412 protein-coding genes, 4 tRNA genes, 2 pseudogenes and 2 riboswitches (1 of these 420 cut by a window edge) are annotated in these 461,373 nt (G+C 36.6%); of the genes and pseudogenes, 188 read left to right on the top strand and 230 right to left on the bottom strand.

Going from position 1 to position 461,373, the window contains the following annotated elements; all coding sequences use genetic code 11:
• Window positions 1-17 precede the first annotated feature (17 nt).
• Window positions 18-425, bottom strand: coding sequence for an LNS2 domain-containing protein (locus tag AC0INN_RS02360; protein ID WP_373428005.1), 408 nt, complete (start codon window positions 423-425; stop codon window positions 18-20).
• 262 nt (window positions 426-687) lie between these two features.
• Window positions 688-1,104, bottom strand: a complete 417-nt coding sequence (locus tag AC0INN_RS02355; protein ID WP_306611520.1) for a carboxymuconolactone decarboxylase family protein — start codon at window positions 1,102-1,104, stop codon at window positions 688-690.
• A 106-nt stretch (window positions 1,105-1,210) separates the two neighbouring features.
• On the opposite strand from AC0INN_RS02355, the gene AC0INN_RS02350 reads away from it, so the two are divergent.
• From AC0INN_RS02350 to gcvT, 4 genes are all read left to right on the top strand, one after another.
• Window positions 1,211-2,050 carry an AraC family transcriptional regulator gene (locus tag AC0INN_RS02350; protein ID WP_306611519.1) on the top strand — a complete coding sequence of 280 codons (840 nt, stop codon included), beginning with the start codon at window positions 1,211-1,213 and terminating at the stop codon, window positions 2,048-2,050.
• A gap of 101 nt (window positions 2,051-2,151) precedes the next feature.
• Window positions 2,152-2,661: an isopentenyl-diphosphate Delta-isomerase gene (gene idi / locus AC0INN_RS02345; RefSeq protein ID WP_273647489.1), complete on the top strand. Its 510-nt coding sequence runs from the start codon at window positions 2,152-2,154 to the stop codon at window positions 2,659-2,661.
• On the top strand, window positions 2,662-3,141 hold the full coding sequence (locus AC0INN_RS02340) for a hypothetical protein (protein ID WP_306611516.1): 480 nt from the start codon (window positions 2,662-2,664) through the stop codon (window positions 3,139-3,141).
• An 11-nt stretch (window positions 3,142-3,152) separates the two neighbouring features.
• Window positions 3,153-4,229 (top strand): glycine cleavage system aminomethyltransferase GcvT, encoded by a 1,077-nt coding sequence (gcvT, locus tag AC0INN_RS02335; RefSeq protein ID WP_273647487.1) that lies wholly within the window; start codon window positions 3,153-3,155, stop codon window positions 4,227-4,229.
• 70 nt (window positions 4,230-4,299) lie between these two features.
• Here gcvT and AC0INN_RS02330 read toward each other — a convergent pair whose 3' ends face one another.
• The 4 genes from AC0INN_RS02330 to AC0INN_RS02315 all read right to left on the bottom strand — a co-directional run bounded on the left by AC0INN_RS02330 (window position 4,300) and on the right by AC0INN_RS02315 (window position 6,507).
• On the bottom strand, window positions 4,300-4,734 hold the full coding sequence (locus AC0INN_RS02330) for a hypothetical protein (protein WP_273647486.1): 435 nt from the start codon (window positions 4,732-4,734) through the stop codon (window positions 4,300-4,302).
• A gap of 90 nt (window positions 4,735-4,824) precedes the next feature.
• On the bottom strand, window positions 4,825-5,010 hold the full coding sequence (locus AC0INN_RS02325; RefSeq protein ID WP_273647485.1) for a hypothetical protein: 186 nt from the start codon (window positions 5,008-5,010) through the stop codon (window positions 4,825-4,827).
• A gap of 151 nt (window positions 5,011-5,161) precedes the next feature.
• Window positions 5,162-5,866 (bottom strand): hypothetical protein, encoded by a 705-nt coding sequence (locus AC0INN_RS02320; RefSeq protein ID WP_306611515.1) that lies wholly within the window; start codon window positions 5,864-5,866, stop codon window positions 5,162-5,164.
• A gap of 287 nt (window positions 5,867-6,153) precedes the next feature.
• A complete protein-coding gene (locus tag AC0INN_RS02315; protein ID WP_273647483.1) occupies window positions 6,154-6,507 on the bottom strand; it encodes an arsenate reductase family protein in 354 nt (117 codons plus the stop codon).
• A gap of 116 nt (window positions 6,508-6,623) precedes the next feature.
• Here AC0INN_RS02315 and AC0INN_RS02310 point away from each other — a divergent pair, with 116 nt between their 5' ends.
• The 5 genes from AC0INN_RS02310 to AC0INN_RS02290 all read left to right on the top strand — a co-directional run bounded on the left by AC0INN_RS02310 (window position 6,624) and on the right by AC0INN_RS02290 (window position 11,385).
• Window positions 6,624-7,091 (top strand): acyl-CoA thioesterase, encoded by a 468-nt coding sequence (locus AC0INN_RS02310; protein ID WP_172277690.1) that lies wholly within the window; start codon window positions 6,624-6,626, stop codon window positions 7,089-7,091.
• A gap of 74 nt (window positions 7,092-7,165) precedes the next feature.
• Window positions 7,166-8,008 (top strand): GLPGLI family protein, encoded by an 843-nt coding sequence (locus AC0INN_RS02305; protein ID WP_273647482.1) that lies wholly within the window; start codon window positions 7,166-7,168, stop codon window positions 8,006-8,008.
• Between the two features lie 13 nt (window positions 8,009-8,021).
• A riboswitch (Fluoride riboswitch) is annotated at window positions 8,022-8,089 on the top strand.
• Between the two features lie 30 nt (window positions 8,090-8,119).
• Complete coding sequence (locus AC0INN_RS02300) at window positions 8,120-9,424, top strand: voltage-gated chloride channel family protein (protein ID WP_273647481.1); 1,305 nt, start codon at window positions 8,120-8,122, stop codon at window positions 9,422-9,424.
• Window positions 9,425-9,484: 60 nt separating this feature from the next.
• On the top strand, window positions 9,485-10,366 hold the full coding sequence (locus AC0INN_RS02295) for a LysR family transcriptional regulator (RefSeq protein WP_273647480.1): 882 nt from the start codon (window positions 9,485-9,487) through the stop codon (window positions 10,364-10,366).
• Window positions 10,367-10,428: 62 nt separating this feature from the next.
• A complete protein-coding gene (locus AC0INN_RS02290; protein ID WP_306611512.1) occupies window positions 10,429-11,385 on the top strand; it encodes a YeiH family protein in 957 nt (318 codons plus the stop codon).
• Between the two features lie 83 nt (window positions 11,386-11,468).
• Here AC0INN_RS02290 and AC0INN_RS02285 read toward each other — a convergent pair whose 3' ends face one another.
• From AC0INN_RS02285 to AC0INN_RS02250, 8 genes are all read right to left on the bottom strand, one after another.
• Entirely contained in the window at window positions 11,469-11,663 is a 195-nt protein-coding gene (locus AC0INN_RS02285) for a hypothetical protein (RefSeq protein ID WP_172277680.1), read from the bottom strand.
• A 168-nt stretch (window positions 11,664-11,831) separates the two neighbouring features.
• Window positions 11,832-13,076, bottom strand: coding sequence for an MFS transporter (locus AC0INN_RS02280; protein ID WP_306611509.1), 1,245 nt, complete (start codon window positions 13,074-13,076; stop codon window positions 11,832-11,834).
• A 73-nt stretch (window positions 13,077-13,149) separates the two neighbouring features.
• Complete coding sequence (gene rny / locus AC0INN_RS02275) at window positions 13,150-14,718, bottom strand: ribonuclease Y (RefSeq protein WP_172277676.1); 1,569 nt, start codon at window positions 14,716-14,718, stop codon at window positions 13,150-13,152.
• 226 nt (window positions 14,719-14,944) lie between these two features.
• Window positions 14,945-15,232: a cell division protein ZapA gene (locus AC0INN_RS02270; RefSeq protein WP_172277674.1), complete on the bottom strand. Its 288-nt coding sequence runs from the start codon at window positions 15,230-15,232 to the stop codon at window positions 14,945-14,947.
• Complete coding sequence (locus AC0INN_RS02265; protein ID WP_172277672.1) at window positions 15,232-15,534, bottom strand: hypothetical protein; 303 nt, start codon at window positions 15,532-15,534, stop codon at window positions 15,232-15,234. Before AC0INN_RS02265 ends, AC0INN_RS02270 begins: the two co-directional genes overlap by 1 nt.
• Before the next feature lie 138 nt (window positions 15,535-15,672).
• Window positions 15,673-16,455: a type IX secretion/gliding motility protein PorT/SprT gene (gene porT / locus AC0INN_RS02260; RefSeq protein ID WP_172277670.1), complete on the bottom strand. Its 783-nt coding sequence runs from the start codon at window positions 16,453-16,455 to the stop codon at window positions 15,673-15,675.
• Window positions 16,456-16,458: 3 nt separating this feature from the next.
• Window positions 16,459-17,190, bottom strand: coding sequence for a bifunctional demethylmenaquinone methyltransferase/2-methoxy-6-polyprenyl-1,4-benzoquinol methylase UbiE (ubiE, locus tag AC0INN_RS02255; protein ID WP_172277668.1), 732 nt, complete (start codon window positions 17,188-17,190; stop codon window positions 16,459-16,461).
• Window positions 17,187-17,756, bottom strand: coding sequence for a hypothetical protein (locus tag AC0INN_RS02250; protein WP_172277666.1), 570 nt, complete (start codon window positions 17,754-17,756; stop codon window positions 17,187-17,189). The genes ubiE and AC0INN_RS02250 overlap by 4 nt, the downstream gene beginning before the upstream one ends.
• A gap of 100 nt (window positions 17,757-17,856) precedes the next feature.
• Between AC0INN_RS02250 and AC0INN_RS02245 the strand changes: the two genes are divergently transcribed.
• Window positions 17,857-18,924 (top strand): 3-oxoacyl-ACP synthase III family protein, encoded by a 1,068-nt coding sequence (locus AC0INN_RS02245; protein ID WP_172277664.1) that lies wholly within the window; start codon window positions 17,857-17,859, stop codon window positions 18,922-18,924.
• 67 nt (window positions 18,925-18,991) lie between these two features.
• The gene (locus AC0INN_RS02240) at window positions 18,992-20,197 is read left to right on the top strand and encodes a metallophosphoesterase (protein WP_273647477.1); all 1,206 of its coding nucleotides are present in this window, start codon (window positions 18,992-18,994) and stop codon (window positions 20,195-20,197) included.
• A gap of 110 nt (window positions 20,198-20,307) precedes the next feature.
• On the opposite strand, the gene AC0INN_RS02235 is transcribed toward AC0INN_RS02240, so the two are convergent.
• The 3 genes from AC0INN_RS02235 to AC0INN_RS02225 all read right to left on the bottom strand — a co-directional run bounded on the left by AC0INN_RS02235 (window position 20,308) and on the right by AC0INN_RS02225 (window position 25,063).
• The gene (locus tag AC0INN_RS02235; RefSeq protein ID WP_273647476.1) at window positions 20,308-21,060 is read right to left on the bottom strand and encodes a polysaccharide deacetylase family protein; all 753 of its coding nucleotides are present in this window, start codon (window positions 21,058-21,060) and stop codon (window positions 20,308-20,310) included.
• An 84-nt stretch (window positions 21,061-21,144) separates the two neighbouring features.
• Complete coding sequence (locus AC0INN_RS02230; RefSeq protein WP_172277658.1) at window positions 21,145-22,110, bottom strand: NAD-dependent epimerase/dehydratase family protein; 966 nt, start codon at window positions 22,108-22,110, stop codon at window positions 21,145-21,147.
• Window positions 22,111-22,216: 106 nt separating this feature from the next.
• Window positions 22,217-25,063: a TonB-dependent receptor plug domain-containing protein gene (locus tag AC0INN_RS02225; RefSeq protein ID WP_273647475.1), complete on the bottom strand. Its 2,847-nt coding sequence runs from the start codon at window positions 25,061-25,063 to the stop codon at window positions 22,217-22,219.
• A gap of 253 nt (window positions 25,064-25,316) precedes the next feature.
• Here AC0INN_RS02225 and ggt point away from each other — a divergent pair, with 253 nt between their 5' ends.
• Both ggt and AC0INN_RS02215 read left to right on the top strand, forming a co-directional pair.
• Complete coding sequence (gene ggt / locus AC0INN_RS02220; RefSeq protein ID WP_306611503.1) at window positions 25,317-27,005, top strand: gamma-glutamyltransferase; 1,689 nt, start codon at window positions 25,317-25,319, stop codon at window positions 27,003-27,005.
• Between the two features lie 137 nt (window positions 27,006-27,142).
• Window positions 27,143-28,423 (top strand): dicarboxylate/amino acid:cation symporter, encoded by a 1,281-nt coding sequence (locus AC0INN_RS02215; RefSeq protein ID WP_306611502.1) that lies wholly within the window; start codon window positions 27,143-27,145, stop codon window positions 28,421-28,423.
• Here AC0INN_RS02215 and AC0INN_RS02210 read toward each other — a convergent pair.
• The 6 genes from AC0INN_RS02210 to gyrB form a co-directional block, all read right to left on the bottom strand.
• The gene (locus AC0INN_RS02210; RefSeq protein WP_373428004.1) at window positions 28,420-29,310 is read right to left on the bottom strand and encodes a diacylglycerol/lipid kinase family protein; all 891 of its coding nucleotides are present in this window, start codon (window positions 29,308-29,310) and stop codon (window positions 28,420-28,422) included. The genes AC0INN_RS02215 and AC0INN_RS02210 overlap by 4 nt on opposite strands.
• Before the next feature lie 5 nt (window positions 29,311-29,315).
• Window positions 29,316-30,137 (bottom strand): RsiV family protein, encoded by an 822-nt coding sequence (locus tag AC0INN_RS02205; RefSeq protein ID WP_172277650.1) that lies wholly within the window; start codon window positions 30,135-30,137, stop codon window positions 29,316-29,318.
• A gap of 72 nt (window positions 30,138-30,209) precedes the next feature.
• Window positions 30,210-30,623 carry a DUF5684 domain-containing protein gene (locus tag AC0INN_RS02200; protein ID WP_273647472.1) on the bottom strand — a complete coding sequence of 138 codons (414 nt, stop codon included), beginning with the start codon at window positions 30,621-30,623 and terminating at the stop codon, window positions 30,210-30,212.
• Window positions 30,624-30,688: 65 nt separating this feature from the next.
• Window positions 30,689-32,617, bottom strand: coding sequence for a DUF3857 domain-containing protein (locus AC0INN_RS02195; RefSeq protein ID WP_273647471.1), 1,929 nt, complete (start codon window positions 32,615-32,617; stop codon window positions 30,689-30,691).
• A 2-nt stretch (window positions 32,618-32,619) separates the two neighbouring features.
• Window positions 32,620-34,512, bottom strand: coding sequence for a DUF3857 domain-containing protein (locus AC0INN_RS02190; protein ID WP_273647470.1), 1,893 nt, complete (start codon window positions 34,510-34,512; stop codon window positions 32,620-32,622).
• A 118-nt stretch (window positions 34,513-34,630) separates the two neighbouring features.
• Window positions 34,631-36,565 carry a DNA topoisomerase (ATP-hydrolyzing) subunit B gene (gene gyrB / locus AC0INN_RS02185; RefSeq protein WP_306611497.1) on the bottom strand — a complete coding sequence of 645 codons (1,935 nt, stop codon included), beginning with the start codon at window positions 36,563-36,565 and terminating at the stop codon, window positions 34,631-34,633.
• A gap of 227 nt (window positions 36,566-36,792) precedes the next feature.
• Between gyrB and AC0INN_RS02180 the strand changes: the two genes are divergently transcribed.
• Window positions 36,793-38,136 (top strand): cytochrome ubiquinol oxidase subunit I, encoded by a 1,344-nt coding sequence (locus AC0INN_RS02180; protein ID WP_172277640.1) that lies wholly within the window; start codon window positions 36,793-36,795, stop codon window positions 38,134-38,136.
• A complete protein-coding gene (locus AC0INN_RS02175; RefSeq protein WP_172277638.1) occupies window positions 38,133-39,137 on the top strand; it encodes a cytochrome d ubiquinol oxidase subunit II in 1,005 nt (334 codons plus the stop codon). The genes AC0INN_RS02180 and AC0INN_RS02175 overlap by 4 nt, the downstream gene beginning before the upstream one ends.
• Window positions 39,138-39,140: 3 nt before the next feature.
• On the opposite strand, the gene AC0INN_RS02170 is transcribed toward AC0INN_RS02175, so the two are convergent.
• The 5 genes from AC0INN_RS02170 to AC0INN_RS02150 form a co-directional block, all read right to left on the bottom strand.
• On the bottom strand, window positions 39,141-39,962 hold the full coding sequence (locus tag AC0INN_RS02170; protein WP_273647469.1) for an OmpA family protein: 822 nt from the start codon (window positions 39,960-39,962) through the stop codon (window positions 39,141-39,143).
• Window positions 39,963-40,309: 347 nt separating this feature from the next.
• Window positions 40,310-42,007, bottom strand: a complete 1,698-nt coding sequence (gene lysS, locus AC0INN_RS02165) for a lysine--tRNA ligase (RefSeq protein WP_273647468.1) — start codon at window positions 42,005-42,007, stop codon at window positions 40,310-40,312.
• 110 nt (window positions 42,008-42,117) lie between these two features.
• The gene (rlmF, locus tag AC0INN_RS02160; RefSeq protein WP_273647467.1) at window positions 42,118-43,053 is read right to left on the bottom strand and encodes a 23S rRNA (adenine(1618)-N(6))-methyltransferase RlmF; all 936 of its coding nucleotides are present in this window, start codon (window positions 43,051-43,053) and stop codon (window positions 42,118-42,120) included.
• A 3-nt stretch (window positions 43,054-43,056) separates the two neighbouring features.
• Window positions 43,057-43,431, bottom strand: coding sequence for a c-type cytochrome (locus AC0INN_RS02155; RefSeq protein WP_172277630.1), 375 nt, complete (start codon window positions 43,429-43,431; stop codon window positions 43,057-43,059).
• Window positions 43,431-43,655, bottom strand: coding sequence for a hypothetical protein (locus tag AC0INN_RS02150; RefSeq protein ID WP_172276484.1), 225 nt, complete (start codon window positions 43,653-43,655; stop codon window positions 43,431-43,433). Before AC0INN_RS02150 ends, AC0INN_RS02155 begins: the two co-directional genes overlap by 1 nt.
• A 138-nt stretch (window positions 43,656-43,793) precedes the next feature.
• Between AC0INN_RS02150 and AC0INN_RS02145 the strand changes: the two genes are divergently transcribed.
• The 15 genes from AC0INN_RS02145 (at window position 43,794) to AC0INN_RS02075 (ending at window position 56,371) form a co-directional block, all read left to right on the top strand.
• Window positions 43,794-44,438, top strand: coding sequence for a hypothetical protein (locus AC0INN_RS02145; RefSeq protein ID WP_273647466.1), 645 nt, complete (start codon window positions 43,794-43,796; stop codon window positions 44,436-44,438).
• Between the two features lie 264 nt (window positions 44,439-44,702).
• Complete coding sequence (locus AC0INN_RS02140) at window positions 44,703-46,124, top strand: anthranilate synthase component I family protein (RefSeq protein ID WP_273647465.1); 1,422 nt, start codon at window positions 44,703-44,705, stop codon at window positions 46,122-46,124.
• Between the two features lie 10 nt (window positions 46,125-46,134).
• On the top strand, window positions 46,135-46,734 hold the full coding sequence (locus AC0INN_RS02135) for an anthranilate synthase component II (RefSeq protein WP_273647464.1): 600 nt from the start codon (window positions 46,135-46,137) through the stop codon (window positions 46,732-46,734).
• 38 nt (window positions 46,735-46,772) lie between these two features.
• Window positions 46,773-47,759 carry an anthranilate phosphoribosyltransferase gene (gene trpD / locus AC0INN_RS02130; protein ID WP_306612888.1) on the top strand — a complete coding sequence of 329 codons (987 nt, stop codon included), beginning with the start codon at window positions 46,773-46,775 and terminating at the stop codon, window positions 47,757-47,759.
• A gap of 60 nt (window positions 47,760-47,819) precedes the next feature.
• Entirely contained in the window at window positions 47,820-48,602 is a 783-nt protein-coding gene (gene trpC, locus AC0INN_RS02125; protein WP_273647463.1) for an indole-3-glycerol phosphate synthase TrpC, read from the top strand.
• Entirely contained in the window at window positions 48,602-49,255 is a 654-nt protein-coding gene (locus AC0INN_RS02120) for a phosphoribosylanthranilate isomerase (RefSeq protein ID WP_273647462.1), read from the top strand. The genes trpC and AC0INN_RS02120 overlap by 1 nt, the downstream gene beginning before the upstream one ends.
• The gene (locus AC0INN_RS02115; protein ID WP_273647461.1) at window positions 49,252-49,773 is read left to right on the top strand and encodes a hypothetical protein; all 522 of its coding nucleotides are present in this window, start codon (window positions 49,252-49,254) and stop codon (window positions 49,771-49,773) included. The genes AC0INN_RS02120 and AC0INN_RS02115 overlap by 4 nt, the downstream gene beginning before the upstream one ends.
• Complete coding sequence (locus AC0INN_RS02110; protein ID WP_273647460.1) at window positions 49,757-50,296, top strand: mitochondrial porin family protein; 540 nt, start codon at window positions 49,757-49,759, stop codon at window positions 50,294-50,296. The genes AC0INN_RS02115 and AC0INN_RS02110 overlap by 17 nt, the downstream gene beginning before the upstream one ends.
• 11 nt (window positions 50,297-50,307) lie before the next feature.
• Complete coding sequence (trpB, locus tag AC0INN_RS02105; RefSeq protein WP_273647459.1) at window positions 50,308-51,486, top strand: tryptophan synthase subunit beta; 1,179 nt, start codon at window positions 50,308-50,310, stop codon at window positions 51,484-51,486.
• A gap of 122 nt (window positions 51,487-51,608) precedes the next feature.
• Window positions 51,609-52,343 (top strand): tryptophan synthase subunit alpha, encoded by a 735-nt coding sequence (gene trpA, locus AC0INN_RS02100; RefSeq protein WP_273647458.1) that lies wholly within the window; start codon window positions 51,609-51,611, stop codon window positions 52,341-52,343.
• A gap of 75 nt (window positions 52,344-52,418) precedes the next feature.
• On the top strand, window positions 52,419-53,147 hold the full coding sequence (lipB, locus tag AC0INN_RS02095) for a lipoyl(octanoyl) transferase LipB (protein ID WP_273651040.1): 729 nt from the start codon (window positions 52,419-52,421) through the stop codon (window positions 53,145-53,147).
• Between the two features lie 17 nt (window positions 53,148-53,164).
• On the top strand, window positions 53,165-53,539 hold the full coding sequence (locus tag AC0INN_RS02090) for a hypothetical protein (RefSeq protein WP_273647457.1): 375 nt from the start codon (window positions 53,165-53,167) through the stop codon (window positions 53,537-53,539).
• Window positions 53,540-53,718: 179 nt separating this feature from the next.
• Entirely contained in the window at window positions 53,719-54,753 is a 1,035-nt protein-coding gene (locus tag AC0INN_RS02085) for a serine hydrolase domain-containing protein (RefSeq protein WP_306611485.1), read from the top strand.
• Between the two features lie 274 nt (window positions 54,754-55,027).
• A complete protein-coding gene (locus tag AC0INN_RS02080) occupies window positions 55,028-55,990 on the top strand; it encodes a protein-glutamine glutaminase (protein WP_306611483.1) in 963 nt (320 codons plus the stop codon).
• Window positions 55,991-56,095: 105 nt separating this feature from the next.
• Window positions 56,096-56,371 carry a hypothetical protein gene (locus tag AC0INN_RS02075; RefSeq protein WP_306611481.1) on the top strand — a complete coding sequence of 92 codons (276 nt, stop codon included), beginning with the start codon at window positions 56,096-56,098 and terminating at the stop codon, window positions 56,369-56,371.
• Between the two features lie 8 nt (window positions 56,372-56,379).
• Here AC0INN_RS02075 and AC0INN_RS02070 read toward each other — a convergent pair whose 3' ends face one another.
• Window positions 56,380-57,135 carry an SDR family oxidoreductase gene (locus AC0INN_RS02070; protein WP_306611479.1) on the bottom strand — a complete coding sequence of 252 codons (756 nt, stop codon included), beginning with the start codon at window positions 57,133-57,135 and terminating at the stop codon, window positions 56,380-56,382.
• Between the two features lie 179 nt (window positions 57,136-57,314).
• On the opposite strand from AC0INN_RS02070, the gene AC0INN_RS02065 reads away from it, so the two are divergent.
• Together AC0INN_RS02065 and AC0INN_RS02060 are read left to right on the top strand one after the other, a co-directional pair.
• Entirely contained in the window at window positions 57,315-57,947 is a 633-nt protein-coding gene (locus AC0INN_RS02065) for an NAD(P)H-dependent oxidoreductase (protein ID WP_273647452.1), read from the top strand.
• Between the two features lie 29 nt (window positions 57,948-57,976).
• Complete coding sequence (locus AC0INN_RS02060; protein ID WP_172277597.1) at window positions 57,977-58,411, top strand: MarR family winged helix-turn-helix transcriptional regulator; 435 nt, start codon at window positions 57,977-57,979, stop codon at window positions 58,409-58,411.
• 32 nt (window positions 58,412-58,443) lie between these two features.
• Here the strand turns inward: AC0INN_RS02060 and def are convergent, their stop codons facing one another.
• The 9 genes from def to AC0INN_RS02015 all read right to left on the bottom strand — a co-directional run bounded on the left by def (window position 58,444) and on the right by AC0INN_RS02015 (window position 67,991).
• Window positions 58,444-59,061: a peptide deformylase gene (gene def / locus AC0INN_RS02055; RefSeq protein WP_273647451.1), complete on the bottom strand. Its 618-nt coding sequence runs from the start codon at window positions 59,059-59,061 to the stop codon at window positions 58,444-58,446.
• Window positions 59,062-59,309: 248 nt separating this feature from the next.
• Window positions 59,310-60,182, bottom strand: a complete 873-nt coding sequence (locus tag AC0INN_RS02050) for a ChaN family lipoprotein (RefSeq protein WP_306611475.1) — start codon at window positions 60,180-60,182, stop codon at window positions 59,310-59,312.
• A 194-nt stretch (window positions 60,183-60,376) separates the two neighbouring features.
• Window positions 60,377-61,405, bottom strand: a complete 1,029-nt coding sequence (locus AC0INN_RS02045) for a hemin-degrading factor (RefSeq protein ID WP_273647449.1) — start codon at window positions 61,403-61,405, stop codon at window positions 60,377-60,379.
• 5 nt (window positions 61,406-61,410) lie between these two features.
• The gene (locus tag AC0INN_RS02040; protein WP_273647448.1) at window positions 61,411-62,061 is read right to left on the bottom strand and encodes a class I SAM-dependent methyltransferase; all 651 of its coding nucleotides are present in this window, start codon (window positions 62,059-62,061) and stop codon (window positions 61,411-61,413) included.
• 2 nt (window positions 62,062-62,063) lie between these two features.
• On the bottom strand, window positions 62,064-62,837 hold the full coding sequence (locus AC0INN_RS02035) for a heme ABC transporter ATP-binding protein (RefSeq protein WP_273647447.1): 774 nt from the start codon (window positions 62,835-62,837) through the stop codon (window positions 62,064-62,066).
• Window positions 62,837-63,877 (bottom strand): FecCD family ABC transporter permease, encoded by a 1,041-nt coding sequence (locus AC0INN_RS02030; protein WP_172277579.1) that lies wholly within the window; start codon window positions 63,875-63,877, stop codon window positions 62,837-62,839. The genes AC0INN_RS02035 and AC0INN_RS02030 overlap by 1 nt, the downstream gene beginning before the upstream one ends.
• Window positions 63,861-64,742 (bottom strand): heme/hemin ABC transporter substrate-binding protein, encoded by an 882-nt coding sequence (locus AC0INN_RS02025; protein WP_273647446.1) that lies wholly within the window; start codon window positions 64,740-64,742, stop codon window positions 63,861-63,863. Before AC0INN_RS02025 ends, AC0INN_RS02030 begins: the two co-directional genes overlap by 17 nt.
• Window positions 64,743-64,763: 21 nt before the next feature.
• Entirely contained in the window at window positions 64,764-65,876 is a 1,113-nt protein-coding gene (locus tag AC0INN_RS02020) for an HmuY family protein (protein WP_273647445.1), read from the bottom strand.
• A 12-nt stretch (window positions 65,877-65,888) separates the two neighbouring features.
• On the bottom strand, window positions 65,889-67,991 hold the full coding sequence (locus AC0INN_RS02015) for a TonB-dependent receptor plug domain-containing protein (RefSeq protein ID WP_306611467.1): 2,103 nt from the start codon (window positions 67,989-67,991) through the stop codon (window positions 65,889-65,891).
• 93 nt (window positions 67,992-68,084) lie between these two features.
• Here AC0INN_RS02015 and AC0INN_RS02010 point away from each other — a divergent pair, with 93 nt between their 5' ends.
• Together AC0INN_RS02010 and AC0INN_RS02005 are read left to right on the top strand one after the other, a co-directional pair.
• Window positions 68,085-68,888: a T9SS-dependent choice-of-anchor J family protein gene (locus tag AC0INN_RS02010; protein WP_306611465.1), complete on the top strand. Its 804-nt coding sequence runs from the start codon at window positions 68,085-68,087 to the stop codon at window positions 68,886-68,888.
• 207 nt (window positions 68,889-69,095) lie between these two features.
• Window positions 69,096-70,367 carry a T9SS type A sorting domain-containing protein gene (locus AC0INN_RS02005; protein ID WP_306611463.1) on the top strand — a complete coding sequence of 424 codons (1,272 nt, stop codon included), beginning with the start codon at window positions 69,096-69,098 and terminating at the stop codon, window positions 70,365-70,367.
• 81 nt (window positions 70,368-70,448) lie between these two features.
• Here AC0INN_RS02005 and AC0INN_RS02000 read toward each other — a convergent pair whose 3' ends face one another.
• The 3 genes from AC0INN_RS02000 to AC0INN_RS01990 form a co-directional block, all read right to left on the bottom strand.
• Window positions 70,449-70,739, bottom strand: coding sequence for a putative quinol monooxygenase (locus AC0INN_RS02000; RefSeq protein WP_306611461.1), 291 nt, complete (start codon window positions 70,737-70,739; stop codon window positions 70,449-70,451).
• An 83-nt stretch (window positions 70,740-70,822) separates the two neighbouring features.
• A complete protein-coding gene (locus AC0INN_RS01995; RefSeq protein ID WP_273647440.1) occupies window positions 70,823-71,710 on the bottom strand; it encodes a sulfite exporter TauE/SafE family protein in 888 nt (295 codons plus the stop codon).
• Window positions 71,711-71,916: 206 nt separating this feature from the next.
• Window positions 71,917-72,324, bottom strand: coding sequence for an RrF2 family transcriptional regulator (locus AC0INN_RS01990; protein ID WP_172277557.1), 408 nt, complete (start codon window positions 72,322-72,324; stop codon window positions 71,917-71,919).
• Window positions 72,325-72,638: 314 nt separating this feature from the next.
• On the opposite strand from AC0INN_RS01990, the gene AC0INN_RS01985 reads away from it, so the two are divergent.
• Window positions 72,639-73,067 carry a DUF4268 domain-containing protein gene (locus AC0INN_RS01985; protein WP_306611457.1) on the top strand — a complete coding sequence of 143 codons (429 nt, stop codon included), beginning with the start codon at window positions 72,639-72,641 and terminating at the stop codon, window positions 73,065-73,067.
• A gap of 171 nt (window positions 73,068-73,238) precedes the next feature.
• On the opposite strand, the gene AC0INN_RS01980 is transcribed toward AC0INN_RS01985, so the two are convergent.
• The gene (locus AC0INN_RS01980) at window positions 73,239-73,757 is read right to left on the bottom strand and encodes a thermonuclease family protein (RefSeq protein ID WP_273647438.1); all 519 of its coding nucleotides are present in this window, start codon (window positions 73,755-73,757) and stop codon (window positions 73,239-73,241) included.
• A gap of 231 nt (window positions 73,758-73,988) precedes the next feature.
• On the opposite strand from AC0INN_RS01980, the gene AC0INN_RS01975 reads away from it, so the two are divergent.
• The 4 genes from AC0INN_RS01975 (at window position 73,989) to AC0INN_RS01960 (ending at window position 76,482) form a co-directional block, all read left to right on the top strand.
• A complete protein-coding gene (locus tag AC0INN_RS01975) occupies window positions 73,989-74,558 on the top strand; it encodes a Crp/Fnr family transcriptional regulator (RefSeq protein ID WP_172277549.1) in 570 nt (189 codons plus the stop codon).
• Window positions 74,559-74,633: 75 nt separating this feature from the next.
• The gene (locus AC0INN_RS01970) at window positions 74,634-75,371 is read left to right on the top strand and encodes an SDR family oxidoreductase (RefSeq protein WP_306611455.1); all 738 of its coding nucleotides are present in this window, start codon (window positions 74,634-74,636) and stop codon (window positions 75,369-75,371) included.
• Between the two features lie 116 nt (window positions 75,372-75,487).
• Entirely contained in the window at window positions 75,488-75,979 is a 492-nt protein-coding gene (locus tag AC0INN_RS01965) for a hypothetical protein (protein ID WP_273647436.1), read from the top strand.
• 56 nt (window positions 75,980-76,035) lie between these two features.
• Entirely contained in the window at window positions 76,036-76,482 is a 447-nt protein-coding gene (locus AC0INN_RS01960; RefSeq protein ID WP_306611452.1) for a DUF1801 domain-containing protein, read from the top strand.
• A gap of 62 nt (window positions 76,483-76,544) precedes the next feature.
• On the opposite strand, the gene gldG is transcribed toward AC0INN_RS01960, so the two are convergent.
• The 4 genes from gldG to kbl form a co-directional block, all read right to left on the bottom strand.
• The gene (gldG, locus tag AC0INN_RS01955) at window positions 76,545-78,212 is read right to left on the bottom strand and encodes a gliding motility-associated ABC transporter substrate-binding protein GldG (RefSeq protein WP_172277534.1); all 1,668 of its coding nucleotides are present in this window, start codon (window positions 78,210-78,212) and stop codon (window positions 76,545-76,547) included.
• A 4-nt stretch (window positions 78,213-78,216) separates the two neighbouring features.
• A complete protein-coding gene (locus AC0INN_RS01950) occupies window positions 78,217-78,945 on the bottom strand; it encodes an ABC transporter permease (RefSeq protein WP_172277531.1) in 729 nt (242 codons plus the stop codon).
• A gap of 55 nt (window positions 78,946-79,000) precedes the next feature.
• Window positions 79,001-79,555, bottom strand: coding sequence for a CopD family protein (locus AC0INN_RS01945; protein WP_306611448.1), 555 nt, complete (start codon window positions 79,553-79,555; stop codon window positions 79,001-79,003).
• A gap of 141 nt (window positions 79,556-79,696) precedes the next feature.
• Window positions 79,697-80,893 (bottom strand): glycine C-acetyltransferase, encoded by a 1,197-nt coding sequence (gene kbl, locus AC0INN_RS01940; protein ID WP_172277525.1) that lies wholly within the window; start codon window positions 80,891-80,893, stop codon window positions 79,697-79,699.
• Between the two features lie 160 nt (window positions 80,894-81,053).
• Between kbl and AC0INN_RS01935 the strand changes: the two genes are divergently transcribed.
• Window positions 81,054-81,923, top strand: a complete 870-nt coding sequence (locus AC0INN_RS01935) for a cupin-like domain-containing protein (protein WP_473046821.1) — start codon at window positions 81,054-81,056, stop codon at window positions 81,921-81,923.
• 168 nt (window positions 81,924-82,091) lie between these two features.
• On the opposite strand, the gene AC0INN_RS01930 is transcribed toward AC0INN_RS01935, so the two are convergent.
• Window positions 82,092-82,667 (bottom strand): dihydrofolate reductase family protein, encoded by a 576-nt coding sequence (locus AC0INN_RS01930; RefSeq protein ID WP_306611443.1) that lies wholly within the window; start codon window positions 82,665-82,667, stop codon window positions 82,092-82,094.
• A gap of 251 nt (window positions 82,668-82,918) precedes the next feature.
• Between AC0INN_RS01930 and AC0INN_RS01925 the strand changes: the two genes are divergently transcribed.
• Entirely contained in the window at window positions 82,919-83,113 is a 195-nt protein-coding gene (locus AC0INN_RS01925) for a hypothetical protein (protein ID WP_306611441.1), read from the top strand.
• A gap of 71 nt (window positions 83,114-83,184) precedes the next feature.
• On the opposite strand, the gene AC0INN_RS01920 is transcribed toward AC0INN_RS01925, so the two are convergent.
• The 15 genes and pseudogenes from AC0INN_RS01920 to priA form a co-directional block, all read right to left on the bottom strand.
• Window positions 83,185-83,493, bottom strand: coding sequence for a hypothetical protein (locus AC0INN_RS01920; RefSeq protein ID WP_306611439.1), 309 nt, complete (start codon window positions 83,491-83,493; stop codon window positions 83,185-83,187).
• Window positions 83,483-83,755 carry a hypothetical protein gene (locus AC0INN_RS01915; RefSeq protein WP_306611437.1) on the bottom strand — a complete coding sequence of 91 codons (273 nt, stop codon included), beginning with the start codon at window positions 83,753-83,755 and terminating at the stop codon, window positions 83,483-83,485. Before AC0INN_RS01915 ends, AC0INN_RS01920 begins: the two co-directional genes overlap by 11 nt.
• A gap of 341 nt (window positions 83,756-84,096) precedes the next feature.
• Window positions 84,097-84,549, bottom strand: coding sequence for a hypothetical protein (locus AC0INN_RS01910; protein WP_306611435.1), 453 nt, complete (start codon window positions 84,547-84,549; stop codon window positions 84,097-84,099).
• The gene (locus tag AC0INN_RS01905; protein WP_306611434.1) at window positions 84,549-85,298 is read right to left on the bottom strand and encodes a hypothetical protein; all 750 of its coding nucleotides are present in this window, start codon (window positions 85,296-85,298) and stop codon (window positions 84,549-84,551) included. The genes AC0INN_RS01910 and AC0INN_RS01905 overlap by 1 nt, the downstream gene beginning before the upstream one ends.
• Before the next feature lie 42 nt (window positions 85,299-85,340).
• Window positions 85,341-85,463 (bottom strand): annotated as a pseudogene (locus AC0INN_RS01900) (RHS repeat-associated core domain-containing protein); the annotation flags it as partial.
• A gap of 443 nt (window positions 85,464-85,906) precedes the next feature.
• Complete coding sequence (locus AC0INN_RS01895; protein ID WP_306611432.1) at window positions 85,907-86,137, bottom strand: hypothetical protein; 231 nt, start codon at window positions 86,135-86,137, stop codon at window positions 85,907-85,909.
• A gap of 609 nt (window positions 86,138-86,746) precedes the next feature.
• On the bottom strand, window positions 86,747-87,046 hold the full coding sequence (locus AC0INN_RS01890; RefSeq protein ID WP_306611430.1) for a site-specific integrase: 300 nt from the start codon (window positions 87,044-87,046) through the stop codon (window positions 86,747-86,749).
• Between the two features lie 85 nt (window positions 87,047-87,131).
• Complete coding sequence (locus AC0INN_RS01885) at window positions 87,132-87,401, bottom strand: helix-turn-helix transcriptional regulator (protein ID WP_306611428.1); 270 nt, start codon at window positions 87,399-87,401, stop codon at window positions 87,132-87,134.
• A 140-nt stretch (window positions 87,402-87,541) separates the two neighbouring features.
• Window positions 87,542-88,018 carry a pentapeptide repeat-containing protein gene (locus tag AC0INN_RS01880; RefSeq protein ID WP_306611426.1) on the bottom strand — a complete coding sequence of 159 codons (477 nt, stop codon included), beginning with the start codon at window positions 88,016-88,018 and terminating at the stop codon, window positions 87,542-87,544.
• A gap of 12 nt (window positions 88,019-88,030) precedes the next feature.
• A complete protein-coding gene (locus AC0INN_RS01875) occupies window positions 88,031-91,696 on the bottom strand; it encodes a DUF6443 domain-containing protein (protein WP_306611424.1) in 3,666 nt (1,221 codons plus the stop codon).
• Window positions 91,697-91,707: 11 nt separating this feature from the next.
• Window positions 91,708-94,944 carry a hypothetical protein gene (locus AC0INN_RS01870; RefSeq protein WP_306611422.1) on the bottom strand — a complete coding sequence of 1,079 codons (3,237 nt, stop codon included), beginning with the start codon at window positions 94,942-94,944 and terminating at the stop codon, window positions 91,708-91,710.
• A 13-nt stretch (window positions 94,945-94,957) separates the two neighbouring features.
• Window positions 94,958-96,580 (bottom strand): T9SS type A sorting domain-containing protein, encoded by a 1,623-nt coding sequence (locus tag AC0INN_RS01865; protein ID WP_306611420.1) that lies wholly within the window; start codon window positions 96,578-96,580, stop codon window positions 94,958-94,960.
• Between the two features lie 242 nt (window positions 96,581-96,822).
• A complete protein-coding gene (locus tag AC0INN_RS01860) occupies window positions 96,823-98,751 on the bottom strand; it encodes a M1 family metallopeptidase (RefSeq protein WP_306611419.1) in 1,929 nt (642 codons plus the stop codon).
• A gap of 84 nt (window positions 98,752-98,835) precedes the next feature.
• The gene (gene dacB, locus AC0INN_RS01855; RefSeq protein WP_273647425.1) at window positions 98,836-100,308 is read right to left on the bottom strand and encodes a D-alanyl-D-alanine carboxypeptidase/D-alanyl-D-alanine endopeptidase; all 1,473 of its coding nucleotides are present in this window, start codon (window positions 100,306-100,308) and stop codon (window positions 98,836-98,838) included.
• A 162-nt stretch (window positions 100,309-100,470) separates the two neighbouring features.
• Window positions 100,471-102,918: a replication restart helicase PriA gene (gene priA / locus AC0INN_RS01850; protein WP_306611417.1), complete on the bottom strand. Its 2,448-nt coding sequence runs from the start codon at window positions 102,916-102,918 to the stop codon at window positions 100,471-100,473.
• Between the two features lie 104 nt (window positions 102,919-103,022).
• Between priA and AC0INN_RS01845 the strand changes: the two genes are divergently transcribed.
• The gene (locus AC0INN_RS01845; protein ID WP_306611416.1) at window positions 103,023-103,772 is read left to right on the top strand and encodes a sulfite exporter TauE/SafE family protein; all 750 of its coding nucleotides are present in this window, start codon (window positions 103,023-103,025) and stop codon (window positions 103,770-103,772) included.
• Here the strand turns inward: AC0INN_RS01845 and AC0INN_RS01840 are convergent.
• The 4 genes from AC0INN_RS01840 to AC0INN_RS01825 form a co-directional block, all read right to left on the bottom strand.
• On the bottom strand, window positions 103,769-104,680 hold the full coding sequence (locus AC0INN_RS01840; protein WP_306611414.1) for an AEC family transporter: 912 nt from the start codon (window positions 104,678-104,680) through the stop codon (window positions 103,769-103,771). The two genes, AC0INN_RS01845 and AC0INN_RS01840, sit on opposite strands and share 4 nt — an antisense overlap.
• A 118-nt stretch (window positions 104,681-104,798) precedes the next feature.
• Complete coding sequence (locus AC0INN_RS01835) at window positions 104,799-107,279, bottom strand: beta-mannosidase (RefSeq protein ID WP_306611412.1); 2,481 nt, start codon at window positions 107,277-107,279, stop codon at window positions 104,799-104,801.
• A gap of 164 nt (window positions 107,280-107,443) precedes the next feature.
• Window positions 107,444-108,106 (bottom strand): copper homeostasis protein CutC, encoded by a 663-nt coding sequence (locus AC0INN_RS01830; protein ID WP_306611410.1) that lies wholly within the window; start codon window positions 108,104-108,106, stop codon window positions 107,444-107,446.
• A 48-nt stretch (window positions 108,107-108,154) separates the two neighbouring features.
• Window positions 108,155-109,147: an isoaspartyl peptidase/L-asparaginase family protein gene (locus AC0INN_RS01825; RefSeq protein WP_306611408.1), complete on the bottom strand. Its 993-nt coding sequence runs from the start codon at window positions 109,145-109,147 to the stop codon at window positions 108,155-108,157.
• 229 nt (window positions 109,148-109,376) lie between these two features.
• On the opposite strand from AC0INN_RS01825, the gene AC0INN_RS01820 reads away from it, so the two are divergent.
• Window positions 109,377-110,399 carry a serine hydrolase domain-containing protein gene (locus AC0INN_RS01820; protein ID WP_306611406.1) on the top strand — a complete coding sequence of 341 codons (1,023 nt, stop codon included), beginning with the start codon at window positions 109,377-109,379 and terminating at the stop codon, window positions 110,397-110,399.
• Window positions 110,400-110,405: 6 nt separating this feature from the next.
• On the opposite strand, the gene AC0INN_RS01815 is transcribed toward AC0INN_RS01820, so the two are convergent.
• On the bottom strand, window positions 110,406-112,670 hold the full coding sequence (locus tag AC0INN_RS01815) for a family 20 glycosylhydrolase (protein ID WP_306611404.1): 2,265 nt from the start codon (window positions 112,668-112,670) through the stop codon (window positions 110,406-110,408).
• Window positions 112,671-112,777: 107 nt separating this feature from the next.
• Here AC0INN_RS01815 and AC0INN_RS01810 point away from each other — a divergent pair, with 107 nt between their 5' ends.
• The 3 genes from AC0INN_RS01810 (at window position 112,778) to AC0INN_RS01800 (ending at window position 115,097) form a co-directional block, all read left to right on the top strand.
• The gene (locus AC0INN_RS01810; protein ID WP_306611402.1) at window positions 112,778-113,593 is read left to right on the top strand and encodes a DUF4197 domain-containing protein; all 816 of its coding nucleotides are present in this window, start codon (window positions 112,778-112,780) and stop codon (window positions 113,591-113,593) included.
• Between the two features lie 234 nt (window positions 113,594-113,827).
• Window positions 113,828-114,205: a hypothetical protein gene (locus AC0INN_RS01805; RefSeq protein WP_306611399.1), complete on the top strand. Its 378-nt coding sequence runs from the start codon at window positions 113,828-113,830 to the stop codon at window positions 114,203-114,205.
• A 4-nt stretch (window positions 114,206-114,209) separates the two neighbouring features.
• Window positions 114,210-115,097 (top strand): hypothetical protein, encoded by an 888-nt coding sequence (locus AC0INN_RS01800; protein WP_306611397.1) that lies wholly within the window; start codon window positions 114,210-114,212, stop codon window positions 115,095-115,097.
• Window positions 115,098-115,147: 50 nt separating this feature from the next.
• On the opposite strand, the gene AC0INN_RS01795 is transcribed toward AC0INN_RS01800, so the two are convergent.
• Window positions 115,148-115,801 carry a CoA transferase subunit B gene (locus AC0INN_RS01795; protein ID WP_306611395.1) on the bottom strand — a complete coding sequence of 218 codons (654 nt, stop codon included), beginning with the start codon at window positions 115,799-115,801 and terminating at the stop codon, window positions 115,148-115,150.
• Window positions 115,802-115,922: 121 nt separating this feature from the next.
• Here AC0INN_RS01795 and AC0INN_RS01790 point away from each other — a divergent pair, with 121 nt between their 5' ends.
• Window positions 115,923-117,728, top strand: coding sequence for an ABC transporter ATP-binding protein (locus AC0INN_RS01790; protein WP_172277480.1), 1,806 nt, complete (start codon window positions 115,923-115,925; stop codon window positions 117,726-117,728).
• A 75-nt stretch (window positions 117,729-117,803) separates the two neighbouring features.
• Here the strand turns inward: AC0INN_RS01790 and AC0INN_RS01785 are convergent, their stop codons facing one another.
• Both AC0INN_RS01785 and AC0INN_RS01780 read right to left on the bottom strand, forming a co-directional pair.
• The gene (locus AC0INN_RS01785) at window positions 117,804-118,505 is read right to left on the bottom strand and encodes a CoA transferase subunit A (protein ID WP_172277477.1); all 702 of its coding nucleotides are present in this window, start codon (window positions 118,503-118,505) and stop codon (window positions 117,804-117,806) included.
• Window positions 118,506-118,614: 109 nt separating this feature from the next.
• Window positions 118,615-119,223 carry a hypothetical protein gene (locus AC0INN_RS01780; protein WP_306611392.1) on the bottom strand — a complete coding sequence of 203 codons (609 nt, stop codon included), beginning with the start codon at window positions 119,221-119,223 and terminating at the stop codon, window positions 118,615-118,617.
• A 236-nt stretch (window positions 119,224-119,459) separates the two neighbouring features.
• On the opposite strand from AC0INN_RS01780, the gene AC0INN_RS01775 reads away from it, so the two are divergent.
• Window positions 119,460-119,834, top strand: coding sequence for a DoxX family protein (locus AC0INN_RS01775; RefSeq protein WP_172277471.1), 375 nt, complete (start codon window positions 119,460-119,462; stop codon window positions 119,832-119,834).
• A gap of 86 nt (window positions 119,835-119,920) precedes the next feature.
• On the opposite strand, the gene AC0INN_RS01770 is transcribed toward AC0INN_RS01775, so the two are convergent.
• Window positions 119,921-122,659: a fibronectin type III domain-containing protein gene (locus AC0INN_RS01770; protein WP_306611389.1), complete on the bottom strand. Its 2,739-nt coding sequence runs from the start codon at window positions 122,657-122,659 to the stop codon at window positions 119,921-119,923.
• A gap of 297 nt (window positions 122,660-122,956) precedes the next feature.
• Here AC0INN_RS01770 and rplS point away from each other — a divergent pair, with 297 nt between their 5' ends.
• Window positions 122,957-123,313, top strand: a complete 357-nt coding sequence (gene rplS / locus AC0INN_RS01765) for a 50S ribosomal protein L19 (protein WP_172277465.1) — start codon at window positions 122,957-122,959, stop codon at window positions 123,311-123,313.
• Window positions 123,314-123,402: 89 nt separating this feature from the next.
• Here rplS and AC0INN_RS01760 read toward each other — a convergent pair whose 3' ends face one another.
• The 5 genes from AC0INN_RS01760 to rpsA all read right to left on the bottom strand — a co-directional run bounded on the left by AC0INN_RS01760 (window position 123,403) and on the right by rpsA (window position 131,002).
• Complete coding sequence (locus tag AC0INN_RS01760; protein WP_306611387.1) at window positions 123,403-123,846, bottom strand: SRPBCC family protein; 444 nt, start codon at window positions 123,844-123,846, stop codon at window positions 123,403-123,405.
• A gap of 145 nt (window positions 123,847-123,991) precedes the next feature.
• Entirely contained in the window at window positions 123,992-124,987 is a 996-nt protein-coding gene (locus AC0INN_RS01755; RefSeq protein ID WP_306611385.1) for an alpha/beta fold hydrolase, read from the bottom strand.
• Between the two features lie 82 nt (window positions 124,988-125,069).
• Window positions 125,070-126,053 carry an EamA family transporter gene (locus AC0INN_RS01750; protein WP_306611383.1) on the bottom strand — a complete coding sequence of 328 codons (984 nt, stop codon included), beginning with the start codon at window positions 126,051-126,053 and terminating at the stop codon, window positions 125,070-125,072.
• Window positions 126,054-126,180: 127 nt separating this feature from the next.
• Complete coding sequence (locus AC0INN_RS01745; protein ID WP_273647405.1) at window positions 126,181-128,790, bottom strand: T9SS-dependent M36 family metallopeptidase; 2,610 nt, start codon at window positions 128,788-128,790, stop codon at window positions 126,181-126,183.
• A 415-nt stretch (window positions 128,791-129,205) separates the two neighbouring features.
• Window positions 129,206-131,002, bottom strand: coding sequence for a 30S ribosomal protein S1 (gene rpsA / locus AC0INN_RS01740; RefSeq protein ID WP_172277450.1), 1,797 nt, complete (start codon window positions 131,000-131,002; stop codon window positions 129,206-129,208).
• Between the two features lie 322 nt (window positions 131,003-131,324).
• On the opposite strand from rpsA, the gene AC0INN_RS01735 reads away from it, so the two are divergent.
• Window positions 131,325-132,632 carry a DEAD/DEAH box helicase gene (locus AC0INN_RS01735; protein WP_273647404.1) on the top strand — a complete coding sequence of 436 codons (1,308 nt, stop codon included), beginning with the start codon at window positions 131,325-131,327 and terminating at the stop codon, window positions 132,630-132,632.
• Between the two features lie 78 nt (window positions 132,633-132,710).
• Here AC0INN_RS01735 and AC0INN_RS01730 read toward each other — a convergent pair whose 3' ends face one another.
• Both AC0INN_RS01730 and AC0INN_RS01725 read right to left on the bottom strand, forming a co-directional pair.
• Window positions 132,711-135,389, bottom strand: coding sequence for a reprolysin-like metallopeptidase (locus AC0INN_RS01730; protein WP_306611379.1), 2,679 nt, complete (start codon window positions 135,387-135,389; stop codon window positions 132,711-132,713).
• Window positions 135,390-135,769: 380 nt separating this feature from the next.
• Window positions 135,770-136,585, bottom strand: a complete 816-nt coding sequence (locus AC0INN_RS01725) for an SMP-30/gluconolactonase/LRE family protein (RefSeq protein ID WP_273647402.1) — start codon at window positions 136,583-136,585, stop codon at window positions 135,770-135,772.
• A 321-nt stretch (window positions 136,586-136,906) separates the two neighbouring features.
• Here AC0INN_RS01725 and ccoG point away from each other — a divergent pair, with 321 nt between their 5' ends.
• Window positions 136,907-138,349, top strand: a complete 1,443-nt coding sequence (ccoG, locus tag AC0INN_RS01720) for a cytochrome c oxidase accessory protein CcoG (RefSeq protein WP_273647401.1) — start codon at window positions 136,907-136,909, stop codon at window positions 138,347-138,349.
• Between the two features lie 9 nt (window positions 138,350-138,358).
• On the opposite strand, the gene AC0INN_RS01715 is transcribed toward ccoG, so the two are convergent.
• Window positions 138,359-139,240, bottom strand: coding sequence for an AraC family transcriptional regulator (locus AC0INN_RS01715; protein ID WP_273647400.1), 882 nt, complete (start codon window positions 139,238-139,240; stop codon window positions 138,359-138,361).
• 167 nt (window positions 139,241-139,407) lie between these two features.
• Here AC0INN_RS01715 and AC0INN_RS01710 point away from each other — a divergent pair, with 167 nt between their 5' ends.
• The 3 genes from AC0INN_RS01710 to AC0INN_RS01700 all read left to right on the top strand — a co-directional run bounded on the left by AC0INN_RS01710 (window position 139,408) and on the right by AC0INN_RS01700 (window position 141,902).
• Entirely contained in the window at window positions 139,408-139,752 is a 345-nt protein-coding gene (locus AC0INN_RS01710) for a MerR family transcriptional regulator (RefSeq protein ID WP_172277432.1), read from the top strand.
• A 209-nt stretch (window positions 139,753-139,961) separates the two neighbouring features.
• Window positions 139,962-140,375 carry a copper resistance protein NlpE N-terminal domain-containing protein gene (locus tag AC0INN_RS01705; protein WP_273647399.1) on the top strand — a complete coding sequence of 138 codons (414 nt, stop codon included), beginning with the start codon at window positions 139,962-139,964 and terminating at the stop codon, window positions 140,373-140,375.
• Window positions 140,376-140,615: 240 nt separating this feature from the next.
• Window positions 140,616-141,902, top strand: a complete 1,287-nt coding sequence (locus AC0INN_RS01700; RefSeq protein WP_273647398.1) for a ComEA family DNA-binding protein — start codon at window positions 140,616-140,618, stop codon at window positions 141,900-141,902.
• Window positions 141,903-141,925: 23 nt separating this feature from the next.
• Here the strand turns inward: AC0INN_RS01700 and rluF are convergent, their stop codons facing one another.
• The 6 genes from rluF to AC0INN_RS01670 form a co-directional block, all read right to left on the bottom strand.
• Entirely contained in the window at window positions 141,926-142,648 is a 723-nt protein-coding gene (rluF, locus tag AC0INN_RS01695) for a 23S rRNA pseudouridine(2604) synthase RluF (protein ID WP_172277423.1), read from the bottom strand.
• Window positions 142,648-143,157, bottom strand: a complete 510-nt coding sequence (locus AC0INN_RS01690; protein ID WP_306611372.1) for a hypothetical protein — start codon at window positions 143,155-143,157, stop codon at window positions 142,648-142,650. Before AC0INN_RS01690 ends, rluF begins: the two co-directional genes overlap by 1 nt.
• 80 nt (window positions 143,158-143,237) lie before the next feature.
• Window positions 143,238-143,936: a tRNA pseudouridine(55) synthase TruB gene (truB, locus tag AC0INN_RS01685; RefSeq protein ID WP_172277417.1), complete on the bottom strand. Its 699-nt coding sequence runs from the start codon at window positions 143,934-143,936 to the stop codon at window positions 143,238-143,240.
• Between the two features lie 30 nt (window positions 143,937-143,966).
• Window positions 143,967-144,785 carry an undecaprenyl-diphosphate phosphatase gene (locus AC0INN_RS01680; RefSeq protein WP_273647396.1) on the bottom strand — a complete coding sequence of 273 codons (819 nt, stop codon included), beginning with the start codon at window positions 144,783-144,785 and terminating at the stop codon, window positions 143,967-143,969.
• An 80-nt stretch (window positions 144,786-144,865) separates the two neighbouring features.
• Window positions 144,866-145,162 (bottom strand): DUF3098 domain-containing protein, encoded by a 297-nt coding sequence (locus AC0INN_RS01675; protein WP_034686639.1) that lies wholly within the window; start codon window positions 145,160-145,162, stop codon window positions 144,866-144,868.
• A 4-nt stretch (window positions 145,163-145,166) separates the two neighbouring features.
• Complete coding sequence (locus tag AC0INN_RS01670) at window positions 145,167-146,066, bottom strand: cell division protein FtsX (protein WP_172277411.1); 900 nt, start codon at window positions 146,064-146,066, stop codon at window positions 145,167-145,169.
• A 91-nt stretch (window positions 146,067-146,157) separates the two neighbouring features.
• Here AC0INN_RS01670 and rsmA point away from each other — a divergent pair, with 91 nt between their 5' ends.
• Entirely contained in the window at window positions 146,158-146,928 is a 771-nt protein-coding gene (gene rsmA, locus AC0INN_RS01665) for a 16S rRNA (adenine(1518)-N(6)/adenine(1519)-N(6))-dimethyltransferase RsmA (protein WP_273647395.1), read from the top strand.
• An 83-nt stretch (window positions 146,929-147,011) separates the two neighbouring features.
• Here the strand turns inward: rsmA and AC0INN_RS01660 are convergent, their stop codons facing one another.
• The 8 genes from AC0INN_RS01660 to AC0INN_RS01625 all read right to left on the bottom strand — a co-directional run bounded on the left by AC0INN_RS01660 (window position 147,012) and on the right by AC0INN_RS01625 (window position 159,648).
• The gene (locus AC0INN_RS01660) at window positions 147,012-149,384 is read right to left on the bottom strand and encodes a choice-of-anchor L domain-containing protein (RefSeq protein ID WP_273647394.1); all 2,373 of its coding nucleotides are present in this window, start codon (window positions 149,382-149,384) and stop codon (window positions 147,012-147,014) included.
• Window positions 149,385-149,511: 127 nt separating this feature from the next.
• Window positions 149,512-153,084, bottom strand: coding sequence for a choice-of-anchor L domain-containing protein (locus AC0INN_RS01655; protein ID WP_273647393.1), 3,573 nt, complete (start codon window positions 153,082-153,084; stop codon window positions 149,512-149,514).
• Between the two features lie 183 nt (window positions 153,085-153,267).
• Window positions 153,268-155,649, bottom strand: coding sequence for a choice-of-anchor L domain-containing protein (locus AC0INN_RS01650; RefSeq protein WP_273647392.1), 2,382 nt, complete (start codon window positions 155,647-155,649; stop codon window positions 153,268-153,270).
• Between the two features lie 240 nt (window positions 155,650-155,889).
• Window positions 155,890-156,450, bottom strand: a complete 561-nt coding sequence (locus AC0INN_RS01645) for a DUF1003 domain-containing protein (protein ID WP_172277396.1) — start codon at window positions 156,448-156,450, stop codon at window positions 155,890-155,892.
• A gap of 10 nt (window positions 156,451-156,460) precedes the next feature.
• The gene (locus tag AC0INN_RS01640; protein ID WP_273647390.1) at window positions 156,461-157,228 is read right to left on the bottom strand and encodes a TIGR02757 family protein; all 768 of its coding nucleotides are present in this window, start codon (window positions 157,226-157,228) and stop codon (window positions 156,461-156,463) included.
• An 8-nt stretch (window positions 157,229-157,236) separates the two neighbouring features.
• Window positions 157,237-158,151, bottom strand: a complete 915-nt coding sequence (locus AC0INN_RS01635; protein ID WP_273647389.1) for a ribonuclease Z — start codon at window positions 158,149-158,151, stop codon at window positions 157,237-157,239.
• 62 nt (window positions 158,152-158,213) lie between these two features.
• Window positions 158,214-158,798 (bottom strand): RdgB/HAM1 family non-canonical purine NTP pyrophosphatase, encoded by a 585-nt coding sequence (gene rdgB / locus AC0INN_RS01630; RefSeq protein ID WP_273647388.1) that lies wholly within the window; start codon window positions 158,796-158,798, stop codon window positions 158,214-158,216.
• Between the two features lie 19 nt (window positions 158,799-158,817).
• On the bottom strand, window positions 158,818-159,648 hold the full coding sequence (locus AC0INN_RS01625; protein ID WP_273647387.1) for a CPBP family intramembrane glutamic endopeptidase: 831 nt from the start codon (window positions 159,646-159,648) through the stop codon (window positions 158,818-158,820).
• Window positions 159,649-159,870: 222 nt separating this feature from the next.
• On the opposite strand from AC0INN_RS01625, the gene AC0INN_RS01620 reads away from it, so the two are divergent.
• Both AC0INN_RS01620 and AC0INN_RS01615 read left to right on the top strand, forming a co-directional pair.
• Window positions 159,871-161,466 carry a peptide chain release factor 3 gene (locus tag AC0INN_RS01620; protein ID WP_172277381.1) on the top strand — a complete coding sequence of 532 codons (1,596 nt, stop codon included), beginning with the start codon at window positions 159,871-159,873 and terminating at the stop codon, window positions 161,464-161,466.
• A 221-nt stretch (window positions 161,467-161,687) separates the two neighbouring features.
• Complete coding sequence (locus AC0INN_RS01615; RefSeq protein WP_306611360.1) at window positions 161,688-162,620, top strand: DUF4349 domain-containing protein; 933 nt, start codon at window positions 161,688-161,690, stop codon at window positions 162,618-162,620.
• Window positions 162,621-162,900: 280 nt separating this feature from the next.
• On the opposite strand, the gene AC0INN_RS01610 is transcribed toward AC0INN_RS01615, so the two are convergent.
• Together AC0INN_RS01610 and AC0INN_RS01605 are read right to left on the bottom strand one after the other, a co-directional pair.
• The gene (locus AC0INN_RS01610) at window positions 162,901-163,266 is read right to left on the bottom strand and encodes a hypothetical protein (RefSeq protein ID WP_172277375.1); all 366 of its coding nucleotides are present in this window, start codon (window positions 163,264-163,266) and stop codon (window positions 162,901-162,903) included.
• Between the two features lie 25 nt (window positions 163,267-163,291).
• The gene (locus AC0INN_RS01605; RefSeq protein ID WP_172277372.1) at window positions 163,292-164,431 is read right to left on the bottom strand and encodes an acyl-CoA dehydrogenase; all 1,140 of its coding nucleotides are present in this window, start codon (window positions 164,429-164,431) and stop codon (window positions 163,292-163,294) included.
• Between the two features lie 145 nt (window positions 164,432-164,576).
• On the opposite strand from AC0INN_RS01605, the gene AC0INN_RS01600 reads away from it, so the two are divergent.
• Both AC0INN_RS01600 and AC0INN_RS01595 read left to right on the top strand, forming a co-directional pair.
• Entirely contained in the window at window positions 164,577-166,355 is a 1,779-nt protein-coding gene (locus AC0INN_RS01600) for an AMP-dependent synthetase/ligase (protein ID WP_172277369.1), read from the top strand.
• Window positions 166,356-166,599: 244 nt separating this feature from the next.
• On the top strand, window positions 166,600-166,818 hold the full coding sequence (locus tag AC0INN_RS01595) for a cytochrome C551 (protein WP_273647384.1): 219 nt from the start codon (window positions 166,600-166,602) through the stop codon (window positions 166,816-166,818).
• Window positions 166,819-166,983: 165 nt separating this feature from the next.
• Here AC0INN_RS01595 and AC0INN_RS01590 read toward each other — a convergent pair whose 3' ends face one another.
• A complete protein-coding gene (locus AC0INN_RS01590) occupies window positions 166,984-167,796 on the bottom strand; it encodes a helix-turn-helix domain-containing protein (protein ID WP_306611357.1) in 813 nt (270 codons plus the stop codon).
• Between the two features lie 151 nt (window positions 167,797-167,947).
• On the opposite strand from AC0INN_RS01590, the gene AC0INN_RS01585 reads away from it, so the two are divergent.
• Together AC0INN_RS01585 and AC0INN_RS01580 are read left to right on the top strand one after the other, a co-directional pair.
• The gene (locus tag AC0INN_RS01585; protein WP_172277359.1) at window positions 167,948-168,160 is read left to right on the top strand and encodes a hypothetical protein; all 213 of its coding nucleotides are present in this window, start codon (window positions 167,948-167,950) and stop codon (window positions 168,158-168,160) included.
• A gap of 169 nt (window positions 168,161-168,329) precedes the next feature.
• Window positions 168,330-169,490, top strand: a complete 1,161-nt coding sequence (locus AC0INN_RS01580; protein WP_273647382.1) for a thioredoxin family protein — start codon at window positions 168,330-168,332, stop codon at window positions 169,488-169,490.
• Window positions 169,491-169,560: 70 nt separating this feature from the next.
• Here AC0INN_RS01580 and AC0INN_RS01575 read toward each other — a convergent pair whose 3' ends face one another.
• Entirely contained in the window at window positions 169,561-170,583 is a 1,023-nt protein-coding gene (locus tag AC0INN_RS01575) for a 3-oxoacyl-ACP synthase III family protein (protein WP_306611354.1), read from the bottom strand.
• A 72-nt stretch (window positions 170,584-170,655) separates the two neighbouring features.
• Here AC0INN_RS01575 and AC0INN_RS01570 point away from each other — a divergent pair, with 72 nt between their 5' ends.
• Together AC0INN_RS01570 and AC0INN_RS01565 are read left to right on the top strand one after the other, a co-directional pair.
• Window positions 170,656-171,555, top strand: a complete 900-nt coding sequence (locus tag AC0INN_RS01570; protein ID WP_172277350.1) for a magnesium transporter CorA family protein — start codon at window positions 170,656-170,658, stop codon at window positions 171,553-171,555.
• A 277-nt stretch (window positions 171,556-171,832) separates the two neighbouring features.
• Window positions 171,833-173,419 (top strand): patatin-like phospholipase family protein, encoded by a 1,587-nt coding sequence (locus tag AC0INN_RS01565; RefSeq protein WP_273647381.1) that lies wholly within the window; start codon window positions 171,833-171,835, stop codon window positions 173,417-173,419.
• 157 nt (window positions 173,420-173,576) lie between these two features.
• On the opposite strand, the gene AC0INN_RS01560 is transcribed toward AC0INN_RS01565, so the two are convergent.
• A complete protein-coding gene (locus AC0INN_RS01560) occupies window positions 173,577-174,107 on the bottom strand; it encodes an NAD(P)H-dependent oxidoreductase (RefSeq protein WP_306611352.1) in 531 nt (176 codons plus the stop codon).
• A 92-nt stretch (window positions 174,108-174,199) separates the two neighbouring features.
• Here AC0INN_RS01560 and AC0INN_RS01555 point away from each other — a divergent pair, with 92 nt between their 5' ends.
• The gene (locus tag AC0INN_RS01555; RefSeq protein ID WP_273647379.1) at window positions 174,200-174,574 is read left to right on the top strand and encodes a winged helix-turn-helix transcriptional regulator; all 375 of its coding nucleotides are present in this window, start codon (window positions 174,200-174,202) and stop codon (window positions 174,572-174,574) included.
• A 91-nt stretch (window positions 174,575-174,665) separates the two neighbouring features.
• On the opposite strand, the gene AC0INN_RS01550 is transcribed toward AC0INN_RS01555, so the two are convergent.
• The 4 genes from AC0INN_RS01550 to AC0INN_RS01535 all read right to left on the bottom strand — a co-directional run bounded on the left by AC0INN_RS01550 (window position 174,666) and on the right by AC0INN_RS01535 (window position 177,546).
• Window positions 174,666-175,217, bottom strand: a complete 552-nt coding sequence (locus AC0INN_RS01550) for a DNA-3-methyladenine glycosylase I (RefSeq protein ID WP_172277335.1) — start codon at window positions 175,215-175,217, stop codon at window positions 174,666-174,668.
• A complete protein-coding gene (locus tag AC0INN_RS01545; RefSeq protein ID WP_273647378.1) occupies window positions 175,217-175,534 on the bottom strand; it encodes a nucleoside triphosphate pyrophosphohydrolase family protein in 318 nt (105 codons plus the stop codon). The genes AC0INN_RS01550 and AC0INN_RS01545 overlap by 1 nt, the downstream gene beginning before the upstream one ends.
• The gene (locus AC0INN_RS01540; RefSeq protein ID WP_273647377.1) at window positions 175,534-176,454 is read right to left on the bottom strand and encodes a helix-turn-helix domain-containing protein; all 921 of its coding nucleotides are present in this window, start codon (window positions 176,452-176,454) and stop codon (window positions 175,534-175,536) included. The genes AC0INN_RS01545 and AC0INN_RS01540 overlap by 1 nt, the downstream gene beginning before the upstream one ends.
• A 255-nt stretch (window positions 176,455-176,709) precedes the next feature.
• The gene (locus AC0INN_RS01535; protein ID WP_273647376.1) at window positions 176,710-177,546 is read right to left on the bottom strand and encodes an SDR family oxidoreductase; all 837 of its coding nucleotides are present in this window, start codon (window positions 177,544-177,546) and stop codon (window positions 176,710-176,712) included.
• 187 nt (window positions 177,547-177,733) lie between these two features.
• Between AC0INN_RS01535 and AC0INN_RS01530 the strand changes: the two genes are divergently transcribed.
• The 3 genes from AC0INN_RS01530 to AC0INN_RS01520 are packed head-to-tail and all read left to right on the top strand — an operon-like array spanning window position 177,734 to window position 180,135.
• Window positions 177,734-178,648 carry an alpha/beta fold hydrolase gene (locus AC0INN_RS01530; RefSeq protein ID WP_273647375.1) on the top strand — a complete coding sequence of 305 codons (915 nt, stop codon included), beginning with the start codon at window positions 177,734-177,736 and terminating at the stop codon, window positions 178,646-178,648.
• Window positions 178,649-178,687: 39 nt separating this feature from the next.
• Complete coding sequence (locus tag AC0INN_RS01525; RefSeq protein ID WP_273647374.1) at window positions 178,688-179,092, top strand: hypothetical protein; 405 nt, start codon at window positions 178,688-178,690, stop codon at window positions 179,090-179,092.
• Between the two features lie 29 nt (window positions 179,093-179,121).
• Complete coding sequence (locus tag AC0INN_RS01520; protein ID WP_273647373.1) at window positions 179,122-180,135, top strand: TQO small subunit DoxD; 1,014 nt, start codon at window positions 179,122-179,124, stop codon at window positions 180,133-180,135.
• Window positions 180,136-180,189: 54 nt separating this feature from the next.
• On the opposite strand, the gene AC0INN_RS01515 is transcribed toward AC0INN_RS01520, so the two are convergent.
• The 5 genes from AC0INN_RS01515 to AC0INN_RS01495 all read right to left on the bottom strand — a co-directional run bounded on the left by AC0INN_RS01515 (window position 180,190) and on the right by AC0INN_RS01495 (window position 186,522).
• Complete coding sequence (locus AC0INN_RS01515) at window positions 180,190-181,767, bottom strand: DHA2 family efflux MFS transporter permease subunit (protein WP_172277314.1); 1,578 nt, start codon at window positions 181,765-181,767, stop codon at window positions 180,190-180,192.
• Window positions 181,768-181,930: 163 nt separating this feature from the next.
• Window positions 181,931-183,043 (bottom strand): HlyD family secretion protein, encoded by a 1,113-nt coding sequence (locus AC0INN_RS01510; protein WP_273647372.1) that lies wholly within the window; start codon window positions 183,041-183,043, stop codon window positions 181,931-181,933.
• 15 nt (window positions 183,044-183,058) lie between these two features.
• Complete coding sequence (locus AC0INN_RS01505; RefSeq protein WP_172277308.1) at window positions 183,059-184,375, bottom strand: TolC family protein; 1,317 nt, start codon at window positions 184,373-184,375, stop codon at window positions 183,059-183,061.
• Window positions 184,359-184,985 carry a TetR/AcrR family transcriptional regulator gene (locus tag AC0INN_RS01500; RefSeq protein ID WP_273647371.1) on the bottom strand — a complete coding sequence of 209 codons (627 nt, stop codon included), beginning with the start codon at window positions 184,983-184,985 and terminating at the stop codon, window positions 184,359-184,361. The genes AC0INN_RS01505 and AC0INN_RS01500 overlap by 17 nt, the downstream gene beginning before the upstream one ends.
• Window positions 184,986-185,403: 418 nt before the next feature.
• A complete protein-coding gene (locus AC0INN_RS01495; RefSeq protein WP_306611342.1) occupies window positions 185,404-186,522 on the bottom strand; it encodes a DNA polymerase III subunit in 1,119 nt (372 codons plus the stop codon).
• 213 nt (window positions 186,523-186,735) lie between these two features.
• On the opposite strand from AC0INN_RS01495, the gene AC0INN_RS01490 reads away from it, so the two are divergent.
• The 5 genes from AC0INN_RS01490 to AC0INN_RS01470 all read left to right on the top strand — a co-directional run bounded on the left by AC0INN_RS01490 (window position 186,736) and on the right by AC0INN_RS01470 (window position 191,833).
• Window positions 186,736-187,164, top strand: a complete 429-nt coding sequence (locus AC0INN_RS01490; protein ID WP_306611340.1) for an organic hydroperoxide resistance protein — start codon at window positions 186,736-186,738, stop codon at window positions 187,162-187,164.
• Between the two features lie 93 nt (window positions 187,165-187,257).
• A complete protein-coding gene (mdlD, locus tag AC0INN_RS01485) occupies window positions 187,258-188,577 on the top strand; it encodes an NAD(P)-dependent benzaldehyde dehydrogenase MdlD (protein ID WP_172277296.1) in 1,320 nt (439 codons plus the stop codon).
• 340 nt (window positions 188,578-188,917) lie between these two features.
• Complete coding sequence (locus AC0INN_RS01480; RefSeq protein WP_172277293.1) at window positions 188,918-190,192, top strand: hypothetical protein; 1,275 nt, start codon at window positions 188,918-188,920, stop codon at window positions 190,190-190,192.
• 1 nt (window position 190,193) lies between these two features.
• Window positions 190,194-190,784: an LPS export ABC transporter periplasmic protein LptC gene (gene lptC, locus AC0INN_RS01475; RefSeq protein WP_273647368.1), complete on the top strand. Its 591-nt coding sequence runs from the start codon at window positions 190,194-190,196 to the stop codon at window positions 190,782-190,784.
• A gap of 5 nt (window positions 190,785-190,789) precedes the next feature.
• Complete coding sequence (locus AC0INN_RS01470; protein WP_306611337.1) at window positions 190,790-191,833, top strand: anhydro-N-acetylmuramic acid kinase; 1,044 nt, start codon at window positions 190,790-190,792, stop codon at window positions 191,831-191,833.
• 29 nt (window positions 191,834-191,862) lie between these two features.
• On the opposite strand, the gene AC0INN_RS01465 is transcribed toward AC0INN_RS01470, so the two are convergent.
• On the bottom strand, window positions 191,863-192,252 hold the full coding sequence (locus AC0INN_RS01465) for an SRPBCC family protein (RefSeq protein ID WP_172277284.1): 390 nt from the start codon (window positions 192,250-192,252) through the stop codon (window positions 191,863-191,865).
• Window positions 192,253-192,281: 29 nt separating this feature from the next.
• Here AC0INN_RS01465 and AC0INN_RS01460 point away from each other — a divergent pair, with 29 nt between their 5' ends.
• Entirely contained in the window at window positions 192,282-192,893 is a 612-nt protein-coding gene (locus AC0INN_RS01460) for an NUDIX hydrolase (RefSeq protein ID WP_172277275.1), read from the top strand.
• On the opposite strand, the gene AC0INN_RS01455 is transcribed toward AC0INN_RS01460, so the two are convergent.
• Complete coding sequence (locus AC0INN_RS01455) at window positions 192,886-194,157, bottom strand: UDP-N-acetylmuramoyl-tripeptide--D-alanyl-D-alanine ligase (RefSeq protein WP_306611334.1); 1,272 nt, start codon at window positions 194,155-194,157, stop codon at window positions 192,886-192,888. The genes AC0INN_RS01460 and AC0INN_RS01455 overlap by 8 nt on opposite strands.
• A 65-nt stretch (window positions 194,158-194,222) precedes the next feature.
• Entirely contained in the window at window positions 194,223-195,824 is a 1,602-nt protein-coding gene (gldJ, locus tag AC0INN_RS01450; RefSeq protein WP_172277267.1) for a gliding motility lipoprotein GldJ, read from the bottom strand.
• A 164-nt stretch (window positions 195,825-195,988) separates the two neighbouring features.
• Between gldJ and porU the strand changes: the two genes are divergently transcribed.
• The 3 genes from porU (at window position 195,989) to AC0INN_RS01435 (ending at window position 203,442) form a co-directional block, all read left to right on the top strand.
• The gene (gene porU, locus AC0INN_RS01445) at window positions 195,989-199,876 is read left to right on the top strand and encodes a type IX secretion system sortase PorU (protein ID WP_172277264.1); all 3,888 of its coding nucleotides are present in this window, start codon (window positions 195,989-195,991) and stop codon (window positions 199,874-199,876) included.
• Window positions 199,877-199,935: 59 nt separating this feature from the next.
• Window positions 199,936-201,099, top strand: a complete 1,164-nt coding sequence (gene porV, locus AC0INN_RS01440; RefSeq protein WP_172277261.1) for a type IX secretion system outer membrane channel protein PorV — start codon at window positions 199,936-199,938, stop codon at window positions 201,097-201,099.
• Between the two features lie 75 nt (window positions 201,100-201,174).
• Complete coding sequence (locus tag AC0INN_RS01435) at window positions 201,175-203,442, top strand: FUSC family protein (protein WP_306611332.1); 2,268 nt, start codon at window positions 201,175-201,177, stop codon at window positions 203,440-203,442.
• Here the strand turns inward: AC0INN_RS01435 and AC0INN_RS01430 are convergent.
• Together AC0INN_RS01430 and AC0INN_RS01425 are read right to left on the bottom strand one after the other, a co-directional pair.
• Window positions 203,423-204,037, bottom strand: a complete 615-nt coding sequence (locus AC0INN_RS01430) for a 4'-phosphopantetheinyl transferase family protein (protein WP_172277255.1) — start codon at window positions 204,035-204,037, stop codon at window positions 203,423-203,425. The two genes, AC0INN_RS01435 and AC0INN_RS01430, sit on opposite strands and share 20 nt — an antisense overlap.
• 140 nt (window positions 204,038-204,177) lie before the next feature.
• Window positions 204,178-204,708, bottom strand: a complete 531-nt coding sequence (locus AC0INN_RS01425; protein ID WP_273647364.1) for a HugZ family pyridoxamine 5'-phosphate oxidase — start codon at window positions 204,706-204,708, stop codon at window positions 204,178-204,180.
• 169 nt (window positions 204,709-204,877) lie between these two features.
• On the opposite strand from AC0INN_RS01425, the gene ahcY reads away from it, so the two are divergent.
• The 6 genes from ahcY to AC0INN_RS01395 all read left to right on the top strand — a co-directional run bounded on the left by ahcY (window position 204,878) and on the right by AC0INN_RS01395 (window position 214,662).
• Window positions 204,878-206,194 carry an adenosylhomocysteinase gene (gene ahcY, locus AC0INN_RS01420; protein ID WP_273647363.1) on the top strand — a complete coding sequence of 439 codons (1,317 nt, stop codon included), beginning with the start codon at window positions 204,878-204,880 and terminating at the stop codon, window positions 206,192-206,194.
• 188 nt (window positions 206,195-206,382) lie between these two features.
• Window positions 206,383-207,969 carry a sphingomyelin phosphodiesterase gene (sph, locus tag AC0INN_RS01415; RefSeq protein ID WP_273647362.1) on the top strand — a complete coding sequence of 529 codons (1,587 nt, stop codon included), beginning with the start codon at window positions 206,383-206,385 and terminating at the stop codon, window positions 207,967-207,969.
• Window positions 207,970-208,299: 330 nt separating this feature from the next.
• A complete protein-coding gene (locus AC0INN_RS01410) occupies window positions 208,300-209,937 on the top strand; it encodes a BspA family leucine-rich repeat surface protein (RefSeq protein ID WP_306611328.1) in 1,638 nt (545 codons plus the stop codon).
• A gap of 8 nt (window positions 209,938-209,945) precedes the next feature.
• Window positions 209,946-211,328 (top strand): BspA family leucine-rich repeat surface protein, encoded by a 1,383-nt coding sequence (locus AC0INN_RS01405; RefSeq protein WP_306611326.1) that lies wholly within the window; start codon window positions 209,946-209,948, stop codon window positions 211,326-211,328.
• 5 nt (window positions 211,329-211,333) lie between these two features.
• Window positions 211,334-213,085, top strand: coding sequence for a BspA family leucine-rich repeat surface protein (locus AC0INN_RS01400; protein WP_306611324.1), 1,752 nt, complete (start codon window positions 211,334-211,336; stop codon window positions 213,083-213,085).
• A 17-nt stretch (window positions 213,086-213,102) separates the two neighbouring features.
• Entirely contained in the window at window positions 213,103-214,662 is a 1,560-nt protein-coding gene (locus AC0INN_RS01395; protein WP_306611323.1) for a BspA family leucine-rich repeat surface protein, read from the top strand.
• Window positions 214,663-214,712: 50 nt separating this feature from the next.
• Here AC0INN_RS01395 and purE read toward each other — a convergent pair whose 3' ends face one another.
• The gene (purE, locus tag AC0INN_RS01390) at window positions 214,713-215,216 is read right to left on the bottom strand and encodes a 5-(carboxyamino)imidazole ribonucleotide mutase (protein WP_306611321.1); all 504 of its coding nucleotides are present in this window, start codon (window positions 215,214-215,216) and stop codon (window positions 214,713-214,715) included.
• 195 nt (window positions 215,217-215,411) lie between these two features.
• On the opposite strand from purE, the gene AC0INN_RS01385 reads away from it, so the two are divergent.
• The 4 genes from AC0INN_RS01385 to AC0INN_RS01370 all read left to right on the top strand — a co-directional run bounded on the left by AC0INN_RS01385 (window position 215,412) and on the right by AC0INN_RS01370 (window position 219,982).
• A complete protein-coding gene (locus AC0INN_RS01385) occupies window positions 215,412-216,317 on the top strand; it encodes a DMT family transporter (protein ID WP_273647356.1) in 906 nt (301 codons plus the stop codon).
• Between the two features lie 169 nt (window positions 216,318-216,486).
• Entirely contained in the window at window positions 216,487-217,053 is a 567-nt protein-coding gene (locus AC0INN_RS01380) for a hypothetical protein (RefSeq protein ID WP_273647355.1), read from the top strand.
• A 9-nt stretch (window positions 217,054-217,062) separates the two neighbouring features.
• On the top strand, window positions 217,063-219,186 hold the full coding sequence (locus tag AC0INN_RS01375; RefSeq protein WP_172277226.1) for a cation:proton antiporter: 2,124 nt from the start codon (window positions 217,063-217,065) through the stop codon (window positions 219,184-219,186).
• A 163-nt stretch (window positions 219,187-219,349) separates the two neighbouring features.
• Window positions 219,350-219,982 carry an HdeD family acid-resistance protein gene (locus AC0INN_RS01370; RefSeq protein WP_273647354.1) on the top strand — a complete coding sequence of 211 codons (633 nt, stop codon included), beginning with the start codon at window positions 219,350-219,352 and terminating at the stop codon, window positions 219,980-219,982.
• Between the two features lie 44 nt (window positions 219,983-220,026).
• On the opposite strand, the gene AC0INN_RS01365 is transcribed toward AC0INN_RS01370, so the two are convergent.
• Window positions 220,027-221,136, bottom strand: coding sequence for a 5-(carboxyamino)imidazole ribonucleotide synthase (locus AC0INN_RS01365; RefSeq protein ID WP_273647353.1), 1,110 nt, complete (start codon window positions 221,134-221,136; stop codon window positions 220,027-220,029).
• 219 nt (window positions 221,137-221,355) lie between these two features.
• On the bottom strand, window positions 221,356-221,904 hold the full coding sequence (locus AC0INN_RS01360) for a DUF1543 domain-containing protein (RefSeq protein ID WP_172277217.1): 549 nt from the start codon (window positions 221,902-221,904) through the stop codon (window positions 221,356-221,358).
• Between the two features lie 87 nt (window positions 221,905-221,991).
• Between AC0INN_RS01360 and AC0INN_RS01355 the strand changes: the two genes are divergently transcribed.
• Together AC0INN_RS01355 and AC0INN_RS01350 are read left to right on the top strand one after the other, a co-directional pair.
• Window positions 221,992-222,822 carry a sulfite exporter TauE/SafE family protein gene (locus AC0INN_RS01355; protein WP_172277214.1) on the top strand — a complete coding sequence of 277 codons (831 nt, stop codon included), beginning with the start codon at window positions 221,992-221,994 and terminating at the stop codon, window positions 222,820-222,822.
• On the top strand, window positions 222,819-223,202 hold the full coding sequence (locus AC0INN_RS01350; RefSeq protein WP_172277211.1) for a DUF1634 domain-containing protein: 384 nt from the start codon (window positions 222,819-222,821) through the stop codon (window positions 223,200-223,202). The genes AC0INN_RS01355 and AC0INN_RS01350 overlap by 4 nt, the downstream gene beginning before the upstream one ends.
• A gap of 6 nt (window positions 223,203-223,208) precedes the next feature.
• Here AC0INN_RS01350 and gloA2 read toward each other — a convergent pair whose 3' ends face one another.
• Together gloA2 and AC0INN_RS01340 are read right to left on the bottom strand one after the other, a co-directional pair.
• Window positions 223,209-223,586: an SMU1112c/YaeR family gloxylase I-like metalloprotein gene (gloA2, locus tag AC0INN_RS01345; protein WP_273647352.1), complete on the bottom strand. Its 378-nt coding sequence runs from the start codon at window positions 223,584-223,586 to the stop codon at window positions 223,209-223,211.
• A 6-nt stretch (window positions 223,587-223,592) separates the two neighbouring features.
• Window positions 223,593-224,039, bottom strand: coding sequence for a nuclear transport factor 2 family protein (locus AC0INN_RS01340; protein ID WP_273647351.1), 447 nt, complete (start codon window positions 224,037-224,039; stop codon window positions 223,593-223,595).
• 86 nt (window positions 224,040-224,125) lie between these two features.
• Between AC0INN_RS01340 and AC0INN_RS01335 the strand changes: the two genes are divergently transcribed.
• Entirely contained in the window at window positions 224,126-225,253 is a 1,128-nt protein-coding gene (locus AC0INN_RS01335) for an endonuclease/exonuclease/phosphatase family protein (protein WP_273647350.1), read from the top strand.
• Window positions 225,254-225,347: 94 nt separating this feature from the next.
• Here AC0INN_RS01335 and AC0INN_RS01330 read toward each other — a convergent pair whose 3' ends face one another.
• Together AC0INN_RS01330 and AC0INN_RS01325 are read right to left on the bottom strand one after the other, a co-directional pair.
• A complete protein-coding gene (locus tag AC0INN_RS01330) occupies window positions 225,348-226,124 on the bottom strand; it encodes a zinc ribbon domain-containing protein (RefSeq protein ID WP_172277199.1) in 777 nt (258 codons plus the stop codon).
• A 2-nt stretch (window positions 226,125-226,126) separates the two neighbouring features.
• Window positions 226,127-227,224 (bottom strand): Nif3-like dinuclear metal center hexameric protein, encoded by a 1,098-nt coding sequence (locus AC0INN_RS01325; RefSeq protein WP_273647349.1) that lies wholly within the window; start codon window positions 227,222-227,224, stop codon window positions 226,127-226,129.
• Window positions 227,225-227,285: 61 nt separating this feature from the next.
• Between AC0INN_RS01325 and AC0INN_RS01320 the strand changes: the two genes are divergently transcribed.
• Together AC0INN_RS01320 and AC0INN_RS01315 are read left to right on the top strand one after the other, a co-directional pair.
• Window positions 227,286-228,113: an ion transporter gene (locus tag AC0INN_RS01320; RefSeq protein ID WP_172277193.1), complete on the top strand. Its 828-nt coding sequence runs from the start codon at window positions 227,286-227,288 to the stop codon at window positions 228,111-228,113.
• Between the two features lie 43 nt (window positions 228,114-228,156).
• Entirely contained in the window at window positions 228,157-228,315 is a 159-nt protein-coding gene (locus AC0INN_RS01315) for a hypothetical protein (RefSeq protein WP_172277190.1), read from the top strand.
• Window positions 228,316-228,356: 41 nt separating this feature from the next.
• Here AC0INN_RS01315 and AC0INN_RS01310 read toward each other — a convergent pair whose 3' ends face one another.
• From AC0INN_RS01310 to dnaE, 4 genes are all read right to left on the bottom strand, one after another.
• Window positions 228,357-230,333 carry a T9SS type A sorting domain-containing protein gene (locus tag AC0INN_RS01310; protein ID WP_273647348.1) on the bottom strand — a complete coding sequence of 659 codons (1,977 nt, stop codon included), beginning with the start codon at window positions 230,331-230,333 and terminating at the stop codon, window positions 228,357-228,359.
• 111 nt (window positions 230,334-230,444) lie between these two features.
• Window positions 230,445-232,403: a T9SS type A sorting domain-containing protein gene (locus tag AC0INN_RS01305; RefSeq protein WP_273647347.1), complete on the bottom strand. Its 1,959-nt coding sequence runs from the start codon at window positions 232,401-232,403 to the stop codon at window positions 230,445-230,447.
• Between the two features lie 114 nt (window positions 232,404-232,517).
• A complete protein-coding gene (locus AC0INN_RS01300) occupies window positions 232,518-235,187 on the bottom strand; it encodes a T9SS type A sorting domain-containing protein (RefSeq protein WP_273647346.1) in 2,670 nt (889 codons plus the stop codon).
• A 341-nt stretch (window positions 235,188-235,528) separates the two neighbouring features.
• Window positions 235,529-240,193: a DNA polymerase III subunit alpha gene (gene dnaE / locus AC0INN_RS01295; RefSeq protein ID WP_273647345.1), complete on the bottom strand. Its 4,665-nt coding sequence runs from the start codon at window positions 240,191-240,193 to the stop codon at window positions 235,529-235,531.
• Window positions 240,194-240,429: 236 nt separating this feature from the next.
• On the opposite strand from dnaE, the gene AC0INN_RS01290 reads away from it, so the two are divergent.
• On the top strand, window positions 240,430-242,502 hold the full coding sequence (locus AC0INN_RS01290) for an alpha-ketoacid dehydrogenase subunit alpha/beta (protein WP_273647344.1): 2,073 nt from the start codon (window positions 240,430-240,432) through the stop codon (window positions 242,500-242,502).
• Between the two features lie 223 nt (window positions 242,503-242,725).
• Window positions 242,726-243,748 (top strand): bestrophin family protein, encoded by a 1,023-nt coding sequence (locus AC0INN_RS01285; RefSeq protein WP_172277172.1) that lies wholly within the window; start codon window positions 242,726-242,728, stop codon window positions 243,746-243,748.
• A gap of 9 nt (window positions 243,749-243,757) precedes the next feature.
• On the opposite strand, the gene AC0INN_RS01280 is transcribed toward AC0INN_RS01285, so the two are convergent.
• Window positions 243,758-244,216 carry an Lrp/AsnC family transcriptional regulator gene (locus tag AC0INN_RS01280; protein WP_273647343.1) on the bottom strand — a complete coding sequence of 153 codons (459 nt, stop codon included), beginning with the start codon at window positions 244,214-244,216 and terminating at the stop codon, window positions 243,758-243,760.
• Between the two features lie 145 nt (window positions 244,217-244,361).
• On the opposite strand from AC0INN_RS01280, the gene AC0INN_RS01275 reads away from it, so the two are divergent.
• Complete coding sequence (locus AC0INN_RS01275) at window positions 244,362-245,588, top strand: aminotransferase class I/II-fold pyridoxal phosphate-dependent enzyme (protein WP_306611308.1); 1,227 nt, start codon at window positions 244,362-244,364, stop codon at window positions 245,586-245,588.
• Between the two features lie 39 nt (window positions 245,589-245,627).
• On the opposite strand, the gene AC0INN_RS01270 is transcribed toward AC0INN_RS01275, so the two are convergent.
• Window positions 245,628-246,632: a glycosyltransferase family 2 protein gene (locus AC0INN_RS01270; RefSeq protein WP_172277163.1), complete on the bottom strand. Its 1,005-nt coding sequence runs from the start codon at window positions 246,630-246,632 to the stop codon at window positions 245,628-245,630.
• Between the two features lie 233 nt (window positions 246,633-246,865).
• On the opposite strand from AC0INN_RS01270, the gene AC0INN_RS01265 reads away from it, so the two are divergent.
• Complete coding sequence (locus AC0INN_RS01265; RefSeq protein ID WP_273647341.1) at window positions 246,866-247,876, top strand: SDR family NAD(P)-dependent oxidoreductase; 1,011 nt, start codon at window positions 246,866-246,868, stop codon at window positions 247,874-247,876.
• Between the two features lie 45 nt (window positions 247,877-247,921).
• A complete protein-coding gene (locus AC0INN_RS01260; RefSeq protein WP_306611305.1) occupies window positions 247,922-248,728 on the top strand; it encodes a helix-turn-helix domain-containing protein in 807 nt (268 codons plus the stop codon).
• Window positions 248,729-248,787: 59 nt separating this feature from the next.
• On the opposite strand, the gene AC0INN_RS01255 is transcribed toward AC0INN_RS01260, so the two are convergent.
• Complete coding sequence (locus AC0INN_RS01255) at window positions 248,788-250,218, bottom strand: endo-beta-N-acetylglucosaminidase H (protein ID WP_306611303.1); 1,431 nt, start codon at window positions 250,216-250,218, stop codon at window positions 248,788-248,790.
• A gap of 248 nt (window positions 250,219-250,466) precedes the next feature.
• Here AC0INN_RS01255 and AC0INN_RS01250 point away from each other — a divergent pair, with 248 nt between their 5' ends.
• The gene (locus tag AC0INN_RS01250; protein WP_306611301.1) at window positions 250,467-251,198 is read left to right on the top strand and encodes a nuclear transport factor 2 family protein; all 732 of its coding nucleotides are present in this window, start codon (window positions 250,467-250,469) and stop codon (window positions 251,196-251,198) included.
• A 37-nt stretch (window positions 251,199-251,235) separates the two neighbouring features.
• Here the strand turns inward: AC0INN_RS01250 and AC0INN_RS01245 are convergent, their stop codons facing one another.
• On the bottom strand, window positions 251,236-252,399 hold the full coding sequence (locus AC0INN_RS01245; protein WP_306611299.1) for a THUMP domain-containing class I SAM-dependent RNA methyltransferase: 1,164 nt from the start codon (window positions 252,397-252,399) through the stop codon (window positions 251,236-251,238).
• 135 nt (window positions 252,400-252,534) lie between these two features.
• Between AC0INN_RS01245 and AC0INN_RS01240 the strand changes: the two genes are divergently transcribed.
• From AC0INN_RS01240 to AC0INN_RS01225, 4 genes are all read left to right on the top strand, one after another.
• A complete protein-coding gene (locus tag AC0INN_RS01240; protein ID WP_306611296.1) occupies window positions 252,535-253,263 on the top strand; it encodes a class I SAM-dependent methyltransferase in 729 nt (242 codons plus the stop codon).
• A complete protein-coding gene (locus AC0INN_RS01235; protein WP_407933711.1) occupies window positions 253,260-253,985 on the top strand; it encodes a ZIP family metal transporter in 726 nt (241 codons plus the stop codon). Before AC0INN_RS01240 ends, AC0INN_RS01235 begins: the two co-directional genes overlap by 4 nt.
• Before the next feature lie 261 nt (window positions 253,986-254,246).
• Complete coding sequence (locus AC0INN_RS01230; protein ID WP_306611294.1) at window positions 254,247-256,988, top strand: SusC/RagA family TonB-linked outer membrane protein; 2,742 nt, start codon at window positions 254,247-254,249, stop codon at window positions 256,986-256,988.
• A 12-nt stretch (window positions 256,989-257,000) separates the two neighbouring features.
• Window positions 257,001-258,653, top strand: coding sequence for a RagB/SusD family nutrient uptake outer membrane protein (locus tag AC0INN_RS01225; RefSeq protein WP_306611292.1), 1,653 nt, complete (start codon window positions 257,001-257,003; stop codon window positions 258,651-258,653).
• A gap of 88 nt (window positions 258,654-258,741) precedes the next feature.
• Here AC0INN_RS01225 and AC0INN_RS01220 read toward each other — a convergent pair whose 3' ends face one another.
• Together AC0INN_RS01220 and AC0INN_RS01215 are read right to left on the bottom strand one after the other, a co-directional pair.
• The gene (locus AC0INN_RS01220; protein ID WP_273647337.1) at window positions 258,742-260,166 is read right to left on the bottom strand and encodes an OmpP1/FadL family transporter; all 1,425 of its coding nucleotides are present in this window, start codon (window positions 260,164-260,166) and stop codon (window positions 258,742-258,744) included.
• Between the two features lie 34 nt (window positions 260,167-260,200).
• Complete coding sequence (locus tag AC0INN_RS01215; RefSeq protein ID WP_273647336.1) at window positions 260,201-261,274, bottom strand: prolyl-tRNA synthetase; 1,074 nt, start codon at window positions 261,272-261,274, stop codon at window positions 260,201-260,203.
• 177 nt (window positions 261,275-261,451) lie between these two features.
• Between AC0INN_RS01215 and proS the strand changes: the two genes are divergently transcribed.
• The 5 genes from proS to dnaJ all read left to right on the top strand — a co-directional run bounded on the left by proS (window position 261,452) and on the right by dnaJ (window position 267,618).
• The gene (proS, locus tag AC0INN_RS01210) at window positions 261,452-262,927 is read left to right on the top strand and encodes a proline--tRNA ligase (protein WP_273647335.1); all 1,476 of its coding nucleotides are present in this window, start codon (window positions 261,452-261,454) and stop codon (window positions 262,925-262,927) included.
• 116 nt (window positions 262,928-263,043) lie between these two features.
• Window positions 263,044-264,345 carry an OmpA family protein gene (locus AC0INN_RS01205; protein WP_273647334.1) on the top strand — a complete coding sequence of 434 codons (1,302 nt, stop codon included), beginning with the start codon at window positions 263,044-263,046 and terminating at the stop codon, window positions 264,343-264,345.
• Between the two features lie 113 nt (window positions 264,346-264,458).
• Window positions 264,459-265,790, top strand: a complete 1,332-nt coding sequence (locus tag AC0INN_RS01200; RefSeq protein WP_172277124.1) for an Nramp family divalent metal transporter — start codon at window positions 264,459-264,461, stop codon at window positions 265,788-265,790.
• Window positions 265,791-265,865: 75 nt separating this feature from the next.
• Window positions 265,866-266,402 (top strand): nucleotide exchange factor GrpE, encoded by a 537-nt coding sequence (locus tag AC0INN_RS01195; protein ID WP_172277121.1) that lies wholly within the window; start codon window positions 265,866-265,868, stop codon window positions 266,400-266,402.
• A 100-nt stretch (window positions 266,403-266,502) separates the two neighbouring features.
• The gene (gene dnaJ, locus AC0INN_RS01190) at window positions 266,503-267,618 is read left to right on the top strand and encodes a molecular chaperone DnaJ (RefSeq protein ID WP_172277118.1); all 1,116 of its coding nucleotides are present in this window, start codon (window positions 266,503-266,505) and stop codon (window positions 267,616-267,618) included.
• 110 nt (window positions 267,619-267,728) lie between these two features.
• Here dnaJ and AC0INN_RS01185 read toward each other — a convergent pair whose 3' ends face one another.
• Together AC0INN_RS01185 and AC0INN_RS01180 are read right to left on the bottom strand one after the other, a co-directional pair.
• Window positions 267,729-268,637 carry an acyltransferase family protein gene (locus AC0INN_RS01185; protein WP_273647333.1) on the bottom strand — a complete coding sequence of 303 codons (909 nt, stop codon included), beginning with the start codon at window positions 268,635-268,637 and terminating at the stop codon, window positions 267,729-267,731.
• 83 nt (window positions 268,638-268,720) lie between these two features.
• Entirely contained in the window at window positions 268,721-269,602 is an 882-nt protein-coding gene (locus AC0INN_RS01180) for a DUF808 domain-containing protein (RefSeq protein WP_172277112.1), read from the bottom strand.
• A 194-nt stretch (window positions 269,603-269,796) separates the two neighbouring features.
• On the opposite strand from AC0INN_RS01180, the gene AC0INN_RS01175 reads away from it, so the two are divergent.
• Both AC0INN_RS01175 and AC0INN_RS01170 read left to right on the top strand, forming a co-directional pair.
• The gene (locus AC0INN_RS01175; protein ID WP_273647332.1) at window positions 269,797-270,312 is read left to right on the top strand and encodes a tetratricopeptide repeat protein; all 516 of its coding nucleotides are present in this window, start codon (window positions 269,797-269,799) and stop codon (window positions 270,310-270,312) included.
• Window positions 270,313-270,363: 51 nt separating this feature from the next.
• The gene (locus AC0INN_RS01170) at window positions 270,364-271,233 is read left to right on the top strand and encodes an alpha/beta hydrolase (protein WP_306611283.1); all 870 of its coding nucleotides are present in this window, start codon (window positions 270,364-270,366) and stop codon (window positions 271,231-271,233) included.
• Between the two features lie 42 nt (window positions 271,234-271,275).
• Here AC0INN_RS01170 and AC0INN_RS01165 read toward each other — a convergent pair whose 3' ends face one another.
• From AC0INN_RS01165 to AC0INN_RS01145, 5 genes are all read right to left on the bottom strand, one after another.
• Window positions 271,276-271,971: a DedA family protein gene (locus tag AC0INN_RS01165; RefSeq protein ID WP_273647330.1), complete on the bottom strand. Its 696-nt coding sequence runs from the start codon at window positions 271,969-271,971 to the stop codon at window positions 271,276-271,278.
• An 86-nt stretch (window positions 271,972-272,057) separates the two neighbouring features.
• Window positions 272,058-273,170 carry a peptide chain release factor 2 gene (gene prfB / locus AC0INN_RS01160; protein ID WP_172277100.1) on the bottom strand — a complete coding sequence of 371 codons (1,113 nt, stop codon included), beginning with the start codon at window positions 273,168-273,170 and terminating at the stop codon, window positions 272,058-272,060.
• A 133-nt stretch (window positions 273,171-273,303) separates the two neighbouring features.
• Window positions 273,304-273,612, bottom strand: coding sequence for a hypothetical protein (locus AC0INN_RS01155; protein ID WP_273647329.1), 309 nt, complete (start codon window positions 273,610-273,612; stop codon window positions 273,304-273,306).
• Between the two features lie 7 nt (window positions 273,613-273,619).
• On the bottom strand, window positions 273,620-274,807 hold the full coding sequence (locus AC0INN_RS01150) for an NAD(P)/FAD-dependent oxidoreductase (RefSeq protein ID WP_306611280.1): 1,188 nt from the start codon (window positions 274,805-274,807) through the stop codon (window positions 273,620-273,622).
• The gene (locus tag AC0INN_RS01145) at window positions 274,773-276,137 is read right to left on the bottom strand and encodes an AAA family ATPase (protein ID WP_306611278.1); all 1,365 of its coding nucleotides are present in this window, start codon (window positions 276,135-276,137) and stop codon (window positions 274,773-274,775) included. Before AC0INN_RS01145 ends, AC0INN_RS01150 begins: the two co-directional genes overlap by 35 nt.
• A gap of 117 nt (window positions 276,138-276,254) precedes the next feature.
• Here AC0INN_RS01145 and AC0INN_RS01140 point away from each other — a divergent pair, with 117 nt between their 5' ends.
• The 3 genes from AC0INN_RS01140 to AC0INN_RS01130 are packed head-to-tail and all read left to right on the top strand — an operon-like array spanning window position 276,255 to window position 278,777.
• Window positions 276,255-277,166: an ABC transporter ATP-binding protein gene (locus AC0INN_RS01140; RefSeq protein WP_273647326.1), complete on the top strand. Its 912-nt coding sequence runs from the start codon at window positions 276,255-276,257 to the stop codon at window positions 277,164-277,166.
• Complete coding sequence (locus AC0INN_RS01135; protein WP_273647325.1) at window positions 277,159-278,004, top strand: ABC transporter permease; 846 nt, start codon at window positions 277,159-277,161, stop codon at window positions 278,002-278,004. The genes AC0INN_RS01140 and AC0INN_RS01135 overlap by 8 nt, the downstream gene beginning before the upstream one ends.
• A 26-nt stretch (window positions 278,005-278,030) precedes the next feature.
• Window positions 278,031-278,777 carry a hypothetical protein gene (locus AC0INN_RS01130; protein WP_273647324.1) on the top strand — a complete coding sequence of 249 codons (747 nt, stop codon included), beginning with the start codon at window positions 278,031-278,033 and terminating at the stop codon, window positions 278,775-278,777.
• A 191-nt stretch (window positions 278,778-278,968) separates the two neighbouring features.
• Here the strand turns inward: AC0INN_RS01130 and msrB are convergent, their stop codons facing one another.
• The 4 genes from msrB to AC0INN_RS01110 all read right to left on the bottom strand — a co-directional run bounded on the left by msrB (window position 278,969) and on the right by AC0INN_RS01110 (window position 281,436).
• Window positions 278,969-280,054, bottom strand: a complete 1,086-nt coding sequence (msrB, locus tag AC0INN_RS01125) for a peptide-methionine (R)-S-oxide reductase MsrB (RefSeq protein WP_273647323.1) — start codon at window positions 280,052-280,054, stop codon at window positions 278,969-278,971.
• 20 nt (window positions 280,055-280,074) lie between these two features.
• The gene (locus AC0INN_RS01120; protein WP_172277079.1) at window positions 280,075-280,518 is read right to left on the bottom strand and encodes a DUF417 family protein; all 444 of its coding nucleotides are present in this window, start codon (window positions 280,516-280,518) and stop codon (window positions 280,075-280,077) included.
• 81 nt (window positions 280,519-280,599) lie between these two features.
• Window positions 280,600-280,872, bottom strand: coding sequence for a hypothetical protein (locus AC0INN_RS01115; protein WP_172277076.1), 273 nt, complete (start codon window positions 280,870-280,872; stop codon window positions 280,600-280,602).
• A 9-nt stretch (window positions 280,873-280,881) separates the two neighbouring features.
• On the bottom strand, window positions 280,882-281,436 hold the full coding sequence (locus AC0INN_RS01110; RefSeq protein WP_273647322.1) for a sigma-70 family RNA polymerase sigma factor: 555 nt from the start codon (window positions 281,434-281,436) through the stop codon (window positions 280,882-280,884).
• A 344-nt stretch (window positions 281,437-281,780) separates the two neighbouring features.
• Here AC0INN_RS01110 and alaS point away from each other — a divergent pair, with 344 nt between their 5' ends.
• The 4 genes from alaS to AC0INN_RS01090 all read left to right on the top strand — a co-directional run bounded on the left by alaS (window position 281,781) and on the right by AC0INN_RS01090 (window position 288,725).
• A complete protein-coding gene (alaS, locus tag AC0INN_RS01105) occupies window positions 281,781-284,384 on the top strand; it encodes an alanine--tRNA ligase (protein ID WP_273647321.1) in 2,604 nt (867 codons plus the stop codon).
• Between the two features lie 197 nt (window positions 284,385-284,581).
• Complete coding sequence (locus AC0INN_RS01100; protein ID WP_306611273.1) at window positions 284,582-286,996, top strand: hypothetical protein; 2,415 nt, start codon at window positions 284,582-284,584, stop codon at window positions 286,994-286,996.
• A gap of 10 nt (window positions 286,997-287,006) precedes the next feature.
• Complete coding sequence (locus AC0INN_RS01095; RefSeq protein WP_172277064.1) at window positions 287,007-287,243, top strand: hypothetical protein; 237 nt, start codon at window positions 287,007-287,009, stop codon at window positions 287,241-287,243.
• A 12-nt stretch (window positions 287,244-287,255) separates the two neighbouring features.
• Window positions 287,256-288,725, top strand: a complete 1,470-nt coding sequence (locus AC0INN_RS01090; RefSeq protein ID WP_273647319.1) for a M20/M25/M40 family metallo-hydrolase — start codon at window positions 287,256-287,258, stop codon at window positions 288,723-288,725.
• A gap of 71 nt (window positions 288,726-288,796) precedes the next feature.
• Here the strand turns inward: AC0INN_RS01090 and folP are convergent, their stop codons facing one another.
• The gene (gene folP, locus AC0INN_RS01085) at window positions 288,797-289,567 is read right to left on the bottom strand and encodes a dihydropteroate synthase (RefSeq protein WP_273647318.1); all 771 of its coding nucleotides are present in this window, start codon (window positions 289,565-289,567) and stop codon (window positions 288,797-288,799) included.
• Window positions 289,568-290,050: 483 nt separating this feature from the next.
• Here folP and AC0INN_RS01080 point away from each other — a divergent pair, with 483 nt between their 5' ends.
• From AC0INN_RS01080 to tpiA, 6 genes are read left to right on the top strand one after another with little or no spacing between them, the layout of a single operon-like run.
• Complete coding sequence (locus tag AC0INN_RS01080; protein WP_172277058.1) at window positions 290,051-290,617, top strand: DUF1599 domain-containing protein; 567 nt, start codon at window positions 290,051-290,053, stop codon at window positions 290,615-290,617.
• A 1-nt stretch (window position 290,618) separates the two neighbouring features.
• Complete coding sequence (locus AC0INN_RS01075; protein WP_273647317.1) at window positions 290,619-291,728, top strand: BT_3928 family protein; 1,110 nt, start codon at window positions 290,619-290,621, stop codon at window positions 291,726-291,728.
• Between the two features lie 60 nt (window positions 291,729-291,788).
• The gene (locus AC0INN_RS01070) at window positions 291,789-292,139 is read left to right on the top strand and encodes a TerB family tellurite resistance protein (RefSeq protein ID WP_273647316.1); all 351 of its coding nucleotides are present in this window, start codon (window positions 291,789-291,791) and stop codon (window positions 292,137-292,139) included.
• Between the two features lie 27 nt (window positions 292,140-292,166).
• Entirely contained in the window at window positions 292,167-294,293 is a 2,127-nt protein-coding gene (locus tag AC0INN_RS01065) for a S9 family peptidase (protein WP_273647315.1), read from the top strand.
• A 4-nt stretch (window positions 294,294-294,297) separates the two neighbouring features.
• Window positions 294,298-294,702 (top strand): hypothetical protein, encoded by a 405-nt coding sequence (locus AC0INN_RS01060; RefSeq protein ID WP_172277046.1) that lies wholly within the window; start codon window positions 294,298-294,300, stop codon window positions 294,700-294,702.
• A 14-nt stretch (window positions 294,703-294,716) separates the two neighbouring features.
• Window positions 294,717-295,475 carry a triose-phosphate isomerase gene (tpiA, locus tag AC0INN_RS01055; RefSeq protein WP_172277043.1) on the top strand — a complete coding sequence of 253 codons (759 nt, stop codon included), beginning with the start codon at window positions 294,717-294,719 and terminating at the stop codon, window positions 295,473-295,475.
• 108 nt (window positions 295,476-295,583) lie between these two features.
• Here the strand turns inward: tpiA and AC0INN_RS01050 are convergent, their stop codons facing one another.
• From AC0INN_RS01050 to dnaG, 3 genes are all read right to left on the bottom strand, one after another.
• Entirely contained in the window at window positions 295,584-296,846 is a 1,263-nt protein-coding gene (locus AC0INN_RS01050) for an esterase-like activity of phytase family protein (protein ID WP_273647314.1), read from the bottom strand.
• Between the two features lie 453 nt (window positions 296,847-297,299).
• A complete protein-coding gene (gene clpP / locus AC0INN_RS01045) occupies window positions 297,300-297,986 on the bottom strand; it encodes an ATP-dependent Clp endopeptidase proteolytic subunit ClpP (RefSeq protein ID WP_007842699.1) in 687 nt (228 codons plus the stop codon).
• A gap of 118 nt (window positions 297,987-298,104) precedes the next feature.
• Entirely contained in the window at window positions 298,105-300,087 is a 1,983-nt protein-coding gene (dnaG, locus tag AC0INN_RS01040; protein WP_273647313.1) for a DNA primase, read from the bottom strand.
• Between the two features lie 183 nt (window positions 300,088-300,270).
• Between dnaG and AC0INN_RS01035 the strand changes: the two genes are divergently transcribed.
• The 8 genes from AC0INN_RS01035 (at window position 300,271) to AC0INN_RS01000 (ending at window position 307,244) form a co-directional block, all read left to right on the top strand.
• On the top strand, window positions 300,271-300,840 hold the full coding sequence (locus tag AC0INN_RS01035; RefSeq protein WP_273647312.1) for a hypothetical protein: 570 nt from the start codon (window positions 300,271-300,273) through the stop codon (window positions 300,838-300,840).
• Window positions 300,841-301,248: a tRNA (adenosine(37)-N6)-threonylcarbamoyltransferase complex ATPase subunit type 1 TsaE gene (gene tsaE, locus AC0INN_RS01030; RefSeq protein WP_172277031.1), complete on the top strand. Its 408-nt coding sequence runs from the start codon at window positions 300,841-300,843 to the stop codon at window positions 301,246-301,248.
• Between the two features lie 71 nt (window positions 301,249-301,319).
• Complete coding sequence (locus tag AC0INN_RS01025) at window positions 301,320-302,513, top strand: alanine dehydrogenase (protein WP_273647311.1); 1,194 nt, start codon at window positions 301,320-301,322, stop codon at window positions 302,511-302,513.
• The gene (locus AC0INN_RS01020) at window positions 302,513-302,884 is read left to right on the top strand and encodes a hypothetical protein (protein ID WP_172277025.1); all 372 of its coding nucleotides are present in this window, start codon (window positions 302,513-302,515) and stop codon (window positions 302,882-302,884) included. The genes AC0INN_RS01025 and AC0INN_RS01020 overlap by 1 nt, the downstream gene beginning before the upstream one ends.
• A 26-nt stretch (window positions 302,885-302,910) precedes the next feature.
• Window positions 302,911-303,681: a histidine kinase gene (locus AC0INN_RS01015; protein ID WP_273647310.1), complete on the top strand. Its 771-nt coding sequence runs from the start codon at window positions 302,911-302,913 to the stop codon at window positions 303,679-303,681.
• On the top strand, window positions 303,659-304,369 hold the full coding sequence (locus AC0INN_RS01010) for a LytR/AlgR family response regulator transcription factor (RefSeq protein ID WP_273647309.1): 711 nt from the start codon (window positions 303,659-303,661) through the stop codon (window positions 304,367-304,369). Before AC0INN_RS01015 ends, AC0INN_RS01010 begins: the two co-directional genes overlap by 23 nt.
• A gap of 107 nt (window positions 304,370-304,476) precedes the next feature.
• Window positions 304,477-304,866 (top strand): hypothetical protein, encoded by a 390-nt coding sequence (locus AC0INN_RS01005; protein ID WP_306611263.1) that lies wholly within the window; start codon window positions 304,477-304,479, stop codon window positions 304,864-304,866.
• Window positions 304,867-304,964: 98 nt separating this feature from the next.
• Window positions 304,965-307,244 carry a cation:proton antiporter gene (locus tag AC0INN_RS01000; RefSeq protein WP_228456925.1) on the top strand — a complete coding sequence of 760 codons (2,280 nt, stop codon included), beginning with the start codon at window positions 304,965-304,967 and terminating at the stop codon, window positions 307,242-307,244.
• Between the two features lie 87 nt (window positions 307,245-307,331).
• On the opposite strand, the gene AC0INN_RS00995 is transcribed toward AC0INN_RS01000, so the two are convergent.
• The 5 genes from AC0INN_RS00995 to AC0INN_RS00975 form a co-directional block, all read right to left on the bottom strand.
• A complete protein-coding gene (locus AC0INN_RS00995; RefSeq protein ID WP_273647307.1) occupies window positions 307,332-307,664 on the bottom strand; it encodes a hypothetical protein in 333 nt (110 codons plus the stop codon).
• Window positions 307,665-307,740: 76 nt separating this feature from the next.
• Window positions 307,741-308,091, bottom strand: coding sequence for an enoyl-CoA hydratase (locus AC0INN_RS00990; RefSeq protein ID WP_273647306.1), 351 nt, complete (start codon window positions 308,089-308,091; stop codon window positions 307,741-307,743).
• A gap of 78 nt (window positions 308,092-308,169) precedes the next feature.
• Window positions 308,170-308,808: a hypothetical protein gene (locus AC0INN_RS00985; RefSeq protein ID WP_273647305.1), complete on the bottom strand. Its 639-nt coding sequence runs from the start codon at window positions 308,806-308,808 to the stop codon at window positions 308,170-308,172.
• A gap of 16 nt (window positions 308,809-308,824) precedes the next feature.
• Entirely contained in the window at window positions 308,825-309,262 is a 438-nt protein-coding gene (locus tag AC0INN_RS00980) for a hypothetical protein (RefSeq protein ID WP_273647304.1), read from the bottom strand.
• A gap of 449 nt (window positions 309,263-309,711) precedes the next feature.
• Window positions 309,712-310,344 carry a hypothetical protein gene (locus AC0INN_RS00975; protein ID WP_273647303.1) on the bottom strand — a complete coding sequence of 211 codons (633 nt, stop codon included), beginning with the start codon at window positions 310,342-310,344 and terminating at the stop codon, window positions 309,712-309,714.
• Window positions 310,345-310,857: 513 nt separating this feature from the next.
• Between AC0INN_RS00975 and AC0INN_RS00970 the strand changes: the two genes are divergently transcribed.
• On the top strand, window positions 310,858-311,322 hold the full coding sequence (locus tag AC0INN_RS00970; RefSeq protein ID WP_273647302.1) for a hypothetical protein: 465 nt from the start codon (window positions 310,858-310,860) through the stop codon (window positions 311,320-311,322).
• 113 nt (window positions 311,323-311,435) lie between these two features.
• On the opposite strand, the gene AC0INN_RS00965 is transcribed toward AC0INN_RS00970, so the two are convergent.
• Genes AC0INN_RS00965 through AC0INN_RS00950 form a run of 4 tightly spaced genes read right to left on the bottom strand, consistent with a single transcriptional unit; the run spans window position 311,436 to window position 320,056 of the window.
• Window positions 311,436-311,885: a hypothetical protein gene (locus AC0INN_RS00965; protein WP_273647301.1), complete on the bottom strand. Its 450-nt coding sequence runs from the start codon at window positions 311,883-311,885 to the stop codon at window positions 311,436-311,438.
• Window positions 311,886-311,889: 4 nt separating this feature from the next.
• Window positions 311,890-315,537, bottom strand: a complete 3,648-nt coding sequence (locus AC0INN_RS00960; protein ID WP_273647300.1) for a DUF6443 domain-containing protein — start codon at window positions 315,535-315,537, stop codon at window positions 311,890-311,892.
• 38 nt (window positions 315,538-315,575) lie between these two features.
• Window positions 315,576-318,425, bottom strand: coding sequence for an RHS repeat domain-containing protein (locus AC0INN_RS00955; protein WP_306611258.1), 2,850 nt, complete (start codon window positions 318,423-318,425; stop codon window positions 315,576-315,578).
• Window positions 318,426-318,430: 5 nt separating this feature from the next.
• Window positions 318,431-320,056 carry a T9SS type A sorting domain-containing protein gene (locus AC0INN_RS00950; RefSeq protein WP_273647298.1) on the bottom strand — a complete coding sequence of 542 codons (1,626 nt, stop codon included), beginning with the start codon at window positions 320,054-320,056 and terminating at the stop codon, window positions 318,431-318,433.
• Window positions 320,057-320,415: 359 nt separating this feature from the next.
• Here AC0INN_RS00950 and AC0INN_RS00945 point away from each other — a divergent pair, with 359 nt between their 5' ends.
• On the top strand, window positions 320,416-321,261 hold the full coding sequence (locus AC0INN_RS00945) for a prephenate dehydrogenase (protein WP_172276976.1): 846 nt from the start codon (window positions 320,416-320,418) through the stop codon (window positions 321,259-321,261).
• A gap of 360 nt (window positions 321,262-321,621) precedes the next feature.
• Here the strand turns inward: AC0INN_RS00945 and AC0INN_RS00940 are convergent, their stop codons facing one another.
• The 10 genes from AC0INN_RS00940 to AC0INN_RS00895 form a co-directional block, all read right to left on the bottom strand.
• The gene (locus AC0INN_RS00940; RefSeq protein ID WP_306611256.1) at window positions 321,622-323,040 is read right to left on the bottom strand and encodes an L-serine ammonia-lyase; all 1,419 of its coding nucleotides are present in this window, start codon (window positions 323,038-323,040) and stop codon (window positions 321,622-321,624) included.
• A 95-nt stretch (window positions 323,041-323,135) separates the two neighbouring features.
• A complete protein-coding gene (locus tag AC0INN_RS00935) occupies window positions 323,136-324,482 on the bottom strand; it encodes an ammonium transporter (protein ID WP_273647296.1) in 1,347 nt (448 codons plus the stop codon).
• A gap of 100 nt (window positions 324,483-324,582) precedes the next feature.
• The gene (locus tag AC0INN_RS00930) at window positions 324,583-325,230 is read right to left on the bottom strand and encodes an alpha/beta hydrolase (RefSeq protein ID WP_273647295.1); all 648 of its coding nucleotides are present in this window, start codon (window positions 325,228-325,230) and stop codon (window positions 324,583-324,585) included.
• A gap of 72 nt (window positions 325,231-325,302) precedes the next feature.
• On the bottom strand, window positions 325,303-325,929 hold the full coding sequence (locus AC0INN_RS00925) for a YceI family protein (protein WP_172276964.1): 627 nt from the start codon (window positions 325,927-325,929) through the stop codon (window positions 325,303-325,305).
• A gap of 78 nt (window positions 325,930-326,007) precedes the next feature.
• Window positions 326,008-326,574, bottom strand: a complete 567-nt coding sequence (locus tag AC0INN_RS00920; RefSeq protein ID WP_172276961.1) for a YceI family protein — start codon at window positions 326,572-326,574, stop codon at window positions 326,008-326,010.
• A 154-nt stretch (window positions 326,575-326,728) separates the two neighbouring features.
• Window positions 326,729-327,775 carry a glucokinase gene (locus AC0INN_RS00915; RefSeq protein WP_172276958.1) on the bottom strand — a complete coding sequence of 349 codons (1,047 nt, stop codon included), beginning with the start codon at window positions 327,773-327,775 and terminating at the stop codon, window positions 326,729-326,731.
• A 115-nt stretch (window positions 327,776-327,890) separates the two neighbouring features.
• Window positions 327,891-328,454, bottom strand: a complete 564-nt coding sequence (locus AC0INN_RS00910; RefSeq protein ID WP_273647291.1) for a hypothetical protein — start codon at window positions 328,452-328,454, stop codon at window positions 327,891-327,893.
• A gap of 310 nt (window positions 328,455-328,764) precedes the next feature.
• Window positions 328,765-328,890 carry a hypothetical protein gene (locus tag AC0INN_RS00905; protein ID WP_262888793.1) on the bottom strand — a complete coding sequence of 42 codons (126 nt, stop codon included), beginning with the start codon at window positions 328,888-328,890 and terminating at the stop codon, window positions 328,765-328,767.
• A 53-nt stretch (window positions 328,891-328,943) separates the two neighbouring features.
• Window positions 328,944-329,957, bottom strand: coding sequence for a helix-turn-helix transcriptional regulator (locus AC0INN_RS00900; protein WP_172276952.1), 1,014 nt, complete (start codon window positions 329,955-329,957; stop codon window positions 328,944-328,946).
• 205 nt (window positions 329,958-330,162) lie between these two features.
• Window positions 330,163-330,495 (bottom strand): HopJ type III effector protein, encoded by a 333-nt coding sequence (locus AC0INN_RS00895; protein WP_273647289.1) that lies wholly within the window; start codon window positions 330,493-330,495, stop codon window positions 330,163-330,165.
• A gap of 197 nt (window positions 330,496-330,692) precedes the next feature.
• Here AC0INN_RS00895 and AC0INN_RS00890 point away from each other — a divergent pair, with 197 nt between their 5' ends.
• On the top strand, window positions 330,693-332,084 hold the full coding sequence (locus tag AC0INN_RS00890) for an RtcB family protein (protein WP_306611251.1): 1,392 nt from the start codon (window positions 330,693-330,695) through the stop codon (window positions 332,082-332,084).
• A 111-nt stretch (window positions 332,085-332,195) separates the two neighbouring features.
• Here the strand turns inward: AC0INN_RS00890 and AC0INN_RS00885 are convergent, their stop codons facing one another.
• The 3 genes from AC0INN_RS00885 to AC0INN_RS00875 form a co-directional block, all read right to left on the bottom strand.
• Complete coding sequence (locus AC0INN_RS00885) at window positions 332,196-334,610, bottom strand: TonB-dependent receptor (RefSeq protein WP_273647287.1); 2,415 nt, start codon at window positions 334,608-334,610, stop codon at window positions 332,196-332,198.
• Between the two features lie 51 nt (window positions 334,611-334,661).
• Window positions 334,662-336,311 carry a serine hydrolase domain-containing protein gene (locus AC0INN_RS00880; RefSeq protein WP_273647286.1) on the bottom strand — a complete coding sequence of 550 codons (1,650 nt, stop codon included), beginning with the start codon at window positions 336,309-336,311 and terminating at the stop codon, window positions 334,662-334,664.
• Window positions 336,312-336,430: 119 nt separating this feature from the next.
• Window positions 336,431-337,468, bottom strand: a complete 1,038-nt coding sequence (locus AC0INN_RS00875; protein ID WP_273647285.1) for a helix-turn-helix domain-containing protein — start codon at window positions 337,466-337,468, stop codon at window positions 336,431-336,433.
• Window positions 337,469-337,664: 196 nt separating this feature from the next.
• Between AC0INN_RS00875 and AC0INN_RS00870 the strand changes: the two genes are divergently transcribed.
• From AC0INN_RS00870 to AC0INN_RS00840, 7 genes are all read left to right on the top strand, one after another.
• Window positions 337,665-338,411 (top strand): nucleotidyltransferase domain-containing protein, encoded by a 747-nt coding sequence (locus AC0INN_RS00870; RefSeq protein WP_273647283.1) that lies wholly within the window; start codon window positions 337,665-337,667, stop codon window positions 338,409-338,411.
• 71 nt (window positions 338,412-338,482) lie between these two features.
• The gene (locus AC0INN_RS00865) at window positions 338,483-339,568 is read left to right on the top strand and encodes a nucleotidyltransferase domain-containing protein (RefSeq protein ID WP_273647282.1); all 1,086 of its coding nucleotides are present in this window, start codon (window positions 338,483-338,485) and stop codon (window positions 339,566-339,568) included.
• 158 nt (window positions 339,569-339,726) lie between these two features.
• Window positions 339,727-340,926: a hypothetical protein gene (locus AC0INN_RS00860; RefSeq protein WP_273647280.1), complete on the top strand. Its 1,200-nt coding sequence runs from the start codon at window positions 339,727-339,729 to the stop codon at window positions 340,924-340,926.
• A 192-nt stretch (window positions 340,927-341,118) separates the two neighbouring features.
• Complete coding sequence (locus tag AC0INN_RS00855; RefSeq protein ID WP_273647279.1) at window positions 341,119-341,634, top strand: DUF2975 domain-containing protein; 516 nt, start codon at window positions 341,119-341,121, stop codon at window positions 341,632-341,634.
• 1 nt (window position 341,635) lies between these two features.
• On the top strand, window positions 341,636-341,839 hold the full coding sequence (locus AC0INN_RS00850; RefSeq protein WP_040995723.1) for a helix-turn-helix domain-containing protein: 204 nt from the start codon (window positions 341,636-341,638) through the stop codon (window positions 341,837-341,839).
• Between the two features lie 205 nt (window positions 341,840-342,044).
• Window positions 342,045-342,917 carry an ABC transporter ATP-binding protein gene (locus tag AC0INN_RS00845; RefSeq protein ID WP_273647277.1) on the top strand — a complete coding sequence of 291 codons (873 nt, stop codon included), beginning with the start codon at window positions 342,045-342,047 and terminating at the stop codon, window positions 342,915-342,917.
• A 2-nt stretch (window positions 342,918-342,919) separates the two neighbouring features.
• The gene (locus tag AC0INN_RS00840) at window positions 342,920-346,087 is read left to right on the top strand and encodes an ABC transporter permease/M1 family aminopeptidase (RefSeq protein WP_273647276.1); all 3,168 of its coding nucleotides are present in this window, start codon (window positions 342,920-342,922) and stop codon (window positions 346,085-346,087) included.
• A 70-nt stretch (window positions 346,088-346,157) separates the two neighbouring features.
• On the opposite strand, the gene AC0INN_RS00835 is transcribed toward AC0INN_RS00840, so the two are convergent.
• A complete protein-coding gene (locus tag AC0INN_RS00835; RefSeq protein ID WP_273647275.1) occupies window positions 346,158-348,371 on the bottom strand; it encodes a polyribonucleotide nucleotidyltransferase in 2,214 nt (737 codons plus the stop codon).
• A 489-nt stretch (window positions 348,372-348,860) separates the two neighbouring features.
• Between AC0INN_RS00835 and AC0INN_RS00830 the strand changes: the two genes are divergently transcribed.
• Window positions 348,861-350,282, top strand: a complete 1,422-nt coding sequence (locus AC0INN_RS00830) for a sugar MFS transporter (RefSeq protein ID WP_172276907.1) — start codon at window positions 348,861-348,863, stop codon at window positions 350,280-350,282.
• Window positions 350,283-350,385: 103 nt separating this feature from the next.
• Here AC0INN_RS00830 and AC0INN_RS00825 read toward each other — a convergent pair whose 3' ends face one another.
• Complete coding sequence (locus tag AC0INN_RS00825) at window positions 350,386-351,558, bottom strand: acyloxyacyl hydrolase (RefSeq protein WP_273647271.1); 1,173 nt, start codon at window positions 351,556-351,558, stop codon at window positions 350,386-350,388.
• 139 nt (window positions 351,559-351,697) lie between these two features.
• Complete coding sequence (rpsO, locus tag AC0INN_RS00820; RefSeq protein ID WP_172276901.1) at window positions 351,698-351,967, bottom strand: 30S ribosomal protein S15; 270 nt, start codon at window positions 351,965-351,967, stop codon at window positions 351,698-351,700.
• 173 nt (window positions 351,968-352,140) lie between these two features.
• Here rpsO and AC0INN_RS00815 point away from each other — a divergent pair, with 173 nt between their 5' ends.
• The 6 genes from AC0INN_RS00815 (at window position 352,141) to AC0INN_RS00790 (ending at window position 355,892) form a co-directional block, all read left to right on the top strand.
• Window positions 352,141-352,698: a pyruvate decarboxylase gene (locus AC0INN_RS00815; RefSeq protein WP_273647270.1), complete on the top strand. Its 558-nt coding sequence runs from the start codon at window positions 352,141-352,143 to the stop codon at window positions 352,696-352,698.
• A 424-nt stretch (window positions 352,699-353,122) separates the two neighbouring features.
• On the top strand, window positions 353,123-353,266 hold the full coding sequence (locus tag AC0INN_RS00810) for a bacteriocin-like protein (RefSeq protein ID WP_407933710.1): 144 nt from the start codon (window positions 353,123-353,125) through the stop codon (window positions 353,264-353,266).
• 41 nt (window positions 353,267-353,307) lie between these two features.
• Window positions 353,308-353,451 (top strand): bacteriocin-like protein, encoded by a 144-nt coding sequence (locus tag AC0INN_RS00805; protein ID WP_172276895.1) that lies wholly within the window; start codon window positions 353,308-353,310, stop codon window positions 353,449-353,451.
• Between the two features lie 27 nt (window positions 353,452-353,478).
• Complete coding sequence (locus AC0INN_RS00800; RefSeq protein ID WP_407933709.1) at window positions 353,479-353,640, top strand: bacteriocin-like protein; 162 nt, start codon at window positions 353,479-353,481, stop codon at window positions 353,638-353,640.
• Between the two features lie 181 nt (window positions 353,641-353,821).
• Window positions 353,822-355,144, top strand: coding sequence for a magnesium transporter (gene mgtE, locus AC0INN_RS00795; RefSeq protein WP_172276892.1), 1,323 nt, complete (start codon window positions 353,822-353,824; stop codon window positions 355,142-355,144).
• A 19-nt stretch (window positions 355,145-355,163) separates the two neighbouring features.
• Window positions 355,164-355,892 (top strand): ABC transporter substrate-binding protein, encoded by a 729-nt coding sequence (locus tag AC0INN_RS00790; RefSeq protein WP_306611238.1) that lies wholly within the window; start codon window positions 355,164-355,166, stop codon window positions 355,890-355,892.
• 98 nt (window positions 355,893-355,990) lie between these two features.
• Here AC0INN_RS00790 and AC0INN_RS00785 read toward each other — a convergent pair whose 3' ends face one another.
• Window positions 355,991-356,440, bottom strand: coding sequence for a GAF domain-containing protein (locus tag AC0INN_RS00785; RefSeq protein WP_172276886.1), 450 nt, complete (start codon window positions 356,438-356,440; stop codon window positions 355,991-355,993).
• A 12-nt stretch (window positions 356,441-356,452) separates the two neighbouring features.
• Window positions 356,453-357,880: a TonB-dependent receptor gene (locus AC0INN_RS00780; RefSeq protein ID WP_172276883.1), complete on the bottom strand. Its 1,428-nt coding sequence runs from the start codon at window positions 357,878-357,880 to the stop codon at window positions 356,453-356,455.
• 55 nt (window positions 357,881-357,935) lie between these two features.
• On the opposite strand from AC0INN_RS00780, the gene AC0INN_RS00775 reads away from it, so the two are divergent.
• From AC0INN_RS00775 to AC0INN_RS00765, 3 genes are all read left to right on the top strand, one after another.
• Window positions 357,936-358,703, top strand: coding sequence for an MBL fold metallo-hydrolase (locus AC0INN_RS00775; protein WP_172276880.1), 768 nt, complete (start codon window positions 357,936-357,938; stop codon window positions 358,701-358,703).
• A gap of 68 nt (window positions 358,704-358,771) precedes the next feature.
• A tRNA-Leu gene (locus AC0INN_RS00770) sits at window positions 358,772-358,851 on the top strand.
• A gap of 328 nt (window positions 358,852-359,179) precedes the next feature.
• Entirely contained in the window at window positions 359,180-359,959 is a 780-nt protein-coding gene (locus tag AC0INN_RS00765) for a nucleotidyltransferase domain-containing protein (RefSeq protein ID WP_306611234.1), read from the top strand.
• Between the two features lie 45 nt (window positions 359,960-360,004).
• Here AC0INN_RS00765 and AC0INN_RS00760 read toward each other — a convergent pair whose 3' ends face one another.
• The 4 genes and pseudogenes from AC0INN_RS00760 to AC0INN_RS00745 form a co-directional block, all read right to left on the bottom strand.
• A complete protein-coding gene (locus tag AC0INN_RS00760) occupies window positions 360,005-360,655 on the bottom strand; it encodes a DNA-3-methyladenine glycosylase family protein (RefSeq protein ID WP_306611233.1) in 651 nt (216 codons plus the stop codon).
• 25 nt (window positions 360,656-360,680) lie between these two features.
• A complete protein-coding gene (locus AC0INN_RS00755; protein ID WP_306611231.1) occupies window positions 360,681-361,190 on the bottom strand; it encodes a methylated-DNA--[protein]-cysteine S-methyltransferase in 510 nt (169 codons plus the stop codon).
• Between the two features lie 3 nt (window positions 361,191-361,193).
• A pseudogene (locus AC0INN_RS00750) lies at window positions 361,194-362,606 on the bottom strand (MFS transporter).
• 1 nt (window position 362,607) lies between these two features.
• Window positions 362,608-363,171 (bottom strand): TetR/AcrR family transcriptional regulator, encoded by a 564-nt coding sequence (locus AC0INN_RS00745; protein ID WP_306611229.1) that lies wholly within the window; start codon window positions 363,169-363,171, stop codon window positions 362,608-362,610.
• Between the two features lie 153 nt (window positions 363,172-363,324).
• On the opposite strand from AC0INN_RS00745, the gene AC0INN_RS00740 reads away from it, so the two are divergent.
• The 5 genes from AC0INN_RS00740 (at window position 363,325) to AC0INN_RS00720 (ending at window position 366,053) form a co-directional block, all read left to right on the top strand.
• Entirely contained in the window at window positions 363,325-363,738 is a 414-nt protein-coding gene (locus AC0INN_RS00740) for a hypothetical protein (protein ID WP_172276865.1), read from the top strand.
• A gap of 235 nt (window positions 363,739-363,973) precedes the next feature.
• Complete coding sequence (locus tag AC0INN_RS00735; RefSeq protein ID WP_306611226.1) at window positions 363,974-364,564, top strand: hypothetical protein; 591 nt, start codon at window positions 363,974-363,976, stop codon at window positions 364,562-364,564.
• Window positions 364,565-364,683: 119 nt separating this feature from the next.
• A complete protein-coding gene (locus tag AC0INN_RS00730; RefSeq protein WP_172276859.1) occupies window positions 364,684-365,259 on the top strand; it encodes a Crp/Fnr family transcriptional regulator in 576 nt (191 codons plus the stop codon).
• A 69-nt stretch (window positions 365,260-365,328) separates the two neighbouring features.
• Window positions 365,329-365,727: a DUF4267 domain-containing protein gene (locus AC0INN_RS00725; RefSeq protein ID WP_306611223.1), complete on the top strand. Its 399-nt coding sequence runs from the start codon at window positions 365,329-365,331 to the stop codon at window positions 365,725-365,727.
• Window positions 365,724-366,053, top strand: a complete 330-nt coding sequence (locus AC0INN_RS00720; protein WP_172276853.1) for a hypothetical protein — start codon at window positions 365,724-365,726, stop codon at window positions 366,051-366,053. Before AC0INN_RS00725 ends, AC0INN_RS00720 begins: the two co-directional genes overlap by 4 nt.
• A 171-nt stretch (window positions 366,054-366,224) precedes the next feature.
• Here the strand turns inward: AC0INN_RS00720 and AC0INN_RS00715 are convergent, their stop codons facing one another.
• The 4 genes from AC0INN_RS00715 to AC0INN_RS00700 form a co-directional block, all read right to left on the bottom strand.
• Window positions 366,225-367,676, bottom strand: coding sequence for a bifunctional 2-methylcitrate dehydratase/aconitate hydratase (locus AC0INN_RS00715; RefSeq protein WP_306611220.1), 1,452 nt, complete (start codon window positions 367,674-367,676; stop codon window positions 366,225-366,227).
• Window positions 367,677-367,721: 45 nt separating this feature from the next.
• Window positions 367,722-368,867 carry a bifunctional 2-methylcitrate synthase/citrate synthase gene (prpC, locus tag AC0INN_RS00710; protein ID WP_273650961.1) on the bottom strand — a complete coding sequence of 382 codons (1,146 nt, stop codon included), beginning with the start codon at window positions 368,865-368,867 and terminating at the stop codon, window positions 367,722-367,724.
• Window positions 368,860-369,768 carry a methylisocitrate lyase gene (gene prpB, locus AC0INN_RS00705; protein ID WP_273650960.1) on the bottom strand — a complete coding sequence of 303 codons (909 nt, stop codon included), beginning with the start codon at window positions 369,766-369,768 and terminating at the stop codon, window positions 368,860-368,862. The genes prpC and prpB overlap by 8 nt, the downstream gene beginning before the upstream one ends.
• A gap of 405 nt (window positions 369,769-370,173) precedes the next feature.
• A riboswitch (cobalamin riboswitch) is annotated at window positions 370,174-370,366 on the bottom strand.
• Between the two features lie 265 nt (window positions 370,367-370,631).
• Window positions 370,632-372,044 (bottom strand): aminotransferase-like domain-containing protein, encoded by a 1,413-nt coding sequence (locus AC0INN_RS00700; RefSeq protein WP_273650959.1) that lies wholly within the window; start codon window positions 372,042-372,044, stop codon window positions 370,632-370,634.
• 140 nt (window positions 372,045-372,184) lie between these two features.
• On the opposite strand from AC0INN_RS00700, the gene AC0INN_RS00695 reads away from it, so the two are divergent.
• The 6 genes from AC0INN_RS00695 (at window position 372,185) to AC0INN_RS00670 (ending at window position 376,221) form a co-directional block, all read left to right on the top strand.
• Entirely contained in the window at window positions 372,185-372,697 is a 513-nt protein-coding gene (locus tag AC0INN_RS00695) for a hypothetical protein (protein WP_172276838.1), read from the top strand.
• Window positions 372,698-373,116: 419 nt separating this feature from the next.
• Window positions 373,117-373,272: a hypothetical protein gene (locus AC0INN_RS00690; RefSeq protein WP_273650958.1), complete on the top strand. Its 156-nt coding sequence runs from the start codon at window positions 373,117-373,119 to the stop codon at window positions 373,270-373,272.
• A 180-nt stretch (window positions 373,273-373,452) separates the two neighbouring features.
• Window positions 373,453-374,187 (top strand): DEAD/DEAH box helicase, encoded by a 735-nt coding sequence (locus tag AC0INN_RS00685; RefSeq protein ID WP_273650957.1) that lies wholly within the window; start codon window positions 373,453-373,455, stop codon window positions 374,185-374,187.
• A gap of 12 nt (window positions 374,188-374,199) precedes the next feature.
• Entirely contained in the window at window positions 374,200-374,628 is a 429-nt protein-coding gene (locus AC0INN_RS00680; protein ID WP_172276829.1) for a cold shock domain-containing protein, read from the top strand.
• Window positions 374,629-374,659: 31 nt separating this feature from the next.
• Window positions 374,660-374,854, top strand: a complete 195-nt coding sequence (locus AC0INN_RS00675; RefSeq protein WP_089029390.1) for a cold-shock protein — start codon at window positions 374,660-374,662, stop codon at window positions 374,852-374,854.
• A gap of 236 nt (window positions 374,855-375,090) precedes the next feature.
• Window positions 375,091-376,221, top strand: coding sequence for an MBL fold metallo-hydrolase (locus tag AC0INN_RS00670; protein ID WP_273650956.1), 1,131 nt, complete (start codon window positions 375,091-375,093; stop codon window positions 376,219-376,221).
• 35 nt (window positions 376,222-376,256) lie between these two features.
• Here the strand turns inward: AC0INN_RS00670 and AC0INN_RS00665 are convergent, their stop codons facing one another.
• Window positions 376,257-376,715 (bottom strand): hypothetical protein, encoded by a 459-nt coding sequence (locus tag AC0INN_RS00665; protein WP_273650955.1) that lies wholly within the window; start codon window positions 376,713-376,715, stop codon window positions 376,257-376,259.
• 33 nt (window positions 376,716-376,748) lie between these two features.
• Complete coding sequence (locus tag AC0INN_RS00660; protein WP_273650954.1) at window positions 376,749-377,426, bottom strand: TIGR02117 family protein; 678 nt, start codon at window positions 377,424-377,426, stop codon at window positions 376,749-376,751.
• Between the two features lie 596 nt (window positions 377,427-378,022).
• On the opposite strand from AC0INN_RS00660, the gene AC0INN_RS00655 reads away from it, so the two are divergent.
• From AC0INN_RS00655 to AC0INN_RS00640, 4 genes are all read left to right on the top strand, one after another.
• Complete coding sequence (locus AC0INN_RS00655; RefSeq protein ID WP_273650953.1) at window positions 378,023-378,451, top strand: hypothetical protein; 429 nt, start codon at window positions 378,023-378,025, stop codon at window positions 378,449-378,451.
• 96 nt (window positions 378,452-378,547) lie between these two features.
• Window positions 378,548-379,633 (top strand): efflux RND transporter periplasmic adaptor subunit, encoded by a 1,086-nt coding sequence (locus AC0INN_RS00650; protein ID WP_172276817.1) that lies wholly within the window; start codon window positions 378,548-378,550, stop codon window positions 379,631-379,633.
• Between the two features lie 15 nt (window positions 379,634-379,648).
• Window positions 379,649-382,810, top strand: a complete 3,162-nt coding sequence (locus AC0INN_RS00645) for an efflux RND transporter permease subunit (protein ID WP_306611213.1) — start codon at window positions 379,649-379,651, stop codon at window positions 382,808-382,810.
• On the top strand, window positions 382,803-384,272 hold the full coding sequence (locus tag AC0INN_RS00640; protein ID WP_172276811.1) for a TolC family protein: 1,470 nt from the start codon (window positions 382,803-382,805) through the stop codon (window positions 384,270-384,272). The genes AC0INN_RS00645 and AC0INN_RS00640 overlap by 8 nt, the downstream gene beginning before the upstream one ends.
• A gap of 55 nt (window positions 384,273-384,327) precedes the next feature.
• Here AC0INN_RS00640 and queG read toward each other — a convergent pair whose 3' ends face one another.
• Entirely contained in the window at window positions 384,328-385,275 is a 948-nt protein-coding gene (gene queG / locus AC0INN_RS00635; protein ID WP_306611210.1) for a tRNA epoxyqueuosine(34) reductase QueG, read from the bottom strand.
• A 107-nt stretch (window positions 385,276-385,382) separates the two neighbouring features.
• Here queG and AC0INN_RS00630 point away from each other — a divergent pair, with 107 nt between their 5' ends.
• Both AC0INN_RS00630 and AC0INN_RS00625 read left to right on the top strand, forming a co-directional pair.
• Complete coding sequence (locus tag AC0INN_RS00630; RefSeq protein ID WP_172276805.1) at window positions 385,383-385,682, top strand: rhodanese-like domain-containing protein; 300 nt, start codon at window positions 385,383-385,385, stop codon at window positions 385,680-385,682.
• Window positions 385,683-385,709: 27 nt separating this feature from the next.
• On the top strand, window positions 385,710-386,327 hold the full coding sequence (locus tag AC0INN_RS00625) for an HD domain-containing protein (protein ID WP_306611207.1): 618 nt from the start codon (window positions 385,710-385,712) through the stop codon (window positions 386,325-386,327).
• Window positions 386,328-386,337: 10 nt separating this feature from the next.
• On the opposite strand, the gene AC0INN_RS00620 is transcribed toward AC0INN_RS00625, so the two are convergent.
• From AC0INN_RS00620 to AC0INN_RS00580, 9 genes are all read right to left on the bottom strand, one after another.
• The gene (locus AC0INN_RS00620) at window positions 386,338-387,108 is read right to left on the bottom strand and encodes an alpha/beta fold hydrolase (RefSeq protein ID WP_273650950.1); all 771 of its coding nucleotides are present in this window, start codon (window positions 387,106-387,108) and stop codon (window positions 386,338-386,340) included.
• Window positions 387,109-387,124: 16 nt separating this feature from the next.
• Window positions 387,125-388,069, bottom strand: coding sequence for an NAD(P)H-dependent flavin oxidoreductase (locus AC0INN_RS00615; protein WP_172276796.1), 945 nt, complete (start codon window positions 388,067-388,069; stop codon window positions 387,125-387,127).
• 180 nt (window positions 388,070-388,249) lie between these two features.
• Window positions 388,250-389,617, bottom strand: a complete 1,368-nt coding sequence (locus tag AC0INN_RS00610) for a peptidylprolyl isomerase (protein ID WP_273650949.1) — start codon at window positions 389,615-389,617, stop codon at window positions 388,250-388,252.
• Window positions 389,618-389,704: 87 nt separating this feature from the next.
• A complete protein-coding gene (locus AC0INN_RS00605) occupies window positions 389,705-390,628 on the bottom strand; it encodes a PfkB family carbohydrate kinase (RefSeq protein ID WP_273650948.1) in 924 nt (307 codons plus the stop codon).
• 27 nt (window positions 390,629-390,655) lie between these two features.
• The gene (gene gldD / locus AC0INN_RS00600; RefSeq protein ID WP_273650947.1) at window positions 390,656-391,213 is read right to left on the bottom strand and encodes a gliding motility lipoprotein GldD; all 558 of its coding nucleotides are present in this window, start codon (window positions 391,211-391,213) and stop codon (window positions 390,656-390,658) included.
• Between the two features lie 44 nt (window positions 391,214-391,257).
• Window positions 391,258-392,292: an A/G-specific adenine glycosylase gene (gene mutY, locus AC0INN_RS00595; RefSeq protein WP_273650946.1), complete on the bottom strand. Its 1,035-nt coding sequence runs from the start codon at window positions 392,290-392,292 to the stop codon at window positions 391,258-391,260.
• A 90-nt stretch (window positions 392,293-392,382) separates the two neighbouring features.
• On the bottom strand, window positions 392,383-392,856 hold the full coding sequence (locus tag AC0INN_RS00590; RefSeq protein ID WP_273650945.1) for a hypothetical protein: 474 nt from the start codon (window positions 392,854-392,856) through the stop codon (window positions 392,383-392,385).
• A gap of 64 nt (window positions 392,857-392,920) precedes the next feature.
• Complete coding sequence (locus tag AC0INN_RS00585) at window positions 392,921-394,282, bottom strand: DUF5458 family protein (protein ID WP_306611200.1); 1,362 nt, start codon at window positions 394,280-394,282, stop codon at window positions 392,921-392,923.
• A 22-nt stretch (window positions 394,283-394,304) separates the two neighbouring features.
• Window positions 394,305-394,751, bottom strand: coding sequence for a type VI secretion system contractile sheath small subunit (locus AC0INN_RS00580; protein WP_228456922.1), 447 nt, complete (start codon window positions 394,749-394,751; stop codon window positions 394,305-394,307).
• Between the two features lie 354 nt (window positions 394,752-395,105).
• Between AC0INN_RS00580 and AC0INN_RS00575 the strand changes: the two genes are divergently transcribed.
• The gene (locus AC0INN_RS00575; RefSeq protein WP_172276775.1) at window positions 395,106-396,152 is read left to right on the top strand and encodes a hypothetical protein; all 1,047 of its coding nucleotides are present in this window, start codon (window positions 395,106-395,108) and stop codon (window positions 396,150-396,152) included.
• 63 nt (window positions 396,153-396,215) lie between these two features.
• Here AC0INN_RS00575 and AC0INN_RS00570 read toward each other — a convergent pair whose 3' ends face one another.
• The 7 genes from AC0INN_RS00570 to AC0INN_RS00540 all read right to left on the bottom strand — a co-directional run bounded on the left by AC0INN_RS00570 (window position 396,216) and on the right by AC0INN_RS00540 (window position 408,773).
• Window positions 396,216-398,312, bottom strand: a complete 2,097-nt coding sequence (locus AC0INN_RS00570; protein WP_273650944.1) for a M13 family metallopeptidase — start codon at window positions 398,310-398,312, stop codon at window positions 396,216-396,218.
• A 271-nt stretch (window positions 398,313-398,583) separates the two neighbouring features.
• A complete protein-coding gene (locus AC0INN_RS00565; RefSeq protein WP_172276769.1) occupies window positions 398,584-400,641 on the bottom strand; it encodes a M13 family metallopeptidase in 2,058 nt (685 codons plus the stop codon).
• Window positions 400,642-400,716: 75 nt separating this feature from the next.
• Entirely contained in the window at window positions 400,717-404,115 is a 3,399-nt protein-coding gene (locus AC0INN_RS00560) for a trifunctional glycoside hydrolase family 18/polysaccharide deacetylase/glycosyltransferase family 2 protein (RefSeq protein WP_306611195.1), read from the bottom strand.
• An 88-nt stretch (window positions 404,116-404,203) separates the two neighbouring features.
• Window positions 404,204-405,454 carry a CinA family nicotinamide mononucleotide deamidase-related protein gene (locus tag AC0INN_RS00555; RefSeq protein WP_306611193.1) on the bottom strand — a complete coding sequence of 417 codons (1,251 nt, stop codon included), beginning with the start codon at window positions 405,452-405,454 and terminating at the stop codon, window positions 404,204-404,206.
• Between the two features lie 101 nt (window positions 405,455-405,555).
• Complete coding sequence (locus tag AC0INN_RS00550; protein WP_273650941.1) at window positions 405,556-406,095, bottom strand: lipocalin family protein; 540 nt, start codon at window positions 406,093-406,095, stop codon at window positions 405,556-405,558.
• A gap of 68 nt (window positions 406,096-406,163) precedes the next feature.
• Window positions 406,164-406,898, bottom strand: coding sequence for a LytR/AlgR family response regulator transcription factor (locus AC0INN_RS00545; protein ID WP_172276757.1), 735 nt, complete (start codon window positions 406,896-406,898; stop codon window positions 406,164-406,166).
• A 93-nt stretch (window positions 406,899-406,991) separates the two neighbouring features.
• Window positions 406,992-408,773: a tetratricopeptide repeat-containing sensor histidine kinase gene (locus AC0INN_RS00540; RefSeq protein WP_306611189.1), complete on the bottom strand. Its 1,782-nt coding sequence runs from the start codon at window positions 408,771-408,773 to the stop codon at window positions 406,992-406,994.
• Between the two features lie 157 nt (window positions 408,774-408,930).
• On the opposite strand from AC0INN_RS00540, the gene AC0INN_RS00535 reads away from it, so the two are divergent.
• From AC0INN_RS00535 to AC0INN_RS00525, 3 genes are all read left to right on the top strand, one after another.
• A complete protein-coding gene (locus AC0INN_RS00535; RefSeq protein ID WP_306611187.1) occupies window positions 408,931-410,685 on the top strand; it encodes an amidohydrolase family protein in 1,755 nt (584 codons plus the stop codon).
• Between the two features lie 150 nt (window positions 410,686-410,835).
• The gene (locus AC0INN_RS00530) at window positions 410,836-411,510 is read left to right on the top strand and encodes an SIMPL domain-containing protein (RefSeq protein WP_306611185.1); all 675 of its coding nucleotides are present in this window, start codon (window positions 410,836-410,838) and stop codon (window positions 411,508-411,510) included.
• 129 nt (window positions 411,511-411,639) lie between these two features.
• The gene (locus AC0INN_RS00525) at window positions 411,640-412,839 is read left to right on the top strand and encodes a vWA domain-containing protein (RefSeq protein ID WP_306611183.1); all 1,200 of its coding nucleotides are present in this window, start codon (window positions 411,640-411,642) and stop codon (window positions 412,837-412,839) included.
• 72 nt (window positions 412,840-412,911) lie between these two features.
• Here AC0INN_RS00525 and AC0INN_RS00520 read toward each other — a convergent pair whose 3' ends face one another.
• The gene (locus AC0INN_RS00520; RefSeq protein WP_273650936.1) at window positions 412,912-414,117 is read right to left on the bottom strand and encodes an NAD(P)/FAD-dependent oxidoreductase; all 1,206 of its coding nucleotides are present in this window, start codon (window positions 414,115-414,117) and stop codon (window positions 412,912-412,914) included.
• A 111-nt stretch (window positions 414,118-414,228) separates the two neighbouring features.
• Here AC0INN_RS00520 and AC0INN_RS00515 point away from each other — a divergent pair, with 111 nt between their 5' ends.
• The gene (locus AC0INN_RS00515; RefSeq protein WP_273650935.1) at window positions 414,229-414,609 is read left to right on the top strand and encodes a SpoIIAA family protein; all 381 of its coding nucleotides are present in this window, start codon (window positions 414,229-414,231) and stop codon (window positions 414,607-414,609) included.
• Window positions 414,610-414,642: 33 nt separating this feature from the next.
• Here AC0INN_RS00515 and AC0INN_RS00510 read toward each other — a convergent pair whose 3' ends face one another.
• Window positions 414,643-415,839 carry an MFS transporter gene (locus AC0INN_RS00510; protein ID WP_442868078.1) on the bottom strand — a complete coding sequence of 399 codons (1,197 nt, stop codon included), beginning with the start codon at window positions 415,837-415,839 and terminating at the stop codon, window positions 414,643-414,645.
• 188 nt (window positions 415,840-416,027) lie between these two features.
• On the opposite strand from AC0INN_RS00510, the gene AC0INN_RS00505 reads away from it, so the two are divergent.
• The gene (locus AC0INN_RS00505) at window positions 416,028-416,882 is read left to right on the top strand and encodes an AraC family transcriptional regulator (protein ID WP_273650933.1); all 855 of its coding nucleotides are present in this window, start codon (window positions 416,028-416,030) and stop codon (window positions 416,880-416,882) included.
• Between the two features lie 96 nt (window positions 416,883-416,978).
• Here the strand turns inward: AC0INN_RS00505 and lipA are convergent, their stop codons facing one another.
• Window positions 416,979-417,845, bottom strand: coding sequence for a lipoyl synthase (gene lipA, locus AC0INN_RS00500; protein WP_172276733.1), 867 nt, complete (start codon window positions 417,843-417,845; stop codon window positions 416,979-416,981).
• 114 nt (window positions 417,846-417,959) lie between these two features.
• Here lipA and AC0INN_RS00495 point away from each other — a divergent pair, with 114 nt between their 5' ends.
• Window positions 417,960-418,595, top strand: a complete 636-nt coding sequence (locus AC0INN_RS00495; RefSeq protein WP_273650932.1) for a hypothetical protein — start codon at window positions 417,960-417,962, stop codon at window positions 418,593-418,595.
• Window positions 418,596-418,640: 45 nt separating this feature from the next.
• On the opposite strand, the gene AC0INN_RS00490 is transcribed toward AC0INN_RS00495, so the two are convergent.
• On the bottom strand, window positions 418,641-419,201 hold the full coding sequence (locus AC0INN_RS00490; RefSeq protein ID WP_273650931.1) for an RNA polymerase sigma factor: 561 nt from the start codon (window positions 419,199-419,201) through the stop codon (window positions 418,641-418,643).
• 276 nt (window positions 419,202-419,477) lie between these two features.
• Here AC0INN_RS00490 and tyrS point away from each other — a divergent pair, with 276 nt between their 5' ends.
• On the top strand, window positions 419,478-420,773 hold the full coding sequence (gene tyrS / locus AC0INN_RS00485) for a tyrosine--tRNA ligase (protein ID WP_273650930.1): 1,296 nt from the start codon (window positions 419,478-419,480) through the stop codon (window positions 420,771-420,773).
• Between the two features lie 85 nt (window positions 420,774-420,858).
• On the opposite strand, the gene AC0INN_RS00480 is transcribed toward tyrS, so the two are convergent.
• Together AC0INN_RS00480 and AC0INN_RS00475 are read right to left on the bottom strand one after the other, a co-directional pair.
• Complete coding sequence (locus AC0INN_RS00480; protein WP_273650929.1) at window positions 420,859-421,722, bottom strand: hypothetical protein; 864 nt, start codon at window positions 421,720-421,722, stop codon at window positions 420,859-420,861.
• Window positions 421,723-422,145: 423 nt separating this feature from the next.
• Window positions 422,146-422,658, bottom strand: coding sequence for a hypothetical protein (locus AC0INN_RS00475; protein ID WP_306611176.1), 513 nt, complete (start codon window positions 422,656-422,658; stop codon window positions 422,146-422,148).
• 146 nt (window positions 422,659-422,804) lie between these two features.
• Here AC0INN_RS00475 and AC0INN_RS00470 point away from each other — a divergent pair, with 146 nt between their 5' ends.
• From AC0INN_RS00470 to AC0INN_RS00460, 3 genes are all read left to right on the top strand, one after another.
• Window positions 422,805-423,443 (top strand): alpha/beta hydrolase, encoded by a 639-nt coding sequence (locus AC0INN_RS00470; RefSeq protein ID WP_172276721.1) that lies wholly within the window; start codon window positions 422,805-422,807, stop codon window positions 423,441-423,443.
• A 109-nt stretch (window positions 423,444-423,552) separates the two neighbouring features.
• Window positions 423,553-424,875 carry a PDZ domain-containing protein gene (locus AC0INN_RS00465; protein ID WP_172276718.1) on the top strand — a complete coding sequence of 441 codons (1,323 nt, stop codon included), beginning with the start codon at window positions 423,553-423,555 and terminating at the stop codon, window positions 424,873-424,875.
• A gap of 1 nt (window position 424,876) precedes the next feature.
• Window positions 424,877-425,401, top strand: coding sequence for a hypothetical protein (locus tag AC0INN_RS00460; RefSeq protein WP_172276716.1), 525 nt, complete (start codon window positions 424,877-424,879; stop codon window positions 425,399-425,401).
• Here AC0INN_RS00460 and AC0INN_RS00455 read toward each other — a convergent pair.
• The gene (locus AC0INN_RS00455; protein WP_273650926.1) at window positions 425,398-426,417 is read right to left on the bottom strand and encodes a L,D-transpeptidase; all 1,020 of its coding nucleotides are present in this window, start codon (window positions 426,415-426,417) and stop codon (window positions 425,398-425,400) included. The two genes, AC0INN_RS00460 and AC0INN_RS00455, sit on opposite strands and share 4 nt — an antisense overlap.
• A 328-nt stretch (window positions 426,418-426,745) precedes the next feature.
• On the opposite strand from AC0INN_RS00455, the gene AC0INN_RS00450 reads away from it, so the two are divergent.
• Window positions 426,746-427,498: a M12 family metallo-peptidase gene (locus AC0INN_RS00450; RefSeq protein ID WP_306611169.1), complete on the top strand. Its 753-nt coding sequence runs from the start codon at window positions 426,746-426,748 to the stop codon at window positions 427,496-427,498.
• 113 nt (window positions 427,499-427,611) lie between these two features.
• Here the strand turns inward: AC0INN_RS00450 and nusG are convergent, their stop codons facing one another.
• The 21 genes from nusG to AC0INN_RS00345 all read right to left on the bottom strand — a co-directional run bounded on the left by nusG (window position 427,612) and on the right by AC0INN_RS00345 (window position 444,612).
• On the bottom strand, window positions 427,612-428,103 hold the full coding sequence (gene nusG, locus AC0INN_RS00445; protein WP_273650924.1) for a transcription termination/antitermination protein NusG: 492 nt from the start codon (window positions 428,101-428,103) through the stop codon (window positions 427,612-427,614).
• Between the two features lie 847 nt (window positions 428,104-428,950).
• A tRNA-Asp gene (locus tag AC0INN_RS00440) sits at window positions 428,951-429,024 on the bottom strand.
• Window positions 429,025-429,058: 34 nt separating this feature from the next.
• Window positions 429,059-429,132 (bottom strand) — tRNA-Asp (locus tag AC0INN_RS00435).
• 32 nt (window positions 429,133-429,164) lie between these two features.
• Window positions 429,165-429,238: transfer RNA gene (locus AC0INN_RS00430), tRNA-Asp, on the bottom strand.
• Between the two features lie 128 nt (window positions 429,239-429,366).
• A complete protein-coding gene (gene trxA, locus AC0INN_RS00425; RefSeq protein ID WP_034682284.1) occupies window positions 429,367-429,684 on the bottom strand; it encodes a thioredoxin in 318 nt (105 codons plus the stop codon).
• 85 nt (window positions 429,685-429,769) lie between these two features.
• Window positions 429,770-430,945 (bottom strand): cysteine desulfurase family protein, encoded by a 1,176-nt coding sequence (locus tag AC0INN_RS00420; RefSeq protein ID WP_273650923.1) that lies wholly within the window; start codon window positions 430,943-430,945, stop codon window positions 429,770-429,772.
• Between the two features lies 1 nt (window position 430,946).
• Window positions 430,947-431,411, bottom strand: coding sequence for a hypothetical protein (locus tag AC0INN_RS00415; RefSeq protein ID WP_172276704.1), 465 nt, complete (start codon window positions 431,409-431,411; stop codon window positions 430,947-430,949).
• A gap of 23 nt (window positions 431,412-431,434) precedes the next feature.
• The gene (locus tag AC0INN_RS00410) at window positions 431,435-432,022 is read right to left on the bottom strand and encodes an HAD family hydrolase (RefSeq protein ID WP_172276701.1); all 588 of its coding nucleotides are present in this window, start codon (window positions 432,020-432,022) and stop codon (window positions 431,435-431,437) included.
• A 4-nt stretch (window positions 432,023-432,026) separates the two neighbouring features.
• Window positions 432,027-432,752: an SDR family NAD(P)-dependent oxidoreductase gene (locus tag AC0INN_RS00405; protein WP_273650922.1), complete on the bottom strand. Its 726-nt coding sequence runs from the start codon at window positions 432,750-432,752 to the stop codon at window positions 432,027-432,029.
• Window positions 432,753-434,072 carry an FAD-binding oxidoreductase gene (locus AC0INN_RS00400; protein ID WP_172276695.1) on the bottom strand — a complete coding sequence of 440 codons (1,320 nt, stop codon included), beginning with the start codon at window positions 434,070-434,072 and terminating at the stop codon, window positions 432,753-432,755.
• Entirely contained in the window at window positions 434,069-434,956 is an 888-nt protein-coding gene (locus tag AC0INN_RS00395; RefSeq protein ID WP_172276692.1) for a decaprenyl-phosphate phosphoribosyltransferase, read from the bottom strand. Before AC0INN_RS00395 ends, AC0INN_RS00400 begins: the two co-directional genes overlap by 4 nt.
• 107 nt (window positions 434,957-435,063) lie before the next feature.
• Window positions 435,064-435,753, bottom strand: coding sequence for a YiaD family glycine zipper/OmpA-like lipoprotein (locus AC0INN_RS00390; protein WP_172276689.1), 690 nt, complete (start codon window positions 435,751-435,753; stop codon window positions 435,064-435,066).
• A 25-nt stretch (window positions 435,754-435,778) separates the two neighbouring features.
• The gene (locus AC0INN_RS00385; protein WP_172276686.1) at window positions 435,779-436,270 is read right to left on the bottom strand and encodes a lipocalin-like domain-containing protein; all 492 of its coding nucleotides are present in this window, start codon (window positions 436,268-436,270) and stop codon (window positions 435,779-435,781) included.
• Between the two features lie 123 nt (window positions 436,271-436,393).
• Window positions 436,394-438,076: a S8 family serine peptidase gene (locus AC0INN_RS00380; protein WP_172276663.1), complete on the bottom strand. Its 1,683-nt coding sequence runs from the start codon at window positions 438,074-438,076 to the stop codon at window positions 436,394-436,396.
• 1 nt (window position 438,077) lies between these two features.
• The gene (locus AC0INN_RS00375; RefSeq protein WP_373428002.1) at window positions 438,078-438,701 is read right to left on the bottom strand and encodes a WbqC family protein; all 624 of its coding nucleotides are present in this window, start codon (window positions 438,699-438,701) and stop codon (window positions 438,078-438,080) included.
• 58 nt (window positions 438,702-438,759) lie between these two features.
• Complete coding sequence (gene lepB, locus AC0INN_RS00370) at window positions 438,760-440,415, bottom strand: signal peptidase I (RefSeq protein WP_273650920.1); 1,656 nt, start codon at window positions 440,413-440,415, stop codon at window positions 438,760-438,762.
• 78 nt (window positions 440,416-440,493) lie between these two features.
• Entirely contained in the window at window positions 440,494-441,195 is a 702-nt protein-coding gene (gene dapB, locus AC0INN_RS00365) for a 4-hydroxy-tetrahydrodipicolinate reductase (protein WP_172276654.1), read from the bottom strand.
• A 31-nt stretch (window positions 441,196-441,226) separates the two neighbouring features.
• A complete protein-coding gene (locus AC0INN_RS00360) occupies window positions 441,227-441,865 on the bottom strand; it encodes a DUF5683 domain-containing protein (protein ID WP_172276651.1) in 639 nt (212 codons plus the stop codon).
• Window positions 441,866-442,756: a ParB/RepB/Spo0J family partition protein gene (locus AC0INN_RS00355; protein ID WP_172276648.1), complete on the bottom strand. Its 891-nt coding sequence runs from the start codon at window positions 442,754-442,756 to the stop codon at window positions 441,866-441,868.
• Window positions 442,757-442,834: 78 nt separating this feature from the next.
• A complete protein-coding gene (locus AC0INN_RS00350) occupies window positions 442,835-443,608 on the bottom strand; it encodes a ParA family protein (protein ID WP_172276645.1) in 774 nt (257 codons plus the stop codon).
• A 164-nt stretch (window positions 443,609-443,772) separates the two neighbouring features.
• Window positions 443,773-444,612, bottom strand: coding sequence for an energy transducer TonB (locus AC0INN_RS00345; RefSeq protein WP_306611152.1), 840 nt, complete (start codon window positions 444,610-444,612; stop codon window positions 443,773-443,775).
• A 385-nt stretch (window positions 444,613-444,997) separates the two neighbouring features.
• Here AC0INN_RS00345 and AC0INN_RS00340 point away from each other — a divergent pair, with 385 nt between their 5' ends.
• From AC0INN_RS00340 to AC0INN_RS00330, 3 genes are all read left to right on the top strand, one after another.
• A complete protein-coding gene (locus AC0INN_RS00340) occupies window positions 444,998-446,608 on the top strand; it encodes a hypothetical protein (protein WP_172276639.1) in 1,611 nt (536 codons plus the stop codon).
• Between the two features lie 68 nt (window positions 446,609-446,676).
• Window positions 446,677-448,506, top strand: coding sequence for a hypothetical protein (locus AC0INN_RS00335; protein WP_306611150.1), 1,830 nt, complete (start codon window positions 446,677-446,679; stop codon window positions 448,504-448,506).
• Between the two features lie 68 nt (window positions 448,507-448,574).
• The gene (locus AC0INN_RS00330; RefSeq protein WP_306611148.1) at window positions 448,575-449,399 is read left to right on the top strand and encodes an N-acetylmuramidase domain-containing protein; all 825 of its coding nucleotides are present in this window, start codon (window positions 448,575-448,577) and stop codon (window positions 449,397-449,399) included.
• 275 nt (window positions 449,400-449,674) lie between these two features.
• On the opposite strand, the gene AC0INN_RS00325 is transcribed toward AC0INN_RS00330, so the two are convergent.
• Window positions 449,675-450,961, bottom strand: a complete 1,287-nt coding sequence (locus AC0INN_RS00325) for an adenylosuccinate synthase (protein ID WP_172276629.1) — start codon at window positions 450,959-450,961, stop codon at window positions 449,675-449,677.
• A 206-nt stretch (window positions 450,962-451,167) separates the two neighbouring features.
• On the opposite strand from AC0INN_RS00325, the gene AC0INN_RS00320 reads away from it, so the two are divergent.
• Both AC0INN_RS00320 and AC0INN_RS00315 read left to right on the top strand, forming a co-directional pair.
• Window positions 451,168-452,103 carry an alpha/beta fold hydrolase gene (locus AC0INN_RS00320; RefSeq protein ID WP_273650916.1) on the top strand — a complete coding sequence of 312 codons (936 nt, stop codon included), beginning with the start codon at window positions 451,168-451,170 and terminating at the stop codon, window positions 452,101-452,103.
• 85 nt (window positions 452,104-452,188) lie between these two features.
• Window positions 452,189-452,779: a hypothetical protein gene (locus tag AC0INN_RS00315; protein ID WP_172276623.1), complete on the top strand. Its 591-nt coding sequence runs from the start codon at window positions 452,189-452,191 to the stop codon at window positions 452,777-452,779.
• 145 nt (window positions 452,780-452,924) lie between these two features.
• On the opposite strand, the gene AC0INN_RS00310 is transcribed toward AC0INN_RS00315, so the two are convergent.
• Window positions 452,925-454,514, bottom strand: a complete 1,590-nt coding sequence (locus AC0INN_RS00310) for an ABC-F family ATP-binding cassette domain-containing protein (RefSeq protein WP_172276620.1) — start codon at window positions 454,512-454,514, stop codon at window positions 452,925-452,927.
• A 197-nt stretch (window positions 454,515-454,711) separates the two neighbouring features.
• On the opposite strand from AC0INN_RS00310, the gene AC0INN_RS00305 reads away from it, so the two are divergent.
• From AC0INN_RS00305 to AC0INN_RS00285, 5 genes are all read left to right on the top strand, one after another.
• Window positions 454,712-455,266: a phosphoribosyltransferase gene (locus AC0INN_RS00305; protein WP_172276617.1), complete on the top strand. Its 555-nt coding sequence runs from the start codon at window positions 454,712-454,714 to the stop codon at window positions 455,264-455,266.
• A 45-nt stretch (window positions 455,267-455,311) separates the two neighbouring features.
• Window positions 455,312-455,893 (top strand): adenylate kinase, encoded by a 582-nt coding sequence (locus tag AC0INN_RS00300; protein ID WP_172276614.1) that lies wholly within the window; start codon window positions 455,312-455,314, stop codon window positions 455,891-455,893.
• A 78-nt stretch (window positions 455,894-455,971) separates the two neighbouring features.
• Window positions 455,972-456,955 (top strand): GTPase ObgE, encoded by a 984-nt coding sequence (obgE, locus tag AC0INN_RS00295; RefSeq protein WP_172276611.1) that lies wholly within the window; start codon window positions 455,972-455,974, stop codon window positions 456,953-456,955.
• Window positions 456,948-457,982, top strand: coding sequence for a DUF6438 domain-containing protein (locus AC0INN_RS00290; protein WP_273650915.1), 1,035 nt, complete (start codon window positions 456,948-456,950; stop codon window positions 457,980-457,982). The genes obgE and AC0INN_RS00290 overlap by 8 nt, the downstream gene beginning before the upstream one ends.
• Window positions 457,983-458,248: 266 nt before the next feature.
• Window positions 458,249-459,505 carry a DEAD/DEAH box helicase gene (locus AC0INN_RS00285; RefSeq protein ID WP_172276605.1) on the top strand — a complete coding sequence of 419 codons (1,257 nt, stop codon included), beginning with the start codon at window positions 458,249-458,251 and terminating at the stop codon, window positions 459,503-459,505.
• Window positions 459,506-459,548: 43 nt separating this feature from the next.
• On the opposite strand, the gene AC0INN_RS00280 is transcribed toward AC0INN_RS00285, so the two are convergent.
• Together AC0INN_RS00280 and AC0INN_RS00275 are read right to left on the bottom strand one after the other, a co-directional pair.
• The gene (locus AC0INN_RS00280; protein ID WP_172276603.1) at window positions 459,549-461,081 is read right to left on the bottom strand and encodes a hypothetical protein; all 1,533 of its coding nucleotides are present in this window, start codon (window positions 461,079-461,081) and stop codon (window positions 459,549-459,551) included.
• Window positions 461,082-461,087: 6 nt separating this feature from the next.
• Window positions 461,088-461,373, bottom strand: the end of a protein-coding gene (locus AC0INN_RS00275; RefSeq protein WP_172276600.1) for a TatD family hydrolase. It continues 479 nt past the right edge of the window; only the last 286 of its 765 coding nucleotides appear in the window; the start codon falls outside the window, past its right edge; its stop codon occupies window positions 461,088-461,090.

Raw genomic sequence — 461,373 nt, 5'->3', positions numbered from 1 at the left:
AAATCTTTGAATTATTTTTAATCTTCTTTGAAAACTTCGATTGTCACTTGTTTTTCGACCAGATCAGTAAATTTCCCTTTGTATCTTGTCGCTCTCACCAGGTGGTTATCAATCCAGTGATAGTTCCCTCCTCTTGGTTTTCCACACAAAACACTATGGTATTTGAATCCGTGTTTATCCAGCCAGTCAATTGTAATTTGTTTTAAATTTTCAGTGCGGGAAGTAAAAAAGCATATCTGATGTCCTTCATCATACCATTTATTTATGGTTTCTAAAGCATCGGGATAAGGCTCACAGGTAACCATTCTCTCCGGTTCTTCGTTCGGAACATCATCCGTAATTGTTCCGTCAATATCTATTAAGTAATTTTTTACTCCGTCCTTTAGTACTGGACTCACGTGTTCGATATAATCTAGCTCCATCATAAAAATTTGAATTACAAAGTTACGATTTTTACAATGAAAAGAGGTGTTAAACTTTGTTTATGTTAAAAATTTACTACTATAACGTAAATTAGATTAATAAATTCAATATTAAATCAACCAATTTTACATTTATGATTTAAAATTTTCAGTTTCACTTGAGTTTAATCACCAGAAGTTCATTAAAAATAATATCAGATTTCAACAAATAACCACAAGATTTACATTATTGATAATCTGAGATATCATCACTGAACAGAAAATTTTAAAATTTTTCTCCAAGGCTAATGCGCAACCGGTTCAAGGCATTCATAAGGGAAATACTTGATGTAAGTTCTACAATCTCCCTTTCAGAGAATTCAGTTTGAAGTTCTACAAGTAAATTACTGATATCTCCATTGATGAAGGTTACAGCGTCTGCCCACTGTAAAACTAAGAGCTGTTTTTTACTGAATGATGCCGAGTGCTTATATCCCGGGATCTTATTTATTATTGACTGATCGATACCCATATCTCTGAGTTCTCCGGCATGGAAACTGCAACAATAGGCACAGCCGTTTAACTGGGATATCCTCAGCTCGGCCAGAGCAATAAGTTTATTATCAATTCCTGAATTTCTGATACTTGAATGAGCCTGATATAAATATCCAACAGTTTGCCTGGCTATACTTTTATAATCCATCTTTTTTTTACAAAGCTACAGCAGGCATACATTCTTAAAAGAGTAAAAAAAACAGAAGATTAAGTATAAATAAAAGATTAATTTTGTACTAATCATTGATGCTGCGATGGACCATATACATGAGCTTATTGAAATCGAAATAACTGAGTTATCTGAATGGAAGGACCGTTTCCGTAAAAACAGTTTTTTTGAACTCGTCTTCATTCTTTCGGGGAAAGGAGTACAAAGTATAGAATACAAAACCCGGAATTATCAACCTCAGGATTTCTTTTTGCTTCCCTATTCAAAGTGTCATGCCTATGACATCATCCAGCCTACTCAATTTTTATTCATCCGGTTTACAGAGCATTATTTTAAAAACCTTAAAAATACGGATATCAATTACTCACAATGGTACAGCAAACTCAATTATATCATAGGATTCTATGATTTCAGCACAGGACTTGTTTTTCATGATAATAAAGACAAGGAACAGGTTAGAAGATTATTGGATATTATAGTTTATGAAAAGGATCAGAACGCGGCGTATTCTGAAACGTTAATCGCCAGTTCCCTGTCTTCAATACTTACAATTATCAGTTCAAGACTGGCCGATACGAAAGAGAAAGGTGATACTAAATTTTCTGAAATCATCCGGCATATCAATCAAAACATCATTAATGAGGATCAATTGTCTATCGATTATTTATCCAAAAAATTTAATCTTTCCGGAAAGTATTTCAGCGAATATTTCAAAAGAAATGCCGGCGAAACATTAAAGGAATATACTCAAAAAACCAAACTGCAGATAGCGATCAACAGGATTACATATACAACAGCTCCATTACAGGAAATTGCATGGAGCCTGGGTTTTACCGACGGAAGCCACCTTAATAAGGCCTTAAAAAAGCATTTCGGTATATCTTTATCCATATTGAGAAAAGAAAAACGAACTGCAGATCATTAAAAAGTTCCGAAAATTTCAGGGATTCCATTCGCGATCAGGCATTGATATGATGTTTCCCCAAAAATTTCCAAAATACATTTATTAGACTTACATTTGTAGGAATGGAAGAATTGGTAGTCTTAGTAAATCCGCAGGACAATGTTATAGGTTTGATGGAAAAACAGCAGGCACACATTAATGGCTTGCTACACCGGGCTTTTTCCGTATTTCTATTTAATGAAAAGGGAGAAATGCTCTTGCAAAAAAGAGCTTCGGAAAAATATCATTCTCCTAACCAATGGACCAATGCAGTATGCTCGCATCCCAGAAATGGTGAAAGCTATCTGGCAGGTGCAAAGCGTAGGGTGAAAGAAGAACTGGGAATAGAAGTAGAACTTGCGGAAAAATTCAGTTTTATTTATAAAGCTGATGTTGGCGGTGGACTTTGGGAGCATGAGCTTGACCATGTGTTCGTCGGAAATTATGATGCTGATTTCAGTTTAAATAAAAAAGAGGTTGAAGAGGTAAGATACATCTCCATTGCTGATCTGGATAAAGAGATCTCTGAGAACCCAGAAAATTTTACAGAATGGTTTAAAATCATTCTGGAAGAATACAAACACCATTTTTAGATGAGAAAAAATTTGATCGAAGGATTAATATTGATGTTAGGCTGTTTTACCTTTGCACAGAAAACGGCAGTTTATGAAAGTACCAATTACACGATTAACGTTCCTGAAGGGTGGAAATCGACAAATGACGATGATATTGTAAATATATTTCCTTCGAATGAAATTGGTGCCATTACAATTTCAGAATACCATGACCTGAATATTCCTAAAGAGGAAACAAAAAAATTCATCCTTGCCCTTTACAAATCCAATGATGAAGAAAGCAAGGTAAAATCCGGTAAAGGAAAGAAAGGAAAGAAAGGATACACAGAATATACGTATGAATATTTTGATGATCACGATAAGCTTTTCTGGATTACCAAAGTTTTTCAAAAAGAGAAAAACCTGTTCATTATTTCCATCAATTGTGGCCAGAAATATTGGAATGGCAATTATATGAATCTTTTCAATGATACTTTTAACAGCTTTAAAATAAAGTAATAAAAATAAATATGAAGAAAACAGCCTTGTACGACAAACACGTTTCTTTAGGAGCGAAAATAGTACCTTTCGCAGGCTTCGAAATGCCTGTACAATATTCCGGAGTTACGGAAGAACATTTTGCAGTGAGAGAAAACGCGGGAATATTCGATGTTTCTCACATGGGACAATTTTTCATTGAGGGTCCTGGTTCTAAAGAGCTTTTGCAATTCGTTACGACAAATAATGTAAATGCACTGGAAAAAGGAAAAGCCCAATATTCTTGTCTTCCTAATGAGAATGGCGGTATCGTAGATGACCTTATCGTGTATCAGATGGATGATGAAAAATATTTTGTAGTAGTTAATGCTTCAAATATTGAAAAGGACTGGAATCATATTTCAAAATACAACACTTTCGGAGCTAAAATGACCAACGCTTCCGATGAAATGTCACTTTTGGCAATTCAGGGACCGAATGCAACAGCAATCCTTCAAAAGCTTACTGACGTTAACTTGTCTGAAATTCCTTACTATCACTTCACAGTAGGGGCTGTAGCAGGAGTAAACGATGTCATTATTTCAAATACGGGATATACTGGCAGCGGAGGATTTGAAATTTATTTTAAAAATGAAGATGCCGTAAAACTTTGGGATGAGATCATCAAAGCAGGAGAAACAGAGGGTATTATTCCTTGTGGACTTGCTGCCAGAGATACTTTGCGACTTGAAAAAGGATTCTGTCTTTACGGAAATGATATCGATGATACAACTTCTCCTATTGAAGCCGGTTTAGGATGGATCACAAAATTCGATAAAGATTTCCTTTCTAAAGAAACCTTTGCAAAACAAAAAGAAGAAGGAGTAATAAGAAAACTGGTTGCTTTTGAACTTCAGGACAAAGGGGTTCCTAGACATGATTATCCTGTAGTGGATGCGGAAGGAAATGTAATCGGAAAAGTAACTTCAGGAACGCAGTCTCCTATGAAAAAGATTGGTTTAGGATTGGCTTATGTTGCTAAACCTCATTTTAAATTAGGATCGGATATCTTCATCCAGGTAAGAAATAAAAATATCCCTGCAAAAGTTGTGAAGGCACCTTTTGTATAGAAAGGAATATTTTATTAAAATAAAAACCGTAGGAGTTCCTACGGTTTTATTTTTTTTATTGGGGTTTTTGTTATCGGTAAACCAAAATATCCTTGATGATCATACTTCCATACAATTTCTTTTCCGCATTGGTAAAGTAATATTTATTTCTTCTGCTATAAGCGTCAGCAGTTCTGTAAGAAAATCCTGTTTGCCAGATAATGAGCATTTTGGTTTCATTTAAAATCGGATAATTGATATCATAAAACCGAAACAAAGACCGCTCAACAATGGTACTATCTCTTATATCTGGGGTGTTCCAAACAGTTCGTGGATATATTCTGGTCATTTTGCTCAATAAATAAGAAAAGGGTTTTCCTCTATATTCGAATTTCTTAAGTTCAAAATTTGTTTTAAGATAATGTAAAGTATCCAGTTCTTTGGTATTCTTTTTATCTAAATCAATCTTATGCTGAGCATGAAGATGACAAAAGACGCAACTTAACAGAACGAAAATATATTTCATGATACAAAGGTAAAACAGAATGCAAATATTGTTAAAATAATTTGCTTTTCCACAATAAAAAAGACTGTGTAGGATACAGTCTCTTTTAGTTTAATAGCAGATACAGCATAATTTCCGATCCGGGGTACATACATCACCCATTCCCGGATTATTGGAAACTACTCCACCGGCACCACCGCATAAAAAATTGCAATTTACAACAGGTCCGATTCCTCCATTGATTTCTCTAAGGTCTCCCCTGTTTAGGCTTTTGATTTTGTGAACATTTTTTAACATAATAATATTTTTGGTATCATCAAATATAGAATTTTTCCGACATATAGAAACGATATCTGAAGAAAAATAAATCACATAAATACCTGAAGTAAAATCACATAGAACAAAACCACGCCTTAATTTTGGCTATATTAAACCAATCACTCAACATTTATCTTTTAATTGACAAGCGATGTGCTGATGTCTCGTCCATACCACCAGTCAAAACACTAAGAACTTTATTCCATACATTCTTTTTCTCAGACAGGGATTGATTTAATTCATCGTAAGCCTCCGCATATTGTCTTTCATAATTTTGATCTTCCGAATCCGGGTAACTCCATGGAATATATTTCAGGATATCTAATGTTAAAGCATCAATTTCATCCGGTTCAAGGTTTTCCATGAGGGTTAGTTTTAATTTATAAGATTCAGATGTGGAAAGAATCCGGTTCAGATTCTTTGAAATAATCTCCCAGATGCTGTCCCATTTTTGAAGGTTTTCTGCTGTAAAAATACTGTTTCCTACATTTTGCATTTCTATCAGAATGTTAATTACAACATCTTTATAATGGTTGTAAGCTTGTCTTATTTCAAGCAGGTTGGAGCGGTCCTTATTTATGAATTTGTCTTCGATACTCCTAAGTATTCCAAGCAATACAATGATATTTTCAAGTAGCTTAGCTTTTTCGTTCAGCCATAAATTGATAATGATGCAATCATTAAACAAAACAATAAGTTCTCCAGCTTCATCAATCTTTTTTATGATGCCATCATTGCCCTCCACAATCTCCTTGTGGGTAAGGGTAATATCAGTGCTTAATTTTCTTAGGTTCTGGACAGCTTTTATTACAGGATTAAAATCTTTTTCCATCATAATTTGTTTTATTTTTTGTGTTTATAAATTATAGATGAAAAATTTCACAGATCCTGTTTAGGGAATTTGGGAATTAAGAGAATCAGGGAGTTTTTTCATCACCAGCTAACATACAAAAAAATCTAAAAATCATTTTTTTATCAAATTCTACTGAAAAGCAAATATCCGGTAAACAATACCGGATATTCAAAATCGTACATGTATTTAATTGAGTGAAATATTTCGAATCAGAAAAATAATCCTTTACAAATCGAAGTTTTAAATTTGTATGATCTTATTTTCAGAAATTAATCGGCACCAAAGAACTTTTTTAAATTCTCAATATTGTTTTTGTCATTTCCCACAAAAATTTCCTTATCCGTTACGAAAACAGGTCGCTTCAAAAAGGTATAATGATCCAGTAATAAATTTTTAAAATCCTTTTCTTTTAATGATTTTACATCCAGTCCCCGTAATTTGATCTGTGTAGACTTTTTGCTAAACAATGCTTCATACGATTGAGTCCTTTTGTACATCTCAGCAAGCTCTTCTTCTGTAACCGGCTCTTTCTTAATTTCTCGGAGTTCCCAGTCTGTAAGATCAAACTGTGCCAATATCTTTCTGCAGGTATCGCAGGTATTCAGGTGGAATACTTTTTTCATCTCTATTATGATTTTTATGATCCTAAAAAAGCTTATGATAAGCTTTAACCCTTCAAAATTATGATTTAATTCAGGATTTTGAAAATTATTAAATATCTTTATTCAAATTTTATACAATGCAGAACAAGCCAATTACGTTTCAGTTTATCTCGGAACCATCGGATGTTAATTATGGAGGAAATGTTCACGGGGGAAGCGTGATGAAATGGATAGACCAGGCCGGCTATGCCTGTGCGACTACCTGGAGCGGAAATTATTCTGTAACGGTTTACGTAGGGGGAATTCGTTTTTATGAACCCATTAAAATCGGGGAAATTGTGAAGGTTGAAGCTCAGGTTATTTATACCGGAACCTCCAGCATGCACATTTCGATCAATGTATTTTCGAGAAACCTCAAGCAACCTAATTTTGACAAGAAGACACATTGCATCATTGTTTTTGTGGCCGTGGATGAAAATGGCAAAAAGCTGCCTGTTCCTAAATGGGTTCCTGAGACTGAAGAAGAAAAGCAGCAGGAGCAGTATGCAAAAAGACTTATGGAATTAAGGACCCAGATTGAGGATGAAATGAAGCCTTTTTTATAAGAAAGGCAGCAATTCATTAATCATAAAGAGATGAGCAACAATTTATAGTTAAGGAATAGAAATTTATAGATATCATGAAAATTATTTTTACATTATCTGCCCTGTTAATTATTACTTTTGTTCAGTCCCAGACCCATAGGTTCATTTATGAGCTCAAATATAAAATGGACTCCACGGAATCCGGTTATGAAAAGCTGAATATGATCCTGGATATCACCCCAAAAGAAGTTAAGTTCTACGGACAAAACCTAATGGCTACGGATTCTTTAAATAAAAAGTTCGGAATGAACTCCAGCTATACGGATATGTCCGGACAGGTTGTAAAAAGAAAAGTCAACTCCTTTGATCACGAAAATTTCATTAACATAAAAGCAGGATATTATTCATTCAGGACTACGGACAAAATCAACTGGATGATCTCTGATGAAGTGAAAAAAGTAGAACATTACACTTTGCAAAAAGCAACTGCCGATTTTGGAGGAAGAAGCTGGACTGCATGGTTTTGTAAGGATATTCCATTTAATGAAGGACCTTTTAAATTTCGTGGTCTGCCGGGTTTAATTTTTGAATTATCCGATTCAAATAAAAATTTCATCTATCATCTTCTAAAAAGCGAAACATTAACCGGAACACCATCCACTGAAGATTTTCTGGAGTCTAATTTTGGCAACAAAGCGGTCCCTATCAATGAAAAGCAAAAGCAAAAATTATTGCTGGAATTTTATAATGACCCTTTTGCTTTTGAAAGAAATACCATCAGCAAAACGGCAACTGATCTTAATATCAATATCAACGGAAAAGAAATCCGCAATGTAGATGAGCTGAATACACAAACCAAAAGCATGCAGGAGGTAATAAGAAAGTATAATAATCCTATTGAGATTGATAAAGCAATGCATTATAAGATTAATAAATAATATTTATCTTTGTAGTTCAAAAGGAAATGGTGTTCTTCCTTACCCAACCGCTTTACGTAAGCTGATGACGCCTGATTAATAGATTATCAACCAAAATTAATCAGGATTATTATGTCTAAAAATCCCCGAACAGTAAGTAAAAAAATAGTATTTCATTCAAGATTTTTCTTTAGAAAATTCCCTGCTCTCCCATATATTGTAAAATGGCTTTGCATCAGCTCGATCATCGGGATTCTGGTCGGAAGTGCCTCAGCCGGGTTTTTGCAGTCCCTTGAATGGGCTACCCGTTTCAGAGAGAACCATATCTGGTTGATTTCGCTTCTTCCGGTGGCCGGTTTTTTAATAGGCCTGCTATATCATTACTATGGAAAGGACGTCGAAGCCGGTAATAATTTACTGATCGATACCATTCATGATCCTCAGGAAACCATTCCTTTTAAAATGGCTCCTTTTGTATATCTGGGTACTATAGTTACTCATTTTTTTGGAGGTTCTGCAGGCCGGGAAGGAACAGCAATACAAATGGCAGGAGCAATTTCAGACCAGATCAGTAAACCATTCAGACTGGATAAAACCGAAAGGAAAATTTTAATTATTGCTGCCATAGCTGCTGGTTTCGGTTCTGTTTTTGGAACACCGCTAGCCGGAGCGGTATTCGGTCTTGAAGTTTTTCTCATTGGAAGGATCCGTTATAATGCCATTTTTCCTGCATTTGCGTCTGCTATTATTGCAAACTGGGCAACCGATCTGTGGAATGTAAAACATACCCATTATCATATTGATTTCGTCCCAAAACCTGAGTTTTTACCTATTCTTTACAGTATTCTGGCCGGTATTGCTTTTGGTCTGTGTGCAGCAGCATTCAGTAAAATGATACATTGGGCAGGAAGAATATTCAAATCTAAAATCACGTTTCCCCCATTCCGGCCTATTGTGGGTGGTGGTATTGTTGCTATTGCTGTATTTACAATGGGAACGACACGGTATATCGGTCTGGGGATCCCCACAATTGTGGAATCATTCGAAAATCAGCTGCCTTTTTATGATTTTGCCTTAAAAATGATTTTTACGATCATAACATTATCCGCAGGATTCAAAGGCGGTGAAGTAACTCCGTTATTTTTTATCGGAGCAACATTGGGAAGTGCTTTATCCCTGTTTATCCCTCTTCCTTTCGGGCTTTTGGCAGGAATGGGTTTTGTGGCAGTTTTTGCGGGAGCAACCAATACTCCCCTTGCGTGTATGCTTATGGGGATTGAGCTTTTTGGAGCTGAATCCGGAATTTATGTTGCCATAGCTTGTGTTGTTTCTTATTTGTTATCGGGCAGAAACAGCATTTACACACGGCAAAGAATCGGACAAGCTAAACATCGCAGATACGAGAGCGACCAGGATAAAAGTTTTTCAGATCTCTGAATTTTAAAGGTATTCTTACATACAATTTAACTAAGTTTGTGTCTTAATTGTTTTTACAGCATGTTTGACTACAGACTTAAAGTTTTTCATACGGTTGCTTCAAGACTGAGCTTTACAAAAGCTTCTGAGGAGTTGAATATCTCGCAACCGGCGGTCACCAAACATATCAAGGAAATAGAAAGCCAGCTTAACACCAGGCTGTTTAACAGGAAAGGTACATCTATCCAGCTTACTGGTAGTGGAGTCATACTTTACAAATATGCAGAAAAAATCCGCAATATGTACAGGGATCTGGAGTTTGAAATTTATCAGCTGAATTCTGAACACAGGGGAAAACTGATTATTGGAGCAAGTACTACCGTTGCACAATATATTCTTCCTGAGATCCTCGCAAAATTTCATTCGTATTACCGGGATATTAAGATTGAACTGCTTACTTACAATACAGAAGCTATATCAACATTATTAAAAGAGGGTAAAATTGACTTGGGAATCATTGAAGGCGAATCCCAATCTTCTTATTTTGATTATAAAATTTTTAAACCCGATGAAATTGTACTTGTTGCAAAATCGGACCACCCTCTTATGAACAAGACACTGCAATTGAAAGACTTATACAATACAGACCTGATCTTCCGGGAGCAAGGTTCGGGAACACAGGAATTTATCCAGAGTCGGTTAAAAGAAAAAGGCATTGATCTAGAAAATCTCAATATTGTTATGCAATTGGGAAGCAGCGAAAGTATAAAAAACTACCTCCTTCATTCCGAATGTCTAGCATTTCTTTCCGTAAGCACTGTCTTAAATGAGCTGAAAAATAATACTCTGACGATTATTGATATTAAAAATTTCAGTATTGAACGAAACTTCCATTATATCCTTCCGAAAGGAGAGCAATCTGCCCTTATTCAACTTTTCTTAAAATTTATAAATTATAACTAAAAGTTATAAAGTATAACAAAATACAATTTACATTGTAATAATTAATTGTAGAATTTTGAAGAATGAATTCAAGAATCTATAATATGAATCGTTTTATCCACAACGAAAAAACAAAGAAAATCATTTTCCTTACATTAGCAGTCATTACGCTTACACCGTGGATTTCATCTCCCATCGCTCTTGCTTTAGGATTTCTACTCGCTGTCCTTTTAGGAAATCCTTTTGAGAAATATCTCCATCGGTATATTCACTTACTGCTTCAGATATCCATTGTAGGGTTGGGTTTCGGATTAAAACTTAACGAAGCTTTACAGGCTGGTAAAACGGGTTTTATATTAACCGTTGTGAGCATTGCAACAGTAATGATCCTGGGGTATTTTTTAGGTAAAATATGTAAGCTGGAAAAAAAATTGTCATATCTGGTTTCTGTTGGTACCGCTATCTGTGGAGGCAGTGCCATAGCGGCTACCTCTCCCATCATTAAACCCAGCACCAAACAGATTTCTCTTGCTCTTGCAATCATTTTTACTTTAAACTCCATTGCATTATTTGTTTACCCTGTTATTGGTCATGCATTACACCTTTCCCAGGAACAATTCGGGTTATGGTGTGCGATCGGTATTCATGATACCAGTTCCGTTGTTGGAGCTGCAGGCAAGTTTGGGGATGAAGCATTAAAAACAGCCACTACTGTGAAGCTTGCCCGTGCTTTATGGATTATTCCGGTTTCTCTTATTACCATGTTGATCTTTAAAAATAAAGAATCGAAGATTAAAATTCCGTGGTTTATCGGATATTTTGTTTTTGCAATCTTATTAAATACCTATATACCCTTGTTTGCTCATTTCAGCGAGATCATTACCACAGTTTCAAAATCAGGATTAAACTTAACTTTATTTCTTATTGGATCCACCCTTTCTCTGCAAACCTTAAAAACAATTGGTTTTAAGCCACTGACTGTAGCTGTCATCCTATGGATTTCTATAAGTACGGGAACATTGTTGTATATTATCCATTAAAAAGACAAAAGCCCTTTGGATCCCCAAAAGGCTTTTGCGTATTAAATGTGGAAATGTTTATTTCTAACTGAAATAATTCATAATTAAATTGCCGACTGATCACAAGTATATACCTGTGGGCAAGCAATGTACTGAATGCAGTATTTAGGACCAGTTACAGAACCTGAACAGCTGCATCCGCATAGAGATAAATCAGGATTCACGTTTACACCCCCTACGATGTTTTTAAGTTCTCCTTTGTTTAATTTCTTAGCGTTTTTAAAAATGTTGTTTACCATGTGATTTGATTTTGAGATTGAACAATATAGTTTAATGATTTCAAATTTAAACAAATAATTAATATTCAAAGCATAGTTTACGAAAAAAATTCATAATTTATTAATATAAAAACAGTTATTAATTTTTTAAAGCAAAAAATACTTTTACAATTTATTAAACACCTGCTGTTATTCTGTAAATTCAAGGTCTTTGTTATGAGTTTCGGAGATCGTAATTGATGAATAAAATGCCAGTCCGAAAACGATTACTCCAACAATAGCGGCACTTATGATAACAGTAAAATTATGCTTAAGTAAGTCAAAAGCCAGAATCATTACAGGCACCAATCCCCTTACCATATTAGGAACAGTAGTCGTTGCCGTATTCCTGATATTGGTCCCGAACTGTTCGGCAGCCAGGGTAATGAACATGGCCCAATATCCTGTTCCCAGCCCTAGCCATACACAGAAAATGTAATATTTGGTTTCGGTATTGGTATTACCGAAAAGCATAACTGCAACACCTACCAGCGTAAATGCCAGCATATAAAAAATAGCCATTTTCCTGGATTTTAAAAGATGCGAAATAAATCCACTCATCAAATCCCCGATAGATATTCCAACGTATCCCCACATAATAGCTTTTCCGGGATTGATCTCCTTAATGCCCATTTCCGGAGCAAACTGATTGGCTAACACAGCAAGAATACCTATACAATACCAGGTTGGAAGTCCGACAGCTATACATTTCATATACCTGATGAAACGATCTTTATTGGTAAAAAGGGAAAGAAAATTGCCTTTTGAAACATTCGTCTGATGCTCAATATTCTTATAAATTCCCGATTCTGAAACGCTTATCCTTAAAAATAGCAGCATAATCCCCAGAACACCTCCGATAATGTAAGAAATATTCCAGCTTCCGGCGAGTTCAACAGTTAGCTGAGCCACTACCGCACCCATTAATCCAAAACCTGCCACTACAGATGTCCCTATTGCCCGTAAACTTTTTGGGAGGCTTTCAGAAACAAGGGTTATTCCGGCTCCAAGCTCTCCGGCTAACCCAATACCTGCTATAAACCTTAAACCCGCATATTGGTACACCAAATGCTCTTTAGGAAAGTAAGGAAGGAATCCACAGGCTATGTTTGCGAGGGAATATACAAGAATAGAACCGAATAATACGGATAGCCGGCCTTTTTTATCTCCAAAAATACCCCAGAAAACCCCACCAATCAATAAGCCGGTCATCTGGCAATTCAAAATGAAGGTACCATCCACATCAGGATTGAGGCCTAAAGCTTTTAAACTCGGAATCCTTACAATACCGAATAAAAGAAGGTCATAAATATCTACGAAATAACCGAGAGCAGAAATAATTACCGGAATGGAGAAAATGTACTTCAGCTTTGAAGACATGGATAGTTCTTGCATTTTTAAATTTTGATAAAAATAAAAAACCTTTCAATTTCTTGAAAGGTTTTTACAGAATATCTTTGTTAAATTATTATCTCGCAATATTCACAGCTCTCGTCTCTCTGATTACTGTTACTTTTACCTGTCCGGGATATGTTAATTCGTTCTGGATCTTTTCAGAGATATCGTAAGACAACTGAGAAGCAATTTCGTCATTCACTTTTCCGCTTTCTACCATTACTCTCAACTCTCTACCTGCCTGAATCGCGTAAGCACTTGATACTCCATCAAAGCTTAATGCTGCCGATTCAAGATCTTTCAGTCTCTGAATATAAGACTCCAATACCTGACGTCTTGCCCCCGGTCTTGCTCCGGAAATAGCATCGGCAACCTGGATAATTGGAGACAACAGGGAAGTCATTTCAACTTCGTCGTGGTGAGCTCCAATAGCATTGATTACCTCAGGATTTTCTCCATATTTCTCAGCCCATTGCATACCTAACAATGCGTGAGGAAGTTCAGATTCCTGTTCAGGAACCTTACCGATATCATGTAAAAGACCTGCTCTTTTTGCCAGTTTCACATTTAATCCAAGTTCAGCAGCCATGGTTGCAGCAATATTGGCTACTTCTCTGGAGTGCTGTAATAAGTTTTGTCCGTAAGAAGAACGGTATTTCATTCTACCTACGATCTTAATCAATTCAGGGTGTAATCCGTGAATTCCTAAATCTATGATGGTTCTTTTACCAACCTCAATGATTTCTTCTTCGATTTGTTTTCTCGTTTTTTCAACAACTTCTTCAATTCTTGCAGGGTGGATTCTTCCATCTGTAACCAATCTGTGAAGTGATAATCTTGCAATCTCTCTTCTTACAGGGTCAAAACATGAAAGAAGAATAGCTTCCGGGGTATCATCTACGATAATCTCTACTCCTGTTACCGCTTCCAGTGCACGGATATTTCTACCCTCTCTACCAATAATTCTACCTTTTACTTCATCAGATTCGATATTGAAAACCGATACTGAGTTTTCGATAGCCTGCTCTGTCCCGATTCTTTGAATCGTTTGAATTACGATTTTTCTGGCTTCACTCTTGGCATTAAGCTGGGCTTCTTCCATGATGCTCTGAACATGCGCCTGAGCTCTGGTTTTAGCTTCTGCTTTCATGGATTCTACCAATTCAGCTTTTGCTTCTTCTGCCGTATAGTTAGATATCTTTTCAAGAATTTCAACTTTTTTAGAAGTCACAGAATCCAATTCCTGTTGTTTTCTTTCTAAAATTTCGTTCTTCTTTGCATAATCTGCAATCTGCTTATCCAGATCCTTTTCAAGCTTTCCGGTCTTACTAAGCTCATCATTCAGCTTATGTTCCTTATCTTTTGTTCTTTTCTCAATCTCCTGTATTTTCTTTTCACGGGCCTGGATATCGGCATCGTGCTGAGATTTTAATTCAAGGAATTTCTCTTTAGCTTGAAGGTTCTTTTCTTTTTTTATGGATTCGGCTTGTACGTTAGCTTTTTCTATAAGGTTTTCAGCATTTTTCTTTGCATCATCTATAATAAATTTTGCCTTGGCATTGAGTGAGCTCTTAGAGAAAAGAATCCCTATAACCGCACCAACTACCAAGCAAATAACGCCGACTATAATGGCTGTTGTCATATATATTGAGTTTTAATTGTCTTTAATCATTTAAATAAAAAAAGCCTACAATAATCCAGTGATATAGAGTAAACTCCTAATCAACACGATTTGAACTGATTTCCACTGTCTGTAATCCGGAGAACCGGCACGCCATTCGATGGACATTTGTTCGGTAATTGTTTAGCGTTGAGTTTACCTTTAATGTGTTAGAACTATTGTAGGCAGTTGTTTCAGGAAAAAAAATCTATTTCCCAATTTCATTCAACGTCTGATTAATCTTTACTAATCTTTCGTTGGTTGAATTTATGTTTTTTTCGTAGTTAAGTGATACTACTTCAGCATTGGTTCCTAATTTAAGGGCACACATGGCCAAAGCATCCTGTTTATCTCTTACATCGAAGTTTTGTTCAAAATCTTTAATCATACTTTCAATCTGCTTCCCTACTTTACGCAAAGTCTCTTCCTCTGCGGCCGGTACGTTCAGCGGATACACTCTTCCTGCAATGTTGATGGTTATTCTCCTTACCTCCATTATAATCCACTGTTTTGAAGCTGAGCAATACAGAAATCAATTTCCTTTACTAATCGATTGATATGGTTTTTCATTAATCTATTATGTTCGGGATTTCCTGATATTGCTGAATAAAGTTTTATCTTTTTTTGTTCTTCTGCTAATACCTGACTTTTTTTTCTTTCCTCATCATATTTCTTCTTCAATTCTTCATGCTCTGTATTCAATTCCGTAAATTTCTCAGTAAGATTCTGATAGTTTTTATGTAAATTCAAAATCTTTTTTTCCAGCTCTGAAAAATTATTCTCTAAATCTTGAAGCATTCCAGGTTTTATATATTCTAACTGTTAGCAAAAATATAAAAATATTGACATTAACAAAAATAAAAGTCTCTATATTTTGATATGATGAACAAAAAAGGAGATGCTTTCGCATCTCCTTTTTATATTTTAAGTCTTTTCTTATTCAAATTTCAATACAAACATGATGGCTCTTGTCTGTAAAGTAGACATTGCAGCTGCCCAGTAAGGAGGAGTGTTTGCGTTATCCGCAACAACTTCGTTGTTCATAATGAACGTACCTCTGATGGCCGGAGTCAGTTTAAACTTATTGAAGTAAAACTGGATTCCCATCTCCGCAGACCACGCAAAGTTATGTGTAGTGGATCTGAAAACCTGCTGAAGGTTATCATCAGTGGAAGTAGAGTTGGATTGAAGATTCACGATATAATTTACCCCTGCAGCGACATATGGTCTGGAATTGTACCATCTCTGTCCGTGAAGCTCAAGCATGACCGGAATATCTACCAATGTTGATTTTACCTGTCTTACTTTATCTTTTTCCGTTAAAGGAAATGGAGTAAAAGGAGCATTTGTTAAAGTACCAGCCGCATACTGGTCATTAGACTGCGTGTTGAAAGTAAGTTCCCTTTGAGCAAATTGCAAGCCTGGTTCTGCTCTTAAATCTAAATAGTCATTCAATCTCCATTTACCGATTAATCCGGCTCCGAAGCTTGTACTGCTCTTAGATGTAACAAGATTTTGATTCCCATTCATACCATATCTTGGGTTTAATACGATACGGTAGTCCAGTATATTGCCATTCAGATAAAAACCCCAACTGAAGACTTGTTGATCAAATTCCTCCAACTTATCCATTCTGTTTCGGGTTCTAAATTGCGCATCTGCAAAGATTGCAATATTTACTGAGGCTAACACCAGTGCTTTTAATAAAAATTTATTCATAGGTTACTTTGTTGCTTTATAAATTGTGGCTATACCTAAACTTAGTTTTTTATATTCTACTTTCTTAAATCCTGTATCTAAAAGAATTTGTCTCATCTTCTCCCCGTAAGGAAAAGCATTTACAGAATCCGGAAGGTATGTGTATGCCCTATTATCTTTAGAAACCAATTTCCCTATCGCAGGTAATATGTTTTTAAAATAAAACATATAAAATGGCCCCAAGAACCCCTCAACCTTTGAAAACTCAAGTATAAAAACACTTTTGTTATCTTTTACTACTCTTCTTAACTCTGCTAAACCTTTTGTAAGGTTTTCAAAATTCCTCACTCCAAATGCAACGGAAACAGAGTCGAATCTATTGTCCTCGAAGGGTAAATTTTCTGCATCCCCCTTCTGCATGGAAATTTTGCCGTCTAATTTAAGTTTTTTTATTTTAATAACGCCAACATTTAACATTTGTTGCGATAAATCCAAACCAACTACTTTTGCATTGGTTCCTTTTTCAATTGTAATGGCCAGATCCCCCGTTCCTGTAGCCACATCCAGCACTTCCTGAGGGTTGTCATTTTTCATCCATTTGACCAATTTATTTCTCCATATGATATCAATCTTCATTGATAAAACACGGTTTAAAAGATCATACTTGGGTGCAATATTGTCGAACATATCCTCTACCTGGCTTTTTTTTGTAGCATCAGAATTGTAGGGAGTTACTTGGTTGATATCTTTTGTCAAAACTTGTAATATTCTTTATAGTAATTAAGGTAATCTTGCTTTCTGAAAATCTTTGAACGGGATTCTACTTTGTCAATATTTTTAATGATCTTATCATAATCCTCATCTACATTATAATAAAAATCATCAGTAAACAGTTTATTGAAATGCTTCGCTCCGCCCAGATATTCTTTTCCGTCTATTACGGTTTTATTAAGCTCCAAAAGTAATGAATCTTTTTTAAGATTGTATCCATAATATTGGCGGTTAATATAATAATCCTGGTGAGCGATGTTCAATAACCCGCGAATTTTATTTACCTCAAAGGCAGAATCGTAAAGTATTTTTTTATTCTGATCGAAAACTTTAATAGAATTTTTTCCTTTATTCAAATCAACCTTCACCGACTGTCCTGCTGAAATAATTCCTTCAGAACCGTTATTAATTCTATAGTAATAGGTATTGGGAGTGGGGTTGTCTACTAAGTAATAATTTTTCTTAGCTAAAAAAAGGAAATAAATCCCAAAGGCAATGATAAACGCCACAACAGCAATAAGTAAGCCTTTTAAGGATGGATTATTTTTCATAGACTGTAAAGTACAATTTTTGCAAATTTAATAATATTTTTAATTCTTTCTTATTAAGATTAATTATTAACTTTGCGTTTTTAAAAAATCATTTAAACGAATGCCGAATACGATCATTATTGGTTCTGGATCTTACCTTCCTAAAAGGATTATCGGGAGAGACTTTTTTCTAGGTTCAGAATTCTATACAGAAGACGGGGTAAAGATTGACAAGCCTACTGAAGAAACGATTGCCAAGTTTGTAGAAATTACAGAAATAGAAAACAGAAGATTCATTGACGAAGATCTTTCAAACTCACAAATAGGTTACGAAGCTGCAAAGCTAGCCATTGCAGATGCTAAAATTGACGGTGAAGAACTGGATTATATTATTTATGCCAGTAATTTTGGAGAAGTTACTGTAAACGGATACGCTGATTTCATGCCTACAATGGCTGCCAGAGTAAAGAATAAACTGGGTATTACGAACAGAAAATGTGTAACCTATGACATGCTTTTCGGATGTCCGGGATGGGTGGAAGCAATGATCTTAGCAGATAATCTGATCAAAGCCAAAGCAGCAAAAACCATTTTAGTAATCGGTGCGGAAACTTTAAGCCGTGTTACAGATCCACACGACCGAAACAGAATGATTTTTGCAGACGGAGCCGGAGCTGTAGTAGTAAGAGCTACAGATGAGGAAAATGTAGGAATTATTGCACACAATACAATTTGCGATAATGGAATTGAATTGAACTACCTTGCCAACGGACCTTCGATCAATAAAGACTCTGATCAAACCCGCTTATTTGTAAGAATGCAGGGTAGAAAGATCTATGAATACGCATTAAAAAATGTTCCGGCAGCCATCAAAGAAACTATTGATGACGCTGGGCTTTCTATTGAGGATATCGACAAAATATTAATCCACCAGGCTAATGCAAAAATGGATTACGCTATGATCGAAAGACTTCACAAGCTTTATGATGTAAAAGATTATGATCATACTATCTCTCCAATGACCATTCAGGAGTTTGGAAATTCGTCTGTAGCAACCATTCCTACCATGTATGATTTAATAATTAAAGGAAAAATGGCTGGTCATTCGTTTAAAGAAAAAGGTAACGTTGTTATGACTTCGGTAGGTGCCGGAATGAACATCAATGCTATCGTTTATAAATTTCCTTAAGAATAAATAATTTAAAAATATTAAAAGCACAAAGGGAAATTTTCTTTTGTGCTTTTTTAATCTGATTATGCAAAAAAATTTTTTAATTATTGCCGCCATATTTCTGTTTTTGGAAATATACATTTATCAGGCGATAAGGACATTGGCGGATAATTCCTGGGTGAAAATCGGTTACTGTGTTTTATCATTAGCTATTTACGGGCTTTTCGCCTATGAGCTTGCCCATTTTCAGAAAGCAGACCGAAGTTCTGTAAGAATTCAATGGATGATGTCCCTCTTTCTCATTTTCATCCTTCCCAAAATTTTCATTGTTCTGTTTTTATTGATCGATGATATTTTCAGGACCGGTACCTATATCCTTGGATTCCGAAACCCTGCAGAAAACTTTTTCCCGGAGAGAAGAAAGTTTTTAAGCTTAATGGGACTCGGTCTGGGAGGTGTACTTTCGGCACTTTTTATTGATGGAATTACATTTGGTAAGTACAGGCATAAAGTGAGAAAGGTTAAAGTAAAAATTGCTAATCTTCCTAAAAACTTCAAAGGTTATAAGGTCATACAGATCTCCGATGTCCACAGCGGAAGTTTCGCCGATCCAAGTAAATTAGAGCACGCCATTGAGCTGATTAATGAGCAAAAACCTGATCTGGTCTTATTTACTGGAGACATGGTCAATAATGTTTCTGAAGAGTTCAAACCATTTATACCCTTATTTTCAAAAATAACAGCCAAGGATGGCAAATTTGCAGTACTGGGAAACCATGATTACGGTGATTATGTTACCTGGACCTCTCTGGATGCCAAGAAAAAGAACCTGGAAACGCTTATTGACTATGAAAAACAGGCCGGATTTGACATGCTGAGAAATGAACACAGAATTATCGAAAAAGATGGTGAAAAGCTTTATATTCTGGGTGTAGAAAACTGGGGACTTAAACCGTTCCCTCAATTCGGAGATCTTGATAAGGCGATTGCAGGAGTGCCGGAATCAGCCGCAAAAATATTAATGAGCCACGACCCTACTCACTTTGATTCCATTGTAAAACAACACCCCGGAAATGTCCAGTTGACGTTATCAGGCCATACCCACGGAATGCAGTTCGGTCTTGATCTTAAAAACATCAAATGGTCACCAGTCCAATACCGTTATCCAAAATGGGCGGATATCTATGAGAGCGAAGGTAAATTCCTGTATGTAAACAGAGGGTTCGGAGTGCTTGGATATCCAGGGAGGGTTGGAGTTTTACCTGAAATCACACTTTTTGAGTTGAGTTAGAAGTTAGAAGTTAGAAGTTAGAAGTTAGAAGACAAAATTAGATCTTAGGTATCATTTCAATAAACTACTTAAGACATTTTTCAATTCGTGTGTTACTGTAAACTTTCTTATTAAAAAATATAATCTTTCATACGGGAAGTAGCCATTTCTTTCTCGTTGATCCAGGTAAGGAGGGCATTTAATTTGTCCTCCATTTTTTTTCCTGATGAAAAGCTTCTGTAAAAAGGAATATCAAAGGGATACGTCTTAAAATCCGTAAACTGCCAGGAATTAAGATAGATCAAAACAAATTCATCATTCTTTAATGTTTCAAAAACCATATTCTGGTAATATTTCATAGGCAATATCTGAAATACAAAATCATTGTAGGGTAATTGACTGTACGGCGAAATACTTTCCGGAACAATACTTAACCCATCTTCTTCTGTAATCTCAGTATCCCTTTTCAGCCTTTTGAACGGAAAAAGAATATTGGCATTATCGATATTGGAAACATAATTAAACTCAAGTAATTTCAAATTCTCCTGCGGAAGTTTTACATCTTTCTGGCGAATTCCCCGTATCTGTTTTCCAAAACATTCTTCTATATTTTTCTTAACTGCTTCGATTTCCTGAAGGGAAGAATTTTTATTATAAAAAGCAATTTCATGCCCACGGGTTGAAATTGCTTTTATAAGATGATGAAGTTTTTCAACGATGGAGACCTCAATAAAAAATGTGGCTTTCGTATCGTGAATATCCAAAATTCTGAGAATAGCTTTTGTATTATCAACTGTTATTTTTAAACGGTCATCGCCTGTAATCTGAGCATTAGTTTTAGTCTTTGCTTCAATATCAAGGATGTTAAAAGTTAATAATATCATTTAAACTTAATTTTATATAAATTTTATAATACATTAAAAATGAGACGTTAAAAACATTTTTAATTAAAGCTATACTTTAATTAGCTAATTTTTACCTAATTTTACTTTAAGATTCTTGATCATGTCTTTTGTCATTTCAGAAATTCCAAAATCATACGTCAGTCCCCAATCTTTTTTGGCGATTGAATCATCAATTGAAGCCGGCCATGAATCTGCAATTTCCTGTCTGAAATCAGGTTTATAATCGATCTCAAAATCCGGAATTTCTTTCTTGATTTCTTCTGCCAATTCTTTTGGAGTAAATGACATTCCACCTAAATTATAAGAAGAACGAACCGTTAAACTTTCTTTTGGAGCCTCCATTAATTTCAATGTCGCATTGATAGCATCATCCATATACAACATAGGCATCCCTGTATTTTCAGAAATAAAACTCGTATACTTCCCCTCCTCTATCGCTTCGTAAAAAATCTCTACCGCATAATCCGTAGTTCCTCCTCCTGCCGGAGTCTTCCATGAAATCAACCCCGGATAACGGATACTTCTCACATCCACTCCGTGTTTGTCAAAGTAATACTCACACCATTTTTCACCTGCCATTTTAGAAATACCATAAACGGTAGTAGGATTCAGGACTACATCCTGCTCAACATTTTCTTTTGGAATTCCTTTTCCGAATACTGCAATTGAACTTGGCCAAAAGATCTTTTTAAGCAATCCTTCTCTTGCCATTTCACAAAAATGAAGGAGAGGCTCCAGGTTTAGCTTCCATGCAAAAATAGGCTGCTTTTCTGAGGTTCCGGACAATAAAGAAGCTAAGTGATAGACAGTCGTGATATCATAATCTTTAATGATTTGTCTCACAAGCTGGGTGTTGGTAACATCCATTCTCTCATAATAGCCGGCTGATGTAATTCCCTTCTGCCATCTGTCGAGGCCTGAGGCTACAACATTTTCCGCTCCGTGGATCTCAACAAGTCTGTTGGTAAGTTCAGTTCCGATTTGCCCTAAAGCACCGGTAATCAGTATTTTTTCCGTATAGGATTCCATTTTTATTTCTTTTAGGTTTTGAATTTTACAAAAGTAAAAAAATCATGCTTATCATAATAAAAAAAGGTGCGTAAAAACACACCTTCAGAACATTGTCAGAAGTTCTCTAAAAACTAAAATTCAGCCTTGTAAAAAGAAATCTTCCATTCATCCCAAACTGCGAGACATTTCTGGAATATACAAACTGATTTTGATTAGAGAGATCAATTGTAGCGGGTGTATAAACAATATTTCCTGCAGCATCCACAGTAGGCCTCTGCACCGGCGTTGGCCCATAATTTTTATCAGGATAGATATCGAACAGGTTATTGGCACCAATCGTCAGGATAAAGCTCTTATTGAATTTAAAACCAACGGAAAGATCGGTTATTACCTTAGCACCCCAAACCGGATGTTCATTTTCAACAACACTGCCATTGATTATTTCATAGCCAATTTTACCATCTCCATTAACATCCATTGTATTAGGATCGGTCACCTTTCCAAAATATACATTTCTTAGTAAAACATTAAATCTACCAATCTCCAGGCCGTTATTAAGAGATGCTTTAAACCTCGGAACGGCTTCTTCTACATAGATGCGACTGGTCTCGGAATAATAACGATTGATCTGCCCTGCATTAATTAAAACATCAGAGCCGTGGATATTCCCTACCCTATTTGTTTTGGAAATAGTGACAGCCAGATCGGAATTTAGTGAAATGTTTGATGAGAATTTAGCACGGTGGGAAATAACACCCTCCAATCCTTTTGTCTGAGTATCAATAGCATTGGCGAAAAAAGTTGCCGCATTGGCATTAGCCTTATCAAACTCCCTTTGAAGGTTAAACAAAGGACTTCCGCCTGGATACGTCCCGCTTGGCCTCAAAAACTGGTCCGTTAAAACAACTCTGTTTTTAATTTTAATATAATATCCATCCACCGTAAATGTAAGGTTCGCATTAGGTATTTTAGCAGTAAAGCCGGCGGAATAGCTTACAGATTCCTCCTGTTTCAATTGTGGAATTCCTAAATTTTTTGCTATTTCAGAATCATTAGAGAATGTACCAACTTCATATGCTATACCACCCACAAATTGTGTAGATGTTGCGTTATAGTAAATCTGCTGCAAAGAAGGTGCACGAAATCCTGTAGAATGCGCAGCCCTAAGGTTAATCTGATTCGTTAGCTTATATCTCGTAGCAATTTTGTAGTTAAATGTAGATCCAAAGTCAGAATAATTCTCATATCTCACAGCACCGCTTATCAGCCATTTATCCGTAACATCAAGCTCAGTATCTATATAGCCCGCGACGGAACTTCTTCCCTTATTTAAGCTATTCGCTGGTCTGAATCCCGGAAATACCTGAGCTCCACCTGGTCTCACCGCACCAAAAAAATCAGTCGGTTTAAGATTAGCAGGTGTTGAAACATCCTGAACATTGCCATTAATATCATAGAGTGCCCAGGAATCCTGTTCTCCACTTTGAATTTTATACCTCTCAAATCTGGCCTCTCCCCCAAATGCAATATTAAACCCCTGAAGCCAGTCAACTTTTGTATCAAAATCCGCATTAACGGTATTCTGTGAAAAATTGAGTCCTCCAGCTTTAAATTCTGTTTTACTCGGATAAAGCATAGAAGCATTCGCCGTATTTTTAATGGTATAATCGAAAGTATTCCGACCGTATGTGTTGCTTATATCATAATTAATATTTCCTATTTTACCTTTAAGACCTGTTGCCAGGGAAAGATCTATAACATCAGAAGCGATTTCAGGCAGGAAACCATTGGGATAAATAGAAGTAGAAGCCCTACTCTCATAAGGCCTGCGGAAAAAACCTCCCGCATTGCCACTTCTATAGGAAATCCCCCCAAAAGCATATCCTTTTACGGAAGAAGCAAGATCAAATTCAGAATTCATGAAAAATTGCCCCGATGTCAACCTGGACTGTCCTACTCTCATATTAAAATCGTTTCTCGCAAGCCCTCTGTATGCCATTTCATTTTCTGAAACATCAGTTTTTAAAAGTGTTTGAAGCTGAGAAATACTATTGGCATTCTGAATCTCAGTTTGAAAAGCGGGACTAAAATAATTTACATTTTGAGCATATTGATGAATATAATCAATAATCTGTTGGGAATTGGGAGTGTTCCCGATATTTCCGAAAAGGGAGGAAATATTGACACCGTTCTCCAGCGCCCTTTGTTCGATAGCATTATAGGCATTAAAAATCTGCCCGGTAGCAGCATTGGCTCTTCGTGTCTCTTCCCGCTTCATTAAACTTGCCGTAAAATTGATGAATCCATTCTTTCCTATAGCTGTACCATAATTAAGGTCTAATTGATATTTACCTCCATCCCAGCCTCCGCTGTGGTCATTGGATCCTTTGGAATTAAATCCCCCTGCTGTAATTGCCGAAGTAAATGCATTGGTATTCTTCTTCATGATAACATTAATCACCCCCGCAATAGCATCGGAACCATATTGTGCAGAAGCTCCATCTCTCAAGACTTCCAGACGTTCTATAGCAAATGCAGGCAATGCATTCAGATCGGTTCCCACAGAACCTCTTCCGGGAGAACCATTTACATTAACCAGCGAAGAGGTATGTCTTCTTTTACCATTAAGCAAAACCAATACCTGGTCGGGACCCAACCCTCTCAACTGAGCCGGATCAATATGATCCGTACCGTCTGCAACTGTGGTTGAATTTGAGGTAAACGAAGGAGCTGCATAATTCAGAATCTGGTTGAGATCCATCTGCGGAGTGATAACAGACTGTGAGCTGATATTGATAACATCTACAGGTACAGGCGTATCCGTTGCTACTCTTGCTTTGTTTCTGGACCCTAAGGTAATTTTGATTTCTTCTATATTCTTCGTTTTTGTAGAATCGGTTTGTGCATGGGCATAAACGGAAACAAAAAATAATGCAGCGAGAGAAGCTGCCTTCTGGTAATTTTTGATCATACGGTTGTTTTTTTTCCAAAAGTAATGAATTATCTTTTAAAAACAATTTAAACGCAAACAAAAACCAGTTTTATTAAATTATAATTATTTAAAACGAATAAAAATTAAACAAAACAAACATCATATGTCGTTTTAATAAAAATAACACAATGTATAATTAATCCTTCAGCTGATCAATTATACATATAGACCTGAAAAAGAAATATTTCATTTAAAAATATATAATTTTGCTATCAATAAAAAGCAAAATGGTATGAAGAACCTATTATTCGCCGCCGTGTTTTTAAGCACAAACCTGTACTGGAGTCAGTATACAGATTTTAATATCGTAAAAGAAGTTAAGGTAAAAAACAAAGGAGTTGTTGTTTCTGCCCATCCGCTAGCAAGTGAAGCAGGAGCAAAAATCATGAAGCAAGGAGGAAATGCTTATGATGCTGTCATAGCCACTCAATATGCATTAGCCGTGGTTTATCCTCAGGCAGGAAATATAGGCGGTGGCGGATTTTTAGTGGGTGTAAAAAATAATGGTGAAAAATTTACGATCGATTATAGAGAAACAGCTCCAAGGAATGCATCGAGAGATATGTACGTCGACAAAACAGGAAAAGCCAGTACAGACCTTTCGCAGAACGGCAGATTAGCTGTAGGAATCCCTGGTAGTATTGCAGGCTTTTTTGCTACCCTAAAATATTGCAACCTTCCCATGGAAAAAATTATTCAGCCAGCCATAGATCTCGCTGAGAAAGGGTTTGCTATTACAGAAAAAGAAGCTGATATGCTTAACACCCACAAGGTAAATTTCCAAAAACACAATCAATCACCAATTCCTTTTGTAAAAGACACCCCGTGGAAAGCGGGTGATATTTTGGTTCAGAAAGAATTGGCTGAGACTTTAAAACTTATTCAGAAACAAGGAGCAAAAGGATTTTATGAAGGTAAAACCGCAGCCCTTATTGTTTCTGAAATGAAAAGAGGAAACGGAATTATCACTTCTGAAGATTTAAAAAACTATAAGGTTGCCCAGAGAAAAGCTCTTGAATTTGATTACAAAGGAAATAATGTTGTTTCCATGCCCTTACCGTCCAGTGGTGGAGTTCTTTTAGCCCAGATGCTGAGAATGGCAAGTTTTGAAAATTTAGAAAAATATCAGCTGAATTCTACTCCTGCCGTACAGATCATGGTAGAAGCCGAAAGAAGAGCCTATGCTGACCGTGCAGAATATATGGGGGATCCGGATTTTATAGGAGATAAGACCTCTTATCTTATCTCTGATGATTATTTGAAAAAGAGATGGAAAAGCTTTAGTTTTTCTAAGGCCACGCCTAGCTCTGAGGTTGGAAAGATCATAAAGCAACCTAAAGAATCAACACAAACGACCCACATTTCAGTAATTGATAAGGATGGAAATGCTGCATCTGTAACCACTACCCTTAACGGGTATTACGGAAGTAAAGTGGTTGTGTCCGGAGCAGGATTCTTTTTAAATAATGAGATGGATGACTTTTCTATCAAACCGGGAGTTCCGAATATGTTTGGGGCTGTAGGCGGGGAAGCCAATTCTATTCAACCGAATAAGAGGATGCTCTCATCCATGACTCCTACCATACTCTTAAAAAACGGAAAACCTTTTATGGTAGTAGGAACACCGGGCGGAACAACAATTCCGACATCAGTATATCAATCCATCGTAGATGTTGTTGATTTTAAATTGAACGCCAATATTTCCGTAAACGCACCTAAATTCCATCACCAATGGCTTCCAGAAACCGTATCTGTGGAAAACAATTTTCCGGAATCAACAATTTCTGAATTAAAGGCTAAAAATTATGTTATCGAAAAAGTAAAACAGATCGGAAAAACAGAAATGATCGTTATTGATGAGAATGGAAACATACATGCAGTAGCGGACGGACGTGGTGACGACTCTGTCGCAACAGAATAACTTCTGGTTACCTATTTGTAATTTTCAACTAAATATTTAAAGGACGAAAAAAGGAAAAGATCATTTTTTCATGACATCTATCATGATTCCTGATATTTTTTCTTACTTTTCGTCCTTTAAATTAAAAAACACCCCCATTGAAAGCAAAAAAAATCTATCAGCAGCTCTATTTTCAGGTAATCATCGCCATCATTGCAGGTATACTTCTGGGAAGGTTCTATCCCGAACTGGGAGAGAAAATGAAGCCTTTAGGCGATGGCTTTATCAAACTTGTAAAAATGATTATTGCTCCGGTAATTTTTATTACGCTTACATTAGGAATTGCCCATATGACCGACCTGAAAAAGGTAGGGAGAATTGCAGTAAAGGCAATGATCTATTTCTTTACTTTTTCAACATTAGCTTTAATCATCGGACTAATCGTCGGTAACATCCTTCAACCCGGCACAGGCTTGAATATTGATCCGGCCTCGCTTTCTGGAGATATTTCCCAGTATCAGCAAAAAGCCCACGAATCCACACTTACGGGTTTTATGATGAATATTATTCCTGAAACCCTTTTCAGTCCCCTGGTCGGTGAAAATATTCTTCAGGTCTTATTGGTCGCTATTTTAATGGGAGTTGCACTTGTATTGACAAAAGAAAAAAGCCAAAGGATAACCAACTTTCTGCAGGATCTTTCAACACCTGTTTTTAAAATCGTGCATATGCTTATGAAACTTGCTCCCATCGGAGCTTTCGGGGCAATGGCTTTTACCATCGGAAAATATGGTCTTCATTCAATTCTCAATCTTCTGTTCCTGGTAGGGACATTTTATATCACCTCATTACTATTTGTTGTTTTGGTACTGGGTGCTGTTGCCTGGTATAATGGTTTCAGCATTTTTAAGCTGATGTTTTATCTTAAAGAGGAGCTTCTTTTAGTTCTGGGAACCAGCTCTTCAGAATCCGCATTACCGGGAATTATGGAAAAGCTTGAAAAAGCAGGATGCTCCAAAGCTATCGTAGGATTGGTGGTTCCCACCGGCTATTCTTTCAACCTCGATGGCACTAATATTTACATGACACTGGCTTCATTGTTCATAGCACAAGCCCTGAATATTCATCTGCCACTGGAAAAACAATTAATGCTACTCCTTGTCGCTATGCTAAGTTCTAAAGGTGCAGCGGGCGTAACAGGAGCCGGATTTGTAACTTTAGCAGCTACATTGGCTGTAGTTCCGGAGATTCCGATCGCAGGAATGACACTGATCCTGGGAATCGATAAATTCATGAGCGAGTGCCGGGCATTGACCAACGTTATAGGAAATTCCGTAGCCACTGTAGTGGTTGCAAATTGGGAAAAACAACTGGATAAAGAACAGCTCCATTACTCCCTGAACCATCCACAAGAAGTAGAAAAGAAGTTAGAGGCTTAAATTAGAATCGTCAGACTGGCAGGAAGCACCTTAATATGGATCGGGGATTTTATTTTATTAAATTCACCGTCCAGGTGCCAGTTTTTGGTATTGACACTGAACTCGATTTCTGAAACCGGAAGATAGGTCACATAATCATCATCTTTCAGTTTTTTGGTAAACATCCTGTATGCAAATAATGCAGAATAGGTTAATGGAAATTTCTTAACCAAAACCATATCTACCAATCCGTCACTTTTACTCGCGTGCGGAGCAATATATGCATTATTTCCAAACTGACGGGTATTAGCAATATTCAGCATCAGATATCTGCCGTTATATTGCTGGTAAGCTTCATCAACAAATTTAACCTTAATGGGTTTATAATTAAAAAAGGTTTTAAGGGAAACCTTGATGTAATTTTTGAAACCCCTGTCCGTCTTTTCAAATTCTTTTACCACCTTGCCATCAAATCCTGTTCCTGAAACATTGATGGAAAGTCTTTCATTTACGGTAAAAGTGTCAATTTTTCTGGATTTTTTCGCCTTTAGCTTATCCAGTAGCTCATCTAGATTTTTGCTGAATTGGGTTTCGTTCGAGAATCCGTTTCCTGAACCTGCCGGAAAAATAGCTAAAATTTTAGGTGTATTAATCAACTTCCTTGCTACTGTAGAAATAGTGCCATCCCCTCCTATTGCAACAAAAATTTCTATTTCATTGAAGTGCTCTTCAATAAAATCATCTGTTCCCTGAATGGATTCTGAAATATAGTAAAGGGGATTTTCCACCTTTTTTTTCAACTCATTGAGAAATGGCTGATAATTCCTTTTGGCAGAAAACGGGTTGATGATAAAAGCTACTTTTTCCATTACAGCAAAAATAAAAAATGCTTCCTGATTTGGAAGCATTATTCTTATTTAATTTTCATTCTTTCTTTAAACTCGGGCTTAAGCGTCCCTTTAAGATCCTCCCATGATACGGGGATTGTGATGTCTCCAGCTGCGAAAGCTGCAATTTCGTATGGACTATAATGGAAATACAGGTTCTTATCATCAAAATAGAAATTGCTACTTGCAGGAATTACTTCTACCAGGAGCATATCAGAATTTTTCACCTCTCCTTTCTCATCGGTCGTTCCACTATTCATCTTATTGATATTCTTCATCAGAATTCCCTCAATTTGTTTTTTAGGCATGGTGGTAATATCAGCCAACTGTACTTTCTTATTGTTTTTCAGGTCAAACACCCGCTCGGAAAACCCGTAATTATCGTGGGCTCCCCCTTCATACGCACTGTAAACATATTCAATGTGCATATAATCATTGGTTGTGGATTTCAGATTCATATAGTTACTGGTATACCATTCCTGAGGAAATGATACTCCAAGATCCTTCGCCTCCTTCTTGATAGAATTGAAATATTCTGCCTTTTCTCTTTCCAGGTAGGACTGAATCCCGTTTTTAGAAAAATCTGTTGCCCCTTTATTGATAAAATAGATGCTGTCCAGGAGCTTTTGGTCTTTCAAAGAAGGAAATACTAAAAGTTTCGAAGTATATTTTACAGTTAAAGAATCATTGACCTTCGTAGAGTCGCTAACTTTTACTGAATCGACTACAAATTTTTCGGACTGATTCACTTCTGTTTTTTCTGTCGATGAATCCTTTTTTTCATTCTTTTTACACGCTGCAAGAGCAAAGAACGAGGAAAGCAAAATAGCTGCAATTGTATTTTTCATATTCTATATTTGTGATGTCAATACAAAAACCATTCACAAAATGAATGGTTTTGTAAATTATAATGAATTTTTTTAGTTCGCCGGTATTTTCTGGCTTTCAAATTGATCATTCCCAAAAGCTAAAACAGGAATGAATATAAATCCTAAGAAGAATAAAAGAATCGTGTATAAAGGCGTTTCTTTGCTAAATCCTTTGGCAAGACTATCATTAACCATCCATGATGCAAACAGGTTAACAAACGGAATAAAAAATAAAATAATCCACCAAGCCGGTTTCTTTACAATATCAAGCAAAACGATGATGTTATAAATAGGAATGAAAGCCGCCCATGCATCTTGGCGCCCTGCTTTCTGAAATATTTTATACATACAATATCCATAGAACAGATATATAATCAGATAAAAGAATAACATTCCGATTCCAATTCCGGCCGCTGCCGCAGAATCCATCCCATCGTAAGGATCTGTTTGTAAAAGAGTTAACATATTATTAATTTTTATTGGTTTGCTCAAATATAACGAAAAAGCTTCTATAAATAGAAGCTTTTAATTTATTTTTTAATTAAACTTATCACCTGATTTTCACTTTTTGAAGCTACTCCCCAAATCTGTTTAAATGCGGGATAATAATCTTTAGGATAATCCGGACTGCTTACTTTGGTCTTTGAGGTGACCTCCAGTTTATTTCCTTTTTGCTCTGCAACATAGCTGTATTCGATCTCCTTATCATCCGTTATTATCTTTTTATTTTTTGGCATTTCTTCAATAACATAACCTTCGGGAATTTCGAAAATGATTTTTTTTGTTCTTGTGTAGGCTGATATAAAATCTATGGGATATTTTCTTTCATCTGTCTGATCAAATTCATTGGAGTTTTTATTAAGAAACAGCATAGGATTAATGATCATTTTTTTCCCTATTCTATCGATCAGGTTTTCTGATGTAAATTTCATCGTACTTTCAAAATCACCATTTTCTAGAACTTTTGAGTTAATATCCGTAAAATCAATAGCAAAGTTTTCCTTGTACTGCTTTTTGTATTTATCCATATTCTCGTCATAACTTTCTTTGGCAAACATCGCATAGCTACCTGTATCTTTGTCGGAATAAGTTCCGGAAATACTTCCATCTTCATTGATCTTAGCCTCAGCCGTAAGGTAAGTAAAACTTGGTTGTGCATTGGTCATAGATAATTCCTGTACTTTTTCCTTTGGAGCCAGGATCCCAAATTGATTCCAATCTCTTGGAGGCAGCATATCCCTTGAAGATTGCTTGGATGTAGCATCATATAAATGATATTGGTCTTTAATTTTAACGGCTGCCAGGACAAAGTTTAAATTCGAGACATTCGGAGATGCAATATTGATCATTCCGTTACTAACAGTAGAGATCAATAACGGATCTGCCTTTAACCCTGCTTCTCTAAGCATCATGATTAAAAAAAGATTGATCTCCGCAGCGTTTCCGGTTTTTGTTTCGAGAAGTTTTTTTATTCCATCTTCTGTCCTTACTCCCGAATATTTATTCCAGGTAAAGGCCTTTTGGACATATTTAAAAATAGCATCCGCCTTATCCATATCTGTAAGCCCTGAAATTCCTGAAGGCATATTTTCTTTCGCCAATTTTGTTCTTTTCAGTTCTCCACCAAAATCTTCATTCTCATATAATCTTTCTTTGATCTTCTCCCAGGATGATGAATACAACTTCAGTTCTTTAAAATTGGTGGAATGCAATTCCGCACTGATCTTCGTTCTGTAATTCCTATCATTTTTTATGAATTTCTCCGTTTTAAAACCTTTAAGGTTTTCATACCCGAAACGATAGGTTCTGTAATTGGAGCCATACAGAAGCTTTTCCTCAACCTGCTTGTATTTAGGACTTAAAGAGCCTGTATAATTTATATTATACGATATATTGGAAGGAGCATCCAAAATATATTCAGTATATAATGATGGTGTATCAGATTCTATCAATATTTCCGGAATGGAATACAAGAACGGAGAAGTGATCTCATACTGGTATTCAATAACAGAACCGTTTTTTACATTAGGAAAAGCAAATTTGGTAACCGATATATACTTATTTTCTTTACTCTTGTACTTTGAACTTTTATCTACTTTAGTCGTGACCACATTTCCGTTTTCAAGGTTATAGGTGTAAGCCTTCATTTTAGATAAGCTTTCCTGGCTGCTGCCATCCTGATAAAGGGGCACTTCAAGATTAAGCCAGTCTTCGGCTTTTTCTTTATCATAAATCTTCACCCTGTAGAAGGCTCTTTTCTGCAAAGTACCATTATTGGAATCTATATTAAAAGACACTGATTTATACAAAATTTCCGCCGGAGCATTTTCGTCCAGCAATGATTTTTGCTTTGATAAATCGGTATCATTAAATTTAGGTGGGTTGAGAAATTCCTGTTTTTGGGCTTTGAGGCAAACAATACTGATTGAACTCAAAACGACGAATATAATTTTTTTCATGCTTAGATTTTAGTTATTAGAATTTTAGAATTGTCCATATTTACAGTTTTCTTTCGGAATTTGATATAATCATTGTATTTTTCTTTAGGATACGTTCCTTTATTTACATGAATAGTCCTGGTAACGGTAAGCTCTTGTCCATTCTTGATAAAGTTAAGCTGATAGGTTCCAAATTCAGACGGAAGTTTTACATCCTCAGGAACTTCATCGATCTTATAATTTTTAGGAATTTCAAATGTAATCTTATATTCATCTTCAAAAGACTGCATGATCTCAAACGGCAATTCCCTTTTATCATCTGCTTTATAATTATTATCAGAAAAGATAGGTACCGCTCGGAATACCATACTGCTTCCGGCATTCTTGGAATAGTTATTAGCCTTAAAATCAAGATTATATTTTATAACTGCATTATCCCTGTCATTAATAAAATCTTTCATTTCAATATTTTCAAAATGTAAAATATTTAAAAGGCTTTTTACTGATTCATTTTTTTCCTTAGGAGATAATGTGGCAAATCTTAAGTTATAATCATATTGACTGCCTGTAAAAGCAAACTCTCCTTTTCCTGCAATACTATTATCTTCATTAAGCTTAATTTTAAGGATTTGCTTTTCTTTATTTTGTTCTGCAGAATATGAAGGAGTATCCATCACTTCAATTCCATCCTTTTTAACCAAAAGAACATTTCGGTCCGTTGTACTGTAGCTCAAATGGTTAAAAGCAATCTGCTGGGATGTATTTTCCAGCCATATGTTTCCCTTTTCAGTAGGCACCATTAAGATAACATGGTTCCCTCCCATTTTTGGAAAATCTTTATCGAAAGACACCGGTGAAGAGCCGGAGTTGATGGTGCAATAGTACGATGGAATTCCCGCTTCATCAAGTAAGGTCTTCATATAATTGGATAACCCTTTACAGTCGCCATATCCTTTTTTCTGTACTTCATCCGGCATCATAGGCTGCCATCCCCCAATTCCCAGCGCAACAAATATATATCGGGTTTTACCCTGCATATACTGATACAGTTTTCTCACCTTTTCTTCTGTGGACCCCTGTAAATTAAGTGCTGCAACATCAGCTTTTATAGAGGGCGTGGAAACAGATACAGGTTGCAAAATGCTATTATAATACCAGGATCCGAAATCTTTCCAGCTCGTAATACTTCCCTGCTTTCCTTCCAGATTGAATTTTGCCAGTGAAAAACTCACTTTAGGTAAGATCTTAAGTGGTGAAGGAAGTAAAGAAACATCTTCTATTGCAGGAACATTTTTATATGAATATACTTTTTCTGCCCCATTACTGCTTTCTGCAACCGTAGTATAATTGTACTTCGAAGGATAAGTTTTTGTACGGAGCTCAATACCTGAATTATTAAGAATCTTAAACTGGCTTTCCTCCAATGCTACATTGGTGCCTGAAAAAGGTACAAAATCCGGTATGAAAATAGTGTTTTCATTAGTGATCTGGTACGAAAACTCGAGTGTATAAGGATATTGGGTCGGAGTATAAGCCAATGATAAATATCTGCTATCCGAATAAAAGACTCCCTGGGAATTGTTAGCAAAGTCTCCGAAATCCGATTTGGAATAAGACTTTATTTTTTTACCGGATTCGTCATACACTGTAACTTTTACGTCAGAAATATGATCTCCTTTGTCATATGGAATATAAGCATGAGCCTGGGAATCCCCGTCTTTATTTAAAACCGTAGTTACGGTATTTATCTGATATTTTACCTCATCTATCTTGTTGATCTGGATCGTGGTAAAATCTTTTCGGATCACCGCATTGGCATCCTTCTTTAAATTCTCCGGGATTGCTGACACCGGATAGCTTTGGGCGTAGTAAAGAGAAGCAATACAAACGGCACCAACTGTTAAGATTTTCATCATTGTTTTAAAAAATTTAACAAAAGTAATGAAATCTTAATAAATGTTAAAATTTAATTTTCGAAGACAAAAAAAGGCTCCAAAACGGAGCCTTTTTCATTATATTTTTTAGAAAAATAAATTATGCATCAATTTTAGCATATTTTGCATTTTTCTCAATAAACTCTCTTCTTGGCGGAACTTCATCTCCCATCAACATAGAGAAAACACTATCTGCTTCTACAGCATTGTCAATAGTTACCTGTTTCAATATTCTATGCTCAGGATTTAAGGTCGTTTCCCAAAGCTGCTCAGGATTCATTTCCCCAAGACCTTTGTAACGTTGTACCTCTACTCCTTTTCCATCCGGAGACATATCCAGAGTAAATTCCTCACGCTCTTTTTCATTATAGGCATATACTTTTTTGTTACCTTTCTTCAATAAATATAAAGGCGGTTGAGCGATATAGATATAACCATTTTCAATCAATTCTTTCATATATCTGAAGAAGAATGTCAGAATCAATGTAGAAATGTGGGAACCGTCAATATCGGCATCGGTCATGATGACAATCTTATGATATCTCAGTTTCGCCATATTCAACGCCTTACTGTCTTCTTCCGTTCCTACAGAAACCCCAAGAGCTGTGTAAATATTTTTAATTTCCTCATTATCATAAACTTTATGAAGCATAGACTTTTCAACGTTCAAAATTTTACCTCTTAATGGAAGGATAGCCTGGAAATGTCTGTCACGTCCTTGTTTTGCAGTACCTCCTGCGGAATCTCCCTCAACAAGGAATATTTCAGATTCTTCAGGACTTTTAGAAGAACAGTCGGACAATTTCCCAGGAAGTCCGGAACCTCCCATCGGAGATTTTCTCTGAACCATTTCACGGGCTTTTTTCGCAGCCTGTCTTGCTTTTGCTGCTAAAACAACCTTCTGAACGATAATTTTAGCTTCGTTAGGATTTTCTTCTAAGAAGTTCGTAAGCATTTCCCCCACAATTTTATCAACTGCTCCGGAAACTTCGGAATTACCCAATTTTGTTTTAGTTTGCCCTTCAAACTGCGGTTCCATTACTTTTACGGAAACCACGGCTGTAAGACCTTCACGGAAGTCATCTCCCGTAATTTCTACCTTTTCTTTCTGAGGGATCCCCAGATCATCGGCATATTTCTTTAAGGTCCTCGTTAATGCACGTCTGAAACCCGCAAGGTGTGTTCCCCCTTCATGGGTATTGATATTATTAACGTAAGAGTGAAGATTCTCATTAAATGAAGTATTGTAACGCATTGCCACTTCAACCGGAATATCATCTCTTTCGCCCTCCATGAAGATTACATTCTCCATAATGGCCTCACGGCTTCCGTCAATGTAGGCAACAAATTCCTTTAAACCGCCTTCGGAATGAAAGACTTCTGATTTGAAAGAACCATCTTCCAGAGTCTCTCTTTCATCGGTAAGGGTAATGGTAATACCTTTATTAAGATAAGAAAGCTCTCGTAAACGGCTTGCTAACGTATCATAGTTATATACTAATTCAGTGAAAATGGTATCATCAGGCTGGAAGAACTGCTTAGTTCCTCTTTTGTCACTATTCCCTATTTCTTCAACTCCCGTTTGTGCTTTTCCTTTGGAATATACCTGCTGGTAAACGTTTCCGTCTCTGTATACGGTTGTAATCATTTCATTGGAAAGTGCATTCACACAAGATACCCCAACACCATGAAGACCTCCGGAAACCTTATAGGAATCTTTATCGAACTTACCTCCTGCTCCGATCTTCGTCATTACAACTTCAAGAGCAGATTTTTGTTCTTTTTCGTGGAAGTCAACCGGAATACCTCTACCGTTATCCATTACTTCGATTCCGTTTCCTTCTTTAATGCTAACGAAAACGGTATCGCAGTATCCTGCTAACGCTTCGTCAATAGAGTTATCTACTACTTCATAAACCAAATGATGGAGACCTCTTACTCCTACATCACCAATGTACATTGAAGGACGCATACGAACGTGCTCCATTCCTTCCAATGCCTGAATACTACTAGCTGTATATTGTTTCTGACTCATATCAAATTATTAAACTTTGCCAATTGCAAAGACCTACAAATATCGTGATTTTTTTCGAGATATGAAAGTTAAAATATGTCAAAAAAGATGGAGTTTTCAACACGAATCAAAGGCATTTTTATCTTAAAAAAATACAAAGTTATATTGCATTTCAATAATATCAACTGTTTTAAATCATGTATTCTTCTATAATTAATGCTTAAATTTATTTACTCAAAATTGATATTATGGACGATTTCATTGCAGCCCGTGCCCAGATGGCCATGTCCCTCGGCTTCCACATTATATTTTCGTGTGTAGGTATGGTTATGCCATTTTTAATGGCCTTTGCCCACTGGAAATACCTTAAAACAAAAAACGAAGTATATAAGGGACTTACAAAAGCATGGAGCAAAGGAGTCGCCATTCTTTTTGCAACAGGAGCTGTTTCCGGAACTATGCTTTCTTTTGAATTGGGACTTCTTTGGCCACAGTTCATGAAACACGCCGGCCCCATCTTCGGAATGCCTTTTTCTCTTGAAGGAACAGCATTTTTTATCGAAGCAATTGCTATCGGTTTTTTTCTTTACGGATGGGATAAGTTCAACAAATGGTTTCACTGGTTCTGTGGATTTTTAGTCGGACTCAGTGGATTGGCTTCCGGCATCCTTGTCGTTGCAGCCAATGCGTGGATGAACTCTCCCGCAGGCTTTGATTATATCAACGGACAATATGTAAATATAGATCCTATCAAAGCGATGTTTAATGAAGCCTGGTTTCCACAGGCATTGCATATGACGGTAGCTGCATTTTGTGCAACCGGTTTTGCCGTTGCAGGAGTTCATGCTTTTTTAATTATGCGAAAAAGAAATGTGGAATTTCACACCAAAGCATTTAGAATTGCTGCAGGTTTTGCCCTCATAGGAGCTTTCGGAGCTCCCTTAAGTGGTGATATCGCTGCTAAATCAGTTGCAGAAAGACAGCCTATAAAATTGGCTGCAATGGAAGCTCATTTTAAAACAGAAAAGGGAGCTTCTTTTGTGATCGGAGGAATTCCGGATGAAAAGAAAGGCGAAATCAAATATGCATTAAAAATCCCTAAATTATTAAGTTTTCTCGTCAGTAATGATTTTAATGCTGAAGTAAAGGGATTGAATGATTTCAGCAGAGATGAATGGCCTCCTGTTGCCGTTGTCCACTACTCTTTCCAGATCATGATCTTCTTTGGTGTCATAATGATCTGCATAGGTTCTCTATATGTCTATTCGCTATTCTTTAAAAAAGAATGGCTGAGCAAGAACTGGCTGCTGAAAACATTTCTGATCGCCACTCCTTTTGGATATATAGCATTGGAAGCAGGCTGGACTGTAACAGAAGTAGGCCGCCAGCCCTGGATAATTTATGGTATTATGCGGACTGTAGATGCTGTAACGCCTATGCCGGGCATCCAGTATTCCTTCTATTTCTTCACCGCAATTTTTGTTTCCCTGTCATTGATTTTAATATTTCTTCTCAAAAGACAAATCCAAATGGTTCCGAAATTATATGACCCTACAGATATTCAGTTTAACGCTAAAAATACAAAATCATGATCTACGTTGTTATAGGCTTTCTTTGGCTGTCAATTTGCCTGTATGTAATCTTGGGAGGAGCTGATTTTGGCGCAGGGATCGTGGAGTTATTCACCAATAAAAAATCCCGTCATAAAACAGAGGAGATTATGTATGAATCAATCGCTCCGGTTTGGGAAGCGAATCATATGTGGGTGATTATTGCTATTGTGATCCTGTTTGTAGGATTTCCTGAAATTTACACAACGATGTCCACTTACCTGCATATTCCGTTAGTTCTTATGCTTGTAGGAATTATTGCAAGAGGTACCGCTTTTACATTCAGGCATTATGATGCGGTGAAAGATGACTGGCAGTTTTTATATACTCACATTTTTTATTATGCAAGCCTTCTCACTCCTTTTTTCTTAGGGCTGATTGCGGCAGCTACAGTTTCCCAATCCATTAATCCGGACGCCACCACATTTCTGGATCTCTATATTTTCAGCTGGCTGAATTGGTTCGGAGTGACCGTTGGTTTATTTACAGTGGCCCTCTGTGCCTATCTTGCTTCAATATTTTCTCTTAGGGAAACCAAGGATCGTGTGCAACTTAATCTGATGATCAGAAAATCCAAACAAACGATGATCTTTGTAGTGATCACCGGAGCTCTGGTTTTTCTTTCAGCGTATCTTTCGGGCATTCCTCTAGTTACCTGGGTTTTCTCCAAACCTTTGGGAATTATGGCAATTGCCTTTGCAACGATAGCACTGTTATTGATTTTCCGGGCTATGAAACAACGGAAGCTCCTTCCCGTTCGTGCCTTAGCAGGATTCCAGGTTATTATGATCCTGGTGGCCGCAACGTATCAGCATAACCCTGATATCATATTATTAGGGAATGGGCAGCATCTTTCATTATTAGAACATGTAGCAGCTCCGAAAACGATTTCTGCTTTAGCGTGGGCATTAATGTTAGGATCTTTATTTATTCTGCCGTTTTTATTTTACCTGATGGCTTCATTCAGTAAACTAAGGAAGTAAGGATTATTTTTTAAGTAAAACAATTTCAACCCTCCTATTCATAATCCGGTCCGCTTCCGTTTGTTCGGGATAAGCAACCGGATTAAGATGTCCTTGTCCGCTTGCTTTTATACGGCTGGAATCTATACCTTGCATCTGGAGGAATTCCTTTATAGAATTAGCCCTTGTATGTGAAAGATTAAAAGTACCCAAATCAAGATCTTCACCATCAAAATTATTATAATCACAGCAAATATGCCCCTGTAATTCTACCTGCATAGCCGGATTATCTCTTAGTATTTTAAGCAGCTTAAGAATTGTTTCATTCCCAACCGGGAGCCAGACATGACGGCCGCCAATAAAATTAACATTAGGAAGAGAATATGTATTTTGAACTTTCAGCTCAGCAACACTCAGATCTACAAAACTTGGAGGAACTTTTCGTAGAATTTTTTCTCCCTTAGCCCATTCTCTGTCTATAAAAATATCTACTCTTCTGTTTTTCTTCCGTAATTCTTCTGAACTATTATCATTGATCTGTTTTCCCTCACCGAGACCTACAACATTTTCAATTGTAATATGAGTTTTAATTTTCTCCTGCAGGTATTTTTTAACTGCATTTGCACGGTTTTCAGACAATATTTTATTGTAATGTATGCTTCCCGTAGAATCACAATTTCCAAAAATCCTGAATCTTAAATTGCCTTTTAACTGAGCCAAACTATCTAATTTCTTTTGGGATTGCTTATCAAGTTTATAGTCATCATGCACAAAGTAAACAGATTCAATCATTTGCGACTTAATGACAAGACATTGTAACAGAAAAAATAAAACAAAAATTTTCATCGAAATTGAGTTTTATATGGAACGGAAAATAACAATTTATAGTTTGTAGCAAAAAAAATCCTGAAGTATCTTCAGGATTTTTGTGCGTAAGCGGGATCCGATCCCTAACCTTAACTATTCATTGACTTTAACTTAGAATAAAAAATATGACTCACGCAATTAAGGTTTTTATCGCACCGTTTTTTATTATTTCCATAAGCTTTGTTTTTGTTGTTTGATACTCATTTTTAATTGTAGGAAAGAAATCTTTTATAAAATCATATAAAACGCCAAGCACAAATTTTATAAGTAAGTCAAAGCCTTCTAAGCTTAAGCCAGTTAAACTTAAAAATGAATGAATTTCTTATTTATACTAGTTTCATTAAAACCTGCTCATCAACTTTTTCTACTTTGACTAAATTATTCTTAGTTAGAGTCTTAGATGCTTTATCCCATTTTTTACCGGATAACTGACTTCTTTCTTTAACTTCTGCTAAAGAGAATGCTTCTTCCTGAGAGTTTAAAATTTCAAGAATTACTTTCTCATCTTCTCCCAATTCAATCTGAGGAACTGTTTTTTCAGGTCTCATCTGAGGGAAGAATAATACTTCCTGGATGGATGCATTATCCGTTAAGAACATGATCAATCTGTCCATACCAATTCCTAATCCGGAAGTTGGAGGCATTCCGTATTCCAAAGCTCTAAGGAAATCCTGGTCGATAAACATCGCTTCATCATCACCTCTTTCAGAAAGAGCCATCTGCGCTTCGAAACGTTCTCTCTGATCAATAGGGTCATTTAACTCAGAATAAGCATTAGCTATTTCCTTTCCGCAAACCATCAACTCAAAACGCTCTGTTAAGCCTTCTTTGCTTCTGTGTTTTTTAGTTAAAGGAGACATTTCGATCGGATAATCGGTAATGAAAGTTGGCTGAATGAAATTTCCTTCACATTTTTCTCCGAAGATCTCATCAATTAATTTCCCTTTACCCATTGTTTCATTAACCTCAATCCCAATAGATTTAGCAAAATCAAACAATTCCTTTTCAGTTTTTCCTGTGATATCGAATCCTGTATATTTCTGGATCGCTTCAGTCATTGAAACTCTAGGATAAGGTGCTTTCCAATTTATCTTATGCTCTCCGAAAGTAGATTCGGCATTTCCATTAACCTGAGTAGCACAGAATTCCAATAGCTTTTCTGTGAAATCCATCATCCAGTTGTAATCCTTGTAAGCCACATAAATTTCCATCGCTGTAAATTCCGGATTATGTGTTCTGTCCATTCCCTCATTTCTGAAGTTTTTGGAAAACTCATATACCCCATCAAATCCTCCAACGATCAATCTTTTAAGATAAAGCTCGTTTGCAATTCTTAAATATAATGGAATATCCAAGGCGTTATGGTGTGTAATGAACGGTTTTGCCGCAGCTCCTCCCGGAATGGATTGAAGAATCGGAGTTTCAACTTCAAAATATCCTGCATCATTAAAGAAGGTTCTCATGGCATTGAACAATTTTGTTCTCTTCACAAAAATTTCTTTAATATGCGGGTTGACGGTTAAATCAACATAACGTTGTCTGTATCTTAGTTCAGGATCATTAAATCCATCATGTATTACTCCATTCTCATCCGTTTTGGATTGTGGTAGCGGACGTAAAGATTTCGTAAGGAGAGTAAAATTCTTTACCAGTACAGTTTTCTCCCCTACTTGTGTGGTAAAAAGCTCCCCTTCTATACCGATAATATCCCCGATATCTAAAAGGTGTTTGTACACTTCATTATACAAAGTTTTATCTTCTCCTGTACAGATCTCATCTCTGTTGAAATATACCTGAATTTTACCTGTAGAATCCTGCAATTCAGCAAAAGAAGCCTTCCCTTGAATTCTTCGGGACATCAATCTACCAGCAATCTTCACCTGTTTACTCTCAGAAAAATCCTGTTTTATAGACTCTGTTGTATCTGTAATTTTGTATTCATCTGCCGGGAACGCGTTGATCCCCATTTCAACAAGCTTATTAAGCTTTTCTCTTCTAATGATTTCTTGTTCTGATAATTGCATTTCTTATTTTTCTAAAAGCCTACAAATTTAGGTATTTTTGAGTTGACTGTCAATGACTTTTCCCAGAAATATATTTATTTCTGTAAAAATGCGGTTAAAGAGAGGTTTGCTTACGGGAACCAGCCTTTTCTGTCTTGTTGAGGGATAAATGTCCAGGCCAGAATTCTGCTTATTTTTTGGCCCTGAGCCATATCGATGGTTTTGAACTCTACTGTCTTACTCTTTTTCAGGAGTGTGGTAAGTGGATACAGATTATCTTTTTTGGAAACCAGACAGGTAAACCACAGGACCTGCGAAGCGAATAAACTGCTTTCATGTATCATCCTGGTAATAAAAGCAAGCTCCCCACCTTCGCACCATAATTCCGATTGTTGTCCTCCAAAATTGAGTAAAGGCTTCTTAACTCTGGATTGACGGAGATTTTTAGTCTTTCTGAGATTTCCTTTTATGGCAGATTCTTCAGAGTCATGAAAAGGAGGATTACACATTGAAAACATAAATCTGTCTCCTTCTAGAAGCATATTCCTGAATATACAGTCAGAAGCCGGCTGATGCTTCAAATGAATAAAAGATGACAGATCCGGGTTATTGTCGAGAATACGTTGTGCATTTTGCAACGAGTCTTTATTAATATCTGTTCCCGTCATTGTCCATCCGTAAGACCTGTGAGCAATTAAAGGATACACGAGATTAGCTCCTACACCTATATCGATACCATCTATTGAAGAGCTTTCAGGGATTTCACCGGATCCGGATTCAAGAGCCAGTAAATCAGCAATGTAATGAATATAATCTGCTCTTCCGGGAATCGGAGGGCATAAATTATTTTCAGGAATATCCCAGTTCCGGATATGGTAAAAATGTTGTAAAAGGGCTTTGTTGAGTAGTTTTACCGCCTTTGGAAGGCTGAAGTTGATCGTTAATGTTTGGTGTGCATTAACAAAAACATAGTGCTTCAGTTCTGGCACACAAGAAATGAGCTGATCAAAATCATAGGGATCACGATGAAGATTTCTTGTGTGCAGACTGGATTTTTCAGCAGACATATTTTACTTCTTCTGACTTAAAATATATTCTACCATTTTTTTTGCATCGTCTTTAGATACCTGAGGATGGGGCTGCATAGGAACACTTCCCCAAACTCCGCTTCCGCCTTCTATAATCTTGGAGGCCAGCATTTCAATATCTTTTTCAGAATATTTGTCAGCTATTTCCTGATAAGAAGGTCCTATCATTCTCTCATTAACCGTGTGACATCCTGTACAATCCAACGTTTCTATGATCTGGCTCCCGGAAAGATTGGTTTTTGCCGGTTCAGAAGCAGCAGTTGTTTCTGATGAAGGAGTATCAACAGGTGTATTTTCTTTTTTGGAACAGGAAAGAATAAAAAATCCTATGCATCCTGTCAAAAACAGTTTTTTCATTATTTAGTCAATGTATCTGCTTTTGCGTCCTTTGCAGGTACGGATACTGCTGCATTTACATCTGCTTCTGGTTTGTTGCGGGCTGTTGCGGTAGTGTCTACAACTGTAGTTGCTTCAGGCTCTTCAAGCATTGTGTTGCTATCTTGTAGTGAATGATCTGGTTTCTTTTTGCAGTTTACAACTAATAAACCTCCGATAAATGCAAGTGCTAATACTTTTTTCATTATTTTTTCTATAAAATTTAAGCAAAAGTATAAAAAATAAATTTTTAAAGTGATGATAAATATCCGTTTCAACAATAATTTATCTGGAATAAGATTACTAATGTTCTTTTATCTAAATAAAAATTTTAATTTTAAAGTATGATATTCATTTCTAAAATTCTGTTTTTCACCAGTCATCATGGTTTTTACACCGTGGTCCTCCTGATTGTTTTCTTCAGCTTAGTATCATTCCTTACTAAAAAATGGTGGTTATTACTGCCGATTATCCCTTTAGGAATAGCCAATGCCTTTGCGGGACAGTTTTTGAATGCCTGGTTTTTAAACAAATACGGAACTGAAAGTACTGCAATCATTACCTCCGATGTGGAGACAAGTTCTACATTAAACGATATGTATATCCATGATTATGAAGCAATTGTAAAAAAGCAGGACGGTAAATATATTACAACTTTTTTCTCTACCACTTCGGCTTCTATATACCCTATTGAAAATGCAATCCGTATTCCACAGGTAAACAGTCCATTTCCCGTAAAATATATTCCGGGATATGAGAAAAATATCGTGATTTTATATGATCAGTCCGAAGAAGGCAGACGTCTTCGCCAATATGAAATGCAGGCTCCTATCAATACAGCAAAAATAAAATATGAGGCAGATCCCACCAATAAAGAATTCATCAAAGAATACCTAACTGCATTAGAAAATTATGTAGAAGTTTATAAAGATGATAACTACAATATTCAAATTGAAAAGCTGAAGAAAGAATTGGAAGAGAGCCGATAGTTAATTTTATCTTAAGTTTTTTTAATTTTATTCTTTTTTGGTTTTGATATTAAAAAAAATTTTTACATTTGTGCCATGTTTAATACGAGCAATAATTTTTGGTGGTGGCTTTCAAACTCTTCGTCGGGTCTGAAAGGATTATCGTATTGCTAATTGTTAAGCTGCTTTGCAATAAAATAAGATAAACAAAATATCAAGACTTTGACGGATTCCGTTGAAGTCTTTTTTTTATTATTTAATCTCAAACAAAAATAAAAACATCAAATGTTTAATAAGAATATAAAGGTAAAAACCGTATCAAAGAAAACACTGGGAGATCTTCAGACTCCCATGAATATTTATCTGCAGATCCGTGACAAGTTCAGGGACACCATTCTTTTGGAAAGCTCGGATTCTAAAAACATAGATAATAATTTTTCATTTATCGCCATAAATGCCATAGCAGGAATTGAGGTTAAGAACCTTAATGAATTCGAGGTTAAGTTCCCCAATTCAGAACCTGTAAAGCAGTTTATCATTGATCATAAGATCGCAGATATCCTGCATGACTTTTCTTCTGTTTTTGATTGTGAAAAAACAACGGATCCCATTGAAGAAACAGCACAAAACCTTTTCGGATATACCAGCTTTGAGGCGGTTCAGTTTTTCGAGAACATCAATTTTAAAGCACAAAGCCCGGAGGTTGAAATTCCCCTTGTGAGATACAGATTATACCAGTACGTTATTGCAATCAATCATTACAATGATGAAATGCATTTTATCGAAAATCAAATCGAAGGGATCAAATCAGAACTTTATACTTTAGAAAATTTAATAAAAAATAAAAGCTCAGTAGTCTACCCTTTTGAGAAAACGGGTGAAGAAACCTCAAATATTACCGATGAAGAATATCTGGAACTGGTTAAAACGGCTCAAAAACACTGCATGCGGGGAGATGTTTTTCAATTGGTATTGAGCAGAAGATTCGAACAAAAGTTTCTGGGTGACGAATTCAACGTATACCGTGCTTTAAGAAATATCAATCCTTCTCCTTATCTGTTCTTTTTCGATTACGGAGATTACAAATTATTCGGATCGAGCCCCGAGAGCCAACTGATTATTAAAGATCATAAGGCCATCATCCATCCTATTGCGGGAACTTTTAAAAGAACCGGAAACTTTGATGTAGATCTTCAATCTATAGAAGAATTAAAAAATGACCCCAAGGAAAATGCTGAACATACTATGCTGGTAGACCTGGCAAGAAATGATCTGGGAAAAATGGGAAGAAATGTAACGGTAACAAAGTTAAAGGAAATCCAACTTTTTTCTCACGTTATTCATATGGTAAGTGAAGTAACATCGGAATTACCGGAAAATACCAATCCTTTTGAAGTGGTTGCTTCCACCTTTCCTCAGGGGACTTTAAGTGGTGCTCCTAAGCATAAAGCCCTTCAATTAATCAATCAATATGAGAAGGATTCACGGGGTTACTATGGAGGCTGTATCGGAATGGTAGGTCTGAACGGAAGCTGCAACCAGGCTATTATGATCAGAACCTTTTTAAGTAAAAACAATACTCTTTTTTATCAGGCCGGTGCAGGACTGGTAGCCAAATCCAATCCTGAAAGTGAACTTCAGGAAGTCAACAATAAGCTTAACGCACTCAAGAAAGCTGTAGAAAAGGCAGATAAACTCAAATACTAATTTAAATAAGATGAACGAAAATATAAAAACCCAATCAACAGCTAAAGTTTTAGTATTTGATAATTACGATAGCTTTACCTATAATCTGGTTCAGATTATTGAAAGAATTCTAAACCAGAAAGTGGATATCTATCGGAATGATGAAATCAGCCTGGAAGAAGTGGAAAAGTATGATAAGATCATTTTGTCTCCAGGTCCCGGAATACCTGAGGAGTCCGGTATATTACTTGATCTGATCAGGAAATATGCTCCCACTAAAAGCATTCTCGGAGTTTGTCTGGGGCAACAAGCCATTGCTGAGGCTTTCGGAGGAAGACTGATTAATCTTTCAGAAATTTTTCATGGTGTGGCAACCACCACAGAGCTGGTGAAAGAAAAAACCAAACTTTTCCAAAACCTGTCATCAGGAATGGAAGTAGGAAGATACCACAGCTGGGCTGTGGATCCCGATCAGTTCCCCGAAGAACTGGAGATCACTGCCGTAGATAAAGATGGAATGATCATGGCCCTGCAACATAAAACCTATGATGTACATGGTGTCCAGTTTCATCCTGAAAGTATTTTAACTCCGGACGGAGAAGTTATCATTAAAAATTTCTTATTACATTGAAAACACAAGATATTCCCTCAACAATAAAAACACCTCAAATGAAAGAGATCCTGCAATATTTATTCAATCATCATACCTTATCTAAATCTGAGGCCAAAGCGATCATGATTGAAATTGCCCAGAATAAATTCAATTCAACGGAAGTTACTGCTTTTATGAGCGTTTTCCTTATGCGCAATATTACATTGAGAGAGCTGGAAGGCTTCAGGGAAGCATTATTGCAAATGGCAGTTCCTGTAAGCCTTGATGCCACTGATGCTTTAGATATCGTAGGAACGGGAGGTGATGGCAAAAACACGATCAATATTTCAACGCTGGCCGGTTTTGTTATTGCCGGAGCAGGACAAAGCGTAACAAAACATGGAAATTATGGGGCCTCAGCTGTTACCGGTTCTTCAAATGTTTTGGAAGAGCTGGGTTATCAGATGAATAATGATTATGATAAGCTGAACAGAGATCTGGAGAAAGCGAATATCTGCTTTTTACATGCTCCCTACTTCCATCCTGCCCTTCAGTCTGTCGGAGCATTGAGGAAATCACTGGGGCTAAGAACCTTTTTCAACTTATTAGGTCCATTGGTAAATCCGGCAAAACCAAAATTTTCTGTGATCGGAGTATACAACCTGGAAATCGCAAGGATTTATCAATATCTTTTACAAAAAGAACCTCAGGAGTTCGTCCTGGTTCATGGCCTGGATGGATATGATGAGATCAGCCTTACCCATGACAGTAAAATTATAACCAAAAAAGGTGAAAATATTTATTCTTCCGAAGATCTGGGATTCGATCCGGTAAGTCCTGAAAGTATCCAGGCAGGTAAAACCATTCAGGAAGCAGCAAGAATTTTCAGGAATATTTTGGAAGGAAAGGGAACAGATTCTCAAAATGCCGTTGTTTTAGCGAATGCTGCGGTAGCACTTTATCATACGGAAAAATTCGGTTCCTATGATGATTGCCTCCTTTTGGCACAGGAAAGTTTACATGGCGGAAAAGCATTGAGAAGCCTGGAACTGTTATTAGAATAATGCATTTTGAGGTTTTGAATAGAATTAATTAGTTTCAGGAAATATAAAAACACACAATAAATGACCATATTAGATAAAATTATATCGAGAAAAAAAGAAGAAGTTAATTTTTCAAAAGCAAATATTTCTGTAGAAGAATTAAAGGATTCTGCTTTTTTTGAAAGAAAAACCGCTTCTTTAAAATCTTCTCTTAAAGAGAAAAGCGGAATAATCGCTGAATTTAAAAGACAATCTCCTTCAAAGGGAGTAATTAATGATAAGGTTTCTCCTTTTGAAGTAGTGTCTGCTTATGAGAATTTTGGAGCAAGCGGAATTTCAATACTTACCGACACCGATTTTTTTGGCGGTAGTTTTAAAGATATTATGGATCTCAGAAGTCAGATTAAAACACCCGTTCTCAGAAAAGATTTCATGATCGACGAATATCAGTTCTATGAGGCTAAAAATATGGGTGCGGATGTTATTTTACTGATTGCCGCCTGTCTTTCACCATCACAGGTTCTGGAGTTCACCCATTTATCACACGAACTGGGATTAGAAGTTTTACTGGAAATGCATACAGAAGAAGAATTGCAACACTTCCATCCTGATATTGATCTGGTAGGAATTAATAACAGAAACCTAAAAGATTTTAAAGTAGATCTTCAACATTCTGTCCGATTAAAAAATCAACTGCCCGAACAAACTTTATCTGTTGCTGAAAGTGGAATTTACAGTATTGAGGATTTCAGTTACCTGAAAGAAAAGGGTTTCGACGGATTCTTAATGGGTGAATATTTTATGAAGAATGAAGATCCTGCCAAAGCCTTTAAAGAATTCATCAACCATATAAACCTATCGTGATGAACCAGCAGCTACAAATAAAAGTATGTGGTCTTACACTGCCTGATCAAATTCTGGAATTAATTTCCATGAATATTGATTTTATAGGATTTATATTCTACAAAAAATCGCCGCGGTATGCACTTAATCGTTTAAGTTTAGATAATATTTCGAAAATCATTCACAAAGGAAAGGTAGGAGTTTTCGTGAACGAGGATATAGAAAATGTAGCGGATATTACTAAAAAGGCTGAGCTTAATTTTATTCAGCTGCACGGTGATGAAAGTGATGAATATATTAAGGTATTAAAGCAAAAAACAGATCCGGAAGTAAAAATAATCAAAGCCTTAAGGATTGGTGAAACAATGGGACATCTTTCTTCTGAAATTGACCGGATACAATCCGTTATTGATTATTTGTTATTTGATACGGATAGTCAATCATTTGGAGGAACTGGAAAACAGTTTGACTGGTCGCTGTTAAATGATATCAAAATAAATGTTCCATACCTGCTGAGCGGGGGCATTTCAGAACAGAATATAAAAGATATCAAAGTATTGGATCAGAAACCTTTTGCCTTGGATATCAATTCAAAATTTGAAACCGGACCAGGAATTAAAGATGTAGAGAAAATTAAAGTATTTAAGTCAAACCCATTAATCTCATCCTTATGAATATACAATCATTGAAAAAACAGTTCTATAAAACTTTATTCCCACCGAGGTTTGAGAATGAAAGGGTAAAAAAACTGCATGATTTCATATGTGAAAATGACAGCACCACAGACTTCTGGGAAATGGGTGGTTTATTATCCATATTTATAAGTATCATTAAGGATTTTAATGAAGATGATATTGAGTATTTTTTTGAAACCATTCATTTATGGGATGGATATCATTTGGTAATAATTGCGGATAAACTGATGGAAAATACGGTCAAAGCTAATGTTAATTATGACCTGGGAAAAATCTATTTTAAGATATTCTTATCTTATGAAAAACTGGATTCTTATTATTTGCTGGATAACCTGGAACTGATCTTTAAAATGTATCGTTCAAAGCTAGATATCGAAACCCTGATCAGCATTTCAAGTAAAATAAAATACCTGTACCAGAATAAACAAATAACAAGACAGCAATTCGATCATAATCTGTCCTATCTAAATACCCTGAACCATGACGTACCACATTAAAAATCCGGAACAACTTACCGTACAGGAAATAGGAGTAATAATAAAGCTTTGGGAAAACAAGGAATGGACAGGTATGAAAGCTGATGATTTCAGACAGCTATTTAAAAATTCTGAATTTCATTTATTACTGGACACTGATGGAAATATCAAATCTGTATTGCGTCTGAATTTCGATTTTACATTAAAGATATCGGGAAATCTACATTCTTATACAGAAATGGTGGGCTTTGTTTCTGCACAAAAAGGACATGGCTATGGCAGCCAATTGCTGAAGCTTTCAGCAGAAAATGTTACTGAGAGGGACCTGCAGGTTATTGGATTCTGTATTTCCGATTTGCGCCCCTTTTATGAAAAGTGCAAAATTGATATATTATACGATAAAGCAAAAAAAATTCTGGAGCAGGAAGATGATCACTGGATCAGTTCTGAAGATGATGATATCCTGATCATCCATTTGTCTGAAGAAAATAGAAATCTTTTCAAGCAGCTTGATTCAGAAAAAACTGCTTATTTAATACAATAACAACAATGAAAATGAATTATAAAAACCCTGATCAAAATGGATATTATGGAGAATTCGGAGGAGCTTTTATCCCTGAAATGCTTTATCCAAATGTAGAAGAGCTTCAAAAAAACTATCTTGAAATTATAGAATCTGAGGAGTTTCAGGCAGAATATCAGGATTTACTGAAAAATTATGTGGGGCGTGCTACTCCTCTTTATTTTGCCAAAAATCTGAGCAACCAGTACAAAACGAACATTTATCTGAAAAGAGAAGATCTTAACCATACCGGTGCCCACAAGATCAATAACGCACTAGGCCAGGTTTTACTGGCAAAACGATTGGGGAAAACCAGAATTATTGCAGAAACCGGAGCCGGACAACACGGCGTTGCTACTGCTACCGCCTGCGCATTGCTTGGTTTGAAATGTATTGTTTATATGGGTGAAATTGACATTCAAAGGCAGGCTCCAAATGTAGCAAGAATGAAAATGCTGGGTGCAGAAGTAGTTCCGGCAATTTCGGGATCAAAAACATTAAAAGACGCTGTAAATGAGGCTTTAAGAGATTGGATCAATAATCCCGTGACAACTCATTATGTTATAGGCAGCGTTGTGGGACCTCATCCCTTTCCCGATTTGGTTGCAAGATTTCAAAGCGTCATATCAAAAGAGATCAGGGAACAGCTTCATGAACAAACAGGAAGAGAGAATCCTGACTATGTGATTGCTTGCGTAGGAGGTGGCAGTAACGCAGCAGGAACTTTTTACCATTTTGTGGAAGAAGAAAATGTAAAAATTATTGCGGCAGAAGCAGGAGGCTTCGGTGTGGAATCCGGAAAATCTGCGGCCACCACTTTTCTTGGAACTTTAGGCGTTTTACACGGAAGCAAAAGTCTTGTCATGCAGACCCGCGACGGTCAGGTAATCGAACCCCATTCAATTTCTGCCGGTTTGGATTATCCCGGGATCGGGCCTTTCCATGCTCATTTATTTAAGGAAAAGCGTGCGGAATTTTTCAGCATCAATGATGATGAAGCCCTGAAATCAGCTTTTGAGCTCACAAAACTGGAAGGAATTATTCCTGCCCTTGAAAGCTCACATGCTCTGGCCGTCCTGGATAAAAAGAAATTCGACGAAAATGACATCGTGGTGATCTGCCTGAGCGGACGTGGTGATAAGGATATGGAAACTTATTTAGCTAATCTTTAAATTTTTAATCTGTAAAATGTAAAAAGTATTCATGTAAAATGATTCTGACAGTTGTTAAAGAAAATTATGCGTCTTTTTATCATAAATACATTTTACATGAATACATAAATACAATAAACCCAATGAAAAAACTCAATATATACTTCACAGCAGGGATTCCTAAATTGGAAGATACTGCAGATATTATAAAACTCATACAGGATGCCGGTGCGGACATGATGGAAATCGGAATGCCTTATTCGGATCCGGTTGCCGACGGTCCCGTTATACAGAAAGCACATGAACTTGCATTGAAAAATGGAATGACCATTGAGAAATTACTATCACAACTGAAATCCATTAAAACTGAAATTAAAATTCCTATTATTTTAATGGGATATATCAATCCGGTTTTAAGTTTTGGTTTTGAAAATTTCTGCAAAGAATGCTCGGAAAGTGGCGTTACCGGACTCATTATCCCTGATCTCCCTCCTATTGAATTTGAAAAGAATTATCAGCAAATCCTGAAGAAATATCATCTCAACTTCACATTTCTGATCACACCTGAAACCTCAGATGAAAGAATCTTATATCTTGATTCTTTAAGCTCAGGGTTCCTGTATGCGGTAAGTTCTTCATCCACAACAGGAAATGAAAATGCCGTATTAAAAAATGAAGATTATCTTTCCAGGATATCTCTTCTTCAGTTAAAAAATCCAGTAATGATCGGTTTTGGTATAAAATCGAAAAAAGATTTTGAAAGTGTAACGGAAAAGGCAGACGGCGGAATCATAGGAACAGCATTCGTTAATGTTCTATTACAGGATAAAGATTGGAAGAATAATGCCATAGATTTTATAAATTCAATAAAGAATTAAAAATCACTAAATTTGTATGTCTAAAAAATGGTACAAGTCTTTCCACAGGACCATAAAAAAAGACAGACGCTCATTATGAATACACATCAAAATAAAGTAGTAGAATTCGAAGATCTGGGTACAAGAGATTATCAGTCCTCATGGGACTATCAGGAAAAACTGATGAAAGATATCATTGATACCAAAATAAAAAACCGCGATTTACCTGCTGAAGAACATATTACCACACCCAATCATTTGCTTTTGGTGGAGCATCCCCATGTTTATACTTTAGGAAAAAGCGGACATGAAGAAAATATGCTGGCGGGAATTGATAAACTCAAAGAGATTGATGCTACTTTTGTAAAAGTAAACCGTGGCGGAGATATTACCTATCATGGATACGGGCAGGTTGTAGGTTATCCGATCTTAGATCTTGAAAATTTCTTTACAGATATTCATTTATACATGAGAAACCTGGAAGAAGTGATCATCAGAACCATTGGCGAATATGGCCTTAAGGGCGAGCGTTCCCAGGGAGAGACCGGGGTCTGGCTGGATGTGGGAAAACCGTATGCCCGAAAAATTTGTGCAATGGGTGTGAAAGCTTCCCGTTGGGTAACTTTACATGGTTTTGCCCTTAATGTAAACACCGATATGCGCTATTTTGAATATATCATTCCTTGTGGTATCAAAGATAAACAGGTGACCTCTCTGAAAAGAGAACTTGAAAGAGAACTTTCCCCTCAGGAAATGGAAGATATCAAATCTAAAATTACAAAACATTTTGCAGATGTTTTTGGAGCTCAGCTTACCAATAGATAATACTTTTCCGCAGACCTTTGAAAAGTAATAATATTGAATTAGAGCCTGGAATGGAAAGGAAGATTAAAATTTCCTTTGCTGTTTTCTTTGGATTTATTATACGTGTCATCATTATATATCAATATTTTTACGGGGAAGAAAATGTAAAAAAGCAACTTTTACACATAGAGAATCATTCTAGGGTTATTGATATTTACAATAACCAAAAAGAACATAATTTCTTATTTGTAAAGTATTCTAATGGCAGAAAAAATATTTTAGAGTTTAACTATAAAATTGGTGATTCCATATCAAAAAATAAAGGAGATTCCATTGAGTATATTTTCAGAAATGGAAAAATAATTGAAAACAATTTATTTGATGAATATAGGAGAAATGGTGGGAAAAATTAAAAACTATTTATCATTCGGCTATTCCACAGAGTCTTTGATCATATATGATTTGCCTTATTAAAAAATAGTATTTAAATATACTTTTGGCTGAATCATATGGATAAAAAATCGAAAAATCTCCTACATATTTAGTATTTTGCATTGTATTTTTAGCGCAATTAATAAAATCTGAAAGTCCAATGAAACTATTAACCCGGTTCTTTTGCTATCTGTTATTATCCATTTCTTCTATATGTTTTGCACAAAAGGATAAATACAAACAAAAGATCGATAGCCTAATTCAGGTTAAGAGCCCTAGAACTTTCAATGGGGTTGTTCTCGTTACCAGAAACGGAAAGGTTGAATACTCCAGGGCTTACGGTATAAAAAATGCTAAGACACGAATTCCTTTAAAACCAAATGATCAGTTTGAAATCATGTCCAACACCAAACAGATCACCGCCGTTTTATTATTAAAAGAGGTTGAAAAAGGAAAAGTTGATTTACATTCTCCTATAAAAAAGTACCTTCCATCACTATCTCAGCCCTGGGCTGATTCAGTAACGGTTCATCAGTTGCTTAACCATACCCATGGGATTGTTGATCTCGAGAAACCTTTGGCATTTAGACCGGGCTCTGATTTCAAATATGGTAACCTTTCCTATATCTTGTTAGGGAAAATCATCGAAAATGTCAGCCATCAATCTTACTCTCAATTGGCTAATGAACTGTTCAAGCAGCTTAAAATGAAAGATACTTTCTGCTATGCGAAATCGGATCTGAAGAAGCTGGTTTCGGGGCATATAAGTAATGAAAAAGGATTAACTGTTTCCAATGACTCTTTTATCAATGATGAAAATATGCCAGCCGACGGAGTAATAAGCACAGCAAAGGACTTATCTGTCTGGAATGATTTTCTTCATAAAGGCAAAATCCTAAACGCAGATACCTATCAATTACTAATAAGTCCATCCGTATTTTCCGAACATGATGTATTCGGAACCGCTAAGATGGGTTACGGATATGCTATTCGTATTGTAAAGGATCACAGAGTCAGCTATTTTGGTCATACCGGTCTCGGAGATGGCTTTACTTCATTGAATGTTTATGTGCCCTCTTCTGATGTGAGTATTGTTATCATGGAAAATCAGATGAGCGAGATAAATACGCTGTACTATTATTTTGAAAAATTAATCAGAGATATTGTATTGCAAAGCAGCTTAATTAAGAAATAACCAATCCGCTGGCAACCTGCACGGATAAAATAGGTAAACCGGATTTTTTTTCATCGTAAAATTCACAGAGCCATTATTAACACTTATTAAAACGGTAGTTTTTAATGAACAAAACACTTTAATTATTACTAAAAATTTTGGTTTTTATAAAAATAACTTGCTTATGTTATTTTTTTTATTAATTTTATTTTCACCAAAAAGTGAAGTAAATAAGAGTTAAAATAACCAACCAACTTAACAAAAACTCACCATTAAACTACAAATTACAATTATTATGAAAAATCTTTTTTTATCAATGATGGCCTTTGTGACCGTCTTAACTTTTAATTCCTGTGCCGATTCCAACGGGAATCAGGAAATCAACGGAAAGGAAAAACTAAGTGTAAATGATTCTAAGCTGAAAGATTTCGGAAAGACTGTACCGGTAGGGATAGACGAAGAAAACGGAATGATAAAGGTGTCATTTATGTTAACTGCGCAATTCTATGAAATTAAGCCGACCAAAGAAAATGAGCAGTATATCGGAATGCTTAGACAGGCTGTTAAGAATGAATCTCCTGTACACATTTTCTTAAAGCCTAATAGCAATGAAATAGGAAAAGTGGAGTCTGCAAGCCCGGAAGACGTAAGATATTTTAAAACGATCCTGACAAAAGAAGTAAAAGGACAAACCAATAAATTGGCGAGTATAATTCCTGATGTAGCTACATTAAATTCTTTATTCAATCAAATAAAGAATCAGTCTTGCGGTACCTCTACGGCGTCCTCACCATGCATCACATTCAGATATCCTGTAGACGGATGTTATGCAAGAGCCCATAAGATGAGACAAATCTTAATGAACAACGGCTATGACTGTGAAAAACAATTTGTATACGGAAACCTAAAGGCATCAACAGGAACTTGCTGTGTGGCGTGGAGCTACCACGTTGCAATATTGGTAAGCTATAAAAATGCTTCCGGAGTAACGGAAAAAAGAATTATTGATCCTTCACTATTTTCAAGCGGTCCTGTAACAGATACAGCATGGAGAAACGCTTGCGTTAACACCTCTTGCGGATCTGCATCCGTTTCCTCTTATGCTAATACTGCAGGAAATGTTTATTACAGAAGTCCGAGTAATTCTTATCTGTATGACAACAATCTGATCAATACCAACTGTGTACTGACTAAATTTTCACTGCTTTCCGGATGTTCTCCTTCACCTGCACCGGATGTATCCAGCTGTGGATTTTAATTAATTGATAATTTTACAGCACCTGCTGATTCTGTAAATCAGCAGGTGCTGTTATATAATAATACTATTTTTATGAAAGTATGGACATTACTATTATTTTTTTGTATGATAACATCCTGCTCCGGTAGTTCGGGTTCACAGAATTTAACCTGGTACAAAAATGCAACAATCAGTCAGATTATGGAAGACCCCGATCATCCCGGGGATTTTATGCGTGTCTCTATTGGAATCAGCGCGCAGGTTTTTTATGTGTCAAAAAAAGATTCTTCCTATAAAACTCTTCTGGAAAAGTTAAACCAAAGCCTGAAAATAGGTAAGGCCTATAATATAGGTATTGAGAACAAAACCAATATTATTAAACAGGTTAATGACATCCAATAACTTCTTTCCTAGGATCTTATCACAGAAATTCCGGCATCTACTTTTATTTCGGCTCCATGGATATAAGACGCTTCCCTTGAAGCAAGGAAAAGCACTGTATTTGCTATTTCCGATGGATCTCCCTGCCGTTTAAACGGGATTGTAGGAATAATATGCTGAACGGCATCCTCAATCTGCTCTTTATTCAATCCGGTATTATTGAAGATATTGGTTTTAATATGTCCGGGACTAATAGCGTTTACCCGGATTCCCCTTTCCAACAGCTCAGTGGCAAAAGTCTTTACAAAAGATTGCACAGCTGATTTTGCAGCCGAGTAGACAGAGAAATTAGGCATTGAAATCTCTGTAGCTACTGAAGTATTAAAAATAACCGAACTTCCCTTTTTCATTAATGGTAACATTTGCTGAACGGTAAAGAAAGGTCCTTTTACCAGAATATTAAACAGTTCATCGAAATCCTCAGGGTCCACATTTTCAATAGGCTTAAATTTCCCGTACCCTGCATTGGCAAAAACGAGATCAATATTTTCAGTGTATTGTTTTATTTCGTTTTGTAAATGCATCAGGTCTTTCATATTACCTGCATCGGACACTATACCTACTGCTTTTCTTCCTAACTTTTCAGTTGCTTTAAGCACGGTTTCTTCGGATCTTCCGGTAATTATAGCAGTTCCGCCTTCTCCGATAAATTGCTCAGCAACTGCATACCCCATTCCATTCGTTCCTCCCGTTATCAGCGCATACTGATTGATAAATCTTTGCATTGTATTTTGTTTTAAAATTGTACAGCAAAGATTGGAATATGGTCTATTTTACGAAATCCGAAACTTGTGATATTTCTATTATCGATTTTATCTAAAATACATTATTTAAAATTAAATTGCAAGCAATTTAATTTTGTCATAACTTTGTCCCATAAAATTATTTCACAAAAAATAAAACAATGTCATTAATAGAAAATTTAAACTGGAGACATGCTGTGAAAGCATATGATCCAACAAAAAAAGTATCGGAAAAAGATTTAAATACGATTTTAGAAGCTGCAAGGTTGGCTCCTACTTCATCCGGCTTACAGCCTTTCCGTATCATTGTAGTAGAGAATCAGGAATTAAAGGAAAAAATGGTTCAGGGTGCTTTAAACCCTGAAGTGATGAGAGATTCTTCTCATGTGCTTGTATTTGCAGCGTGGGATAATTATTCCAATGAGAAAATTGATAAAGTGTATGACTACCATACTGATGTAAGAGATCTTCCGAAAGGCCGTTTCAACAGCTATACAGATAAATTGAAAGAAATTTACGGTGCGCAGACTCCTGAACAGCATTTTTTACATACCGCCCGTCAGACTTACATCTCCTTAGGCTTAGCTTTGGCTCAGGCAGCAGAATTAAAAATCGACAGTACACCGGCAGAAGGATTCAGTAATGAGGTGGTAGATGAAATTCTTGGTTTGAAAGAATTAGGATTAAAAAGTGTAAGTTTGCTATATTTAGGATACCGCGATGAAGAAAAAGACTGGCTGGCTTCTATGAAAAAAGTACGTATTCCTATGGATGAATTTATCATTAGAAAATAATATCAATTCCCAATTCATATTCTATTGTTATGGAAAATTCGGAAAACCTAAAACTGGAAAATCAGATCTGCTTTCCTTTATATGCAATCGCAAAGGAGATCACAGGTTTGTACCGTCCTTTTCTTGATGAACTGGATATTACCTATCCTCAATATCTCGTGATGATGGTATTGTGGGAACAGGATGGGCTGCCAGTTACTCAGATCGGTGACAAACTCCTGCTGGATAGTGGTACATTAACGCCTTTACTCAAAAGATTAGAAGGCAAAGGCTTTATTTCGAGAAACCGTAAAAAAGAAGATGAAAGAGTGGTACAGGTATTTCTGACTGAACAGGGGAAAAATTTAAAGGAAAATGCGTGTGGTGTCCCTGAAAAGATTATGAAAAAGATCAATGTTCAACCTGAAGATCTGTTGCAACTTAAAAATTCCATCAATATTATTTTAAGTAAAATTGAAAAATAAAAAAACAGGTAGCCATTTTGGCTGCCTGTTTTTTATTTAACTTTCTGAAAAGCATCTACTTTCAGATAAGCATCATTTTTTTCTTTTTCTTTTTTATCAGAAATCAAAATTCCAAAAAGGTGGTCTATCTCATGCTGAAAAATAACGGCTGTAAAACCTTCTACAATCTCAGAGTATTTCTGACCTTTCAAATCAACATATTCGAGTTGTATAACTTTACTCCTGTAAAACTGATCCCTGAATTCAGGAATGGACAGATCTCCTTCGGGTCCCAGGTTTTGAAGCTCGGATCTCCAGATGATCACAGGATTTATAAAATACTCCAAAGGATTATCTTTTTTATCAAAACGCTGAACCCAGATTATTTTCCTGTTAATACCCACCTGCGGAGCTGCTATTCCTACTCCTCCATCGGTAGAAAGAAGAGATTCCTTCATCCTTTTAACCAGTGTCGCCGTATTAGGATCAACAGGATCAGCCTCACTGGAAATGCTCAGTAATGTTTTATGCTGATCAGCATTTGTTGTCTGATAAATCGGAAGCGGAGAACCAATATCTCCCTGATTAATTATTGTAATTTCATTTGAGGTCAGCTTTTGCGCATTAGCCAGGCTAAGGAAGCAAAGCAGCAGGAAAGATAATTTTTTCATTTTTTAATTATTAATGTATTCATGTATTGATGTAAAATGTATTCATGATTATCTAAGCTGCCTTTTTTATTGTTGTCATTTCGAATGAAACAAAGTGTAATGAGAAATCTTTTTAAATAATTATATTAATGTATATTAAATTACATATTCCTCCTGCATTTATTAAAAGAATACAATTTCTCAGCTGACCTCCAAAATCATTATACATGAATACTTTTTACATTGTACAACTTTTTTAACATTCAAAATTAAAAAGTTTTCGTCATATCGGCTGGAATAATCAAATTAAAATCTGTTGGGATATATTCTTTCCCGGGAACTTTCAATTCAGGATCGTCCGATTCAAAAACTGAGATCACCGCCATTTTAAGATTGGGGTTCTTTTGTTTAACATACCAATAGGTTCCACCGAATTCCTTGCTATGATAATTACCATTGTAATGGATAAAAGTTTTACCGGGCTGAATATTTTTGAGGATGGATTCTGCCATCGTAGCATCTTTGGTTGCCTGAGCTGAAATGAAGTTCATCACTTTTGTTCCTTCTGCATGGTCTCCCATCATTTTTTTCATTTCAGGATATCCAGGTGTATCCAAGCTCACTTTGATAGGCAACTGGGCAATGTATGTTTTTTCTTTGGCAGACAATTTATTCAAAGATTCCAGGCCTTCTTTTGCTGTCTGGGAAGCGTACCTTCTGGGAATATTTGTTGCAATGAAACCTAGCTTTTTTTCTTTAGCAAAGTCAACCAGTGGCTTATAGTCCGTTGCATAATTATTCCACAAGCGTGCAGAGTCCTTTAGTGTTTTGGCATCGAATTTCCCATTTAAATAATCATTTAACTGAGCTTGATTATCTCTCTCGAACATTTCCGCTCCTAAAATAATCTGTCCGTTTTTCTTCTGGTATAATGCTTCGGTTACTTTCAGCTGAAGCCAATGATTGATAGAGCTGTTGTGATTCTCACCAAAAAAAATAACATCATAATTGGCAAGTTCTTTCACCAAACGCTCTGTTTCTATTTCTTTTCCTTCTTTATCATAAAACCGATAAGCTCTGAAATTTTGGGCATTTAATGCACAAAACATAATCAGTAATATTGATACGAAAATATTTTTCATTGTAATTATTTTTGGTTAAGGGTGAAAGGACTTAAAGGCTGGATCGCTGAACTATTTAATCGCAAATGAGCCTTTTTACTATCATCTTTTTGCCTTTCAATCCTTTTGCAATTTAGTCTTTTTGCGATTTAACACCTAAAAAAAGACCGCTCTGATCTTAAAAACAAAACGGTCCAAATCAAATCATCTAACTATTACTTTTCTAATTCTGCTACAAGGTCTTTCCACTCTTGCAGTTCAGGAATTCCAGGTTTTCTTTTTCCAAAAAACTGGACGATAAAATCACCTTCCTTATTGAAAATTTCAATCGCCGTTACTTCACCGTCTTCAGTTGGCTTTTTTACGATCCATGCTTCTTCAATCTTGGTAACATCCAGATGCAGGTTAAAATCAGGATCCATTACGTTGAACCATTGCTGGTGCCAAAGCGTCTTTTTCACATGACCGGTATGGATCTGAATAATTCCTCTGTTTCCAACGAAAACCATAATCGGAACATTCTTCTCGGAAGCATCCTCCAGGACGTTTACCACTTTAGCATTATCTATTTTCTTCGCATAACCTTCCGGAGCCAGTCTTAGAGCCTGAGTTCTGCTCACTCCGAATTTTCTTGTCATCATGAAAAAATCATGGGTATCTTTCAATTCAACCCATGCTTTTTTGAAAGCTTCGGCATCAATTTCAGAATCCGGTTTTTCTGCCGGTTTCGGAGCAATAGCTTCGAAAGAGAACACTCCGTTCTGATCTTCGGCCTTATATTTTTCAACGATTGCATCAAAAGCCTTTTCGTTGCTATCTTTTGTCAGGTAGATCTTGTGAAGAGCTAAACCGTCTTTTCCGAAAAACTGAAGGCTTTTTTTATCTCCTTCCACAACTGCAAAAGCAAACTTCCAGGAGTTCAGGAAGATCCTGAGATCAATATCTTCTCCCACGAAAAGCTGTGCATGAGGGCTGCTGAAGTCACCGTTCTGGTAAATTCCTTTTCTCTCGTGTACACATTCGTCATTACGGGTAAGAGCCATCACCTTACCCAATTGCTCAACATCAGTTAAAATATTTTGAAATTCCGGTTTCAGAACGGTTACCCCTTCACCGATATTAGTCACTAATAGATCAGCTTCGCTTACACCTAACTGTAAAGCTGCATTTCTTATTCTTAAATGTGGATTTTCTTCTTTTAGAGCGTCCCACTTTTCTCTTAATTCGTTAACTAATGTGCTCATTTTATTTATTTTTTTATGGTTAAAACTGTATAAATTCTATGTATGGTTTCAGCTCCGGACTTACTTGGGATATCCTCCTCTTTCTCCGAAATTTTCATTCTTTTGAAATGGCTCCTTGAGATAAGTTCTTCCATTTCATTATTGCTGTACATGGTAAAGTTGTATTCTGTAAACGGTAAGGTTTCCATGAATCTTCGCTGCCCGAAGGTGAGTACGAAAGTCCCGTCATCCTTCAAAACCCTGTAAATTTCATTCAGGAATGCCACCGGCTCTTCCCAGAAATAAACCGTATTAACAGTGAAAACCTTATCAAAAACCCTATCTTCAAAAGGGAGCTTTTGTCCCTCGTACAATATAAAATCCGCCTGACCTTCAAAGTCTTTATTTATTTTCCGGGCCTCATTATACATTGTTTCGGAAATGTCAACCCCTGTATATTTCAGATTTTGAGCTCTACTCAGGATATTTTTCAGATGCCCCGCATTTCCGTGTCCTATTTCAAGGATAGATTCATTATCTTCTATCAAAAGTGTTTTGATGCTTTCCAAAGTCATGCTGATATTGGTTGCATTCATCATCTCGCCTATCTCAATGCCTTTTTCTCCCTGTGGATTGGCTAAGTTTTGAGCGAGTATTTTAAGTTCATCTCTTTCCATGGTTATCCAAAAATGATCATTGGGTTATTAGTAATAGGATGCTCGCAGATGGTACAGGGAAAGTTGTATGCCTTAGTTATATTTTCGGCAGTAAAAACTTCCTGTGGTGTTCCATAAGCTGAAACCCTTCCCGATTTCATGAGTAATATCTTATCGGCGTACTGAGCGGCCAGATTTAAATCATGTAAAACCACAACAGCACTGTTTGCTTGTTTTGTAAAACTCTTCATGATCTCCAATGCCTTGTATTGATGTTTAACATCAAGGTTATTGAGTGGTTCATCAAGGAACAGTAGTTTGTGGGCAATATCATTCTGTAGCTGTGCCAGTACCCGTGAAAGATGTACTCTCTGCTTTTCCCCTCCGGACAGGGTATTGTATTCACGGTCTTTCAGATGAAAAACATCTGTTTCATACATCATATTGTTCATGGCTTCCAGATCCTCTTTTCTCGGCTGCGCATCAAAATAGGGATAACGCCCCATCATGACAACATCTTTTACTTCCAAAGGAATATCATTGCTGTTGTGCTGGGAGAATTTAGCCTTATGCCTGGAAAGCTCAACCACATTCCACTCGTTAACAGGTTTGTTTTTAAACAAAACTTTTTGCTTTCTGGATTTCACCTCGTTGGCCAGAACACTTAATAAACTTGATTTTCCAGCTCCATTGGGTCCTACAATAGCTAAAAACTCACCATATTCCAATGATACGTCCACTCCATCCAGAATATGAAATTCTTTGTGTTTATAGCTGATCTGATGCGCCTTTATCATTAGAGTGATTTTTTAAATTTAATTAAAATGGCTATAAAAATCGGCCCTCCCATTAATGCCGTGAGGATACCTATTGGCAATTCCGAAGGCTCCACAATACTTCTGCTGAATGTATCGCCGGTCAACAGCAAAATACTTCCGCAAACAGCAGACAATGGTAATATAAAGGTATAATCCGATTTGAACAAAAGCCTTAAAATATAAGGTACAATAAGACCTACAAAACCAATCGTTCCCGAAAATGCCACCGAAGTTCCCACCATTAATGCTACGACAATAATGATTTCTTTTTTAAGTTTTTCTACATTGATCCCTAAGTGCTGTGCGTCTTTTTCACCCAACATCATGGCATTCAATGCTTTTCCTTTTGGGATTAAAACGATATATGAGATAATCAAAACAATGACTAAAACAATATTTTTTGTCCAGGTGGCTGCAGCCAAGCTCCCAAGATTCCAGAAAGTAAGATCTCTCAATTGTTCATCTTTTGAAATGTAGATCAGAAACCCGGTAATTGAAAAGCCAATTGCCGTAATAGCTACACCGGTTAGCAACATCATTACCACGTTTGTTTTACCTCCGCTGGTAGAAATCCTGTATACCAGCATCATAGATAGAAAAGCCCCGATAAAAGCAGAAATACCCACCAGTGAAAATTGTACTACCTCAGGAAGATACTGTTTGAAATGTCCTCCTAAAACAATAGCAATGGCTGCAAGTAATGTTGCTCCCGAAGTAAGTCCTATTAGATCCCCCGTCGCCAAAGGATTCTTAAAAAGTCCCTGCAATCCTGTTCCGGACACCGCCAGCATGCTTCCAATTAAGATTGCCATAACGATTCTCGCAGCACGGACATCCCATATCACGTATGTATCGCTAGGCGATATATTTCCATTTCCTTTTACAACCTCCCACAAAACTTTATACGGAGAAGCTCCGTTAAAATTATAAACTCCTGTACTAAGCGACCATACCGCTATGATAGCAAGCAGTATGGTACTTATAGATAGATAAAAGTATAGTTTACTTTGTGTTTTCAATTAATAACTTATTTAATCCTACTGCAGCCTCTCCTAATCTTGGTCCGAATCCTGAAACAAGTCCTCCGTCCATAGCAATGATCTTTTTATTCTTGCCGGCATTTGTTTGAGAAACACCTGGCATTTTAAGCGCTCCTTCGTTTCCTCCTGCACCCTGTAAGCCTGATGAGAAAAAGAATAATACATCCGGATTCGCTTTTACTACAGCCTCAGGGGTCAGCGGTTTGAAATCTTCAAATTCCGTAACTGCATTTTGTCCGCCTGCAAGACCGATCAAAGCATCCATTGGTGTCTTCGTACCGGAAACCATCAGCATATTTCCTCTTGCATAAATAAACAGTACTTTAGGTTTTTTAGCAATCGGCTGAACCTGTTTCAGATCCGCATCGATTTTATCATTCAGTTTCTGATAATCTGTGTTGCCAATAGCTTTTGCTACCTGCTCAATTAATTTTTTAGTTCCTTCCACTGAATATTCCTGTTTGAAGATTTCAGTTTTTATCCCTGAAGACTTTATTTTTCCTAATAGCTCAGGGTTTATATCTTTATCAGACGCTAAAATTAATGTAGGATTTACGGCCATAATCGGCTCAATGGTCATTGATCTTACATGTCCCAGATCTTTAGCTGTTGCTTTTAAAGTTTCAGGATAGGTACTGGTAACATCAGTTCCTACAATTTCTTTTTCATGACCTAAAGCACTCACTATTTCTGTGATGCCACCATTTAAGGTCACAATTTTATTATTCGTTTTCGGCGTTTGTGAGGTATTTGTTTCTGCTGTATTTTCCTGTTTTGCGCTTTCGGCTTTTTTGCAGGAAGCTACTGCTAGAAGGATTGATGCTACTAAAATTATCTTTTTCATGATATATTATTTATTGATTTATTATAAAGGTTCAAATTCAAAACTGGCATGCCCCCGATTTCCCTGAGGATCTTTCATTTTATTAAATCTAAGCTTGAAGTAAAAGCCCTCAGCATCTTTTAATACAAAGAAACGGTCAGCGTACACGAATGCTCCCGGCACTTCGCTTGTTCCGGTAGTCGTTCTCCATTTATCCCCAATTGCTCTTTGATCAGTAGATACAAGCTTCGCCTGATCTACATTGCTTAACTTAAATGAGTTATAGGCCTGATCCAGGTTTCCGGAAGCCGTTACCTGATACGCACTCACTCCACTGGCCGTATTGGTGATTATGAAATCAGCATAAAAATAGCTTCCTGCGCTATTTCCCGGACCCATAAAAACTTCATTGGTAAATGTGGTAAAGGCTAAATCCCAATTCTTTTTCTTTGGCTGGATTGTAGCCGGAGCACCCGTTTTAAGATTGAAGAAATTAAAATTGTATTCTGTATCTTTTGTTATCATATACTCCTGGTAGGTAGTTGCATTGATGTCGGCATATCTTAATTTATATCCGTTAGGAGCTCTTAAAATCTGAATTTTTTTCCATCCTCTGGGATCGGATGATAGTGAAACAGATCCTGCAGCAATATTAGAGTTTGGATCTGCTAAATTTCGTCCCAGGTTAACCAAATAAACAGGATTGTCAGAATCGTTCTCTTTGATAGGCTCTATCGCTGAAGACTGGTTTAAAAAATTACCATCAGGATTATCCACATACTTCATATTAGCAGCATCAAATGTACCTACCTGAACTTTTTCTTTCAGATCGGCTACATCAGATTCTTTTACAGTATTGATGTTCGTAGCATTAGGAATTTTCGCAACAGCCATTGCAATAGACCCGTTTAAAATTACCCTATATTCATCTCCTGTATAAAATCCAAGATCCCAGTCTGTCCTTTTATTGATCGTATGATTTTTTGCATCACTTAAGTCGATCCAAACCTGATTGGCTTCTGTGGGTCCGCCTACATCGGCGCTTACTTCAGAACCTGTCATCTTGGGAACCTGAACAGGATCTTCATCAGCTGAAAGACAAGACTGTACAGCAGCAATAATGAATAGAAATGAAAATATCTTTAAATACTTCATGATATATTTTTTTTAGAATTGATACATTAATCTTGCGAAATAGCTTCTTCCATAGTACAAATTCAGACGGTCAGATCCTGCAGTATGTGCATTTCCTCCGTTTGCAGTGGAATTAATGGTAGTAACATCAAAAATGTTTTTAACTCCTGCAGAAAGTTCAAGCTGATTTTTCCAGAATGGCTGGCTTACAATAAAATCCATCATGTGGAATCCATCATTTTTCCCTAAGCGGAATGCATTACCTTCTAATACATACAGCCTTGACGGCCCCGTATACTTATAATAAAGATTAAAAGCAGTTCCTGCATTTTTTAGTTTATAGGAAACATTAGCTCCTGTCTGAAAATTATACTGAAAGTCCGTTGGTGAGGCAATATCCATATCTTGTTTTGACACAGAAATACCATTTAGGGAAGTCCTTACTCCTAAAGTAAACTGGTCTTTGACAATATTGGCATTGGCACCAAACAAAAGACTTCTGTACGTATCTATGTTCATGTACTTATAAGTGGAGGGTCTTTTAATCATAACCATTTCAATTTTATCTTTCAGATCAACGTACAGAGCTTCCAGATTGTAATTGAATTTCCATCCATTTCCTATGGTGAAGCCCTGATCCCAGAATGCACCGACAGAATATCCTTTTTCAGGAGTAAGATCAGGATTTCCCTGAATGTCGTGATTTACGTTAACGAAATAAGTGAACATTTCATCATAGGTAGGATAGCGATTGGCTGTTCCGAAAATACCTCTTAGATTGGAATTTTCAGATGTTTTCAGCCTTGCAGACACCGAATAGTTGAATTGATTATCAAATTTGTTGCTGAGCGATAATCTTGCTCCGGGTCTTACTGAGAATTTATCCGAAACATTCCACTCTGCAGAAATAAAGTTGCCATAGGTAAAAATCTTTCTTCTGATATTTTGCCCGTCAAAATCCCCTGCAATTAATGCAGCATACCCATTGGTATGGTCTAATTCGTAGCCTAACTGGAAGTCAAATTTCTTGTTATCGAGAAAATTACTGAACATTCCTCTTGAATAAAATACATCGGTCTTGTAATAAGATCTTTCATCATAATGGGTATCTTTAGCTCTGTTGGGTATATCATATACATAATCAAAGTACTTCCGATCCTGATTCTGATAAGAGAAATCTCCCGTGTAGCGGATCTGGCCCAGGTTGGTCTGAATATTCAACTGATGAAGCCAACGCTCTGTATTATATTCTCTGTCTGTACTTGTATAGGTTACACCACCCTGCCCGTCATTAAGTGAAATTCTGTCAACTTTAGGATTATAAAAATTAAATTTTTCGCTTAAGTAAGATATTTTATAGAAAACTGAAGTTTTATTCTTGTTGTACTTGATCAATCCAGTTGCTTCATACTGATCTTTTGGATTCCATTCATAACCTCGTTTATTATCTTGTCCGAAATACTTATATCCTTCACTATTTCCCTGATATCCCATAAATTGATTATGGTTAAAACTTATATTGGTAAACCAGTGATCGTTAAAGTTGTAACCTACATTCACATTCTGAATATGTCTGCCTTTCCCTCTTTTCCTTAAATCATAGCCATCCCTCACCGTTTCCTCCTGTAGTGCCGCTCTTATACTTAATTTTTTATGACTGCTTTTTTTAGTGATGATATTAATAACGCCTGCCAGTGCACCATTACCATATTCCACGCCCATGCTTCCTTTTACAACTTCAATCCTCTCAATATTACTTAAACTGATCTTCGTAAGGTCTATATTACTTCCTAAACCCGTATCTCCTACAACCGGAATATTATCTATCAAAATTTTGACATAGCTCCCGCCTAATCCTATGATATTAGCAGTTGAATTTCCGGAATTGGTATCTGGAGTGATTTGTATGTTAAGTGTTTGGTTAAGAACGTCAGCAGCGTTGGTCGCCGCCATATTTTTTATCTGTTCAGCATCGATAACTTCAACTTTATAAATCGATTTATTGATCGATTGCTGCATATACTGTCCTGTGATAACAACTTCTTCAATTTTTTTCTGATTAAGAGAATCTTTTTCCTGTGCATTCATCCAAAAGACTATGGATAATGAGAGTATAGAAAGCACCTTCTTCTTCATAGACACAAATTTTCGACAAATATAATGCTTTATTTAGAACAGATAAAAATAATTTATTACTTTTGTCGAATAATTCTAAATAAAAATAATATTATGAATCTAAAATTACTTTCTGGAGTTTTAATGTTTTCTGCGATTGCAATTAATGCTCAGTTACCAACAATAAATGAGAATTTTGATAATTTCACTTCAGGCAGCACAACTTTCCCCCAAAACGGATGGACTGCTAAACTAGCGCCCAATCCGATGCCCTTTCCCCCAGCGCCGTTAATGATCGTTACAACTGATGCAAACAAGGCTGTTCAGGCTTACTCGGGAAACAATACAAGCGAGCCTTCGTATTTAATTACCCCTCAGATTGTTGCTCCTGCAGGAGATAAATCGTTATCATTTACTACCAGCTTAGTATCTCCTTCGCCTGGTCCGGGCAGTATTCAAATTGGGCTGGCTTCCAATCCAACAGATATGTCTACATTTACACCTGTTGGAAATCCTGTAACGTTATCAACCGTAGGTACTAATGTGAATGTGAATGTAAATATTCCTGCATCCACTTCTACCTACATTGTTTTCAAATTTACACCAACAGCAAGCCACGTGGCGATCCAAATTGATAATGTGGTCTATAATACTACATCAAGTCTGGCTGTATCTGACCCTATCAAATCAAAAGATGCTATCCAATTTGCTGTTAACCCAGAAAACACAGCATTGCAATTTGTAACAAAAAAAGATCTTAAAAATATTGGGGTTTATTCTTCAGCGGGTCAAAAAGTAGCTGAAGGAAAGTTAAATAATCAAAGATTCGATATCAGCACATTACAAACAGGTATCTATTACATTGTTATTGAAACAAAAGACGGCTCAGTCACAAAATCAAAATTCATCAAAAAATAAGATCTATTAGATATTAACTTATGTTTTGTTAAGGCTGGCTTTTTGAAGTCAGCCTTTTATGTTCAAAATCCATGAAAGGGTCTACTGTCACGCTAAAGTTTAAAAAAAATTAATCTTAAAACACGACAAAAGTCATGTTTTTATTTAGAATCATTAAAAATAAATATATAATTTTGTAGAATAATTCTAAATAACTAACAATAAGAGATGAGAACAAAACTACTTTTGACTTCAATGCTTGCACTGGCTGTACATCAAACAGTATTAGCCCAAACAGATGTTAATGGGTATACAACGGTCAATTTAACCACTGGTCCCAACTATCAAAACCGGGTATTCTTTGACTTCAGTACAAATAATATTATTTCGCAACCTGCAGATTCATGGGATATTGCATTTTTTAGAAATTCAAGTATGAGTTTTGGAACAAGAATCAATGACGCCCAAAATATAGAGGTTTACCAGGCCTCTGCAGTACCAGCGGATTGGGATAATATTAACATCGCCAATATAGCATCATGGGGATCTCCATTATATAATCCGGACCAGACGACTTCTCTTCAGGAAGGAGCATTTGAGCAAGGTTCAGCTACGTACGGATGGGGAGACTATAACGGAGGGACCCATCATATCGATGGAAAAGTAATTTTTGTTTTAAAATACCTTTCTAGCAATACTTATGTAAAATTTATGATTACCGATTACTTCGGTGGTTATACTTTTAAGTATTCTAAATGGAACGGATCATCGTGGGAAGCAACGCAAACCAAAACAATTGCGAACGGAACAGATGATGCCTACTTTAATTATTTCTCATTTACTACGGGAGACAAAGTAGCTAATCTTGAACCACCAAAGGCAAACTGGGATTTGATGTTTACAAGATATTGGACATTCTATATGAATATTATGATGTACAGAATGTCTGGAGTTATTCAGAGTCCTACTACTAAGGTTGCAAAAGTTCAACCGGAAACACAGGAAGTTGCAACTTCAAACATTCCAGTATCCACCGCTTTTTCCTCGAATATTACATCAATCGGCCATTCATGGAAGCCAACATCCGGGATTTATAATGATGTTGTTTACTATGTAAAACAAGGTTCGGAATATTACAGAATGTATTTTACTTCTAACGGTGGAGCGTCTACAGGAAATATGTATTTTAAATATAAAAATATCAGCTCAACTTTAGGAATCAAAGAGGTTGGCACCAAAGCTTCCTTTGGATTGTATCCTAATCCTACAACAGCTGATAAAAAAGTGACCGTACTTTTTGATGTAAAAGAAAAGGCAAACAATAAAGGAAGTGTAGAAGTATATGATCTTTCAGGAAAACAAGTCTATAAATCAGAGCTTACCAATCAAACCGGTTTCTATAAGCAAGACCTTAATTTATCTATGCTTCCTTCAGGAACCTATCTTGTTAAAATAACTTATGGTGGAAATAGTGAAACCAAAAAGTTAATCGTAAAATAAAAATCTTAAATTTTAATACTTTCTATTTTTTCTAATAAAAGGCTGTCTACAATGGTAAACAGCCTTTTAACATTGGGTTTGTTAATAGATTTTAAATCCTTTGTATACTTCCGTTGAGCTTTCCATCATTCTGGAAGAATCCTTACGGAAATTGAGAAGATGATCCTGCCCCAGATGATTATTATGGTGTTCTGATGTTTCCCATAATTCTATCAGAAAAAAAGTTCCTTTATTATCCTTATCTTCAATAAGGTCGTACTGCAGGCAGCCTTCTTCTTTTCTTGTTTCTCTTACCAGGGTCTGAAACAATTCTACCGCTTCCATCAAGTAATTTTCATTAAACTTAAAAAGCGCAACAATATGTAAATTCATATGCTATTTATTATGCTGTAAAAGTAAAATATTTTCAAAACTGAAAATCGTTTTGACCCTTTTATTTTTCCACAATAATCGTACTATTTGAAAATGGATTTGTATATGGTTATCAGACTCATTACAATAACCAGACTTCCTATGAATAAAAACATCTTTTTCACCGGTAATCTGGCAGTGAGCATTGCTGAAAACGGCGCTGTTATAATTCCTCCGATCAAAAGACCCAGAATAATATTCCAATGCTGAATTCCCAGGGTAAAAAAGAAGGTTATTGCGGCAGTTATGGTTAAAATAAACTTGGCTACAGTAGAACTTCCTACTGCAAATCTGGGAGTAAAAGCATTCTTAATTAAAGTCCCTGTAACCAAAGGGCCCCATCCTCCCCCTGCAAAAGAATCTATGAACCCTCCGATCAGCCCCAGGCTTGTGAGATTCGTTTTTCTTTTCAGGGCTTTATTTTGTTTAGGCTTAAAGGCGTTGGATAAGATTTGAAAACCAAGATATAAAGTATAAAATGCAATAATAGTTTTGGTAATTTTAGAATAGTATTCTCCGAGATATGTAAGAGATAATGCACCGATGATGGCTCCTATAACCGCCGGAATAGATAGTTTTCTAACCAATGTCTTGCTTACATTCTTCAATTTGATATGACTGATGCTTCCCGCAGCAGTTGTAAAGCTTTCAGCAGAATGAATACTTGCACTTACGATATGGGGCGGAATATTAAGAAAGAGAAGTGTTGTTGTACAAATCACACCATAACCCATTCCCATTGATCCGGCAACAATTTCTGCAAAAACCCCCACCAACAACATCCAGTAAAATATATAATTGTCTTTTGCGAGGATATGGGTCAGTTCATCAAGATACCCCATGCTGTACATGGAAAAAACAACAATAACCAATATAGCAACCGTTACCAGTAATACATTCAACCTTACCTGCATTTTTCTTGAGATGACCATTCTATACAAGTATTAGTTTAACAACACTTTCAGGTAAGAACATATTTTTGGTAAGCTGGCCTCTGCATTCCTTCTGCAAAAGCCACATTAGTGTATCTGCAACATTTTTTGAAATCATAGTTTGTTCATTTGGCATCCTGCAAATATCAAACAAAATAATTATCCTACCAAAAAAGTAGACTAACAATTCAAAAAAAAGGACCCGATCAGTCGATCAGATCCATTAATGTTTTTTCTTCTAAAATTTTAAGCGAAGCATCCCGAACCTCAATGAGGACATCGTGCAAACCACAATGATCTTCGTTGCAATCGTCACATTTTTCATAAAAATTAAGACTTACACAAGGAAGCATTGCAATAGGACCATTAACCAGGCGAATGATCTTCGCCAGTTTTACATCGGCAGGATTTTCTTTAAAGAAGTATCCACCACCCTTGCCTTTCTTGCTATCAAGGATATCAGATTTCTTGAGTTCAAGCAGAATATTTTCCAGAAATTTAAGCGGAATCTTCTTATGTTCCGCAATTTCAGAAATAAGGGTTGGCCCTTCATTTCTTTTTTCTACAAGATATGAAAGTGCCTTAAAAGCATATTGAGATTTTTTTGACAGCATTACAGCAAATTTAAGAAAATAGTTTCATATGTGGGAAGTCGTGAAATTGCTAATTTACCGAATGGTGAAATCATCTAATTGTGAAGCTGTTGGAATAGAAAATAGCAAAATCACTGAGGTGCAAGATTGCTTTTAAATAGCTCTTTTTTTCTTTTATCAAACTCTAAGATTTCAATCTTTACTATATCTTTCTCCATCCTTAAGGCGTTTTTATCGATTAAGTGAATTCACAATTTTACCAATAAGTAACTCCGCTTTTTCGCCTTTTCCTCTCTTCCCCCTCCCTTTTCCTCATAATTCATTAAATTTGCGGTATGTTCAGTAAACAAGAAGCACAGCAACTAAAGAAAGAATTTTGGACCGCCTTTGGGAAATCTTTTCCAAGAAAATGGATATTGTACGATACCAAGATCAAAGATTTTTCTTTCAAATTCCAGGCGGATAATAAAAAAGCCGAAGTATCCTTGGATATTGAAATGAAGGATGAGATTTTCAGAAATGCGTATTATGAAAAGATATGGTCTTTGGAGGACATTCTAAAAGATTATGTGGGAGATTTTAATAAAGATGAGTTTTTTACACTGGAAAACGGAAAAGTTATCAGTAAGATCTGGATTGAAAAGCATCATGTTTCAATTTTCAATAAAAATACGTGGAGCGAAATATTTGAATTTTTTGTCGAAAAAATGGATGGCTTTGAAAGGTTCTACTATGAATATGAAGATTTTATCAAAGACGTGTAAATAATGACCATCATTCTTGAGTATTTATCCGGTTATTTCTTGGAATACTCCATATTCTTGTGGAGATATTCTTTGAACAAATAATTTATGGCGTTATAAAATACCTATATCGAAAGATTAAGAATATTCTTAAACTATTCTGATGAGCAACCCTGACAGCTGATAAATTATTTACCTTGCTATTTCTCTTAGAGAATTTCCTGATAATTTAGCTTTTGCTCTAAGTTGGGAAGCTTCTCTTTTTTTTTTCCTCCATTCCCATGGAGAAATTGTTTCACTTCCGGACCATAATCCTAATTTAAGACTTCTGGCTTTTGATTCAAGTACTCCAAGGTTTTCATTATTGGAGTATTGGTAATACCACCATCCCAATCCTTTTTTTATAATCTCTTCGGACAGGTACTGATCTTTATCGAAATATACTTTGGCAATGATGCGTCCGTACCGGTCAGAAGTGGTTTTATAGTATAGGATCTCTTTTCCAAATACCAGATCACTTGTCAGTTGTTTGGCGTTTTTTCCAAATGGCTGACCTTTCTCAGGGCAATCTACCTCAGCAAGACGTAATGTGGTCTGGTTATTATTTTTATCAAGAACCAGGATCGTATCACCGTCCTTAATACCGATTACTTTTGCTTTGATTTGCGCCAAAACTAACCCTGAAGTCCCTATCAATAGTACAAAAAACATCTTCCCCAGCCTTTTCATGTATTTTTCTTCTTTAGTATAAACAAAATTCGCGAGGCAATTTTAGCTATTTTAAACATAATATCGTTTACTTTTCTCTGAATATTATCCACAAATTGTTTATTGTTCAGGAAATTCCTTTATAAATAATTGTACAGCAAACCATAATAGCTTTAAAAGTATTTTTTGCCAAAAGGCAAATACGGTATCATTTTCTTTAGCTAAATTTCGGACATGAAAGAATTATTCAATTTCGTTTTAAGGTTTGGGAATCTCAATGAACAGCAGATCGAATTTATAAAAAGTAAATCCACCGAACTTCATCTTTCCAGAGATGAATATTTTTCCGAAGCCGGAAAAATTGCCAGACAGGTAGGATTTATCGTTGATGGTATTCTACGGGTCTGCTATTATGATAATAAAGGAGAAGAAATTACCAAATACTTTATCGAGGAAAATAATCTGGTCGTGGATCTGGAAAGTTTTGATAACGAAATTCATTCCAGCACATACGTTCAGGCAGTTACGGATTGTACGATGATCGTTTTTTCACGCAAAGACTGGCTCGAACTGTTGCAGACCATTGTCGGATGGGAAGCTATTGTTCATAAAATTATTTCAAGAGCACTGATCCAGAAGGTAGAAAGAAGAAGCCCTCTGGTTTCAGAAGATGCGACCACCCGTTATCTCAAATTTCTTGAAATCTACCCTACTGTGGTCAACCGGATTCCTCTTTCCTATATCGCCTCATATCTTGGTATCACACAGTCTTCTCTGAGCAGGATAAGAAAAAATATACGCTAAGATCACTTTTTGCCAAATGACAAAAGATCTCATTTTTTAATACCTCACCTTTACATCACTAAATAAAACAAGAAAATGAAATCAGTATTAATCACAGGTGCCAACAGAAGCATTGGCCTGGAAACTGCAAAACAACTCTCATCAAAAGGACTATTGGTCTACCTTGGAAGCCGCAGTCTTGAAAAAGGAGAAGCTGTAGTAAAAGAACTTCAGGATAAAGGATATCAGAATATCAAAGCAATTGAAATAGATGTTACCAACCCCGATTCTATTTCGGAAGCGAGGAATACTATTCAAAGGGAACAGGGCAAACTGGATGTTCTCATCAATAACGCAGGAATTCTGGGTATCAATCCGCAAACGGCTTCAGGAACTTCTATTAACGACATCCAGCAAGTCTTCGACACCAATTTTTTCGGAGTCATCAGCGTTACACAGACTTTCTTAGATCTTCTTAAAAAGTCAGACAGCCCGAGAATCAGCAATATCACATCCGGGCTCGGTTCTCTGACTTTACATAGCGATCCCAGCTGGAAGTATTATCATGTAAAGGGAGCCGCTTACGGGCCATCAAAATCAGCGTTGAATGCATACACCATTGTTTTGGCGTATGAATTAAGGGAACTTCCCTTTAAGGTCAATGTAATAGATCCCGGCTATACAGCAACAGACTTCAATGCCCACAGCGGTCCGGGATCCGTAGAAAGCGCTGCTTCTTTTATCATTAAGCACACTCTGACTGATGAAAACGGACCAACAGGTCAGTATTTCAGTAATGATATTGAAGATGAGATTGGAATTAGTCCTTGGTAGATTTGTACAATTTGATTTTTTGTACAATGTAAAAAGTAAAAAATGTATCAATGATTTTAGAGAGACCTTAAGGTTTCTCTTTTTTGTTTTCCTATTTTTGTTACATACATACTAGCATGAATATTTTTAATAAAACAGAAATCAAATACATCGTCATCCAGATTATTGCTTTTAACTTTATTCTTATTCCGCCAAGGTTATTTTCCTATTTAACGGATATACACCTTTCGCAGTTGTTTTTAAATTCGGCTAAAAACTCTGGTAGTTTAATTGAACTGTTTGAGAAAAACAATATTGATTCCATTCGATTCAATGACCTTATCAGTACGATCAGAAATTACCAGACTGTAGGGTTTATTATTGGCTGTCTGATCTGTATATGGATCACCTCAAAACGAAAATTAAGCTGGATCAATTCTTTAATTGTTATTGTGATCAGCTTTTTACTTATATTTTTAAAACAGGCATCATTTCCCTTTAAACCTTTGTATCTGGAACATTGGTTTAATCAATTTGAAATCTATGTCTATTTTAGTGGTTGCTTATTTTTGGTAATAAGTCTATCTTTATTTTATTTAAGTTATAAGATGAGACTCAGCAAAACTTAGAATTATAATATAAAGTTTACTCTTCAAGCTTATAACCATCTCTGTACGAAGAAAATATGTACTTTACCACGATGACCATACAAAAACAAATCAACCATTACATTTCCACTCAATCAGACACGAAACGCCGAGATATGGAAACCCTGCATCAGTACATTCTGCAAGTGATGCCAGAATGTAAATTATGGTTTCTGGATGGTAAAAATGAAGAAGGAAAAACGGTTTCCAATCCCAATATCGGATATGGTTTCCGGATCATGAAATATGCTGATGGAAGTACCCGGGATTTTTACCAGATTGGCCTCAGCGCTAATACAACAGGTATTTCAATTTACATTCTTGGTATTGATGATAAAAACTATTTATCCCAAACCTATGGTGAAAAAATAGGAAAAGCCAGTGTGACCGGTTATTGTATTAAGTTCAAAGCATTGAAAGATATCGATATTGAAGTGCTTGGAGAAGCGATACGAGACGGTATTAGTAAGAGCCTGACACAGTAAAGTATATTCTGATCAATAAAAAAGAGAAACCATAAAGTTTCTCTTTTTTAATTCATTATCGTTTAATTGAATTTTCTTTTTCTCAACCAGAAGAACAATCCTCCGAGTAACCCAATAATGACTAGCGGAAGCAGCAAATTAAACCATTGCCAGTTGGTCTTTTCTTCTGTAATTCTTTGTCTGTCCAGTAGCCTTTCTTCGATATTCCTGTTTCTTAGTTCCATTAGGTTGCTATCATCTAAAAGGTAATCCAAAGCGTTTCGCAGGAACTGTTCATTTCCAAATTGTTCATTGGTTAATAAGTCTACTCCTAACGGCAAAGGTTCTCCCTTGATCACTTTATTTCTTCCTACGTCACCATCTGCAATCACGATCATTTTATTTTCCGGGCTCTGACCTTTAAAACCAGGATAGGATTTTCTTTCAATTCTCGAAGCATAAGCGGAAGTAAATTTCCCTTCCAATGCTACAGCAAAGATTTTCGGAGTACTTGGCTTTTCCATTTGCCCAAGACTATCTACGCTTGAAATTTCTTTAAGATCCACATAATTCGGAACCTGTTTCAATAAAGTCCTTTCACTCGATTCAAAAAGAACTTTGGTTTTAATATTCTTTCTGCCTAAAGTATCAATTGATGTGGGAAATTCAAATTTTACCGGATTGATATTCTTGGTGATCGGGTCGTTCTTTTCAGCGATTCCCAAAGGGAAATAGGGCCATGGAAGACTTGTATACTGCGGATTGCCACTCACCTCTCCCGTTACCAGCCTTAACAAAGCGAATTTCTTTACATCTTTAACCAAAGCAGGATTGATCCTGATTCCATAGTTGAAGAAGAAATCAGTCATGTTGATATCCACCGGGAATGGCATTACCTTTTTAGATCGGGTTAAGGTATCCATTTCAGCATTTACGGCATCAATCATCCATAATGTTTTTCCTCCGTTCATAATATACTGGTCCAGGATCACTTTTTCACCATCTGTAAATGCTTTTCTCGGTTTTGCAATAACGAGGGCACTCATTTGTTTCAGCAACGGAACATCCGCAGCTGTTAGCTCAACCTGATTTTTAGGAATCACAGGACCGGCATCGTAGTTTTCTAATGCCAAATGCATAAAACCCTGGAATTCTCCCGGACTTAATTCATCCTGGTTAACCAAAACTCCTATTTTCTTTCTCTTATCAGTGGCAATATTCTTGATGTTCGATACAAGATTATATTCTAAATTTTCAATGGATTTCGTCAGCTGTTCATCGGCATTGATATTGGCCTGCTGTACCACCAGCGGGATAGAAACGCCGCCCTTATTGTACTTAAGAACCGCATACGGGAATAATACGATCTGGGAGACTTTACCGTCTTTTACATCCGGAAGAACGGAAGGCTGCATTCCCATCGCCATCAAAGTATCCTGGGACATTTTGGTTTTGATAGGATCAATAAATTTAAAATCAATTTTCGGATTGATCTTTCTGAATTCCTCCAGCATAAACTTCGTTTCACTTTGCAACTGTTTGAAGCTGGCCGGGAAATCTCCTTCCAGATATACCTCCACAGTTAGAGGCTTTTTAACCGATTCCAATACTTTGATGGTATTATCGGAAAGGGTATATCTTTTTTCTTTCGTTAAATCCAATCTGATCCCAGAAACGGCAAGAATAATCACTAAAGGCAGGATCACAAACAATAAAATCCCTAATGGAGATTTAAAAGGTATCTTCTTCATAATTCTACTTCTTTTTATTGATAAAATGATTGGACAATACTAATGAAACACCGATGATCAGAACAAAATAGGCTACATCTTTGAAATCGATCAACCCTCTTGTAAATCCAAGGAAATGCTGATAAAAACCTATATTCTGTAAGATAAAATCTGCTCCACCCAACAATTTATAGCTTGCTAACTGCTCGATTCCGAAATACATGATAAAACACATGAAAACACCTAACAGATAAGCCATGATCTGATTCTGAGACAACGATGACGCTAAAATCCCGACACCCGAAAAAGCAGCGATAAGCATGATCAATCCGATATAACTCCCAAAGGTCATTCCCAGGTCAATATTCCCGGCAGGAACTCCCAAAACATAAACGGTATACAGATAGATCAACGAAGGAATGAGGCATAAGATGCCGACCACCCAAACGGAAAGAAACTTTCCTAATACAAGGTCCGATATTTTTAAAGGCTGGGAAAACAACCAGTACAAAGTTCCCGTTTGCTGCTCTTCTGCAAAAGTTTTCATGGAAAGTGCAGGAATAATGAACATCAGTAGCCATGGGACCAAAACAAAATAGCTTTGTAATGAGGCCATTCCGATCTCAAAGATATTAGAGTCGTTGTCGAAAAAAAACAAAAAAAGAGTCGCTATCAGACTGAAAGCTGCGATAATAATCCACGCACTCCAGTTCCCGAAGTAACTCCAAAGTTCTTTTTTTAAAATTGCAATCATAGTTTTTTAGTAAAATGTAAAAGGGATTGTATTGATGTACACACATACCCTTTTTCTATTGTTTCTTTTTTTTGTTTTTATTGACCAGTTTCACGGTCATCATGATTAAAAATACAAGAACGAAAAATCCGGCAATTAATTGCCACCAGTAATCAATTACTGAAGATTTCAGAATAACTGTAAAAACAACCAGGAATAAAATGAATGTGGCAATCTCATTCGCCTGTCTCAGTTTTATGTTTGCTGTCTGTAATGTATTTCCGTGAAGTGCTTTTAATTGAAGAACTTTTTTCCAGCACCAGTAATGGTAGATCGCCAGACCGACAAGGAATGTTAGTTTTAAATGAAACCAAGGCATTTTCATCAATCCTGTATTAAGAAAGATCATCACCAGTCCGCAAACCGCCATGATCACTCCTGCAGGAACTGTAATGATATTCCAAAGCCTTCTTGCCATGAAGGTATACTGTTCTCTTAGGATACTTTTCTTTTCTTCAGAGAATTCATCGGTATCTTTATAGTAAACAAATATCCTGACAAGGTAAAAAATCCCTGCAAAATAACTGACCATAAAAATAATGTGCAGCGCTTTGATTATTGTGTAAAGCATTTTAAAAACTTTCTATTTTTTATAAAACAATACGATACCATACTCCCGTCTCTCACTTCAACCTTTGAAATAACTTTGGGATCATCAGCCACAAAAACAGCCGAACAATCCCAAGTTTTCAATTTTTATTTTTTAATATTTTTAAGAGATCACACTAAGCTCTTTCCCCACTTTTTCAAAAGCAGCAATAGCTTTATCCAGATGTTCTCTGGTGTGAGCAGCAGAAAGCTGAACCCTGATTCTTGCCTTTCCTTTAGGAACTACAGGATAGAAGAAACCAATTACGTAAATTCCCTCGTCCATAAGTTTCTCTGCCATTTTCTGAGCCAATGGCGCATCATAAAGCATTACCGGAACGATCGCAGCATCTCCGTCAGGAATATCGAAACCTTTAGCTTTCATTTCTCTTCTGAAGTATTCTGCATTTTCCATCACCTGATCACGAAGTGATGTGTCAGCAGAGATCATATCCAACACCTTCAATGCTGCACCTACAATACCCGGAGCTAATGAATTGGAAAACAGATAAGGGCGGGAACGTTGTCTCAGCATATCGATAATCTCTTTTTTACCCGAAGTGAATCCTCCTAAAGCTCCACCCAGTGCCTTTCCTAAGGTAGAGGTGATAATATCTACCCGACCCATTACTTCATTCGCTTCATGTGTTCCACGACCTGTTTTTCCAATAAAACCAGTGGCGTGAGAGTCATCTACCATTACCAAGGCACCATATTTATCCGCAAGATCACATACCCCTTTCAGGTTAGCTACAATTCCATCCATAGAGAAAACCCCATCGGTAACAATGATCGTAAAGCGGTGATTTTTTTCAGAAGCCGCTTTCAGCTGAGCTTCCAGATCCTCCATATTATTGTTTTTATAACGGTATCTTGCCGCTTTACAAAGACGAACCCCGTCAATAATCGATGCGTGGTTCAGTTCATCTGAAATAATAGCATCCTCCTCGGTGAATAGCGGTTCAAAAACACCACCGTTAGCATCAAAACATGCTGCATACAAGATCGTATCTTCCAATCCTAAAAACTGAGCGATCTTCTCTTCCAGCTGCTTATGAATATCCTGGGTTCCACAGATAAAACGAACGGATGACATTCCATATCCGTGAGAAGCGATCATATCCTGGGATGCTTTCATCACTTCAGGATTATTGGAAAGTCCCAGATAATTATTAGCACAGAAGTTCAGCAACTTTTTACCGTTAGCTTCTATTTCCGCACTCTGTTGGGAAGTAATGATTCTTTCTCTCTTATAAAGCCCGTCGTTTTCAATATTTTTAAGCTCGTTCTGTAAATTTTGAAGATATTTTTCAGAGATCATTTTTAGTAATTTTTTAGATGCGCTAATTTAGTAAAAAGGCGGTAAACTATCCTCTTTTATGATTCTTATTCTAAAAAATTGAGCAGAAACATTCATTTTAACAATTAGTCTACTAATTTAGTAGGATAATAATTTTATATTTGTCCTTTAAATTCTAAAAATGAAGTTATCATCTGTACAAAAAGTTAGGAATATACCATCAATAAATTTTCTGAATCTCTACATGAAACCCCGTCTTCCGGTTATAATCGAAGATTTTGCAGATCCAGAAAGCCCGGCTTTTAAAAAGTGGAGCTATGATTATTTTAAAGAAATAGCAGGTAATCATAAGGTCAATATTTATGGCAGTGACCTTGAATCTTTGGATAGGGTTGCGAGTAAACCTATCGCTCAGAGCCATTTTTCTGAATATCTGGACCTGATTAGCACAAAACCAACAGAACACAGGCTTTTTCTTTTTAACCTGCTCACTATAAAACCTGAAATGAAAAGTGATATCCACTATAATGATGTTACCAATGGAAAAATTCTAAAGTGGCTTCCCTTTATGTTTTTTGGTGGTAAAGGCTCCATTACCAGAAGCCACGTTGATATTGATATGTCCCATGTTTTCATCACCCAGTTTCAAGGCATTAAAAAGATATGGCTATTTCCCTGGGAACAATCCAGTCTGATGTACAAATTACCTTATAACTTTCACAGTTTAGCTAATATTAAGGAACCCGACTATCAAGAATTTCCTGCTTTAAAATATCTAAAAGGTTACGAAGCCGTTATCCATCCCGGAGAAACACTTTACATCCCTTCCGGATGGTGGCACTATATCCAATATGAAACAGAAGGATATTCCGTCTCTGTCAGAGCTCTTCCTTCCAGCTGGCTCGAAAAATGGAGAGGATTTAAAAATCTGGTCATGATCAGGCATTTTGATAATGCTATGCGAAATTTATTTAAAGAAAAATGGTTCGACTTTAAAGTAAGGAAAGCCCACAGGAAAGCAAAAAGAGCTGTTGCAAGGATTCTGAAATAACATAAAAAAACTGTCTCAAAACATCATTTTGAGCGAATATAGGATGAAGGATATAAAATATTTGTCTTTATGATATTTTCCGTCAAGCTTAAATTGAGAAAAGATAATTATCTGAATTTTGAGACAGTTTCATTATTTCCAGATTCCACTTCTCTATTTGTCCATAAATTATTTATTTTCCCTAACCGGAAGGTATTTATTAAATATTTTTCCACTTTTAAGGGCAAGAGAACTTTCCAGTTGTAAGACTTTCCGGCCATTAAAAATAGGAAGTCCTTTTCCGATCGCTACCGGATTCACAACAATATAATATTCATCAACAAGATCCTGATCGATCAGCGAGCTTACAAAATCAGCACCTCCATACACAAGGATATCTTTTCCCTCCTCCTTTTTAAGAGCTTCTACTGACGTTATAAGATCATTATTATCTACTTCCAGATTTCTGCCGGCTATATTGTTTTCTGTCCGGCTAAAAGCAATTTTACGCATATCAACGATCAGTTTTGCTAAATGGTTGGTAGGATGATCGGGCATATTATCTGCCACATTTTCCCAATGATCTATGAATGGTCGTGTCATTTTCCTTCCCAGTAAAAGAGTGTCACTGCTCTCAGCAAGATCAACGATTTTCTGAAAACCTACCTCATCCGGCGGACTTAGCCATACCCAGTCCTGCTCGCCCTCCGGTCCGGCTACAAAACCATCGATGGTCATCTGCATCTGTAATTTTAATTTTCTCATAGTAATTGTTTTTTGGTGATTGTGTTAGTGTAAGTTGTTATTCAATGTATTACAAATTTAGTGTTTTTCTAAAGTAAGAGAGTTGCCATTTTTAAAACGTAATAAAATTAGTTTTTATAAGTAACATAGATTTTGCTAAGCATCTTAAAGAGGTAGAATAAAAAGATGTCGCAAGAAGGCATGGGTAAGCTGGCAGATGTTAACGGTGCTGTCATTGGTAGATATAAGTGCGGAAAGTAAAACCATCGATTGTGATGGTTACGCAGCTGGCAGAAGCCGTGGAAATTTCTCTGGATTATCTCGTAGGATCTACGGATATTTTACTGGATAAAAATATTGTCGCTAAAATTTTAGATATACAAAAACTAAAAGAGAACGACAGACAACACGTCTTCGCTCTCCTTGATGCGTTCCTTAAACAAACTAAACTGCAAAGCATTTTATAAATACAAAACCCTCGCAAATTGCGAGGGTTCATCTTTATCTTCCACACGATACAATCGGGCGGGGGCGGGGATTAATTATCATTTAAAGTTATTTCCAAAATCTCTTTGACGTTTAGTTCCCATACTCCTCCTGAATACTCTTCCCATACTTTTTTTGCTTCCAAAAAATCCTCCAAAACGTCATTATTACCAATATGCTGAGTAATTGAATTAAGAAAAAAAGAATATTTTATCGGAATATGATAAATAATTACATCATTATCTTTTATATAGGCAAAATGTACATTGAGATCATTATCTATATCAATAATAAATGCTTTTCCATTTTCATCATCATTTAAAGACCAAATCTGACCTGTTTCAATTCTTTTAGTTTCCAATTACTAATAATGTTTTATTATTATTTTTTGCCATTAATAAAAATCTATAAAATAAATCTTCTTTAACATTTTGTTGCTCTAATAATTCAATCAGATAATTAATATGGTTTTGATATAATCTAAAATCACCATATATATCAAACAGATTATCATATTTCTTATTGAAAATATTAATAATATTTTCAAATTTTGAAAATTCAGAATCAGAAATATTAAATAAAATCTGGCTTTTGTTATCTATATCTAAAAAATTAACTGACATATTAATTTGCTTTTTGAGGAAATGAAGTTACAATTTTACCTTTCTTTTTATCTACAATTACTCTATGAGAAGTTTCCTCCGCTGGCGCGGGCGTCACGCTCGTTGCCATTCACATCACAAATTTAAATCTATTTCCAGAATTTTCTGGTCGTCATTACAGTAATGTATTACACTACCATATTTCCATTTGTATATTTCTGTTACAAAGCTACTTTCAGGCCCATTAATCTTAAATACTAAAAATAAAAATCCAAGAAAGTCTACCTTCTCGGATTTATATATAGATTGTTAATCTTTATTCGGGTACGAGCGTGACGCTCGCGCCAGCAGGGGCTTTTGCTTTATTTATCCCATCCTATATGATTTTGTAAAACTTTTCTATTAAATATTTTATCATATCCGACAGGTTTATAAAATAATAATGTGATAATTAAAGGTTTTTTCAGATAATTACTATCATTCTCTTTTTTTATTATATACTGTACGTATTTTTGATGTACATTAGGTCCTGCAATACTAGTATCTTTTACTTTGATGTTCTCTAAAAGAAAATCATTAGGATTTATTTTATCATAGTTTTTATGAAGAAAATTGAGTTCTGCCTTCATTACTCCAGAAAAAATATCAGGATCTGCAACTAAACTTTTATATCCTTCAAAATCATTTATCTTGGCTTTCTCCCAAAATTTTTGAACTGTTTCTTGTATTTGTTTCTCGTCTTTCTTTTTTTGATTGACACAACTGCTTATGCTAGCAAGTATTGCTAATATTGATAAATATTTGATTATTTTCATTAATGAGGAATTTGATTTATTTGATTTTGCATTTCTTTTTGTTTATTTTCCAACATACTTCTTACTTGTTCTGCCGTTGGACGAATTGGTAGATTATTGGAATTCAATATCGACGTTCCAATTTGAATTATTTGATCATTTTGGTTATCAGTTCCAATGGGTAATTTCCCATCATAAACATAATTAACAACGTCATTTCGGAGTTGCAACCCCATTTTCATGCCACTAGAGTCTACATAATTAATAGCATCCCCCATAACTCCAGCTTGATCCAAAACAGAGTTTACATCTTTTGTTGCTTGTACATAATTACTTGTACTTTTTATTGCGTTAGGAATATTAGCCGCCATTTCCCCTAACTTGTACAATTCTTTAACCCCACTAGAAAGCTTAGATGCTGAATTAATTACTTTATCATGCCATTTGCCTGAGTTGTTATCATACATTTTTGTCCAAATATTGGTAGGACGGTCGTCTCCTCTAATACTTTCCATTTTTGCACCAGATGGATTTGGTCCATTATATCTGTAAGAATTCAGCTTTAACCCACTTGTTCCATCTGATATCCTTGCTACACTAGGATTATATCCATTTGTTGATAATCCTATATCTCCTGCCCTGAAAGATGGTCTTCCAAAGGAATCTCTTTGTGTAATTGGAGCCTGTTTAACAATCATTTGATTTCCGCTAATTGCAAAATAGCCAGAATGATGTGGTAATAATTCTAATCCTTCCAATTCAATGCCCATTCCCATTTTGTTTTCTTGAATAGCATAAGTAGAATTATACGGAAATTTCTCACTTAAAGGGTCAATTGATAAAAATCGACCGATATTAGGATCATAATTTCTCCATTTAAAATTATAGAAACCCGTCTCCTGTAACTCTTGTCCTTGGTACTTATAGTTGTATATCTCCGCTCAACTTTTCAGGATTTGCCTACTCAACCTTTTCTCGTGCGAGGCTTTACACTGTGATCACCTGCTCTTGCTCGCTTACGTAAATATAATTTTTCTTTTTCAATTGAAAAAAAATAATTAATGTCAAAAATAGTAGTGTAAGTTTAACAGACAATGTTTTTATTTGTTTTTTTATGTGGTTATAAAACCAAAAATTTAAAATCTCTTGTCAAAATCATTTAATACACCTGTTTATTGTAAAACATGACATTACATTTGCTCTATGGAAAATACAATTACCATTCTAGCACTGCTTTTCCTTGTGATTTTAGCGATGACAGCTTTTGTCATTGTTGCTAAAAATACAGGAAAAGTAAAAAAGTGATTACAAACCCGGTTGTAATCACTTTTTTTCAATTTAGTTTTCAGTAGTCCACCCTGCCAGGTGGACTATTATTTTACAAATATATACTTTCTTTCGATTTGTTTTGTGGTTCCGGTGGTATTGTTGTCGCTGTTGTTGTAGATGTGGACTTGTGGGTAAAATCGATGCTGCTTTTAGCCTTGGCTTTATCCACAAATCCACATCCTTTAACATACTTCCAGTTCAACGGCGATTCAGAGCGGGGGCGCATTTTTCCTTTGTCATTCTGAGCTTGTCGAAGAACGGGTGGTTGAAGCTTTGGCAAAAGGTATTTTTCGGTGCTGGTTTAGGATCGGGAAGATTCGGGGGTGCTGGCAGCGGAGTTGCTCTGCACGAAGCTAAGGGAAGCATTTTACATAATCTCAAATTATAGGTGCCGATGGATTTGCCAGGAGCGCAGCTTTAGCGGAGTGGAAGGCAACGTTTAGGTGCTGCTGCACATATAATTTTATTATGTAATTTGCTGTGGCATTAAAGCTTAGGGAAGTTTAAGCAAGCGTTGGAGAAAAATGTCTTTTTCTGGTGGCGGGCGGGATATTTAATTCAAAATGCAGATGTTGGATTTTATTTTTAATTTTATTATATTTGATGTATGGATTTTTGGGCAATCATTGGTGTCATTTCTTCTGTTTTAGGGATTCTTTCTTTCCTAAAAAATGATGCTGTTTCATTGCTGTCTCCTTTTAAAAAAAATTATATTTTGTTGTCTCAGCAAAACAACAAAAACAATATAAAAAAAATCCTTTTTGACGATATCAGATCGTTTTAGGTCGCATAAGATTCTTTTTTTCCTGTTTTAATTCGCTAAAAACTTTATTTTAGGTCGCATAAGATTGTATGTACCCTTTTTTAGTTCGCTAAAACTGCCTTTTTTTTATTGGATTGGATGATATTGATTAATGGATATTTGTAGTGCATCTACACCTGTTTCTTTATACTTTTCTGTGGTATCTGCATGTTTGTGTCCGGCAAAGTATTGAACCTTTCTCAGGTTTTCGCCCTGGTCTAATTTCAGTTTGATAACACTCTGACGGATGGTAATGGAAGTGAGTTTTTTGGTGAAGTTTTTCTTGTAAGTAGAGACTAAATAATTAATGTCATCCGAAATAATTTTAGCCCCTAATTTTCCTAATAAAAAGTAATCCTCTTTCTCGGTTCTGAAGGTAGTTAACATTTCTCTTTCCTCTTGTAAATACTGATAAAATAATAAAATCTGGTCAGCTTTTAAATCTAATATTCTTTCATTGGTAATTCCTGTTTTACAGATGATGATCCTGGCATTCTGTAAAGGTCAGATTATCATTATTCTGAACAATACTGGAAGGTTTTTCTTCTTTGATATCTTCCACCGGAACGTCTAAAGCTTTGGCCAGCTTCTTCCATTCATCATCATAAATCCTTACATCACCGCTTTCTTTGCGGCTGTAATTGGATACATCCGTAGAGATAATCTTGGACATATATTCCTGGGTATAGCCCCGCTGTTTTCGTAAAGTCTTTAGCTTTTCCATCATGATTTTTTTATTCATTACTACAAATATAAAAAATTCAACCTTTTTATTTATATTGTTCTGTTTTGTATTTGAAAACAGAACAATACAAAAACCACCGCAATTGCGGTGGTTTTATTATTCCATCATGGCACAAGCGTGACGCTTGACGAAGACGTTTATAACAACATACATCCATTACTTGAAGGATCAAAACCTTCGGGCCAAATAGTTTCAGTATTATATACAGTATCTTTAAATATTGCTTTTTCAATATCAATACAAAGCATATTTGCACAAGATAAGTTTGCACCTGTAAAGTTTGCAAAGTCAATTTTAGCTCCTCCTAAATTAGCTCCTTGCAATTTTGCATGACTAAAATCACAGTATGAAGCTATACTTTCAGATAAATTGGAACCTAATAGAAGGGTATCTCTTAAATCTGATGTTATTAATTTAGTTAAAGAAAGATTTGAATTTATCAAATTTGAGTTGAATAAAAATGCTCCTCTAAGGTTTGACTTAAAAAAACTTGTATTACTTAAATTCATATTCTCAAGTTTTGCTCTATGCAATTCTAAATTCTCGATAAGAACTCCATCTAATTTATCATATGGTATTCTTATTTCATTATCGTTTTCACAGTATATAATCATAATAAATTAATTTTAATGTCCACCCCAATCATTCGGATCAACTTTTGTATTTTGAACAGGTTGAACTTTAGATTGTTGGCTTGGAGATAAAGTTCCTGGAACTTGTGCAGGTTCATTACCTGTTAATTTCCCAGCTACATATCTGTGATTTCCGTCTACAATTACACCATCACTTGTAACCTTTATTGGAGGTGCAGTATTTCCATCTTGTGCCATTTGAACATATCTTTCAACCATAGGCCCCGAAACAACACCTTGAGCAGTTTGTAAATTTGAATCCTGTAATGCTTGCGTAACCGATTCCTGTGTAACAGTTACTGTTTTTGACACTGAAGCTGTCTCTGCTTCAGTAACAGTTGCTGCTTTTCCAGCTTTGGTTCCTCCTGCTGCTTTATGCGTAACAACCGCAGCGGCTACCATAACAGTTGCAGAACCAATAGATTCCGCATCTCCTTTAGCTACCCCTTTTGCAGTTTGAACAATTGCTTTTGCTCCGCTTGTTTCATAAAGAGATTTTCCATATTGTTTTACAGCAGCAGAGGCTCCACCTGTTTGATATGCATTATAAACTTTCTTAAATTCTCTACCTCCCTGCAGTACTCCTGATATTCCATTAGAAGTAGCTAAGCCTTTAACCATTCCTACAGTTGTATTCCAAGCCCCTCTTCCAAAACTTTTAACTTGACTCCAAGTTGGCCAAGGCCACATCCCATCAGGGTCGATGAACATTATTGGATTGTCAAATGCATAATTATAAGGAGTAAATCTTCTTCCTAATTCAGCTGCTGGATCTACAACTCCCCATCTTCCCAGATCCGGCATATACATCCTCGCTCCATAATCATACATCCCAGTCTCTTGCAATTCCTTCCCATTGTACTTATAATTCTTATAGGCACTTGGGCTAAAAAAGGAGAATCCCGTTTTTAAATGGTTCATTCCAAATGGATAATAATCATTAGCATCTGTAATCTCAAGAGCGCCTGTGCTGTTTCTTGCGAAACTTATCCTTACATTTCCTAAATGATCTTTATACTGGTAAATATACTGATCTTTTCCATAATCATAAAATCCTTCTGCGGTTGGGAAAAACTGAAGCTCAGGATTCTTTGCCCCTAAACCAGGAACAACATTTAAAGTCTCTGCAGAATAGGCCTCCATTTCCAAAGCCCTGCTCGTTTCCAGACTAGCAGCAAACATTTCTGAACCTCCTCCATTATTTCCGGATCCTGTTATATTTATATATTGAAATCCATCAAGATAATCTGTAGTTTCCGTAGAAGAAGTCGTGCCTGTTATTCCAACAAGTGTTTTTACGACTTGTTTTCTCAACTTTGTCCCATCTGATCCGTACTTTGTAGTAATATCAGTATATGCCTGACTTGAACCAATAGATATTGCATTGGGCAGATTTAAATAATTATACATTATTCCATTGATTTGTTTATCTGCCATATTGATCATATTCCCATTAACATCATATTCTATGGGAAGTCCTGTTGTCCCTTCATAACCAGTCTTGTTACCACTGTTATCTTTTATGGTAGTGGCCCGGTTTCCTGCATAAGTATATTCTAAATCATCAATTTTTGTGGCAATTGTCCCTTGCAGAACTGAGGTTCTATAAAGATTGGTGATATTTCCATTCAAATCATACGTTAAAGATTCTGTATTTTCTTTGCTGTTGGGGTTATTTGGATTTTGATAATATCCTGCTGTTAATCTGTTCAGCTTATCATAAACATATCCATATCTCTTAGGAGTAAGAGAAGGATTGGCTCCGATTGTTTCCACTGCCCTCCAATCTACTTCTGCGATATTACCATTGTATTTTGCCTCAACATTTTTTCCGGAGAATAAGACTGGATCCGGATTAGTGATTCCTTCTTTCTGATTGTATTTAATTCTATAAGCAAAAAGTTTCCCTCCTAAATCAGCTACAGACATCTGGTTTTTATTGATTTCTGTCAGCCAACCTCTGATATTGTAATTGTAATCGATGCTTTGGAGATTGTTTCCTACTTTTTTATTGCTTAACTGTGAAAGTTCATTATAGGTATTGTCTGCTAATAATTCTTCGAGGTTGCTATCCACTTGATGATAATGCTTTAAAAGCCTGTTTCCATTATCATAAACAAAACGTTCTTTTATTTTGACTTCTGTTTCAGTTGGAGTTCTTTTATGATAGGTATAACTTTCTGTTGCTAATCCTGAAAAATCAAGTTTAGACTCCTTATTGGTGTAACCTTCTAAATGATTAGTAGTTTTTGTAGCAATCTGCCTTCCTTTGAAATCATAATAATGATATGTTTTGGTCCATTTATCATCTTCTATATTTTTTAGATAAGAAGCTGTTTTCAAACTTTTGGTAGAAGTTGTATTACCGGTTCCAAATGTTGCTAATAAAACATACTGGTCCAGAATTTTTTCAGGAATAACGGAAGGAGCATCACGCGGATAAGAATCATAATAGTTTACTGATAAAACAACAAAATTCGATGTTGGATAGGCCAGCTTATCATAGTAAATATCAATTCCCTGTTGATTAAAAAAGGTTGAAGTCCTTTTTTCATTATTGGAAGTATTGGTGGTTAAAGTATTTAGCGTATTCTGTAAAGACTGTCTTGTTGCAGTGTTAGGAAAGAATCCAGTATAAACAACCCTATTAAACTCATCATACTTAGTAAATATCCAGCCTTTACTGCCAAAGTTATTGTTTACTGTTCCTAAAACAGCATCCTGATAAAGTACTGCTCTGTCTTGTTTGTCATAAATGGTCAATTCCCAGCCTTTCCCAGGAAGCTTTTTTTCAACTTCCCTTCCTTGCCCGTCATAGCGGTATTGGTAGCACAGTGTATTTAAAATATCAGCAGTAACTTTATTTGCATTTTGCACAATTTGTTGTACTGCTTTTGGAGGGATGACAAACGCTTTTTGCCCATAGTCATTATACACATAATAGGTATCAATATTTTGTGTTCCATCTGTTCTTCGGATAAGAATCGTTTGTCCGCGACCATTGGTAAATTGAGTTACAGGATTTCCATCTTCATCCGTTATTGTATTTTTATAAAAACTACCCTGCCCATAGAATCCAAGGCTACCTACAGGTAATGCAGTTGAAATAGTTGTAACATTACTAACTGTGCTTGTTGAAGTAGTAGTGACAAACTTTATAACCTCATTTGCAGCATTAGTGCCATAGCTGAATGTTTGCGTATGTCCTGCTCCAAGTTTCCAGGCATCACCAGGATTTGCCTGTTGTAAAACCCGATCTAAAGGGGATTTTTCAAGCTCTTTCTCACTGTATGCATTGGATGCTCCGTAATAAGAGTTAGCGGTATTTTCATTGGTAACTCCAGAATGAATATTCCCATTCAATGTGTTAATTGGAGTAGGTAGAATATTTTTTGTCTGTCTTCCAAATTCATCATAGGTGACTGGAGTAACCATATCCTTGCCAGAAGGAGTTGCTTTAATACTAACTATTTGTTTGGCTCTTCCTAATCCATCAAAGTAAGTAACTGTTTCTGAAGTTTTTGAATTTGTAGTTATGGGATCTGCTAAATAAGTTTTAGAATACACATAGTTTTCTGAATTACTCTGTGCATAAAGCGTTCCAGCTACAAACACTAACCCCAGCAATAACCACTTTTTTGTTATTAAATATCTATTCATACGTTGTGTTTTTATGGTTTGTAGTTGTATTTAAACTCTTTTACTGTTTTTAAAACATAATTGCCTGTACTGTCTTTTTCTCTTATTCTTACTTCCTTTAACCGGTTTGCAGTATCATATACATAAACCTCTCTTATTCCTGATGGTTGCGTAATACTTCGTACTCCAACTAGTGGATCATAAGTATATGTAGTAACCTGATAATTCGTTAAAGCAGAATTTTTTCTAAAATTATCTAAAGCGAGTAAAAATGATGTTTCATCATTGTTTACACCCGCTGCTGCGTCCGTATTGGAAGGATTTACAATAGAGTCAATTAATGATTGTGATATATCGGATAGTTTCGCACCCTCTATTTTAGCTATAGGCTGTGTCTGGTTATATCCCCAGATAATTGTCGTTGGCACACCTTCTTTTGTTGTGTATTGCTGAATATTTCCCTTTGAGTCATATTTGTTATAAGTAATCTCTACGGATGGGGTATTATTTACTACATCATAGGATTTTACAGACAAAGGCAATACTAAACTACCAGATTCTGTGGTGGGAAGTGAAGTAGGGTAAATGGTTTCCTCTTTGGAAGACATTTTCGTAACAGTACCAAAAGTTTCCTTTGTTTCAGTTTCTAATGGAATGCTCACCATATTTTTATCAATCAGTAACTGATTTCCTTTTTCGTGGGCATAACTATAATTTGTTTCATTAATTGATGCATCAGTAAAAGTTGTTTTTTGTTTATTCAGCTGATAATGTGATGGATTAGTGTAAAAGTATTCCGTCTTTGTTTCGGTGGGAGTACCGTTAAAATATTCTGTTGTTTTTTGTGTTTGTAAATAGGTAAATCGACTGATGTTTTTATAGTATACAACATCCATATGTGGATAATCAGGATCCCAAGTAGCATTATTACCATTTGTGGCTATAGGTTGATAAATTTTACGTCGGTTGATACCCCCTAAGTAGGAGGTTCTGGACTGATCCTCTGCATAAATATTTTCGACAGTTTTTAAGGTCGTTCCGCCATTGTCTTTATAAACTGTTAATAACTCTTTGCCATTCTTCCATCCTGAGTTAGTCCAAGGTGCTGAGATAATCGGGCCTCCTTTAATAGGATTGCCCGGATAGTCAATTTCAGCACTAAACTGATGGATGATTTTTCCGTTTCCTTCAATTTGCTCTTCCACCGTATCATAAAAGATATTGGGATTGAAAGAAAATAATCTGCCTATATTGGATGAAGTGATGGCAGTATACGTGGACATTGCGGGCTGCGAATTTAAAGATCCCACACAGAGTGATCCTGCTCCCCTCTCTTCAATAAATACTGGTTCTCTTGTAATATTTATGGAGTAATCCCCATTAGCTCTTATATAATTGTATTTTCTGGTTATAGGAAGCCCATCATTAGGAGTATCAACGGTTGATGCAATCCTATAGCCACCTTTTAGTACATCTTGCAATTCATATCGGTCATCCTCATTATAATAATAAATTTGAGCATAGGCATTACAACAAAAAAACATTGCCGTCAGTTTGAATTTTATAGGTTGATTTTTTACACCGTTGACAATAATCTGACTGCTGTTATTTAAACTTGAATCCAAACTTGCTATAAGATTACCCGCTTGATCACGTACTTCAAGATGAGCTTCTTGCTTTCCGGTTTCTAAATCGGGGCTTCCCTGGCAATTTCCATAGGGATACAAATAATTGGAAAGATTAATCTCAACAGGTCCTGTTTTATTGGGCGTTATAATAAGTTCTTTAGAAGTAGAAAAGTCATTTTGGGGGTTAAACGTATTGATTTGAACATTGGTTTTCACTGCCGGAATCAAGACATTCTCTTTTCGTATATGGTTTTCATAATTAAACAAAGTATTACCTCCTGTCGGATAAGTCACCGTTTTTAAGAGTCCATAATATCCTACCAATTTATTTACAGCTTGATTGGCTCCATTATATTGAGGCGCAGTAGGATCAGTACTTACAAATAACTGCGGAACAAGACTATTGTTGTTCATACCATTATAATAGCCCCACATATCTCTGGAAAAACTTAATCTCGATGGCAATATCTCAGGACTATAATAGGTAAATTTGTGTGACGAATTGGTTTTATTATCCCGTACCTCCGTTAAGAAAAGCCTTGACGCACCGGTTGTTGTATAATTAAAGCTATAATCATTTATGACAATACTATTGTGGTACTTTTTGATGTTTGTGAGTTTTGAATAATCACCATTTTGTACTGAATAAGTAAAAACAATCGAGTTATTATTGGAATCATATATTTTTTTCAGCTGTTTACCCATTGCATACTGCTCTGAATCTGCAATGAGTCCTAGATCTGGAGATATTGTATAAGGTACCAAAGGACAACTGGAATGACCATTAGAGTCAGTAACTAAATCTCCATACTTATACTGTGGTTCTTTAGTATAGGTCATCGTCTGTGATTGTGAAAGGATTGTCGTATAACTTACATCCTGGTATTCCAAAGTGAGAGTCTGACCACTGGTAGTAACGACTGAGGTTAAGTACCATGACTGTATATACTGTTGCGGTGGATTATTGTTTCCAATGTTAAGTGTTCTGTTTTGTACACGTTCTATAGCTTCGAAATTATATTTAACTCCATTATCCAGCGTAATTGCAAATGAGCTTCCATTATTATTTCTGGTAATCTTATAATCTTTCTGATCAATCATGATGATATTACCCGCTTTATTGATCACAAATTTTACATTATATCCACCAAAATTGGCCGTATAAAGGTCGGGTTCAGAATCAAAATCGTCATTATCACAAAATGTCAGGTATGCATTCAGTTGAGTGGCAAAGTTTTCAGTTTGCGGAACATCTCCACTACCAAAACTACTATCCTCATCTGCATTATCTCTTATGGTTCTGGTGATCACTCCACCAGAAATAAATGTCCAGCCTAATCCTACAGATCCGTTCATTTCATCGATATTGATTCCATTAGAGGAATAACTTAAAGAAATGGGTATGCTTGTTCCATCTACAGAGAGCTCAGTAATTGGAATATTGAGATTAGGAGCTCCTGTAAACATCCCTATGGGTACATTTCCGTATTGACTAAATTTAAATGATTCAGGACTGGTAGGCGATATTTTGGGAATGTTTTTACCCGCATTATTTGTATTGGTTGTATAATCCTGATTACCACCCTGACTATACAATAGAGCTGAAAGAACAATTCCAGCGAATGTTAAAGTTTTTTTCATTACAATTGTTCTTTTATTTCTTAATCAATTTAGCATTAGCCGTTTTATTCGTATCCGTCTTAATCACCACCAGGTAAGCACCTTGTATCAACGGCTGTGTATTAATCTTAGTGACCTTATTCTTCGTTTTTAGATTCTGAAGCTGTCTTCCTCCCATATCATACAAAGTAATATCCGCTTCCCTGAAATCAAAGCCTATTTCAACATAAGCATAATCTGATACCGGATTCGGATAGATCTTGATATCCTGTTTTTCAATTAACTGATCCAGTTGTTTATCTCCCAGCTTCACGATCTTCCAGTTCTCCTTCCCTAGCTCCTCTGCACTGGTTCCTGCTAAAATGATGGAACCATCCCTGTTCAGCTTAATATCCGATAATCTCTCCTCTCTCTTTCTGGATTCTCCTCTTACATGCTTTCTCCACTGTTCATTTCCATTACTATCCAGATACAGCATCCAGAATGTTTCATCATCTGCTTCTATTCTTCCTTCTGCCTGAGTATAGCCACCCAATAAAATTCCTTTAGTTGAGGGTTGAGAGTTGTCAGTTGATAGCTGATTTAGGGCAGTCATTCCCATCAAAACATCCCTGTTTTTGAAGTTGTAGGACTTCTGCCACTGTTCATCTCCTCTTTCATTTAAAGAAACCAACCACAGATCTGTTCCTTCTTCTATTCCTACTGTTTTATTTCCGGATCTCTCACTTCTTGATTCTCCTCCGATGATATAACCGTTTGAGGTTAAAGCCAGTGTTCTTAGATGATCATCTCCTTTTCCTCCCAGGTTCTTTTCCCATTCTACCTTTCCCTCTTTGTTTAGTTTTACGATCCAGTAGTCTCCTTCACCAAAGTTTTCAGTGGTTTTTGCATAGCGGGATACGGAATCTGAGGCTCCTGTAGCTGAGTTTTGATTTCCGGAATCGGAAACACGAAACTCGGAGCTTCTTGAATAGATTCCCAGAAGTGCTCCTCCATCTCTTGTTGGGATCATCTTCTCCACTTCGTCTAATCCCCTTCCTCCTAAAATAAGTTGTGAAAGTTCTTTTCCGTTTTTATCTAGTCTGATAATCAGGATATCTTTTGAACCGTAACCTTTGGAAGCATTCTGAACATTTCCGGCTATAACAAATCCTAAATCTGTGGTTTGGATAACCGCTCTGGCTTCTTCATCAGCACTTGTTCCTAAAGTCTTTTGCCACAATTCATCTCCAAATTCATTGATCCTGATCAGCCAGATATCTGATCCTCCTTTGGAGTCATCTTTTTTATCTATTCCCTTTCCGGAATATGAGGTTCCCGAAACCAAAAAGCCTCCTTCCTGGGTAGCTACGGTAGAAGACAAATAATCATGATTGTTCCCTGAGAAATATTTTTCCCAAACCTGGTCTCCCTGTTGGTTCAGCTTCACCAAATGAAAGTCATAGCCATTATTTTGCTGGGTGTTTCCAGCATCTTTCTTCTGGTTTCCCGCCTGTATGACACTTCCTGTTATCAAATACTGCTGATCGATTGTTGTGGTTACCTGGCTTAGGAAATCCTGGGTAGAAGATTTAATATCTTTTTGCCAAACCACTTCCTGGGCTGATAACCCGGAAATAATGCACATAGAAAGTACACTGAAGTAGAGTTTTTTCATGCCTTGTGTTTAATTGTTAAATTCATTTTTTATAATTGCCGCAAAAGTAATCTTTTTTATCTCACAACGAAAAGACTTATCGAAAATTTTTGACTTCATCTTTTTCATTTGTACAAAGTTAGCTTTGAATTGCGACAAAACTCGTCGCTTAAAAAAGTTTATAATCTGATTCCACATAAAAAACCGGTTTATTCCAAGTATTTTAGAATAAACCGGTTTCTTGATAATGCTGATATAAAAAATTACTCTTTCACAAATTTCACATTTCTATCATCGATTTTAAAGACATATACTCCAGGAATAAGCTCAGCAATATGGATAGACTTTCCGGGTTGATATTTTCCGGATCTTACCAATTTACCGTCTATGGAATAGATGACAAATTCTGCTGATTTTTCCATTCCTTTGAGATAAAGTTCATTTTTAGCCGGATTTGGATATAGTGCAAACTGATCTTTCTCAATATTTTCAACGCTCAGGCTATTATCTTTTGCTACAGTAGAATTTCTTTCCAAAATCTGGTATTCATAATTGAACTGAACATTGGCAATCGGGAACGGTACCGGTTCTACAAAATATTGATTATTTGAGGTATTGTTTAAAGTAAGATAAGCGACCTGTCCTGCTGTTCCGTTTACCTTTATCGGAAGAGGCATTTCATAAAAGCTTACGGAAGAATTACTTTGAGTCTGGCTAACTTTAATCGTAATGGTTTGATTAGAAGACTCCCTCCATCTGATATCATAGGTAGGATACCCTTCACCATACACCCAATCACTGAAAAATCCCGAAAAATCCTTACCGGTAGATTGTAGTAAAGAAGCCGTAAGATCTGCTGTTTTAGCGTAGCTGTACGCTAAGTTGGGTCTGGAATGATATTCCTGAATTGCCTGATAAAAAGCAGCGTCTCCTAAGATCCATTTAAGCATTCTCAGAATATAGCCTCCTTTCGCGTAAGATAATCTGCCACTGAAAATAGCCCCCTGATTTCCTAGGTTAGCATCAGCAACATAAGTACTTCCTCCTGGCGAACTGGTAATATAATCTTTCTGACCTGATAAGTAATTCATAAATTCAGGTTGGGTCATCAGTAACTTTTCATTGGCAAGATGCTCCCCGAATGTGGCAAATCCTTCATTCAGCCAGATATCATTCCACGAACCACACGTTACTTTATCCCCAAACCATTGGTGAGCCAGCTCATGAGCTATTACACTTTTTCCCCAGGAACTCATTGAAGACATCGTCTGATGCTCCATACACACACCTCCGTACTGAAACTCCATATGTCCATACTTCTCATTACGGAAAGGATAAAGTCCGAAATAAGTTTCAAAAGTGTTCATGATCTGTTTGGTCCATTCTATATTGGACATTACTGCCGTATTATTTACAGTTGTAGGATATACATAATTTACAAAAGGGAAAGGTGGATTTCCCATAGTATCATTAAGCTTAACAAAATTAGTGATAGCAAGGGCTACTAAATATGCACTGGTTGGGTACATTGTTCTCCAGAATGTCAGCTTTTTATTATTCGGAAGTGCTGTCTCAGACATCAGCTTACCATTGGCAGCTACGTTATACTGATTTGGTGTTGTAATTTTAAAATCAAAACGGTCAATTTTATCATTTAAACTCTGTTTTGTCGGAAACCAATCCTGCGCACCATAAGGTTCACTAAGGGTTGAGAGAATAAGCTCCCCGTTTTGGGAACCGGTGGAAAAAGCATTATTTGCCGTATCCGGTGGGCCAGCATACTGTATTGTTAATGAATCAAGCACATTCGCAGGAAGGGAGGAAGGGAAGTCTATTTTCACTTCTTTCGTCGGTAATTGCTGAAAGGTCAAATTATTTCCATGGTATTTCACTTGTGAAACCGTTAAGGTATTGGCCAAATCAAAATAGATACTGCTCATACTCTGATTAGGCTTAAAATGTGATGTTACCGAACCGGAGATATTGTAAACTGCAGGGTCCAGGTTAACATCCATCCTCTGGTACTGCAGATCATAGTTTAATGTATGGGGATTGATGTTGGGTGCCGTCATCTTTTGGGCAAAAGCTTTCATCTCTTTTGCTATTAATCCCTTCATTTCAATATTTTGATTCTGACTATGCAATGATCCAAATGAAATAATGCATAAAACTACAAGATAAAGTTTTTTCATTTTTATTTTTATAATAATGACCAAAGATAAAAAAAACCTTCTAATCATTGATTAAAAGGTTCTTATGATATTAAATAAATATTTTTAAAGGTCTAATGCCGGTTCCAGCAGCCTTTCCATTCTTTTCTTCACCATATCCACAGATCCTGCATAGTTGTTAACCATCAGCGAGAACACAAGGGTCTTCCCGGAATTGGTTTTCATATACCCTGCCAGAGTTTTTACTTTATTTAAAGTTCCTGTCTTAGCAAATATCTGTCCGTTTCCTGTTCCGATAAACATTCTCTTTAATGTTCCCGATTGTCCTCCTACAGGAAGTGAAGTCAGGTAAGCTTTATAATACTTTTCATCCATTAATGAAGTTAAAAACTTCGCCTGTGAAATAGGAGTAACGGTATTGCTTCTTGAAAGCCCACTTCCGTCCATATAGTTTAAACCATTAATATCAAAGGCATTTTCTTTCAAATGGGTTGTTACAACAATTCTTCCCGATTCTGAAGTCTGATCTCCCAGTTTCTGGAATCCTACTGTTTTTAACAGTGCTTCTGCTAAAGAATTATCACTATGCTGGTTGGTGTAATAAATAATATCGCTCAAAGTCGGAGATTTGTATGCTGAAATCAGCTTTCTGCTCTCCGGCATAGGATCTGTCATTTTTGGAGTAACTTTTCCACTAACTGCAATTCCACTTTTCACCATGGTCGCTCTTAAAGTATTGGCAAGATATGCCGGGGCATCAGGTAGCTTAGTGGTAAGAACACCATCTCCTTCATATTTATCCGCATATACCATCTGATTGGCATAAGGAGATACATAAAAATACTTTTTCTCAGTAGAGAAATTACCTGATTTCTTTACAATCAGTTTTTCATTAGCCGGATTAATCTCACGGGTGGTTCCAACCGGTAAATAATAGTTGTTATTTTCCAACCAAACAACATTTTCCGGAAGTCTTGAAATATTACCTTTGAAAAGTGCTGTCTGGATGATAATATCACCATTTACCCTTTTGATTCCTTCGTGAGAGATTCCACTAAGAAAGTCTGAAACAATCTCTCTATAGGATAACGCTCCGCCTTTGTTTGTTCCAAGCGATGGATCCCCGCTTCCTACGACATAAAGATTACCATTTAAAACCCCGTTTTCATCTATGCTTCCTGAGTATTCCAGCTGAGTCATCCAACGATAGTTTTCTCCCAACAGATTCAAAGCTGTTTCTGTGGTCAAAAGTTTTGTTGTAGAAGCAGGAACCAAAGGAGTGTTTTCATTGTATGAAGAAATTACTTTCTTTGTTTTCGGGTCGTACACTACAAATCCCCATGATGCATTTTTCAGCACAGGATCGGAAACCAGAGTGTTTACATTAATATCTACGAGTTCTTTAGCCGACAGAATTGTTTTCTCCACAACAGAAGTTATAGGAGAAGGTAAGTTTAAATTCGTTTTCTGATTGTCATAAGCCTGAGAGTAAAGAACGGTAGAAACGGTAGATTGAGCAAGGAAAAACCCAGAAGCCAGTACCGCTACGCTTGAAATATATTTTCTGAAATTTACCATCTATCTTAGTTTTGTTTCTATGTCTGGAAACCATAAAAAACGATTCATAATAATCATCCAATAAAGGCACCAAACAATTAATCAACGACCAAAAGTAGAAAATATTGTTAGAAATCAGACCATTATAGTCTGATAAAAGGCTATAAAATTTGTTAAAAATTGTTAAAAATCCACGAAAACGTCTTTTTTGATGCTCTGATAAGCAGTTATTTCATCAAAATCTTTTAAACTTAGCAAAACCTGCTCTTTGTATTTTTCATAGTTTTTTCCACGGGGAAGTTTCAGTAATATCTGGAACTGATACAGATTATTAATCCTTGCAATCTGAGACCTTTCCGGACCTAAAACACATTCTTCCGGAAGGTATTTTCTTAGAACAGAACCCAGAAACTGCGAAGCCCTGTTTACTTTATCTTCTCTCCTGTGTTTCAGCTCAATCATAATAAGCTTTGTGAAAGGCGGATAATGGAATTTCTGGCGCTCTTTTAAAAAATAGTAGTAGATCTTGGAAACCTTATTCATTTTGATCAGCTGAAAGACTGAATGCTCAGGATTAAATGTTTGAATATAGATTTTTCCTTTTCCAGACACCCGTCCTGCCCTTCCCGCAACCTGGGTAATCAGCTGGAAGGCCCTTTCTTCAGCTCTGAAGTCCTGTACATATAATAAAGAATCCGCTTTAGGAATAGCGACCAGTTCAATATGATCGAAATCCAATCCTTTTGAAATCATTTGTGTGCCCACTACAATATCAGTTTCCCTGTCCTCAATCTTTTCATAAAGTTTTTCATAGGCAAATTTTTTCCGCATGGAATCGATATCCATACGATCTACCTCGTTTTCAGGAAATAATTTGGAAACTTCTTCATGGATCTGTTCAACACCTACTCCTCTTTCATTCAGATTCTCTGAATGGCATTTCGGACATACTTTAGGCCTGGAAGCCCGTTGTCCGCAATAATGGCATTTCATTTCATTCGCAGCCTTATGATATGTCATTACCACATCACAATTGGAACAATAATTAACATATCCACAGGATTCACATTCCAGAACATTGGCATAACCACGGCGGTTATGAAGTATAATAGCCTGATTCCGCTCTTCCAGTACTTTTTTTATTTCATCGATCAGTTGTAACGAGAAATTTCCTGAAACTTTTTTAGAATCCTGAGCTTCTTTAAAATTTATAAGTTCAAATTCCGGCAGCTGAACATTTCCGAATCTTTCATTAAGGAAAACATATTTCATTTTCTCCTTACGGGCTAGATAATAGCTTTCCACGGAAGGAGTGGCAGAACCTAAGATCACACGGGCATCATAAAAATTACCAAATACCAGGGCAGAATCTTTTGCATTAAAATAAGGGGAAACCTCCCGTGCTTTATAAGCAGAATCATGCTCTTCATCTACAATGACCAACCCAAGATTCTGGTAGGGCAGAAACAGTGCATTTCTTGTTCCTATAAGGATTTGGATATCATTATTTTTGATTCTTCTCCAGACCTCTACTTTTTCAAAATCCGTTAGCTTTTGGTGATAGAAGCCCAATTTCCGACCGTATTTTTTTTCAAGTCTCTGCGTAATTTGTTTGGTAAGAGAAATTTCAGGAAGCAAAAACAAAACATTTTTGCCCTGCTGAACACACTCCTCTATCTTCTCTAAATAAATATGGGTTTTTCCCGATGAAGTCACTCCATGAAGCAGCACATTTCTTCTTTCTTCAAAAGCTTCATCAACTGCCTCTTTTGCTTCTTTCTGAGCCTCGGAAAGCGCTTCTATATCTTCTATTTCCCCATCATAACTTTCCAGCCTGTCTTTTTGCAGATAATACTCTTCGATGAAGTTTTTATCTACCAGAGGCTTTAAATGGGAATGCCCAAACACTCCATCTTCAAAAAGATCTGACTTTTTAATAAAAGTATCCGGATTCTCAGTCTGATGTGATAAAATGAGAAGAAAAAGATCCTTTTGCTTAGGTGCTTTGTTCAGTTTTCCGAGAATTACAGTAAGACTTTCATTGTTTAAAAGTTCTTCGTTGATCCTGACGTAAGCAACTTCTTTCGCTTTGTATTTTTCGCCAATCTTTTCATCAATTTCAATGTATTGCAGATCAATCAACGAATTGATTGTTTTTATAATATCTTTTTTAGGAATAAAAGCTTCAAGATCTGTAAGATTGATAAGTTGCCGGACTTCAAGTGCCTGAATGAGATACATTTCATTAACATCCAGATTTTCAAAATCAACTGTTACGTTCGGCTTTAATTTCAGATATGTTTCACTTTCAAGCTTTAATGAGGAAGGAAATGCAAAACGATAGATTTCACCCAAATTACAAAGGTAATAGGCAGAAAGCCAGTTCCAGAAACCGATCTGCTCCTGAGGCAAAATAGGAGATTCGTCCAGAATGCTAATGATTTCCCTTGGAATAAACCCTTCCGGTTCTGTATCATGAATTTCAAAAACAATTCCTGTGTAAATTTTTTTTCCACGAAACGGAACTAAAACCCTCATTCCGGTTTGTAGTAACGACATTAGTTCTTCAGGCACTTTGTAAGTAAAAGAACCTTTTAAATTTAATGGTAAAACAATTTGGGCGTATCGCAAGAGAAATGATTAAAGTGTAAAATTAAATCATTCTTCACAGAACTGCAATTTTTTATGAGTTGTTCGCCATTTTGTAACCTATATTTGTTATTCAATTTTGATTCATGGAAAATTATATCCTGCTTTTTTTTATTGGACTCCTGGCCGGAGCGATTAATGCAGCAGCTGGCGGTGGATCATTTATTACATTTCCCGCACTTGTATATGCCGGTGTTCCCCCGATTCAGGCCAATGCTTCAAGTACCGTTGCCCTGTTTCCGGGAAGCTTAGCCAGTGCATGGAAATTCAGAGAATATATTAAACCTTTCCCTGCTATTTCAATCGTAGCGATGATTATACTGACTCTGCTGGGAGGTTGTGCCGGAGGTCTGTTATTGCTATATACACCATCCAGTGGATTCAATCTGGTGGTTCCATGGTTGCTTCTGTTAGGTTCCATGGCTTTTGCATTTGGGAAACAGGCCGGTAACTGGTTGAGAAAGAAAATGCATATAGGAGCGGGATTAGTACTGGGTGCTCAGTTTCTTTTAGGAATATATGGCGGTTACTTTGGCGGAGCCGTAGGAATAATGATGATGGCCGTTTGGGCGTTATTTGGTTTATCGGATATTAAAGTAATCAATGCCAATAAAACCCTGTTTACAGGAATTGCCAATGCGGTGGCTGTTGTACTTTTTATTTTTGCAGGGAAGGTTTACTGGCCGGAAACCTGCACCATGATGGTTGCCACAATTTCAGGAGGTTATTTTGGAGCTCATTTTACAAAAAAGCTGGATCCTGTAAAACTGCGTACAGGAATAGTTATCTTCAATTTCCTTATTACTGCGGTTTTTTTCGTCAAAACTTACTTTTAATTAAAAAATATCTCAATTATTCTATACCAGATAGCGGTTGTTAAGAATCCGACGATAATACTGAATCCGATGGTTAAATTCGTGAGTTTGGTATTCAGCCTGAACTGTTCGGCAATAATACTTGAAGTTACAAGAGTAGGCATTGCAGCTTCGAATATGGTAATTCTAGCAATATCTCCTTTAATGCCTGAAAGCAAAGCCAGTCCCAAAACAATCACCGGTGCCAGAATCAGCTTATACAGCATAGATACAGACATTTGGGGAATGAGTTTTTTCCAGCCATTAAATTTCAACTGTAACCCCACGGAAAACAAAGCTAATGGACTTACTGTCGCAGCTAATTTATCAAAGAAGGGCTCAGCAGCTGTAAAATCAATAAACTGAGAGAGGATCAGCGCGCTGATACATCCAATTAACGGAGGAAATGTGATCAGTCTTTTCAAAATGAATACGGCACTTACCTTCCCCGACCTGCTACCTCCTTTTACTGCGGCAATAATTCCCAAGGTAGAAAGACTGAAAAACATAGTCTGATCACAAATAATAGCAATGCTCAAAAGGCTTTCTCCATAAAAAGCACTTATTAAGGGAAAACCGATAAAGGAAGTATTGCTGTATCCGCTAATAAGCTCCATTGTACTTTGTGAACGCCTTGAATAACCTTTTTTCTTGCTATAAACCGACATAAACACAAAACTGAATACCGCAATAAGGAATGTCGCCACAATAGGAAAAAGCATTTCCAGTGTCCAGTGAACTTTAGGTAAATATTTAAATGAAACGGCAGGCAGGGCCAGGTAAAGAATCCAGGTATTAATTCCTTTATGGGCATCCGGATGAATTGACTTGGTTGATCTGAATACCATTCCAGCCAAAATACATACCGCTATCAAAACAAAATTCACCATAATTGTGTCTAAATATGTTGCAAATGTAAGATTGATTTTTCAGCCGGACATAGAAATTGAATCGATTTTTAACCGAAAACTATGCATGGACTATCTTTTTCTCTGGATTTTACTATAATCAGGGATTAATAACGTCCCATAAACTCATCACTTCTATTTTATCCAATGGCTTTGAAAGTTTAATACGTCTTGGTTTTTTGGGAAGCAAATCAAAGAAGTTATCACTGAAATGAGTATCTCCCATCAGATAAATATTTTTAGTTAAAACATCCGTAGATATTTCGATCTCTGAAGAAGATATTTTTTTGATATGTACCGCAGGTTTTGAGAGCTTCAGATCTTTAGGCTTTACAAGGAAATAAGTATTTTGTGCTACTTCTTTGGTACTTTTATCATTTAAAACCACATTTAGAAATACTTCGTTCCTAGAAAACCGGCCAAGTATCTTTTCAATTTCTATCGGATCAAAGGATATAATATCCTTTAAATTCCTGTTCCCGGAATGAATCCTGTTAATAATCTCCCCTTTAAATGTGGTTACTTCTATGGTTGCACTTACATCGTTCAAGTCCTGTATAAGATCGTTAACAGCAAATAAATTCAGTTTATTGTCCTTTTCTTCTGCCAGAATAACCTGCTGCTCAAAACTCCTTTTGACCTGGTAGTGCAAAGCTTTCCAATTTCCGGAATAATCGATAGAGGACCACGAGACCACAGGCCAACAGTCGTTAAGCTGCCAATATAACGTTCCCATATTATAAGGTTTTGCTCTTCGATGTGCTTCAATAGCGATTTGCATTCCACGTGCCTGCAGCAGTTGTGAGATGTAATTGTATTTTATAAAATCAGCAGGTACAGGATAATCCCGTTCCATATATGTATTGATGATTTCCCAACCTCTTGCATGCTTTTCATGTGCTTTTATAGTACCATTATTCAGATTGAGTTGAGGAGTCCCTGAAAACATATTTTTCGTGGTCTCAAGACTTGGCATTCCCTGAAATCCATATTCAGACATGAAACGCCCTACTTTTTCATTATACACTTCAAAGGGCTGTTCACCCCACCACACGCCCCAGTAATGAGAGTCACCTTCTGTAAGGCTTTCCTTATGGCCCCATCCGATCGATGGCGAGCTTGGCCAATACATATTCTTATCAGAGGCCAGCTTTTCTTTTAATATGTTGGGAATTAATTCATGAAAGACCTTTCTGTAATCTTTCCAAACCTGCAAAGAATCTTCTTTCGAATATTTAAATTGTTTCTGGTATCCCCAGTTGAAAATAGCTTCGTCTACTTCATTGTTTCCACACCATAATGCTATGGAAGGATGATTCTGCAAACGGGTGACCTGATCTTTTACCTCCTCTTTTACATTGTTCAGAAAATCTTCATCAGAGGGATAAAAACTTCCCGCAAACATAAAATCCTGCCACACGAGAATTCCATTCTCATCACATGCCTTATAAAACTCATCATCTTCATAAATCCCACCACCCCAAACGCGGATCATGTTGATATTTGCCTCTTTGCAATCTTTTATCAGTTTCTGATATTTTTCTTTCGTAATCCTTGGTGAAAAGCTATCTCCCGGAATCCAGTTCGTCCCTTTAATGTATAACGGTTGATTATTGACCTTAAAATAGAAAGACTTCCCTTTTTCATCCTTTTCCTGAACCAGTTCTATAGTTCTGAATCCTGTTCTCAGGCTTTTTGCATGAATCTCTTTTCCTCCTTTTAAAAGATTAATTTTAAAATCATAAAGGTTGGCATCTCCCCAACCATTTGGCTGCCAGATTTTCAATCCATCGATTTGATAGGGAAATCTTATTTTATTTTCACCTTTTCCAAGAGAAAAGATCTTTTGGGAATTATTGATTTTTAAGGCATAATTACCTGGTGTCTGTACTTCAATATCAACTTCAAAGCTAAAATTATCCTTAGGTTCCCCCGATACATTTTGTAAATCCTTTATGCTTTTAATCTTAGCATCATTCCAGAAGTCCAGTTTTACCTCTTTCCATATTCCTGCCGTAACCAATCTCGGCCCCCAGTCCCAACCAAACTGATACTGTGCCTTTCTTACAAAGCTTCTAGGGCTTTCAGGCATCGTGAAAGGAACTTTTTGAGCCAGCTTTTTACCTTCTTCTACAGCAGACCTGAATGAAATCTTTAGAATATTGTCGCCCGGTTTCAGATAATTTTTAACAGGAATACTCCATTTTCTAAACATGTTATCCGTCTTCTGAAGAAGTTTTCCATTAAGGTAAATTTCAGAAAAGGTATCCAGGCCTTCAAATACAAGATCTATATTTTGGTTTTTCAACTCGTGTGATGAAATTTTAAAACGGGTCTGATAATCCCAGTTTTCATTTTCTACCCATTGGACTTTTTTCTCATTTTCATCTTTAAATGGATCGGGGATCAATTTATTATCCATCAAATCCTGATGCACGGTTCCCGGTACTTTTGCAGAAAGCCACTGAGTTTCTTTTGAGTTTTTAAACTGCCATTTTTCGGATGATAAACTGCGCTCGGAAAATTGTGCACTAAGAAAATTGTGAATAAGAAAAAACGTAAAAAGTATGGTTTTATTCATTGATGAGTTTATTTACAATTCTAAGAATTCCGTCTTTTATAAGGAGTTCATCAGAATGAATGGGCAGGCCTGGTTAAATGGCAGATTGTTAATTGTTTTTAAATCTTTATATTAAAAATTTAATGATCATTATCAGGAACCGTGGTTGACAGTATCAGATTCTGTTATTTATTCTTCAAAGCAATTACCTCATCTGCATCGGCAAACTGTCCGCCATCCGTAATAGCTGAAGAATGAAAATAGGCTGCGTTTGTAAATTCACGGATATCCTGGATATTGGTTGATCTTAGTCCGCCACCCACAAGAATTTCTATTCTCCCATTTGAAAGCTCTACCAATTTTTTCAGATTTTCTTTACCCTCGGAAACATTAGGTTTCTGTCCGGAAGTAAGAATCGTTTTAAAACCACAGCTGATCACTTTTTCCAATGAGCTTTCTAAACCTTTTGCCCTGTCAAAAGCACGGTGAAAAGTGCAAGGTAACGGATGTGCCATTTCAACCAGGGTTTTATTTTGTTCCATATTAACCTCATCATTCTCATCTAAAATTCCGAAAACAAAGCCGTCGACATTAAGAGATTTAAGCTGGGTAAGCTCACTTTTCATCTGTTCAAATTCTTCATTTGTATAAGTGAAATTTCCTCCACGGGGACGGATCATGACAAAAACAGGAATGTTTATCTTTTCTCTTAGTTTTTTAGTCGTTTCAAAATCTGGTGTAGTTCCTCCTTCACTTAAACCATCACATAATTCTATTCTGTCTGCCCCATTTTCAAAAGCAACGATGGCAGAATGAGGATTAAAACATGCTATTTCTATCTTTGACATTTTTAATTTTTTTAGGAATTAGTAAAAATAATTTCTGATTTCTGATTATTATTTCAAGGCAAACTCAGGAGTTTCCAGCCTGTTTCCTTTTTGGTCATGTACCGCAAAATTAAACCCGTCCTGTATGCAATAAGATCCATATTCCCCGTTTTTATTTAATGCAATAAAACCTACCTGAATATCTTTCAGATTTTTATTTCTTCTCTGTGTAATCTTTACAATTCTTTCAACTGCTTCTTTGCAGGCTTGCTGCGGATTTCTTCCTTGTCTCATCAGTTCCACAACCAGGTGAGTTCCAACAGTTCTTATTACTTCTTCACCATGTCCCGTTGCTGTAGCGGCACCCACTTCGTTATCTACGAATAATCCGGCTCCGATAATGGGAGAATCTCCTACCCTTCCGTGCATTTTAAAGGCCATACCGCTGGTAGTACAAGCTCCGGAAAGATTTCCCTGAGCGTCCAATGCAATCATTCCGATGGTATCATGGTTTTCAATATTTACGATAGGTTGGTACTTGCTGTTTTTAAGCCATTCCTTCCATTCTTTTTCAGATTCGGGCGTTAATAGGTTTTCCTTTTTAAATCCCTGAGATAGGGCAAACTGAAAAGCACCATCTCCTACCAGCATAACGTGCGGAGTCTTTTCCATCACGGCTCTGGCTACAGAAATTGGATTTTTAATATTTTCAATACAGGCAACCGATCCGATGTTGTAGTTTTCATCCATGATACAGGCATCAAGTGTTACTCTTCCATCTCTGTCCGGGCGTCCGCCATATCCCACGCTTCTTTCCGTGGGATCCAACTCTACCAAACGTACTCCTTTTTCAACAGCATCTAACGCTCTTCCGTTTTTGCCAAGAATCTTCCATGCTTCCTCATTGGCCTTTAAACCAAAATTCCAGGTTGACAGGACGATCGGTTTGTTTATGGTTTTCTGACTTTCAGGTAATGGACTGGCCATTAGATCTAGCGGATTTACGGCAAGAGCCAAAGAAGCAACTGCTGTCTTTTTGATAAAGTTTCGTCTGCTTTGCATATCAGGTTTATTAGGCTTACAAATTAGCAATTTTCCTGCTGGTACAAAAGTAAAAAAACAACATATCCTATTTCATCGCGTTTAGCAATCGTCATTACAAAAAGTCTTAAAAACAATCTTCATATCATTGATCGGAATATTTCAGAATTCATATCAGCAAGATGGAAAATTCACCTCTGTAACTTTCCATTTACATTATTGACTTATTGTATGTTAAACTTTTTCAACCATGATCAGAATTTCAGTTATTTTAGGTAGTGTTTTATTCATTTTATTTTCCTGCAACAAAAAATCAGAAAAAGATATTCTTATAAATTTTTACAAGAAAGGAAAATTTAATGGTACCGTTCTCATAGTTGAAAAAGGAAAAATAATATGTGATACAGCATTGGGATATAAAAATTTTGAAGACAAAAAACTTATGACCAAGGATACGCCGTTCTGTATTGCGTCTGTAACAAAACCTTTTACTGCAACAGCGATTATGCTTTTACAGCAGGAGCACAAGTTGTCGTTTGATGATAAAGCAAGCCAATATCTAATGGACCTTCCGGAATATGCACAAAATATCAGTATCAGACAATTGCTTAACCACACTTCAGGATTAAAGGATTATGAGAATGTTTTGATCTCAGACAACAGGATCACCAATGAAGATGTCCTGGCCTTTCTAAAAAAGCAACCCGGATTAACATTTCCTTCTGGCAGTCAATTTGAATATTGTAATAGTGGATATATCATACTTGGACAAATTATAGAGGCTGTATCCGGACAGTCATATAAAAATTTTATTCAAAATAGAATTTTTGCTCCTTTGAATATGCAGCATTCATTTGTTTTTGATGCTCAAACGGTACCGCCTTCCGGTATTGCCAAAGCGTATGATATAGATAAAAAACCGGATGATTATTTTCTTTTAACATTGGGGGATGGCGGGATCTATTCTACGACATGGGATCTATATAAATTCGACCAGGCTTTAAGAGAGCATCATTTACTGACTAAGGAAAACACAAAAATTATGTATGAACTGCCCGTTTTAAAAAATGGAAAAACGAGTGATTATGCATTCGGATGGTACATTTCTGACGATATAGCAATGCATACCGGTGGAATCAACAGGTTCAGAAGTATCATCTGGAGAGACCTGAGCAACAATACCTGTATTATTGCTTTGACGAATCAGGGAGATGCCTTTCCGGTGTATAAATTTCTGGAAGCTGAGAAAAAGTCGATACGGAATGCTTTCTGATATTGATTAATTCATCCCAATCTCATCTACAAAAAGCCAGGCTTTAGAATCAGCTCCCGGATTTCCGGCAGGAATAATTCCTGCATTTTCAATTTTAACTTTAATATATGCCGCGTTCTGATTACCAACATTGAGTTTTACTTTTCCTTTTACATTCTGAATTTCATCTTTTCCAATTTCTTTGATCATTTTAAAATTTACATTATCATCAGAAATAAAGATCTGTGCTCCTTTAGCTAAATGAATCCAGCTTCCTTTATTTTCAAGGGTATTAAAATAAACTTCTGAAAACTGAGTTTTTACTCCTAAGTCAATAACTGCTACAACATCTTTTCCCTGAAAGCCTAACCATGTTTTTCCCAGCTGTTTTTGATTACCCAAAATTCCGTCCACCAAAGTAAACGCTCCGCCAAAAGAATAATTTTCGCTGGGCTGTTGTTCCAGAGTGATCTTCTTTCCCGTTGTTTTGGAAGGAATAAATGATTGGGAAGAAACCGCACTTTTTATCTGTCCATCTTCGAAATAGGCAGACTTTATGGTCATAGCTCTTGAAACAGGGATAGGCTCCTTATAAGATGGTGAATTTACCGTTGGATCTGTACCATCGGTTGTATATTTTATTCCCTGAGAATTTTGAGAAGTTGATAATTCATATGCAACACCTTTGGCAGAAGGTGTTACTTTTCCTGAAATATTATAAATACTTTTCGCATAGTTGATCTTCATTTTATCTAAAACCTTAAACTGCCGGATAACCCTGTTTTCAAATTCTTTATAATTCTTAGGATCAGAAGTTCCCCATGCTACTTCTGAAAGTGCCATTATTCTTGGAAAAATCATATACTGGACATGCTTAAAATCCAATATATATTCAGTCCATAAGTTAGCCTGAACACCTAAAATGTATTTAGCTTCCTCAGCAGTAAGCTCTGAAGGAACCGGATCGTAAGAATATACTTTATCTAAAGGAGTAAATCCTCCAAAAGCATTAGGTTCGGACTGGGGATCCCCCTGATAATGGTCAAAATAACAGAAAGCTCCGGGAGTCATTACAGCAAAATGTTTTGATTTTGCAGCTTCAATTCCTCCATTGACACCTGTCCAGCTCATTACCGCAGCGTTTGGTGCCAGACCTCCTTCCAGAATCTCATCCCATCCGATTATTTTCCGCCCTTTGCTATTTACATATTTTTCTATAGTCTGGATAAAATAGCTTTGTAATCCATGCTCATCTTTCAGATTGTTCTTTTTGATCAGGTCCTGACAATGCGGGCACTCTTTCCATCGTGTCTTAGGACATTCATCCCCACCAATATGGATATACTGAGAAGGAAATAACTTTATCACCTCATCCAGGACATTTTCTAAAAATGTAAATGTTTCTTTTTTAGGACAAAAAACATCATCAAAGACTCCCCACTTTGTGGCAGGTTCAAAAGGTCCTTTCGTACACGCCAACTCAGGATAGGCCGAAAGTGCTGCTAAAGCATGTCCGGGCATTTCAATTTCAGGTACAATTGTGATATGACGCTGTTCTGCATACTTAACCACATCCTTAATCTGTTCCTGAGTATAAAAATAAGGGCCATATGGTTTTCCGTCAAAGGTATTATCTACATAGGCTCCAATCATAGATTCTTTTCTCCTGGAGCCAATTTCAGTCAGCTTCGGATATTTCTTGATTTCAATTCTCCATCCCTGATCATCGGTTAAATGCCAGTGAAAGGTATTTAGCTTATACATGGCCAGATAATCAATATACTGCTTTACTTCATCTACCGTAAAGAAATGACGGCAAACATCCAGATGCATTCCTCTCCATGCAAATTTTGGATTATCTTTAATTTCCATAGCGGGAATCTCTCCTTTTTCCTGATACTCATCAAACAACTGGATCAAGGTTTGAACAGCAAGAAAATAACCTTGTTTAGTGTAAGAACTTATAAAAATCCTTTTGGGAGAAATATCAATAGAATATCTTTCTTTATCACCCTGCGGATCAATCGGCATTTTGGGTTGTGGAATCAGCATATGCATTATATGAACTTTTTCCGTACTTCCTGAGGATTGAAATGTAACGCGAGCACCAAGATGCTTTTTGAAATATTCCGTTTCCTCTTTTGGAAGTTTATCATTCAGTATCAATGTTTTGGGGATCACAAATTTACCTTCCTGAATCGTTAAACTTTGTGGGTAAGGAATTAAACTTGGTTTAGTTTGCGAAAAAAACAGATTGGAAATCATAAGGGAAAAGACCAATAATAAACGCATTATTTTGAGTAATTTAGATTTAAGCGAATATAATTAATTTCTGAAAAAAGTCAGTGAATTATTTAACCTATTATGATATAAAAGATCTAATTTTGCAAAAATATACAATGAGAAAAACAATTTTTTTAGCGGTAAGTCTGGTGTTTTCAGTTTCAGCACAAGCACAACTTTTAGATATCATAAAATCTACTGTTAAGGAAAAAACAGGCGTTGACCTTAACAATACAGGAAAAATAAAGAACACTTCTACAGGAACAACTGTAATTACAACTCCATCACCCAACAGAGCCTCTTCAGTTAATCTTAATAATCTTACTTCTACCCAAATTTCGTCCGGATTAAAGGAAGCCTTAAGTATGGGAGTGAATGATGGTGTGAAGAAGCTTGCTTTAACTGATGGTTTTTTCAAAAATGAAGCCGTAAAAATTTTAATGCCCGAAAAACTAAGAAAGGTAGACACGACCTTGCGTTCTTTGGGAATGGGAAAACTCGCTGATGAGGGAGTGAAATTATTAAACAGAGCTGCTGAAGATGCCGTAACAGAAGCTGCTCCTATTTTCACCAATGCCATTACATCAATGACAATTACTGATGCCAAAAATATTTTATTGGGCTCAAATCATGCTGCTACTAATTATCTGCAAACTAAAACCCAGAACCAGCTCTTTACAGCGTTCCAGCCAAAAGTACAGGCTTCATTGGGAAAAGTGGGAGCTGACACCCTTTGGAAGAGCCTTATTTCAAAGTACAATACTTTTACAGGGCAATCTGTAACTACTGATTTGAATGAATATGTGACTACAGAAACAATTAATGGCGTTTTCAAAATGGTTGCAGATAAAGAAAACGGGATCAGAAATACTCCAGCCATGAGAACTACCAGTATTTTACAAAAAGTTTTTGGAGCTCAGGACGGTAAATAATCAATTATGAATAGTTGAAAAAACTCAATTTATAACATCTAGATACAAAATAAAAAGGCTGTTTCAGAATTTGAGCAGCCTTTCGTATTAAAGTGCATTGCAAATCATGTAATTCTTCTTTTTTAAGATATAATAGTCAGGAATTCTGTAAACATAACAATTTTTTCATAACTTCAATTCCGTATATAAAATACAATCAGCGAAGTAAATCAACAAACACAAAAATAAACAACCATGAAAAAATTAATGTATGCTTTTCTTGTTTTCAGTCTGTTCGCAGCTTGTTTACCCATGTCCGGAAGTCCTATGACAGCCTTTATTGTGAAAAACACTTCAGATAAGCCCGTTAGCTTTACCTCTAGTGTTATCAAAATGTCGCAAAGTTTTGGAGCACAGGAAGTCTCTAATTCTTTTACGGTAAAACCTCATGACAGTATTATTGTGAGGCAGACTTATTTCAAAAAAGACGGTACCAATCCTCAAAAATGGTTTTCAAAGTTCGACATATCACCAGTAGATGGTGTGGAATTAAATGATCCTAAACTTGCAGAAAATTGGAAAAAGGGATCCAAAGATAATGTTCCCACATATACATTTACCATTAATAAATAAGGACATGAAGATCTTTAAAATCTTAACCATTTTCTTCTGTTCAATGTGCTTTTCTCAGGAAAATAATATCCTCACAAGACTTTCCGCGTTGAATAATAATGGCAAAATCTGGTACAATATAGATGGATATAGTGTTACAAGTGAGGTTTTCAATAATTCTTTTGATGAAAAAGGGCTTTCAAAGGTTTTAAAAAAACATAAAATTTCAGATTCTGAACTAAAAACAAGAGATGAGAAAATCAATAGTAAAAACTTCTTTGTAACCAAACAACAAAAAATTTCAGGAAACAGCTTTCAAACAAATAATTATTATTTCGTTGAAAATCCGAATAAGACAATCACTGTAGTATGGTTTATAAAAAACGGAAAAACAGATCAAGATACTGAAGAAAAGCTCGTTAATGCAATTATTGAGAATAGAATTCCGGAGGAGAATTTTGTTTCTATGAATATCAGTTCAATTAATTTTGCCGGAAGAAAAATAGAACTTGGCAATAATTGTTACTGGACCTTCCTCAATATAGTTCAATGCCCATATGCTGGTGAGATGAACTGGTCTGTTCACAGAACATTACAGGATGCAAAAGAAGCTGTTGAAAACCAATTGAATGTAACAAAATCTAAAGGAGGAGGAAAAATTACATCCGAAGAAATGATTGATATTAATTTTCTGGATGTACCCACAAAAGCAAAAAAAATAGTGTATGACTTTACGGGCCTAACTTCTGTTCTTACAAAAATGTCCGGCGGAAAGTCTTTAACAATCTACTACATCGCAGAAAATATACGAGATCAAAATATAAGCTGCGTGATAAGTTTCTGGAACAACGATGAAATAAATCCACAAACAAAGCTTCCTGCTCTTCCTGAAAAACTAATGAAACTTAATTAACCGATGATAAAAAAAGCTGTTAATGATAACAGCCTTTCTTTTGTTTTTTATTAAAATTGCATTTCGGGAATTTCTCCTTCAATGATCAGATCTGCTTCTGTAGATTGTACAATATGCTCTACGGACACTCCCGGTGCTCTTTCAATAAGCTTAAAACCAGCTGGTGTTACATCTAAAACAGCGAGCTCCGTAACTACTCTTTTCACACAATTTACTCCTGTTAAAGGAAGTGTACATTTTTTCAGGATTTTACTTTCTCCTCCTTTATTTACATGCATCATCGCAACAATGATATTTTCAGCAGAAGCTACCAAATCCATTGCTCCGCCCATTCCTTTTACCATTTTTCCCGGAATCTTCCAGTTGGCAATATCTCCGTTTTCAGAAACTTCCATTGCGCCAAGGATCGTAAGATCTACTTTCTGTCCACGGATCATCCCAAAACTAAAAGCGGAATCAAAAAATGAACCTCCTGGTAGTATCGTAATGGTCTGCTTTCCTGCATTGATGATATCAGCATCTTCTTCTCCTTCAAAAGGGAAAGGTCCCATTCCCAAAACTCCATTTTCACTCTGAAATTCTACTGAAATGCCATCAGGAACGTAGTTGGCAACCAAAGTGGGAATCCCTATTCCCAGATTTACATAATAACGATCTTTTAATTCTTTTGAGATTCTTTTAGCAATTTGTTCTTTTGTGAGCATAGTAAAAACTTAGACTGCAATTTAATTATTTTCAATAGAATACAAAAGGGCTTTGTTATTGAAAATTATTAACATAATAAGTCGAAATAATATCTCTAATTTTGCAACATTATTTAACAGAATGAAAATACTTTTAAAATACCTTAAACCTTACCAGTGGTTGATTATTCTTTCATTATTATTAGCAACCATTAACCAGGTATTCTCTTTATTTGCTCCGGCAATAACGGGTAATATTCTCGATAAACTGGTTACCCATCCTAATTTTTTTGATAAAGAAAAGCTTTTACCAAGAAACCTGAACCAATATTTATACGGGGACGGCATTTATCATGGTGTATTCTATTTCTTATCCCTCCTTATCGGAACAGCCATGGTGAGCAGGATCGCCAAAGCTTTTCAGGATTATGCAGTAAGTGTTATCACCCAAAAGTTCGGGGCAAAAATTTTCACGGACGGTTTAAAGCATTCTATGGCATTGCCATATCAGGAATTTGAAGACCAGAGAAGTGGTGAAACCCTTTCTATTTTAACGAAAGTAAGAGAAGATACTGTAAAGTTCATCAGTAATTTCATTAATATTTTCTTCGGAATTCTGGTCAGTATCATTTTCGTTGCTGTGTATGCTATCCGTTTACATTGGTCAATCATGCCGGTATACATTTGTGGAATATTTCTGATTGCATTCATCACGAATTTATTAAGCAAGAGAATAAAGAGTATCCAGAAAAATATTGTTTCGGAAACCACAGCTCTGGCAGGAAGTACTACAGAAAGCCTTAGAAATATAGAAATTGTAAAAAGTCTGGGATTAACCAATCAGGAAGTCATCCGCTTAAACAATAATACCTATAAAATTCTGGGGCTTGAACTTAGAAAAGTCAAAAGCATCCGTTCTTTAAGTTTTATCCAGGGAACAATGGTTAATTTTCTTCAACAGCTGATCACCCTGACTTTATTACTTTTAATTTTTAAAAATATTGTAACTCCGGGACAATATTTATCGCTGATGTTTTATGGCTTCTTTATCTTCGGACCTATGCAGGAGATCGGAAATATCATTATTTCTTATCGAGAGGCTGAAGCTTCCCTTCTTAATTTTGACCGTTTAATGAAAAAAACAGTCGAGGAAAAACCCCTTCATCCTAAACAGATCGGTGCTATTGAAGAATTGGAGTTCAAACATGTTTCTTTCAAACATCAATCAGCTCAGTATAAAGCGTTAAACAATATATCTTTTACCGTAAAAAACGGAGAAACAATTGCTTTTGTTGGTCCCAGTGGTTCCGGAAAAAGTACCCTGGTAAAACTTTTGGTTGGGCTCTATCGTCCTCAGGAAGGAAATATTTTTTATAATAATATCAATGGGAAAGAATTTGATTTTGATGAATTGAGGAATCAAATTGGCTTTGTAACTCAGGACACCCAGCTTTTTGCAGGAACCATTAAAGAAAACCTTCTTTTCGTAAATCCAAAGGCTACTGAGGTAGAACTTCAAATAGCTTTACAAAAATCAAGCTGTACTGCTTTACTGGAAAGGGCTGAAAAAGGCATAGAAACCGTAATTGGAGAAGGTGGATTGAAATTAAGTGGCGGGGAAAAGCAAAGAATTGCGATTGCAAGGGCTTTATTACGAAGACCTCACCTGTTAATTTTTGACGAAGCAACTTCAGCTTTGGACAGTATTACGGAAGAAGAAATAACTTCCACCATCAAAAGCATATCGGAGGAAAAAGAACAAATCACAGTATTGATTGCCCATCGTCTAAGCACCATTATGCATGCCGACCGTATTTATGTGCTTGAACGAGGCCAAGTCATAGAAATGGGATCCCATGATAATCTGATTGCCGAAAAAGGATTATACTATGCCATGTGGAGACAACAGATCGGAGAAAGGAAAATGGTAATTCCCGAAGAATCATAAGAAGAATCATAAATAAAGCGCCGGAAATATTTTCCGGCGCTTTATTTATATGAATACTGTCTTTCAAACAAAGACTTAATCTTTTTTCCTTACTGTTCTTTGCTCAATTCTCTTTTCGAATTTATCACCCTGGAATATTCTCTGAATCATAATTCCTGGAATATGGACTTCATTAGGATCTAATTCTCCCGGTTCTACCAGTTCTTCTACTTCTGCTATTGTAATTTTTGCAGCCCCGGCCATTGGATGATTAAAATTTCTTGCAGATCCTTTGAAGATCAGATTTCCTGCATGATCTCCTTTCCACGCTTTTACAATAGAGTAATCTGCATTATAGGCATGTTCAAGAATGTGAGGCTTACCGTTAAATTCCTTTACTTCTTTACCTGCCGCTATTTCAGTCCCATATCCTGCAGGTGTATAAAACGCAGGAATTCCGGCTTGTGCAGCTCTGCATTTTTCAGCAAGGGTTCCTTGTGGAGTAAGCTCAACATCCAGTTCCCCGGAAAGCATCTGTCTTTCGAATTCTGCATTCTCCCCTACATAAGAAGAGATCATTTTTTTAATCTGTCTTTTATGCAACAATAATCCCAATCCAAAATCATCAACTCCAGCGTTGTTGGAAATGCACGTCAGATCTTTCACATCACTTTCTACCAAAGCATTAATGGAGTTTTCAGGAATACCGCAAAGGCCGAATCCCCCAAGCATTAATGTCATCCCATCCTGAATTCCTTCTATAGCTTCCTTTGCATTTTTTACTCTTTTATCTATCATGAAATATTAGATTTTTCTGTTGGCTAAATTTAATAATTTTCTTTTAAATCAAGGCACACAGGATTTTTTATTTAAATAGATAAAAGTGAAACACCATTTTAGATAATTGCTAAAAATCCAGCAAACCATCAGAAAGGGCCTTCCATTGAATTTTAGAAATTCCCATCATTCCTCCTATGCCTACCATGATATTTCTGATCTTATCAATAAAAGAAGCATTAAAATTGGGTGATTCATTCCTTCCGTAAATTGCTGCCATTATTTCTTTGCCATTATTTGAGATCATAAAAGTTGACGTAGCTTTACTGCTGTAAAAGTGTGCTATACGGTTGTTTTCGGAGTTTCCCGGAATTTTGGATGGTCTGCAGGTTATACTAATACGTTCAAATGACCCTGTATGATAAGAGGAAATATTGACTATCTGTACCCAATCATATCCTTTTGCTTCTTTTTCTCCGGGACCAGGTATATCAATACGGATGTAATCATCAATTTCAGGAGATCGGTCAAGGGGTTTTCCTTTTGAATCATACAATTTAAAATCGGCTGTGAGAGTGCCACTATAATCTCTCCACTGATTCACTGAAAAAAATCTTTTTTTCAAAACAGAAAACTTTTGCTTGTTCAATTCAGGATCGTCAAATTGTTTTTTACTTTCAGTATCATGAAATCCTCCACTCTTTTGTTGGGGAACTCCCGGAATTTCTTTAGGTTTCATAATTTCATCTTTTAAAATTGAACATATAAGGAACTCACATTTTAGCTTTATTCACTGGTAAACTAAGATTCATAAAGTTAACCGGACCGGTAAAAACTATTTTATGACCAGGCTCATAAAACCAACAATTCCAATTACTACGACAATATACAGACCAAATCCTAATGGTCTGAATTTTGGAGTTCATGTATAAAAGAATTATAAAATTCTGAGTACATACAACCAATCACATTATTATGGAAACGAAAGACATATCAAGAATAGGACTTGGTGCATTTCTGATTACTGCAGGAATCAGTCACCTTACATTTGCAAGGAAAGAATTTCAGGCTCAGGTTCCCGAATGGGTTCCTTTAAAAAAAGATGATACGGTGGTATATTCCGGAATCGTAGAAATACTCCTGGGAACAGCAACGATCGTGACTCCTAAAAAGTATCGAAAAACAATGGGAAAAGTTGTTGCAGGCTTTTTTGCAGCGGTTCTTCCCGGAAATATTGCCCAATATAAAAACAGAAGGGATTCTTTCGGCCTGAACACCGATAATCAGAGATTCGCAAGACTTTTCATGCAGGCTCCTTTAATTGCATGGGCATTAAAATCCACGGATTAAAGTAAACTATTTATCTTCATTAGGTAATCTTTTGATAAATAAAAGAGGGAACAAATGTTCCCTCTCTGTACCTAATTAAAAAAGTGTTACTGAATAATCAGTTTTAAAGTAAATAACTTTCTTGTATGAACTTTTACAAAGTATACACCTTTAGGCAGATTTTCGTTGACTAAAGAAAAACGCTGATTGTGTACATTTTTAGATTCGTATAATAGATCTCCTGTAGCAGATAATAACTCAATCTTATCAATTGGATAATCGCTCTTGATAAATGTAGGTTCACCTGGCTTGGTCGGGTTAGGATACAACACTACATTTTTCTCAGTACTTTTTGAGGTTTCAGCAGTTCCTAATGTTGAAGAAGTTACCTGGAATTGCATTCTGTTTGAAACTTCAGTATAAGAATCATTGGTAAACATTACCATATAATAATTTCCGGGAGTTGTAGGTAAGGCAGCTCCATTCAATGTTTTTGTACCCTGAGTTATCCCGTCAAAATAAGTATATGAAACAAAATTATCGTCCGGCGTCTGAATATTTTGTGGATAAATACCCAGCCAGTCTTTGATAATTCCCGGAGAATCCGTCCATGAAGCTGTAATATTTTCGCCCAACGTATAAACAGGTTTGTTAATCCATAATTCGGTAACAATATCTCCTACTTTAAAAAACACTTTCTCACCGATTGCCGTATAACCATCTTCCAGAAAATATTGCGCAAAATAGTACCCTTTAGGGAGTCCGGTAAACTCAAGATTTCCAGCAGCGGTTGTTACATATTTATACATCGCAGAAGTATTGGTTCCCGGAGTTTGCCCCATCTTATAAATCCCGATCCAGTCTTTTACAAGATTGGGTCCGTTACTGAAATTTATTTTCACAGTTCCTCCTACCGGATAAGTATCTGAAGTGGCCTGAAGAACAACTTTAGGGCCTATATAGAAATTTTTTCTCGGTGTAATCTCCGTATATCCGTCATTGGCAAAAAATCCGGCAAAATACTGTCCTTTAGCTGCAAAACCATTGGTAAAAGTGGCTGTTCCCGCTGTTTGTCCGTTGGTATAAATATAGGCCTGCGAAGTTGATGTTCCCGGAACCTGCCCTTTTCTATAAACACCCACCCAATCTGTCTGATTACCTGGACCGCCTGTATAGGTTGCAGTTACGGGGGTATTTTGTAAATATTCTGTTTTATCCAGCGTAAATGTAGGATTTGAAACTACGCTTCCCGTTATTTCAAACTGCTTTACATCACTCCAGTCACTCCATTCCAGATTTCTGTCCCTGTATCTTGTTTTTACGTAATACACACCATTGGAAATAGAATTGGCGGGAAAGCTTACTTTCGTAATATCTACACCGGCATTCAGGTTTTTAGCCTTATCAGGAACTCCGTCCTTACCGAACCAATTTTCATAATCACGATAGAATTCTTTTTCTATCACCGAAAAATCTGCTGCTTTACTAATGAGGAATTGTGTTGTGTTTAAAAGCTCATTGTTGGGTGACGTAAAACTGCTTCCATTCAAAGTTAAGGGTAAAGTCACAGGACCTGAAAAAGTATTGGTGATCGTAGGCTTAACAGGTTTTGGCTGGTTTTTATATCTATGGAAAGAATCAACGAGCTCATTGTATTTTTTAGTATAGATCCCTCCAATCGAATAACATTCCACATCTACCTTACCATTGGCAACATCTACCTCTACGATTTGGTATGTCCAGTCGGTAAGTGTTTTCTGAACATCATCAAAATCCTGTTCTGTAGACATTCCCCAGTACTGATCCCATGCTGTTCCTCCGGATATAATCTGGTAAGTAGGGCTATCTTTTAATTGCCCTCTGTGATACAGGTGATGGTGTGCACCTACGTGCATCAGATATTTACTCGATGACGTTAGAAGAGGAACTGCATTATTTCTTACCCATGTTGAGATATCCCCTACATATTGCTCTGCCTGATAAGGCCTGTGGCTTAAGGAAATAATCCAATCGACAGTAGGATCGTTATTTGCAGCTGTAAGAATTTGCTGTAACCAGGTCTGCTGAGCCGTTCCCGTATGTTCAGAGCTTAAGCTGATAAACAAAACGTTCCCCGCTTGTTGCGCATAGTAATTTTCATTCCCGGAGCTGATATTTTTATATTTAATTTCATCGATATAAAAATGAGCATAATAAGAATTCATTCCCAATGTTCCATAGGTTTCGTGATTGCCCACAGTCGTCTGGATCGGAAGATATGGTGATAATTTAATATTCTTTTTAAAGTGGACATTTTCGTAATGATCAAGTGTCCCGACATCTACCTGATCTCCCACCATAAAAGTAAGGGCAACATTATCCGAAGGATCTGAGTTTGCCCCAAATTTTTGCTTTAATTTTTTAAATGCATTTAAGGTAAGTGTATCATACCTGGGTTCCGCTTTGATCTGATTATCTCCCATAATCAAAAAACGTATTTTACCGTCTGCCGTAGTAGGCTGTCCCGGCATGGGAAGTGTCCTGAAGTTGTAAATTACCGACTCGCTGGTTCCTGTTTTTATTTTATAATAATACTTTGTATTCGGCTGCAGATTATTGATTTTGGCCGTGTGATAATAGTAGTTATTATTATATCCCGTATCCGAAAATATATTGGTGGTTCCTGTTACCGTAACATTCAGGTTCGTCGGAGAATTCCCGTAGAGAACAGTAGTCTCATTATTGGAAGCGGTTTTCCAATTAACGATCATTGAATTTGGAGTCGGATTTTGCAAATAAGGAAATAAAGCCTGCCCAAAGGTCATCTGGACGACGATAAAACATAAAAGGAAGAAATAATTTTTCATAGCTAATAATTTTTAAATTGGCACTCTTCAATAATTTACTGTTTATCAGTAAAATAAGAAGAGTAACGGTTAATTTTTACTTCGTGCAAAAGTAAAATTCCCATGTAAACACAGTTTCATCATAAGGTGAAGGATATGTTAAGTTTTGGGATTTCAATGCATCAAAAATCTCTGTTCAATTACATTTAAATTTATTTGGATTATTCAAAACTAATTTTGTACATTTGCAACCTGTTATTCAACCTCTGACGAAAAACGTGTAAGTTGCTTAGCCTTAACATTATATTATCATTAATAATGGATTTATTAAAGTACGTACAAGAGAAGTACATTGCAAAAAAAGAATTCCCTGAATTCAAAGCAGGTGATACAATTACAGTGTATTACGAAATTAAAGAAGGACAAAAAACAAGAACTCAGTTCTTCAAAGGAACAGTTATCCAATTAAGAGGTACAGGTTCTACAAAAACTTTCACTATCAGAAAAATGAGTGGTGATGTAGGTGTAGAAAGAGTATTCCCTATCAACATGCCAGCTCTTCAGAAGATTGAAGTTGACAGAAGAGGTAAAGTTAGAAGATCTAGAATTTACTACTTCAGAGATCTTAGAGGTAAGAAAGCAAGAATTAAAGACGCTGCTTACAAAAAGAAATAATTCAGACAACAATACATACAAAAGAAGCTGTTTACTCAATGTAAGCAGCTTCTTTTTTTATATATAAGTTGTTTTATATGACTCTGATGCTATCCTGTAAACGGACTTCCCGTTCCTGTTTCAAGAAATAGTTTCAAACTATTGATAAATTGCACCCAGCCATTGGAACATATATGATAACATTCGACATCAGGATGCAAACCCCTATGCGTAAGTTTCAGCAGAATTCCATTCTCATTTTTTTCAATTTCCCAAACGATAGTCGTTCCAATCCATTCTGTTTGATTTTTCAGCTCTGGAAGACCGATTAAAGAATCTACAACATACCATACAATTCTTGATTCAGGTACAGCTTCCTTTACCCGAAATGTCTTGTGAATATTGTCACCAAATTGTATAGTAAATACATCATCGGGTTCCCGGGAAGATCCGTTAAACATTTCTGACCACCATAAAGGAATTTTCCGGGTCAAAGCTTCATATGCCTTTTCAGGTGTAGTTATTATTTCTATTGTATTGGTATAATTTTCCATAAATCCGTGTATTGGTAATACAATTTTATACAATTTATTTCGTGAAAAACTATACATATGGCAAGAAATGTTTTTAAAGTCAAAATTCTAAATCCACCTCTGTTTTTATTTCCGTTATGAACAGGCTAATTTCAAGAGTCATGTTTTACCTTATAAACTCATATAAGGCTTCAAAAAACCGGGGGTAAACCTCAATATGGGGAAGATGCCCTACATTATCGATTTCCGTTAGTCTGGAACCAGGTATCTGCTGTTGTGTCTTTTTTCCCAGTTCCTGATATTGCCCCATCCTGGATTGAAGCTCTTTAGGTGCCCTATCCTTTCCTATTGCAGTTCTATCCCTTGTTCCGATTATAAGCAAGGTTGGAGTTTTAATATTCTTAAATTCATAACAAACCGGTTGATTATAAATCATATCGGATGTGAGAGCAGCATCCCATGCCACAAGCGGATATTCTTTATGTAAAGTCCAACCAGCAATAAGATCCAGCCAGGGTTGATATTCTTTCTTCCATTGATTATCATAATAGAATTTTAGCTGATAATTTTTATAGGTTTCAGCTGTATTTTTAAGCTCCGACTGATATGCCTGATCAATAGTCTGGTATGAAGCAAAGGTCTTATAATCTTCCAGGCCAATCGGGTTTTCAAGGACAAGCTTTTGAACCCTCTCAGGGTAAAGTAATGTAAAACGGGTTGCCAGCATTCCTCCCATAGAGTGCCCCAGAACAATTGCTTTATCAATCTTTAATTCATCCAGTATTTTTTTTGTATTGTCTGCTAATTGCGAAAAAGAAAATTGATAACACTGAGGCTTGGAAGATTTACCAAATCCTATCTGATCGGGTATAATAACCCTGAAACCTTTAGCTGAAAGATCTTTCGCCGTTTGTTCCCAATACGCTCCGTTAAAGTTTTTCCCATGAAGAAGCATGATTACTTTTCCATTAGGTTCTTTAGGCTTTACATCCATATAGGCCATTTTCAGATGCTGATTCTGAGTATTCAAAGCAATAAAATGAACTTCAAAAGGATATTGATAGTTCGTAAGCATGGCATCTAACGGTTTTATCTGGGAAAACGATAAAAATGGTATCATAGATAGCATTAAAATCATAATGCCTTTTTTTAAATATTTCATGAATTCTTATTTATAGATTAAAATTAAAAAAACCGTTCCAAAAGAAACGGTTTTACTTATTATTTTCAACTTAATTATCTTTTCAGGACAGTTGTTCAGCAACTTTCAATTCTTTTTTTGCCGGTAAATTCATAAGTACAATAGCAAAAAGGATTAATGCAATCCCTGCCCATTGAACTAAAATTACTTTTTCACCCAACAAAACAAAAGCCATTGTCACAGAAACCGGAAGTTCCAGTGATGAAATAATGCTTCCCAAGCCCAATCCTGTATTTGGAAATCCCAAATTAAATAAAATGGGTGGAATGATAGTTCCAAAAACAGCAAGAACAAAACCATAGGTCCAGAATATAGAATAATCAAAAGAATGAATATGTTGAGTATTGTCGGTAAAATTTAAATAAATTGATTTAAGACCATCAAAATAGAGGGGCCCGATCTGAGCAAAGAAAAGGAATGCCAGAATAACAATAGATCCTCCTGAAAGCATTACCATACTTTTACGTAGGACGGGTAAATGTGTAGCCAGTGTATTAGAGGTGAACATCGTCAGAGTATAGGAAGCCGCTGCCATTAATCCCCAAAAAACACCATGCCAGTCTAATTCTATATCCACATTAATAAGATTCGTAGCCAATACAGTTCCTACTAGTACAATAATTGTAGCGACCACTTTCCTCACGTTGGGAAATTTTCTGGTCAAGAAACTTTCTACAACCACACTAAACCATACAGACTGCATTAACAAAACAATCGCTATTGAAACATTGATATATTGAACTGCGATATAGTAAAATAAACTTGTACACCCCAGTGAAGTACCTGCCAGCATCAGCATCCTAACTTCTTTTCGGCTTGGTGATGATAATTTTGTTTTTGATGTTAAAGTCTGGATAAAATTCAGGATCAGAAGTCCTACTAATCCTAATACAAACTGAGCAGTGGTTACTTCGGATGTGGTATATCCATCATGATAAGACATTTTAACAAATGTAGCCAACATTCCATAAACACTTGCACCAATACCCACTAGCAATACGCCTTTCAATAAATTTTTCTTCTTCATAATCTTTTTAACAGCCTGCAAAGGTACAATATAATAATTTAATTCACCAGGAGGTAAAAAGCTTATAGATAAATAAAATCACCCCAAGTTTTCCCTGGGGTGATTGAAACTGAATAAAAAAAACAGCTTATTTTTTAACGATTACTTTAGACGCAGCTTCAAAGCCAAGGCCTTTTACTTTTACCATATAAGTTCCGTTGATCAAGCGATCTGTAGAAATAGCTTTTTTAGCATCCGGAGAAATTTTATCTTCAGAAGAAACAAGCTTTCCAGACATATCATAAATTTCCACACTTACTTTACCCATTGTATTGCTTGGGAAATTGATGAAAAATTCATTTTTAGCAGGATTAGGATAGATAGAAATTGAGGTATTTTTTACAGATTTCACTTCATCAGTAGCCAATAACGGACATTCATCGGGAATTGTGAAATCCTGAATCTGATCATTGATATTTGTTTTAACTCCCGCACTTGCATTCACTCCTAAACCTCTTTTTGCAAAAGTTCTCCATATCATACATTTATCTACTCCTCCGGTAGTTGCCTGTTCTGCAGCTAATATCGCATTTCTTCCATCAATAAATGTTGGATTACAAACCTGAAGTTTTAATGCATCGGTAACAAGTTGTAATATTCTTGAACTACCATTTGTTGTATTAGCAGTAACATCGGCAGAATAACCATATTTTGCTACATACTGCCAATGCAGATCCCATAACATCGTAGCCCATACAAATCCAATTGAATGCACATCAGGAACTATATTTCCACTTTGATTCGTATATTCCATTCCATTGGTATCTCCATAGGTATAATCGTTGATCGTGAAGTCAGGAGAATATTTTGCAGGGCGGATTCCATCCCCATCCGGAAGCTGTCCTGCAGCATATGTTGCCATTCCTCTAGGAACAGAAGCATTATCTCCTATTTTATTGGTAAGCATTAAGGCAAAGAAATCCGACCATCCTTCACCCATTTGTTCTTTATCAGATGAAGCATTCAGACATCCATATCCAGTTCCCGTTAATCTGTTAGAAATTCCATGACCGTATTCGTGTGTTACGATTCCATTATCAAAGCTCCCATCTGGTGTAACGCTGGTTGCAGGATCATTCTTCAAAGTAACATTTACCGTTGTAGCAGCTGAAAGCTGGGTTTTAATATATTCTCCCTCTGCATTACTAATTAATACAGATGGAATAGTAACTGTTGCATCAGTCCCTGACATATTGCCAATGGTTGATCCATTTGCGGCATTATTATAGATAATGGCAGCAGTAGCTCCTGCATTCTGTAAATTCTTTGTTTTGATCACGAAAGCACAGGTTCCACGCTCAACCAAACCAATCTTCCCTGTAAGTGAACCTGCTGGTAATGCAGTACATCCATCTAATACGGATGATAATTGTACATTTCCAGTAACTCCAGTAGGGTTTAGTGCATTCCCGAATTCAGCAACACCAGCAGCGGGTTGGCGGGCTACCGCTGTACTAGGTGTATTATAGAAGAAAAGTCTATTTCTAGTCGACCATAAATACATCTGCATTCTCCCATTGTAATTATCCGGAGGACTGGAAAAGTTCGCGTTATTAGTACCTCCGCCATCTTGCGCTTCTGCATAAACTGAATCATCGTCTAATCCGCCAAGTCCAAAATTATTTTGCTGGAAATTTCTCGCAGATTCTGTAAATCCAAATTTATAAAATACATCATGAACCCTATTACTGATGTAGAACAGATTGGTAATTGCTGCACTTTGATTCGCTGCAGGAGTCCCATTGATACTAAAAGGAAAATTAAAATTTCTTGAAGCCCCTCCATCAGGTGAAAATCCAGGGTTATTTGTATTGGCTGTATCTTCGTAAGCATACACATTATTTCCTCTTGTATTGGTATAATGGGTTGTACCATCCGAATGCCATCCTTCTGGTGAGGAAGTCAACATCCATGGATTAGAAACTACAGATCTTGATCCAAATGTAGGCGCTTCCAGTGGCGTTGAAAATATATTGTAGCTTGCAGGATCAGCCAACAAAACCAAACTTTGCTGATAGCCTTTCTCAGGACCAACAAATGTATTATTATTCTCTATAGCTAATCCATCTGAAACATAAGAGTCCGGTTTAAAATTACAAGATAATGTTAAGTTATTCTTTTCTATGATTTTTCCATCATTGGCATCTACCAGAATATTCCAGTAATTGGAAGACTTTGGCTCCATCATAATAAACTCATAGGCTAAACGCAAATCTCCAGTAGACGTATTTGCATACACCAGCCTTTGTTTAGCTGATTTTGTATTATTTAAGCTTTTTTCAAAAAATCCAAGAATTGAAAAATCAGCAATCTCAGTGTTTCCAAGTTCATTTGCTATTTTCTGAAGAGCTGCTGTTTTATTGATTTGTGCAGAAACGGGAGTAGATCCTGTATAGTTCTTTACAAAATTATCTGTATAATAAACGATCTTACGATCTTTAATTAACGCAGTTCCTCCGGAACTGTATACAGGAATTCCATTATAAGTCTGTTGAAATTTTATAACATCACCATTTAATGACTTCGATGCATCCGTATTATCAATAACAAAATTAGTGAGATCGGACTTTTTATATTCTCTGATCTTATTCTGAGAAATATAGTCTTTGATAATCTGAGTATTTTCCTGTGAAAATAATTGTAAAGATGGAATAACTGCGAAAGCAGCAACCATAAGAGGTAGTTTTATTCTTTTCATTTATACTGAACAATTTTTAATATTGAAATTTATTAGACTTTATATTTCCTCATCTTACTTTGTGAAACATAATTTACTTAACCTTCCTTATATAATTAATATTAAGAAAACGAACAAAGATCAAATTCTGCGGATACAGCAAACAAAATGGATCGGGTTATATTTTTAATATACATTAATAAAGCCGCTAATTTACAAATATTTAATAATCAAAAATCATTTTATTTGATTTTATTATACACAACTAAAATCATAATTAATTTCCCTTCATTCAACTCAATTTTAAACATTTACATAATTCACTTCTTACAATTGAATTCTAGAAAACAGCATGATATTTTTAATAAAAATATCATAATAAGAAATAAAAAAAGCCACTCGTAAGAGTGGCTTCATATTCCTAAATGGTTAAGGATTATTTACCTTCTTCCATTTTTCTTTTTAATTCTGCTAATGCATCAATATCTCCCAATGTAGATCTTTCTTCGTTTGAAGAAGATGAAGAAGAAGTATTAGATCTGTTGTTAGATTCTTTTACATTTTTCTTTTCCTCATCTCTGAAGATACCTGTGTGAGATACTACTACTCTCTTGAACTCCTTGTTGAATTCGATTACTTTGAACTCAGCATCTTCACCTTTTTTGATTTTAGATCCATCTTCTTTCTCTAATAATCTTGAAGGGCAGAACGCTTCAACCTCAGCATCTTCGAATTGTACAGAAGCACCTTTATCGTGTACTTCTACAGCTTTACCAGCATGGATAGTTCCTTCAGCATATTTAGTTTCGAATTTATCCCAAGGGTTTTCAGTCAATTGCTTGTGACCTAAAGACAATCTTCTTGCTTGGATATCTAATTCCAATACGATAACATCTAATTTGTCTCCTACAGCGCAGAATTCAGATGGATGCTTGATTTTCTTAGTCCAAGAAAGATCAGAAATGTAGATTAAACCGTCGATACCTTCTTCCAACTCTACGAATACACCAAAGTTTGTGAAGTTTCTTACAGTTCCTACATGCTGAGATCCAACAGGATATTTAGCTTCGATATTTTCCCAAGGATCTTTAGATAATTGTTTCATACCTAGAGAGATTTTTCTATCTTCTCTATCTAAAGTAAGTACTTCAGCTTCAACTTCATCACCTACTTTTACAAAATCACCAGCAGATCTCAAGTGAGTAGACCAAGACATTTCAGAAACGTGGATCAATCCTTCTACACCTGGAGCGATTTCTACGAATGCACCATAGTCAGCAAGAACTACTACTTTTCCTTTTACTTTATCTCCAACTTTCAGGTCAGCAGAAAGAGCATCCCAAGGATGAGCTTCTAATTGCTTCATACCTAACTGGATTCTTGTTTTCTCATCATCGAAATCAAGGATAACAACTTTTACAGTTTGTCCATCTTCTAAGATTTCAGATGGGTGGTTCACTCTAGACCAAGAAAGGTCTGTAATGTGGATCAATCCATCTACACCTCCTAAGTCAATGAATACACCGTAAGAAGTAATGTTCTTAACAGTTCCTTCAAGAACTTGTCCTTTTTCAAGCTGAGCGATGATTTCTTTTTTCTGACCTTCGATATCTGCTTCGATCAATGCTTTGTGAGATACTACTACGTTTTTGAATTCAGGGTTGATTTTCACAACTTTGAACTCCATAGTTTTACCTACGAACTGATCGTAATCTTTAATTGGCTTAACATCAATTTGAGAACCTGGTAAGAATGCTTCGATTCCGTGTACGTCAACGATCATACCTCCTTTAGTTCTAGATTTCACAAAACCGTTAACGATTTCTCCAGTTTCGTGAAGTTCGTTTACTCTATCCCAAGCTTTAAGCGTTCTTGCTTTTCTGTGAGATAATTGTAATTGTCCAGTTTTGTCTTCTCTTCTGTCAACCATTACTTCTACCTCATCACCTACTTGTAATCCTTGGTTATAACGGAATTCGTTAAGAGAAATAACACCTTCTGATTTGAAGTTGATGTCTACGATAGCTTCTTTATCAGTTAATCTTACAACTCTACCAACTAAAACGTCGTTATCGTTTAAGCTGTTTAAAGATCCGTTGTAGATTTCTTCTAAATCACTTTTTTCTTTTCTCGCATCTGCATCAAGACCTGATTCGAATGAATCCCAATCAAATTGTTCTGGTGCTACGTTTTGGTTTAATAAAACCTCTGCTGAATTTGTCTCTTTTGACATTTTCTAATAAAATTTGTATTCCTTCTTTTTTAACGGTTTGAACAAATGTGGATTTAAAAAATACGGAAGTAATTAATTTTTAATAATTTACCTCTTCAAACCTTGACCACAAAAAGTGGGTGCAAATATACTAATATTATTTAATATAAACAATATTTTAATCCGCAGAGACGTCACACCTAAATGCCTGATTGTCAAAATTAAAATCATTAAAAGATTAAAATACATCTTCACCAACAATCTTTATAACAAATAACAACTTACAGCTTAAGACTCTAAAGACTCTAAATTCCTAGCCACCTATTTTCACTATCTTTGCCCAATGGAACTACAATCAATTTATCAAAAACTGCAAATTCAGGATATGAATCAGATGCAGAAATCTACTTATAAAGCTTCTGAAAACAATACGGATATTGTATTGCTCTCTCCTACCGGATCAGGGAAGACGCTTGCTTTTTTATTTCCGGTTTTAAGAAATCTGAAAAAAGACGTTCAAGGAGTCCAGGCATTGATATTAGTTCCGGCCAGAGAATTGGCTCTACAAATTGAACAGGTGTTCAAGTCAATGGGAACGGATTTTAAGGTTTCCGTTTGCTATGGTGGCCATGATAAAAAGATTGAGGTTAATAATTTAATTGAAGCTCCTGCCGTATTGATTGGAACACCGGGAAGAGTTGTTTACCATCTGAGAAACAATAATTTTGATCCTAAGACAATTAAGACATTGGTTCTTGATGAGTTTGATAAAGCATTAGAGCTAGGCTTTCATGATGATATGGAATTTATTTCTAATTCTTTAAAAGGGTTATCCCAAAGAATTTTAACTTCTGCAACTGCCATGGATGAAATCCCTTCATTTACCGGGCTGAAAGATGAAAAAGTAATCAGTTTCCTTAAAGAAAACGATATAAAACCTGATTTACAATTGAGAAAAGTAATGACAATTCCGGAAGAAAAGCTGGATACACTTTTCAATCTTGTTTGTAAAATCGGGAATAAAAGAACGCTGATTTTCTGTAATCACCGTGACGCAGTAGACCGTATTTCCGAGCTTCTTCATCAAATGGGAATTGACAGGGAAACATTCCACGGGGGTATGGAACAGGACGAAAGAGAACGGGCTTTACTGAAATTCAGAAATGACTCTGCAAGAATCCTAATCACAACCGACCTTGCCGCCCGGGGACTTGATATACCTGAAGTAGAGTCTATTGTTCATTATCAACTACCTCCCAAAGAAGATGCTTTCATTCACAGAAACGGACGTACCGCGAGGATGAATGCTAAAGGTTTTGTTTACCTTATCATGACAGAGGAAGAAAATTTTCCTTTTATCAAAAATAATACGCCTGACGAAAGTGTTTCAGGATATGATAAAGTTCCTGAAAAGACACCTTTTCAAACAATTTATATCAGTGCAGGTAAGAAAGACAAAGTTAATAAAGTAGATATTGTGGGTTATCTCATTAAAAAAGGAGAATTACAAAAGGAGGATATCGGGCTGATTGAAGTGAAAGACACAACATCATATGTTGCCGTTTCCAGGAAGAAAGTAAATTCATTGTTAAAGAAATTATCCAATGAAAAGCTTAAAGGAAAAAAAGTCAAAATGGAGATAGCGTATTAAACGACATCAATTTTAAGATAAAAAAGAAAGCGGCCATTATTTAATAGCCGCTTTCCTTTTACAATAATATTAAAAAACTTATTTGATGATCAGTTTTTGACTATACATCCCTTTGGAAGAATTAATATTAATAATATAAACTCCTTTTGGGATATTCATATTAAATTCTTTTGTAAAATCTCCATTACCTTGATAGGAATCCGAAGAGATCAGCCTGCCACTTGAATCAAATAGAGTAACTTTTATTTCTCCTGATAAATTCCTGGATTTAACAAAGAAATTCCCATTACTCGGATTAGGGTAAATTTTGATATCATTTCCTGATACAGCGGAAGCATCCTTTGTTCCTAAATTTTGTGTTTCGCGGGTACAAACCTGAAGTGACCATCCGTTAATGGTTCCAACATTACCGGCATTGTTATCAGATACGAAAAGCTTCCATTCCCCTTGCGCTTTATGACCTTTGAAAATAGCTAAAGACTCATTAGATAATGTTTCTCCCTGTATTGGCGAAGCACATGCTACAGCATTTCCTTCATTACTAAACGTTGCTGTTATACCAGACCTGTTGTTACACTGCCTGTTCCAGATTAAGGCGGATGAACCTGCCGGACTTTCAATCCCGATAGCAAGATCTCTTACGTTCGTATGTGCAACAGAAGGTGTTACTTTAATTTTCGTAATAGTTCCCGTATTATTTACAAGGAGAGGAATCACAACTTTAGGAGCAGAAATATTACTACCTCCTGGACCATCTGTAATGCCAACAGCTGGTCCATTATAAGTATATGTTGCACATGTTTCTCCGGTCACATTATAATCAATAACAAAACTTGGACTTACCGCATAATAAACATTTCCTATAGCTTCAATCAGAATGTATGCGTTTGCCGAAGTTGATCCGGCAGGAATTGTAATCTGTTCGCTACCGTCATTAGGTGTATTTGCTGCCAGCACGGTAAATGTTTGCCCTCCGTCGGTAGATAATTTAATCGTAACATTTGCTGTATTAATCGGAGCCTGAGTGGTATTGGCTACATCCCAGGTTATAGTTGCTGAATTTCCGGAACTTAACGACTGTCCAAATGTCGGAGCTGTAATTTTGAAAGGTCCCGATGCAGCATCAACCGTTATTACCGTTTCATCTTTGCTCGTTTGCGGAGCAGTAGGATGATTATTTCTTGCCGTAACTGTAAAATTAAGTGTCCTTGCCACACTGGATAAAGACTCCCAACGGGTCGCATATACTCCTGCCAATACTTTATTAAAATCAGGAAAGTATCTTACAGGTGTACTTACCGGAGGTAAGGACCGGAAAGTAGGACCGGAAGGTTTGGCAGCATACGTAAGGGAGTTCACAGTTCCTGTTTGTGCCGAACCGGAATCCATCTGCTCCCACGTATAAGTATAACCAGCACTATTGGCATCTGTTGTGGTTGCTTTCAATGCGAAAGGTGTAGATTTAGGAATTGTATAATCAGCTCCGGCATTTACTGCTGGTGCAGGGTTAGCAAACGGCACATTAACACCGCATGCCACGCCATTGATCACATCTTTGATCTCTTTAAGATTAAAAGCATGAAAATAATCAAATGAGTTAAACTGCACATCACTATTACCACCCATAATACCAGTATAAGCCATAATCGTAGATCCACTTCCCGGCTCTACTAAAGAAGCATCCGTATAGCTTGCATTATAAAGCGTAAATGTATGGTTCGCCCCCATCTGATGACCCATTTCATGAGCAACATAGTCTATATCGAATTTATCTCCTTCAGGAAAATTATGAGCTGTCCATCCACCTGCTTTAGCATTATCATCACAGATTACTCCGATATCTCCTGCCTGGCCGTTACCATTCTTTTTATCCAGCAAATGACCCATATCGTAGTCCTGAGCTGCAATACGCGCTGAAATCTGGGTTTGAGCTTCACCAGGTCCTCCGTTGGTATAAGGATCTGCAGTAGGTTCTAAAAAAATAAGCACATCATTATTGGCAATTAAATTAAAATGTAATGACAGATCTTTTTCAAATAACTGATTAAGACGGGTTAATGTCGTATTCATAGCTGCCAGTACTACCGCTTTTTTCTGCGCTTCCGTAGCATTTGCCGGTGTTCCGGCTGCTGTTAAATGATACTGGGCATATTCCCCGGTACATGACATAGCCAGCCTGAAAGTATTGAAACCTGCGGCTTTTTTATTTTGTGCACCATTTTTACTAGATAGGGACTTCGTTGCCAGATTTTCAGCAGTACCACAAATGAAAGGTTCTGCCTCCTGATTCTTTCTTGCTTTTGAATCGAATACAGCATATACTGTTCCGTCCTGTGAATAAGGTTCAATAAATTCAGAATTACCGGATCTTGTAATCATGGATGAAAAACCTACCGGTGAAAGACTAAATCTTAAATAAGCAGACGGGTCTTCTATTCCCCTTCCCATATAAGATTTTATGTCTGGATATTTCTCCTGTAATTCAGGAGCCATATTGGAATATTCCCATACCTGGAACCTTTCTGTTTTCCCATTGATATCAGGAATTGAAATAACAACACCTTTTCCCTCAGAAGTTTTAGAAGATGTATTTTTAAGGGTTTGTTTTAAAGCGTTTATATCTAATGTATACAAGCCTGAAAACTCCAGTTTTTCCTGTACTTTTTTTACGCTTTGTGAACGTAGTTCTGTTCTCTTCCATTGTGATGACCCCATAAAAGGAACCATCGCCAATGCGATCAATAAGTAGAATTTCATATCTATAATAATTTAAACTGTTTGTGTTAAGGTTGGTATATGTTCTAACTCACGCAAACATCTTAAATAAAATAAACGATATTTTCCAGAGCCTAAAACACTTTACAAAAAAAGCAAAAAATTAAACACAAAAACCATAATATTAATAATAAACAACACTCATTATTAACATTTTCACAATTAACTTAAATTATTTTACGATAGAAGTAAATAGATTAAAAATTTTATATAAAATAAGATTTAAAAAGAAATAAATTCAAATACACATGAAATAACATCAATGAAATCAAAGCCCACCTCACTGATTACCTGAATATTACATATAATTTTCAAGTAACTAAATCACTGATAAAAGATTTAACAACAATAAATGGAATCGATTATCTTGTCCCTTTTACCCTTGTTGGTAAAGTATATACTGACTTTGAAGCAGTAATAAAAAGAATATCATTATGCTTTCCCCCGAATGTTACGTTAGAGGTCCATTCCTCTTCTATGGGAATATGATAGATTTTCTTACCATCGCGATTAAACACCGTAACCCCATTACCTGTTAAATAAACATTCCCGTGCTTATCTAACGTCATTCCGTCAGAACCCATTTCACAGAACAGTCTCTTCTCAGAAAGTTCTCCTGCATCCAATATGTCGTATACATAAGTTTTTCCTGCATCAATATCAGAAACATAGAGTTTTCTGTATTTCTCACTTCCGGCAATGCCATTGGGCTGGGTAAAAGTATCGATTTTTTTTACTTTACCTTCTTTATTTCTGTAATAAAGACTTTTATGAGGAATTTCCTGTTTAAAATCAATCCAGTAATCTCTCTTATACAAAGGATCAGTAAAGTACATTCCACCTGAAGAATCTCCCCATACATCATTCGGACCATTAAGCCTTTTTCCTTCGAAACCTTTTAATAAAATCTGAATCTTTTTATCTTTAGAGATCTTCCAGATCTCGCCCTGATCATCAGAACAGGTAATCAGATTATCGTCTTGATCAAAATGGGTTCCATTGGCGCGTCCTGTTTTGCTTAAAAATTCCCGGATTTCATTTGTTTTCCAATCCCAATAATAAATTTTATCATTGGGTTGATCTGTAAAATAAACATTCCCTTCTTTATCTGAGGAGGGCCCCTCAGTAAAACCGAACCGGTCTGAAATCTTCTCTGGCATTACATCATGATAAAACATACGGGTATAATTTACTGATTGACAATTTAGTAATACTAAAACCAAACCAACCCAAGTCATTTTAAAAAGATTCTTCATTTCTTATTTCATTTTAGGCTCACAATGTACAACATGAAAAAATAAAATTCAAGAATTATTTTCTCATTTTGATACAATAATAAAAAATTGATAAATGTCCCATTTGTCCTATTCAATACGTGTATACTATTAGTAATGTATTCCCTTAATTAAGAGCTTTGCGGTAAGAAACTCAATAGATGTTTTTTAATAAAAAAAACAACAAAATGAGGGATTATTCAATTGGTTATTTAAAATAAAAGAATGAATACAGACACCAAACCCGAAAAGGTTATAGCAATAGAGAATGAAGCTTTCAGAAATTCTGTGGGAACAATGGATGATACAGGAAAAAGAAAATGGGTGTTCCCCCGCAAACCCAAGGGGAAATATACAAATTACAGAAATTACACCAGCTATATCCTGCTTGCTTTGTTTTTTATTCTACCTTTCGTAACCATTAATCATAACCCTTTTCTTCTGATTAATGTTATCGACAGAAAATTTTTCATTGTGGGGCAACCTTTTTATCTCCAGGATTTTTTTATTCTGGCTCTGGGCGCTGTTACTTCTGTTATATTTATTATGCTTTTTACAGTAGTTTTCGGACGAATATTCTGCGGCTGGCTTTGTCCGCAAACTCTTTTTATGGAGATGGTTTTCAGAAAAATAGAATATTGGATCGAAGGTGACCGTAATAAGCAAATGAAGCTGGACCGACAGGAATGGAATAGTGAAAAAATAAGAAAGAGGAGTCTGAAATGGTCGGTATTCCTTTTGGTTTCGTTAATTATCAGTCATTTCATGTTCATGTATATTGTAGGCTACAGAGAGGTTTTTAAAATCATGAGTGAAGGACCGGCAGAACATTCATTGAAATTCATTGCTATGATTTCTTTCACAGCTGTTTTTTATTTTACTTTCGCATGGCTCCGTGAGCAGGTATGTACATTGGTATGCCCCTACGGACGCTTACAGGGAGTTCTTATTGATAAACAAACCATCAATGTATATTATGATTTTAAAAGAGGTGAAAACCGTTCCAAATGGAAAAACGGTGAAGACCGAAAATCAGAAGGAAAAGGAGATTGTATCGATTGCCAGCAATGTGTCGTAGTTTGCCCTACAGGAATAGACATCAGAAACGGCCAACAGCTTGAATGTATTAATTGCACGGCGTGCATTGATGCCTGTGATGAAGTAATGGAAAAAATAGGTCTTCCAAAAGGATTGGTTCGCTACGCAACTGAAGCTGAAATTGAAAACCAATCCAGGTTTATTTTTACCTCCAGAATGAAAGTCACTACGGTTTTTCTGGCATTATTAATCGGTTTTCTTGGTTTTCTAATGTATGACCGTGGATCTATGGAGGCCAAATTTATTAAACCTGCCGGATCCACTTTCTTTACAAAAAATGGAAAAATAACGAATACATTTATTTATACTTTTTTAAACAAAACCAATGAGAAAAAGGTTTTAACAATAAAAGTAATAAGTCCTAAAAATGGCGAGATCACTTTTTTTGGTTCAGATAAAATTGTATTAAAGGGAGATCAGATCTTAAAAGGTAACATTAATATTACATTTCCTGAAAAAGACATCCGATTTTCCAAACAGAACATTGTGATTGCTGTACTTGATGAAAAAGGCAAAATTGTGGATACTTTTGAAACAACTTTTGAAGGACCTTTCAAACTATTGTTGTAGCCAAAAAGTTTATGATTTATACTTTTGAATAAACTGAGTCGGTGTTATTCCGGAAGTTTTCCGGAATACCCTCACAAAATAAGAATATTCTTCATATCCTAATCTGAAGGCAATCTCAACAAGACTTTCGCTTAAATACATCAGCATCCGTTTTGCTTCCAGCACTACCCTTTCAGTAATAACTTCAGTAGCCGTTTTCTGAACCATAGTCTGCGTAATCCTGTTCAGGTGTTTAGGAGAAATATCCAGCAAAGAAGCATAAAATGAAATCGATTTTTCTTTTGTAAAATGTTCTTCGAGTAAAGTCTCAAAATCCTGATAGTGCTTTAAATATGAAATACTAACCGGGGAATTAAAAGTATTGTATTCTTTAGAAAACAACCTTGATGAGGTGATATACATTTTTGTAATCACTGAAAGTATCAGCCCCTCCTTCATAAGGTTATGAGAATAATACTCATTCTGAATCTCATCAAACAAACCAACCATTGGGTTCAGGTATTTTTTTTCAAGCTGAAGCTTTCTTGAAAAATTCACCGAACTAAAAAAAGGGAAGTTTCTCAGATGCTGATTGATATAATGCATATCATAAAATTCCTGAGATAAGAAAAAAATATACCCGTCCGTGTCTTCCGAAAGTTCCCAGCTGTGAACCTGACCCGGTGATAGAAAAAACATGCTTCCCTCTGAGACATCATACCTGTGAAAATCGACTTCATGAATTCCTGTCCCTTTTGTAAAAAGCACCGTTACGTAAAAATCATGCCGATGGGGCTTCTCAATATGTTTATGGCTGCTGACCAAATGATCTTTCATTGTATTGAAATAAAAATCCGAAGTATTTTTCCCGGACTGAAAAAGATCAATATGAAGTACAGATATAGAATTCAAATCTATTAATTTACTTCAAAATTAAAAAAAGACTTTCATTTAATCTTAAATAGCACTGGAAGATTATAGTATTTCAAGAAAAGAAAAGAGTTTTAAGAATATATTTTGGATGGTAAATTTGTAAAAAAATTCAAAAAAAATTATCTTTGAAAATTAGGATTCATAAAATGAAGATAAATTTACCCGATAAGCTGTATTATTCAATAGGAGAAGTTGCTAAAGCATTTGATGTAAACACTTCATTAATACGTTATTGGGAGCAGGAATTCCCTATTATCAAACCTAAAAAAAACAAGAAAGGTAACCGGTACTTCACCCCTGAGGATATTAAAAACCTGCAGATCATTTACCATCTGGTGAAAGAAAAAGGTTACACGCTGGATGGAGCAAAGATCGCTTTGGCAACAAACAGTAAAATATCCGAGACCATTACTATTATCGACCGTCTGGAATTCGTAAAAGCTGAATTACTGAAATTAAAAGAATCTTTAGTAGAAAAAGACTCTGAATAACAGAAACGGATAAAAATACCCTAACATTTTTTTTCCAAATATCAGATTTTACATAAACATCTGCTAATCCTGTGATGATCAATTTTCTGCACCTTTTCACACCTTGGCAAAATAAGATCAGCAATGAAAACTCAATGACTTTTTCACTTATTTATTTTATTTTTTGGCATTATTTTAGTTAGTAAGAAACCAAATTTAAAAAACATATTATGAAAAATTTATTTCTCGCAGCAGCTTGCGCATCATTCATCGGATTTACTTCTTGCAGTACAATGAAAAATCAAAAGGAAAATACTTCGGTAATTAAAACTTCTACTTTTGTACCAGGAGTTTATAAAGGAAATATCCCTTCAGGAAACTCAAAACAGAATGTTGAAATCACTTTCAAAGATGATAATACTTTCGCTTTGTCTGAAACTTTTCCTGGTAGTACAACTCCTATGTCAAGTACAGGGACTTGGAAGTATTACAAAGACACCAATAAGGTAATTTTAAAGTATTCAAATATTGCAGACCGTGTAACAACCTTCTCAATTGTCAATGATAAAACAATTCAAATGCATAGCGGAAGCGCATGGACAAAAGAAACAGCAGGAACAGAATATAATCTTGTTCGTCAGTAATACAATAATCTGTTATTAGTTAAATATATCCCCAAAAACATTTTTGGGGATTTTTTATGCCATCATATATCATATTATCTCGATTATTCCGATGAGTAGGCTTGAAAAAATTCAATTAATCAAAAGATCAGCTTCATTTTAAAAAGGGTTACCATCAAAAAACAACCCTTTATATATCATTATATCAAATTCTGAACATTATTCTTTTAAAAGTTGAGGTTTATCAATAAGTTTAGCTTGATGAAAAGAAGCTACTATCAAAAGATTGCATTTTTAGGTATACTACTGCTCATATTATTCATCTTCCAGGAGTATACCAGTAAAGAAAAAGAAAATTTCCCCGAAATAAAGTTTGTGTCGGAGGAAAACGCTTCATTGTATTTAACCGAATTTAATCCTAATGACCTTAACGAAAAACAGTGGCAAAGCCTTGGATTTTCTTCAAAACAGGTACTAACGATACTAAACTATAAGAAAATTGTTGGTGGAGAATTTACATCTAAAGAACAATTACAAAAATGCTACGCTATTTCCAAGGAGAAATTTTCAGAGATCAGTCCATACATTATGCTCCCAAATGACCATAAGGTTATAAAAAATGGTAGATCGGGAGTGCCTGATAAAAAAACAATTACCGTCTCCGGAACATTCAATCCGGATCACCTTTCTGAAAAAGAATGGGAGAATATGGGATTCAGCCCGAGACAGGCCCAAGCGATTTTGAAATACAAAGCTTATCTGGGAGGTAGTTTTGTAAGTAAAGAAAAATTAAAAGCCTGCTTTATAATCAATGATGAAAACTATCGATTATTAGCACCACATCTGCTTTTACCGGAAAAAACACCTGAAAATTTAAAAAACATTTCTAAGAGTACTGAGCAAAAGCCTCGTATTTATCTCCGTTTTTTTGATCCTAATACTTTAAACACAGCAGGATGGCAATCTCTTGGTTTTTCCGAAAAGCAGGCATTAACTATAGTTAATTACAGAGATAGAAATTTAAAGGGACGTTTTAATACCTATCAGGATATTCAGAAATGTTTCGTCATTTCTCAGGAAAAGTTTGAAGAATTAAAACCCTTTATTAAAATCAAAGATCAGCAAAATGATGAAAAAAAGAATCCAATCATTCAGCAAAAAACAGATTTCGCATCTACTGATTTAAATCAAATTACTTTTAAACAGCTTCTGGAATTCGGACTTGATGAAAAAAGTGCAGGATCAATTATTGGTTTCAGAAAAAAACTGGGCGGATTCGTTACCAAACAGCAAATCCTGGAAACTTACAATATAGATGCAGATCTTGTGCAGAAATTAATTTCAATTTGTAAGCTTGATTCCTCCGGCATCACAAAATATACACTTGCGGACGCACCGGAAGAATGGTTAAAGAACCATCCTTATTTCAGATACTCTGCAGATAAGATTATTTATTACCGTGTGAGCAATCCCGAAGACAAAAAAATATGGAAGTTTCTGAAATTAAAGCCAGAATATGAGACAAGGATGAAATTATATCTGAAATGATCGAATCTTACTTTCTTATCAATTTAATCTACCGTTTTACTGGAGTCTTCAAGCAACTTGTTCAAAGCGGATAGCTCCTCATCGGTAAGATCTCTCCATTTTCCTACAGGTAAATCCAGCTTGATATTCATGATACGCATCCTTTTAAGTTTTTTCACTTCGTAGCCCAAATATTCACACATTCTGCGAATCTGCCTGTTGAGGCCTTGGGTAAGAACAATTCTGAACGTCATATCATCTACTTTTTCTACCTCACATTTTTTAGTGACGGTATCCAGGATGGGAACTCCATTTCTCATTTTCTCCAAAAATCTCGGATTAATCGGCTTATCGACTCTTACAAGATATTCCTTTTCGTGATTGTTCCTGGCCCTTAAAATTTTGTTAACAATATCCCCGTCACTGGTTAGAAGTATTAGGCCTTCACTAGGCTTGTCCAACCTACCAATCGGAAAAATTCTTTTAGGATGATTGATATAATCTACAATATTGTTTTTTTCTCTTTTTGTATCTGTGGTACAAACAATACCAATTGGTTTATTAAAAGCAATATAAACAGGTTTTTCTTCTGTTTCCCGGATCGGTTTACCGTCTACTTCCACAACATCTTCGTCGGAAATTTTCGTTCCCAATTCAGGAATCTGCCCGTTGATTTTTATTCTCCCTTCTTCCAGTAATTTATCTGCCGCTCTTCTTGAGCAGAAACCAACTTCTGATAAATATTTATTAATCCGTGTCTTTTCCATTAATCGTCTCCGTAACCCGTGTAGTTTTTATTACTAAAAAATGTTATCCCATAACTCAAACCGATAAAAAAAGCATTTGATTTTCCAAAGTTATGATTTTCAAGAACAAGTCCTCCTTCCTGGCTTAATCTTTTCGAATAAGACACCTGTTTCCCCAACTTTATTCCCCAGAATTCAGCATTTGAAACAACAGAGTGGTTGATCTGCTTTCCATAATTAATATCAATAAAAAAAGGTTCATCTCCAGGACCAATTATGAATTTAGGTTGGATAACCCAATAAAGCAAATGAAAATTCTTATCCGTAAAACTATATTTTATCCCTGATCCTAAGGCAAAGTTAGGAAGAAAATTATACCCACCGATAACTGTCATTCCAAAAGTAATTTTATTAGGGAGATAAGGAGCTATGTATTGTTGATAATAGGCTGAATCCTTATTTCTGTCATCCTGAATATTATTTCCAAGATTATATCCTAAATTGAGAGTGGGATTAACATAAAAATCCATTTTCGGCTTTTTGTTCTCAACATTTTGAGCGTATGATAGAGTTATCGAAAATAAACTTATGAACAAAAGGAGAGTTTTTTTCATATACTTTCAAATTTAAAATCATTTTCTAAAAACTTTTCTGTACTGTCCTCTATCTTATATTCCCCGATCTTCGTACGTCTCAGTTGCGTTAAATATGCACCAACACCAAGCTCCTGCCCAATATCATGTGCAAGACTCCGGATATAAGTCCCCTTTGAACATCCTACCGTAAAACTCACAAAAGGAAAATCAATCTGAATATTATTAAGATAAAAAATAGTAGTTTTTCTTGACTTCATCTCTACTTCTTCACCTGCTCTCGCTAGATTATAAGCTCTTTTCCCATCAATTTTTATAGCAGAAAAAACAGGAGGTTTCTGGTCTATTTCTCCAACAAATTTTTGTAAAACTGCTCTTACCTGCTCCTCGGAAACGTTTGAAATATCCTGATGAAGAATTTCAGGTTTTTCAGTATCGTAAGATTCCGTCTGAACCCCTATCTTGATTTCAGTCCAATATTCTTTAGGGGCATCCTGTATTTCAGGAATTTTTTTAGTGAATTTCCCGGTACAGACAATGAGTAAACCTGTTGCTCTAGGATCTAAAGTTCCGGCATGCCCAATCTTAAATTTTTTAGGAAGTTTAAACTCACTTTTGAGTTTATATTTCATTTTATTAACGGCCTGGAAAGAGGTCCAATCCAAAGGTTTATCAAGTAAAAATATATGGCCTTCAAGTATATTTTCGGCAGTCATAAATTGGTAATAAATAGATAAGAGAATAATTTATTTAAAGAAATAGAAATAAATCAATAAAGCTATTCCTACAAAAATACGATACCATCCCCAAGGTTTGAAACCATATTTATTAAGCACTCCGATAAAAGCTTTAATAGCGATTAAAGCTACAATAAATGCCACGATATTTCCAATGATAAAAATAGTAAGATGATCTTGTGATGACAAAATCATTTCATATCCTTTCTGAGGATTAGGAGTTTCTTTTCCCCAAGTTTTTACAAAAACTGAATACACAGTAACTGCCAGCATCGTAGGAACAGCAAGGAAAAATGAAAATTCCGCGGCCGCCTTTCGCGTTAATCCCTGTGTCATTCCTCCGATAATAGAAGCAGCACTTCTGCTTGTTCCCGGCATCATTGCAAGACACTGCCAAAAACCTATGGTCACGGCTTTCTTGATAGTGATCCCCTTTTCATCATCAATTGTCGGGTTTTTAAACCAGGTATCTGCAAATAATAAAACGATTCCACCTAAAACCAAAACAGACGAAATAGCGATCTGATTTCCAAGAACAGCTTCAATCTTATCATCAAAAAGATATCCCAAAGCCAAAGCCGGTACTACCGCAAAGGCAAGCTTATAATAGAATTTAATATTATTAAAATCAAAGAACTTTTTCCAATAAGCAACCACCACTGATAAAATAGCACCAAACTGAATAGATACCTGAAACATTTTTAAAAATTCATCTTCCGGCAATCCCATTAAGCTAGCCGTGAAACCCATGTGGGCTGTAGAAGAAATTGGAAGATACTCAGTAAGACCTTCTATAATCGCAATAATAATTGCTTTGAATAAATCCATATGTATAAAATTAAAAGATTAAAAAGCCTGAAATCCGGAATACTCCGAATTTCTTAAACTTCTTAATCTTAAATAAAAAATTATTTTCTTTTTAAAATCGCATATACTTCTATCACGAAACCGATAACTACAAATAATGGAGCTATCCGGATTCTGCGAATAGAGAAGATACCGTCGTTCCATGAGTTCGGATCATATTTTCCATCGACTGTATTAGCATCGGCACCCATCATCAGGAGAAAACCTACTACAATGAATGCTAATCCAATCAGCATCCATTTAAAGTTTTGTTGTCCGAAATAAAAGGTGTTTTCCTGTGGAGCTTTGGTATCCGTACCAAACTCAGCTGCAGAAAATTTATTTGTTTTTTTGCTCATCTTTTTAAGAGTAATATAAATCGTCAACGTTTGTTCTCAAGAATCTCCAGGTAGCAACAATAGTACTTAAAACAGTAATAAAAATCCCTACCCCGAATACCAGTATAACAAGCCAGAAATATTGCTGATTATTCTGAACAAATGCAGACCCGATCTGACTTGTGAAATAATACCATACTCCAAATAGCGCCAGAAGTCCGATAACAGAGCCTATACAACCCAAAATCAAAGCCTCAACAATAAATGGTTTCAGGATAAATCTTCTCTTTGCACCTACAAGCTGCATGGTTTTAATAATAAATCTTTTGGAGAATATTTTCAGACGGATTGAATTGTTAATCAAGACAACCGCTAAAATAAGGAATAGTATAGAAAAGCCTAAGATCCATTTCAAGATTCTGTTCAGGTTATTATAAACATCTACCATCAGCGTACTGTTATTCTTTACATCTACAATACCGGGAACGGATTTCAGCGTTTTAATAGCCGCATCAATTTTTGCCGGATCCACATACTCCGGTTTTAAGGCAACTTCAATAGATGAAGGGAAAATATTTTCTTCAAAAAGTGCATCACTATCAATTCCCATACTGGCTTTCGCTTCCTTAGCAGCCATTTCTCTTGAAATATAGGTTGCCCTTTTTACGGGGGCTAAAGTCTGTACTTTTTTAAAAGTTTCTTCTTCCAGTTTCGCAATTTTAACAGAATCTTTAGCGTCATAGTTTTCATCAAAGTATGCGTTTACAACCAACTGCTCCTTGATATAGTCAGAATATTTCTGGGCATTAATTAAAATCAATCCCATTAATCCTAACAAAAATAACACTAAGGCAATACTAATTACCACTGTAATATTGCTGGACCTAAGTCTCTTCTTATTAAATTCATCTACAGATTTCGCCATTAATATTAAATTTTTTGGCTAAAATAGAAAAAATCTTCCGAAATTTGGGACGAAAAAAAGAAAATCATTGTTAACAAAATCATAAAAAACTTTGAGTGTAAAAGCAAAAAAACATCTTGGTCAACACTTCCTGACAGATGAAAACATAGCGAGAAAAATTGTAGAAGGCTTAAGCTTTGAAAACTACAATAATATCATGGAGGTTGGTCCGGGAATGGGAGTCCTTACAAAATATCTATTGGAAAAAGACCAATATATTTATCTTGCTGAAATTGATAACGAGTCCATCGAATATTTGAAAAATCATTATTCAAAAATTACAGATAAAAATTTCGTAGGAGATTTTTTAAAGCAGGATTTTGCTTTTATCAATAATGAACAGCTTGCTATTATTGGCAATTTCCCCTATAATATATCTTCGCAGATCCTTTTTAAGATCATAGATCATTATGAGCTTATTCCCGAAATGGTAGGAATGTTCCAGAAGGAAGTTGCAGAAAGAACAGCTGCCGTTCCGAGAACAAAAGACTATGGCATTTTATCTGTTCTTATTCAGGCGTACTATGATGTATCCTATATGTTTACTGTTCATGAAAATGTTTTCAACCCACCACCAAAGGTAAAATCAGGAGTTATCAGGCTAACCAGAAATCCCAAAGAAGGTTTAGCCGGCAATGAAGTCCTGTTTAAGCAAATTGTAAAGGCAGGATTCAACCAGAGGAGAAAGAAATTATCCAACTCTCTTAAAATACTGAATATTCCTGAAGCATTAAAAACGCATGAATTTTTAGATAAGAGAGCTGAAGAACTCAGCGTTAACGATTTTATTTCTTTTACAAAACAGTGGAAAGAAAACGCATAATAATAAACTAAGAAATAAAGAAATAGGAAAAGCCTTTCAGATATCTGAAAGGCTTTTCAATTTACAATCTATAAATAAATAATTTATTCTCTGTTTTTAAGTAATATCCAACCGGACCAGTTCATCTGGGCTTTTGACTTAGGATATTCAAAGTTAAATTTATACCAGTACGTAGCGGTAGATAATCTCTTTCCTCCTACGGTTCCATCCCAGATCGGATTTTCTTTAGAGAACCTGAACATTTCCACACCATATCTGTCATAAATAGATCCGGTAAAGTTATTAAAGTTCTTTAGAGACGACAGGTCAAGAACATCATTGATTCCATCTTCGTTAGGAGTAATAATATTGGAAATCTTTAAAGTAAAGAAGTCAAGTGTTCCCACACAATGTGTTCCCTGTATTCTTACCTGAAGATTATATGTTGTATTATCCAATAACCCCGTAAACACGTTAGAAGCCTGCCATGAAATTCCGTTATCAATAGAATACTCAAGTACTCCAGGAATATTATTAAGCGATGGATTTACCGCTGTGATTGTTAATGTATTATTGCCATAATTTAATCCGGTAATAAAAGGCAATGTAGCTCCCATCACTTTCACCGTGAATACTTTTGTACAGTACCCATTATCTATAGTAACAGAATAAATACCCAATTGGTCTACAGAAATCGTTTGCGTCGTTTCACCCGTACTCCATAAATAAGTATAATTAGGTCCGGCTCCCGCATCTAGTGTAATTCTGTCTCCGATACACATTTCAACATCTTTCAAAGGAGAGGTTATTTCCGGAACTACTTCTACTGTGATTGTAGCAGGCTGCAATGATTTACATCCTTTTGCTCCGATAGCATATACTGTAAACGTTGTAGTGTTGAATAAAGTTACGGTTTGTGTATTACCGGTTCCCGGGAAATTATTCCATTGGTAAGTAACTCCGCCAGTAGCCGTAAGGTCTACTGAATCTCCCGGACATATTTTCAGTTTTGTGGAAACAACATGTGCGGTAGGGGTAACCTCTTTTGATAAAGTTAATTTAATCAGCCGACTACAGAACCCTCCATTAGACACCACAACATATAAAATCTGTCCATCATTACCATTATAATTAAGCGGAGTGGTAATATAATTATCATTTTGCGCTAAAGCATCTGCCTGATTTTCATAAAAATGGAATACCGCATTAGGTGTTGTACTTATTGAAGGCATTGCTGTAGTCAAATCAAATGTTGTGACATCCGGCGTAGAGCATAACAATAGCGTAGCATCATTGGCATTAGGAGTTGTCCCCCCATGAATCTGTATAGATGCTTTCCCCGGACATGGATTTCCCGGAAAAGTAACTTCAATAGTATAGGTTCCCGGCTGTACTGCTGTAATGGTATTGGTTGTTGCTCCCGGTACAATGGCACCGTTGTAATACCATTGATACGCCATATTAGGATCACTCACTGAAGCTGTCAGTACCTGAGGAACATTATCACAAACATTGATATCTGATGGCAATGTGCCTCCATCCGGATCCAATAATTCCACTCCTATATTAAAAGATCCACCTTCTAAAAATACCGCTGAATCATAACTTGTATCGATCGCATCAGCAAGAACCATTTTGAAATGATAGGCCTGTCCCGGAATTACCGTTGCGGTAGCCGTAAGAGGAACGGTTCTACCGTTAAAATTAGTCTCAATATTAGTTGTATTATATCCTCCGAAGAATGTTGGATTAATTGCTCCACAACTCAAAGGGCTCCCATCAAACTGAGTATCCGGGTGAATATTGGTTACACTTACGGGTCCGGCACCACTGGGTAATACCGCCATATTGACGTAAGGTGCTGTACCCGCTACAGGTTTAAGCAACAGCGCAAATGCATCGGAATAACTGCATGGAAAGGATGTTGTATATTCTTCGGAAGCAAATAAATAATTAAATTTCACCTGCGAAGAAGTAGGAACGAAATCAAACTCCAATACAACAGCATCATTTAGATTCACTGACGGATTGGTAGCAGCTACCAGATCCGGGTCGCTTCCTGTACCGACAAGGTCACTTAAAGGACTCAATACATCTATATAGCTGTTTCCGGTCCTGTTCGCCTTTCCGGTCACAAGTACAATTCCATCTTTAAAGGGAAAGTTTGTGGTACCCTTATGAAAGTAACCCCACGCCCTATTGACATCACTTGCCGGTAAAGAAGGATTTACCTGGACATTTGACACATTGGGAGTAACACATGAGTTTGTTCCTGATGAAATAAGCACGTCTTTTACAAGCTGAGTAATGTTGTAAGCAGACTCATTATATCCCGGTGCATTTACATCGATAAACGCCCCTGCTTTGGCAGCTAAATTAGGTCTTGGCTTAGGAACTTTTCTGGGATTAATACTTTGTGAATGATAAATATTCAGCGAAACTAAAAAAAAAGAAAACAACAGGAGATATCTCTTCATAATATTTTTGTTTCAACAAATTTAAATTATTTTTAAACATACCACATACATATTTAACATTATTATGTTAAAAAAACAAAGCCTTTCAATTATGAAAGGCTTACATTTAAGAGTATATTTTTAAAAATTAATTCCTGTTTTTCAACAATATCCATCCTGTTCGTAATTCTAATTTTTTACTCGCAGGATTCTCCCACTGTACTCTGTACCAATAAGTAGCAGTTGGCAGGGCTAATCCTTTTACTGTTCCATTCCAGGCAGGTTCTAACTTAGTAGCTTTAAAGAGTTCCTGTCCATATCTGTTGAAAATAGAAGCCGCAAAATTATTATATCCGCTTATTCCCGAAAAGTCGATTGTGTCATTCTTTCCATCTGAGTTAGGAGTGATAGCATTACTAATCACAAAGGTGAAGTAGCTTAATGAGGTACTACATTTGGCATCCTTTACCCTTACCATCAGATTATAATTTGTGTTATTTAGTACATTATTAAATATATTGGAATTCTGCCAGGTAAGCCCTCCGTCAATAGAATATTCCAATGTTCCTCCGGTAGGATTGGTTGCACTTAAAGTCAGCACATGGTTTTCATAAACAATATTGGTGAACTGTGGCAGATTAGGATTTAATAGCTGAGCGGTAAACGCTTTCGAACAGGTTCCATTACTTATGGTAACCGTATAGGTTCCAGTAATATTTGTTGAAATTGTTTGAGTCGTTGCTCCGTTACTCCATATATAAGTGTAATTCGGACCACTTCCGGCATCCAGGATTCCTGTATCACCGGCACACACATATACATCCTGTAAGGTAGAGGTAATAGCTGGTACTACTTCAATAGTAATCGTGGCAGGAACCAGTGATGTACATCCGTTCCCTCCCAGCGCATATACTGAGTAAGTTGTTGTAACCGTTGGAGAAACCACCTGGGTATTTCCGTTTCCGGTCAATCCGACCCAATTATAAGTAATCCCTCCGGAAGCTGTTAATGTAACAGATTCTCCGGCACATATTTTTGATTTTGAGGCAGTCACTGATGCAACCGGTGGCCCTACGATCACGGTAACCGTTGCAGGGTTTGTTGAAATACATCCATTAGCTCCTACAGCATATACAGTATAAGTTGTAGTGACTGTCGGAGAAACCGTTTGTGTACTCCCGTTTCCGGTCAGACCCGTCCAGTTATAGCTTACTCCTCCGCCGGCTGTTAAAGTCACCGACTCTCCTACACAAATTTGAGCGTGGGAAGAAGTTAAGGTTGCCGTTGGTGGTGTTTTATTTTCCACCACCGTAACATTGGCTGTGTAGCTACAGTTTACATTTCCAGGCTGTGTTGTATTCTGTACTGTTAATGTATACGTTCCGCCTGCATTAACAACCGGTGTTAATGTATTGGCCCCTGAAACAATATTCCCCCCTGTTGTAGTCCATAATATGGAAGAACCTGCCGGCACGACTGATGCCGATGCGTCCAATGTAATCTGTGTCGTTGTACATGTAATAGTTGGTGGAGTTGCAATCGTTAATGTTGTTTCGGCAGTTTTTAATAGCTGCAGATTGACTACATAACTACATCCGCCATTCTTCACCAGAACATAAACCGTTACATTCCCTGGCGTCGGATAAGCTGTTGGTACCGCAATCGTATTGGCGTTTCCTGCATTAGCGTCCGCTAAATTGGCATAGTAAGCAAAGGTTGCCGTTCCTACCGTTGTAATTTGTGGCTGAGCAGAAGTAAGATCATATGTTAAATTACCTGGTTGATAACATTTAAGCAAAGTAGCATTTTGCACTGTAATAGGTTGGGAAACCTCAATTGTTATACTTGCAGGATTTTGAGAAACACATCCATTTGCTCCAACAGCAGTTACCGTATAAGTGGTGGTAGTGGCTGGTGTTACGGTTTGCGTATTTCCCGTCCCCGGTAATCCCGTCCAATTGTACGTAGCCCCACCGGAAGCAGTTAATGTTACAGTCTCCCCTGCACAGATTAATACTTTAGTTGCCGATACAGTCGTAGTTGGAGGAGCACTATCCCCTACTACAGTAACGGTTGCAGTTGCTGTACACACTACATTTCCGGGCTGGTAGGTATTGGAAATAGTCAATGTGTAAGTTCCAGCCGCATTCACTACAGGAGTTAAAGTGTTTCCTCCGGAAACAATATTTCCACCTGTGGTAGTCCAGTTAAATGTAGATCCTGCAGGATATACAGAAGTCGATGCATTTAATGTTATTTGTGAATTAGCACATGTAAGCGGTGTAGGAGGAGCTATTGTCCCCGTCATTTGAGGGGCTTTGATCAACTGGAGCTGAGCAACTTTTGAACAAAATCCGTTTTTAACCAGAACATAGACCGTCTGTCCTCCAGGACTTGAATATGTTGCCGGTGTTGCTATCGTATTTCCATTTCCGGCATTGGCATCCGCTAAATTGGCATAATAAGCAAATGTAGCTCCTGGAGTTGTACTGATCGATGTCTGAGCAGCCGGTAAATTAAATATTGCATTTCCTGGAGCATAGCAGGCTGTCAACGTTGCATTTTGTACCGTAGGTGAAGTTCCGCCTACGATCGTTACAGTGGCCGTTCCCGGGCATGTATTTCCTGCAAGAAGCACCTGAAGTGTATAAACTCCTGGTTGGGTCGCTGTATAAGTCGCGTTGGTAGCTCCAGCAATAGGATTATTATTCAAGAACCACTGGTAGGAAGCTGTTGCATTCTGGATCGATGCAGTAAGTACCTGAGGAGTATTGTCACACATATTAATAGACGGAGGAAGTGCTACTCCTCCGGGACCTAAAATCTGAACTCCGATATCGAAGGATCCTGCCTCCAAAAAAACAGCAGAATCAAAATTTACGTCCTGATAATCCGCTAAAACCATTTTAAAATGATAGGTTTCACCTGGAATTACCGTTGCTTTTGCTGTTAAAGGAACCGTGCGTCCGTCAAAGTTGGTTTCAACCTGAGGATTATTCATTCCAGCAAAATATTGTGCATTTTTAGGACCACAAGCCAAGCCTGAAGGAATAATATTGGTTACACTTACAGGACCTGCACCATTGGGTAAAACTGCTAAATTAGTATAAGTAGGATCACCGACTTTTTTCAATAATAAGGCAAAGCCATCTGCGATACTACACGTAAAAGTTCCTGATGGTGAGTATTCTTTAGAAGCAAATAAGTATCGAAAAGAAACTTCAGTAGAACTAGGTACAAAGTCAAATTCGATATAAGTAGCATCCCTTAAATTGGCATTATTAACATTCAGGGCTGTTGCTAAGTCAACGTCACCTCCTGAAGGAAGTGGATCGCTTAAGACACTTTGAAAGTTATTTCCTGCTTTTCTGGCAAATCCCGTTACAAGGACAATACCTTTTGAAAAGGGAAAGTTGGTCCCTGCCTTATTAAAATAACCCCAGCTTCTGTTCTGATCCGTTGTTGGTAGATTAGGAGATACATTTACATTACTTACATTGGCTGTGGTACACGTAGACCCTCCTGCAATAAGAACATCTTTTACCAACTGAGTAATGTTATAGTTAGATTCTGGATATCCGGCTGCATTTACATCAATAAATGCTCCGGCTTTCATACTTTCAGCTGTAGGTTGTTTTAGTTTAATGTTTTGACCCCTGTTCTGGGAGAACACTATATTACCTGCAAGAACTAAAAATAAAGCCAGAAATAAACTTCTCATCCTCCTATTTAACATTTTATATTGTTTTAAACAAAAATACTATTTTTTTTAATTGAAACTCAAATCTATTCAAATTGTATTGTTAATAATGTAAACATATTTGTCTTAAAATACTCTTTATAATTTAATAAAACACAAAAAGACTAACGATTCGTTAGTCTTTTTGGAAATATGATTAATATTTTATTCAAAATTCTTCAGGAGGATCCAGCCGGTTTTCACTGCTTTTTCCTTACTGGCAGGATCTTCAAAAGTCACCTGATACCAATATGATGCAGTAGGTAAACGCTTGCCCTGGAAATATCCATCCCAATAAGGCCTTACTTTTTCGGCTTTATATACTTCTCGCCCGTAGCGATCAAAGATACTTGCAGTAAAATCTTTATACTCATTGATTCCTCTAAAGTCGATGATATCGTTTACATTATCTCCGTTAGGAGTAATTACATTTTTCATCATAAATGTAAAGTATTCAAGAAACCCTACACAACTGGTATTCTTCACACGAACCCTGATCGATATTAGCTTATTTTTTGGAACATTATTGAATATATTGGAAGGCTGCCATGTTAATCCATTATCAATAGAATATTCTAAAATTCCGTTACTTGGATTACTTGCGGTAATAACCATCGTACCACTGGAGTTATAATCCACTTTAATGACAGTTGGTATCACTGCTTTAATTACCTGTGTTGTAAATACCTTAGAACAAACACCATTGTCAATAGTAACGGTGTACGTACCGTTTGTTGCTACAGTAATCGTTTGTGTTGTTGCTCCTGTATTCCAGGTATAAGTATAGTTAGGACCAGCTCCGGCATCTAACGTAATCTGATCTCCGGTACAGATCATTCCTCCGGTAAGATTAGAGGTAATAGCCGGAACCACTTCTACTGTTACCGTAGCCGGTTGTAATGATTTACAACCCTGCACCCCAATCGCATATACGGTATACGTAGTCGTCTGAGTTGGACTTACTGTTCTTGTAGGTCCGTTTGTTGAAACGTCACTCCATTGGTATGTGGCACCACCAGAAGCTGTTAAAAGAACAGATTCACCGGAACAGATTTTCATTTTTGAAGAAATCAGCTGTGCTACAGGAGTCGCTTCTTTTCTCAATGTCAACTTTACCATTTTGCTACAAAATGCACCATTAGAAACTACTACATACAAAATTTGTCCGTCAGTCCCGTCGTAGCTGGCTAGGTTGTTTATGAAATTATTATTTTGGGCAACTGCGTCTGCCTGATTTACATAAAAGTGAAACACAGCTCCCGCAGTAGTACTGATCAATGGCATTGCTGTATTTAAATCAAAGTTTAAAGCATTTGGCGTCGTACAAATCTTAAGCACTGCATCATGTGCTGTAGGAGTTGTTCCTCCAACAATCGTAATAGTTGCTGATCCCGGACACTGATTTCCAGGTACCGAAACTTTTACCTCATAAACGCCAGGCTGTGTCGCCACATACTGAATGTTGGTAGCTCCCGGAATAGGAACGCCATCTTTAAACCACTGAAAGGTCATTCCCGGTACTGTAACTACCTGTGCTTTTAATATCTGTGGAGTATTATCACACATGTTTACTGTGCCAGGTAAAACCGTACCATTTCCATCAACAATTTTAATTCCGATATCAAAGGATCCACCTTCTAAAAAAACAGCTGAATCTAAACTTTGGTCATTGTAGTCTGATAAAACCATTTTAAAATGATAAGCAACACCAGGCGTTACATCGGCAATGGCTGTTAAAGGAATGGTTCTTCCGTTATAGTTTGTTTCTATATTTGAAGTATTATAACCCGCAAAATAAGAGTCGTTAAGAGCTCCGCAAGTTAATGGAGACCCATTATCCTGGTTTGCAGGACGTATATTCGTTACACTTACTGCACCTGCTGTTCCCGGAAGTACAGCGACATTCACGTAAGGTCCACCTGCTACAGGTTTTATCAATAATGCAAACGCATCAGAATAATTACACGGATAACCTCCTGTATATTCTTCAGAAGCAAATAAATAATTAAATTTTACCTGATTGGAGTTGGGTACGAAATCAAATTCCAATGCAACTGCATCCCGTTGGTTACTTAGGTTAGTTCCTGTAGCAGCTGCAAGGTCAGCATCACCTTGCATAGAAATACTTCCGGATAAGCTTCCGCTTACCAGAGAGTTCCCGGCCTGTCTTGCATAACCCGTAGTAAGTACAATTCCGTCTTTGAAAGGAAAATTGGTAGTAGCTCTGTGAAAATACCCCCAAAATCTATCATTATTTGCAACATCATGATTCGGGCTTACTGTAACATTCGTCACATTCGGAGTTGAGCAGTTTGTACCTCCGTTAATCAGGATGTCTGTAACAAGCTGTGTGGGAGTAAAAGCAGATGGAGCATACGAGGCAACATTTACATCAATAAATGCTCCTGCCTTCAGACTTGCTGCCGTACTTTTTTCCTTTTGTGGCTTTCTTTGAGGCAGTTTCCCCAGATTTTGAGAAAACGAAAAGAGCGGAGCTAATAGCAATATTAAAAAGAAAAAGTAGTTTTTTAGTCTATAATTTAACATTTTGGTATTGTTTGTTCAAAAATAGCAAAAATAAACATATGATGTTAATATTTTACGAATCAAAAGCAGTAATTAGATAAAATAAATACTAAAAAAATAATTCACTGAAATTAAACAATAACAGTATCCGTATTTGGAAATAAAATATTTAATATTTCGCTCAAAATCAGAAAAATTAAAATTTAAATAAAAATAAGACTTATAAAAAAGAGTTTCACACACTCAAGAAGTATATTGTATCTATATTGAACCATCTTTTTTTAGATCATCAATTTCATTCTGAAGCCTCAATATCTGATCTTTTAAAGCTTTTATCTCGTTCTTGTTGGAATTCACACTGCTTTTCAATATCACTTTTTTTGCCCGTTCATTGTGATCTTCATCGTCCTCATCCTCATTGATCTCCTCAATATCTTCCTGAATATCTTCAATATCTTCGTTAATTTCTTCGATATCCTCACTGATCTCTTCGATATCTTCGCTGATTTCCTCTATATCTTCACTGATCTCTTCAATGTCTTCCTGAATATCCTCAATGTCTTCCTGGATATCTTCGATCTTTTCGTGGCTCCTGTTAACAGACATCTGAATGAATATTGCCAGGTAAATGGCTTCCAATGAAACTACAGTAGTAAGGATAAGAAGCATTTTATCAAATTCTACAATATGAAGTAAAGGCAGCAGAAATGAAATAATAAAAAATAAGGTATGGGCTATAAGGGATGGAATAGAACCAATCCACCAGGTAATTCCATTAGCAATTCTTTCAAGAACTTCTGTTTTTTCAGTGTTTGATTTCATTATTTCCTCTTTATAAAAATTCTTTACTAACTCCTAATCCAAATAATGCAAAATCATATTTTGCAGGATCCTTATCATCAAACTGCCTGATTACCTGATCGAGCTCTTCTACTGTTTTCCAGTCGTTCTGAGTTCTTGTAATCAGACTAAGCTTTCTCGAAATGTTCCCGGTATGAACATCCAGCGGAATCGACAGGTATTTCGGGTCTATATTTTCCCAGATACCAAAGTCTACACTTCGTTTATCTTTTCTAACCATCCACCGTAAGAACATAATGATTCTTTTGGAAGATGAATTTTTGTAAGGTGAGCTCACATGCTTATGACTTCTGTGTTTAGATGTTTCTAAGAAAGAAGTCCTGAACCTTTCAATAGCATGCAAAAAATTAAATTCGGAATCTTTGATCAGGAAAAGATTTTCCAGGCTTTCATTTTCTCTGTAAACCTTATTAAATTGCTGTATAAAATAAGTAAAGTCTTCTCCGTTAAAAGTTCTGTGGATACTTTTGTCCCGAATCGAATCCAGATCTTTTTCTGAAAAATTCATAACAAAATCGTATGGAGAGTTCCCCATGATATCCAGCATTTTTTCTGCAGAACGGATAATAGATTTTCTGTTTCCCCACGATATGGTTGCGGCCAGGAAACCTGCAATCTCAATATCCTGCTTTAAGGAAAAACGATGGGGAATCTGGATCGGATCATCTTCAATAAAATCATAGTTATTATACTGATCCGATTTTTCATTCAAAAAATCTCTTAACTCTTCAAAATTCATAACTTCATCTAAATTTTCACACTTTCCAATGCTTTCGGCAGGAATGTATTAGGAAAAACAGTTCTTGCCTCATCGGTAAATACGGTCAGATCTCCATACCTGTTGGAAAAATGCCCAAGAATAAGTTTACCTACCTCCGCTTTCTGTGCTATCGTAGCTGCTTCCAAAGCCGTAGCATGTCCGGTATAATCCGCCATTTCCTTTAAATCATGTAAAAAGGTTGATTCATGATACAAAACAGTAACATTCTTTATAATAGGAATCACAGATTCCAGATATCTTGTATCACTACAAAAAGCATACGAAACCGATGGCATAGGATCCACTGTTAGGATTTCGTTTTTCAGAACATATCCGTCACTAAGCACAAAGTCCTTCCCTGCTTTTATATTATGATAATCACATACTTCAATTTCATTGTACTTGGCTATCTCCTTCATATTGATATGTCTGTCCTTCGGCTTTTCCTTAAAAAGATAACCGTTACAGTAAATCCTGTGATCCAAAGGAATTGTAAACACCTCTACTCTATTGTCCTCATAGATCTTTTCGGAATAATCCTTGTCCAGCTCGTGATAAATAACTTCAAATCCACGATGGGTTTCCGTAATGGTAAAAATGGTTTCCAGCATTTTTTTAATCCCCTTAGGACCATACACGTGTAAAGGAGTTTCCCTGCCCAGCAAACGGAAAGAAGCAATAAGTCCCGGTAACCCGAAACAATGATCCCCATGAAGATGGGAAATAAAAATATGATTAATCTTTGAAAACCTTGCTTTGGCTTTTCTCAACTGAACCTGTGTACCTTCTCCACAATCGATCAGGAAATGTCTTTCTTCCATTTCAAGCAACTGTGCCGTGGGAGAGGTATTAATCGTAGGAATTGCTGAATTAAAGCCTAATATCGTTAAATAAGTACTCAAATCAATAGTTTATTATAGCAAATGTACGACAGAAATTTTGGATATGCCTGTTTCTAAAACTATTATTGATATTCACCGGCAACTTTAAGGTGATCCAGAAACAAATCCAAAGCCTGTTTCCGGTGGCTGATCTTATTTTTGTCTTCAGGATTCATTTCAGCAAATGTTCTTTCATGCCCTTCCGGAACAAAAATCGGATCATATCCAAATCCTTTATGTCCTTTATTCTCTGTCAACAGATTTCCGTAAGCCCTCCCTTCAAAATATTGAGCTCCGTTTTCATCATAATAACATAAGACTGTAATAAAATAAGCTTTTCTGTTTTCAACGCCTTCCATTTCGCCTAAAACTTTTTCTATATTTTTTGCAAAATCATGATCTCCTGCATAACGTGCCGAAAAAATCCCCGGACGACCGTCCAAAGATTCCACAACCAATCCGCTGTCATCTCCAAGACTTGGAATCCCTGTCTTTTCAAAACAATATTTTGCCTTGATAAGGGCATTGGCATTAAAAGAGTCTCCATCCTCTACAATCTCCTCGTGGATGTCGTAATCTGTAAGACTTTTGACAGTATAACCTCCTCCTAATATTTGTTGAATTTCTTCCTTTTTATGTTGATTGTGCGTTGCAACTAATAATTCCATATCCTTTTCATTTTTTTAATTAAATTTCAGCGTAATGTACCTTGTACTTTTTCATAAAGAGATAGTAAAACAGAGAAAAAAGTATAATCCCCACTACCAGCAATATCCATTCAGAAATTTTAAATGCTTCTGAAAAACTTTCATTTTTTGTATACGTAATCAATAATGATGAACATAAGTTATTAAAGCCATGCAGCAACATCGGCAATAAAAGCGACTTTGTCCTTTCATAAACAATCCCTAAAACGCAGCCCAGCAGAACTGCTCCCACAAACTGCCATGGATTCCCATGCACCAGTCCAAAAATAATGGAAGCATACAAGATCGCTTTCCAGGGTTTTACTCCTTTATTGATAAGTCCTTTCTGAATAATTCCTCTAAAAATAATTTCTTCAAAGATCGGAGCCATAATCACAGCCGTTATGATCATAACGACAGGATCATCTGTCAGCTGATTCATCAACTCACTGAAAAACTCATAATATTTCCCGAAAAAAGGCCCGGTTACAGGAATCTGAGAGGTTATAAACTCAGAAATAAACATCATCCCTATCATCATTGGAAAAATCAGAAGATAGGTATAGAAATTGGTAGGAGAAAAATTGAAATTCAGCTTTTGTTTTGTGGTAGGCCTAACAATGAAAAAATCAAAAAAAGCAATTGCCGTTAAAAATCCTGCTGCATTGGATAACATAAAAAACCAATCTTTGAGCTGTAGGTTTTCTTTAAAAATCAGCATCCAAAAGAAGTTCAGAAAAGTGACGAACAAGGTTCCCACAAATAATCCTCCTAATAAAACAACGCCACCGATCCATGTAAAAGTATAGTTTGGATATCTGCTGTTTTTCATGTTTTTCCTTTGTAATAATTAAGGAACAAAGGTAATTTTTTTGAAGGCCTTAAACAACAAAAAAAGAAAATTCTTAGGGCTGTTTAAATTCCGGAAAGTGATTCGGTTCCGACATTCCGGTTATCCTTTGATTCCGAATATACCGGGGAGTTTTCTTTTTGTTTTGCAATTTATTTGACAGCGTCATAAAAAATCACGATTTTTGCAACTTCAAAATACACTATGTCAGACTTAATCAAAGAAATACAAAAAAGAAAAACATTTGGGATTATTTCTCACCCTGATGCCGGAAAAACAACCTTGACGGAAAAGTTACTTCTTTTCGGGGGAGCTATTCAGGAAGCTGGTGCAGTAAAATCCAACAAGATAAAAAAAGGAGCTACCTCCGACTTTATGGAAATTGAAAGACAGAGAGGGATCTCTGTTGCCACTTCCGTATTGGCTTTTGAATACAAAGGGCACAAAATAAACATTCTGGATACTCCCGGGCACAAGGATTTTGCCGAAGACACGTATAGAACATTAACTGCAGTTGATTCCGTAATCGTCGTGATAGACGTGGCAAAAGGAGTTGAGGAACAAACGGAAAAACTGGTTCAGGTTTGTAGAATGAGAAACATCCCGATGCTGGTTTTCATTAATAAACTGGACCGTGAAGGTAAGGATGCTTTTGACTTGTTAGATGAAGTTGAACAAAAATTGGGTCTTAGTGTAGTCCCTCTTTCCCTGCCAATTGGAATGGGTAGTGACTTCCAGGGTATTTATAATATCTGGGAAAACAATATCCAGTTATTTCTGGAGGAAAAAAAGCAAAAAGTTGGTGAGACGGTTAAATTTGATGATATCAACGATCCTGCCATCGATGAACTGATCGGGGAAAAAGCGGCTAAAACTTTACGTGATGAGCTGGAGCTCGTGCAATCCGTTTACCCGGAATTCAGTCGTGAAGACTATATGAAAGGTGATTTACAGCCGGTTTTCTTTGGATCTGCTTTGAACAACTTTGGGGTACGTGAATTATTGGATGCTTTTATAGAAATTGCACCTATGCCTCAACCTAAAGAAAGCGATACCCGAATTGTAAAACCTGAGGAAAATAATTTTACAGGATTCGTTTTCAAAATCCATGCTAATATGGATCCTAAACACAGAGACCGCCTGGCATTCGTTAAAATTGTATCCGGAACTTTTAAAAGAAATGAAAATTACTTATTAGTAAGAGAAGGTAAAAAAATGAAATTCTCATCTCCTAATGCTTTCTTTGCAGATAAAAAAGAAGTAGTAGATGAAAGTTTCCCTGGTGATATTGTAGGATTACACGATACGGGAAGTTTCAGGATTGGTGATACATTAACCGGTGGAGAAAAATTGAGCTTTAAAGGAATACCTAGTTTCTCTCCTGAACATTTCCGTTATATCAATAATAACGACCCACTTAAAGCTAAGCAATTGGCTAAAGGTATCGATCAACTAATGGACGAAGGGGTTGCTCAGTTATTTACCCTTGAAATGAACAACCGAAAAATAATCGGAACGGTAGGTGCGCTTCAGTATGAAGTTATTCAATACCGTCTTGAGCATGAATACGGAGCAAAATGTACGTACGAACCTCTTTCTATGCACAAAGCATGTTGGGTGGAAGCAGATGAAAAATCTGAGGAATTTAAAGAATTTGCAAGGCTGAAACAGAGATTCCTGGCAAGAGATAAGTATAACCAGCTTGTATTTTTAGCGGATTCTTCGTTTACCATCCATATGACTCAGGAGAAATTCCCGAATGTCAAACTCCATTTCATCAGTGAGTTCAGTCAACAATAAAAAATTGTTACCCAATAATTTAAAACCGTTCAGCAGATACTGAGCGGTTTTTTTTGTACAAATCTATAAAACAAAAGCATTCCCCATTTGTAAAATAGTTTTACAAACAATACAAACGCCTCATTACATAGCACTTAAGATTTTACCGAAAGAATACAGTCTTTTTACAAGCGAAGCTTTGATCACCCAGCTAATTTTACCTCATCAAAAAAATTAATCTTATGAAAAAGTATATCTTACTTATTGCTTTATCCACCTCCTTTATAGCATGTAAAAAAAGTGAAGCAACGCAATCTCAGCTGAAAGAAGCTGTACAATCTGTTGACAGTTCTGTTGTTGCCGCATCAGAAGGCATCAATAAGATGGCCAACACGGCAGATGCTGTATTTGATTCTGCCAATGTAAAAATCAAAGAATTTGATCAAGCTCAAAGCAACCTCAAAGAAACTATTGAAGCGACCTCAAAAAGCGTAGACTCCCTTTCGCAGCAGATTACTTCCACCCGGCTTGAATCAAAAAAAGAAAAGAAAGATTCTACGGAAAAAAAAGCTGAAAAAATGGTGATCAATGTTCCTTCTCCAAAGATCATTAGAGAAACCCGGGTTGTTTATAAAGATAAAAACAACAAGGCAAATGAAGAAGCAAATATTTCTAAAAACAAAATGATAAAAACGGGTACCCTGGAATTAAAAGTTGAAAACGCCGAAACAGCCAAAGACCTTGTAAGCGAGCAAATAAGAAAATATGATGGTTTTATAAGAAGTGAAAGTATTTCTTCGGGTAATGATGATAAGAAAACGGCTTATCTGCGAGTAAAGGTTCCCATCCAGAAATTTGAATATCTTATGGCTGATCTCAGTAGTATCGGCTCTGTTGAAAAAAAAGAAACAGAAGTTTCCGGGCAGAATTATCTGGAAAATACTATGTGTGATCTGGAAATTACTTTGTACGGAACAACATCATGGTATGCGGAAGATAAAGAACCTGAAACTTTTGGTAATCGCTCGATCGCTGCCATCTCTTCAGGATGGGATGTTATCACAGGAATTTTTTTATTTTTCCTGCCTTTCTGGCCTGTATTCCTTATCGGAGGGATCGGATATTATTTTTACAAAAGAAAAAACAAAAATATTCCCAAAAGCCCTTCTCATTAAGTACAAAATCACCTTCAGACCTGGGGGTGTTTTATTTTTAATTTTTTTTTAATGCCCGGAAGGTCATAAAGAAAATATTCTTTACTAACTTTATGATACAGAATTAAAAAACGAACACCTGGCAGTATAGACCAATTTCCAAAGTCCGGTCAGGTGATTATTAAATAAAATCTTACTTTATTCAATGCTTATATAAAGAAGATCATATAAAAGAAACAATATTATATCTTAATATTTTGTGGTGCGTGTATATGAAAGGCTCTCGATCGAGAGCCTTTCATTATTTCATATTCACTACTTTATCTACAACATACCTGGTATTTCCTCTCCATGGTAAGGCTCCTTTATATTCTTTATAATGAAGATCAAAGCTTTTACCACTGTTGGTTTCAAGTTGTTTAAAAACTTCAGGATCGTTTACAGAAAACTCAAACTCGTAGCTTGTTATACTTCCTGTTTTTCCCCGGCCGAAGCCTTCCTGAATCAATTTACCTTCATACGTCTTAAAAACATATCCTTTCTTAATCGCGTAATTCAGATAACCTGATTTTACTCCTTCTCCGAAAACGAAGAAGTATTTATACCATACAAATACTCCTAAAAGAAGTACAATGACTCCGAGAGTAATCCACCAAGTTTTTTTCATAAATAGTTGTGTTTGTTTGTTTTTTTTATTTTGAAATACTTCTTGAAATCACAATTTTCTGGATTTCAGAAGTTCCTTCATAGATCTGGGTGATCTTAGCATCACGCATAAATCTTTCCACGTGATATTCTTTCACGTATCCATAGCCACCATGGATCTGTACTGCTTCAATAGAAGTATCCATTGCTACCTGGGAAGCATATAACTTTGCCATCGCTCCACTTTCAGAGATATCTTTTCCTGCATCTTTTTCAGTTGCAGCCTTAAAGCAAAGCATTCTGGCAGCTGTAATTTGCGTAGCCATGTCTGCTAATTTGAAGGCAATAGCCTGGTGGTTGATAATTTCAGTTTTAAACGCTTTTCTCGTTTTAGCATATTTCAAAGCCAGCTCATAAGCTCCGGAAGCAATTCCTAAAGCCTGAGAAGCAATCCCGATTCTTCCTCCATTTAGTACAGCCATAGCAAAATTGAATCCAAATCCATCTTCTCCGATTCTGTTCTCTTTTGGTACTTTTACGTTATTAAAGATCAAAGAGTGTGTATCACTTCCTCTGATTCCCAATTTATCTTCTTTCGGTCCGATTTCAAAACCTTCCCATCCTCTTTCCACGATAAACGCATTGATTCCCTTATGCTTTTTCTCAGGGTCAGTTTGTGCAATAACGATGTAATAAGTAGCCGTACCTCCGTTGGTAATCCAGTTCTTGATTCCGTTCAAAAGGTAATAATCTCCCTTATCCTCTGCAGTGGTCTTTTGTGATGTCGCATCAGATCCTGCTTCAGGCTCAGATAAAGCAAATGCACCAATTACCTGTCCACTTGCCAAAGGGGTAAGATATTTTTGTTTTTGTTCCTCAGAAGCAAATTTTTCCAAACCTGCACAAACTAATGAATTGTTTACAGACATTACAACCGCTGCAGATGCATCTACTTTTGCGATCTCCTCCATTGCCAAAACGTAAGAAACACTATCCATTCCTGCTCCACCGTACTTCGGATCTACCATCATCCCTAAAAGCCCCATTTCACCCATCTTCTTTACCTGCTCAGTCGGGAATTTCTGATCGCGATCTCTTTCAATAACCCCTGGTAATAGTTCGTTTTGTGCAAAATCTCTTGCTGCCTGCTGTATCATCAGCTGTTCTTCGGATAAATTAAAGTCCATAAAAATTAATAATTAGATGGTCGTAAATTTACACTTTTTAAGCAAATCTGAAAAAATAATTACTATTATAAAATTCCAGTGAGGTTTATGCTATTTTCACAAAAATGCTTATATTTAGATTTCCTTAAAAATTACATAAAAAATTATGACGATCAAAAGATTATTCGATATACCTCACTATGCTTTGGAGAAATTTCCTAAAACGGACATGTTCGTTACAAAGTATCAGGGTGAATGGAAAAAAACATCTACACAGGAATTTATCAATCAGGGAAACAAAATATCCAGGGGACTTTTAAAGCTTGGAATAAAACCCGGAGATAAGATTGCACTCATTACCACCAATACCCGTACGGAATGGGCGGTGATGGATTTGGGACTCTCCCAGATCGGTGTTGTTTCAGTCCCTGTATATCCAAGCATATCCCATGAAGATTACGAATTCATCTTTAATAATGCCGAAATACAATATTGCTTTGTTTCTGATAAAGAATTGCTTGCTAAAGTAATGAAGGTGAAGCATAACATTCCTTCTTTACAAGGGGTTTTCACATTTGATATGATCAGTGGTGCTCCAAACTGGCGTGAAATTTTGGATCTGGGTGAAGATGATTCTACACAAATTGAAGTGGAAGATCTTTCGAATGCCATTAATTCTGAAGACTTGGCCACCATTATTTATACTTCAGGAACTACAGGAAGGCCTAAAGGAGTAATGCTTACCCACCATAATATCGTTTCCAATGTTCTGGGTTCTGTTCCAAGGATTCCCAAGAAAAGAAGCCTTGACTATAAAGAAACAAGAGTGTTAAGCTTTTTGCCGATCTGTCATATTTTTGAAAGAATGCTTTTCTACCTGTTCCAATACAATGGGTTCTCCGTTTATTTCGCTGAAAGCATTGATAAAATGGGAGAAAATGTAAAGGAGGTAAAACCTCATTATATGAGTGTTGTTCCGCGATTGGTAGAAAAAGTATATGATAAGATTTACAACACCGGATCTTCAGCAGGAGGATTAAAATCAAAAATCTTTTTCTGGGCCCTGAACCTGATCTCAAAAAAGAAAGAAGTTTCAAAGCCTTCCGGTCTTTTGGAACTTATTGCTGATAAACTTGTATTTTCAAAATGGAGAGAAGGTCTGGGAGGTGAAATCATCACTTTGGTTTCAGGTTCTGCAGCACTTTCCACAAGATTAAACCTGATGTTTCAGAATGCCGGGATTCCTATTCTGGAAGGATATGGATTAACGGAAACATCGCCCGTGATCTCCGTAAATAGTTTTGATAAGATGAAAATCGGAACCGTAGGACTTCCATTGGATAATTTACATGTAAAAATCCAGGAAGACGGTGAAATAACAGTAAAAGGTCCTTCTGTTTTTAAAGGTTATTTTAAAAATGAAGAAATGACAAAAGAAGTTTTTACTGAAGACGGATATTTTAAAACCGGAGATATCGGAAATATTGATGCTGACGGCTTTCTACAAATCACCGATCGTAAGAAAGAAATGTTCAAAACATCCGGAGGTAAATATATTGCACCACAGATTATAGAAAACCTGGCAAAAGCTTCTAAATTCATAGAACAGATTATGGTAGTCGGTGACGGCGAGAAAATGCCATGTGCACTTATTCAGCCAGACTTTGAATTTGCCAAAAGCTGGGCTATGAGAAATAATCTGAATGTAGGCTCTACTCCTCAGGAAATTGCAAAAAGCCCTGAATTAAAAGAAAGAATAGAAAAAGAAATTGATGGCATTAATGAACATCTCGGAAACTGGGAAAAAATTAAAAAGATTGAATTGACTCCTGAAGTATGGAGTATTGAAGGAGGTCTTTTAACGCCTACTCTTAAACTCAAGAGAAAAGCGGTCAAAGAAAAGTTTATTAATTTATACAATAAAATGTATGAGCATCATGAATAAAATAGTAACCGCCCTTACAAGGGCGGTTTTTTATGTTTTATATATCTCTTGTTCATCCTTATAAAGTCACATAAAATTTCATCATTATAAATATTTTAAATACAATTCTTAAATTTTATTATTCAAATAAACGCAATAAAGTTTTAATTAACATAATTTTCATTTTTTTATTGTTTTTTAATAATACGACCACCCCGTTAGGAACAATTATTGAACTGTCTGTTATACACCAAAACAGAATATTATGAAAAAGTTGATATTGCTAACCCTGGGTTTAGGGATATTTGCAGTGAGTTGCGGAACCAAGGAGCCCCAAATGTCATCAGGAACTACAGATTCTACAGCAGTAGATAAAACTGTGAAAACAGCCCCTTCTACTACTGATACAGTCAAAACAAAGACATTACCTCCTGATAGTATCAAAATGAAAATGGATACCGTAAAAGCTCCCGCAACCCGATAATAAATTTTTAACCTAAATATGGAAAATCCGCAGCTGAAACGCTACGGATTTTTTTATGGAGTACAGATTTTGATTCTGGTGCTAATTTTAGTTTTCGTGATTAGTGGTATTGCTTTCAAAAGTACACATTCCTCTCTATGAAAAATTGTAAAATTGTAAACCTGGCTAAAGAAACAACCATTTTACTTTTCCTTCGGAATATACCTTGTCAAAAAATTTTTTAGGGGTAAAACCTGTAAGCGCCTTAAAATCTTTTATCAGGTGGGATTGATCATAAAACAGGTGATCATAGCTTAGTTCGGTAAGAGTTTTCTTCCCGACATGCTCCAGGAGAGTTTCTCTGAACCGTTGAATTTTCCTGAAATCGGACGGACTTTTACATAAATAAAGATCGAAAAGCTTATTAATCGTCTGCCTTGTTGTTTTATATTCGCAGGCATGAGCTTCTATAGACTTATCCAGGTCCATCAGTACATCACCCACCAATTCATTAAGGAATGCATGATTGAAACCTATATACCTGGACATCCAAAAATCTTCAATCATTTCTACTCTTTTTTCAGGATCCTGTTCTTCTAAAATCGGAATCATTGAGGCTTCAAAATCATCATAAGGGAAAAACATTTTGGAAAAGTCCTTGGTATATTCTTTCAATGGGCGTTCTAAAAAAGCATTTAATCCCAATGGCTTAAAGTAAAAGGTTATTTCATTTAAGCAGCCTTGTATTAATACTTTTATAGGCCTTTTATAATGGCATATTAAGTCTGATGAAAATCCGCCGTTATTTTTTTCAATGACCCGTATCTCATTATTTTCAAACTGCAGCTCTACATTCCGGGATATTGATACAATACTGTAGTTATTAGGAAAAGTGAGATACTCTATATCCTCTGAATACCGGCTTTTATTCAGGAAATAATAACCTTCCAGAAAATTAGCCAGCGTGGGATTCTTAGGTTTCATCAATTGCAGTTCCATCTCTTTTTCTTATAATGCTTTGATATCCAATAGATCTCAAAAATAACTGAAAAATTACATTATATCGTATTTTTATAATGAATATTAGCTTATATACTATTAATACTAATATTTTTCTATATTTGATCAACAAACATTAAAAGAAATTACTATGAAAAAATTATGGATCGGAGCAGTTTTAGGGTTATTTATTATGAGCAGCTGCGCCCAGAATAAAGAAAAGCGGGAAGAATTTAAAGATGAGCATGATAAAAATGCCATGAGAAATACAATGGGAGATTCTGCAGTTGCCAACTCTGACACGGCTCAAACCAACCCATCGGACAGTTTAAAAACGAAAACAGATTCTACAAAAGCAAAATAATAAAATAATCCGCAGAATTTCTGCGGATTTATTTTTACATAGAAGAAGAATACCATCAACTGGTGTTAAAAATTTATCATTAAAATAGATAATACCGTAACAATTTTCACTGTAGTACGACTTATGCATTGACATATTTATTACATTTGCAATCAATAAAAAAGTATTTATGAAAAAGTTAACGATACTCTCTTCAATCTTCGTGGGTGTATTTGCTTTTGCACAAGGTATCAAATTTGAGGATACCAGCTTCGCAAGCGTTGTTGCTAAAGCAAAAAAAGAAAACAAGCTGATCTTTATCGATGCCTATGCATCATGGTGTGGACCATGCAAACTGATGGCAAAAAACATTTTCCCATTGAAAAATGTTGGAGATTACTATAATTCTCATTTTATCAATGCCAAAATTGACATGGAAAAAGGGGAAGGAATTGACCTTGCCAAAAAATATAATGTAAAAGCTTTCCCTACCTACTTGTTCATTAATGCAAACGGTGAAGAAGTACACAGAACGTTAGGATACGTAGAAGAAAATGATTTCGTTCAGTTTGCTAAAGATGCGGAAGACCCGAATAAAAGACTGACTGCATTAAAGCAAAAATTCGAAAACGGAGAAAAAGATCCTGAATTCTTAAAGAATCTTGCCGGACTTACCATTTATAATGACTCGGAATTTGCGGGTAAAGTCCTGGATCGTTATTTCCAGGGAAAATCCAGTCTGAATCAGGAAGATGTTCAGATATTACTTGCCGGAATTCAAAGTACAGAAAGTCCTTTGTACAAAATTTTTAAAGATAAAAAAGCGGACATTGTGAAGGTCCTTCCTGGTGAAAAATACGATATGGTTGATAAGAATATTAAGATGAATACCATCGTTAAAAAGTCTTATAATGCCGACACCAAAACATGGAATGACAGTTACTTTTTAGCCGAAACCCAGAAGTTTCTAAGCAAAGAAGAATCTGAAAAAATCTTAAAAAGAGCAAAATCCAGCAGAGCATTGAAAAATAAGGACATTGCCACTTATGAGGCATTAACTTTAGATTTATACAAAGATTATTCGGCTGCCTCTTCTGAAGAACTGAATTCTATTGCATGGAACTTTTTTGAAAATGTAACCACAAAATCATCTCTTGAAAAAGCAATCCTTTGGGCTCAGGAATCGGTAAAGAAAAATGAAAGCTATGCAAATACAGATACCTTAGCGAACCTTTACAATAAGGTTGGGGATAAAAAGAATGCTAAAATCTGGGCTGAAAAGTCTGTAGCACTGGCTAAGAGTAGCGGTGAAGATGCTTCGGATACTGAAAAATTATTGAAGAGCCTTTAAACAACTTCTATATATAAATAAGAACCGCAGTGTAACTGCGGTTCTTATTTATATATATCCAATCAAGATATTAATATTCAAACAATACACTTCCCCAGGTAAATCCACTTCCGAAAGCGGAAAGAAGTACCAGGTCTCCTCTTTTGATTTTACCTTCTTCAATCGCTTCGCTTAAAGCAATCGGAATAGAAGCTGCCGTTGTATTCCCATATTTCTGGATATTGTTGTAGATTTTTTCATCCGGTAATCCGAACTTCTGCTGTACAAATTGGGCAATTCTCAGATTCGCCTGATGGGGAATAAACATATCGAGATCTTCAACTGTTTTTCCTGCTTTATTTAATGCTTCCACCATCGTTTCAGGAAATCTTGTTACCGCATGTTTGAATACGAAGTTTCCATTCATAATAGGATATACTTCTTTATTGGTAACATTTTCGGGCTCCTTTCTCATGCGATCACTCCAGCCGTATTTTGAACCCGGGAACTGGGTACATAATTCGTCTGCATATTTACCTTCAGAATGCATATTAAAGGATAAAACATCTCCCGCATTCTCGTCCTCAATTGCAGAAAGGATAACAGCTCCTGCCCCATCCCCGAAAATCACGGAAACTCCTCTTCCTTCATCAGAAAAATCCAAACCAAAGGAATGTACCTCAGCGCCTACGACTAAAATATTTTTATAGGCTCCGGTTTTAATAAAAGCATTAGCTACACTCATCGCGTAAACAAATCCTGAACATTGATTCCTTACATCCAATGCTCCGATGGTATCGCATCCCAGCATATCCTGAAGCAATACCCCACATCCTGGAAAATAATAATCGGGAGAAAGCGTGGCAAAAACAATATAATCGATATCCTTAGCGGTTAATCCTGCTTTTTCAAGAGCTTTTTCAGACGCTTTGAATGCCAGGTAGGCTGTCGTCTCCTGTGAATCGTTTCTGTTTTTCCTGTGTCTTCTTTCTTTGATACCTGTCCTCTCCGTGATCCATTCATCATTGGTAGTCATTAATTTAGCTAAATCATCATTCGTTACAACATTATCCGGAACATAAAATCCGATTCCTTTTATTGTACTTTTAATCATATAGTTTTTTAATTTTGGCAAAGATAAACTTATTTGACCCATAGTATTTCAAAATATTAGTATTTTTACTTTATGCCAATCGATACGATATACAGAGATTCCCACTGCGAATGGGTGGATGTAGAAGCTCCAACCCCAGAAGATTTACAGTTTCTTCATGAAAGATATGAGATTAATAATCTCCTTCTGGAAGACACCCTTGATCCTAATCACCTTCCGAAATATGAAGAGGATGGGAATGTAAAGTTCTTCCTGCTGCGGGAAAGTACAGAACTGGAAAGGAAAAATCTGAATACGATAAGTGATATCAGCACCAAAATTGGAATTTTTCTTCTGGAAAATACGATCATTACAGTTCACAGGATGAAAACCAGAAGTATCACCGAAACAAAAAAACAACTTTCTTCCAGCACCACAGATTCGTCACCGGAAAATATCGCCTTGATGATCGCCCTATTGATCATGAAAAGCTTTGATGATGAGTCAATCAGCTTACTGGAAACCATGGATAATATAGAAAATGAAATTTTCTTAAAGAATACCAATCATACGACCCAGATCCGAAGGCTTTATAAACTGAAAAGAAAATCAGGTTTGAATTCCAGGGTCCTTATTATTTCTACAGATGCCGTTGATAAGTTTAAACTTCTGAATCTTCAGGATTCCGAATTTGTAGACCTGAAAGATAAGCACAAAGACGTTGTTGCCGATTTTGATCACCTGAACATCCAGATCACCAACCTTATTTCTATGTTCCTGGCATTATCGGATCAAAAAGCCAACCAGGTGATGAAGGTATTGGCAATTTATTCTGTTTACTTCTTACCGATTACTTTTATAGCGGGAGTCTACGGAATGAACTTTGATAATATGCCGGAACTGCATCATAAGCATGGTTATTATTTCACTTTGGGATTAATGGCTTTAATTGTCATTGTTACTTTTATTTATGCGAGGAGAAAACAGTGGTGATGGATCGGTCTTCAAGATATGGAGTTTTTTAAGGGAAGGATTAGATTTGCTTACCAAACATAATTATAAAATTTGCAATTTTTCTTAAGAGCTAAGTTTTTTTTAATCCCACAGGTCACTCAGTTTAGCACCGATGCTTATTGAATATTTAACTCTGAAAATGGGGTGAAATTTGGATATCTTTTGGTATTTTTATCTTCAATAAAACCACTGAGCTTTAAAGCGACTATACAAAAGCTGCAGTTTTTTATTTTAAATCTAAAAACACCAAACCACCATGAACCCGGATCTTCTTAATAAAATTCTCGGTGATAATGTTCTTTCAAAAGAGTCTAAAGACAAACTTATGGCTCTGCATGAAAATATTTCCACCAAAGAGTTCTCGGATCTACTGGACGCTGAAGGCCATCAATATGTCGAATTTGTACAGGAAGGCGGTGGTGTTTGGGGAAGTGCACTGGTAGGTTATCTCTATGGTCTTGAAATATTCGGTGTCCGTTTTCTGAAAGTGGCAGGTACAAGTGCCGGGGCTATCAATACAATGTTAATTGCGGCTTATAAAACAAAAGAAGAAGCTAAAAGTGAAGTAATCAAAGAAATTTTATTCAACTGGAATTTTGCAGATTTTATGGATGGTAAACCTTATGTAAGGACTACTATCCATGCAATGCTTAATAACAAAAACTTCCTGAAGATAAATACGATTATTGCCATTATTATTTTACTCATCCTTGTGATTACCCCATTTGCGGTATCCTCTGAAACGGTATGGAGGGCTAAGCTTATTTTCCTTATTCCCATTATTCCTTTGATTCTGATATTTTTCTGCCTGAAAAAGTTTTATAATGATTTCCGTAAGCAAAACAGCGGTCTTAATCCCGGAAACACATTTTTAAATACCATGAAAGATGCTCTGGATAGTTTCGGTGTGAAAACGGTCGCTGACCTTAATCAGAAATTTTCTGCCAGGGAGGGTGCACTCAATCTTAATTACCGTTACGGCAATAATCAGGAATACTACACCATAGCACTAAGAAGTATAGAAGAAATAAAAAATGCTAATCTGGAACATATAGACGAAACGCAGTATAAAATATTTTATGACAGTGCCGTCAGCAATGATCATTATAAAAATAACCCCTTCTATCAGTTAAGATCAGAATACGTTGTCGTTACAACAGATATTAACGCTAAAATAAAGGTGGAACTGCCTACGATGGCCAATTTATACTGGTCAGAAGAAGAACTCAAACACAGCAGTCCGGCTGAATTTGTGCGTGCTTCCATGTCTGTTCCTTTCTTTTTTGAACCTTTTCAAAAGAGGATTAATAAGGATGATGATTCTGTAAAATACGCATGGAGGTTCTGGATGAATACAAAACCGCAAGATATTTATCCTGTGGGTGTTTTCATAGATGGGGGAAGCATTTCCAATTTCCCTATTGATCTTTTTCATGCCAATGATGTATTCTATCCGAGAATGCCTCTGTTTGGTGTACAGCTTACGAGTAAGTCCGAAGGGGATGCCGATAAGGGGAAAACCAGCGAGCAGATCTTAAAAACCCCTTTTTCATATGCAGGAAATATCATTGAAACCCTGAAAGGCTTTAATGATAAATCATTCCTCACCAAACATACTTTTTATCGTTTGTATAGCATACAAACCGTAGATTGTGGAACCAGCAGCTGGCTTAATTTCTTTATGAAAAGGGAAGAAAAGGAACAACTTTTCAATGCGGGTTTTTCAGCCGCACTGGATTTCCTCAATGGATTCGACTGGAAAAAATACAAAAAGGAAAGAATGATGATATCGATGAAGGAGAAAAAAATACTGAAGGAAGAAGATACGAAGACGGTGGGTTAAAGAATTTCTAATATCTATAAAATAAAATACTTATGAATCCGTTTGTCTATGATTTTTACAATGGAATTACGATAAAAGAAATTCTAAAAAATAATAAAATTTAAACCTAGTTGGAAAAAGCCGGATCATCAATCATTTAAATGATCCAGCTTTTTTATTATAATTTATCAATAAACTTCAGATATTCCGGGACACTTTTCTCTATCCATTCCTGTGAAGTATTAATTTCCAAGTTGTAATAGGTAAAAAGATCTTTATAATCTGCTTTTATATATTCAAAAGTGAGTTCAAAAGGTCTGGTCAATTCTTTCATTGTATATTTATATTTACCGGAAGCAGAATAATCTTCTTCTTCCACGCCGGCTGTAATAGCCAAAGCAATCTTCTTCCCTCCTACTTTAAATCCGCTTTTGCTTCCGTATGCCCATCCATAAGTTAAAACTTCATCAAACCATTTTTTTAAAAGCGGCGGACTGCTGAACCAATAAAAGGGAAACTGAAAAACTATTTTATCATAACTTTCAATCAATTCCTGTTCTCTCTTAACATCAATTATACCATCAGGATATTCCTTATACAGATCATGAACGGTATATTTTTCAGGATACTGAGAGAGCTCTTCCACCCATCTTTTATTGATCAGCGAATCTTTCATTACAGGATGGGTAACAATTACCAATGTTTTCATTTTAATGCAATTTATAGTTACAAAAATAATCCTATCCACTTACATTTCGTACATTAGCAACCTAATGTATTGTACTATAAAAAAAGTAAGTAATGAGCAAAATAAAGGAAACATCAACAAATTTTGAGAATAAAAAACTCTTATCCGATGAATGTTCTGAGGTTTATGCTTCCAACATTATCGGTGGACAATGGTCACTGGCTATATGCAGCTGGTTGATTAATGGTAAACTGAGATTTGGGGAATTAAGGAAACTTTTACCCAATATTACAGAACGTATGCTTACCTTACAACTCAGGAAGCTGGAAGAAAATAAGATCATTACAAGAACCGTTTTTGCGGAAGTCCCACCTCGTGTTGAGTATGAACTTACAGCAATAGGTTATAAGCTAAAGCCTATCATTAAAGAACTTGAGCAATGGGGAACGGAGCATAAGGAAATTGTAAGTTCGGATAGACTAAATTGATCCGAAGTTTCTGCCTATACTAAAGACGGGTATTCGTAGAGTTTTCTGTTATTATCAGAAAATAAAATATTGATTTTACAGGCTTCCTGATTTAACCTTTTTGCCACATGGGATTATGTTTCAGAATGGTTTTGTATACAGAGCAGTTTTCTGTATGGGCACCACCCAGATAACCAATACTCATCAGGAATTCATTGACGATTTCTCCACCTGTGAATTTAAATGTTTTTTTAAAAAGCTTCATCCATTCCTGTAAAGTTTTGGGATGATGATGTTCCAGCCATTTTTCAAATGATCCGAATTCTTTTTGCAGCTCAATGATTGTTTTGGCATTTTCAATGGCAGCGTTCACCTTAAGTTTATTTCTAATGATGCCGCTATCATTTAATAACCTTTCACGATCTTTTTCACTATATGCGGCTACTTTCTGAATATTAAACTGATCATAGGCATTTCTGAAGCTTTCTTCTTTTTTCAGAATGGTTTCCCAGCTTAATCCTGCCTGATTAATTTCCATTACCAAGCGCCCAAATAATTCATTATCATCATGAATAGGGAATCCATAATGATAGTCATGATATTTTTGGTGTAATGCCTTTCTGCTTTCAGGCTGCATCTTTTCTATGGCTGAACAATAACTCATTAAAATATATTTTCTGTTTTGGTTAAAAATTTCTCTAAAGCATTTTTGATATCAATACCTGTCCGATCTGCTAAGATAATCAACCACCAGATATTTTCCGCTAGTTTATGTTCCAATTCTGCAGAGGCATCTTTTTTAATCCATGTTTTCTCATGTGACATAATATCCCGTCCGACAATGCCGGCATCGGTAAGGTAGGCAAGTGCATCCTGTTCCAGGGTCCATTCACTACCGTTCTGCTGCTTTTCAAGACGGTGGTATTTCTCTCTGATGTCAAGAGCCCTTTCTATAATCTTATCTAAATTATTCTGATCCATTATTCTGATTTTTGAAGGGATTGTCTGTATTGATTAGGTGTCTGTCTTGTCTTATTTTTGAACAGTTTACTGAATGACTGCGGATGCTCGAACCCCAATTGATAAGCTGTTTCGGAAACTGACAATTGAGCTTCGGACAAATATTCTTTAGCCTTTTCAATAAGCTTTTCGTGAATATGTTGCTGTGCGTTCTGCCCTGTATGGTGTCTGAGCATATCACTCAGGTATCTTGGTGTAAGATTTAGCTGTGATGCAATATATTCTACTGTTGGCAGTCCTTTTATACCTTTTTCCCGATCAAAATAATCATCAAGTAAAGCCTCCATCCTTGAAAGAAGGTCATTATTTACCGCCTTTCGTGTAATGAACTGGCGATTATAAAAGCGATTGCTGTAGGTAAGCAGCAACTCAATCTGCGAAATAATAACATCCTGGCTAAACTGATCTATCCTTTCATTTAATTCATTCTTAATGCTTTCAAAAACATCGAGAATTGCTTTCTTTTCATTTTCGGAAAGATACAATGCTTCCGAAGTTGCGTAAGAAAAGAAACCGTAATTTTTAATTTTTTTCATTAAAGAATATGGTCTTATAAAATCCGGATGAATATGCAGGGACATGCCACTATAACTCCTTTCCTCCTGTTCCATAATAAGAACCTGCCCCGGAGAAACAAAAGAAAGGCCTCCTTCCTCAAAGTCATAATATCCCTGGCCATAACGGATTTTACCGTTGAAATTGGTTTTAAATGAGATTTTGTAAAAATCCGATTTTGTCCCCTGTTCAAAGGTTTTCGGATCGAAGCACGTTTCATCATAATTGATAATTGTGATAAGAGGATGTTTGGGTGCAGAAAGTCCCATCGCTTCATGTAAAGCTGACAGAGATCGGAAATGAACGGGTGACTGATTCGTTTTCATAGTACAAAGATAAGGTGGGTTTGTGACAACTGTTAGTCAGTAGGAATGTGAAATTTGATGAATTGATAATTGATAATTGATAGTTGATAGTTGATAGTTGATAGTTGATAGTTGAAGGTAGTAAATTATAGGTTGTGAAAATAAAGATTTTGCATATTTAACATTACAGCTATTTACTCTAACTTATTTAATTGCAATTCATTAGTAAAGCCCGCAACATCTAACATCTAATATCTAACATCTAATATCTAACATCTAAGTTCTAACCTCTAATTTCTTCTCTTCCCCAAACAAAAAGCCGGATTTTATTTTCTGAACATGATTTTCCACTCCGATGGAATTCCGGTCATTGTAAAGGGCATTAGCATCTTTGCCGGCAACATACCTCAGCTGATCTTTACCATCAGTTGCCGCTTCATAAATAACGTGGGCAATATCTTCCGGTTTTGAGTAATTGGATACCTGATCCGGACTATAGCCTTCCTGTACTTTTTCTGTCAATTGGCGATACGCGCTATGCTGGGCTCCATCTAATGAACGGCCAGCAAAATCCGTTTGTATTCCTCCCGGAGCCACTACTTTAACCTGAACCCCGAATTGAGCCAGCTCGTAACCCATACTTTCTGAGAAACCGTCTACTGCAAATTTTGTCGCACTATAAATAGAGCATGTAGGAAAACCCATTAAACCGAAACTGGATGTGATATTAATCAATACCCCTTCTTTTCTTTCTCTGAAGTAAGGAGTAAAAGTCTTTGTAATCCGGATTACTCCCATGAGATTGGTTTCAATCTGTTTTTTAATCTGTTCATCTGTAAAGGCTTCTAAAGGGCCTACCAAACCATATCCGGCATTATTCACAACCACATGAATCTCCGTTTCGGAAAGAACCTTTGCAATCGTTGATTCCAGCTGTTCTTTATCGGTAACGTCCAGTCCGATAACGGAAACATTTTCTAATGCTGTGAGTTCAGTTTCATTTTCGGGGTTTCTCATGGTCGCAATGACATTCCATCCCTGGCTTTGAAATAGCTGAGCTGTTGCTTTCCCTAATCCAGATGAAGCTCCTGTGATAAAAATTGTTTTTTGCATTGTTCTGATTTTATGATACAAAGGTCTTTAGAAATTAAAAATTAAAAGTAGCCATATTGAGTATCGTTGTAGCTATTTTGACGAATTACAGAATTTTTTATCATAAATTAAATGACAGGAAAATGTAATACTTCTTTATTACTAATTATTTTATCTTTACCCATCTTCTTATATTTATATCCGAATTATGAAACAGGTTATTTCAGTTCTTTTCCTCTTATTTGTATGCTCATTGAATGCACAGGCAATTTACTCCAGGGATTACGGAAACAAGGAAAATCCACCTGTTATTTTTATTCATGGCGGACCCAGCGGAAATGCTACATTATTTGAAGGAACTACAGCTGAGGCATTAGCTAATAAAGGGTTTTATGTAATTGTTTATGACAGACGTGGTGAAGGACGATCGAAAGATGACCAGGCAACAATGACTTTTAAAGAAAGTTTTGATGATTTGCTCAATATTTACAAACTGTATGGTCTGAATAAAGCAAATATTCTGGGACATAGTTTTGGGGGGATCATAGCGACTTTATTTACGAATCAATATCCTCAAAAAGTAAGCTCATTAACGCTTGCAGGTGCTTTGTTTTCGCAACAGGAAACTTATGATCATATCCTGAAAGAAGCTAGAGAAAAATTTAAGGATGATCCATCAAAATTAAAGCAGATTACAGACATTCAAGGTTTACCGAAAAACTCCGCAGAATACAGAAAAAGCTGCTATAATATTGCGGGTGATATGAATTTCTTTTCCATGCCCAATCCAACACCCAAAAGCCGGCAGCTCAGAAATGAATACGAAGCAGGTGATTTTTATAAAAAGAATTACAGAAACCCTGATTCACCTCTGAAATTCTATAAAAATGAAAGCCGGAATAATCTTAATAATATCAGTGTTTTAAAAAATATAAAAAAGAAGGATGTCCCTATCTTTGCGGTCTATGGAAAGAATGATGCTATATTTTCTGAAAAGCAGATCAATGATCTTCAAACAATAGTAGGAAAAGAGAACTTCGATCTTATTGACAACTGCTCTCACTATTTATTTGTAGACCAGCAGGATGAGTTTTTAAAATTTATGGTTGAGCATCTGCATTAAATTCTTTCATTCCATTATAAAAACTTAGTTTTGCAGATCATGCAGGACTACAAAATACATACGAGAACCTACAAAACAATCATTATCATGCTTGTTTTGATGTTTTCATTATCTCCCTGTTCTGTAAAAAGGGACCTGTTAGGTATTTTCGATATCCAATATATCAGCCCTTTAAATAAGGTAAGAGTTACTTCCAATCCCGCTTTCAGCTGTGATAGTTTGATTACGAACTCATCACAGAAAACACTTATTTCATCAATACAATCCAAATCGGTAAAAGGCTTTTTATTTTATTTGCATACTTGCTTACATCCTTTAAAAGAAGGTAAACAAATTTGCAATACCTATTCCGGAACAACTTCAGGAAATAGCCCACCAAGGTATATTTTATTTCAACAATTAAAATTGGATATAGCACAGGAGATTACCTCCGGTCATTTTTAATTTTAATTATTCAGTAAAATATACATTCAATGAAAAATACAACTTGCCAGCTTAAAGATCATGCTGGTTTATATACATTATCTATCCGTATGGTCATCGGATGGACTTACTTTTCAGCTTTTTGGCGGCGTCTGGTCCTGGAAAATAAACTGGATCCCGAAGTAAAAGGATATATCGGCGAAAAATTCAATCATTTCCTGCCCAATGCTTTGGGGATCAAACCAGCTATAGAATACCTTGTTACTCATCCCGATGCATTGCACACCTCTATGGTAGTTTTTACCATCATAGAAGCGATTGTAGGACTAGCGGTCATTTTTGGATTGTTTACCCGTCTCATGAGCATTGGAATTTTTGGACTGGCTTTAGGAATTCTTCTGGGATCAGGCTGGCTGGGAACAACATGTCTGGACGAATGGCAAATCGGTGTTCTGGGAATTGCGGGTGGGTTCACATTATTTCTTACAGGCAGTGGTCCTTTTTCTCTGGATGATTACTTTTTAAAGAAGAAGAAGATCAGTTTCACTTCTAAAAAATGGTTCCCATGGCTCGCCTCAGGTCATCTCCCTATCCGGAATCCCAGATATTTTGTGCTTACAGGTTCTGTTTTTATTATGGGACTTACCCTCTTTACCAATCAATATTTTCATGGAGGAGTCTGGGGAACTTTGCACAATAAATCAGTTCAACCCAAAGTTGAGATTTCAAATCTTTCCCTTAACCGTAATACCATTCATTTTGAGGTATACAGAACCGAGGGTGCTGACGTCTACGGTTCGTTTCTGATCGGTATTCATATTTTAGATAAAGATGGGATAATTTTAAAAGCATTGACCCAGAAAGAACTTTCGGAACTGCAATCGGAAAATATTCAGAATCATTATGTAGCCAGGGTAAAGCCAGGGAAACACAGTCTGATCATTCCGCTTGGAGCCAAGGCAGATCTCAAATTCAATATTGAAGATATCTCAGACAAAAGAAATATGATCCATCGCGTAAAGCTGATTGACATCAGCGGAGCTGAATGGTTTGCTGATCTTTAAACTTTTCAGCATAAAAAAATACCTCCGGATTCCGGAGGTATTTTTAATTTAAATTTAGTGCATGGCTTCACTCAAATCTATTTTTTCTTTACTTTTTCGCTCTTTCACGAAGAGGATAAATGGTATACAAATCAGGAAGGCTACCCCTAAATAAAGGAAAACATCCATATAAGACAGTACCGTTGCCTGTTTTGTTACTGAAAGATCAAGCATTTTATAGGCCGCATTCAATGCAGCATCAGGAGTCATCCCTTTGGAGATAAAACTTGCTTTCAGTGTTGCTAAACGCTGCTGAACCTCAAAACTATCACTATCGAGATGGGTAATAAGATTCACCCTGTACTTCTGACTTGCATTGGCAATAAAGGTTGTAATGGCAGCAATACCAAAAGAACCACCCAACTGTCTCATCATCCCCGTAAAAGCTGCACCCTGTCCAATTTCCTGACCTTTCAATGTACTTAGCGACAAGGAAGTAATCGGTATGAACAAGAGTCCTAATCCGGCTCCTCTTACAATCAACATCCAGAAAAAGGCTTCTTTACTGGTGTCTGGTGTAAGGATCTTATATCCCCAGAAACTATAAACAAAGAAAATGAACAATCCTAAGGAAACCAGAATCTGCTGCTTAGCTCCTTTAGAAAGCAATCTCCCGATGATAGGCATCATGAAGGCAGTAGTTAATGCTGCAGGGATCATCAATGCACCCGATTGCAGGGCAGTCCAGCCTAAGATACTTTGAGTGTATAAAGGGACAATAAATGTAGACCCATACAGCCCAAATCCTAATACAAAAGACATCGCCGTTCCGATCCTTAAATTACTGTTCTTCAGAACCCTTAATTCAACAATAGGAAATTTAAAGGTAAGCTCCCTCCAGAGAAACAGTATAAATCCTAATACAGCGGTTACGGTAAAGGTAACGATCATTCCGCTTGCAAACCAGTCTTCTTCATGACCTCTTTCCAGGATAAACTGTAAAGAACCCACAGTAACGGCTAACAGGGCAATTCCAAGCCAGTCGACATCAGAAGCTTTTCTCTTCTCGGCATATTTGGGACTTTTTACAAATTGTAAAGTCATCAGAGTTGCTGCAATACCAATTGGAATATTGATATAGAAAATATAAGGCCAGCTAAAGTTATCTACAATATATCCTCCTAACGGTGGTCCCAAAGTTGGACCAATGATTACCCCTAAACCATAAATCGCCTGAGCCATACTTCTTTTTTCAACAGGATATGATTCCGTGATAATGGTCTGTGAGGTTACCAATAATGCGCCTCCACCAATACCCTGGCATAATCTGAAGAATACCAGTTCCCAGATATTGGTTGCATTTCCACATAAAAATGAAAATATGGTAAAGATGATAATAGAGGCTGCAAAATAATTCCGACGTCCGAACTGCTGTGACAGCCAGCTCGTCATTGGTACGATAATTACGTTACCTATAGCATAAGCCGTAATTACCCAACCCACTTCAGAAAGTGTAGATCCCAGGTTACCTTTCATTTCATTGAGGGCAACGTTTACAATCGTGGAATCCACAATTTCAAGCAGAGCACAAAGAATAGCTGTGATCGTAATGATCACTCTCCGGGCTCCATATTCTACTAATGAATCTTGCATAGTTAATTTTGTGTGATGTACAATTGTATGAATGTGAAATGATTGATTTAAGGATTGAGAAATTTAAAGATTAAAGATTTCTCAATTGAAAACAAACCCGTTATTATGTTTGCGTAATCTATCTAAATCATAAAAACATTCTACATCAATACATTTTACATATTTATTTTAGCGAAACTTCAGCTTTCACATTCATTCCTGTTCTCAGTTTTTTAGCGATATTCGGATCCAGTTTTACAAAATCAATTTTTACAGGAAGTCTTTGTACCACTTTTACGAAGTTACCACTTGCATTATCCGGAGGCAGGATAGAGAATGTAGCACCGGTTGCAGGTGAGAAAGAGCTTACAACCCCTTCAAATTCCTGATCAGGGAAAGCATCAATTTCTATTTTCACTTTTTGTCCCTCAACCATTTTGTCAACCTGAGTTTCTTTAAAGTTCGCAACCACCCATTTCTGGTCATTTTTCACTACACTGAATAACTGCGCACCTGCTTGAAGATATTGTCCAACCTGAATCGGAACTTTTCCTACATATCCGTCTTCAGAAGCCAAAATAATCGTGTAAGACAAGTTTAATCTTGCATTTTCCACATCTACCTGTCTTTGTTGTGCCACTGAATTGGCTACACTTATCTGTTGAGAACTAGCTGCAGTCTGAGAAGAAGCAATACCTGTCTGCTGAGCGATCTGATTTCTCTGCTCCACTAAAACCTGCAACTGCTTATCTGCGGATTGTTTTGCAGCAAGCGCCTGCTCATATTGTTGTTCTGTAATGGAATGATCCTTTACAAGATTAGCATATCTTTTCAGGTCAGAAGAAGTTTTCCAGACATTTACTTTTGCAGCTTCGATCTGGGCATTTGCTGTTGCTACAGCAGCTTCAGAGCTTCCGATGTTTTTAGAAGTAGCTGTTGTAGTAGCCTGAGCAGTTGAAATATTACTTTTTGCTGTTGCCAATGCTGCTTCGGCTTGCTCTAATGCCATTTTCTGGTCTCTGCTATCTAAAATAACCAGAGTATCTCCTTTTTTTACAAACTGATTATCTTTTACTTTTATCTCTTTTACATATCCTGATACTTTAGAAATTACAGGACTCATATTGGATGCAATCTGGGCGTCATCCGTTTCTTCATGCACCTGTCCGTAAGAATAAGTTCTATATCCATAAATTCCACCTCCGATTAACACAACCGCTAAAATGATAGGGAAAACTAAACTTTTCTTCTTTTTTGGTTCTAAGTTCTCTGCTTGTTCTGTTTTATTATTTTCCATTGTGGTATTATTCTTTTATTTAATTGTTAAAGTTCCTGTAGTTTGTAATAGTTTTCTGTAAGCTAATGCGGCATCTGCTTTTGCATTGATCACTCCTACATTGGCTGAGATCTGAGCAGCATCTGCATCCAGGAGTTCGGTCATGGTGGCTAAACCATTATCGAACTTATTTTTAGTAATTCTATAGTTTTCATTAGCCTGAATAGCAGATTTTTCAAATACAGCAATCCTTTGCTTAGAATAGTTTGTATTTTGATATTCTCTGTTTACATCAAGCTTTATATTGTCATTTAAAAGTTCATTGCTTGCTTCCAGTTGTTTTTCTCTCGCCTTGGATTGTCTCAAAGATGAATTCTTCTTCCAGATATTAGCCAGATTATACTGTATCCCTATGCCTACGTTTACTGCATTGTAAACCGTTAAAAAGTTGGGTGCATCTGCTGCAATATACCCTCCTGTTAATGCAATGGTAGGTAAGTTTTCAGCTTTTGCAGCTCTACTTCCCAACTCTGCAGCCCTTCTTTGCTGGCTTAAGGCTTGTAGATCTTTACGATTTTGCTGAGCCTCATTCAGATAGTAATCCACAGGCTTAGCATCCTCAGCTTCATCTATATAATTGGGATCCACTTCAATAATTGTTGTTTCAGGAATTCCTAGTAACAGGTCCATATTGATGTTTGCAATATTGTAGTTATTTTTGGCTTCCAATAGCTGCAATTCAATATCTGAGGTTTGAAGATTTGCTTTTAAACGGTCATTTCTTGCGATCAATCCGTTATTTTCCATTTTAAGAAAAGTCTCATCTCTTTGATTGGAAGCTGTAAGGTTTTCTTCTAAAACCTTGATCGATTGGTTGGCCTTAAACAAATTATTGTAAGCCTGGGCAACATTGTAAGCGATGGCAGTTTTATCATTTTCCGTGCTTAGTTTGGATGCCTCCACCAGATATTTTGCAGACTCAATTCCATATTTTATTCTTCCTCCAGCATAAATAGGCATAGATAAATTAGCCTGACCTAAAAATACAGACTTCGGTGAGGCTACTCCACCACCTGATCCGGATTCGTTCAGAAATTTTACATCTACTTTAGCATTCGTTAAACGCATGTACTGCCCCGAAAGCTTAAAATCCGGCAGCTGTTTATTTTTTGCTTCTAAAAGGTCGGCTGTCGCTTCTTCTATTTTAGCGGCATCGATCTTTAGATTCTTGCTGTTTTGGATACCTAACCTCACAGCTTCATCAAGGCTGAGTTGTTTTTTCTCCTGAGCATTTATGTTAGCAATTCCTATAAATAGTGAAAGTGCAATAACGGAATTATTTATTTTCTTCATAACCCAAAAGGTCTTTTAGTAAATATTTTATATGTTTATTAAGTTCTGTGTAGTATTTTTCATCGAAAGCTTCTTCGTCCTCCTTATTATTCAGGAATTCTTTATACATTTCTTTAGCATTGGAAGCGTAAAATAACGTCCCGCTAACTGTAGTATGTAACAAATAAATAAGGGGGTTCTTGGTAAAAATGCCTTTTTCCAAACCACTCTTTAAAATCTGTGAGTACATGGAAAGAAAGCCCATTTTTGTTTGCTTCAGGAATTCTACAATTTGTGGGTTCTCCGCATGGAGCTGCTCACGCTGCATAATCCGGTAAAAGCATCTGTTATTTCTTACCTTTCCTGAAAACACGTCCACTATCTTTTCTATTTTCTCCCATTCATTAATATCTGTTCTCTCTAGAATATCTTTTGAAAAAAACTGGCTTTCATTCATTCTGTATTCTACCAATTTCTCGTAAAGTTTTTCTTTTGAGCCAAAATAATAAGAGATCATAGAAATATTTACATTCGCTGCCTTTGAGATTTCCCTTGTAGAAGTCCCGTCAAAACCTTTTTCAGCAAAAAGCTTTTCTGCAGCAAATAATATATTTTCTTCTTTTGAAATCATGTCACTGCTAATTTTTCAGGCTGCAAATTTACACAAGTTTTGTAAAGAATCAAACGATTGATTGATTTTTTAATGTATTTTTAATTTTACTTAATATAACTTACTGTAAACTAATACATTTTGATTAAATAAAAATACTAATTATTATAAATAAATTCATAATTAATTAACTATTTAAATATTTGATTTAATTTTTTCAGGTAAAAATTGTCAAAAATACAGCATTGGCCGAAGAAAGAATCTTCAAAAAATGATGTAAATAATTGGAATTATTTAAAATTGAAATCTGCCTTCCTTCTTTTATCATAATTATTTGTTTGCTTTTATTCTAATAAAAGTATCTAAGAAACACTTTACCATTCCTTTTTCAAAACAAAAAAGTCCGGATTATACCGGACTCATATCTTATTTTAAAATTTTATGTTGTTTTATGAATATATCTGGATAGCTTTATTCCGAGGTCTGTCCATATGATTTTAGGATTCCCGTTTCTTGTTAAATGCAGATCGGCAGTACTTACTTCTTCAAGAATATTTTCAATATTGGCACCACTGATAAATTTAGAAAATCCAGCCCAGTTAAAACCATTGGCATTGATCTTTTTATACACCAGATCCTCAGATTGATAGTTTTGCAGTAAAGCTAATCTGAATATTTCAGAACAATAATTCAGAAAGTTTTTCTGCTTCTCACGATTCCACCCGGCTATCTCTCTTGCCCAAAGGATGATATTTTTAAGAAATTCCGGCCTCTTTTTTACCTGGAATGCATCCCGAACCCATTGGATGAAAAGTCGTTCGAACTCTTCATTTTTATTCCCCGATTTTAAAAGTTTTACAGCGTCATTCAGATTTCCCTGAGCTTCATGAACAATTTCCCTGGACTGCTCATCAGATACTGAAAAGTTGTTCCGAAGATAGGTTGCAATATCCGTATCGTTAAGTCTGGGAACTTCTACAATCTGTGTTCTGGAAAGTATGGTGGGTAAAATATCGTTTGAATTTTCTGCAGTAAGCAGGATAATGGTTTTAGCAGGTGGCTCTTCCAGGAATTTCAAAAATTTATTGGATGCCGCTACATTCATTTTATCTGCTCTCCATACAATGAGAATTTTTGTTCCGCCTTCAAAACTCTTAAGAGAAAATTTCTGGTTCTGATCATCTATTTCATCAGCTGAAATAAAAAGCTGTTTGTTTTCAGAATCCAGAAAAGCAGTCCAGTCATCATAGCTTGCGTAGGGAAAAGCCAGGATCATTTCGCGAAAATCCTCAAACTTATTTTTACTTAAAGAGTTCTTGTTATCCGTATATACCGGAAAACTAAAGTGCAGGTCCAAATGATTTAGGTGTTCCACTTTTGAAGCGGCATGCTCATTTTCGCCCTGCAGGATTTCTTTTGCATAAGCTAAAGCCAGAGGAAATGTACCATATCCTTCCTTTCCAATGAAAAGCTGGGCGTGGCTTACTCTGTTTTCTGCAATGCTATCTTTAAGAAGTTTTTTCAGATTGTCTTGTCCGGCAATGTTCTCCCAATTCATGCCTCAAAGATAAAAAATCTTCTCTCAATTCAAGGAAATTTAAGATGATCTATTGATTAAAATAATTTTCAAAAACAGAACAATCCGCTTAAGATCTCGTAATTATAGTCTCTGTCAATAATCTTATTTACGTAATTCATCAATTAAATTGTGTGCAATTTAATTTTTAGCAATACATTTGTTGTATCAAAAAACAAAAAATAAACTCACATTATGAAAGTATTGTATAGTATTGGCGCTATAGCCACAGGAGGAAGAAACGGACATGTAAAAAGCGAAAACGAAGTATTGGATCTTGAAGTAAGAATGCCAAAGGGGCTTGGTGGTACAAATGATGATTACGCTAATCCGGAGATGTTATTTGCTGCGGGATATTCGGCATGCTTTGACAGTGCCCTCAACCTGGTCATCAAACAGAATAGGATAAAAACAGGAGAAACTACCGTTACAGCAAAAGTAAGTCTTGGACAGATTGAAAATGGAGGCTTTGGTCTCGCAGTTGATTTACATGCTAATATTCCAGGAGTATCTATGGAAGAGGCCCGCTCTTTAATTGAAAAAGCACATCAGGTTTGTCCTTATTCTAATGCAACCAGAGGAAATATTGAAGTTAATTTAAGTGTAACAACGGCTGAGTCTTAAATTAATCGTGGAGCCTTTATCTGATATCAGTTTAAAATGAATAATTTAGATAAAACTTTCACCAAGATTAATAGATCATTATAAAATAGTACTATGACACCAGAATCAGAACAAAAAATTAAGGAGGTTTTTGAAAAGCAAAAGGCATTTTTTAAAACCAATAAGACCAAAAATATTGAATTCAGAAAGGAGCAGCTAAGAAAATTTCGTGAAGTATTTCTTAACCACACGGATGCATTATGTGAAGCTTTGGATATTGACCTGGGAAAAAGCAGAAAAGAGGCAGAATATGTAGAAATTCAGATCGTATCCAGTGAACTGGATTATTTACTGGAAAACATTGATGAATGGGCAAAACCCACTCCGGTAGAATCCAAACCTCATCCTTCAGGAGCAAAAATTGTGAGCAAAATAACATATCAGCCTTATGGTGTAAATTATATTATAGGGCCTTTCAATTATCCTGTACAGCTTACTTTCAGTCCGTTGATCGGTGCATTGATTGCCGGAAATACAGCAATTATCAAACCTTCTGAAAACACTCCTCATGTGGCAAAGGTAATCGAGAAAATTATAGATGAAGCTTTTGATGAGTCCTATGTTAAAGTATTCCAGGGAGCTATAGAGGAAAATACATTGCTATTAAGTCTTCCTTTCGATTATATATTCTTTACGGGAAGCCCCAATGTAGGTAAGATTGTCATGAAAGCCGCCGCAGAACAGCTGATTCCGCTTACTCTGGAGTTGGGAGGCAAATCACCAACAATAGTACACAAAGATGCTGACCTCGATAAAGCTGTGTCCAGAATTTCCTATGGAAAATGGATCAATTGTGGGCAGACCTGTGTAGCCCCTGATTATATTTACATCCATGAATCTGTAAAAGACAGCTTTATAAATAAATTTATAGCTTACCTTAAAACGACTTATCCTGAAGGATCTTTAGGAAAAATAGGAAAAATCGTTAATACCAACCAGATCAAACATCTTGCAGGTTATCTGGACGCTGCACCAGAAAAAGTAATTTACGGAGGAGCATATGATTCTGAAACCCGTCATTTCGAAGCAACCTTAATGGATCAGGTGACCTGGGATGATCAGGTGATGCAGCAGGAAATTTTCGGTCCTATATTGCCCATCATGACCTATACTGACATTGATGTCGCTTTGGAAGAAATCAACAATCGCCCCAAGCCTCTGGCTTTATATGTTTTTTCTGAAAGTGAAGAATTTGCCAATGATGTTTTAAACCGTACCACAAGTGGTGATGCTGAAATCAACAGCGCCATCATCCATGTAGGCTCTCATTTTCTGCCTTTCGGAGGCGTAGGAACTTCCGGCATAGGAAAATATCACGGAAAGTTCAGTTTCCAGGCCTTCAGCCATAGCAGATCGGTTCTGGAAGTATTATAAGCTCAATTATTAATTGACAATACATAAAAAGTTGGAAGGCAGTTTTCCACAAAGAAAACTGCCTTTTAAAATTACAAAAATCAGATTAAGCAACGTCTATTTACAGCACAGCTCTTCTTTTCATTAATGTAATCAACTATTATTGTGAAAGATGTATAGTTGCAGGAATCCTGACAATTCCATCCTTAGAAAAAAGAAGCTCACTTCGACTAAATTTATTTTTATAACAAAAAATCAGCTTTTGATTTAAAGATAATTCCCCTTAACAAACTTTAACCTCATGAAATTTTTACAATTCATTAATATTTAAGATATTTGCGCATTATTTTAAAAATAAAGAATGAAAAAAATCTTTGTACTATCATTCATTTCTGTTGGCTATTTCCTTAATGCGCAGAGTTTAAGTAATTCACCATATGCAACTTACGGAATCGGGGATGTAAAATATGATAATACGATTGAAACAGCTTCTATGGGTGGCATTTCAACGGCTTTTATAAGTGATTTCACGAGTAATTTCAATTTTGCCAATCCAGCAAACAATACGAATTTCGAACTGACCAGTATTAAGCTTGAAGCGACGAACGAAAACAACTATTTCAAAACGAATTATAACAATACGAAGTCTACCAAACATTCTACGTATTTATCCAATATTTCATTAGCATTTCCTATCTCCTCAAAGGTGAAAATGGGATTATCTTATCAACCTTACAGCTCAAAGAGCTATGATATTGTTAATACCAGCACGACCACTGATGGAACTGTTTTTGCCAACCGGTTTAAAGGAACAGGAACATTAAATACAGCACAGATAGCTGCGTCTTATAAAGTAAGCAATGAATTTGCTTTAGGTTTAAGAGCGAATTATTATTTCGGTAATCTGTATGATCTTAACGAGATCACTACTGCTGATAGTCAATTGATCAATGGATACGAGACCAAAAATAATGTTCGAAACTTTAATTTTACTTTAGGGACAAGCTACCAGCATTTGAATACCCGTACTGATAAAAAACTAACCATTGGTGCCACTACTACTTTTGGAAACACAAGTAATATGACTACCGATTATACAAACAGTACTTATTTCTATGCTGCCGATGTGAAAAAAGAGGAGCAGATCATAGAACAGAAAAGCACAAGCTCTAAAAATCTTTTACCCGTACAAGCCTCTTTAGGGGTTGGATATGGAAGTGAAAACCAATGGTTCGTTTCGGGCCAGATTGATTATAAAAAAGGAGAAACCATTTCTTATTTTGGAAAAACATTTGATTTCCAGGATACCTACAGAATATCTGCCGGTGGTTGGTATTTACCTAACTACAATAACTTCAGAAACTATTTCTCAAGAGTAGTATACCGTTATGGTGCATTCTATGAAAGAGGAGGTTTGAAGATCGGTAATAACAGCATTAACAAATTTGGTATTTCAGCAGGGGTAATGCTTCCGTTCAAAACCAGTAGTATAACGAGAATGAGTGGATTGGAACTGGGTATCGAGCTTGGTAAGCGCGGAACTTTAAAAGACAACCTGATCAACCAGAATTTCATCAACCTGAGGGTAGGATTTAATTTTGCTGACAAGTGGTTCAGAAAGAGTTTATACAACTAAAATGAAGTTTAAAAACTTATCATATAAAAAAAATATAGCATGCCTTTTTAGTTGTGCTATATTTTTTATATTGACATCCTGTGAAGAGGATCTTACCAAACGAAACGGCAATCAAAGCAAAAATTTCCCTTCACAGATCATTAATAATGCCCGTATCATCCAGAGAGATTCCGGATTCGTCACACTAAAGGCGTTAGCTCCTATTATTGAAAAGTACGAGCTCATAGATAGCCCGTATGTAGTTGCCCGAAAAGGAATCAATATTGAATTTTTTGATAAGAAAAAGCCCAAGGTACCGGGAAAAATTACTGCCAAATACGCACGGATCTTCGAATATAAAAAATTCTATGAGGCAAAAGGTAATGTGAGAATTACCACCAACGAAGGACAAAGATTTGCCATGCAGAGCATCTACTGGGATCAGAGGAAAAACCGTATTTACACCAAAGATACCGTATATGTAACGATGGAAGATGGCTCTACGCTTGTAGGCGCCAACGGAATGACCGCCAAGGATGACTTCTCTGAATATACTTTCTTTAACAGTTCCGGAGATTTCAGCTCTAAACAACTGTCCGAATCCAAAAAATAATTTCTATGATTTTCCGAGCGATAGGTTTAATGTCGGGTACCAGTTTAGATGGACTGGATATTTGCTTTGTCCGGTTTGAAAAGCAGGAGCAGTGGAGTTTTCAGATTGTAATTGCCGAAACCATTCCCTACCCTGAGACCTGGGAAGAGCAACTGAGGAATTCTATTCATCTATCCGCTGAAGAACTCCTGGAGCTCAATGCTGAATATGGCTACTATCTGGGAAAACAGGTTCATCAGTTTATAGAAACTCATCAATTAAAAAACATTGACCTTATCGCCTCTCACGGGCACACCGTTTTTCATCAGCCTCAGAAAAAGTTCACCCTACAAATCGGAGATGGAAGAGCCATAAAGCTTGAAACGGGATTACCTGTTATTTATGATTTCAGGACACAGGACGTTTTGATGGGTGGAAATGGAGCTCCCTTGGTCCCGATTGGTGACGAACTATTGTTCTCAACATATGACGCATGTCTTAACCTGGGAGGATTTTCAAATATCTCATTTCAGTCTCATCATAGAAGAATAGCATTTGATATCGTTCCGGTAAATATTGTTCTGAATAAATTAGCGGAACAGTCAGGTAAACGTTTTGATAAAAATGGTGAACTTGCCCAAAAAGGAACTGTTAACAAAGCTTTACTGGACAAACTAAGCTCAATCCATTTCTATAGACAACCATACCCTAAGTCCTTAGGTATTGAATGGTGTAATGAAAATATCTTTAACAGTTTTAAAAATATTGAAACCCTTGATCTCCTGGCAACCTTCACTGAGCATATTGCCGAACAAATTTCTCAAGTTATCAATGAGAATGCCTTGAAAAACATTCTTTTTACCGGTGGCGGAACCCATAATTCTTATCTGATTGAAAAGATAAAGGCAAAAACAAAAGCAGAAATTGTTATTCCTGAAAAACAGCTTATAGATTATAAAGAAGCATTGATATTTGCGTTTATGGGGATCTTACGACTCAACCAGCAAGTGAATGTATTATCCTCTGCTACGGGTAGCTTTAAAGATCACAGCTCCGGTATCATTGCATAAAAAAACCTCCATTTCTGAAGGTTTATATATTACTTGTAAGCTTCTATCTTATCCGTTAAGGTATTGATAAAATTCTGAAGAGGCTTCTCTACCATCATTTTTATAAATGGATTAAACTTGCCCTCAAAAAGCATTTGTACTTCCGTTTGGCTGTCATTGACAGGGTTTAAAGTTGCTGTTAATGAAAAATCCAGACTTGAACTTGCCGATTTCAAAACAGCTTTTTGGTCTGTAACTTCATCTATTTTTAAAGCAATTTCCGGCATCCCCTGCAGTCCAAATTTAAATCCATCTTCTCTGCTTTCAAACTTTTGAAGTCCGTCCGGCATAAATTCTTTATAGTTGTCTGGTGTTTTTAATAGTTCCGCCAACTCTTTAGATGATTTATTGACAATAATTTTTCGTCCTTCTAAATTCATTTTTTATTTTTGTATTTAAATTCTTACAAATGTATAAAGTTTTTGTGAACGAAAAAAAATTATTGCTGTCTAAACAGTCTGAAAACCTGGAAAAAAATGTAAGGTATGAGAACTTCACAACTTTTGAAATCGCATTAGATCTTCTTGAAAATACATCTGTAAAAGAATTGAATGTATTCGGAGACGATATTGATACTATTTGGAAAGAATTTCAGAGTCTCTTCAGAATTATTGAGGCAGCAGGCGGGCTTGTGAATAACAGCAAAGGTGAAATGCTTTTCATCAAAAGACTGGGCAAATGGGATCTTCCCAAAGGAAAAATGGAAAAAGGAGAATCCCGTGAGGAATCTGCTGTTAGGGAAATCGAGGAAGAAACAGGACTTAAGGATGTTGAATTAGTAAAATTCATCAACACCACTTACCATATCTACGTAGAAAGAAACGGTGAAAAAATCCTGAAATGTACCCATTGGTTCGAAATGAATTTTAATGGTGAAGACACTTCTAAACCTCAGATTGAAGAAGGTATTACAGAGGTAGCATGGAAAAACAACACTCAAATAGAAAATGAAGTTTTTCCAAATACTTTTAAAAACATTCGTCTGATCGTCACTGAATTCAGGGACGGCCAGCCTAAATAAAATCCAGCGCTTTTTCCAGCGATATACCCCGTGAAGCTTTTAATAGAATATTCTCTGATTGAATTTTATTCAGTTTAAGGTATTCTATTAATTCCTGGGTATTTTCAAAAGATAGTGTTGATTGATTTATTTGCTTAAAATTTCTGCCAACAGTGATGATTTGATCAAAACCCAGGTCCAATGCCTGTTTTAAAATGATCTGATGCTCCAGTTCACTTTCATTTCCCAGCTCAAGCATATCACCAATAATAATGGCCTTGGCTCCTTCAAAAGTTACAAAGTTATTTAGAGAGGCCGTCATTGAGCTTGGATTAGCATTGTAAGTATCCAGAACAAGTGTCCTACCCTCTTTTTTTACGATCTGGGATCGCATATTGGTCGGCGTATAGCTTTCAATAGCATGTTGTATTTTACTAATTTCTATTCCAAAATGAAGCCCCAGACTAACTGCTGCACAAAGGTTTGTAAAATTATAATTCCCTGTAAGCTTAGATAATGCTCTGGTCCCCTGATAAGATAAACCTACACAATGATTTTCTGAAAAGGCCTCAAAATAATAATCCGAATCTGGTTTTCCGAATGTGATTTTAGGATCATAATTTTCTGTTTTATCGCGCTGTATCTCATCATTCTCGTTAACAATAATAGTCTTATGGAATGTTTTCAGATAGTCATACAATTCGGATTTTCCTTTGATCACCCCTTCAAATCCACCAAATCCCTCCAGGTGTGCTTTCCCGAAGTTGGTAATGTATCCGAAATCAGGTTTCGATAGCGAACATAACAGCTCTATTTCTTTCTGATGATTTGCTCCCATTTCTATTACCGCCATTTCATGTTCAGGTCTGATGGATAAAATGGTAAGAGGAACTCCGATGTGGTTATTCAGATTACCGTAGGTATACTGCACGTTATATTTTTCAGAAAGAACAGCATGGATCAGTTCTTTTGTAGTTGTTTTTCCATTACTCCCAGTAAGCCCTATGAATGGAATATTCAGCTTATTTCTGTGATGTATGGCAAGAGCCTGTAAAAAATCCAGTGTAGAAGGAACATAGAAGATATTTCCATTTGTATTTTCATATTCTTTATCCTCCACAATTACTGCCAAAGCGCCTTCGGAAACAGCCTTTTCTGCCAAAGTAGCTGCGTTAAAATTATCTCCTGAAAAGGCAAAGAAAATATCATTATTTTCTATTTTTCTGCTGTCAATAGTAACTTTATTAGCTTGCAGAAACAAAGGATAAAACTGTTCTATATTCATAGTTCAAAAATAAAAAAACCTTCCTGTATTTAGGAAGGTTTTTTTCAATTATTTTTTGATAAATATTATCTTCTAGTTCTATTCTTGTCAGCAACTCTGGCATCTTGAGCGACACGGAATCCAATCCAGCCATAAGCTCTGTTTTGATCTTTATATCTTCTTTGTCCCGGATCCAGCCAGTATGCAGTATCCTGCCAAGAACCACCTTTTACTACTCTGATGTCGTTAGACATAGCAGATGTTCTGTCTCTGGTATCTTTTTGCAGTATTACTTTACCGCTTCCGTCTACAATGAATCTTTGTTTAGGAGAGTTGTACATATCATATGCTGTTGCAGAATCTCCGGCTTTATAGTATTCTAAAGAAGATTGTCTGTCACCGTCTCTGTAATTTCTGTAATCAGCAATTGTTTGTCTTTCAAACTGTCCAGGTAAGTTTCTGTAAACTAATCTTCCGTCAGCTAAAGTATCATATTTAATGCTTCCTTCATCTACCATTTTGTAAGTTCCGTCTCCGTTCTTTACAACAGCCTGAGGCATATTTCCTCTATAGTAATTGAAGTCACTGAAATCTTCATCAATAATAGGTCTGTAAACATCCGCTGTCCATTCAGACACGTTTCCATACATTCCATAGATTCCAAGATCGTTAGACGGATATTGTCTAACATCTGAAGTTCTTGCAGAACCGTCATTCTTCCAACCTGCGATACCTGAGTAATCTCCTCTACCCATTTTGAAGTTTTCAAGGAACATTCCTCTGTCTCTTCCTTTGGTACCTCTTAATCTTTCAATTTCAGGCTTCTTTCCAAGATATTGGTTATATTCTCTGTTTTTAGCCATACCAAGCGCTGCATATTCCCATTCAACTTCTGTAGGAAGTCTGAATTTCTGAACCATTGCAGAGTTTGGAGCTCTGTTAGCAGCAAGCAATCTTTGGTTGGTTGTTTTCAAACCCGTTTTTTGCTGCATTCTTTGTTCGTTAATATATCCTTGCATTTCAGGATCATTCGCTTTGAATTTATCCATGTTAAATGCAGTTCCTCCTTGATTATTGGATTCGTTGATATACAAATCTTTAGCGATGATCCCTGCAGACATTAAAGCTTTTTCATTAGCTCTGTCTGTTAACCATTCGCAATATCTGTTTGCCTGAGTCCAGGAAACACCTACTACCGGATAGTAATCAAACTCCGGAGAACGGAAATACGTCTCGTTGTAATCATTTCTAGATAGTTTGTTATCCCATAATAAGGTATCTGGTAAGGCACCATTATAGATTTCCTTAAAACTTGGATCACTAGGTGGGAACACATACTTCAACCATGTAAGGTATTCGCGGTATTCGTAGTTAGTAATCTCTGTTTCACCGATAAAGAAAGAACTTACCTGCATTCTGCGAGGCGAATTATTCCAATCGTGCATGACATCATCTTTCACTAATCCCATTGTAAAAGTTCCACCTTCTACATATACCATCCCCGGCCAACCTTTCTGTTTTTGTTGCTTTCCTGCAAAAAACCAACCTTGTTTTTCGTTTGGTTTCCAACCCGTCTTACTGATAAATTTTTTAGTACCTCCACCTTTGTTGGTACCTGATCCACCACAACTGGTTAATGCAAGTGTAGAACTTAATGCTATTAATGAAAACAACTTTAGTTTTTTCATAGTCGATATAAATATTTTCAAAGTACAAAGAAAAAATAAATTATTCAATAAATCAAGTAATCATTTGATTTTTTTGAAAAACGTTAACAAATTAATTTTATTGTATCGCAATTTAATTATAAAATTTTCATTTATTTTGTAATTTAGTAATTTCAAAAACAAACATGAAACAAATAATTACGTTTTTACTTCTATTAACTTCTGTATCAACTATTTATGCTCAAAGAATCACCATCGAGTGGGATGGATCAAAAATTCAAGATTTTGGAGACACAAAAATCAATCTTCCCAATTTTAAAAATAAGGGATTTTCATATGGCCAAAATAACATTTTTATAATAACCACACAAAAAATAGGTGAAAAGCAATTAAAAATTTCCAATTTAGTTTGGGAAGCAGTTTCAAACCGGGAGCTATTTGAGTTAAGCAAAAACGCATTACCTGATTATGATGTTTCTAATGTTTCTTATTATTACTCAGAAGGGGAACAATACGCCAGCGTACATGTTGGCCTGTTTAAAAATGTAAAAGGAAGAATACAAAGACTTTCATCATTTGAAATTTCAGAAGGAAACGGCTCTAATCAGATGATGAATGCAGCTAAGGTGGGAACGACCAACAACCCTTTGGCTAGCGGCGCTTTTTATAAAATTAAAGTAGACAAGTCCGGTATTTTTAAAATTACCACTCAGTTTTTAAAGGATAACGGGATCAATCCTTCATCTGTAAATCCAAGAAATTTCAGGATATATGGGAACGGAGGAATCATGTTACCGGAATATAACCAGGATGTAAAATACAGTGCTCTTCAGGAAAACGCCATACAGGTAGTGGGTGAAGATGATGGAATATGGAACGATAATGATTATGCCCTATTCTATGCTCAGGGACCTAATGGATACAATCTGTATAATAGTTCCAATGGTAAAGGATTCAAAAGAGCGGAAGAAAGAATTGACCGCAGTGAAAACGTAAAGAATATTTATGAAGATTTTTCCTATTACTACATCAATTTTGATAAAGGTGCGGGAAAAAGGGTTCAGCCTATAGATGCCAACCTGCCGGCTTCCCCACTAATTACACGATTTGATAATTACCAGGTGATCAATAATGATCAGAAAAACATCATGAAAGTCGGAAGGGTTTGGACAGAAGAAGCTCCGTTTACCACCGACAAATCGGTTACTTTTAACCTCACCACTCCAATCCTGGGCGGCGATCCCGTAAAATACAGAACACGGGTAATTGGATATAAGTCTCAGGGAAACAGTATAACTTTTGATATTAATAATCAAAATGCTCAGCCTTTTTCGTCCGGTTCAACGGACCCTGATTATGTTCCATATGTTTATTTTGGAGATGTTACCAATTTAAGTGGCAATCAGCTTACGATCAACTACAAACCGAACATCGCAACAAATCCTAATGGTTTGTTTTATTTTGATTATGCCGAAGTTCAATATAAAGAAGACCTTAGATATAACGGGTCACAGATGAATTTCAGGGATTTTTCCCTTGTAAGCGGATCCAACACCAGTTATGGATTCAGTGTAAGCAATACGGCGGGATTGGAACAGATCTGGGATGTCACGGATATCACCAATGCCAACAGAAGAGTCAACAAAGCAACGGGAAGTGGTAATTTTAATTTCGGGTATATTACTTCTGATTTAAATTTCAATAACGAATTTGTTGCATTTAAGGCTGATGCCGCTTATTCTCCTCAATTCGTAGAGAGAATTGCCAACCAGAACCTCTCGGGATTACAAAATGTAGATTATCTGATTATTACAGTCCCTGAAATGATGTCCCAGGCTCAAAGGCTTGCCAACTACCATCAGACTAAAAATAATTATAATGTACAGATTGTAGATGTTAATAAGATCTATAATGAATTTGGAAGCGGAAGTAAAGATCTTACTGCTATCCGTGATTTTATAACCAAATTAAATACACCACTGGGAAGTTTAAAGTATGTCTTTATTCTGGGTGATACCTCTTACGATTATAAAAATAGGGTTCCTAACAATTCCAATGTGGTATCCAGCTATGAAAGTGAACAGTCTTCAGATTTCATTACTTCGTTTGTTACCGATGATTATATCGTAATGACAAAACCACAAACTTCTGCTTCGATCCCGAATAACTTACCTGATGTGCCGGTAGGAAGACTTCCTGCGGCAAATGCTACTGAAGCAGCGGTAATGATGGATAAAACCCTTGCATATTACAATTCTTTACCGGGGCAGTCAACTCCTTTTGGGGAATGGCGTATGAAGCTTGATTTCGTAGTAGATGATGATGATGATGGCGGAGGTCCTTTCCATGATGTAATGAACACTACATTAGCAACAGTTTTCGAACAGCCAGGATCTACAAATCTTAAAGAATATAATGTAAGAAAACTCTATCTGGATGCTTTTCAGGCTCAGAGTACAGCAGGTGGACAAAGATACCCACAGGTAAACCAGGCAATCTCCAATGATATCGGAAACAGTATGTACCTGTTTTATTTCGGACATGGAGGAATCAGCGGATGGGCTCAGGAAAGAGTGCTAACCCTTGATGAGATCAATAATGCCAATAACTTTTCTAATGTGTACAGCAGATTTCCATTCGTGTCTACGATTACTTGTGAATTTACGCTCTGGGATGAACCGGAAACCTTTTCTGCCGGAGAACGTTTTCTAAAAATGAAACAGGGAGGGCCGGCAACAATGATCACCTCAAGCCGTGCTATTGGTGTGGATTATGGTCGTGATTTTACAGACCTTTACACCAAAGATATTTTCAAACTTGTGAATGATGATTTTGAAACCCTTGGTGTTGCCCATTTAAATGCTAAAAGACAAAAAGGTCCGCAAGCAGACCACTTGAAAGTAAACCTTCTGGGTGATCCTGCTATGAAATTAAGCAGACCAAAAAGGTTATTGGTAATCGATGCTATAGAAACTCCGGTACCGGGACTGATCAGAGGTCTGGACTTTGTAAAAGTAAAAGGACATATCAACAATACAAACGGAAGTATTAATACCTCTTTTAACGGAAGAGTGGTTATCAATATCTTCGATAAGAGGCTTAATAAAAAAACATTGAATAACGACGGAAATCTCACCCCTATCCTTGAATATACTGAAGAAGGAAGTGCTATTGTGAAGGCGTCAGGTACTGCTGTGAATGGGGTATTCACTGTAGAATTTTATGTACCGAAAGATATTAATTATGCCGTAGGTGAAGGAAGAATCCTCGGATATGCTGACAATAAAGCTACGGACGTATTCAATAATCAGGCGGTACAGGTTGGAGATATTAACCCGAACGGAATTAATGACAGCCAGCCCCCTAAGGTAAAGCTGTACATGAACAATACAAACTTTGCGGATGGAGGTATTACAGACCAGAATCCGATGTTGCTTGCCTGTATCACAGATGATACAGGAATAAATTCAACAGGATCCGGTATTGGCCATGATATTACTGTATATTTGGATGGCCAGATCATCAATACTATTGTTTTAAACGATTTTTATTCTTCGGGAGAAGGAAATGGATGTCTGAGTCCGAGTCTTGCAGATTATCAGAAAGGAAATGTAACCTACCCTTTCAGGAATTTATCGGTAGGTCAGCATCAATTATCATTTAAAGTTTGGGATATAAACAATAATTCTACATCTGCAACGTTAAACTTTGAAGTTAAGGATGAAGCGGATCAGCATCTGGTAATCAACAGACCTCTTAACTGGCCGAATCCGTTTACCAATAAAACGTATGTTCAGTTTGAGCATAATTGTGATGATATTCTGAATGTAAATGTTCAGATCTATACAATAACAGGAAAATTGGTAAGAACTTTATCACAGGCTGTAGTTGCAGAACCGTTCCTACAGGGCTTTAGAACGCCACGTCAGGCAATTGAATGGGATGGAAGAGACGATTTTGGGGCAACTGTTGGGAAGGGAACATATATTTTTAAGATATTTGCAAAAAGTCAAAACCAAGAAAAATGCAAAGGAAGTGCCACAGCTGTAGAAAAAATGGTACTTTTGAAGTAAAATAAAATAAGGATAATAATAATATTAATAAAAAACTGATAATATATAAAAGACAACATATGAATTTAACTACTAAACTGCTTTTAGGAATTGGTTTAAGTGCTGGTTTTTTAGGCTATTCGCAAGATCTGGGGCAGGTAAGACCTGTATTGACCGGAGCTCCATTTCTAAGAATTGCACCAGATGCAAGATCTGGAGGTATGGGTGATCAGGGTGTCGTTACCTCTCCGGATGCATTTTCACAATTCTGGAATGCAGCGAAATATCCTTTTAGCAGAACGAGTTCTTCCGTAGGCCTTAACTACACCCCTTATATGGGAAAATTAACCAATGACGTATTTCTATTATATGGTGCATTCCATAAATTCTTAGGTCAGGATGAAAGATCTACGATCTCAGCAAGTATTTATTACTTCAACATGGGACAGGTAGACTTGACTCAGTTAGTAGGTAGCGAAGTAGCTTCAATGGGAACATCAAAACCAAATGAATTCTCTATTGATGTTGCTTATGGATTAAAGCTTTCAGATTCATACTCAATGGCTGTAACGGGTAGATTCATCCGTTCAGATTTAGCCGGAGGGTTCAACACAGATACTACATTAAAACCTGCCAATTCATTTGCGGTAGACGTTTCAGGATACTATACCTCTCCAAGATTTTCAAGTATCGGAGGATATGATGGTAAAGTGAATGCCGGTTTTGCTATTCAAAACCTGGGTCCGAAACTGGATTACACAGGAAATGAAGAATCAAGATCTTATCTACCTACCATGGCAAGATTAGGGGTTGGTTATGATATGTATCTGGACGACCTTAATAAAATCGGGATCAGCGTAGAAGGTTCTAAAATCTTAGTTCCGGGATCAGAATTCGTAGGAATGGATCCTAATACCAGACAGCCTATGTATGCGGTACCAAATGTGGGACCTATTGCGGGAATCGGAAAGTCTTTCAAAAACAAGAACAGTATCATGTATAGTGGTGCATTGGAATATTCATACGATAATGCTTTTGCAGTAAGAACTGGTTATTTCCGCGAAAGCCCTGAACAGGGAGCCAGAGAGTTCGCAACAGCAGGTATTGGTTTGAAGTACCGTTCTTTCGGACTTGATATTTCTTATCTGATCAATATGTCTAAAATTAATACAGCTTTAGATAACACGCTTCGTTTCGGTTTGACCTGGAATATCGGAGATGAAACTTCTAATGTTGATAATTAAAAAATATAACATTTAAGTTTAGAAAAGTCTCATATTTATGAGGCTTTTTTGTTTGTCAATAATTATTTTTGTAATATGAACTATTCGGCGGAACTAAAAAAATTTGTAACCAGTCAGTATGTATATTCTGCAATCAGGATTACATTAGCCACTGTATTACCTTGTTTGGTTCTCGCCCACTTTGGAATTTTAAAAGAATATTTTCTTTTCCCCCTGGGAACCAGCTTCGTAGCCCTTACCGACCAGCCGGGACCGTTTATCAGAAGAAGGAATGCCCTTACTTTTGCCATTGTCTGTTTTGTGTTTGTAGCACTTATTGCCAGCCTGGTGATGCATATCAAAGTACTGGTGATCCTTGAGATCATCGTGTTTGCCATGTTTTTTTCACTTATCGGGGTATACGGGCAAAGGCTGGCTGCCGTTGGTTCTTTATCCCTGGTGGTACTAGCGATCTTTATCGACGGACATCTGACAGGAGACAATATTTTTAAAAGTCTGCTGATCTTTGCGTCAGGCTGTATATGGTTTTTATTGATCTTCCTTATTGTTACGACTATTCAGCCTTATAAGCTGGCAAGCCAGATGATCGGCGAAAATTATCTCCAGCTGGCAGAATTTTTAAAAATAAAAGCAAATTATTACCAAAAGAATCCCGATTTCGATAAGCTGACCACCCAGGTTATTGCCAAGCAGATAGGAATCAAGAACCTTCAGGAGGAAACCCGGGAAACCGTTTTTAAGACAAGAACCATTGTTAATGAATCTACAACGACCAGCAGATTATTAATGCTGATGTTCCTGAACTCAATGGACCTTCATGAGAAACTGATGACTTCTGAAAGTGATTATCAGAAGTTGCAGGAAAGTTTCAAGGACAGCATGATATTGGTTAATATCCATGATTACCTCAACCTGCTTTCCGAAGAAATAACAAACATTGGAATTTCTTTACAGTTGGGTACCCGTGCAAAACCTATTTTTGATCTGGAAATGGAACTTAAGAAACTGAATACCCTGTATTTTGAACTAAGGAACAGGCAGATCACACCCGAAACGTTAGAAAACTTTATGATCCTGCGTCAGATCCTGATGCGTATCAGCGAGATTACAAAGGAAATCAACGAGATCTATAAAGTTTTTTCACAAGATGTAAAACTTGCAAAAAGTCTTTCAACAGGATTAGACCTAAGAAAGTTTATGCCTAATGAAGAAAAGCTGAATTTCAAAGTCCTTAGAAACAACATATCCCTATCTTCCTCTCAGTTCCGTCATGCCATCCGCATTACGACTGCTTTACTGATCGGGTATCTGTTTTCTCTTTTTCAGTTTTTAGGAATCGGCCATACCTACTGGATATTAATTACGATTACCGCTATATTAAAACCGGCTTATTCCATAACAAAACAAAGAAACGGACTTCGTTTGTACGGCACTATTGTAGGAGCTACAATAGCCTATATCATACTCCACTTTGTTCACATCAATGCTATATTATTTGCCACACTTCTGATCAGCATGATCCTTTGCTTCAGTTTACTAAAAGGTAAATATTTCTGGGCTGTATTATTCATGACGATCTATGTCTTTATGAGCTTTAATTTTTTAAGCCCCGGAAAGGTTGACGTTATTTTCAAAGACAGAATTGTGGATACTATGATTGCAGGTATTATTGCGTTCCTTGTTTCCTATATTGTCCTTCCTGTCTGGGAGCATACCCAGAATCTGGATCTGATGAAAAAATCTGCAGAAAGTAACCTCATCTATTTTCAGAGTGTTATTTCCAAATTCCTTGAAGATAATTTTGACCTTGAGGACTATAAGGTAAAACGTAAAAATGCGATTATTTCCCTGGCCAATCTTTCCGACAATTTCCAGAGGATGATCTCAGAACCCAAAAATCAGCAGAAGAAGCTGGAAGTTGTTCACCAGTTTGTAGCAACTTCCCATCTTGTTACGGCTTATACAGCTTCGCTTTCGCAATACGCTAAAAATGACGAGAAATATCCTGAAATAGATGCTGACAGCTGGAGCAGGAAAATAGAATCGGAGTTACAGCAGACCTATGCCCTTCTTAATGGTGAAAAAATCAATGAATCCCTTAAAATGGAAAGCCGTCTGGAACCGGAGGATTCTTCTATTGAGGACCTCATGCTGAAAAGGAAAACAGAGCTCGAGGAAAATGAAGCTTCAGAAGTTAACGATCCCAATAAGATATCTCATCTTACGGAACTGAAAAACATCCATGATGTGCTTGAGCTTATTTATGATGTTGCTAAAGAGCAAAGAAAGGTGATCGAGAAATACAAGAACGAATCCGAAGCGGCTACTCCTCCACAATCGTAAAGCAGTAGTCATCAAAAAACTCTACCCTGGCCTTGAACTCATCTGAAAACTGATCATCATACACCCGGCAGCTTATTTTATGAAGATTTTTTAGCTGAAAAGGCTTCACTTCATAGTTTTTCTTCAAGGACCAGTATTTGGAATGATGGATCTTATACATGCTTTCTTTTACGCTCCAGATAATGGTATAATAAGTATGGGCGAGATCTTCAGGAATAAATCCTCTTTCATTTTCATACGTAAACTTATCAATAACCCTCATGATCTTAGGATTGAATTTTTCAATATCAATTCCGATTTTTCTTTTTGAAATGGCAATAGCTGCAAAAGGAAATGAATGGGTGATTGAAATTTCCGCATCTTTTGGGGAAAGAAAAGGTTCTCTTTCTTTATAGAGTATTTTAGAATCCGGCTTTAATCCTTTTAAAAGTTTACGAACCATTAAGACTTCCAGTAATTTCTTGGGATGGTAATCTTTTACTTTTTCCGCATTTTCAGGTTCTAAAAGATCATTAATATGTAATTCTTCGCTCTCATCATATTTCCAAATAAGAATTGTAGCGGTTTCATCTGAAAAATCTCGGTAAAGGGGCATTGTTTTTTATTGGATAAAAGTAATAAAAAGAAATGTAATGATCATATAATTGTAGAAGATGAAGTCGGGTTTTACTAAAAAGAAATCCTTTAATGAAAAAGGCAATCGTAAAAAACACTCTTCCTCTCCTACCTTCCAATTTATTTTGATTGATGGTTAACATCATTTCTATGCTCAAGGATTTCCAGGTTCTCATCAACAAAGTAAGCACTTCCAAAACCATTCACATAGGAACCTTTAAGCGGATGTAAAGCAATAAGAATAAAATCTTTCATTTCGGAAATAAGATCGACTACTTTTCCATGAGATTCTTTTAATTGACTTACCGCATTATTCCAGCTTTCAGAATCTCTTTCTATCGGTGATGTTTTGGCTTCAAAGGTTAACCGTTCACGGGCATACATCTGCTTGGTAGCCATCTCATCTTCTATAAGCATTACAGAAGTACTCCTTCCCTCTGCAAGATTTTTTGTATGTTTTGCCATAAAAGATACCAAAATGTAAAATGTATTTTCTATCTGTACAAAAGGAGCATAGCTGGAATGGGAATTTCCTTCGGCATCTACGGTGGCTAAAATCACACTTTTAGATCTATTTATTAACTCTTTTACTTTGGGAGTGAATGGCTTTGTCTTTTTTTGAGCATTATCCTGAGCATGGTTATCATTCATCTTACAACGATTTTATTGATGCAAAAATAGCTTATTTAGAGTAAATAAAAATAATATTAATTCATGTATAATCTCATCAATTGAACTTGATCCATCGTTTTTATATCTTAATTATTAATTGTAATTTTGCATTTCATTATCAATTGAATTTAAACTTATTCATTAACATATGAGTACTACAACACAATACGTTCCTTATAAAGTTAAGGACATTTCTCTTGCAGAATGGGGAAGAAAAGAAATTACTCTTGCTGAGGCAGAAATGCCTGGCCTGATGTCTATCCGTGAAGAATACGGACCATCTCAACCTCTAAAAGGAGCAAGAATTGCAGGATGTCTACACATGACGATCCAGACTGCTGTGCTTATCGAAACCTTAGTAGCTTTAGGTGCTGAAGTTACATGGTCTTCTTGTAATATTTTCTCTACACAAGATCACGCTGCTGCTGCTATTGCTGCTGCAGGAATTCCTGTTTATGCTTGGAAAGGATTAAATGAAGAGGAATTCAACTGGTGTATTGAGCAGACTTTATTCTTCGGTGAAGAAAGAAAGCCATTAAACATGATCCTTGATGACGGTGGAGATTTAACGAACATGGTTTTTGATAAATACCCTGAATTAACAAAAGATATCAAAGGACTTTCTGAAGAAACCACTACCGGAGTACACAGATTATACGAAAGAATGAAGAACGGTACGTTAGTAATGCCGGCTATCAATGTGAATGATTCTGTTACCAAGTCTAAATTTGACAATAAATACGGTTGTAAAGAATCTGCAGTAGATGCTGTAAGAAGAGCTACAGACGTAATGTTGGCAGGTAAAAGAGTGGTAGTTTGTGGTTACGGAGATGTAGGTAAAGGTACGGCAGCTTCTTTCAGAGGGGCAGGTTCTATCGTAACGGTTACTGAAATTGATCCTATCTGTGCTTTACAGGCTGCAATGGATGGTTATGAAGTAAAAAGATTAGATACAGTTGTAGATAATGCAGATATCATCATTACGACTACCGGTAACTTCAATATCGTGAGAGCAGAGCACTTCCTTAAAATGAAAGATAAGGCGATCGTTTGTAACATCGGTCACTTCGATAATGAAATTGATATGGCATGGTTAAACAAAAACTATGGTCATACAAAATCAGAAGTTAAGCCACAAGTAGATATTTATACCTTAGAAGGAGGAAAAGAAATTATCATCCTTGCGGAAGGAAGACTGGTAAACCTTGGATGTGCTACAGGACACCCTAGTTTTGTAATGTCCAATTCTTTCTCTAATCAGACTTTAGCTCAGATCGAATTATGGAATAATGCTGCAGCATACAAAAACGAGGTGTATACACTACCAAAACACTTAGATGAAAAAGTAGCTGCCCTTCACCTTAAAAAATTAAGTGTTGAGCTGGAAACTCTTTCTCCTGAACAAGCTGAATATATCGGTGTAGATGTAAAAGGTCCGTTCAAACCGGAATACTACAGATATTAAGATATAATCATACGCAATATACGGTCCCATTATTTGAATAATGGGACTTTTTATTTTATATCTCGTGAAGTAATTCCAGATATCTTTTCACAATTTTATTTCATGACAAACTTAATGTACATATAATACTTAGATAACATTTACTTTTTCTTCATAGAGTATTTTAGCCCATCAAATAAAAAATACATATGAAAAATTTCGACCGGAGATTCTATCTTCTTGCATTATTATGTTTTCTTTCATTTATTTCATGCAGCGAACAAACCTCTTTTGAAGAAAATAGTTCTCTTGCCGATCAGGCAAATAAGAAGGATAGATTTTCACGTTTAGGAGATAATGATCTCAAAGTACTCACTTACAACACATTCTTATTGCGGGATATCGCTGTAGCCTCTACCACACAATGGTCGCAAAATCAAAGGGCAGAAAAAATCGGAACGGCAGACTTTATCAAAAATTATGATGTATTACTCCTGCAGGAATGCTTTGACAATACAGCTTCAACAATACTTCGAGAAAAACTTTCTTCAAAATTCCCTTACCAGACACCTATTCTTGGCCAAACCAAACAAGGCTGGAATAGCACTTCCGGAGACTGGAGAGAAGTAGTCTCGGGCGGACTGGAAAACGGTGGAGTGATGATTGCCAGTAAGTACCCGATTGAAATAATGAATCAATATATCTTTCCCAAAGGATGTGATTTCGATGCCCTTTCTTTAAAGGGCTTTGTGTACGCACGTATTATTAAAAACGGAAAACGGATTCATTGTATTTCTACCCATCTTCAATCTACACAACCCGGCTGCCAGGGAAATGAAGTCAGCATCAGAAAAAGCCAGCTGGAAATGATCAAATCTTATGTGGACGCGCTTCAAATTCCTGCTGATGAAATGCTTGTGTATGGCGGAGATTTTAATATTATTAAGAACAGCCAGGAATACCCTGTCATGCTGCAAACGTTAAATGTATCTGCACCTTTCTACAAAGGTCTTTCACAGACATGGGATACCCAAACGAACACCATGGCATCTTACCATTATCCTTATCCTAAGAATCAGCCGGAATATCTTGATTATATCTTCGTTTCCAACGAACACCTTACTCCTCTATCCTGGCATAATATCGCTTTTGATCCCGTAAGCAATACCCTTATGACGTATACCAATCTCACCCAGGACACTTATTACTGGACAGATTATTCGGATCATTATCCTGTAGAAGGAGCCATCAGTACGGATGAAACATCTCCCAAAAAGAGTATGAAATTCAGAATATATGATAAGGTATCTTTAAGATCCGTAGCTACCGGAAAATATATTACCAGCAACCTTTCAAAACCAGATGATTGGCTTACCGTATCCGCTTCTGCTCCTGATCAGAATACATGGTTCAATCTTGTTAACCTTGGGGCTGGTGAAAATTATTTCGATCTCAAAGAAGGTCCGGTACGGGTAGAGATCAGCGAGCGTATTAATAATTTCTGGTATTGGGAGTATCTGAACGGAGGAGCTTATTACTATTTCCCGAAATTTGGCAAATCCCTTAAAAACCTGGAACTGGTCCTTGTGAAAAAGAAAAACGGAAACACTTCCACAAGCATAGAAAATGGAGATACCGTTGCCTTCAAGGATAAAACCTCCGCAGGAAAAACATATTTCCTTCAGGTATATCAAAAGAACGGTACCGATTGGATCTATTTAAATGGAAATACAATCGGTGCTGCCGAACAATTTGAAGTACGAATGAACAATACTTCCCAACAGAATTGGTATTAAATTTCATCCCTTAAAAAACATAAAACTCTCCACATTAGGAGAGTTTTTTTATAGAGCTATTTCCCGCTATCCGCTCATACTCCTCGCCCCCAACTTTACCCCCTTCCCTGCTCCGGGGTAACCGCTTCTATCGGGGCTAGGAACAGTCCAAAAAACACCTGGAAAACAGGCTTCCGGAATAAAAGCCTTTAATCTTCAAAAATTCAAATTATTTATTATTTTAGCTTTTATAGGTAATAAAAAATTAAAATAAATCAAATACTGCAATAAACTATTCAAAAATTTTGTGATTTTATTATTTTCATTATCTTTATTTCACAAAATCTTGATATGTATAAAAAATTTTTACCCCTTATTTTATTTATTAATTTTTTTCACATCCTGAACGCCCAAAATGAATTTATCACCATCTGGAAACCTAATACTCCAGCAATCATTCCACAGATGGATGTTATTGTTCCTTATCCGGCAGGCAATAACCAGATATGGTTCCCGGGAATCGGAGAAAATTATACGATAACCTGGGAAGAGATAGGTTTTCCCCAGCACAATGGAGTCATGAACAATGTGACTTCTACACAACAGGTCTTTATCGATTTTGGAACATCATTAAATCCTAATACCACTGATGCTGCTTATCGGATAAAAGTAAGCAATGGAAACGGAGTTTTTAAGCAGATCCGGTTTGGTGATCCTGAAATCCTAAATGTCCCTACTGCTTACATGGCTATTCTCTGGCACAACGTAGGCAGCATTGATAAAATTACCGAAGTTTCCCAATGGGGAAATATCAACTGGATTTCTATGGAGAATGCCTTTAGTAATTGCAGGGCGCTTCAACTTACCGCTACAGACACACCTAACCTTTCAGGTGTAACAGATGCTTCATTCATGTTTTATGGAAATTCAGCTTTTACAGGACACCCGTCTATGACGGCATGGAATACATCCCAAATAAAAAAATTTACATACATGTTTGGCCACACTTCCCCTACTCCGGCTACCGCAGCAGTTGATCTGTTCAATCTCAACATCGGTTCATGGGATATGTCTTCGGCACAAGACATCAGCTATATGTTTTTCCACAGAAGATCATTTAATCAAAATATAAACAACTGGGATACTTCGAACGTAACCACAATGGCCCATACATTTGAAAATTGTTACACATTCAATCAGCCATTGAATAACTGGAATACTTCAAAGGTCACCAATATGGCGTATTTATTTCATTTTATCCCCGATTTTAACCAGCCTATCGGTAATTGGGACACGTCCAATGTTACTAATTTCAGCCACATGTTCCACAACTGTACTTCTTTTAATCAACCACTAGACAACTTGAACACGGCTAAAGGAACTACCATGGAGATGCTATTTACAGGTGCCTCTGCCTTCAATCAACCTGTAGGAAGCTGGAATACAGGGTTGGTGGGAACAATGCTTTTCACTTTTCGTGATGCAACAAGCTTTGACCAATCTTTAGAAAACTGGAACCTGGCTTCCCTGACTATTGGAGACCAGATGCTGACGAATTCCGGATTAAAATGCGAAAATTACAGCAGAACCATCGCAGGATGGGCCAATAACCCAAATACGGCGAATAACATCAACCTGATTTCTACTGCACCATTAATGTATTCTTCGGATGTAGTACCAGAAAGAAATGTACTTATCAATAAAGGTTGGGTATTTAATGGTGATACTCAGGGAGAGTGCAGATTAGGAATTTCTGAAATACCTCTCAATAATCTTTCCATTTATCCCAATCCTGCCAGCGACTTTATTTATATCAAAAATATAAAAGGTTCCGGAAGTTACAGGATAACTGACATGGCAGGCAGAATGATCCTTCAGGGACTTTTAAATAATGAAAAAATCGATGTAAGTTCTTTAATAAAGGGAAATTATCTATTACAAATTACTTCCGCGGATAAGGTCCAATCTTTAAAATTCATCAAAAAATAACGATCCATATGATAAAAAAACTAATCCTATTCCTTCTCTTCAGCTTTTTCTTTCAATCCGGAAAGGCACAAAATGAATTCATTACCATATGGAAACCTGGTAATACCAGTACCAATATAACAGGAGTTTCACTTTCAACGTCCAATCAAATATGGTTTCCCGGCAAAGGCAACCAATTCAACGTTTATTGGGAAGAAATAGGGTATCCTCAGCACAATGGAATTTTACAAAACGTTACGGCTTTAAAACAATTTTTAATAGACTTTGGCGATCCCCAAAACCCCACTCCTGCTAACGCAACCTATAAAGTGAAAATTAGTAATGGTAATGGTACCTTTCAGGCAATCCGGTTTCCTGAGGGTGTTTATGTATCTACCACACTATGGCCCATATTTTTAGAATATAATGGTGACAAAGAAAAAATTCTGGAAGTTTCACAATGGGGAAATATTATCTGGGAAAATATGGAATGGGCATTCAGCGAATGCATCCATATGAATGTTACTGCAACAGATGCACCTGACCTGTCTCAAATAACAAGTACTTATGGCTTATTTTACAATTGTACCTCACTCACAGGAACACCGGCATTTGACACCTGGAATACCTCGGGTATTACCAATATGAGCCACATGTTTGCCGGAGCCACAAATTTTAACCAACCTGTCGGAAGCTGGAATACGGCCAATGTAACCAATATGAACTGGCTGTTTCATTATCTTGATTTTTTCAATCAGCCTATCGGAAACTGGAATACTTCAAAGGTAACTACTATGATCCATATGCTACACGAATGCTATGCCTTTAACCAGGATCTTTCTTCCTGGGACACCTCAAAGGTAACAGATATGAGGGCAATACTTGGCAAAACAACGAACTTTAATCATAGTCTTGGAAACTGGAATCTGAATTCTTTAGTGCTCGCTTCAGGGATGCTTACCGGTTCCGGACTAAGCTGTGAAAAATATAATAACACTCTCATGGGTTGGGCAAATAATCCGGCAACTCCCAACAATCTGATAATCGGAGATGTTTCTCCAATGGCTTACTCATCTCAGCCCGCACTCAATGCAAGAAATAATCTTATCAATACAAAAGGATGGACCATAACTGGTGATTACTACAATACTGAATGTGTAAGTTTATCAACATCCGAAGTTCTTTCTCAAAATGAAATCCGTATTTATCCAAATCCGGCAGCGGATTACATTTATATTAAGAATGTAAAAGGTTTTAATACTTATAAAATTTTTGATATGAGTGGAAGAATAATGCTTCAGGACCTCCTAAACGATGAAAAAATCAATATCAGTTCTTTAATTAAAGGAAATTACATTTTACAAATCATTACAAAAGATAAGGTCCAATCTTTAAAATTCATCAAAAACTAATTCTCATGCTAAAAAAAACAATCCTATTCTTTCTCTTTATTCTTTTCTTTCAGTCAGGAAAAGCTCAAAATGAATTTATCACCGTCTGGAAACCAAGCCTTCCCCGTTATGCAACACAATATACTGGGATATCCGTAGCTTCTACAGATACACAGATCTGGCTTCCTGCTGTAGGAACCGATTTTCAGGTATACTGGGAAGAAATTGGTTTCCCGGCACACCATGCCACATTAACCAATCTCAACTCTACTTACCAAGTACTGATCGACTTTGGGACCCCTTTAAACCCTAATCCAGCAGACGCAACTTATCGTTTAAAAATAACTAATGGCACTGGTAATTTTCATAGGATCCGGTTTTCCAACTGGGATATGTTTAATGGTGATGGCCTGATAGGTGATGTGCATAAAATAGTAAGATTGGAACAATGGGGAAACATCCACTGGTCTTCTATGGGACAGGCATTTCAGGGTTGCAGAGACTTCGATGTAACTGCCACAGACACTCCAGACCTCTCAGCCGTTACAGATATGTCCAATATGTTCTTAGGTAATTATAGTTTGATAGGAAATCCCTCTTTCAATAATTGGAACACCTCCCATGTAACCACTTTGCTAAGTACATTTGCAGGTTGTTTTCTTTTCAATCAGCCTGTTGGAAACTGGGACACTTCAAACGTTACCATGATGGGAATAACATTCAGCTCTGCTTTGGTATTCAACCAATCTCTGGCGAACTGGAACACCTCTAAGGTAAACCACATGACCGCCATGTTCAGTGGTGCTAAGGAGTTTAATCAACCGATCGGAAATTGGGATCTTTCCAATACTATCGATTGCGAATTTATGTTTTCCGGTGCTAAAAAATTCAACCAGCCTATTGGTAACTGGAATACCTCAAAAGTAGTTGAAATGGACCGTATGTTCAACCAGGCACAAGATTTCAATCAGGATATCAGCAATTGGGATACTTCGAGTGCCACCATTATGGAGGGCATGTTTGCTGGAGCTTCCAGTTTTAATCAAAACATCGGAAACTGGAACATAAGCAATGTAGTCTATATCAACGATATGTTCAATGGGGCTACCAGCTTCAATCAGGATATTGGAAACTGGGATGTAAGCAAAGCAGTCTGGATGCACAATATGTTTAAAGATGCAAAGAATTTTAATCAGAATATAGGAAACTGGAATGTAGGACTTGTCACCAACATGAACAATATGTTCAATGGAGCCACTCATTTTAATCAAAATCTTGGACAATGGAACATCAGCTCTCTTACCTCAGCCATAAACATGCTACAAAACTCAGGACTGAATTGTCAAAGCTACGATAATACCCTTTACGGCTGGAACCTGAAGCCCACAACCCCTAATAATATCAACCTTGCAAATACTTCACCTTTGGTTTACTCCAACCCGCTTGCTGTCAATGCCAGAAATAATCTTATCAATAATAAAGGATGGACGATCAGCGGAGATACTTACAACGGAGAATGCCAGTCTGTTTTATCCACATCAGATGCGTTACCTCTCAACGAGATCAGTATCTATCCAAATCCCGCAACGGACTTTATCTACATCAGAAATATGAAAGATTCCGGTAATTATAGAATAATGGATATGGCAGGAAGAATAATACTTCAGGGTATGATAAATAATCAAAAAATAGACGTTAACTCATTAATCAAAGGAAACTATATCCTTCAGATCATTTCGAAAGACATGGCACGTTCACTTAAATTTATTAAGAAATAATATCATAATCCATCCGTATGTATAAAAAAATTATCCTCCTAGGTTTATTCTTACTCTTAGGGCAAATGATAAAAGCACAAAATGAATTTGTTACGATCTGGCAACCCAACAGGCCCGACACAATGCCTCTTATTGATGTAAATGCTCCTTATGCCGCGTCCACTAATCAGATATGGTTTCCGGGAATCGGTGAGAATTACACAATAAGCTGGGAAGAAGTAAACTATCCTCAGCATAACGGGGTTATGAATAATGTTACCTCTACGAAGCAGGTATTGATTGACTTTGGAACTTCATTAAATCCTGATACGGCAAGCGCTTCTTATCGAGTAAAAGTAAGCAACGGAAATGGCATATTTAAACAGATACGATTTGGAGAATGCCAGATCATTTATGTAGCAGACTCATATATTCTCATGTGGGATATATTCGGAAATTCTGATAAAATAACTGAAATAGAAAATTGGGGAAATATTCAATGGACCTCTATGAATACTGCATTTGCGCACTGCAGATTGCTTCAGCTCACGGCTACCGACAGTCCAAACCTCACTAATGTAACGGATGCTTCATTCATGTTTTATAATGCCCATGATTTTTTAGGGGCAAGTTCAATGCAAAACTGGAATACCTCAACTATAAAGGATTTTAAATTTATGTTTGCAAGGATGGGAGATTATGTGCAGGCAATAGATCAGTTTAATTCCCCTTATTTGAGTACCTGGAATATGTCATCAGCTAAAAATCTGAATAATATGTTTTCCGGAAGAAAGGTATTTAATCAACCCTTAAATAATTGGAACACTTCGAATGTGGAAGATATGGGCTGGATGTTTGCTCTTTGCCTGAATTTTAATCAGCGTTTAGACAGCTGGGATACTTCTAAAGTAAAAGATATGTCTTTTATGTTCCATTTTATTCCTGTTTTCAATCAAGACATTGGCGGATGGAATACTTCCTCTGTAACCAATATGGCTCATATGTTTCACGGCTGTACTGTTTTCAATCAACCTCTTAACTGGGCAACTTCCCAGGTTACTCATATGGGATTTATGTTAACAAGCGCCACAAGCTTTAACCGGTCTTTAGGCAACTGGAACCTCAGCTCATTAACCGATGCTACCAATATGCTTACAGGTTCAGGATTAAATTGCGATAATTACAGCAAAACCCTTTCCGGATGGGCAGATAATCCTGTTACTCCTAATAATATTCCTCTTGTTTCAGTAACGCCTTTACAATATGCTTCCAATGCTGCTTCTAAAAGAAACATTCTTATTGGTAAGGGCTGGAATATAACAGGAGATACAGTAGGAAACTGTTTGTTGTCAACTTCAGAAATCCACACCAACAGCCAAAGCTTATCTATATATCCTAACCCCGCAGAAGATAACCTGCATATAAGGCATGCCCACGAGCTCAAAAGTTATAAAATTCTGGATGCCAGCGGAAGATTGGTACAACAGAATGCTCTGAATACAGACATGATTAATATAAGCTCACTGACAAAAGGAAATTATATACTACAGATTACAACGAAGAATAAAACAGAATCGTTTAAGCTGATCAAAAAGTAAAATAAAAGCCTCACTTGTAATAAAGTGAGGCTTTTTTATAACGCGTATTTTTATTTATCATACTCGTTGGGGTGCTGAGCTTTAATATCGTCAACAGTTCCTAGTACTTTATCTTTTAAAGAATCCTGATATTTCTGTAGTTTTTCCGCCACCTGTTCATTTCCGCTTCCTAAAATTTTAGCAGCAAGGATTCCCGCATTTAAAGCTCCGTTCAATGCTACAGTTGCTACAGGGATTCCGCCCGGCATCTGAAGGATGGATAGTACAGAATCCCACCCGTCAATAGAATTACTGGATAAAATAGGAACTCCGATTACAGGTAAAGTAGTACAGCTAGCCACCATTCCTGGTAGATGGGCAGCTCCCCCGGCCCCTGCAATGATAACTTTCAAACCTCTTTCTTTTGCTGTTTTGGCATAATCAAACATTCTTTCGGGCGTTCTGTGAGCAGATACCACAGTAAGCTCGTAAGGGATTTCGAGAGTTTTCAAAAAGCCTGCAGCTTGTTCCATAATTGGTAAGTCACTTTGACTTCCCATGATAATTCCTACCATCTTCAATTTTATTAGATTTTCAAAGATAAAAATTAAAATCTGTTTTCTAAAATTGAACTATCTATAAATCCCTGGATAATCTGATCTGAAAAAATTTTAACCCTGAATATATCAACTGATTACAAACAACATGCAAAATCACGTTTTATAATTATACTTAAATAAGATATATTTGTATACCATTTCACTAATATTTTGAAAGATTATAAACTTACACTTGCTGTTCTTACTGTAGCTATTGTCTGGGGAACGACTTTTTTATCGATTCGGGTGGCAGTACAAACGATTCCAGCCTGGTTTGTCGCGGGAATAAGACAATCTCTTGCAGCATTAATTATGCTCCTTGTCCTTTTATACAGAAAAGAATTACGATGGATCGGATGGAAAAACCTGAAATACCAGATTGTTTTTTCGTCACTTATGCTGATCATTGCCAATGGAATGACCACTGTTGCTGAAGAAACGGTAACAAGCAGTGTGACCTCTCTGATAAGCGCCTGCTCTCCTATTCTGGTTTTTATGGGCAGTGTGGCTGTGGGAATACAAAAATTCAGCCTCAGGGCTGTCGTAGGAATTCTGATGTCTTTCGGTGGTATTGTTTTTATCTTTTGGGACGGTATAAAAGATCTGGCCAATCCGGATTATGCCATGGGAATTGTTTTTCTTCTTATCGCGATTGCAGGCTGGGCATCAGGTACCATTTTCACAAAAAAACTAAACATTCAAAGTGGAAATATATCGTTGAATCTCTTATATCAGTTTGCCTTTGCAGGAATTATCCAGATTATTTTTGCCTTCTTATTTTCTGACGATTATAACTTCGAAAACTGGAGTTTCAAAAGTATTTCAGCCATGTTTTACCTTTCCATCTTCGGCTCTGTTGCAGCCTTCTTTGCCTATCATTATGCTTTGACAAAGGTTTCACCGGTTCAGGTTTCTATTCTGGCCTATATCAATACCATTATTTCTATCTTTTTAAGCTGGCTGATCCTTGATGAAAGTATTTCTGTTAAATTTATTGTGGCAGCAATATTAATTATTCTGGGAGTGTTCATAATTAACTACAACCCAGCCATGTTTAAAAAACAAAGAATTCAATAAACACGGGACACCTATCTCAACCCCTGATTATCGGTACATTAAGGAACTTTCATATTATGATTGCTTCCTATTTTCATTATTCATCCAACAGAATATATCTCTATTTATCCACTTTCACATCTCTTTTTTTATTTTTTTTCCCTATCTTGTTTAGATCAATTTCTATGATATGCTAAAAAACACTCTGCTGATTTTATTTATTGTCCCATTGCTTCTTCTAAGTTGTGATAATCGCCAAAAGGAAAAAGACCTGCTGGAAAGAGAGCAGCAGCTTTTGGAAAAAGAAAAGCTATTTGCCCACAAAGAATCTGAATATCAAGCCTTAATTAAAATGCGTGACAGCATCTTTACCCGAAAGGACTCTGCCAAAGTAATGACATGGCCGGAAGAAATTTCCGGAGATTGGAACGGCAAAGTGATCTGCACGGAATCCAATTGTAATGATTATGTTGTTGGAGATCAGCGAACAGATACCTGGGAATTCGACAGTGATTCCACTCAATTGGTGGCTAAAATCATCAACAATAACAATCTTATCAGGTTGTATTCCGGAAAGTTTGAAAACAATGAGATCAAACTGAATTTCAAAACAGATTCTGCTGCCAAAAAGAAAGTAGAAATGAATATTCTTCTCAATGATATTTCCGACACTAAGATAAGAGGAACAAGAACTGTAATAACAGATAATAATTGTACTGCAAAATTTTCTGTAGAATTAACGCGTTCGTCCAAATAAAACACATTTATGATTTTACTGAGCATACACAACCTGAGCTTCCCTATTGAAGATCCTGTATTAAAATTTTTATTGGTCCTGGTCATTATTCTGGCAGCTCCATTACTTCTGAATAAAATTAAAGTTCCCCATCTGTTAGGCCTTATTATCGCAGGTGCAGTAATCGGACCCAATGGATTCAATCTGTTGGCGAGAGATAGCAGTATTGTAGTTACGGGAACTACAGGACTTCTTTATATTATGTTTCTCGCAGGACTGGAAATTGATATGGGTGATTTTAAGAAAAACAAATGGAAGAGCCTCGGATATGGAGCTTATGCATTTATTTTTCCTTTTATACTCGGATTTGTCGGAGCGTATTATTTATTGGGATTTTCGGTACTGACTTCCGTCTTATTCGCCAGTTTGTTCTCGTCTCAAACCCTTATCACTTATCCTTTAATCAGTAAACTTGGAATTGCAAAAAACCGGGCTGTAAATATTACCGTAGGCGGAACAATGATCACCGATATTGCCACATTATTGGTACTTGCTGTGGTTGTAGGTATGGTCCAGGGAGACGTGGGAACTTCTTTCTGGGTAAAGTTATCCGTATCTGTTATACTTTTTAGCCTGATCGTTCTATTGTTATTCCCTATTATTGGACGATGGTTTTTCAAAAAAGTAAATGATAAAATATCCCAGTACATTTTTGTATTGGTGATGATTTATCTGGCGGCACTATTGGCAGAATTAGCCGGCATTGAAGCCATCATCGGGGCATTCTTTGCCGGGCTTGCATTAAACAGACTGATTCCTCATACATCTTCCCTCATGAACAGGGTGGAATTTGTAGGGAATGCGATATTTATCCCTTTCTTCTTGATCAGTGTGGGAATGCTGATCGATTTTACCGTATTCTTCAAAAGTTTTGAAACCCTTAAAGTTGCAGCGATCATGTTGGTCGCATCAATCGGTGGTAAATATATTTCAGCCGTGATCACCCAAAAGACATTCAGGTTTACAAAAGAAGAAGGTAAACTGATCTTTGGTTTAAGTTCAGCTTCTGCAGCTGCTACATTAGCTACAGTAATGGTAGGATACAACATCATTGTTTCCGAAACGGAAACAGGAGAACCTGTAAGATTACTGAATGAACATGTATTGAACGGAAGTATATTACTTATCCTTATTTCATGTACCATTTCTTCATTTGTATCTATGGCCAGTGCACAGAAAATCGCAGAAACGGATAATGAAGATACGGTATCCGGAAACAGCCATGAGGAGGAAAGCCTGCTATTAGCCATCAATCATCAGGAAACTGTAGAGCGAATGGTCAATCTGGGTATTCTGATTAAGGCACATTCCAATACTGAAGACTTTTTTGCATTGAACGTCATCAATGAAGATAAAAATGAGTCTTCTGTAAAAAATGCCGAAAAATTACTCCACCAGGCTACAGATGCCGCAGCATCGGCCGATGTCAAATTGCAACCTCTGAAAAGATATGATAATGATGTTGTAAACGGCGTTAATAATGTGATCAAAGAGCAGGAAATAACGGATCTTATTATCGGCCTTGAAGATGAAAAAGGTTTTTCTCCTTCCTTCGTTTACAATCTTTATAATGGCTACCTTCAGAATGATCACGTGAACGTACTGGTATACCATGCTGCCCAGCCTGTTTCTACAATAAAAAAATATGCAGTGATGATTCCTGAAAATTCAGATAAAGAAGCCGGCTTTTTTCATGCTCTTTTAAGGGTATGGAATATTGCCCGGAATTCAGGAGCAACCATGATATTTTATGCTCCTGAAAGTATTATTGATCTTTTACAAAGGATCATCAAAAAAGCCAATATAGAAGCTGAATTTATCATTATGAATACCTGGCATGACGGTGAAAAAACAGCTGCGGGACTAAAAGAGGATGAAGCCCTTATTGTGTTTATGGCTAAAAGAGGAATGGTATCCTATATTCCTCAAATGAGGCTCATGCCGGAACTTCTCAACAAAAATCTAAAAGAAAACAATTATCTTCTGATCTATCCTTTTTCAGAATATGACAAAAACAGTCCTGAAAAAAGATCATTCGGAAATCACAGGGATTTCATCGAAATCGGAAATGTTATCCAGAAAATTTTCAAGTAACAACCACTATCAATAGAATAAATTCAATCAATTCAACTATTTATTAGTTGTTTGTTTTCAGTAAATTAGACCTTAAAACAGAATTCAATTATTTAAAATGGAAATATAAAAACGGACTCGCCGAACACCGTATTTCAAAGTAGGCAACAAAATACTTTTAATTATGCCAAATCTATTAAAATCATTCAGAAACTCTGTAAAGCACTGGTATATCCCGCTTATACTAGGAATCCTTTTTATTGGATGTGGAGTATATGTATTTTCATCTCCCCTTGAAACCTATCTGACATTATCTCTTCTTTTTAGTGTCTCTTTTATCGTCTCGGGGATCTTCGATATCTTTTTCTCGATCAATAACGCGAAAGTATTAAATGGATGGGGCTTATATCTGGTAACGGGACTACTTTCCTTTATTATGGGAGTCTATCTGGTTTCTTATCCTCAGATTTCAATGACCATTCTACCCTTTATTGTAGGATTTACAGTGATGTTCCGTTCTTTCCAATTACTGGGTATCTCATTTGATTTGAAAGACGCCCATGTACTAAGATGGGGTAATCTTGCCATATTCAGTATCCTCGGAATTATCCTGTCGTTTATGCTTTTGGCTAATCCTATATTTTCAGGAATGTCCCTTGTAGTCCTTACCGGTTTATCATTTATTTTCGTAGGAGTAGCTTCTGTCATCTTAGCCTTTGATCTGAAGAAAATAAAGGACTATCCTTCAAAACTGGGTAATGAGCTCAAGGATAAAATAGAAAATCTTCATAATGAACTCAATGATAAAATGAGATAAAAAAATAAGAAAGACTGCTTTTCAGCAGTCTTTCTCTCAATATTTTAAGCTATTACTCTTACCATAGCCTTTACTTTGATGAGCTTTTCCATCAGTTCTTCTTTGGAGTCAGCCAGCACATTAATGTGCCCCATTTTCCTTCCCGGTTTAGTTTCGGTTTTTCCATATAAGTGAACATAAGTTTTAGGCAATTTCAGGACTTCTTCCATTCCTTCATAAATTACTTTTCCTGAATATCCTTCTGCTCCTACAAGGTTAAGCATTCCACTATAACCTAAACTTTCCGTATCCGCTAATGGAAGGTTCTTAACGACACGGTACATTTGCTCAAATTGTGAATTCGCGTTTCCTTCCTGGCTTTGGTGCCCTGAGTTATGAAGTCTCGGCGCAGTCTCATTTACCCATACTTTTCCAGCCTTATCCAAAAACAGTTCTATGGCAAAAAGCCCGGGAGAGTTTATTGCGTTCAGAAACTTTTCCGTAATTACATCAATTTGCTTTTGGGTGTCTTCGTGTAAAAAAACCGGACAAATATTAAAATCTAATAAATTTAACTTAGGATCAGCCACCATTTCTGTAACCGGAAAAGTCTTCGTTTCCCCTTTTTCATTTCTTGCAACAATCACAGACAATTCTTTATCGATATCAACAAGCTTTTCGATCACAGAAGGCTCCTTCCATAAATTTTGAAGATCTTCTTCATTTTTAATTACCTGAACACCTTTTCCATCATATCCGCCTGTATTCATCTTTTGTACAAAAGGAAGTGTCATTGTAATTTTTTCATCACTATTCCAGACAGCCTGAAATTCAGGGCTCGGGATATCATGAGCCTTATAGAATTCCTTCTGAAGAATCTTCTGCTGAATGGTTTTAATGATTGCAGAATTCGGAACAACTTTGATCCCCTGGTTTTCAAGTTCTGATAGGGCATCGGCATTTACATGCTCGATCTCTATTGTTACAACATCTTTATTTTTTCCAAAGTTCAGGACTGTTTTATAGTCATTGAAATTTCCCTGTGTAAAATTTGAAATAGTACTGCAGGGAGCATCAGAGGCAGGATCCAGCGTATAAAATTCATCATCATATTTCAATGCGCTCTGTATCAGCATTCTTCCCAGCTGACCACCTCCTAAAATTCCTATTTTCATTCTATATTTTTATTAGATATATTTTCAATTGAGACCATCCGGATCATAGGCAAATATCAAACGTTTTTCAACATTACAATACAACACCAGATCATTGATCCAAGACTTTGCAAAGATAAAAATTTTATAGCCGATTACCTAAATTTTCGTATCTCCGATCCTTGCCGTACTTAACGTGTTACGCCGGCTTAAAAGCCGGCGTAAGTGATTATGGGAAGTTTATACTTTATCTATTTTAAGATATCCTAGACCTATTGGGTTTTCCTGATTTTCCGCATCAGATTTTTCTAAAACAATGGTGTATTTCTCTTTCATTTTTTGAGGAAGGATATCATTAACGTTAAAAATATCATCGATATCCACACCGTGCTTATCGTCAACATGGCTTACAGCTCCTTCGAATCCCATTGTTTTGTAAAATTCCGTTTCCTTCACTCTCTTTATGATTTCGCCCATGGATGTTCCAACCATCAGATGTTGCTCATGGAATTCTTCAAAATATCCCCTCTTATAGCCTCCTAAATTAATAAAGAATAGTTGGTTTTCAGAAACCTGATCTGTTTTCTCAACAATTTTCACTTCATATCCATCTGCAAATCTTACCTCCTGATGGCAGTCCAGGTGGATTTTACCATCAGCCTCTTTCCAGAAGTCTTTCATATCCGGAACCAGATCCTTTAAACTTTCTGCAATTCCAAAAAACACATCGTGCTGTTCGATATTCCTGCCTGGAGGAGTGGCACCTAGGATCACGTAGAATAATTTCATTTTCATTTTTTTAGTCATACAAAAATACGTCAAATTTATCTTTTTGAAAGTTTGGCAGAAAACTGCAATAGTTTTATATTTGTATTCATGTCAGAAATCATTATTCTCTTCCTTGGAGCAATCTCAGCAGGCCTATTGGGCTCACTTACAGGTTTAGGAGGAGGAGTTATCATTATCCCTTTATTGACGCTTGGTTTTGGCGTCCCTATGCATTACGCAATCGGAGCTTCCTTAATATCTGTGGTGGGTACATCTTCCGGTGCCGCCGTAGCTTTTGTTAAAGAAGGATTTACCAATATGAGAATCGGAATGTTTCTGGAAATAGCAACTACAGCAGGTGCTATTGCCGGAGCTCTTGTTTCCGGAATTCTGAACCCAAATACCATCGGGATTATTTTTGCCAGTATTCTTCTCCTTACCGTAATTTTAAATCTTAAAGGAAAACCCGACCACCAGGAACCCCTGATCAAGGGAAGTTTAGAAGATAAACTTAAATTGTACGGAACCTTTCCGGATAAAGGAGTCATTAAAAAATATTCTGCGCGAAACACCATTCCTGGATTCTTTATGATGATGTTTGCCGGAGCAATGTCTGGTCTTTTAGGAATCGGTTCAGGTGCATTGAAAGTATTGGCAATGGATAATATGATGAAGTTGCCTTTTAAAGTTTCTACAACCACGAGTAATTTTATGATCGGTGTTACGGCTGTCGCAAGTTCCTTGATCTATTTTCAAAGAGGAGAAATTATCCCGGTAATTGTAGCTCCTGTTTTGGTAGGGGTTGTGGTAGGAAGCTTCATTGGGTCTAAAACATTGATGGTTTCAAAAACTAAAAAACTGAAGGTATTTTTTGCTATTGTAATTACAATCCTTTCAATCTATATGATGTATAACGGTATAAATCAAAGTTTCCGATGAGAAAAAATTTCACAGACGTTGATTTGAACCGCTCCGTAGGAAATCTCCTGAGACTTGGAGTGATTTTGTCCGTAGCTATATCCATTATTGGCTTTGTAAAACTGTTTCTGGAAGGTTTTAAAATGCCCAAAAACTATTCCTTACTGGAGACCGGTTCTTCGTCGGAAAAAGTATGGGGCCAGTTTTGGGAATCTCTCTGCAAAGGTGAAGGAATGGCCATCATTCAACTGGGAATCTTGGTTCTTATTTTCACTCCTTTAATGCGAATTGTTTTTGCATTAATAGGATACCTGAAAGAAAAAGATTACATCTATGTGATCATATCCTCAATTGTTTTAGCCATTATGGCAATCAGCTTTTTTACGGGATACGCACATTAAGCCTATTTACATTTCATAAAACTCCAAAGGAAGCCTATCCGGATCTTGTGTAAAGAAAAACTCTTTACCGGTAAATTCGTCGATCCTTATCTCCTCACATTCCAGTCCCTTTTCCATAAGTTCCTGCCGCTTTGCGCCAACATTTTCAACGGAAAATGCAAGATGCCTTAATCCGCACGCTTCGGGACGGGAAGGCCTTGCGGGAGGATCAGGGAATGAAAAAAGTTCTATCACATAATGATCTCCGATAGCAAGGTCCAGCTTATAAGATTGCCTTTCTTCACGGTATACTTCACGGATCACATTCAAACCTAAAATCTCTGTGTAAAACTTTTTAGAAACTTGATAATTGGAGCCTATAATGGCGATATGGTGAATTTTCATTGTATATTATTTCTTATTCTCGCAATTTTCCTTTCTTCTTGTATCAATGATGTACTGAATTTTCCAGCTGTTATTCTGCTTAACGAGCTGAAAGCTGTTCGCTCCGCAATGTGAAAACTTTCCCTGGTAATAAAACTGATAGGGAGTGAAAACGCTCGCCATATTGCCGTCTACAAGTACAGATGCTATGGTAATCCTTTCATCCAGATCGCCTTTAGCGGCTTTGGAAACAGCAGATATAAAACCAGGTATATCATCTGTTTTCACTACTCCTTCTTTTGTAATAGTCTGTAGAATGGCCGTTTCAGTAAATGCCGACTTTACCAGTTCCGAATCTGCATTCTTCATACCTGCGAACAAATCCCTGATAGGTTTCTCAATGTCCGGGTTCTGGAGTTGCTGTCCAAAGCAGAATGTACTTAAAAAGCATACAACTGCGAAAATTTTATTCATAGTATTGATTCAAAATATAACAGAATAAAAGTAAGAAAAATCTGACTCAAACTTCATTTATTTCACACTAAAAAAGATGATTTCATTTGAATTCTTGTAAAAAAGGATTATTTTTAGCCATCTATTTTTATAACATGTGGAGTGCTTATTTGATCTTAACCGGCCTGCTGGTTCTATTGACATTATTACCTAAAATTCAAAACCAGCATTGGATATTTCGGGTTCCTGAGTTTGGAAAAATTCAAATCACGTACTTTATTGTGCTTACCTTCCTCTTAGGATTTTTCTTTAGATCAGCCGAATATTTCTGGTATTTCCAGGGCACTCTTTTTATCTTATTTGTACATCATGGGGTAATTCTTGTAAAGTATACTCCTCTCTACAGAGTAAGGAAACATCAGAGGGGCAAGCGGTCCTCTCAAAAATTACATTTCATTTCTGCCAATGTCTATCAGTTCAATACGGAATATGACAAGTTTATCGGTCTTATCAACCGAAACAAGCCGGAAATGTTCCTTACCATGGAAAGCAATGGAGTTTGGGAAAATGCATTAAGAGCTTTAGAAAAAGACTACCCCTATCATCATAAGGTAACCTTGGAAAATACTTATGGGATGCATTTTTATTCTAAAATTCAGATCAAAAATTCCACTACACATTATTTTGTAGCTGAAGATATTCCAAGCATTGAAATCCATTTAGAGACAGAAGACGGCTTCTCTTTTGTTTTTTTCGGGGTTCATCCACCGCCTCCCAGCCCAACGGAAGAAGCGACATCAAAGGAGCGGGACGGCGATCTCCTGAGCATTGCAAAACGCGTGAAAGATATCACTGAACCTGTACTTGTCGTTGGTGATTTTAATAATGTTGCCTGGTCAAGGTCTTCTATACTGTTCAGAAAAACAAGCCACCTTATTGATCCGAGAATCGGACGTGCCTTTGTTCCAACCTTCCACGCCAGATACCAATTACTGAGATTCCCTATCGATTTAATGTTTCATAGTGAAGACATCTTTATTAAAGAACTTAAGACCCTAGACAATTTTGGCTCGGACCACCTACCGGTATATTGCGAATTCTTTATCGATCATCATAATACGGGTCAGGAAGAAAGAATAGAAGTTGCTGACGCCGAAGAAAAAGCTGAGGCTGAAGAAATGATCATCGAGGGGAAAAAAGAAGATGGTGACCGGGATGCTGTTGTTACAGAATAATATGTTTATCTATAGCAAGCGCATTCTTCGATTAAATAGAATAAAAAAAACTGTTTCATTTCTGAAACAGCTTTTATATCAAAGTAAACGATGATTAAAATTTAATCACAGATTTCATTTTTTCGTTTTCTTCCATTACCAATTCATCATCAACAAGGATTTTTCCTGAATGTTCATCGATAATGATTTTCTTTCTCTGAGCGATTTCCATCTGTTTTTGTGGAGGAATTGTAAAGAAAGATCCTTTCGGAGCACCTCTTTCTAAACCTACCACAGCTAATCCGTTGATAGAGTTCGTTCTGATTCTGTTGTAAGAAGCTAGTAATCTTTCATCAATCTTACCTGCAAATTCTTTAGACTGCTCAATTAAATAATCTTCCTCTTTCTGAGTTTCAGAAACTAAACCTTCCAATTCTTCTTTTTTGAATTTAAGGTGGTTTTTAAGATCGTTAATTTTTGAATTCAGTTCTTCCAGAGTCTCATTTTTATGAGTGATCTTGATCCCAAATTCTTTAATTCTTTTTTCCGCAAGTTGGATTTCAAGATCTTGGAATTCAATCTCCTTACCTAAAGCTTCAAACTCTTTATTGTTTCTTACGTTATCTTGTTGAGATTTGTATTTCTCAATTAGAGTTTTCGCATGGTTAATTACTTCATGCTTTGTTTTGATCTGATCTTCCTGATCCTTAATTTCTGCATGAAATTTTTCAGCTCTTTTTTCAAGCCCTTCTATCTCGATTTCAAGATCTTCAACCTCAATTGGCAATTCTCCTCTTGTATTTCGGATTTCATCCAATCTTGAATCTATGATTTGTAAATCGTATAAAGCTCTTAATTTCTCTTCAACTGAAATATCGTTGGTTTTTGCCATATCTAAAGGAAATAATTTACTGGGTTTGTTTTTTCGTTGGATTTTGAGATTGCAAATGTACTAAATTTTTGTGACAAAATTTCAAATAATTGTTTTACAACCCATTGTTCTGATTCATAATGTCCTATATCACAAATCAGCATTTTAGATTCTGCTAAAAAAAAATCGTGGTATTTAACGTCTCCGGTCAGGTAGGCATCACATTTTTTAGATAATGCGGATTTTATTCCACTCGCTCCTGAGCCTCCTAAAACACCCACTCTTTTAATCTTTTTATTAGTAAGCCCTGAATGTCTGATCATTTCAAGATTAAATTTCTCCTTAACAAAACGTAAAAAGTCCTCCTCATTCATTGCTTCTTCAAACTCTCCATACATTCCCAATCCTGAATACTGGTTTTCATTGTCCAGACTATAGATCTGGTAGGCTACTTCCTCATATGGATGTGAAGATTTCATAGCAGAAATAATCTGATTTTGTTTATAGCCTTCAAAAATTACAGAAATCATATTTTCATCTGCATTTTCCCTGATATTCTGCTTTCCTGAAAATGGATTCGAGCCCTCAATTGGTCTGAAAGTTCCATTGCCATTAATACTGAAACTGCACTCATCATAGAAACCAATATTTCCTGCCCCGGCAGAGAAAAGAGATTCTTTTACTTTTTCAGCATGGTCTTTGGGAACAAATACGGTAAGTTGTTTCAGATTATCTTTCTTCGGCTGAAGGATTTTCATTTCTTTTAATCCCAACTGGTTGCATATTCCTGCATTAACCCCAAAAAAATCATTATCAAACGCAGTATGAATTGCATAGATCGCAACCTTATTCTCGATGGCTTTTAAAACAGCCCTTTCAACATAGTTTTTCCCGGTAAGAGATTTTAACCCTGAAAAAATAATCGGATGAAAACATACGATCAGATTTAATTTCTTTTGAATAGCTTCTTCTACAACATTCTCTAAAGCATCGTGACATACTAAAATACCACTCACCTCCCGTTCCGGAACCCCGCACAACAACCCTACATTATCAAAGTCTTCTGCCTGTTGTAAGGGAATACGTTTTTCTATTTCCGAAATTACTTCTCTTATTGTCATTTATTATGTATGTTTGCTACGAAAATAGGGATAATTTCTTAAATTAGAAAAAACTCAAAGTATGGAAAAAGAACACAATCTTGTCCCGGAGGATACATTATGGAAAAGATTTCTTTATCGTGTTATTTACCGTTCCGATACCAGATTGGGAAAGCTTTTCGATATTATATTGTTGGCATTAATCCTTGTCAGCACACTTATCATTATGATGGAAAGTGTTCCGAAGCTGGACCAAAGATTCCATCTTACATTTATTGTTTTTGAATGGATCATTTCTTTATTTTTTTCCGCAGAATACCTGCTGCGTATTATGGTCGTAAAAAATAAGAAAAATTATATCTTCAGCTTCTTTGGAATTATAGATTTTCTTGCCCTGGTTCCTTTCTACCTCAGTTTTTTCTTTCCGGTAACCAAATATTTCCTGATATTCAGAATGTTGAGAATGTTAAGGGTGTTTAGAATTTTCAATTTACTGGATTTTATGAATGACGGATATCTCATTGTACGGGCATTGAAAAACAGTTCAAGAAAGATCTATATTTTCCTGTTGTTCCTTATCATTTTTTCGGTGATTGTAGGTTCTTTGATGTTTATGGTGGAAGGAGGAAGAACCGGTTTTGAAACCATTCCCCAATCTATTTACTGGGCTGTGGTTACAGTAACTACAGTAGGTTACGGAGATGTTTCACCCATTACACCTATGGGAAAATTTTTTGCAGTTATACTGATGCTTGCCGGCTACTCTATTATTGCTGTACCCACCGGTATTGTAACGGCAGAGATGAGGAATAAAAGACAAAACCTGGAAAAGATCTGCGAACGTTGCGGAAATGAAGATATTGATGATGATGCGAGGTATTGCAAACAGTGTGGCAAGAAATTAGCTTGATATCATTTATCAAATTAATCTATTAACCCAATACCACAAAATCATGGAACCAAAAAAGAAAAACAAGCCCAATAGTTTAGTTATTATTCTTTTTGCTTTAGTTGCATTAATGATCATTATTTATTTTATACTAGCTATGTTCTTCCCTACTGTTTTTGAACATATGAGTACAGGTGATATACAACCTGTTCCTAATAAATAAAAAAGGTGGCTGATGCCACCTTTTTTGTTGAATATAAATTCTTATTTCTTAATTACTTTGGTCGTCTTTTTAGAGCCGTCCTTCATTTCAAGAGTAACCAGATACAATCCTGATTTCAGATCCTCCAAATGAATTACCGTATCTGGGCTTACGATCATTTTAACCAATCTTCCTGAAACATCTGATACAGAAATAGATTTAACGTTATCAATATCTGCAATGTTCAGAACATCAGTAAACGGATTCGGATAAATTCCACTGGCTTTTTTAATTAAAGCAGGAGTTGAAATACCTGAAGCATGTCTATCTGAACTCTCTTTATTGATATTGATCGTAAACGCTCCTTCGAGCTCATCTGTATACTCGCTATAATATCCTACATTCACATAATAAACAGTTCCGGATATAGTTGGAACAGACAATGTTTCAGTCTCTCCATCTGCCATATTATCTACAGTATCCACACATACTAAACTGCCGCATGTTCCACTGAAAACACCAATCTGAGGATCGAAATCACTTCCTGAAGGCATACTCACGGTAATATTAACTGTTTCTCCGTCACCAACAAATGTGAACCATGTTCCATCATTCATTCCACTTTCACAAGCGGTGATAAATCCTCCGTTATTTGTTGCACCACCTCCGTCAGTCTGCACATAAGTATAAGGGAAAGAAGATGCCAGCAGAGCTCCTGAACATTCGTCATTAGCCGGTGCCGGTGGAATACTTCCGACACAGATGTCAAAGCTTTGATTGCTTCCTGTTCCATAGTAGCTGTAAACTCTGATGTAATAAGTTTGTCCTATAGTTAGCCCGGAAACAACAGCTGACGTAGGATCCGAACAAAGAATGCTGGATAAAGTACCACAAGATCCGCTAAATACCTGGAAGTAAATATCATCATCTTCTTCTGTACCGATAGAAGTTATATTCAGAAGAGAGATTTTCTGGCTTGTTCCTGTCGCTACAAATTTAAACCACACGTCATCATCAGGATTACCATAGCAAGGAGCAGCAGCAATTCCTGAAGCCGTAGCTCCTAGTGTATAACCTGATGTTATTGTTCCACAATTGAGATCAGGATTCACCGTTAAGGTTACTGCTCCTATACAGTTATCATTCAGAGGAACCGGAGGGGCTGTTTTAAATTTCACTTCAGCGCATCCTGAAGATTCACCGGCCGCTGATACAGAAACCACCCGTAAATAATAAGTAGTATTTACACTTAATAAGGTAGGAACAGCAAAACTAGCAGCACTTACAGATTGTTGATTGATGATTTGTGTTCCACCAGGAGTTGTACCTATGGAAACTTTATATCCTGTAGCTCCTGCAACCGGGTTCCAGAGAATGGTAGGTAACAATGGAATAAACACGGCGTTATTTGTCGGATAAGTTACTGACGGACAAACGGGAACAGGTTTTGGTGTTAATCCGTTGATTGTAATGGCCGATTTAAAGGAAGCCTGATGCCCTACAGGAGGATAAACAGGATTCGGATCGGTCCCATCATTTCTGAAATAAAGAGTAGAATTAGGAGCTGAAGGATACACATGCATAATCTCGTCCCCATTATCATCATAATCGGCTGAATTTTCATCAACAGCAACCACAAGGTTATCTGTATTATTATAATGAAAAGGTGTCGCAAAAGTGATGTTGATAACTCCATTTACATTAGTAACTGTTCCGGCATACACCTGAGTCAGTCCGGAAACAGGGATCCAATCGGATTCGGTGTCGAAACTGGATTTTGTGGTAAGCCCTAAATAGACCACCCAATCTGAAGAATTAACCATTGACATCGACGGATTACTATAAAATGTAAGCCCTGTTATATTCCCTGCCGCGTCAGCATTAATTTCCTGTTTTGAGAAAATCTGCTGCACATAGGAATATCCATAGTATGTACTGATCGGAGCTGGTCCTACATCAGTACTCCCTGAGCCCAAATTGATTTGAGCATTCAACACCATGCCTAAAAACAATAAGCATGAAAGTAAAATTTTTTTCATAAATATAATGTTTGGTATTAGACCACTAATTTACCAATAATACAGCAAGCATCGAAGAAAAATGACAGCTAAAATTTAGCTGTCATCAATATTTATGGATAAAATCGGATTCTATTTTTTAATTGCTTTGATCGTTTGTTTAGATCCGTCTTTCATTGTTAATGTGACCAGATATAGACCTGATTGAATATCAGCCAGATGAATAACCGGACCAAGATTATCAATTGTTTTTATCCATCTTCCGGAAATATCAGTAACCGTAACGGATTTTACATTAGCAATGTCAGAAATATTCAAAATATCTGAGAAAGGATTCGGATAAACACTGATTACTTTCTTATTTCCTGCTACTTCAGAGGTTCCAAGATTATTTTTTGCTATATTAATCGTGAAAGTTCCTTCCATGTTATCCGTGAATCCACTATAATTACCCACATTTACATAATATGTAGTACCAGGCTGAGTAGGTATTGATAGAGTTTCTGTTCCTCCGGAGCCATTATTATCTACTGTATCAACACATGCAAGGCTTCCACATGTTCCACTGTAAACACCGATCTGAGGATCAAAATCACTACCTGCAGGCATTGTAACAGTAATATCAAATGTTGCACCATCACCGGTAAATGTAAACCAGGTACCATCATTCATACTATCGGAACATACAGTTACAAATCCGCCATTATTTGTTGCACCACCTCCGTCAGATTGTACATAAGTATAAGGGAAGGCTGACGCCGTCAACGCTCCGGAACAATCATCATTGGCTGGTGGCGGTGGCATTGTACCTACGCAGATATCAAAACTTTGATTGGATCCTGTATCGAAATAACTGTAAACCCTCACATAATAGGTATCTCCAACAGTAAGTCCGGTTAAAACTGATGATGTATCATCGGAACATAGAATGCTCGACAATGTACCACAGGCACCGCTAAACACCTGGAAATAGGTATCATCATCATTGGTAGTTCCTACAGAAACCACATTCAGGAGTGATATTTTATGCGTTGTAGCAGTAGCAACAAATTTAAACCATACATCATCATCAGGATCGCCATAACATGGATCAGGAATTAAGCCTGAATCTGTTGCTCCCAAAGTATATCCTGCGGTTACAGCACCACAATTAAGATCCGGATTTACTGTTAAAGTAATCGCTCCCGCACAATCGTCATTCGATGGAGCTGGCGGAGAAGTCTTAAATGTAATTTCTGTACATCCTGAAGATTCACCGGCCGCTGATACTGAAACTACCCGTAGATAATAATTGGTATTAGCACTTAAAGGTGCAGCTGGAGTAAAGCTATTGGTCGCTACAGATTGTTGATTCACCACATCAGTTCCTCCCGGAGTTGTTCCTATAGAAACCTTATAACTTGTCGCTCCCGATGTATTATTCCAGTTGATGGTAGGTGATAATGGGATGAAGGTTGAATTATTTGAAGGATATGTTATGACAGGACAGGCAGCAATTGGATTTGCCGTTAATCCCAGAAATGTAATTACCGATTTATAATCTGCCAAATCTCCTGCCGGAGGTGAAGCCGGATCAGGATTGTTGCTGTCATTTTTATAAAACAAAGTAGAATTTGCGGCACCGGAATAAACATACATTGCCTCATCATTATTATCATATCCCGGCGAATTTTCTTCTGCAGCTACGACTAGATTATCCGTATTGTTATAAGGAAATGGTGTTGTAAAAGTAACTTCCACCACTCCGTTAGCATTGGTAATTGTTCCTGCATATACCTGAGTCAGCTGAGAAACCGGTATCCAGTCTGTATCTGAAGTAAATCCTGATTTTGAGGTATGCCCGAGATATACCACCCAGTCGGATGAATTTGCCAAAGACATCGAAGGATCCAGGTAGAACTTAAGTCCCGTAATGTTTCCTGCTGCATTTGCATTGATTTCCTGCTTAGGGTAAATCTGCTGAACATAGGAATATCCGTAATAGCTACTGATCGGAGCTGTACCAACGTCAGTGCTTCCAGCGCCCAAATCAATCTGGGCGTTTAGTGCCATGCTTACAATCAAGAAACATGAGAGTAAAAATTTTGCCATAAAATAACAGTTTTAGTGTTTAATATACTAATTTACTAATAATATAATGAATAAAATAAAAAAATGACAGCTAATATCTTAGCTGCCATCATTATTTATAAATCAAATCGAATTCTATTTTTTGATCGTTTTAATCGTTTGTTTAGAACCATCTTTCAATTCAAGTGTAATCAGATACATTCCTGAATTCAATTCTCCTAACTGAAGAACCGAAGTAGGGTTCGCAATTGTTTTTACTAATCTTCCTGCCACATCAGAAACAGAAACAGATTTCACTTTAGAAACATCAGAAATGTTCAGCACATCTGCAAATGGATTAGGATAAACTTTAATCGTATTCTTAGCATTAGCTACTTCTGAAGTTCCCAGACTCGGATCCAGCATATAGCTGATATCATCTATAAGAACACTATTGGCAGGAGTTCCTGTATGTTTAAATACAAGCTTGTTAACACCAGCCGGCACTCCCGTAATACTAAGTTGGTAATCATCAGCAACCGTTACACTTGTAGAAGTATACGTTCCCAATACTACAAAAGTTGAAGTATTAGCAGGATCTGTTAAATAACCGATCTGAACAACTCCTCCGGCAGTATAATTTGCTCTTGCCTTAAATTTAAGGATGTAGTTATTAGACTGTAGATTCGCAATTTCAGGAGTCGCTAACATTCCTGTACTTGAGCCACTTGTATAAAGGTACAATGCATTAGCCCCACTGATTATAGCACCAGTATTTGCACTCGTATAAGCCATTACTTTCGCATAACTAACGGTAGAACCTATACTTGTCCAGCATGGAGGAAGACTTCCTTCCGCTGTTGAATCAAAGTTTTCAGTCAATGTTTGTGATGTAATACAAGCAGTTGTAAATGTTGCCAATTGAGACCATGCACTTTTATCTGAAGAACTACATACTGAACGCACCCAAACATAATATACGGTAGCTGCAGTAAGATTATTTAAATCAGCTGTAACCGTAGTACTCGTTCCCGATGCTTGAGTAGTAGCAGTTGGAGCCGTGTTAGAAGTAGAATAATAATACTCATAACCACCGGCAGGTACAGTAGCAGGAGCAGTCCATGAAATCGTTGCTGTAGTAGCCGCTACATTCGATACTACTAATGCAGAAGGCTCAGCACAAGTCGGTGTAGCATCAATAACGATATTATCTACGTACAATCTGTTCATATCAGCATCTGAGTATGCATTAAATCCAAAATAATACACTCCGGAAGCTGCAGGAACAAAATCTACGGTTGCAGAAATTGGTGTAGTACCATTGGTTACATTAGGGTAATCTGCTAATACGTTGGTCATTGAAGCACTGGATTCAGCAGTACCATAAGCTACTTTCAGTTTTTCAGGATATGTAGTACCACTTGCATTTCCATAGATGTATTTTATTCTGTAAGATACTCCCCCTGTAAGGTTAATACCTTGTGTATAAAACCATGCGTTAGCAGCATTTGAACTATTATAAGTGTAGTTAAGAACCTTAGTATTGAACCCTCCTCCCGCAGAAGAATAGGTTGTCCAGTTATTACCATTCCCTGCATTTTCAATAGAAGTACAAGCCGGCAATGCAGGAGTCGATACACTTTCGAAATTCTGAGAGTAAGGAATGTTGGTTGGTCCACAAATCGTAGAGAAACTTCTTTCTGTACAAGATGACGACGTACTGGTTGGGCTGTAGGAATTTACAGTGTAATAATAAGTACTGCTTAATGTTAATGGAGTAGTAAATGTATATGTAGTCACATTTCCTAAATCCAGATTATTCAGGATATCTGTTCCACCTGGTGTAGTTCCTACAGTAAGTTTATATCCTGTAGCAGAATTTACCGCACCCCATGTAATGGTAGGAGTTAATGGCTGTCCAATAGCCCCTGCAGATGGTGCAGATACAGTCGGGCAAACTACTGCGCGTGTTGTGAAAGAAGTACTTGTACATCCGGATGCCGATCCAATATTATTCTTCGGAATTACTGTTACATAATACAACGTTGAATAATTCAGCGCTGAAGTATTTGGAATGGTATAGCTGGTTACTGCACCTACATCAAGACCATTTACAACATCAGTTCCCCCTGCTGTTGTTCCGATATTTAATGTATACCCTGTTGCAAAGGCAGCAGAAGCCCAGGTAATAGTTGGTGTTACCGAGATTCCTGTTGCTGCATCGGCAGGAGCTGAAATCTGAGTACATGAAGGCGCATTCGTTAAGGTCTGAGCTAGCTGGACATCATCAAACCCCATATAGAAGTCTCCGGTAGATGTACTTGTGCTTTTCAGTCTGAACTTAAAGCTTGCCCCTGTTGGGATAGTTCCCGCAGGAATTGTTCCTGAAACGGTCGTACATGGAATCGGGGTTCCGTTAGGACTATCAAGAACCACAGGCGCTAGGATATCAACCCATGTCGTCCCTCCATCTACAGAGTAATCAGCAGCTACACTTCCGCTAACGGCACCTGAAGTACTATACCCTTTCGCAAGGTATTTGAAAGAATACGTAAGCGCAGTTGCATTAGAAGTTGTGGAAGAATAGGTCAAATTCCAACCTGTGTAGGTAGATCCATAAATATTCTTATAGACCGCTTTGCTCCCGACACAGGCCGTACCCGCACTTGTCCCATACCCTCCAGGTGTGGAACTCGTCCCTGATCCGGTCGTTGTACTGGCCCATCCTGAAGGCAAACTTGAGCCTTCGAACCCCTCAGTAACTAAAATCTGTGCAGATGCCCCTATACCAAGAGCCATCATACACGTGAGTAGAAGTTTTTTCATATATGGTAGAAAATTTAAATTGGACGGTAAATGTAAATAATATTTCAATTAAATTCAATAAAAACTTAAAATCGTTATTAAATAAGACACCTTTTAACCAATTTTATTAAACAAAACCAAACAATCATTTAATTTTATTTAAAAACTCAACAAATATTGAATTAAATTAAATTTCTAATAATCAATCAATTACAAAATTAATTTTGAAGCCACTCATTATTAAAATCCACTTGAGATACCACAGAAAAAAATATTAACTTTTTTTAAACTATTTTTAAATATTAAATTAAATACCACAAAAAAAGCGGTCAAAAACCGCTTTTTTTTAATCCAATTATCTTTTAATTTAAATAAAATTCATATTTATTGAGCAACTGAATCTCTTTAATGAGGTCCCCATTCAGATCAACGGAATGTTTCATGGACTGTACTTCAATCTGTGAATCATCTTCAATATCCTTAATATAAAATTTAAACTTCTGATCTCCGCGGTTCCTATCCAGCACATTTCTGAAAAATTCCAGATCCTCAGGTCTGAAATCCATAACATCCATGACCAGAGAGATGCTTTTCGCAAATCTTTCAAATGCTTCCTGAAGTTCGATCACGTCATTTACATTAACAAAAACACGTCCGTCCTTCACCTGGGCGAATTTTATTTTAAAAATAACGAAACGCTGGACTTCCAGCTTTTCCTTTAGCTTCATATAATCTCTATCCCCTAATCTGAATGAATATGATCCTGAATAATCCTCAAGGGTAACGAAAGCTACTTTTTCACCACTCCTGAAACCATCCTGAACCCTGTATTCAGTAATCAGACCGGCCACAGTATATTCTTTTCCGCCACCTCCATTTTCTCTTTCCTTCTGTAAGGTTTTCCAGTCTTTTTTCTTTTCCTCAAATAGCTCTTCCTGCTTATTAGCGAAGGCTTGTTCCTTGTATGCATCCACCTCATCAAGGTTCAGGAATAAAAAGTTACCTTTTGGTTCTGCCTTTTTAACCACCTCTTCAATAATTTCTTCTCCTCCCAAAATCTCATCAGAAACAATCTCCGTTAAATCAACGGTTTCTTCCTGAGAATCTGCTTCAAGAATAGGGGCTTCATCTACAACCGCTTTATTATGTTCATCTTTTTCCAGAACAGATTTCTTTGAAAGGCTTCCCTGTATAAACTGGAACTGATATTTAAATTCATCCAAGGGATGCGCGGAAAGATAGAAGCCAATGATTTCTTTTTCTTTGTTCAGCTTATGCATATTTGGCCATTCCGGACAAGGTGCTAATTTAGGCTGTTCAATCTGAACCTCTTCCGCAAAATCCGCGAAAAGGGAATTTTCCATTTCATTCTTTCCTTCCTGAAAGCTCTGTCCATATCTTATCAAACGCTCCAGGTTTGTTTTGCCCGCGGCATCAATGTCAAAATACTGTCCCCTGTGAAACGTGTCCAATTCGTCAAATGCACCGGCCAAAACCAAACTTTCAGCCACTCTCTTGTTCATCTGTGAAGGTAAAATCCTTTCAAAGAAATCATAAATATTCTTGAATCTTCCGTTTTCTCTTTCACGCGTTATGGCCTCACTAGGGCCCTCCCCGATTCCTTTGATCGCTCCCAACCCGAAGCGGATCTGTCCTTTTTCGTTTACTGAGAATTTATATTGAGATTCATTAACGTCAGGACCTAATACATCAACTCCCATACTTTTACAATCCTCCATGAACATGGTAATGGAGTCTGTATTGTTAATGTTATTACTCATAACACTCGCCATATACTCTGCCGGATAATTGGCTTTCAGATAAGCAGTCTGATAAGCAATAAATGCATAGCATGTTGAGTGAGATTTGTTGAAGGCATATTCCGCAAAGGCTTTCCAGTCATTCCAGATTTTCTCCAGCCTTTCTTCGTTCAGGTTATTTTTTCTACCCCCTTCAATGAACTTAGGATACATTTTATTAAGAACGTCGATCTGTTTCTTACCCATCGCTTTTCTCAAAGTATCCGCTTCACCTTTTGTAAAATTAGCCAGCTTCTGGGACAAAAGCATTACCTGCTCCTGGTAAACGGTGATCCCGTATGTTTCCTTTAAATATTCTTCTGTTTCCGGTAAGTCATACACAATCTCTTCTATTCCGTGCTTCCTGTTAATGAAGTTTGGAATGTATTTGATTGGTCCCGGACGATATAAGGCATTCATGGCAATAAGGTCGGCAAAAACCGTTGGCTTAAGCTCCCTCATATATTTTTGCATTCCGGGACTTTCATATTGGAAAATCCCTACCGTTCTTCCTTCCTTAAATAATTGATAGGTCTTAGCATCATCAAGCGGAATAAGATCCGGATCAATATCTACATTATAACGAGCCTTTACAAGCTTCAATGCATCCTTAATAATGGTTAGAGTTCTCAGCCCAAGGAAGTCCATCTTCAAAAGACCTGCACTTTCCGCTACCGAGTTATCGAACTGAGACACCAAAATATCAGCATCTTTGGCCGCAATTGTTATAGGAACCAGGTTACTTACATCTTCCGGAGTGATAATCACCCCGCAGGCGTGAATACCGGTATTCCTGATACAACCCTCCATCTTTTTCGCACTCGCAAGTACATTGTGACGGGCATCATCAGGACTTTGAAGAACATATCTCATTTCATCAACAAGCATCTGCTCTTCCGGTTTCAATTTATCATATTTCGCCAGAGCTTTGGCAATATTCATTCCTGGTGTGGAAGGAATAAGCTTGGCTATATTATTCGTATCAGGGATCGGAACATCCAATACCCTTCCGGCATCCTTAATCGCAGATTTTCCACCCAGCACCGAATAGGTGATAATCTGAGCCACCTGGCTTTGTCCGTATTTTTCGATTACCCATTTGATCACCCTATCTCTTCCTTCATCATCAAAGTCAATGTCAATATCGGGCATGGATACCCTTTCAGGATTCAGGAATCGCTCAAATAGGAGATCATATTTGATAGGGTCTACGTTAGTAATTCCAATACAATAAGCAACTGCCGATCCGGCAGCCGAACCCCTTCCGGGTCCTACCCAAACTCCCATTTTACGGGCTTCATTACAAAAATCCTGTACAATAAGGAAGTACCCCGGATAACCGGTATTGGCAATTACTTCAAGTTCGAAATCAAGACGTTCTTTAATTTCATCCGTAATACCTGTATCCACATACCTTCTTTTTGCCCCTTCATAAGTAAGGTGGGTAAGATAAGCCATCTCCCCTCTTTTTCCTCCATCTACTTCATCTTCTGCATGGATAAATTCTTCCGGAATATCAAATTTAGGAAGCAATACATCCCTCTTTAATGTATACGGACTGAATTTGGCGAAAAATTCTTCATAAGCCTCAAAAGCATCAGGATAAGCCAAAAACGCTTCTTTTACCTCATCGGAATTTTTGATATAATATTCACCCGTCGCAAGACCTCTTCTCTTACCAAATCCTTTTCCTACAGGTGTTGAAAGCTTTTCACCATCTTTGATACAGCTTACGATATCCTGAATATTGGCATCATCTTTATTGGTATAAAAAGTTTCATTCTGAGCTAATATTTTAACATTATATTTATCTGCCAGATACAACAATACTTCATTCAAATGCTCTTCCTCTGGAAGCTTGTGATTCTGAAGCTGAACGTAGAAATCATCTTCAAAGGTATCTTTCCACCACTTAAACAATTCTTCCCCTTTCTGCTCACCCGTGTTCAGGATCGCGCTTGGAATGTCTCCCAGAATCCCTGAAGTCAGAGCAATCAGACCTTCCTTATACTCTGCAATCAATTCTCTGCTTATCCTTGGAACCCCAAAGTAAAATCCTTTAAGGAAACCAATACTTGAAAGTTTTGCCAGGTTCTTATATCCGTTAAAATCCTTAGCCAGCAGAACCACCTGTGTCCGTCTGTCCGGATCATCTTTTGTAAATTGTTTCTGTTCATAACGATCGGAGATATAAAATTCACATCCCACAACCGGTATCAACGGGTTAGAGACAGGCTCTTCTTCATTAAAATCCAATCCCTGCTCTTCAGCCTCCTGCTTCTTTGCAAGATATTCCTTATGTTTTTTCGATCTGTCTGAATTGGTAGCTTCTACGGCGGAAACAAATTTAAATGCCCCCATCATATTTCCCAGGTCGACCATTCCTACAGCAGGAAAATTATCCTCCGTGGCCTTATTGATCAGGTCAGAAATACTTGATGTAGCCGATAATGTTGAAAATACACTGTGATTATCAAAATGGAAATACTTGCCAAGATCAATTTCTTCAATACTTCCAAAATCAGATTGTTTTTTCTTGTTATGGAAATCCGCAACCTGCCTTCTGATTACGATATCAAACGGCTTAATAGGATCCGGATGTAAGGTTTTAAAATAAGCAAGCTGATCTTCTGAAATCTTCAACACATCAGAAGGAATTACTCCTATTCTCATCATTTCAAAGAAAACCTGAGCAGTAGCATTTACGTCGGCAGCTGCATTGTGGGCTTCATCAAACTTATTCCCGTATAATTTTTCATAGAGTTCTTCAAGTTTCGGCGGCTTAAATCTACCACCTCTTCCACCCCCAAGCTCACAAAAATTCGTTCCCAGAATCATCGTGTCTGCTTTAGGTTTTTCCTGAAGAATGTCCTTTATATTTTTTCTGAAAAGCTCAGCTCCTACAATATTGTAATCAAACTCTACATTGTGTCCGGAAACAACCCTTACTTTTTCTAAGACTGTAGAAAACTCTTTAAGAATCTCTTCAAGGTCTCTACCTTCTTCATTGGCAATCTTCGTCGTAATTCCGTGAATACGGGCTGCATTAAAGGGAATATCGTATCCCTCAGGCTTTATAATATAATCCTGATTTTCAATCAGCGTTCCGTCATCATCATGTAACTGCCATGCAATCTGCACCATTCTTGGCCAGTTATCGGAATCTGAAAGTGGAGCATTGAAATTCTTTGGTAACCCTGTTGTTTCTGTGTCAAAAACTAAATACATGTATTTTCTAGCTTTTTAATTAAAAAAGAGAATGTAAAGTTACTCCAATTTTTTTTGATCTGAATGAGTTTTTATCCATAAACGTCAATTCTGCCGATATAAATAATCCATAAAATAAGATAGCGCCTTACTTAATATAGGTAATACCCAGGGCAGAAAAATTAAAAAGAAAAATAGATGATCACAAAATACTAACAGTTGTTCGTATTTTGTTTTTTTATGTATATTTGCTTCCTATGGAAAATACACTTCACGAGAAAGTTTCTCAGGATATTTTACTTAAAGCTTATACCCATATGATGCTTGCCAAAGCCATGGCAGACATCTACGAAGAAAACAGAAATGTTTGTAAATATGTTCATAGTACTTCAAGAGGTCATGAAGCAATCCAGCTGGCTACCGCATATCAGTTAAAAAAAGAAGACTGGGTTTCTCCCTATTACAGAGATGAAAGTATTCTTTTGGGGATAGGATTTGAGCCATATCAATTGATGTTGCAGCTATTGGCAAAAGCAGAAGACCCTTTTTCAGGAGGAAGATCTTACTACTCCCATCCGTCCAGCAGGGATGAAAAAATGCCAAAGATCATTCACCAGAGCTCAGCAACAGGAATGCAAACCATCCCGACTACAGGTGTAGCACAGGGAATAAAATATATTCAGGATTTTAATTTACAGAATTTTGAAAACAACCCGGTTGTTGTGTGCAGCCTGGGTGATAATTCGGTCACTGAAGGTGAAGTAAGCGAAGCATTACAGTTTGCGGCCTTACATCAGCTTCCGATCATCTTCCTTGTTCAGGATAATGAATGGGGAATTTCTGTAACCAAGGAAGAAGCACGGACTTGCGATGCTTATGATTTCGTTGCAGGATTTACAGGTCTCAGCAGAATGAGAGTAGACGGAACTGACTTTGCGGAAAGTTTCGAAGTGATGAAAAAAGCTGTAGACTTTGTAAGGACCGAAAGAAAACCATTAGTGGTTTGTGCAAAAACGGTACTTATCGGACACCATACATCAGGTGTGCGAAGAGAGTTCTATAGGGATGATGAAGATCTTGAAAAGCACAGAGCTAAAGATCCGGGAGAGATCCTGAGAAAACAATTACTGGAAACAGGAGTCGATGAAGAATTACTGAAACAGATCACGAAGAAGGCAAGGCTTGAAGTTGAAGAAGCTTTTGACAGAGCTCAAAAAGCAGAAGACCCGAAACCGGAAACCGTAATGCAGCATATCTTTGCTCCTACTCCAATTACCGAAGAAGTAGGAACCCGTGAACCGGCAGGTGGAGAAAAAATCGTAATGGTAGACGCTGCCATTCATGCAATTCAGGAACTGATGTGGAAACACCCTGAAGCATTGCTTTACGGTCAGGACGTAGGAGAGAGAATCGGTGGTGTTTTCCGTGAGACGGTTACATTAGGTAAAAAGTTCGGAAGCAAAAGAGTATTCAATACGGCAATCCAGGAAGCTTATATTATTGGATCTACTGCAGGAATGAGTGCTGTAGGCCTTAAGCCGATTGTAGAAGTTCAGTTTGCAGATTATATTTATCCGGGTATCAACCAGCTGATCACTGAGATTTCAAAATCAAATTATTTAAGCAACGGAAAATTTCCGGTTAGTAATATCATCCGTGTTCCGATTGGGGCTTACGGCGGTGGCGGACCTTACCACAGCGGTAGTGTTGAAAGTATTTTAGCCAATATTAAAGGGATTAAAATTGCGTACCCGAGTAATGCAGCGGATTTCAAAGGTTTATTAAAAGCAGCTTATTATGATCCGAATCCGGTAATCATGCTTGAGCACAAAGGTTTATACTGGAGTAAAGTGCCGGGAACCGAAGATGCTAAAACAATTGAACCAGCAGAAGATTATGTACTTCCGTTTGGTAAAGGAAAGGTTATTATTGAAGCCGATAAGGATGAAACATCCAAAGGAAGAACGCTATTGGTGGTAACCTATGGTATGGGAGTTTACTGGGCGAAAGAAGCGGCGAAAAATTTCAACGGTAGAATTGAAGTGATTGATCTGAGGACATTAATCCCTCTTGATGAAGAACTTGTTTTCGAAAGGGTAAAAGCCCATGGAAAATGTATTGTTCTTACAGAAGAACAAATTAATAATTCATTTGCTGAAGCTTTTGCGCACAGAATTTCCAAAAATTGTTTTAAATATCTTGATGCACCGGTAGAAACAATGGGCTCTCTGAATACCCCGGCAGTGCCTATCAATCTGATCCTGGAAAAAGAAATGCTTCCTAATGCCGAAAAGCTCACGAAGAAAATAGAAGAAATGTTACAATATTAAATTTTATCTATAAAACACAACCTCTAATTATTTAGAGGTTTTTTTATGCTCTTTTTTTACTAATTTTAAAAAAGTATTTGTTTCCATTATATACTTGAATACAGATGATTAAAATTAAAAAACTACAAAAGAAGCTTATGATCGGTGCAGAATAAAGTCCATAACCTTTTTTTATGGTATTTATTTTGCTAAACAAAATCTTTATAAAAACACATCTCCTTCTATGATCACAACAAAATATTTCAACTATAAACAAATATTTAATCTTGCAGGTTCTCATTTAATATGGCTTACCGCATGGTGTACCCTTGTAGCAGCAATTTATTATTTCTTCAACTGGCAATGGATGATCATTCCTTGGGTACCGCTGGCATTAATCGGTACGGCAGAAGCTTTTTACGTAGGATTTAAGAATAACCAGGCATACGACAGGTTATGGGAAGCCAGAAAAATCTGGGGCGCTATTGTCAACTCAAGCCGTTCTTTTGCGGCAATGCTTTATGCTTTTGAAACCGAAGATGCTGATCATACCAATCTAGAGGAAAGAAGAAAAACAATTGCCTACCGCCACATAGCATGGTTATATACTTTCCGCGAACAGCTTCTTGCTCCCACCGAATGGGAACACATCAGTCTTAAAAAACATTTCGGCGCCATCAATATCAGACGTCACAGATTGATGAAAGCAGGATTTCCTGATTATGGGAGAACACCTATTTTTTTACATAAATATCTTTCTGCTGAGGAATTTGCCCTCCAAGCGGATTACAAAAACTTTGCAACCTTTCTAATTTCAAAACAGGCAAAAGAAATCAACGAACTGAAAAACGACCATACCATTTCAGATTTCAATCAGATGCAGTTACAAAGCTGTCTCAATCAGTTTTATGATTTTCAGGGACAGGCTGAAAGAATTAAAAAATTCCCTTCGCCCCGACAATTTGCGAGTACAGCATTCGTTTTCAATGTTATCTTTATTATGCTGCTCCCTCTTGGCCTTGTGAATGAGTTCGCAAAGTTGGGCGACTGGGGAATATGGACAAGCATCCCATTCTGCGTAATAGTGGGATGGATTTACATCGTAATGGAACTTGTAGGAGATTATTCCGAAAACCCTTTTGGAGGACTCATGTTCGATATTCCTATGTTATCCATCTGCAGAACAATAGAAATTGATGTCCTTCAGATCATGGGAGAAGAAGATCTTCCGGAACCAATCGCATCAAAGAACGGTGTACTTGTTTAGCAAATCTTTTTAAAGAATAATAGACGTAGTATTCTTCACCTCAGAGATCATAAAAGAACTGTGAGTGCTTGCGATGTGTTGTAAAGTTGTCAGTTTTGTTAACATGAAATTTCTGTAATCAGCTATGTCCTGTACGCAGATTTTAAGAATATAGTCATAATCGCCGCTTACATGAAAACATTCTGTAACCTCATGCAGATTCATCACTTCCTTCTCAAACTGGAGAACATATTCCTTTTTATGCTGGGTAAGTTTAACGTGGCATAAAACCATAAAATCCTTCTGGATCTTATGCTTATCCAATATCGCTACATATTTTGAAATGACCCCTGTATTTTCAAGCTTGCGTACTCGTTCATATATCGCTGTAACCGATAAACCAAGCTTATAAGACAGCTCTTTAGTGGTTTGTTTCGAATCTTCCTGCAAAAACAACAGCAGTTTCTTATCTGTTTCATCAAAGACCATAGATTTTTTTTTGGAAAAAAGTTATTTCACACAAATATAATAAACATATTTTCTACAATAATCCAATTTTATAGATTTATCCTCTAATATTTATCAAAACCATTGTAATAAAACTTAAAATAACTCAAATTTAAAAACAAAAACAATGGAAGATTTCAACGCAGCAAACGAAATACAGGACTTACAATACTTTGGAGAATTTGGCGGAGTAAATCCTTCAATTTCTGACAGTTCAACCTACACTTTTCTTTCAGCTAAAACAATGTTCGATACATTCGAAGGAAATGCAGAAGGTTGCTATCTATACTCCAGACATTCATCTCCAATGAACCTTTATCTGGCTCAGGCTTTAGCCAAATTGGAAAACACGGAAGCCGCCAATGTTACCGCATCAGGAATGGGAGCAATTACATCTGTACTTTTACAGGTTTGTAAAAGTGGCGACCATATTATTTCAAGCAGAACAATTTATGGAGGAACCTATGCATTTCTGAAAAACTTCCTTCCTCCTTTTAATATCGAAACCACTTTTCTGGATATCAATAATATTGAATGGATCGAAAAGTCGATACAGCCCAACACCAAAGTTATTTATTGTGAAAGTGTAAGCAACCCGCTCCTGGAAGTTGCAGATCTTAGAAAACTTTCTCAAATATGTAAAAAACACAATCTTAAGCTGATCGTTGACAATACATTCTCCCCTCTTTCAATTTCTCCGACTTTATTGGGAGCTGATATTGTAATTCATAGTTTAACAAAATTCATCAACGGAAGCAGTGATACTGTGGGAGGCGTTTATTGCGGATCACAGGAGTTTATCAACGATACCAAAAACGTAAATAACGGAGCTTGTATGCTATTGGGACCAACAATGGACAGTTTCCGTTCGGCCAGTATCCTAAAAAATCTGAGAACACTTCACATCCGGATGAAGCAGCATAGCTATAACGCACAATATCTTGCTGAAAAATTCGAACAGGATGGATTAAAAGTTTCCTATCCTGGATTGCCCTCTCATAAAAATTATGAACTCATGAAAAGTATGATGCATGAAGAGTACGGATTCGGAGGCTTGATGACTTTAGATGCAGGTACAACAGAAAAAGCCAATGAGCTGATGGAACTGATGCAACAGGAAAATTTAGGATATCTTGCTGTAAGTCTCGGCTTTTATAAAACATTATTCTCTTGCTCAGGCAGCTCAACATCATCTGAAATCCCTGAAGAGGAAAGAATTGCAATGGGAATATCTGACGGATTGATCAGATTCTCAATAGGTCTTGATCACGACATTGAAAGAACCTATCAAAAAATGAAAGAATGCATGGTAAAAACAGGCGTTCTCCACCATGAAAACACATCCATATACTAATCAATCATTGTAATAGATGCTGTTGAATTTCAACAGCATTTATTTTTTATGATAATGTTTTGGAAACGCATCTTCGGGCTTCATCCTGAACACATTGAGTAAAATCCATGATTTCAGAAATCCGTATCCATAAGAAAACATCTGAACATACGTAGAAATCACAGCCATACCGGCAATGCTAATATTCTTGGTAACCCATAAAGCGTGAAAGAAAACCAGAAAAGTATATAATCCATAAAAAGCAAGAATAATCCCTCTTCCCATTACAAAGTACTCTATAAAACCAAGAATATATCCTAATAAGAAAAGGCTGGGAAAAGCGAAGGAAATCTTCACATAATTCGGATGCCGCTGATTCAGAATAGGCCTTGCACAGCCAAACTGAAATACCTGTTTGGAAAATTTCCCAAAATCTACCCTGCGCTTATGATACACTGCAATATTATCGAAGAAAGCCGTAGTAAAGCCGTTTTCCCACAATGTCATAGACAGATCCGGATCCTCCCCGATTCTCATTTCAGAAAATCCTCCAACTTTATCGAAAACCTCTTTTTTCACTCCCATATTAAAACTACGAGGCTGAAATTTAGAAACGGATTTCTTACTGCCACGAATCCCTCCGGTAGTAAACACGGAAGTCATAGAATAGGAAATCGCCTTTTGCATCAGATTAAATCCTTTATGAGCCTTATCTGCACCTCCAAATGCATCACAGGGAATTTCCAGAATATCTTTCTTAATATTTTCTATATAATCATTCTCCACAATCACATCACTATCCACAAAAACAAGCCAATCATTTTCAGCTCGCTGAGCTCCGTAATTTCTTGACAAACCAGGTCCTGAATTATCTTTCCTGAAATACCTGATCGAAAGGATGTCATCAAAATTTTTAATCGTGGGTTTAAGATCAATCATAGAACCATCATCCACAATAATAATTTCAAACTCCCTGTCTGTTTGTTGAGTCAGAGAGTTCAGCAGCTCGAAAAGCTCATCTTTCCGGTTGAAAATAGCGATAACGATGGAAATAGTAGGTTTCAAATTGAAAATTTGTCAAAATTAACCATTCATAAAAGAATTAGCAAACAGTTTAACAGGTATTCACCTAAATTAACACCAATATGGTAGAACAGATCTTTATTACAAAAGAAGAGGTCATTACAGCAATTTTTCGATGAGTGTGCATGAAATTTTAAACAAAGTAAATTGACATTTTAAACAAATTACCAGATTCCTGTACGCTATACCTTTGTCATATCAATAAAAATAAAAACATGATACAAGACAAAAATGTACAAAGTCCGATCCATTCCGGTTTCAATGCACAATCAACAAGCTGGGATGTTATTAAAGGAATTGATCTTACTGGAAAAACGGTTATTATTACCGGTGGATATGCAGGAATCGGCCTTGAGACTACGAAAACTCTGGTTTCGGCAGGTGCGCAAGTCATCGTTCCTGCCAGGGATATTGAAAAAGCAAGGAAAAACTTGTCAGGAGTTCAAAACATTGAATTTGAATTACTGGACCTTATGGATCCTCAATCCATTGATGCTTTTGCAGAAAAATTTATTGCTTCAGGAAAAAAATTGGATCTCCTGATCAATAATGCCGGAATTATGTGGGTTCCGCTCCGTAGAGATAGCCGCGGAATCGAATCACAGCTCGCCACCAATTACCTGGGACAATTCCACCTTACCGCCAGATTATGGCCTGCCCTAAAAAAAGCTAACGGAGCCAGAGTAATCAGTGTTTCATCTTATGGACACCAGATGGCACCATTTAATTTTGAAGATCCTAATTTTGAGCATCGGGAATATCAAACCCTACTCGGATATGGCCAGTCAAAAACAGCATGCAATCTTTTCGCTGTAGAGCTTGACGCAAGAGGAAAGGCATTTAATGTAAGGGCTTATTCCGTCCATCCGGGTTCTGTATACGGAACTGATTTAGGAAGAGAAGAACCCATAGACCTGTTCAAGCAAATAGGTACCCATGACGAGGATGGAAACATAAAACCTGAAGTGGAAGCCAGATTAAAAACCATTCCCCAGGGAGCAGCAACAACAGTATGGTGCGCCACAAGCCCTCTTCTCCATGACATCGGAGGAGTGTATTGTGAAAACTGCGATATTGCAGAGATAGATCACGGACAAATTGAGCACCGGTTTGATGACCCTGCCACTATACGAGGAGTACAATCTTATTCTCTGGATAAACAAAATGCTGAACATCTCTGGAAACTTAGCGAAGAAATGATTGGAATTCCATTCAATATAGGATAAATATACCTTGAAAATGAATAATTTTGTTATTGAAAACTAGAAGCAATGGATTTTCACATCAAATACATCACACCGGATATTAAGCTTTCTTCCTATGAAGATAAATTATTTAAAACTGAAACTGTTTTTGAATATCATATGCTGGTGTGGTTTATTTCCGGGGAAACGAAGATCATCCAGGCCGATCGCTCTTATCATTTTACATCGGGAGACATTTTTCTTATTCCGAGGAACCAATTGGCAACAATTATTAATTATCCTAAAGACGGCCGCCCCCATAAAGCAGTAGTAATGCATCTGACGACAGACCGTTTAAAGCAGTTTTATTCAAATATGGATATCCAGGATTCTGTAATCCGGAAAGAACCTGAAATCTTCAGGTTCAGCAATCATCCTTTATTACAAAGTTGCCTTGCCTCATTAATACCCTATTTTGAGATGACCCAAACTTTCCCGGAACATATCGCATCACTGAAAATCATGGAATCAATCAGTATTCTACGGGAAATTAATCCGGAAATTGACACTGTTTTAGCTGATTTTGAGGAACCCGGAAAAATCAATCTCGTTGATTTTATGGAGAAAAATTATATGTTCAACATGCCTTTGGAACGATTTGGTTACCTTACAGGAAGAAGTTTGTCCACTTTCAACCGGGATTTCCGAAAAACATTTCAAACCACACCTCAGCGGTGGCTTACCCGTAAAAGACTTGAATTAGCTCATTACCACCTTGCTGAAAAACATAAGAAACCATCAGATATATTTATGGAAGTAGGCTTTGAGGATTTATCCCATTTCTCCTATGCATTCAAAAAGCAATATGGCTATGCTCCATCCATGATCAGATAAAAATAAAAAGGACAGACTCCAGGTTGGAATCTGTCCTTTTTTACATGTAAATTACCGGATTATAATTTTACCAACTTCCATTTTTGTGCATTCCCTGTATTTGCCGTCCAGATCTGAATTTTTGTTCCGTTAGCTGAAGAACCATTATTCACATCCAGATTAAAGCCTGATGCGTGAGCTGGTGACAAAGTGTAATAGTCATTTCCTACGGATGTTATTTTCCATTTCTGTGCGTTGGTTCCATTATCAGTATAGATTTGCACCTGGGTTCCGTTTGTTGTCCCGGAATTGGATACATCTAAAGATTTTGTGGGTGCATTCAAAGGTTGGAGCTTATAATATCCTCCTCCCACGTCAGTAATTTTCCATTTTTGTGCCGTATTGCCATTGGATGCCCATAGCTGAACTTTTGTTCCATCTGTAGTACCTGCATTCAAAACATCCAGCATGCTTGTTCCATTGGTCGCAGAAACCAATTGATAAGTGGCCCCCGAAGTAATTCCTGTCGTAGGTGTTGTTGTCCCGTCTCCATACACTGTATTTTGCCCATACAATATACTTGTAGCATTGGTAAAATAAGAGGCGATATTGGTAGCTCCAAGGTCATAATATAAAAATACGCCATATCCGTCATCTTTGGTTCTCTGTGCAAAATTTGAAACCGTAGAAGTACTTGTATAGCTGGAAGTTGAAGAGTTTACATTGACAGCCGCAGCCCCTTTATGAGCGCTATCAAGGCCTGGGATATTAGGTGCTGAGTATGTACTGTAATAAGGGTTCCATGCATAATCTACCTTTGACCCAACAGTGACCCCATTATAGGAAAGGTTGCTTGCAGAAGGTCCGATATTGTAAAAAGAAATAATTTTATCAGGAAGTAAGTCTCTAAGCGCCGTTACAAGGTATACAAATGAAGACTGATTAGCCTGCCCTGTTCCATTGGCACCATAATTTGCATATTCATCATCAAAATCAATTCCGTCTAATCCGTACGTATTTACAGCATCAGCCAATTCCTGGGCAAAAGCCTGTGCAGCAGCCTGGCTGGGAAAGTTAGCAAATCCTGCTCCCTGATGATTTCCCAGAATGGATAACATTACTTTAATACCCTTATCCTGCAAAGGTTTTATATAGGTATTTTTATTGCTGAGCACGTTGGTTACCTGAGGATTAAAATACAAATAAGCCTTTTGGGTTGTCGTATTATAATTGATGTTGGCGGCAAAAATAATTGCCACATCAAAAAGTTGTCTTCCGTCTGCCAGTTTATATTTACCAACTTCCCTGATATCATTGTTGTTGACCTCAACATACATTACAGAAAGTGGATTCTTACCAAAAGCAGCCACTTTAGAGGTTAAACTACTCTTTGCTGATAAGGAATTATCCTGTGGCGTTACTGAATCATCCAAAGGATCGGAATTACATGATATAACGCTGAAAACACCTATCAACAGAATAAGTAGGGATAGTAAGCTAATTTTTTTCATAATAAAAGTATTTAACTGTTTATTACGAATCTAAAATAAACCTTAACAATTAATTAATAATAAATTATCAAAATCACCTATTATTTTATCAATGAAAATATAAAACAGCTATCAATATAAAATCAAACTACATTAAAACGTTTTAAAGTTGATAATATAAGAGGAAAATTTATCATATTTGTCTTACAATATAGAAGCCTACTGTAATGAGAAAATATATCCTAACATTATTTATTTTAATATTTACCTTGACGACAATTCCCGGTCAAAATACTGAAACTTTAATGAAGGAAGGAGTAAAAAGTGATAGCATGTTCTGGGTAGCCTACAACAAATGCAATGTGAGTGAAATGATGCGTTTTATTCCTGCTGATGTTGAATTCTATCACGATAAGGGAGGAATAACAAAAGGGGACGAAGCATTAAAAATTACATTCCAGAAAAACCTTTGCGGAAATAAGGATTTCCATTTAAGGAGAGAAGCAATTGATAATACTGTCAGGGTTTTCCCAATGAAAAAAGACGATAAGCTGTACGGTTTAATTATTTCCGGTGATCATTATTTCTACATCAATGAAACGGGTAAAAAAGAATTCAGGGATGGTTTGGCCAAGTTCACTGATCTTTGGATTTTAGAGAACGGAAAATGGAAAATGTCCAGGGTTTTAAGTTATGACCACGGCCCGGCACCATACCAAAATGAAAGAAAGGAAATACCTTTAAAGGATCAAATTATGAAAATCTATCAAGGTAATTACAATAGCAGGAAAAACGGAATTATTAGCGTTGAACCCAAAAATTCCATTCTGAATCTGACTGTTGGAGGTAAAACACTTTTACTTTATCCGGAAACAGAAAACAGATTCTTCACAAAAGAAAAGGATCTTGTGTTTGAATTTGTAAAAGAAAAAAATAAGATCATAAAAATGAATGTTTATGAAAACGGGAATCTTATCGAAGAAGATTATTTTACGAAATAAATAAAAAGCCTTCCAATAAGGAAGACTTTATCTCATTTTATTGATTTTCCAGTTTATGTACCTTTTTAGTCCCCTCGTACATTTCGTATTGTAAAAATCTTGTCTCCAGTTTTCCGTTGAAGAGCTTAATCTTTCTCGAAGGACGAAGTCCTATTTTCTTTACCGCTTCAAGGTCTGAAGAAATCAGCCAGGCTAAAGTATTCGGGTAATGGGTTTTAAAAGTATCTCCGATTTTCTTGTAAAACTCATCATCATTAATAGAGATTCTTTCATCATATGGTGGATTGAAAACCATTAATAAAGGGAAAAGTTCTTTTTTAGACTCAAAAAAGTTTTGCCTCTTAACTTCAATTACATCTTCCATTTCAGCCGACTCGATATTGGTACGGGCAGCGTTAAGCATTCTTCCGTCTATATCGTATCCTACAATTTTACCCTGAAATTCTTTCACTCTATTGATTCTGAATTCCTTGATCTTGGTAAAAAGATCATTATCATAATTATTCCAGTTTTGGAACGCAAATCTTTTCCTGAAAATCTGTGCAGGAAGATCCATAGCAATCATTGCTGCTTCAATCAAAAGAGTTCCTGAGCCACACATCGGATCCAGAAAATTTCCTTTTCCGTCCCATCCGGCAAGCTGAAGCATTCCACTTGCCAATACCTCATTAATAGGTGCCTCACCTTGTTCTTTTCTGTATCCTCTTTTGAATAAAGGATCACCTGAAGAATCAAGAGAAATTGTTACTAACTCCCTGTCGATATGCAAATGAAACTTGATATCAGGACTTTTAGGCTCCACATTAGGGCGCTTTTTGAATTTTTCCTGAAAGTAATCCACAATAGCATCCTTCATTTTTAATGTAACAAATTGTGAATGCTTAAAGGTCTCTGAATTTACGGTAGCATCAATTGCAAATGATTGATCCACATCCATAAACTGCTCCCATTCCAGCTTAAAAAGCTTGTCATAAAACTGATGCTGATTAAAAGCCTTGAATTCAAAAACCGGTACCAGGATCTTCAATGCCGTTCTTGTCGAGTAATTGATTTTATAAAGAAAACCTAAATCTCCTTCACAGTTTACCGCGCGGTTTTTAACTTCAACATTTCGTCCTCCTAATTTTTTAATCTCTTCAGCTAAGATCTGCTCCAATCCGAAGAAAGTTTTTATCTGAATTTTTATATTTTCTATGTCCATAAATAGTTATTAAAAGATTTAATAATTTAAAAATTAAAAGATTAGCCTTCCAATATTTTGATTAATTGAATTTTTCAATCTTTCAATCTTAAAATACTTTTCCTTTTACCGCACAAATTTAGTTATTTTTGCATTATGGAATGGTTTGAATCTTGGTTTGATACCCCTTATTATCATTTACTTTATAGCAACAGGGACTATACGGAAGCTGAAAACTTTATTACAAAGCTTACTCAAAGTCTTCAGCTGCCGCCTTCTTCTAAAATTATTGACCTTGCCTGCGGAAAAGGAAGACATTCCGTATTCCTTAATAAATTGGGATATGATGTCTTAGGGCTTGATTTATCAAGACAAAGTATTGAGTTTGATAAGCAGTTTGAAAACCAAACCCTTATTTTCGATGTTCATGACATGCGAAACCCTATCGATGCAGATCCTGTGGATGCCGTTTTTAATCTTTTTACGAGTTTCGGATATTTTGACCAGGAAAGTGATGATAAAAAAGTTTTCCAATCCGTGTATTCTGTTTTAAAGCCTGGAGGCTATTTTGTTCTTGATTATCTGAACGAAGAGTACGTAAGAAGTAAAATTGTTCCGGAATCAGTCATCAACCGCGGTGATATCGATTTTAAAATCTGCAAAAAAATTGAAGGAAGACATATTATCAAAGACATCCGGTTTGAATCTAAAGGAAAGCCTTATCATTTTTTTGAGAAGGTAAAGCTACATACACTGGAAGAAATCAATTCCTACGCTTCAGAATGTGGCTTTGAACGATTGAAAATCTGGGGTGATTATCAATTGAATGGCTTTAATAAAGAAACGTCACCACGCTGTATCAATTTATTTAAGAAAAAATCATGATCATAGTCCTTTTACTGATTTTAAGTGTAATCGCAGGAGTATTTCTTGGAAAGCATTTTGGTAAAAAAGAAAAACTGGCTAAAAATCTTTTGATTCTGAGCGCAGGGTTTCTTATTACCATCTGTTTGAACGAGGTTTTTCCACAGGTTTACACTTCAGAAAAAAGTAATATTATAGGTATTTTTGTAATTCTGGGTGTCTTATTACAAATGATTCTGGAAGCTTTAACCAAAGGGTTTGAGCATGGCCACTTCCATCATCATAATGATCATAATATACTTCCCGTTGCTTTAATGGCCGGATTGTTTGTCCATGCATTTATAGAAGGTATTCCTTTAGGAAATGAAAAAGAAGTATTATCACCCTATCTACTTGGTATCGTTTTTCATAACATTCCTATTTCATTTATTTTGGGAGCCTTTTTATTCAACAGAAAGGAGGGAGAGAAAAGATCACCGTATCCTACCTATATGATCATTGCATTATTTGCGCTCGCCTCTCCTATGGGAATGTTATTGGGAAATTATTTCAATCCGGAGTTACAGCCTTATTTTCTGGCAATTGTCGGAGGAATTTTCCTGCATATCTCATCAGTAATTATTTTTGAAAGTAATAAAAACCATAATATTGACTGGACGAAAATAGGTTTAGTAATCCTTGGTATATCACTTGCCCTGATCATGCACCTGTTTCATTCACATTCGGTGATTTCCGGCCATTAGGAACAGCCCTATGTAATCCGGCCTTAGTTGTATTTAAAAATTACTACAATTTAATTCATAAAACCCTGACTAGAGGAAACTTATAATTAGCAAGATAATTCCTTTTATAGAGAAAATTACGGAAAACAAACAATTAAAGTGCATAATACATCGCACAATCAAACAATTAGCTAATTCTTTTAATTATTCATAATTTTTACATCAAATTAATATTGATGTAATTTTTTTTGTACTTTAGCCCCGCCACTAAATCACTTACGTATGAATAAACGAACTAAACGTTTGACAACAGCTGTGTCCTGTTTTTTATTATGCGGTATTTTATCCGCCCAAACGAATAAAAAAAAAGACACCCTGAGGGAAAAAAGCATTGAAGATGTTGTAATTGTAGGATACAAAACTCAAAAAAGATCGAGTCTTACAGCAGCTGTCTCAATTATTTCTGACAAAAAACTAAAAGATGCCAATACCTCTGATGTATCAAGTCTCTTACAAGGAAAAGCCGCAGGAGCACAAATTATGCAGGGAGGAGGCGGTCCGGGATCTTCAGCAACCGTAAAAATCAGGGGTACCGCTACCATCAACGGTCCAAGCCAGGCATTATGGGTCGTAGACGGTGTAATGATGAACGGAACTCCCAATCTGGATCCCAATCAAATCGAAAGCATCAACATTTTGAAAGATGCGACATCAACAGCTTTGTATGGTTCCAGGGGAGCAAACGGAATTGTACAGGTCTTCACAAAATCCGGTACAGCAGGAAAAAGCACGATGAATGTTTCTGTAAACAATTCGTTTAATACATTCAATAACGGGCGCTTCAAACTGATGGATGGTACCCAATTATATGATTATTTCACTTCATTAAAAAATGCCCCTTCAATCCCTTCCGAACTCAGAAACCCTGGATATAACTGGCTGAAAAACGGCACACAGACGGGAGTAGTTCAAAACTACACCATTGATTTCAGAGGAGGCTCTCAAAATTCAAGGACGTACATTTCCGGAAACTATTATGACGAAACCGGAACTGTAAGAGGATACGACTATAACAGATTGTCATTCAGGATCAATCATGAACATACCGTAAAGCCCTGGCTGATATTAAAACCCAAAGTGAGTCTATCATATACCAGCGGAAAAGACCGTCAGGGTTCTCTGTATCAGATGTACCTCAATATGCCTTGGGATAATCCAAAAGCCCCGGATGGAAGTCTCATAAACCCTAATTCATATAGTGGAACATGGTATGGAAGAGATTACTCCAATTACCTTTACGATTTGCAATGGAACTATGGTAAAAGCAATCAGCTGGATCTGATCGGGAATTTTGATGCTGAAATTAAATTTACAGATTATTTAAAGTTTGTTACTACCAATAATGTCACCTACAGAAATTATGACGATATGTATTATACCGATCCGAGATCCATTGCGGGGGATAGTAACAAAGGTGAATTAACAGAATCCTATTCCAAAGATGTAAGCAAATTCTTTAACCAGATGTTGAGATTCGACAAAGATTTTGGAGTTCATAACGTAAATGCTTTAGCAGCCTATGAGTATAACGACAGAATATATAAGGTTTCCAGAGCCGGTGTATACGGAATTGTTCCGGGAACAGACGTCTTCGACAACGGAGCAACGACAGGAAGAAAGCCCTCAGGCACAAAATATGACAGGGCATACAATGCATTTCTTTTCAACGCAGAATATGTATACGATAAAAAATATTTCATTCAGGGTTCTTTAAGAAGCGAATCTTCTTCTGCATTTGGTGCCAGCCAGAGAAATGGATTATTTTATTCATACAGTTTAGGATGGAATATTCACAAAGAAAAATTTTTCGGAGTAAAACAAATCAACGAATGGAAATTAAGAGCCAGCAGGGGACTTGTAGGAAATACCCCAAGTCCTAATTACGGATGGCAGGACCTGTATGCGCTTACTCAGATGTACAATGCTCAGATAGGAGCAACATGGTACCAGCTAGGCAATCCTAATCTAACCTGGGAGTCGATTTATCAGAACAATATTGGTACGGATATCCGTGCATTCGATAACCGTCTGACCCTGAACGTGGATTATTTTAATAATAAAACCAAAGATCTTCTGATGCTTGTTACACTTCCGTCATTAACAGGAGTCGACAGACAATACCTGAATGTAGGAGACGTAAGAAATAAAGGATGGGAATTCAATGTTAATTATGCTGTCATTAAATCTGAAAATGTGAACTGGGATATTGGTTTCAATATCAGTACCTACAACAACAGGGTTCTTTCAACAAGAAACAACAGCATCCAGCTTCTATCCAATAATCAGGTCGCTATTGCCGGAAACGATGTTACTTCATTCTATATGCGAAAATGGATGGGGGTAAATCCTGATAATGGCGCAGGGCAATGGGAAGTGATTAACGCTGATGGAACCAAAAGTGTTACATCTAATTACAATCAGGCCACATTGCAGATTGTAGGCGCTGCTACACCCGATTATTATGGATCTTTCAGTACCAATCTTACCGTAAAAAGGTTTTACCTTAATGCCAATATTTATTTTTCGCAGGGAGGACAGATTTACAACTCCTACCGGGAACTGTTTGATTCTGATGGCGCTTATCCTTACTACAACCAAATGGTCCTGAAGGATAGCTGGAACAGATGGGAAAAACCTGGAGATATAGCCACACATCCTGTAGCAATTTTCAACAATAATACACTTACCAACAAGCCTTCTTCAAGATATCTTGAAGATGCAAGCTATATGAAATTAAGATCCCTGAGGTTAGGATACAATTTTCCAGATTCTTTAGCGGAAAAACTTAAAGTCTCTTCGGCAAGTATTTATATCATGGGGGAAAATCTCTTTACCATTACTAAATTTTCCGGAGTAGATCCGGAAGCCGGACCTGCAGATAACCAAACTACCTATTCCGGAACAGCAGGCGCAATTTATCCTATCCCAAGAAGATTTTCTCTTGGTTTCACCTTCACCTTTTAAAACTTACAAAACATGAAAAAGATATTTTTAGCACTTATCGCACTAACATCGGTAGCCTGTAATATAGACAGGTCTCCATATGATTCAAAAGAGTCTGATACCATATTAACAGATCCAACAGGGCTACAGACCATTACTCTCGGAAACTATGCTCTTTTGAAAGGAGATGCAACAGGAGGAGGATTTTTCAACAATCTTTACAGAGTGGGTGAATATGGCGGCGATAATATTGATATCAGCGGTACGACCACCGACCAGTTCTTTTATTATTATAACTACAGAAGTATTAAAAATAATGGCCGCTCCAATACGATATGGAATGCAGGATATAAGGCTATCATTGGATGCAATAAAGTTATTTCCAAATTTGCCGAAGGAAAAGATACCAATACCGATCAGCTGATCGGGGAAAATTATTTTCTAAGGGCCTACGTTTATTTTTCTTTGGTAAATGTATTTGGAAAGCCTTACAATCAGGGAACCGGCAATCTGGGAGTACCATTAAAAACATCGGATGATGTAAACGAATTACCGGGCAGGGCCACGGTAGGTCAAATTTACGATCAGGTAGTCAATGATCTGAGAAAAGCGGAACAATTGATGACTCTCGATAAAAACAACACCTACGCATCTAAAGAAGCTGCTCAAGCATTGCTATCCAGAGTGTATCTGTATATGGAAAATAATGATAAAGCTATTGAATATGCTGATAAGGTGATTAATTCCGGAAAGTATATGCTATTGTCTAATTCCGAACTTCCTTCTTATGCCACGAAAACTCCTGAAACCAACAAAGAGACCATTTTTGCATTCAAATACAATAAAGATGGTGATTACAGTGATGGCTGGTACACTATAGGATCCATGTATGCCAATATTCAAAATGTAGGCTGGGGTGAGATGTACGCGTCTTCTTCTTATCTGGATCTGATCAATCAAAATCCACAGGATGCACGATTGAAGTTCATTTCTCCGAAATACACAAGCCCATCTGTTCCTGTTGCTTATTGGGTACAACAAGGTACAAATGCTTCCGGAGGAATAACTTATAATTACACTTTTCAGAAAACATTCCAGCAGGGAGGGAATACCTATTTCACGATGAATAATGTTAACTATCAGGTGCATTCAGAAATTTTGCCTACCAAAACGAATTATTACTTTATTAATTCTAATAACGTAAAAGTTTATGTAAATCTGGACAATGATATGGACAAAAGAAACGGGTATCCGAAATTCTATGTTTTAAAATGTTCATTACAGGAAGGAGTTCCTCAATTATGGTCACCGGTTATTCTGAGATTGGCTGAAATGTATCTGAACCGGGCCGAAGGCTATGCTAAAAAGGGAAATTCAGCTTCAGCACTGGCTGACGTAAACACGATCAGAACAAGAGCGGGAATTCCAGCATATCCTTCAGTTCCATCAGGACAAACTATTTTAGACTTGGTTCTTCAGGAGAGAAGACTTGAAATGGCTTTTGAAGCACATAGAAAATATGATGTCTTCAGAAATAAATTAAGTCTCGACCGTAATTATCCGGGAACCCATTTAAACGGAAATAATCCCTTTTATACGGTTCCTTATACCAGCAACAGAATTATTGAATATATTCCTGAACAACAGATTCAGATCCAGCCCAATCTGATCCAGAATCCTGATTAATCAGATCTTACTTCAATGCATATAAATTAAAAGCTCCGAATTAAAAATTCGGAGCCTCAATTTAATCACTTGCTACACAATCCGGAAATTAGAATTTCCAGCCGACTGTAAGAAAGAAGTTATCTCTGTTGCTTTTCACACTGGAAACAACGGATGTTGGTGTATTTACATCAAAATCACCTGAATAATATCCTGTTCCCAGGTCAGCACTCCCTCTCAGGAATGGGTTATTATATTTTGAGCTGACATTCTGATACGCTGCATCCACATAGAAGTTTCCAAAATCATATCCGATACCTGCTCCTATCGTATTTCTTTCTCCCAAAATCAAATTACTATAGCTGTTATCCCCTGCAACTCCTGCATTGGAATAAGAACTGATCGTAAAAGCATCAAAAGGACTTGATGTATAGGAATATCCACCTCTTATTCTAAATGCCTTAATTCTGTATTCCGCACCTACCCTTACTTCCGATAGGTTTTTATAATTGTCACTGAAGAAAGAATTCAATTCTCTTTCCGCAGCACCTTGTACTTCATATTTAGGTTTGGTAAGTCCTAAAGTATAGTCTACGTTAATGGCAAAATTCTTATTGGGAACAAACGCACCACTTACAGTAGCCTTCATTGGGGACCTGAAATTTCTGTCTTCCACATAGTTGTCATAATTGATCCCGTTACTTCCGTCATAATATTCGCGGAAGACCCTGTCGATATTCCACCAGGTCGGTGTTTCAATAGATGCTCCCAATCTGAACTGATTGCTTAATTTTCCGATAACCCCTACTGTTGCTGAAAAACCATTTGATTTTTCCGAAAACGGGGTATACTGCTTATCAAAAGTATTCACCGATCCATCCAGATTAAGCCCGAATAAAGCACTGTCATACTGATCGATTTCAGCGTAATGCATATTAATGCTTGCTCCCAGATAAAGTGAATTGTTATAGTTCGCACCTACACCCAGGTTAAATTTGGTCTGATTACCATATCTGTTATAAGCATGCCCAAGGTAAGACAGGTTACCTACCACAGGATTTCCATTAGAATCTAACAGGTTTTTGGAGATCACTACATTGGAATTCCCCGGGCTCTCAACATAATTCTCAAGAGACTGCGTTGATAGATTGGCACCGATATTAATGAACTTCCATGGTGATTCTGTCATCAGCTGGATCGTTGCAACACCACCAACATTTCCAAGCGTAAATTTATTTAATTTATAATCTGTTGAAGATCCAGCCAGAGAGCTGGTATTTTTAGTATTGCTTAAAAACAACGTTGCCGATACATCTCCCGCAATAGCAACACCTAATCCCGCAGGGTTTGTCATCAATGAAGTAGCATCACCTCCAAGTGCCCCGTTAGAGCCGGCCATCGCATTAAATTTTGAAGAACCTATTATCGGAGTGTTAGAATAAACATCAATCGAATTCCTGATTGTAGAAATATCCTGTGCCTGCACAAAGTAAGCAGCAGAAATACCTAGTACTACTAAAGATTTTTTTAACATTATTATTTGAATAGTTAGTTATTATGTTTAAAAATTATCTGCCTCCTGATCTGAAGCCGCCTCCGCCGCCGGATCTAAATCCACCGCCGCCTCCACCGGAACCGCCACGGAAACCACCTCCGCCACCAGAGTTGAATCCTCCGGATCTGAAGCCACCGTTGTCATTTGATCTGAAACCACTATCATTTCTGTATCTTGGCTGGCTGTCGTAATTAGGTCTTGGCTGAGTATTCATATTAGGATTACGATATCCTGAATTATTATTTCTGAAACCACTGTTATTGTTGCCTCTGAATCCGGAATTGTTACCATTAGTCATTGTTCCGTTTCTGAAACCACCATTGTTATTTCTGAACCCTGAACCATTCGTATTGTTTCTGAATCCTGAACCTGCAGAATTGTTTCTGAATGCAGAGTTATTAATGTTGTTTCTGTATACTGATCCGTTACTTCCGTTATATCCGCTTAAACCATATCCAAGTCTTCCGTCAGCACCACTTCTCCTGTAAGCCGGTCTGTTGTAATATCCATTACCCCAGTAACCGCCACCCCAGCCCCAATATGGGTTTCCATAGTAGCCGCCGCCCCAGCCCCAGAAAGGATCATAAAATCCTCCATAGTTCCAGCCCCAGTAAGGGTAACCACCCCAGCCCCATGAGCCGCCCCAGCCCCAGCCGAAGGACATTCCGAAGCCCCAGCCTCTGTTCCAGCCCCAATATGGGCTATAGCCTCCATACCATCCACCCCAGCCCCATGGTGAACCCCATGAGTTGTCGTAATAGTTGGTCTGAGATCCGGCAAAAGCGCCCCAATCAGAATCTGTTGCGGTATTATTCCATGAATCGCCTCCCCATGTGCTGTATTTGTTATCCTGATCTTTGGAGTTGGTTTCCGCATTCTGAATAAGATTGGTATTGTTTGCATCCTGATAGTAATCATAGTATTCTCCAACCCTGTTTCCGCCATTAATGATCACTCCTTCTGGCAACGTATCTTTATTGGGATCATAATAGACCCCGTCTGTCTCGCTGTACCCTCCCATCTGTGCACCACAAGACATTAATAACAATCCACTTGATATGGCTAAAATACCTTTGGATTTTAGCATACCAAATAAATTTTTATGTATATTTTTTTTCATGATAACGTAAAGATTTTTAATTTAAATTATATTTGCAATGTGTACCAAAAATGTACCAAACATCGGTAAAAAAATCTATCAAAAATAGATTTTTATTTTTAGATAACAATAATGTTAAAAAGTTAAAAAAAATTTAAAAAAACAATGGCAAAATTAACCTCAAGGAGCGAAGATTACAGCAAGTGGTATAACGAGTTAGTTGTAAAAGCAGATCTGGCAGAAAACTCCGGAGTACGTGGAAGTATGGTTATAAAACCATACGGATATGCGATCTGGGAAAAAATGCGTGATGAAATGGATAGAAAATTCAAAGAAACAGGTCACGTTAATGCTTATTTCCCGCTTTTTGTACCCAAAAGTCTGTTCGAAGCTGAGGAGAAAAATGCAGAAGGTTTTGCAAAAGAATGCGCCGTTGTTACCCATTACAGATTAAAAACCGATCCGGATAATCCTCACAAGCTGATAGTAGACCCTGATGCCAAGCTGGAGGAGGAACTTATCGTTCGTCCTACCTCGGAAGCTATTATCTGGAATACTTATAAAAGCTGGATCCAATCATACAGAGATCTACCGATATTGATCAATCAGTGGGCGAATGTTGTTCGTTGGGAAATGAGAACCCGTCTATTCCTGAGAACCTCTGAATTCTTATGGCAGGAAGGTCACACGGCTCATGCAACCAAAGATGAGGCCATAGAAGAAGCAGAAAAGATGAATAAAGTGTATGCAGATTTTGCAGAGAACTTTATGGCAATGCCTGTAGTCCAGGGATTAAAGACCCCTTCCGAAAGGTTTGCGGGAGCGGATGAAACCTATTGTATTGAGGCATTGATGCAGGATGGAAAAGCTCTTCAGGCTGGTACTTCTCACTTTTTGGGCCAGAATTTCGCAAAAGCTTTTGATGTGAAATTCACCAACAAAGAAGGAAAAATAGAACACGCATGGGCTACATCATGGGGAACTTCTACCCGATTAATGGGAGCGTTGATCATGACACACTCTGACGATTTCGGATTGGTATTGCCTCCAACTTTAGCTCCAATACAAGTGGTTATTGTTCCGATCTTCAAAGGAGAAGAACAACTGAGCCAAATCAGTGAGGTTGCTTTAGACATTCAGACAAAGCTTAGAGCTAAAGGTATTTCGGTGAAATTTGATAATGACACCCAAAACAAGCCAGGCTGGAAATTTGCTGAATATGAATTAAAAGGTGTTCCTGTGAGAATTGCAATCGGACCAAAAGATCTGGAAAATAAATCGGTTGAAATTGCAAGAAGGGATAACCTGACCAAAGAAACGGTTTCTATTGAAGGATTGGATTCCCATATCGATCAATTATTAAAAACCATCCAGAAAGATCTTTACACCAAAGCTCTTAATTTCAGAGAAGAAAATATGACTAAAGTGGATTCTTACGAAGAATTTAAAAAAGTTCTGGAAGAAAAAGGAGGATTCATCTATGCACATTGGGATGGTACCGCTGAAGAAGAAGAACAAATCAAGGAAGAAACGAAAGCGACCATCAGATGTATCCCTTTGGATGATGATATTGAAGAAGGTGTTTCATTAATCTCCGGAAAGCCTTCTAAGAGACGCGTACTGTTCGCTAAAGCATATTAATAATTTTAATCATTTGCAAAAAAAACGTTGAAAATCAAATAAATATTTAAAAAATATGACATTTGGACAGATTTTTGTTTAATTTTATGTCAACATTAATCTAAAAAATATTTATTATGTCTTTAAACGTTATTGATTTAATTAAAGGACAATTGGGTCCCGCTTTAGTTTCTCAGGCGGCTTCACAGCTTGGAGAAAGTGAGTCTGGTATTTCAAAAGCAATTGGAGGTTTATTGCCTGCCGTTGTTGGCGGATTAGCTAATAATGCTAATAATCCTGGAGTTTTAGATGCAATCACTAGTGCTTCATCTAATGGAATTTTAAGTAATTTATTAGGAGGCTCTTCTAATAATTCTATGATTTCAGGTTTATTGACGTCCATTTTTGGAGATAAACTGAGTGGCTTGGTAAATTCCATCGCCAGCTTTGCCGGAATTAGTAATAATTCTTCCAGCTCTTTGCTGAATATGGTAACAGGAGCTACAGTAGGTACTATAGGAAAGTATGCTGCAGACAATAATCTGGATGCATCAGGAATTTCAGGGCTACTGAATGATCAAAAAGGAATTGTTTCTACTTTACTGCCTGCCGGACTTTCTTTAGCATCATTAAATATTGGTGACTGGGCTAAAGGATATAAATTTGATAATGATAACGACGCCATAAAAACGCCGGTACAGGAGGAACCAAAAATTGAAGTAACAAGAAGTACAACTCCAACAGGTACCAACCCGGACAGAAATGACGGAGGTGGTTCTATCTGGAAATGGTTATTACCTCTTCTGCTATTGATTGCTGCAGGATACTTCTTATGGAAGCAGTGTGAGAAAAAAGAAACGACTACCACTACAATGGGCGCAGATTCTACAGGAGCACACTCTGATACGGCTACGGCAGTATCTCCATCTGATACAGCAGCAGCGCCTGCAGCTACAACCACGAAAGTTGACGAAAATATCGACTTGAACGGTACAGCGCTTAAAGGGTACAAAGGAGGAATGGAAGACAGAATGATTGCATTCTTAAAATCTGACGGCTACAAAAATGCAGCAGATGATAATGCATTAAAAGACACTTGGTACGATTTCGATCATGTGAATTTTAAATTAGGAAGCGCTACAGAACTGGAAGCAGGTTCTCAGGGACAATTGGAAAACCTTGCAGCTATTTTAAAAGCTTATCCTGATGCTAAAATTAAAATAGGAGGATATACTGACAAAACAGGTAATGAAGCTTCTAATGTAAAACTTTCTACTGCAAGAGCTAACTTTATCAAAGAATGGTTAGGCAAACAAAATCTAGGTGGTCAGGTATTAGGTGCAGAAGGTTATGGAAGTAAATTTGCAACGGTAGACGCAAAAGCTTCTGACGCTGAAAGAGCCAAAGACAGAAAAATGGCAATAAGATTTGCGAAATAATCTTTTAAAATAAATACTACGTATAAGATCCCGAAAGTTTTTTCGGGATTTTTTTATTATATATTTTCTATTTACATTTATTTAATTAAATTTGTTAGTCATTTCTAACATTTATGAATTTTACAAAAGGCGCTTGGCGAAAAGATAAAACACTCCACTCATTACCAGAAGTATACTCATCCATTAAAGTACCTAAAAACGGTTCTTTCTGGAGGAAATACCTTGCGTTTGCAGGTCCCGGTTTAATGATTGCAGTGGGATACATGGACCCCGGAAATTGGGCTACCGATATCGCGGGAGGAGCTCAATTTGGCTACACCCTGCTTTCCGTTATACTTATTTCCAACATTTTCGCAATGGTTTTACAGCATTTATCAGTAAAGCTGGGAGTAGCGACAGAGAGAGACCTTGCACAAGCCTGCAGGGACCACTTTAGCCCGACTACCAATTTTATCTTGTGGATCCTGTGTGAGATTGCCATTGCCGCCTGTGATCTCGCAGAAGTTATAGGATCTGCGATCGCACTCAACCTGCTTTTTCATATTCCCCTTACCTGGGGAATCGTAATAACCACAATAGATGTTTTACTTATCCTTTTGCTCCAGGCTAAAGGATTCAGATGGATCGAAAGTATTGTAGGAGGACTTATTTTTATTATTCTCGCATGTTTCATTTATGAAATCGTTATTTCAAAACCGGCCGTTAATGAAATATTGGGAGGTCTTGTTCCGCAAAAAGAAATTATTCAGAATCCTGCTATGCTCTATATTGCAATAGGAATCCTGGGAGCTACGGTAATGCCCCACAATCTCTATTTACACAGCAGTATTGTACAGACGAGGGATTATACACGGGATAACGCAGGTAAAAAAGAAGCTATAAAATTTGCCACTTTAGATAGTACGATCTCCTTAATGCTTGCTTTTTTCATCAACGGAGCAATTTTAATACTGGCAGCAGCTACCTTCCATATCACAGGAAATAAACATGTTGCAGATATCCATGATGCTTATAAAATGCTGACCCCAATCCTGGGTGCTTCTATGGCAAGTATAGCATTTGCGATCGCTTTGCTCGCCTCAGGTCAGAATTCTACATTAACAGGGACACTGGCCGGACAAATTGTAATGGAAGGTTTTCTGAATATCAGATTAAAACCCTGGTTAAGAAGATTGATAACCAGACTTATCGCGGTTATTCCTGCTTTAATTGTTGCGATTCTGTACGGAGAAAAAGGGACAACAGACCTTCTGGTTTTAAGCCAGGTTATCTTATCCATGCAGCTGAGCTTTGCTGTAGTTCCACTCGTAATGTTTACTAATGACAAAGCCAAAATGGGCGATTTCGTCAATAAGCCTTTCATGAAAATCTGTGTCTGGGTTATCTCAGCCATTATCATTGTCCTGAATCTTTATTTGTTGTATCAAACATTTTCCGGAGAATAATTTTTCTGCCTTAATGTCCATATTTGCTATTTGGCAGAATCTTTGACAAACAACTCTTTAAAATAGTTATTGAATATGGAAAATCAGGATATCAACGAAGAAAACATCAATAAGCAACAAGAAGACAACATTCAGAACGAAAATGCTTCTGAACAAAATGTGACAAATACTCCGACTGCGGAAGAACTTTTGGCAGAAGAGAAAGACCGTTATATTCGTCTTTATGCTGAGTTCGAAAATTATAAAAAGAGAACTTCCAAAGAAAAGATGGAGTTCTTCCAATATGCTAATCAGGACATGATGGTTTCTATGCTTGGAGTACTGGATGATTTTGAAAGAGCATTAAAAGAAATCGCTAAAAACGGAAATCCGGCGGATCTGCAGGGTGTAGAACTTATCTATCAGAAATTCAAAAATAAACTTACAGAGAAGGGGTTGAAATCAATGGAAGTAAAAGCCGGAGATTCTTTTAATGTGGACCTTCACGAGGCAATTACTCAGATTCCTGCTCCATCTGATGATTTAAAAGGTAAAATCGTAGATGTAATCGAAACAGGATATACTTTAGGAGATAAGGTAATCCGTTTTGCTAAAGTAGTAACAGGAAACTAATATTAATAAGTGATAAATGGTGAGCAATATCAGGTGATAAAACCCCATATATGCTCTACACATCTTTTGTCATTTATCTGAAATCAATTATACAATTGTCATGTCAAAAAGAGATTATTACGAGGTTCTTGAGATAAGCAAATCTGCTTCAACCGAAGAAATAAAAAAATCATACCGTAAAATGGCCATCAAATATCACCCTGATAAAAATCCGGGAGATAAAGAGGCTGAAGAAAAATTTAAAGAAGCTGCCGAAGCTTATGAAGTATTGAGCGACGATCAGAAACGTGCAAGATACGATCAGTTCGGTCATGCAGGTGTAGGTGGAAACGGCGGATTCGGCGGTGGATTTGGCGGCGGAATGAATATGGAGGATATTTTCAGCCAGTTTGGAGATATTTTCGGTGGTCATTTTGGCGGCGGCGGATTCGGTGGTGGCGGACGTCAGCAGGTAAAAGGTTCTAATTTAAGAATCCGCATCAAGCTGAATCTTGAGGAAATGGTAAACGGTACCCAAAAGACTCTTAAAGTAAAAAAAATGAAGATGGCAGAAGGTGCCACTTCTAAAACGTGTCCTACCTGTAATGGTTCCGGAGTTCAGGTGAAAGTAATGAACACCATGTTCGGACAAATGCAGACACAGGCTACATGCGGAACTTGTCAGGGTATCGGAAAAGTTGCCGATAAAATCCCGGCAGGTGCAAATGCACAGGGACTTATAAAAGATGAGGAGGAAATTACCATCAATATTCCTGCAGGAGCAAGAGACGGAATCCAGCTTAATGTAAGAGGAAAAGGTAACGACGCTCCTTTCGGAGGAGTTCCGGGAGATCTGCTTGTTATCGTAGAGGAAGAAGTAGATAAAACAATCAAAAGAGAAGGAGACAATCTTCATCAGGAGTTATATATTTCATTTGCAGAAGCTGCATTAGGAACCAAAAAAGAAGTTCCTACGGTAGGTGGAAAGGTAAAAATCACTGTAGATCCCGGTACGCAATCAGGAAAAATCCTGAGACTGGCCGGAAAAGGCCTTCCTAGCATTGACAGTTATGGAAAAGGAGATATGTTTATACACATTAATGTATGGACTCCACAAAAATTAACGAAAGATCAGAAAGATTTCTTTGAAAAACAGATGTCCAGCGGAGAAATGGTTGCAGAACCATCCGGAAAGGAGAAGACATTCTTTGATAAAGTAAAAGATCTTTTCAACTAAAATATAAAAAGAGGCCTGCAAGGTCTCTTTTTTTATTGGCGTTCTGTTTTAATGTTCCGGAATTTATATTTTCTCACCTAAGACCATAGATGATCAAACTTTTTAAGCCATTACAAAAGATATTTCAGTTTGCGGTTAGCCAATACAAGAATAAAACTGGCAGTCAGTAATGTTATCACGAAAATCAACATTTCGAACGGATAATATAAACCAAGTGTCCATTTCATAATCAGAGGATGTATCACATAGATTGCAGTGGATAAGCTGGCAAGAATTTTAGTATCTATCATTACAGACACATTTTTGCAGTAGATAAATACCAGCGGGCAGGCTAATAATAAAGAAAACAACAGGTCAATATTTTCTGTAGAACTGATCATGATAAAATTGTAAAAAGACTCTGAAATCACAAGCCCGGTCAAAGCAATAACTGTGATCAGTGAAGGCCTGTATCTCATATCAAGGTTAAGCTTATTGATCAGATATCCTATTGTTAAAAAAGGAAAGCATACCAGGAGAAAGTTCCTGTAAGACGGATAAAGATTGATTAATTTATCTTTTTGCCCCCCAAAATAATGGAGATTTCCTATCGTCTGTAACGCGTAGCCTATACTGAATAATAAAACAATAAGCGCTAGCATAAACCTTACCGGTTTCTTCCTGATTAAAAATAAAATAATCGCTGAAAAAAAAGTTCCTATCAAATACCATAAGTGATGATATCCAAATAGAATGTTTATGAATATATCTTCTTTTTTCCAGAAGGGAATATAAACCAGCGACCAGATCAGGTAAAGCAAAAATGTCCTTACCAGCCACTTTTTAAGCTTTTGTGTATTGTCTACGTAATAAAAATAATATCCCGTAATGATTAAAAATGTGGGCACCGCCATTCTGAAAACCCCGTTAACAAGTACGAAACCAAGTACAGGACGGGTATCCTGAAATAAATGCATGTGCAGGAAGACAACAAAAAATGCAAGGACAATTTTCAATATATCAATGGACAGATTCCTCATGAGCCGTAAACATGATACAGCGTAAACAAGAATGATAAGTCAATCGTCTTGCTGTCTATTTTTAAAAGAGAACCTGCATACATCTATTTACGGGTTGCCAGAGTATATATTTTTTTGCCTAATGTAAAAAGTGCCACGGCAAGTAAGCCCCCTATCATTCCAAACGTAAACTCTTTAAGTACTGATGGCCAGTCAGGGAGAAAATGATGAAGATACGCTATATTATGAACAAAAATTCCTCCGGAAACCAAAATGAGGGCTATTGTTCCCACGATTGCCAGCATTTTAATAATAATAGGTAATGCTTTCACCAGTAAATGCCCCAGTTTGGAGAAAAAGCCTTTATCATTACTCTTTCTGATCAGCTTAAAGCCGGCATCATCCATCCTTACAATTAAAGCCACAATACCATACACTCCTATGGTTGCCAGGAAAGAAACCAAACTTACCGTAATGATTTGTGTCAGTAGAGGATGTTGTTCTTCAAGAACAGTTCCAAGAGCGATAATTACAATTTCGATTGAAAGAATAAAATCTGTGGTAATTGCTGATTTAATTTTCGATTTTTCTGAATTTTCATCATCTTCATTTTTTGTGCTTTCTTCTATGACTTCATGTCCTTTTTTATCCCGATGAAATAAAAACTCAATGATTTTTTCAACTCCCTCGAATGCAAGGTAAAAACCTCCTAAAATAAGAATGATTTCTATTGCAGGCTTATACAGCCAGTGTAGTAAAAACGCGATCGGCAGAATAATTAGCTTATTAATAAAAGAACCTTTGGTAATTGCCCATAACACAGGTATCTCCCGTGATGAAATGAAACCTGTAGCCTTTTCGGCATTTACCGCCAGGTCATCTCCCAAAATCCCTGCAGTTTTCTGAGTTGCTATCTTACTGGTTACAGCCACATCATCCATAAGAGCAGCGAGATCATCTAAAATTGCAAAAAAACCGGAAGCCATATGTAATTTATTATTTAACAACAAAAATAACTATTTAATTCTATATCTCATTTTCTTTTAAAATCAATTTAACAAAGAAAAAATTCATAAATCATAAGAAGCCTTGTGATCGTATCATCTATTTTTTTTATTGAACTTAATAATAAACCTCACAATTCTTCTCATATTTGCCAGGGTATAAAATCCTTAACAATATGGACGAAACTGAAATCTGGGAAAAACAACTGCAATCCATCTGGCAGCAATTAGGGAAAATAAGCAATGAAGATTTTATCCAGCGGATCAAAGATCATGTTCAGCATCTAACGGATAAAAAAGCAATTGCTGATTTTGAAATGGCTTGTGCATTTGATTCAACAGGAAATGAAAAAGAAGCTGAACCATTGTATCGTTCAGCCTTACACCATGGCTTATCGGGTTTGCGCAGAAGAAGGGCCAGAATTCAGCTTGCAAGTACACTGAGAAACAATGGAAAAATCGATGAGAGCATTCGGATCCTCAGAGAAGAAAAAATAAATGAGTCTGATGAGCTTGATGATGCAGTGGATTCTTTTCTTGCACTTTCATTGTACTCAGCCGGAGAGAGTAAAGAGGCATTGTCCCTAGCGTTAAAAGCTTTATCCCGGCATTTACCCCGATACAACAATTCATTATACAAGTACGCTGAAAATTTAGAAGCATCCAATAAACATGATAGCACCGGATCTTGAAAACAGCCCTGCCTTAACCCAGAATCATCATATTTTTCTTACATTTGATTTATGAAAAAGCTCATACTCAGATATCATTTTTTTATTTTAGGATGTATCGGCTTTTTATTAAATTCATGTAATTCAAGATTCAGAGTTTGGGTGGGGAATAACAATCAGCAGAAAATTTACAATTTAAAATACGGTGAGCATAAAAGACAGAAGATGGATATTTTCCTTCCGTCCGAATATGCTAAAGAATCCCCTGTTGTTCTTATTGTACATGGAGGGGCCTGGAAGTATGGCAGAAAAGAACATATGATCCAGATCCAAAAAATGCTTTTTAAAAATAATATTCCCAGCATCAATATCAATTACAGGCTCGTTTCAAAATCTAAAAAAATTACTTACAGGGAGCAGTTGGAGGATATCAGCTCGGTAATTGAAAAATTTAATTCTTTAGCGGGGAAAGCGGAACTCCAACCTGATAACTATATTATCCTGGGAGAAAGTGCGGGTGGACATTTGGCTTTACTTTATGGTTACCAGCATCCGGATCAGATCAAAAAGATCATTTCTTTAAGCGGTCCTACTGATTTTTATTCTCCGGAATTTTTACACTCATTTTACTCGAAATATACCTCACCTACTTTACAAAAGGTGGTAGGAACCAGATTTAACCGTCACAACCTGTCTGAGGAATTTAAAATAGCAAGCCCGATTGCCAATATTACAAATGTCCCTACGCTGATCTTTCAGGGAAATCAGGATTTTCTGGTTAATAAAAGCCAGGGGCTCGCGCTGGATTCGGCTTTAGCAAGCCGGAATATTACCCGTAAACTGGTTTTCATGAAAAATACAGGACATGCCCCAAGATTTTTCAGCAAACGAAAAAGAGACAGTATCATCTACCCTAATATCCTGGAATGGATAAAAAAATAACCTGCATAAAGCAGGTTATTATATTTTACAATTCACATCTCTTTATTTAGGTGAATTATCTTCGTATTTACTGTGATCCACTTTCTTACCAAAAAGAAATTTAATAATGATCGGAAGCGTAGTGATCAGAACGATCACAATAATGATCAGTTCGAGCTTTTCTTTAAGATTGATACCAAATTGTTCCTGGAATAATTTATCCAGATAGTGACCCGCAAAGATCAGGATGAACGACCATAGCACTGCTCCGATGATATTGTCTCTGAGGAACTCTTTTTTGTCCATTTTCACAATTCCCGCAACGATAGGAGTAAACGTTCTTACTACAGGTAAAAATCTTGCCATGATAACGGCTAAAGCTCCATGCTTTTCAAAAAAATCATGAGCCTGGTACAGGTATTTTTTCTTAAACAAAAAGGTATCTTGTTTTTTATAAAGTGCAGGACCTGCCTTCACCCCAAAGTAATATCCCACTTCATTACCTACAACAGCAGCAAATGCTACAGCAGTGGCAAGGATGGTAGTATCAAGAAGATCGCTCCCTGTAGAGCCAAATGTCTCTTTGATAATTTCAACAGCATAAATTCCTGAAACAAACAATAAAGAGTCTCCTGGTAAAAAAAATCCTACAAAAAGACCAGTTTCAGCAAAAATAATAAACAGAATCAGCCAAAACCCTCCCATTTTAATATAAAACTCCGGGTTTAATAAATCTTTCCAGCTATTGAAATCTTCCATACATATTGATAAGTAACAAAAATAAGTCTAAAAAGTCTGATTAAGAAATTAATTATAAGATTTTAACTAAAAAACCAGAATAATTTTTACAGGTCTAAATCATCGTCAGAAACCGCGGTTCCATCGGCCATGAGAAAAGCTTTCAGGAATGGCGTAAGATTTCCGTTCATTACCGAATCTACGTCTGAAGTCTCATAACCAGAACGTACATCTTTTACCAGTTTGTAAGGATGCATCACATAGTTCCTTATCTGACTTCCCCACTCGATTTTCATCTTATTGGATTCAATCTCGTTTCGGGCTTTCATTCTTTCTTCAAGCTCCATTTCATATAATCTGGAACGAAGCAATTGCATTGCCTTTTCCTTATTCTGCAGCTGCGATCTTGATTCCGAGTTTTCGATAATGATCCCGGTAGGCGCGTGACGGAGACGCACCGCTGTTTCCACCTTGTTAACGTTCTGTCCTCCGGCTCCTGAACTTCGCATGGTTTCAAATGAAATGTCCGCAGGGTTTATATTAATTTCAATAGTATCATCTACCAATGGATAAACATACACGGAAACAAAGCTTGTATGTCTTTTGGCATTACTGTCAAAAGGTGAAATTCTTACGAGCCTGTGAACACCATTCTCTCCTTTAAGGTACCCGAAAGCGTATTCTCCATCCATTTCCAGGGTCACCGTTTTTACACCGGCAACGTCTCCTTCCTGATAATTCAGCTCCCGAATTTTATATCCTTGCTTTTCTGCCCACATTGTGTACATTCTCATCAGCATTGCAGCCCAGTCACAACTTTCCGTACCTCCAGCCCCTGCCGTGATCTGTATAACGGCTGAAAGCTCATCTCCTTCGTTGGAAAGCATATTTTTAAATTCAAGGTCTTCTATTTTTTCTACTAGTTTTGGAAATGTCTCATCCAGCTCTTTTTCAGAATCAGGATCTTCTTTGGCAAATTCCATTAAAACCTGCAAATCCTCAAACTGAGTAGCAATTTCCTGGTAATCTTCCACCCATCTTTTTTTAGAACGAAGCTGCTTTAAGAATGCCTCCGCCTCTTTCGGATGATCCCAAAATTCAGGAGCAGCCGTTTTCTCGTCGTCATTAGAAATTTCTATTTTCTTCTTTTCAATCTGAAGATATTTATGGAGATCTTCAATTCTGGATTGAACATCTTTTATATGGTCGTTGTTAATCACGAAATTTTATTTTTTGCAAAAATAAGGATAAAATTTTGAGCAAAGAGCGATAGCTGATCAGCAATCATTTTTTCCTGAGTTAATGTTGAACAAGATCAATAATATTTTTTGACTCAATGGAAATATATATTAATCAGAATAAGCTATTATTTGTAGCCATAAAGCCAATAATTATAAATAAAAAATGTGCTGCTAATATAAATGGCAAACTCTTCTTACCTCCAAACCTATCAATAATATTTCCATAGATGGCAAATTGAAGTATACCAAATACCAGAAAATACATGGATATATTATCCGGTAATATAATTCCTAAAAAGCAAAGTGGAAAAATAACTGTGATCAGCGCATAATTTCCATGACCCGCTCCTGCAAAGAAAACTGACAAAAAAATAAGAGGAACCGTTAATACAGCAAAAAGATTCGTATATCTATATTTCATAACACATTTAATTGATCTTATCCGCAACGATCTCTCCAATTTTTGGGGCCAGTGCAACGCCCATCCCGGAGAGTCTTACAGCACAAAACTGTCTTTCCGATACCTGTTTTACAATGGGAGTTTTTTCTGAACCCATTGCCATGATCCCCGACCATCGAAGGTCAATTTTAAAATCATGATCAGGCAGAATTACCTCTTTCAAAAAATTTTCCAGATGATTCTGTAAAAATTCAGTAGTCTGAAAATCACGGGTTTCTTCAGTCTTAAAATCCTGGTTTCTCCCGCCTCCCAACAGCACCCTGTTTCCTACATTTCTGAAATAATAAAATCCCTCGTCGTAATGGAAAGTTCCTTTTAATTTTAAATTTTGAACGGGTTCCGTAACTAAAATCTGACCTCTGGCAGGAATGATTTCTTCATTTTCTAAAAATTGGGAGCTAAAAGCATTGGTACAGTAAATAACCTGCTCTGCATGAACAGACAAATCTTCAGACAACCTGACTTCCATTCCGGTGTTTTCCTCAATTACATCCGTAACCGGTGTTCCAAAAAGGAATTCAACTTTCAGGTCCTGACATTTCTCAAGAAGCTTTTGTAAGAGCTTTCCTGAATGGAGACTCCCTTCACATGGATTTTCAATCAGAAAGTCCGATTTTCCCAACCCAAATGCTTTGATTTTATCTTGTTGTAAAGAATAAGTGGCTGAAATTCCTGTTATGAGCTTCATTTTTTCATTCACTTCTTCCATATTTTCTAAAGGTGATTCATTATTCAGGATTTCAAAGCCCCTACTCAAATCAAAATCAATTTCTGAATTCTTAAAATACTTCTGAATTTTCAGAAGCCCTTCAAACCTCATCTTAATCAATTCCAAGGTCTTGTCCCATCCCATTTTTCCCTGATCGGCAATAATTTCCGTCAGGCTCCCAAAGCAGGCAAAGCCGGCATTTCTTGTTGAAGCGCCCAGCGGAATCGGATTTCTTTCAATAATTAAAACAGATAGGTCAGGATATTTTTCTTTAATGGATATAGCTGTCCAAAGCCCGGTAAACCCTGCTCCAATAATAATAATAATAATAATAATAATAATAATAATAATAACATCCCTTCTCCGGTAAAAGGTTTCGAGTTCCCAGATGCTGTTCATCGGTGATGAGTAATTAGCCTTTGTCTTTTCCTCCCTCCTCTTCACCATTGTGATGAAAACCTATTGCCCGCGCAGGTTCTTCTACCACTTTATAGGTTTCGAGTTCGGTTCGTAAGGATTTAATCCTGTATTGAAAATCATCAAAATTATTGATAATTGCGTCATTTAAAAATTGTTCGACCTGTTGCAGGTATTCTTCTGTAAGTTTGCCTGCTGCATCTCTCAGGGCTCCATTTAAAAGGACATCGTCAATTACAAGTTTTTCATTTTTTGTTCGCTGGTAAAGATTTTTTATCCTCTTCTTCAGACTTTGTGTAAAATCCATGAGCATGGTATTGCTGAAAGCCTTCATTTTGGATGCACTTCCATTCCAGAAAGGTACTTTATCTGCTTTGTTATTTTTAAGGATCTTATAGAGCAAAGAATCGCTTTCCAGCCCTTTCGTCATTCCGTACAGGATAATTTCCGAACGCTCTGCAACATTAGGAGGAAAAACAGGAATCATTACATCGAATCTTCCCGGCGCCAGAATCTCCTCATCAATCTCCGATACGGACTTGGCAGATCCCACCATCACTACGTATTCTTTTGCAAATTTTCCGATGTAATGAAGAATGATCTCCTGCGTTTCAAGATTGCAGGATGCCACATTGTTCTCTGCACTTCTTTCCATCATGATTTCATCAAAATCATCCATAAAAAGAAGCACCTTATCCTCCGTCATCATCTTTATGAGAAAATCATTAAAATTTGTTTTATTCCCATCGATTAATGATGTTCCCAGATAATGTTTTTTAACTTCCTTAAACTGATAATTGATGATCTCTGCAATTTTGTTGGCCCAGAAAATCTTACCACTTCCCGGAGGTCCGTAAAGAATGATCCCCGCTGGTTTATTGATCCCCCAGTCTTTTATCTGTTGCTTATTTAAAAAAGGCTCCAAGACACTGGAAATATAAAAGAACAAATCCCGGTAACCTATGAAATCCCGGTGTTGAAGACTGGTCTTATGTCCAAAATAGTTATAAACAAACTGATAATTTCCACCCAGCTTATTATCTATTCCGTAACTGGAAATTGAAGAACGGAATATTCCGTTATCAAAAATATTAGGAGTGCTGTCCTGAATTGCTTTTTCTATCTTTTCTTTAGGCTGATTGATCGTCTCTGCAATTTGCTCAAGGGTTTTATTCTGATCAAGATCTTTTTCGTAGGTCCTTAAAAAATCTACATTCTCGCGGGCAAACTTTTCAAAATCATCTTTGATCTCAAAATTGGTACTCATACATACTCCAAGTTCCAGGTCAAAATCCTGGATAAATTGCTTGATTGCCTCTACGGAAATATTTAATTCTTTTGCAAGCTCAATTAACTTCATATTCACGAATTATACTACCAAATTTAATATTTTAATCTCATACAAGATCAGACAATTTAAGTAAATATTGTAACATTCTGTTAAAAACAAAGACTACTACTATGTAAAACAAATTACATGGAAAAAGTTTTGTCAGTAAAGAATTTAACAAAAAAATTCAAACGAACCGTTGTAAACAATATCTCTTTTGATGTAGAAAAAGGGAACGTTTACGGACTTCTTGGCCCTAATGGAAGTGGGAAATCCACTACATTCGGAATGTTGCTTTCCACCATAAATCCCACCAGTGGCGACTGGTACTGGTTCGGAAAAAAGGGCACAGATTCCGATACTTTAAAAAAAATCGGGGCTATTATTGAGCAACCGAACTTCTATCCATATCTGAGCGCCGAAACCAACTTAAAGATTGTTGCCGAAATTAAAGGAGCTTCCTACCAGCGTATTGATGAAGTTCTGAAGACTGTAAATCTTCTGGACAGGAAGAAAGACCCATTTAAAACGTTCTCACTTGGAATGAAACAGCGACTGGCGATCGCCTCCGCTATGCTGAACAATCCTGAGGTCATGATACTGGACGAACCTACAAACGGACTGGATCCTGAAGGCATTATCCAGATCAGGGAAATCATTTCCAATATTGCCAAACAAGGAATTACGATCATTATTGCCAGCCATCTTCTGGACGAAATTGAAAAAATATGCAGCCATGTTATTGTTTTAAAGGAGGGGAATTCCATTTACAGCGGGCGGGTTGATGAAATTACAAGCAACAAAGGTTTTTTTGAATTAAAGGCAGATAACAATACTGCACTTTTAAATGCGCTTGAAGAACTGCAATGGTTCAGCTCTATAAACACCGAAAATGATATCATTAAAGCTCAGATTCGTGAAGACGCTTCCATTTCTGCTTCGGCACTCAATCAGAAGCTGGCAGAAAAAGGTATTTTCTTATCCCACTTGTCTAAGAAAAAATTATCGCTTGAAACTCAATTCCTTGAACTTGTAAAAAACACGAATACCAATGCTTAAATTATTAAAACTCGAATACCACAAAAATCTGAATTACAGACCATTCAGAATTTTCACCATATTGTATTTTGCTATTTTAGTGGCGCTTCTTTTCATCGGATTGGTCGATCTGGATGTCTTTGGTGCAACAATTAATCTAAAGGAACAGGGGATTTATAATTTTCCGGAAATCTGGAACTTCACTACCTGGATTGTAGCCTTGCTAAAGATATTTCTTGGATTGATTATTGTTTTTTCGATCTCACAGGAGTTCAGCAACAGAATGTTTAAGCAGAATACCATTGATGGGTTGAGCAGAAAAGAATTCATCGGATCTAAGCTACTGACGATAACTATTTTTTCTGTTGTATCTACCCTTATTGTATTTGTCATTACCCTTTTCTTAGGATATAATTACTCCAAGGTAACAGACTCCGCATCGGTCTTCAAAGAAATGTTCTTTATCGGAAATTATTTTGTAAAACTTTTTACTTTCTTCTGTTTTTTAATGTTTCTTTCGGTACTCCTCAGAAAATCCATGTTTGTATTTCTAGGATTCTTTGTGTATTGGATCGGTGAAGGAATCTTAACCGCCATCGAAGTATTCCAAAAAGTCCGTGGAACACAGGAACTGGAGAGAATCAAGATTATGAAAGAAGATTTCTTCATCACCCATCTTCTTCCTTTGGAAAGCATGTCTAACCTGATTCCCAATCCTATGCTGAGATTAAATATGGCTAAAATGATGGGATTGAAATATGAATTCACCTACCCTACAGAAAGTTTAATCGCATGTATTGTTTGGAGTGGACTTTTTATCTTCGGATCATACTGGATCTTGAGAAAAAGGGATTGGTAGTCTCTTTAATGGAATGATTAAAAGATTTGAAAATTAAAATATTAAAAAGTGATTCATTGAGGATCACTTTTTTTATTTGTACAGAATATTTTTTTAATTTTATAAAAATGCGAGGCTTGAAAAAAATATATTATTTCCCTGGGCTTATAAGCGCTGTTATTATTCCATTATTGTTTTGGTATTATGGGAGCCGGAAGTTTGAGGAGATCAATCTCAATGTTATTGATATTGGATTACCTGCTAAGATCAGGCCTGGAGAAAAAGTAAATGAATCTGCAACTTTCGAATCCGTACGAAACTGGAATTATAAAAAAATTATAGTAGAACCTAATTCAGCAAGAGATAATTCCAAACGTTATATATCTGACATTAAACAGCTTCAAAAAGAAAACCGCAAGGAATCTGGAATAGAATTTATTTTAAATGACGAAAATACATATGATGACATTATATCTTTATTAAATGATATAGAATCCAGCGGACAATTATCATACTGCTTAGACCTTAACAAAACAGGACATTTTTTTGTTCCTCATCAATACATTGATCATAATATAACAAAAATTGATGATGACCATATTTTTAGATGTGGGACGGGATTAATAATGCAAAGCGCTTTGAAGAACAATCCGTCACAACAATTTTCCGAATTTGAAACTTCAATTTCACAATTACCCAAGCCTTCATTTTACATCATTTTTGGATTTTTACTATTTTTAAATATCTCCATGTTTAGCATTAAAGATACCGTTCAATTTAATAAAAGACAATAATGAAAAAGATATACTACTTTCCGTGACTTATTAATGCTGTACTTATTCCATTATTGTTTTGGTATTATGGGAGCCGGAAGTTTGAGGAGATCAATCTCAATGTTATTGATATTGGATTACCTGCTAAGATCAAGCCTGGAGAAAAAGTAAATATTCATAAAAAAAGGTTGCTTTTCAGCAACCTTTACACATTATTTTTTCTCGAGTAATGGAAGATACTCAGCATATCCTTTCTTCTCCATTTCAGCCTTCGGTATAAACTTTAGAGAGGCACTATTGATACAGTAACGTAAACCTCCTTTATCTTTAGGGCCATCTGTAAAGACGTGTCCCAAATGAGCGTCACCAGTCTTACTACGAACTTCCACTCTGGTCATTCCCGCAGACCTGTCTAATTTTTCATCGATAACATTTTTAGTAATCGGTTTGGAAAAACTTGGCCATCCACAACCGGATTCGAATTTATCTGTTGACACAAATAATGGCTCCCCTGTTGTAATATCTACATAGATTCCTTCACGAAACTCTTTATCATACTCATTCTGGTAAGGCATTTCTGTAGCATTTTCCTGCGTTACACGGTATTGTTCAGCCGTAAGTTTTTCTTTTAAAACCTTTTTATCCTGTTTCTGGTACTTAGCTTTTGGAAGCGGATTGGCATTTTTAGCCATTTCAAAAAGTCCCGGTTCGATGTGGCAGTATCCTCCAGGATTTTTATCCAGATAATCCTGATGATAATCTTCCGCCCTGTAGAAATTTTTCAGTGGAATAGTTTCTACCACCACAGGCTTACTGTAATTTTTAGCCAGCTTTTGTACTTCTTCTTTCACAATGGCTTCTGTAGCCTTATCTGTAGAGTAAATTCCGGTTCTGTACTGGTCTCCCCTATCATTTCCCTGTTGATTCAGACTTGTAGGATCAATGGTTTTGAAATACAGATCGATCAATAATTTCAAATCAACCTGATCAGGATCATATTTCACTTTTACGGTTTCTGCAAAGCCGGTTGTATGGCTTACAACTTCTTCATAGGTAGGATTTGTCTTGTTTCCGTTAGCGTATCCTACTTCAGTTCCCACAACCCCGCGAATCTGTTGGAAAAAGTGCTCTGTTCCCCAAAAACATCCGCCTGCAAAATAAACTTCTTTTACATTTTTACTGTCCATAATGGTCTCATTTTCTTTTTTTATTTCTGACGATTTCTTTGAATCGCCACAGCTTCTTGCAAATACGGCAATACCTAAAACAACTGCCAGTAATATTAATATACTTTTCATTTTTATCTTTTTATTCATTATTATTTTTTTTGATATATCATCAATCCAAATCCTAAAAGCATGAGATCTTTAAGAATAAAGAAATCTGTTACCGGAACTCCATCCACTATTTTCCAGATTCCCGGAGTTGTAAATAAATAGCTTAAAGTAACAAGGAAAGTCACTGTCATTCCGATTCCCGCATACTTCTTCAGAGCTACAAATTTCGGACTAAATATCAGCAATAGTGCAATGATAATTTCTATCGTTCCGATAGCATTTGACACCGTTTGGACGCTTGCTATATTATATACGAAAAAGGTGAGAAAATGGTTTTCAACCAGGCTTTTTATTCCTTGTGCTTCGGTTGGAGTAAATTTGAAAATTCCAATCCAGAGTAAGATAAGTGCCGCTCCGTATAATGAGATGTAATATCCCAGCTTATACGTTATAGATTCTTTAGTAAGTTGTGCTGTTCCGTTCATTTTTTTAAGATTTTGAATGACTACTTTTATTATTTTCAGAAGTATAGTCGGAACGGCTTCAAAATCCTGACAGAATTTTTATCAAAAATCTATCTTTTTAATCATATCATCTTTAAAACCTTGAATATCAGAATCATTTATTTCATCACTTTCCTTTTTTATAAAAGTTTTCTTCATGATTTCATCAAGGATAGCGAGCTTTTTCTGATAAGCCCTGCACCATTTGCAAATTTTCAGATGCATAGTAAGCTTACGGTCTTCTTCCGGAGAAATAGACCCTGCATTTTTCTTTTCCATAAGGAGTGTGGCTACACTGCATGGAAGAAATATCAAATGAATCAATTTTTTCAACATGTTCAACATTTATGATTTTGCAAACCAATTAAAATCCAGGCACTCCCGCAACTGCATTCTGCTTCTTTGTAAAATCTTCCATAGATTAGTCGTGGAAATATCCAATTCCTGACTCACATCCGGAGCTTTTTTTTCCTGGAGGTAGTACATTTTCACAGGAATCTTCCATCGGACGGGCAATTCTTCAATACAATCTTCTAAAGTTTTATTGAATTGCTGGTCATCCAGAAGCTCAGGTTCTTTATTAGAAATATCCCAGTCATTCAGAACCTGGCTATTTTTCCAGGATCCTGTTTCATCAAAAAAATGATCCAGCCTGATCTGAGGTTCAGACTTGTACTTTCCACGGTAGAAATCGGCAACTTTCCGGTTGAGAATCGTCATCAGCCAGGTAAGAGGCTGGCTTTTTCCCTCAAAAGAATCATAAGATGACAATGCTGAAAGAAAAACTTCCTGAACGATATCTCTAGCATCATCCTTATCTGAAAGAAGATACATTGCTCTCTTTAAAAGGGCTCCGGAATACATTTCTACCCAGCTTTTCAGCACTTCATTTTTCGTCATATTACGCTTTTATCATTTCAGATCATAACGAAGATAGTAAGTTAAGCGGAAAAGCACAAAAAAATATACTGCCTAAAATTCCCGTTCCGCAGAGAGCATACAATTCCTTAGTTTTTGGTATAATTATTTTAAGGTACTTTTTTCTAGCCCCGATTGTAGTATTTGTCTGAGCTCATTTTTCTTATCAAAGAAAAATAGCGAGTACGGAAAGCGGGAAACAGCTTCTAAAAACTGTTTCAGATTATCGACACAAATGTTTCCAAAAGTATCAATAAATTGAAACTAAATCACCTAAAAACATTAAATTTGCATCTTATCATAAAAAGCAAAGCAATACATTACTTATGACATCACAAGAGATACGTCAAAAATTTTTAGATTATTTTAAAAGTAAAGACCACCTTATCGTTCCTTCTGCACCGATTGTGCTGAAAGACGATCCTACCCTGATGTTTTCCAACTCAGGAATGACGCAGTTTAAAGATTTTTTCTTAGGTTATAAAACACCTACTGCTCCAAGGATTGCCGACACACAAAAGTGTTTAAGGGTTTCCGGAAAACATAATGACCTGGATGATGTAGGTAGAGATACTTACCACCATACGATGTTCGAGATGTTGGGGAACTGGTCTTTTGGTGATTATTTTAAAAAAGATGCTATTGCTTTTGCCTGGGAATTGTTAACCGGAGTATACGGAATTCCGAAAGAAAATTTATACGTAACCATTTTTGAGGGAGATGCATCTGAAAATCTGGAAAGGGACCAGGATGCGTACGACTTCTGGAAGACCCATATTTCTGAAGACAGGATCATTAACGGAAATAAAAAAGATAATTTCTGGGAAATGGGGGAAAGCGGACCTTGCGGACCTTGTTCTGAAATTCATATCGACCTTAGAACTCCTGAAGAAAAAGCAAAAATTTCCGGACTTGAACTGGTGAATAATGATCACCCGCAGGTTGTTGAGGTCTGGAACCTGGTTTTCATGGAATTCAACAGAAAGGCTGATAAAAGCTTGGAAAAACTTCCGCAGCAGCATGTAGACACCGGAATGGGATTTGAGCGTCTTTGTATGGCGTTACAAGGTAAATCTTCGAATTACGACACCGATGTTTTCACGCCACTTATTGCTAAAGTTGAGGAACTTTCAGGCAAGAAATACACAGGAATTTTAGAAGATGAAAAAGATATTGCCATCCGCGTGGTGGTAGACCATATCAGAGCAGTTTCTTTTGCTATTGCAGACGGACAGCTTCCTTCTAACGGAGGAGCCGGGTATGTGATCAGAAGAATTTTAAGAAGAGCAATTTCTTACTCTTACCGTTTTTTAGGAATGAAAGAACCTTTCCTTTTCGAATTGGTTGCTGTTCTTAAAGATCAGATGGGACCATTCTTCCCCGAGCTTGAAAAGCAGGGGAATCTTGTTACAGAGGTTATCAAAAGCGAAGAAGAATCATTTTTAAAAACTATTGAAAGCGGTCTTGTACGCGTTGAAAGACTGATTCAGCAAACCATTTCGGATGGTTCGAAGGTGCTGCCTTCTGTAGAAGTTTTTGAACTGTATGATACTTATGGTTTCCCGGATGATCTGACAAGAATTATTGCGGAAGAAAAGGGATTGACCATCGATGAGGTGGGTTTCCAGGCAGAAATGGAGAAACAAAAACAGCGTTCTAAGAAAGACTCTGCTTCTAAAGTATATGACTGGGTGGTTCTGGAAGAAAAGCCGGAAACTTTTGTAGGATATGACCAGCTTGAAGCTGAAACCTATATTACCCGATACAGAAAGGTAGAAAATAAAGACGGGGAATTCTATCAGGTAGTTCTTAGCAACTCTCCTTTCTACCCTGAAGGAGGTGGACAGGTTGGTGATAAAGGAGTCCTGGAAAATGCTGCGGAAAGCTTTGAAGTATTGGAAACGAAAAAGGAAAACGGATTGATCATTTCATTGATCAATGGTCTTCCAGAAGATGCAGGAGCTGTTTTCTATGCTAAAGTAAATGCTACGGAAAGGAAGAATTCTCAGGCCAATCACTCGGTTACCCACCTTCTGCATGAAGCACTAAGAGAAGTTCTGGGAACTCATGTGGAGCAGAAAGGTTCTTATGTAGGACCTGATTATTTGCGTTTCGACTTCTCTCATTTCAATAAGATGACGGAAGAAGAACTTGCTTTGATCGAAGAAAAGGTAAACCAAAAGATCAAAGACAGCATTGCTCTGCAGGAATTCAGAAATATTCCGATCCAGGAGGCTATAGACAAAGGAGCTATGGCTTTGTTTGGTGAAAAATACGGAGATAATGTAAGAATGATCCAGTTTGGAAGTTCAAAGGAATTATGTGGTGGAACCCATGTTAAGAACACCAGCGAAATCGGTCATTTTAAAATCACTTCGGAAAACTCTGCTGCTGCAGGGATCAGAAGAATTGAAGCAATTTCAGGAGATAAATCTGCCGAATACTTCAAAAATATAGAACAGCAGATCACCGAGCTTTCTCAGCTGCTGAAGTCAAAAGATGTGGTACGATCTATTGAAAAGCTGATTGAAGAAAATGCCTCATTGAAATCTGAGGTTGAAGCATTGAAGAAGGAAAAAGCAAAAGGAGAAATCGGAGACTGGAAGAATGCTTATGAGCAAAAAGGAGATAAGCAGCTATTGGTTAAGAAGACCTCATTGGATGCAGGCTCTGTAAAAGACATTGTCTTCCAGCTAAAAAAAGAAATCCCAACATCGATAACCATTGTACTTTCCAATGCTGATGACAAACCGATGATCACCGTAGGAGTTTCTGACGATCTGGCTTCTAGCTATCAGGCTGGAGCTATTGTAAAGGAACTGGCAAAAGAGATCCAAGGTGGCGGTGGTGGAAACCCGGGCTTTGCTACTGCGGGTGGAAAAAACCTCGCCGGTTTAGAAAATGCTTATCAGAAAGCCTTAAATATTTAAATAACAATATTTTAACAATAACAATAAAAACTTCCAAAAATTTTGGGAGTTTTTATTTTGCCTTGATCTATATAAGCAAATTTACTTGCATTTCTATTAAAACAACCAAGCAACAACAGATTGAAAATTATATCAATAACGCTTATAAAAGTTTTTCATGATAAGAAATATCACTAATTTTGATTCACATTTATTTCATGAAAAGGGTTTTATTTATTATATTTTTCTGGACTTGTATTTTTGGTTATTCGCAATCAAAAATCAAAGTCATCGATGAGATAGACAAAAACCCTGTCCTCAATGCTAAAATCTTCTGTAATGATAAACTCCTTGGACAAACAGACTCCCGGGGAATTTTTGAATTCAAAACCAAATGCAACAGCATAGAAATCCGGGCAGATTATTATCAGAATGAAATTGCGTTGGTAGAAGAAAATATGGAGGTATCACTCCTTAAAACTTCCTCAAAAACCACTGCTATTGAGACCGTCATCCTGCAGGATAAAAGTGATCCGAGAGCCCTGGAGATTCTGAATAAGGTTAATAAATATTTTAAAGAAAACTCTCCCAAAAGTCTGAGCTCATACACGTATAAATCGTATGAAAAAGTATCTTTAGATATTGACGAAGATAGTATAACTCAGTTTAATCAGTTTTTTAACGATACTAATTTCTTCAAAAAGAAAAGGGAGAAGGATTCTTTAAACAATATTTCCGCTAAAAAGATCTTTTCAAAAAGCAAACTTTTTCTTTGGGAAAGAGCTCAGGAGTTTTTGTATTCAAAAAAATATGGAGAAAAGATCAATATTTTAGATAACAGGATTTCGGGTCTTAAGCAACCTATCTATGAAATGATTGCTCTCCAGCAAAGTAACAGGGACCGAATTCCGAATCAGGTTAAACAGGAAAACAGAGGTTTATACCGTTATTTTCTTACCGATACCCTAGAGCTGGACGGACGGAAAAACTTTGTGATCCGTTTCCGTGAAGTGAATTATAAAAAGTCCGACAAAAAAAGAAAGTTCAACGGAACGATCTATATAGATACCGAGACCTATGGTATTAAAAAGATCGAAAACATCAGTAAAAATAAAAACGACGGAATTATTACCAGCACCTGGGTGTTTTATAATAACAAATGGTTCCTTGCTCATGAAAAGGTAAAACTACGAATGAGTAAAATGGCCGTAAAGGACGACAGTAAAGACCATTCTGAAGATACCGCTGAAAAAAAAGGGAGAAACAGTTTTGGCACCTACGCTTTCCTTACCTCAAGGTATTTTGATTTCAAGTCCCCTATTGAAGAAAACTCCAAAGATTTTAAGGGATATACCTTTTCTGTAAAAAATGCGGATGGAACATCTCTTGACCAGTACAGAACGGATCCGCTAACGGAAAGGGAAAGAAATACCTATACAACTATAGACAGCCTTGGAAAGATCTACAATATCGATAATAAAGCTAAAATACTGACAGGGCTTATCAATGGGCAGATAAGGGTTGGTATCGTTGACTTTGCGGTAGATGAAATTGTGAACTACAACCTCTATGAGGGATTCAGGCTTGGCTTAAAAGCTAAACTGAATGAAACTTTTAATCCTTATTTTTCTCCGGATTATTATTTCGCCTATGGGTTCAAAGATGATAAATGGAAGTACGGAATCGGCCTGGACATGAAAACAACCCTGGAAAAGAATTCGTTTTTCAGAATAGAATATTATAATGATGTAACTGCATCTGGGGAATTTTACAGAAGACTCTGGAACTTTAAGATGAGAATGATGAACTATGGAAATAACCTTAATAATGACAGGTATTACCATTTCCGCGGGGCTTCTTTGTCTTATCTTAATGATATCACTAACGGACTTACCCTGGTTTTTGCGGCAAGGAGAAATTTTGAGCAGGCTATGTTTGATTACCAGTTCCGAAACAGTGGTCCTTCGTTTGAAAACTTCAATACACTATTTACTTTGAAGTTCTCACCTAATTCCACCAATATTATGACCCCACAGGGCAAGTCTCTTATTGATCAGAAGTACCCTGAACTTTATTTCAATTATGAACAGAGCTACAAAGTATTGGGTGGTGATTTTAATTATACCCGTTTTGATGCACTTTTTGTTCATAATTTTAAAACGGTTTTAGGAACTACCGGTGTAAGGCTCTATGGAGGGATCGTTCTGGGTGAAGCTCCGATCTGGAAAAATTTCACGATGAACGGACTGGCTTCTCCGGGAAGAGATATTAATTTTAACCTTACCTCCTACCTTGGATTTGCAACATTAGAGGGAGGAAAGTATTATAATGATAAATTTATTGCCTATTATTTCACCCATAAGCTTCCGCTATACCTGAAGAGTATCGGACAAAATGTATCAAGTTTTGATTTTGTTCTTAGAGGAACCATTGGAGATATGAAACATCCGGAATATCATGATTTCAAATTCAGAAAGCTGGATCACCTGTATCAGGAAGTAGGTGTGGAATGGAATAACTTCCTTTCAAGTTATTTTAATCTTGGCGTATTTTATAGAGTAGGATATTATACCACCTCTAATTTTAAGCAAAATTTTGCCATACAGTTTAAATTAAAATTATTGGAATTTTAACAATCAGAACATGAAAAAAATAGAAATAAAAGCGGACGATTTTTTTGACCTTTTACGGTTAAAGGACGTTTCCATGTGGGAAATATTCCTGCAGATGATTGATGGTGAAGAGAAGGAAATTATTTTCATCGATCGCGAAGAAAAGATTCTCTTCAATTATATTTTACCTGCTGACAAAGAAAAACTGGAAGAAGACCGGAAAGAGTTTTCCAAACAGTTCTCGGAAAAGCTGTCCTATCTTAATTAATTTGTTCACCCTATGAATAAAAATTATTTTCTATCAATTATCGGCGTATTTGCTATCTTTTTAGCCCATGCCCAAAGCTATAAAAAGCCTTTAGTATCTGCAATCAAAGAATCAGATCTTAAAAAAGATATGTATGAAATGGCTGCTGATCAGTTCTGGGGGCGTGAAGCAGGAACGTTAAATGAGTTAAAAGTCTCGATGTGGCTGGCAGATAAGGCGAAAGAGTCCGGGATGTCTCCGGCAGGAGAAAATGGCACTTTTTTTCAGTATTTTGATATGTACAGGCATCAGGTAATTCCGCAAAGCAGCGTAAAACTGGGTGAAAATACATTAAGATTATGGAAAGATTTTCTTGTTGCAGAACCTGTAAATGCTCATCTGGAAACTGATGTTGTGTACGCCGGAAATACCGAACCTGAGGATCTATCTAAATTGAATCTTAAAGGAAAAGTACTGGCCGTAAACGCTTCCGATAAAAATATTGAAAAGGAAATGACCCTTTTTGTAAGAAGATATCCCGGATTTGTAAGAACAAAATACTATAATACGGCACTAAATCTTGGCGCTAAAGCCATTATTTTCATCACAGATGATACTTCTGAAAAAAGTTGGGCAGAAGTTCTTCCGCAAATGACAAGAGGATCGTATGGCGTAGAGGGATTAAGAGAAAGCATTACAAACAATATCCCTGTTTTGTGGATCAAAAGAGAAAATGCCGGCTGGCTAAAAAACAATCCTAAAGTGTCTATCAACCTGATCACAGAAACCTATAAATATCCATCTGTAAACGTTATCGGAAAAATTGAAGGAACAGATCCCAAGTTAAAAAATGAATATGTTCTGATCAGCGGACATCAGGATCATGACGGGATAAGACATCCGGTTAAAAATGATACCATTTACAACGGTGCAGATGATAACGCGAGTACCTGTGTAGCTATGCTTGCTATGGCAAGAGCTTACAAAAAACAACCCGGAAAAAGAAGTATTCTTTTTGTTTTTCATGGTGCCGAAGAAAGAGGACTTTTGGGGTCAAGATGGCATGCAGCCCATCCTGTAGTTCCTAAAGAACAGATCGTTGCAGTATTGAATGGCGATATGATCGGCAGAAACAGCAATGAAGAAGCAGCTCTGTTAGGAGGAAATGCTCCGCATAAAAATTCTGAAGAATTGGTAAAAATGGCTGAAGAAGCCAATAACGAAAGTACGAAATTCAGATACCTTAAAGACTGGGATTCTCCTAATCATGCTGAATATTTTTACTTCAGAAGTGATCATTTACCGTACGCAAAACTAGGAATCCCTGCTATATTTTTTACCAGTGTTTTACATGAGCAGTACCATACTCCACAGGATGAGTCTGAGAACATCAATTACAAAAAGTTATACAAAATGACGGAATGGATGTACAGAACTTCATGGAAAGTAGCTAATGAAAGTGATCGTCCGAAAGTGATCCCGAACTTTACATTAGAGAGATAAAATATGATTGGTTTACCATTTAAAACTATGCGTTGATTCTTTTTAGCGCATAGTTTTTTTTAGCCTATTTATCATTTTTCTTGCAAAAAGATCTCCACTGTTTTTTTAGCTTCGGCAACATCGTGCACCCTGAGAATTTTTGCCCCTTGTTTTAAAACTTTCATGTGAAGTTTTTGGGTTTCTTCATTAATATCCAATGGGGTTTTACCTAGAGGTTTGTAAATAAAAGATTTTCTGGAAATACCAATCAACAGAGGAAATCGTCCAAATTCCAGATACTCCACTTCTCCTATTAATTTCATCTGATCTTCCACCGTTTTTCCAAAACCAAAACCGGGATCCAGAATAATATCCCTCACTCCTTTCTGTAAAAGCTCATGGGTCTTTTCACTAAAATACCGGTTCACCTCTAATGTAATATCCTCAAATTTTGTTTTGTCATGCATCCTCTCATAGGAAGGATTTATATGCATCAGAATATAAGGAAGTCCTGTTCCTGAAACAATATCGAACATATTATGATCAAATTGTCCTCCTGAAATATCGTTAATGAGGTCAATTCCTTCATCAAAACCAAACTTCACCGTTTCCGAATAGAAGGTATCCAATGAGATCAATGCTTCAGGAAATTCTTTTTTGATCTGAGAAATCAGCTTTCCGATCCTTCGGATCTCTTCTTTGCTCGTAAGAAATTCAGCGTGAGGACGCGTAGACTGGGGTCCGATATCAATGATTTCCGCTCCTTCTTTCAGTAATTTCTCCGTGTGCTCCAGTGCGGTCTTTTCATCGTTAAACTTCCCTCCATCAGAGAAAGAATCCGGTGTAAGATTTAAAATTCCCATAATTTTTGGAATCGTTAAATCTACTATTCTTCCATTGCAGTTGATAGAGTGAAAAGGTTTATGAGTTGGGGAGTTGGAGAGCATGAGAGTTTGAGGGTTTTTAAGGTTGGGGAGTTGGAGTGTTTGAGCGTGTGAGCGTATGAGTATGAGGGTTTGTGAGTGATAAAGGTTATGATGTACTAGTGGTGAATTTTAATAATGCAAAGCTAAGGAGTAAAAGTAATATGAGCAAGGTTATTTGATAAGCAATGGGCACCAGATCATAAGCAATTTGGCAATGTATTCTCCACTTAGTATTTACAATCTTTTCATCCCCAACTCTCATACTCTTCAACCCCACCACCCTCTTACGCTCAAACCCTCCAACCATCCAGCTCCCCAACCCTCAAACCCTCAAACCTAAAAGCATTTCTGCTCAAAATCACACTCCAATTCCCACAACCTAATACGTATTTTTGTATATTTGGGCTATTAAGAGAATTTATGTTAAAAACTTCAGTACAGTTCGGGAAAGTTATCAATCAATGTCGTGATCTTTTCAGTAAAAAATTACAGGATTACGGCGCAGCATGGAGGGTTCTAAGACCAAGTTCAATTACAGATCAGATCTATATTAAAGTGAACAGAATCCGGACCCTGCAGATGACGGATAAAAAAATGGTTGAGGAAAGTGAAGAAGACGAATTTATTGCGATCGTCAACTATTCGATTATCGGACTTATTCAGCTTGAAAAAGGTCTTTCCAACGATTTCAATGAAAATAATGATGAGATTTTAAGCCTTTATGACAAATATGCATCTGAAGCTCAGGCTCTGATGGAAAGAAAAAATCATGATTATGGCGAAGCATGGAGAGATATGAGAATTTCTTCCATAACAGATCTTATTTACCAGAAGGTCCTGAGAACAAAACAGATCGAGGATAACCAGGGAAAAACGATCGTTTCCGAAGGCCTGGATGCCAACTATTTTGATATGCTGAATTATGCTGTTTTCTGTCTGATCAAATTCTCTGAAAAAGAAAACAATTTCGAACCTAAAACTATTTAAAATGATCAAAGGTGTACTTCGTTTTATTATTGCAGTTATTTTTATCCTGTCCGGGTTTGTAAAAGCTGTGGATCTGGTAGGTTTTTCCTTTAAAATGGAAGAATACTTTTCCCCCGCAGTTTTCAACATGCCATTTTTCGAAAAATTTGCTTTGCTGTTTTCAGTTATTGTGGTGGTACTGGAGCTTTTCCTTGGATTTATGCTTTTAATAAAATTAAGACTGAAATTCACCTTATCCATGCTCATTGCCCTTTGTGTTTTCTTTGGGTTCCTTACTTTTTATTCAGCTTATTTCAATGTTGTAACCGATTGTGGATGCTTTGGAGATGCAATAAAATTTACGCCATGGCAGAGTTTCTTTAAAGACGTTGTTCTGCTGATCGGACTGATTATTTTATTTGTTCTGTACAGAAAAGAATTCGCCCGGAAAGACGAATACAGCAGCACAACGAAAACACCTACGGCCAAGTACAAATATTTCCTTTTGGGAGCTTTTGGTCTTGTAATGGTCTACATAATGGCACAGGGAATTATGCACGAGCCTCTCATCGATTTCCGCGATTATAAAATCGGTACGGATATTAAAGCAGAAAAAGATAAAATCAGTAAAAACCCGTCGGAATATAAAACCTTCTACACTCTTAAAAATCAAAAAACCGGGGAGGTTTTAAAGGTAAATCAGGATGATTACATCAAAGAAACAAAATATTGGGCTGACGGTTCTCCATGGAAGATTGAAGAAGGAAAAAACGAATCTGTCATCGTAAAAGAAGGCTACAAGTCTGAGATTGTAAAATTTAAAATTGAAGATCCTACCGGCCTTGAGGTTACTGATGAGATTATTAAAGCTCCAAAGGCTGTTTTGGTATTTTCTTATCACCCTAAAGAGCTTTCTCAGGAATTGATCCAGAAGGTTGAAGCTAAGGTAAATGCCCAGAAAGGTGCAGTTATCTATGGTGTCTCTACGGATCCGAACACATTTAAAACCATTAAAAATGCAATGATGGATGGAACTGCCATTAAAACCATTGCCAGAAGCAACCCGTTTGTCCTGATATTACAGAACGGAAAAATTGTAGACAAACAGCCTGCAAAAGATTATATTAAATAATAACGTATACATAATAGGAGTCAATTGACCCACTTTAAACACTAAACTTTTAATCAACTCATGCAAAAGTCAAATAAGCCAATCGCCGGTTACCATTTATTAATGATTCTTTCTTCCGTAGACGGAGAATTTGCCCCTGAAGAAGGAATGCTTGTACAGCAATATTTAGCTGATGAATTTCCGTTCAAAATGAATTTGGATAATGAACTGGAAACCATCGCCCTGCTTCAGCCTGAAGAATGGAAAGATCATTTTGAATTTCATGCCCGTTGTTTTTATGATGACTCTACGGAAGAAGAGCGCGTAAAATTTGCAGAATTTGCCAAAACACTTATAAAAGCTGATAACAAAGTAACGGATGAAGAACATACCTTCTATAAGCTTTTAAAGAATTTGTGGCATCTGAACTAGACACCTGCCCAAAAAACCAATATGAGTATGAAAAAATTATATCTAGGACTATTAATCATGAGTGCTTCTACCCTTCAATCTCAAAAATTCCCTGATCTTAAGGCTCCTGTTGCAGAGAAACAGGAACACATCAGAACGATACACGGTGATAAGGTAAATGATCCGTATTACTGGATGATCGATTACTTCAAAAAAGGAAAAGACTCCACAAAAGTTGTTGATTACCTGAAGGCGGAAAATTCCTATTGGGAAGGAATGATGAAGGATACGGAACCTTTCAGGGAAAAACTTTTCCAGGAAATGAAATCCAGGATCAAAGAAAAAGATGAATCGGTTCCCTCGTTCAAAAACGGATATTACTATTATACACGGACTGAAACGGGAAAACAGTATTTTAAATATTGCAGAAAGAAAGGTAGTCTTGAGGCACCTGAAGAAATACTCCTGGATGTGGACCAGCTTGCTGAGGGACACCCTTATTATTCAGCAGCAGGATTCAACATAAGCCCGGATAATACAAAACTGGTGTATGGTGTGGATGATGTTTCGAGACGGCAGTATAAATTGTTTTTAAAGGACCTTTCCACAGGAAAAACAACCGATCTGGGCATCAAAAATACCGAAGGTGAGGCAATATGGGCTAATGATAATAAAACCATTTATTATACTGAGAATAATCCCGTAACACTTTTGTCTGAAAAAATCAAGAGGCATAAACTCGGAACAGATCCTGGTAAAGATGTGGTGGTTTATGAAGAAAAGGATAAATCCAATTACATCGGGGTAGGAAAATCTAAAAATGAGAAGTTCATTATGATTTATTCTACTGCCACTACATCTTCCGAGACAAGATACCTGAATGCAGATGATCCTAATGGTACATTTAAAGTATTTCAGCCACGGATGAAGGATGTTTTATACGATGTAACACCATTAGAGAATAAATTCCTGATCACCACGAACAAAGATGCCCTTAATTTTAAAGTCGTGGAAACTCCCTTAACCAAAACAGGAGTTGAAAACTGGAAAGATTTTATTCCCCACAGAAAAGATGTTTTAATACAGGGCATTACGGAATTTAAAAATTACCTGGTTTTTAGCGAAAGGCAAAATGGGCTTTCCCAATTGGTCATTTATGACAGGAAAACCGGGAAAAAAGAGTTTGTAAAATTCGATGAACCTACTTATACCGTTTCTCCGGCAGGAAACCCGGAATACAATACGGACAATTTCCGTTTCGGATACACGTCTATGATTACGCCGCTTTCCCAGTTTGAACAAGATCTGAAAACAGGGAAAAGAACTCTTTTAAAGCAGCAGGAGATCTTAGGAGGCTACAATAAGGATAATTATGTAACAGAAAGACTTTTCGCTATCGCTAAAGACGGCACAAAAATACCTCTTTCAGTTGTGTACAAAAAAGGGTTAAAAAAGGACGGAAAAAATCCGCTGTTGCTCTATGCCTATGGTTCTTACGGAAATTCATCCAATGCCTCTTTCAGCATTACCCGATTAAGCCTTTTAGACAGAGGATTTGTCTTTGTGATGGCTCACATCCGTGGAGGTCAGGAGATGGGACGGCAGTGGTATGAAGATGGTAAAATGATGAAAAAGAAGAACACATTTACGGATTTCATCGATGCTGGAGAATATCTTGTAAAGGAAAAATTCACTTCTCCAAAGCATATGTATGCTCAGGGCGGAAGCGCCGGAGGCTTATTAATGGGAGCGATTGCCAATATGAGCCCGAATCTTTGGAATGGAGTTATTGCTCACGTTCCGTTTGTAGATGTGGTGAATACCATGCTTGATGAAAGCATCCCATTAACCACCAATGAATATGATGAATGGGGAAATCCCAATAATAAAGAGGCATATTTCTATATGAAATCCTATTCGCCTTATGAAAATGTAGAAAAGAAAAATTATCCCAATCTTCTGGTAACAACAGGATTGCATGACTCACAGGTACAGTATTTCGAGCCTGCAAAATGGGTGGCAAAATTACGGGATATGAAAACAGATAAAAATGTATTGTTTTTAAAAACTGATATGGCTTATGGTCACGGAGGTGCTTCTGGAAGATTCGACTACCTGAAGGATACTGCTTTGGTGTACGCCTTTATGTTTAAATTAGAAGGAATTAATCAATAATTTTATGAAAAAACTATTTGCCATATCCTTATTTTGTATTGGAATAGGATTAACAGCACAACAAAAAACCTACGATCCAAAGATGGTAGGATGTTATAAGGGTTCTGAACAAAACCAACAGATCGAAGGTTTCTCAAAGTACTGGGTTTCATGCAGGATGGAAAACGGAAAAAGCATGCTTTTATTTGTTGCTATTGATCAGGACGGTAACGTACAACAGGAAACTGAAAATGGCAGCTGGTGGACAGAATCCGGAAAATATTATGAACTTCATAACTATGATAAGGTGATTGATGTGTACAATTATGAAGTACTGGATAACGGTAATGTAAAGTTCCAATCAATTGAATTAATGGGTAAAAAAGATAACACCTACACATTTATAGACACTAAAATAAAAGAAGATTAAATAGTAAAATAATTATGAGAAGAAAGATCGTTGCAGGAAACTGGAAAATGAACAAAAATGTAATTGATGCTCAGCAATTAATGATTCAATTACTTAGTTATAAAAACAATAACCCGACGAATTGTGAGGTTTGGATCGCTCCTCCTTCATTGTATCTGATGATGGCAAAAGACATCTTTGAAAAGGATGAGATCGGAGTTTTTTCCCAGGATATGAGCGAGCATGAAAGCGGAGCCTATACAGGAGAGCTTTCTGCAGATATGCTGGAATCCATTGATGTGACCGGATCACTTATCGGACACTCTGAAAGAAGACAATACCACGGTGAAACAGATTCACATTGCAACAGAAAGGTTAAGTTAGCACTTGATAAAGGTTTAATTCCTGTATACTGCAATGGGGAAACACTTGAACAGAGAAAAGCAGGCCAGCACTTTGAAGTGGTAAAAAACCAGACTGAAGTGGCTTTATTTACCCTTTCCGCAGAGGAAATCAAAAAAGTAGTAATTGCTTACGAACCCGTTTGGGCAATCGGAACCGGTGAAACGGCTACACCTGAGCAAGCTCAGGAAATCCATGCACATATCAGAAGTATCATTGCTGCAAAGTATGGGCAAGAAGTTGCAGATGAAGTTTCGATCCTTTACGGAGGTTCAGTGAAGCCGGATAATGCTAAAGAGATTTTTTCCCAACCGGATATCGATGGTGGACTGATTGGCGGAGCTGCTTTAAAACTGGAGGATTTCTCTAAAATTATTGAGGCCTTTAATTAGTTAGATTTTAGATATTAGAGGTTAGAGGTTAGATGCTCTACTGAATCAATATCATAAAAATAAAAAGCGGCGGAATTGTATTCCGCCGCTTTTCTTTTAAAAATATGATTACTGAATATCGACTACATACATTGTTCCTTTATCTACTTTTCCTGTCTTAGGAAGAATCTTCGCTTTCGGGTTTCCGTTTCCATCATCGGTAACGCCAAAATCATCGTCATTGAAAACAGCCAGTTTATTTCCTCCCAGATAAACAATTCCTTCGAATTTGTCGTGTTCATATCCCAATTTAGCAACCAGATCCACAGCTAAAGTCTTGGAAACCGGCTTTAGCCCGGCAGCATCAATCTCAGCCCATGTGGATTGTTCCAAAGCTTTATCATTAATCTTTAGCCCATCAACAGCCGCCAGATCGGGACCGGTAACATCTGATGCGCCGGAAAGATTAATTCTGTATACTTTCTTCAGTCCTCCCTGAGAACCGAATTTTCCGTCCCTTTCAATAACTAAAAACTCAGTATTACTGATCGCCGTGATATCACAAACGGAATCGGATGCTCCCCCATCCTGCTTATACAAATATTGTTTTGTCTGCCCGGTTGCAAGGTCAAACGTTACAATCCTTGTTAAAGTAGTATTGGTAGCGAGAGCTTTGGTAGGAACATACATGGTCGACTGCATCGTTCCCACCAGCATCTTTCCGTCAGGAGTCATACACATTCCTTCCATTCCCCGGTTAGGTCTTCTTTTTGCGAAAACGGCAGGCAATTTCCTGTTTCCTGTATTCACTCCAATAGGACTGATCCTTTCCATCTCCACCCCATCCGCATTATAATGAACGATGTGAGGTCCATATTCATCAGACACCCAAAACGTGCCGTCAGCAGCAGCTACAATACTCTCACTGTCCAATCCGTAATTATCAGTCCCCAATACATTTCCATTGACACCATAAGCAATTTCACCCGTACTTCCCATTCCCTGAGGGTTTGGAAGTCCTGTAATAGGTTGTCCCGAAGGATTTTTAAGCTTGATATACTTCAGTACTTCAATATTTCCATCAGAATTGATCTTAAAATGCATGATCGTGGGTGTATAGTTGGGAATGAGGAATTTAATTCCATTCTGATAAGCGGTATTGGGACCACGGTCCGTGATCACATAAAATTCTCCTTTACGGGTAGGATGGGCTGTTGCTCCGGAACCGAAACCACCATTAATTACAGCGACTCCATTGATCGTAGCAACCGTTGTAAAAGGAAATTCCTGTGGTAGTTTATTATAATTGATGTCCTGGTTATTTACCGTATCATCATTGTTGCATGACCATAAAGTTCCTAGGATAAGAGATGAAAGAAGAAGTTTTTTCATGATTACTTTTTATGGTTGCGAATGTAAACAGCGATTGTGAACTAATGTTGAATTGAATAATAATTGTATTTTAAATATGACTTAATTTCTTTATCTTGAAACAAAGGTTCAAGATTTAATATTTACTTCTCCCTCAGACAGTAGAATTTTCTTAACGTTTATAGGATTCATTTTTTTAACGTTTCCGGTTCCCAGGTCGCTGTCAAAAAATCAAAGATTTTTTTAAAACTTAAGTGTATTTTCTATACAGCATTCTGGTCCTTAAAAACAGCTAACGTGTTTAAAAACTTTTGTGACTTTTGTGGTTAAAAAAAAGACATATAGTGTTAGATTCCTTCACTTCATATGCGCTCCGTTCTCAAGTCGAAGATCAGACGTAGTTAATGACATAGGATTATTATAAAAAAAGAAAAGCGCACCTATCGGTGCGCTTTCATTAGTATTTAAAGAAACTTATTTTTTCTCTTTGGATCTCTGTAAAACCTCATCTACCATTCCGTAGTTTTTAGCTTCTTCAGAAGTCATCCAGTAATCCCTGTCAGAAGATTTTTCAACCCACTCATAAGTTTGTCCTGAATGCTCTGCAATGATATCGTAAAGCTCCTGCTTTAATTTCAACATCTCTCTCAGGTTGATCTCCATATCAGAAGCAACACCTTGTGCACCTCCTGAAGGCTGGTGGATCATTACCCTTGAATGCTTAAGTGCGGAGCGTTTTCCTTTTTCTCCGGCAACTAACAATACAGCTCCCATTGAAGCAGCAATACCTGTACAGATTGTCGCTACATCCGGTTTGATGATCTGCATCGTATCATAGATACCTAAACCTGCATATACACTACCACCAGGAGAGTTGATATAGATCTGAATATCCTTTGAAGGGTCAGCACTTTCAAGGAATAAAAGCTGTGCTGTTACGATATTAGCTACCTGGTCATCGATTCCGGTTCCAAGGAAAATAATCCTGTCCATCATCAAACGGGAGAAAACGTCCATCTGAGCAACGTTCAATCTTCTTTCCTCCATAATGTAAGGCGTAAGATTCGTTGGACCATACATCCCCATATACTGATCGGTAACCAAACCGCTGTTTCCTAAATGCTTTACAGAGAAATCTCTGAATTCTTTTTTAATGTCCATATTTCTATTGGTATTATTTTAAATTTTTCTGAAGTTTAAATTACAACTTTTATTCCTAAAATTTTATAGGACTTTTTGTCAGAAATGATTGGTGCCCCGCCAACAGTTTGTCTGAAAATTATCTTTTACTGTCTCTATAAATCCCTTTAATGGGTGAGTATTCGATAATATCATTGAGTTTCATTGACGCCTGTTTCAATAAGGTGATCTTTTTGATCAGTTCAAAATATTTTCCTTCATCTTTTCCACTGTATTGATCCAGCTCTTTAGCCGTTTCTTTGATCAGGTAGTCGATATACCGGTATTTATGCAGCAAGACGTCACCTTTAATCTGCTCTGCCACTTTATCCCCGTAATTGGGAGGATAAATATTCCGGGAAGCCCAGTTTTCAAGCTCATCCAATGGAATTAACGCATCTACTACCTTCGAGGTGATCTGCTCGTCCATAAAAGATACGAAAAAATTCCCGCTTCTCAGTTCATCCTGCTGGATGCCTTCTTTTACCTGATTAATGATGATCTCATTTCCTTTTACCAAAAATTGATATTGCTCTTCCTCAAAATGGTGCAGAATTTCTTCAATGACCGTGATCTGATACTCCTCATTATTAGCGTCCGTTCTTTTTAAAACAACATCTCCAAACATCAGCATATGATCTACAAGCTTACTCTCCATAAACAAGACATCATACAGAAAAGGATCCCCTTTATTCTCATCCGGAGGGACAATATCCATTTTAACGGGAACATTTTCTTTCTGCTGCTGAACATGCTGGTTCTGATTTTGGGTAATCTGCCTCTGAACATCCAGTTCATTAAACAAGCTCTGTTCGGAAAGTCCGAATTTATTGGAAACTTCTTTTAAGTAAACCTCTCTTTTCAAGGCATTCTGAACAAACCCTACGGATTTAACGATGTTCCTGATCGCTTCGGCCTTTTTAATAGGATCGCCTCCTGCTTCTTTTAAAAGAATTTCAGCTTTAAAATCAATAAAATCCATCGCCTCATTTTCGATGAATTTTTCCACATAGTCCTGCGGATGTTTTCTGGCAAAGGAATCCGGGTCATCTCCTTCAGGAAATAAAAGAACTCGGATATTCATTCCTTCTGTCAGCAACATATCAATACTCCGGAAACTGGCTTTAATTCCGGCATTATCTCCATCAAAGAGAATGGTTACATTTTCCGTTAGTCTTTTGATCAGTTTGATCTGTTCTGTCGTCAGGGAAGTTCCCGAGCTTGCCACCACATTTTCAATTCCGGAAAGATGAAGGGAAATCACGTCCATATATCCTTCCACCAAGAGACAGACGTTTTTCCTGGAAATAGCCTGCTTACTTTGGTTTAATCCATAAAGGACATTCGATTTATGATAGATCTCCGTTTCCGGGGAATTGAGGTATTTTGCTGTTTTTACATTATTCTTAAGGATCCTGGCACCAAAACCCAATACCCTTCCTGAGAAACTATGGATCGGAAAGATGACCCTTTCACGAAAACGGTCAATTCCATTCGGTGCATTTTCAGGAAAAATAGAGAGTCCTGATTTCTCCAGAATTTCTTTAGAATATCCTTTCTCTAAAGCATACGCCGTAAAGGCATTTTTCTTTTCAGGAGAATATCCCAGCTGGAATTTTTTTATGATATCATCTTTCAGCTCACGCTCCCTGAAATAAGCGAGTCCAATGGATTTTCCTTCTTCAGCCTCCCAAAGGAAATTCTGAAAGTAATCATTGGCCACTTCATGAATTTTATATAATAAATCCCTTTCAGACTGGGCATTTTTAGCTTCTTCAGAAAACTCGCGCTGATCTTCTTCAATTTCAATTCCGTATTTTTTGGCAGCATGGCGAAGCGCTTCGGGATAGGTGAAGTTTTCAATTTCCATGAGGAAGGAAATCGCAGTTCCTCCTTTTCCTGTAGAGAAATCCTTCCAGATCTGCTTACTCGGAGAAACGACAAAACTGGGAGATTTTTCTTCGTGGAAGGGACTGAGTCCTTTATAATTAGACCCTGCCCGTTTCAGCTGCACATATTCACCCACAATCTCTTCTACCCGGATCGTGGAGAATATCTTATCAATGGTCTGTTTGGAAATCATGGTGTAAAAGTATAATATTTCTATTGTAAAACAAAAAAATCCCCCTTCGTGAAATTCCTAAAATTGATAAAATTCGTGTTCGATCTAAATAAAATAATTAGGCTAAATTTGACAAATGAAAAATGACACCCGGATGAATGACAGAATGCCTGGTTGAACGCATTCTCAATAAAAGTTTCATGTATGGCTGAAGATTATAAAGCTTTTAATATCTACAAACCTGCCAACGGTTTTGTATGGACAAGGGAAAGAATAATTTATATTTTAATAGGTATCCCTTTCCTGACTGTTGCTTTTGTGCTTTATATACTCAAAGTTCCGGAAAAGGAAATTCCAGGCTGGTTCGCATGGATCATAGGAATACCTATGTTTATTGCCTTCATCGGAGGTTTTATTAATGTCTGGTTTCCGGAACAGCTAAAAGGTCGAATGGAAGGAAAACTTATTTTTGAAAAAGAAAAAATTACCGTCGACAATGAGGTTTTTTTGACGCAAAATCTAAAGTATGTGGAAATAGTACAAAATGATCATAAGGGAAGGTTCATTATCAGGAACGGTGCTGACGGTGCTTTTTCCCAAGGCTGCAATAATTATTTAAAAATCAGACTTTTGGATAATGAGGAAAGGAAAGTTCTGTTTCAGATAAAACAACCAGGAGAACTTTTACAAATATCCAATCAGCTTAACTTTTACATAGAACAGGGTTTAATGACCAAGGAAGCCCGAAACAATATATTAAACTATACATCATAAATGGAATTGAAAATCAATAAAATCGAAGACTGGCAGGCTGTAGTGGAAAAAATTATTCCTCAATTGCAGCACCCTATTCTTTTGCTAAAAGGAAACCTGGGAGCAGGAAAAACAACATTTACACAGTTTTTACTTAAAAACCTGGGAAGTGAGGATGAGGTAAGCTCTCCAACCTATTCTATTGTGAATGAGTACAGCAGTCCGAAAGGAAAAATTTTTCACTTTGATCTTTACCGTCTGAAAAATATTGACGAGGTGTATGATATCGGTATTGAGGAATATCTGGACAATGCTTATCTATGCATTATCGAATGGCCGGAAGTATATGAAGAAGAGCTGTACGGCCTGGAATATCACTCAATGAGCATTTTAAATACCGGTGAAAGCAGAGAAATCACTTTCGAGTAAATATTATGTATCTTTGCTTACTAAATTTGATTATAAAAACATTTATCTGTAAGACATAATTAATGTAAAGAATGAGTACTACAAATATTTTCACTCCTTTTACTGAAGAAGAATTGATGCCGAAAGAGGAAAAACTGGAAGTTATAAAGAAGGGTAAACAATTTAGTATTGGTGTTCCCAAAGAAACGTGTCTTCACGAAAGAAGAACCTGTATCACTCCTGATGCAGTGCAGGTATTGGTAGATCACGGCCACGAAATCATTATCGAATCGGGTGCCGGAGTAGGATCTTTTTTTACAGATTTACAGTACTCCGAATCAGGAGCAAAGATCACTACAGATCCCAAAGAAGCTTTCGGACAGGATTTGATTTTAAAGATCAACCCTCCTACTGAGGAAGAAATTGATTATATGAAGCCAAATACGTATCTGGTTTCTGCCCTTCAGATCAATTTAAGAGAGAAAGAATATTTCCTGAAGCTTGCTGAGAAAAAAATCAATGCAATCGCTTTCGAATTTATTATCGACGAATACAAGCAGCTTGCCCTGGTAAGACTGGTAGGTGAAATTGCCGGAACCGTTTCCATCCTGTATGCATCGGAATTGCTGGCTTTATCCAATGGCCTTATGCTGGGTGGAATTACAGGTGTGCGACCTTCGGAAGTCCTGATCCTTGGAGCAGGAATCGTGGGCGAATTTGCCACCAAAGCAGCTATCGGTTTAGGAGCTAGCGTAAGGGTTTTTGATAATTCCCTATCGAAACTACGCCGACTTCATACCATTGTAGACAGCCGTGTTCCTACTTCTATTATCGATCCTAAAGAGCTGGGTAAAGCTTTAAGACGTGCAGATGTTGTGATCGGAGCCCTTCCGAGATTGAATATGCAGCCGATCGTTACGGAAGATATGGTAATGAAAATGAAAAAAGGAAGTGTAATTATAGATATCACCATCGACAATGGTAAAGTGATCGAAACTTCGGAACTTACCACCATGGATGAGCCTTATATTATCAAACACGGAGTGATCCATTGCGGTCTTCCGAATCTTACGTCAAAAATGCCGAGAACGACAACAAAGGCTATTTCTAATTTCTTTTTATCCTACATTTTAAATTACGATGAGGAAGGTGGCTTTGAAAATATGCTGATCCGCAAAAATGAAATGAAGCAAAGTCTTTATATGTATAAAGGAAGACATACGAAAAAGATCATCTGCGACCGTTTCGGGCTTACTTATCATGATATCAATCTTTTAATTTTCTAATGAAAAAACTGAAGTTTTATTTAATCGGCCTTATTCCGGGGCTTATTATTGTATTTTTTATATTAAACAAAAAAGGGGCAAGCTGCTCGGGATATTTGCCCAACAGCCGTGTTATTGCTGAAACGCTTTCCAAGGATTTTAAGTATTCAGAGACATTCAGTAATGAAATGAAAACCTTAAAGATTGATGAAAAATTTCTGAAAGACAGTATTATCACCAAAGGAAAAGTAGATTTCGACCGCAGCCATGCTCAAAAAAAACCATGTCCGGAATATATACTGATCTATCCGGAAACCCATCCGACCTACGAGATCGGATATGAAAAATGTGAAGAAACGGTAACGCTGAACAGCCTTAAAAAACTGAAATAAGCAGGTATTATTTAAAGAAAACAACCATGGATGGCAATTATTACATGATTCATGATTATCTGATATTCATTGGAGTCTTTGCTATTTTCTTTTTTCTTACGGTAAGCATCTACCTGTTTGGCCAGAATAAAAAATTCAAACAACGAAATACCAAGCTGTCGGAAACGAATAAGCTGATTGAGCAGCGACTGAATGAAGTTCAGCTGGAACACATTGGTACCAAGCTGAATCCGCATCTGTTTAAAAATATCCTCAATTCCGTTCAGTCTCACGCTTACCAGACCTATATGTCCCTTGATAAGCTGGCGAACGTGCTGGATTATATCTTATACGAAAGCAATAATAAATTCGTAAGCCCGAAGGAAGAGCTCACTTTTGCCTTAAGCCTTATTGAAATCAATAAGATCAAGATCAACCCCCTTTTTGATTTCAGGATCAAATCCAGAATCGATAAATCCGACCGTATCTTTGAAGAGAAAGTATTTGCCCCGCTGATTTCTGTGGACCTGATAGAAAACGCTTTTAAACATACGGATTTTTTAGCCCAGGATTCTTTTATATCCATATATCTGGAGCTGGAAAACGGGATCTACACCATGAAGGTGATCAACAAGGCTTCGCTGAAAAACGTTCTGGAAAAAGAAAAAAGCGGATTCGGAAGCCAGTCCCTGGATCAAAGGCTGAAGATGATCTATAACACGCATTATCAGCTTCAAAAAAGTTCTAAAAACGGGATCTTCACAGCAGAATTACAAATTAATTTAGGAGAGTTCTATGATAAAGTGCGTTATTCTTGATGATGAATTGCTGGCGATAAGCTATTTAAAGCTTCTATGTGAACAGATTGATCATGTAGAGGTGGTAAAGGCTTTTAACGATCCTAAAATTTTCCTCAGCGAAATCCATTCCATCGACTGCAACGTATGCATCCTGGACATTGAAATGCCGGGAATGACGGGACTTCAGGTAGCAGAATTGATTTCAGATTCTAAAAAGATCATTTTCACGACAGCCTATAAAGAATATGCCGCCGAAGCGTTCGATCTTAATGTGGTGGATTATGTGCGTAAACCTATTAAAAAAGAAAGACTCATTCAGGCTTTTGAAAAGGCGAAGGAACTGGTCAACAGCCCGCAGAAGAAAGACTTTATCGAATGGAATACGAATATCGGGAAAACCATCATTTTCACAGAGCAGATTGCTTACATTAAAACCTCGGAGATCGACAGCCGCGATAAAGATATTATTCTCAACGACGGAACCAATATCGTCCTTAAAAACCTCAATTTTAAAAATCTTCTTGACATGCTTCCTGCTAAAGATTTCGCCCAGGTCAATAAAAAAGAGATCATCGCGTTGTCTTCCATCAAAGTATTTTCAACCAACGAGATCATTACCACAATTCCTGCGGAAGATGACAATTTCCTGAAACTTCAGATCGGAGATACCTATAAAAGCGCTCTGATGGAAATGTTCGGAAAATAGATCCTTCAAATGATCCGGTTTTCGCTGCAGAATTCAGGTCTTTCATTACAGGCTCCTTTTTACAATAATCAGTCCGTGTACTTTTGCCCCTGATTAAATGATTGATCATGAAAAGATTTTTTTATGCATGTGGAATTCTCATATCCGGATGTTGTTTTTCCCAGGAATCTACTTCTCAAGTGAAAGCCGCATTTTTTGACGGAGTGGCAGCAGCCGGATATGTGGATCATGGGGCTTTCATCAATTTTACGGGACCAAATATCAACATGACCTGGCGCCATACAAGATTTATTGTAGGAATGCTTCCTTCCCTACGGATCAGAGAAGATCGTTCAGAAGGGACAAAAAACAGCGCTATCACTCCTAATCTGGGTGTAGGATTTACTTTTGTCTACAAAAAGATAGCCCTTCAGGTTCCGGTGTACTATAATACCAAGACTTCGACACAAAATGGCAGCTGGAAAGTAGGAATTGGGCTTGGATATTCTTTAAAATAGATTTTTCATTACATTATTTATGGCATTTATTACATTTTACAAAAAATAATATCTGTCATCCATATATTCTTTAGAAATTTACACTAAAATAACGGATTATGAATTTGGGGAAATACAGAAATATTATTTTTTATGCAGTTACGATCGCTGTTTTCTCTTGCCTGATGTACTTCTTCATTATTGAAGGACAAACATTGGAGGTAAAAGAAAATCTTGTTGTAAAAACAAGTTCAGGATCTACCTGGGATAACTTTATAGAATCGTTTAAAGCCAACCTTCATCATCCATTGGCTTTACTGCTGGCACAAATCGTTACCATCATCCTGGTCGCCCGGTTATTCGGATGGATTTGCATGAAAATAAAGCAGCCGACGGTGATCGGAGAAATGATTGCCGGTATTGTTCTGGGACCTTCATTACTGGGAATGTACTTTCCGGAGTTTTCATCCTTTCTTTTTCCAAAAGAATCCCTTGGGAATTTACAGTTTTTAAGCCAGATCGGGCTGATCCTGTTCATGTATATCGTTGGTATGGAACTTGATCTTAGCGTCTTAAGAAAAAAGGCGCATGATGCCGTAGTGATCAGCCACGCCAGTATCATTATTCCTTTTGCACTGGGTATCGGACTCTCCTATTTCATCTATCAGGAATTTGCACCGGATGGTATCCAGTTTACTTCTTTTGCCTTATTTATTGCTATTTCAATGAGCATTACCGCCTTTCCGGTACTGGCAAGGATCGTCCAGGAGAGAAATCTGCAGAAAACCAAACTGGGAACCATCGTTATCACCTGTGCCGCAGCAGATGATATTACCGCATGGTGTATCCTTGCAGCCGTGATCGCTATTGTAAAAGCGGGATCTTTTGCCAGTTCGATCTATGTGATCTTAATGGCTATAGGTTATGTCTTTTTTATGATCAAGATCGTAAGGCCGTTCCTCAAAAGGATCGGTGATCTGCAGGCAGGTAAAAACACCATCAACAAACCGATGGTCGCCATCTTTTTTTTAACGCTTATTCTTTCTGCATATGTAACGGAAGTGATCGGAATCCATGCCTTGTTCGGAGCTTTTATGGCTGGAGCTATTATGCCTGAGAACGCTAAATTCCGTACGATGTTCATCGATAAGATCGAAGATGTGGCCCTGGTTCTTTTACTTCCTTTATTCTTTGTATTTACAGGACTTCGGACACAGATCGGACTGCTCAATGACGGACACCTTTGGATGACAGCCGGATTTATAATTCTGATTGCTGTAGCCGGAAAATTTGCAGGAAGTGCTTTAGCTGCACGATTCCTCGGGATCAACTGGAAAGACAGCTTAACAATCGGTGCTTTGATGAATACCCGGGGATTAATGGAACTTATCGTTCTGAATATCGGATATGACCTCGGTGTTCTGGGTCCCGAAATTTTCGCCATGCTGGTGATCATGGCTTTGTTCACTACCTTTATGACCGGACCGGCACTGGATTTTTTCAATTATCTTTTTAAATCTAAAAAGGATGAAAATATCCCAAATGGGCATCATGATTCGAAATATCGTGTTTTGCTTTCCTTTGACAATCCTGAATCGGGAAGTACCTTATTAAAACTCGCCCATGATTTTACCAATAAAATGAATGGCAATAAGAGCATTACTGCCATGAATATTGCTCCTGTGGAGGAAATGCATGCCTATGACATCAATGAATACGAGAATGAGCAGTTTAAAAATGTAATCGAAACCTCCCACGACCTGAAACTTGAAGTCACTACCCTTTTCAAAGCATCTACGGATATTGAAAACGATCTTACCAGCATTTCAAACAAAGGAAACTACGACCTCCTTTTGATCATGCTTGGAAAATCGATGTATGAAGGAAGTCTACTAGGCAGGCTGCTGGGTTTCACCACGAAGATCATCAACCCGGAAAAACTCCTGAATACCGTAAAAGGAAAAGGATATATTTTCAACAACTCCCCTTTTGACGATTTTACTTTACAAATCCTTGATAAAACCAATATCCCGGTAGGAGTTCTGGTAGAAAAAGATTTCAAAAGTGCGGATAAAGTATTTGTTCCGATCTTCAACCTCAGCGATTTTTACCTGCTGGAATATGCCAAGAGACTGATCAACAATAATAATTCACAGATCATCATTCTGGATGTCGCAGGACAGATCCGGAATAATATCGAGGTGAAAGAACTCATCAGAAGCATTGAACAGGTTGCCCCTAATCATATCACCCTATATAACGAGAAAAAGATCGAAAAGGAGTTTTTAAATTCCCAGGATCTGATGCTCATCAGCAGTAAAAGCTGGAAAGGATTAATCGATACCAAAAGTATCTGGCTATCCGATATACCTTCTGCTCTTATTATATCCAATCCATAACAGGTTCGGTTAGCAACTGTATGGTTCGTACCTATAAAAAAGACCGGCTGTAGAGCCGGTCTTTTTTGTTTATTCGAAGTTAAAAATTTACCATTTTTGAGCCAGATACTCTTCTAATGGGGTATTCCAGAACCATGGAGGTGAGCAGAATTCTGTTAATTCGGAAAGGATATCCTGCATCCTTTCCTTATATATTAAATCACTTCCATAATCATCATGATCGTATTCAATATGTTTATTATTGACAAATTTTATAAAATCATCATTTAAGGTTAAGCCTTCATCTCTAAGTTGGTTTATCCCTATGAAGAAATTATGCGCTAATGTTCTAAAATCTTTGTTATCTAAAGTTGAAACTGTTTTAAAGTCTAACCTTTCAAATAAAACATTGAGTTGATCCCTCATCTTATCAAATTCCATCTTCTCGGATTTATATATAGATTGTTAATCTTATTCGGGCACGAGCGTGACGCTCGCGCCAGCAGGGGCCATTTTATTAATTTATTATATTTCCATTCTCATCAAGTTCACTTTCAAAGTATCCAATAACTTCATGCCAATTTTCACTCAGATAAAACATACCATAATATTTTTCACCTGTTATGCTTACAAATCTTAATTTACTTTCAGAATAATTTTCCAAGCTTAATAATAAACTGCTTAATTCTTGTGATAACCTAACATTACCATTCCTTGTAGCGGTGTATTGCCTAATCTTATATATTCCTATTAAATTTTCTCTATCAAAGTTATCACTATTGCTGATTTTAATTTTATAGTTTTCAAAATCACCCAACATCTGCCTTTCTTTTTTTATTAAGCTAAATATTTTTTCAGATACTAACATATTAATAATTTATATTGATCTTGGTAAAGCGTATTCCCCCCGCTACCGCACGAATCCATTTAAAATGCCAGCTGCCATTTATTTCACAAATATTTTATCTGCTGCAAGCATTATACTATCACTTTTGTCATCACTGAACTCGGAAAATTTTGTCACTATACCTATCACACTTTCATTCTCATTAATAGGAATAGAGCAAGAATAATAACTATTATTTTCTTTACATATTAATGTTTCCTCTTTAATAATCTTTCTTCTGACTGAATCAGAAATAGTATAATTAAACTCTACTAATTTTGTTTTAAATTTTGAAACAGGAAAGTAAAAACTGAAATTGAACCTAACTTTATCAAATGATTTAGTATAAAATTTACTTGCATCTTCATACAATTTTCCATCTCTATATATCTTAATTTGATTCTCAATCTGTTTATTTAGAAAAATATATTCTATTTCATACTTTTCTCCAGTTCTTTTATTTCTAAATTTCCACCAATCTTGCTTAGAGTTGTAATGAGTATTTATATTACCTTCCAGAGTATACTCTTTATTCTCTCCATTAATTTTCGTAATAGAATCGTTAATTCTTGTTTTTGATATTATTTTGTAATTACTTAGTTCAGCTAATTTTAAAATATTTTCCCCTTGTTGTTTTTTACAACTGAAAAATATGGAAAAGACAAGAAAAATCCCAATATATTTTATTTTACCAACCATAAGTTTTAACGCCAGTTTATAAGAGGGAACTAATATTATCGCTTTTAATAAAATGTAAAACCTGATATAAACCTTCGTATGGCAATCCTTGCTCTAAATCAAGTATAACATTATCATTATTTTTTAATCCCAATTTTAATTTTGTAAAATTATTTTTTAAATAAATGTCATTTTTCAATTCTTCTTTTAAGGCTGGAACAACTTCTATAATTTCATCTATTTTTACAAATGAAAAGCTATCTTGCTTATTGATAATAATTCTATTATTAGTCAATAAAATCCAATTTGAAATATTTTCAAAAAAAGTAATTAATGGTTTTTCTTGATCAGATAAATTTGAAAACAATGTCTTGAATTGATTCTCATTATCTCTATTAATAATTTTAGTTTTAATCCCTTCCCCACCTTTTCTTTTGAAAATTGAAAGGTATATTGATGATTTATCTTTTATCATTTAAATATTATTTTAAAGTTTTTTGCAAAATAATTCCATTTCCAACCTTCTCGAATGAATAACCGAATCGTTGTGCTATATTTGGATTTAAAATCCTTGATTAATTACTGATGAATCATAAATAGATATTTTTCTTGCTCCTGCTCCAATCCCCGCTACCCCCATGCACTAATTACAAATTTAAATCTATTTCCAAAATTTCATGATCATCATTATAGTAATTTCTTTCACTGCTATATTTGCATTGATAAAGTTCTGTTACAAAACCACTTTCAACAGGATTCTGATGGATGTAATTTAATTTCTGCTAAAGGCTACTTTCAGACTCATTTAATATTAAATACTATAAACAAAAATCCGAGAAAGTGTACCTTCTCGGATTTATTATGAGTTGTTAATCTAATTTAATTTATTCAGACACGAGCATGACGCTCGCGCCAACAGGGGAATTATATTTTACTCTTCATTTGTTTACTATATAAAAGCATTTGCGGTATAAACAATAGTAAGATAGAAAATGAAATTGGATTAAATCCTTTTAATATTGTAAAAATTATAACTACTATAATTGATACCAATAAAACAAAAGAATTAATTATATAAGCCAACCTAATATATCCTTTTTCTACAAGTTCATCCCAACTATCAATTATTCTAATATCGTATTTTTTAACTTCATTTTTTAACTTGTCAATAAACTTGTCCGCATCTTTAGATTTAATCTTGGAATTATTAATATAAATAGTATCAACATTTGTTATAATTTTTCTTAAAAATTGATCGTCATCTAAAACAACGGTTTTGATATCACTAATTTTAATAGAAATAGGAGATCTAAAATTAAAAATAAATTTCTTTTTCCATTCAAAAACTAATTCGTTATCAGTTTTAATTATTATTTTGAGGTTTCCACTTGCAAAATAATACATTGTTATAAGGATTAAAGTAAAACAAAGAATTGGAATAATAAAAGAGCTGGTTTCAGCTCCAATAAAGATTGCAATTACAAAAAATATTGGCGTTAAAAAAAGACTTAACAAAATTCTAGATTGTTTAAAAATAGTAATATTATATTCTTGCATTTTCTTATTAATTAAGGTTCATTTGTTAAATCATAAATCATTGTTCCTGTTCCATAAACTAAAAACCCCACGCTGGTGCGAGCGTCACGCTCGTTGCCTCTTCACTAATTACAAATTTAAATCTATTTCCAAAATTTCATGATCATCATTATAGTAATTTCTTGCACTGCTATATTTTCATTCATAAGGTTCTGTTACAAAACCACTTTCAATAGGATTCTGATGGATGTAATTTAATTTTGCTCAAAAACCTTTAAAGACCATAAATAGTGTAATTCTAAAAACAACCTTAATAAAAATCCGAGAAATAGGTATTTTCTCGGATTTATTATGAGTTGTTAATCTAATTTATTAAGACACCAGCGTGACGCTCGCGCCAGCAGGGTGACCATAAATGTATCAACAAACAGGTATAAGCTGGAAAAATCATTACTTCATAATAACAACTATATTTAATAAATAATTATTCATTTTAAATTATTGTTCATAACTTTGAATATTATAAAATAGCTTATGTTTAAGAAAAACTATATAAAGAGCTCTCTTTTAATCTTAGTACTTTTACTGATAACTAGTTGCAACTTTAATCATATATATGAAAACCGAGAAGAAGATAAAAAAGAGGCTGAAAAGATTACACAAAAGTTTTATTCTTTAATTAAGGCAAACAGAAAAGAAGAAATTTTGAAGCTTTTTAGTGCAAAATTTTTTAAAGCAACAAGTAAAGATAAATTAATTGGAATGATTGATTGGACTAATAAAGAAGCGGGAAGTAGTTCAAATTATTCATTATATGAATGGGAAACAAGTGTTGTAAAAGGAACAAACTCTAAAGCTGAATATCTATTGTCATATTATGTGAAAAGAGATAAAATCAATACTTTTGAAATTTTCTCCTTACAGAAAGAGACTGATAGTATAAAAATTATCGGTTATGAAATAAATTTAGATGTAGACAAAAATAAGATAATAAAATAAAGGAAAATAATAGGGATCTTTTTGTAGAAATAAAAACTCTAAATAGCGCTGTATATAAAAATTTAAAAAGGTTATCTACGTTTTGTAGATAACCTTTTTACGCATTTGTATTTTTATGCCGGATCTGCAAATCCTACTGAAAGCATAGCAAATAATAGTAAAAAGTAATAGTTGTATTCATCTTCTCTGTCAAATACTAGGACGTATTTGTTCATAAAAAAAGTTGATTCATCTTTTATTGATCCAATTTTTTTATTATTTAACAAACATATCGCTTCATATTTCCCTAATATATTAAATTTCTCTTTTATTGAAAGTATATTATTATTTATAACAAGGCTATTTCTTTTTACTGAAAGAGTCTTATCTAAATTTTGATCTAATATTTTAATATTTTTCTTAAAAAAAAAATTAAACGTTTTAAAAACCAACAACTCTTTATTGTCAACTCCTAAAATTTTGTTTTTATTTAAATAAAAGCGTCCAAAGATCACCTTTAAAATTAACTTATTACCTTCAAAAAATTCTGAAGTATCAGAATGAATATTAACATAGTAATTCATAATATTATTTAAATCCTATTACAATTTTACCATCTATACCCAAAAGAGCTTTCAATCCTCCTCCAATTTCAAAGCAAGACGAACAACCTTCTTTATTACCTCCTTTAAATTTAGATTTTAAAGATATTCCTAAAGCTTCAGCACTGCTCCCAGCTGGTGGTTTAAGTATGCTTTCTCCAGGACCTATATTACCTTGCCCCTCTAAATGTCCATTATCCTTATAATATTCTATTAAATCACCAGCTGTGGGAATGACGTCATTTGAAACATAATCTAAGTTCCCACCTACTGATAATTTCTTACTTAATAATTTTATACCACCACCTACAAAATTATGTCCTTTTCTATCACCAGCTTTTGCATAAAAACCATCCCCCAAACTCCATCCTACCTTTCCAAGAGATGTAGTAAATAAACCTGCCTCAAGTGAACCAAAGCTTGTTTTACCTCCAACTTGTGCACCAAATGTCGCAGAACCTTCTAATTTTAAAACGAAATTATTCATAAAATAATCAATAACATTACCCCACATGCTACCAGTACCTAACTTCAACATATTATATTGTCCATACTGCGCTTCATCTGCATCTGTCCACCAACTTAAAATGCCTTTATTATTTGTTAATCCTCCACTGTAGCCCATTTTCAACGTATTCATAAGATCACTATAAGCCTGCGTTTCTCCAAAAGTTTCAGTGCTTCTGCCACCTGCCGTACTAAGCTTAGACATTGAGTCTTCAAAATACATTGCAGTTACATTTTGCTGTCCCAAATAATCTAAATAATTTGCTATTCCACCATGTCCTCCTTGGGCGAAATATCTCAGGAGACTTCCCCTCTCACCCATTCCTACAGATCTTTCAGGATCTATCGTAGGAGCGTAGATGGATTTTCTTCCATCCGGATCAATAAAGCTTACCGGATTATTAAATGCATAGTTATACGGAGAAAATCTTCTCATTTGTTCCGCCAAAGGATCAATCACGCCCCATCGTGCAATGTCGGACATATACATCCTGGCCCCGAAATCATTCCATCCGGTTTCACTTTGAAGTTCCTTGCCATTGTACTGGTAATTATAAGAAGGATTTCCTTTTATACCATTATAGCCATTATGTTTCAATCCAAAAGGATAGTAATTGTTTTCAGTAAGAACTTCTGCGCTACCGGTAGAGCTTTTGGAGTAGCTTAGCCTTATATTCCCCAAATGATCGGTATAGTTGTAAATATACTTATTATTTTCAAAACTGTAGTATCCCTCCGCAGTAGGTACAAACTTAAGGATTGGTGAGCCCGCTCCAAAAGATGTCGTACTCGTTTCATATTGAAATCCGTCCAGATAATCCGTCACCGTATTGGCAAGAAAATTAAACTGGGCATCATCCCTGTATTTATAATCTTTTTTTAGCTTTGTCCCGTCTGCGCGATAGGTATACAATGTATTAACATAGGTTTGAGATCCCCTGTTCCCAACAAGTTCATTAAATTTAATATACTTCGGGAGGTTAAGCATATTATAGTCGATCTGTAAAATTCCTTTATCCTTCTGGTCTGTCATATTCCCGTTATCATCATAGCCAATACTATTTCCGGAAGTTTCGGGATACCCTCCATAGTTATTTGAGGAATCAGTAACGGAGTTAAGCTTATTTCCCGTATACTGATAAGTAAGGTTATCCATAAGTTCGGTTGCTCCTGTAATACCTTTTGTGTTCCTTTGTAAGGAGCTGATGTTTCCGTTCAGATCGTAAGCCAGGGTTTCGTTGTAAAAATTATTTTGGGGAACCGATGACCCGGGTTCATAATAAGTTCCTTTGGTCAGCCTGGTTAAAGCATCATATTGATAGGCATATCTTCTTAGTACATTATCTGAAGAAGTCCTCCAATCCATTTCTGAAATTAGTCCGTTATATTTTGCAGTTGCATTAGTGGGATTCTGGAATTTAAGCTCATAGGCAAATAATTTCCCGTTAAGGTTGGAAGGATCATTAACTTTGGTAAGAGCACCATGGATATTGTAGGTGTAAACAATATCCTGAAGGCTGTTTCCAACCTTTTTACCTGAAAGCTGGTTAAGTTCATTATAAGTATTCTCCGCAAGTAATTCCTGAGCGCCCGTTCCTACCTGATGCCATTGTTTTTTTAATCTGTTTTGGCTGTCATATTCATACGTCTGGGTTATAATTTTTTCTGCGTCAGAAGCTAATCTTTTGTGGTAGATTTTAGACTGTTTTACGGCGCCTGCAAAATCAAGCAAAGATTCTGTTTTGGTATAGCCTCCCAGGTGATTAATAGAGTGCGTACCTATAACCCTGATCTTATCATCATACCATATATAATTTTTCGTCCAGTTATCATCTTCAATATTTTTCACATACGAAGCTGTTGCAAGGCTTCTTGTATTGACTGCATTAGCCGTGTTATCACCGATGGTATTAACACCCTGAATCTGCGAAGGTCTTGTGGGAGTTCCAGTTGGATAAGTGTCGTAGTAGTTAATACTCAAAACCTTATCAATAGTGGTAGGGTATACCATATTGCCATAGTAGACAAGCATTCCACTGTTTGTAAATCCCGTAGTACTTTTTTCTTCCGTTGATGGCTTTCCCTGGTCAATATAATAATTGGTGCTGTATTGAACCTGATCCCTGATAAATTGACTCCCAATATCAGCTATTCCTGTATATATTACTCTGCTCAGCTTATCATATTTTGAAAAGAACCATTTTCCTGTTTTTCGTAATTCTGCATCCTGACTCATTATGAGCCTGTCAGCTTTATCATAAACAAAATATTCCCATCCTTTCCCTGGTATTTTTTTCTCTACCTGTCTTCCTTTGGAGTCATATTTATACTGATAACATAATGGGTCAAGTATACTCTGGGTAACAGTAGCCCCGTTAGCCATCTTTTCAACTGTCTTTGAAGCTTCCGGTGAAAGTACAAAAGCAAGCTTGTTATACTCGTTATAAATATAGTAAGTGTTTGCACTCTCTGATGCACTAATTACTTTCTTCACCAGCAAGGTCTTTCCGCTTGCGCTTTTAAACTCTATACTTTTATTCCCGTCTTCATCAGTTATCGTGTTTTTAGAAAGCTTTTTTAAAGGATAATATCCAGCTTTCACAATATCTGTTTTGGTAGCATTATTTTCCCACGTGGTAGAGACCGTGAATTTCAATACTTCATTAGCTGCATTTGTCTCATAATTATACAGCACTGGCTTGTTAGCCCAGGCATTTCCCGGTTTTACGCTCTGCTTTACCCTGTTATAAGGAGCAATATCCATTGTCGTTACTCCAAATATCTTTTCTAAGCCATAGGTCTGGGAAGCATCCGCAAGAGGATCTGTATAAATACCTCCATCCTGGGTTACACTTTGTGGGACAGGCAGATAAGTTTTATTCGTTATTTCCGTAGGATCATATACTATATGTTGTACTATGTCTTTTCCTGATGGAGTTCCTTTAATACTGATGATCTGCTTAGGACGAGCAAGCCCATCGAAATATTGAACTGATTCTACTTTTTTGGAGCAATCTTCGGTAAGACAGCTTTTCGTATAAGAATAGTTTTCGTTGTCAGTAAGCCCTGACTGGGAGAAGCCCCACCCAGAGATTAACAGCATCAAACATAAAATAATTTTTTTCATCCTGATCTGTGTTTTATATTGTATACCTGGCTTCATGATCATTGGTTTTTAAGGTTGTTTTTAAACTCCTGTAACGTATTGCCCGTTCGGTCTGTGATCTTAATCAACCTGTTGGCATTATCGTATTGGTAGTTCTTTCTGACTCCTGCTGGAGAAGTTTCAGTGGTTACTCCAATGAGCGGATCATAAGTGTAGGTCGTTATATTGTATTGTTTCAGATTCTGATTTTTTCTGAAAGTATCGAGAGCTGTAATGAAAGCAGGCTCTGTAGAAGGATCTGAAATATCCTTAAGCGACGCGTTGACTATAGGCTGAATAATATTAAGAGCTGTAAGCTGGTCATAGGTAATACCTTCAACTTTAGCAATCAACAGCGTATTGTTATAACCATATACCAGTGATACAGGAACTCCGCTTTTACTGGTAAGCTGCAATACATTCCCAAATGCATCATATTTATCAAAAGTTCCCTCTGTAGAAGGTGTTCCGTTTACAACGTCATAGGAAATTGTTGAAGAAGGATAGACATCCGTGGTGCGATCAAACTTCACTTCGGATTTTGAAATATTTTTAGAGATTCCATCTTGGGTTACTTTAGTTTCCGATTGTAGCGGAACTGCAATCAGATTGGCATTTTTCAGCTTCTGGTTATTAAGATCATCAGCATATTTGTAATTTTTTTCAGAATAATCTCCGGTTTCGTCAGTGGCTGCTTCTTTAATAATATTTCCATATTTACCTTCTGCTGTTGTTGTACTTGAATTGGTTAAAACAGTATTGGCATCCGGATATGAAAACCCATTGACAGTCTGGGTTTCTATCCATGGGATTTTTGGAGGAACAGGAATATTAGCATCAATCGGAGTATAATTTATGGTATACTGATATTCATTTTTCTGTGCCAGTTGTCCATTCCCTTTATATTGCTCAATTTTTTCAGGAAGCAACATATTTAAAATATTATAATTGAGGTCTGCATAATTAAAGGGACTTTGAATTGGAAGGTTTAATAGTCCACTAGTATCATTAGGCATAATAAAAGAATACTTAGTAGAATAGTTCTTAGTTGTATTGGTGACTTTTACATTTTTGTAAAGCATCTCTTCATAAGGTTGATAAAATCCACCATCTAGCAGGATACTGCTATTATCCCAGCCATAAAGCATACTATTCGGAACCCCAGGTTTTGAAAAATCATCGTAATTATAATCCAATACTTCTATAGGTGCGGCATTGGGATCATCATATTTTTTAATACTTTTCACTCTCAGGCCTTTAGTATAGTTAAAAGGTTCGGAAAGCTTTTTTACTCCATATATAATAAATGTTCCTTTATCAGGGGATGACCCGGTGAGCCTTAATTTGTTCGTACCATTGGTCACAAAATACTCATAGCTGGAGGTCTCTGTATCATTTTTAAATATTGTCCTTGAGACTTCTGTACCATTAGCCTTATAAATTTTATAAGAAAAAGGAACAGGTCCTGCATTTTTTAATGTTACATCATTCACTCCACCAATAATATAACATACATCAGTATATACAGAGCTATCAATAGTAAATGGATAGTCTTTGGTAATAGCCATGTCAAAGTTGATCTCTGCTATTTTTACCAGCTTAAAATCTTTAAAAGGATGATTTAAGATATTCCCACCGCTATAAGATACACTATACTGACGACTAGGTACAGGTTGTGTATTTGACTCGAATTCATATTCTATTTTTCCTCCTGAGGGCAAATGTATTACCTGTAAAACACCATTATTGGCATAGTGAGGGTTAACTTCCCCAGTATTATATAATCTATCCTGTTCAAAGATTTGATAGGAAGAAACTGTTCCAAAACCGAACTCATCTTTTTTATCTACACTTACACCATTATTAGAAAGATAATCAAAACTGTATTTCTCAATCAAGTTATTATTCTTATCCAATTTAGATAAAGAGAGTAGCTCTTTTCCATTGGTGCTTACCTGATATTGATGGATTACTCTTGACCCTGCATCTTTGAGTATTAATTTTTGTAGCAAATAAGCATCACGATCCCCAGAGGTTGGTGTCCAGTTGGTAACGGGCAAAGGTGCAGTGCCTTGATAATATTGAAAATCAATTGATCCAATGTTAGTTATATTGATTTTCAAAAGCTTGTTCTTTACAATATACTGTGTTCCGCCGACACCTGAAATACTCTGTGTATAAGGAACATAGTCGTAGGTTACAATCGTATTATTTCCTTCATCTGTTATTTGAGTAAGGTTATAAGCACTCTGAAACAATTCTTTCTTATTGCCTATTCCATAAAATGAAATATCGTTTTTATCAAAAAGATATTTTAACCCGTTTTCATCAATTACTGTAAACGATTTTATCAGGTATTTTGTGGTATCAGTAGTTTTCTCGAAAATGATCCTTGTTTTTGAAGTTTCTGTTTGTATAATTTTCGCTCCATTAGTAGCTTTATCATAGGCTATTGCAAATCTTCCACTTCCTCCAGGACAGCTATACTGAAACATATTGGATTCATAAACCTTGTTATTCCCTATCTTTCCTACGCTATATTCCTTAACATGATTATGAGAAGATCTTGATACATAAGATCCCGCTGTAACGTTCCACCCCATGCCAATATCAGTGATCATCTGCTTGGATGAAATACCTGAAGCAGAATAATTTAATCCAACATTGATTTTAAGTTTGGAAGATTGAGTGGGAATATTGAATAAAGGAATACCTATACTAGGATTACCTCTGGCAATATCCACTGTACCCATATTTTCATAATTACTTTTTTGAAGTTCAAAAGTATTTCCACTTTGACCATAGTTTATGGTACTATAAGCTAAAAAGCAAAAGAAAAACAAGTTTTTTATAAAGTTATTTTTTCTCATCTGTATTATTTTTTAATCAATTTAGCATTAGCCGTTTTATTCGTATCCGTTTTGATGACCACCAGATAAGCACCTTGTATCAACGGCTGTGCATTAATCTTCGTTACCTTATTCTTGGTTTTTAGATTCTGAAGCTGTCTTCCTCCCATATCATACATAGTAATATCCGCTTCCCTGAAATCAAAGCCTATTTCTACATAAGCATAATCTGATACCGGATTCGGATAGATCTTGATATCCTGTTTTTCAATTAACTGATCCAGTTGTTTATCTCCCAGCTTCACAATCTTCCAGTTCTCCTTCCCTAGTTCCTCTGCACTGGTTCCTGCTAAAATGATGGAGCCATCCCTGTTCAGCTTAATATCTGATAATCTCTCCTCTCTCTTTCTGGATTCTCCCTTCACATGCTTTCTCCACTGTTCATTTCCATTAGCATCCAAATACAGCATCCAGAATGTTTCATCATCTGTTTCTATTCTTCCTTCTGCCTGAGTATATCCACCCAACAATATTCCTTTAGTTGAGGGTTGAGAGTTGTCAGTTGATAGCTGATTTAGGGCAGTCATACCCATCAAAACATCCCTGTTTTTGAAATTGTAGGATTTTTGCCACTGTTCATCTCCTCTTTCATTTAAAGAAACCAACCACAAATCTGTTCCTTCTTCTATTCCTACCGTCTTGTTTCCGGATCTCTCACTTCTTGATTCTCCTCCGATGATATACCCGTTTGACGTTAAAGCCAGTGTTCTTAGATGATCATCTCCTTTTCCTCCCAGGTTCTTTTCCCATTCTACCTTTCCTTCTTTGTTTAGTTTTACGATCCAGTAATCTCCTTCACCAAAGTTTTCAGTGGTTTTTGCATAGCGGGATACGGAACCTGAGGTTCCTGTAGCTGAGTTTTGATTCCCGGAATCGGAAACACGAAACTCAGAGCTTCTTGAATAGATTCCCAGAAGTGCTCCACCGTCTCTTGTGGGTATCATCTTTTCCACTTCGTCTAATCCTCTTCCCCCTAAAATAAGTTGTGAAAGTTCTTTTCCGTTTTTATCAAGTCTGATCACCAGGATATCTTTTGAACCATAGCCTTTGGATGCATTCTGAACATTTCCGGCTACAACAAGTCCTAAATCTGTGGTTTGGATAACTGATCTGGCTTCTTCATCAGCACTTGTTCCCAAAGTCTTTTGCCACAATTCATCTCCAAATTCATTAATTCTAATGAGCCATATATCTGATCCTCCTTTGGAGTCATCTTTTTTATCTATTCCCTTTCCGGAATATGAGGTTCCTGAAATTAGAAAGCCTCCTTCCTGGGTTGCTACGGTAGAAGACAAATAATCATGATTGTTTCCTGAGAAATACTTTTCCCAAACCTGATCTCCCTGTTGGTTGAGTTTCACCAAATGAAAGTCGTAGCCATTGTTTTGCTGGGTATTGCTTCCTGCATCTTTCTTCTGGTTTCCTGCTTGTATGACACTTCCTGTTATCAGATACTGCTGATCGATTGTTGTGGTTACCTGGCTTAGGAAATCCTGGGTTGAGGATTTGATATCTTTTTGCCAAACCACTTCCTGGGCTGATAACCCGGAAATAATGCACATAGAAAGTACACTCAAGTAGAGTTTTTTCATGCCTTGTGTTTAATTGTTAAATTCATTTTTTATAATTGCCGCAAAAGTAATCTTTTTTATCTCACAACGAAAAGACTTATCGAAAATTTTTGACTTCATCTTTTTCATTTGTACAAAGTTAGCTTTGAATTGCGACAAAACCCGTCGCATTATAAAACCAAAAGTCTTTCCTCACAAGCAAAACTTTCTATCAAAATCATATTTATCATTTCAAAAATATTTTATACCTTCGCTTCGTGATTACAAATAACGGAACATATTACTATAGAATATTTAACTCAGATCTGGGATAGAGATTCTTATATATGATATACAACCTCGTCCTAGGACGGGGTTTTTTATTTTAAAATGAAAAGAAAATGAAAATAAGTATTGTCGGTGTAGGTCTCATTGGAGGCTCTATCGCTTTAAAGTTGAGAGAAAAAGGAATTGCCGATTTTATCTACGGAATAGACAACAGCAGCAGGCACCTTGATGAGGCATTAAGCTTACATATCATTGATGCCAAGGTAGACCTGGAATACGGAATCAGGAATTCCGATCTTGTGATTATTGCTATTCCGGTTGATTCCGCGAGAAAGCTTTTACCTACAGTTTTAGATCTGGTATCAGGCACCCAAACGGTAATGGATGCAGGATCCACCAAAGCAGGAATTGTAAGCGGCGTAAAAGATCACCCGAACAGGTCTAGGTTTGTAGCTTTCCACCCGATGTGGGGTACGGAAAACAGCGGACCGAAATCAGCCGTTGCAGAGAGCTTCTCAGGAAAAGCCGGGGTGATATGCAACAAAGAAGAATCCGCAGAAGACGCTCTTGCCCTCGTTCAGAAAATTGTAGAAGGCCTGGATATGCACCTCATTTATATGAATGCTGAAGACCACGATGTCCATACCGCGTACATCTCTCATATCTCTCACATTACATCCTACGCCTTAGCCAATACTGTATTGGAAAAAGAAAAAGAGGAAGACACCATCTTTCAGCTGGCAAGTTCGGGTTTCTCAAGTACGGTAAGGCTAGCCAAATCCCATCCGGAAATGTGGGTTCCGATCTTTAAACAAAATAAAGAAAATGTTCTGGATGTCCTTAATGAACATATTTCGCAGCTACGTAAGTTTAAGGCAGCTCTGGAAAAAGAAAATTACGAATATTTAACGGAGCTGATTTCCAATGCTAATAAAATAAGAGGAATACTGGATAAGTAATCCTCTTATTGAATATTTTTCTTTGCTATTTCGATGAAGGAGAATCATCCATCGTAACTTTAGTAATTGACTGTATCTTTTCTTTTGTCTTGAAACAAAAGAAACAAAAATTCAAGACTGGAAACTGCGGCTAAAAATGATCCTATTCTCTAAAAATTCTATAACTCGTGCGGATTTGAAGTATGTTTATTATTAACTTTTCTCTCCGCACTCAGACAGTAGAATTTTTTTAACGTTCACAGCATTCATTTTCTTAACGCCTACGTTTCCTAGGTCACTATAAAAAGGTACATTTTTTCTAAACTTATAAAGCTTTAGGACTATCAGTTTAAAAGAAAATTACTTTTGTGACAAATATTTCTAGCACTCCGGAACATTGACTGCAATAGCCAACCCTCCTTCCGAAGTTTCTTTAAAACGATCACTCATCGATTGAGCTGTCTCCCACATCGTCTGAATAACTTCATCCAAAGTTACCCTGGCTTTTGCAGGATCGCTTTCAAGAGCGATATTGGCTGCGGTGATCGCTTTCATCGCTCCCATTGTATTTCTTTCAATACACGGAATCTGCACCAATCCTTTGATCGGATCACAGGTAAGACCTAAATGATGTTCCATAGCGATTTCAGCCGCCATCAGCACCTGTCCTACACTTCCGCCTAAAATTTCAGTAAGTCCCGCTGCCGCCATAGCAGAAGATACTCCAACCTCAGCCTGGCATCCTCCCATAGCCGCGGAGATCGTGGCATTCTTTTTAAACAGGGTTCCGATTTCTCCGGCAACCAGTAAGAATCTTATAATATCATCTTCACTCGTAAATGGCGTGAAAGCCTGAGCATACATTAAAACGGCAGGAATAACACCACTCGCCCCGTTTGTAGGTGCTGTGATGATCCTTCCGAAGCTTGCATTCTCTTCATTGACAGCCAAAGCGAAGCAGGCAATCCATTTATTGATATTGGTGAAATTTTCTTCGGCATCTACTACCAGCTGAAACCATTCGTCAATATTCTTATATATTTTATCCCCTAAAAGTTTTCTGTTGATTCCGGCTGCCCTTCTGGTTACATTTAAACCACCAGGCAAAATTCCTTCTTTGTTGACTCCTTTGTAGATGCATTCTTTGATCTGTGTCCAGATATTCAATGCTTCCTGTCTGGTTTCTTCCTGGGTCCTCCAGCTTTCTTCATTGATCATGATCAGGTCTGAAAACTTCTCAAGCCCTAACTTATCACAATATTTTATAACATCTGAACCGTGATGACAAGGGTATAATGTGCGGACACAATGCTTTTGGATCGAATTTTTTTCCTGGCTTGCAATGAATCCTCCTCCTACGGAATAGAAGTCCTGGACCAGTTCGGTTCCATCTTCGAAAACGGCTCTGAAAATCATTCCGTTCGGATGGAAATCGAGGGATTTTTGCATATTGAGAACCAGATGATAGCCGTAGATAAAAGGAATTTCTTTCTCTCCACCCAGATTGATGATCTCATCTCTTTTTATTTTCTCAATTTTCTCATCAATTTTTGAAGTATTGATCGTCTTGTAATCCTCACCATTCAATCCCAGCATTCCCGCGATATCTGTACCATGTCCTATCCCGGTTTTTGCTAAAGAACCGAAAAATTCAAGAAAGACCTCTTTCACCTCTGTGATCGATCTTTCTCTCTTTATAATTCTGATAAATGCAGAAGCTGCATTCCATGGTCCCATCGTATGCGAACTGGACGGGCCTATACCTACTTTAATAATCTCAAATACTGATATTGATTCCATAAAAGATTCATCATTTTCCTCATCACAAAGATACATGATAAATCGTTATTATGCTTCCCTTCACATAAGGATTAAAATAATTATTTAAGTGCCCGCTACCATTTTAGGCTTTCTTCATGCTGAGACATGTCCAGTCCCATATTTTCCGACTCTTCGGATACCCGAAGGGTAATCATTCTGTTCGTCAGCCGGTACAAAACCAGAGAGCCAAAAAATGCAAACACAGAAACCAGAACCAACGCCATCATATGGTGGGCAAATACTTCAATCCCTCCATGCAGAAGGCTTGCGTTTTCACCATGCGCAAAAATAGCGGTCAGGATCATTCCCATGATTCCCCCTACTCCATGGCATGCAAAAACATCTAGGGTATCGTCTATTTTTTTGAGTTTCTTCCAGTTCATCATCAGATTGGAAACAATAGCTGAAATAAATCCGATAAATAAGCTTTCCGGAACAGATACAAAGCCACATCCCGGGGTAATGGCAACCAGACCTACTACAGCACCGATGCATGCTCCTAATGCAGAAACACTCCTTCCGTTAATTCGGTCAAAAAGGATCCATGTCATCATCGCTGATGCCGAAGCTATAGTTGTGGTTCCGAAAGCTGTGGCAGCAGTTGCATTGGCTCCCAGTGCAGATCCGGCATTGAAACCAAACCAGCCGAACCAAAGCATTCCTGTTCCCAGAAGTACAAAAGGGATATTCGAAGGTTCATGGTGAGGGTTTTTCCTGTTTCCTACAACCATTGCTCCTGCCAAAGCAGCAAATCCTGCGCTCATATGCACTACGGTTCCGCCTGCAAAATCTTTGACACCAAAATATTTATTCAACAAACCGTCCGGATGCCATACCATATGGCAAAGGGGCGTATAAATGAATATACTGAAAAGAACCATGAACAGCAGATAGGAAATAAAGCGCACCCGTTCGGCAAAAGAACCGGTGATCAGTGCGGGAGTTATCACCGCAAATTTCATCTGAAAAAGAGCGAATAAAATAAACGGAATGGTAGAAGCCATCGCTTTGTGCGGCAAGACACCTACATGATTAAAAAAGGGGTAACTCAAGGGATTACCGATCAGTCCATAGTGCTCTTCGTTCATTTCAAAACCTATAGAATCACCGAATGACAAAGAAAATCCAACTACAACCCACAGAATAGAAATGACTCCTAAAGCAATAAAACTTTGCAACATGGTGGAGATCACATTCTTTTTACCCACCATTCCACCATAAAAGAAGGACAACCCCGGTGTCATCAGCAATACCAGTCCTGCTGCTGCTAAAATCCACGCCACATCAGCCCCTACGATCTTATCTTCGCTTAAAAACTCACCTGAATCCGGCAGGTCCGTTACCGGTGACCAAAACAAACCACCGATAGCAACCATTGATATCACCGCAAAGGACACGATCCATTTCAAACCAATTTTCATAAAAATATATTTTAACCCTATCAAAAATAGGGATAAATTTCATAAAAACACATTTAAAAACAAAACAACCCTTAAATTTTAACGCATAATAATTTAAAATCTATTCCACAGGAAATATTTCATTTAAAATTTTAGATACTTCTTTTGATTTAGTAGCGGGAAACAGATGGGTTCCACCCCGTATAATATAGTTCGGTTTTGAATTTTTCACAGGAAATACAATATCCCTGTCACCTAATATCTGGATCACTTCAGGATTTTCATCAAACCTCCAATCTGAAATCTTTTCTATGGACCATTTCAGATAATAAGGATCTTTCACCCTGAAATACTGTAAAACCTTAGGATTTTTTGGATCAAAGAACTTCCTGAGCACAGAATATGCCGCTGTATTTTTTTCATTAAAAAAACGAGTAGGTAATATTTTAGGGATCCTGGTAATCTGTCCGGCTCTTATTAACCTCGATTTTTCTTTATCAGATTTAATACTTCCTAAAATCACTACTTTTTCAGCCGGTTTTATTTTATTGATCTCCTGCACCATAATTCCTCCAAAAGAATACCCCAACAGATAAAATGGTTCCGAATCATCAATCTTTGACGCCATTCTCTCAACGTATTGAGGAAAACTTTCGTTTAGCCCCGGAATGAGCCAGTCTATAAACACCACTTCCAGATGTGCAGGAAACTGCAATTTTTCCAGCACTTTAAAATCTGCACCAAGTCCGCTTATTACATAGATTTTCATACTGCTAAAATAAAAAATATGGGTAACTATTGAAAGCTACCCATATTTAATTTATTGTTAAAGTAAAACCTTTTATTTTTTCTTTACAGGAACCCTGTTATCATTATCCAGCTTTTCTGTAGAAACTTTGAATTGGATATCCATTTCATCTTTAATGAAATAATCTTTTAAAGAAGACTGATAGAATACTTTGAAATCCCTTCTGTTCAATGAGAATTTAGCAGACTCAATCACTACCGTAAATTGTGTAACATATACGTTAGCAGGGAAAGTAATGGTCTTTCTCACTCCTTTTATCGTAACATCCCCATATACCGTTGAATTGTACTCACTGTTTGCCAGAGGAATAATTTTAGTTAAGTGGAATTTCGCAATCGGAAACTTTTTAACTTCAAAGAAATTGGTACTTTTAAGGTCGTTGGTCAGCTTGATCTGATCTTCATCAGAAACATCCCCCGCCATCAGACTTCTCATATCAATTATAAATTCACCGTCTACCAAAACCGTTTTATCAAAATTGAATTTTCCGCTTTTCAGTTTTACTGTTCCGGAATGTGATGTAGGTACAGTTTTTACAACCTTATATCCCCACCATCTGATCTCAGAAGAGGTCACCTTCGAAACCTTATCAAATTTTCTCTGAGCAGAAACAAATGATATACCTACGCACATCATAGCAAACAATAGTAGTCTTTTCATTCTTTTTTATTTACAATTCAACAAAAATAAAAAAAAGTGTAGAACTTCTACACTTTTAACAATCTTTTTTTGATTAAATTATTTAGCAGTTACTTTTACAAGCATATCGATATCATCTTTCACAAAAACATCCTGCATTGTTGATTTGTACGCAACGTCGAATTTTTGTCTGTCGAAAGAAAATTTATCTGATACAAGACTTGCTACTCCTTTGCTGTACGCAATCTTCGCAGGGAAAGAAATACTGTTTGTTTTTCCTTTTACTGTAAGATCTCCTGTTACTAGAGAGTTGTATATTTTATCATTGTTTTTCTTTACGGAAGTAATCTTAAAAGCAGCTGTAGGATATTTCTCAACTTCGAAGAAATCTCCGTTCTTTAAATGTCCGTTCAGCTTAGTCTGGTATTCTCCGGAAAGGTCTGTAGACGTAATAGAAGTCATATCTAAAACGAAAGATCCACCCACAACATCATTTCCTTTCATAACAAGGTTTCCTGACTTCACTTTTACTGTACCGTCATGAGAACTTGCCTCAGATTTTGCTACTTTATAACCCCACCAGTGAACATCAGATGCTACCACTTTTTTTGATTGCCCGAAAACCAATCCACTAGCTAAAACCGCTAATAATAATATTTTTTTCATTGAATAAATTTATTTAATTGTTATTTAACGATACAAATGTAGCTATCTTATTTGATAGATTTTATTGATGTACATCAATAAAACCAATTATTTTCATGAATAATATCAGGCATAAAAAACTCCGGAGTTTCCGGAGTTCTTATTTTCTTATTTGTTATTCGTAATACGCTGTATACAGTGCGACACCATGTAAACCCGTGAGATTATTCCTGATCAGATAGATAGGAATATTCCTCAACATGTCTTCCATTTTATCGCTTATTTTAAATTTCTCATAGAATTTTGCCTTATCCATATACTCATTCAGCATCTGCGGAATATCGCCAGAAATCAGCAATCCTCCGGTAGCCTTAAGCTTTAAGGTAAGGTTATTAGCCTCTCTCGCAAGAAATTCCAGGAAGGTATCTAATGCAATTTTACAGATCAACACATCATCTTCAACGGCTGCCTTGTATATCTCCTGTGAAAAATTACCGTTGGCAAGTCGATCCGCCAGCCATTCAGGCTCAGGATGTCTTTTCACGTCTCTTAAAAACCGGTAGATATTAAAAAGCCCTGTTTTGGAAAGAACATTCTCCCAGCTAACAATCCCATAGATGTTGTTCAGGAACTGATAAAATTCCACTTCAACATTGGTTCTTGGTGAAAACTCAGAATGTCCGCCTTCTGTAGCAAAAGGTCTTAAGTATTTTCCATCAAAGAAATACCCCGCTTCCCCAAGACCATTTCCAGGTGCCAGGATCGCAACATTTCCTTTTTCAAGGTGTCCGCTTGTGTAGATAGCTTCCAGGTCGCTGTCCTCAAGAAGTCCCATTCCATAAGCAGATGCCTCAAGATCATTAAGCATATCCACTTTTTCGAATCCGAATTCATTTTTAAATTCGTCTACGTCGAAACTCCAGCCTAATCTGGCAGGGTTACTCTTCCCATTAAGAACCGGTCCCGGAACCGCTATTCCTAAACGCTTCACATTGCTCAGCTGATTTTCCTGAATAAATTTTTTCAGGATTTCCGAAAAAGAAGCATGTTCTTTTGTCGGGTAGCTTGTCTGTAATTTTATATCAAGCCCTCCATTACCAGACACATAGTATCCTAAAGTGGTAACATCCTCACGTAAGTTGGCTCCAATGATGGAAACATCATTATTATTGCTGTCTTTTACACCCGGTAAATAAAGGGGAAATTTTGGATTTAAGTTCATAATCACAAATTTTATCAAATATAATAATAGTTTTCGGAAATCGTGTACGGTAATAAAAAACCTTTTCAAAAAGATGAAAAGGTTTTGGCTAATAATTGTTTATATATAAATCTAACTACTTTCCTAATGGAATATTGTAAGAAAATCCGACACCAATGTTACCCACATTGTAGTCCTGATTTACTAAATCACCTTTACTTCCTGTAAATACCTTCTGATATTGTACGAAGAAATTCCAGTCCTGATTATGGTACCCGATTTCAGGTTTGATATAAAAACCTCCGCTTGGTCTGTCAACCGAAGTATTGGAAGCTACTTTATCATCCCCTACAAGGAATCCATAACCCAAGTCAGTCCCAAAATAGAAACCTGTTTGCTTTGGATAAATTCTCAATAATGCTGCTACAGGAATTACCCCTACATCATTATTTTTATATCCGTTGTTTTCTTTTCCGAAATAATGGGAATAACCAGTTGCGATACCTAATCCAACTCCCGGAGTAATCAGATTCTGGTAAGCCACATCCACACCCACAGCAGCAGAAAGATTATCAGAAGGAACAGCTAATCCTACATTCGCTCCTACTTTAAGCATGTTGTTCATCTGTACGCTCTGTGCACTTGCTACACCTGCTGTTAAAATTCCAGCTAGTAAAACTGCTTGTTTAAACATTTTCATAATTTCTGATCTTTAAATTTTACTATTCAGAATGCTGTAAAAATCATGCCAAGCAGGTCGTTTTTCACTCCTTTAACATCCGCAAACGACTCAAATCATTGAAAATTAAACAGTTAATTTTTGTTAAAATTTAAATAAATGTTTAATTAAGTCTCGAAAAAGCAATAGCCAAAAAGTGAAAAATGTTTAAAATATTAAGTTCAGTGCTTTCAGGAGCGATTGTCAATGGATTTTATCCAACCGCTATTACCTGAAAAAAAGACTGCCTTTTCAGGGCAGTCTTTTTTTATCATTCCAGATTACGTTGTACTTATGCTGGAATCTGCTTTTTTCCTTCTTCCTTTTTATCTAATTTTTCACTCACTTTTTTTACGATATATTCTATAACAAGTGGTGCAACTATGGCAATAACCGCCTTAAGAATTCTTGATTTCATATGTAGTAATTTTGGTTTATCATTACAATTTTTAAGCCATTTATTAATCCGCTTTATTCATTGGTATTCAAAAGCTGGTAATTCCGGCATGCTTCTTCCAAACTGGCCTGAATTCTTTTTTTGAGCCTCTCAGGCCTTAAAACCGTTATAAATTCGCCGAGCCCCAATATCATTCTCTCCAATTCAAAGTTCAGCTGAACACATATTTTAAATGTGGTTCCGGTTTTATCTTCCTTTATAATCTCCTGGGAATGGTGAAAAGGTTTGGTTCTGACATAAGGGGCATGTTTTGGGTTAATTTTAAAGATAACATTCTGCGGACGTTGCCCATCCGAAACCGTAACCCCGATCACTTCCCCGAAGTAACGGTCCGAATCAAATTCTTTATCAATATAGCTTACCTTTTCATCAACAGAAATCTCCTCCATCCGGTCCAAGGCCAGATTATACATTTTATTCTTAAACCAGCATATAAGGAACCAACGGTTATTGTATTCCTTCAGGAGCTGCGGATGTACGGTGTAATAATCCGATTCTCTTGCTTTAAAGCTTTTATAAAGGATCTTCAGTACTTTCCTGTTTAAAATGCTTTCATATAGTATATCGATGTGTTCGAGCCCTTTCAGCTGTTCATTCTTATCGAGGTGGATAATCGACTTCTGGTTTGTAGAATGGATGGAGTCTTCCAGCTTCTGGATCACTCCGTTCATATCCTTAAACATGGAAAAGTCCTTGAACTGCTTCAGGATCTGAACGGCATTATTCATTGCCTTCAGGTCACTTTCATTTACTGATATATTATGAATACTATAATCCGGATCACTATATCGGTAGTATTTTCTGTCGTAGACTTCAATAGGTGCCTCATAGCCAAATTTTTCACTCCGCATATTCTGCAGGTCAAGCTGGACCGTACGTTTGCTGACAAATGATTCTTTGCCTTCAAACTCAAACAGGGCTTCCGAACATTCATCGATAAGATCCTCCAGCGTATATTTTCTATACTTGTTTTTCAGGCATTTATCCAATGTTTTATATCGGATCAGGGCATTTTTGTTCGATGACATAATTGTATTTTATTGAAATGTCTTTTATTCCGCAACATGATTTTTCAGCCGGAATTTTTTCTTTTCCTTATTTCCTTTCTAATTGAATGTAAATAAATCAAAAACCACAGATAGTCTTTCCGTTCAACTCTAATCAACGACTTAATAACTTATTTGAAAAATTAATACATTAATACATTAATACATTAATACATCATAATCAAAATCATTTCTTCGCCAAAGCCTCTCCATCAAAAGAAACCCCATCCCATCCGAACTCCATAAAATTCCTGATATTCTGATGATCTGTTCCATCGGGATTTTTCAGTACATCTTCTCTGTAAAAATCTCCGAAAAGACTTAATACCTCATCCTTTGACAAATTATTCTGCTTTCCAAAACTGAATACCTTACATGATCCGTTATTCTGATCCGCTTCGTTCACTGTATTCCCATTCGCGAATCTGGTAGGTGTAAAATGATAATTTTCATCAATGTAGGCAATGACATCTTTAAACTGAATGGTTTCCGGAGAATTTTTTACTTGTTCTAATAGCATATTTATTTTTTTTAGGCGAAAGAGCGAATTGGCAAAATGGTTAAATCATTAAAATATAACTTCAATTGACTTTGTGGCAATTCCGTTATTTTGCTTTTCAGCTTTTCGCTTTTGTAAAAATAATCAAAAAAAATTCATCTACGCAAAAAGATTGCATACTTGTATATTTACTTTGCATCATCAAATTGAAAGAACACATGGAATTTAATGGAAATCACCTAATTGAATTAGGGTTCAGACCCGCAAAATGGTTTAAAGAAGCCATAGAATATATCAACGAAAATAATCTGGATGAAACTCAGATCAAAACGTATCTGGAGCAATATAAACAACCGGACCAGATTCCTTTGCATGAAACCCCAAAAGATTTCATCATCAACATCAGAGCTGAGCACGAAAGTGAAAATGATAACGTGGAAAAGGTAATCAAAACCATGCAGGTTTTAATGAAAACCCCAACATTGGTTGGAGGAGCTTTAATGCCTGATGCCTGTCCGACAGGACCAGAAGGTCATATACCGGTGGGTGGTGTGGTTATTGCTAAAAATGCAATCCATCCCGGGTTTCATAGTGCAGATATCTGCTGTTCCGTGATGTTGACTGATTTTGGAAAAGCTGATCCTAAAGCCGTTTTGGATACTGCTCATTCGGTAACTCATTTCGGATATGGAGGAAGAGCACGAGGAGAACAAATGCCAATGTCGCAGGAACTGATGGATGCGTTCAGGGAAAATTATTTCCTTAATGATGAAAAGCTGATCAGCATTGCCCGCTCTCATATGGGAACACAGGGCGATGGAAATCATTTCTTATTCGTTGGTATTTCTAAAAATACAGGAAATACCATGTTGGTTACTCATCATGGTTCAAGAGCTCCGGGAGCTGCTCTTTACGATAAAGGGATGAAAGTTGCCAATCGTTTCAGACAGGATATTTCACCGGAAACGCTGAAAGAGAATGCCTGGATCCCATATGATACAGAAGAGGGAAAATCTTACTGGGAAGCTCTGCAGCTGATCAGAACATGGACGAAAGAAAACCATACTTCCATCCATGATGCCGTTTTATATAAAATGGAAATTGAAAAAGAGAACAGGTACTGGAATGAGCACAACTTTGTCTTCAAAGACGGAGATCTTTTTTACCATGCAAAAGGAGCAACCCCACTGGATGATAAATTCATGCCTGATATTACAGGACCAAGACTGATTCCATTAAATATGGCAGAACCGGTTTTAATAGTTCAGGGAAACACCAATGAAAGAAACCTGGGTTTTGCCCCTCACGGAGCAGGAAGAAATTTCAGCAGAAGTCAGCATAAGAGATCATTGGCCCACAAAACCATTGAAGAAGTTTTTGCTGAAGAAACCGAAGGATTGGATATCCGTTTCTTTTCCAATGAAATTGATATTTCCGAACTACCGACCGCATATAAAAGTGCTAAAAACGTAAGAGCACAGATTGAAGAATACGGATTATGTGAAGTATTGGATGAAGTGATGCCTTACGGGTGTATCATGGCTGGTGATGTCGGGAAAAATGCACCATGGAAAAAGAAAAGAAAATTTAGAAAAGCACAGAACGGATAATAGTAAGAAATTACTTTCCCTGATATACTCTCGCCTATAATTATGACAGACAGATTTTGATTTTAGTCATTTGTTTATCGTAATTGTTGGCGAGAGATTTAATTTATATCATCAGCTTCCGATTCTCTCTTTCAGGTCATCTGCACCTCCGGTCTTTCTCAATTGAAGGTTTTTAGAGGATCCGAAGTTATAAGTATAGGACAGCATCACGACCCTGGAATCTCTTTTTACCGTAAAATTCTCCAGGTAATCATTATAAGCAAACTGCCCCCTTGGATTACTGGTAAAAAACACATCAGCAAAAGAAAATTTAAGGACACTTTTATTGTTAAATTTTTTCTGGGCACCAATACTCAGAAAGCCATAGGGCCGTGCATATACATAAGCCTGTATTTCTCTGGCGTGGTAATTTCCCGTAACTTCAGCAGTAAAGCCGTTTCCTAATTTGAAGTTATGGATGCTGTTGATGCTGAAGGTAAAATTTCCCTGGTTGGTAATCTGACTTCCCGAAACATTCCCTGTGAAAGAAGCATAGTAAAAACTGGCAGTATTGCTTATATCCCACCAACGCATCACTTTTACAGGAACGATCAGACTGAGCCCGTAATGGGAAGCCGAACTGATATTTTCAAATGTTTGGATCGCAATATTCTGTCCGTTTTCCACCACAGGCTTTACTACATTAATTATGTGATCAGAAGTTCTGCTATAATTCAGTGTGGCAAAATATTTATTGTTAAGGCTGTAAGTAAGCTCATAATTCATCATCGTCTCGGGAATCAGATCTGGATTTCCGGCCTTTGAAGTAGTAGGGTCAAAGTAAAATCTGAAAGGATTGAGCTGATTATAACTGGGGCGGGTGATCCTTCTGCTTAAGCTGATCTCCATGGAACTTTTATCCGTTATATTATATGCCAGTACTGCACTCGGGAATACTTGCGTATAGTTTCTTTTATTAATCTGGTTATTAGCAAGCTGCATGCCCTTTATATTTGTATTTTCCATTCGCAGTCCGGCTATCATTTTAAGCCTTTCCCATTTTTTGGAAGCATTCCCATAAACAGCATTAATGTTTTCCTCATAAATAAAATGATTGGTTTTGGTAGGATCAGACACAAAGACCCCTGAACTTCCGTCAAAAAATTTCAAATCATTATCAGATTTTACAAAGCTTGTTTTAATCCCGCTTTCCAGTTTCCATCCATACTTAAAGTTTTTAGTAAGGTCGCTTTTCAATGAAAAAATATTCAGTTTTCCTTTCATATCCCCTTTCAGAATATCAAGCCTGTCCAAACTACCCGATAAATTGTAGTTCCTGGTTTCAAAATTCTGTAGAGAACCGTTTGAATAGTTGATATAGTCAAAATCCGTTGTTAGTTCTGATCCCAGAGAATCAAGGCTGTATTTATGGTTGAGATTAAGGGAAGGATTAGCGAAATGATTCCGGGTTTTACTTATGGTTCCGAAGGTACTTTCCGGAAGCTGATTACTTCCCAGTGTGAGGCTTGAGGTATTTCCGTCAATTTTAACATTATTAGCTACTAGTCCCACAGAAAGCCCAAGAATATTCTTGTTATTCAGATCGTAATCTATCCCCATCCTGGTCATATGGCCCGTTATTCCAAACTTCAGGAAATTATCCTGAATAAAAGCTTTTTTAAATTGGTTGTTTTCATAAAAATTCCTGTTTAAAAGCAGATGATTGTAAAAAATTCTATCAACAAAGCCATAGTTTGCAAAAGCATTCACCTTCCCGCTCCTGTGATTGATGCTGACCGTATTGTTAGTTTTTATATATTTACCGGCTCCCGCAGAGATAGAAACAGTCCCGTTAGTCCCCTTCTTTTGCTCTTTTTTTAATCTGATATTGATAATCGAAGATCCTTCTGCATCATATTTCGAAGAAGGATTGGTAACAAATTCTATTTTATCAATGGAGGCTGAGGGAATCCCCCTGAGATAACCCGCAAGGTCACTTCCCGTCATCGGTGTATTTTTACCGTCAATCTGAACCAGCAGATTTCCTTTTCCGTGAAGACTTAAATTGTCATTATTATCCACGCTCACTCCTGGTGCTTTCTCCAGGATTTCAAAAGCCGAGCTTCCGGTAGCGGAAATGCTGTTTTCTACATTAAGGATCATCTTCCCCTCCTGTCTTTCTATAAAAGGACGGGTTTTGGTAATGGTAACTTCTTCAATGGATTTTACTGTAAGATCAATAACAGGAAGCATCTTATTTTCTGTTACAGGAATATTTTCTGAATGATAAACCTCAAAACCATTCCTGTAAACTTTCAGTTGGTAACGACCGACTTTCAGGGCAGAAAACCTGAACTGTCCTTGCCGGTCAGCAGTTTCGGTTTTTATCAATGTATTTTCAGCATCAAAAAGGCTGATGACTAAAGACTGTGTACCATCCGATTTTATAGTACCCGACAGCGAGAAACGCTGTATATCCTGTGCTGGTAAAAGTGTACTGAAAAATATCAGTATTCCGATAAAAATGCAAGAAAATAGCCTGATCATAAGTTTATCTTTTAAAGTGATGTAATTTTCATATGGTCAAATAATGCAGAGTTATTTTATTTTTTTAAACTCGATATTGGCCATATTAAAGCCGGACACGGTAAATCCACTTACAGTACCTGATGAAGTCCATTGGAAATCAAGCTGTCCGAAGTAGGATTTTGATGAATAAAAGCTTGTTGAACTGAGTGGAAATAATAGAATATCTGGATTTACCGAATGTTTTGCTACTAGGTGATGATTTTCAGTGACCAGCTGGTACATCGTATTGAATTCTTCATTTCGGTAAAATCCTTCCAGTTTTTTCAAATCTTTCAAATCCACTTTAGGCGGATTCATTCTGATTTTTTTCATCGGAAATGTAAAATCCGCAATTTTGAAAAAAGCTGAATCTTTATTAAAAACAAGGCTTGCCGTAGCAACGGAAGGAATGCTGAACCGGTTATCTCCAACTGGTTCTAAAAGTTCTCCTTCTTCCTGTTTATAAGTTTTTAGGTAAAGGTTGTTTTCTTTTACAGAAACATCAAAGTAGCTACCTGGGATACGCTCATAAATCCCTTCAAATCCTTTTAATTCGGATGCTGTATAAGCAGTTTTTTTAGGTTTTACAACCGTTTCTTTATCTCCAAGAAATAAATCCACCAATTTATAGACCATCTGATAACCTTCAGTTCCCCTCTTATTCGCCAGCAGGACAACGGAAAACTGCTGATTGGGAATATGTAAAATATAAGAACCGTAACCCGCTGTCCCTCCACCGTGAAAGACAAGATGCAAACCTTTATAAGTACCCGTCTGCAGCCCCAACCCATATTCAATGCTTCTACCATTATTTAGGATCGTATTTTCCTGCATCACAGTATAAAAGTCATGATTATCCGTAGCTGATTTCTGAAAATCAGCTGCCCATATACAGAAATCATTAAGTGTCATATAAATATTGGAAGATCCGTACTCCATTTGCCCGATCGGATATTTTAAAACAGTATCCCCCTGCTGCAGGTAAGAGTCTGCCTTATTCGGGATGATCTTTTCCGGATCATCTATCGCCATAGTATGGTGCATTCCTAACGGAGTGAAGATATATTTCCTTAGAAGTTCACCAAAATCTTTTTTATAGACCCTGTGAAGGATTTCGGCTAACAACATAAAACCGGTATTATTATACTGATACTGCTCGCCCGGCCGAAAGTTAAAGCTTTTAATACCCAGAATTGTTTGTACTGCCTGACTATTGGTTACCCTGAATTCATCCCCGAATCCCTGTAATCTTTTAATTCCGGTAAAATCAGGCAGCCCATGCGTATGATTTGCCAGCTGACGGATTGTTACCGGATAAGATAAATGTTTGAGCTCCGGAAGATAGATCCTGATATCATCATCTAATGACAGCTTTCCTTCTTTCACAGCCTGCAAAGCAATGAATGCCGTAAACTGTTTGGAAACCGATGCAATATTAAAAGCTGTGGAATCTGTAATGGGTGTCTGATTTTCCAGGTTGGCCTGGCCATAAATCTTCTTATAAATTACCTTTCCTTCTTTAATTATGCCTACGGCCATCCCCGGAGCATTTTTCTTGACATAACTATTCAGCAATGAGTCTGCTTTTCTGATTGTGTTTTTTTGATTGAACTGTCCGGAGTATTTCCCACAATTCATTATAAAAAAAAGAAATAATGCTACTTTGATCTGTTGCTTCATCTGATGTAAATTTTATGATGAAACAAATCTGAAACTTTGCATGGAAATAAAGATCCGAATACCGGAAACCGAACCATTTTTATGGCGTAAAATCAGTCCGACTTTAAATCGAACACTTTTTAAATAACTGATTTCCTGTAATCTGTAGGAGTAATACCCGTTTCTTTTTTAAATGCGGTATAAAAAGAGGATTTGGAATTGAAACCTACCTGATACAGAACTTCCAATACAGTAAGCTGAGGCTGATCTTTTAAAAGTAATTGGGCATCCTTAATCCTGAATTCATTAATAAAATCAAAAAAATGCTTTCCCGCAGACTGATTGATCAATAAAGAAAGCTGCTTCTCCGGCATATTAAATTTTTCAGCCAGCTTTTGCAGGGTAAGGCTGTCATCCAGATAAGGTTTCTCAGTTTCCATTAATTCCATAAGATCTTTTAGCTGCTGTGGTTTTTCATGATGATCCCCGGATTCAATTTTTAAAGGAACCAAATCTTTATCAATTCCGGCAAACAAATTGGGTCTGTACAGGGAGTTGAGCACAAACCAGCTGATCATAAATAATACAAATAAGCAGCTAAAAGTATACAGATAGGTAAAAAGGCTCCCGTTGTTCTTTACAAAATCTCTGAGTAGCACAAAAAAATTTCCGATTAAAAACAAAACTGTAATCTGTATTAACCACCTATAAATATGACTATGATTTCCAGAATAATTATCCCGGTATAGTTTTTTAAAAATCCTCAGCTCAAGAAAAACAGCAATAATATAATAGTAATACTGGATAATGGTAAAAATATCAAAAACCTGGTCAGCTTGTGCAGACATCTGTGTAACAAGAAACAGAACAAGGAAGAAGAGAAAAGGTAGGCCATGTACTAGATGCTTTTTGGACAGGCTAAAGTTATAGTAGCATGCAGACTTTACATACAGATAATAAAGTGGCATCTGAAGAAGAATACTGGAAGACTTAAAACTTTGCATAAAATTCCCGGAAGGATATACAAAGAATCCGGATAAATCTATAACAGAAGTAAGAAGAAATGCAGCAAACAGATAATTGGGTAATCTTCTTTTGCTTTTTGCCGTGATCAAAAAGATGCTTAACAATAAAAACAAAAAAACAATAATTTTCCCTAGGTCACCTATTAATGCCATATTTTCTTGTCTAAATTACAATATTACAAAAAATGTAATAGCCCAGAAGACTTATATTGAAAAATTTAACCATTCACTATTTTCCATTTTCCCATAAGGTATTTCATTACATTTATAATGATTTCGTTATTCTAAATTATTACGCAAAAAGACTGCGTAATCGCTTTATTATTTTGTACCATCAAAAGAAATAAAAATGAAAAACAGGATATTAGAAAAACTAAAAGAGGTAGAAGACAAACACAGCATAGAAATACTTCTTGCAGTTGAATCCGGCAGCAGAGCCTGGGGATTTGCATCGCCGGACAGCGATTATGATATACGGTTTATATACCGTCATGAAAAGGAATGGTATCTTTCTCCATGGGACAAGGATGAAACCATAGAATTCATGACAGAGGATGACCTGGATGGTAGCGGTTGGGACCTTAAAAAGACTTTTCACCTTTTGCTAAAGTCCAATGCTGCATTGCTAAGCTGGTTCTACTCTCCTGTCGTTTATAAGAAAAATGAAGAATTTGCAGACTTGTTCAAGCCTTTGGCTGATACTTGCTTCTCTCCGATAGCGGTGTCTTACCATTATTTAAGTATGAGTAAAAAGTACCTGGAAGCCTGCAGACATGATGAAGTGAAATTAAAAAGTTATTTCTACTGTTTAAGAACAGCACTTACAGGAAAGTGGATATTAGACAAAGGAACCGTTCCTCCTGTTCTGTTCAGTGATCTTCTGGTATTGGTTGATGATTTTACAAAAACTAAAATAGAGAGTCTGGTTGCTTTAAAGGCTACTAAAGGAGAATCCTATAATCACTCCAATGACTGGGAGCTTTTAGGATTTCTGGAAAGTGTAGTTGCTGAGACTGAAGAAAAAACGAAAACATTGGCAGGAGGAAAAGGAAATAAAAAAGAAATGGAATTGGTGTTTAGAAAAATACTAGCTTAACGGATCGAAAGCACTTAATATTACACCATTTTTTCAATGTTAAAAAAATCGGACAATTATAATATACCATCATGACGATTCAGGATCTTAAAAATAAAAACCTTCTTCTTTTTGAAGCTATTTCCGGAAGCCGGGCTTTCGGGCTGGCAACGGAGAGTTCCGACACGGATATAAAGGGAGTTTATTACCTTCCCAAGGAGGATTTCTTTGGATTGAACTACATCCCCCAGATTTCCAATGAGACCAATGATATTACCTATTATGAAATCGGGAGATTTGTAGAATTGCTGCAAAAGAACAATCCCAATATCCTGGAAATTCTGGCAAGTCCGGAAGACTGCATCCTGTACAAACATCCGTTGATGGATCTGCTGAAAACGGAGGATTTCCTGTCAAAACTCAGTAAAGATACCTTTGCAGGTTATGCGGTTTCACAGATTAAAAAGGCAAAAGGTCTTAATAAAAAGATTGTAAACCCGATTGATAAAGAAAGAAAATCCATCCTGGATTTCTGTTTTATCCTTGCAGGACAGGGTTCCGTTGCATTGAAAAAATGGTTGCATGAATTTTCTGTATCGGAAGGACAGAATAGTCTCTCACAGGAACAATTCGGATTGGTAAGCATTGATCATACTAAGGGTATGTTTGCTTTATTTTACGATGAATCGGGAACATTGGGATATAAGGGGATTATTCAGAATGAAGAGGCAAATCAGGTTTCTGTATCATCTGTTCTTAAGGATGAAAAACCAACTGCTTATCTGTTCTGCAATCTGGATGCCTACTCTGTTTACTGTAAAGACTATAGGGAATATTGGAAATGGGTAGCTGAGCGCAATGAGGACCGTTACAATGTCAACCAGATTCATGGGCAGAACTACGACAGCAAAAACATGATGCATACCATCCGATTACTGCAATCCTGCGAGCATATTCTAAAAACAGGTTCGATGCAGATCCGCGTAGAGAACCGTGATGAGTTACTTGATATAAAAGCAGGAAAAAGATCTTATGATCACGTAATGGAAAAAGCTGAAAACCTGGTCCTTTCTATAGAGCATTATTATTCCAGTTCTAACCTACCAGACACACCGGATCTGGAAAGGACAACTCAGAACCTCATCGAAATCAGGAAAAAGCTATATCATTCAAAATAAAGATCCGGGAGTTGTATAGACTCATAAACCACCAAAAAGAAAATAAGGTTGCCTTTTTCTAAGGCAACTTTATTTAAAGAGATTATCTATTCATTTCGGGTCCTTTACATTTTTACAATTTTTGAGTAAAACAGAAATTTAAATTTGTAAAAAAAATAATGAAAGTAATCTATTTTTTAACGGTTTTCTTGTTAGGCTGTACCATTCAGGCTCAAGATTCATTAGTTACTAAAATTGCTTCACAACATTATCAAATCATAAATTTCGAGAATAATCATTTTTCCGGTGAAGGAATTCGTAACCTGACTGAAACGATTGCTAAACACAAATATGTTCTGATCGGTGAAGACCATCTTAATAATGAGGTCCTGGATTTTACTTCTTATCTTACTCACAATATCAACTTCGACAACTATATTACGGAAGCAGATCAGCTTACCATTGATATTCTTAAAAAAGACTTCGAGAAAAATAAAGAATACCAATCAATTGTTTCCAGCTCTAACGGTAGATTTTCGTTTTTCTCATTTAACAAAGACCATGACCTTCTGGATTATTTTTTCCAAAATAAAAAAACCGTCATAGGCCTTGATCAGATTTATTACAATTCTGATGCAGTGATCTTCAGAGAGCTTATTGCAAGGACATCCAATAAAATAGCAAAAGCAAAATATCAATCTTTACTGAAAGAATCGAATGAGAGATGGAACACGTTCAGGTCAGGACTGGGCTATCGGACTATTGATGACAGCAAAAACCAGCCCTATTTGTTTTGCAACGATTTCAGGACCCGTATTGCAGATATTCAAAAATTAGATTTGTCTGAATATGAGCATAAAGCTTTAAACAAGCTGCTACAAAGCAATACAATATATGCTCTGGAAAATAATCAAAAGGGAGACGAATCTCAGTTCCTGAAAATAGCTTCAATGAAGGAAAATCTTCTTGAAAACCAGAACAAAATAAAAGGAAAAAGAAATCTTTTCAAGTTTGGAGCCAGTCATGCCGGTAAAGATCAGAGCCTACTGCAAAATAGCCCTGATATAGGAAATGTTGCATTTAATCTTGCCGAAAAAGACCACGAAAAGTCCTTACATATTGCCATTATTCAAAAAAATGGAAAAACAGGATCTTTCTTTGCTGAAAATAATGATGCAGAATACATTCTTTTTCTGAGACCCTTCTATCGCCTGGTTCATAAGGAAAATGAATGGCTCCTCTTTGACCTTACCAAGATCAATGCTGAAATAAAAAAACAAAAGACTTCCGTAAAGTCCGGCACCCTAAAAAAACTATTGGCGGGTTACGATTATTTAATTATTATACCCAAAGTAACTGCTCAGAAAATAGTTGTTTAGCACATATGCTGTTTTTATTTACTTTGGGTTCAATACATGTTAATCGAGATCATTCGTAAAAATGGCCCATTAACATTACATTACTCCAAGTCCTGATATATCAGGACTTTTTTATTTTTAAATATTTTTTTAATTAATTATTGTTTTACGATAATTAATTATACATTTGCATTATCAATTAATTATCATGCTATGAATCAAACTAAAACTATTGCAAAAATTTTATACTATATCTGCCTGGTATTATCAGGAGGATATCTTATTACAGCACTTTATTCCTTTTTCTGTATGACTACAGGTTTTGCGGTAACTCCTTATAAAGAGGATCAATATTTACATATCAATTATCCTTTTACTGAACAGCCATTTCTCAACATTGAAAACAATTATCCTTACATTATATTCTCTTTCATGGCCGTTTTAGTGACATATGGTATTTTTTTCTGGTTTTCAGCAAAAGTTTTTAAAGTGTTCTTTCAACCTCAATTATTTACCGAGGTCAACATTTTACAATTGAAGAGATTTTACTTATACAATATTTTCCTTCCACTACCGCTTGTGATCATCGCAAGTTTCTTTACAGAGGTCGAAAGTATTATATGGGGATTGGTTTTTATCCATTTCATGCTAGGAATTTTCTGCCTGTTTCTTGCTAATATCTTCAGGCAAGGGCTACATTTGCAAAACGAACAAGATCTATTTATATAAAATGCCAATTATAGTCAACTTAGATGTCATGCTTGCCAAGCGAAAAATGCAGAGTAAGGAATTGGCAGAAAAATTAGGAATCACGCCTGTCAATTTATCCATTCTGAAAACGGGAAAGGCAAAAGGGGTTCGTTTTGATACCCTCGAAGCTATCTGCAAAATTCTGGAATGCCAGCCGGGAGATATTTTAGAGTATAGAGAATAGTGGTGGAAACGAGATAAAAGATGCATGATATCGGTAAGAAAGCGAAAGTGCCCATGACCTTAGCCTTTAGTTTTCATCTATCAACTCATACCCTTTAACTGTCAGCTCATTTTCATTAGCAAGTAGATACAACAACTTATTTTTCAACATCATAAAAAAAGCAACGGAAACATTGCCAGCTATTGTATTATCCAAATTTAAAATCATGAATACATTATCCATTAACCACCTGAGCCTTACCTATAAAAATGGCTTCCAGGCAATTAAAGACATTTCATTGGAAATAGGAAATGGCATGTTCGGTTTACTGGGTCCGAACGGAGCCGGAAAGTCCTCTTTAATGAAAACCATCGTTGGCCTCCAGAAACCGAGTTCGGGAAATATTATTTTCAATGGTATTGATATTTCCAGGGAGCCTGATTTTATAAGACAAAACCTCGGGTTCTTACCACAGGATTTTGGAGTTTATCCTAAAGTTTCAGCTTACGACTTATTGCATCACATTGCTATCTTAAAGGGAATAAAAGACAATACCTTTCGAAAAAGACAGATTTCCGGATTGTTGGAAAAAGTAAACCTGTCAGATTTCCGAAACAAAGAAGTCCATACTTTTTCAGGCGGAATGAAACAGCGTTTTGGAGTTGCCCAGGCTTTATTAGGAAACCCTAAAATCATTATTGTGGACGAACCTACGGCAGGACTGGATCCCGAAGAACGCAACCGTTTTAATTCTTTACTCAATGATATCAGCAAGGATGTTATTGTGATCCTTTCTACTCATCTTGTAGAAGATGTCCGGAATTTATGTTCTGAGATGGCTATTATCAATAAAGGAAAGCTTATCCGAAAAGGGAAACCCGGTGACCTGATTTCAGAATTAGAACATAAAATCTGGTCAAAACGGATCAACAGAAATGAATGGGAGGATTATCAGGCAACTCATGAGATCATCAGCCAACAGCTGATCGAAAGAGAACTGTATATCACGACTTTCGCAGCCCATCAACCAAAAGATTTCAATGCTGTTCCTCCTCTTTTGGAACATGTATACTTTCATAGCCTCACTCAAAAATCATAATCATGAACTCATTACTTTTATTTGAAGCCAGACGCAACATAAAGCACTGGCTCAGTTATCTTATTGCCTTCACTTTAGTCGTTTTGGGTATATTTTGCGGAAGCCAGTTCAACCTGACTGTCGGAGAACGTATTTATCTCAATTCACCTTATTCCATCGGGTTTATGGTGGGTATGTTGAGTCTTTCTATTATATTTTTTGCGATTATCTACGCAAGTCAGCAGCTATTTAAGGATTGGGATTCGAAATTTGATATGATCCTGTTTTCTTTACCTCTTTCAAAAAGAACATATCTGCAAGGAAAGTTTCTGAACTATTTCCTGCAAACCTTCCTGAGCTTCCTGTTTTTGATTATTGGCTTTATTCTCGGGCAAAATACAAGGACAGGAAGTGAGATGCAGCCCTATTTCAATCTCTGGTATTATCTATATCCGGTAGTGATTTTAGGATTCATCAACTGTCTCTTAGTCTGTAGTTTTTTATTTTTCATTGCCTACAGTACCAAAAGAAAGCTCCTGGTAGTAACCGGCGGCCTGCTGTTATACGTTCTGTATATGGTTGTATTATTATTTTCCAATTCACCTTTCATGGCGGGAAGCTTACCTCAATCAATAGAGACTCAGCAGCTCTCTGCACTATCTGATCCCTTTGGATTATCTGCCTATTTCCTGGAGGCAAAGGTATTTTCGGTGGCCCAAAAGAACTATTCTATCACTCCTCTTTCAGGATATCTATTGACGAACAGGCTGATTTTTATTGTATTTTCAGGACTGTTCTTATTTTTATCTTATCGTTTATTTTCTTTTACGACCTCTTCAGATAAAGGATCAGGAAAGAAAAATGATCTTTTTTCCGCTCCTCATATTGTGTTGTCGGATTATATTACTGCCGAATCAGATTTTGGATTCAGGGCCTCTTTCAGATCTGTTATTTCCTTTGCCAAAATCGATCTGATTTACCTTTTTAAAAGTGTTAGCATTATTGCGGTTTCTATATTGCTATTGTTTGCAGTCGGTATGGAAATGTATGCTGAAATTGAAAAAGGAATCCGTTTACCACAAAAGTATGCAAGCTCAGGTCTCATGGCAACAACCATTTCAGAAAATTTCCATCTACTCGGATTGTTGATCATGACGTACTTCATTAACGACCTGTATTGGAGAAGTCAGTCATCAGGATTTATCCTGATCGAAAAAAGCACCCATTTTTCAAAAAATAAATTATCCGGACATCTTCTCTCCGCTGGTATTCTCATTTTCTTTTTTACAGGTATCCTTATCATAGAAGGCCTGACCTTCCAGCTTGGCTACCATTATTTCCATATTGACTGGAGTGCCTATTCAGGCACAATCCTTTTCAATACGTTACCATTGCTATTATTTTCCGGTTTTATACTGCTGATTAATGACTTTAGTAAAAACAGGTTTATAGCATTAGGAATTTCCGTTCTTGCCGTTTTTATTTTTGCAGGCCCCGCCTCGAAAAAGATTATTCCATACCCTTTACTGAGGATATTTTCAGATTTTAAAGGGGTTTACAGCGACTTTAACGGTTATGGAATCTATACAACAGCATTTGCTGAAAGACTCTTCTTTGGAATAGGTTTGGTTGCGTTTCTATGGATCCTTAACAGATCTGTTGCTACAAAAAAATGGAATAAAAATCAATGGTTGGGTATCGCTATTCTTTTAGCAGCCGGTATTTTTAGCGGATATCATTTTATGAAAGGATACATTCCTCAGAATAAAGAAGAATCAATTGCTAAGGCTGTTCTGTACGAAAAAAAATTCAAGATCTTTGAACAACTCCCTCAGCCTGTAATAAAAGATGTCAGCACAGAAATCAAGCTTTTCCCGTCCAAATCTTCTTATATAATAGAAGGAAAATATACTATTACCAATATCACAACCAAAGCTATTGATAAAATTTTATTTAACTTCCATCCGAGTCTGAAAATCCAATCTGCTGTTCTCACTACTTCTTCCGAGTCTGTAAAGATCCGTACAGAAACTGCAGCAATATATTTAAACCGGCCATTACAGCCCAATGAGACTGCAACCTTAAATTTCACACTCTCCTATCAATGGTATGCAGTAAACGGACACGATTCATTCAATGCTGTTATTAAAAACGGTTCGTTTATGCGGATAAGCAGATATTATCCAAGTATTGGCTATCAAAAAAGTTATGAACTTCAGGATGAGAAACAAAGAATGGATTATAAATTGGGCAAAACATCTGGCCTTAAGAAACCGGAAGCTCCAGAAATATTCCTGAATGATTTTATTAATCTTACAATGACCGTCTCAACTGAAAAGGATCAGACAGCAGTCGGAACCGGAGATTTAATTAAAGAATGGACACAGGGTAAAAGAAAATATTTTCAATACGGAGCCAGAGGTATTCCATTTCGTTTTGCCGTTTCCTCTGCTGACTATAATCGTAAAAGTGTCAGGTATAGAGGTATTTTGATCAATGTCTTTTATCATGCAAATCATAGTGAAAATGTCTTTCATTTAATTAATAATGCGAAACTGACTTTAGATTATTGTATGCGCAATTTTGGAAAATATCCGTTCCAATCAGTCAACTTCGCTGAAATTTCTTCTTATACAAAAGGTTTTGCAGCCACAGCCTATCCGTCAGCGATCTTTATGCCTGAAGACATGATCTTTCATGCGAATATTCATGCAGATAAAAAACAGGATGTGATTAATGAACTCGCAGGACATGAGCTTTCCCATTTATGGTGGGGCAACAGCCAGATTGATCCCGATGACAGGGAAGGTTCTGTAATGCTTACGGAAACCTTAGCCATGTATACTGAAATGATGCTGTATAAGAAGATGCATGGAAAACAAAAAATGCTCGACAGAATAGAAATGCATCAGCAGATCTATGATAACGAAAAAGGATTATCAGAAAACAAGCCCATTTACAAAGCAACCGGAGAGGAACCTCATATCGCCTATTCCAAAGGTGCAGTAGCGATGGTGAAACTAAGTGAGCTGCTTGGTGAAGAAAGGGTAAATCAGGCACTCAAGAATTTTCTTTTACATAATCAATACCCTAAAAAGCCTGCAAGTACGGATCTTCTTAAAGAGTTTTACAAAGTATGCCCCGATGCATCTTCTCAAAAAGAAGTTGACCGGTTATTTAAAACTATATAATGAATCAGGATTGTCCCAAAAGAAAAATCCCTCTTGTGGAGGGATTTTTTATGCTACTAAAAGCTATATCTTATGCTTCAGTTGAAGGCTTTTCATTTTCCTTTGGCGTTTGCGCTGCGGGTTTACCACCTTCAGGTCTTTCCTGTCTCGGTTTTTGCTCCGGCTTTGGTGGTCTTGGTAATAAAACTTTACGGGATAATTTCATTTTCTTACGGTCATCGTAACCCATAAACTTCACTTCTACTTCATCTCCTTCAGCGTAAGGAACTTTATCAAGACGTGACCATTCGATCTCAGAAATGTGAAGAAGACCTTCCGTACCTTTTGCAATCGCTACAAAAGCTCCGAAATCCATTACTTTCACTACTTTCCCTTTGTATACTTCCCCTACTACCGGTACGAAAGTAATTTCATTGATCTTCGCAACAGCTGCATTGATTTTCTCTCTGTCTGTTCCTGCAATTTCAATACGTCCGATCTCGCCTATTTCTTCAATAGCAATAACAGTATCCGTATCTTTTTGTAATTGTTGAATGATTTTTCCACCAGGTCCGATCACTGCACCAATAAAGTCTTTTGCAATCTCCATAACCACCATTTTCGGTGCATGAGGCTTAACATCAGCTCTAGGCTCAGCAATTGTTTCCGTAATTTTATTAAGGATATGTAATCTTCCGTCTTTAGCCTGCATTAAAGCCTGCTCCATGATATCCATAGAAAGCCCCTGGATTTTAATATCCATCTGACAAGCCGTGATTCCTTCTGCCGTACCCGTTACTTTAAAGTCCATATCTCCCAGGTGATCTTCATCCCCAAGGATATCGGAAAGTACCGTGAATTTCCCGGATTTAGTATCGGTAATAAGTCCCATCGCAATTCCGGAAACCGGTTTTGTAATCTGTACTCCGGCATCCATTAATGCTAATGTTCCTGCGCAAACAGTTGCCATAGAAGAAGAACCGTTAGATTCCAGGATATCGGAAACAATTCTGATCGTGTATGGATTTTCTTCAGGAATTACAGCCTGTAAAGCTCTTTGAGCAAGATTTCCGTGTCCTACTTCTCTTCTTGAAGTTCCTCTTAAAGGTCTGGCTTCACCTGTTGAGAACGGAGGGAAGTTATAATGAAGGAAGAATTTCTCGTCATAATTCGCCATCACGCTGTCTACCATATTCGCATCTTTTACAGATCCTAACGTTACAGCTGTTAATGATTGTGTTTCTCCTCTTGTGAAAATTGCAGAACCGTGCGCTCCAGGAAGATAATCAATTTCCGACCAGATCGGACGGATCGTTTTAGGATCACGACCATCAAGACGGATGTTGTCTTCAAGGATCATCTGACGCATAGCCTCTTTTTCTACATCATGATAATATACTTTTGCGAAAGGTGATACTCTTTCCAGTTCTTCAGGATTATCAACATATTGTGCTAAAAACTCCTCAAGAACAGCTTTGAATTTCTCTCCTCTCTCTTCTTTACCTGAAGGTTGCTTGGCAACTTCGTATACTTTATCATATGTTTCTTTCCACACTTTCTCACGAATATCTTCGTCATGAATTTCGTGGTTGTATTCTCTTTTCGGGAAAGCTTTACCTACTTTTTCAGCAAGTCTTTCCTGAGCTTCAATTTGTTTTTTAATTTCAGCATGTGCAAAGATGATCGCTTCCAGCATTTCCTGCTCAGAAATTTCTTTCATCTCTCCTTCTACCATTACGATCGAGTCTTTGGTAGCTCCAACCATAATATCCAGCTCAGAATCTTTAAGATCTTCATATCTTGGATTAATCGCTAATTTTCCGTCAAATCTTACCACTCTCACTTCAGACATCGGTCCGTTGAAAGGGATATCGGTAATAGCAATTGCAGCAGAAGCCGCCAAACCTGCCAAATCATCAGGAATAGATTGTCCGTCGTAAGAAATCAGGGAAATCATTACCTGAACTTCCGCATGGAAATCTTCAGGGAAAAGCGGACGAAGAACTCTGTCCACCAAACGCATGGTTAAAATTTCCTGATCTGAAGGTCTTGCTTCTCTACGGAAAAAATTTCCAGGAATTTTTCCTCCTGCATAGAATTTTTCTCTGTAATCTACTGTTAATGGTAAGAAATCTACACCAGGATTAGCTTCTTTATTGGCTACAACAGTTGCTAAAAGCATTGTTCCACCCATTTTTACTACTACAGAACCATCAGCCTGTTTTGCTAATTTACCTGTTTCAATAGTGATTTCTCTGCCGTCTGCAAGAGTAATCGTTTCTGTAAACGCTTGAGGTATACTCATAAATAATTTTGTTTAAACACTCCGTATTGAGTGTGATTGATATAAATTCGTCTAAATTTTGTTTGCAAAGATAAACTATTTTCCCGGTAACTGGCACTATAAAAAAGAAAAGAGGCATGGGAAGTAATCAACTATCCTTCAATCACTTATTTGAGCGTCTAAAAAATTGCCTGATCAGAAAAAACGACAAAGAATTTAAGGATGTTCCTCAACGAATCTATTACTCCTATAACTCTACTTTTCAGCCTTTTATTTTTCAACATCAGTTTATTTCAGCTTTGTTTTTGTCTCAATTAGAGATAATAATTGTATTTACAGATAAAATTAACATAAAAAGCCTCTTAAAAGTTGCAGAAAAAAAAGTTGTTCCCCTATATTTGCCCTGTTTTTTAAATCTATTTTCTTCCGGGAAAAACACATTAAAAAATTCATCTTTTTATAACCCATTGAAGGAGCGTATTATCATCTCTTTCTTTTAAATAAATGTTTATGATTAATAAAGAAGTAAAGTCGCAAAACAGGAATTATACGGTTCCTTTGATCACCATTACCTTGTTATTTTTTATGTGGGGGTTTATTACCTGTATGAATGATATCCTGATTCCTTATCTGAAACAGCTTTTCAGCCTCACTTTCTTTGAGTCTATGCTCGTTCAGTTTTGCTTCTTCGGCGCCTATTTCATCGGCTCATTAATCTATTTCTTTATTTCTATCTCCAAAGGAGACCCCATTAATAAAGTAGGCTATAAAAAAGGAATCATCTTCGGTATTTTCCTGGCAGCTTTCGGATGTATTTTATTTTATCCTGCGGCTACTTTTTCTTATTATCCTTTATTTCTTGGAGCTTTGTTTATTTTAGGATTAGGATTTACCGTATTACAGATCACAGCCAATGCATATGTTTCTCTATTGGGAAGCGAAGAATCTGCCTCAAGCCGTCTGAACATGACCCAGGCATTCAACGCATTCGGAACCACCATAGCCCCGGTGCTGGGCGGACATCTTATTTTCGAATTCTTCTCGGCTCCGGACGGATCATTCAGTGCCGTAGCCACCAGGATTCCTTATCTTATTTTTGCAGCTATCCTGTTACTGGTTGCCTTACTGATTTCAAGAGTAAAACTACCTTCTTTCCAGACGGCAGAAGAAGAAATCGTAAAAGGTTGGGGAGCATTGGAATTCAGCCATCTTAAATTTGGCGTTTTTGCAATGTTCTGCTATGTAGGAGGAGAAGTTGCTGTGGGCAGCTTTATCATCAGTTTCCTGGAACAGCCCCAGGTAATGGGCTTTAATGAAATCATCAGTAAGAATTACCTTTCCCTGTATTGGGGAGGTGCTATGATTGGCCGTTTTCTTGGTGCTATTTCATTGAACCAGTCTATCAGTCAGGGAAGAAAAGCCATTTATATGGCAGGTGCCGCAAGCTTGGTTTTCCTGGTGATCTTCAGTATCGTTAATCTTACATTTTCGCAGATCAGCTTTTTCCTTGTATTTATCGTACTTAATTTCGTTGCATTCTTTGTAGGTAAAGCTGCTCCTGCAAGGACGCTATCTATTTTTGCCGCTGTAAATGTCGCATTGCTCATCTCAGCAATGGTCAATCATGGTGAACTGGCGATGTACAGTATTTTAGGTATAGGAATTTTCAATTCAATCATGTTCTCCAATATTTACACGCTTGCTATTTCCGGGCTGGGAAAATACACAAGCCAGGGATCATCTTTAGTAGTTATGGCAATTCTGGGAGGTGCCATTGTTCCTATTTTCCAGGGATACCTTGCTGATCAGTTCGGAGTACAACATTCCTTTATTATTCCTGTATTCTGTTATCTGGTTATCCTTATTTTCGGAGCTTACTGCACCCGGTATCTGGGACATGTGAAAAGCACGGAAGCAAAGTCAGGGCATTAATTAAAATACAGAATAAAATAATACGGCTTCATTTAAAATGATCCATTTCACAGTAAAGGAATATTTTAAATGAAGCTTTTTTTGTGAGCATATATACAGATCCCTATCTTCTTTCCCTTCTGGAAAAAGTATATCCGATCCTCCATTCAAGATAGTCTGCAATGTGCAGGTCATACGCATTGATCCCAAAAGAAGCAAAGAGGCGATCTGTGATCTGGTACTGTAATCCTATTTTTTGAAAAAAAGCAGGGCTGTCGTATTTACGTTCTTTCTTAAACAGATAATAACCCGCTCCTACATTCACATTCAATTTACCGATGATCAACCTGTAAGAAGGAATTACACTAAACAATAACTGATCATGTGAAAAACGTTTTTGCTGGTAAAGTGTACTATCAGCCACATACATGGTGTGGTTGTACTGTTCGTCATGAGTAATGCCCACTCCAAGTCCATACGCCGACTTAGAAGAATATTGATGCATATAAAAAGCTTCTACCCCATAAACGGAATAATTAAAACCTTCATAAAGTTTTTTCAATTCCTCACGTTGCCCGCCCCTGTAAAAAATATTTTTCCTCCCTCCGAAAGCCGAAACTTCAAGGGTGTTATATTTCTTTGTGTTAAATGAAATTGAATCATTGGTTCGTGGAACTGCTCTTTCGGGATAATAGACAAGGCTGATCTGTGGAGCAAAAGTATTCAATCCTTTGTTCGGAAACTTTAATGACCCGTTCGAAAGATGATTGAATTTCAGATTCAGTCCGATGTCAAAATGACGACCGAGTTCATAATAAATTCCCGTACCCAAACTAATGAACATATTCGTTCTGGATCCTAAAGACGTGTTGTAATATCCATGATCTTCATCGAATGGATTTGAATTAAAAGCAATTCCAAAATCTACATGGTGATACCACTTCAGTTTTCCCCATTGTCCGAGTTTCGCGTTGTAGACACCATATATTCCAAATGGTGATCCCATCTCTTTATTATCAAGAAAATCGAAAGCAAAGAATCCAATACCATATTGGGGATAATTATACTGTTTTTCCCAATGTTTATTACCTGCGGTTTGTTTGAGAATCTGAACAGAATAACCGGTATAATTAGTATTCTTGTATCCTTTTAACGGTTCGTTAGTCCGTAGAATATTACCATATTCGAATCCGCCAGACAGAACGAATGAAGATGGTCTTGGTATTTCATTTTCCTGCGAATAGCAGCAAGCAGAAATAAGGCCGGATACAATCAGGTAGAAATGCCTTAAAAACATCAGTTTACTTTAAGATTGGCAAATCTAAGTATTCATTTGGTATAAATTAATAATATTATTAACTAAATTTAAATTTATTGTTAAAATAAAAAAGCAACCTCGTAAGAAGTTGCTTTTTATTTTTTGAAAATCTTGTAGACTATTTTCTTAAACCTAGTTCAGCAATAATTGCTCTGTATCTTTCGATATCTTTATTTTTAAGGTAATCTAGTAAACTTTTTCTTTTACCTACTAATTTCACCAAAGATCTTTCCGTTGCAAAATCGTGACGGTTCGCCTTTAAGTGTTGAGATAAGTGATTGATTCTGTAAGTGAAAAGAGCTACTTGCCCTTCAGCACTTCCTGTGTCCTGTGCAGATTTCCCGTGTTTTGAGAAAATTTCCTGCTTTTTTTCTGTTGTTAAGTACATTCCAATATTGTTTAATGATTATTATGTAACGGGTGCAAAAGTACGACTAATTTTTAATCCGGCAAAACATTATTGATTTCATATATCAAAATTGATAGAAAAAAATGTTAAAAATTTCTTAATAAAATGTATGCCATCCCATTAAAAGAGAGTAATTTTGCAAACGAAGACAAATGAGAAAAACTTTACTTTTTACTACGGTTTCCATTTTTTTATTGATCAGTATTTCAGTGAAAGCACAAAAGGGTGCTTCTTCTGAGGACAGGATAAAAAAGGTTTTATACTTCAATCCCGAGGTAGAGCCTGATATTGATGAAATAAAAGAACCTACCAATCATGCATTTTTCAGTGCTGTTTCAGATAATTTAAGCGGCTATAAAAAGAATAAAATGCTGCGTACCGAAATCCAGATTCCCTTTGACAGCGTGGATGCACAGACGATTGCTGATTACTGCATCAACAATGATGCTGATTTTGCCGTTGTTCCGAAAGTTAAATACTTTAAAGTGGGAATTGGAAAGTATGTGTTCTCCAACCAGGTTGTTGTGAGTATGAAACTTTTTGATGCAACCGGCAACCTTATTACGGAATCCGACTATGATACCTATAGGAAAAATATGCGTCTTCTGGGTTCTGCAGAGAATTCTATAAAAATCGGAACAAACGGAGCTATAAAAGCGATTCTTAGGAAACTAAGAAAAATAAAACCTTCCTCAGAAGCAGGATTCTAACAATTCTATTTTTTTTCATAATTCATTACATATCACAATTTTAATAAATTTTGATAAAAATTTTTAAAATTATTTGTGAATAATTCAAATATTTTTGTTAATTTAGTCATAAACTAAAAATTAACACACCATGAAATACTTCAATAAATCTACATAAAGAGGGCAAATATGTTTTAATACATTGCCTTATTCATCTATCGAGCATTTCATCTTGTTAATCTTATAAAATTTTAATTATAGAAAATAAATCTCTTCATTTTTTAAATTCATTATTACACCTGCGATATTCGCAGGTGTTTTTTTTATCCTTAACAAACTCTGCCTCAATAGATAAAAAAAATATTCAACAGACAAATAACTCTACAATAATGTGAATAATAAATGATTTTTTATTAAATTAGTCATTCATTAAAACCTACATACTATGAAAAATTTAAAAAAATTAGACCGACAGGAACAAAAGGCAATTAAAGGTGGAGGCCTTATAAGATGCAACGATCATTCGCAATGCTTTGGAGGATGGTGTTGCAATGGCACATGTGTTATCGATGCATGCTTAGAATTTTAATATCATTAATCATCGAATGTATAATTTAAACACTATTTACTATGAAAAATCTTAAAAAACTCAACAGACAGGAACAAAAAGCAATTAACGGAGGAGCTCTTAAAAGATGTACAGACCATTCCCAATGTTTTGGAGCATGGTGCTGCAATAACATATGCGTACCAACTGCATGCATTGAGGCTTAACTGAAACAAACTAAAATTAAAACTGCTATGAAAAATCTTAAAAAACTAAACCGGAATCAACAAAAGGAAATAAAAGGTGCTGGTCCGATAACCAAATGTAAGAACTCGTCACAGTGTGGCTTCGGGGAGTGCTGCTCCGGCGGAATGTGTATTGCTTCCGATATACCGAACTGTGAACCTATAGAATAAAATACAGAGTATGAAATTTAAAATTTCACCGGACATCCGCAATAAGCGGATGTTTTTTTATTGATAAAATGTCATAGCCATTCAATACAGGTGTAAAACTTTAATAAATCCTTAATTTTGTCACATCATTGGTCAATTTTAAAAAATTGAATTATTTTTGCATATCCTAAAATCTCACGCTTTGAATTATACTGACGAACTTATCTTAAATCCTGCCGATATTGCCGAAACTCTTAGCAACCTTCCTGCTGATGAAAGGCTCCTGGCGTTTTTAAAGGTTCCTAAAGAATACAAAGCAGAGGTTTTCTCCCATCTTGATCCTGATTTCCAGGAGGAAACGATCAGAAGTATCGGTAGTGATGAAGTTTCAGAGATCCTGAATGCGATGACTCCGGATGACAGGACTGCCCTGTTTGAAGATTTTCCTGATGAGCTTATTAAGTATTCAATCAATCATCTTAACCCACAGGAAAGGAGGATTGCATTAAAGCTTTTAGGATACCATTCCGACTCCATTGCCCGTCTGATGACTCCGTATTACATCCAGATCCGTAAGGAATGGACTGTGAAGAAATGTTTACAGCAGATCAAGAAAGTAGGAAAAAGGGTGGAAACAATGAACCATCTGTATGTAGTAGATGAAAGAAACCGCCTCATTGACGATTTAGCGCTTGGTAGTCTATTACTGGCAGAAGAAGATACTCTTGTTTCGGAATTAACGGATAACCACTTTGTTGCCATTACCACAATGACCTCAAAAGAGGATGCAGTTACCTATTTCGAAAAATATGACCGCACCGCACTTCCCATTATCACGGAATCAGGAGTCCTTGTAGGGATTGTAACCATCGATGACATCCTTGACCAGATCGAACAGCAGAACACCGAAGATATCCAGAAATTCGGGGGTCTTGAAGCCCTTGATTTACCATACACCCAGACTTCCCTCATCGAAATGGTCAAAAAAAGAGGAATGTGGCTGATCATATTATTCTTTTCCGAAATGCTTACTGCCTCGGCAATGGGATATTTCGAGGATGAAATTCAAAAAGCCGTTGTACTGGCATTATTTGTCCCATTAATTATCTCCAGTGGTGGAAACTCCGGCTCACAGGCTGCAACGCTTATCATCCGGGCGATGGCACTTCAGGAAATCGGATTAAAAGACTGGTGGTATGTAATGAGGAAAGAAATCTTTACCGGGTTGTTCCTCGGAGGAATACTTGGCCTTATCGGATTTTTAAGGATCATGATCTGGCATGAAGCCGGGTTCTTCAGCTATGGTGCTCACTGGGTATATGTAGGTTTAAGCGTAGCCGTTTCCCTGGTATTGATTGTGCTTTGGGGAACACTTTCCGGTTCGATGGTTCCTTTTATTCTAAAGAAATTAAAACTCGACCCTGCAACGTCATCTGCTCCTTTTGTAGCTACCCTAGTGGATGTTACAGGATTAATTATTTACTTTTCCGTAGCCGGACTTTTCTTAACCGGTAAACTTTTGTAATTTTAGGCAAAGTCTAAAAATGAAAGTTATTTCTCTGGTACCCTCTATTACGGAGGCTTTATTTGATTTGGGTTTAACTGAAAATGAGATTATCGGAAGAACAAAATTCTGTATTCATCCCAAAGACAAAATCAAAAACGTTCCCGTTATCGGTGGAACAAAAAATCTGAATATCGAAAAGATTAAAGGCCTGCAACCGGACCTTATCCTTGCCAATAAAGAAGAAAATATCAAAGAACAGGTAGAGACTTTGATGGAAGATTTCAAAGTGGTTGTAACCAACGTTGAAACTATTGAAGACAATTATTATCTACTGAAAAATCTGGGCAATATCTTTCAAAAAGAAGAAAGGGCTAAAGCCTATAATCTAAAGATCTACGAGGTTTTAAATCAGACTAAAATCAGCTCTAAGATCAAGGCTGCCTATCTCATCTGGAAAAACCCTTATATGACAGTGGGTGCGGATACTTTTATTCACAGGATCTTGACGGAAATAGGTATTGAAAACAGTTTTAAAGATAAAACACGTTATCCGGAGGTAACCATTCAGGACCTGGCGGATACAGACCTGATCATGCTTTCATCAGAACCTTTCCCTTTTAAAGAAAAACATATTGCAGAATTAAAGGAATATTACCCTGATAAAAAAATAATCATCGTAGATGGAGAAGCATTCTCCTGGTATGGGACCCATATTGCAAAATGTGGAAATTACTTTAAGGAACTGGTGGCTGAAATTGATTTATAAAATGCCATAGAGTACAGTTATCCTACACCATGATTTCAGACATAAAATAAAAAACTCCGGCTTGAATTCCGGAGTTATATTTTTATAGATGTGATCGATTAAAGGATCTTTGAAACTTCATTACAAAGCCATTCCAATAATTCGCGGTCTTCACTAGTAAACGGATCTATTGTGTGGGAATCGATATCGATCTGCCCTACATTTTCACCATTTTTAAAGATAGGAACCACAATTTCTGCCTTTGTATCTATCGAACAGCTTAAATAATTAGATTCCTGATGAACGTCAGGAACCACAAACGTTTCATTGGAAACAGCAACCTGTCCGCAAATTCCTTTCCCATAAGGGATGATGGTGTGATCTGTCTCTGCTCCTACATAAGGACCCAATATCAATTCTTCTTTATCTCCATTTTTAAAATAGAAACCTGTCCAGTTGAAATAGGAGATTTCCTGATCCAGCAGATGGCAAACTTTCTGAAGTTTTTCTTCTGTATTATGTTTTGGACTTTCAAGAATAGAAGAAAGTCTTTTCTTTAATTCTGACATTATATTATTGTTTTAAGAAAATTGTTTGAAGGAAAGTTCTTCTTTATAACCGAACATTCCACGCTCTTTGATCATTTCTGCAACTCCTTCCGGAACCTGAGTTTCCCAGCCTTTGATATTGCAGGCAATTTTTCTCAATATTTCTCTGGAGTATATTTCCAGGAATTCCGGATTATAGTTTTCAATATCTACGATACGGTTATTGAGTTTGAAATATTTATAGAGCTCTTTTAAGTTTTCCTCTACTTTTAGCGTTGATGAATCTAACAACTCATGAGTTTCAGGATCCTTATAAGGATATAGGTAAACCCTCATTCCGTTACGGAAAAATTTACCAAAAGCTTCCAGGATTCCTCCTGAGAGATTCTTATAGTATTTCTCGTCAAAAACCATCAACAGGTTATTTACCCCCATCGCAACTCCTATATTTCCGCTTGTATATGAGGCAAAATAATCGATCAATCGGTAATATTCGGAGAAGTTCGATACAATTACGGTATATCCTAATTTACCGAGGATATCCACCCTGTCCATAAAGTCTCTTTCATCGATATCACCATCAGCACGAAGGTTGGAAATGGTAATTTCAATCAGGATTTCCGTTTGTTCTTCCGTACAGGCTGCATCCTTCATAAATAGATCAATACCGTTTTGCAGCATATCGATATTCACTTTGGTCACCGGCCTGAAACTTCCTCTTACCGCAAAGATATTCTTCTTGTATAAAATATCTGCAGGAAGCATATTATTACCCTGGCTATTAAAAATAACGGCATCCGTCATATTGTTTTTCACCAGTTGTAAAGACATCAGCCTGTTATCCACATAATCGAACGCCGGCCCGCTGAAATCTATCATATCAATTTCCAGATTGTCGGTCGCTATGTCGTCATATAATGACTCAATTAAGGTTCGTGGATTATCATAATATGTAAAAGCTCCAAAGATCAGATTTACCCCTAAATTTCCAAGAGTCTCCTGCTGTAATGTAGCATCATTCTCTTTAAACTTAACGTGGATAACGATTTCGTTATAGCCTTCGTTTTCTTTTACCTGAAAACGGATTCCTACCCAACCGTGGCCTTTAAGCGTTTTATCAAAATTGATGGTTGTTACCGTATTGGCATAGGAAAAGAATTTTCTGTTCGGGCTGTTTTCCCTGGAAATTCTTTCTTCGATCAAGGCAACTTCATAGCGAAGCATTTTACGAAGTCTGTTTTGAGTTACATACCTGTTTTTAGCTTCTTTTCCATAGATCGCATCACTAAAATCTTTGTCATAAGCAGACATCGCCTTAGCGATTGTACCCGAAGCGCCTCCTGCTCTAAAAAAATGCCGAACAGTCTCCTGCCCTGCTCCAATTTCCGCGAAAGTACCATAAATAGTAGGATCTAGATTAATTGTTAATGCTTTTTGTTTAGGAGTTAGTTTCTGATACATTAGGACATTAAATTTTTTGTAAATTTACCAAAATTAATACCAACCTCAAAACAAAATGAAGTTGAAATTTTTAGGAACAGGTACTTCCCAGGGTGTACCCGTTATTGGCTGCACATGTGAGGTCTGCACTTCGGATAATCCCAAAGACAGCCGCTTACGATCTTCCGTAATGATCACTACAGAAGAAAACCGAAAAATACTCATCGACTGCGGCCCGGATTTCAGGCAGCAGATGTTGGTGAACCACGAAACGACGGTAGATATCGCTTTAATTACGCACGAACATAATGACCACATCATCGGCCTTGATGATATGCGGCCCCTTATCTTCAAAAGCGGCCAGAATATGCCCATATACTGCAATGAAAGAGTAGGAAACGAAATTAAAAACCGTTTTCCTTATGCCTTTGCGGATGTAAGATATCCGGGAGCTCCGGCCTTTGATCTGCACGAAATAAAAAACCAGCCTTTTACCATTCTTGATACGTTGATTACTCCTATTGAAGTCATGCATCATCAGATCGCTATTTTTGGATATAAATTCAAGAAGCTTGCCTATATCACAGATGCAAGCTTTATTTCCGATGTAGAAAAGGAAAAGCTGAAAGATCTTGATGTTTTAATCTTAAATGCGATCAGAAAATTTGATCCCCATCCTGCCCATTTTATAGTTCCGGACACGATAAAGCTGTTTGAAGAGCTTCAACCCAAACAATTATTCCTTACCCATATCAGTCATCATTTAGGATTGCATGATGTTGAAGATAAATTACTTCCATCCGGAATGCACCTTGCCTACGATGGTCTTGAAATAAATTTTTAAAGAAAAATTGATAAAAAGTTTTCAGATTATAAGAAAAGTTTCTATATTTGCACACCAATTTAAAGCAAGCCCAGGTGGCGGAATTGGTAGACGCGCTGGTCTCAAACACCAGTTCTTAGGAGTACCGGTTCGATCCCGGTCCTGGGTACAAAAAACCTCTGAAAGTATTTTCGGAGGTTTTTATTTTTAGTATAATTTACTAACAAAATCAAAAATTTTTAATATTCAAATTCTTTAACCCGTTTTATGCACACCAATTGCAAGCCCGGGTGGCGGAATTGGTAGACATGCTGGTCTCAAACACCAGTTCATAAGATTCCTGGTTAACAGTCAAAGAAACATTTAGCTCCTACTTACCATATCTTGAATGGTTCGAAGACGTAATGGCTTCAAAATATATTAGCTCACCTATTTGTTATTTTTTATAATTTAGGCTTCTTGACATATAAAAACAATACCATTATTAAAACGTCGAAATGATACAGGTTGAATTTGCAAACAAGGCTAAAGAGATTCTGCAAACTGATGAGACCATCATCGGTTTGGCTGTCGGAGGCTCATGGATATCAGATCAGATGGATGAATTTTCTGATCTGGATTTGATTATTGTAACCGAACAAAAAGTTACAGGAGACAAAAATGTGATGATTAATTATGCAAAACGTTTGGGTAATTTCCTTTCAGCATTTACAGGTGAACATGTTGGGGAACCAAGGCTTTTAATTTGTTTATATGACAACCCTCTCTTGCATGTAGATCTAAAATTTGTCACTTTGGAGGAATTTCATGAAAGAGTTGAAACCCCCACCATTCTTCTTGACAAAAATGGCAGACTTCAGAAAGTTATCGACCATTCCGTCTCCAGTTTTCCGTATCCGGACTATCAGTGGCTTGAAGACCGGTTTTGGATATGGATACATTACGCTTTACTGAAGGTGGGTCGAGGTGAGTATTTTGAAGCCTTTGACTTCTTAGGTTTTTTGAGGATGAGTGTCTTTGGACCACTCCTCCATATCAAAAACAAGAATTTACCCAGAGGAGTAAGAAAAGTAGAAACAGATCTGGAGGTTAAGGATCTTGAAGATTTAAAACTTACCCTGCCACAATACAATCGGCACTCATTATTGGAATGTCTCCGTCATTCAGTTTTATTATACCGGAAATTAAGGAACGTCCTCTTCGGCAACAACATAATCTTACAAGATGAAACTGAAAAAAAAGTAATGCTTTATTTTGAAGAGCTGAAAGAAGAATAATTTTTGAGATTATCTTTACGTAAAACTACGATTCAATAACGGTTTTCATCCGGTCCTCTTTTTCGCATTAGACAAATAATAGTGCCACAGCATCATAGAAGCGACAGACCTGAAGGGTTTCCACTGTTCACTGATTTCAAGTATTTCTTCTCTGGCAACTTTGGACGGAAGTTGTTTCAAACGTTTTAAAGCATTGACCGCAGCCAGGTCCCCAATCGGGAATATATCTGCCCGCTGAAGGGTAAACATCAGATAAATATCAACTGTCCAGTTACCTATTCCTTTTAGGCTTACTAATGTTTTACGTGCTTCGTCATCCGACATTTCCGATAGCTTTTCAAGATCTATTTCACCTTTTATGATGGCTTCTGCAAGACCTCTGATATATACAATCTTCTGGCGGCTTACATAGCATTTCCTCAACTCTTCATCCGTAAGTTTGAGAATATGCTCAGGAGTAATCTCCTGCATTTTTTCTTTTAGTTTATTGAGGGCAGCTAAAGCAGATGCCAATGAAACCTGTTGTTCCAGAATAATATGGACTAGTGTTTCAAAAGTGTTTTCACGGGTCCACATCGGCGGGTAACCGTGGTTTTCTAAAACTTCTCTTAAATCCTGATCATGAGCTGCTAAATGCTCACATAGCTGATGGAAATTTTCAAGGTTAAAAACTCTGGTCTCCGATGTTGATTCCATACAATCTGTTTTTTTTATATTAAATTTAAAATAAAGACGGCATTCTGAAGCTTTTCTCGAGATCAAGTAAAATTGATTTGTTTTCCAACCCTCCGGCAAAGCCCACCAATTTCCCTGACGCTCCTACTACCCTATGACAAGGGACAATAATGGAGATGGGGTTCTTATTTAGAGCACCGCCTACTGCACGTACTGCTTTTGTATCTCCCAGAATCTTAGCCATTTCCCCGTAGGTTTTTGTCATACCATAAGGGATTTTCAGTAAAGCTTTCCAGACTTTAATCTGAAATTCCGTTCCTTCCAGATCCAATGGAACATCAAAGACTTTTCTGCTGTTTTCAAAATATTCTTTTAACTCTTTTTCCGTCTGTAAAAGTATAGGGTGCTGATTCTTCCTTTCCGGAATAGAAAGTTGGGTTCTTTTATAACCTTCGCCTTCCCAGATTATAGCCACAAGCCCCACATCTGAAGCGATTACCCTGATTAATCCGACAGGAGAAGAAACATCTTTGTATACTAGCCTTTTATCATCCATGGTTCATGTTTTAAGTACTTTTCCATTAGTTTCGTTTACCGATTTTGCTCCGGGAAGTAACTGTAACATCAGCCCTACGATTACAACGCAAATCAACAGGCAGATAACCCCAAAATGGTAAGCCTCCTGCCAGCCGTCTTTTGAAAAATAAAAGAACACACCTCCAATGATACTTACTCCCAGTGCCGACGCTGTTTGCTGAAAAGTTGAATAGATTCCAGCAGCTGCACCTGCATACTGTGAAGGTACATTTTTCAGAGCAACATTTAATAATGAAGGAAGGACCAATCCGTTTCCGAATCCCCATATTCCCATTAGACCGATAATCAGCGAGGTACTGATCCCGGGTTTCCAAAGTGTCATCTGGAGATAAAATGCGATAAACAGAATAACCACTCCCACTTGTAATACTCTTTTTCCAAATATAACAATCAGCCTCGACGCCATGAGAGAAGATATGATAAATAAAATCCCGGGAACAACAAAGTACAATCCGCTATCCATTGCTGAGATACCCAATCCATTTTGTAAATAAACGGCACTGAGTAAAAGATATGCCGTATGCAGCATAAAATGAAATAATACCGCAACCAGACCGATATTGAAATCTTTTATTCTAAACAATCTTACATCAATCAAAGGGTTTCCATTTCTTGAAAGTTTAATTTTCTGATTATAAATAAAAAATGTAAACAAAATGGCTGATAAAATAAGCAATGCAAAACTCCACAGCGGCCACCCTGATTCACGACCCTGGATCAGGGGATAAATAAGGGAAAATAATGCCAGCGTTAAAATCAATATTCCTGTATAGTCGAATTTTGTAGACTCATGTTTCGGGGTTTCCGTGAGGTATTTATGAGTTGCCCAAAGTGTAACGATCCCGATAGGAAGATTGATAAAAAACACGAGTCTCCAGCCTTCTATGAACCAATGGGTATCCGATAGGTATCCTCCCAGCATTTGACCGATGGCTGCAGCAGTTCCAAGTGTTATACCATACAGGCCAAATGCTTTTGCCCGCTCTTTAGTATCAGTAAAAAGAACTTGTATAAACGCTATGGTTTGCGGAACCATAAATGATGCACTGAGCCCCTGGAGTATCCTGGTTGCATTCAGCTGAAAAGCGGATTGCGAAAGACCACATAATCATGAAGCAACTGTAAAGGCAAACATTCCCCAAAAGAAAACTTTCTTTCTTCCAAAATGGTCTCCCGCTCTACCTCCGGTAATAAGAAAAGCAGCATAACCAAGCAGGTACCCCGCAATAACGAACTGCATTTCGCCATCAGTCGCATGAACTCCTTTTTTAATGGTAGGTATCGCCACGTTGATGATGAATACATCAATTACAGAAAGTAAAGGTGCGGCCAATACAATGATCAGCTCCAGCCACTTATTTTTTATATCTTTCATTCTAGATCAGTTTTTCAATGATTTTTTTGGCAGACTGGATTTCGTCAGGTTTTTTAAAGACGGAAGCGGTAACAATAGCGCCTTCCAGCATAACGTAGATTGTTTCTGCCAGCTCTTCATCAGACAATATGTTCTTATGTCCGGAATTTTCAACAAGGTTTTTTATAAATTCTTTACTGTGCACTTTAGCTGATTGTATTTCGGCTAAAACTTCCGGATCACTTGTCCCTGCTTCATCATTTGCTTTAATGAACGGACAGCCTCCGAACTGCCTGAATTTCTGACGTTCGGTGTGATGATCAAAAAGTGCCAGTAGTTTCTGTTTAGGATCTTTAACTTTGTTGACACTGCTTTCCAGCCTGCTGAACCATAGCTCATGGGTACGGCGGATATAAGCGATCAACAGGTCTGTCTTTGTTTCAAAATGTTTATATAAAGATGCCTTGGCAATATCAGCCTCTTCAATGATCTGATTGATACCAGTATTACTATAACCCTGTCTATAAAATAAACGTTCGGCGGTATCCAATATCCTGTCGGTTACAACTTGTCCTCTTTGTTTCATGGTACAAAGATATAAATTAAATAGACAGACTTGTATATTTAAATTTTCACTTTTTTCTATAATGTATATATCAAAAGCTATGTTAAGATATCCATTAATGAAAGTAATAGCATTATATAATATCAAAGTATATCTTTGCAAAAACATCAAATTATGAAAGTGTTCCTGCTGGTCTTATCAATTCTTTTTCTTACTTCCTGCATAAGTGATTCGGATTATACTTCTCCTGCCCCATCTAAAAAATCTACCAGATACTATTTGTACCAGTCGTTTAAGAAAAAAAATGGGGTGGTAACCTTTACCGTATCGCATGATGGTACCTGTGCTGCAAAATCATACTACCAGATCGATCAGCTTATCGATACTACTCCTGCAACTTTTGTATCGTACATAAACTGCGAAAAATATGAAATACAAAAGGGATATTATAACAGTTCCTCTTCAAATATGACCCTTAATTTTGTCAATTACAAAGCTTCAATAAATGGCAATGAACTAACGGTAACGAAAATCACTACTGATATGTGGGACACTTATGAAGAAATCAATATTGCAAGGGCTTATTAAATTAAACAGTCAACCTTATTAGAATTGAAGAAAGTATTTTTTCCATCACATTTTTGACGCAATTTAATGAATACTGTCAAAAATTAAATTACTAAAAACTAGCTCATTGCAAATTTAACAATTATTAAAAAGCCCATATATAAAGTATTTGAGGAGATTTAATACAATAATAAGTATCTTTACCGTGAATTAAACATACGTAAAAACTATCCTGACGATACAATTTTAAATTGCAATGAAACCTATTCTCAATATTCTTTTAGTTTCGACATTACTCATTTCATGTGCGGGAAATGATGATATTTCTGAAAAACCAAAACCAACGGAAAAAACATTATATAACCTGGAATATAAAAATTATCTTGTAAAAAATGTTACTCTTTATAAAGGACCGATTGCCCAGGAATCTGATCCCGGCGAATCTTATCTGACTGCTTATTGGGGAACTTATCAGGAACCAATATGGAGGAAAATAAGTCTTGACATAAAAAACAGCTCTTTACAGCTGATTTCCGAAACATCAGCCGGCATAAAATATACCATTACAATGGACAAGGATTCTGTATTTATCAATGATCATAACGAATTGACCTATATCGGTAATTTTAACAGAGAAAAATCTTCATTTACATTAAAGAGATCACTACGGTATGTAAAAAAAGTTCCAAGAACTGATTTCGGACCCATGCTGATTTCACAAACGAACACTTTTGGTGTTACACAATATGAAACTATTTTCGGTAAAAGTTCTTTTAATAAACCAGCAGAAATGACCGAATCCGGTGATGTTGTTTTGTGGAGTAATATCGAATACCAATATCAGTAATCTGCTCAATAAAATACTGAGCGCAAAGTTTATTATTCTTTAATTGAAAGCCGTAACTTTCCATATTATCAAAATTATACTGTTGATATAAGTTTTACCGCTAACTAAATTGTTTTAGAATGGATAATGCTTTACTTGTGGCTATAAAAAAGATAGTAGAAATAAGTTATGATGAAGAAAAAATAATTCAGAACTTATTCAGATTGAAAGAATATAAAAAAGGAGATTTTTTCCTTAAGGAAGGTGAAATCTGCAAATATGTCGGCTTTATTGAAAATGGTCTTGTCCGTTATTACATCAATGATGATGGGGAAGAAAGAACTTATGGCTTCTCAAAAGAAAATGAATTTACCTGTAATTTTGAAAGCTTTGGCCCGCAGACACCATCTAAGCAACTCATTCAGGCTTTAGAAAATACCCGGATCTGGACCATCAGCTATGAAAATCTTCAGAAGCTGTATGAACAGGTAAAAAATGGAGAGCGATTTGGACGGCTATCTATTGAGTATGTTCTTATCAAAACATTAAAAGACAGGAATTCATTTTATACGGATTCTCCAAAATCCCGCTACGAAAAATTTATTAAGGAGCATTTTGATCTGCAACAAAGGATATCTCAATATTATATTGCTTCCTATGTGGGAGTAAAGCCACAATCATTGAGCAGAATCAGAAAAAGAATATCACTTTTATGATTTATTAACCTGGGTGCATCAATTTCTATTAAACGTTGAAGAATTTTGTATCAACAAAATAAAGTTCTTATGAAACGTTTACAACAAAAAACATCATTCTGGCTTAGCCTCATTTCAGGTATTGGTTTACTTTACATTGGAATCCGCTTTTTTATTAATCCTGTTGGTGCTGAAATAGATTATGGTATCCGTACTGTTACCAATGGGGATTTTTCTTTTCAGTATATCAAAGGAATCCGTGATTTTTTCTTTGGATTGATCATTATCCTTCTTTTATGGAAAAAACAGTTCTTCGCATTAGGTGTTATCCTGGTTTTAGGAACTATCATTCCAGCTACAGACTTCTTCGTCGTACTATCACATCCTGGCTCCACAGCCGGTCATTTAGTTTCCCACCTGATCGCCGTTATCATTTGTCTGTCGTGTGGATTTTATTATTTACAAAACCATAAACTAATACTATCATGATTTTATTTAATATCGTTCTGGTTTTACATTTCATCGCATTCTTAGTATTTATTATTCAGCTTGCCATATTATTTCCTCAACAGAATAAGGTTCTTCATAAAAAAAACATTCTTATTGGAGTTACCATTTTATTAACAGGAATTCTCCTTGTCGTCCTGAAATACCCTCACATCAATTTATATAAGATCATCCCAAAATCATTTTTGTTTTTAGGAGTTTCAACTTTTTGCGGAATATACAGTGGGAAAAATGTTCCAACGAAAGTGTTCTATCTTTTATTCGGAATGGCTATCCTTGCAGGCTTGATAGGAGTCATCAAAACGTAGGTATTCTTCGATACAATTTCAATTTTATTTTCAATAAAAAGTTATTACATATCAAAGCCTGAACTTCACGATTGTTCAGGCTTTGAAAAAAAATCAAATATCTGTTTTAAGGTGTTTGGTAAGTCAGTATTTATTTTATTTTCCTGAAATTATTTATTGAATTTCAGATAATTAAATAACCAAAAGATCCACAAACTCATTAACATTGAGGTTAACCAGCTTATCATACTCCAGAGAATTTTCCAATACAAGTCTTTGCTGCTTTTCCGGGAATATACGGGCGAGATTCACTTTATACTTTTTAATCAGTTCAGGAATTCCTTCATCCCTTCTTCGTTTATGTCCTATAGGATACTCTACTTTTACTTCTTCCAAAACAGTTCCGTCATTTAACTCTACTGTTAATGCATTGGCAATGGAACGTTTTTCAGGATCATGGTAATCAGTGGTAAACTGAACCTCCTCGATACATTCAATTTTATCACGAAGAATATCAATCCTTGGATCTGAAGCAATATTATCTTCATAGTCGGCAGCAGTCAGCCTTCCGAAGATAAGAGGTACCGCTACCATATATTGAATCGCATGATCTCTGTCTGCAGGATTATTCAGGGGACCTTTTTTATCGATAATCCTGATAGCCGCTTCATGCGTACGAATAGTAATTTTTTTAATATCTTCAGTTGTTTTACCCATCCCTTTTAATTGATGGTGCAATGTCATAGCTGCTTCCACGGCTGTTTGTGAATGGAATTCAGCAGGGAAAGAGATCTTAAACAATACATTCTCCATTACATAAGAACCGTATTCACGCTGAAATTTGAATTCATTTCCTTTAAATGAAACATCATAGAATCCCCATGTTTTAGCCGTAAGTACCGAAGGATAACCCATTTCGCCGGTTTTGGCAATTAATGCTAAACGCACAGCTCTGGAAGTGGCATCTCCGGCTGCCCATGACTTACGACTTCCTGTATTAGGAGCGTGACGGTATGTTCTTAAAGATTGTCCGTCCACAAAGGCCAATGAGATCGCATTGATCAGCTCATCACGGGTTAATCCAATTAATTTCCCTACAACGGCCGTAGAAGCCAACTTCACTAATAAAACGTGATCTAAACCTACTCTGTTGAATGAATTTTCAAGAGCAATTACTCCCTGAATTTCATGCGCCATGATCATGGCTTCCAGCACCTGCTTCATTTTCAAAGGAGCTTTTCCTTCTGCAATATGGGTTCTGGACAACCAGTCAGCGGTTGCTAAAATTCCTCCTAAGTTATCAGAAGGATGTCCCCATTCTGCAGCTAGCCACGTATCATTAAAATCCAGCCAACGAATAATAGCTCCGATATTGAAAGCCGCCTGAACCGGATCCAGTTGAAACTGAGTTCCCGGCACTTTTGCACCATTCGGAACAACAGTTCCTTTTACGATAGGCCCCAATAATTTTGTACATGCAGGATAAGTTAAAGCTTCCAATCCACATCCAATAGTATCTAAAAGGCAGTAGTGAGCCGTTTTCCAGGCCAGGTCGTTTTTAATTTCGAAGTTCAATACATAATCTGCAATATCTGTTAATACCTGATCCGGTTGTGGTCTTTCATTTGAAATGTGTGATGACATCTTTTTGTTTTAAGTTTAATTAGTTTATATTTTAAATCGATTGTATTATCTGCTTGTGATAGGAACAAATTCTTTATTTTCAGGCCCGGTGTAATTGGCACTTGGACGGATAATTTTGCCATCCTGCCTTTGTTCAATGATGTGGGCACTCCATCCCGTGACTCTTGAAATAACAAATAACGGAGTGAACATAAGGGTTGGTACTCCCATCAGATGATACGAAACCGCTGAGAACCAATCCAGGTTAGGGAACATTTTCTTTTCTTCCCACATTATGGTTTCCAGCCTTTCAGCAATATGATAAAGCAACATATCTCCGGCCTCTTCGGAAAGTTCTTTCGCTACTTTTTTTATCACTACGTTTCGCGGATCCGATATGGTGTACACCGGATGTCCAAATCCAATAATTACTTCTTTGTTACCAATACGCCTTCTGATATCCTCTTCCGCTTCATCCGGGGAATTATAACGACTCTGAATTTCGAAAGCCACTTCATTCGCCCCACCATGTTTAGGACCTCTTAAAGCGCCGATAGCTCCCGTTATACAGGAATAAAAATCTGAAGAGGTTCCCGCAATAACACGCGCAGTAAAAGTGGAAGCGTTAAATTCATGCTCTGCATACAGATTAAGAGAGATTTCCATTGCCTTCACCCAGGAATCGGGTGCTTTTTTACCATGCAACAGGTGAAGAAAATGGCCTCCAATAGTATCATCATCAGTTTCTACATCAATCTCTTTTCCGTTATGCGTATAATGATACCAATACAAAAGTCCGGAACTGAATGATGCCAGTAATTTGTCTGCAATATCCCTTGCTCCCGCCACATTATGATCGTCTTTTTCAGGCTGAATACTTCCAATTGCTGAAACCATGGAGCGCATTACATCCATCGGATGGGCAGCTGCAGGAATACTTTTCAGGATATTTCTTACAGAATGTGGTAATCCTCTCAATGATTTCAATTTGGCTTTATAGTTTTTTAACTGGGCTCCTGTTGGTAGCTGTCCGTAAATAAGAAGATAGGCTACCTCCTCAAATTCTGCTTTTTCTGCGAGGTCCAAAATGTCATAACCTCTGTAATGGAGATCATTTCCACTTTTTCCTACACTGCAAAGTGCAGTATTACCTGCGGCAACCCCGGAAAGCGCTACACTTTTCTTAGGCTTAAATGTTGGTTCGTTATTCATTGACATTCTTGTTCTGTTTAAATAGGTTATCTAATTTTTGTTCGTAATCATGGTATCCAATACTTTTGTAAAGCTCTTCCCGGGTCTGCATGGTATCAATTACATGAGCCTGGGTTCCATCTTTCCGGATATGCTCGTAAACATTCAGTGCTGCCTTATTTGCCGCCCGGAAAGCAGAAAGGGGATATAAAATCAAACCGACTCCCGCATCTTTCAGTTCATCAGCAGTATACATTTTAATCATTCCGAATTCTGTAATATTGGCCAGTACAGGAATACCTGTAGCGTCTACAAACTTTTGATAATAGCTTAAATCAGGAACAGCCTCCGCAAAGATGAAATCTGCTCCGGCTTCTTTATAGGCAACAGCCCTTTCCAATGTTTTTTCAAGCCCTTCATTGGCAAAAGCATCAGTACGTGCCCCGATCACAAAATTTTCATCCGTCCGAGCATCAACAGCAGCCTTCAAACGGTCTACCATTTCCTCTTTGCTTACCACTTCTTTACCTGGACGGTGCCCACAACGTTTCGCTCCCACCTGGTCTTCAATATGCAAAGCACCTGCTCCGGCTTTAATTAATGATTTTACAGTTCTTGCTACGTTGAATGCCGAAGGACCAAACCCCGTATCTACATCCACCAATAGAGGTAAATCACATACATTGGTTATTCGTTGAATATCGATCAGAACATCCTCAAGGGTCGTAATTCCCAGATCCGGAATTCCCAACGATCCTGCAGCAACTCCTCCTCCGGAAAGATAAATAGCATTGAATCCTGCTTGCTGCGCCAGCAATGCATGATTGGCATTGATAGCCCCGACAATCTGAAGAGGGTTTTCTTTTTGCATCGTCTCCCGGAAACGTAATCCGGCAGACTCTAGACTTACATTTTTACTCATCTTTAATATTATTGTTCGTTTTGATGTATTTTAACTCACATTCTTCCAACAATTTAAAGAAAGATTATTCTTTAAATGATTAAAATAATTAAACGACCTATAAACCTTAATGAATGGTTGAACAGCCTCATTACATTTTCATGTAATAACAATCCGGTCAAAGATTGCTGCCATCAGCCTGTAATGCTTATAAATCAATATAAAAGGTGCTGATAAAACTTCACAATACTTTGTAAAAGAGAAAATTATGGAAAGGGACTAATACGAGCAAGCTGTAGAAATGATACAGCCCTGAAAAGCAAAACCTGTAAACCATTTCTTAAAAATGATAATGTACACAAAAAGATATCGGGCACTGTTATCACATCGTATCATACCTGACTATAAGCTTCAGATCGCGAAAGCATCGTCAATTCGAAATAGGCAGGTCTCCTGACTTGTAACAATTTTTATCGTCCTTCCCATTCAAAAAAAGAACAGTGAACCCTGATTGATAAAAACCTTTTGAGTGTTACTTACAGTTGCGCGACAGTTCGTGATTCACACACGATTCCCTTTTAATTCACAGCTAAGTGTAACCAATTCCGGTTGATAAAGAAGTATAAATGAACTCCTTGGTGGTAAATATAGGTATTTTATTGAAACACGAAAATAATTATTTACGAACAACAGTTAGGAATTCGTAATTCTTTGAAAATAGGCATTATAAATATATTTTCAATTTTCAAAATCATAATTAAAATGATCTTGATTATGTAAAAATCACTTGCAAAAAAATCCGACAAACACGATTATTGAGAAAAGCATATGCTCTCAATATGAAAATATGATTCTGAATTAACAGATAAAAGCCTGAAAAACACTCACAATATCTGTTTCAAATTCTCACCTATATTTTGCAAAGCCAACAGGCTATGGGATGTGATACGTTCTGCAAAAATAATCCTGAAATGGTACCTGAACTGATCGGTAAGGCTAAAAATTTCTCCGGGAGTAAATAATATTCTTTGCTGTTCGCAATAAGCGTAAAATTTCTCCATATCCACTCCTTCAGGCAAACTTCCCCAAATGCTGTATCCACCCTGAGGATCTTCAAAATAAGCCCCATCCGGAAAATGGCTTTTTAATATCTCTAACACATCTTTGGCCTGCTTATATAGCTGTTTACGAAATGAACGCAAATGTTTATCATAGCTATGGTCTTCAAGCAGTTTAATGACCAGTTCCTGATATACCGGAGCAACAGATCTTCCTAAGGCAAACCTGGTTCTCTCTGCTTCCGCATGGAATTTTCCCGAATGCATCCATCCCAGGCGAATACCGGGAGCCAATGTTTTGGAAAAAGAAGAAAAAGTTATTACCCAACCACCGGTATCAAAACTCCCGATCCCCGAAGGTCTCTCATTGCCAAAATAAAGGTCTCCGTAAATATCATTTTCGATAATCGGAAACTCATATTCTTCCGCAATGGAAAGCAGTTCTTTTTTTACAGTTTCCGACATCAGAATTCCTGTAGGATTGTGAAAATTAGGTGTAACTACAAGAGATCTGATATCATGATCCGCGCATATCTTTTTTAAATATGCCGTATCAAAACCATTTCTATCCCGGACAGGAATTTCTATGACTTTAAGTTTCAGATTGGCAATTACTTCCAAAACAGAAAAAACGCACGGACTTTCAACAGCAATGAGGTCACCGGCATTCGTCACAGATGCCAGGGCAATGTAAAGTGCCTGCAATGCTCCATCAGTAATGATTAATTTTTCAGGATGCAATGTGTATCCATATTGAGAAGTACGTTTAGCGATAAGATCTCTTAGTTCTAAAGACCCGTTAGCAGGATAGTAGCGAAGAAGTGAAGTCCCTTTTTCGCGGATCACTTTCTGCATTTTTTTTAAAATGAGCTTTTGCGGAATCAATAGATCCGTAGGTGCCGCCGAATTAAATGAGGCATATTCGGAGGGCTTATTTCTTGATGAAATCAGAGCAACATTTTTATTGAAAACTTCATTTTTTGAGACCGGGTAAAGTGGTAAGTTTTCACTGCTTATTTGTGGAACATCATCTGCTACAAAATAACCGGAGCGGGGAATATTTTTCACCCATCCTTTCATCACCAGATGATCATAACCACTTTGAACCGAACTTGTACTCAGATGATAATTTTCTTTAATCTCTCTCACAGATGGTAGACGGGTGCCGGGCTTTAACATTCCAGTCTTTATTTTATCTTCAATAGTAGTGGTAAAAATCTCATATCTGTACGTCTTCATGGCGTTTCATCTTTTTCATAACAAATGTACAAATGTGTTCGCACAAATGATTAAAAACCAACTGTACTGATTCAATTGTACTCAACTGTACTCATACAACAGTTTAATAATCCATTAGCTTTGGGTAAAAAAGAATCATAATGGAAATTATATCCAAATTTACCGTAGGATCAGACCAGGGAATCGATCACCTTTTTGCTGTCATGAGACCATATATCAGAAATACCTATTCTGGAAAAGTTTCATCGGAAAAAATTGAAGAATACCTTGCCGAAAATGTAGAATACAGGAAAATGATCAATATCCTGAATGACTTATCCACCCAGCTCATTATGGTGTTTGCAGATCATGAACCCGTCGGTTATTGCCTTTTTAAAAGCGGATCATTATATCCGGAAGCAAATGAAGGGGAGAGAATGACGGAAATAATTGATTTTTCTATCCTTCCTGAATATGATCAGCCTGAAATAAGACAATCATTATGGAACAAAAGCAGATCAGCTATTACTTTTACAGATCGTATCTGGATCAGCATAACTGAAGATGATCCCATGCTCTCATTCTTCAATTCGGTTGGATTTGAATTTATAAAAACGACCACACTGAAAGCATTTTCACTCCCTGCAAAAATATACGAACTGAAGCTGAAGTAAATAAGACTATTCCTTTCACATATTTACATTGTTATTTTTTGGAACAGATGTGGACAATATTTTAATTTTCTTAGCTTAGAGGAGGAAAAGCAACCTCAACAAACAGATCCTGTTAGCAGATATAATGTTGCTGACAGGATCATGTAATACATTAATTAAAAAAACAACCCATTACAAAAGATTTTGACCTTATATTTACAAACAGAAGCCCGATTCTTTATGGCTAAAAGCTGTTTTTAAACAATTTTTTGAAAATCAATTAATTAAAACATCGATTATCCCTTATTTTTTCGTATCTTTGCACTTAATAAATAACCAGGCCTCTGCCTTTGCTATCTGTTACAGTTTAGAATACTTATTTTTTTCTTTCAGTTTTTGCTTTTTCAGCTGCCAAAAATTAACCCTTATTTATTTCTTGAATGAATATATATACAGGCAACTTTAAAAAACAAAGAATAGAAAAACAATTTGAAGATCCTTTTACTCCTTTAGGAGATTTACTCTCAGTAGAAATTACAAAAGAAGACCATTACGCAGGCTCCAGGGTTTACGGGCGTATAGAGGTGCTCATTTAATGTGAGGCATGCCACGCTATTGCAAACTCAGCAACGATCTTTATTTATTCAGATTATTGGTGAACAAAGCAAATGAAACAACGGGAAAAATTATTTTTTTCCGATACACCAACAATAAAATAAATATTCAATTCCTGATAAAGAATTGGTCAAAGGTCGAAGATTCGGCAAACCTTATCAATGAATTTCAAAAATTTAAATTTAATTAATCCCATTATCCGCGCCGCTACAGAGACAGGATATTCTAAACCGACAGAAATACAGGCGGATGTTATTCCGCAGATTTTGATGGGTAGAGATATTTTGGGGTTTGGACCTAAGGAACCTGGAAAAACAGCAGCATTTACCATGCCTGTTATTCAGCTGTTGAAGAAAAGCGCACCGGAACATAAAGAAATACGGACACTGGTATTAACGCCGACACAAGAAATAGCAGTGGAGATTGAAGAAGATTTCAGAATTTACAGTAAATATCTTCCTTTATCCCAGTTGACCATTCATGATGGAACATCACAAGGAAATCAGCTTGCCGCTTTAAGAGTAAGAGTGGACGTTCTTATAACAACTCCTGCTGCTTTACTTGAATTAATCAATCAGAGACCTATCAGTCTTTCCAGGATTGAAATCCTGGTTTTAGATGAAGCAGATAAAATGCTCGATACGAATTTTGTGAATGATGTGAAGAAAGTTATTAAACTTCTTCCTCATAAAAGACAAACCTTACTTTTTTCTTCGGTCATATCAGACAAGGTTAAAAGATTTGCTGATCCATTGCTAAGCAACCCGGTGGAGATTAAACCTACACCTATAGAAAAAAATGCAGATCATACAGTGATACCCGTAGGAAAAAAAGAAAAAACGGACAGGCTTTATAACGCCGATCCGCTCCAGTACTTTAATATAATAACTAAATAATAAAATTAATTTATGGCAGATTCTTTCTCTAAAAAAGAAAATTTCAAGAAAAAAATTCAAAAACAAAAAGAAAAGGCTTTACGCCGTGAAGAACGAAAAACTAATAACAATAAAGGAAAGGGACTTGATGAAATGCTAACGTATGTGGATTCATACGGAAGACTTACTTCTACTCCACCTGAAGAGACGCAAGAAATTAACCTTGATGATATTCAGCTGGGAGCTGCTCCTATTCCTGAAGAGGAAATCCGTAAATCAGGAATTATTACTTTTTTCAGTGAAAAAGGTTATGGTTTTATTACAGAAGATAAAACAAAGGAAAATGTATTTTTCCATTCCAACAACTGTGCGGAACCCGTAAAGAAAGGAAATAAAGTATCATTTGAAAAAGAGAGATCTCCGAAAGGATTTTCTGCTATTGATATTCAACTGATCAAATAATAAATAACAACAATTTTTAATAACAATTACAATGCAAGAAGGCACAGTAAAATTTTTTAACGAAACAAAAGGTTTCGGATTTATTTCTCCAGCAGACGGAGGACAGGATATCTTTGTACACGCTTCAGGGTTAAGCACAAGAATTATTCGTGAAAACGATAAAGTAACTTTTGAAGTACAAAAAAGTGAAAAAGGATTAAACGCAGTAAACGTAAAACTTGCATAGTTTTCCAGATATTTTCCGATAAGATAATATCAAATCACACAGAAGGCCCCATTTGGGGTCTTTTTTTTATTTCAAATAAATCCAGATAAAGTATAATCCAAAGTCGATCGTCCTATAAATAATAAACCCATCATTACTTTATTGGGAAGTATTATCTTTATGTAATAAAAACACATCACTGATGTTCCGGGTGATCTGGACATCTAAAAACATTTTGAAGTAAAAAATCAATCACCTTGAAAAGAATTGTAAAAGTATTCCGGAAAATATTGATCCTGCTGGTCCTCATTATCACTGTTCTTGGTATCATTACCTTTTTCTATATGAGGCGGGAGGAATTCGGAGCCCTGCCGGAGGGTAAACGTCTTGAACTGATAAAAGCTTCTTCCCATTATAAAGATGGCAGATTCAGGAATATTGTGGAGAGGCCAACGCTTACTAAAGGCTACTCGATGCCGGGTGTATTGTACGAAACCCTGTTTACAAAATTTCCACACCGAAGCCCCGTAGATTCGCTACCATCCATAAAGACCAATTTAAAAGCACTGAATATTCATGATAACGCGTATGTATGGTTTGGGCATTCTTCATTTTTTCTTCAGCTCGATGGCGTAAAGATCCTTGTTGATCCTGTATTCAGTGGAAAAGCCTCCCCTATCCCTGGAAGTGTTACGGCTTATAAAGGAAGTGATATTTATACGGTAGCAGACCTGCCTGAAATCGACTACCTACTTTTATCGCATGATCATTATGATCATCTGGATTACGAAACCGTAAAAGAACTGCAAAAAAAGACAAAACATGTAGTCTGTGGTTTAGGGAACGGAGCTCATTTTGAACGCTGGGGATATACACCCGATCAGATTATAGAAAAAGACTGGTACGAATCCGTAAACGTAAAGCCAGAATTTATCATATTTACGGAATCTACACATCATGATTCCGGAAGAGGATTCAGAAGCGGACAGGCATTATGGCTTTCTTTCCTGATTCAGACACCTTCTATGAAAGTGTACTACAGCGGAGACGGAGGTCGTGATGATAGATTTAAATCTATAGGTTCAAAATACGGAAAAATTGATTGGGCCATTATGGAATGTGGGCAATATAATAAAGCATGGCAATCGGTACATGAGCTTCCGGAAGAAGTTGCTTTGGGAACAAAAGAGCTGGGTGCCCAAAATTTATTACCCGTGCATAATTCTAAATTCACCCTGGCCAACCATCCCTGGAAAGAACCTTTGGAAAAAATCACTGCTCTTTCTAAGAACCAAACTTATCGATTAGCAACTCCTATGATCGGCGAATTAGTTCATTTAGACCAAACAAATCAGAAGTTTAACGAATGGTGGAAAAATGTTCAATGAGGCATCTGAAAAGTTAATTTTGGAAAATTCCAATTTTATAAACTTGAGATGTCCATTTTCAGCATTTGGTTTATTTTATCCTGAAATTGGGTCTCTATAAGGATCTCCGATATATCCACAGGTAAATCTTCTAATGTTAGAGGATTCACAGGGCTCGCTACCAGGTGGTAGTTACCATCAAGAAAATGATTAAAGTTACTTTTATCAAATGAATACAAACCTTTTTTTGCCATTGAAATGTAATCTTCAAGATATCTTTCATCTGCTTTACTACGATATATTTCAATTAAGACCGAGTTTAATTCGGGATTAATTGTAAAATCTGATACTACAGGCAAATTCCTGAAATAATGTACTAATTTCTTATGATTTTCTGCTGATTTAGCTACAGAATCAGGTAACTTTCCTCCTGCAGAAGCCATAAATCCAATGTATTTGCCATCCGTGAGAAACCAATCAATGTCCAGGGTCTGTTGTTCAATTTCAGTTATCATCAGTTAAGGGATTATATTTTTTCTGACTAAAAATTATTTATAATGCCTGAATATTCCAAAATCTGTAGCCGTCCACAGGGCTGCTTTTTGTCCCGCAGCTTTTAGGGCATCATTTGTCCAGGTGTTACAGGTATACGTGAAATTGTAGCTTCCCTTAGCATCATAAAAGGCATCATTATCAGCATACACAGCATTTGTCGGGATGAGAATAAAATTACCATTCTTATCTCTATCGAATTTGGCTTCTACGAATTCAACTAATTTTTTATACTGGGACCTGCTGATCATAATCATTTTACAGTCTTCTCCTTCTTTCATCGTACTATAATAAGTACAGTGCATTGCAGATTCACTTAACCAGAAAGCAGCTTTGAAAGCTGTTGAAAATTTTAAATCAGCCCATGTCGGAGTGTCCAGGTAGAAACCTTTATCTCCCCATCCGATTCCTATATATTGATAATCAGTTCTCTTTGAAGTGGTATTGGAGAAAGGAACTTTTGTACTCCAGTCCTGCAGATCGTTTTTTACCTGCATTACAATATCCGTGTGTACTCCATTGGTATAAATATAAATTGGAATCTCTTTCTTTTCACCGTCATCCTTCGCTGAAACCCCGATAAACGGGACTAACAGGGCAAGAACAACATAAAGAGCAACGATCCCGAGGATGATTCCTAAAGCTTTTAAAACGATAATAAGTATTTTTTTCACAGATATGTCTTATAAGGTTACGTAAAATTAATTTTTAATTTATAACAAAAATATTTGTTTTAATCGGAAAAATCAGTACATTTAAGTATGAAATAGTCACAAATATGCGTAAAAACACTAAATCCCAAAAAAGATTTAAAATAAGAGTAAAAACAGCTCCGAAAAGAATACAAAAAAAACGTTGATTTTCTAAAAGATTTTATCTTTTTGAAAGTCAATTTTTCTTTTTAGGAAAGGCTTTTCAGAGAATTTTTATTCACAAAATCTTTGCCTCCTTAAACCGCTAAATTTAAGGAATGGTCGACTACCCTCTTTAATTTGGAACAGCAGAAATTCCAAACGAGGGTTTATCACCAAAAATTTAACGCTTAACTCCTCATACGAAACTCAATTTTTCAGTTTCTCACCACCATATCCCCTTCAATCTCCCCTTTTTTTTGGATACATTCTCATCAAGAACTTGCAATCAGGCATTTATTGTAATTATATTTTACATTTTTATCATTTTTTTAACACATTTTTAATCCCCACGTTTTGTTTCAATTTTCAAGTTTAGTTACCTTTGTCATTGGATGCGGGGAAGATTTCATCAATATTTGTTTACCTTTTTATTTGCACTACTCACTGTTTTAGGTTTGTACTCTGGTCAGATACCGGAGTATCCCGATTTTGATGTCAACTTCAATTCAAAATCCGTAAGTGATGATTCTTCGGAAAACAATATAAAACATTCTTATGCTTTTCTAAGGGACCATGAACTTCATGATCAATATGTTGTTTCACACCTGCCCTACCATAAGCTTAGAGCAAACCTTTCCGAAAGCGATAATGAAAACGATGATAATGTAGAGACATCCGGTTTTACGGGACCTCCAATCTGTTTAGGGACTGACATCGGACATCTGAAACCTGATTTCGTTACGAAATTCCATAACAGACAGAGTGCTGTTTCACTTGCTAATTCAGAACATCTAAAATATTTCAATGATGACCTGTACATCCAGTACAGGGTCATCCGGCTGTGATCTTAGTATATTTTTACGGAAAATTTATAGGTTCTCATACTGAGAGCCTGCAACCTTATTTTTTCAATTAAAAAAATTTACTATAAAATGATTATCATGGTCAAGAAAAGTCTCATGTATATAAACCTGTGCATTATTTTGCTATGCATAAGCTGTCAATCAGAGAAAAAAGAAAAAGCAGAAGCTGCGGTTTTCAATGTAACAAGCCCGCTAGTGAAAGATACTTTAATCGACAAAGATTATGTAGCACAAATCCGATCCATTAACCATATAGAACTCCGTGCTCAGGAAAAAGGTTATATCCAGACCTTATATGTAGATGAAGGTCAATATGTAAAAAAGGGACAACTGCTATTTAAAATTATGCCCAACCTTTATGAATCTGATGTTAACAGGGCAAAGGCAGAAGCAAAATATGCTCAGATAGAATACCAGAACACTAAAAATCTTTCAGATAAAGATATTGTAGCTCCACAGGAAATGGCAATGGCTAAGGCGAAATATGAAAAAGCCCAGGCTGAGCTTTCGTCAATGAATACACACCTGAAATTTACTGAGATCAGGGCTCCTTTTAACGGAATTGTAGGCCGTCTGCATGTACGGAAAGGAAGTCTGGTAGACGAAGGCGAGCTGATCACAGAACTTTCGGATAACAGCAAGATGTGGGTATACTTCAATGTTCCGGAGGCTGAATACCTGAATCAGATGAGTGACAGAAAGGACAATGATCCTATGCATGTCCGTTTAAAAATGGCCAATGGAAAAACATTCAGCCAGGATGGTATTGTGGAAACCATCGAGTCTGATTTTGATAATGAAACAGGAAATATTGCATATAGAGCAACTTTTTCTAACCCTAAGGGTCTTCTCAGATATGGGGAAACCGGAAATATACAGATTACAGCTCCCTATGCCAACGCTATGCTGATTCCTCAGAAAGCAACTTTTGAAGAGCTGGAAAAGAAATATGTATATGTAATCAACAAAGACAACAAAGTAAAAGCACGGGAAATAAAAATTGCTGCTGAATTACCACATATTTATGTAGTGGCGTCAGGACTTGGAAAAGATGAAAGAATTCTTTTGGACGGGCTTCGAATGGTACAGGAAAATCAAAAAATTTCCACCCGCTATCAGAAGCCTGAAAAAGTGATGTCGAACCTGGATCTCTATGCTGAGTAATTAAAAAGCAGAATTATGTTTAAAAAAGTAATACACCGGCCGGTATTCGCAATCGTAATATCGGTCATCATCCTCTTTGTCGGTGGATTGGCCATTAAACAGCTTCCTACCGAACAATTTCCAAAAATCGCACCTACTACGGTTGCCGTATCCATTGCTTATCCGGGTGCGAGTGCCGATGTACTGGTGAAATCCTCATTGATTACCATTGAAAATGCCATCAATGGAGTACAGGGAATGCGTTACATCACCACCGATGCGACCAGTGCCGGAGAAGCTACGGTAAACGTTGTTTTTGATCCCGGAACAGATCCCAATGCTGCCGTTGTTCTTGTAAAAACGAGAGTAGACCAGGTGATGCCCCTTTTACCTGAACTCGTACAGAAAGAGGGGGTTGTAGTAAATCCCATTCAGCCCAGTATGTTGATGTATGTCAATTTATACAGCACCAACAAGAGCATGGACGAAAAATTCCTTTACAACTATGCAACCGTAAACATCATTCCTGAAATCAACCGTATTCACGGTATCGCAAAATCCCAGATCCTGGGAAGCCGAAGATATGCAATGCGAATCTGGTTGAATCCCGATCGTATGCGTGCTTATTCTATTTCTGTGGATGAGGTAATGAAGGCTATTGGTGAGCAAAGCATCATCGGGCGTCCCGGAAGAATCGGTCAGAGCTCAGGAATTGCAGCGCAGTCCCTTGAATATGTTCTTACCTATAAAGGACAATATAACAAACCTGAAGAGTATGAGAACATCATTGTACGTTCCAATGCTGAGGGGGAAAATATTAAGCTTAAAGACGTAGCTAAGGTAGAACTGGGAAGCGAATTCTTTGATATTTATTCCAATCTCGACGGACATCCTTCTGCTTCTATAGTCCTGAAGCAGAATTATGGAAGTAACGCGAATGACGTAATAAAAGATGTGAAAGCAAAGCTTGAGGAAATGAAAGGTAGCTTCCCACCAGGAGTAGATTACAAGATCAGCTATGACGTATCCCAGTTTCTGGATGCTTCCATCGAACAGGTGGTCCACACATTGAGGGATGCCTTTATTCTTGTAGCCATTGTAGTTTTCATCTTCCTTGGAGACTGGAGGTCAACATTGATCCCAATCATTGCCGTTCCCGTCTCTTTAGTAGGAACATTCTTTGTTATCCAGCTTTTTGGCCTATCCATAAATCTGGTAACCTTATTTGCCCTTGTTCTAGCTATCGGTATCGTTGTGGATAATGCGATTGTGGTTATTGAGGCTGTACACGCCAAGATGGAAGAAAGCAACATTTCACCTTATAAAGCTGTGAAAGAAGTAATGGCTGAAATTGCAGGCGCTATTATCGCAATTACTGCTGTAATGGTGGCAGTATTTGTCCCTATTTCATTTATGACAGGGCCGGTAGGAACCTTTTATCGTCAGTTTTCAATTACAATGGCGAGTTCCATCGTGATTTCTGCTGTAGTTGCCCTTACATTAACGCCTGTTTTAGCGGCAATGCTGCTGAAAAACAATCATGGAAAACCTAAAAAAGCCAATCTCTTTACAAAATCACTGGATGCATTTAATAAAGGTTTTGATAAAGTAACCGGTAAGTATGCATTGCTTCTGAGAAAAATCGTTAACAGAAAAGTGGTAACCTGGGGAATCCTGATTTTATTTTCAGCCGGAATTTTTATCATCAACAAAACACTTCCGGGAGGCTTCATCCCCAATGAAGACCAGGGAACGATTTATGCCATTATTCAGACACCTCCGGGTTCTACATTGGAACAGACCAATAAGGTTTCCAGAGCATTACAGAAGATCTGTCAGGGTGTGGACGGTGTAGAATCCGTATCCTCACTGGCGGGTTACGAAATTATGACGGAAGGGCGTGGTTCTAATGCCGGAACTTGTCTGATTAACCTTAAAACCTGGAGTGCCCGTGACCATTCTGTAAAAGAAATCATGAAAGAACTTGAAGAAAAATCAAAAGATCTCGGAGCAACCATTGAGTTTTTTGAACCACCGGCTGTTCCCGGATTTGGATCTTCAGGAGGATTTTCCATGAGACTGCTGGATCTGAACAGAACCACAGATTATCAGGATTTCGATAAGGTAAACAAGGAATTTATTGCCAACCTTAAAAAGCGCAAGGAATTAACAGGGGTATTCACCTTTTTTGCAGCCAATTATCCGCAATATGAGCTTGTTTTTGATAATAATGCCGCCATGCAGAAAGGAGTTTCTATCGGTAAGGCGATGGACAACCTGAATATCCTGATCGGAAGTACCTATGAGCAAGGATTTATCAGATTCGGGCAGTTCTTTAAAGTATATGTACAATCTTCTCCTGAATTCAGAAGACTTCCTTCGGATATCATGAAGCTCTATGTAAAGAATGACCGTGATGAAATGGTTCCTTATTCAGCATTCATGACGCTGAAAAAAACACAGGGGCCTAATGAAATTACCCGCTACAACATGTATAATTCTGCTGCGATCCGGGGGTTACCGGCTGCCGGGTACACAACTGCAGATGCAATTAATGCGATTAATGAAACAGCAATTAAAACTTTACCTCACGGATACAAAGTTGCCTGGGAAGGATTGTCTTATGACGAAGCACAGCGCGGAAATGAAGCCATCTATGTATTCCTGGTTGTTCTTGTATTCGTATACCTCGTACTTGCGGCGCAGTATGAAAGCTTTGTCATTCCATTCGCTGTCTTATTTTCGCTTCCTGTGGGGGTATTCGGATCTTTCCTTCTCCTTAAGGCAATGGGTCTGGAAAATGACATCTATGCTCAGGTAGGACTGATCATGGTAATAGGTCTTCTGGGTAAAAATGCAGTATTAATCGTTGAGTTTGCCGTACAGCGGAGACAGTCAAGGGATTCCATATTTGAAGCAGCCGTGGAAGGTGCAAGGATCAGGTTCCGTCCGATCTTGATGACTTCTTTTGCATTTATTGCAGGTCTTGTTCCTTTAATTTTTGCAGGAGGTGCCGGAGCGATCGGAAACCACACCATTGGAGCTTCTGCATTAGGAGGAATGCTCGTGGGAACTATTTTAGGAGTCATCATTATTCCTGGCCTCTATTACATTTTTGCCAAATGGTCTGATGGCAAAAAAATGATCAAAGACGAAGATGAATCACCGCTAAGCGAAGATATGATACACTATGAATAAGAATAAAATATATCAATATGCAGGGATCGCGTTGGTCCTATTAAGCCTTGCTGCCTGCAAACCTATAGAAATAGAACAGCGTGCCGAAAATAAAACAGTTCCTGAACAATACGGGACTGATGATAATAGTTCTTCCAATACAGGAAAGATCAAATGGAATGAATATTTCAGTGATCCAAATCTCCAGGCACTGATCAATGAAGCTCTTAAGAATAACCAGGAGCTGAATATTGTTCTCCAGGAAATAGAAATTTCCAAAAATGAGATCAAGGCCCGTAAGGGAGAGTATTTGCCATCAGTAGGTTTGAAAGCCGGAGCCGGTATGGATAAAGTAAGCAGATACACTAATATCGGCGCAATGGAAGCGAATACTGAAATTGAACCGGGCAGAGAAATGCCGGATCCTTTATTTGATTTTGCCGTAGGAGCCCAGGCCAAATGGGAAACCGATATCTGGGGGAAACTGCACAATGCCACAAGAGCTCAGGTACAGAGGTACCTTGCCGGTGTAGAGGGAAAGAATTTTATGACCACGAATCTTATTGCTGAAATTGCTGATTCTTACTATGAACTGCTGGCTCTGGATAATGAACTGGATATCCTACAGCAGAATATAAAGATTCAGAATGATGCTTTAGAGGTTGTAAGAGATCTCAAAAAATTTGCCCGTTCCAATGAACTTGCCGTTCAACGTTTTCAGGCTCAGGTATTAAAAACCCAGGGAATGCAGTACGATATCAGGCAGAAAATTGTGGAAACAGAGAACAGGATCAACTACCTTGTTGGAAGATTTCCACAGCCTGTGGAAAGAACCCGCAATACTTTTGATACCCTCGTTCCACAACCGGTATATACAGGAATTCCTTCAGAGCTACTGGAAAACAGACCTGACATTAAACAGGCTGAATATGAGCTTGCTGCATCAAAGCTGGATATAAAATCAGCAAAAGCAAGGTTTTATCCTTCTCTTGATATTGCTGCGGGAGTAGGATTTCAGGCTTTTAACCCTCTGTACATTGTCAAGCCTCAGTCCTTTCTGTATTCTCTTGCAGGAGAGCTTACTGCCCCACTGATCAATAGAAATGCAATAAAGGCAGCTTATTATAATGCCAATGCAAAACAGGTGCAGGCTGTTTACCATTATGAGCAAACTATACTGGGTGCTTATATTGAGGTAGCCAACCAATTATCAAAGATTCATAATCTGGAAAATAGTTTTGACATTAAAAATCAGGAAGTAAATGCCTTAACAAAGTCCATTGATATTTCCAATGATCTTTTTAAATATGCCCGTGCAGATTATATGGAAGTCCTCCTGACCCAACGGGATGCTCTTGAATCCAAGTTTGAACTCGTTGAAAAGAAAGTGAATCAGTTAAAAGCAAGTGTTGCCATTTACAGGGCACTTGGTGGCGGATGGGATCAGAATCCTGTTGCCCCCCCCGATATTATAAAAAAATAATATATACCAATTTAATTTTTTCTTAGGGAAGCTTACCGAAAGGTAGGCTTCTTTTTTAAGATTCAGGATCACTACCGTTTTCCAAAAACTCAATATTTCTTTTCAGGCCTGCATATTTTGTTCTTTTTACAGGCGATTTCCTGAAGATTTCAGAGAATAATTCCTGCGTAAGCTCTTTCCATTCGCCTTTTTTAAAATTTTTAAGGCTATCGTTAGGCTTGAACTTGCTCTGCATATTCGGAGCTGAAAACCGGTTCCAAGGGCAAACATCCTGACAGATATCACAGCCAAACATCCAATCCTGCATTTTATCCCTGAAATAATCGGGAATTTCACTTTTCAATTCAATGGTAGCATATGAAATACATTTGCTTCCATCAACGATTTTATCCGAGATGATAGCATCTGTAGGACAAGCATCGATACATTTTCTGCAGGTACCGCAATGGTTGGTGGTTTCATGATCTGCAATCAGCTCAAGATCGCAAATAATCTCCGCTAAAAAATAAAAGGAGCCGTTTTGTTTCGTGATCAGATTGGCGTTTTTCCCTACCCATCCAATTCCGGATTTCCTGGCCCAGCTTCTTTCAAGTACGGGAGCAGAATCTACAAAAACCCTGAATCCGAATTCCCCGATCTCCTCCTGCAGCTCAGTCACCATTTCACGAAGAATTTCCTTAATTACCTCGTGATAATCTTCGGCGTATGCATACTTTGAGATCTTGTAGTTTTCCAGCGTGGAAAGCTTCTCTTCAGGGAAATAGTTATAGGATAATGAAATCACTGACTTCGAGCCTTCTACCAGTAATCGGGGATCTAATCTTTTATCAAAATGGTTTTCCATGTATTTCATTTCCCCATGGAAGTTATTCTTTAACCATTTCTCCAGATGACGGGCATCTTCTTCGAGGAAATCAGCTTTGGAGATACCACAATTCTGAAATCCAAAACGTTGTGCCTTGGACTTTATCAGTTCAGAATATTTTTCAGCAGTTGAATTCATGATTTCCCATTGCAAAACTAAGATTATTTTATAAATTTGTTGGAGTTTGGGTGTGTGAAATATTTCAGACAGCCATTTTATACTTTTAACACTAAATATTTACAATTATGTCATTAGCAGATGTATTAAAATCCGGAAATTATCAATTAATAGATGTTCGCGAACCAATGGAACTGGAAATGGATGGTAATATAGAAGGAGCTCAAAATATTCCATTAGGTGAAGTTGAAGATAGAAAAGAAGAAATTCTATCGATAGAAAAACCAGTTGTAATTTTCTGCAGAAGTGGAAACAGAAGCGGAAAAGCGTTGGAATATTTAAATTCCCAGGGGTTAAAGGACGGTTATAACGGCGGTGGCTGGGCAGACCTGAAAGCAACAATCGAAGCAAATCAAGGAACTTTTTAAGTTCCTTTTTTTATCCCTTTTAATAATATGAATCTGAAAGAAAGATTAGCTCAGAATCTCCTTCCTTACACACAGGACCAGTATCTCATTAATAAATTGTGGCAGGAAATAGAGATCCAATACTCCCAAAAAGGAAGATTTTATCACAATCTGGAACATCTGACTGCTTTATTTTCGGAGCTGGAAAAGGTAAAAAGTGATATTTCAGATTTTCAGGTGATAAGTTTTGCAGTATTTTATCACGATATTATTTATGATGCTTCCTCAAAAGCTAATGAGAAAAAAAGTGCTGAATTGGCGAAAATAAGGCTTAGTGAAATTAAGGTAGATAAAAAGTCCGTAGATAATATATTTCAACAGATTCTGGCAACTCAACTGCATCAAAAATCCCCAGATAATGACACCAACTATCTTTTAGACGCTGACTTATCGATTTTAGGACAAGACCCTCAAACCTATCTGGAATATACTAAAATGATCAGAAGAGAATACTCTATCTATCCTGACTTTCTATATAAACCTGGCAGAAGAAAAGTACTTCTGCATTTTCTGGAGTCGGATTATATTTTTAAAACTGACTATTTTAAGAATAAATATGAACATCAGGCCAGAAAAAATATAGAGTATGAATTAACAAATTTATAGACCAACCTTATTAAATGTGTTTCTCTATGAACTCTTTCGCCTTCTCCAATATAATTTCAGGTACTTCTTTGTGTGGTGTATGTCCTACCCCTGGTATAATATATTTCTCTGAGAATCCGCTCATCTGTCCTACTGTTTTTTCTACCTGATCTAAAGTTCCATATTCATCAGCATCTCCCTGAATAAATAGTAATGGACATATAATATCTTTCAATATATACTCGATGTTCCAATTTCTGTATCCCTCCCGAGTCCAGGTTTCTGTCCAGGCCTTGAAAAGCATTTCTACTTTATCTCCGTGGTATTTTTGCAGGCGCTCAGGAAGATTCGTAGTTTTATAAGCTTCCCATGCATCGTACACTCCTTTCAGCGTAACATCTTCAACGAAAATATGTCCTGCTTCACAAATAACGGCTTTTATTCTTTCGGGATATTTACCGGCAGTGATAAGAGCTATGGTTCCTCCGTCACTGTGCCCGAATAAAATAGCATCTTTGATGTTAAGCTCCTGCAACAACTCATTCAGAAGATCTGCTTCCAACTCCATATAATTATCGGGTCTTTCGTATGTAAGCATCGGACCTGATTTACCATATCCTAAACGATCATAAACCAGAACATTACATTGGGAAGCTTCGGAAAGTTTTTGGGGAAAATCCCTCCATAATTGGGTGCATCCAAGGGAGTCGTGAAGAAAAACCAATGTAGGCCTGTTGCCCAGTGAATTATCGTATTCTATATAAAGATTTTTTATTTGGGGTTTTGCTAAATTAACCGACATTCAAGTTATTGCTTCATTAAAATTTAGGCATTTTTACCTCTTCAAATTCATTCAGAAGGTTAGCAAAAACAGTTTCAACAGGTAGGATGTCATTGATCAATGCAGACACTTGTCCTATTTCCAGTTCTCCATCTTCCAGATCTCCTTCGAACATCCCCTTTTTTGCTCTTGCCCTACCCAAAGACGCCGCTAAAGCTTCCGCATCTCTCCCGGACTGATAAATATTTTCTAGCTCATTGAAGAATTTATTTTTAACCATCCTTACCGGAGCCAGTTCTTTTAAGGTAAGATGAGTATCTCCTTCATTCAGCTCTGTAATTTTCTTTTTCCAGTTTTCGTGGGCGCTGGCTTCATGGGTTGCCGCAAACCGGGACCCTATTTGTACACCATCTGCTCCCAAAATCATAGCCGCTTTTATCTGAGAACCTAAAGCAATCCCTCCAGCTGCAATTAAGGGCTTAGAAATGTGTTGCTTTACATTAGGGATAAGGCAGAAGGTCGTAGTTTCATCTCTTCCGTTATGTCCTCCTGCTTCAAAGCCTTCCGCTACCACAGCATCTACTCCCGCATCTTCACATTTAATGGCAAATTTTGTAGACGAAACAACATGAGCCACCTTAATACCTTCTTTCTGTAAAGTTTCTGTATAGGTTTTAGGATTTCCTGCTGAGGTAAAAACAATCTTCACTCCTTCTTCCAAAATGATTTGAATAATTTCCTCGATATTAGGATAAAGCATAGGTACATTTACGCCAAAAGGCTTGTCTGTAGCTGCTTTGCATTTCTGAATATTCTCTCTTAAAATATCGGGGTACATACTTCCTGCACCGATTAATCCCAGCCCTCCGCAATTGGAAACTGCTGAAGCAAGTCTCCATCCGGAATGCCATATCATTCCTGCCTGAATGATCGGATATTTTATATCAAAAAGTCTGGTAATCCTGTTTTGTTCTGATTCCATCCCATAAATTTTTTTAGCCGCACTAAAATCTATAAAATTACTCATGCTGTAAAAATACTAAAAAACAAAAATTTCATCCCTTTCTATTTGAAGAATATTCAGATAAATTTTCTTTTTAATTTTAATTATCCCGGATGCCATCTATAAAAAAAACCTTCAGATGATCTGAAGGTTTTTCTATTATTTCTTTAAAGCCTCTTTTTTCCAGTTTCCTTTAAACTTGCAGGAATCGTAACGGCTGTCTATCGATATAAATGTTGTTGGTAATTTGGAGTTCACAAATTTTTCAACCATTTCATTTCGCTTCTTATTAAGTGCCATTTGCTTTATTCTGTCATAATCGGTTTCCAGAGTGATCTGGTGAGAAGGAATCACATCTTCGATCTTCACAATTTTCACTACTTTTCTTTTTCTCTCGTCTTCATCATCAAAAGCACTGGTAATATCATCCTTATTAAGACCTGCCAATTCATAGCTGATAGTTCCCGGAATAGTTTCTCTTTCGATCTTATTAGAACCATCAGATCCGGAAATTACCCCACCATTGAATTTTGTTCTTTTATCATCTGAATATTTAAAGGCAGCATCTTTAAATGTAATTTTCCCTTCTGTAATCAGGGTTTTAATACTGTCTAATTTCTTTTTAGCTGTTTTAATTTCGTCTTCAGTAGGAGTAGCCATCAAAAGGATATGTCTTGCATCATATATCTTTCCTGATTTTTTCACCAATTGAATGATATGGTACCCAAATTCTGATTCTACAGGGTCTGAAATTTCCCCTTCCTGAAGGTTTAGTGCAGCCGCTTCGAATGGTTTTACCATCTGTCCTTTAGAGATATTTTTCATTAAACCTCCAGTAGATGCAGAACCCGGATCCTCAGAATAGATTCTCGCCTGGCTTTCAAATGATTCTCCACCTGCAATATCCTGTTTAATCTTTTTTAACTTATTGATCAGCTCATCTTTATGGGCTTCCGTAAGTTTAGGATACATCATGATCTGCGCTAAAGTTACTTCATCCTTAATTTCAGGTAACTGAGCTTTATACATATTATAAAAATCGGTTACTTCATTTGGCGTAACATCGGCCTTATCAGTAACTCTCTGATATTTTGCCTGCCCGTAATAGGTATCCGTGTCTATCTTTTCGATAGCATTCTTCATTTCGTAAGCAGTTCTGAACTTGTAGGCGGCTAACATTGATTTTTCGTCAGGAAATTGGGAAAGTAACTGGCTGTACTTTGCATTAGCCTGAGTTTTAATAGCAGCCGATCTGTTTTCAATCAAGGTATCCTTTTTTGCTTCGAATACAAGAAGTTTATTGTTGATCAGATTCTCCAAAAACTCACACTTATCTGTGTTGGAAGCGCCCTGCTGTTTTGCATAATTCATCTGTTCATTAACGTCAGACTCTAACACAATTTCATCTCCGATTACAGCAGCAATACCATCCACCAGGTCCCCTTGTTTTAACTGGGCCTTCATGTTAGTAGCAAACAGCATCACAAAAACTCCAAAAAGAAAAGTGATCTTTAGTTTATTTATCATTTTAGTATTTTAAACAAGTTGCAAATTTAGAATTCTTAACGAATTACACTAAATTTTTTATTATAAATATTTCTTAAAAACATCTATTTATTGTAGTTCAACGTCAAATGTTGTTAATTCTTTGAATTGTCTCAGTCTGCTGAACATATCCGATTCACTTACTTCTTCAATTCTTTCGGTCCCGAACTTCTCTACAGTAAATGAGGCCATTGCTGAACCAACGATCAATGCTGATTTCATCGTTTCAAAATCGATTTTCTGTTTCTTGGCTAAATAGGCAGCAAAACCACCTGCAAAAGTATCTCCTGCTCCGGTCGGATCAAAAACATCTTCTAACGGAAGGGCCGGAATAGCGAACACCTGAGTTTCATTGAACAGTAATGCTCCGTGTTCCCCTTTTTTAATGATCACATATTTAGGTCCCATTTTAAGGATCTTTTTTGCCGCTTTTACTAAAGAGTATTCTCCTGAAAGCTGTCTGGCTTCTTCGTCATTGATGGTAATCACATCTGTTTTGGCGATCATATCCATTAAAATATCCATCGCAGTATCCATCCAGAAATTCATGGTATCCAGGACAACAAGCTTTGGACGTTCATTCATTTTTTCCAGAACGGACAGCTGTACCCCCGGATGAAGGTTTCCTAACAACAAAATCTCTGCATCCTGCATAGAATCCGGGATTTTTGGATCAAAATTTTCCAGAACATTTACTTCTGTAGCTAAGGTATCTCTTGTATTTAAATCATTATGATACTTTCCTGACCAGAAAAATGTTTTTCCTTCTTTCACGATCTCAATTCCTTCGATATTTACATCCCTGTCGGTAAACATATCAAGATGCTCTTGTGGAAAATCCCCTCCAACAACAGAAACAATCCCTGATTTTACGCCTAAGATAGATGAAGTGATCCCGATATAAGTAGCGGCACCTCCCAAAATTTTATCTGTCTTACCAAACGGTGTTTCAATTGCATCAAATGCAACACTTCCAACAACTAAAAGTTTCATATATTTTTCAATGTATTTTAAACTGATTTATTTTTTCCATTCGAAAGTATCCAGCAGATGCTTCATATCATTCTTGATATAATTTACTGCAGGAGCCAATGAATCCGGTTTCGGTCTTGTATTAAAGTATAGATAAGCAGTTACAAAGTGTTTTGTACTGTCTGTAATGTAAAATTGAAGATTGGAAGCACTCTGCCCCTTTAATTCGTAAAAATTCCCGTAGACTTTCTTTTCGGGATATTCAAAAGACTTAGTGTCAATGGCACTGGCCTTAATGGTGTGCTCATACACCATCTTTTCAGCTTCTTTGATATGATCGGCAAAATCATTCTGAATCGGATAATAGGTAACAAAAACCTTAGCCTTCATTTTAGGATAATTCAGATAGTACCAGCAAGGCCTTTTAGCATTTGTGATCATTGCAAAATCCGAGTATTCAAAACTATAAGCACAGTCAGGATCAAATTTTTGATATTTTGGTGTGGGATATTCCAAACGCAGTTCTCCGTATGGTTTTGGGATTGGATCTTTTCCACATGAAATTAAAAGCAATGAAGCAAATATAAAAATGACTTTTTTAATCATTTTGCAAAAGTACAAATTAGATTTCAGATTTAGGAAGACAAATTTCAGTCTTTCAACGAGTTTTGGATATAGCTTTCCAGAGGCTTGGGAAAAGATTTATCCTGTGATCCCCGGTAGTCCGTTACAATATATAGATTATTTACTGTAAAATCCTCCCAGATAGCTTTTGAAGGGATTTCAACATTATAAATATCTATGGTAAGATTCTTATGGGTGAGCTTATGTTGAACTGTTTTAAGGTTTTTTATAAATATCTTGAAATCCTTAGGAAGAGAGGACGGAAATTCAAAAAGTTTCTTCCAGATAAAATCATCTTTTCTTTGTTGGATCACAAATTGGCCTTTGTAATGAATAAAATAATACTGCAGATGAAGGTCTTCTGTTTTTACTTTTTTTGTTTTAACCGGAAACTCTGAAACCTTGTTCAAAGCAAAGGCCAGGCAATCATCTTCTAAAGGACATTTTTCACACAGAGGATTTTTGGGCTTACAGATTTCAGATCCCAGATCCATCATGGCCTGATTAAAATCTCCTACATTCTCCGGCATAACTAATGACGCCAATTCAGAAAAATAAGCAAAGGCCTTTGAACCTGAAATATCAAAATCATCTGCGAAAACACGACTTAATACCCTGTAGAAATTCCCATCAACGGCAGGCATGCGTCCGTTAAAACAAATGCTCGAAACTGCAGCTGCAGTATACTTCCCCACTCCTTTTAGCCGTAATATATCCTCATACCGGGCAGGAAAAATACCATCAAAATCTGTCATGATCTGTTGGGCTGCCTTATGGATATTGATTGCTCTGGAATAATACCCCAAGCCTTTCCAGTGAAGCAAGACTTCATCTTCTTCTGCTGACGCCAGGGATTTCACATCCGGAAATCGTCTGATAAAATTATTATAATGGTTAAGCCCCTGAGCAATTCTGGTTTGCTGAAAAACAATTTCGCAGATCCATATTTTATATGGATCTTTTGTTTTTCTGAATGGTAAATCTCTGGCATTTTCCTTGTACCATCCTAACAGCTTGTTTCCGACATGAAGAAAGTCCGAATCCTTAAAATTCTTTTCCAAAAAGTGACTCTGTTTAAATAATTCAACCTGCCTTTTACATCATTTCACAAATAGGATATGAAATAAATAAAAGCATTTGCAAAGATAGAACTATTTACTTTCTGTACCTACGGTATATACTGGAGCGGATTTCAGCCATTGATACTTAAGCTTTTTCTCTTCTGCAATAAAACGGTATCCGTTAAGTTTTTTCAGAAAAACATACATGGAATCTTTTTTAAGCTTTAGCCTCTGGTTGGATAGAAACTGGAACGGATAGGTGACCACAGAGTCTCTTGTCGTTTTTTCTATCTCACCGGAAGTAAGTCTGTAAATAAAAATAGGTCTCCCGCGACCGGATGAGCTGTCTACGAGCTTTATATCTGAACTGACAAGAACCATATCACTACCGTCGATACATTCTTCTTTATTCATAATATAAGCTTTCCCTTCCTGTCTCTCATCTTCAAAAAGATCTTTTTTATAGTAATTCGGGCTTTGATATTTCTTCTCGCAGCCTATAAAAAGCATCAGGAAAACGGGTATGCAATAGGCAAACCTGGATGTAAACATATTAATTTTCATATAAATTTGGTAGAAAAAAACCGATGTAAAATTGCATCGGTTTTTATTATTTGGTAAGGATATATTAGTCCTGAGTATATTGAGACTCCCATTCGTTACCATCATCCCCTTTATGTCCGTCCAATTTAATAACGAAACTCTTTGTTGGGAAATAAGGCGTTAAACGGATATCAAGCCATACCCTGTCTTTATTTACTTTATCCTGTTCGAAACGAACGATCTTGAATTTTTCAATCAGTTTATCCGGACCTTTGATACCATCAAGGAAGGTTACAATCTGTCTTCTCAGATCATCTTCATTTTTAGCGGTCCAGTTTTCAAATGCTCTTCTGTTAAGGAAATCCAGCAAAACTTTGGTTACATAATCGAATACACGAACTACGGAATAGGTTTGAAGACCGATATTATCTCCTGTAAACAACGTTTTTGCAGAGAAGGCCATGATCTTGCCATATTCATTAACCATTGGGACCAATCCCATTTTTTCCAACTGAGAAATTTCACTCTTCTTCAATTCGAATTTTACGGCATCTACTTCGTTGATGTTACCATGTTTCTTACCGGCCGCTACCTGAGACATTAATGTTTTATGGATTTTACCGGCCAATGAAGTAGAAGGTGGAAGTTCCACATTTTCTTCTTCACCCACTTCTTCAGCTCTTCCACGTCCTACAAGCCAGTTGCAGGTCATGATTACATTACTTCTGTGAAGTTCTCCACCGGTAAGGTTCGCAGAATGAAATAAATCCACTACGTCATCCGGTTTGTCAAGATTAGCAAAATCGGTAACCAACATTACTTTGTTCTCATTACAGATCTTTGCCCATTTTTCGACTACTTTATTTGATCCTAAATAACCAGGAATGGCTAAAAGGGAATAATTGTCTCTAAGATCCAGACGATCATAATAACTCTTGAATTCTTCAGCAATAGCATCGATGAAAAGCGGATTATCAAGATCCGATAGTTGATCTAAGCTTGCATTCACAATACTTACATTATCAACCTTATCAAGTTCGGTATTTTTATAGAACTGTGCTACTGTACGATAAGATGTTTCTAACTGACGAACCGTATCCAGAGTGTTCTTTAAATTTGTTTTTAAACTATTTTCTGCCTGTTGTGCTTTATTTTTGCACACTTCTGCCATTTTATCTGCAGATTCGTTCCCTTCCAGAAGGCTTACCCAAAGATTAATCTTCTGTAGCAATTCTTTTCTTTCATCTCCTTTATTATTATCGGTGAGAAATATTTCTTTTCTTGCTTTTCTGGTAGGATTCATGTTGGCGATGCCGTCAACAACAGATTCTACAAAACCGAAACCACCAATTTTATTGAGTTCGGCAAGGGGATTACCTTTCGGTTGTCCCAAATGTTGCTGCTGGCCTTGTTGTTGGCTTTCAGCTGCCTGTAATTTACTATCCATGATTTAATGTAAAGTCTTTAGGTTATTTTTCAAGTTCTTGTGCCACTTCTTTCAACACTTCCACAAATGCAGCTCTTGTCTGCTCATTTTCCAGCATACTGCGTAGAACCTTATTGGTTTTTAGCTGGCGGACAATTTTATTATATTGTTCCTGTTCCATACTAAGTTGCTGTAAATAATCTGATTTTTGCGTAAGGCTTTTAGGAGTGAAGTCTCCCAGATTTTGAAAACGGAATTCTTCATTGATTACACTACCATCTTCCGTTTCATGTTGTACACTTATCGAAGGTTGAAAATGTTTGAAGACGTCATCCACAGTCTTTAATCCTGTTACAATTTCAGGGGTATAAGATTCATCGGTAGTAAGCTGGCTTACAATTAATGACTTATTCTCTTGGATTTCCTGAATAGCCTCATTAGCGTCTACTTTTATCTCGTTTCCGCCAACACCATAATTAAACATTGCCATATTATTATTATTTTGAGATTTTTGATTTTGGTTAGAACCGGCTTTACCCGACGAATCGAATAAGTCGCCAATCCAATGTTTAAATTTAAAAAAAAACTCCAACATACAAAATTTTGTTAAGATTTTTCTTACATTATTTAATCCTATTTGGTCTGTGACACTTAAATATGTCATTTTCACCTCACTAAACTATGAAAAATAAATAAAAATAAGCTATAAAGAGGTAAAATAAAATCCTGGTGTACTTTGCTCTTATGCAAAGATGTTAAATCCGGGACAAAATAAAAATTCTTCTTATATCTGAAAAAAATACTGAAAAAAATATTCTTTATATTTAAACAAAGAAACAGAATTATGAAAGATGTAAAGATAGCGTTTAGAAAACCAATATTTCCTGTTTCAGAAGCATTACAGCAATATCTGAAAAAACACAACAGAATAACCAAGATTCATTTTCTGTATGAAGACCTCCTGAGATTTAGTGACAGCGTAAGTATCCTGGATAATGATGGTAAAGATACTTTGTGGCTTGGGGTATTGTATTCTGAACATGAGTTTAAAGAAATAGAAGCTAATCTAAACAAGATCTATACTCTTCTTCATTCTGACGGAGATGAGGCTACTTTACCCTACCTGAAAGTGGATACAATCGACTTTTGCACCTTCGGAAATTCTAAACCTTTTCGAATCCGGGTGAGAAATATTCTGAATGACAATTACACTAACTTTTATATTAAGCAGGCAGATGCTTCCCGTATTTATGGACTGGAGCTTGAGGATCTGCTTTCTCCTAATCGAATTAACTTTCTGATTTACAAAAACACTTTAATAGAAGAGCATATTTTAGGAATTCCCGGTGATGTTTTTATTAAGAAGCACTTACCCAATTGTACGGAGCCCGAAAAAGCTCAGATCTCCAAGGAGTTTGTAAAATTCAATGAACGCTGTCTTATTGGGCTCCTTGGTGACATGCGCTCTTATAACTATGTCATTATTCCAATACATGATTTTGACCAGGTTATTTACAGAATCCGCCCCATTGACTTTGACCAACAAACTTATGAAGGAAATCTGAAGGTATACCTCCCCCAATATTTTAAAGAAAACAGTCAAATGGTCAATATGGTACTGGAAAAACTGAAACCCAGTTCCATAGAACAGTACCGTAAAGAAGTACGTTCACAAATTGTAAAAAGGGTAACCAGCAGTAAAAACAGATTTGATGAACTCATTTCTATTATGAAAAAAGAAGATCTCGCACCGGAAGCCAATGTTACAGAACTAAAGACGGCTTTGCAAAAACTCACTTACGATGTAAATTTCAAATATTGTAAAACCATGGGAGACATTATAGAAACCGGAATAAAGTTTGTGATCCGGAATTATAAAAATGCATATTAAAGAAAATCCGTCCCCACTAATGTGAGAGACGGATTTTTTCTTTTCTAACAATTTTCGGTTGAATTACCAAATTTTTATACGATCCTGAGGTGCTTTGTACAGCTTATCTCCAGGTTTTATATCAAATGCTTTGATAAATGCATCCTGATTCACCAATGGGCCAAAGGCTCTGAAATATCCAGGAGAATGCGGATCGGTCTTCACCTGATTTACCATATACTGATCCGTAGACTTAGTTCTCCAAACTGTTGCCCAGCTCATGAAGAATCTCTGATCTTGGGTAAATCCACTGATTAATCCCGGATTTCCATGATCTTTAAGGTACATCTGCAATGCATCATATGCTACCGCCACTCCACCAAGATCGCCAATGTTTTCACCGCTTGTAAACTTACCGTTTACAAAACTTCCCTTTACAGGCTCATATCCGTTATACTGAGCTGCAAGCTGTCCTACTTTTGCATCAAAGTTTTTACGGTCGGCATCTGTCCACCAGTTATTCAGATTTCCATCTCCATCGAATCGGGAACCACTATCATCAAAACCATGAGAAATTTCGTGGCCGATAACAGCTCCTATTCCACCAAAGTTAACGGCAGCATCCGCTTTAGGGTTATAGAAAGGAGGCTGAAGAATAGCGGCAGGGAATACAATCTCATTATTTGAACCGCTATAATACGCATTTACCGTTTGTGGAGTCATTCCCCACTCAGTTTTATCAACAGGCTTGCCTACTTTTTCCAGACTTCTCTGGTATTGCCAAGCGGCAACATTCTGTAAGTTAGAATATAACGTTGCTCCCTTAGATGGTGCTTCTACTTTCAATGCAGAATAATCTTTCCACTTATCCGGATAAGCAATTTTTACGGTGAACTTAGAAAGTTTTTCCTGCGCTTTAACTTTTGTTTCCGGAGACATCCAATCCATTTCATTGATATGCGTCTTGAACGATTTCAGAATGTAATCAATATAAGTTTCCATCTGCTCTTTTGCTTCAGGAGTAAAGTATTTCTCAACATATAATTTTCCAAAAGCTTCACCAAGAACGCCATTCACCAGGCTTAGCCCTCTTTTATTCATCGGACGTTGTTCTTTTTGACCCTGAAGATATTTGGAGTAGAAATCAAAACGGATTTGCTCCAGACCATCATCGAGGTTGCTTGCATTACCATTAATGACATGATATTTTAAATAGTCTTTCAATAATGGAAGATTCTTCTGTGTGATGAACTGATCCATATTCTGATAATATTTCAATTCACCTACAATAACTTTATCTGTTTTTACTCCGGCATCTGCAAGATATTTAGCCAGGTTTACATTTTTAACCAATCCTGATAGCTCAGAAACATTTTTAGGATTATATCTTAAATTGGCATCCCTGTTCTGCTCCAGGGTTAAAAGGTAGTTTGCCAATTGTTTTTCAAAGGCAACCACATTTTCTGCAGCCTGGGTAGAGTTTTTATATCCTAATACTCCGAATAGCTTTCCTACATAAGTAGTATACTCACCCAAAGTTTTGGTATTGGCTTCATTTACTTTTTGATAATAATCTCTTCCTAATCCGAGATCCGGTCCACCAAGATAAACAGCATTCATTTTAGAATTCTTCATATCTGCACCTACTCTCCATCCATAGAACGAATTGTCACCTAATCTTGTCGCATCCAAAAGATATTTTTGTAGATCATTAAGGTTTTTAATGGCATCAATTTTAGCCAGATCACCTTTAATAGGAGCTAATCCATCAGCATTTCTTTTGTTTACATCCATAAAAGATGCATACAAATTCTGTATTTTTTGCCCTTCCGAACCATCAGAATATTTTTCAGATAAGATTTTATTCAAAATATCAAGGGAAGCATCATCCACATTTTCCCTCAATGCATTGAAGGAACCCCAGCTTGCTTTATCAGACGGAATCTGTGTATTTTTCACCCAATTTCCGTTCACGTAATTAAAGAAATCATCCTGAGGACGAACACTTTTATCCATGTAAGAAAGGGTAATCCCTTCTTCTTTCACCTCTTCTTTTACGGGTTGTGTAGTTGCCACCGGAGTTTCTGTTTTAGTAGTTTTTTCTGCAGTTTTTGCTGTTCCGCAAGAATTTAAAAATACCATACCCGAAAAGGCAAGTATCCCAATATTTAGCTTTTTCATTAAAGATCGTTTTTTGATTTTACACAAACTTACCAAATATACGAATTTTCATTATGTAAGATGGTAGAATTGAGAAATTGTTAAAAGTTGAGGAATATGGCAATCAGGTTAAGAGAGTATAAGCTCCAGGATTTGAAATTAGAGAAAAAATACCGATTATTGAAATAAAAGTATAGACCCATTTCTTCCGATTGAGATTTACCAACTACTGTACATGATTTGCTCAGCAAGTAAATAAAAGCCGCTCATTTCTGAGCGGCTTCATTTATTATTACCAGATTTTGATTCTGTCCTGAGGAGCTTTATACAGTTTGTCTCCCTGTTTTACATCAAATGCTTTATAGAATGCGTCAACGTTCGTTAACGGACCGAAGCTTCTGAAATATCCAGGAGAATGCGGGTCTGTTTTCACCTGATTGATCATGTACTTTTCACTTGATAATGTTCTCCATACTGTTGCCCAGCTTAAGAAGAATCTTTGATCCTGTGTGTATCCGCTGATCACTCCAGGATTTCCTTTATCTTTCAAATACATTTGTAATGCATCATAAGCGATATTTACACCTCCTAAATCTGCGATATTTTCACCATTTGTAAAGGTTCCGTTTACGAAAGTTCCTTTTACCGGCTCATATTTATCATATTGGGCAGCAAGGGCTTTTGTTGCTTTTTCAAAGTTCGTTTTATCTTCAGGTGTCCACCAGTCTACCAGGTTTCCGTCTGCATCAAACTGAGCTCCTGAATCATCAAATCCGTGGCTCATTTCATGACCGATAACAGCTCCGATTCCACCGAAGTTCACAGCAGCATCAGCCTGAGGATTAAAGAACGGCGGCTGAAGAATAGCTGCAGGGAATACAATCTCGTTATTTACCGGATTATAATATGCATTTACCGTTTGTGGAGTCATTCCCCATTCAGTTTTATCAACCGGTTTTCCAATTTTAGCTAAATCTTTATTATACTGCCATTCTGAAACATTCTGAAGGTTTTGGTATAAAGTACCTCCTTTTGATTCTGGAGTAATAACCAATTTGGAATAATCTTTCCATTTATCCGGATAAGCAACTTTTACAGTGAATTTATTAAGCTTGTTTAATGCTTTTTCTTTTGTTGTAGAAGACATCCATGTTAAATTGTTGATGTGAACCACAAAGCTTTTCTTTAAATAATCGATCAATTCAACCATCTGAGCTTTAGCTTCAGCCGGGAAATATTTCTCAACATATAATTTACCGAAAGCTTCGCCCAGAGAACTGTTGATCAGCTCATATCCTCTTTTGTTTAAAGCTCTCTGTTCCTGCTGACCTCTAAGGTATTTTCCATAGAAAGCAAATCTCATGTTCCCAAGGTTTTCACTCAGATAAGATGCGCTTCCGTTGATCAGGTGGAATTTCAGATAATCCTTGATAACCGGAAGATTATTAGCATTTACCAATTGGTCGAAGTTTTTATAATAACCCAGTTCTCCAATGATTACTTTATCTGAATTTACTCCAACTTTTTTAAGGTAAGCCGGTAGATCAACATTTTTTACTAAAGCAGAAAGTTCAGACATCGTCTTCGGATTATATTGAAGATTGGAATCACGGATCTGCTCGTTTGTCAGATAAGTTTTAGCAATGCTTTTTTCGTAATCAACAATTCCTTTTGCAGCTTCATCAGCATTTTTGTACCCTAATTCTTTTAACATAGAAGCCACATACTTTTGGTATTCAGCAATCGCTTCCGTATTTTTTTCATTTACTTTCTGATAATAATCTCTTCCTAAACCAAGAGATGCATCGCCAAGATAGATCGCATTCATTTTAGAATCCTTAAGGTCAGCATCTACGCCCCATCCGTATAACACATTCTCTCCTTCTTTAGTTACAGAGATCAGGTAATTCTGCAGATCGGCAAGGTTTTTAATAGCATCGATTTTACTAAGGTTAGCCTGGATAGGTTTGATACCATCAGCATTTCTCTTCTGCATGTTCATATAAGTAGCATACAGATCCTGGATTTTTTTACCTTCACTTCCCTCTGCAAATTTATCCTTCAAAAGAGAATTCAAAATCGTCATTGAATTATTGTCAGTATCATCTGCCAGTTTATTGAAGCTTCCCCATGTTGGTTTATCAGCTGGAATTTTGGCCGTTTTCATCCACGTTCCACTCACGTAGTTGTAAAAATCATCCTGTGGACGTACAGATTTGTCCATTAAACTAAGGTCTAAACCTTTATCCGTTGTACTCATTACTGTTTTAGTTGTTTTAGCCTGAGCATTCACTGTATTCTGTGAGCAAATTCCCGCTAGTAAAAACAAAGAAAGCGTTAGTTTTTTCATTATAATAACAATTTATATAATATGTCTTTATATTGTAACATATGTTACGTTTACAAAAACAAATTTAAACAAATATTAAGAAGTTGTTATCTCCTTTACATTCCCTGTCCTTTTCAGAAATCCCCAGGACTGCATTTCTCCTTTCAGGGCCCTTCTCAGGCTTCTGAACAATACAATATACATCAGCCATCTGTATCCGAATCTTTGCGGAATCACATACACGAGATTGATCAGCTTTTCTTTTTGCATCAAAAACGCAATGATTGCAAGGGAAGCATCAACCAAAAGAAAAAGTAAATAGTATATAAATATTTTTTCTCCGTTTCCAAATAAGATCCCAAAAAACATAATGACATCTGCAAAAGGTGAAAAGAACGGAATAATATATTGAAACAATAAAATATTTGGCATTGCCCAAAGTCCCAGTCCTTTATATTTAGGGTTTAAGAAGGTTTGTTTTTGCTTCCAGAACATCTGCATAATTCCATAGGTCCATCGGAAACGTTGTTTTAAAAACTGTTTTACCGTCTCCGGAGCTTCTGTTACGGCAACAGCATTGTTTTCATTAGCCACAGTATATCCTTCTCTAAGAATTTTTACCGTAATATCACAATCTTCAGCCAGTGTATCCGAAGAATATCCACCTACCTCATCAATTACGGATCTCCTAAACGCTCCGATTGCTCCCGGGATTACTGTAATTGCATTAATATTCGCATAAGCTAACCTGTCAAAATTCTGGCTTGTTGTATATTCTATCGCCTGCCACTTTGTAAGCCAGTTGACCTGATTTCCAACTTTTACATTTCCCGCAACTGCTGCAATCTTCTCTTCAGCAGAGGCATTCAAAAACCTTGCAATCAAAAACTTCACGGCATCTTGCTGCAGTTTGGTATCGGCATCGATACAAACAACATATTCAGCATCGGTTTGTGAAATCCCAAAATTTAAAGCGGTTGCTTTTCCTCCGTTAGCTTTCGTGAAAATCTTGAGTTTAGGATGTTCAGCAAATTCTTCCCTGGCCTTTGTATAAGTGAGATCTTTACTTCCGTCATCTACAAGAATAACATCAAAATTAGGATAGGACTGTTTTAATAAATTATGCAAAGAAGATACAATATTAACTTCCTCATTATAGGCAGGAACAATAATAGATACTTTAGGATAGGTATCCAATACGGGAAAATTTGAAAGCTTTTTCTCTTTGCTTTTTTCTTTAACTGCCCAGTACACCATAAATAACAAACGGATAATTCCTAAAATAATGAAGATGGTAAATAAGGCCACCAAAAAATGACTAATCCCATAAATCACAGTCGCTAATACAAGATTCAGCTGCATAATATAGTACGATTTGGTTTTTGGAACCGCAGGCATCAGCTCATTTTTACTTTTATGTAAAATGCTTGCCAGATTCGTAAAATGATAACCTTGCTTCTGCAAAGTAGGAATTAAAATTTTCAGAGCTTTGATCGTCTCTTCTCTTGTGTCTCCTCCAGCATCATGCAGTAGAATAATATTTCCTCTCTCCTGCTTGATACCCTGCATTACACGTTTTACGATCTCATCTGCTTTAATACCAGGTTGCCAGTCTTCGGGATCTATACTTTCACCGATATCGAGATAATTCTGCTGTCTGGCCAAGGCAACGGGAATAATCTCTTCAGAGGTTGTAGGCTCGGAATCTGCATTATAAGGTGCTCTGAACAGGATCGTGCTATGACCGGTTATGCATTCAAATAAGAGCCTCGTCAGTTTCATCTCTAATAAAGCCCTCTCCGGACTTACTTTGGCCACATTTTCATGAGTGAAAGTATGGTTTCCTATTTCATGTCCCTCTCTGTAGATTCTTTTTACCAGAGGAAGATTTTTCTCAGCATTCAGGCCGATTAAAAAGAATGCAGCCGGAACGTGATATTTTGATAAGATATCAAGGACCTGAGGAGTATACGTTTCATCCGGACCATCATCAAATGTCAGTACCAGTTCTTTCTGTGGTGCCCAACCATATTTTTTCACTTCATAAGAACTTGGATACGTGATATAGTTCTCATCCGTAATAATTTTTTCTTTAGGATCTGTTTCCAGAGCTATTTTCCCGTCATGGGGTGTATTCAGGACATCCAATACTTCACCATCTCCGATATAATCTACCATGGTCTGGCCTTTTACATTCTCCAGTTTTTTAAGATCTAGCTTAGGCAGGCCGGCAAAAGTGAGATCTTTATCATAAAAATTCCAGATTCTGCTGTCCTCGCTTCCCAATCTCCAAAGTGCAGTTCCCGCCAAAGGATATTCTGAAGAAAAGCGCATAGTATTAAAAATCGATGCCGCATCATTAAAAAATACCGTATGGGTATTATTCTTAAAATCTGTGTATGAATAGTTGAGATTAAAAGTATTGTCATCAAAATTGATAACCGATTTACTTGCACTGGCCTTAGTAATAGCCTGCATATAGGAAACCGAAATATTATCATCCGGATTTGAGCTCCAGTCATATCCATAAGCCCCAAGACCTAGAATAATCTTGTTTGCCGTTGTTTTCTTTAAAATTTTCCCGGTTTGAGCTTCAATCCATTTTTGAGAAGAGATAGGTCCTGCATCCCCCGAAGCTGAATATTCATCGTATGCCATCAACACAAAATAGTCTACGTAAGGATTTAATTTTTGAATATTATAATCGTCATTATCCGTCATAATATCCATGGTCACCAGCAGCTTATTCTGTTTAAAATTATCTGAAAGCTCTTTCATAAAAGCGATAAGATTTTCATCAGAATCCAGATTCATGTCCTCAAAGTCAATATTGATTCCTTTGAAATGAAACTTCACGCATTCCTCCGCAAGCTTCCGGATCAGTTTGGTTCTTCTTAACGGATCGTTAAGTACTTTTGCCAAGCCCTCAGCACGGAATTCTCTGTCTGAGTTATTACTGAGAATCGGCATCGCTGCAACTCCCGTTCTTTTTATAACCTTATATCCTTCGGGATCGATGTTGGTTTTAAGATCTCCTGTTTTAGGATCAAGGAAAAACCATTCCGGAAAGACTAAATTGATGTGCTTAACATTCCTTTTCAGAGACATGAGGGATTGAGGATCCCAGGCTACATAGAAAGCAGAACGGATCCCTCCTGGAAATTGAGCCCAGTTCCTGTTTTGGTTTTTTAATCTTTCTGCTTTTGCTTCCTCAATTTTGGAAACATTGGTACGAATGGTCTTTTCAGAAATAAAGCTTCTGAATCCCTTATATTCTTTTGAGATTCTATTCTCCTGAAGGTAAGGCTTTCCTGCTGTGATAACGGTTTTGTAATCTTCATGAAAAGGGATTTTGGGACTTTTATCCAGTTTCATCATGAGTGCCAACGCCAGGAAAAGCAATATCCCGACAAAGATAAAAATGCGGGATCCCCACTGCACATTTCTCCAGCGTTTTTTATTAGTTGTTTGAAAAACCTGTTTTGAATTTTCCACGTTTTGATATTTTCGGCTGAAGATTCAAAAAGTGTGAAAAACTGTTGTATTTAAAATTAAAAAAAAATTAAAAAAAAGAAAAGTTTAACTAATTATTTACAAGCAAGCTCACCAAATCCTGAATAATTTTCTGTGAAACGAAATTCATAAAGTCAAGTCTTTCCAGATGGGGCATATAAAGTTTGAAGTTTTGAGCCTGATCATGAATCCTGATTGTATAGAAAACGGTTCCTACATCCTTTCCATCCTCTCCTTTTCCCGGTCCGGCAACTCCAGTTGTAGAAATGGAAATATCCGTATCAAATAAGCGCTGACATCCCTTTGCCATTTCTTCAGCTACCTGTTCACTTACAACCGTAAATTCGTCCACCGTGCTTTGAGAAACTTTTAAAATTTCAACTTTTTTTTCTGTTGCATAGGGAACAATTCCACCTATAAAATATTTGGAACTTCCTGAATTCGAAGTGATCATTTTTGCCAATTCTCCCCCCGTACAGCTTTCGGCCGTGGAAAGCGTAAGTTTTTTTTCACCCAAAAGTTCCCCTAATATTTTCTCAATTTTGTCCTCAGTAGTAGCGATAATATTTTCACCTACCAATGGAAAGAGTTTTTGAATCTCTTCCTCAAGTTGTCTGTTCAGAATATTTTCATCATGTCCAGATGCTGTAAGGCGAAGCTTCACGCGGGTTCCCACCGGAAGATAGGATAAAGCCAGATTCTCAGGTAACGAAAGCTCCCAATCCTCAATGATATCCGCTAAAATACTTTCAGGAACTCCTACTACGGAAACAATTCTTGTGGTGATATACTGTAAGCTAAAAGTATTTTTTAGGTAAGGAATAATCTGTTCTTTGATCAGGGGCTTTACTTCATAAGGCACTCCGGGAAGACTAAAGCTCAGTTTATCACCATACTTCATCATCATACATGGAGCAGTCCCATACTGATTCTGGAAAACTGTAGATTTAGTAGGAACAAAAGCCTGTTCTCTGTTTCTTTCCAGAATTTCCAGACGGCCTCTTTTTTCCATATATTTTTTTAAATGTTCGAAAGTCGGTTCATCCAGAGCTATTTCATCATTAAAAAAATCGGCAAGCGCTTTTTTAGTTTTGTCATCCCTTGTAGGACCCAGCCCACCTGTTGTAATAACAAGGTCTCCTATCTCAAAAGCAGCATGTAAAGTATCCTTAATAGTTTCAATTTCATCAGAAATCGTGAAAATCTGTGAAACTTTTATCCCTATATTCTTAAGTTCAGTAGCAATAAAATTAGAATTGGTATCTATTGTATTTCCTGAAAGGATCTCGTCTCCGATAGTAATGAGAACAGCATTTTCCATATTGTACATTCTTGAAAAAAAATCTAATACAAATGACGGAAAAATCTGTGGCCTCGGCAATGTTTATTATAGAAATCTTTTTAGGCAAATCAGCATTTTTGCTAATTATGCTTCACCCAGATCAATTCATCCGTATTGTATCCTATTCTCTTTGCTTTTTCTAAAAACCGTAATCTTATGCTTTCCGGGATTTCAGTCGTTCTGGATAATATCCACAGGTATTTTAAGCTGTTTCCAGCTACTAAGGCATACTGATAGTTTTCATCGATATCAATCACATTATAGCCTGCCCAAATAGGTTTAAAAAAAGAAACTTTTAAGCGGGCTTCCGTTTTATCTTTTACAAACCTTGCCTCTCCTATGGACTCTTTCCATTCTTTTTTCACATAATTATACCCTTTATTATCTACCCGGATGCTTCCATCGGGATTTTGGGAATAGGTTGCCGTAACATTGTCCATGTCTTTCTCAAACTTATAATCGAAGCGAGCAATTTCATACCATTTTCCCAGGTATCTTCCGGAATCAAAACGGGTGACAGGCATAGCACCTTTTGGTACCCTTACAGAACATTGATTAAAAATGAGAAATCCTAAAACTCCTATCGAGACAGGAATAACTATTTTCTGAAAATTTTTCATAATAATATAAGTTTGTGGTTATGAAAAAAGTCCAAAAATGATGCCTTTAGGTTCCCCTTAACATAAAGCTAAGAAAAGGTTTTAAGAAAAGCTTCTTTGAATGTCCCTGAAACCTCAATTTCAGCATCATCCAATAAAGTAACAGTCCCGCTTTTGTGATATGATTTAACAAAACCTGTATTGATGATATGTGAACGATGAACTCTGACAAAGGGAGCTTCAAGAAGATCATCAAAATGTTTTAAAAATCTGCATACCATCTTTTTGGTTCCGTCTGTAAGATAAACGAGGGTAAAATTTCCATCTGCCTGCAGTCTTACTATTTCTTCAGTTTTCACAACATCAAATCCCTGTAATGTCGGCAGGATAAGTTGCTGCTTATCAGGTTTTACTTTGAGATTTTCCAACAGTATTTTATTCCGGTTCAGCTCTTCCTTTTTTTCAAGGCTTTCTGCTACTTTATTGACGGCAAGAATCAGCTCCTGGATATCTATAGGTTTTAAAATATAATAGCTGGCCGACTTATTAAGAGCCTGTAAGGAATATTGAGAAAAAGCAGTTATAAAGATCGTTTCATAGGTGTAATCCTTAGTAGCTTCCAAGACATCAAAAGCATTCCCGAATGGCATTTCCACATCCAGAAAAACAAGCTGCGGAAGCTTCTCAGCGATCAGAGGAACGGCATCTTTTATATTTTCGGCTTCACCGAGGATTTCTACCTGAGGACAATATTTTGTAAGATAATTCCTTAGAACCTCTCTTGCAATAACCTCATCATCTATGATAACAGCTTTTATTTTCATTGATACAGATCCGGATAATGTCCGGTTTACATGTAAAAATATAATATTTAGTTGAAATACAAACGTCTATTAGATAAGATAATCCTGAAAAAGTTATAATTTATAGCGGATCTGTACAGTTACACCTTGTTCATTCTTTTTATCCGTTATGGTACAGTGGATGTCCTGTTTATAAAGGTCATTTAACAATGTAATTCTTTCCATCGTATTTTTCATCCCCCTTCCTTGCCTTGATTTTTGATGTTCTGTTTTCAATTTTTTACTTTCTTCAATACCTATTCCGTTATCATCAACGGTTATTATCATATATTGACCCTGCTTCTCAAAATTCAGTTGTAAAAATCCTTTGTTCTGACGATACCGTAGCCCATGCCATATCGCATTTTCCAAAAAAGGCTGGATCAGCATGCCGGGTATCAGTAGACTCTGTAAATTCAGACTTTCATCCACCTTGATTTCATAGTCAAATTTATCTGCAAACCGTGTTTTTTCCAGAGCCAGATAGTTCTGTAACAGATCGAGTTCCTGTTGGAAAGGAATAAAATCCTCTGCTGAGTTTTCCATAACACCGCGCATCAGTTTCGAAAATTTTGTCAGGTATTGATTCGCCTCCAACTCATTATTCGTGGCGATGAATTGATTCACACTATTTAAACTGTTGAAAATGAAATGTGGATTCATTTCCCGGCGAAGGGATTGTAAAGCTATTTTTTTATTTTTGATCTGAACTTTCTTTAAGGTCCATAAAATGAAGCCTGCCAATCCTGCCAATACAACCAAGGCTCCTATAAGGCTATAATTAAATGCATTCTTTTTGCGGATCAGCTCATCTTTTAATTCCCTTTCTTTTTCTAATTGTGCTATTCTTTGTTCGGTGTCTTCAAGAATTTTATTATCAACAAGACTTCTGTCCTTTGAAACAAGATCCGGTAATCGTCCGAGAAAATCCCTGTATAGCTTTACCGATTCATCTGTATTTTCGGAAACACTGTACAAACTGTCCAATCTTTTTACACTTTTCTGGGCCTCCAGCGTATGTCCTTTTTCCAGTGCAATATTGTAGGCACTTTTCAATGTTTCAATAGCACTTTTTGTGTCATTTTTTTTTATATAAATATCAGCGAGCTCCTGGATCTGCTCTACTTTTTTCTGAGAATTATCTTTTACAAAGTCCTCTTTCAAAACTTTCTTCTTGGCTTCAATGGCTTTATCAAAATCTTTATTCTCAACATAAAAATTGGTCAGCTTCTGATTAATTTCCAGAGCCTGCTGAGGTTCCATCTGCTTTTTGGAAATTGTGTAAGCACTTTTAAGATTCGCTTCAGCTTTAGGTATATCGTTTTGCTGGATGTTTACATCAGCTAACTGACTGTAACTGGCTGCCAGATCTGCTTTTTCATTGTCTTTCCTGCTGATATCAATATTGCTCTGGATCGCTTCCGCCCTCTCTTCCTTAGAAGGTGACGAGAGCCTGGTAACATCGTTGGTATTGATGCTTTTGTTTTCCTTTGAGTAGCTGATATCAGCTGCTCTGCTGTAGTTAAGGATGGCCGGACTTATTTTATTTTGTTTTTCCTGGGACTGCGCGAGCTTTCGGGTTACAAATTCGAGGTTCTTTTTATCGTTTAGGTTTTGGTATAGATTCCTTGCTTTTATCAGGTATTCTTCACTTTTTGCATAATTTCCCTGCCCGTAATAATCATTTGCCATACCGACATAGGTATCCGCGACCGTTTTATTATCATTATTATCAACCGCTTTTCTAATTTTGGAGGCAGACTTAAGTACTTTAGAAACCTTCATGGAATCCTGGGCAAAAAAAGAACTTCCAATTGCCAAGGTAATGAGTAATATAATTTTAAAAAGTAATTTCACTTGTATCCAAATCTATTATGCAAAGTAAGTAAAACTTTAGGTATCGTCTCTTACCATTCACCAAGTGAAACGTATATTTCACCAAGTTTAAAAGAAATAATAATCAATACACCTGTTTTCATATATTTGTGAATTACAAATCTCTTAAAAGAAACTCATGAAAACCTATTTGTATTTACTGTCCCTTCTGTGTTTTCTTACCCAGACAATTCATGCACAAACCTACATTCAGAATGTAACGGTTGTGGATGTGATGAATAAAAAAATGATTCCCAATCAAACCGTAGTGGTTACAAAAGACATGATCTCTGAAATCAAACCGGGGCATAAAGTAACAATCCCTAAAAATGCGACGGTTATAGATGGAAAAGGTAAATTTCTGATGCCGGGAATGACGGATGCCCACGTTCATTTCTTCCAGAGCGGAGGCTTATATACGAGACCGGATGCATTTGATCTCAGAAAGCAGATCCCTTATGAAAAAGAAATAGATTGGGTACATCAGAATATGGAAGATTTTTTACTGCGTTATCTTAAAAATGGAATTACTTCCGTCATCGATGCCGGGGCTACTTTCAACTTTCTGAAATTAAGAGATTCATTTGCAAAAAATCCTACTCTGCCTTCTGTTTATATGACAGGGCCACTTATTACAACCTACGAGCCCGAAGCTTTTAAAAACCTGGATAAAAATGAGCCTTTCAAACTAGTGAAAACCAGTGAAGAGGGACGCAAAATGGTTCAGGAGCAACTTCCCTATAAACCCGACTTTATCAAAATATGGTATATCGTTATGGCAGACCCGAAAGAAATAGAAGCCATGGCAAGAAAATATGAGCCTATTATTAAAACTATTATTGAAGAAGCTCACAAAAACAACCTTAAAGTTGCAGTACATGCTACGGAAAGAATTACCGCACAGATTGCCGTACAAAATGGAGCCGACTTTTTAGTGCATGATGTGGAAGATGAAGTTGTACCAGATGACTTTATCAAACTTCTTAAATCAAAAAAAGTAGTACTCAGCCCGACACTCACGGTGATGGATAATTACTTTAAAACCTATGCCCAGAAAAAGAAATACAATACCTATGAACTGGAGAATTCGAATCCACAAACAGTAGGATCTATCTATGATCTTCAACATTTAGCAGATTCTGCAGACTCCACAACGATTAATAAGATGAAAAAGCGTTTCAACCTACCTCAGCTGAACGCTTACGCCAGAAAGAAAGATTCTGTAAGAATCATTAATCTAAAAAGACTTTCGGACGGAGGAGTAACCATTGCAGCGGGTACAGATGCGGGAAACATTGCCACCCAACATGCTACTTCCTTTCTTGCCGAGCTAAAAGCAATGAAAGAAAGTGGAATGAACAACTGGCAGATCATTCAGTCTGCAACAATTAATCCAGCCAAGATCTTTAATAAAGAAAATATTTCGGGAAGTATAAACACCGGTAAAGTAGCAGATATGGTTCTTTTACGCGCAGATCCCACTGAAAATCTGGATCATCTTACCCAGATAGAAATGATTTTCAAAAACGGACAGCCAATACAGCCTGATAAAATTTTAAAAATTACCCCGGAAATCCTTGTCCAGCAACAGGTAAACGGATACAATGCCAGAAATATAGATGCATTTCTAGAACCTTATGCCGACGATGTCGAACTCTATACTTTCCCTGATAAATTAATAAGCAAGGGAAAAGATGCCATGAGAAAAACCTACAGCGCTATGTTTGACAAATTGCCGGATCTTCATTGTGAAATTACCAATAGGCTGATCAAAGGGAATTTTGTCATGGATAAAGAAAGTGTTTCAGGAATCAGGAAAAACGGAAAAGTAGAAGCAACTGCCATCTATGAAATAAAAGACAATAAGATTTCAAAGGTCTTTTTCTTGCCTTAAAAAGAATTTAAATACCTATAATAAAAAGACAGTTCGAGTGAACTGTCTTTTTTTTGTCATTTCACCAAGTGAAAACTTCATTTCACCAAGTCTCTCCATTTCAGGTTTACAATCGGGCTAATTTTACTTCAGAATTTAAAACAAGAAATTATGAAATTGAGACATTTTTTATTAATCGGATTCCTTACAGCAGGAAGTTTAATAAACGCACAGGAAGTAAAGAAAAATGCAATTGAGGTAACGGGAGTTGCTGAAATGGAAGTAGAGCCGGACGAAATCATCTTCAACATCGGAATAAAGGCCGACAACAAAAATGAGCTGGCAGACAATGAAAAGAAATTATTCGAAACTTTAAAAAGTAATGGGGTAAAGAATGAGGATATCACCTTCAAATCAATGTATCAGAATCTTTACTCAAAAACAACCAAGTTCACCAAAAGTTTTCAGTTTAAGGTAAATGCTAAGACCAACCTCAGTAAGGTATTCGAAGGGTTAAATCAAAAGTGGGTAAGCAACCTGAATATTGCAGAGGTAAAAAATACCAAAATTGCAGATTTCAGAAAAACCGTAAAAATAAATGCATTAAAGGCAGCTAAAGAAAAAGCGGATTATTTACTGGAAAGCATGGGTAAAAAAACCGGAGCTCCTTTAGAAATTATAGAGATCGAGGATTATACAAGTGACACTATTATGCCAATGTCTGCCTACATGAGAAAATCCAGTAATGTACAAATGGAAGCTGATGCAGGAGTTGATTATTCATTTGAAAATATTGAAAATATCAAATTGAAATACAGCATTAAAACCAGATACGAGATACTTTAAAAATGCTAAAGGCAGCTATCCGCAGTTGCCTTTGTTCAAACTAAAGGGTCATCAATTTTTCCTTTAAGGTAAAATCCAAAACATTGCAAATTCATTAGTATAGAAAATAAACAATTAAAAATATAAATAATGACAACTTTAAAAATTTTAACATTGAGTATAGGTGCTGCTTTTTTAAGTTCTAATAGCCTTACAGAGACACGTTGTATGGGAAAAAGCAATCCTTCGGTAATTGAGCACATTACAACACAAAGACCTTCTTTGTATACTGCACAACCATCATCAGGGGATAACAAAATTCAGGTTGCCCTTTTACTGGATACTTCGAACAGCATGGATGGATTAATCGATCAGGCTAAATCCAGACTCTGGAATATTGTAAATACGCTGACTACATTAAAGTATGAAGGAAAAGCACCACAAATAGAAATTGCATTATACGAATATGGCAATGACGGAATTCGCGATGAAAATTTCATCCGCCAGGTAACTCCCCTAACACAGGATCTGGATCTGGTTTCAGAAAAATTATTTGGATTAAGAACCAATGGTGGAAGTGAATACTGCGGTGCCGTGATCCGGGATGCGGCTATGAATCTGAACTGGGATAAAAATGATAAGAGTATGAAACTTATCTACATTGCCGGTAATGAGCCGTTTGATCAGGGAAGAATTAACTACAAGGAAGTTATTTCATCTGCTAAGGCAAAAAAAATCTATACCAATACTATATTTTGTGGTGACAGAAATGAAGGTATCCAGTCATTCTGGCAAAATGGAGCTGTTACAGGTGATGGAAAGTACTTTAATATCGATAGTGACAGAAAGGTAATCTATGTGGAAACACCATATGATGCTAAAATTTCAGAGTATAACACGAAACTCAATGACACTTATGTATATTACGGAAGCCATGGTTCCGAATACAAGAGCAAACAGATCATGCAGGATAAAAATGCAGCAGTTCAGTCTGTTTCCAATGCGGTGGAAAGAACGGTAGCCAAAAGTAAAAAGAATGCATATAAGAATGATCATTGGGACCTTGTAGACAAAGCGGAAAAGGATGTCAACTTTATAACAACTGTTAAAGAAAGTGAACTCCCCGCTGAATTAAAAGGCAAAACTAAAGATGAAGTAAAAAGGCTGGTAACGGAGAAATCTGTCGAACGGGAAAAGATTCAAAAAGAAATTGAGGGGCTATCCAAAAAAAGACAGGACTATATCGATAACGAAATGAAAAAAAGAGGAAATGCAGACTCTGATGATCTGGGCAAAGCTATCGAAACTTCAATCTTGGAATTGGCCAGAAAAAGCGGATATACTATATAATATTGGCAGCTTGGAAGCCACCAATATAGTAATGATAAAACCAGGTGGATGATGTTTCATAACCATCTGGTTTTATCTTTCAAACTTAAAATATCTCGATAAGGGATGTTTTTTATTTTTCATAAAAAGGGATGTCATTTCCATTCCTGTAACTGAAAAAGTAATCCCGTTTCCACCAAAACCAAGCACAAAATAGGAATTATTGAATTTCTCATGTTCACCTATATAAGGTAACCCGTCTTTAGTTTCCCCGAAGGTTCCAGCCCATACAAAATCTGTATAAAAATGGTAATCGGGCCTGATCTTTTTTAATGTTTTCAGAATCTGTTTTTCTTTTTTATCCAGCAATGCATCCCGCTTTTTCGCGTCATAAAAATCCTCATCCCCTCCTCCGATCAGTAACCTTCCGTCATCAGTAGTCCTCATATACATATAAGGTTCATCTGTATTCCAGACCAGTGTACTGGAGATATTTTTAAATTTATCATCATCAATCTCGGAAACTAGAGCATATGTGCTTTTGAGATCCACAAAATTTTCTTTGATCAGACTTTTACTCTCATAGCCTATACAATAAATGATCTTTTTAGCTTTGATCTGAGGTCCGTTTATTGTGCTTACAAGATTATATCCTCTGTAACTCTTTGCCGCTTTCATCTCTGTCTTATCAAATACAAGAAGTCCTTTCTTATGATTAAATTCCAATAATTCATGGGCCAATTTGAATGCATCTACGCTTGCTCCCTGCTTAGAAACAATTCCTCCAAATGTATTTTGAAATCCGAATTCTTTTTGAATTTCTTCAGCATCAAGCCATTCCACTTCGAATCCGTATTTTTTTCTGGCTTCAAATTCCTGCTGCAACCACTGTATATCTTTTTTTCTTGACGCATAATACAGAGATCTTTTTCTTTTAAAACCGGCCTTTGATTTTAATTCTTTTGTAAGCTGTTCTATTATATCAATAGCATCTGAACAGGCTTTGTAGCTTTCAACAGCTCCTTTTTCCCCGATCTGATCAATCAGTTTAAAAAGTGGAATATCAATTTCATATTGCAGCATAGAAGTAGTGGCTGAGGTGCTTCCGTTACAAATCTCCCGTTTATCAATAAGGATCGTCCTGTATCCATCTTTTACCATCTGGTGGGCAATCAGACTTCCCGTTATTCCACCCCCGATAATCAATACATCACATTCTTCATCTGATTTTAAAGAAGGATAAGAGGCTGTCAATCCATTCTTTAATAACCAAAATGGTTCATTCGATTTTAAATCCATATTAATATTTTAAACTAAAATACTAATATTTGTGAGTATTTTAACGATTTTCGGACGATTATTGGTGTAATTATTGTTGGTGAAATACCACCAAACCATAAAAAATATACTATGATTACTATTATTCCAGATGCCCCGGAGAATGTTGCGGCGTTCAGCGCAACGGGAGAAGTGACCCGAGAGGACTTTGAAAACCTTGTTATTCCCCATGTAAAACAAAAGGTCGATCAGTTTGATGAACTTAATTATTTGTTGTATTTAGATACGGATCTGGAGAATTTTACCATGGGAGCATGGTTACAAGACGCACTTTTGGGACTAAAAAACCTTGCTAAATGGAATCGTACAGCTATTGTGACGGATAGCACAGGTGTTCAGAATTTCACCGATATATTCAGTGTCCTGATGCCCGGTGAATTCAAGTCTTTTCCTAAAGAAAATGTATACAATGCCCTTTACTGGTGTAAGAACGGTAATGAAGTTGAAGCATAAAGGATTAAAAAAAGAGGCAAATGCCTCTTTTTTTTATTGATCTCCCGGAATACATTCCACTGTTATTTCTTCTGTTATAAGTTTTGAAGATCTGTATAAATACATATACCGTATACTGATCATCAGTCCTATAAACGTCATTCCGACACCCACCAAAGAAGGATATTTAAACGAAAATCCATGTTCTAAAGGAATTCCACCTAAAAATGCTCCCATTGCATTGGCAATATTAAAAGCAGCCTGCATAAAGGCCGCAGCCATCATTTCGCTTCTTGGAGCGGCTTTCATCATCATAATATTAATCGGGGCAGCCACAGACATTGATAACGCACCACATACAAAAGTAAGTACCAGAGCAATAATACTGTTTTCTGAAAAGAAAAATACACCTGCCAATGACGACATCATCAGAAGTAATAAAAGAGAACATGTTTTTTCGGGCCCTAATTTATCTGATAAAAAACCTCCAGCCAGATTTCCCACTACCATTCCTGCTCCCGCCAAAATCATAACATATGCCATCTGACTTGCCTTAATGCCCGCAATGATGGTCATTAGTGGTGTAATATAACTAAACCAGGTAAATAGTCCGCCAAATCCTATTGCGGTAATTAATAATACCAGCCAGGATTGTTTATTTTTTAGAAATTTTAATTCCTCCAGAAAGTGTGTATCCTGCTTTGTTTCCATGGTAGGAAGCCAGAACTTTAAAAACAATAAGGCAAATAATCCAATTACCGCGACAATCACGAAATACCATCTCCAGTGGAAGGTATGTCCTATATAAGTGACCAGGGGCACCATTGCCAGGTTCGCTATAGTAAGCCCGGTGAACATTAAAGAAATATAGAATGCCTCCTTGCCTTTTCCTGCCAGCCGAGATGCCACTACGGTCCCTACTCCGAAAAATGCTCCATGTGGCAGGCCAGACAAAAACCGGATAATGAGCATTGATGTGTAATCTGGTGCTATCGCTGATAAACCGTTAAACAAAGTAAAAATCATCATTAAAACAATCAATACTTTTTTAGGTGGAAACTTCACAGAGTAACCGATTAATATCGGAGCCCCAATAACGACTCCTAGTGCATATGCAGAAATAAGATGCCCGGCTTCGGGAATACTTACCTGTAAAGTTTTAGCAATATCGGGCAGTAAGCCCATAATGGTGAATTCTGTTGTTCCAATCCCCAAACCACCAATGGCCAGTGGTATAATCCTCTTATCTATCATTCCCATATCATTTTGTTTCTTTCAATTGCTTCTTTGTTTTAGAGATAGTAAAAGCAATCCTATTATTTGAAAGTGCAAAAATCGATAGAAATTTTCAATTCTGCTTCCACTCAAATGATAAAAATTTGCTCCGTATTGACCTTTTTATTTAATTTTAAATCTCAAAGTAATCAAGATAGAACCAAATGAAAATCCAGAAAGAAATTATTGACTTCGAAAAAGGAAAATCATTCAAGCTTTTTTCTCCTTCCTTGAAAGACTGCTTTTTCTGGCATTATCATCCTGAAATAGAATTGGTTTATGTTGAAGCCATAAATGGAATCCGCCATATAGGAAAAGATATTTCCGGTTTTACTAATAGTGACCTTTTACTGATTGGCTCTAATGTTCCACATCTCAACTTCGATTACAAAATCCAAACAGAGTGCAGACAGATGGTTCTCCAGATGAGAGAAAATTTTTTACAGGATATTATTGATCCGGTTCCCGAATTTGACGATATCAGACATCTTCTGGAACGTTCCTATCTTGGACTATCTTTCTCCGGAGACACAAAGCGGATCGTCGTTGAAAAAATGCATAGCCTCATGACTACAGGAAATTTTGATTCCCTCATCGGATTAATTGAAATCCTACAGATCCTTGCCAACTCAAATGAAGTAAAAGAACTGAATAACGAAGATACCCGGATCAAATGGTTTCTTAACGATAAAATAAGAATGGGAACAATTTACGATTACATTCATGAAAACTATGATAAAAAAACGAATGTCAATCACATTGCAGCAACAGTAAACCTGAGTACTGCGGCTTTCTGCCGGTATTTTAAAAAGCAAACCAATATGACATTTACTGATTTTGTAAACAACTACAGGATCAATCAGGCAAAGATATTTTTGTTAAAGGATTCGTCCGTAACGGAAGTTTGTTTCCAGGTAGGTTTTGAAAGTCTGTCGTATTTTAATAAGCTATTCAAACAGCATGTAGGTGAAACACCATCAGAGTTCAGGAAAAAGCATTTGGCTAAAATTGAGGGATGATGAAGGCTAAATAGCTAAATTGAGTTTTGCTGATTTACATATCAACTGCCCTTTTCTAATAAAAAAAATCGCTCCGTGTTGGAGCGATTTGTATTTTTAGTGAATATGTTTTTCTGCGTGATAAGAACTTCTTACAAGTGGTGAACTTTCAACATGTCTGAAACCTAAACTTCTTGCAAAATCACCGAATTCATCAAATTCTTCCGGTGTAATGAATTTTTTTACAGGAAGATGTTTTTTAGTAGGCTGAAGATACTGCCCCAAGGTAATCACATCCACGTTGGCATTTCTGATGTCCTCAATCGTCTGGAAAACTTCATCTCTTGTTTCTCCCAAACCAAGCATAACACCCGTTTTGGTTCTTCTCTGTCCTGCTTCTTTCAGGTATCTTAATACTTCAAGGCTTCTTTCATATTTCGCCTGAATTCTCACTTCCCTTGTTAAACGTTTTACTGTTTCCATGTTATGAGAAATCACTTCCGGAGCAACATCCACCAATCGATCAAGGTGCTTTGTTATTCCCTGGAAATCAGGAATCAATGTTTCCATTGTAGTTCCCGGAGAAATTCTTCGTACCGCATTTACAGTTTCCCCCCACAGAATGGATCCCATATCCTTCAGATCATCGCGGTCCACTGAAGTAAGTACTGCGTGCTTAATTTTCATTAATTTGATCGAACGTGCTACCTTCTCGGGTTCATCCCAGTTTACATCCATAGGTTTTCCGGTTTTTACACCACAAAATCCACAGCTCCGCGTACAGATATTCCCCAGAATCATGAAAGTTGCAGTTCCCTCACCCCAACATTCCCCCATATTCGGGCAGCTCCCGCTCTGGCAAATTGTATTTAATTTATATTTATCAACCAAGGTTCTCAGTTCTCTGTAATTCTTTCCGGTAGGCAGTTTTACACGAATCCACTTTGGTTTTTGAACGGTAGTGTCTTGAACTAAATTTTCCATTTCTAAAATTGAACTTCAAAGTTAAGGAATTTTTAATGGAAACCATCTAATGCAGAAATTGATGGAACACATAATTAAAAATATAATTGTAATTTAGATCACCAAATTTTTTCCATGAAAACAACCTTCTTCCTTTTATCTCTATTCTTCAGTATCATTTGCTCTGCCCAAAAAGAATTTCAACCTGTGGGATCTGAGATTATAGAAACCGTAGATGGCGATCTTGACGGCGATAAAATCCCAGAAAAAGTAATTATCTACAATACGAAAGATACTACGGATATGGGAAATATCCGTGAAATCCAGATTCTAAAAAAAACAAATGGTAAGTGGGGCATTTTAGAAAAATCAAGAAAAGCCATCCTCGAAAGCAATCATGGAGGAATGATGGGAGATCCTTATCAGAGTATGGCCATTAAAAAAGGAATTTTAGAAATTACTCAGGCTGGTGGAAGCAGCTGGAAATGGGGATACACGGATAAATACCGTTTTCAGAACGGACATTTCGAACTGATTGGTTATTCCCTTAGCTACGGAAGACCGGGAGACTATTGGGCGGATATTGATTATAACCTTTCCACCGGACAGTTGGTATATTCTAAAGAAGTAGAAGGTAAAGATAACCCAGACAACGGAAAATCTGAAAAAGAAACCGTCATAAAAAAAGACTGGAAGATTAATTTACAAAACAGAAATTCAGAAGAAAGAACCTTTAAGTTTCCAAAAACAAAAGCTGAGTTTCATTTGTAGTCATATCTTTTGAAACTTCTGAGATATTTTAATGCTTAAGGCTTATCAATCCTCATCAAACTCATTGTTTTTGAGAAGCTCAGCCAGGACTTTTTTAGCACGCATTACCCTTACTTTGGTATTTGCAACAGAAATTCCCAACTCTTCAGCTATTTCTTTTATGCTTTTCTCTTCAAAAAATCTAAGTTTTATGATATCCTGATAATTGGCATCTAAGGATTCAATTGTTTTAATGATTTTCTTTTGCTCTTCGTCAGAAATCATCAGTTCTTCCGGAGATTTGGCAAACTGGTTCTTCACTTCATCCAGGTTTTCTGTCGGATCCTGATTTTCACGGCTTCTCTTCCTCCAAAAATCAATAACCGTATTCTGAGCAATTGTCAGTATCCATGTTTTAAACTGAAAATGAGGATCGTACATATCCAGTTTAGATAACACCTTTGAAAAAACATTGACCGTAATTTCATCTGTATCATTTTCGTCACGGACTTTTTTCATCACAAAAGAAAAGACATCCACCCAAAAAACATTAATGAGTTTTGTCTGGGCCTTCTGGTCTTTTTCTTTAGCTTTCTGAATAAGTGAAAATAACTGTTCGTCGTTCATTAGTAACAAATATAATTTATTTTCGGGGAAATGACAATATGGCTGAATGGCAAAATCGCAAAATCCAGGATTCGTAAAACAGTTACCTGGACAGCTTTTACATGATAAAATGATTATGCCGTGATCATGAAATCATGAAAGGTAAATTGACCCATATAGTATGGGATTCTTGTCTTTCAGTTTTTTGGCTTTTCGCTTTTTAGCCCTCACACTTTACCATCCGTACTTCTGAATTTACTATCTTTGCACAGTTAAATTTTAAAGAAAAATTATAATATGAATTCCTTTATTGAAGAATTAAAATGGCGTGGTCTTTTTGCTGATATGATGCCAGGAACCGATGAACAACTGAATAAAGAGGTAACTACTGCGTATATCGGTTTTGATCCAACTGCTGATTCTTTGCATATTGGAAGTCTTATTCAAATTAAAATTTTAGCTCATTTTCAACAGCATGGCCACAAGCCTATTGCATTAGTAGGAGGTGCTACCGGGATGATCGGCGATCCTTCAGGAAAGTCTGCGGAGAGAAATCTTCTGGATGAGGAAACACTTTTACATTATGTCGACTGTTTGAAAAATCAGCTTTCTCAGTTTCTGAATTTTGATGGAGATGGAGCCAATAAGGCTGAGTTGGTAAACAATTACGACTGGATGAAAAACATCTCGTTTTTAGACTTTGCCAAAAATGTGGGAAAAAACATCACTGTAAACTATATGATGGCTAAAGATTCCGTAAAGAAGAGATTCTCAGGGGAAGCCGGAGCTGAAGGGATGAGTTTTACTGAATTTACTTATCAGCTGATTCAGGGGTATGATTTCCTGCACTTGTACCAGAATAATAATGTAAAGTTACAAATGGGAGGTTCTGATCAGTGGGGAAATATCACTACAGGGACAGAACTGATCCGCAGAAAGGCACAAGGAGAAGCTTTTGCATTAACGGTTCCTTTGATCACGAAAGCAGATGGCTCCAAATTCGGAAAATCCGAGAGTGGTGAAAATTACTGGTTAGATAAGAAGAAAACATCACCGTATAAATTCTACCAATTCTGGCTGAATGCAACCGATGCTGATGCCGAAAGATTTATTAAATTTTATACATTCCTGGGTAAAGAAGAAATTGAAGCATTAATAGAAGAGCACAAAACAGCTCCACATGAAAGAAAGCTTCAAAAGAAATTAGCTGAAGAAGTAACCGTATGGGTTCATGGAAGAGAAGAATATGAAAAGGCTTTAAAGGCTTCAGAAATTCTTTTCGGCCGCTCCACTGCTGAAGATTTAGTAAGTCTGGATGAGGAAATTTTCCTTGAAGTTTTTGACGGAGTTCCACAAAAAGAAGTAGCAAAAGCAGATGTATTGGGAATCAACATTATTGATCTTCTTTCAGAAAAATCAGGATTTTTAAAATCAAAAAGTGAGGCCCAAAGAGAGATCAAAGGAAATTCAATTTCCGTAAACAAGCAAAAAATAAATGATACTTTTACAGCAAACGAAAGTGACCTGATCGATGGTAAATTTTTATTACTGCAAAAAGGTAAAAAGAGTTATTTTATTGTAAAAGTAGTATAATTCAAAATCATATATAAATATATAAAAAGACTATCTTTCTCAAGATAGTCTTTTTTAACTTTACATTATGTATATGCGTGTTTTATTAAAAACCCTCTGCAATAATCATATAAGTATAAGTATTGCCTCCGCCCGAGATATAAAATGTAACGCGATAATACTTATTCACAGAAGCATCTACAATGTGGATGATATTTAATTCGCTATTGGCAATCGAATCCGTATTAGATTTGTCTAAGAATTGGCCTGTTGAAAAATTTGTATTAGTGTAAGTAATTGATTTATTATCATATTCAAAACCACCACCTGCATATTGTTGATTGATTCCTAAAAATAATATCTTGTCATTGCCTGGGTTATCTGTTAGCGCCAAATAAGGTTTACAACCTCCTACATTGTCTCCATTTCTACTTCTAAAATAAAATTTAAATTGATCAATTTCTACTGCCCCATCTGTTAAAGCAGCTGTACAAGGTGCCGTTTTCGTAAAAATTATTTTTTTCACTTCACTGCCGCTTGTATTGGTTTGGGGTTGAAAGTAAGACCAAACCGGAGCTCCAGGTGTATTTGAATTATAATAAAACCCAGCTCTTTTTAGGTCCCCTGCACCTGTATTGTACACCAATAGACCTGTTGCAGGATTTAAAATGGTAGTAGCGTCTGTTGTTGATTTAAGAGCTACCCTATTTACTAAAAAACCTTTATTATCACTCGCTAATGTAAGATCAGCAGACGGATCTGGTGTAATAGTAGCCACACCTACATTTCCTCCGGAAGTTATTACAAAATCATTAGCTTGCTGAGTAACAGTAGGAACACCAGTCTTTTCGTTATCTTTCCCACCATCAACATGGAGAATTGCTTGAGGATTGGAAGTATTAATCCCTACTTGAGCAATTGTGATATTAAATATACAAAAGCTTCCTACTAAAAATAGTTTTTTTTTCATCTTGTTTTATTTTTGAATTAATTTTATACGTTTTTAATGGGATTATATTTTATTGATTATCTGACCAATATAACAAATTCTTTTTTTTTCTGCCAAAATTAGAATATGATTATGCTCAGTAATCGTAATACTTAGAAAGAAATTTTTATTCTATAAAAGGTTAAATTTAAATATGGTTTTGCTCTTTAATTTTATATTCTTTCACCGCAATAAAAAGTTTGATACCCATTTTTCTTCAACAATAAAGAGCTCAATGTTGTAGTTTACTTATAATATTTTTTTATCCAAATCAAATATTCTGTAATAAAAAATACTAATTCCCAACATGCACGTAGTGTTTAACAGAGCTACAAAAAATATTATCTGAAAATAAGAAAACCGCCTAAAAATAAGCGGTTTGTTCTTTATTTGTAAATTTGATTTTTATAATTCCAAGAAGCTGTGAAAAACAGCAGCACTTAAAACACCTTTACCAACAACGGTATCACTCTTTGCCACTTCTCCATCAATCCAAATGTTCACAATGAGTTTAGAATCATCGTCAGGCATCGTGGCATTAGCTGAAAGATTTAACTGGGCCTGGCTGGAGTTAACAAAAAATTCGCCGCTTGACCAAGGAAGGGTAATTGGAGTCAATGTAGTATTATACATATTATTTACCGTAGTTCCAACCTGAGTAACGATGGTTTTTGAAATAACACCTGTACTCCCCTTTACTTCAAATTGTACGATATGATCTTTAAAGTCTTCATCGTCATCATCTTTTTTACAAGAATTTAATATAGAAATTACCGAAAATAATACGATGAATAAAAAAGAAAGTCTTAATAAACTTTTTGATTTGTAAAATTGCTTCATTTCTCCAAATAGATTTTTTAATGTTTCAAATATAGGTTTTTTATCAATATAAAAATAACTTTTATGAAAAATTTCCAATAAAGATTTCCAAACAATATCAAATCAATAAAAATAATATTTATGTCTGATTTTAAGCATTATTCATATTTTATAGTTAAAATTAAAGCCGTGATTATTCAAAACATAAAAATTTAGCAATTTGATTTATTACTTATCTTTGTAGTATGAATTTAGATTATATTGTAAGAGAACCAGAAAATATTACTTCTTCTACTCCAATACTTTTTATGCTTCATGGTTATGGAAGCAATGAACAGGATCTTTTTAGTTTCAGGGAAACCCTCCCCGCCGACTGGATCATCGTTAGTTTCAGGGCTCCAAAGAATACTCAATTCGAGGGATATTCATGGTATGACATTGATTTTAATAATCCAGAAAACTTTATAGATGTCCATCAGGCAAAAGAATCTCTGAACAGTGTTCTGGAGAATATTCTAAAAATAATTAATCAATACGGAATTACTGAAAGCAGGGCCCATTTATGCGGCTTCAGTCAGGGTGGAATTTTATGCTATGCCCTGGCATTACAATATCCTGATTTATTTAATTATGTGGCGTGTTTGAGCAGCTATCCTGAAGAGAAAATCTTAGGTGATATCGTTAGAGATAAAAAGAAATTGGAAAAGCTTAGATTTTTTGTATCCCATGGAACCGATGATGCTGTAATTCCATTAGAATGGGGAAGAAAGGCTGCAGATCTGCTGTATGAATTGAGTTGTTATTTTACTTTCAGAGAATACATGAGTGGACATGGAGTAAATCAAAAAAATTATATTGACCTTATGGATTTCTTTTCGAAATAATTTACGGATAATAAAACATATCAGACAAAACATTAAAAATTACATAAACATTCTCAAAATAGAGAATGTTTTTTATTTTACATAGCGATAAATTGCTTATATTCAGTAAATGAAATATCGATGTTTTATCTGGCTTTTATTGATTAGCATTTTTATCAATGCTCAGAACTCTTTTGAGATTAAAGATGCTAAAAAGACGGTAGTTCCATTTAAGCTGATTAATAATCTGATTTTCATTCCGGTCAATATTAATGGAGCAGATCTAACCTTTTTGTTAGATACAGGAGTTGCTGAAACATCAATTTTCAGCCTCGAAAACAAAGAAGTAAAACTAACAACACTTGAAAAGATCAAATTTTCAGGTTTGGGTGGGAACGCAAGTATAGATGGATTTCGTTCCGATAATAATACAGGTACAATAGGAAAAAATTTCATCAATAAATCTCTGAGCCTTTTTATTATCGTTAATCAGGAATTTAATATTTCTTCTCATGTAGGAATCCCTGTTAACGGGATCATAGGATATCATTTTTTTAAAGATCATGCTGTTTCTATAGATTACGTTTCCAAAAAGATTACCATCTACAACGATATTGAACTGCTTAGGAAAAAAACCAAAAGATTTGAGGAGTTTCCCATTTCTATTGAAAAAAATAAACCGTATATTGAAGCAGAGGTTGAAATGACCAATGAAAAGAAGACATCCAAACTTCTTATAGACTTAGGAAACAGCGATCCTATATGGCTCTTTCCTACTCTTATAAAGAATTTTGTGTACAACCGTCCTAATATTGATGATTTTTTAGGCAGAGGATTTAACGGAGATGTATACGGAAAAAGAAGCCGTATTCATAACTTTTATCTGGGGGATTTTAAATTTGAAAAACCTCTTACCGCGATGCCGGATGAGTTTTCTATTCAGCATGTAAATCTTGTTGAAAACAGAAGGGGTTCAGTGGGAGGAGAAATTCTCCGCCGATTTACTATCATTTTTGATTATCCTAACCAGAAAATCTACTTAAAGAAAAATAAAAATTATGACGACCCCTTCCATTTTAATATGAGTGGTCTTGATTTTCAACAGGATGGATTATCCTGGGAAAAAGATTTTGTAGCCCTTGAAACCGGTGCAAAAAAGGCAAGTAATGAAATCGAGGTGATTAATAATAACTTACAGTACAAATTTGTACTAAAGCCTTTATTTTCTATTGCAGGTGTACGTAAAGATTCTCCCGCAGATAGAGCAGGACTAAAAAAAGACGATCGGATTATTACAATCAATGGTAGAAAAACCCTTGACATGACTTTGGAATACATTATGGAACTGATGAAATCTGAAGAAGGAAAAACCATTACCATGCTTATAAAAAGGAAAGACCAGGAACTTACACTGAGCTTTACTCTGGAAGACCCAATCCCCTATCAGGAATAATATGAAAACAGAAGAAACCACATTAGATAAGATACGCACACGACCGAGGTTTAAAATGTTTACCCATCTCAGTAAGGAAGAATATGCTGAAAACCTTAACAAATACCTCAAGGAACACAAAGGAGAATTTTCCGGCAATGTCAATAAGGAGGTAGCTACCATCTGTGTAGAAACACCTTATGATAATTACTGGAAACCCAGACTTTCTCTTCGCGTGGAGGCAGAAGATGATGATATTGTGATCCGTGGAGTATTCGGGCCAAGCTCGGCTGTGTGGACCTTCTTTATGTTTCTCTATTTCTCTTTTTCGATTTTATGGATGACCTTTTTCACCATGTACTATGTAGAAAAACAAATCAAAAGCAATGAATTTCCTTGGGCACTCAATGCCTCGTTTATCATGTTGCTTTGTATTGCCGCAACATATGCTGCGGCCAGATTCGGACAAAGTAAAGCTAAAGATGAAATGCAGAAGCTCAGAAAATTTGCAGAAGAATCTACTTTACAATTTGAAAAGAAGTCTTAAGGTGCAAGCACTTGGGGCTTCACTGCAGGTTCCTGAATCTCAACAGCCTTCGCTGCCTTGATAGAATCTGCTACTTTTTCCCTGTTCTCCTGCTCTTTTATTATTTTTTCAATATGGGGCTCTATGAGCTTATTCATTTCTTCTACAGAAATATTATTTGCATTAGGATCATCCAACAGATTTCTCCACGGTTTCCTGTGCCCCCATTTGTAATCACCAAAAACCATTACTGCAGTTCCTTTTGCTTTAGTGGTGGCTCCTCCCGGATTCAGGATCCAGGTATCTGCATAAGAATATAACCATTGGGCATCATTTTTCAATAGCCGTAGACACGAATGCGATGCCGGATAGCCGGGTAGGTCATATTGATGCCATCCGATTCCTCCTGTGTTAAAAATATTGAAATTATAAGGTAATTTCCATTCACTACTAACCGTCGAAATGGAAAGCTTCTTTTTCCAGTTGGCAAAAGTTAATCCTCTTGTGGTCTGTGCGGTTTTTTTTCCCATACTGGTTGGTCCCCACTTTACAAGACTCCCGTTGGAATACACTCCATACGCCTGAATCGGATAAGAAAAAATAACAAATTTCTTTACATTACTCAATACATCCAATTGCATTGGAAAAGGTGAATAAGCCATCAGTGTGGTATCTATTTTGGTCGGAACTACCAATGTATCAGAATTCCATTTATTTTTAGAATCCAATCTGTTCAGTGCTAAAATAGCATACCGTTCTCTTTCATTATATTTTTTGCTGAATGCAGCATATACAGAATCTCTAAGCTTTTTATCTTTTGGAAGTACAAAAGCATTATAAAAGCCGGTTTCCTGCATTGCCGGAGGTACAGATTCCTTTTTAACCACTGAATCTTTTTTTATTGAATCAGTTTTTTCCGTTGGACTTTCTGTGGTAGTTGTATCGGTTCCTAAAGTATCATTTATTTTTTCAATTTCCTTTTTACATGATACTAAAAATAAAACCAGTATAAGACTGTATAAAAAAGATTTTTTCACAATTACGTTCATAAATTTAAAAGGTCGATTAGTTTTGCTACTCAGTACAAATATCAGACCTAAAACGGAATAATCATAATGATGGTTAAAAATATCGTAAAAATACGGTTAAGAACGATTAAAGTATCAGTATAAAAGCTGACTGACACTATCATTATCTATGAAAAATCAATTTGTTTTCATTAATAAAAACAAACCCGCCGGGTTTGAGAAATGAATTCAACATAAAAACAGATATAAAACAAATACATTACTGTGATATTGCTACCACAAAACTTATTTTTACTAATATTGCATTATTAAATATTTAACAAAAGACACAAAACCTATGATTAAAAAACTAATTATTCCGTTTCTAGCCTTGCTATGTACAATATCCTGTAGCAGAGATAATGAATTCAGCAATGGATCATCAGATTACAACCACACGCGTCCTGTTGGCGCGTCAGCCAACGACCTATTAAGCAATAACCGGTATAATTCATTATTGATCGAAATTCAGTATATGCCGGGATATGCCCCGAATTCGCAAGCTGTTGATCATGTGAAAAACTTCCTATCCACTTTTCTCCGCAAAGATGGTGGTATAACCGTTATTCAAAGAGAAATTCCGGGAACGTCCTCCTCCACTTTATCTGCGGATGATATAAGACAAATTGAGAATACAAACCGAACTGTATTTACCAACGGATCAACTCTTGCAGTAAACATTCTATATACCAACGGGAAATATAGCGGCAATTCTAATACGTTAGGAATTGCATACCGCAATACTTCAATTGCTTTATTCGGAAAAACAATTCAGGAAAATTCCGGAGGATTTGGGCAGACCAGCAGAACAAAACTTGAAGCTACAGTGCTTGAGCATGAACTGGGACATTTGATGGGATTAGTAAATCTAGGATCACCGATGCAGACAGATCACAAAGATTCTTCCAATGGAAACCATTGTAATAATCAAAATTGTCTGATGTACTACGCTTCTGAAACCACAGATATTTTAGGCTTTATTATAAATGGAAATGTTCCTCAATTGGATAATAATTGTAAAGCTGACCTTAAGGCAAATGGTGGAAAGTAACTAACAAAAGGATAACATTATATAAATACATTGTATAGTATAAGAATATACCATACAATATATTTTATTTCTCTAATAATTAAGCTAATATCCTTATAACTCCATTATAGATCTTAAATTAAATGATAAGAATGCATTTCAGCTAAAATACTATACTTTAATGATTCAATTCTTACACAGATTTTTTTCTTGTTATCTATTTTTATTATTTCACAGTCATAATTTTCAAAAGGCCCTGAAGCGATTCTCCTCTTCTCACCAACTTTAATATCTAATGAATTTCTAAGTTCAACATCTGAGAATTCATTAAGAAATACTCTTATTCTATCTATTTCTTCATCAAGAACACGAACCAGTCGATTTCCAAACTTGATAAATATGACCACACCTTCAATCGCAAGAGCTCGTAAGTAATCTTTTATTGTTTCTAAATAAATAAAAACGTAAGAACTAAAAAGCGGTTTTTCAACCTTCTTTTTACGATCACTCCATTGAGAGATTGTTTTATTGAGAGGTAAATACACTTTGAAATTTTGCTCAGTTAGGATTTGAGCAGTTTTTTTTTCGTAACGTGATTTGGTATAAATAACATACCATCCTTTCATGAAATTCATTTCTATATAATTATAATCATTTTACATCTTCTCCTTTCAAGTCACACCTGTTAACTTAAATTTTTCTTGAAAACTATAAGGGACATGAAATAACAGAAAAAGACATTTGCAATACTTCTACTTTTCCTTACCATGAAATAAAACGTTAGTAGATATGTTCACACTTCTTCTATCTGTAGAGCAAAGATGCATTAGCTTTACACAGTTAACAACTAAAGCATATCTAGATTTATAAATCTGGGGTAAGTTATTATAAGAAATTTATACGTACGGATAATGCAATCGAGATTTAATCATATAATTATCAATAATTTACAAACACAAACTAATAATATAATTAGGAAGGAGTTTAAAATATGTATTTTGCTTTTTAAAGCATAAAGTTCAAAAGAAACTGTTACTTATCTCTGATTTATTTCAATATTTTATGTTTTCACATCGTATAAAATAGATTTCATTTACATGATTCTTTATAAACGGAATTGAATGATAAAAAAACTTTACATACATAAAGTAAGGCTGAAATTTATGCTAATACTATCCTTTAAAAAGAAAAGTAAAAAATGCTCATGTATATTTGATATTACTTCGAGTAAGGATAAATTAAAAAGTAATTATACTTAGATAGCATGATCAATCTATCACAAAAGATGAAATTTCTGATTATTGACAGGGAAGTAGTTTTTGTGTTGTAGAACTCCATTATAAGCTCACATTCTTTCTTTATGCCAACCACAAATATCTATATAGTAAATCAAAAGTAAAAAGGAAATCTTTCCGATTATATTTACTTTAAAAACAAAAAATGCTGTAAATAATATTACAGCATTTTATATTGCGATCCGGACGGGACTCGAACCCGCGACCTCCGCCGTGACAGGGCGGCATTCTAACCAGCTGAACTACCGGATCAGTAGTCCTGAGTTTATTAATCAAATTTGATATGCGATCCGGACGGGACTCGAACCCGCGACCTCCGCCGTGACAGGGCGGCATTCTAACCAGCTGAACTACCGGATCAGTAGTTCTATAATTTCAAATAAATTTGATTGCGATCCGGACGGGACTCGAACCCGCGACCTCCGCCGTGACAGGGCGGCATTCTAACCAACTGAACTACCGGATCAAATTTTGTTAAAGAACTTGTTTCTTTTTTGTGATTGCAAAATTACACCTTTTTTAATTACCTGCAAATTATTTGTTAAAAAAATGCCTCCCAAAAGCGGAAGGCATTCATTATCAAAGTTATTTTTTTTATAAGTGTGCGCTTAATTTTTCTGCGATCACTTCTTTTGGTGTTACTCCAACTAATTTATCAACAACTTCACCATTCTTAAAAATAAGAACTGTAGGGATATTTCTGATGCCATACTGCATAGAGATTTCCTGGTTGTTGTCTACATCTACTTTTCCTACTACAGCTTTTCCTTCAAAATCTGTTGCTACTTCTTCAATGATTGGTCCCAGTGTTCTACAAGGTCCACACCATACCGCCCAAAAGTCTACCAATACTGGTTTATCAGATTTCAAAACCGTTTCCTGAAATGAGCTATCCGTAATTTCTAAAGCCATTTTTTTTATTTTATTTAAATTAATATTCTATTGTTTTTTTAATCCTTAATTGGATCATCAAAATTACTACTTTTCAGCAATAAGGTTATCTATGCTGAACATTTGTTTTTTCTATAACCAAATCATCTGAAATTTCTTTCAGGGCATTTACGAAAACATCAATATCCGCTTTTGTGGTCATATGGCTAAATGAAATACGTAAAGGTGTACAATTATCCATTTCATCTTCTGATAGAACCATCATCATAACCATTGAAGGTTTTGATGCTCCTGACGAGCAAGCACTACCCTGAGAAATGGCGATCCCTTTCATATCCAACTGCAAACCTATTAGCGGATTTTTATATGGTAAAAGGGCACTTAAAACAGTGTATAAACTATTTTCAGTTTCAGCACTTCTTCCATTGAACTTAATCCCTGCTATTTCAGCAGATAATCTTTCAATGGTATAATTTTTTATTTCCTTAATATGATGGGTGTATGCTTCCATATGATTAAGAGAAAGCTCTAAAGCTTTTCCAAGCCCCACAATACCTGCAACATTCTCAGTACCGGCTCTCAGACTTCTTTCCTGAGGTCCTCCTGTGATAATCCCCTTAAGGCCTGTCGCTTTCCTGATAAAGGCAAAACCTACTCCTTTTGGTCCATGGAACTTATGTGCACTGCATGAAGCAAAATCTACCGGAATGTCAGAGAAATCAAGATCGATATGCGCCATGGTCTGAACAGTATCAGAATGCAGAAGTGCATTATTTGCTTTGCATATCTCAGCCATCTTTTTAAGGTTGGTAATATTTCCGATCTCATTATTGGCATGCATTAAGCTTACAAGGGTCTTTTTATCTGATGCCTTTAAAAGTTCTTCCAATTTATTAAGATCGATATCTCCTTTTTCATTCGGACGGATATAAACGACCTCTACCCCTTTTCTTGCCTTCATATCGATTATACTCTCTGAAACACATTTGTGTTCCAGTGGAGAGCTGATGATTCTTTGTACTCCAAGGTGTTCCACACTGGATTTAATGATCATATTGTTGGACTCTGTCCCACATGATGTAAAAATAATCTCAGCGGGCGTTACATGTAGATAATCAGCCACCTGCCTTCTCACATTTTCGATCAGGATTTTAGCTTCCTGCCCAAAGCTATGTGTAGAAGAAGGATTTCCAAAGTTTACCTTCATGGTACCTACCATTGCATCAATAACTTCTTCTGAAAGGGGTGTTGTTGCTGCGTTATCTAAATATACTTTATTCATTTTATTTTGAATATTTTAATACGACGGAATTGAATTGATAATTGGAAGGAACTGTAAAAACCACCCAAGGATTGGATATCACCTGGATCTCCATTCCTCCGGACTCACGCTGTGGAACTTCTACATACAAAATATTATCCTTCACAGAAAGACTTTTTATCTCACTGATCTTATGGTCTCCTGACCTAAAAGTTCCAAGGTTGTATAAAACAGCTTTTTGATTTTTTGGAAAGGCAGGGTATTTAATTGCTGCATCCTGTCCTAGTTCAGCAAGGCTGGAATTACCTTTTATAATTTTCTGAAGCTCTTCTTCACTTTTAAGAATTTTGAAGCCAGCGGTTTCAGTGCCACCCTGAGATTCAGAAACAAGGATTTCACCTCCTTTTTGTGTATCATTAGATACTGAAGACGGTGCACTTGTACAGCTCATGAAAAAAGCAAGGAACCAAATAAACAGTTTATTCATTGTTACATTTTTACCTCCCAAAATTAGTGAAAAAATTGGTAATGTCCTTCATTTGCCCATTTCAGCATTTGCTTATCTCCTGAAGTATCGCCAAAAGCGATTATTTTATCGTATTTTGAATTGTTGATCTGCTCCTGGATTCTTATGAGTTTTTCTTTTCCGTTACAGTTTTTCCCTATAAAATTCCCTGTAAAAATACCGTTTTTAAACTCTGCACGCGTGGAAACCAGCTGCATTTTCAATTCCTCTGCAAATGGTTTTACCCAGATATCCAGAGAAGCCGTAACTAATAGACTCTGAGTATTATTACGATCTATATTTTTAATAAAGTCGAGTGCATTTTCACGCACAATCTTAGGATAGTGCTGCTCAAAAAACTGTCTCGATTTTCGTTCTATTTTTTCTTGTGATTGTCCTTTCAGTATTGAACCGATGAAGCTTTTTTTGACCTTTTCCGTTTCCGCCAGTTTTAATTTCAATAAAATAAACAGAGGAACATGTCTCAAAAATTGTATATGGTATTTCGTAGAATCATAAAATTTCAGATACATAAACATTGTATCCTTATAGGTAATCGTTCCATCAAAATCAAAACAATACAATTTTTTCATTTTATCAGAGCTTTAATTTTTTAAATACAAATTCAGGAATATTCCTGATCATCATCATAATAATTCCCCAGACAGGCAATACATAAGCTACATTTTTTTGTTTTTTATACGCATTGTAAATGGAAGCTGCAGCCTGTTTTGGCTTGGCCGTTAACCTTGGATTTAACGGAAGCCCTTCTGTCATTTTAGTTTCCATAAACCCTGGTTTAATCGTCAGCACATGCACTTTCTTATCAAACAGATAATTCCGTAGCCCGCTTAAATAGGCTGTAAAAGCTGCTTTTGCACTTCCATAAATGAAGTTACTCTGCCTCCCTCGATCTCCTGCCACAGATGACAATCCTATGATTGTACCTGATCTTCTGCTTTCAAATTTCTGGGCAAAATAATTCATCACAGGAACCAGTTTTGAATAATTGATATTAATTATTCTTTCCGTATTTTTATTATCATACAAACCTTCTTCTGTTCCATCTCCTAAATATCCCGTTGCACAAAATAATACATTTGAATTGACATGATCAAATCGGGTGTAATCTATTTCTTTCATTAAATCCAACTCAATCACCTCAGCCTGTTGCAGAAATTTAACATCAATATGTCTTGCGAACCTTTCCGTGGTTTCCTTATTTGAGGTCAGAAGATAGATTTTCTCATATTTTTCACCTTCCTGCAGAGCCTTTTCAACAAAGGCTTGTGCTACTTCAGAGGTACTTCCCAGAACTATCATTTATGAATTATTATTTATGATTCTTTTGTGCTGTAACGACACAAATTTAGGATTTTGAATATTTTTAAGGTAATTCGTCAAAGAAGATTTACTCATGCTGTCTTTGGTCAAATAAATTCTACCTCCGAATTCCTGAACAATATCATCAAGCTGTTTTACCAGCTTTTTAAGTTTCGAATTTACTTTAAAATCAAGTGCCAAAGTGTACCCTTCTATAGGAAATGAGTTGTAAGCTTCCTCGTTATTCTTTCCAAAGAGTTTTAAAACAGCCAGAAAGGATCCATTTCCGCTATTGGCAATGGTTTCCAGGATCTTCTTCATCCCCTCCTTTCCGGAGTCTTTAGGAATTACCATCTGATATTGGATAAAACCTGATTTACCATAAATTTTATTCCAATCGGTAACAAAATCCAGAGGGTAAAAGTATGTTTCATAATCTATAAAGCTTTTAACTTCTTTTTTAGACTGCTTTTTATAATACAGCAGATTAAATATTTTTACCGTTAAAGCATTCAGGACAAAGCCCGGAAAATAAAAAGGGACAGTTGGTTGAAACTTTTTCTTTAGCCGTAGAGGACTTTTTGCCATATTCTGAGGAAGTTCATGCTGAAAAGCATGTTCTCCCCTCATCAAAATGCTCCTTCCAATATTTTTACCCTTTTGTAAGCAATCGATCCAGGCAACAGTATATGTCCAGTTTTCACTTTCTTCAAAAAGCCTGAATATTTCATCAAGGTTTTCAGCTTTAATACTTTCCTGGCGAATATAAGCTGATTCTATATTTTTAAGCTTAAACTTTGCCGTCAGAATGATGCCCGTAAGTCCCATTCCGCCGATAGTTGCCCAGAATTTATCTGAATTCGTCTCTCTTGAACATGTTATGATCTCCCCATTTTCATTCATGAGTTTAAACTCAATGACATATTCTGAAAAACAACCTTCTGAATGATGGTTTTTACCATGTACATCTGATGCGATGGCGCCTCCAACAGTAACAAACTTGGTTCCCGGAGTTACATAAAGAAAGTATCCTTGCGGAACAGCTATTTCCAAAACATCTGAAAGCAGCACTCCGGATTCACATTCTATAATACCATTCAACCGGTCAAAGCTGATAAATTTATTGAGTTTTTTTGTCGAAAATATATGTTCCCCTAATGAAGCATCTCCATAACATCTCCCATTCCCTCTTGCGATCACTTCATTATGGTTCAATACAAATTCCCTTATATTTCTGAAGCTGTCTTCAGACTTCATTTCTTTTTCCACTACAGGAAAATTGCCCCAATTGGTAACTTTTTGTATGAAATTCGGCTTCATTTTTTAAAATAAATTTGAATTAAAAATGTTGCAACCCATAATAGTAAGGTAACCTGTATATACCTGTCCCTGTACACTATTTTTGTAGGGGATTCCGTTCTGTTATACACTAGAGTCTGCTGCAGGTATCTGAGAAAGGCAAATACTACAAAAATAACGGTATAAAAAACCCTTTCATGAAATTTTGCCTGCACCTCTGGTGACAGGGTAAACATTAAATAACACATAATGGCTAATGTAACAGAAATAGACAGTGCTATATCGGCAAACTGTACGTTATAACCATCCAGAGCACGTCTTGTCTTACCCGAAACCTGCGCATTGATTAATTCACCTCTTCTTTTTCCTATTGCCAATACCAATGCCAGAACAAATGTAAGCAGTATAGCCCATTGTGAAATACTTATTCCGGTAATGTAACCTCCTGCAAGAACCCTTAATACAAACCCTGTGGCTATGATAAAAATATCAATAATAGGAACATGCTTCAACCTGAATGTATAAGCAAGATTCATCACAAAGTAAAATGCAATAATGGTTGCAAATTTCCAGAGAAGTTGCTCGAAATAGAACTGAGCAAAAAGAACAAGGAAAATATCTGTAATTGCGAGTCCTATTAAAATTCCTATAGCTTTTGATTTAGAGATAGCACCACTCGCCAGCGGTCTTCTTCTTTTTTCAGGATGCCTGCGATCTGCCTCTATATCATTGTAATCATTCAGAATATAAACCATGCTGGCAGCAAGCGAAAAGATAACAAAAGCAAAAATACTCTTGGTAAGCAGATCAAGGTTTTTGATATTGCCGGAAAAAAATAATGGCACAAAAACAAATAAATTTTTTACCCATTGTTCTACACGCAGCAGTTTAAGATATTTCTTCATTTATGTTATTTCAATTGCAAAAATAGTAATTTCAAGATGAGTAGCATAAAAGTACAAAAAAAACCGCCGTGGCGGTCTTTTAAGAAAATATTTATATATTAAATTAATTACTTGCCTTGTTTGGCTTCATTAATCATTTTTTCATTGGCTGTAATGGCAAATTCTACCCTTCTGTTTTTTGCTCTTCCTTCTTCCGTATCATTGCTAGCTACAGGCATATTTTTACCTTCTCCTTTCGTAAACATTCTTCCTGAAGCGATTCCTTTACCTGCTAAATATGCTTTAACCGCATCTGCTCTTCTCTGAGAAAGGGCCATATTATAAGCATCTTTACCAACGCTATCTGTGTGTCCATAGATATTGATGTTCGTGTCAGGGTTATTGGCCAATACCTGAGCTAATTTATCAAGGTTGGTCTGAGCTACAGAGGTAAGGTTAGATGAATCGAATGCAAAGTTTACTATACTTTCGTTCATCGTCACTTTAATACCATCTCCTACTCTTTCTACTTCAGCACCAGGTAAAGTTTCTTTAATTTCTTTAGCCTGCTTATCCATTTTGTTACCGATAACATTACCTGCAACACCTCCAATAATACCTCCCAATACTGCTCCTAATGCTCCGTTTCCTCCTTTACCTACGTTATTACCTAAGATACCTCCAAGTACAGCTCCCGATGCAACACCTACTGCTGTACCTCTTTGCTGGTGGTTAGAATTCTGAACTGCTTCACAACTTGTCAATAATAAAGTTGATGATAGGAAAATACCTGCGATATATGTTTTATTAAATTTCATCTTTTTAATTTTTTCTTGTTATAAATTATTTCATTCCAGTTCTTTGGAAATTGTATACCACTCTCACTGTGCTTCCATCAAATGGAACGTTTTGTTCAAGTGAAAACTGATCTGTAGATTGGTTGATCAAATTTAAAGAATAACCAACCGTATTTTGTTTAGCTTTTGTTCCTTCAGCAATTTTCTTAAACATAAAAGTATTTCCACCTTTAACTTCAAATTTAATTGGCTGTGTAATGCTAGGGCAACTTCCACCTCCATTTAAGGTATAAGATCCTGTGTAGTTATTGGGAATCAATCTCCAATGACTTCCTACGAAACATTGTGCATCTGCTCCTTCATCAAACGGTTTAATTTTAAATCCTTTATCATAATCGATACTAACAATCTCCCAATCTCCTTTAATCTTTAAAAAATCAGATTTTTGGTTTTGTGATGTTTGTGCATTTTTCACTGAGGAACAAGACACTGCAAAAAGTGATGTTCCCAACATTCCTGCAAGTAGTAACTTTTTCATTTTGTCGTTTATTTTTTGTTACATTAAAGTTACAAAAAACCGTGCCAAAATTGAAAAATAAAAACAAAAAAGTCCGAAAAATTCGGACTTTTTATCACATACACTGTAATACAGTGAAATATATTATTTTTTAACGGCCTTTTTTACGGATTTCGTAGCCTTTTTTACAGCTGATGCCTTACCGTTATAGAAGTTAGTATAAGCATATTCAGCAGCCTTCTTTAGATCGATAACACCTCCGGCTTGAGAAAGGTCGGCAAATCCATTTTCCGTACTTGGATTACTTGACTTTACAAGAGCTTCAATAATCTGGTCAGGTCTTAAATTAGGCATATACGCTAATAAAACCGCAGCAGCACCGGCAACAACAGGTGATGCCATTGAAGTTCCCTGAAGATATTCATATTCACTCGTTGGAACCGTAGAATAAATCTCTTCACCCGGAGCAAAAACATTTACCATTTTCTTGTTAAAGTTAGAGAAGCTCGCTCTCAACTCATTGTTTCTATTAGTACTTGCTCCAACAACAATCACGTTATTTACGAAAGGTTTTTCGTCTGTAATATTTTTAAAGTTGGTAGGATATGCAAGATGCTCAGCAACATCTTCATTTTCATTTCCGGCTGCCTTTACAAGGAGAACTCCTTTATCTTCGGCATATTTGAATGCATCCCAAACAACATTTTTACCGGGAGACACTGGTTTTCCAAAGCTCATATTTAATACTTTAGCTCCATTATCTACAGCATATCTGATGGCGTTAGCAACATCCTTATCTCTCTCATCTCCATTAGGAACAGTTCTCACGGACATAATTTTTGCTACTCTTGAAGCTACCCCGTACTGAACTTCTTTCCCCTGAGGTAATCCAGCAATAATACCCGCAACGTGAGTCCCGTGTTCTGCATCAGGCCCCTGATAATGATTATTACCGTAATTTTTTTGAGAATAATCATCATAGTTATCTCCAACAATTTCGGCTCTTGTATCATAGCTTAGATCATATTGTTTTGCTGCAGGAGCAAAATGATCGATAGCGCCTTTCATTTCTTTCTTCATTGAAGTTTCGAAATCTGCAGAAGATTTCCCTGCAAATTCAGGACTATGGGCAACCTGAGTCAGAATATTAAGTGCAATTGCATCTTTTTGTTCTGTTGGAGCCTTTATAGCAGCAATATTTTCAGAAGTCACTGATTTCCCTCCTAACAATTTAATCATGTTCGGAATCAGATCATTGATCATTGTGTATTGCTGGAGACTTTGCTTAGCTTCAACACTTTTCTTTGTGAAAAGTTCTTTAGCCTTCATATACATGGCAAACTCTTCAGGCATTTTAGCTTGATTGGCTTTATTCTTAGTAGAATCATCTCCTTCGAATACAGGCTTATATTTAGCTACGACCCTTGTCACCTCCATATTATCCACGTCTACATCACCATTCTTTCCTCCGATAAAATTCCATCCGTGAACATCATCGATATAGCCATTACCGTCATCATCTTTTCCGTTACCCGGAACTTCATTCGGGTTTGACCAGATATTTTTGATCAGTCCCGGATGATCCACCTGCACTCCACTGTCCAGAACACCTACAACAACAGTCTTAGGCTTCAGACCTTTAGATTCTAAATATTTATATGCATTTTCTGTATTGACACCATATACTTTGGTTGTTCCAAAATCTTTATGGTACCAGGTCATTAAATCTTTATTTTCTTTCGGGTCAACGCTCTTCGCCTGTGCTTCCTGTGCAAAAGCAGAATTAAAGCCTGCTAAAAAGACAGCAGCTAATAATACCTTTTTCATGCTAGTATGATTGTTTAATATTTTTTATATAAGTCAAAGATTCAGGCCCTTTGTTACAAATAAGGTCCAAAATTGACAGATCACTTAAAAATCCCATTTTATCAGAAAATGTCTGATAGTAATCATCCATTTTATATTCGGAAGCAAATTTTGCAGAAAATTTTTCTCTGAAATTTACTTCTTCAGGATTTTTGATATACTCTTCATTCAAAGAGTATGCCTTTTCCGTTTTTAGGATTTGTTGTATGATCTCTAAACCTTTAAGATTGAAATCCAAAAGATAGTTTTCTTTTAATTCAAATAATCTGATCAGTTTATCTTCATAAAATTCGAAATAAGGAGAACTTTGATAAGCTGTCTTGATAGATTTCCAGTGGAGCTTTCTCCAATCTTCCCTGTTGGAGATCTCTATTTCTTTGAATTGTCTTTTACCCGTATGACTGATCGGGATGATCAAAGAAAGTTTTCCGTTTGCCCCATAAATATTCGCCCGGTTTCGGTACGTCTGTTTGGGAAAATTTTCGAATTGTTCAAAAGTAACCTCATTTTCAGGATCTAAAAACACTGAAAACCAGGAAATCGGTGGTAAATAAAACACCGGTAATAATACATTCTTCATATTCATAATACAAAAATGAAGTATTTTTTCAAATACTTCATTCTATTTTAAAATTTATTTTACTTTATAAATCCTCCTCAGTTTTTTTCTTTCTGAATAGTTTAACAAAATAGTCCCATCCGAAGAATAGAATAAGAATCATCGCTGCAATCCACCAGTATGAAGTTTTATTGGCTTCTCCTGTATTTGTAGCTTTAAACATTCTCTCCCAACGGATCTTGAAAGGCGCCTGATATGTAGAGCTGGCATCTTTGAAAACACCTTGCAGACTCATCCATGTAAACATTGGCTTTCCTACAATATTTTCTTCAGGAACAAAACCAAAGAATCTTGCATCAAGTGAAGCATCTCTGTTATCTCCAACCATCATATAATAATCCTGTTGTATTGTATACTGATTGGCTTCCTTACCATTGATTAAAATTTTTCCGTCTTTATTTTCCAGGCTATTGTGTTCATACTCCGAAATAATCCACTGATACATCGGAAGCGTTTCTTTATTAATTGCGACCACATCACCTTTCTTAGGTATTCTAAGAGGTCCGTACCAGTCCTGATTCCAAGGCTTATTGATAGGAAATATAGATTGAGTGGTATCGATACTTTTTGTGTAAGCCGTTCTGTCGGCGTTAAGCTTGTGCTGAACCGTAGCTGAGTCTTTAGGAAAAATACTTTCTTCCATATCAATTACGTTCGGCAATGCTTTGATCTCTTTAGCCGTTTTATCGGTTAATCCCTGGAACATGTATACAAATCCTTTATCCGTCTGCATTTCCCGTACCGGTAAGAATCCATACGTATTGTATAATCCTGGAATATCCAATTGAGTACCTGTGTTAACTGTATATGCGTGCTGAACTTCCTGATCCCCTAACACCGTTTCTGGTTTTCCGTTTACAAAAAGTCTTCCAGCTCTCATTTCAAAAGTATCGCCGGCAGTTGCCACACATCTTTTTACATAAGGGTCTTTCCTGTCAATAGCTGTATGCACTGAATCCTGAGGATAGTTGAAAACAAGGACATCATTTTTCTGAGGTTTGCTGAATTGCATTATTCTGGCGTAAGGTAGCGTCACTCCATCAACATAAGATTTGGGATCATCCTTCGGGTTTCCTTTTTCTCCGGAATCAAAGATTGTTCCCTGTAAGAAAGGAATTGCAAGCGGACGCATCGGCAACCTGTACCCATAGCTCCATTTATTTACAAAAAGGAAATCTCCTACTAAAAGGGTTCTTTCCATTGATCCTGTAGGAATACCGAAAGGTTGTGTTACAAAAACGTGAATAATCGTTGCAAATACAACAGCAAAAGTCACTGAACCGATGAAGGAATCTTTCTTTTTGGCATTTTTCTCTTCATCCGTCAGGAATAGCTCATTTTCGTCTTCTACTTCTGTATCTTTAGAATAATTGACCGTAGCCATGTAAATGAACGGCAAAATAACAGTTAGAAGCTGGTGCTGGAAAAGATTTTTTCCAAACTTTTTCATAAGATAAATATGAAAAACCGACATCATAATCGGACCTACGATCGGCAAATAGGATAAAATAGCCCACCATCTAGGGTGTTTGGTCTCTTTTAAAACAATAAAATAATTGTAAAAAGGTATAAAAGCAAATAAAGGGCTATACCCTAATTTTTTGAACAGCTTCCATGTTGAAATCCCCATTAATACGGATAAAATGAGAACGTATACTGTATAAGTTAAAAAATAATTCATAAATTTCGTGCCTTATTCTATTGATTTGTGTTGAGCAACTGTTTTTATTAGTTTACTATTTGGAGCATTTGTTACAAGTTAAAGCCCTAAAACATCTTTCATTGTAAAGTTTCCTTTCTTGTCTTTAATCCATTCCGCAGCTACTACGGCCCCTAATGCAAAACCGTTTCTGTTAAATGCGGTATGCTTTATTTCAATTTCATCCACTTCACTCCTGTAAAAGACACTGTGCGTTCCCGGAACTTCATCTTCACGAATAGCGAAAATACCCAGCTGATTCCCCTGAGTTTCTTCAAGCTTCCAGGCATCAAATTTGGGATTATTTCTAAATATTCCTTCGGCCAGAGAAATTGCCGTTCCGCTTGGAGCATCCAGTTTATGAATGTGGTGAATTTCTTCCAACTGACAAGAATATTCGTTAACATTTTTCATCAGATCAGCCAGCTTTTCATTTAAAGCAAAGAATAAATTAACGCCTAAACTAAAATTGGAACCATATAAAAATGCCGTCTGATTTTCCACCGCAATTCTTTCTACTTCAGCCTTTTTCTCTAACCATCCTGTTGTACCGCAAATCACTGGAATTTTATTTTCCAGACATGCTTTTATATTATTAAAAGCTACTTCAGGTAACGAAAACTCGATAACAACATCTGGATTATTAAGGTTTTCAGCAGTTGGAGTTTCTTTAAGGCGGGCAACTACTTCATGTCCTCTATTTGTTGCAATCTCATCAATGATCTTGCCCATTTTTCCATATCCAACTAATGCTATTTTCATGTAATTTATTTTAGATATACCTACTTACGATCTAGAACCTGTAACTCAGACTTAATCCGGTCTTTGGAGGTTCGATACTAAACTGGTCCTGAATAACTGTAGGTTTAAAAGTTAAATCAGGGTCATGGCGGCTTTCATAAAGGTGTGCATCTACAACAGCATCTACTATACTCAGGATATAGATCAGCCCGGTAATTGCGATTGCATAGTCCCTTTGTCTTTTCGCTCTGTCCTGAACGTTCGCCAGTGCAACTTTATCAAGCCATGGACGACTATCGATAAATTCATTAGGAGTTCCGTTCAATTTAGCAATATAGTACTCTCTGTACTTCTTGTATTGTTTATCATTCCACATGGCTATTCCTACTCCGGTACCTACAGCACCCCAAACGATAGGAATTTTCCAGTATTTTTTGTTGTAAAATTGCCCTAGTCCAGGGAAAACAGCCGAGTATAAACCCGCTTTTGTTGGATTTAATTTTAATGTTTTTGCTGTGGGACCGTTGGCCTTTTCCAGATCAGCCACCACTTTAGCTTCAGACTTTTGAGGCTTTGCGGCAGGGATACTATCCTTCGGGTAGTGCTCTACCCGAATGGTATCATTAGGATTTACTTGTGAGTAAGCAGCAGCATACAGGCACAAGAAAAAAGTGAACAATAATTTCTTCATTTATTTAATGTGGGATAGAATATATTCCAATTCATCCTCATTCTTAAAGTCAAGAACAATTTTACCTTTTTTACCATTTCCGGTGGTTTTGATCTCCACTTTTACATCTAAAATGTCAGCAATTGTTTTCTGAGCTCTCTTATAGTTATTGGAAAGTTCAGCCTTTACCTTTTTGGCAGCAGGTGATTTTGGATTTTTTAAAGCTGTAGCAGCCTGTTCAGCCTGACGTACATTCAACTGTTCTTTAATGATAAGGTCAAACAAAATTTGTTGTAGCTCCTCATTTTCCATACTGATAATAGCACGGCCATGTCCTGCAGAAATCTCACCACTTCTGATAGCATTCTGAATATCCGGGCTTAGTCTCAATAACCTGATAGAATTGGTAATCGTACTTCTGTCTTTTCCTACTCTCTGGCTAAGGTTTTCCTGAGTCATTCCGATTTCGTCCAAAAGTCTTTGATACGTCAATGCAATCTCAATAGAATCAAGATCTTCCCTCTGGATATTTTCAACAAGAGCCATTTCTAAAAGCTCCTGATCGTTTACCAAACGGATATAAGCAGGAACAGAAGTTAGTCCGGCAATTTTACTCGCTCTGAAACGTCTTTCCCCTGATATAATTTCAAATCTCTCGCCTTCTTTTCTAAGAGTGATCGGTTGGATCACCCCTAAATTTTCTATAGACTGAGCGAGTTCATTGAGTGCTTTTTCGTCAAAATAAGTTCTTGGCTGGGTTGGGTTGGGATAAATATCTTCAATCGCTACTTCTACGATATTTCCAACAAACTTATCCGCTCCCTCATCAGTAGCAGAGTTCACTGTAGCTTTGGATTCAGCACTTAAAATAGCACCCAAACCACGTCCCATAGCTCTTTTTTTGTCCTTCATAGATATTTTTGATAAATGATGACAATTACAACCAAGATCAGCTGATCCACATTGCAATTATCGATTATTTACTCTTAATTAATTCTTTACTAAATTTTCATTTTTCAACAGAACTTCTTCTGCTAACTGAATATACTGAATTGCTCCTTTACTTTCGGCATCATAATTCAGGATGCTTTCCCCGAAACTTGGTGCTTCACTTAATCTCACATTTCTGCTGATGATGGTTTCAAAAACCATTTCCGGGAAGTGTGCATTTACTTCTTCCACCACCTGATTGGATAATCTTAACCTGCTATCATACATCGTTAGAAGTAAACCTTCAATGTCCAGATCTTTGTTATGAATCTTTTGAACATTTTTGATGGTATTCAAAAGTTTTCCTAAACCTTCCAATGCAAAATATTCACATTGGATCGGAATGATTACAGAATCAGCAGCTGTAAGCGCATTTACAGTAATCAATCCCAAACTCGGAGCACAGTCAATAATGATAAAATCATACTCATTTTTTACGCTTTCCAATGCTTTTTTCAGCATATACTCACGATCTTCCTTGTCTACCAATTCAATTTCAGCTGCTACAAGGTCTATATGAGATGGTACGATATCTAGATTTGGTGTTGCTGTCTTTTTAATACAAGTGGCAGTATCCACACTGTGTTCTAAAAGATTGTACGTAGAATACTGGACATCTTCCACACCCAATCCTGAAGTAGCATTAGCCTGAGGATCGGCATCGATGATTAATATTTTCTTTTCCAATACCCCTAATGCCGCAGCAAGATTTACAGCTGTTGTCGTTTTTCCAACTCCCCCTTTCTGATTAGCGATACCTATGATTTTTCCCATTATTAGAACTTTAAGCCTCAAAAATACACATTTTTCTTTGCTCTGAATGAATGATGAAAAGTAAAATGAGTTAAAATATTGTTAATAAGGAAATTAACCCTAAAAAAAATTATCCACAAAAAATAGTATTTTGTGGATAACTGTCAAGATTTGTTTGATATAGATTATTCAAACTTCATAGAAATCGGAAATTTGAAATAACTTCTTACGGCTTCACCTTTTTTATTTTTTCCAGGAATCCATTTTCCTCTGATCGATTTTACTGTTCTGATTGCTTCACTATTGAAATCTGCATTTCCTCCATTGGCTTTGATACCGGAAATAGTTCCATCAATTTCAACAATAAAAGTGACCGTTGTTTTAACGACTCCGTCGCTCTCAAATCCGGAACCATCAAAGTTATTCATTACTTTATTTCTGAAGGAATCGATTCCACCTACGAAATTAGCTTCAACGCTAAGCGCTTCTGCACCCACTATGGAATTCCCGGGATTTGCAGGTTGTACAGGCTGTGGGTTTGCCGGCGGAGCAGCAGGACCTGTTCCGATATGGGGTGCCGGCGGTATATAAGTATTTTTGATCGACTCCCCATCAAGATTATTAACCAAACCCGGAGCTGCATCGGCAGGCTTTTCAACTTTTACAGGCTCTATTGCATGCGCTGCTGGTGTTGGTATCTGGCTATCATACTGTTTAGTGTTTGGAGGGGTTACAGGTTTAACGATCTGCACTGGTGGAGTTTGTTCAGGAGTAGCGGGGTCTTTGAGGTTAATAACTACTGGTGGCCCATCAACAGGCACATGTACCGGAGTGCTGTTACTAAATGCTGAAATGATCAGTGGAGTAATGGAAACCGCAGCCAACAAACTTACACCTACAAACAGTGCCTTTGTTAGTATTTTATCGGACTCATTTCTCAAAACATAAGCGCCATATTCCTTGTTACGATGCTCGAAAAGAACTTCATTGAAGCGAAATTCCTGATTAGTGTGTAGGTGTTTCATCACTTAAAAGATTTAAACGGTTAATAAAAAATCTGATTATTAGTTTTTATAGCACTTATCGATAAGTAATGTTACACCATCAAAACATTTGCCATTTTATTAACAAAACACTAATATTTTAAAAAAATTTATGACAATCGATAAAATTAACTATGCAAGCAATAATAAAGTATTAAAAACACCATTATAGATATTAAAATTATTCAACAATATTATATTTTTAACTAATTAAATTCATTAATATTTTAAAAATAGTAAAAACCACATCTTAAAACAGGAAAAATACTGAGATATTGAACCCAGAGTCAAAATACATTTGTACCATACCAAACCGGGGATGCTGAAAACCGAAAAGAGTAAGCAAAAAAACAAAAACTTAATAATTATGCCAACTTTAACTCAAGAAGCAAAATCAAACTCATTAATGAGCATGCTTTTAAAACAAGTGTATGACACCGTAACCAATGGTGGAGACCCCGACTCTCTGGGACCTAATGATTTCATTTCATTTGACCCGGTAGGGATTACTCTATCGGAAGACACCTTTGATTACGCACTCAACGGACTATTTGGGGACGCCCCGTCACCAAAACCAATGCTGGACGCTAAAGGAGAACCTATCCTGGATGCTAACGGAAATCCGAAAATTGACATGGAGGCTTACCAGAACGCCCTGTCAAACAGTAAATTCAGAAAATATCTTCAAATGGAGCAATTTGCTGCAATGGTGGATGTCATTCCTTCTCAGCTTCCTCCGCTTACCAGTTCAGGCAACGGAAGGGTAATGTCGATCATGAGCATTATGAACGATTCCCAGAAAAGAGTATCTAAAGTATATGAAGATCTTTTGCAATGGTCCGTAGTCGTTGATACTCAATTTGATGAAAAAGTAGAAAAAAAGCTGAATACGTTAAGGGATAAGCTTTTCAAAATTAAGAAGGTAAAAAACACAGACTTTGATCCTAATTCACCTATAGACGACACAAACAAACCTGAGATCTTCCACACTTTCGTTTCTCCGATGTATTCTAAATATGTAGAATATCAGATGAAATATTACGATATCGTAGACGCCAATAATGAAATCAGAACTGCTGCCGATAACGGAGATGCGGAAGCAATGGCCAAATTATCGATCGATGGCAAGAACATGAAAAAAAGAGAAGATGCATCCCTTAAAGCGTGGCAATCTCTTGGATACAAAGAAGCCGTCGAGAAAATACAAAATTATTTAAGTGAGGTAGAGCAGAAAAACATGCTCGTCATCAAAAAAAGGATGGAGTCTGAGTTCAGAAACAGTCAGAGAACAAGGGTTCTGGACTATACAAATTATTCACCATCCGTTCCGGTTGCCGCTAATGCATTAAAAGAGTCTAAAGGATGGCCCACAGTTACCATCGTAGAAGGTGAATCTAATTATGATTATTCAAAATCAGTTCACAACTGGGGTGCAGCCGCAGGATTTAGCATGGGCATTTTCTCTATTGGTGCAAAAGGTGGCGGAAAGCACGAAAAAACAAAGATCAATACAGATTATACGAATATGAAGGTCTCTTTCAAGCTTGGAAAAGTAAGAGTGGAAAGAGGATGGCTTAATCAAAACTTTATTGAATCCAAATACTGGAAACTACATGAACAATCTCCTCAAACTTTAAGTGGCGATGTCATCAGCGATGGAAAAGGAAAAGGGTTAATGCCTTCTATCATTACCGAGCTTATCATTGCTAAAGACGTTTGCCTTGATTTTACAAACAACAGTACTGCTTTTACGGATGTTAAAAACTCTGTCAGTGCGGGGGCTGCTGTTGGAATAGGACCGTTCGTTTTCGGCGGAAGCTACAGTTACGATAACCAGGATGTACAATCCAATGCCAAATGGAATGGAAAGAAACTGAATTCTGACGGAATCTACATTATCGGTTATAAATGCCATGTCATTCCGAAATCACCGGATCCTAATCCGGAGATCAAAAAATGGACTGACGGAAAATCATAATATCCTTCTCATCAAGAATAGCCGGCAGATTTTTTCTGTCGGTTATTTAAAAAACAAAAACTAATGCCATGAAATATTTTATTGCCGTCTACCAGAAACTTAAAAACACTTATCTATCCCAAAGCTCGATGGAAAATGACCTTCCCATGATATGTCCTTCCCTCAGGGTATATGAAAATGAAGAACTTGAGCTTTTAAAGCCACAAAACCAGCTCAACGATGATCAGAAAAAAGCCCTTTCTATCATTAAAAAGCAGAATATGGCCTACGAACTTAATTCAGTTCCTATATCTTCTCAGTTCTGGGACCTGAATCCTAACAATTCCCTGTTTGACATTTATCGTGATATTCTAGATAAAAACAATTTAAAAAATCTTGAAGAAAGCCTTGATAAGACACTGGCAATTGAAAGTTCCATCCTTTTCGATGCTAAAAAGAATGACACTAAAGAATTTAAGGCTTACAAAAAATACAGGCTGGCTCATGAGCAGGTAATTGATAAGATCACAGCTCATCTCGAGCTTTTTGACGATCTGGACAGCGATGAGGAAAGAAACAATTGGAATGATCAGCTTACTCATTTAAACGGAACAAAAGAGATCGCCTTTTCAGATTGGAAAATAAAAGGAAATAAAGATAACATCGATAAGGAATTGACAAGAATCAACAAAGCTTCTGATGCAGATGTTTATCTCGCAATGGCCCAAAATGCTAAAAACACCTTTGAAGCAGCTGAAAAAACCGACGTAATCACTAATGCTTCTATTCATGATATTAATTTTATTCCTTATGATTTCATGGAAAATGAATCAGGATGGAACAATATAAGAATTGAAAAACAGGAACTCGAAACCTTATATACGGAAGCAAAAAACTCCCACGAAAACCTCCCCTCAGAAATTCTTTCGATTGACTATGACGAGGGCGTTATTCAGGCGGTTGAACTGGATTATTCTTTTGTGCATTTAAAAAGAAATTGGTTCAGCAAAAACTTTATGCTTTCGCAACTATTTGAATGGAATGAGCCAAAAAAAATATCGGACGGACAAACAATTTCGAGTGATTTTAAACTACCTGCTTTTCCCAAGACCATGATTTTAATAAAGAATCTGAAAATAATTTTAGATCCTTCAATTACAAATGATGCAATCAACAACCCCGATCAACTTATTTATTTTGGTCCTCTGATCATGAAGCAGCAGCTCTTTGTCAATAAAAACAATAATCAAAAGTTCTTAAAGGCCATTACAAATGTAAAAACCATTAAATCCGACCAGCTCAGCAACTTAACCAGAAAAACAGCCCTTTATGAAAACTCAAAGATTACTGCCACAGAATTCATAACAAAACCTGAATCTGAACCTGTTGCGGAAACAGCCAAAGTACATCCGATCCCTGCATTCAACAGAATTAATATGAATGTTCTCAATAGTGTAAGGAATGTAAGACCGGTTACTCCCGTTTCAACACCACAACCCATAACTCCGGCTCCACCAGTAAAACCTGTAATCCCCATTAGAAATACAGGAATCTTTGTCCCCATAAAATACCCTATCCAGGTTCCATCATCAGGAGCGAATATACAATTCAGGGTCCTGGATAAAATCAATAACGATCCTGTTTATAAATGTTCAATCTCCATTAAAGGAACCAACAACAGCAGGATTTATGAAATAGAAACAAACGAAGCAGGAATTGTCAATCAGGTTATCGCATTAGGCGAATACAGTATTGAGCTGAGAATAGATGATTACTCAGTTTTGAACCAAAACTTCAGTGTAACAAGTACAACTCCTATTAATTTAGAATACAAACTTCAGAGAGAGGAAGTTAAATTCAAGTCATTTTTCTTGATCGGAATGATTTGTGAGAAGATGCCAAAGATTCCCGTTAGCTAACTTTTGTGAATATATGGACGAACCCTACTCAAAAATAGTTTAATCTTTTAATAAACAAAAAAAACACCATGAAACTCTTAAAATACAATACGAAAGCGCCTGAAGTTCTCACATTATGTGAACTACTTTATAAGCTGGGATATCCTATTAAAATTTCAGATTCTTTCAGCCTGGAAGTAGATGCGGCAGTTAAAGATTTCCAAAGCAAAAATGCTTTAGTAATAGACGGAATTGTCGGAATAAAAACATGGGCAGTATTATTGCAGAAAAATTCCAATCCGATTATCTCAACGGATAAATTCCTTAAAGAAAGTGACCTTATCTCGTTTGCTGATCAGTACGACCTTGAATTAGCAGCTGTAAAAGCCGTTAATGAAATTGAAAGCAGTGGAAAAGGTTTTTTAATCAACAATAAACCTAAGATTCTTTTTGAAGGGCATATTTTCTGGAATGAACTCGAAAAGCGAGGAATTAATCCAAACTCTTATTACAACGAGTCAAGTAAAGACATTCTTTATCCTAAATGGACCAGAACCTATTATCTGGGTGGGGTGAGAGAATATGACCGATTAAATGAGGCTATAGGCTTAGGATCTGATGTCAAATTTAAAGATGCTGCATTGTCATCAGCATCCTGGGGAAGCTTTCAGATCATGGGATTTCATGCTAAAAACCTGGGTTATACCGATGTTAATGATTTTGTATCTAAAATGGAGATCAATGAAGGGGAACACCTGAAAGCTTTTGGAAAGTTTTTAGAAAAGAATGGACTTTTGGTTCATTTGAGAAATAAAAACTGGGGCAATTTTGCAAAAGGCTATAATGGTACGGGTTATAAGCAGAATAAATACGATGAAAAGCTTGCTAAGGCTTATGCAAAATATTTGAATTAGATGGTTAAAAGCAGTACACTGATTTCAAAAGTTCCCTTTGTTCTGCAATTGAAACTCTCACAGAAAAAAATTCGGATTAATTGATGAAATCTGTGGGAGTTTTTTTCAATATATAATTTAAGTTAACATTCAAAATGTAACAACAATACATGGAGTGACAAATTATTTTACCACAAATAATCCTCACAGAGACAAGAATAAACCTTATGGATCACAAAAAAAAGAGACCATCACATGTGACAGTCTCTTTTTTTTATAAATGATATTCTATAGTATTAGAATAATTCTTTTCTGATAATGTTCTGACTTCTTTCCGGTCCAACAGAAACCAAGTACACATTGATTCCTAAATACTGCTCGATAAATTCGATATATTTCTGAGCGTTATCAGGAAGTTCATCATAGCTTCTTACCTTCGTAAGATCTTCACTCCATCCCGGTAAATCCTGGTAGATAGGCTCATAATTGTATAATTTTTCTGTAGAAGAAGTGAAGTAATCGATTACTTTACCATCTTCTGTTTTATACTGAGTTACAATTTTTAGGTTTTCAATTCCTGTAAGAACGTCAAGTTTAGTAATTACAAGGTTATTGATACCATTGATCATACAAGCATGTTTCAACGAAACAAGATCCAACCATCCGGTTCTTCTTGGTCTTCCGGTAGTCGCTCCGAATTCACCACCGATCTGTCTGATTTTTTCTCCTAATTCGTTATCCAATTCAGATGGGAAAGGTCCGTTTCCAACCCTTGTGCAGTATGCTTTGGCAACTCCAATAAGATTCTGAAGTGAAGTTGGCGGAACACCGGCTCCCGTACAAACTCCTCCTGTAGATGGAGAAGATGAAGTAACGTATGGATACGTTCCGAAATCAATATCCAACATCAATGCCTGAGCCCCTTCAAAAAGAACGTTTTTACCATCTCTGATCGCTTCATTCAATTCAACTTCTGTATCTACAATTCTGTCCTGAAGCTGTTTTCCTATCTCTAAAAATTCGTTGTAAATTTCTTCTACGTCTAAAGTCGGTTTTCCGTAGTATTTTTCAAAAAGAGAATTTTTAATTTTAAGGTTTTTCTCTATTTTCTCTCTTAAAATCTCAGGATTCAGAAGATCTATCATTCTGATTCCAACTCTTGCAATTTTATCTTCGTAACAAGGTCCGATTCCTTTTTTAGTGGTCCCGATCTGAGTTCCTCCATGCTCTTCTTCACGGTAAGTATCCAAAAGAATGTGGTAAGGCATGATCACATGCGCTCTTCTGCTGATAAAGATATGGTCGGTTCTTAAACCTTTGCTCTCAATCTGGCTAACTTCTTTGATGAAAGATTTAGGATTCACCACTACTCCATTGGCAATGATGCATTTTCCTTTGCACTGCAAAACTCCTGAAGGAAGAAGGTGTAAAACAAATTTTTCATCACCCACATAAACCGTATGACCTGCATTGTCTCCACCCTGGAAACGTACTACATAATCCGATTTAGCGGATAAAACATCCGTGATTTTCCCTTTACCTTCATCTCCGTACTGAAGACCTACAACTACGTAAGTTGACATATTTTACTATTGTTTTTAGATTCATGCAAAATTACTCTGAAAAAATAGGGTGGGCAAATTATGTGGAAAATTTATTTTCATTCTAGTTTAAAATCATAGAATTACAAGCATTTTTTACGACATCATTGATCTATCATCAAACCAAAAATCTTTTATTTATGTGTATATTTGAGTAGCGTTTGAGAATAATAAAGATAGTTTATGATATGAGAACATTACATCAAACAGGATACTTGTCTAAAAATACCAGCGATCAGCCTCAACTTTTTTACAATGTATTTACCCCTGAGAAGAATGAGATAAAGGCAAGTCTTTTAATTATCCATGGAATGCAGGAACATAGCGGAAGATATAATGAAATAGCAGAATATTTTGCCGGTCACGGATTAGCTGTAATCACTTACGATCATCTGGGACATGGAAAATCAGTGAAAGAAAAAAAAGATATCGGATTTTTTCAATTGAACCGACCGGATAAAAAATTGATCGATGATGCGGAAATGATGAGTGATCACCTAAGCTATCAATATCCTGATGTACCACATTTTGTCCTCGGTCATTCGATGGGTTCTTTTGTTACACGGTGTCTTCTTCAAAGAATTAGCACCCGGCTTACAGGAGCTATCATCGTTGGCACCGGAGGTACTTTAGCGGGTATCAGTCTTTTGAATACCTATTTTTCAATCGCCAATAAAATAGCACCTAAACAAAAAACATTTTTCAATTCACTTTTTAATTTCGTAAACAACAACCATTTCAGAAAAGATAAAAATTTTGGCGACACAAGCTGGCTAAGCCTCAATGAAGCCAATAGAGATGCTTTTACTCAGGATGAACTTTCTGGAATTCCTTTTACCAACAATGCATTTTATGCATTATTCAAACTGTATAAAAAAGCAACCAAAAGAAACTGGGCAAATCCCATTTCCAAATCCTTCCCTTTTTTATTTGTTAGTGGAAAAAACGATCCTATCGGGAATTTTGGAAAAGGAGTTATGCAAACAGTAAATAATTTAAAACAGAATGGATTCATTAAGGTGGATTACAGTATCTATCCTGAAATGAGGCATGAAATTATGAATGAGGAAATCCGGAAAGAGGTTCTGGATGATATTTACAAGTGGATTGAGAAACTTTTGTAACAAATATTCTTATAACTCTTTCATTTTAGGTATTTTGATTATTGTATATTTGATCATCAATACCAACACAAAATTAAAAGCAAACATGCCTAAAAAATCACTCCTTCTTATTATCCTGTTTCTATACTCTTCTCTTTCTTTAGACGCACAAAATAAAATTAATGAGTATCTGAGTATTCCCGGACCTATTAAAATTGATAATACATTCTATAATCTAATCTGGAGCTCTCATCCTAATGAGAATTATTACAAACAAGAATACCTAAGCCCAACCGAGAAAATCGAAAAATACGGCACATTAGTTATGATCGATTATATTCAGGGAACTCTTAAAATTGAAGATGTAATTAATCGAAAAGTAACAGAACTTGAGAACCTGAAAAAATCCAATCCGGTCGTCAATTACAAAATCTATGAAAACGGCGAAGAATATATCTTAGATTTTCTCATTACTGAGAATTCGAAAGATGGGAAAGAAATACTCATCGCAGAAAGAAATGTTTACCGTTATAAACTTATTTCAAACAATAAAAGTAAAGGAGTCCTACTTTTCGGCGTTAGTGAAAGGGGATATAAAGAAAACATAGAAAGTTTCTTCAATAATTTGAAAAATAACTCTTCCAAATTAATAGAAGTAGTTGGAAATTATCAATTACCGAAAATTGAAATAAAATAGGTGCTAAATTATCATTCCGAAGGATTCCAAAGCCATTATTCACATTTAACAGTTAGACTCCTTCGGAATGATTATTCCAAAATATTATCGACCCTAAAATCCCCGCAACTTAAAAAGTATCATTTTTAAAATACTTATCGCTGTATTAATCCAGCACAATTTCACTTTCTATACCAATCTCATCCAGGAAGATTTCATCATGAGAAATCACTAATAACGTCCCCTTATAATCTTTAATGGAGTTGGTAAGAATCTCTACATTTTGCAAATCCAGATTATTTGTGGGCTCATCGAGAACAATGATATCGGGAGCCCTATTACTGATTGAAAGCCCACACAATAAAAGTCTAAGGCGCTCTCCTCCACTTAACATTTCTCCTTTTTTATCCCATGTTTCTTTTCCAAATAAAAATCTGGACAATATGGTTTTTACTTCGGACTCCTGTAACGCATTATCATTAAACCTTTGGGCAAATTCATAAATGGTTGCTTCCTGAGCAATTAACGAATATTCCTGATCAATATAAATACTATTAAAATCAGTTCTTGAAATAGTTCCAATGGAAGCATCCAAATCACCAATTAAAAGTTTAATTAAAGTCGTTTTTCCGGAGCCGTTCGGTCCTTTCACACAAATACGATCTCCGCTTCTGATTTCGAGATCCAGATTTTTAGCCCATAAGAGTTTTTCATGATATCTGAAATTAATATCATCCGCTGTCATAAGAATTTTCCCTGTGTGAAGATCAGAATCGTTGAAATTTACTTTCATTTGTTCTGTATTTTTCACAGATGAACGCAATCCCCTAAGTCCTGCGGAAAGATCACTAATCTTTTCAGCGTGAATATTCTTGAGTTTGGAGGTATTCTTTTCGGCATTATTCCGGAGGGTATTCATCATAATTCTTGCAACTCCTGATTTTTCCTGCTTTTTCTTTCCCCGGGCATCTAATTTTTGTTTCCTTTCCAAGGTCTCCCTTTCTTTTTCCTTTGCCTTTTTCAAAGCCCGCTCCTTGGCATGAATGTCATGATGCAATGCCTCCTCCTCTATTTCCTTTTGTTCAACATAAAAATCAAAATTCCCACCATACGTTGAAATGCCTTGATTGCTCAATTCGTAAATCGTATCAACCAGATTTAATAAAGTTCTGTCGTGACTCACAATAACTATTGTAGCACTTGTTTTCGCAATATAGTCATATAAAAGACTCCGTCCTTCAAGATCGAGGTGGTTAGTGGGTTCATCCAGCAAAATGATATCCGGCTGATGAATCTGTAAACCTGCAAGAAAGACTTTTGTCTTCTGTCCTCCGCTCAGGCCCTCTAGTTTTTGATTTAAATCCAGGTTCTCAAGCTGCCAGTATTGTAAAGCCATTTGGCAACGATCTTCAATATCCCAATCATCGTTGAGAATATCAAAATAAATGTCGTCTACTTCGCCACTGCTAATCTTCTGTAAAGCATTTAGTTTTTGGTCAATTTTCAGGCTTTCTGCAATGGTAAGATGATTAAAGTTTCCAAACATTTGCGGAACGTAATATAAATTTCCTTCAATATGTAAGTTCCCTTCCAAAGGTTGGATTTCATTTGCTATAATTTTAAGCAGGGTAGATTTTCCCATGCCATTACTTCCGACCAAAGCCGTTTTTGAAGATGTTGGGATCGTTACATTGATATGATTAAAAAGCAGGTCTCTGTTGGGAAACCTATAGGATATATTTTGTAGAAAAATCATGATTTCTTTCTAATTAAAGTTAAACATCAATAATCCAAGGGGATTATCATCTGATCAAATCTGAAAGAAATTATATCCTACATGAGCGTATTTTTAGGTTTTGTGTATGCAAATATAATGCAAATAATAGATTAAACATAAAAACATTTTAATCAAAAATCAAAAATCCGTAACTTTGCCAACTACTAAATTTTTTTATGGAAAGCATTAAAGTTCACGACAAAACTTTTGTTCCTTATCTAAAGGACGCGGAAATTCAGGAAATAGTAAAAGCGACAGCGCTGAAAATTTATGAGGATTACAAAGATGAAGTTCCTGTCTTCATAGGAGTTTTGAACGGAGTTATCATGTTCTTCTCAGATCTTTTAAAGCATTATCCGGGAAACTGTGAGATTGCTTTTATCCAGATGAGTTCTTATGTAGGAACGGAATCTACGGGAATTGTTTACCAGAAGATGGAGCTGACGAAAGATGTTAAGGACCGTCATATTATTCTGGTTGAAGATATCGTAGATACAGGAAATACTGTTGAAAGCCTTTTCAAATATTTCAAAGAAACACAACGACCAAAATCTGTAAAACTGGCTTCTTTCTTACTAAAACCTGAGGTTTACAAGAAGGATTTTAAACTGGATTATATTGGAAAGGAAATTCCAAATAAATTTGTTCTGGGTTACGGATTAGATTACGATGAACTGGGAAGAAATCTTTCGGATTTATATCAGTTAGAAGAAGGTAAAATCAACCATTAATTTCAAAACCTGAAATTTAAACTTAAAATATCTAATTAAATAAAAATGATAAACATTGTTCTGTTCGGGCCTCCAGGAAGTGGAAAAGGAACACAAGCTCAGAATCTCATCGAAAAATTTAACTTAAAGCAAATCTCTACAGGTGATCTATTCAGATTCAATATGAAGAATGACACGGAACTTGGGAAATTAGCTAAATCTTACATCGATAAGGGAGAATTGGTTCCGGACCAGGTGACAATCGACATGTTGGTGGACGAATTGAGAAAACCAACCGATGCGGCAGGGTTTATTTTCGATGGATATCCAAGAACAGCAGTACAGACAGCGGCTTTGGAAAAAATCGTTAAAGAGGAACTGAATGACGAGATTGATGTTTGTCTTTCATTAATCGTTGAAGATAAAATTTTGGTTGAAAGATTGCTGAAAAGAGGAGAAACCAGTGGAAGATCTGATGACAGCAACGAAGAAATCATCCAGAACAGGATTAAAGAATATTATGCGAAAACAGCTGAAGTAGCTGAATTATATAAGCAACAAGGAAAATATGTAGAGGTAAACGGAGTTGGTGAGATCAATGAGATTTCTGAGAAATTGTTTGCTGAAGTAGAAAAAATTCAAAAATAAATTTTTGATTCAAGGTTCAAAGTTAAATATTCAAGGTTTAAACTTTGGACCTTACACATTAAACCTTGAATTAAAATTATGTCAAATTTTGTAGATTACGTAAAGATTCATTGTAAAAGCGGTCATGGAGGTGCAGGTTCTGCGCATCTTCGCCGTGAAAAATACATTCCTAAAGGTGGCCCTGATGGTGGAGACGGAGGTCGTGGAGGCCACGTTATTATGAAGGGGAATGCTCAGGAATGGACTTTACTACCACTCCGTTATACCCGTCACGTGAAAGCGGAGCGTGGAGAAAACGGAGGAAAAAATCAGTTAACAGGAGCTTATGGTGCCGATGTTTATATAGAGGTGCCTATCGGAACCATTGCCAAAAATGAAGAGGGTGAAATCATCGGTGAAATTTTAGAAGATGGTCAGGAAATCATCCTGATGGAAGGAGGAAAAGGAGGACTTGGTAACGAGCACTTTAAATCTTCAACAAACCAGACCCCACGTTACGCACAGCCGGGAATGGAGGGACAGGAAGGTTATGTGGTTTTTGAGCTTAAAATTTTAGCTGACGTAGGGCTTGTAGGTTTCCCGAATGCCGGAAAATCAACATTGTTGGCTTCCGTATCCGCGGCAAAACCTAAAATTGCCAATTACGCATTTACAACTTTGACGCCTAACCTGGGAATCGTAGACTACAGAAATTACAAATCATTTGTAATGGCTGATATTCCGGGGATTATAGAAGGAGCCGCTGAAGGAAAAGGCCTTGGCCATAGATTCCTAAGACATATTGAGAGAAATTCAATTTTGTTATTCCTTATTCCGGCAGATTCTGAAGATCATTTCCAGGAGTTTAAAATTCTTGAAAATGAGCTTAAAGAATACAATCCGGAATTATTGGATAAAGACTTTATTATTTCCATTTCAAAAGCAGACCTTCTGGACGATGAACTGAAAAAAGAAATTTCAGCAGAATTTCCTGAAAACAGGCAGCCGCTGTTCTTCTCGGGTGTAACCGGTGAAGGACTTACGGAACTTAAGGATGTTATCTGGAAAAAACTACATGGATAGAACACTGTTCTTCATATTAGTTTTATTTTACCAATTTTGTTTTTCACAAAGCAGTAAGACTTTATCAAAAATTGACAGCCTCAAAACAGACATTGAGGCTGTCAATTTTATACGGTCATGTTCACAATCAAAAGATGATTTTTTATCTGAGTTTACGTTAAAAACGATCAGGAGCTTTGAAGATGATAATTTGTCACCCCTTATAAAAAGGACTGCTGATAGTCTGGGTGTTGACAAAAGTTTTTATAAAGGAGACTTTGATCATAATGGGAAAACGGATTTATTATTTATCGGGGATGACAACAGCTGTCAATCATCCAGAGGCAGTTGTAGTGCAGTTGTAAAGGTTATTTTTGATATAGACAATAAGTATATGACCAAGAGTTTACTTCTGAATCATTTTGATTTTGTAATCCCGAAATTGTCTACCATAAATGGCAAAGATTATATCTCTGTTTTCTACGATGAAGTTACCGAAGATTTTAATTCTGAGAAATACAATTTTTACCACAAAATCGTCAATAAGATTCTGACTTATAAATTTGATAATTTCGTAGAGTATAATCCGGAACCTCAAAAGTATACTATTGAAAAAATATTTTTTGAAACAGAGCCCTGTTTTGGAACCTGTCCGGTGTTTACGCTTGAATTGAGTAAAAACGGCACCTCTCAATTTATTGCCAAGACTTACAATTTTATCAACCGTAATGATTCCTTTGAAAAAATAGAAAGGAAATCCCGTAAAACTTTTGAAAAAGGTGAAGGAAAATTTACAACCCAAATAAAAGCATCGGATTTTCAAAAAATTGAAACAATTCTTGGCTATATTAATTTTCCGGAGCTTCAAGATGATTATTCCGTAAGTTGGACCGATGATCAGTTGTCAACTTTAACAATTACCTATGACAACGGGAAGATCAAAAAGATTAAAGATTATGGTTTAGTTGGAAGTTATGGATTAACAACTCTTTATAAAACCCTGTTCGACCTAAGATTCAATCAGGAATGGAAGAAGATAAAACATTAAGTCCCCCGATCATCTGATACTCGTTGATCCTATTTCTGTACATTTCAAAGATTAAAAATATCGATAACAGACCTTAATTGCGCAGGTATGGAAGTAAAATAATAAACTTCAAATATTTTAACTACCTTTGTAGCATATTTCGCGGCATTCTCAGCCCTTTCGGTAATTAATTTTACTTAAAAATTCTGTTAATCAATTTTAGCAGATTCGCTAAAAATGATGAAGTATACTACTTCGACCGCATTATTTTTAATACGCAATATATTTTGTTATTTACAGATTTAAAAATCATCAAGCCCATTTTAGATGCGCTTCAACAGGAAGGTTATGAAAAACCAACTCCTATACAGCAAAAGGCTATTCCCTCTATTTTAGAGAAAAAAGATCTACTGGGAACGGCGCAAACCGGAACCGGTAAAACTGCAGCTTTTGCTATTCCCATTCTCCAGAACCTTTCAGAACGTCCAAAGACTAATCAGATCAAAGCTTTGGTTTTAACGCCTACAAGGGAACTGGCTATTCAGATTGAAGAAAGCTTTAATGCTTACGGAAGAAATCTTCCATTAAGAAAATTAGTTATTTTCGGAGGTGTAAAACAGGGCTCACAAGAAGCAGCTTTAAGAAAAGGAGTAGACATTCTTGTAGCAACACCGGGGAGACTCCTTGACTTCATTGCACAAGGAATTATCAGTCTTAAAAACCTGGAGATATTTGTTCTGGATGAAGCTGACAGAATGCTGGATATGGGATTTGTACATGACGTTAAAAGAATTATTAAGCTTTTACCACAGAGAAGGCAAACTTTATTTTTCTCTGCAACTATGCCTCCTGAAATACAAAAGCTTGCCAATTCCATCCTCAGCAATCCGGTACAGGTAGAAGTAACGCCTGTTTCTTCGACAGCTGAAACCATTAAACAATCTGTCTATTTTGTTCAGAAAGAAGATAAATTGGGATTACTTACACATATTCTTAAAAATCATATCTCTGAATCTGTTTTGGTTTTTTCAAGAACCAAGCACGGAGCTGATAAGATTGCAAGAACATTACAAAAAAATGGCATTTCAACGGAAGCGATTCATGGGAATAAATCTCAAAATGCACGTCAAAATGCGCTAAACAACTTCAAATCCGGAAAAACCAGAGTATTGGTTGCTACAGATATTGCAGCAAGAGGAATTGATATTGATGAGCTGAAATATGTAATTAATTACGAGCTTTCTGATGTTTCCGAAACCTATGTTCACAGAATCGGAAGAACAGGAAGAGCGGGTTCGGAAGGGACTTCTTTATCTTTTGTAGATGGTCTGGATTTGCTGAACCTTAGAAATACGGAAAAACTTATCGGACTTAAAATTCCAGTGGTTAAAGACCACCCGTTCCACACCGAAAACCTGGTTGCACAAAAAAGGGATTCAAATAATAAACCTATGAATCCGGGACAGGGAAAACCTAAACCTACTCAGAAGAAAGACATTGGTTTCAAAAAGCCAAAAAATAAAAGTTTCTTTAGGAAAAAATAAAAAAAAGCTTTCAGGGTTATTCCTGAAAGCTTTTTTATTCTCGTTATTTTTCTTTTAGCTTGTAAATTGTCACCGAGTCATACTGCGCCTGCCAGGTCTTTGCAGGATTTAAATAGGTTTTCACTTTAATTAACTCATTTTCATCAAGACTGTCTATGATCTTTTTACTTAAAGTATTCCTAAAGTAAAACATATTACGATTATTTTTCTTTTTAACATCCATGCCCATAAAAGTGATTGAGTTCCTTCCTTTTTCCAGTTGACTGGGAAAGAGCATATAGTTAATTTTATTTTTTTTGAGATAATCTTTAAAACGGAGCGTATTTATTTCATTAAAAAAAGTAGAGTTGGCTACCAAAGCATCTGCCGGTATAAAATTAAAATCGGAGTAAAAAGCAAATTTACCCGGAAAATCATAAACATATATTCGAGACTTTCGGGGAACTACGTTAACCAGATCTTCTGCCAAATTCTTTACCATATCCTTTGTTTTCTTTTCAAATTTTGACTTGTTATCAAAAACGTTATGAAATATGCTTAGGTTGGTCTTGAGCTTCAAAATCCCGATTGTACATAAGAAAAATGTTGAACCCAAAGAATAAATTATAAACTTGGATCTCGCAGGTACTATTCTCAATTGAAATTTTTCAACAATATCATTGATAAAAAAGCCACAAAAAATAAATTGTGATACAAAATACCACTGTCCTGTATATGACTGGAAAAATACATTATACAATAAATGAATAAAGCTTCCGCTAATAAATAAAATTTTGACAGAGCGGTAGTGTATATTTTTAGTAAAAATCAAAAATATCAAATATGCGGAACCCACAAATAAGAATAAATCAGGGAGTAAACCAAAAGGATCATCCAGATTAGCTTTAGGAAAGGAACTTTTTATTCTGCCACTGACAGGAACCATATCTCCGAACAAATACTGATTGGAAAATAAATAAGGTCCCGCCAAAATTAAAAATCCTAAAATTACTTTAGAAATGCTTTGAAAATTCCAGTCCCGGTGTTTCCAATAAAGAAAGCCTAAAGGAATAATGATAAAAATATGATCCAGCCTTGCCAGAAAAACGAGGCTACAAATGAATCCGAACAGAAAATCGTTGGTGTATCTTTTACAAAGAAAATAAAGCAGCCAGGCAATGGTGAAAAAGGTGAGATGCGCTTCCGTTAAATATAATGATCCAAGGCTGAAAAAAATTAAGCAATACAATGCTAAGCTCAATACTTTTCCACTTACTGAATCTTTGAATAAGGTTTTTTCAAAAAATCTGTATCCCGCAATGATAAAGATAACCTGAAAAAACCATAGAATGTATACTGAGAAACTTTTACCCAAAAAATTGATCGCTTCCGCAATAACACAGAATACCATCCATAAAGGATGGAAGCCATTGGTAAGGTATAAATCATTAAACCCCATAAAGCCATTTCTGACCATATTATAGGCAATCTGTGGATAAAAATAACCATCATCAACCGGAAACTTCGCCGGATTCCATAGAAAAAACACAGCAGAAAGGAAAAGAAGATAATGGATATTTTCTTTTAAAAGCTTCATATAGGCCTAGTAATTGTAAATGTGTTTTGCATTCTGGCTTGTGATTCTGTCAATTTCAGAAAAATCTTTATTGTAGATATTCACCAGCTTTCCTACCACCAGATCAAGATAAGAACTTTCATTTCTTTTACCCCTATGAGGAACCGGAGCCAGGTAAGGAGAGTCTGTTTCCAGAACAATTTTTTCTAAAGGAATTTCTTGCAGGAACTGATCTATTTTCCCGTTTTTAAAGGTCACTACTCCACCAATTCCTAATAAAAAATTAAGATCGATAGCATGTTTTGCTTGTTCA

It is taken from the genome of Chryseobacterium subflavum, from assembly GCF_055762745.1.
The sequence above is the reverse complement of the archived record's forward strand: the minus strand, read 5'-3'. Positions and strand labels throughout refer to the sequence as shown.

Excerpts from the sequence above, each read along its gene's own strand:
- AC0INN_RS00890 (WP_306611251.1), top strand. The coding sequence starts at position 330,693 with ATGGAATTTAATGGAAATCACCTAATTGAATTAGGGTTCAGACCCGCA.
- AC0INN_RS01405 (WP_306611326.1), top strand. The coding sequence starts at position 209,946 with ATGATAAAAAAACTAATCCTATTCCTTCTCTTCAGCTTTTTCTTTCAA.
- AC0INN_RS01235 (WP_407933711.1), top strand. The coding sequence starts at position 253,260 with ATGATCATAGTCCTTTTACTGATTTTAAGTGTAATCGCAGGAGTATTT.
- AC0INN_RS00995 (WP_273647307.1), bottom strand. The coding sequence starts at position 307,664 with ATGGAATTTGATAAGATGAGGGATCAACTCAATGTTTTATTTGAAAGG.
- AC0INN_RS00955 (WP_306611258.1), bottom strand. The coding sequence starts at position 318,425 with ATGAGAAAAAATAACTTTATAAAAAACTTGTTTTTCTTTTGCTTTTTA.
- AC0INN_RS02310 (WP_172277690.1), top strand. The coding sequence starts at position 6,624 with ATGCAGAACAAGCCAATTACGTTTCAGTTTATCTCGGAACCATCGGAT.
- AC0INN_RS00405 (WP_273650922.1), bottom strand. The coding sequence starts at position 432,752 with ATGATAGTTCTGGGAAGTACCTCTGAAGTAGCACAAGCCTTTGTTGAA.
- AC0INN_RS01995 (WP_273647440.1), bottom strand. The coding sequence starts at position 71,710 with ATGGTCATCTCAAGAAAAATGCAGGTAAGGTTGAATGTATTACTGGTA.
- AC0INN_RS01620 (WP_172277381.1), top strand. The coding sequence starts at position 159,871 with ATGTCAGACTTAATCAAAGAAATACAAAAAAGAAAAACATTTGGGATT.
- AC0INN_RS01090 (WP_273647319.1), top strand. The coding sequence starts at position 287,256 with ATGAATAAAAATTATTTTCTATCAATTATCGGCGTATTTGCTATCTTT.
- AC0INN_RS00925 (WP_172276964.1), bottom strand. The coding sequence starts at position 325,929 with ATGAAAAGACTACTATTGTTTGCTATGATGTGCGTAGGTATATCATTT.
- AC0INN_RS02290 (WP_306611512.1), top strand. The coding sequence starts at position 10,429 with ATGAATTCAAGAATCTATAATATGAATCGTTTTATCCACAACGAAAAA.
- AC0INN_RS00730 (WP_172276859.1), top strand. The coding sequence starts at position 364,684 with ATGGATAATGCTTTACTTGTGGCTATAAAAAAGATAGTAGAAATAAGT.
- AC0INN_RS01010 (WP_273647309.1), top strand. The coding sequence starts at position 303,659 with ATGATAAAGTGCGTTATTCTTGATGATGAATTGCTGGCGATAAGCTAT.
- AC0INN_RS01430 (WP_172277255.1), bottom strand. The coding sequence starts at position 204,037 with ATGCCCCTTTACCGAGATTTTTCAGATGAAACCGCTACAATTCTTATT.
- AC0INN_RS01490 (WP_306611340.1), top strand. The coding sequence starts at position 186,736 with ATGAAAGTATTGTATAGTATTGGCGCTATAGCCACAGGAGGAAGAAAC.
- AC0INN_RS01135 (WP_273647325.1), top strand. The coding sequence starts at position 277,159 with ATGCTTAAATTATTAAAACTCGAATACCACAAAAATCTGAATTACAGA.
- lipA (WP_172276733.1), bottom strand. The coding sequence starts at position 417,845 with ATGGAAAATTTAGTTCAAGACACTACCGTTCAAAAACCAAAGTGGATT.
- AC0INN_RS00305 (WP_172276617.1), top strand. The coding sequence starts at position 454,712 with ATGGAAAGCATTAAAGTTCACGACAAAACTTTTGTTCCTTATCTAAAG.
- AC0INN_RS01990 (WP_172277557.1), bottom strand. The coding sequence starts at position 72,324 with ATGCTGTCAAAAAAATCTCAATATGCTTTTAAGGCACTTTCATATCTT.
- AC0INN_RS02115 (WP_273647461.1), top strand. The coding sequence starts at position 49,252 with ATGAATATACAATCATTGAAAAAACAGTTCTATAAAACTTTATTCCCA.
- AC0INN_RS02300 (WP_273647481.1), top strand. The coding sequence starts at position 8,120 with ATGTCTAAAAATCCCCGAACAGTAAGTAAAAAAATAGTATTTCATTCA.
- AC0INN_RS00465 (WP_172276718.1), top strand. The coding sequence starts at position 423,553 with ATGAAATATCGATGTTTTATCTGGCTTTTATTGATTAGCATTTTTATC.
- AC0INN_RS01610 (WP_172277375.1), bottom strand. The coding sequence starts at position 163,266 with ATGAAAAAAACTTGGTGGATTACTCTCGGAGTCATTGTACTTCTTTTA.
- AC0INN_RS00415 (WP_172276704.1), bottom strand. The coding sequence starts at position 431,411 with ATGAATAAACTGTTTATTTGGTTCCTTGCTTTTTTCATGAGCTGTACA.
- AC0INN_RS00335 (WP_306611150.1), top strand. The coding sequence starts at position 446,677 with ATGAAATATTTTATTGCCGTCTACCAGAAACTTAAAAACACTTATCTA.
- AC0INN_RS00385 (WP_172276686.1), bottom strand. The coding sequence starts at position 436,270 with ATGAAAAAGTTACTACTTGCAGGAATGTTGGGAACATCACTTTTTGCA.
- AC0INN_RS00990 (WP_273647306.1), bottom strand. The coding sequence starts at position 308,091 with ATGTTAGTATCTGAAAAAATATTTAGCTTAATAAAAAAAGAAAGGCAG.
- gldD (WP_273650947.1), bottom strand. The coding sequence starts at position 391,213 with ATGATTAAAAAAGTCATTTTTATATTTGCTTCATTGCTTTTAATTTCA.
- alaS (WP_273647321.1), top strand. The coding sequence starts at position 281,781 with ATGACATCACAAGAGATACGTCAAAAATTTTTAGATTATTTTAAAAGT.
- AC0INN_RS01615 (WP_306611360.1), top strand. The coding sequence starts at position 161,688 with ATGAAAAAGTATATCTTACTTATTGCTTTATCCACCTCCTTTATAGCA.
- AC0INN_RS01460 (WP_172277275.1), top strand. The coding sequence starts at position 192,282 with ATGTATAAAGTTTTTGTGAACGAAAAAAAATTATTGCTGTCTAAACAG.
- AC0INN_RS01580 (WP_273647382.1), top strand. The coding sequence starts at position 168,330 with ATGAAAAAGTTAACGATACTCTCTTCAATCTTCGTGGGTGTATTTGCT.
- AC0INN_RS01290 (WP_273647344.1), top strand. The coding sequence starts at position 240,430 with ATGGAAAATACACTTCACGAGAAAGTTTCTCAGGATATTTTACTTAAA.
- AC0INN_RS02280 (WP_306611509.1), bottom strand. The coding sequence starts at position 13,076 with ATGCAAGAACTATCCATGTCTTCAAAGCTGAAGTACATTTTCTCCATT.
- AC0INN_RS02050 (WP_306611475.1), bottom strand. The coding sequence starts at position 60,182 with ATGAAAAATATTTTCGTATCAATATTACTGATTATGTTTTGTGCATTA.
- AC0INN_RS01305 (WP_273647347.1), bottom strand. The coding sequence starts at position 232,403 with ATGGCAAAATTTTTACTCTCATGTTTCTTGATTGTAAGCATGGCACTA.
- AC0INN_RS00620 (WP_273650950.1), bottom strand. The coding sequence starts at position 387,108 with ATGTCGGTTAATTTAGCAAAACCCCAAATAAAAAATCTTTATATAGAA.
- AC0INN_RS00950 (WP_273647298.1), bottom strand. The coding sequence starts at position 320,056 with ATGAAAAAACTCTACTTGAGTGTACTTTCTATGTGCATTATTTCCGGG.
- AC0INN_RS00780 (WP_172276883.1), bottom strand. The coding sequence starts at position 357,880 with ATGTATCAGAAACTAACTCCTAAACAAAAAGCATTAACAATTAATCTA.
- AC0INN_RS02325 (WP_273647485.1), bottom strand. The coding sequence starts at position 5,010 with ATGTTAAAAAATGTTCACAAAATCAAAAGCCTAAACAGGGGAGACCTT.
- AC0INN_RS01280 (WP_273647343.1), bottom strand. The coding sequence starts at position 244,216 with ATGGTCTTTGATGAAACAGATAAGAAACTGCTGTTGTTTTTGCAGGAA.
- AC0INN_RS01545 (WP_273647378.1), bottom strand. The coding sequence starts at position 175,534 with ATGGATCAGAATAATTTAGATAAGATTATAGAAAGGGCTCTTGACATC.
- AC0INN_RS01565 (WP_273647381.1), top strand. The coding sequence starts at position 171,833 with ATGAACCCGGATCTTCTTAATAAAATTCTCGGTGATAATGTTCTTTCA.
- AC0INN_RS00345 (WP_306611152.1), bottom strand. The coding sequence starts at position 444,612 with ATGAAACACCTACACACTAATCAGGAATTTCGCTTCAATGAAGTTCTT.
- AC0INN_RS02170 (WP_273647469.1), bottom strand. The coding sequence starts at position 39,962 with ATGAAAATTTTTGTTTTATTTTTTCTGTTACAATGTCTTGTCATTAAG.
- trxA (WP_034682284.1), bottom strand. The coding sequence starts at position 429,684 with ATGGCTTTAGAAATTACGGATAGCTCATTTCAGGAAACGGTTTTGAAA.
- AC0INN_RS00685 (WP_273650957.1), top strand. The coding sequence starts at position 373,453 with ATGAATTTCAAAAATTTAAATTTAATTAATCCCATTATCCGCGCCGCT.
- AC0INN_RS02285 (WP_172277680.1), bottom strand. The coding sequence starts at position 11,663 with ATGGTAAACAACATTTTTAAAAACGCTAAGAAATTAAACAAAGGAGAA.
- AC0INN_RS01480 (WP_172277293.1), top strand. The coding sequence starts at position 188,918 with ATGAAAAAAATCTTTGTACTATCATTCATTTCTGTTGGCTATTTCCTT.
- dapB (WP_172276654.1), bottom strand. The coding sequence starts at position 441,195 with ATGAAAATAGCATTAGTTGGATATGGAAAAATGGGCAAGATCATTGAT.
- AC0INN_RS01500 (WP_273647371.1), bottom strand. The coding sequence starts at position 184,985 with ATGATTTCAAAAGAAGAAAATATATTATTTGCTGCAGAAAAGCTTTTT.
- AC0INN_RS01575 (WP_306611354.1), bottom strand. The coding sequence starts at position 170,583 with ATGATTAAAAGTACAATAAAAGGAATCGGATTTTATGTTCCGGATAAT.
- AC0INN_RS01530 (WP_273647375.1), top strand. The coding sequence starts at position 177,734 with ATGAAACAGGTTATTTCAGTTCTTTTCCTCTTATTTGTATGCTCATTG.
- AC0INN_RS00695 (WP_172276838.1), top strand. The coding sequence starts at position 372,185 with ATGGAAATTATATCCAAATTTACCGTAGGATCAGACCAGGGAATCGAT.
- gcvT (WP_273647487.1), top strand. The coding sequence starts at position 3,153 with ATGAAGAAAACAGCCTTGTACGACAAACACGTTTCTTTAGGAGCGAAA.
- AC0INN_RS01745 (WP_273647405.1), bottom strand. The coding sequence starts at position 128,790 with ATGAAAAGAATAAAACTACCTCTTATGGTTGCTGCTTTCGCAGTTATT.
- AC0INN_RS00460 (WP_172276716.1), top strand. The coding sequence starts at position 424,877 with ATGAAAACAGAAGAAACCACATTAGATAAGATACGCACACGACCGAGG.
- AC0INN_RS00915 (WP_172276958.1), bottom strand. The coding sequence starts at position 327,775 with ATGAACTTAAATCCAAAATTTCCCCTTTATTTACCGGGTGTAAAAGAC.
- tyrS (WP_273650930.1), top strand. The coding sequence starts at position 419,478 with ATGAATTCCTTTATTGAAGAATTAAAATGGCGTGGTCTTTTTGCTGAT.
- AC0INN_RS00845 (WP_273647277.1), top strand. The coding sequence starts at position 342,045 with ATGAATACATTATCCATTAACCACCTGAGCCTTACCTATAAAAATGGC.
- AC0INN_RS02025 (WP_273647446.1), bottom strand. The coding sequence starts at position 64,742 with ATGAAAAAGATAATTTTAGTAGCATCAATCCTTCTAGCAGTAGCTTCC.
- clpP (WP_007842699.1), bottom strand. The coding sequence starts at position 297,986 with ATGGACATTAAAAAAGAATTCAGAGATTTCTCTGTAAAGCATTTAGGA.
- AC0INN_RS01015 (WP_273647310.1), top strand. The coding sequence starts at position 302,911 with ATGGATGGCAATTATTACATGATTCATGATTATCTGATATTCATTGGA.
- AC0INN_RS01560 (WP_306611352.1), bottom strand. The coding sequence starts at position 174,107 with ATGAAAACATTGGTAATTGTTACCCATCCTGTAATGAAAGATTCGCTG.
- obgE (WP_172276611.1), top strand. The coding sequence starts at position 455,972 with ATGTCAAATTTTGTAGATTACGTAAAGATTCATTGTAAAAGCGGTCAT.
- AC0INN_RS01890 (WP_306611430.1), bottom strand. The coding sequence starts at position 87,046 with ATGTTAACTACCTTCAGAACCGAGAAAGAGGATTACTTTTTATTAGGA.
- AC0INN_RS01980 (WP_273647438.1), bottom strand. The coding sequence starts at position 73,757 with ATGTTTTTTGTACTATTGATAGGGACTTCAGGGTTAGTTTTGGCGCAA.
- AC0INN_RS01795 (WP_306611395.1), bottom strand. The coding sequence starts at position 115,801 with ATGCTCACAAAAGAACAAATTGCTAAAAGAATCTCAAAAGAATTAAAA.
- AC0INN_RS01070 (WP_273647316.1), top strand. The coding sequence starts at position 291,789 with ATGCAAAAGTCAAATAAGCCAATCGCCGGTTACCATTTATTAATGATT.
- AC0INN_RS02340 (WP_306611516.1), top strand. The coding sequence starts at position 2,662 with ATGAGAAAAAATTTGATCGAAGGATTAATATTGATGTTAGGCTGTTTT.
- AC0INN_RS02245 (WP_172277664.1), top strand. The coding sequence starts at position 17,857 with ATGCCGAATACGATCATTATTGGTTCTGGATCTTACCTTCCTAAAAGG.
- AC0INN_RS02145 (WP_273647466.1), top strand. The coding sequence starts at position 43,794 with ATGATATTCATTTCTAAAATTCTGTTTTTCACCAGTCATCATGGTTTT.
- AC0INN_RS01265 (WP_273647341.1), top strand. The coding sequence starts at position 246,866 with ATGATACAAGACAAAAATGTACAAAGTCCGATCCATTCCGGTTTCAAT.
- AC0INN_RS00805 (WP_172276895.1), top strand. The coding sequence starts at position 353,308 with ATGAAAAATCTTAAAAAACTCAACAGACAGGAACAAAAAGCAATTAAC.
- AC0INN_RS00550 (WP_273650941.1), bottom strand. The coding sequence starts at position 406,095 with ATGAAAAATTTTCAGAAAATAGTTATTCCTGTCTCGATAGGAGTTTTA.
- AC0INN_RS02110 (WP_273647460.1), top strand. The coding sequence starts at position 49,757 with ATGACGTACCACATTAAAAATCCGGAACAACTTACCGTACAGGAAATA.
- AC0INN_RS00810 (WP_407933710.1), top strand. The coding sequence starts at position 353,123 with ATGAAAAATTTAAAAAAATTAGACCGACAGGAACAAAAGGCAATTAAA.
- rpsO (WP_172276901.1), bottom strand. The coding sequence starts at position 351,967 with ATGTACTTAACAACAGAAAAAAAGCAGGAAATTTTCTCAAAACACGGG.
- AC0INN_RS02000 (WP_306611461.1), bottom strand. The coding sequence starts at position 70,739 with ATGAATTTACATATTGTTGCGCTTTTTAAGTTTAATGAAAATTACTTG.
- AC0INN_RS00650 (WP_172276817.1), top strand. The coding sequence starts at position 378,548 with ATGGTCAAGAAAAGTCTCATGTATATAAACCTGTGCATTATTTTGCTA.
- AC0INN_RS02150 (WP_172276484.1), bottom strand. The coding sequence starts at position 43,655 with ATGAAAAAAGTATTAGCACTTGCATTTATCGGAGGTTTATTAGTTGTA.
- AC0INN_RS01570 (WP_172277350.1), top strand. The coding sequence starts at position 170,656 with ATGCCAATCGATACGATATACAGAGATTCCCACTGCGAATGGGTGGAT.
- rpsA (WP_172277450.1), bottom strand. The coding sequence starts at position 131,002 with ATGTCAAAAGAGACAAATTCAGCAGAGGTTTTATTAAACCAAAACGTA.
- sph (WP_273647362.1), top strand. The coding sequence starts at position 206,383 with ATGAAAAATTTCGACCGGAGATTCTATCTTCTTGCATTATTATGTTTT.
- AC0INN_RS01600 (WP_172277369.1), top strand. The coding sequence starts at position 164,577 with ATGACGATCAAAAGATTATTCGATATACCTCACTATGCTTTGGAGAAA.
- AC0INN_RS01225 (WP_306611292.1), top strand. The coding sequence starts at position 257,001 with ATGAAAAAGATATTTTTAGCACTTATCGCACTAACATCGGTAGCCTGT.
- AC0INN_RS01670 (WP_172277411.1), bottom strand. The coding sequence starts at position 146,066 with ATGGCGAAATCTGTAGATGAATTTAATAAGAAGAGACTTAGGTCCAGC.
- AC0INN_RS00835 (WP_273647275.1), bottom strand. The coding sequence starts at position 348,371 with ATGAGTATACCTCAAGCGTTTACAGAAACGATTACTCTTGCAGACGGC.
- AC0INN_RS00965 (WP_273647301.1), bottom strand. The coding sequence starts at position 311,885 with ATGAATTACTATGTTAATATTCATTCTGATACTTCAGAATTTTTTGAA.
- AC0INN_RS01195 (WP_172277121.1), top strand. The coding sequence starts at position 265,866 with ATGGAAAATCAGGATATCAACGAAGAAAACATCAATAAGCAACAAGAA.
- rlmF (WP_273647467.1), bottom strand. The coding sequence starts at position 43,053 with ATGTCTGCTGAAAAATCCAGTCTGCACACAAGAAATCTTCATCGTGAT.
- AC0INN_RS02270 (WP_172277674.1), bottom strand. The coding sequence starts at position 15,232 with ATGGAGGTAAGGAGAATAACCATCAACATTGCAGGAAGAGTGTATCCG.
- AC0INN_RS00605 (WP_273650948.1), bottom strand. The coding sequence starts at position 390,628 with ATGAAACTTTTAGTTGTTGGAAGTGTTGCATTTGATGCAATTGAAACA.
- AC0INN_RS01110 (WP_273647322.1), bottom strand. The coding sequence starts at position 281,436 with ATGACGAAAAATGAAGTGCTGAAAAGCTGGGTAGAAATGTATTCCGGA.
- AC0INN_RS01080 (WP_172277058.1), top strand. The coding sequence starts at position 290,051 with ATGTTAAAAACTTCAGTACAGTTCGGGAAAGTTATCAATCAATGTCGT.
- AC0INN_RS01750 (WP_306611383.1), bottom strand. The coding sequence starts at position 126,053 with ATGAAGAAGAAAAATTTATTGAAAGGCGTATTGCTAGTGGGTATTGGT.
- AC0INN_RS01515 (WP_172277314.1), bottom strand. The coding sequence starts at position 181,767 with ATGCAAGATTCATTAGTAGAATATGGAGCCCGGAGAGTGATCATTACG.
- AC0INN_RS00400 (WP_172276695.1), bottom strand. The coding sequence starts at position 434,072 with ATGAAGCCGAATTTCATACAAAAAGTTACCAATTGGGGCAATTTTCCT.
- AC0INN_RS02155 (WP_172277630.1), bottom strand. The coding sequence starts at position 43,431 with ATGAAAAAACTGTTTTTGACAGGATGCATAGGATTTTTTATTCTTTCC.
- AC0INN_RS01245 (WP_306611299.1), bottom strand. The coding sequence starts at position 252,399 with ATGGACATAGAAAATATAAAAATTCAGATAAAAACTTTCTTCGGATTG.
- AC0INN_RS01215 (WP_273647336.1), bottom strand. The coding sequence starts at position 261,274 with ATGCTAAAATCCAAAGGTATTTTAGCCATATCAAGTGGATTGTTATTA.
- AC0INN_RS00315 (WP_172276623.1), top strand. The coding sequence starts at position 452,189 with ATGCCTAAAAAATCACTCCTTCTTATTATCCTGTTTCTATACTCTTCT.
- AC0INN_RS01435 (WP_306611332.1), top strand. The coding sequence starts at position 201,175 with ATGAACTATTCGGCGGAACTAAAAAAATTTGTAACCAGTCAGTATGTA.
- AC0INN_RS01775 (WP_172277471.1), top strand. The coding sequence starts at position 119,460 with ATGGAAACGAAAGACATATCAAGAATAGGACTTGGTGCATTTCTGATT.
- AC0INN_RS00505 (WP_273650933.1), top strand. The coding sequence starts at position 416,028 with ATGAAAATCCAGAAAGAAATTATTGACTTCGAAAAAGGAAAATCATTC.
- AC0INN_RS00790 (WP_306611238.1), top strand. The coding sequence starts at position 355,164 with ATGAAAGTTATTTCTCTGGTACCCTCTATTACGGAGGCTTTATTTGAT.
- AC0INN_RS01870 (WP_306611422.1), bottom strand. The coding sequence starts at position 94,944 with ATGAAAAAAACTTTAACATTCGCTGGAATTGTTCTTTCAGCTCTATTG.
- AC0INN_RS01540 (WP_273647377.1), bottom strand. The coding sequence starts at position 176,454 with ATGAAAACGAATCAGTCACCCGTTCATTTCCGATCTCTGTCAGCTTTA.
- AC0INN_RS00740 (WP_172276865.1), top strand. The coding sequence starts at position 363,325 with ATGAAAGTGTTCCTGCTGGTCTTATCAATTCTTTTTCTTACTTCCTGC.
- AC0INN_RS00870 (WP_273647283.1), top strand. The coding sequence starts at position 337,665 with ATGAAAAACAGGATATTAGAAAAACTAAAAGAGGTAGAAGACAAACAC.
- AC0INN_RS01150 (WP_306611280.1), bottom strand. The coding sequence starts at position 274,807 with ATGGTGAAGAGGAGGGAGGAAAAGACAAAGGCTAATTACTCATCACCG.
- AC0INN_RS01285 (WP_172277172.1), top strand. The coding sequence starts at position 242,726 with ATGATCACAACAAAATATTTCAACTATAAACAAATATTTAATCTTGCA.
- ahcY (WP_273647363.1), top strand. The coding sequence starts at position 204,878 with ATGAGTACTACAACACAATACGTTCCTTATAAAGTTAAGGACATTTCT.
- AC0INN_RS01005 (WP_306611263.1), top strand. The coding sequence starts at position 304,477 with ATGAAAAGATTTTTTTATGCATGTGGAATTCTCATATCCGGATGTTGT.
- AC0INN_RS00850 (WP_040995723.1), top strand. The coding sequence starts at position 341,636 with ATGCCAATTATAGTCAACTTAGATGTCATGCTTGCCAAGCGAAAAATG.
- AC0INN_RS00905 (WP_262888793.1), bottom strand. The coding sequence starts at position 328,890 with ATGAAATCAAGAATTCTTAAGGCGGTTATTGCCATAGTTGCACCACTT.
- AC0INN_RS02200 (WP_273647472.1), bottom strand. The coding sequence starts at position 30,623 with ATGTTAACTCTTTTACAAACAGATCCTTACGATGGGATGGATTCTGCG.
- AC0INN_RS01605 (WP_172277372.1), bottom strand. The coding sequence starts at position 164,431 with ATGGACTTTAATTTATCCGAAGAACAGCTGATGATACAGCAGGCAGCA.
- AC0INN_RS01140 (WP_273647326.1), top strand. The coding sequence starts at position 276,255 with ATGGAAAAAGTTTTGTCAGTAAAGAATTTAACAAAAAAATTCAAACGA.
- AC0INN_RS01965 (WP_273647436.1), top strand. The coding sequence starts at position 75,488 with ATGAATATTTTTAATAAAACAGAAATCAAATACATCGTCATCCAGATT.
- AC0INN_RS01115 (WP_172277076.1), bottom strand. The coding sequence starts at position 280,872 with ATGTTGAAAAAATTGATTCATTTGATATTTCTTCCATGCAGTGTAGCC.
- AC0INN_RS00665 (WP_273650955.1), bottom strand. The coding sequence starts at position 376,715 with ATGATAACTGAAATTGAACAACAGACCCTGGACATTGATTGGTTTCTC.
- dnaJ (WP_172277118.1), top strand. The coding sequence starts at position 266,503 with ATGTCAAAAAGAGATTATTACGAGGTTCTTGAGATAAGCAAATCTGCT.
- AC0INN_RS01805 (WP_306611399.1), top strand. The coding sequence starts at position 113,828 with ATGAAAAAATTAATGTATGCTTTTCTTGTTTTCAGTCTGTTCGCAGCT.
- AC0INN_RS02180 (WP_172277640.1), top strand. The coding sequence starts at position 36,793 with ATGGACGATTTCATTGCAGCCCGTGCCCAGATGGCCATGTCCCTCGGC.
- AC0INN_RS00310 (WP_172276620.1), bottom strand. The coding sequence starts at position 454,514 with ATGATTTTTCTACAAAATATATCCTATAGGTTTCCCAACAGAGACCTG.
- AC0INN_RS00300 (WP_172276614.1), top strand. The coding sequence starts at position 455,312 with ATGATAAACATTGTTCTGTTCGGGCCTCCAGGAAGTGGAAAAGGAACA.
- AC0INN_RS01815 (WP_306611404.1), bottom strand. The coding sequence starts at position 112,670 with ATGCGTTTATTATTGGTCTTTTCCCTTATGATTTCCAATCTGTTTTTT.
- AC0INN_RS00470 (WP_172276721.1), top strand. The coding sequence starts at position 422,805 with ATGAATTTAGATTATATTGTAAGAGAACCAGAAAATATTACTTCTTCT.
- AC0INN_RS01660 (WP_273647394.1), bottom strand. The coding sequence starts at position 149,384 with ATGAAGAGATATCTCCTGTTGTTTTCTTTTTTTTTAGTTTCGCTGAAT.
- AC0INN_RS01700 (WP_273647398.1), top strand. The coding sequence starts at position 140,616 with ATGAAAAGAAGCTACTATCAAAAGATTGCATTTTTAGGTATACTACTG.
- AC0INN_RS01735 (WP_273647404.1), top strand. The coding sequence starts at position 131,325 with ATGGAACTACAATCAATTTATCAAAAACTGCAAATTCAGGATATGAAT.
- trpD (WP_306612888.1), top strand. The coding sequence starts at position 46,773 with ATGAAAGAGATCCTGCAATATTTATTCAATCATCATACCTTATCTAAA.
- AC0INN_RS00930 (WP_273647295.1), bottom strand. The coding sequence starts at position 325,230 with ATGAAAATCTATGTAATAAGCGGACTTGGTGCAGATTTTAAAGTGCTG.
- AC0INN_RS00900 (WP_172276952.1), bottom strand. The coding sequence starts at position 329,957 with ATGTCATCGAACAAAAATGCCCTGATCCGATATAAAACATTGGATAAA.
- AC0INN_RS00525 (WP_306611183.1), top strand. The coding sequence starts at position 411,640 with ATGACAACTTTAAAAATTTTAACATTGAGTATAGGTGCTGCTTTTTTA.
- gldJ (WP_172277267.1), bottom strand. The coding sequence starts at position 195,824 with ATGAAAAAACTAAAGTTGTTTTCATTAATAGCATTAAGTTCTACACTT.
- AC0INN_RS00390 (WP_172276689.1), bottom strand. The coding sequence starts at position 435,753 with ATGAAATTTAATAAAACATATATCGCAGGTATTTTCCTATCATCAACT.
- AC0INN_RS00760 (WP_306611233.1), bottom strand. The coding sequence starts at position 360,655 with ATGGAATCAACATCGGAGACCAGAGTTTTTAACCTTGAAAATTTCCAT.
- AC0INN_RS00720 (WP_172276853.1), top strand. The coding sequence starts at position 365,724 with ATGATTTTATTTAATATCGTTCTGGTTTTACATTTCATCGCATTCTTA.
- AC0INN_RS00895 (WP_273647289.1), bottom strand. The coding sequence starts at position 330,495 with ATGCTATTAGAACAAGTAAAAAATTCTCCGGAAACCATTCAGTTTAAA.
- AC0INN_RS00450 (WP_306611169.1), top strand. The coding sequence starts at position 426,746 with ATGATTAAAAAACTAATTATTCCGTTTCTAGCCTTGCTATGTACAATA.
- AC0INN_RS01875 (WP_306611424.1), bottom strand. The coding sequence starts at position 91,696 with ATGAATAGATATTTAATAACAAAAAAGTGGTTATTGCTGGGGTTAGTG.
- AC0INN_RS00675 (WP_089029390.1), top strand. The coding sequence starts at position 374,660 with ATGCAAGAAGGCACAGTAAAATTTTTTAACGAAACAAAAGGTTTCGGA.
- AC0INN_RS01690 (WP_306611372.1), bottom strand. The coding sequence starts at position 143,157 with ATGGATTTTTATGTTAATCCCACTCTCAATTTAGGATATAATCTTGGA.
- AC0INN_RS01710 (WP_172277432.1), top strand. The coding sequence starts at position 139,408 with ATGAAGATAAATTTACCCGATAAGCTGTATTATTCAATAGGAGAAGTT.
- AC0INN_RS00520 (WP_273650936.1), bottom strand. The coding sequence starts at position 414,117 with ATGGATTTAAAATCGAATGAACCATTTTGGTTATTAAAGAATGGATTG.
- AC0INN_RS00690 (WP_273650958.1), top strand. The coding sequence starts at position 373,117 with ATGAATATATATACAGGCAACTTTAAAAAACAAAGAATAGAAAAACAA.
- AC0INN_RS01220 (WP_273647337.1), bottom strand. The coding sequence starts at position 260,166 with ATGTTAAAAAAATCTTTAGTAGTACTAGGTATTTCTGCTGCTTACTTT.
- AC0INN_RS00360 (WP_172276651.1), bottom strand. The coding sequence starts at position 441,865 with ATGAAGAAATTATTGTTCACTTTTTTCTTGTGCCTGTATGCTGCTGCT.
- AC0INN_RS01880 (WP_306611426.1), bottom strand. The coding sequence starts at position 88,018 with ATGATTATATACTGTGAAAACGATAATGAAATAAGAATACCATATGAT.
- AC0INN_RS01520 (WP_273647373.1), top strand. The coding sequence starts at position 179,122 with ATGAAAAATACAACTTGCCAGCTTAAAGATCATGCTGGTTTATATACA.
- AC0INN_RS01945 (WP_306611448.1), bottom strand. The coding sequence starts at position 79,555 with ATGCTTTACACAATAATCAAAGCGCTGCACATTATTTTTATGGTCAGT.
- AC0INN_RS01950 (WP_172277531.1), bottom strand. The coding sequence starts at position 78,945 with ATGATTGCAATTTTAAAAAAAGAACTTTGGAGTTACTTCGGGAACTGG.
- AC0INN_RS01355 (WP_172277214.1), top strand. The coding sequence starts at position 221,992 with ATGTCAGAAATCATTATTCTCTTCCTTGGAGCAATCTCAGCAGGCCTA.
- AC0INN_RS01625 (WP_273647387.1), bottom strand. The coding sequence starts at position 159,648 with ATGAAAAACAGCAGATATCCAAACTATACTTTTACATGGATCGGTGGC.
- rplS (WP_172277465.1), top strand. The coding sequence starts at position 122,957 with ATGGATTTATTAAAGTACGTACAAGAGAAGTACATTGCAAAAAAAGAA.
- AC0INN_RS02060 (WP_172277597.1), top strand. The coding sequence starts at position 57,977 with ATGGAAAATTCGGAAAACCTAAAACTGGAAAATCAGATCTGCTTTCCT.
- AC0INN_RS02080 (WP_306611483.1), top strand. The coding sequence starts at position 55,028 with ATGAAAAATCTTTTTTTATCAATGATGGCCTTTGTGACCGTCTTAACT.
- lepB (WP_273650920.1), bottom strand. The coding sequence starts at position 440,415 with ATGAATTATTTTTTAACTTATACAGTATACGTTCTCATTTTATCCGTA.
- AC0INN_RS01020 (WP_172277025.1), top strand. The coding sequence starts at position 302,513 with ATGAAAAAACTGAAGTTTTATTTAATCGGCCTTATTCCGGGGCTTATT.
- AC0INN_RS00325 (WP_172276629.1), bottom strand. The coding sequence starts at position 450,961 with ATGTCAACTTACGTAGTTGTAGGTCTTCAGTACGGAGATGAAGGTAAA.
- AC0INN_RS01725 (WP_273647402.1), bottom strand. The coding sequence starts at position 136,585 with ATGTTTTATCATGATGTAATGCCAGAGAAGATTTCAGACCGGTTCGGT.
- AC0INN_RS00935 (WP_273647296.1), bottom strand. The coding sequence starts at position 324,482 with ATGAAAATTGGTTTGAAATGGATCGTGTCCTTTGCGGTGATATCAATG.
- gloA2 (WP_273647352.1), bottom strand. The coding sequence starts at position 223,586 with ATGAAAATTCACCATATCGCCATTATAGGCTCCAATTATCAAGTTTCT.
- AC0INN_RS00565 (WP_172276769.1), bottom strand. The coding sequence starts at position 400,641 with ATGAAAAAACTAACGCTTTCTTTGTTTTTACTAGCGGGAATTTGCTCA.
- AC0INN_RS00645 (WP_306611213.1), top strand. The coding sequence starts at position 379,649 with ATGTTTAAAAAAGTAATACACCGGCCGGTATTCGCAATCGTAATATCG.
- AC0INN_RS01585 (WP_172277359.1), top strand. The coding sequence starts at position 167,948 with ATGAAAAAATTATGGATCGGAGCAGTTTTAGGGTTATTTATTATGAGC.
- AC0INN_RS00700 (WP_273650959.1), bottom strand. The coding sequence starts at position 372,044 with ATGAAGACGTACAGATATGAGATTTTTACCACTACTATTGAAGATAAA.
- porU (WP_172277264.1), top strand. The coding sequence starts at position 195,989 with ATGAAACAAATAATTACGTTTTTACTTCTATTAACTTCTGTATCAACT.
- AC0INN_RS02070 (WP_306611479.1), bottom strand. The coding sequence starts at position 57,135 with ATGCAAAGATTTATCAATCAGTATGCGCTGATAACGGGAGGAACGAAT.
- AC0INN_RS01375 (WP_172277226.1), top strand. The coding sequence starts at position 217,063 with ATGATTTTACTGAGCATACACAACCTGAGCTTCCCTATTGAAGATCCT.
- AC0INN_RS01675 (WP_034686639.1), bottom strand. The coding sequence starts at position 145,162 with ATGAGCAAAAAAACAAATAAATTTTCTGCAGCTGAGTTTGGTACGGAT.
- purE (WP_306611321.1), bottom strand. The coding sequence starts at position 215,216 with ATGGTAGGAATTATCATGGGAAGTCAAAGTGACTTACCAATTATGGAA.
- AC0INN_RS01865 (WP_306611420.1), bottom strand. The coding sequence starts at position 96,580 with ATGAAAAAACTCTACTTCAGTGTACTTTCTATGTGCATTATTTCCGGG.
- AC0INN_RS00800 (WP_407933709.1), top strand. The coding sequence starts at position 353,479 with ATGAAAAATCTTAAAAAACTAAACCGGAATCAACAAAAGGAAATAAAA.
- AC0INN_RS02175 (WP_172277638.1), top strand. The coding sequence starts at position 38,133 with ATGATCTACGTTGTTATAGGCTTTCTTTGGCTGTCAATTTGCCTGTAT.
- AC0INN_RS01365 (WP_273647353.1), bottom strand. The coding sequence starts at position 221,136 with ATGAAAATAGGAATTTTAGGAGGTGGTCAGCTGGGAAGAATGCTGATA.
- trpB (WP_273647459.1), top strand. The coding sequence starts at position 50,308 with ATGAATTATAAAAACCCTGATCAAAATGGATATTATGGAGAATTCGGA.
- AC0INN_RS01915 (WP_306611437.1), bottom strand. The coding sequence starts at position 83,755 with ATGTCAGTTAATTTTTTAGATATAGATAACAAAAGCCAGATTTTATTT.
- porV (WP_172277261.1), top strand. The coding sequence starts at position 199,936 with ATGAATTTAACTACTAAACTGCTTTTAGGAATTGGTTTAAGTGCTGGT.
- AC0INN_RS02035 (WP_273647447.1), bottom strand. The coding sequence starts at position 62,837 with ATGATAAAGGCGCATCAGATCAGCTATAAACACAAAGAATTTCATATT.
- AC0INN_RS02360 (WP_373428005.1), bottom strand. The coding sequence starts at position 425 with ATGATGGAGCTAGATTATATCGAACACGTGAGTCCAGTACTAAAGGAC.
- AC0INN_RS00480 (WP_273650929.1), bottom strand. The coding sequence starts at position 421,722 with ATGAAAAAAAAACTATTTTTAGTAGGAAGCTTTTGTATATTTAATATC.
- prpC (WP_273650961.1), bottom strand. The coding sequence starts at position 368,867 with ATGAATAACGAACCAACATTTAAGCCTAAGAAAAGTGTAGCGCTTTCC.
- AC0INN_RS00535 (WP_306611187.1), top strand. The coding sequence starts at position 408,931 with ATGAAAACCTATTTGTATTTACTGTCCCTTCTGTGTTTTCTTACCCAG.
- AC0INN_RS01830 (WP_306611410.1), bottom strand. The coding sequence starts at position 108,106 with ATGTCAAAGATAGAAATAGCATGTTTTAATCCTCATTCTGCCATCGTT.
- AC0INN_RS01300 (WP_273647346.1), bottom strand. The coding sequence starts at position 235,187 with ATGAAAAAACTTCTACTCACGTGTATGATGGCTCTTGGTATAGGGGCA.
- AC0INN_RS00420 (WP_273650923.1), bottom strand. The coding sequence starts at position 430,945 with ATGAATAAAGTATATTTAGATAACGCAGCAACAACACCCCTTTCAGAA.
- AC0INN_RS00945 (WP_172276976.1), top strand. The coding sequence starts at position 320,416 with ATGAAAATAAGTATTGTCGGTGTAGGTCTCATTGGAGGCTCTATCGCT.
- AC0INN_RS00735 (WP_306611226.1), top strand. The coding sequence starts at position 363,974 with ATGAAACCTATTCTCAATATTCTTTTAGTTTCGACATTACTCATTTCA.
- AC0INN_RS00555 (WP_306611193.1), bottom strand. The coding sequence starts at position 405,454 with ATGGAAAATGCTGTTCTCATTACTATCGGAGACGAGATCCTTTCAGGA.
- AC0INN_RS01050 (WP_273647314.1), bottom strand. The coding sequence starts at position 296,846 with ATGAAAAAACTTCTTCTTTCATCTCTTATCCTAGGAACTTTATGGTCA.
- AC0INN_RS00980 (WP_273647304.1), bottom strand. The coding sequence starts at position 309,262 with ATGATAAAAGATAAATCATCAATATACCTTTCAATTTTCAAAAGAAAA.
- tsaE (WP_172277031.1), top strand. The coding sequence starts at position 300,841 with ATGGAATTGAAAATCAATAAAATCGAAGACTGGCAGGCTGTAGTGGAA.
- AC0INN_RS01155 (WP_273647329.1), bottom strand. The coding sequence starts at position 273,612 with ATGAAATATAGATATACGAATCTTTTTGCTGTATTAACGGTTCCTCTT.
- AC0INN_RS00610 (WP_273650949.1), bottom strand. The coding sequence starts at position 389,617 with ATGATAAATAAACTAAAGATCACTTTTCTTTTTGGAGTTTTTGTGATG.
- AC0INN_RS01885 (WP_306611428.1), bottom strand. The coding sequence starts at position 87,401 with ATGAATAAAAAAATCATGATGGAAAAGCTAAAGACTTTACGAAAACAG.
- AC0INN_RS01820 (WP_306611406.1), top strand. The coding sequence starts at position 109,377 with ATGATCAGAATTTCAGTTATTTTAGGTAGTGTTTTATTCATTTTATTT.
- AC0INN_RS01255 (WP_306611303.1), bottom strand. The coding sequence starts at position 250,218 with ATGAAAAAAATTAGCTTACTATCCCTACTTATTCTGTTGATAGGTGTT.
- AC0INN_RS01325 (WP_273647349.1), bottom strand. The coding sequence starts at position 227,224 with ATGACAATAAGAGAAGTAATTTCGGAAATAGAAAAACGTATTCCCTTA.
- AC0INN_RS01845 (WP_306611416.1), top strand. The coding sequence starts at position 103,023 with ATGGAAAATTATATCCTGCTTTTTTTTATTGGACTCCTGGCCGGAGCG.
- AC0INN_RS00885 (WP_273647287.1), bottom strand. The coding sequence starts at position 334,610 with ATGATCAGGCTATTTTCTTGCATTTTTATCGGAATACTGATATTTTTC.
- AC0INN_RS01550 (WP_172277335.1), bottom strand. The coding sequence starts at position 175,217 with ATGAGTTATTGTTCAGCCATAGAAAAGATGCAGCCTGAAAGCAGAAAG.
- AC0INN_RS01555 (WP_273647379.1), top strand. The coding sequence starts at position 174,200 with ATGAGCAAAATAAAGGAAACATCAACAAATTTTGAGAATAAAAAACTC.
- AC0INN_RS02045 (WP_273647449.1), bottom strand. The coding sequence starts at position 61,405 with ATGAGCACATTAGTTAACGAATTAAGAGAAAAGTGGGACGCTCTAAAA.
- AC0INN_RS00340 (WP_172276639.1), top strand. The coding sequence starts at position 444,998 with ATGCCAACTTTAACTCAAGAAGCAAAATCAAACTCATTAATGAGCATG.
- AC0INN_RS01930 (WP_306611443.1), bottom strand. The coding sequence starts at position 82,667 with ATGAGAAAATTAAAATTACAGATGCAGATGACCATCGATGGTTTTGTA.
- AC0INN_RS01800 (WP_306611397.1), top strand. The coding sequence starts at position 114,210 with ATGAAGATCTTTAAAATCTTAACCATTTTCTTCTGTTCAATGTGCTTT.
- AC0INN_RS00910 (WP_273647291.1), bottom strand. The coding sequence starts at position 328,454 with ATGAAAATGTTTAAACAAGCAGTTTTACTAGCTGGAATTTTAACAGCA.
- AC0INN_RS01645 (WP_172277396.1), bottom strand. The coding sequence starts at position 156,450 with ATGAAATCAAACACTGAAAAAACAGAAGTTCTTGAAAGAATTGCTAAT.
- AC0INN_RS01465 (WP_172277284.1), bottom strand. The coding sequence starts at position 192,252 with ATGAATTTAGAAGGACGAAAAATTATTGTCAATAAATCATCTAAAGAG.
- AC0INN_RS00410 (WP_172276701.1), bottom strand. The coding sequence starts at position 432,022 with ATGAAAAAATTGTATTGTTTTGATTTTGATGGAACGATTACCTATAAG.
- AC0INN_RS01935 (WP_473046821.1), top strand. The coding sequence starts at position 81,054 with ATGAAGTTATCATCTGTACAAAAAGTTAGGAATATACCATCAATAAAT.
- AC0INN_RS00630 (WP_172276805.1), top strand. The coding sequence starts at position 385,383 with ATGTCATTAGCAGATGTATTAAAATCCGGAAATTATCAATTAATAGAT.
- AC0INN_RS00825 (WP_273647271.1), bottom strand. The coding sequence starts at position 351,558 with ATGTTTTTAAGGCATTTCTACCTGATTGTATCCGGCCTTATTTCTGCT.
- AC0INN_RS01505 (WP_172277308.1), bottom strand. The coding sequence starts at position 184,375 with ATGAAGAAAATAAATAATTCCGTTATTGCACTTTCACTATTTATAGGA.
- AC0INN_RS02315 (WP_273647483.1), bottom strand. The coding sequence starts at position 6,507 with ATGAAAAAAGTATTCCACCTGAATACCTGCGATACCTGCAGAAAGATA.
- AC0INN_RS00680 (WP_172276829.1), top strand. The coding sequence starts at position 374,200 with ATGGCAGATTCTTTCTCTAAAAAAGAAAATTTCAAGAAAAAAATTCAA.
- AC0INN_RS00840 (WP_273647276.1), top strand. The coding sequence starts at position 342,920 with ATGAACTCATTACTTTTATTTGAAGCCAGACGCAACATAAAGCACTGG.
- AC0INN_RS00775 (WP_172276880.1), top strand. The coding sequence starts at position 357,936 with ATGAAGTTGAAATTTTTAGGAACAGGTACTTCCCAGGGTGTACCCGTT.
- AC0INN_RS02005 (WP_306611463.1), top strand. The coding sequence starts at position 69,096 with ATGAGAACAAAACTACTTTTGACTTCAATGCTTGCACTGGCTGTACAT.
- AC0INN_RS02320 (WP_306611515.1), bottom strand. The coding sequence starts at position 5,866 with ATGATGGAAAAAGATTTTAATCCTGTAATAAAAGCTGTCCAGAACCTA.
- AC0INN_RS00725 (WP_306611223.1), top strand. The coding sequence starts at position 365,329 with ATGAAACGTTTACAACAAAAAACATCATTCTGGCTTAGCCTCATTTCA.
- AC0INN_RS01145 (WP_306611278.1), bottom strand. The coding sequence starts at position 276,137 with ATGAAGTTAATTGAGCTTGCAAAAGAATTAAATATTTCCGTAGAGGCA.
- idi (WP_273647489.1), top strand. The coding sequence starts at position 2,152 with ATGGAAGAATTGGTAGTCTTAGTAAATCCGCAGGACAATGTTATAGGT.
- prpB (WP_273650960.1), bottom strand. The coding sequence starts at position 369,768 with ATGAGTAAAAATGTAAGTCTAGAGTCTGCCGGATTACGTTTCCGGGAG.
- AC0INN_RS01525 (WP_273647374.1), top strand. The coding sequence starts at position 178,688 with ATGCAGGACTACAAAATACATACGAGAACCTACAAAACAATCATTATC.
- AC0INN_RS02235 (WP_273647476.1), bottom strand. The coding sequence starts at position 21,060 with ATGATATTATTAACTTTTAACATCCTTGATATTGAAGCAAAGACTAAA.
- dacB (WP_273647425.1), bottom strand. The coding sequence starts at position 100,308 with ATGGTAAATTTCAGAAAATATATTTCAAGCGTAGCGGTACTGGCTTCT.
- AC0INN_RS01650 (WP_273647392.1), bottom strand. The coding sequence starts at position 155,649 with ATGTTAAATTATAGACTAAAAAACTACTTTTTCTTTTTAATATTGCTA.
- AC0INN_RS01510 (WP_273647372.1), bottom strand. The coding sequence starts at position 183,043 with ATGGAAAATAATAAAACAGAACAAGCAGAGAACTTAGAACCAAAAAAG.
- AC0INN_RS02295 (WP_273647480.1), top strand. The coding sequence starts at position 9,485 with ATGTTTGACTACAGACTTAAAGTTTTTCATACGGTTGCTTCAAGACTG.
- AC0INN_RS00985 (WP_273647305.1), bottom strand. The coding sequence starts at position 308,808 with ATGGTTGGTAAAATAAAATATATTGGGATTTTTCTTGTCTTTTCCATA.
- AC0INN_RS01185 (WP_273647333.1), bottom strand. The coding sequence starts at position 268,637 with ATGAGGAATCTGTCCATTGATATATTGAAAATTGTCCTTGCATTTTTT.
- AC0INN_RS01780 (WP_306611392.1), bottom strand. The coding sequence starts at position 119,223 with ATGAAACCTAAAGAAATTCCGGGAGTTCCCCAACAAAAGAGTGGAGGA.
- gyrB (WP_306611497.1), bottom strand. The coding sequence starts at position 36,565 with ATGAGTCAGAAACAATATACAGCTAGTAGTATTCAGGCATTGGAAGGA.
- AC0INN_RS00355 (WP_172276648.1), bottom strand. The coding sequence starts at position 442,756 with ATGAAGGACAAAAAAAGAGCTATGGGACGTGGTTTGGGTGCTATTTTA.
- AC0INN_RS01205 (WP_273647334.1), top strand. The coding sequence starts at position 263,044 with ATGTCTTTAAACGTTATTGATTTAATTAAAGGACAATTGGGTCCCGCT.
- AC0INN_RS00575 (WP_172276775.1), top strand. The coding sequence starts at position 395,106 with ATGAAAGATGTAAAGATAGCGTTTAGAAAACCAATATTTCCTGTTTCA.
- AC0INN_RS01655 (WP_273647393.1), bottom strand. The coding sequence starts at position 153,084 with ATGAGAAGTTTATTTCTGGCTTTATTTTTAGTTCTTGCAGGTAATATA.
- AC0INN_RS02085 (WP_306611485.1), top strand. The coding sequence starts at position 53,719 with ATGAAACTATTAACCCGGTTCTTTTGCTATCTGTTATTATCCATTTCT.
- AC0INN_RS00320 (WP_273650916.1), top strand. The coding sequence starts at position 451,168 with ATGAGAACATTACATCAAACAGGATACTTGTCTAAAAATACCAGCGAT.
- AC0INN_RS01640 (WP_273647390.1), bottom strand. The coding sequence starts at position 157,228 with ATGAATTTTGAAGAGTTAAGAGATTTTTTGAATGAAAAATCGGATCAG.
- AC0INN_RS00615 (WP_172276796.1), bottom strand. The coding sequence starts at position 388,069 with ATGGAATCAGAACAAAACAGGATTACCAGACTTTTTGATATAAAATAT.
- AC0INN_RS00970 (WP_273647302.1), top strand. The coding sequence starts at position 310,858 with ATGTTTAAGAAAAACTATATAAAGAGCTCTCTTTTAATCTTAGTACTT.
- AC0INN_RS01000 (WP_228456925.1), top strand. The coding sequence starts at position 304,965 with ATGAATTTGGGGAAATACAGAAATATTATTTTTTATGCAGTTACGATC.
- AC0INN_RS01495 (WP_306611342.1), bottom strand. The coding sequence starts at position 186,522 with ATGAATTGGGAGAACATTGCCGGACAAGACAATCTGAAAAAACTTCTT.
- AC0INN_RS00865 (WP_273647282.1), top strand. The coding sequence starts at position 338,483 with ATGACGATTCAGGATCTTAAAAATAAAAACCTTCTTCTTTTTGAAGCT.
- AC0INN_RS01340 (WP_273647351.1), bottom strand. The coding sequence starts at position 224,039 with ATGAATAAAATTTTCGCAGTTGTATGCTTTTTAAGTACATTCTGCTTT.
- AC0INN_RS01470 (WP_306611337.1), top strand. The coding sequence starts at position 190,790 with ATGATTTTCCGAGCGATAGGTTTAATGTCGGGTACCAGTTTAGATGGA.
- AC0INN_RS01075 (WP_273647317.1), top strand. The coding sequence starts at position 290,619 with ATGATCAAAGGTGTACTTCGTTTTATTATTGCAGTTATTTTTATCCTG.
- AC0INN_RS02330 (WP_273647486.1), bottom strand. The coding sequence starts at position 4,734 with ATGAAATATATTTTCGTTCTGTTAAGTTGCGTCTTTTGTCATCTTCAT.
- AC0INN_RS01240 (WP_306611296.1), top strand. The coding sequence starts at position 252,535 with ATGGAATGGTTTGAATCTTGGTTTGATACCCCTTATTATCATTTACTT.
- AC0INN_RS00580 (WP_228456922.1), bottom strand. The coding sequence starts at position 394,751 with ATGGCAATGTTTAATTATGGTGTTGGCGGAAACGAGATAAAAGTAGAC.
- AC0INN_RS02350 (WP_306611519.1), top strand. The coding sequence starts at position 1,211 with ATGGACCATATACATGAGCTTATTGAAATCGAAATAACTGAGTTATCT.
- AC0INN_RS01120 (WP_172277079.1), bottom strand. The coding sequence starts at position 280,518 with ATGAACGGAACAGCACAACTTACTAAAGAATCTATAACGTATAAGCTG.
- AC0INN_RS01535 (WP_273647376.1), bottom strand. The coding sequence starts at position 177,546 with ATGCAAAAAACAATTTTTATCACAGGAGCTTCATCTGGATTAGGGAAA.
- AC0INN_RS02230 (WP_172277658.1), bottom strand. The coding sequence starts at position 22,110 with ATGGAATCCTATACGGAAAAAATACTGATTACCGGTGCTTTAGGGCAA.
- AC0INN_RS01410 (WP_306611328.1), top strand. The coding sequence starts at position 208,300 with ATGTATAAAAAATTTTTACCCCTTATTTTATTTATTAATTTTTTTCAC.
- dnaE (WP_273647345.1), bottom strand. The coding sequence starts at position 240,193 with ATGTATTTAGTTTTTGACACAGAAACAACAGGGTTACCAAAGAATTTC.
- AC0INN_RS01785 (WP_172277477.1), bottom strand. The coding sequence starts at position 118,505 with ATGATAGATAAAAGAGTAAAAAATGCAAAGGAAGCTATAGAAGGAATT.
- AC0INN_RS01960 (WP_306611452.1), top strand. The coding sequence starts at position 76,036 with ATGTACTTTACCACGATGACCATACAAAAACAAATCAACCATTACATT.
- AC0INN_RS01065 (WP_273647315.1), top strand. The coding sequence starts at position 292,167 with ATGAAAAAATTATATCTAGGACTATTAATCATGAGTGCTTCTACCCTT.
- rdgB (WP_273647388.1), bottom strand. The coding sequence starts at position 158,798 with ATGGAATTATTAGTTGCAACGCACAATCAACATAAAAAGGAAGAAATT.
- AC0INN_RS00625 (WP_306611207.1), top strand. The coding sequence starts at position 385,710 with ATGAATCTGAAAGAAAGATTAGCTCAGAATCTCCTTCCTTACACACAG.
- AC0INN_RS00975 (WP_273647303.1), bottom strand. The coding sequence starts at position 310,344 with ATGCAAGAATATAATATTACTATTTTTAAACAATCTAGAATTTTGTTA.
- AC0INN_RS00490 (WP_273650931.1), bottom strand. The coding sequence starts at position 419,201 with ATGAACGACGAACAGTTATTTTCACTTATTCAGAAAGCTAAAGAAAAA.
- AC0INN_RS02065 (WP_273647452.1), top strand. The coding sequence starts at position 57,315 with ATGTCATTAATAGAAAATTTAAACTGGAGACATGCTGTGAAAGCATAT.
- AC0INN_RS00280 (WP_172276603.1), bottom strand. The coding sequence starts at position 461,081 with ATGAAGCTTTTAAAAGAAAATATCCATTATCTTCTTTTCCTTTCTGCT.
- AC0INN_RS00375 (WP_373428002.1), bottom strand. The coding sequence starts at position 438,701 with ATGAATATGAAGAATGTATTATTACCGGTGTTTTATTTACCACCGATT.
- AC0INN_RS01165 (WP_273647330.1), bottom strand. The coding sequence starts at position 271,971 with ATGGAAGATTTCAATAGCTGGAAAGATTTATTAAACCCGGAGTTTTAT.
- AC0INN_RS02010 (WP_306611465.1), top strand. The coding sequence starts at position 68,085 with ATGAATCTAAAATTACTTTCTGGAGTTTTAATGTTTTCTGCGATTGCA.
- AC0INN_RS00880 (WP_273647286.1), bottom strand. The coding sequence starts at position 336,311 with ATGAAGCAACAGATCAAAGTAGCATTATTTCTTTTTTTTATAATGAAT.
- AC0INN_RS01835 (WP_306611412.1), bottom strand. The coding sequence starts at position 107,279 with ATGAATAAAACCATACTTTTTACGTTTTTTCTTATTCACAATTTTCTT.
- AC0INN_RS01095 (WP_172277064.1), top strand. The coding sequence starts at position 287,007 with ATGAAAAAAATAGAAATAAAAGCGGACGATTTTTTTGACCTTTTACGG.
- AC0INN_RS01275 (WP_306611308.1), top strand. The coding sequence starts at position 244,362 with ATGGAAGATTTCAACGCAGCAAACGAAATACAGGACTTACAATACTTT.
- msrB (WP_273647323.1), bottom strand. The coding sequence starts at position 280,054 with ATGAAAAGTATATTAATATTACTGGCAGTTGTTTTAGGTATTGCCGTA.
- trpC (WP_273647463.1), top strand. The coding sequence starts at position 47,820 with ATGACCATATTAGATAAAATTATATCGAGAAAAAAAGAAGAAGTTAAT.
- AC0INN_RS01705 (WP_273647399.1), top strand. The coding sequence starts at position 139,962 with ATGAAAAATTTATTTCTCGCAGCAGCTTGCGCATCATTCATCGGATTT.
- AC0INN_RS01810 (WP_306611402.1), top strand. The coding sequence starts at position 112,778 with ATGAGAAAAACAATTTTTTTAGCGGTAAGTCTGGTGTTTTCAGTTTCA.
- AC0INN_RS00495 (WP_273650932.1), top strand. The coding sequence starts at position 417,960 with ATGAAAACAACCTTCTTCCTTTTATCTCTATTCTTCAGTATCATTTGC.
- ggt (WP_306611503.1), top strand. The coding sequence starts at position 25,317 with ATGAAGAACCTATTATTCGCCGCCGTGTTTTTAAGCACAAACCTGTAC.
- AC0INN_RS02135 (WP_273647464.1), top strand. The coding sequence starts at position 46,135 with ATGAACGAAAATATAAAAACCCAATCAACAGCTAAAGTTTTAGTATTT.
- AC0INN_RS01350 (WP_172277211.1), top strand. The coding sequence starts at position 222,819 with ATGAGAAAAAATTTCACAGACGTTGATTTGAACCGCTCCGTAGGAAAT.
- AC0INN_RS00745 (WP_306611229.1), bottom strand. The coding sequence starts at position 363,171 with ATGAAACAAAGAGGACAAGTTGTAACCGACAGGATATTGGATACCGCC.
- AC0INN_RS01910 (WP_306611435.1), bottom strand. The coding sequence starts at position 84,549 with ATGAAAATAATCAAATATTTATCAATATTAGCAATACTTGCTAGCATA.
- dnaG (WP_273647313.1), bottom strand. The coding sequence starts at position 300,087 with ATGATTTCCAAACAGACCATTGATAAGATATTCTCCACGATCCGGGTA.
- AC0INN_RS01425 (WP_273647364.1), bottom strand. The coding sequence starts at position 204,708 with ATGAATGATAACCATGCTCAGGATAATGCTCAAAAAAAGACAAAGCCA.
- AC0INN_RS02020 (WP_273647445.1), bottom strand. The coding sequence starts at position 65,876 with ATGAAGTATTTAAAGATATTTTCATTTCTATTCATTATTGCTGCTGTA.
- rluF (WP_172277423.1), bottom strand. The coding sequence starts at position 142,648 with ATGGAAAAGACACGGATTAATAAATATTTATCAGAAGTTGGTTTCTGC.
- AC0INN_RS01035 (WP_273647312.1), top strand. The coding sequence starts at position 300,271 with ATGGCTGAAGATTATAAAGCTTTTAATATCTACAAACCTGCCAACGGT.
- AC0INN_RS01200 (WP_172277124.1), top strand. The coding sequence starts at position 264,459 with ATGAATTTTACAAAAGGCGCTTGGCGAAAAGATAAAACACTCCACTCA.
- AC0INN_RS01730 (WP_306611379.1), bottom strand. The coding sequence starts at position 135,389 with ATGAAATTCTACTTATTGATCGCATTGGCGATGGTTCCTTTTATGGGG.
- AC0INN_RS00570 (WP_273650944.1), bottom strand. The coding sequence starts at position 398,312 with ATGAAAAAGCTAAATATTGGGATACTTGCCTTTTCGGGTATGGTATTT.
- AC0INN_RS01755 (WP_306611385.1), bottom strand. The coding sequence starts at position 124,987 with ATGAAATATTTAAAAAAAGGCATTATGATTTTAATGCTATCTATGATA.
- AC0INN_RS02040 (WP_273647448.1), bottom strand. The coding sequence starts at position 62,061 with ATGGAAAGAGATGAACTTAAAATACTCGCTCAAAACTTAGCCAATCCA.
- AC0INN_RS02305 (WP_273647482.1), top strand. The coding sequence starts at position 7,166 with ATGAAAATTATTTTTACATTATCTGCCCTGTTAATTATTACTTTTGTT.
- AC0INN_RS01180 (WP_172277112.1), bottom strand. The coding sequence starts at position 269,602 with ATGGCTTCCGGTTTTTTTGCAATTTTAGATGATCTCGCTGCTCTTATG.
- AC0INN_RS01380 (WP_273647355.1), top strand. The coding sequence starts at position 216,487 with ATGCTAAAAAACACTCTGCTGATTTTATTTATTGTCCCATTGCTTCTT.
- AC0INN_RS00350 (WP_172276645.1), bottom strand. The coding sequence starts at position 443,608 with ATGGGAAAAATCATAGGTATCGCTAATCAGAAAGGGGGAGTTGGAAAA.
- AC0INN_RS01770 (WP_306611389.1), bottom strand. The coding sequence starts at position 122,659 with ATGAAAAATTATTTCTTCCTTTTATGTTTTATCGTCGTCCAGATGACC.
- AC0INN_RS01170 (WP_306611283.1), top strand. The coding sequence starts at position 270,364 with ATGAAAAAGCTCATACTCAGATATCATTTTTTTATTTTAGGATGTATC.
- AC0INN_RS00785 (WP_172276886.1), bottom strand. The coding sequence starts at position 356,440 with ATGTCAGAATTAAAGAAAAGACTTTCTTCTATTCTTGAAAGTCCAAAA.
- AC0INN_RS02265 (WP_172277672.1), bottom strand. The coding sequence starts at position 15,534 with ATGCTTCAAGATTTAGAGAATAATTTTTCAGAGCTGGAAAAAAAGATT.
- def (WP_273647451.1), bottom strand. The coding sequence starts at position 59,061 with ATGAAAAAATTATCTTTCCTGCTGCTTTGCTTCCTTAGCCTGGCTAAT.
- AC0INN_RS01985 (WP_306611457.1), top strand. The coding sequence starts at position 72,639 with ATGTTCAGTAAACAAGAAGCACAGCAACTAAAGAAAGAATTTTGGACC.
- AC0INN_RS01315 (WP_172277190.1), top strand. The coding sequence starts at position 228,157 with ATGGAACCAAAAAAGAAAAACAAGCCCAATAGTTTAGTTATTATTCTT.
- AC0INN_RS02240 (WP_273647477.1), top strand. The coding sequence starts at position 18,992 with ATGCAAAAAAATTTTTTAATTATTGCCGCCATATTTCTGTTTTTGGAA.
- tpiA (WP_172277043.1), top strand. The coding sequence starts at position 294,717 with ATGAGAAGAAAGATCGTTGCAGGAAACTGGAAAATGAACAAAAATGTA.
- truB (WP_172277417.1), bottom strand. The coding sequence starts at position 143,936 with ATGACTGCCGAAAATATACTTGAAGGCCATATATTTTTACTTGATAAA.
- porT (WP_172277670.1), bottom strand. The coding sequence starts at position 16,455 with ATGAATAAATTTTTATTAAAAGCACTGGTGTTAGCCTCAGTAAATATT.
- AC0INN_RS01260 (WP_306611305.1), top strand. The coding sequence starts at position 247,922 with ATGGATTTTCACATCAAATACATCACACCGGATATTAAGCTTTCTTCC.
- AC0INN_RS00855 (WP_273647279.1), top strand. The coding sequence starts at position 341,119 with ATGAATCAAACTAAAACTATTGCAAAAATTTTATACTATATCTGCCTG.
- kbl (WP_172277525.1), bottom strand. The coding sequence starts at position 80,893 with ATGATCTCTGAAAAATATCTTCAAAATTTACAGAACGAGCTTAAAAAT.
- AC0INN_RS00590 (WP_273650945.1), bottom strand. The coding sequence starts at position 392,856 with ATGAAAATTAATATGTTTACATCCAGGTTTGCCTATTGCATACCCGTT.
- AC0INN_RS02205 (WP_172277650.1), bottom strand. The coding sequence starts at position 30,137 with ATGAAAAATACAATTGCAGCTATTTTGCTTTCCTCGTTCTTTGCTCTT.
- lptC (WP_273647368.1), top strand. The coding sequence starts at position 190,194 with ATGAAGTTTAAAAACTTATCATATAAAAAAAATATAGCATGCCTTTTT.
- AC0INN_RS01395 (WP_306611323.1), top strand. The coding sequence starts at position 213,103 with ATGTATAAAAAAATTATCCTCCTAGGTTTATTCTTACTCTTAGGGCAA.
- AC0INN_RS00815 (WP_273647270.1), top strand. The coding sequence starts at position 352,141 with ATGAGAAAAACTTTACTTTTTACTACGGTTTCCATTTTTTTATTGATC.
- AC0INN_RS01825 (WP_306611408.1), bottom strand. The coding sequence starts at position 109,147 with ATGCAAAGCAGACGAAACTTTATCAAAAAGACAGCAGTTGCTTCTTTG.
- AC0INN_RS01320 (WP_172277193.1), top strand. The coding sequence starts at position 227,286 with ATGGAAAAAGAACACAATCTTGTCCCGGAGGATACATTATGGAAAAGA.
- AC0INN_RS00530 (WP_306611185.1), top strand. The coding sequence starts at position 410,836 with ATGAAATTGAGACATTTTTTATTAATCGGATTCCTTACAGCAGGAAGT.
- AC0INN_RS01590 (WP_306611357.1), bottom strand. The coding sequence starts at position 167,796 with ATGGAACTGCAATTGATGAAACCTAAGAATCCCACGCTGGCTAATTTT.
- AC0INN_RS00860 (WP_273647280.1), top strand. The coding sequence starts at position 339,727 with ATGAAAGTAATCTATTTTTTAACGGTTTTCTTGTTAGGCTGTACCATT.
- AC0INN_RS00940 (WP_306611256.1), bottom strand. The coding sequence starts at position 323,040 with ATGGAATCAATATCAGTATTTGAGATTATTAAAGTAGGTATAGGCCCG.
- AC0INN_RS00875 (WP_273647285.1), bottom strand. The coding sequence starts at position 337,468 with ATGGCATTAATAGGTGACCTAGGGAAAATTATTGTTTTTTTGTTTTTA.
- AC0INN_RS02190 (WP_273647470.1), bottom strand. The coding sequence starts at position 34,512 with ATGATGAAAATCTTAACAGTTGGTGCCGTTTGTATTGCTTCTCTTTAC.
- ccoG (WP_273647401.1), top strand. The coding sequence starts at position 136,907 with ATGAATACAGACACCAAACCCGAAAAGGTTATAGCAATAGAGAATGAA.
- AC0INN_RS01905 (WP_306611434.1), bottom strand. The coding sequence starts at position 85,298 with ATGGGCATTGAATTGGAAGGATTAGAATTATTACCACATCATTCTGGC.
- AC0INN_RS01760 (WP_306611387.1), bottom strand. The coding sequence starts at position 123,846 with ATGGAAAATTATACCAATACAATAGAAATAATAACTACACCTGAAAAG.
- AC0INN_RS01060 (WP_172277046.1), top strand. The coding sequence starts at position 294,298 with ATGAAAAAACTATTTGCCATATCCTTATTTTGTATTGGAATAGGATTA.
- AC0INN_RS01680 (WP_273647396.1), bottom strand. The coding sequence starts at position 144,785 with ATGGATTTATTCAAAGCAATTATTATTGCGATTATAGAAGGTCTTACT.
- AC0INN_RS02210 (WP_373428004.1), bottom strand. The coding sequence starts at position 29,310 with ATGCTTCCAAATCAGGAAGCATTTTTTATTTTTGCTGTAATGGAAAAA.
- AC0INN_RS00920 (WP_172276961.1), bottom strand. The coding sequence starts at position 326,574 with ATGAAAAAAATATTATTATTAGCGGTTTTAGCTAGTGGATTGGTTTTC.
- lysS (WP_273647468.1), bottom strand. The coding sequence starts at position 42,007 with ATGCAATTATCAGAACAAGAAATCATTAGAAGAGAAAAGCTTAATAAG.
- AC0INN_RS01370 (WP_273647354.1), top strand. The coding sequence starts at position 219,350 with ATGCCAAATCTATTAAAATCATTCAGAAACTCTGTAAAGCACTGGTAT.
- AC0INN_RS00960 (WP_273647300.1), bottom strand. The coding sequence starts at position 315,537 with ATGAAAAAAATTATTTTATGTTTGATGCTGTTAATCTCTGGGTGGGGC.
- AC0INN_RS01595 (WP_273647384.1), top strand. The coding sequence starts at position 166,600 with ATGAAAAAGTTGATATTGCTAACCCTGGGTTTAGGGATATTTGCAGTG.
- AC0INN_RS01840 (WP_306611414.1), bottom strand. The coding sequence starts at position 104,680 with ATGGTGAATTTTGTTTTGATAGCGGTATGTATTTTGGCTGGAATGGTA.
- gldG (WP_172277534.1), bottom strand. The coding sequence starts at position 78,212 with ATGAAGAAGATACCTTTTAAATCTCCATTAGGGATTTTATTGTTTGTG.
- AC0INN_RS01360 (WP_172277217.1), bottom strand. The coding sequence starts at position 221,904 with ATGAAATTATTCTACGTGATCCTAGGTGCCACTCCTCCAGGCAGGAAT.
- AC0INN_RS01230 (WP_306611294.1), top strand. The coding sequence starts at position 254,247 with ATGAATAAACGAACTAAACGTTTGACAACAGCTGTGTCCTGTTTTTTA.
- AC0INN_RS02225 (WP_273647475.1), bottom strand. The coding sequence starts at position 25,063 with ATGATCAAAAATTACCAGAAGGCAGCTTCTCTCGCTGCATTATTTTTT.
- AC0INN_RS01310 (WP_273647348.1), bottom strand. The coding sequence starts at position 230,333 with ATGAAAAAAATTTTACTTTCATGCTTATTGTTTTTAGGCATGGTGTTG.
- AC0INN_RS00395 (WP_172276692.1), bottom strand. The coding sequence starts at position 434,956 with ATGAAGAAATATCTTAAACTGCTGCGTGTAGAACAATGGGTAAAAAAT.
- AC0INN_RS02140 (WP_273647465.1), top strand. The coding sequence starts at position 44,703 with ATGTTTAATAAGAATATAAAGGTAAAAACCGTATCAAAGAAAACACTG.
- AC0INN_RS02355 (WP_306611520.1), bottom strand. The coding sequence starts at position 1,104 with ATGGATTATAAAAGTATAGCCAGGCAAACTGTTGGATATTTATATCAG.
- AC0INN_RS00380 (WP_172276663.1), bottom strand. The coding sequence starts at position 438,076 with ATGAAAAAGGTATTATTAGCTGCTGTCTTTTTAGCAGGCTTTAATTCT.
- AC0INN_RS01100 (WP_306611273.1), top strand. The coding sequence starts at position 284,582 with ATGAAAAGGGTTTTATTTATTATATTTTTCTGGACTTGTATTTTTGGT.
- AC0INN_RS01025 (WP_273647311.1), top strand. The coding sequence starts at position 301,320 with ATGAGTACTACAAATATTTTCACTCCTTTTACTGAAGAAGAATTGATG.
- AC0INN_RS02015 (WP_306611467.1), bottom strand. The coding sequence starts at position 67,991 with ATGAAGAAGAAGGTGCTTTCTATACTCTCATTATCCATAGTCTTTTGG.
- AC0INN_RS02195 (WP_273647471.1), bottom strand. The coding sequence starts at position 32,617 with ATGAAAAAAATTATATTCGTCGTTTTGAGTTCAATCAGTATTGTTTGC.
- AC0INN_RS00640 (WP_172276811.1), top strand. The coding sequence starts at position 382,803 with ATGAATAAGAATAAAATATATCAATATGCAGGGATCGCGTTGGTCCTA.
- AC0INN_RS01330 (WP_172277199.1), bottom strand. The coding sequence starts at position 226,124 with ATGGCAAAAACCAACGATATTTCAGTTGAAGAGAAATTAAGAGCTTTA.
- AC0INN_RS01970 (WP_306611455.1), top strand. The coding sequence starts at position 74,634 with ATGAAATCAGTATTAATCACAGGTGCCAACAGAAGCATTGGCCTGGAA.
- proS (WP_273647335.1), top strand. The coding sequence starts at position 261,452 with ATGGCAAAATTAACCTCAAGGAGCGAAGATTACAGCAAGTGGTATAAC.
- lipB (WP_273651040.1), top strand. The coding sequence starts at position 52,419 with ATGAATACACATCAAAATAAAGTAGTAGAATTCGAAGATCTGGGTACA.
- AC0INN_RS01975 (WP_172277549.1), top strand. The coding sequence starts at position 73,989 with ATGAAAGAATTATTCAATTTCGTTTTAAGGTTTGGGAATCTCAATGAA.
- AC0INN_RS00715 (WP_306611220.1), bottom strand. The coding sequence starts at position 367,676 with ATGTCATCACACATTTCAAATGAAAGACCACAACCGGATCAGGTATTA.
- rny (WP_172277676.1), bottom strand. The coding sequence starts at position 14,718 with ATGACAACAGCCATTATAGTCGGCGTTATTTGCTTGGTAGTTGGTGCG.
- AC0INN_RS00290 (WP_273650915.1), top strand. The coding sequence starts at position 456,948 with ATGGATAGAACACTGTTCTTCATATTAGTTTTATTTTACCAATTTTGT.
- AC0INN_RS00330 (WP_306611148.1), top strand. The coding sequence starts at position 448,575 with ATGAAACTCTTAAAATACAATACGAAAGCGCCTGAAGTTCTCACATTA.
- folP (WP_273647318.1), bottom strand. The coding sequence starts at position 289,567 with ATGGGAATTTTAAATCTTACACCGGATTCTTTCTCTGATGGAGGGAAG.
- AC0INN_RS01455 (WP_306611334.1), bottom strand. The coding sequence starts at position 194,157 with ATGAATATAGAACAGTTTTATCCTTTGTTTCTGCAAGCTAATAAAGTT.
- mdlD (WP_172277296.1), top strand. The coding sequence starts at position 187,258 with ATGACACCAGAATCAGAACAAAAAATTAAGGAGGTTTTTGAAAAGCAA.
- AC0INN_RS00545 (WP_172276757.1), bottom strand. The coding sequence starts at position 406,898 with ATGAAAATAAAAGCTGTTATCATAGATGATGAGGTTATTGCAAGAGAG.
- AC0INN_RS00765 (WP_306611234.1), top strand. The coding sequence starts at position 359,180 with ATGATACAGGTTGAATTTGCAAACAAGGCTAAAGAGATTCTGCAAACT.
- AC0INN_RS02250 (WP_172277666.1), bottom strand. The coding sequence starts at position 17,756 with ATGAAAAATAATCCATCCTTAAAAGGCTTACTTATTGCTGTTGTGGCG.
- AC0INN_RS01790 (WP_172277480.1), top strand. The coding sequence starts at position 115,923 with ATGAAAATACTTTTAAAATACCTTAAACCTTACCAGTGGTTGATTATT.
- AC0INN_RS02075 (WP_306611481.1), top strand. The coding sequence starts at position 56,096 with ATGATAACATCCTGCTCCGGTAGTTCGGGTTCACAGAATTTAACCTGG.
- AC0INN_RS00755 (WP_306611231.1), bottom strand. The coding sequence starts at position 361,190 with ATGGATGATAAAAGGCTAGTATACAAAGATGTTTCTTCTCCTGTCGGA.
- AC0INN_RS01400 (WP_306611324.1), top strand. The coding sequence starts at position 211,334 with ATGCTAAAAAAAACAATCCTATTCTTTCTCTTTATTCTTTTCTTTCAG.
- AC0INN_RS02120 (WP_273647462.1), top strand. The coding sequence starts at position 48,602 with ATGAACCAGCAGCTACAAATAAAAGTATGTGGTCTTACACTGCCTGAT.
- AC0INN_RS01860 (WP_306611419.1), bottom strand. The coding sequence starts at position 98,751 with ATGAAAAAACTTTATCTTGTAGTTTTATGCATTATTTCATTTGGATCA.
- trpA (WP_273647458.1), top strand. The coding sequence starts at position 51,609 with ATGAAAAAACTCAATATATACTTCACAGCAGGGATTCCTAAATTGGAA.
- AC0INN_RS00830 (WP_172276907.1), top strand. The coding sequence starts at position 348,861 with ATGATTAATAAAGAAGTAAAGTCGCAAAACAGGAATTATACGGTTCCT.
- queG (WP_306611210.1), bottom strand. The coding sequence starts at position 385,275 with ATGAATTCAACTGCTGAAAAATATTCTGAACTGATAAAGTCCAAGGCA.
- AC0INN_RS01175 (WP_273647332.1), top strand. The coding sequence starts at position 269,797 with ATGGACGAAACTGAAATCTGGGAAAAACAACTGCAATCCATCTGGCAG.
- nusG (WP_273650924.1), bottom strand. The coding sequence starts at position 428,103 with ATGAAAGGATGGTATGTTATTTATACCAAATCACGTTACGAAAAAAAA.
- AC0INN_RS00585 (WP_306611200.1), bottom strand. The coding sequence starts at position 394,282 with ATGGATAGTAAATTACAGGCAGCTGAAAGCCAACAACAAGGCCAGCAG.
- AC0INN_RS00515 (WP_273650935.1), top strand. The coding sequence starts at position 414,229 with ATGATTACTATTATTCCAGATGCCCCGGAGAATGTTGCGGCGTTCAGC.